The organism is Eubacteriaceae bacterium ES3 (assembly GCA_030586155.1).
Lineage (GTDB): Bacteria > Bacillota > Clostridia > Eubacteriales > Eubacteriaceae > Acetobacterium.
In genome coordinates this window covers 1-461,373 of the sequence record CP130741.1, presented here as the reverse complement: position 1 = coordinate 461,373, position 461,373 = coordinate 1, and the positions used below count along the sequence as shown (strand labels likewise).

Annotated in this window: 387 protein-coding genes, 4 tRNA genes, 7 rRNA genes, 1 other RNA gene, 5 pseudogenes, 1 CRISPR repeat array, 4 riboswitches and 2 other annotated features (1 of these 411 only partly in view); of the genes and pseudogenes, 91 read left to right on the top strand and 313 right to left on the bottom strand. The window is 40.2% G+C overall.

Features of this window, described 5'->3' with window-relative positions; genetic code table 11:
- Together Q5O24_02020 and Q5O24_02015 are read left to right on the top strand one after the other, a co-directional pair.
- Positions 1 to 477: the 3' portion of a TrkA family potassium uptake protein gene (locus Q5O24_02020; GenBank protein ID WKY48132.1), read on the top strand. Its footprint begins 195 nt before the window's first position; only the last 477 of its 672 coding nucleotides appear in the window; its start codon lies beyond the left edge, outside the window; it ends in the stop codon at positions 475 to 477.
- 107 nt (positions 478 to 584) lie between these two features.
- Complete coding sequence (locus Q5O24_02015; GenBank protein ID WKY48131.1) at positions 585 to 1,574, top strand: NAD(P)-dependent oxidoreductase; 990 nt, start codon at positions 585 to 587, stop codon at positions 1,572 to 1,574.
- Between the two features lie 18 nt (positions 1,575 to 1,592).
- Here the strand turns inward: Q5O24_02015 and Q5O24_02010 are convergent, their stop codons facing one another.
- From Q5O24_02010 to Q5O24_01985, 6 genes are all read right to left on the bottom strand, one after another.
- Entirely contained in the window at positions 1,593 to 2,072 is a 480-nt protein-coding gene (locus tag Q5O24_02010) for a flavodoxin (GenBank protein WKY48130.1), read from the bottom strand.
- 155 nt (positions 2,073 to 2,227) lie between these two features.
- The gene (locus tag Q5O24_02005) at positions 2,228 to 4,210 is read right to left on the bottom strand and encodes a GAF domain-containing protein (protein ID WKY48129.1); all 1,983 of its coding nucleotides are present in this window, start codon (positions 4,208 to 4,210) and stop codon (positions 2,228 to 2,230) included.
- Positions 4,211 to 4,284: 74 nt separating this feature from the next.
- Positions 4,285 to 5,298, bottom strand: a complete 1,014-nt coding sequence (locus Q5O24_02000; GenBank protein ID WKY48128.1) for a diguanylate cyclase — start codon at positions 5,296 to 5,298, stop codon at positions 4,285 to 4,287.
- Positions 5,299 to 5,311: 13 nt separating this feature from the next.
- Positions 5,312 to 5,872, bottom strand: coding sequence for a chemotaxis protein CheB (locus Q5O24_01995; GenBank protein WKY48127.1), 561 nt, complete (start codon positions 5,870 to 5,872; stop codon positions 5,312 to 5,314).
- 14 nt (positions 5,873 to 5,886) lie between these two features.
- Complete coding sequence (locus Q5O24_01990; protein ID WKY48126.1) at positions 5,887 to 6,720, bottom strand: protein-glutamate O-methyltransferase CheR; 834 nt, start codon at positions 6,718 to 6,720, stop codon at positions 5,887 to 5,889.
- 12 nt (positions 6,721 to 6,732) lie between these two features.
- Positions 6,733 to 11,799, bottom strand: coding sequence for a response regulator (locus Q5O24_01985; GenBank protein WKY48125.1), 5,067 nt, complete (start codon positions 11,797 to 11,799; stop codon positions 6,733 to 6,735).
- A 707-nt stretch (positions 11,800 to 12,506) separates the two neighbouring features.
- Between Q5O24_01985 and Q5O24_01980 the strand changes: the two genes are divergently transcribed.
- Positions 12,507 to 13,685 (top strand): MFS transporter, encoded by a 1,179-nt coding sequence (locus Q5O24_01980; protein WKY48124.1) that lies wholly within the window; start codon positions 12,507 to 12,509, stop codon positions 13,683 to 13,685.
- Positions 13,686 to 13,776: 91 nt separating this feature from the next.
- On the opposite strand, the gene Q5O24_01975 is transcribed toward Q5O24_01980, so the two are convergent.
- The 5 genes from Q5O24_01975 to Q5O24_01955 all read right to left on the bottom strand — a co-directional run bounded on the left by Q5O24_01975 (position 13,777) and on the right by Q5O24_01955 (position 21,004).
- Positions 13,777 to 15,321 carry a diguanylate cyclase gene (locus Q5O24_01975; GenBank protein ID WKY48123.1) on the bottom strand — a complete coding sequence of 515 codons (1,545 nt, stop codon included), beginning with the start codon at positions 15,319 to 15,321 and terminating at the stop codon, positions 13,777 to 13,779.
- Between the two features lie 160 nt (positions 15,322 to 15,481).
- Entirely contained in the window at positions 15,482 to 16,261 is a 780-nt protein-coding gene (locus Q5O24_01970; protein WKY48122.1) for an ABC transporter permease, read from the bottom strand.
- A 9-nt stretch (positions 16,262 to 16,270) separates the two neighbouring features.
- Complete coding sequence (locus Q5O24_01965) at positions 16,271 to 17,227, bottom strand: ABC transporter ATP-binding protein (GenBank protein WKY48121.1); 957 nt, start codon at positions 17,225 to 17,227, stop codon at positions 16,271 to 16,273.
- A gap of 85 nt (positions 17,228 to 17,312) precedes the next feature.
- A complete protein-coding gene (locus Q5O24_01960) occupies positions 17,313 to 18,848 on the bottom strand; it encodes a diguanylate cyclase (GenBank protein WKY48120.1) in 1,536 nt (511 codons plus the stop codon).
- A gap of 101 nt (positions 18,849 to 18,949) precedes the next feature.
- Positions 18,950 to 21,004: a diguanylate cyclase gene (locus Q5O24_01955; GenBank protein ID WKY48119.1), complete on the bottom strand. Its 2,055-nt coding sequence runs from the start codon at positions 21,002 to 21,004 to the stop codon at positions 18,950 to 18,952.
- 333 nt (positions 21,005 to 21,337) lie between these two features.
- On the opposite strand from Q5O24_01955, the gene Q5O24_01950 reads away from it, so the two are divergent.
- Together Q5O24_01950 and Q5O24_01945 are read left to right on the top strand one after the other, a co-directional pair.
- Positions 21,338 to 22,465 (top strand): DUF362 domain-containing protein, encoded by a 1,128-nt coding sequence (locus Q5O24_01950; protein ID WKY48118.1) that lies wholly within the window; start codon positions 21,338 to 21,340, stop codon positions 22,463 to 22,465.
- 739 nt (positions 22,466 to 23,204) lie between these two features.
- Entirely contained in the window at positions 23,205 to 29,906 is a 6,702-nt protein-coding gene (locus Q5O24_01945) for an amino acid adenylation domain-containing protein (GenBank protein ID WKY48117.1), read from the top strand.
- 62 nt (positions 29,907 to 29,968) lie between these two features.
- Here the strand turns inward: Q5O24_01945 and Q5O24_01940 are convergent, their stop codons facing one another.
- From Q5O24_01940 to Q5O24_01920, 5 genes are all read right to left on the bottom strand, one after another.
- Positions 29,969 to 31,750, bottom strand: a complete 1,782-nt coding sequence (locus Q5O24_01940) for a diguanylate cyclase (protein ID WKY48116.1) — start codon at positions 31,748 to 31,750, stop codon at positions 29,969 to 29,971.
- Between the two features lie 142 nt (positions 31,751 to 31,892).
- The gene (locus tag Q5O24_01935) at positions 31,893 to 32,642 is read right to left on the bottom strand and encodes a SagB/ThcOx family dehydrogenase (protein ID WKY48115.1); all 750 of its coding nucleotides are present in this window, start codon (positions 32,640 to 32,642) and stop codon (positions 31,893 to 31,895) included.
- Positions 32,632 to 33,036: a VOC family protein gene (locus tag Q5O24_01930; protein ID WKY48114.1), complete on the bottom strand. Its 405-nt coding sequence runs from the start codon at positions 33,034 to 33,036 to the stop codon at positions 32,632 to 32,634. Before Q5O24_01930 ends, Q5O24_01935 begins: the two co-directional genes overlap by 11 nt.
- A 33-nt stretch (positions 33,037 to 33,069) precedes the next feature.
- Positions 33,070 to 34,020, bottom strand: a complete 951-nt coding sequence (locus Q5O24_01925; GenBank protein WKY48113.1) for an NYN domain-containing protein — start codon at positions 34,018 to 34,020, stop codon at positions 33,070 to 33,072.
- A gap of 58 nt (positions 34,021 to 34,078) precedes the next feature.
- Positions 34,079 to 38,629: an AAA domain-containing protein gene (locus Q5O24_01920; GenBank protein ID WKY48112.1), complete on the bottom strand. Its 4,551-nt coding sequence runs from the start codon at positions 38,627 to 38,629 to the stop codon at positions 34,079 to 34,081.
- Positions 38,630 to 38,846: 217 nt separating this feature from the next.
- Between Q5O24_01920 and Q5O24_01915 the strand changes: the two genes are divergently transcribed.
- Positions 38,847 to 39,179: a non-heme iron oxygenase ferredoxin subunit gene (locus Q5O24_01915; GenBank protein WKY48111.1), complete on the top strand. Its 333-nt coding sequence runs from the start codon at positions 38,847 to 38,849 to the stop codon at positions 39,177 to 39,179.
- Positions 39,180 to 39,338: 159 nt separating this feature from the next.
- Positions 39,339 to 39,515 carry a 4Fe-4S binding protein gene (locus Q5O24_01910; GenBank protein WKY48110.1) on the top strand — a complete coding sequence of 59 codons (177 nt, stop codon included), beginning with the start codon at positions 39,339 to 39,341 and terminating at the stop codon, positions 39,513 to 39,515.
- 47 nt (positions 39,516 to 39,562) lie between these two features.
- On the opposite strand, the gene Q5O24_01905 is transcribed toward Q5O24_01910, so the two are convergent.
- Both Q5O24_01905 and Q5O24_01900 read right to left on the bottom strand, forming a co-directional pair.
- Positions 39,563 to 40,723 (bottom strand): SAM-dependent methyltransferase, encoded by a 1,161-nt coding sequence (locus Q5O24_01905; GenBank protein ID WKY48109.1) that lies wholly within the window; start codon positions 40,721 to 40,723, stop codon positions 39,563 to 39,565.
- A 68-nt stretch (positions 40,724 to 40,791) separates the two neighbouring features.
- Positions 40,792 to 41,790, bottom strand: coding sequence for an SDR family NAD(P)-dependent oxidoreductase (locus Q5O24_01900; GenBank protein WKY48108.1), 999 nt, complete (start codon positions 41,788 to 41,790; stop codon positions 40,792 to 40,794).
- A 190-nt stretch (positions 41,791 to 41,980) separates the two neighbouring features.
- Between Q5O24_01900 and mutM the strand changes: the two genes are divergently transcribed.
- Positions 41,981 to 42,793 carry a DNA-formamidopyrimidine glycosylase gene (mutM, locus tag Q5O24_01895; GenBank protein WKY48107.1) on the top strand — a complete coding sequence of 271 codons (813 nt, stop codon included), beginning with the start codon at positions 41,981 to 41,983 and terminating at the stop codon, positions 42,791 to 42,793.
- A 19-nt stretch (positions 42,794 to 42,812) separates the two neighbouring features.
- Here the strand turns inward: mutM and Q5O24_01890 are convergent, their stop codons facing one another.
- Positions 42,813 to 43,466 carry a hypothetical protein gene (locus Q5O24_01890; GenBank protein WKY48106.1) on the bottom strand — a complete coding sequence of 218 codons (654 nt, stop codon included), beginning with the start codon at positions 43,464 to 43,466 and terminating at the stop codon, positions 42,813 to 42,815.
- A gap of 152 nt (positions 43,467 to 43,618) precedes the next feature.
- Between Q5O24_01890 and Q5O24_01885 the strand changes: the two genes are divergently transcribed.
- Positions 43,619 to 44,485, top strand: coding sequence for an NAD(P)/FAD-dependent oxidoreductase (locus Q5O24_01885; GenBank protein WKY48105.1), 867 nt, complete (start codon positions 43,619 to 43,621; stop codon positions 44,483 to 44,485).
- A 29-nt stretch (positions 44,486 to 44,514) separates the two neighbouring features.
- On the opposite strand, the gene Q5O24_01880 is transcribed toward Q5O24_01885, so the two are convergent.
- From Q5O24_01880 to Q5O24_01855, 6 genes are all read right to left on the bottom strand, one after another.
- Positions 44,515 to 45,279 (bottom strand): tryptophan-rich sensory protein, encoded by a 765-nt coding sequence (locus Q5O24_01880; GenBank protein WKY48104.1) that lies wholly within the window; start codon positions 45,277 to 45,279, stop codon positions 44,515 to 44,517.
- A 201-nt stretch (positions 45,280 to 45,480) separates the two neighbouring features.
- The gene (locus Q5O24_01875) at positions 45,481 to 46,140 is read right to left on the bottom strand and encodes an amino acid ABC transporter permease (protein ID WKY48103.1); all 660 of its coding nucleotides are present in this window, start codon (positions 46,138 to 46,140) and stop codon (positions 45,481 to 45,483) included.
- Entirely contained in the window at positions 46,134 to 46,856 is a 723-nt protein-coding gene (locus tag Q5O24_01870) for an amino acid ABC transporter permease (GenBank protein ID WKY48102.1), read from the bottom strand. Before Q5O24_01870 ends, Q5O24_01875 begins: the two co-directional genes overlap by 7 nt.
- On the bottom strand, positions 46,856 to 47,671 hold the full coding sequence (locus Q5O24_01865) for a transporter substrate-binding domain-containing protein (protein ID WKY48101.1): 816 nt from the start codon (positions 47,669 to 47,671) through the stop codon (positions 46,856 to 46,858). The genes Q5O24_01870 and Q5O24_01865 overlap by 1 nt, the downstream gene beginning before the upstream one ends.
- An 85-nt stretch (positions 47,672 to 47,756) precedes the next feature.
- Positions 47,757 to 48,479 (bottom strand): amino acid ABC transporter ATP-binding protein, encoded by a 723-nt coding sequence (locus Q5O24_01860; protein WKY49191.1) that lies wholly within the window; start codon positions 48,477 to 48,479, stop codon positions 47,757 to 47,759.
- A gap of 281 nt (positions 48,480 to 48,760) precedes the next feature.
- A complete protein-coding gene (locus Q5O24_01855; GenBank protein WKY48100.1) occupies positions 48,761 to 50,788 on the bottom strand; it encodes an EAL domain-containing protein in 2,028 nt (675 codons plus the stop codon).
- Between the two features lie 326 nt (positions 50,789 to 51,114).
- On the opposite strand from Q5O24_01855, the gene Q5O24_01850 reads away from it, so the two are divergent.
- The 3 genes from Q5O24_01850 to hgcB all read left to right on the top strand — a co-directional run bounded on the left by Q5O24_01850 (position 51,115) and on the right by hgcB (position 53,456).
- Entirely contained in the window at positions 51,115 to 51,957 is an 843-nt protein-coding gene (locus Q5O24_01850) for a nitroreductase family protein (protein WKY48099.1), read from the top strand.
- A 143-nt stretch (positions 51,958 to 52,100) separates the two neighbouring features.
- Positions 52,101 to 53,177 carry a mercury methylation corrinoid protein HgcA gene (gene hgcA, locus Q5O24_01845; GenBank protein WKY48098.1) on the top strand — a complete coding sequence of 359 codons (1,077 nt, stop codon included), beginning with the start codon at positions 52,101 to 52,103 and terminating at the stop codon, positions 53,175 to 53,177.
- Between the two features lie 9 nt (positions 53,178 to 53,186).
- Positions 53,187 to 53,456 (top strand): mercury methylation ferredoxin HgcB, encoded by a 270-nt coding sequence (gene hgcB / locus Q5O24_01840; GenBank protein WKY48097.1) that lies wholly within the window; start codon positions 53,187 to 53,189, stop codon positions 53,454 to 53,456.
- Between the two features lie 112 nt (positions 53,457 to 53,568).
- Here hgcB and Q5O24_01835 read toward each other — a convergent pair whose 3' ends face one another.
- Both Q5O24_01835 and Q5O24_01830 read right to left on the bottom strand, forming a co-directional pair.
- Positions 53,569 to 54,186: a TetR/AcrR family transcriptional regulator gene (locus tag Q5O24_01835; protein WKY48096.1), complete on the bottom strand. Its 618-nt coding sequence runs from the start codon at positions 54,184 to 54,186 to the stop codon at positions 53,569 to 53,571.
- A complete protein-coding gene (locus tag Q5O24_01830; protein ID WKY48095.1) occupies positions 54,186 to 55,283 on the bottom strand; it encodes a radical SAM protein in 1,098 nt (365 codons plus the stop codon). The genes Q5O24_01835 and Q5O24_01830 overlap by 1 nt, the downstream gene beginning before the upstream one ends.
- 297 nt (positions 55,284 to 55,580) lie before the next feature.
- Here Q5O24_01830 and Q5O24_01825 point away from each other — a divergent pair, with 297 nt between their 5' ends.
- A complete protein-coding gene (locus tag Q5O24_01825; protein ID WKY48094.1) occupies positions 55,581 to 55,997 on the top strand; it encodes an arsenate reductase ArsC in 417 nt (138 codons plus the stop codon).
- An 80-nt stretch (positions 55,998 to 56,077) separates the two neighbouring features.
- Here the strand turns inward: Q5O24_01825 and Q5O24_01820 are convergent, their stop codons facing one another.
- The 11 genes from Q5O24_01820 to Q5O24_01770 all read right to left on the bottom strand — a co-directional run bounded on the left by Q5O24_01820 (position 56,078) and on the right by Q5O24_01770 (position 62,301).
- Positions 56,078 to 56,617, bottom strand: coding sequence for a permease (locus Q5O24_01820; GenBank protein WKY48093.1), 540 nt, complete (start codon positions 56,615 to 56,617; stop codon positions 56,078 to 56,080).
- A complete protein-coding gene (locus tag Q5O24_01815) occupies positions 56,614 to 57,096 on the bottom strand; it encodes a permease (GenBank protein WKY49190.1) in 483 nt (160 codons plus the stop codon). The genes Q5O24_01820 and Q5O24_01815 overlap by 4 nt, the downstream gene beginning before the upstream one ends.
- 28 nt (positions 57,097 to 57,124) lie before the next feature.
- Positions 57,125 to 58,318, bottom strand: a complete 1,194-nt coding sequence (locus tag Q5O24_01810; GenBank protein ID WKY48092.1) for an MFS transporter — start codon at positions 58,316 to 58,318, stop codon at positions 57,125 to 57,127.
- A complete protein-coding gene (locus Q5O24_01805) occupies positions 58,319 to 58,525 on the bottom strand; it encodes a 4Fe-4S dicluster domain-containing protein (GenBank protein WKY48091.1) in 207 nt (68 codons plus the stop codon). It lies immediately after the preceding gene.
- 146 nt (positions 58,526 to 58,671) lie between these two features.
- A complete protein-coding gene (locus tag Q5O24_01800; protein ID WKY48090.1) occupies positions 58,672 to 59,067 on the bottom strand; it encodes a putative zinc-binding protein in 396 nt (131 codons plus the stop codon).
- Positions 59,067 to 59,465 carry a putative zinc-binding protein gene (locus Q5O24_01795; GenBank protein ID WKY48089.1) on the bottom strand — a complete coding sequence of 133 codons (399 nt, stop codon included), beginning with the start codon at positions 59,463 to 59,465 and terminating at the stop codon, positions 59,067 to 59,069. Before Q5O24_01795 ends, Q5O24_01800 begins: the two co-directional genes overlap by 1 nt.
- Entirely contained in the window at positions 59,458 to 60,294 is an 837-nt protein-coding gene (gene gcvH / locus Q5O24_01790) for a glycine cleavage system protein GcvH (GenBank protein WKY48088.1), read from the bottom strand. Before gcvH ends, Q5O24_01795 begins: the two co-directional genes overlap by 8 nt.
- A complete protein-coding gene (locus Q5O24_01785; GenBank protein WKY48087.1) occupies positions 60,291 to 60,599 on the bottom strand; it encodes a ferredoxin family protein in 309 nt (102 codons plus the stop codon). Before Q5O24_01785 ends, gcvH begins: the two co-directional genes overlap by 4 nt.
- A gap of 2 nt (positions 60,600 to 60,601) precedes the next feature.
- Positions 60,602 to 60,973 (bottom strand): hypothetical protein, encoded by a 372-nt coding sequence (locus Q5O24_01780; GenBank protein WKY48086.1) that lies wholly within the window; start codon positions 60,971 to 60,973, stop codon positions 60,602 to 60,604.
- A gap of 119 nt (positions 60,974 to 61,092) precedes the next feature.
- The gene (locus Q5O24_01775) at positions 61,093 to 62,133 is read right to left on the bottom strand and encodes a radical SAM protein (protein ID WKY48085.1); all 1,041 of its coding nucleotides are present in this window, start codon (positions 62,131 to 62,133) and stop codon (positions 61,093 to 61,095) included.
- Positions 62,134 to 62,160: 27 nt separating this feature from the next.
- A complete protein-coding gene (locus tag Q5O24_01770; GenBank protein WKY48084.1) occupies positions 62,161 to 62,301 on the bottom strand; it encodes a hypothetical protein in 141 nt (46 codons plus the stop codon).
- Between the two features lie 216 nt (positions 62,302 to 62,517).
- On the opposite strand from Q5O24_01770, the gene Q5O24_01765 reads away from it, so the two are divergent.
- From Q5O24_01765 to Q5O24_01745, 5 genes are all read left to right on the top strand, one after another.
- Entirely contained in the window at positions 62,518 to 63,672 is a 1,155-nt protein-coding gene (locus Q5O24_01765; protein WKY48083.1) for an aminotransferase class V-fold PLP-dependent enzyme, read from the top strand.
- Complete coding sequence (locus Q5O24_01760; GenBank protein ID WKY48082.1) at positions 63,669 to 64,208, top strand: (Fe-S)-binding protein; 540 nt, start codon at positions 63,669 to 63,671, stop codon at positions 64,206 to 64,208. The genes Q5O24_01765 and Q5O24_01760 overlap by 4 nt, the downstream gene beginning before the upstream one ends.
- Positions 64,209 to 64,219: 11 nt before the next feature.
- Positions 64,220 to 64,492, top strand: coding sequence for a hypothetical protein (locus Q5O24_01755; protein ID WKY48081.1), 273 nt, complete (start codon positions 64,220 to 64,222; stop codon positions 64,490 to 64,492).
- A gap of 100 nt (positions 64,493 to 64,592) precedes the next feature.
- Positions 64,593 to 64,889 carry a metalloregulator ArsR/SmtB family transcription factor gene (locus Q5O24_01750; protein ID WKY48080.1) on the top strand — a complete coding sequence of 99 codons (297 nt, stop codon included), beginning with the start codon at positions 64,593 to 64,595 and terminating at the stop codon, positions 64,887 to 64,889.
- A gap of 10 nt (positions 64,890 to 64,899) precedes the next feature.
- Positions 64,900 to 65,229 carry a putative zinc-binding protein gene (locus tag Q5O24_01745; GenBank protein ID WKY48079.1) on the top strand — a complete coding sequence of 110 codons (330 nt, stop codon included), beginning with the start codon at positions 64,900 to 64,902 and terminating at the stop codon, positions 65,227 to 65,229.
- A 39-nt stretch (positions 65,230 to 65,268) separates the two neighbouring features.
- On the opposite strand, the gene Q5O24_01740 is transcribed toward Q5O24_01745, so the two are convergent.
- The 3 genes from Q5O24_01740 to Q5O24_01730 form a co-directional block, all read right to left on the bottom strand.
- Positions 65,269 to 65,682 carry a hypothetical protein gene (locus Q5O24_01740; GenBank protein ID WKY48078.1) on the bottom strand — a complete coding sequence of 138 codons (414 nt, stop codon included), beginning with the start codon at positions 65,680 to 65,682 and terminating at the stop codon, positions 65,269 to 65,271.
- Between the two features lie 15 nt (positions 65,683 to 65,697).
- Positions 65,698 to 66,372: a DnaJ domain-containing protein gene (locus Q5O24_01735; GenBank protein ID WKY48077.1), complete on the bottom strand. Its 675-nt coding sequence runs from the start codon at positions 66,370 to 66,372 to the stop codon at positions 65,698 to 65,700.
- Between the two features lie 293 nt (positions 66,373 to 66,665).
- The gene (locus Q5O24_01730; protein ID WKY48076.1) at positions 66,666 to 67,343 is read right to left on the bottom strand and encodes an NAD(P)H-dependent oxidoreductase; all 678 of its coding nucleotides are present in this window, start codon (positions 67,341 to 67,343) and stop codon (positions 66,666 to 66,668) included.
- 227 nt (positions 67,344 to 67,570) lie between these two features.
- On the opposite strand from Q5O24_01730, the gene Q5O24_01725 reads away from it, so the two are divergent.
- Positions 67,571 to 68,425 (top strand): hypothetical protein, encoded by an 855-nt coding sequence (locus Q5O24_01725; GenBank protein WKY48075.1) that lies wholly within the window; start codon positions 67,571 to 67,573, stop codon positions 68,423 to 68,425.
- A gap of 221 nt (positions 68,426 to 68,646) precedes the next feature.
- Here the strand turns inward: Q5O24_01725 and Q5O24_01720 are convergent, their stop codons facing one another.
- From Q5O24_01720 to Q5O24_01705, 4 genes are all read right to left on the bottom strand, one after another.
- Positions 68,647 to 69,675, bottom strand: a complete 1,029-nt coding sequence (locus tag Q5O24_01720; GenBank protein ID WKY48074.1) for a 3-deoxy-7-phosphoheptulonate synthase — start codon at positions 69,673 to 69,675, stop codon at positions 68,647 to 68,649.
- 67 nt (positions 69,676 to 69,742) lie between these two features.
- Positions 69,743 to 70,165 (bottom strand): large conductance mechanosensitive channel protein MscL, encoded by a 423-nt coding sequence (mscL, locus tag Q5O24_01715; GenBank protein ID WKY48073.1) that lies wholly within the window; start codon positions 70,163 to 70,165, stop codon positions 69,743 to 69,745.
- A gap of 156 nt (positions 70,166 to 70,321) precedes the next feature.
- The gene (locus Q5O24_01710) at positions 70,322 to 71,299 is read right to left on the bottom strand and encodes a uroporphyrinogen decarboxylase family protein (GenBank protein ID WKY48072.1); all 978 of its coding nucleotides are present in this window, start codon (positions 71,297 to 71,299) and stop codon (positions 70,322 to 70,324) included.
- A gap of 108 nt (positions 71,300 to 71,407) precedes the next feature.
- Positions 71,408 to 72,037: a corrinoid protein gene (locus Q5O24_01705; GenBank protein ID WKY48071.1), complete on the bottom strand. Its 630-nt coding sequence runs from the start codon at positions 72,035 to 72,037 to the stop codon at positions 71,408 to 71,410.
- Between the two features lie 853 nt (positions 72,038 to 72,890).
- Between Q5O24_01705 and Q5O24_01700 the strand changes: the two genes are divergently transcribed.
- On the top strand, positions 72,891 to 75,437 hold the full coding sequence (locus Q5O24_01700; GenBank protein WKY48070.1) for a chemotaxis protein CheW: 2,547 nt from the start codon (positions 72,891 to 72,893) through the stop codon (positions 75,435 to 75,437).
- A 45-nt stretch (positions 75,438 to 75,482) separates the two neighbouring features.
- On the opposite strand, the gene Q5O24_01695 is transcribed toward Q5O24_01700, so the two are convergent.
- The 3 genes from Q5O24_01695 to Q5O24_01685 all read right to left on the bottom strand — a co-directional run bounded on the left by Q5O24_01695 (position 75,483) and on the right by Q5O24_01685 (position 78,657).
- Entirely contained in the window at positions 75,483 to 76,907 is a 1,425-nt protein-coding gene (locus Q5O24_01695) for a sensor domain-containing diguanylate cyclase (GenBank protein WKY48069.1), read from the bottom strand.
- 105 nt (positions 76,908 to 77,012) lie between these two features.
- On the bottom strand, positions 77,013 to 77,549 hold the full coding sequence (locus Q5O24_01690) for a DUF2284 domain-containing protein (GenBank protein ID WKY48068.1): 537 nt from the start codon (positions 77,547 to 77,549) through the stop codon (positions 77,013 to 77,015).
- A 187-nt stretch (positions 77,550 to 77,736) separates the two neighbouring features.
- A complete protein-coding gene (locus Q5O24_01685) occupies positions 77,737 to 78,657 on the bottom strand; it encodes an AEC family transporter (GenBank protein ID WKY48067.1) in 921 nt (306 codons plus the stop codon).
- A gap of 190 nt (positions 78,658 to 78,847) precedes the next feature.
- Between Q5O24_01685 and Q5O24_01680 the strand changes: the two genes are divergently transcribed.
- Entirely contained in the window at positions 78,848 to 79,561 is a 714-nt protein-coding gene (locus Q5O24_01680; protein ID WKY48066.1) for a FadR/GntR family transcriptional regulator, read from the top strand.
- Positions 79,562 to 79,585: 24 nt separating this feature from the next.
- On the opposite strand, the gene Q5O24_01675 is transcribed toward Q5O24_01680, so the two are convergent.
- The 6 genes from Q5O24_01675 to Q5O24_01650 all read right to left on the bottom strand — a co-directional run bounded on the left by Q5O24_01675 (position 79,586) and on the right by Q5O24_01650 (position 85,226).
- Positions 79,586 to 80,257 carry a cyclase family protein gene (locus Q5O24_01675; protein WKY48065.1) on the bottom strand — a complete coding sequence of 224 codons (672 nt, stop codon included), beginning with the start codon at positions 80,255 to 80,257 and terminating at the stop codon, positions 79,586 to 79,588.
- Positions 80,258 to 80,414: 157 nt separating this feature from the next.
- Positions 80,415 to 81,230 (bottom strand): class II fructose-bisphosphate aldolase, encoded by an 816-nt coding sequence (locus tag Q5O24_01670; protein WKY48064.1) that lies wholly within the window; start codon positions 81,228 to 81,230, stop codon positions 80,415 to 80,417.
- Positions 81,220 to 82,668 (bottom strand): four-carbon acid sugar kinase family protein, encoded by a 1,449-nt coding sequence (locus Q5O24_01665; GenBank protein ID WKY48063.1) that lies wholly within the window; start codon positions 82,666 to 82,668, stop codon positions 81,220 to 81,222. Before Q5O24_01665 ends, Q5O24_01670 begins: the two co-directional genes overlap by 11 nt.
- Positions 82,665 to 83,567 carry a 2-hydroxy-3-oxopropionate reductase gene (gene garR, locus Q5O24_01660; GenBank protein WKY48062.1) on the bottom strand — a complete coding sequence of 301 codons (903 nt, stop codon included), beginning with the start codon at positions 83,565 to 83,567 and terminating at the stop codon, positions 82,665 to 82,667. Before garR ends, Q5O24_01665 begins: the two co-directional genes overlap by 4 nt.
- Positions 83,568 to 83,855: 288 nt before the next feature.
- On the bottom strand, positions 83,856 to 84,056 hold the full coding sequence (locus tag Q5O24_01655; GenBank protein ID WKY48061.1) for a cold-shock protein: 201 nt from the start codon (positions 84,054 to 84,056) through the stop codon (positions 83,856 to 83,858).
- A gap of 264 nt (positions 84,057 to 84,320) precedes the next feature.
- A complete protein-coding gene (locus tag Q5O24_01650) occupies positions 84,321 to 85,226 on the bottom strand; it encodes a gamma-glutamylcyclotransferase family protein (GenBank protein WKY48060.1) in 906 nt (301 codons plus the stop codon).
- Between the two features lie 736 nt (positions 85,227 to 85,962).
- On the opposite strand from Q5O24_01650, the gene Q5O24_01645 reads away from it, so the two are divergent.
- Positions 85,963 to 86,700 carry a polysaccharide deacetylase family protein gene (locus tag Q5O24_01645; GenBank protein ID WKY48059.1) on the top strand — a complete coding sequence of 246 codons (738 nt, stop codon included), beginning with the start codon at positions 85,963 to 85,965 and terminating at the stop codon, positions 86,698 to 86,700.
- Positions 86,701 to 86,732: 32 nt separating this feature from the next.
- Here Q5O24_01645 and htpG read toward each other — a convergent pair whose 3' ends face one another.
- The 10 genes from htpG to Q5O24_01595 form a co-directional block, all read right to left on the bottom strand.
- On the bottom strand, positions 86,733 to 88,619 hold the full coding sequence (htpG, locus tag Q5O24_01640) for a molecular chaperone HtpG (GenBank protein ID WKY48058.1): 1,887 nt from the start codon (positions 88,617 to 88,619) through the stop codon (positions 86,733 to 86,735).
- Between the two features lie 312 nt (positions 88,620 to 88,931).
- Entirely contained in the window at positions 88,932 to 89,237 is a 306-nt protein-coding gene (locus Q5O24_01635; protein ID WKY48057.1) for a cupin domain-containing protein, read from the bottom strand.
- Between the two features lie 3 nt (positions 89,238 to 89,240).
- Positions 89,241 to 89,999, bottom strand: coding sequence for an ATP-binding cassette domain-containing protein (locus Q5O24_01630; GenBank protein WKY48056.1), 759 nt, complete (start codon positions 89,997 to 89,999; stop codon positions 89,241 to 89,243).
- Positions 89,986 to 90,891, bottom strand: coding sequence for an ABC transporter permease (locus Q5O24_01625; GenBank protein ID WKY48055.1), 906 nt, complete (start codon positions 90,889 to 90,891; stop codon positions 89,986 to 89,988). The genes Q5O24_01630 and Q5O24_01625 overlap by 14 nt, the downstream gene beginning before the upstream one ends.
- A 170-nt stretch (positions 90,892 to 91,061) precedes the next feature.
- On the bottom strand, positions 91,062 to 92,054 hold the full coding sequence (locus tag Q5O24_01620; GenBank protein WKY48054.1) for an ABC transporter substrate-binding protein: 993 nt from the start codon (positions 92,052 to 92,054) through the stop codon (positions 91,062 to 91,064).
- Positions 92,055 to 92,133: 79 nt separating this feature from the next.
- Positions 92,134 to 93,216 carry an iron-containing alcohol dehydrogenase family protein gene (locus Q5O24_01615; GenBank protein WKY48053.1) on the bottom strand — a complete coding sequence of 361 codons (1,083 nt, stop codon included), beginning with the start codon at positions 93,214 to 93,216 and terminating at the stop codon, positions 92,134 to 92,136.
- 310 nt (positions 93,217 to 93,526) lie between these two features.
- Positions 93,527 to 93,770, bottom strand: a binding site (T-box leader).
- An 84-nt stretch (positions 93,771 to 93,854) separates the two neighbouring features.
- Entirely contained in the window at positions 93,855 to 96,281 is a 2,427-nt protein-coding gene (locus tag Q5O24_01610) for a pyruvate formate lyase family protein (protein ID WKY48052.1), read from the bottom strand.
- 21 nt (positions 96,282 to 96,302) lie between these two features.
- On the bottom strand, positions 96,303 to 97,262 hold the full coding sequence (locus Q5O24_01605; protein ID WKY48051.1) for a glycyl-radical enzyme activating protein: 960 nt from the start codon (positions 97,260 to 97,262) through the stop codon (positions 96,303 to 96,305).
- A gap of 52 nt (positions 97,263 to 97,314) precedes the next feature.
- Positions 97,315 to 97,524, bottom strand: a complete 210-nt coding sequence (locus Q5O24_01600) for a hypothetical protein (GenBank protein WKY48050.1) — start codon at positions 97,522 to 97,524, stop codon at positions 97,315 to 97,317.
- Entirely contained in the window at positions 97,521 to 99,233 is a 1,713-nt protein-coding gene (locus Q5O24_01595; protein ID WKY48049.1) for an aldehyde ferredoxin oxidoreductase C-terminal domain-containing protein, read from the bottom strand. Before Q5O24_01595 ends, Q5O24_01600 begins: the two co-directional genes overlap by 4 nt.
- A gap of 675 nt (positions 99,234 to 99,908) precedes the next feature.
- Between Q5O24_01595 and Q5O24_01590 the strand changes: the two genes are divergently transcribed.
- Positions 99,909 to 101,474, top strand: coding sequence for a helix-turn-helix domain-containing protein (locus Q5O24_01590; protein WKY48048.1), 1,566 nt, complete (start codon positions 99,909 to 99,911; stop codon positions 101,472 to 101,474).
- Between the two features lie 24 nt (positions 101,475 to 101,498).
- Here the strand turns inward: Q5O24_01590 and Q5O24_01585 are convergent, their stop codons facing one another.
- The 5 genes from Q5O24_01585 to Q5O24_01565 form a co-directional block, all read right to left on the bottom strand.
- The gene (locus Q5O24_01585) at positions 101,499 to 102,326 is read right to left on the bottom strand and encodes a carbon-nitrogen family hydrolase (protein WKY48047.1); all 828 of its coding nucleotides are present in this window, start codon (positions 102,324 to 102,326) and stop codon (positions 101,499 to 101,501) included.
- Positions 102,299 to 103,117: a hypothetical protein gene (locus Q5O24_01580; protein ID WKY48046.1), complete on the bottom strand. Its 819-nt coding sequence runs from the start codon at positions 103,115 to 103,117 to the stop codon at positions 102,299 to 102,301. Before Q5O24_01580 ends, Q5O24_01585 begins: the two co-directional genes overlap by 28 nt.
- Positions 103,114 to 103,872, bottom strand: coding sequence for an EFR1 family ferrodoxin (locus Q5O24_01575; protein ID WKY48045.1), 759 nt, complete (start codon positions 103,870 to 103,872; stop codon positions 103,114 to 103,116). Before Q5O24_01575 ends, Q5O24_01580 begins: the two co-directional genes overlap by 4 nt.
- A 105-nt stretch (positions 103,873 to 103,977) precedes the next feature.
- A complete protein-coding gene (locus tag Q5O24_01570; protein ID WKY48044.1) occupies positions 103,978 to 104,613 on the bottom strand; it encodes a response regulator transcription factor in 636 nt (211 codons plus the stop codon).
- Positions 104,614 to 104,615: 2 nt separating this feature from the next.
- Positions 104,616 to 105,668 carry a histidine kinase gene (locus Q5O24_01565; protein WKY48043.1) on the bottom strand — a complete coding sequence of 351 codons (1,053 nt, stop codon included), beginning with the start codon at positions 105,666 to 105,668 and terminating at the stop codon, positions 104,616 to 104,618.
- A 155-nt stretch (positions 105,669 to 105,823) separates the two neighbouring features.
- Between Q5O24_01565 and Q5O24_01560 the strand changes: the two genes are divergently transcribed.
- The 3 genes from Q5O24_01560 to Q5O24_01550 are packed head-to-tail and all read left to right on the top strand — an operon-like array spanning position 105,824 to position 109,044.
- Complete coding sequence (locus Q5O24_01560) at positions 105,824 to 106,756, top strand: ABC transporter ATP-binding protein (protein WKY48042.1); 933 nt, start codon at positions 105,824 to 105,826, stop codon at positions 106,754 to 106,756.
- 10 nt (positions 106,757 to 106,766) lie between these two features.
- Positions 106,767 to 107,891, top strand: a complete 1,125-nt coding sequence (locus tag Q5O24_01555; protein ID WKY48041.1) for an ABC transporter permease — start codon at positions 106,767 to 106,769, stop codon at positions 107,889 to 107,891.
- On the top strand, positions 107,878 to 109,044 hold the full coding sequence (locus tag Q5O24_01550) for an ABC transporter permease (GenBank protein WKY48040.1): 1,167 nt from the start codon (positions 107,878 to 107,880) through the stop codon (positions 109,042 to 109,044). Before Q5O24_01555 ends, Q5O24_01550 begins: the two co-directional genes overlap by 14 nt.
- Before the next feature lie 23 nt (positions 109,045 to 109,067).
- Here Q5O24_01550 and Q5O24_01545 read toward each other — a convergent pair whose 3' ends face one another.
- Positions 109,068 to 109,601, bottom strand: coding sequence for a DUF2284 domain-containing protein (locus tag Q5O24_01545; protein ID WKY48039.1), 534 nt, complete (start codon positions 109,599 to 109,601; stop codon positions 109,068 to 109,070).
- Between the two features lie 266 nt (positions 109,602 to 109,867).
- Between Q5O24_01545 and Q5O24_01540 the strand changes: the two genes are divergently transcribed.
- On the top strand, positions 109,868 to 111,172 hold the full coding sequence (locus Q5O24_01540) for an AAA family ATPase (protein ID WKY48038.1): 1,305 nt from the start codon (positions 109,868 to 109,870) through the stop codon (positions 111,170 to 111,172).
- A gap of 96 nt (positions 111,173 to 111,268) precedes the next feature.
- A CRISPR array of direct repeats spans positions 111,269 to 114,931; the repeat unit is 36 nt; unit sequence GTATAAGTTTATCAATATCCATCAGAGAACCAAAAC.
- Between the two features lie 92 nt (positions 114,932 to 115,023).
- On the opposite strand, the gene cas2 is transcribed toward Q5O24_01540, so the two are convergent.
- The 12 genes from cas2 to Q5O24_01480 all read right to left on the bottom strand — a co-directional run bounded on the left by cas2 (position 115,024) and on the right by Q5O24_01480 (position 136,195).
- Positions 115,024 to 115,347 carry a CRISPR-associated endonuclease Cas2 gene (cas2, locus tag Q5O24_01535; GenBank protein WKY48037.1) on the bottom strand — a complete coding sequence of 108 codons (324 nt, stop codon included), beginning with the start codon at positions 115,345 to 115,347 and terminating at the stop codon, positions 115,024 to 115,026.
- The gene (gene cas1 / locus Q5O24_01530; GenBank protein WKY48036.1) at positions 115,340 to 116,260 is read right to left on the bottom strand and encodes a type II CRISPR-associated endonuclease Cas1; all 921 of its coding nucleotides are present in this window, start codon (positions 116,258 to 116,260) and stop codon (positions 115,340 to 115,342) included. The genes cas2 and cas1 overlap by 8 nt, the downstream gene beginning before the upstream one ends.
- A complete protein-coding gene (cas9, locus tag Q5O24_01525; protein ID WKY48035.1) occupies positions 116,221 to 119,568 on the bottom strand; it encodes a type II CRISPR RNA-guided endonuclease Cas9 in 3,348 nt (1,115 codons plus the stop codon). The genes cas1 and cas9 overlap by 40 nt, the downstream gene beginning before the upstream one ends.
- 86 nt (positions 119,569 to 119,654) lie before the next feature.
- Positions 119,655 to 119,882, bottom strand: coding sequence for a hypothetical protein (locus Q5O24_01520; protein WKY48034.1), 228 nt, complete (start codon positions 119,880 to 119,882; stop codon positions 119,655 to 119,657).
- A gap of 55 nt (positions 119,883 to 119,937) precedes the next feature.
- Positions 119,938 to 122,001, bottom strand: a complete 2,064-nt coding sequence (gene brxL, locus Q5O24_01515) for a protease Lon-related BREX system protein BrxL (GenBank protein ID WKY48033.1) — start codon at positions 121,999 to 122,001, stop codon at positions 119,938 to 119,940.
- Positions 122,002 to 122,025: 24 nt separating this feature from the next.
- Positions 122,026 to 124,548 carry a BREX-1 system phosphatase PglZ type A gene (gene pglZ / locus Q5O24_01510; GenBank protein WKY48032.1) on the bottom strand — a complete coding sequence of 841 codons (2,523 nt, stop codon included), beginning with the start codon at positions 124,546 to 124,548 and terminating at the stop codon, positions 122,026 to 122,028.
- Complete coding sequence (locus Q5O24_01505; protein WKY48031.1) at positions 124,536 to 125,123, bottom strand: ATP-binding protein; 588 nt, start codon at positions 125,121 to 125,123, stop codon at positions 124,536 to 124,538. Before Q5O24_01505 ends, pglZ begins: the two co-directional genes overlap by 13 nt.
- Before the next feature lie 215 nt (positions 125,124 to 125,338).
- Positions 125,339 to 129,016, bottom strand: a complete 3,678-nt coding sequence (gene pglX, locus Q5O24_01500; protein WKY48030.1) for a BREX-1 system adenine-specific DNA-methyltransferase PglX — start codon at positions 129,014 to 129,016, stop codon at positions 125,339 to 125,341.
- A gap of 14 nt (positions 129,017 to 129,030) precedes the next feature.
- Positions 129,031 to 132,645, bottom strand: coding sequence for a BREX system P-loop protein BrxC (brxC, locus tag Q5O24_01495; GenBank protein WKY48029.1), 3,615 nt, complete (start codon positions 132,643 to 132,645; stop codon positions 129,031 to 129,033).
- Between the two features lie 39 nt (positions 132,646 to 132,684).
- On the bottom strand, positions 132,685 to 133,263 hold the full coding sequence (locus Q5O24_01490) for a DUF1788 domain-containing protein (GenBank protein ID WKY48028.1): 579 nt from the start codon (positions 133,261 to 133,263) through the stop codon (positions 132,685 to 132,687).
- Positions 133,263 to 133,865 carry a DUF1819 family protein gene (locus Q5O24_01485; protein ID WKY48027.1) on the bottom strand — a complete coding sequence of 201 codons (603 nt, stop codon included), beginning with the start codon at positions 133,863 to 133,865 and terminating at the stop codon, positions 133,263 to 133,265. The genes Q5O24_01490 and Q5O24_01485 overlap by 1 nt, the downstream gene beginning before the upstream one ends.
- 419 nt (positions 133,866 to 134,284) lie before the next feature.
- On the bottom strand, positions 134,285 to 136,195 hold the full coding sequence (locus Q5O24_01480; protein WKY48026.1) for an FAD-dependent oxidoreductase: 1,911 nt from the start codon (positions 136,193 to 136,195) through the stop codon (positions 134,285 to 134,287).
- 253 nt (positions 136,196 to 136,448) lie between these two features.
- On the opposite strand from Q5O24_01480, the gene Q5O24_01475 reads away from it, so the two are divergent.
- Entirely contained in the window at positions 136,449 to 136,874 is a 426-nt protein-coding gene (locus Q5O24_01475) for a helix-turn-helix domain-containing protein (GenBank protein WKY48025.1), read from the top strand.
- 131 nt (positions 136,875 to 137,005) lie between these two features.
- Here Q5O24_01475 and Q5O24_01470 read toward each other — a convergent pair whose 3' ends face one another.
- The 9 genes from Q5O24_01470 to Q5O24_01430 form a co-directional block, all read right to left on the bottom strand.
- Positions 137,006 to 137,566: a hypothetical protein gene (locus Q5O24_01470; GenBank protein ID WKY48024.1), complete on the bottom strand. Its 561-nt coding sequence runs from the start codon at positions 137,564 to 137,566 to the stop codon at positions 137,006 to 137,008.
- Between the two features lie 276 nt (positions 137,567 to 137,842).
- A complete protein-coding gene (locus tag Q5O24_01465) occupies positions 137,843 to 138,757 on the bottom strand; it encodes a DMT family transporter (GenBank protein ID WKY48023.1) in 915 nt (304 codons plus the stop codon).
- A 43-nt stretch (positions 138,758 to 138,800) separates the two neighbouring features.
- Complete coding sequence (locus Q5O24_01460) at positions 138,801 to 140,354, bottom strand: DUF3369 domain-containing protein (GenBank protein WKY48022.1); 1,554 nt, start codon at positions 140,352 to 140,354, stop codon at positions 138,801 to 138,803.
- A gap of 11 nt (positions 140,355 to 140,365) precedes the next feature.
- Entirely contained in the window at positions 140,366 to 141,799 is a 1,434-nt protein-coding gene (locus Q5O24_01455) for a HAMP domain-containing sensor histidine kinase (protein ID WKY48021.1), read from the bottom strand.
- Between the two features lie 337 nt (positions 141,800 to 142,136).
- The gene (locus Q5O24_01450) at positions 142,137 to 143,177 is read right to left on the bottom strand and encodes a PocR ligand-binding domain-containing protein (GenBank protein WKY49189.1); all 1,041 of its coding nucleotides are present in this window, start codon (positions 143,175 to 143,177) and stop codon (positions 142,137 to 142,139) included.
- A 239-nt stretch (positions 143,178 to 143,416) separates the two neighbouring features.
- Positions 143,417 to 144,574 carry an iron-containing alcohol dehydrogenase gene (locus Q5O24_01445; protein WKY48020.1) on the bottom strand — a complete coding sequence of 386 codons (1,158 nt, stop codon included), beginning with the start codon at positions 144,572 to 144,574 and terminating at the stop codon, positions 143,417 to 143,419.
- Positions 144,575 to 144,600: 26 nt separating this feature from the next.
- On the bottom strand, positions 144,601 to 145,029 hold the full coding sequence (locus Q5O24_01440; protein WKY48019.1) for a heme-binding protein: 429 nt from the start codon (positions 145,027 to 145,029) through the stop codon (positions 144,601 to 144,603).
- Between the two features lie 409 nt (positions 145,030 to 145,438).
- On the bottom strand, positions 145,439 to 145,831 hold the full coding sequence (locus Q5O24_01435) for a CoA transferase (GenBank protein ID WKY48018.1): 393 nt from the start codon (positions 145,829 to 145,831) through the stop codon (positions 145,439 to 145,441).
- A 200-nt stretch (positions 145,832 to 146,031) separates the two neighbouring features.
- Positions 146,032 to 147,933 carry an FUSC family protein gene (locus Q5O24_01430; protein ID WKY48017.1) on the bottom strand — a complete coding sequence of 634 codons (1,902 nt, stop codon included), beginning with the start codon at positions 147,931 to 147,933 and terminating at the stop codon, positions 146,032 to 146,034.
- A gap of 606 nt (positions 147,934 to 148,539) precedes the next feature.
- On the opposite strand from Q5O24_01430, the gene Q5O24_01425 reads away from it, so the two are divergent.
- Positions 148,540 to 148,851 carry a hypothetical protein gene (locus Q5O24_01425; GenBank protein WKY48016.1) on the top strand — a complete coding sequence of 104 codons (312 nt, stop codon included), beginning with the start codon at positions 148,540 to 148,542 and terminating at the stop codon, positions 148,849 to 148,851.
- Positions 148,852 to 148,878: 27 nt separating this feature from the next.
- Entirely contained in the window at positions 148,879 to 151,803 is a 2,925-nt protein-coding gene (locus Q5O24_01420) for an InlB B-repeat-containing protein (GenBank protein ID WKY48015.1), read from the top strand.
- A gap of 570 nt (positions 151,804 to 152,373) precedes the next feature.
- Here the strand turns inward: Q5O24_01420 and Q5O24_01415 are convergent.
- From Q5O24_01415 to Q5O24_01405, 3 genes are read right to left on the bottom strand one after another with little or no spacing between them, the layout of a single operon-like run.
- Complete coding sequence (locus Q5O24_01415) at positions 152,374 to 153,003, bottom strand: corrinoid protein (protein ID WKY48014.1); 630 nt, start codon at positions 153,001 to 153,003, stop codon at positions 152,374 to 152,376.
- 56 nt (positions 153,004 to 153,059) lie between these two features.
- Positions 153,060 to 153,857 carry a methyltetrahydrofolate cobalamin methyltransferase gene (locus Q5O24_01410; protein WKY48013.1) on the bottom strand — a complete coding sequence of 266 codons (798 nt, stop codon included), beginning with the start codon at positions 153,855 to 153,857 and terminating at the stop codon, positions 153,060 to 153,062.
- 35 nt (positions 153,858 to 153,892) lie between these two features.
- Positions 153,893 to 155,044, bottom strand: coding sequence for a hypothetical protein (locus Q5O24_01405; GenBank protein WKY48012.1), 1,152 nt, complete (start codon positions 155,042 to 155,044; stop codon positions 153,893 to 153,895).
- 144 nt (positions 155,045 to 155,188) lie between these two features.
- Between Q5O24_01405 and Q5O24_01400 the strand changes: the two genes are divergently transcribed.
- Entirely contained in the window at positions 155,189 to 156,703 is a 1,515-nt protein-coding gene (locus Q5O24_01400; protein ID WKY48011.1) for a helix-turn-helix domain-containing protein, read from the top strand.
- Positions 156,704 to 156,804: 101 nt separating this feature from the next.
- On the opposite strand, the gene Q5O24_01395 is transcribed toward Q5O24_01400, so the two are convergent.
- From Q5O24_01395 to Q5O24_01380, 4 genes are all read right to left on the bottom strand, one after another.
- A tRNA-Ser gene (locus Q5O24_01395) sits at positions 156,805 to 156,896 on the bottom strand.
- Positions 156,897 to 156,942: 46 nt separating this feature from the next.
- A tRNA-Ser gene (locus tag Q5O24_01390) sits at positions 156,943 to 157,031 on the bottom strand.
- Between the two features lie 95 nt (positions 157,032 to 157,126).
- Positions 157,127 to 158,188: a branched-chain amino acid aminotransferase gene (locus Q5O24_01385; GenBank protein WKY48010.1), complete on the bottom strand. Its 1,062-nt coding sequence runs from the start codon at positions 158,186 to 158,188 to the stop codon at positions 157,127 to 157,129.
- Between the two features lie 268 nt (positions 158,189 to 158,456).
- Positions 158,457 to 159,536, bottom strand: a complete 1,080-nt coding sequence (locus tag Q5O24_01380; protein ID WKY48009.1) for a G5 domain-containing protein — start codon at positions 159,534 to 159,536, stop codon at positions 158,457 to 158,459.
- Between the two features lie 286 nt (positions 159,537 to 159,822).
- Between Q5O24_01380 and mutY the strand changes: the two genes are divergently transcribed.
- The gene (mutY, locus tag Q5O24_01375) at positions 159,823 to 160,923 is read left to right on the top strand and encodes an A/G-specific adenine glycosylase (protein WKY48008.1); all 1,101 of its coding nucleotides are present in this window, start codon (positions 159,823 to 159,825) and stop codon (positions 160,921 to 160,923) included.
- 42 nt (positions 160,924 to 160,965) lie between these two features.
- Here the strand turns inward: mutY and amrA are convergent, their stop codons facing one another.
- From amrA to ffs, 6 genes are all read right to left on the bottom strand, one after another.
- Complete coding sequence (gene amrA, locus Q5O24_01370; GenBank protein ID WKY48007.1) at positions 160,966 to 162,399, bottom strand: AmmeMemoRadiSam system protein A; 1,434 nt, start codon at positions 162,397 to 162,399, stop codon at positions 160,966 to 160,968.
- Between the two features lie 64 nt (positions 162,400 to 162,463).
- Positions 162,464 to 163,753, bottom strand: a complete 1,290-nt coding sequence (gene eno / locus Q5O24_01365; GenBank protein WKY48006.1) for a phosphopyruvate hydratase — start codon at positions 163,751 to 163,753, stop codon at positions 162,464 to 162,466.
- Positions 163,754 to 163,873: 120 nt separating this feature from the next.
- Complete coding sequence (locus Q5O24_01360) at positions 163,874 to 164,068, bottom strand: DUF6440 family protein (protein WKY48005.1); 195 nt, start codon at positions 164,066 to 164,068, stop codon at positions 163,874 to 163,876.
- Positions 164,069 to 164,189: 121 nt separating this feature from the next.
- Entirely contained in the window at positions 164,190 to 166,307 is a 2,118-nt protein-coding gene (locus Q5O24_01355; GenBank protein ID WKY48004.1) for an ATP-dependent helicase, read from the bottom strand.
- Positions 166,308 to 166,453: 146 nt separating this feature from the next.
- Positions 166,454 to 167,593 (bottom strand): 1-propanol dehydrogenase PduQ, encoded by a 1,140-nt coding sequence (locus Q5O24_01350; GenBank protein WKY48003.1) that lies wholly within the window; start codon positions 167,591 to 167,593, stop codon positions 166,454 to 166,456.
- A gap of 204 nt (positions 167,594 to 167,797) precedes the next feature.
- Positions 167,798 to 168,063, bottom strand: an RNA gene (gene ffs / locus Q5O24_01345) — signal recognition particle sRNA large type.
- A gap of 189 nt (positions 168,064 to 168,252) precedes the next feature.
- Here ffs and Q5O24_01340 point away from each other — a divergent pair.
- Complete coding sequence (locus tag Q5O24_01340) at positions 168,253 to 168,693, top strand: desulfoferrodoxin family protein (GenBank protein ID WKY48002.1); 441 nt, start codon at positions 168,253 to 168,255, stop codon at positions 168,691 to 168,693.
- Between the two features lie 29 nt (positions 168,694 to 168,722).
- Here Q5O24_01340 and Q5O24_01335 read toward each other — a convergent pair whose 3' ends face one another.
- The 15 genes from Q5O24_01335 to Q5O24_01265 form a co-directional block, all read right to left on the bottom strand.
- On the bottom strand, positions 168,723 to 169,139 hold the full coding sequence (locus Q5O24_01335; protein WKY48001.1) for a secondary thiamine-phosphate synthase enzyme YjbQ: 417 nt from the start codon (positions 169,137 to 169,139) through the stop codon (positions 168,723 to 168,725).
- Between the two features lie 68 nt (positions 169,140 to 169,207).
- A complete protein-coding gene (locus Q5O24_01330) occupies positions 169,208 to 169,672 on the bottom strand; it encodes a GyrI-like domain-containing protein (GenBank protein WKY48000.1) in 465 nt (154 codons plus the stop codon).
- Between the two features lie 214 nt (positions 169,673 to 169,886).
- A complete protein-coding gene (locus Q5O24_01325) occupies positions 169,887 to 170,771 on the bottom strand; it encodes an FMN-binding protein (GenBank protein WKY47999.1) in 885 nt (294 codons plus the stop codon).
- Between the two features lie 92 nt (positions 170,772 to 170,863).
- Positions 170,864 to 171,448 carry a chromate transporter gene (locus tag Q5O24_01320; GenBank protein ID WKY47998.1) on the bottom strand — a complete coding sequence of 195 codons (585 nt, stop codon included), beginning with the start codon at positions 171,446 to 171,448 and terminating at the stop codon, positions 170,864 to 170,866.
- Entirely contained in the window at positions 171,435 to 172,028 is a 594-nt protein-coding gene (locus Q5O24_01315; GenBank protein WKY47997.1) for a chromate transporter, read from the bottom strand. Before Q5O24_01315 ends, Q5O24_01320 begins: the two co-directional genes overlap by 14 nt.
- Positions 172,029 to 172,050: 22 nt before the next feature.
- Positions 172,051 to 172,719: a 4'-phosphopantetheinyl transferase superfamily protein gene (locus Q5O24_01310; protein ID WKY47996.1), complete on the bottom strand. Its 669-nt coding sequence runs from the start codon at positions 172,717 to 172,719 to the stop codon at positions 172,051 to 172,053.
- Positions 172,720 to 172,812: 93 nt separating this feature from the next.
- Positions 172,813 to 173,490: a TetR/AcrR family transcriptional regulator gene (locus Q5O24_01305; GenBank protein ID WKY47995.1), complete on the bottom strand. Its 678-nt coding sequence runs from the start codon at positions 173,488 to 173,490 to the stop codon at positions 172,813 to 172,815.
- A 115-nt stretch (positions 173,491 to 173,605) separates the two neighbouring features.
- Positions 173,606 to 173,827 carry a (Fe-S)-binding protein gene (locus tag Q5O24_01300; GenBank protein WKY47994.1) on the bottom strand — a complete coding sequence of 74 codons (222 nt, stop codon included), beginning with the start codon at positions 173,825 to 173,827 and terminating at the stop codon, positions 173,606 to 173,608.
- Between the two features lie 167 nt (positions 173,828 to 173,994).
- Positions 173,995 to 174,069, bottom strand: a tRNA-Gln gene (locus Q5O24_01295).
- 96 nt (positions 174,070 to 174,165) lie between these two features.
- Positions 174,166 to 174,936: a TatD family hydrolase gene (locus tag Q5O24_01290; GenBank protein WKY47993.1), complete on the bottom strand. Its 771-nt coding sequence runs from the start codon at positions 174,934 to 174,936 to the stop codon at positions 174,166 to 174,168.
- Entirely contained in the window at positions 174,926 to 176,263 is a 1,338-nt protein-coding gene (locus Q5O24_01285; protein WKY47992.1) for a CCA tRNA nucleotidyltransferase, read from the bottom strand. The genes Q5O24_01290 and Q5O24_01285 overlap by 11 nt, the downstream gene beginning before the upstream one ends.
- Positions 176,256 to 176,831 carry an HDIG domain-containing protein gene (locus Q5O24_01280; protein WKY47991.1) on the bottom strand — a complete coding sequence of 192 codons (576 nt, stop codon included), beginning with the start codon at positions 176,829 to 176,831 and terminating at the stop codon, positions 176,256 to 176,258. Before Q5O24_01280 ends, Q5O24_01285 begins: the two co-directional genes overlap by 8 nt.
- Before the next feature lie 130 nt (positions 176,832 to 176,961).
- The gene (locus tag Q5O24_01275; GenBank protein ID WKY47990.1) at positions 176,962 to 177,738 is read right to left on the bottom strand and encodes an aminotransferase class IV; all 777 of its coding nucleotides are present in this window, start codon (positions 177,736 to 177,738) and stop codon (positions 176,962 to 176,964) included.
- Between the two features lie 36 nt (positions 177,739 to 177,774).
- Positions 177,775 to 179,157: an aminodeoxychorismate synthase component I gene (gene pabB, locus Q5O24_01270; protein WKY47989.1), complete on the bottom strand. Its 1,383-nt coding sequence runs from the start codon at positions 179,155 to 179,157 to the stop codon at positions 177,775 to 177,777.
- Positions 179,154 to 179,732, bottom strand: coding sequence for an aminodeoxychorismate/anthranilate synthase component II (locus Q5O24_01265; GenBank protein WKY47988.1), 579 nt, complete (start codon positions 179,730 to 179,732; stop codon positions 179,154 to 179,156). Before Q5O24_01265 ends, pabB begins: the two co-directional genes overlap by 4 nt.
- A 256-nt stretch (positions 179,733 to 179,988) precedes the next feature.
- Positions 179,989 to 180,158, top strand: a riboswitch (cobalamin riboswitch).
- A 361-nt stretch (positions 180,159 to 180,519) separates the two neighbouring features.
- Here Q5O24_01265 and Q5O24_01260 point away from each other — a divergent pair.
- Both Q5O24_01260 and Q5O24_01255 read left to right on the top strand, forming a co-directional pair.
- Positions 180,520 to 181,065 (top strand): ECF transporter S component, encoded by a 546-nt coding sequence (locus Q5O24_01260; GenBank protein WKY47987.1) that lies wholly within the window; start codon positions 180,520 to 180,522, stop codon positions 181,063 to 181,065.
- A 1-nt stretch (position 181,066) separates the two neighbouring features.
- On the top strand, positions 181,067 to 181,798 hold the full coding sequence (locus Q5O24_01255; GenBank protein ID WKY47986.1) for an alpha-ribazole-5-phosphate synthase: 732 nt from the start codon (positions 181,067 to 181,069) through the stop codon (positions 181,796 to 181,798).
- A 10-nt stretch (positions 181,799 to 181,808) separates the two neighbouring features.
- On the opposite strand, the gene Q5O24_01250 is transcribed toward Q5O24_01255, so the two are convergent.
- Entirely contained in the window at positions 181,809 to 182,708 is a 900-nt protein-coding gene (locus Q5O24_01250) for a prephenate dehydrogenase (protein WKY47985.1), read from the bottom strand.
- Entirely contained in the window at positions 182,705 to 183,718 is a 1,014-nt protein-coding gene (aroF, locus tag Q5O24_01245; GenBank protein WKY47984.1) for a 3-deoxy-7-phosphoheptulonate synthase, read from the bottom strand. The genes Q5O24_01250 and aroF overlap by 4 nt, the downstream gene beginning before the upstream one ends.
- Positions 183,719 to 184,590: 872 nt before the next feature.
- Between aroF and Q5O24_01240 the strand changes: the two genes are divergently transcribed.
- Positions 184,591 to 185,880, top strand: coding sequence for an O-acetylhomoserine aminocarboxypropyltransferase/cysteine synthase (locus tag Q5O24_01240; protein WKY47983.1), 1,290 nt, complete (start codon positions 184,591 to 184,593; stop codon positions 185,878 to 185,880).
- A 1-nt stretch (position 185,881) separates the two neighbouring features.
- The gene (metA, locus tag Q5O24_01235) at positions 185,882 to 186,793 is read left to right on the top strand and encodes a homoserine O-succinyltransferase (protein ID WKY47982.1); all 912 of its coding nucleotides are present in this window, start codon (positions 185,882 to 185,884) and stop codon (positions 186,791 to 186,793) included.
- 37 nt (positions 186,794 to 186,830) lie between these two features.
- Here the strand turns inward: metA and Q5O24_01230 are convergent, their stop codons facing one another.
- From Q5O24_01230 to uvsE, 8 genes are all read right to left on the bottom strand, one after another.
- On the bottom strand, positions 186,831 to 187,241 hold the full coding sequence (locus Q5O24_01230) for a hypothetical protein (protein WKY47981.1): 411 nt from the start codon (positions 187,239 to 187,241) through the stop codon (positions 186,831 to 186,833).
- 268 nt (positions 187,242 to 187,509) lie between these two features.
- Positions 187,510 to 188,784, bottom strand: a complete 1,275-nt coding sequence (gene mtnK / locus Q5O24_01225; GenBank protein ID WKY47980.1) for an S-methyl-5-thioribose kinase — start codon at positions 188,782 to 188,784, stop codon at positions 187,510 to 187,512.
- 103 nt (positions 188,785 to 188,887) lie between these two features.
- The gene (locus Q5O24_01220) at positions 188,888 to 189,667 is read right to left on the bottom strand and encodes an ABC transporter permease (GenBank protein WKY47979.1); all 780 of its coding nucleotides are present in this window, start codon (positions 189,665 to 189,667) and stop codon (positions 188,888 to 188,890) included.
- Entirely contained in the window at positions 189,658 to 190,278 is a 621-nt protein-coding gene (locus Q5O24_01215) for an ATP-binding cassette domain-containing protein (protein ID WKY47978.1), read from the bottom strand. The genes Q5O24_01220 and Q5O24_01215 overlap by 10 nt, the downstream gene beginning before the upstream one ends.
- A gap of 17 nt (positions 190,279 to 190,295) precedes the next feature.
- Positions 190,296 to 191,123, bottom strand: a complete 828-nt coding sequence (locus Q5O24_01210) for an undecaprenyl-diphosphate phosphatase (GenBank protein ID WKY47977.1) — start codon at positions 191,121 to 191,123, stop codon at positions 190,296 to 190,298.
- Between the two features lie 117 nt (positions 191,124 to 191,240).
- Positions 191,241 to 191,804: a carbonic anhydrase gene (locus tag Q5O24_01205; GenBank protein ID WKY47976.1), complete on the bottom strand. Its 564-nt coding sequence runs from the start codon at positions 191,802 to 191,804 to the stop codon at positions 191,241 to 191,243.
- Between the two features lie 46 nt (positions 191,805 to 191,850).
- Positions 191,851 to 193,785, bottom strand: coding sequence for a diguanylate cyclase (locus Q5O24_01200; protein WKY47975.1), 1,935 nt, complete (start codon positions 193,783 to 193,785; stop codon positions 191,851 to 191,853).
- A 24-nt stretch (positions 193,786 to 193,809) separates the two neighbouring features.
- Positions 193,810 to 195,066 carry a UV DNA damage repair endonuclease UvsE gene (gene uvsE, locus Q5O24_01195; GenBank protein ID WKY47974.1) on the bottom strand — a complete coding sequence of 419 codons (1,257 nt, stop codon included), beginning with the start codon at positions 195,064 to 195,066 and terminating at the stop codon, positions 193,810 to 193,812.
- Positions 195,067 to 195,389: 323 nt separating this feature from the next.
- Here uvsE and Q5O24_01190 point away from each other — a divergent pair, with 323 nt between their 5' ends.
- Positions 195,390 to 196,724 (top strand): LCP family protein, encoded by a 1,335-nt coding sequence (locus tag Q5O24_01190; protein WKY47973.1) that lies wholly within the window; start codon positions 195,390 to 195,392, stop codon positions 196,722 to 196,724.
- Between the two features lie 136 nt (positions 196,725 to 196,860).
- On the top strand, positions 196,861 to 198,732 hold the full coding sequence (locus Q5O24_01185; GenBank protein WKY47972.1) for an LTA synthase family protein: 1,872 nt from the start codon (positions 196,861 to 196,863) through the stop codon (positions 198,730 to 198,732).
- 71 nt (positions 198,733 to 198,803) lie between these two features.
- On the opposite strand, the gene Q5O24_01180 is transcribed toward Q5O24_01185, so the two are convergent.
- The 17 genes from Q5O24_01180 to rfbD form a co-directional block, all read right to left on the bottom strand.
- Positions 198,804 to 199,148: an EamA family transporter gene (locus Q5O24_01180; GenBank protein WKY47971.1), complete on the bottom strand. Its 345-nt coding sequence runs from the start codon at positions 199,146 to 199,148 to the stop codon at positions 198,804 to 198,806.
- Positions 199,141 to 199,494 (bottom strand): transporter, encoded by a 354-nt coding sequence (locus tag Q5O24_01175; protein WKY47970.1) that lies wholly within the window; start codon positions 199,492 to 199,494, stop codon positions 199,141 to 199,143. Before Q5O24_01175 ends, Q5O24_01180 begins: the two co-directional genes overlap by 8 nt.
- Positions 199,495 to 199,593: 99 nt before the next feature.
- The gene (locus Q5O24_01170) at positions 199,594 to 200,535 is read right to left on the bottom strand and encodes a glycosyltransferase family 2 protein (GenBank protein WKY47969.1); all 942 of its coding nucleotides are present in this window, start codon (positions 200,533 to 200,535) and stop codon (positions 199,594 to 199,596) included.
- 95 nt (positions 200,536 to 200,630) lie between these two features.
- Entirely contained in the window at positions 200,631 to 202,328 is a 1,698-nt protein-coding gene (locus Q5O24_01165) for a hypothetical protein (GenBank protein WKY47968.1), read from the bottom strand.
- A 35-nt stretch (positions 202,329 to 202,363) separates the two neighbouring features.
- Positions 202,364 to 204,544 carry a hypothetical protein gene (locus tag Q5O24_01160; protein ID WKY47967.1) on the bottom strand — a complete coding sequence of 727 codons (2,181 nt, stop codon included), beginning with the start codon at positions 204,542 to 204,544 and terminating at the stop codon, positions 202,364 to 202,366.
- Positions 204,545 to 204,547: 3 nt separating this feature from the next.
- Positions 204,548 to 205,948, bottom strand: a complete 1,401-nt coding sequence (locus Q5O24_01155; GenBank protein WKY47966.1) for an undecaprenyl-phosphate glucose phosphotransferase — start codon at positions 205,946 to 205,948, stop codon at positions 204,548 to 204,550.
- Positions 205,949 to 205,995: 47 nt separating this feature from the next.
- On the bottom strand, positions 205,996 to 206,862 hold the full coding sequence (locus tag Q5O24_01150; GenBank protein WKY47965.1) for a glycosyltransferase family 2 protein: 867 nt from the start codon (positions 206,860 to 206,862) through the stop codon (positions 205,996 to 205,998).
- A gap of 67 nt (positions 206,863 to 206,929) precedes the next feature.
- Complete coding sequence (locus Q5O24_01145; GenBank protein ID WKY47964.1) at positions 206,930 to 207,907, bottom strand: glycosyltransferase family 2 protein; 978 nt, start codon at positions 207,905 to 207,907, stop codon at positions 206,930 to 206,932.
- An 86-nt stretch (positions 207,908 to 207,993) separates the two neighbouring features.
- The gene (locus Q5O24_01140) at positions 207,994 to 209,784 is read right to left on the bottom strand and encodes a GBS Bsp-like repeat-containing protein (protein WKY47963.1); all 1,791 of its coding nucleotides are present in this window, start codon (positions 209,782 to 209,784) and stop codon (positions 207,994 to 207,996) included.
- Between the two features lie 193 nt (positions 209,785 to 209,977).
- Complete coding sequence (locus tag Q5O24_01135) at positions 209,978 to 212,554, bottom strand: GBS Bsp-like repeat-containing protein (protein ID WKY47962.1); 2,577 nt, start codon at positions 212,552 to 212,554, stop codon at positions 209,978 to 209,980.
- Positions 212,555 to 212,911: 357 nt separating this feature from the next.
- Positions 212,912 to 215,062 carry a glycosyltransferase gene (locus Q5O24_01130; protein ID WKY47961.1) on the bottom strand — a complete coding sequence of 717 codons (2,151 nt, stop codon included), beginning with the start codon at positions 215,060 to 215,062 and terminating at the stop codon, positions 212,912 to 212,914.
- Positions 215,063 to 215,128: 66 nt separating this feature from the next.
- Entirely contained in the window at positions 215,129 to 215,863 is a 735-nt protein-coding gene (locus tag Q5O24_01125) for an ABC transporter ATP-binding protein (GenBank protein WKY47960.1), read from the bottom strand.
- A 12-nt stretch (positions 215,864 to 215,875) separates the two neighbouring features.
- On the bottom strand, positions 215,876 to 216,685 hold the full coding sequence (locus Q5O24_01120) for an ABC transporter permease (GenBank protein WKY47959.1): 810 nt from the start codon (positions 216,683 to 216,685) through the stop codon (positions 215,876 to 215,878).
- A gap of 92 nt (positions 216,686 to 216,777) precedes the next feature.
- Entirely contained in the window at positions 216,778 to 217,881 is a 1,104-nt protein-coding gene (rfbB, locus tag Q5O24_01115; protein ID WKY47958.1) for a dTDP-glucose 4,6-dehydratase, read from the bottom strand.
- Positions 217,882 to 217,895: 14 nt separating this feature from the next.
- Positions 217,896 to 218,462, bottom strand: a complete 567-nt coding sequence (gene rfbC, locus Q5O24_01110) for a dTDP-4-dehydrorhamnose 3,5-epimerase (GenBank protein ID WKY47957.1) — start codon at positions 218,460 to 218,462, stop codon at positions 217,896 to 217,898.
- A 1-nt stretch (position 218,463) separates the two neighbouring features.
- Positions 218,464 to 219,339, bottom strand: a complete 876-nt coding sequence (gene rfbA, locus Q5O24_01105) for a glucose-1-phosphate thymidylyltransferase RfbA (GenBank protein ID WKY47956.1) — start codon at positions 219,337 to 219,339, stop codon at positions 218,464 to 218,466.
- 18 nt (positions 219,340 to 219,357) lie between these two features.
- Positions 219,358 to 220,218, bottom strand: a complete 861-nt coding sequence (gene rfbD / locus Q5O24_01100) for a dTDP-4-dehydrorhamnose reductase (GenBank protein WKY47955.1) — start codon at positions 220,216 to 220,218, stop codon at positions 219,358 to 219,360.
- 297 nt (positions 220,219 to 220,515) lie between these two features.
- On the opposite strand from rfbD, the gene Q5O24_01095 reads away from it, so the two are divergent.
- Positions 220,516 to 222,042: an LCP family protein gene (locus Q5O24_01095; protein ID WKY47954.1), complete on the top strand. Its 1,527-nt coding sequence runs from the start codon at positions 220,516 to 220,518 to the stop codon at positions 222,040 to 222,042.
- 112 nt (positions 222,043 to 222,154) lie between these two features.
- Here the strand turns inward: Q5O24_01095 and Q5O24_01090 are convergent, their stop codons facing one another.
- The 35 genes from Q5O24_01090 to Q5O24_00920 form a co-directional block, all read right to left on the bottom strand.
- Positions 222,155 to 223,852 carry a phospho-sugar mutase gene (locus Q5O24_01090; GenBank protein WKY47953.1) on the bottom strand — a complete coding sequence of 566 codons (1,698 nt, stop codon included), beginning with the start codon at positions 223,850 to 223,852 and terminating at the stop codon, positions 222,155 to 222,157.
- A gap of 52 nt (positions 223,853 to 223,904) precedes the next feature.
- Complete coding sequence (locus Q5O24_01085) at positions 223,905 to 225,254, bottom strand: UDP-glucose/GDP-mannose dehydrogenase family protein (GenBank protein WKY47952.1); 1,350 nt, start codon at positions 225,252 to 225,254, stop codon at positions 223,905 to 223,907.
- Positions 225,255 to 225,404: 150 nt separating this feature from the next.
- Entirely contained in the window at positions 225,405 to 225,800 is a 396-nt protein-coding gene (gene atpC, locus Q5O24_01080; protein WKY47951.1) for an ATP synthase F1 subunit epsilon, read from the bottom strand.
- Between the two features lie 15 nt (positions 225,801 to 225,815).
- Entirely contained in the window at positions 225,816 to 227,216 is a 1,401-nt protein-coding gene (gene atpD, locus Q5O24_01075) for a F0F1 ATP synthase subunit beta (GenBank protein ID WKY47950.1), read from the bottom strand.
- A gap of 48 nt (positions 227,217 to 227,264) precedes the next feature.
- Complete coding sequence (gene atpG / locus Q5O24_01070) at positions 227,265 to 228,149, bottom strand: ATP synthase F1 subunit gamma (GenBank protein ID WKY47949.1); 885 nt, start codon at positions 228,147 to 228,149, stop codon at positions 227,265 to 227,267.
- A 23-nt stretch (positions 228,150 to 228,172) separates the two neighbouring features.
- A complete protein-coding gene (atpA, locus tag Q5O24_01065; GenBank protein ID WKY47948.1) occupies positions 228,173 to 229,681 on the bottom strand; it encodes a F0F1 ATP synthase subunit alpha in 1,509 nt (502 codons plus the stop codon).
- A 15-nt stretch (positions 229,682 to 229,696) separates the two neighbouring features.
- Entirely contained in the window at positions 229,697 to 230,239 is a 543-nt protein-coding gene (locus Q5O24_01060; GenBank protein WKY47947.1) for a F0F1 ATP synthase subunit delta, read from the bottom strand.
- Positions 230,236 to 230,739, bottom strand: coding sequence for a F0F1 ATP synthase subunit B (gene atpF, locus Q5O24_01055; GenBank protein WKY47946.1), 504 nt, complete (start codon positions 230,737 to 230,739; stop codon positions 230,236 to 230,238). The genes Q5O24_01060 and atpF overlap by 4 nt, the downstream gene beginning before the upstream one ends.
- 43 nt (positions 230,740 to 230,782) lie before the next feature.
- The gene (atpE, locus tag Q5O24_01050; protein ID WKY47945.1) at positions 230,783 to 231,031 is read right to left on the bottom strand and encodes an ATP synthase F0 subunit C; all 249 of its coding nucleotides are present in this window, start codon (positions 231,029 to 231,031) and stop codon (positions 230,783 to 230,785) included.
- Between the two features lie 32 nt (positions 231,032 to 231,063).
- Positions 231,064 to 231,312, bottom strand: a complete 249-nt coding sequence (gene atpE / locus Q5O24_01045; protein ID WKY47944.1) for an ATP synthase F0 subunit C — start codon at positions 231,310 to 231,312, stop codon at positions 231,064 to 231,066.
- A 33-nt stretch (positions 231,313 to 231,345) separates the two neighbouring features.
- Entirely contained in the window at positions 231,346 to 232,392 is a 1,047-nt protein-coding gene (atpE, locus tag Q5O24_01040; protein WKY47943.1) for an ATP synthase F0 subunit C, read from the bottom strand.
- Positions 232,393 to 232,416: 24 nt separating this feature from the next.
- Complete coding sequence (atpB, locus tag Q5O24_01035; GenBank protein ID WKY47942.1) at positions 232,417 to 233,079, bottom strand: F0F1 ATP synthase subunit A; 663 nt, start codon at positions 233,077 to 233,079, stop codon at positions 232,417 to 232,419.
- Positions 233,080 to 233,117: 38 nt separating this feature from the next.
- Positions 233,118 to 233,501 (bottom strand): ATP synthase subunit I, encoded by a 384-nt coding sequence (locus Q5O24_01030; protein WKY47941.1) that lies wholly within the window; start codon positions 233,499 to 233,501, stop codon positions 233,118 to 233,120.
- The gene (locus Q5O24_01025) at positions 233,488 to 233,766 is read right to left on the bottom strand and encodes an AtpZ/AtpI family protein (protein ID WKY47940.1); all 279 of its coding nucleotides are present in this window, start codon (positions 233,764 to 233,766) and stop codon (positions 233,488 to 233,490) included. The genes Q5O24_01030 and Q5O24_01025 overlap by 14 nt, the downstream gene beginning before the upstream one ends.
- 213 nt (positions 233,767 to 233,979) lie before the next feature.
- Positions 233,980 to 234,429 carry a ribose 5-phosphate isomerase B gene (rpiB, locus tag Q5O24_01020; GenBank protein ID WKY47939.1) on the bottom strand — a complete coding sequence of 150 codons (450 nt, stop codon included), beginning with the start codon at positions 234,427 to 234,429 and terminating at the stop codon, positions 233,980 to 233,982.
- Between the two features lie 88 nt (positions 234,430 to 234,517).
- Entirely contained in the window at positions 234,518 to 235,564 is a 1,047-nt protein-coding gene (locus Q5O24_01015; GenBank protein WKY47938.1) for an L-threonylcarbamoyladenylate synthase, read from the bottom strand.
- 8 nt (positions 235,565 to 235,572) lie between these two features.
- Positions 235,573 to 237,006 (bottom strand): nicotinate phosphoribosyltransferase, encoded by a 1,434-nt coding sequence (locus tag Q5O24_01010; GenBank protein ID WKY47937.1) that lies wholly within the window; start codon positions 237,004 to 237,006, stop codon positions 235,573 to 235,575.
- A gap of 238 nt (positions 237,007 to 237,244) precedes the next feature.
- Positions 237,245 to 237,673, bottom strand: coding sequence for an arsenic metallochaperone ArsD family protein (locus tag Q5O24_01005; GenBank protein ID WKY47936.1), 429 nt, complete (start codon positions 237,671 to 237,673; stop codon positions 237,245 to 237,247).
- Between the two features lie 108 nt (positions 237,674 to 237,781).
- A complete protein-coding gene (locus Q5O24_01000) occupies positions 237,782 to 238,570 on the bottom strand; it encodes a prepilin-type N-terminal cleavage/methylation domain-containing protein (GenBank protein WKY47935.1) in 789 nt (262 codons plus the stop codon).
- A 19-nt stretch (positions 238,571 to 238,589) separates the two neighbouring features.
- The gene (locus tag Q5O24_00995; protein ID WKY47934.1) at positions 238,590 to 239,081 is read right to left on the bottom strand and encodes a prepilin-type N-terminal cleavage/methylation domain-containing protein; all 492 of its coding nucleotides are present in this window, start codon (positions 239,079 to 239,081) and stop codon (positions 238,590 to 238,592) included.
- Complete coding sequence (locus tag Q5O24_00990; protein ID WKY47933.1) at positions 239,078 to 239,518, bottom strand: type II secretion system protein; 441 nt, start codon at positions 239,516 to 239,518, stop codon at positions 239,078 to 239,080. Before Q5O24_00990 ends, Q5O24_00995 begins: the two co-directional genes overlap by 4 nt.
- A 10-nt stretch (positions 239,519 to 239,528) precedes the next feature.
- The gene (locus Q5O24_00985) at positions 239,529 to 241,871 is read right to left on the bottom strand and encodes a hypothetical protein (GenBank protein WKY47932.1); all 2,343 of its coding nucleotides are present in this window, start codon (positions 241,869 to 241,871) and stop codon (positions 239,529 to 239,531) included.
- Between the two features lie 61 nt (positions 241,872 to 241,932).
- Positions 241,933 to 242,709: a hypothetical protein gene (locus Q5O24_00980; GenBank protein WKY47931.1), complete on the bottom strand. Its 777-nt coding sequence runs from the start codon at positions 242,707 to 242,709 to the stop codon at positions 241,933 to 241,935.
- 1 nt (position 242,710) lies between these two features.
- Positions 242,711 to 244,225, bottom strand: a complete 1,515-nt coding sequence (pilM, locus tag Q5O24_00975; protein WKY47930.1) for a pilus assembly protein PilM — start codon at positions 244,223 to 244,225, stop codon at positions 242,711 to 242,713.
- A 10-nt stretch (positions 244,226 to 244,235) separates the two neighbouring features.
- Positions 244,236 to 245,420, bottom strand: coding sequence for a type II secretion system F family protein (locus Q5O24_00970; GenBank protein ID WKY47929.1), 1,185 nt, complete (start codon positions 245,418 to 245,420; stop codon positions 244,236 to 244,238).
- Positions 245,421 to 245,486: 66 nt separating this feature from the next.
- A complete protein-coding gene (locus Q5O24_00965) occupies positions 245,487 to 246,269 on the bottom strand; it encodes a prepilin peptidase (protein WKY47928.1) in 783 nt (260 codons plus the stop codon).
- Positions 246,269 to 246,667: a hypothetical protein gene (locus Q5O24_00960; GenBank protein ID WKY47927.1), complete on the bottom strand. Its 399-nt coding sequence runs from the start codon at positions 246,665 to 246,667 to the stop codon at positions 246,269 to 246,271. Before Q5O24_00960 ends, Q5O24_00965 begins: the two co-directional genes overlap by 1 nt.
- Positions 246,668 to 246,869: 202 nt before the next feature.
- The gene (locus tag Q5O24_00955) at positions 246,870 to 247,469 is read right to left on the bottom strand and encodes a type II secretion system protein (GenBank protein ID WKY47926.1); all 600 of its coding nucleotides are present in this window, start codon (positions 247,467 to 247,469) and stop codon (positions 246,870 to 246,872) included.
- Between the two features lie 384 nt (positions 247,470 to 247,853).
- Positions 247,854 to 247,939, bottom strand: a riboswitch (cyclic di-GMP riboswitch).
- Between the two features lie 95 nt (positions 247,940 to 248,034).
- On the bottom strand, positions 248,035 to 249,090 hold the full coding sequence (locus Q5O24_00950) for a type IV pilus twitching motility protein PilT (protein WKY47925.1): 1,056 nt from the start codon (positions 249,088 to 249,090) through the stop codon (positions 248,035 to 248,037).
- 9 nt (positions 249,091 to 249,099) lie between these two features.
- Positions 249,100 to 250,779: an ATPase, T2SS/T4P/T4SS family gene (locus Q5O24_00945; protein WKY47924.1), complete on the bottom strand. Its 1,680-nt coding sequence runs from the start codon at positions 250,777 to 250,779 to the stop codon at positions 249,100 to 249,102.
- Positions 250,780 to 251,134: 355 nt separating this feature from the next.
- Positions 251,135 to 254,332, bottom strand: a complete 3,198-nt coding sequence (gene carB, locus Q5O24_00940) for a carbamoyl-phosphate synthase large subunit (GenBank protein ID WKY47923.1) — start codon at positions 254,330 to 254,332, stop codon at positions 251,135 to 251,137.
- Positions 254,323 to 255,432, bottom strand: a complete 1,110-nt coding sequence (locus Q5O24_00935; GenBank protein WKY47922.1) for a carbamoyl phosphate synthase small subunit — start codon at positions 255,430 to 255,432, stop codon at positions 254,323 to 254,325. Before Q5O24_00935 ends, carB begins: the two co-directional genes overlap by 10 nt.
- Before the next feature lie 194 nt (positions 255,433 to 255,626).
- Complete coding sequence (locus tag Q5O24_00930) at positions 255,627 to 256,895, bottom strand: adenylosuccinate synthase (protein ID WKY47921.1); 1,269 nt, start codon at positions 256,893 to 256,895, stop codon at positions 255,627 to 255,629.
- Between the two features lie 539 nt (positions 256,896 to 257,434).
- Positions 257,435 to 258,370, bottom strand: coding sequence for a lysophospholipase (locus Q5O24_00925; GenBank protein ID WKY47920.1), 936 nt, complete (start codon positions 258,368 to 258,370; stop codon positions 257,435 to 257,437).
- 5 nt (positions 258,371 to 258,375) lie between these two features.
- Entirely contained in the window at positions 258,376 to 258,957 is a 582-nt protein-coding gene (locus tag Q5O24_00920) for a TetR/AcrR family transcriptional regulator (GenBank protein WKY47919.1), read from the bottom strand.
- 362 nt (positions 258,958 to 259,319) lie between these two features.
- Between Q5O24_00920 and Q5O24_00915 the strand changes: the two genes are divergently transcribed.
- A complete protein-coding gene (locus tag Q5O24_00915; protein ID WKY47918.1) occupies positions 259,320 to 261,230 on the top strand; it encodes an FAD-dependent oxidoreductase in 1,911 nt (636 codons plus the stop codon).
- A gap of 279 nt (positions 261,231 to 261,509) precedes the next feature.
- Here the strand turns inward: Q5O24_00915 and Q5O24_00910 are convergent.
- Both Q5O24_00910 and Q5O24_00905 read right to left on the bottom strand, forming a co-directional pair.
- A pseudogene (locus Q5O24_00910) lies at positions 261,510 to 262,282 on the bottom strand (IS5 family transposase).
- Between the two features lie 102 nt (positions 262,283 to 262,384).
- On the bottom strand, positions 262,385 to 262,534 hold the full coding sequence (locus Q5O24_00905; protein WKY47917.1) for a hypothetical protein: 150 nt from the start codon (positions 262,532 to 262,534) through the stop codon (positions 262,385 to 262,387).
- Between the two features lie 278 nt (positions 262,535 to 262,812).
- On the opposite strand from Q5O24_00905, the gene Q5O24_00900 reads away from it, so the two are divergent.
- From Q5O24_00900 to Q5O24_00885, 4 genes are all read left to right on the top strand, one after another.
- The gene (locus Q5O24_00900; protein WKY47916.1) at positions 262,813 to 263,277 is read left to right on the top strand and encodes a MarR family transcriptional regulator; all 465 of its coding nucleotides are present in this window, start codon (positions 262,813 to 262,815) and stop codon (positions 263,275 to 263,277) included.
- 63 nt (positions 263,278 to 263,340) lie between these two features.
- Positions 263,341 to 263,727: an FMN-binding protein gene (locus tag Q5O24_00895; protein WKY47915.1), complete on the top strand. Its 387-nt coding sequence runs from the start codon at positions 263,341 to 263,343 to the stop codon at positions 263,725 to 263,727.
- A 192-nt stretch (positions 263,728 to 263,919) separates the two neighbouring features.
- Positions 263,920 to 264,426, top strand: a complete 507-nt coding sequence (locus Q5O24_00890; GenBank protein WKY47914.1) for a hypothetical protein — start codon at positions 263,920 to 263,922, stop codon at positions 264,424 to 264,426.
- Positions 264,419 to 264,682 carry a hypothetical protein gene (locus Q5O24_00885; GenBank protein WKY47913.1) on the top strand — a complete coding sequence of 88 codons (264 nt, stop codon included), beginning with the start codon at positions 264,419 to 264,421 and terminating at the stop codon, positions 264,680 to 264,682. Before Q5O24_00890 ends, Q5O24_00885 begins: the two co-directional genes overlap by 8 nt.
- 22 nt (positions 264,683 to 264,704) lie before the next feature.
- Here the strand turns inward: Q5O24_00885 and Q5O24_00880 are convergent, their stop codons facing one another.
- Positions 264,705 to 265,142, bottom strand: coding sequence for a GTP pyrophosphokinase (locus Q5O24_00880; protein ID WKY47912.1), 438 nt, complete (start codon positions 265,140 to 265,142; stop codon positions 264,705 to 264,707).
- 204 nt (positions 265,143 to 265,346) lie between these two features.
- Here Q5O24_00880 and Q5O24_00875 point away from each other — a divergent pair, with 204 nt between their 5' ends.
- On the top strand, positions 265,347 to 268,226 hold the full coding sequence (locus tag Q5O24_00875; GenBank protein WKY47911.1) for a methyl-accepting chemotaxis protein: 2,880 nt from the start codon (positions 265,347 to 265,349) through the stop codon (positions 268,224 to 268,226).
- A 17-nt stretch (positions 268,227 to 268,243) separates the two neighbouring features.
- On the opposite strand, the gene Q5O24_00870 is transcribed toward Q5O24_00875, so the two are convergent.
- The gene (locus Q5O24_00870) at positions 268,244 to 268,840 is read right to left on the bottom strand and encodes an SOS response-associated peptidase family protein (protein WKY47910.1); all 597 of its coding nucleotides are present in this window, start codon (positions 268,838 to 268,840) and stop codon (positions 268,244 to 268,246) included.
- Between the two features lie 156 nt (positions 268,841 to 268,996).
- Between Q5O24_00870 and Q5O24_00865 the strand changes: the two genes are divergently transcribed.
- Together Q5O24_00865 and Q5O24_00860 are read left to right on the top strand one after the other, a co-directional pair.
- Positions 268,997 to 269,482 (top strand): flavodoxin domain-containing protein, encoded by a 486-nt coding sequence (locus Q5O24_00865; protein ID WKY47909.1) that lies wholly within the window; start codon positions 268,997 to 268,999, stop codon positions 269,480 to 269,482.
- Between the two features lie 50 nt (positions 269,483 to 269,532).
- The gene (locus tag Q5O24_00860; protein WKY47908.1) at positions 269,533 to 270,399 is read left to right on the top strand and encodes a patatin family protein; all 867 of its coding nucleotides are present in this window, start codon (positions 269,533 to 269,535) and stop codon (positions 270,397 to 270,399) included.
- Positions 270,400 to 270,429: 30 nt separating this feature from the next.
- Here the strand turns inward: Q5O24_00860 and Q5O24_00855 are convergent, their stop codons facing one another.
- Genes Q5O24_00855 through Q5O24_00840 form a run of 4 tightly spaced genes read right to left on the bottom strand, consistent with a single transcriptional unit; the run spans position 270,430 to position 274,983 of the window.
- Entirely contained in the window at positions 270,430 to 271,755 is a 1,326-nt protein-coding gene (locus Q5O24_00855; GenBank protein WKY47907.1) for a diguanylate cyclase, read from the bottom strand.
- Between the two features lie 3 nt (positions 271,756 to 271,758).
- On the bottom strand, positions 271,759 to 273,348 hold the full coding sequence (locus tag Q5O24_00850; GenBank protein ID WKY47906.1) for an ASKHA domain-containing protein: 1,590 nt from the start codon (positions 273,346 to 273,348) through the stop codon (positions 271,759 to 271,761).
- The gene (locus Q5O24_00845; protein ID WKY47905.1) at positions 273,345 to 274,352 is read right to left on the bottom strand and encodes a uroporphyrinogen decarboxylase family protein; all 1,008 of its coding nucleotides are present in this window, start codon (positions 274,350 to 274,352) and stop codon (positions 273,345 to 273,347) included. The genes Q5O24_00850 and Q5O24_00845 overlap by 4 nt, the downstream gene beginning before the upstream one ends.
- The gene (locus tag Q5O24_00840) at positions 274,345 to 274,983 is read right to left on the bottom strand and encodes a cobalamin-dependent protein (GenBank protein ID WKY47904.1); all 639 of its coding nucleotides are present in this window, start codon (positions 274,981 to 274,983) and stop codon (positions 274,345 to 274,347) included. Before Q5O24_00840 ends, Q5O24_00845 begins: the two co-directional genes overlap by 8 nt.
- 455 nt (positions 274,984 to 275,438) lie before the next feature.
- Between Q5O24_00840 and Q5O24_00835 the strand changes: the two genes are divergently transcribed.
- Positions 275,439 to 277,610, top strand: a complete 2,172-nt coding sequence (locus tag Q5O24_00835) for a lectin like domain-containing protein (GenBank protein ID WKY47903.1) — start codon at positions 275,439 to 275,441, stop codon at positions 277,608 to 277,610.
- A 99-nt stretch (positions 277,611 to 277,709) separates the two neighbouring features.
- On the opposite strand, the gene Q5O24_00830 is transcribed toward Q5O24_00835, so the two are convergent.
- From Q5O24_00830 to Q5O24_00800, 7 genes are all read right to left on the bottom strand, one after another.
- Entirely contained in the window at positions 277,710 to 278,399 is a 690-nt protein-coding gene (locus tag Q5O24_00830) for a flavodoxin family protein (protein ID WKY47902.1), read from the bottom strand.
- A gap of 111 nt (positions 278,400 to 278,510) precedes the next feature.
- Positions 278,511 to 278,678, bottom strand: coding sequence for a hypothetical protein (locus Q5O24_00825; GenBank protein WKY47901.1), 168 nt, complete (start codon positions 278,676 to 278,678; stop codon positions 278,511 to 278,513).
- A 251-nt stretch (positions 278,679 to 278,929) separates the two neighbouring features.
- Complete coding sequence (locus Q5O24_00820) at positions 278,930 to 279,370, bottom strand: chemotaxis protein CheX (protein WKY47900.1); 441 nt, start codon at positions 279,368 to 279,370, stop codon at positions 278,930 to 278,932.
- A complete protein-coding gene (locus Q5O24_00815; protein ID WKY47899.1) occupies positions 279,370 to 279,786 on the bottom strand; it encodes a hemerythrin family protein in 417 nt (138 codons plus the stop codon). The genes Q5O24_00820 and Q5O24_00815 overlap by 1 nt, the downstream gene beginning before the upstream one ends.
- Before the next feature lie 107 nt (positions 279,787 to 279,893).
- Positions 279,894 to 280,538: a hypothetical protein gene (locus Q5O24_00810; GenBank protein ID WKY47898.1), complete on the bottom strand. Its 645-nt coding sequence runs from the start codon at positions 280,536 to 280,538 to the stop codon at positions 279,894 to 279,896.
- 77 nt (positions 280,539 to 280,615) lie between these two features.
- On the bottom strand, positions 280,616 to 281,620 hold the full coding sequence (locus Q5O24_00805; GenBank protein ID WKY47897.1) for an O-acetyl-ADP-ribose deacetylase: 1,005 nt from the start codon (positions 281,618 to 281,620) through the stop codon (positions 280,616 to 280,618).
- Between the two features lie 112 nt (positions 281,621 to 281,732).
- Positions 281,733 to 282,491, bottom strand: coding sequence for an ATP-binding protein (locus Q5O24_00800; GenBank protein ID WKY47896.1), 759 nt, complete (start codon positions 282,489 to 282,491; stop codon positions 281,733 to 281,735).
- A 117-nt stretch (positions 282,492 to 282,608) separates the two neighbouring features.
- Here Q5O24_00800 and Q5O24_00795 point away from each other — a divergent pair, with 117 nt between their 5' ends.
- Entirely contained in the window at positions 282,609 to 284,060 is a 1,452-nt protein-coding gene (locus Q5O24_00795) for a transposase (protein ID WKY49188.1), read from the top strand.
- Between the two features lie 157 nt (positions 284,061 to 284,217).
- Here the strand turns inward: Q5O24_00795 and Q5O24_00790 are convergent, their stop codons facing one another.
- From Q5O24_00790 to Q5O24_00775, 4 genes are all read right to left on the bottom strand, one after another.
- Positions 284,218 to 285,420: a hypothetical protein gene (locus tag Q5O24_00790; protein WKY47895.1), complete on the bottom strand. Its 1,203-nt coding sequence runs from the start codon at positions 285,418 to 285,420 to the stop codon at positions 284,218 to 284,220.
- Between the two features lie 28 nt (positions 285,421 to 285,448).
- A complete protein-coding gene (locus Q5O24_00785; GenBank protein ID WKY47894.1) occupies positions 285,449 to 285,811 on the bottom strand; it encodes a response regulator in 363 nt (120 codons plus the stop codon).
- Between the two features lie 9 nt (positions 285,812 to 285,820).
- Positions 285,821 to 286,699: a chemotaxis protein CheX gene (locus Q5O24_00780; GenBank protein WKY47893.1), complete on the bottom strand. Its 879-nt coding sequence runs from the start codon at positions 286,697 to 286,699 to the stop codon at positions 285,821 to 285,823.
- Positions 286,700 to 286,880: 181 nt separating this feature from the next.
- Complete coding sequence (locus tag Q5O24_00775) at positions 286,881 to 287,765, bottom strand: 4Fe-4S binding protein (protein WKY47892.1); 885 nt, start codon at positions 287,763 to 287,765, stop codon at positions 286,881 to 286,883.
- Positions 287,766 to 287,890: 125 nt separating this feature from the next.
- Here Q5O24_00775 and Q5O24_00770 point away from each other — a divergent pair, with 125 nt between their 5' ends.
- Both Q5O24_00770 and Q5O24_00765 read left to right on the top strand, forming a co-directional pair.
- Positions 287,891 to 288,808 carry a LysR family transcriptional regulator gene (locus Q5O24_00770; GenBank protein ID WKY47891.1) on the top strand — a complete coding sequence of 306 codons (918 nt, stop codon included), beginning with the start codon at positions 287,891 to 287,893 and terminating at the stop codon, positions 288,806 to 288,808.
- A gap of 193 nt (positions 288,809 to 289,001) precedes the next feature.
- A complete protein-coding gene (locus Q5O24_00765) occupies positions 289,002 to 294,893 on the top strand; it encodes a triple tyrosine motif-containing protein (protein ID WKY47890.1) in 5,892 nt (1,963 codons plus the stop codon).
- Between the two features lie 76 nt (positions 294,894 to 294,969).
- On the opposite strand, the gene Q5O24_00760 is transcribed toward Q5O24_00765, so the two are convergent.
- The 7 genes from Q5O24_00760 to Q5O24_00730 all read right to left on the bottom strand — a co-directional run bounded on the left by Q5O24_00760 (position 294,970) and on the right by Q5O24_00730 (position 300,484).
- Positions 294,970 to 295,788, bottom strand: a complete 819-nt coding sequence (locus Q5O24_00760; protein ID WKY49187.1) for a ZIP family metal transporter — start codon at positions 295,786 to 295,788, stop codon at positions 294,970 to 294,972.
- Between the two features lie 194 nt (positions 295,789 to 295,982).
- Entirely contained in the window at positions 295,983 to 296,549 is a 567-nt protein-coding gene (locus Q5O24_00755; protein ID WKY47889.1) for an NAD(P)H-dependent oxidoreductase, read from the bottom strand.
- 146 nt (positions 296,550 to 296,695) lie between these two features.
- Positions 296,696 to 297,292 carry a permease gene (locus Q5O24_00750; protein WKY47888.1) on the bottom strand — a complete coding sequence of 199 codons (597 nt, stop codon included), beginning with the start codon at positions 297,290 to 297,292 and terminating at the stop codon, positions 296,696 to 296,698.
- Complete coding sequence (locus tag Q5O24_00745) at positions 297,289 to 297,774, bottom strand: permease (protein ID WKY47887.1); 486 nt, start codon at positions 297,772 to 297,774, stop codon at positions 297,289 to 297,291. The genes Q5O24_00750 and Q5O24_00745 overlap by 4 nt, the downstream gene beginning before the upstream one ends.
- A 264-nt stretch (positions 297,775 to 298,038) precedes the next feature.
- Positions 298,039 to 298,614 (bottom strand): ANTAR domain-containing protein, encoded by a 576-nt coding sequence (locus tag Q5O24_00740; protein ID WKY47886.1) that lies wholly within the window; start codon positions 298,612 to 298,614, stop codon positions 298,039 to 298,041.
- A 39-nt stretch (positions 298,615 to 298,653) separates the two neighbouring features.
- A complete protein-coding gene (locus Q5O24_00735; GenBank protein WKY47885.1) occupies positions 298,654 to 299,967 on the bottom strand; it encodes a glutamine synthetase family protein in 1,314 nt (437 codons plus the stop codon).
- Positions 299,968 to 300,265: 298 nt separating this feature from the next.
- Entirely contained in the window at positions 300,266 to 300,484 is a 219-nt protein-coding gene (locus Q5O24_00730) for a hypothetical protein (protein ID WKY47884.1), read from the bottom strand.
- 434 nt (positions 300,485 to 300,918) lie between these two features.
- Between Q5O24_00730 and Q5O24_00725 the strand changes: the two genes are divergently transcribed.
- The 5 genes from Q5O24_00725 (at position 300,919) to Q5O24_00705 (ending at position 307,416) form a co-directional block, all read left to right on the top strand.
- On the top strand, positions 300,919 to 303,024 hold the full coding sequence (locus Q5O24_00725; GenBank protein ID WKY47883.1) for a glutamine synthetase III: 2,106 nt from the start codon (positions 300,919 to 300,921) through the stop codon (positions 303,022 to 303,024).
- 63 nt (positions 303,025 to 303,087) lie between these two features.
- Positions 303,088 to 303,435, top strand: coding sequence for a P-II family nitrogen regulator (locus tag Q5O24_00720; protein ID WKY47882.1), 348 nt, complete (start codon positions 303,088 to 303,090; stop codon positions 303,433 to 303,435).
- Positions 303,436 to 303,557: 122 nt separating this feature from the next.
- Entirely contained in the window at positions 303,558 to 304,817 is a 1,260-nt protein-coding gene (locus Q5O24_00715; protein WKY47881.1) for an ammonium transporter, read from the top strand.
- Positions 304,818 to 305,211: 394 nt separating this feature from the next.
- Positions 305,212 to 306,222 (top strand): GGDEF domain-containing protein, encoded by a 1,011-nt coding sequence (locus Q5O24_00710; protein ID WKY47880.1) that lies wholly within the window; start codon positions 305,212 to 305,214, stop codon positions 306,220 to 306,222.
- Between the two features lie 141 nt (positions 306,223 to 306,363).
- Positions 306,364 to 307,416 carry a hypothetical protein gene (locus Q5O24_00705; GenBank protein ID WKY47879.1) on the top strand — a complete coding sequence of 351 codons (1,053 nt, stop codon included), beginning with the start codon at positions 306,364 to 306,366 and terminating at the stop codon, positions 307,414 to 307,416.
- A 2-nt stretch (positions 307,417 to 307,418) separates the two neighbouring features.
- On the opposite strand, the gene Q5O24_00700 is transcribed toward Q5O24_00705, so the two are convergent.
- Genes Q5O24_00700 through Q5O24_00670 form a run of 7 tightly spaced genes read right to left on the bottom strand, consistent with a single transcriptional unit; the run spans position 307,419 to position 316,267 of the window.
- The gene (locus Q5O24_00700; protein WKY47878.1) at positions 307,419 to 308,273 is read right to left on the bottom strand and encodes an HD-GYP domain-containing protein; all 855 of its coding nucleotides are present in this window, start codon (positions 308,271 to 308,273) and stop codon (positions 307,419 to 307,421) included.
- A 9-nt stretch (positions 308,274 to 308,282) separates the two neighbouring features.
- Positions 308,283 to 308,684 (bottom strand): response regulator, encoded by a 402-nt coding sequence (locus Q5O24_00695; protein WKY47877.1) that lies wholly within the window; start codon positions 308,682 to 308,684, stop codon positions 308,283 to 308,285.
- 31 nt (positions 308,685 to 308,715) lie between these two features.
- On the bottom strand, positions 308,716 to 311,358 hold the full coding sequence (locus tag Q5O24_00690) for a PAS domain S-box protein (protein ID WKY47876.1): 2,643 nt from the start codon (positions 311,356 to 311,358) through the stop codon (positions 308,716 to 308,718).
- Between the two features lie 59 nt (positions 311,359 to 311,417).
- Positions 311,418 to 313,052: a methyl-accepting chemotaxis protein gene (locus Q5O24_00685; GenBank protein ID WKY47875.1), complete on the bottom strand. Its 1,635-nt coding sequence runs from the start codon at positions 313,050 to 313,052 to the stop codon at positions 311,418 to 311,420.
- 26 nt (positions 313,053 to 313,078) lie between these two features.
- Positions 313,079 to 313,564, bottom strand: coding sequence for a chemotaxis protein CheW (locus tag Q5O24_00680; GenBank protein WKY47874.1), 486 nt, complete (start codon positions 313,562 to 313,564; stop codon positions 313,079 to 313,081).
- A gap of 9 nt (positions 313,565 to 313,573) precedes the next feature.
- Positions 313,574 to 315,661: a chemotaxis protein CheA gene (locus Q5O24_00675; GenBank protein WKY49186.1), complete on the bottom strand. Its 2,088-nt coding sequence runs from the start codon at positions 315,659 to 315,661 to the stop codon at positions 313,574 to 313,576.
- An 18-nt stretch (positions 315,662 to 315,679) separates the two neighbouring features.
- Positions 315,680 to 316,267, bottom strand: coding sequence for a TetR/AcrR family transcriptional regulator (locus Q5O24_00670; GenBank protein ID WKY47873.1), 588 nt, complete (start codon positions 316,265 to 316,267; stop codon positions 315,680 to 315,682).
- Positions 316,268 to 316,613: 346 nt separating this feature from the next.
- Here Q5O24_00670 and Q5O24_00665 point away from each other — a divergent pair, with 346 nt between their 5' ends.
- From Q5O24_00665 to Q5O24_00655, 3 genes are all read left to right on the top strand, one after another.
- A complete protein-coding gene (locus Q5O24_00665) occupies positions 316,614 to 317,162 on the top strand; it encodes a TetR/AcrR family transcriptional regulator C-terminal domain-containing protein (GenBank protein WKY47872.1) in 549 nt (182 codons plus the stop codon).
- 135 nt (positions 317,163 to 317,297) lie between these two features.
- Positions 317,298 to 318,446, top strand: a complete 1,149-nt coding sequence (gene fucO, locus Q5O24_00660; GenBank protein WKY47871.1) for a lactaldehyde reductase — start codon at positions 317,298 to 317,300, stop codon at positions 318,444 to 318,446.
- Between the two features lie 42 nt (positions 318,447 to 318,488).
- The gene (locus Q5O24_00655) at positions 318,489 to 318,896 is read left to right on the top strand and encodes a heme-binding protein (protein WKY47870.1); all 408 of its coding nucleotides are present in this window, start codon (positions 318,489 to 318,491) and stop codon (positions 318,894 to 318,896) included.
- 185 nt (positions 318,897 to 319,081) lie between these two features.
- On the opposite strand, the gene Q5O24_00650 is transcribed toward Q5O24_00655, so the two are convergent.
- From Q5O24_00650 to Q5O24_00630, 5 genes are all read right to left on the bottom strand, one after another.
- Entirely contained in the window at positions 319,082 to 321,115 is a 2,034-nt protein-coding gene (locus Q5O24_00650) for an EAL domain-containing protein (protein WKY47869.1), read from the bottom strand.
- 246 nt (positions 321,116 to 321,361) lie between these two features.
- A complete protein-coding gene (locus Q5O24_00645) occupies positions 321,362 to 322,582 on the bottom strand; it encodes an FAD-dependent oxidoreductase (protein WKY47868.1) in 1,221 nt (406 codons plus the stop codon).
- A 2-nt stretch (positions 322,583 to 322,584) separates the two neighbouring features.
- Positions 322,585 to 323,025 (bottom strand): 4Fe-4S dicluster domain-containing protein, encoded by a 441-nt coding sequence (locus Q5O24_00640; GenBank protein ID WKY47867.1) that lies wholly within the window; start codon positions 323,023 to 323,025, stop codon positions 322,585 to 322,587.
- Between the two features lie 9 nt (positions 323,026 to 323,034).
- Positions 323,035 to 324,918 (bottom strand): anaerobic carbon-monoxide dehydrogenase catalytic subunit, encoded by a 1,884-nt coding sequence (gene cooS, locus Q5O24_00635; GenBank protein WKY47866.1) that lies wholly within the window; start codon positions 324,916 to 324,918, stop codon positions 323,035 to 323,037.
- A gap of 385 nt (positions 324,919 to 325,303) precedes the next feature.
- Entirely contained in the window at positions 325,304 to 326,467 is a 1,164-nt protein-coding gene (locus Q5O24_00630) for a DUF924 family protein (GenBank protein WKY47865.1), read from the bottom strand.
- A gap of 337 nt (positions 326,468 to 326,804) precedes the next feature.
- Here Q5O24_00630 and Q5O24_00625 point away from each other — a divergent pair, with 337 nt between their 5' ends.
- Positions 326,805 to 328,433, top strand: a complete 1,629-nt coding sequence (locus tag Q5O24_00625) for an MFS transporter (protein WKY47864.1) — start codon at positions 326,805 to 326,807, stop codon at positions 328,431 to 328,433.
- A gap of 392 nt (positions 328,434 to 328,825) precedes the next feature.
- Here the strand turns inward: Q5O24_00625 and Q5O24_00620 are convergent, their stop codons facing one another.
- The 14 genes from Q5O24_00620 to Q5O24_00555 form a co-directional block, all read right to left on the bottom strand.
- Positions 328,826 to 329,404 (bottom strand): hypothetical protein, encoded by a 579-nt coding sequence (locus Q5O24_00620; GenBank protein WKY47863.1) that lies wholly within the window; start codon positions 329,402 to 329,404, stop codon positions 328,826 to 328,828.
- A 22-nt stretch (positions 329,405 to 329,426) separates the two neighbouring features.
- Positions 329,427 to 329,678: a hypothetical protein gene (locus Q5O24_00615; GenBank protein ID WKY47862.1), complete on the bottom strand. Its 252-nt coding sequence runs from the start codon at positions 329,676 to 329,678 to the stop codon at positions 329,427 to 329,429.
- A gap of 31 nt (positions 329,679 to 329,709) precedes the next feature.
- The gene (locus Q5O24_00610) at positions 329,710 to 330,060 is read right to left on the bottom strand and encodes a phage head closure protein (protein ID WKY47861.1); all 351 of its coding nucleotides are present in this window, start codon (positions 330,058 to 330,060) and stop codon (positions 329,710 to 329,712) included.
- Between the two features lie 108 nt (positions 330,061 to 330,168).
- Positions 330,169 to 331,848, bottom strand: a complete 1,680-nt coding sequence (locus Q5O24_00605; GenBank protein ID WKY47860.1) for a terminase large subunit — start codon at positions 331,846 to 331,848, stop codon at positions 330,169 to 330,171.
- A gap of 439 nt (positions 331,849 to 332,287) precedes the next feature.
- Complete coding sequence (locus Q5O24_00600) at positions 332,288 to 332,845, bottom strand: site-specific integrase (GenBank protein WKY47859.1); 558 nt, start codon at positions 332,843 to 332,845, stop codon at positions 332,288 to 332,290.
- A complete protein-coding gene (locus Q5O24_00595; protein WKY47858.1) occupies positions 332,838 to 333,131 on the bottom strand; it encodes an HNH endonuclease signature motif containing protein in 294 nt (97 codons plus the stop codon). The genes Q5O24_00600 and Q5O24_00595 overlap by 8 nt, the downstream gene beginning before the upstream one ends.
- A gap of 12 nt (positions 333,132 to 333,143) precedes the next feature.
- Positions 333,144 to 333,419 (bottom strand): head-tail connector protein, encoded by a 276-nt coding sequence (locus Q5O24_00590; protein ID WKY47857.1) that lies wholly within the window; start codon positions 333,417 to 333,419, stop codon positions 333,144 to 333,146.
- Positions 333,420 to 333,424: 5 nt separating this feature from the next.
- On the bottom strand, positions 333,425 to 334,660 hold the full coding sequence (locus Q5O24_00585; protein WKY47856.1) for a phage major capsid protein: 1,236 nt from the start codon (positions 334,658 to 334,660) through the stop codon (positions 333,425 to 333,427).
- A 1-nt stretch (position 334,661) separates the two neighbouring features.
- Positions 334,662 to 335,240: an HK97 family phage prohead protease gene (locus Q5O24_00580; GenBank protein ID WKY47855.1), complete on the bottom strand. Its 579-nt coding sequence runs from the start codon at positions 335,238 to 335,240 to the stop codon at positions 334,662 to 334,664.
- Positions 335,237 to 336,439 (bottom strand): phage portal protein, encoded by a 1,203-nt coding sequence (locus tag Q5O24_00575; protein WKY47854.1) that lies wholly within the window; start codon positions 336,437 to 336,439, stop codon positions 335,237 to 335,239. The genes Q5O24_00580 and Q5O24_00575 overlap by 4 nt, the downstream gene beginning before the upstream one ends.
- Before the next feature lie 283 nt (positions 336,440 to 336,722).
- A complete protein-coding gene (locus Q5O24_00570; GenBank protein ID WKY47853.1) occupies positions 336,723 to 337,862 on the bottom strand; it encodes a phage replisome organizer N-terminal domain-containing protein in 1,140 nt (379 codons plus the stop codon).
- A gap of 26 nt (positions 337,863 to 337,888) precedes the next feature.
- On the bottom strand, positions 337,889 to 338,083 hold the full coding sequence (locus tag Q5O24_00565) for a helix-turn-helix domain-containing protein (GenBank protein ID WKY47852.1): 195 nt from the start codon (positions 338,081 to 338,083) through the stop codon (positions 337,889 to 337,891).
- A 53-nt stretch (positions 338,084 to 338,136) separates the two neighbouring features.
- Positions 338,137 to 338,514 (bottom strand): hypothetical protein, encoded by a 378-nt coding sequence (locus Q5O24_00560; protein WKY47851.1) that lies wholly within the window; start codon positions 338,512 to 338,514, stop codon positions 338,137 to 338,139.
- Between the two features lie 2 nt (positions 338,515 to 338,516).
- Entirely contained in the window at positions 338,517 to 338,717 is a 201-nt protein-coding gene (locus Q5O24_00555) for a helix-turn-helix transcriptional regulator (GenBank protein ID WKY47850.1), read from the bottom strand.
- Positions 338,718 to 338,877: 160 nt separating this feature from the next.
- Here Q5O24_00555 and Q5O24_00550 point away from each other — a divergent pair, with 160 nt between their 5' ends.
- A complete protein-coding gene (locus tag Q5O24_00550) occupies positions 338,878 to 339,648 on the top strand; it encodes a helix-turn-helix domain-containing protein (GenBank protein ID WKY47849.1) in 771 nt (256 codons plus the stop codon).
- A gap of 117 nt (positions 339,649 to 339,765) precedes the next feature.
- Positions 339,766 to 340,914: a site-specific integrase gene (locus Q5O24_00545; GenBank protein ID WKY47848.1), complete on the top strand. Its 1,149-nt coding sequence runs from the start codon at positions 339,766 to 339,768 to the stop codon at positions 340,912 to 340,914.
- A gap of 103 nt (positions 340,915 to 341,017) precedes the next feature.
- Here Q5O24_00545 and Q5O24_00540 read toward each other — a convergent pair.
- Positions 341,018 to 341,108: transfer RNA gene (locus tag Q5O24_00540), tRNA-Ser, on the bottom strand.
- 78 nt (positions 341,109 to 341,186) lie between these two features.
- Entirely contained in the window at positions 341,187 to 341,537 is a 351-nt protein-coding gene (locus tag Q5O24_00535) for a NifB/NifX family molybdenum-iron cluster-binding protein (GenBank protein ID WKY47847.1), read from the bottom strand.
- A gap of 165 nt (positions 341,538 to 341,702) precedes the next feature.
- On the opposite strand from Q5O24_00535, the gene Q5O24_00530 reads away from it, so the two are divergent.
- From Q5O24_00530 to Q5O24_00505, 6 genes are all read left to right on the top strand, one after another.
- Positions 341,703 to 342,587 (top strand): ABC transporter ATP-binding protein, encoded by an 885-nt coding sequence (locus Q5O24_00530; GenBank protein WKY47846.1) that lies wholly within the window; start codon positions 341,703 to 341,705, stop codon positions 342,585 to 342,587.
- Positions 342,588 to 342,589: 2 nt separating this feature from the next.
- Positions 342,590 to 343,387: an ABC transporter permease subunit gene (locus Q5O24_00525; GenBank protein WKY47845.1), complete on the top strand. Its 798-nt coding sequence runs from the start codon at positions 342,590 to 342,592 to the stop codon at positions 343,385 to 343,387.
- Positions 343,388 to 343,404: 17 nt separating this feature from the next.
- Complete coding sequence (locus tag Q5O24_00520; protein WKY47844.1) at positions 343,405 to 344,202, top strand: ABC transporter permease subunit; 798 nt, start codon at positions 343,405 to 343,407, stop codon at positions 344,200 to 344,202.
- A 252-nt stretch (positions 344,203 to 344,454) separates the two neighbouring features.
- Complete coding sequence (locus Q5O24_00515) at positions 344,455 to 345,699, top strand: multidrug effflux MFS transporter (GenBank protein WKY47843.1); 1,245 nt, start codon at positions 344,455 to 344,457, stop codon at positions 345,697 to 345,699.
- Between the two features lie 110 nt (positions 345,700 to 345,809).
- On the top strand, positions 345,810 to 346,292 hold the full coding sequence (locus tag Q5O24_00510; protein WKY47842.1) for a hypothetical protein: 483 nt from the start codon (positions 345,810 to 345,812) through the stop codon (positions 346,290 to 346,292).
- A gap of 42 nt (positions 346,293 to 346,334) precedes the next feature.
- Complete coding sequence (locus tag Q5O24_00505) at positions 346,335 to 346,868, top strand: PH domain-containing protein (GenBank protein ID WKY47841.1); 534 nt, start codon at positions 346,335 to 346,337, stop codon at positions 346,866 to 346,868.
- 53 nt (positions 346,869 to 346,921) lie between these two features.
- Here Q5O24_00505 and Q5O24_00500 read toward each other — a convergent pair whose 3' ends face one another.
- Genes Q5O24_00500 through Q5O24_00490 form a run of 3 tightly spaced genes read right to left on the bottom strand, consistent with a single transcriptional unit; the run spans position 346,922 to position 347,884 of the window.
- On the bottom strand, positions 346,922 to 347,398 hold the full coding sequence (locus tag Q5O24_00500) for a methylglyoxal synthase (GenBank protein WKY47840.1): 477 nt from the start codon (positions 347,396 to 347,398) through the stop codon (positions 346,922 to 346,924).
- A gap of 25 nt (positions 347,399 to 347,423) precedes the next feature.
- Positions 347,424 to 347,633 (bottom strand): YwbE family protein, encoded by a 210-nt coding sequence (locus Q5O24_00495; GenBank protein ID WKY47839.1) that lies wholly within the window; start codon positions 347,631 to 347,633, stop codon positions 347,424 to 347,426.
- On the bottom strand, positions 347,633 to 347,884 hold the full coding sequence (locus Q5O24_00490) for a TIGR03905 family TSCPD domain-containing protein (GenBank protein WKY47838.1): 252 nt from the start codon (positions 347,882 to 347,884) through the stop codon (positions 347,633 to 347,635). The genes Q5O24_00495 and Q5O24_00490 overlap by 1 nt, the downstream gene beginning before the upstream one ends.
- A gap of 418 nt (positions 347,885 to 348,302) precedes the next feature.
- Here Q5O24_00490 and Q5O24_00485 point away from each other — a divergent pair, with 418 nt between their 5' ends.
- Positions 348,303 to 348,695: a pyridoxamine 5'-phosphate oxidase family protein gene (locus Q5O24_00485; protein WKY47837.1), complete on the top strand. Its 393-nt coding sequence runs from the start codon at positions 348,303 to 348,305 to the stop codon at positions 348,693 to 348,695.
- A gap of 67 nt (positions 348,696 to 348,762) precedes the next feature.
- Here the strand turns inward: Q5O24_00485 and Q5O24_00480 are convergent, their stop codons facing one another.
- From Q5O24_00480 to Q5O24_00455, 6 genes are all read right to left on the bottom strand, one after another.
- Positions 348,763 to 350,118: a GHKL domain-containing protein gene (locus tag Q5O24_00480; protein ID WKY47836.1), complete on the bottom strand. Its 1,356-nt coding sequence runs from the start codon at positions 350,116 to 350,118 to the stop codon at positions 348,763 to 348,765.
- Positions 350,111 to 350,833, bottom strand: a complete 723-nt coding sequence (locus Q5O24_00475; GenBank protein ID WKY47835.1) for a LytTR family DNA-binding domain-containing protein — start codon at positions 350,831 to 350,833, stop codon at positions 350,111 to 350,113. The genes Q5O24_00480 and Q5O24_00475 overlap by 8 nt, the downstream gene beginning before the upstream one ends.
- Before the next feature lie 362 nt (positions 350,834 to 351,195).
- The gene (locus Q5O24_00470; protein ID WKY47834.1) at positions 351,196 to 355,764 is read right to left on the bottom strand and encodes a YDG domain-containing protein; all 4,569 of its coding nucleotides are present in this window, start codon (positions 355,762 to 355,764) and stop codon (positions 351,196 to 351,198) included.
- A gap of 75 nt (positions 355,765 to 355,839) precedes the next feature.
- On the bottom strand, positions 355,840 to 356,244 hold the full coding sequence (locus tag Q5O24_00465) for a hypothetical protein (GenBank protein WKY47833.1): 405 nt from the start codon (positions 356,242 to 356,244) through the stop codon (positions 355,840 to 355,842).
- Between the two features lie 9 nt (positions 356,245 to 356,253).
- Positions 356,254 to 356,679, bottom strand: coding sequence for a hypothetical protein (locus Q5O24_00460; GenBank protein ID WKY47832.1), 426 nt, complete (start codon positions 356,677 to 356,679; stop codon positions 356,254 to 356,256).
- Between the two features lie 98 nt (positions 356,680 to 356,777).
- Positions 356,778 to 358,652: a hypothetical protein gene (locus tag Q5O24_00455; protein ID WKY47831.1), complete on the bottom strand. Its 1,875-nt coding sequence runs from the start codon at positions 358,650 to 358,652 to the stop codon at positions 356,778 to 356,780.
- A gap of 237 nt (positions 358,653 to 358,889) precedes the next feature.
- On the opposite strand from Q5O24_00455, the gene Q5O24_00450 reads away from it, so the two are divergent.
- The gene (locus Q5O24_00450; protein WKY47830.1) at positions 358,890 to 359,549 is read left to right on the top strand and encodes a helix-turn-helix domain-containing protein; all 660 of its coding nucleotides are present in this window, start codon (positions 358,890 to 358,892) and stop codon (positions 359,547 to 359,549) included.
- Between the two features lie 88 nt (positions 359,550 to 359,637).
- Here the strand turns inward: Q5O24_00450 and proB are convergent, their stop codons facing one another.
- On the bottom strand, positions 359,638 to 360,450 hold the full coding sequence (gene proB / locus Q5O24_00445) for a glutamate 5-kinase (GenBank protein WKY47829.1): 813 nt from the start codon (positions 360,448 to 360,450) through the stop codon (positions 359,638 to 359,640).
- 114 nt (positions 360,451 to 360,564) lie between these two features.
- On the opposite strand from proB, the gene Q5O24_00440 reads away from it, so the two are divergent.
- The gene (locus Q5O24_00440) at positions 360,565 to 361,458 is read left to right on the top strand and encodes a LysR family transcriptional regulator (GenBank protein ID WKY47828.1); all 894 of its coding nucleotides are present in this window, start codon (positions 360,565 to 360,567) and stop codon (positions 361,456 to 361,458) included.
- Between the two features lie 154 nt (positions 361,459 to 361,612).
- Here Q5O24_00440 and Q5O24_00435 read toward each other — a convergent pair whose 3' ends face one another.
- The 4 genes from Q5O24_00435 to Q5O24_00420 form a co-directional block, all read right to left on the bottom strand.
- Positions 361,613 to 363,697 (bottom strand): NAD(P)/FAD-dependent oxidoreductase, encoded by a 2,085-nt coding sequence (locus Q5O24_00435; protein ID WKY47827.1) that lies wholly within the window; start codon positions 363,695 to 363,697, stop codon positions 361,613 to 361,615.
- Between the two features lie 135 nt (positions 363,698 to 363,832).
- Positions 363,833 to 364,645, bottom strand: a complete 813-nt coding sequence (locus Q5O24_00430) for an acetoacetate decarboxylase family protein (protein WKY47826.1) — start codon at positions 364,643 to 364,645, stop codon at positions 363,833 to 363,835.
- A 19-nt stretch (positions 364,646 to 364,664) separates the two neighbouring features.
- A complete protein-coding gene (locus Q5O24_00425) occupies positions 364,665 to 365,690 on the bottom strand; it encodes a glycyl-radical enzyme activating protein (protein ID WKY47825.1) in 1,026 nt (341 codons plus the stop codon).
- Positions 365,691 to 365,734: 44 nt separating this feature from the next.
- Positions 365,735 to 368,266: a pyruvate formate lyase family protein gene (locus Q5O24_00420; protein WKY47824.1), complete on the bottom strand. Its 2,532-nt coding sequence runs from the start codon at positions 368,264 to 368,266 to the stop codon at positions 365,735 to 365,737.
- Positions 368,267 to 368,538: 272 nt separating this feature from the next.
- Here Q5O24_00420 and Q5O24_00415 point away from each other — a divergent pair, with 272 nt between their 5' ends.
- Positions 368,539 to 369,417 (top strand): LysR family transcriptional regulator, encoded by an 879-nt coding sequence (locus tag Q5O24_00415; GenBank protein ID WKY47823.1) that lies wholly within the window; start codon positions 368,539 to 368,541, stop codon positions 369,415 to 369,417.
- Between the two features lie 347 nt (positions 369,418 to 369,764).
- Here the strand turns inward: Q5O24_00415 and rrf (Q5O24_00410) are convergent.
- From rrf (Q5O24_00410) to rrf (Q5O24_00385), 6 genes are all read right to left on the bottom strand, one after another.
- A 5S ribosomal RNA gene (gene rrf, locus Q5O24_00410) occupies positions 369,765 to 369,881 on the bottom strand.
- Between the two features lie 69 nt (positions 369,882 to 369,950).
- A 23S ribosomal RNA gene (locus Q5O24_00405) occupies positions 369,951 to 372,814 on the bottom strand.
- A gap of 237 nt (positions 372,815 to 373,051) precedes the next feature.
- Positions 373,052 to 374,574 (bottom strand): 16S ribosomal RNA (locus Q5O24_00400).
- Together the 16S, 23S and 5S rRNA genes form the textbook arrangement of a ribosomal RNA operon.
- 499 nt (positions 374,575 to 375,073) lie before the next feature.
- Positions 375,074 to 376,141 carry a hypothetical protein gene (locus Q5O24_00395; GenBank protein ID WKY47822.1) on the bottom strand — a complete coding sequence of 356 codons (1,068 nt, stop codon included), beginning with the start codon at positions 376,139 to 376,141 and terminating at the stop codon, positions 375,074 to 375,076.
- Between the two features lie 217 nt (positions 376,142 to 376,358).
- Positions 376,359 to 377,156 carry a DUF4391 domain-containing protein gene (locus Q5O24_00390; GenBank protein WKY47821.1) on the bottom strand — a complete coding sequence of 266 codons (798 nt, stop codon included), beginning with the start codon at positions 377,154 to 377,156 and terminating at the stop codon, positions 376,359 to 376,361.
- A gap of 627 nt (positions 377,157 to 377,783) precedes the next feature.
- A 5S ribosomal RNA gene (gene rrf, locus Q5O24_00385) occupies positions 377,784 to 377,900 on the bottom strand.
- A gap of 256 nt (positions 377,901 to 378,156) precedes the next feature.
- On the opposite strand from rrf (Q5O24_00385), the gene Q5O24_00380 reads away from it, so the two are divergent.
- The 9 genes from Q5O24_00380 to Q5O24_00340 all read left to right on the top strand — a co-directional run bounded on the left by Q5O24_00380 (position 378,157) and on the right by Q5O24_00340 (position 392,366).
- Entirely contained in the window at positions 378,157 to 378,990 is an 834-nt protein-coding gene (locus Q5O24_00380; GenBank protein ID WKY47820.1) for a YhjD/YihY/BrkB family envelope integrity protein, read from the top strand.
- Positions 378,987 to 379,853, top strand: coding sequence for a YihY/virulence factor BrkB family protein (locus Q5O24_00375; GenBank protein WKY47819.1), 867 nt, complete (start codon positions 378,987 to 378,989; stop codon positions 379,851 to 379,853). The genes Q5O24_00380 and Q5O24_00375 overlap by 4 nt, the downstream gene beginning before the upstream one ends.
- Positions 379,854 to 379,880: 27 nt before the next feature.
- Positions 379,881 to 381,749, top strand: a complete 1,869-nt coding sequence (glgB, locus tag Q5O24_00370) for a 1,4-alpha-glucan branching protein GlgB (protein WKY47818.1) — start codon at positions 379,881 to 379,883, stop codon at positions 381,747 to 381,749.
- A 62-nt stretch (positions 381,750 to 381,811) separates the two neighbouring features.
- Complete coding sequence (locus Q5O24_00365) at positions 381,812 to 384,229, top strand: glycogen/starch/alpha-glucan phosphorylase (protein WKY47817.1); 2,418 nt, start codon at positions 381,812 to 381,814, stop codon at positions 384,227 to 384,229.
- 21 nt (positions 384,230 to 384,250) lie between these two features.
- Complete coding sequence (locus Q5O24_00360) at positions 384,251 to 385,372, top strand: glucose-1-phosphate adenylyltransferase (GenBank protein ID WKY47816.1); 1,122 nt, start codon at positions 384,251 to 384,253, stop codon at positions 385,370 to 385,372.
- A 10-nt stretch (positions 385,373 to 385,382) separates the two neighbouring features.
- On the top strand, positions 385,383 to 386,495 hold the full coding sequence (gene glgD / locus Q5O24_00355) for a glucose-1-phosphate adenylyltransferase subunit GlgD (GenBank protein WKY47815.1): 1,113 nt from the start codon (positions 385,383 to 385,385) through the stop codon (positions 386,493 to 386,495).
- 3 nt (positions 386,496 to 386,498) lie between these two features.
- A complete protein-coding gene (gene glgA, locus Q5O24_00350) occupies positions 386,499 to 387,935 on the top strand; it encodes a glycogen synthase GlgA (GenBank protein ID WKY47814.1) in 1,437 nt (478 codons plus the stop codon).
- Positions 387,919 to 389,805 (top strand): glycoside hydrolase family 13 protein, encoded by a 1,887-nt coding sequence (locus Q5O24_00345; protein WKY47813.1) that lies wholly within the window; start codon positions 387,919 to 387,921, stop codon positions 389,803 to 389,805. Before glgA ends, Q5O24_00345 begins: the two co-directional genes overlap by 17 nt.
- 137 nt (positions 389,806 to 389,942) lie before the next feature.
- Positions 389,943 to 392,366: a glycogen/starch/alpha-glucan phosphorylase gene (locus tag Q5O24_00340; protein WKY47812.1), complete on the top strand. Its 2,424-nt coding sequence runs from the start codon at positions 389,943 to 389,945 to the stop codon at positions 392,364 to 392,366.
- Between the two features lie 67 nt (positions 392,367 to 392,433).
- On the opposite strand, the gene Q5O24_00335 is transcribed toward Q5O24_00340, so the two are convergent.
- Positions 392,434 to 393,693: an EAL domain-containing protein gene (locus Q5O24_00335; protein ID WKY47811.1), complete on the bottom strand. Its 1,260-nt coding sequence runs from the start codon at positions 393,691 to 393,693 to the stop codon at positions 392,434 to 392,436.
- 180 nt (positions 393,694 to 393,873) lie between these two features.
- Complete coding sequence (locus Q5O24_00330) at positions 393,874 to 394,290, bottom strand: flavodoxin family protein (protein ID WKY47810.1); 417 nt, start codon at positions 394,288 to 394,290, stop codon at positions 393,874 to 393,876.
- 271 nt (positions 394,291 to 394,561) lie between these two features.
- On the opposite strand from Q5O24_00330, the gene Q5O24_00325 reads away from it, so the two are divergent.
- Positions 394,562 to 395,497 carry a mechanosensitive ion channel gene (locus Q5O24_00325; protein WKY47809.1) on the top strand — a complete coding sequence of 312 codons (936 nt, stop codon included), beginning with the start codon at positions 394,562 to 394,564 and terminating at the stop codon, positions 395,495 to 395,497.
- A gap of 131 nt (positions 395,498 to 395,628) precedes the next feature.
- Here Q5O24_00325 and Q5O24_00320 read toward each other — a convergent pair whose 3' ends face one another.
- The 8 genes and pseudogenes from Q5O24_00320 to Q5O24_00285 all read right to left on the bottom strand — a co-directional run bounded on the left by Q5O24_00320 (position 395,629) and on the right by Q5O24_00285 (position 402,476).
- Positions 395,629 to 396,087 (bottom strand): flavodoxin, encoded by a 459-nt coding sequence (locus Q5O24_00320; GenBank protein WKY47808.1) that lies wholly within the window; start codon positions 396,085 to 396,087, stop codon positions 395,629 to 395,631.
- Positions 396,088 to 396,208: 121 nt separating this feature from the next.
- Positions 396,209 to 397,378, bottom strand: a complete 1,170-nt coding sequence (locus Q5O24_00315) for an iron-containing alcohol dehydrogenase (GenBank protein WKY47807.1) — start codon at positions 397,376 to 397,378, stop codon at positions 396,209 to 396,211.
- A 50-nt stretch (positions 397,379 to 397,428) separates the two neighbouring features.
- A complete protein-coding gene (locus tag Q5O24_00310) occupies positions 397,429 to 397,962 on the bottom strand; it encodes a cyclophilin-like fold protein (GenBank protein ID WKY47806.1) in 534 nt (177 codons plus the stop codon).
- A gap of 97 nt (positions 397,963 to 398,059) precedes the next feature.
- Positions 398,060 to 398,407, bottom strand: a complete 348-nt coding sequence (locus tag Q5O24_00305) for a cyclophilin-like fold protein (GenBank protein WKY47805.1) — start codon at positions 398,405 to 398,407, stop codon at positions 398,060 to 398,062.
- 13 nt (positions 398,408 to 398,420) lie between these two features.
- On the bottom strand, positions 398,421 to 398,939 hold the full coding sequence (locus tag Q5O24_00300) for a flavodoxin family protein (protein ID WKY47804.1): 519 nt from the start codon (positions 398,937 to 398,939) through the stop codon (positions 398,421 to 398,423).
- A 62-nt stretch (positions 398,940 to 399,001) separates the two neighbouring features.
- On the bottom strand, positions 399,002 to 400,177 hold the full coding sequence (locus Q5O24_00295; protein ID WKY47803.1) for a MalY/PatB family protein: 1,176 nt from the start codon (positions 400,175 to 400,177) through the stop codon (positions 399,002 to 399,004).
- Positions 400,174 to 401,620 (bottom strand): annotated as a pseudogene (locus tag Q5O24_00290) (MATE family efflux transporter). Before Q5O24_00290 ends, Q5O24_00295 begins: the two are co-directional and overlap by 4 nt.
- Before the next feature lie 3 nt (positions 401,621 to 401,623).
- Positions 401,624 to 402,476, bottom strand: a pseudogene (locus Q5O24_00285) (DUF3737 family protein).
- Between the two features lie 164 nt (positions 402,477 to 402,640).
- On the opposite strand from Q5O24_00285, the gene Q5O24_00280 reads away from it, so the two are divergent.
- Positions 402,641 to 403,081, top strand: a complete 441-nt coding sequence (locus tag Q5O24_00280) for a MerR family transcriptional regulator (GenBank protein ID WKY47802.1) — start codon at positions 402,641 to 402,643, stop codon at positions 403,079 to 403,081.
- Between the two features lie 97 nt (positions 403,082 to 403,178).
- Here Q5O24_00280 and Q5O24_00275 read toward each other — a convergent pair whose 3' ends face one another.
- From Q5O24_00275 to Q5O24_00265, 3 genes are all read right to left on the bottom strand, one after another.
- Entirely contained in the window at positions 403,179 to 403,892 is a 714-nt protein-coding gene (locus Q5O24_00275; GenBank protein ID WKY47801.1) for a carboxymuconolactone decarboxylase family protein, read from the bottom strand.
- A gap of 341 nt (positions 403,893 to 404,233) precedes the next feature.
- Positions 404,234 to 405,220, bottom strand: a complete 987-nt coding sequence (locus Q5O24_00270) for an MBL fold metallo-hydrolase (protein WKY47800.1) — start codon at positions 405,218 to 405,220, stop codon at positions 404,234 to 404,236.
- Between the two features lie 182 nt (positions 405,221 to 405,402).
- Complete coding sequence (locus Q5O24_00265; protein WKY47799.1) at positions 405,403 to 405,840, bottom strand: cupin domain-containing protein; 438 nt, start codon at positions 405,838 to 405,840, stop codon at positions 405,403 to 405,405.
- Between the two features lie 357 nt (positions 405,841 to 406,197).
- On the opposite strand from Q5O24_00265, the gene Q5O24_00260 reads away from it, so the two are divergent.
- The gene (locus tag Q5O24_00260; GenBank protein ID WKY47798.1) at positions 406,198 to 406,764 is read left to right on the top strand and encodes a TetR/AcrR family transcriptional regulator; all 567 of its coding nucleotides are present in this window, start codon (positions 406,198 to 406,200) and stop codon (positions 406,762 to 406,764) included.
- Here Q5O24_00260 and Q5O24_00255 read toward each other — a convergent pair.
- The 22 genes and pseudogenes from Q5O24_00255 to Q5O24_00150 form a co-directional block, all read right to left on the bottom strand.
- Positions 406,761 to 406,940, bottom strand: a complete 180-nt coding sequence (locus Q5O24_00255; protein WKY47797.1) for a hypothetical protein — start codon at positions 406,938 to 406,940, stop codon at positions 406,761 to 406,763. The two genes, Q5O24_00260 and Q5O24_00255, sit on opposite strands and share 4 nt — an antisense overlap.
- A 222-nt stretch (positions 406,941 to 407,162) precedes the next feature.
- On the bottom strand, positions 407,163 to 409,679 hold the full coding sequence (locus Q5O24_00250; GenBank protein ID WKY47796.1) for a pyruvate formate lyase family protein: 2,517 nt from the start codon (positions 409,677 to 409,679) through the stop codon (positions 407,163 to 407,165).
- A gap of 17 nt (positions 409,680 to 409,696) precedes the next feature.
- A complete protein-coding gene (locus Q5O24_00245; protein WKY47795.1) occupies positions 409,697 to 410,671 on the bottom strand; it encodes a glycyl-radical enzyme activating protein in 975 nt (324 codons plus the stop codon).
- A gap of 35 nt (positions 410,672 to 410,706) precedes the next feature.
- The gene (hypB, locus tag Q5O24_00240; protein ID WKY47794.1) at positions 410,707 to 411,375 is read right to left on the bottom strand and encodes a hydrogenase nickel incorporation protein HypB; all 669 of its coding nucleotides are present in this window, start codon (positions 411,373 to 411,375) and stop codon (positions 410,707 to 410,709) included.
- An 87-nt stretch (positions 411,376 to 411,462) separates the two neighbouring features.
- The gene (locus tag Q5O24_00235) at positions 411,463 to 411,807 is read right to left on the bottom strand and encodes a hydrogenase maturation nickel metallochaperone HypA (protein ID WKY47793.1); all 345 of its coding nucleotides are present in this window, start codon (positions 411,805 to 411,807) and stop codon (positions 411,463 to 411,465) included.
- Positions 411,808 to 411,822: 15 nt separating this feature from the next.
- Positions 411,823 to 414,573, bottom strand: a pseudogene (locus Q5O24_00230) (FAD-dependent oxidoreductase).
- A 300-nt stretch (positions 414,574 to 414,873) separates the two neighbouring features.
- Positions 414,874 to 415,518: a TetR/AcrR family transcriptional regulator gene (locus tag Q5O24_00225; protein ID WKY47792.1), complete on the bottom strand. Its 645-nt coding sequence runs from the start codon at positions 415,516 to 415,518 to the stop codon at positions 414,874 to 414,876.
- Positions 415,519 to 416,612: 1,094 nt separating this feature from the next.
- Positions 416,613 to 416,729, bottom strand: a 5S ribosomal RNA gene (gene rrf / locus Q5O24_00220).
- Between the two features lie 69 nt (positions 416,730 to 416,798).
- Positions 416,799 to 419,662: ribosomal RNA gene (locus Q5O24_00215) — 23S ribosomal RNA — on the bottom strand.
- A 237-nt stretch (positions 419,663 to 419,899) separates the two neighbouring features.
- A 16S ribosomal RNA gene (locus Q5O24_00210) occupies positions 419,900 to 421,422 on the bottom strand.
- A gap of 561 nt (positions 421,423 to 421,983) precedes the next feature.
- A complete protein-coding gene (locus Q5O24_00205; GenBank protein ID WKY47791.1) occupies positions 421,984 to 422,553 on the bottom strand; it encodes an ECF transporter S component in 570 nt (189 codons plus the stop codon).
- Between the two features lie 78 nt (positions 422,554 to 422,631).
- A riboswitch (FMN riboswitch) is annotated at positions 422,632 to 422,759 on the bottom strand.
- Between the two features lie 54 nt (positions 422,760 to 422,813).
- A complete protein-coding gene (locus Q5O24_00200; GenBank protein ID WKY47790.1) occupies positions 422,814 to 423,740 on the bottom strand; it encodes a magnesium transporter CorA family protein in 927 nt (308 codons plus the stop codon).
- A 453-nt stretch (positions 423,741 to 424,193) separates the two neighbouring features.
- Positions 424,194 to 424,359, bottom strand: a riboswitch (M-box (ykoK) riboswitch).
- Positions 424,360 to 424,473: 114 nt separating this feature from the next.
- Positions 424,474 to 425,928 (bottom strand): YDG domain-containing protein, encoded by a 1,455-nt coding sequence (locus Q5O24_00195; protein WKY47789.1) that lies wholly within the window; start codon positions 425,926 to 425,928, stop codon positions 424,474 to 424,476.
- A gap of 291 nt (positions 425,929 to 426,219) precedes the next feature.
- On the bottom strand, positions 426,220 to 428,091 hold the full coding sequence (locus Q5O24_00190) for a fructose-specific PTS transporter subunit EIIC (protein WKY47788.1): 1,872 nt from the start codon (positions 428,089 to 428,091) through the stop codon (positions 426,220 to 426,222).
- A 15-nt stretch (positions 428,092 to 428,106) separates the two neighbouring features.
- Positions 428,107 to 429,009, bottom strand: a complete 903-nt coding sequence (gene pfkB / locus Q5O24_00185; GenBank protein ID WKY47787.1) for a 1-phosphofructokinase — start codon at positions 429,007 to 429,009, stop codon at positions 428,107 to 428,109.
- A complete protein-coding gene (locus Q5O24_00180; GenBank protein ID WKY47786.1) occupies positions 428,987 to 429,757 on the bottom strand; it encodes a DeoR/GlpR family DNA-binding transcription regulator in 771 nt (256 codons plus the stop codon). The genes pfkB and Q5O24_00180 overlap by 23 nt, the downstream gene beginning before the upstream one ends.
- Positions 429,758 to 430,059: 302 nt before the next feature.
- On the bottom strand, positions 430,060 to 430,707 hold the full coding sequence (locus Q5O24_00175) for a TetR/AcrR family transcriptional regulator (protein WKY47785.1): 648 nt from the start codon (positions 430,705 to 430,707) through the stop codon (positions 430,060 to 430,062).
- A gap of 102 nt (positions 430,708 to 430,809) precedes the next feature.
- Positions 430,810 to 431,247, bottom strand: coding sequence for an ACT domain-containing protein (locus Q5O24_00170; protein ID WKY47784.1), 438 nt, complete (start codon positions 431,245 to 431,247; stop codon positions 430,810 to 430,812).
- A gap of 9 nt (positions 431,248 to 431,256) precedes the next feature.
- A complete protein-coding gene (locus Q5O24_00165; protein ID WKY47783.1) occupies positions 431,257 to 432,555 on the bottom strand; it encodes a phenylacetate--CoA ligase in 1,299 nt (432 codons plus the stop codon).
- Between the two features lie 59 nt (positions 432,556 to 432,614).
- Positions 432,615 to 432,814 (bottom strand) — a binding site (T-box leader).
- A 39-nt stretch (positions 432,815 to 432,853) separates the two neighbouring features.
- Positions 432,854 to 433,906: a nicotinate-nucleotide--dimethylbenzimidazole phosphoribosyltransferase gene (gene cobT / locus Q5O24_00160; protein WKY47782.1), complete on the bottom strand. Its 1,053-nt coding sequence runs from the start codon at positions 433,904 to 433,906 to the stop codon at positions 432,854 to 432,856.
- An 80-nt stretch (positions 433,907 to 433,986) separates the two neighbouring features.
- A complete protein-coding gene (locus tag Q5O24_00155) occupies positions 433,987 to 435,471 on the bottom strand; it encodes a HAMP domain-containing sensor histidine kinase (protein WKY47781.1) in 1,485 nt (494 codons plus the stop codon).
- 125 nt (positions 435,472 to 435,596) lie between these two features.
- A complete protein-coding gene (locus tag Q5O24_00150; GenBank protein ID WKY47780.1) occupies positions 435,597 to 436,268 on the bottom strand; it encodes a response regulator transcription factor in 672 nt (223 codons plus the stop codon).
- 172 nt (positions 436,269 to 436,440) lie between these two features.
- Between Q5O24_00150 and Q5O24_00145 the strand changes: the two genes are divergently transcribed.
- Positions 436,441 to 436,749 carry a hypothetical protein gene (locus Q5O24_00145; GenBank protein ID WKY47779.1) on the top strand — a complete coding sequence of 103 codons (309 nt, stop codon included), beginning with the start codon at positions 436,441 to 436,443 and terminating at the stop codon, positions 436,747 to 436,749.
- Between the two features lie 104 nt (positions 436,750 to 436,853).
- On the opposite strand, the pseudogene Q5O24_00140 reads toward Q5O24_00145, so the two are convergent.
- Positions 436,854 to 437,991, bottom strand: a pseudogene (locus Q5O24_00140) (aldo/keto reductase).
- A gap of 154 nt (positions 437,992 to 438,145) precedes the next feature.
- On the opposite strand from Q5O24_00140, the gene Q5O24_00135 reads away from it, so the two are divergent.
- Together Q5O24_00135 and Q5O24_00130 are read left to right on the top strand one after the other, a co-directional pair.
- Positions 438,146 to 438,691 (top strand): hypothetical protein, encoded by a 546-nt coding sequence (locus Q5O24_00135; protein WKY47778.1) that lies wholly within the window; start codon positions 438,146 to 438,148, stop codon positions 438,689 to 438,691.
- Positions 438,692 to 438,916: 225 nt separating this feature from the next.
- On the top strand, positions 438,917 to 439,525 hold the full coding sequence (locus tag Q5O24_00130; protein ID WKY47777.1) for a LysE family transporter: 609 nt from the start codon (positions 438,917 to 438,919) through the stop codon (positions 439,523 to 439,525).
- 70 nt (positions 439,526 to 439,595) lie between these two features.
- On the opposite strand, the gene Q5O24_00125 is transcribed toward Q5O24_00130, so the two are convergent.
- From Q5O24_00125 to Q5O24_00080, 10 genes are all read right to left on the bottom strand, one after another.
- Positions 439,596 to 440,417, bottom strand: coding sequence for a MetQ/NlpA family ABC transporter substrate-binding protein (locus Q5O24_00125; protein ID WKY47776.1), 822 nt, complete (start codon positions 440,415 to 440,417; stop codon positions 439,596 to 439,598).
- 154 nt (positions 440,418 to 440,571) lie between these two features.
- Positions 440,572 to 441,270 carry a UPF0489 family protein gene (locus Q5O24_00120; GenBank protein ID WKY47775.1) on the bottom strand — a complete coding sequence of 233 codons (699 nt, stop codon included), beginning with the start codon at positions 441,268 to 441,270 and terminating at the stop codon, positions 440,572 to 440,574.
- Positions 441,267 to 441,863, bottom strand: a complete 597-nt coding sequence (locus Q5O24_00115; protein ID WKY47774.1) for a TatD family nuclease-associated radical SAM protein — start codon at positions 441,861 to 441,863, stop codon at positions 441,267 to 441,269. The genes Q5O24_00120 and Q5O24_00115 overlap by 4 nt, the downstream gene beginning before the upstream one ends.
- Positions 441,864 to 441,985: 122 nt before the next feature.
- The gene (locus tag Q5O24_00110; protein WKY47773.1) at positions 441,986 to 442,186 is read right to left on the bottom strand and encodes a hypothetical protein; all 201 of its coding nucleotides are present in this window, start codon (positions 442,184 to 442,186) and stop codon (positions 441,986 to 441,988) included.
- A 102-nt stretch (positions 442,187 to 442,288) separates the two neighbouring features.
- Positions 442,289 to 442,648, bottom strand: a complete 360-nt coding sequence (locus Q5O24_00105) for an arsenate reductase family protein (protein WKY47772.1) — start codon at positions 442,646 to 442,648, stop codon at positions 442,289 to 442,291.
- Between the two features lie 35 nt (positions 442,649 to 442,683).
- The gene (locus Q5O24_00100) at positions 442,684 to 444,156 is read right to left on the bottom strand and encodes a hypothetical protein (protein WKY47771.1); all 1,473 of its coding nucleotides are present in this window, start codon (positions 444,154 to 444,156) and stop codon (positions 442,684 to 442,686) included.
- 189 nt (positions 444,157 to 444,345) lie between these two features.
- Positions 444,346 to 444,900 carry a biotin transporter BioY gene (locus Q5O24_00095; protein WKY47770.1) on the bottom strand — a complete coding sequence of 185 codons (555 nt, stop codon included), beginning with the start codon at positions 444,898 to 444,900 and terminating at the stop codon, positions 444,346 to 444,348.
- Complete coding sequence (locus tag Q5O24_00090) at positions 444,897 to 445,877, bottom strand: biotin--[acetyl-CoA-carboxylase] ligase (protein ID WKY47769.1); 981 nt, start codon at positions 445,875 to 445,877, stop codon at positions 444,897 to 444,899. The genes Q5O24_00095 and Q5O24_00090 overlap by 4 nt, the downstream gene beginning before the upstream one ends.
- Before the next feature lie 86 nt (positions 445,878 to 445,963).
- On the bottom strand, positions 445,964 to 447,220 hold the full coding sequence (locus Q5O24_00085) for a Sapep family Mn(2+)-dependent dipeptidase (GenBank protein WKY47768.1): 1,257 nt from the start codon (positions 447,218 to 447,220) through the stop codon (positions 445,964 to 445,966).
- Entirely contained in the window at positions 447,204 to 447,440 is a 237-nt protein-coding gene (locus Q5O24_00080; protein WKY47767.1) for a DUF1653 domain-containing protein, read from the bottom strand. The genes Q5O24_00085 and Q5O24_00080 overlap by 17 nt, the downstream gene beginning before the upstream one ends.
- A 156-nt stretch (positions 447,441 to 447,596) precedes the next feature.
- Between Q5O24_00080 and Q5O24_00075 the strand changes: the two genes are divergently transcribed.
- Both Q5O24_00075 and Q5O24_00070 read left to right on the top strand, forming a co-directional pair.
- Positions 447,597 to 447,971 (top strand): hypothetical protein, encoded by a 375-nt coding sequence (locus Q5O24_00075; GenBank protein WKY47766.1) that lies wholly within the window; start codon positions 447,597 to 447,599, stop codon positions 447,969 to 447,971.
- A 134-nt stretch (positions 447,972 to 448,105) separates the two neighbouring features.
- Complete coding sequence (locus tag Q5O24_00070; protein WKY47765.1) at positions 448,106 to 448,729, top strand: DUF975 family protein; 624 nt, start codon at positions 448,106 to 448,108, stop codon at positions 448,727 to 448,729.
- A 94-nt stretch (positions 448,730 to 448,823) separates the two neighbouring features.
- Here Q5O24_00070 and Q5O24_00065 read toward each other — a convergent pair whose 3' ends face one another.
- From Q5O24_00065 to Q5O24_00055, 3 genes are all read right to left on the bottom strand, one after another.
- Positions 448,824 to 449,249: a hypothetical protein gene (locus Q5O24_00065; protein ID WKY47764.1), complete on the bottom strand. Its 426-nt coding sequence runs from the start codon at positions 449,247 to 449,249 to the stop codon at positions 448,824 to 448,826.
- Complete coding sequence (locus tag Q5O24_00060) at positions 449,246 to 449,692, bottom strand: LytTR family DNA-binding domain-containing protein (GenBank protein ID WKY47763.1); 447 nt, start codon at positions 449,690 to 449,692, stop codon at positions 449,246 to 449,248. Before Q5O24_00060 ends, Q5O24_00065 begins: the two co-directional genes overlap by 4 nt.
- 158 nt (positions 449,693 to 449,850) lie before the next feature.
- A complete protein-coding gene (locus Q5O24_00055) occupies positions 449,851 to 450,135 on the bottom strand; it encodes a hypothetical protein (GenBank protein ID WKY47762.1) in 285 nt (94 codons plus the stop codon).
- 210 nt (positions 450,136 to 450,345) lie between these two features.
- Here Q5O24_00055 and Q5O24_00050 point away from each other — a divergent pair, with 210 nt between their 5' ends.
- On the top strand, positions 450,346 to 451,149 hold the full coding sequence (locus Q5O24_00050; GenBank protein ID WKY47761.1) for an HAD-IIA family hydrolase: 804 nt from the start codon (positions 450,346 to 450,348) through the stop codon (positions 451,147 to 451,149).
- Positions 451,150 to 451,277: 128 nt separating this feature from the next.
- Here the strand turns inward: Q5O24_00050 and Q5O24_00045 are convergent, their stop codons facing one another.
- The 9 genes from Q5O24_00045 to dnaA form a co-directional block, all read right to left on the bottom strand.
- Positions 451,278 to 451,565, bottom strand: a complete 288-nt coding sequence (locus tag Q5O24_00045) for a PTS sugar transporter subunit IIB (protein WKY47760.1) — start codon at positions 451,563 to 451,565, stop codon at positions 451,278 to 451,280.
- An 11-nt stretch (positions 451,566 to 451,576) separates the two neighbouring features.
- Positions 451,577 to 452,233, bottom strand: a complete 657-nt coding sequence (rpe, locus tag Q5O24_00040) for a ribulose-phosphate 3-epimerase (GenBank protein ID WKY47759.1) — start codon at positions 452,231 to 452,233, stop codon at positions 451,577 to 451,579.
- Between the two features lie 109 nt (positions 452,234 to 452,342).
- A complete protein-coding gene (locus Q5O24_00035) occupies positions 452,343 to 452,792 on the bottom strand; it encodes a PTS sugar transporter subunit IIA (GenBank protein ID WKY47758.1) in 450 nt (149 codons plus the stop codon).
- An 11-nt stretch (positions 452,793 to 452,803) separates the two neighbouring features.
- Complete coding sequence (gyrA, locus tag Q5O24_00030; protein ID WKY47757.1) at positions 452,804 to 455,272, bottom strand: DNA gyrase subunit A; 2,469 nt, start codon at positions 455,270 to 455,272, stop codon at positions 452,804 to 452,806.
- Between the two features lie 12 nt (positions 455,273 to 455,284).
- Complete coding sequence (gene gyrB / locus Q5O24_00025; GenBank protein WKY47756.1) at positions 455,285 to 457,201, bottom strand: DNA topoisomerase (ATP-hydrolyzing) subunit B; 1,917 nt, start codon at positions 457,199 to 457,201, stop codon at positions 455,285 to 455,287.
- 9 nt (positions 457,202 to 457,210) lie between these two features.
- Positions 457,211 to 458,302, bottom strand: a complete 1,092-nt coding sequence (gene recF, locus Q5O24_00020) for a DNA replication/repair protein RecF (GenBank protein WKY47755.1) — start codon at positions 458,300 to 458,302, stop codon at positions 457,211 to 457,213.
- A gap of 5 nt (positions 458,303 to 458,307) precedes the next feature.
- A complete protein-coding gene (locus tag Q5O24_00015) occupies positions 458,308 to 458,523 on the bottom strand; it encodes an RNA-binding S4 domain-containing protein (protein WKY47754.1) in 216 nt (71 codons plus the stop codon).
- Between the two features lie 217 nt (positions 458,524 to 458,740).
- A complete protein-coding gene (gene dnaN / locus Q5O24_00010) occupies positions 458,741 to 459,850 on the bottom strand; it encodes a DNA polymerase III subunit beta (GenBank protein WKY47753.1) in 1,110 nt (369 codons plus the stop codon).
- Positions 459,851 to 460,038: 188 nt separating this feature from the next.
- Complete coding sequence (gene dnaA / locus Q5O24_00005) at positions 460,039 to 461,373, bottom strand: chromosomal replication initiator protein DnaA (protein WKY47752.1); 1,335 nt, start codon at positions 461,371 to 461,373, stop codon at positions 460,039 to 460,041.

Genomic DNA, 461,373 nt, shown 5'->3' with positions numbered 1-461,373 from the left:
GATGCCGATGTGCTAGCTGTCGTAACCGGTTCAGATGAAGTTAATCTGGTTGCTGCTTCAATTGCCCGTCAGGAATACCAGGTCCCACGAATTGTTGCACGTATTAAAAACCCCAAAAATGCCTGGCTCTATACCCCCGAAATGGGTGTGGATGTAGCATTGAACCAGGCTGAGCTGATTGGCACCCTAGTCGCTGAAGAAATGTCACTGGGCAGCATGATGACATTATTAAAACTCCACCAGGGATCTTTTTCGCTGGTTGAGGAGAAAGTCCATCCAAAATCTCCTGCTAACGGTACTTCTTTGACTGAGCTGCAATTACCTGCAGACTGTATATTTGCCGCAATCATTCGTGATAGCAAACTCCTGATTCCCCATGGAGATACCCTTATCCAGGCCAAAGACGAAGTTATCGCCATCGTCAGTACCGATGCTTCAAAGCAGTTAGCCGCTCTCCTTGGTCCACCTCTAAGCTAAAATTTATAGGCGACCATGAAACCTCCATACTCAGATAATTTACTTTATTCATTGCGTGTGAGACCGTTCTCATTGTATAATGACCTAAAACCTATTGGAGGACAATGATGACAAAAGTACTGATCCTTACCTCAAAAAAACGTATCGAAAAATTTTCTGATCTCTCGATTATCCCGAATGACTGGGAATTTATCTATGCTGAAGAACTGGAAAAAGATGAGAAAATTTTAGAAATTGGAGCAGATGCAGATTTTATTTTTGCTGATGCCATTAGAGAAATCAGCAGTAAGCTCATAGAAAATATGCCTAAACTTAAACTGATCCACTCTGAAGGGGTAGGCTACAACAAAATTGATTTGGAAGCAGCCCGCAAAAAAAACATCTATGTCTGTAACAATACCGCTGCCAATTCCGGAGCGGTTGCCGAACAGACCATTCTATTAATGCTCGCATTACAAAGACGCCTGTTTGAAGGCGATTTTTTGGTTCGAAACGGTAAACAGATGCAGGCCAAAGGGTCATTTATACTTGAAGGAATCCCTGAACTGGCGAGCGCCCATGTGGGTCTGATTGGTTTAGGTGCAATCGGTATAGAAACCGCCAAACGACTAAAAGCTTTTGGCTGTAAAGTCAGTTATTTTAACCGGACACCAAAACCAGAGCTGGAAGAAAAACTTGGCATCGCGTCACTCTCGCTTCAAGATCTCTGTAAAAACTGCGATATAATAAGCCTGCATCTAGCTGTAACCCCAGAGACTACTGGTATTGTGAATCAGGAACTGTTTTCTCTGATGAAGCCCTCTGCCCTATTAATCAATACCGCCCGGGGCGAGCTGATAGTCCAGGAAGATCTGGCTACGGCACTGAAAAACAAGAATATTGCCGGTGCCGGACTGGATACCCTTTATCCAGAACCAGTTACCCTGGATAATCCACTATTAAATCTTCCCGATCCCTGTCACTATAAACTGATATTTGCTCCCCATACTGCCGGTACAACCATTCAAGCCTTTGAAAAAATGCACCAGACGGTCTGGTCAAATTTTTTGGCTGTAACCAATAATGAGTACCCAATCAACTGCGTGAATGGCTTATAAATAAAAAAGAGCTGATTCTTATAGAATCAGCTGGCGGATTTGTTGAATTTTCTCATCAAATTGCGGCCCCTGGTTATCTTTTGGTTCGGTAAACTCAAAACTGCCTATAATTTCGTTATCAGAAAGATTTTCTTCCATTTTGGCCAAACACTTTTTAGGACTCCCGCCCCGATGAGTTGCCAAAAGAATAATCTTTTTATCACTAAACTGATAATCGCTGAAAAAAGTATTTAATGGAGGAGCCACTGTGCTGGCCCATACCGGAGTTCCAATAATAATGACTTCATAAGGCTTTAAATCAATAGCTTCATTAGTCAGCCTTGGTTTTTCGGCAAAAGTTGCGCTTTTTCCACCCCAAACATATTTGCTGACTTTACCGGTTGGATATTCCTTGCTGGGGATCAACCGATAAAGTTCAGCTGCCTGATTGGCGGCTATATTTCTGGCTACCAGGTCCATATTTCCCTCATGTGAAAAATATACAATTAACGTCTTCATCTCTTACTCCTTAAATTTTTTATCCAAACAGAACCTCCTTATAAAGATTCCCAGGACCATTTCTTCGTACATATCGTATCACCACGTAAATCATTTCACTATTTCAAATACCCGCAAATTTTATAATAAAAGCCTTCTACATGATTCATGACAATTCAAACTTTTTCCAGCTTCAGCACCACAACCGTCATCATTTTTTTTCTGGACACCTTTTTTAAGTGCTCGCATAAAACATTAAAAACCGCAGGTTCTATCAACATGGGCTGTTTTACAATTAGTATCTTGGGATTTTTAATCCTGGTCAACCCGTAAAACATTAAAACATATTTTTTATCCTCAAGGTCCCTGACAGACGTTTTAAGAATATCCTCCATTCCAAATAGTCTGACCAACTCCGAAAGGTCCATTCGATAATAGTCCAAATTTTTCAAAAATTGCTTTAGATATGTTTTCACTTTTACTTTCCGGGAATCAAAGTTTGCAAAAAAGTCGAAATATTCCTGGTCATATAAGCGTTTAAGGGGGTCTCTCATTTCTGCCGTAAAACTTTGCCGGTTAAAAATCAGTCTTTCTCCTGCTGCCAATCGCTTTCCGATTATTTTTTCATAAAACATTTGCTGTTCATCTTGATTTTTATAATAGACTTCAGTATAACTGAATCGTTCCACTGAAAAAAGGCGCTGTCCATGTTTTTTTAACTGCAACAAAGAAAAGTCTTTGAAAATTGCCAGTGATTCTCCTGACTGTCTAAAGAGTTCGAGCATTATCAGGGTTATCTCATTAACTAAGGCAAAGTCTTCAAGTGAAAATACTCCTCTTATTTTGTTAGTCAGCTCCAGTGCCCCAAACACTTCTTTTTCATCAATCCCCAGCGGTACAGCAATTAAAGAAGTTATGCTAATTCCAGTCATTTGTCTGCTTGTTCTGACTTCCGCCTGGTCCGGTTTTCTCTGTAAAAGCGGCATTCCATCAAAGACAGCCCGGGTGACCAACCCCTCCCCTTTTCTGAGTTTTAATTGATAAAAATCATCCCCGCTTTTTCTTTTAATGATCAGCGGATAAATAAATTCGCCGCCCTCATCTTCATCCTTAAGCCAAATTACAGCTGTTTCAGCCTGTACAACCAACAGCAGTTCATCTAAGGCCATACTGAATAGACGTGGCAGCGATTTTATCTCTATTGCCTGTTGCCGAAAACGTGCCACACATTCATTATGTGACCAGCGTTTTTCCATACTGTAATCATTAAAAATTCGGGCTTGAAGGGCATTTCTTGTTTCCCTGATCACCCGAGTGCCTTCCAGATTACCATAAGAATCAAAACTGACCCCGCCAAAATTATGAATATCTATCAAACCTCTTCCCGAATAACGATTAAGCGGTGCAATCCGACTGATATAGGACACATAACCGGTATTTCTTGTCGGATCATTCTGATGGACAATATATTCATACCGCTCGCTTTTAAGAGCTTCTTTCTGTATTTCATTCATCGCCGGCCAACAATAAGGCTGGGCATTAACGCAGTAGGCATTGGTCTTTTCAGTCAGTCGGTTGATAAACACATAGGTGGCAAGATTTCCCCCTTTAGAATGACCAAAAAGATTACGCTCTCCAGTAATATCCCGCATAGAATGATCATAAAAATCTATCGCCTTTCGATGATGCCTGGTATCAATCCCCACAGATGCCAGCAGACAACCGCCCCAGTCCAGAACAATCCCACTTATTTGCCGGTTTTCACATCCGCTGAATACAACCGCACCATTTCCTGAACTATCTTCCAGAGCCAATGCAACCAGGCTTGTTTTATCCCAACTCCCAGTATTGCCACAAGCTCCAAAATTATCGTTTATATACCCAGTTACTCGCAAGTCAGCGAGATTGTCGCTGGTCGCAAAGACTCTTTGAAAATGCCTCTGACGTTTTTTTGAAAAACTTACCATCCTTTTCGATGAATCAATCAGTTGTGGTACCATGGCATTTTTGCACTGCGGAATCAGATCGATATAAAGATCGAGCGCTAGAGGTGTTTGTCTAGAAATCTGTTCCTGATAAAAGGCAGGCAGATGATAATAAACCAGCTCCAGCAGCAGGTATTTTTCAATATCTAAAAGACCACTCATTTTAAGACTCATAACTGCCCTCTTTTTATTTACTCGAATTACTATTTTAAATCTGAATCTTTTTGCTTTATCAAAATAATTGATGTTTACTCTGGTAAGCCATCAAGCTCTAATTTAAACATGCAACACCGGTTGCGCCCCTCCCGTTTTGCTCTATAAAGGGCACGATCAGCACGATCAACCAGTTTTTCCGCTGTCAAACAGGAAGTATCTTTAACAGTCATTCCCACACTGACAGTAAGGATTCCCTGTTCTCCGATCCCTCTATTTTCTATTTTCAGCCCCGTTACCTCGCGAAGAATTCTTTCTGATACATTTATTGCACCTTCTATCCCGGTATTGGGTAAAATGACCGAAAATTCTTCACCCCCAAATCTGGCCGCAAAATCGATGGGTCGTTTAATCGATTTTTCAATCGCGTGTGACACCGCTATCAGTGCCTCATCCCCCCGAAGATGTCCATAAAAATCATTGTAATTTTTAAAATAATCGATATCGATCATCAGCGCAGCTAGTTCTGTTTCTTCTCTATCTGATCTCAACCACTCCTTGTGCAGCATTTCGTCAAAGGCACGTCGGTTTGCAATACCCGTTAAGGCATCTCTATTAGAGATTTCCAGAAGCTGCTTATTGAGTTCCAGCAACTGTTTCTTAACTTCCTGAAGTTCATTTACTTTTTCGTTAAGCTGCTGCGATTGTTCTATAGTTACTGCTTTCTGTTTATGGAGTTCCGCAAATACCCTGACTTTACTTTTTAAAATCATTGGCTCAATTGGCTTATAAATATAATCAACGGCGCCAACAAAATAACCCTGAAATACAAAATGCTCTTCCTTACTGATGGCGGTGATAAAAATAATCGGAATATACTTGGTCTTTTTCATCCCTTTCATCAGTTCCACGGTCTCAAATCCATCAATACCCGGCATCTGCACATCCATCAGCACCAAGGCATAATCATTTTCTAAAAGCATCTCCAGAGCTTCATTTCCAGAGGTTGCTTTATCCATTATAATATCTTCTTCCTGCAAGAGTGTTTCCAGTACAAATAAATTTTCCGGTTTATCATCAACCATCAACACTCGCATTTTATCATCCACTCTGTCATCCTCCTTAATGATTATGGTTTATGTAATCTATCATCTCTGCTATTGACATAATTTCATCCTGCTGACTGTCTTCAATCACCGATAATGGCATTTCACTATACTCAGCTTCATCCGGGTCCTGGACCAGAACATGTCCGCCCCATTTTTTTATGGCTCTGCAGCCATTTTTCCCGTCCGAATTAGCCCCTGTCAAAACAATCCCCAGCAGCCTATCAAGATATGCTTCTGCCGCCGTCTCAAATAAAATATCGATTGACGGTCTGGCATAAGAGATCCGTTTTTCCGTCGTCAATGAAAAACGCTTATCTCTTTCCACCAGAACATGATAGTTGGGAGGGGCAAAATAAATAGTTCCACCCCTGATTATCTCTTTTTCTTCAATCTCTTTGACTTTTAATGGTGTTTGTTCATTTAAATAAGTCACAATATAGTTTTCAGCATTGGTTCCAATATGCTGAACAATGATCACAGGGTTCAGAAGATCATTTCTTAAGCCGGTGATCAGTTTTTCCAGAACTTTAAAACCGCCAGCTGAAACTCCTACTACTATGGCATCAAAACCCATCCGCTTTACCTCACTTACAGTTTCTTATATATTTTTTCCCTTGAATCGATGGTTTTAAACCTTTCGAAAACTTCTGAATACTCCAGGGATTCTTTGGAGCCGATCCCCAGAATGCCACCGCGACATAAGGAATCCTCAAATAGCCTGAAAACCTTGTTCTGCAACGTCCTTTCAAAATAAATCAGAACATTGCGACAGATTATCATATTCATTTCCCCAAAAATACCATCTGTCACCAGATTATGATTTGAAAAAAGAATGCGTTCTTTTAATTCTGTTTCAAAAATGATCTTCCCGTAAGCCTCACTGAAATAATCCGATAGTTCTTTTGTCCCGCCAGCGGCTTTATAGTTTCGATTAAAAGTCTTCAGACACTCTGAAGAATAGATCCCTTCTTTGGCTTTTTTGAGAATGATATCATTAAAATCTGTGGCATAAATCTGGGTTTTGTGAAGTAATTCCTCTTCTTTTAAAAGAATTGCCATTGAATAAACCTCTTCTCCACTGGAACAACCCGCATGCCAGATTTTTAAAAAGGGATATGTCTTTAGCAACGGTACCACCTCTTCCCGAATCTTTTGATAGAATGAAGGATCTCTAAACATCTCCGTTACATTAATAGAAAAATCAGGGATCACTGACCGAAAAAAGGATTCGTCCCATAATACTTTATGGGTGTAATCACTAATTGTGTTAAGCTCTGCCTCAATTTCAATACGATGTTTGATTCGTCTTTTCATATGGGCCTTGGAATAGTCCCGAAAATCATAGCCATATTTCTGGTAGAGCATCTCGATGAAGAGATTGATTTCAATCTCTTCATTTCTCAGAAATTCATTGTTCTCCATCTGTCTCCCTCGTTACTGTATCCAAAATTTCATCAAAGTCAGCAGTTCATCCATCTTAACCGGTTTCGACATATAATCACTGGCTCCAGCTGATATGCTTTTATCCTTATCTTCACGCATTGCTTTTGCTGTGAGGGCAATAATGGGAACCTGTGAATATTCTTCCTTCAAACTTCTGATCTTTCTCATTGCCTCATAACCATCCATGACCGGCATCATAATATCCATTAAAACTATATCCATATCGGGATTTTCCTCAAGCTTATCTAGGGCAAGCTGGCCGTTCTTGGCCGTTAAAATCTTCATTCCTTTCTCCTCCAGAACACTTGACAAGGCAAAAACATTTCGCATATCATCATCTACAATCAAGACCTTTCGGTCCTCCAGAACTGCTTCTTTCTCTTCTGAGGTCCTGATAAATTCACTAACGCGCATCTGGTTGCTGGCTTCGATGTGATTCAAAAATAAAGTGGTTTCATCAAGCAGCCGCTGCATCGATTTATCTCCGGTAATAATCACTGATTCTACATATCGGGACAATTCCTCACTGGTTTCATTTGAGAATTCACGACTGGTATAAAGGATAATCGGGGTCTGTGATATATCTTCATCCCTGATTTTTTTAGCCAGCTCATCACTGTTAATATCAGGCAAATCCGAGACCAGTACGATACAGTCATAAGTCTGTTTCCTTAGTGTCTGGACTGCTTCTTCCCCAGTTCCTGCATTTTCCATTCGCACTTCGGCAAATAATTCTTTTAACTGTTTTTTTATATCCTGACATAATTCACAGTCGGAAGAGATAACCAGCATTTTTTTAATATCCCGATTAATAATCGTCTCAATCTTGTCAAAGGCTTTGTGAAGCTCTCCAAATCCCACCGGTTTCTGGATATAATCCACAATATCCATTTCCTTTTCTTCTCGCCCAGGTTCTTTTCCGGACATAATATGCACTGGCATATCTTTATCTTTTTCCTTTATCTGTTTAAAAACATCCCATCCACTAATTCCCGGCAAGCCGAGATCAAGAACAACGGCTGATATAGGTGCTTTCTCAATAACCTCCAGGGCCTTTTCACCACTTTCAACTGATATGACTTCATGCCCTCGTTCTCTGGCAATTTTTTCCAGAATCATTGCAAAGTTGCTATCATCCTCAACAAGTAAAATAAGTGACTCAGCATTTTCTGGAATATTCATAGCCACTGATGCTTCTTTGGGGCTATCATTGGGCAATAGCATTTCTTCCCCACTTGCCGCTTCAGATTGCTTAGTCAAGGATAACGCTGATGCAGGCTTAGATATTTGGGACAAAGTCTTTTCTTCCAGAGTATTCGGCAGAGTCAATTTAGATGACTGCTCTCCATAATGAATCGGGATAATAATAGAAAAGATACTGCCTTTTTTTTCTTCACTTTCGAGTTGAATGCCACCACCCAGCAGACGGCTCAATTCTCGGGAAATAGAGAGTCCCAGTCCGGTTCCCCCATAAGTTCTACTGGTACTGCCATCGACCTGTGAAAATGCCTGGAAAATCTGAATTCGCTTATCTTCTGGAATTCCGATCCCGGTATCGCGAACTGAAATTTTCAGGTTCTTGTCATCATGCATGACCATCTTAATTTCGACTTGACCTTCAGCCGTAAACTTAATGGCATTGGATAAAAGATTCTTCATAATTTGACTGATCTTCATTTCATCTGAATATACCAGTTCTGGCACTTCATCGGCGACGTTCAGATCGAATTGAAGTCCCTTTTCATTTGTCAGCGGTAAAAACAGTCGTCGCATTGTCTCGGCAGTTTCACGGATATTAAATGATTCTGCCGTCACTTCCATTTTTCCGGATTCGATCTTGGACAGATCCAGAATATCATTAATCAGTTCCAATAAATCTTTCCCTGCCGCATTGATCACCTTTGCATACTCTAATTCGTCCTTGGTCATACCGCCCTTCTTGCTGTCTTTTAACAAGCCTGAAAGAATCAGTATGGAGTTTAGCGGCGTCCTTAATTCATGGGACATATTAGCCAGGAACTCGGATTTATACTTACTTGAAATTTCCAGCTCCCTGGCTTTTTCTTCAATAAGTACCCTGGTCTTTTCAAGTTCGTCATTTTTCCTGCTGATCACATCTTTCTGTTTCTCAAGGTTTTCAGTTTTTTCTTCCAGTTCTTCATTGGTCACCCGCAACTCTTCCTGTTGCTGCTGCAGTCTTTCTTTAGATGATTTAAGTTCCATCGTCTGGGCTTCTAGTTCCTCGTTGGATTGTCTCAATTCTTCCTGCTGCTGCTGTAAAATCCCTTCCGATTCTTTAAGAGCTTCGGTCTGCTGCGTTAATTCCTCATTTTTGATCATCAGTGTCTGTTCGTTTTTCTTCAGTTCCTCAGACTGCAGCAGAGTCTGTTCCAATAATTCCTGCAGTTCTTTCTTGGTCAAATTGGAATGAATGGCAATCGCAATGGTCTTCTGTACTCTTTTGAGAAACTCAATCTGATCTTCTGTATAGGCTTCTATCCCTGCAATTTCAATGATACCTTTAACTTCTTCTTCAAAAACGCAGGGCAGAATAATCACATGGTTGGGACTGATTGCTACTGTCCCTGATTCAATTTTAAACTGATTATCGGTGACATCTTTTAGATAAACAAGCTCTTTTTCAACAATCGCCTGTCCCAAAATCCCTTCTCCTTTTTTCACCGGCCGATGATCGACTTCATTGAAAGCATAACTGCCGGCAATATTGTATTCATCATCTTCATTGACATACAAAACGCCAGTCATCGAATTGAGGTATCGGGCGACAAAACTGATGACCTTATCCCCTAACTCTCTATCATCTTTAATGTCTCTTATCATTTTATTAATCTCAGATTGACCATTCTTGATCCAGGTACTTCTACGTTCCATTTCAGCAGCTTCTTTTAAACGGGTAACCATGTTAATAATGGCAATCGCAAGTTCGTCATTGTCTGAACGCTTTTCAATAAAAACTGAAAAATCATTGTTGGCTACTGAGTTCGCCTGTCTGATAACCTCAATAAAATTATTTCTCATAGTGTTAATTGATTCGCCCAATTTATCATCATCACTTCGTAGCTCAAATGGATGATCCAGATTACCCACTGCAATATCTTCACAGATACCAGCAACGTCATTTAGTGATTCTACCACACGAACAAAACTATCATGCAATTCGCCAATCTCATCCTCCACCGTTTCAATTTGCTGAATCTCCAGGCTTCCTTCTGCTACCTGCTTTGCCCACTCTGACATTGCAATCACTGGATTAGCAATACTTTTTGAAAGCCTTCTGGAAAATACGATAATCGCAGCAACCGTTCCTCCTGCTAAAAGAACCATGAAAGTAATCAACTGATACAGGGTACTTAAACGCTCAACCTCATCTTGCTTCACAACAAGCGACCATTGCGTACCATAAACGTCTAATGGCTGATAGGAAACTACCGACTGCACTCCCCGATAATCTTTTGCGGTAATGGTGTCCGTTTGCCCTGAGATAACAGACTTTGCTGCTGTTGTATTAATCCCGCCCTCGTCAACATCTTTAAAGGAATTGACAATATTTTTTGTTTCCGGCTCAAGATAAGTATCAGACCTAAGGGTATTATCGGAAGCCAGCAAATAAGCTTCTCCCGTTTCACCTAGACCTGTCCTGTCCAGCATAATTTCATTAATAGCATCTGGAGACAGCTCAAATGATACAATATACTCAATCTCATTATTTGCGTTGATTACCGGATAGCCCATAAAGGCTCGGGGCTGGTAACCGCTAATTTCACTGACTTCAAAATCCTCAAAGGTAAAAGATTTTGTTTCGGCCACCCTTTCAATCAGGCTGGCGTGATTTGTACCAGCAAACTCCCCTTCCAACAGATTTTTTTTATACTCAAATCCTTCGTTGGCCGAATAAAAAACATAGCCGTCTGGATCAATCAGAAAAATATCATTATAATAATTGTTTTCGATATACTGCTGGTAATAATCTTCCCCATCATCATCCATTTTAATCAAATCTTCCATATCAACTTTACTAACCATAACCCACTGCTGTCCAAAAACATTAAGCGGATTTGTGGAAACCACGACCTGGTTATTGCTGCTGTCTTTGAAAATATCATTAATACTATTTCCTGCTGCCGTTAAGCTGATGTAATCCAGCATAGTGGGCAGTACATAACCAATCACATAATTCCCATCTCCCATCGTAGTCATATCCGATCGAAAAGTAAAATTACCATTTACGTCTGCAACTATATAGCTTTCTGCAGTGTCACTAAAAGGTGTATCCAGATGCAAAAGCTCATTAATTGTATCATTATTGAAACTGGCCACCAAATATCCAATCAGCGCTCCATCCTGATATACCGGTACCCCTAGAAAGGCATAATAATCATTACCGGTCAATCCACTGAAAGAGAAGTCTTCAAAGCTTAATTGCCCCGAACCACTGCAGTTTTTATAGACTTTAGAAAGTCCAAAGTCCTGCACTGATTCATCATTCAGATTTATCCCCATTGACCCCATCTTTAGTCTGTCGTATAAAACTGTTCCACCTGTAGAAATAATATAAAGATTATCAATTTCAGCTGACAAGGGATTAGCATTTAAAACCGTTTCATAATTTGCCGCCAACGCCTCGTAATTACCCAGACCATAGAAGACACTGGAATCCAAATCATCCACCAATGTCTTAAAATCCTCCGACTCCTTCTCATTGATCACAAAGGCTTCGATGTCACTTAGGTAATTTTCTACACGCTGCTTATTCATTTCCTGCATATGAAGAAGCTGATCCTGTCCATCTTCAGTCTGTGCAGCAATAACCTCAACAATAAGCTGAGATTCATTTTTACTTTCTTCAAAAAAATGCAGAACCTGATTATACTTAGAGACCCTGCTGCTCTCAAGCTGACTCTTGGCATTCATAATTGAAGAGTTAAAAAAAATAATCATTCCCATCAATGCGAAAACTAGCAGCGGGATACATCCAATCAATAAAAATGACAGATTCAGCTTTTTACCGATTTTCTCATTTTTAAACCGCTCTAACATAAAAACCTCCTAAAAAATTATCTTTCTGCTTCTTTGATAATTATTATAACTTATTCTTGCACTTTTGTATTACTTCTAAACAATAAATCCCTAAATTCTCAACTATTCTGCAATCGTATAGAACAATTAGATTACTACTCACTTTTTAACCCAAAACGAATTTCTTACTATTCATCAGTAGATGCAACAGTTTCATTACAATTTCATTATTACACTAAACACTCACTGGCTTTATTTGTAAATAATTTTAAGTCTTGAATGCCATCGCATCTATAAATTTCTTTTGACTTTTTTTAAATTTTCATCATTAACCCCTCTTTTTAAACGTTTATCATTGGTATTATTTTATTATTTTTTCGTAAATTTAAATTTTATTGCATTTAGTACTAGACTAACTTGCATTTACATGGTATTATCTTAGCAAGCTTAAGCGCAACTAAATTTATCTATATTTAATTTTTGGATTCAAACCCTTAGACCCCTTGTAAAGGTCGAGCAGAATAAATATGAGAGGAGGAATCAACAAAAATTTACAATTTTATCTTTATCCATTCACATTTAAAATTAAATCACTATTTTGCAATTATTTTTTATCCTAATAATCTGTCACCTTATGTACAGATTCGGTCATCACAACTGATTTTCAGTTCATGGTTGTGAAAAATCTTTTGGTGAAAGCCAGAGATATCAAAAAAAGAGGTGAAATTATGAAAAACAAAACATTCTTAAAAATCGCTGTCCTTTCTGTCTTCTTTGTACAGATGGGGATTGGTACTATTACTCCGGTAATCGCTAACATTGGTGCCGCCTTCCCAGATGTTCCATTCACGACACTACTTCTTGTTTCAACAATGTCTGTTATCATGTCGGTTCCTGCAACTCTGATTTCCGGGCGACTGGCTGGTACCGTCGTTAAATTTAAAACCCTGTTGATCGTCGGTATGATTCTGTTTGTTGGTGGTGGTATTGCCCCTTATTTCATGACAACAGCCAGTTTTTCCGCTATTCTAGTCGTTCGAGCAATCTTTGGTATTGGTTTAGGGATTGTAACTCCACTAGGTGCTTCACTAATCATTTCCTTCTTCGATGGTGAATCACGTGCCCAGATGATGGGTTTAAGTAATGTTGTGGCCAATGTTGGTGGTATTCTCTTCCAGTTACTGGGCGGTTTTGCCGGAGCTATTTCCTGGGAATATGCTTTCCTGATTCATGGTCTAGGTATTTTAACTTTAATCATCGTCCTCTTTCTGCCAGAACCAGAAGCTGTACCAGTACAAGCATCCAATGAAGCAAAACCGAAACTTCCGACAACAGTTTATGTTTTCGCTGGTTTAATTTTCTTCATGATGGCTCTGATTTATCCAATGCTGACAAATATGTCAACAATCATTGCTGTTTCCGGTATGGGTACAGCTGGTGATGCCGCTATGGTATTAACAATGTTTACCGTTGGTGGAATGCTAGGTGGATTTATTTTTGCCAAGGTCTTTGGATTTTTCAAAAGCAATACCATGCCAGTTGGTGTAGCTATGCTCGCTGTTGCAATGGTTAGTATTGGTTTCGGTAATTCCATCGCCTTTATGTATATTGGTACCACCGTTGCCGGAATCGGATTCAGTTTCGTCATGCCTAGTATTTTCATGAATCTGGGGGCAACTGTTCACCCAAGCCAAATGCCAACAGCAGCTGGTATTGTAACTGCTTCTATGAATGTTGGCGGCTTCTGCTCAGCCTATATGTATGCTTTAATTGCTGGCATCGCGGGTGTAGATATGACTGTTAATTTTAAATTCCCATTCTATGTGTCTATGGTTGCTTTTGCTGCTATAGCTGTAGCCCTGATTTTTATCAAACCCAAAAACGAGTCTGCTCCACAACCTGAGTAATAGCAAAAAAACGTGCTGGATGAAAATCCAGTACGTTTTTTTAGTTTACTTTTCGCTTTAAACACTTTAAACGGGCTCTCTAAATATTTCATTATCTGGCAACTGTCTTATTTCGTCCGTTTTCCTTGGCCGCATAAAGCGCCTGATCGGCACGGATAATGGCATCGTTGAGATCTTCCTCAAAATCCATCTCCACCAGACCAATACTAACCGTTATCTGTCCCACCGCTGCAAAAGAATAGGACTCAATTGCTTTACGAATCCGTTCGGCAACTTCCCACGAGTCAGAAAGACTACTTTCCGGCATCAAAAGAATTAATTCCTCACCGCCAAACCGGGCTAGAACATCAGATTTTCTAACAGACTCAGCCACAATTCCAGCCAGAGTCCTTAGCACAATATCACCTGTCTGGTGACCATAAAGGTCATTAACCCGTTTAAAAAAGTCAATATCAAGAATTGCCAGACAAACCGGACACTTTGAACGATTAGCTGCCTCAAGCATTTTTTTCGAGAGTTCAAAAAAGGCATAGCGATTGTAGATTTCTGTTAATTGATCATAAATAGCAAGCTTTGCTATCATATCGTTTCTCTGCTTTATATAATAAATCACTAGCAATAGAACAAAATAAACAATAGTTGTTAACAGGAAACTCAAGTCTCTTGTTCTGGCCAGATCAAATAACTGACTGTTTTCTCCAGCTATATAGATATATCCTGCTTGCTGACCAGAAATATCTTTAATCTGCTCAAATTGCACAATATAATATTTCCCCTTATAACTTATCGAGACCGTAAAAGACTCACCGGTTTTTATTTTAGACACTACAGCTGCCTTCATCATTTTCAGAAACTCCGGGTCAGAATAAATCTCGAGTATACCCGAGTTAGCCTTTGTAATCTCGAAAACTTCAATATCCGAGACATAATCATTGCTAATAAGGCTGTCCTGATATTGTACCTGTATATCTTCAGAGGCAATCGTTTCCATTAATTCTTTATTAAGCAGAAAACCATAATCCTGCATGGGCTCTAAACTATACAAGCCACTAATGACTTTTCCCATTGGAATAGACGTCTCTACACTTCCGATAAAATTTTCATCTTTCATAAATGGATAAATAAAACGATATCCGGTAAAAAACTCCCCAACCTCAAAACCTGAAACAGGCTGATGAGTTTGGGCTACAATTTCTAGGGATCCCCGTTTTAACTTCAAGTCATCGCCGAACTGATCAGGCGCATGGAATCGCAAAAAACTGGTTCCATCCGGAAGGTGAAATTGCATTTGGTTAAAGCCGTGCCCAGAAATTACCTGATAGTCATCACTGAGCGACTGCTGTAATTGTTCTCTCAACATTGCTTTCTGCCCATCATCCGAACTAGCAGCCTGTATCATAATTTCATATATCGAATCATGATCAATCATCGTTTCAAAAATATAATTTGAAAATGATTCATAGGCATTTAAGATTGATTCCAGCTCATCTTCAAACCGTTCTTCTCTTTGATTTAGATACTCCTGATATCGATTTTCATAAAGGGTTTGAAAATATACCAATAAAACCAGCCAAATTATTGTAAGCCCCAATCCCAACAATAAAATACTGTGACTTTTATCAAATAGATTCTTCATGATTTACTCCATAATTGCTATGATCATTAAATTATTTACCCGCGATTTTTATTTTATCCCGTCATTTCTATTAATTTAAGTATATCATTACAATAATTAATTGTCACAAAGAATGCAATCGTTTCCACAATAAAAATGATCCAGAGGATCATTTTAAAAATTATACCGTTTTTATTCCCATACCCTTTTTAAAAAAGTATGCGGCTGCAGAAAAAGTGATGATCACAATCATGATGGTCAATGTTACGTGAACAACAATACTGCCTTCGCAAACCCCTACATAAGTGAAACGCACAACATTAACTAATGGGAAAATCGGATTAATATATTTAATAGCTGACATAACACCGGGCAGTTTAGAAACTTCGAAGAATACCCCTCCCAGATAAGTAAGCGGGGTGATTACAATCGATAGTATAAAGTTCATCTTTTCAAAATTCTCAAAAGCCAGTCCGGCGATTAAACCCGCTGAAGCAAAAACAAATGAGGTTGTCATTAATGCCAGAACAAATAGTGGCGGATAGGCTATTTGGTACCCGACGAAAAAAATGGTTGCCACATAGGTTAGCAGGCCCACTAAAACCCCTCTGAATACCCCACCAAAAACAAAAGCCAAAATTTTTTCAGTATTGGAAATCGGATAAGAATTTAAATCCTGGATTGTATTCTGAAATTTTTGTGAAATAATTGAAAATGCCGGATTCTGAAAAGCAGCCAAAATCGCTCCCATTGTTGCTAATCCGGGCACTAGAAAATGCAGATAATTTATTCCGTCAATACCAACTTCTCTGGTTTGAAGCATACCACCAAAGATCATCATATATAGAATATTAGAAATCAACGGAGCTAAAACCGTCTGCACCGGCACTTTCATGAAACGGTGTATTTCCCGATTCAGAAGCGATAAAAAGCCAGTTCGATTATAAAATATTTTGTTCATTTCATGCTCCTATTGTTTGATTAGACTTAAATAAATCTCTTCCAGTTTAGGTTTTTCAACAACTAGATTAGTAAAGGCCATATCTTTTTCTGACAACATTTTGAAGACTTTATTAAGATCCTTTTTAGGTGCCTTTAACAAAAGCCGATTATCTTCAGCAATTTGTGGCTGATAAGCGTTTAAAAAATCAAAATCCGACCGAATAAGTTCATTTTCGAAGTGAACTTCAATGACTGCCTCTTTTGAAAAAGCCTCCATCAGTTCGACTTTAGGTTCATCCGCAATCAGCTTTCCGCCATCAATAATTACTATTCGATCACACAACTTTTCAGCCTCTTCCAGATAATGAGTAGTCAGGACAATTGTCGTACCGGAATCATGTAATTTGACCAGAAATTCATACAATGTATGACGCATTTCAATATCAACCCCGGCAGTAGGTTCATCCAGAATCAGAATTTTGGGTCTATGGACCAGGGCCTTGGCAATCAGAAAACGGCGACGCATCCCACCAGATAAGTCTCTGAGCCTGGCAGACCGCTTCTCAGTTAAATAAAGTGCATCCAGAAGCTCATCGATTGTCTCCTTGTTATCCCGAATGCCAAAATACCCAGACTGCTTTTTGAGTGCCTCATCAATGGTAAAGACAAAATCATAGCCGGTATCCTGAGGAACAATGCCTATAATCTTTTTAGTTTCAAGTTCATTTATATCCAAATCAAAACCGCCGATCTTAACCTTACCGGCGGTTTTTTTTACATTTCCTGCCAGAATATTGATCAGTGTACTTTTTCCCGCTCCATTTTGTCCCAACAGAGCTGTAAATTCACCTTCCTCAATGTTCAGGCTGACATTCTTAAGGGCTTCTTTTTTTCCCTTCTGATAAGTCATCGATACATTTTCAACGCGCAACATTTTTATACCCTTTCTACTGACAATTACTGCCAGTATTAAATCTGTTAACATATTTGCTGATAACAGTTAATTATATCATACACAAAAGCTTCAAAAGCCGTATTTATATTGCGAAATTAATCGAAACGACCAAATTTTAGTTATTATACACAACCACCTGGTTTCTTCCCTGCTCTTTCGCCTGATATAGAGCCTGATCTGCCATATGAATCAGTTTATCAAAGGACTGATCTGAATTCTGGCTTTTTGCAATTCCAATGCTAACCGTAACATGGAAGTTCTCATCCTCTGCACTAAAGGCATGGGCTGCAAAATCCTTACAAAAACACTCAGCTTTTTGAATCACCAGATCATCTCCCGCTCCGGTCTGTAGCACGGCAAATTCCTCTCCTCCTAATCGTGCTGTTAAGGTATCCGGACCAAAAGCATTATTTAATGCACTACCAATTGTCACAATCACTCGGTCCCCCATCTGATGACCATACCGATCATTAACATTTTTAAAATGATCCAGATCCATCATTAGAAGATGCAAAGACAGTCCATTTTCCTGCGCAAGCATTCTGATTTCTTCCCCTTTTTCCATAAAGGCACGACGATTGTAAAGTCCGCTGAGTGCATCCATCATCGCCTGATATTGAAGACTTTTATTCAGATCATATGCCTCTGTCACATCACAGATAATTTTAAGCGCCCCCCGGGGTTCACGTCCATTATTAATCCTTTGGGTATTGATTTCAAAAATCCTTTCTATATTTTGAATTGGAACTTTAATTGTCATATCTCCATCAGAACAAAAACTTTCGAGGAATCGCGGTTCCTTTTCCAATATCTTCTCTATTTGCCCTTCAGCCAGAGCAATATCCTGCTTTTCAAATAATTGTTTCGCTTTCAGATTATAATCAATAATTTTATTCTGTGAATTGATAAGAACCAGCGCATCGCGATTTGACTCAAAAGCGGCACTTCTTGCTTTTGCTTTCGTCTCTAGAAAATCATATCGCCAGATAGCAACCACAACCAGCAAACAGGTAACAGGCAAAAAGACTGCCATATAATCAATCGGAATCCCCAATGGATTAAGCGAAGAAAAAACCAGTCCCATTATAGAAACTAAGGAAGCAAAACTGATTAAAATCACTTTTTCCCGGTTATAATCCTGACTGATAAATTCTTTTAGGTACAAAAATAATGTAATCCAAATCATTGACATTGAATGGAATGTTTGTACATACATCCACGGACCATAGACTCGCTCAAGTAAAAGCTTTCCGTTATAATCAACAAAATTAGCTGAAGCAAAATAGAAATGATGCCATTCATTGGTGAATCGAAAAAGCATGGTCAATAGAGGTATAACAAAAATAAACAGTATCCATCCAATTTTGTGTTTTGCAAATTTGTTAGTGTATAAAAGCCCCGATAAAAGCCATAAAGCCGACACATAAGGAATACCAAAATACTGAAACGTGTTCCAAAACAGAATCTGTGATTCTGTGATAGCATTCAGTTGAAGTGTGTATCCCATAATATAGATGAAAAATGCAATACTTAAAAATTGTATAACCAGTGCGTATCCCTTCTGATTGAGGGCCCGTATATGGACTGCCCAATAGACTCCAGCATATATCATAACCAGAAAATAAATACTGATAAAATTATAAATCGTCACACAATTACCTCTTAGATTTTAATTAGAACCAGCCATATTGTTATTATTAGCTCAATTTTCTATCTCTATTTCTAATATCAGGAGAGATGCAATTTCGCTATTTACATGTCCTTCGAAATAATTTCTTCAAGAAAGACCTTTACCAGATTTGGATCAAACTGACTACCGGCATGACGTTTAAGTTCAGCAATCGCCTCTTCTTCTGATAGTGCCTGTCGATAGGAACGATCCTGGGTCATTGCATCGTAGGCATCCACAACTGCGACGATCCTGGCCTGTAATGGGATTTCCGTTCCTTTAAGTCCCTGGGGATAACCCGTCCCATCCCAGTGTTCATGGTGACCTAGAATATATTCAGAAATTTTTCGAAGCTCCGGAATCGTCTGGGTAATCCGATAACCAACCTCAGGATGCTTTTTAATTTCTTTCCAGTCAGCTTCGGAAAGCGGACTGCTTTTTTGCAGCACTTCACTGTCGATACTTATTTTTCCAATATCGTGCAGGGTCGCTGCCAGCTCCAATGCCACCAGATTCTCCTGATCCAATCCCAAAGCCTGACCCAACTGCATGGAAAGCTCAGCCATTCGTTTAGCATGGGCTTCGGTTTCGTTGCTCTTTTCAAATAAAGTTGTTTTAATGGAATCCATGATTGATGAGTGAAAACTTTTATATTCCAGCAGTTTTTTCCGATACATTGATTCCTCAGCCTGTTTAAAAGTCTTTTCAAAGAGTGCGTGCTCATCTGTTTTGGTCGCAAATCCCAAAGAAACACTGGTGATAATCAGTTCATCGTCAAGCCTATAACCCGCCTCACTGACTTTTCTAATGCTTTCAACCAGAACTCCAGCTTCCTTGTAGGATGTCTTTGGCAGGAGGATTAGAAATTCGTCTCCACCTGCGCGTACCAGAATATCCTGTTCCCGGACATTTTCAGCTAAAATTCTGGCAACACTGACCAGTAATTTATCTCCTTCGGCATGACCAAAGGCGTCATTAATCAGTTTTAGTCCATTAATATCCCCAATGATCAGGGACAGGGGCAAAAATTCCGCTTGATTCAGTCGTTCCTTTTGTTCTTCGTAATAAGACCTGTTATAAAGGCCAGTGAGCACATCATGCTGGCTTAAATATTTTATCTCTTCCTCATTTCTCTTTCGTTCAGTAATATCACGGCTGACACCAATCAAGCCTAGAATCCGACCATTATGATCGTAGTAGGGGGTTTTTAAGGTTTCCAGGTCCACCTCCCTACCATCCGGATAGATAACCCTTTCTTCATTTTGTCGGGCTTTTTTTTCGTTTAACATGGCCAGATCCATGCTCCGAAACAGGGTTGCCATTTGCGGATTAAAGATTTCAAAATCGGTAAGACCCACCAGTTCATCCACTTTTTTTCCCGCGAACTCTTCAAAAGCCTTATTGCCTCCTAAATAAACACTCTTTTCATCCTTATAAAAAATTAAATCCTGCAACGAATCCAATAGCGAACGAAGCAATGCTTCCTTCTTCTCATATTCATAATATAAATCTTTATACTTTTCCCGACTTTCGCGAAGTTTTTTTCCAGCTTCACGGTTTTTAAGTCCCTGAAGCATCACTTGGCATAAGAGTAAAGTTCCGAACGGGTAAATAATCAGTACTGGCAAAGTAATTGCTGACAACACAGACAGCCCCAGGTGATTAGGCAGAGTCAACATTAGTAAAAGCATAACAAGATGAACCAGTAGGCCAAATAAATAAAATTCGGGCCAGACTCTCACCTGTTTGATAATAATTTTCTCGAGACGAATATGATGCCATAACAGGCCAATCACTGCCGCTGCAGCCGTTACCAAAACACCAGTAAAAGCACCGCCACCACCTAGATAAAGACGATAAGCTGAAATGATTAGAGCCGCAATTATCGTTGGTATATATCCTAAAAACAAGCCTGAAACACTAATTAGAATCGAACGAGTATCAAAAATAATCCCATCTGAAAAACTGACGGTATTAATCATCAAGAGAATTCCTACTGCCCCCAGAAAAAAACCTAGAATAGCCTTTAACCATTTTGGTGGACGATCGAAAGAAATAAAAAAGAGATTATAAACGATGCTGATAGACAATAAAAGTGCTGTATTAAAAAGCAGATCCCTAATCAGTTCAGAAGACATAAACTCACCTCTTTCATTTTTGGTTTATCCGTGCATGAAATCACTTTGTTTTCATTATTATATCAGCTTCAGTTGTTATAATCTACGAGTTTAATCTAATCATCAACTGAAAAATTCGAATAATATACAATTTTTTGAAAACAATACGATACCGCAAGCTAACATTTCAACCGGCTTTCATAAGATTCGTAATGCTGAACAGGCTATGTTTTTTTCACAGAACATATGGCTGATAATCTCTAGAATACAGATATTGCCACTACAAATAATATTGTTACTGTTTTATGATTAAGGGTAAATCAATTATATTCCTAAATAAATAAGGAGGCCCTAATGGAAAAAGTAGCCATTGAAAATTGCCAATCCTATGATTATAAAGAGATTGACCAGTCAATCAGAAATGGTCTTGCTGCCATTTCATTAAATCTTCCGATAAAAATGAAAGTGCTCTTAAAACCAAACCTGATGAGTCAAAACAAACCTGACCAGCATACGATCACACACTGGATGCTGGTGGAAGTCCTGGCTCAAATGCTGATTGAAAGAAACTGTGATGTTTTAATTGGTGACTCCATTTCTTTCTTTGAATCGGGGCTGACCCAAAAAGCTTTTGAAAGCTCGAAACTTTTAAAGGTAGCAGAAAAAACCGGTGCCCATTTAGTCGCATTTGAAGGCCTGCCACTCAAAAAGTTTGAGGTGGACATCCCAGGTATGAAAGATATTTTTATACCCGAAATTCTCTTTGACGTGGACATGGTAATCAGTCTGCCTAAACTAAAAACCCATTCTACCATGCGTTTATCCGGTGGCATAAAAAATATTTTTGGCTGCCTGCCCGGTGGCTATAAACAGCATATTCACCGGTGGATGAAAAATGAATTTGAGCTGGCCAATGTTTTTATTAAACTCCATCAGCTGATCCGCCCATCACTCTCAATTATGGATGCTGTTGTCAGCCTGGACGGCGGTCCTACTGCCCTGGGACGACCTGTAAAAACAGGCTGTCTGCTTTTTTCAACCAATCCAGCGGCTATGGATTATACCGCCGCGCAAATGATTGGCTATCAGCCAGATACACTTCCCCTACTTTTAGAAGCTCAAAAAATGGGACTGATTGATAACTATGACAATGTGGAAGTAGTCGGTACGTGGAAAACTTTCAATTTCAAGAGACTTGTTAAGGCCGACCCGAATCGTCCGTTGAGTCCAGACAGTCTCTTTGTCAAACATACCTATATAGAACTTTTCATTTCCAAAAATAAGTGTACACGTTGTGGAGTCTGTCAGAACTACTGTCCGGTTAATGCCATCTCAGAAATAGATGGTCGGCTTCGCCTGGACAATAAAACCTGTATTCACTGTTACGGCTGTCTGCTAAACTGCCCCGAAAACGCGATTTTTACACGCGTTAAACCCATGAATATGTTAATTCGTGGGGTTCGAAAAGTAATCGGGATTTAAATCTAAAACCTTTTGGATAATAAATTTATTTTATTGCCTTAGACTATTAAAAAAGTCAATTAATCCAACTGAGTACCGATAATTGGCTTTTCAGTTGGCTGCATCGGAGCGAACAGTTGTACAGAAATTCTGATATTTAGCCAATCCAATTATTGCAACTGTACGAAACCGCAGCAGCCTACGAAATTCAATTTGTCAGGACGGTATGTCCGCACTTTTTAAATGCGACGATGCTATGCACACCTTAAAATCCAGGGAAATATATCACCATATTAATGATGCTTCCTCAACTCTTAATTCCGCAGTGGATACCCTCCATAAAATTATTGTCGGCTTATCTTAAACACCAATAACTTTCTGATAAAAGACCTGCAAAATAAGCTACAACACTTTATAAACTGGGGACAAGTGAAAATCCCCTAATACTTGTCCCCCATAATATTTTTCGCTAATCCCATATCACAATTTTTATAAATAATTCAATTTTAACCACTTCTCTAAATCTTTATTAAAAATTTCTTATCCTCGATACTCAGTACTTTGTTAAATAAAACCGGCATTATCCCACTATTACATTATAGTATTTTACATATTTTCTTCCAGTAGTTTTGAACTTTAACAACAGTTTTCTATAGAATATGTTACAATATTTATTAAACACGCATAAATAAAACATTTTAAATATCCCTGACATAAAAAGTTTATTCAAAAACTATTCTTACCAACGAAAGGACCTTATATGAAAAATTCAGGTAATAACAATCTCCAGACCAATGAAATCGTTTCAGAATCTCCAACCATAAAGACAAGTCTGACTTATTTTGAGCAGATATTCGACGGTCTGGAAACCGATTCAAACCCAATTTATGACTTTGCCGATAATATTTCACAAACAGCCTCTCCTGATGAATGTCTAGCCACAGATTTTTCTCGGCTTCTTTCCCAGACTAATCTTAATACTTTACTGACCAATGCCAGTATTAGTCCTAAAACATTTTTTCTAGCCGCATTTACTTACACGTTAGCAAAATTTACCGGCCAAAACGAAAGTGTTTTCTGCTTTCAGCCAGCACCTAATGCAGATTCAATTCTACCTTTTTATTTTAAACTCGATGAGGACCAGCAAGTTCTTGCCTATCTTGCTGCGATTCAAAGCCAATATCAGAAAACCATCAACTACAACGAATGTACCTTCTCACAGCTTTCTCAAGAGCTTGACTTAAACGCTGACTTACGTTTCGTCTATAAAGAAAGGCCCGATATGACTATCGATTTTGGCCATGCCCACCTGGCTGCTGTGATCGCCCCTAAAGGCAAAAGCTTTACCCTAGATCTGCATTATCGCGATGACTTATATAAGAAAGAGACGATACTAAGCCTTAATGATCTATTCGAAAAAACCATTGCCGGCTTTTTAAACTCAGACAAGCTTTGCGAAATTACGCTCATTTCCGAAACTGATCGATTACGCTGTTATGCATTTAATCAAACTGATGTTACTTATGACGCCAGTCTGACAATGGTTGATATGCTTCGAAATCAGGCTAAAGAAACGCCTGAACTCACCGCTGTTGTTTATCAGGATATTCGTCTTACCTATCAGGAGCTGGATAAACTTACCGATCGACTGGCCAGGCATATTAAAAGTTATGGAATTGGCAAGGAAGATATTGTTCCAATTCTTCTGCCTAAAAGCGAGTTCATCGTTGTCTCGGCCATTGCGGTTCTTAAAGCTGGCGCTGCCTATCAGCCACTGGATCCGACCTATCCAATTGAGCGTATCGACTTTATGATCAAGGACACCAGTGCCCGGCTGATGATTGCTGATGAAGCTCTAACTAACCTGTTACCCGACTATCACGGAGAAATGATCTTCACCAAAGATATTTACACCCTGCCAGACAGTGATACAGTTCTAACCGATCCGCAGCCGAAGGATCTATTTATTATGCTCTACACTTCCGGTTCAACAGGCGTTCCCAAAGGCGTTATGCTGGAACATCGCAATCTGGTCTGTTTCTGCCAGTGGTATCACCGATACTACGATCTAGATCAGAATTCCCGGGTGGCAGCCTACGCAAGTTTCGGCTTTGATGCCAGCATGATGGATACTTATCCGGTTCTGACGATTGGCGGGACCCTTCACATTATTGCTGATGACATTCGTCTTGATCTGCTACGTTTAAATGAGTATTTTGAGGAAAACGCCATCAGCCACGCCTTTATGACCACCCAGGTTGGCCGTCAGTTTGCCGACACCATTAACAATCATTCCCTCAAACACCTATCTACCGGTGGTGAAAAACTGGCCTCCATTGAACCGCCGAAATACTATTTCCATAACGTATATGGCCCAACTGAAACCACCGTTCTGGTCACCAGTTTTCTGGTCGACCGAAAGTACGACAACATCCCCATCGGTAAAGCCCTTGATAATGTCAAAATGTATATTCTTGACGCCTATAAGCGCCAGGTTCCCATTGGTGTACCCGGAGAATTGTGCATCGCCGGTCAGCATGTAGCCCGGGGGTATTTAAACCGGCCAGAAGTTACCGCCACGGCCTTTGGCCAGAACCCCTTCTGTGACCAGGCTCCATATGACCGGATCTATTACTCAGGCGACATTGTTCGCTACCTGCCCGATGGCAATATTGAATTTGTCGGCCGCCGGGATGCCCAGATTAAAATCCGTGGCTTTAGGGTGGAACTCACCGAAATTGAAGCCATCATCCGACAATTCCCCGACATTAAAGACACTACCGTAGTCGCTTATGATGATCCCAGCGGGGTTAAATATATTGTTGCCTATGTAGTCGCCGATGTACCCATTAGTGTTGCCGGTCTCAATACCTTTATCGAATCCGAAAAACCGCCTTATATGGTACCGGCGGTGACCATGCAGATCGATGAAATCCCTCTAAACCAGAACATGAAGGTCAATAAAAAGGCCCTCCCGCAGCCGGTTAAAAAACAAATGGACACGACTCCACCGGAAAACCCGACCCAGCAGAAAATCTTTGACTGCATTGCTAAAATACTTGGACACGAGGAATTTGGTATCACTACTGATCTGCAGGAGGCTGGCCTGACCTCTATTGGGACTGTTTCGTTAAATGTAAAACTCTCCAATCTTTTTGGGGTTGTTGTTAAAACCCGAGACTTAATGAAGTATAATACCGTTGTAAAACTTGAAGCCTTTTTTAAACAGAGCCATACCACGGTGACAAACGCACCTAAACTGGAAGCTTATCCGCTTTCCCAAACCCAGATGGGTCTGTTTGTAGAATCGATGGCGGAACCGGAAGAACTTTTATATCATATTCCATTTTTATTTAAACTCCATCCGCATGTCGATCTTGAGCGGCTGAAAACAGCGATTGAAACGACAATTAACGCCCACTCCTATATCAAAACCCGATTTTTTATGGATGATAACGGCGAGATCATGCAAAGACGACGTGATGACAGCCCCTTCACCCTGCATATTCGTGATTATATGGACATTGACAAGCTGGTCACACCATTTCAGCTGATCGACGGCCGTCTGTTTAATACCTCTCTATATGAAACCAAAAATGGAAACTACTTCTTTATTGATATCCATCATGCCATCTGTGACGGTACTTCGATGGTTATTCTGCTTGATGATATCAACCAGGCCTATGCAGGAGAAACGGTAGAACCTGAACCTTATACAGCCTTTGAAGCCGCCCAGGAAGAACAGGTTAACCGGTCCAGTGATGTATATACTAAGGCCAAGAACTATTATAGCGAACTTTTTTCAGGCTGTGAGCATGATTTCCTGCCGGGTCCTGATAAAAATGAAATTGAGAAAACCCTGGGCGAAGTCGATATCTATCCTCAAGATCTGGACGTCAAGGCTGTTGCCGACTACTGTGAAGCCCATCAGATTACCCCTAACGCCTTTTTTGTCGGTCTTTTCGGTTTTGTTTTAGGCCGTTATAATAACAAAGACCACAGTGTTTTCACCACCATTTACAATGGCCGAAACGATTCCCGGATGAATCGTTCAATGGGGATGTACGTCAAAACCCTCCCCGTTTACTGCCCGCTTGATGCGCCAGCCAGCCAGCTCTTTTTAAGCACTAAAAAGCAGCTAATGGACAGCATGGAAAATGACATCTACTCCTTTGCTGAAATCAGTCGTGCCTTTGGCATCACTGCCGATGTTATGTTTGTTTATCAGGGCGATAACTTTGAATTCACAACTCTGGCTGGTCTGCCCACTGAAGCTCTGGAAATTATGAGTGAAGGGGTTATTGCAGCTATATCGGTAGAAATATACATCGTCGAAGGACGCTATCGTTTCCGTTGTACCTTCGAGAGCAACCGCTATGAAGACAGCTCTATCGAAGCCCTACTCAACAACATTGCCCTGGCTGCCAAACAGGCCCTGACCACAGAAGATTTATCACAGATCAGTCTGCTGTTTGATGAACCCAGGGAAATGATTGATGATCCCCGGTTTTACAGCCATACTTTTGTCGACCTGTTTACTTCGGCCGCCGAAAAATATCCTGAGCATATTGCAGTCAAGGACAGAAATGGAACGTTCAGCTATGCTGACCTGGATGCTGCTTCTGATGCTCTGGCGCTTAAACTTCTTGAAGCCGGACTGCAAAAGGAAGATTTTGTTTGTGTATTGTCCGGACGTACCCGAGAGTTTATGATTGGAGCAATTGCTACCATGAAAGCTGGTGGTGCCTATGTGCCCCTGGATCCGGAATATCCGGAAGATAGGCTGCGTTATATGCTGGAAGATTCAGCAGCCGATATCCTTTTATGTGTTGATGAATATCAATCACTGACCAAGTTTTTCACTAAGCAGACAATCAGTCTTGATGCCATCACCGCCCAAGGCATACCTTCACCTGATAAAAGCTGGATAAAAAGCCAGCCAAAGCCTGAAGATCTGGCCTATATGATTTACACCTCCGGTTCGACCGGCAAGCCCAAAGGGGTTATGATTAGCCATGCCAATTTAAGCAATCTGATCTTTAACGAAAGCGAACACTTTAAAATCACCGAACAGATCCGCTGTGCCCAATATTCCACCTTCTGCTTTGATGCTTCGGTGGTGGGGATCTTCCCTTATCTGGCCAATGGCGCCATGGTTTATCTCTATGCTGAAGAAGACCGCAAAGATGCTGTTAAAGTTTCCCAGATACTTATTGATGAAGCGATCAACATTGTTATTTTCCCCACCCAGATGGGCGAAATCATTATCGATAGTCTGACCCAGGAATCCGACCTGACCCATATCACTGTCGGTGGTGAAAAACTCAAACACTACTATGACCGGCCTTATACGATCGTTAATGCTTATGGTCCCACCGAATGTACCGTAGAATCCACTATTTTTGATGTTGACCGGGAATACCACTCTATCCCCATCGGTAAATCGCTGATCAATGTTCACTCCTATATTGTTGATGAACATTTAAATCCAGTTCCCATTGGCATGCCTGGTGAACTCTGCCATGCCGGCCGACAAGTCAGCCGTGGTTATCATAATCTGCCGGAAAAAACTGCTGAGGCCTTTGTCCCTAATCCATTCTGCAATGGCCCGGAAGACCAGGTGATGTATCGCACCGGGGATATGGTCAGACGGCTGGGCAACGGCCTGATTGAATATATCGGTCGTATTGATACCCAGGTTAAAATTCGCGGTTACCGAATTGAACTGGGCGAAATTGAAGGTGCCATGCTGAGCCCCGAGGGCATTAAAGAAACAGCTGTCTCAGTCCTGGAGCAGGCAGGCAACCAGTATATTGTCGGTTATTATACCAAAGCCGACGGGGAGATCGATCCCAAAGTCTGGCATCATCTGCTCTTGTCAAAACTACCGGAATACATGATTCCCTCTTTTTATGTTCATCTTGATAGGATGCCGCTGACACCCGGCGGGAAGGTCGATAAAAAAGCCTTGCCCAAACCTGAAACCGGTCTTAAAAAAGCAGACTATCAGGCGCCACAAACAGATCTTGAAAAACAGCTATGTGACATCTTTGCCGATACCCTGGGCCTTGATAACGTAAGTGTTCTGGATGATTTCTTTTCAATCGGTGGGACCTCCATTTCTGCCACTAAAGTAGCCATGAAATGTTTGAGTCAGGAAATTCCGCTTGCATATGCTGATTTATTTGAATATAAAACTGTTAAACATTTGGCCGACTTTATCGAAAAGCATCAGGCTTTGAAAATTGATCCAAACGATATCATTAAAAACTTTGACTATAAATCACTAGTGCCAGTGCTATCTGAAAATGACAATAAGAACCTGACTATCCTGAAAACAAGTCAACTTGGTGATATTATTTTAACTGGTGCAACGGGCTTTCTAGGAATCCATGTCCTAAAAGAGTTCCTCGATCATTATGACGGCAAGGTCACCTGCTTTATCAGAAAAGGTCGAGCAAAATCACTGCATCAGCGAATTAAAACGATGCTGATCTATTATTTCGATCGCGATTATGATGAACTATTTGACAAGCGGATCTTCTGTATTGAAGGTGATATCACAAATCCCGAAAGTGTTATGACTCTCGTTTCGGAATCAGCCGCCACTGTTATCAACTGTGCTGCCAGTGTCAAACATTTTTCGGCTGATGACACCCTTGAGAAAATTAATTTTCACGGGGTCGAAAACCTGATACAATTATGCACTGAATCAGGCAAACAGCTGATTCAGGTCTCAACTGTCAGTATCGCCGGCGAAGGCGTCAACGGTCAACCGCCGCAAGATAAAAAAATCGCGGAAAATGAATTATATTTTAATCAGAGCCTGGAGAATGCCTATGTTCACTCTAAGTTTCTAGCTGAGCGGGCTGTTCTAGCTGCCATAGCCAAGGATGGTCTGCGGGCTAAAATCATGCGGGTTGGTAACCTGATGAGCCGAAACAGCGATGGCGAATTCCAGATCAACTTCTTGCGAAGCGGCTTTATGCGAAGCCTCAAGGGATATAAAATACTTAAACATTTCCCTGTCAGCGGATTAAGCCAGCCAGTAGAGTTTTCACCCATCGATGTGACTGCCCAGTCAATTTTAAAACTGTCGCAAACCAACCAGGAATTAACTGTCTTTCACCCCTATAATAATCATTCGATATTTATGGCCGATGTGCTGGCTGAAATGAACGCCTATGGTTTTATGATTAATGTCGTCAGCGACGAGGAATTTCAAGCCGCACTTCAGGCAGGAATGGAAGACTCGGAAATCTCTCCGGCGATTTCAGGTCTGATTGTTTATCTGTCCAGTGACACCCAAAATATTAAATACGAAATTTCACCGCAGAATAATTTCACGTCAGAAGTCTTATACCGAATCGGACATAAGTGGCCTATCACCAATGAGACCTATATGCATAAATCCATTAAGGCTCTTGATGGGCTGGGATTCTTTGATATCGACGAGAATTAATAGCTAAACTAAACAAAAGATAAGCGTCTTTCATCTCGAAAATGAAAGACGCTTATTCTAGTTCATCTATGATTATCTTTTAGAAATTCAAATTCGCAAGCGTTTTTATAAGCAACAATATTCCTGCCATTATTTTTTGCGTAGTAGAGAGCATCATCAGCCCTTTTAAACAGTGTCAGTTCATCACTGTCACTCTCAAGGACTTGAGAAACCCCCAGGCTAATGGTAATTTTAATCTTTTTCGCAAAGACATTTATTTCAACTTTTTTTCGCAGCGATTCAGCTAAAACAATTGCGCCTTCGGCCTTTGTATCGGGACAAACAACCAGGAATTCTTCTCCACCCCATCGCCCGACTGTATCAATTGCTCGGATATTCTCTTTCATCAGTACTGCACATTCGCTAAGAATTAAATCACCAACTGGATGTCCATACTGATCATTGATTTTTTTAAAAAAATCAATATCAACCATGATCAGAGAGAATATATCACCGGTTCTTTTATATCTTTCCAGCTCATTTTTGACCAGCTCATCCAGTTTGAGTCTGTTACTGATATTGGTTAAGCGATCTATTGTTGCTAAATGTTCCATTTCTTTATTACGAATTTCCAATGCGTCATTACTTTCGCTAAGTTTACGATTAGCAATTTCCAGATCATTTGTTCGAACTTCCACTTCATTCTCCAAAAGCTTGTTAAGCGCAACTAATTGCGTTTCAGCCCGTTTTCTCCTGGAAATATTCCTGATTAAAATAAATATATAAATGATCTGCAAAATAATCAAGACGCTTACTATAATAATCTGCACCTTATAGGTTTCCCAAAAACTCTCCTGAGCGTACAGAATACTACTGCCAGCCGGTAAATTCTCCTCTGATACTCCATATTTTTTAAGTTGATTGCTGTCAAAAACATAGTGATAGCTGGATAATTGAATTAGATTTTCAGAAACTTTTTTTCCTTCAATCAAATCTGAGAGCTCATCGCCAATTCTGTTTCCAATAACTTTAAAGTCATAAACATATCCGCCAAGTATTCCCAAACCAAGAAACTGACTCCCTGCTCCAAACACTGGAACGGACGCGACTTCACAAACTTCTTTCACAACTTCAACCGGAACATAACTTTTCCCCTGATTGTCTACTGACCACTGTAAAAAACAAACTACGTCATAATTGCCCAATGATTCTACTTCTTCCAACATTTGATGGTATGACAGATCAGCAGTAAAATGAAAGCTTAATTCCGAATCATATTCTTTCTGAACTTCCTTGATCTGAGCAACTGTTCTTCTTTCATATTCTGAATCTCCTACGATAAAATATATATTTTTTTTATCCGGAAACAATTTTTTGATCAAATCCAGATTATTCTTAATGACCATATCATCAACCTGAATGACCGATATCACATCATCCTGCAAGTTTTCATCGGTTTCAGCAATCGCATTCAAAGTCAGGAACTTTCGGGCTCCGGGAAACAGTTCATCTCCATATTCAATCAGAAAAGGCTTTAAGGCATCCATTGTAATCACATAATCAGGCACTAGCCGGTTTGTATATTTTTTTCTAAAAAAATCAGCGGCCTCAGCCAGATAAGAGTCATCATTGGGAAATCTACCAAGATCAAGATATTCATAGGCATAGTTGATGGTGTAGTCCGTAGCCTCTAAAGATTCCTTGACACCTTCAATCAAAAGTTCTGATGACGGAAAAACGGAAGTATAAGGCATCAGAAAAAGGATGCTGACTGTCGTATTTTGCTCATCAGCTTCAATTGAGGATGATCCAATCGACATCAAAAAAATAAGCGTCGTAAGAATTAATGCAAACTTTTTTGACATTTTTACACCCCCAATTTCCTACATTTGTATTTTATTTATATACCCCAATTAAAGCAAATTCAACTTTATAAGCGCTCAACCAGGAAATAATTATACATCAGTTTGGTATTTTAAGTCTTTCTTGTACAACTTTTTTAAACACTTAAAGTTTACCAACCGGCGCCATGTAAATAACAAATTCTTCTTCGCCATCCAGATTAAGCAGTCGATCAGCCAACTCCTGATTATACGCAGCAATAGCACAGGTTCCGGCCCCAATTGTCTGGCAGGCCAGATACAAATTCTGACAGACATGGCCGGCATCCAGAGCGATAACCTTATACGAAGCTTCTGCATACCGCCACTCCATCCGATAAGGTATAGTCGCCCAAATAAAAGTTACTGCCGATGAACCGACAAATTGCTGATTAAGGGCCGCACGAACAGTTTTATCCTGCAAATGATCTGGCGATGATTCCAAAACCAGCTGATGGAGAGACGGCAGGTAGCGATAAATTCCCGGCTCCAACCCTTCCACATTAAAAACCGACAGATAGGTTTCCAGTGCATGACGATTTCCGGCCGAAGGAACTGTTCTTAAAGCATTTTTCATCTGCCACTGACGGACCCCCTGGGTAGACCATAGTAAAAAGGATAGTTCATCGATGGTTAATGGCTTAGCTGTATATTTTCGTCTTGATTCTCGCCCGGCTATCGCTTCCTTTAGCGATAAGTCTCCGATTTTTAAAGCTATCGGTTCTGTCAAGACAATTTTTTTTGCATCCGGTAGTGGCGGTTTTTCAATCGGCGGTGCTGGAATTCCCTTATGTTGATCGGTCCCGTGAAAATCTATTTCCTGGTGGATGTCGTCTTTTAAAAAGTCTTTCATTGATTTTATATTTTTATTTTTCATACTCAACCTTCTTCGTCATATATTCTACTTTATATTGCCTTGTGTGTTCGAGCAGGCAAATGCGGACACCATTGGGATCCATAACAAAAGTCTGCCGTCCTACTGAGGTGGCAATAACCGGTCCGGTGGTTTCATACCCTTTTTCCTTCAGCTCCCTAATGGCTTCGTCAAGATCAGCAACATCGGTACCAATCGAATACATACCCACATCAAAATTTTTACTTTCGGTCAACTCAACACTGGCTCCATCTTCACTATTCATAATGGTTATAGCACCGCCTCCCGGTAAATCCACATGATAACCTTCAGATAAGCCCAGCACATCCCGATAAAAGCGAACTGATTCGGACAGGTCTTTAACGATTAATGTTGAATACTGTACTTGGATTTTCATGATTGCACTTCCCTTATACGCTCTACATAATACCTATTTTACTTTCCCCTTCAATCTAACCTTATTTCCCTCCACAACAAGTCCATCTATACTTCGCAGAAAACTTGAACACCGGCTGAAACCATAATCATGGAGATTAAAATGTGCATGTCTATTCTTTAGTTCATCATGAATTTTTGACAAATTCTGAATAACGCCCCCGTTATTTCTAATCATCTCAATGATTTCCTTTTTAATCGTCATAATATCCACTGCATTCTTCATTTTCACGAAATAATGTCTGTCTTCTTCTTCAATAAAAATTTTCGAACATTCTTCCCGGATAAAGACGCTCAGTTTTGTATAACCATAGTTTCTGACATCAAAATCCGAATACAGGTTACCCAATTTACGACCAATATCACCTAAAGGAACACGATCATGGTCGGCCAGCATATCGAGAATTGACTTTTCAATGACTTCTTTAGGTGTCACATTAGACTCAACGGTTATAGCAGTTTTTCCATTCTGATTATTTTCTCCCTCTGTCTTTTCCAAATCTGCTTCAGCATCTTCCGAGGCAATTAAATTTAGATGGACAAATTTATTACAGGCCTTTGTTAAAGCCAGCGGAGTCTTTGATTCCCCCATGCCAATTACATAGGTTTGAGACTCTCTCAATCTCATGGCCAGTCGGGTAAAATCGCTGTCACTTGAAACAATACAGAATATATCAATATCATGGTTATACAGGATATCCATAGCATCAATGACCATGGCCATATCCGTTGCGTTTTTACCTTTAGTGTAATCAAACTGCTGAATCGGCTGAATCGAATACTCCAGCAGAACCTCTTCATTCCAACCATAATTCTTTTGCCAGTTTCCATAAATCCTTCTAATCGAAACTGTCCCGATGGCATTCAACTCTTCAAAAATAATTTTCACATATTTGGCACTGACATTGTCAACATCAATCAGTAAGGCAATATTTTTATCGTTCAAAACTTGTCTCCTTTATTTTTTCAATTCCTGAAATATCAGCATCTATTTTTCCAAAGATTTAACTCATCTCCGATTCAGTAGAAAGCGCTTCTGATTCTTTTTCCCAATCATCTAAAATCACTTTAGCCGTCGCAATCACACGCTCCTTAAGTCCCAACTTTTCGCCGGATTCAAAAAAAGCTTCGGTTTCCGGTTCAATTTCAAATTCCTTCAACTCCCGCATGACTCGTTTCAAGGTCGCTTCTGGATCCCCATAATACTCACTGCCTCGGATGTGGATAAAGCGCCAGCCAAGTCTTTCAAGGACAGCCTGCTTCTCCATCTCTACGCGAATATTTTCAGCACCGCTAGAATAAAGCTCGCCATCACATTCAATGGCAATTTTCTTTTCGCCTGAGACTGCAACCAGATCAATACGATAGGCCCCCACTTGCCAGTGCTGAACAATTCTGAAACCATTTTTTTCAAGTGCTCCAGAAACTGCAATTTCAAAGGGTGAATTGGACTTCTTCTCAATAAACTGCTGTTTTGAAAAAACTTTTGGGTCCGAAACATATTCAATCAAATCCCGACGCATATCGCCTGCTTTCAAATCATCAAAAACATCTAATGAATGAACCACCCAAAGCTGATTTCTGGCCCGGCTGGCCGCCACATTATATCGTTGTTTGGTCGATTTGCCGCTGCCTTCACCAGTCATTCTTAAAGGACCGTCCCCCTCATTGCTGTCCACCAGCGAAAGAAAGATAATGTCCCGCTCGTCCCCCTGAAAACTGGCGGCATTCCCGCATAAAATTCGCCGTTCTTCCATGATAGAGGGCTCGATTTTTTCAATTGCCAATTCATAAATCCGCTTGGCCTGATCTTCTCCCAGCATGGAAATTGCCCCAAAAGTCATCTTATCGTATTCCATATGTCTCATGCAGGCAAGCATTAAGGCTACAACTGTTTTAGCTTCCAGCTCATTGACTTTTTTACGGCCTTCCCGCTGGCCATATACCTGATAAGCTGCAGTTGCTGGCTTAACCATTACCTGACTGTCGTCTCTAAGCGGTCGAATTTTAAAATCATATGACAGACGGTTGCTGTAATTGATAATGCTGGGGACACAGCGAAAATGCTCTTTTAACATCAGGGTTGGAAAGGTTGTTTTTCCGATATCATACAAGGAAGAGTTCATATCATATAGGTGCGAATTGGGAATAAGCCCCTGGATAGTCATTTTCGCCAGATTATGCATTTTTTCCTGATCGATTCCAACCGCTGAAGGGCTGACCTGCTCATCATCCCCGACTATTATAATCTTTTTGGCCAGATACATAATCGCCAGAGCTGAAATATCGGACTGACTGGCTTCATCGATAATGACAATGTCAAACCTATTATTTCGAGGGTCCAATGTCTCCAGAGCTTTATTGACTGGCATAATCCAGGCCGGCACCGAAGTCTGACACTCTGCCATCAGTTTTTTTGCTTCCCGTCTTAAAGCCGGTGCCCTTTTTCCTGTGCCTTTGCCAATTTTTTTAACCGTCATTTTCCAGCCCTGAAGGGCCTGTTTTTTACTGATATCCCCTTCAATTCGAGTCAATAGATGATACCAGGAAAGGTTCTCAGATAAAACAGCTGTCAGCTGCCTCAGTTTTCCGGTTAGTTCAGCCATCTGCCGCTGCAATTTATCAAAGGGCTGCTTCGTGATTTCCTCGATAAGTCCGGCAAATTGCTTCCATTTCCAGGCTTCTTCAATATTAGCCGGAAGGTCAGCCTGCCCATGAATACCAGTCCGATTTTTGATCATCGCAGCCCATTCGGGAGCGCTCCCCTCAATGGATTTGAGAATTCTAAATCGTTCTGACAAAAAAAAGTTCTTTTCATAAAGCTTATTCAACTGGTCAAAAATTTCCCGGTACCTTGTAGCATTCTTTTGAACAGCGACTGCAGAAAGCAACTTACAGATGACAGAATTTTTGTAGCTGGTCAAGATTTCAAGATTTGAATCTAATTGCCCTTTTAAATCTCTTAAGTCCTCCTCAATCAATTCAACTATCTCAATATAGAGTGGTAAATCGTTATAAACTTTATGAGTTAAAAATTCAATTTCAGCTTGTGCATTCAGGTTAATCTGATCTTCTTTCATCAGTTCAGCATTAAAGCCGACCTGAACAAAACAATTTTTTATCCTGCTAAATGTGTCTTCATACCAATTGAGACTTGCCTTGATAATTTTGTTGTACTGAATTCCCGTCTCCTCAGGTTCTTGCCCCAGTTCATCAAAATTTATGCCGCCATTTTTAAAAATCAGCTCATCCCATAATAATCTCAGTTGGTCTCGCTTCAGTTTAAGCCGACACAAAACAATTAATACCTGGCAGTCTTCGGCTGTTCTTACAGGCTGACCATTCAATGAGATATTCTCCAGTATCGCTTTCCAGTCCCGGTGTATTAAAAATACCAGTCCTGACAGCTTTTTCCCCTCATTTAAGTGTTCTTTTATCTGACACAATATTCTAATCGTCTCTTCATCAACCTGATGACTGCCGGTCAACGATTTTCCAACTGTCATCTGAACGGTATCACCTGCTAACTGATAGGTTTCATCCAGTAAATTATATAAATCTTCCCATACTTTTTTGAAACCGCCACCTTTTTTGCCATCCAGAATGGCATGAATTTCCCAGCCGGAAAACTGAAAAACATTATTCCTAATCATGTCTTTCAGTTCTGCCACTTTGTCCAAATCAGGTGCTTTATAAAGTTTTTCACCCTGGTATTCAACCTCAAGCTGATTTAAATTATACTTTAGACGCTTATCAAATTTTTCATTGATACGTTCCAGCTGTTCTTCAATTTTCCTCAGACTTTTCACTGCCGATTCAAACTGATAGGGCGCCAGTAAACTATCCGGATTGGGTAGCTTATTCTCCAGTTCAATTTCTTCACTGACTGAGATTTCAGAATTGCTTTTATAAACCAGCTCCAGGTCGCCAATCGTAACGGGCAGTGGCTGATTCAGTTTCACTTTGCCGGGAATATACGATAAATTTTCCCTATTTTCATGAACAAATCTTGCCGCTTCTGCTGGAGAATATTCTTTACCGTCAAAAACAATACTTTCGTATTCTTTAAACTTTATAGAATATGACTTCTGTCTGATATTGGATAAGTCGTCAATGATCTTATCCCGTTCTCTTTTTAATTTTTCACTATTTTGATGCAACTCCAATGAATTATGGGATGAAATATATTCAGAAATCCCATCCACTGAACGTTCCATATCCAGATTATTGTCATATAAAACCGATACACAAAGATCTTGCAGCTCTGGTACCACCTTTTCCTTGACAACACTCAAGGCTTTCCTGGTATGACTGGTAACCAGAATATTTTTTCCCTGGGCCAGAAAATGCCCAATCAGATTTGCAATAGTATGGGTTTTTCCGGTTCCCGGCGGCCCCTGTACCAGGACCGCATTATACTTTTCTATTTGTCTGGCAATTTCCAGTTGTTCCTCATTGGCCTCTTTTGATAAGAGGACTGATTTGTCTTCACCATTAATGGCAGCCAGACTCTGACTTAAATCCAGGCTTCTAAGGCTATCTGAAAACTGAGAAACGTTCTCACCTATCAGATTTAGAAGCGGTCCCGATACTTGTCCCGTTTCTTCAATCTGTCCAATAATATCCTCTATTGCTTTAACAACTCCACCCGTCCTTTTGCGTACGAAAAAAACCGGATGATCATAAATAATCAGCTTATCATATTCATTCAGCCTATCATTCAAATCTGAGCTATACTTACTGTCCGAGTGCAATCGGTGAGCAAAGCTTTTAAGATATTCCGGCGTCTCCTTTCTATCCAGGGGATGATAAAAATTGTCTTCCAGATCATCTTTTAAACCTTTAACAGCCAAATGATTAATGAAATCTATCTTTTGCAAAAGCATGGTATAGAGTTCCGGGTCAACATTGGAATCAATAATTCTGATAATGTTCTGCTTGGCCAGAAATTCCATAGATAGTCTTTTTAAAAGAATAGGATGGGACACAAATTCATACAGATCCGACTGGCAACTTAATATGCCTTGCCCAACCATTAGTTCAACCGCTTCTGAATTATTTTCCAACTCATTGTAAATCAAATATAATTGATTAAAAAGCAGCCGGATCTTGTTTATTTCCAATTGACGAATAACCCACCTGTCCCGATCTTTGCTCCAATAATTATAGGTGCTGACCCGAAGCGGATCATCTGTAAAATTTTCAGTTGTCAGCGTCTCACCCTTATAGATTTGTATACTGTCTTTACGTAATGCCTGATTGTTAAACTTCTGCCAGCCCGGTTCGACCCAGAACAAGAGAATTTCCGGTATAGAAGGGCACTTTTCAAATTCAGGTTTGCTTACTTCGAGAATAATGCTTTTTTCCTCTCCCATTTCATCATCTTCAGATAAACGATCCAGATAATTCAGTTTTACATAAGCTTCATTAGCTGGTATTTCCGAAAGCCATTGAAACCATTGCTGTGCTTTCACATCTGCAATAATCGAATATTTCTGCTCGTAGAGTTCTTTTATATAAGAAAAAAGCGTAATTACCTTGTCATTATTGTCCAAACTGTTGCCCCCTTAATTTTAATAACCGGCTTTCTATTTCCCTACTCTTAAATAAAGTTTATCAAAATATATGGTTACTTTCAATCCGGTCATATACCAATAAATATCCAATACAAATTAATAAGTCAAGTTTAAATACTTTGCAATCTCCCCAAAATTTAATTAAGCTTTTATAATTTGGGTATCAAAATTATAAAATGATGGAGGTAAATTTATTATGCGCTATATGAAAGTTGTTTCAATAGAAGAATTAAAACCAGGAACAATGAAAAAATTCATTATTGCAGAAACACCCATTTTACTGTCCAATCTTGAAGGCACTTATTACGCAATTGACGATACCTGTCCACATATGGGCGGTTCTCTAAGTGCCGGAAAGCTTGAAGGTCAAAATGTTATTTGCCCAAGGCATGGGTCCGTTTTCGATGTAAAAACCGGATCCGTCGTTAAAAGCGGAAAGGTACTCTTTATTCCCGCAAAAGTCCATAATATTAAGAGCTATCCCATTAAAATTGAAGGAACTGATGTAATGATTGGTATAGATGATTAAAAACTGTCCGCTTAATGATCTTTTTGTTTTCTATTTTGTATTTTTATAGAACATAAACTATCACATTCTTCCTTGATAAAATGCCGCTAAAAGTATATACTAAGTAAAAGTTTTTGATTAATAATTTATTATCAGGAAACTGGAAAGGAGATGACTACCATGCATAAAATTGATCCAGATAAATGTGAATTCTGTGGCGCATGTAAAAGTGCCTGCCCGGTTTCTGCTATCAGTAATCCACCCGGAACAATTTCTTACGCCATTGATGAAGATGAATGCATCGATTGCGGCGCCTGTGAACCAGAATGCGGTTTCAATGCGATTATCGTTGAATAGATAATCGTCTGAAAAGCGGTACCCCTTGTTAAAGGAGTGCCGTTTTTTTATTCTGTTTCCTTATCTGTCAGCAGTTGATAAAGCGTTGGATTAAAATTAAATTCTGTCATTAGACTATCTACTTCATCTAAAGCTTTTTTCTTTAATTCTTCCGGTGTAGATTTGCGGCGGACGGCCCTTATCAGAATATTCTTAGGGGTATGTGACAGGTCTACAAATTCCAATAGTTGGGTCTTATAACCGCTAACTTCCAAAAGATTGGCCCTGATTGCATCAGTTGCCAAGGCCGAAAAACGCTCCTTTATTATTCCATAGCGGGTGATGAGTGAGAGATTCTCAGCTGAAATCTGACTGTTTAGTTCATGCTGGCAGCAGGGGACCGAAAAAATCATCTTTGCATTCCAGTTTATGGCATTATAAAGGGCATAATCAGTAGCCGTGTCACAGGCGTGGAGAGTTATGACAATATCAACAGAAAAAGGTGCTGTGTAGCCATTAATATCCCCCAGCTCAAAACGCAGGTTTTCATAACCATATTTTTGGGCAGCAAGCGAACAATTGCTGATCACCTCTTTTTTTAAGTCTAAACCAATAATATTTGCCTTGATTTTTTTTATCTCTGTAAGATAGTAATAAACAATAAATGTCAAATAAGACTTACCACAACCAAAATCAATTACATTTACATGCTCAGTCTTCAAACTGCCGATTTCGTCATCAAGAATTTCCAAAAAGCGGTTAATCTGCTTAAATTTGTCATACATAGCATTGACCACCTTACCCTCTTTGGTAAAGATTCCCATATCAACTAAAGGGGCAACAATGGTTCCTTCCTCAATCAGATATCGCTTCTTTCTGTTATGGCCTAGCCCTACAGCTACTGCCTCGGCTTGAGAAATCTGCCTCTTCTTATATGAAACTTTCCCCTTTTTAGAAACCATAATCATCTGTTCAAACTGCTCAGACCAGGCATTGATCTGACGAAAATGGTCATGACTTATTTCAAAGACCCGATTAGCCAATTGGTCCTCAGCGATATTTTCATGAAAAACCTGCTTGTCAGTATATCCGGCGATCTGATACTTGCTGTCCTTCTTTTCGATGATAACTTTATTGTACTTTTCATCTTTTGAGGCAGGCTTACTAATCACAAATTTTTTGATCCCAACTTGCGTGATTCTTTCAATATATTCTTTTAGCTCATTCATACTCGTCCCTCTTTTTTCTTGATTCTATCATTATATCAGCAAAGATAGCTATTTAAAAACCATTCAAGTCATATTCTTCCATTTTCTTTTAACCAACTGACTGTATCTGCCAAAGTATCCATCATCGGTCTTGTGTGGTACCCCAGTTCTTTGCTGGCTTTGACGTGGGAAAAGTTGGCATTGGTCTGCAGGGTTTCAATAGAATAAGCCGTAAAAAGCGGCGGTTTTCGTCTGATCTTATAGTATACTTCCGCCATCGGTGCGGTCATTTTGACAAACCAGATCGGCAGGAAACTTTTGATCCTCCGACGCCCGGTTATTTTAGAAAGCATCCGCAAAATTTCTCTGACTGTATAATACCGATTTGAAAGAATATAGCAGTCTCCACTAGCACCTCTATCGCAAGCGGCAATGATCCCATCAGCAACATCGCGAACATCCACAAAATCATAACCACCGGAAATCCCCGAAGTCAGTCTGTGTTTGCAAAAATCTATAATCATCGCTGTCATATGGGCACAACCGTAATCAAAAGGCCCGATAATCCCGGACGGATGAACCACCGAAGTATCCAGGTTTTGTTCAGTTGCCGCCAATACATAGGCGGTTGCTTCCGCCTTTGTTTTAGCATATTGCCCCAACACCCGGTTGGGATCAAAGTTATTGGTTTCTGTCATTACAATCCCCTGGGCCTGCGCTTCTATAGCATGGACGGAAGAGACATAAACAAGCTTTGAAACCCTATATTCCAGGCAAAGATCGGTAATATTTCTAGTTCCTGTGACATTGACATCGTAAAGATCCTGGCTGTATTTTGAGGCGATGGAGACAATGCCGGCGCAGTGAATGACCACCAGAACTTCACCCTGCTCATGTTCAAAGAAGGGCCTTAGCGAGTTTTTGTCCCGCACATCCCCATAATAAATTTTAGCATTTTGCGGCAGCAGTTTTTCCCCAGCTAAAACCAAAGCCCGGACACGTTCACCCTTTTGAATCAGCTTCTGCGTTACTACCCGGCCCAGGTGACCGGCCGCTCCGGTGACTAGAAAAATTAATTTTGAGGCCATTGTTTCTTCCTCCTGAAATTTTATCGCTCACTAATTTAAATAACCTCTGATACTTTTTGCCATAATTATAATCCAATACGCACGTTATTATACTAAGTAGACAAAATGTCTAATTATTTTAAGTTTTTATAACTTTTAAATCCCCCTTCTTTCTGTCATAATATATAAAACACTATCAAGGAGAACCGACATGCCTGAACTGCCCGAAGTGGAAACCGTCCGCCAAACTTTAAAGAATTTTATCATCGGTAAAAAGATCACCGATATCCTGGTACATTATGACAAAATTGTTAATGGCGATACCGATGAATTTATTGACATTTTAAAAGGTCAGACCATTCGCGATATTGACCGGGTGGGAAAATACCTGATCTTTATCTTAGATAATGATGCCTTTATCTCTCATCTGCGGATGGAAGGCAAGTATAATCTGACTGATGCTTCCAGGCCACTTAATAAGCATGAACACATCAGTTTTATTTTTTCAGACCAAAGCCAGATGCGATATCAGGATACCCGCAAATTCGGACGACTGGAACTTGCAAACAAAGATACCTACCGAAATGATCTGCCCCTGTCCAAACTGGGGCCTGAACCCTGGGACGCTAATCCCGAAGAAATTTACCAGAAAATTCATAAGAGCAGCCTGCCTGTAAAAAGCCTGCTGCTCAATCAATCCATCATGGCCGGTATTGGTAATATCTATGCCAACGAAATCTGCTTCAGGATGAAACTCAACCCGTCAACGCCAGGAAAACGCCTTAGTAAAAAGAGAACCGCTGAGCTGGTAGCCGTTTCTGCTAAAATACTAAAAGAAGCTATCGAACAGGGTGGAACTACCATTCACTCCTTTGATGCTAACGGCATAACCGGATTATTTCAGCTCAAACTTCAGGCCCACCTACAAAAAACCTGCCCATCCTGTGGCCAACCAATCACTAAAGAAATGATCGGCGGACGGGGAACTTATTATTGCAAAAATTGTCAGAAGAAAAAGTCTTGATTCATTTCCCGATATGACTTTAATCCTGCTTAGCACCGCACTCAGTACAAAAATTATCATCTAAAGAAAGCCATGTTCCGCAATTATGACAAAACTTTTCATTTCTATCTAATTCCGAATTATTTTCTGTGCCTAACATCTCCACGTCACCACGCAAAACTGTTGCTGCTAAAACCTCCGGTTCAAGAAAGCGTTCAGTTCGTAATTCTTCCTCAATCATTTCTGATAGCGGTGCAAAGGGATCAGTCCACTCATCATCCTCCTGCCAGCAAAGCCAGGAAGCGGCATCGAAGTCAGCTGTTTTAATCGGCGGATGAGCTGTTCTCATAGAGCTTATATATGAGCTAATCTCATCCCTGTTTACCTCTTCAAAAAGCAGTTTGATCTCATCCTCGCTGTTTCCAAAAATTATCAGACCATCCTTAAATTCTTCGATCCGTTTGATTTTTTTCCATAGAATCGCCTGACGATCCATCGGAGCGGCTCGATAATCTGTCCCAGGTATTGCCTTATAACCAATTCGAAAACCAGTCAAGGCTGTAAGTTTCGCTTTTTTGGGCATTCGCATTTCGTGTTTTACAAAAACACCAAGTTCGTTCAGCAGATAATCCGATACAATCTCGGGCTTCTCACCATCTAAGCTTGTTCTTAAACTCCAGGTTAGGTTTTCCATCAAATACGCCTCTCTTTCTAAATGTGTTGAATATCACTATTTCTGATGCGTCTTAGTATTTTTACTAATGCTTTGAGACCAGAATGCACATCTGTAGCATCCCCTTATTTTATCTGCTATAATGAGTTTATCAAATGAAAGGCGGCTTTTTTATGTCTAGTGTAATTATTATTGGAACTGGCCCCGCCGGGATGTCGGCTGCTTTACATACCGCACAATGTGGGATAGATACTATCCTGATTGGCTTAAATAACAGCACATTAGTCAATTCAGTTCAAACCGTTTTCGGCTATAACACAGCAATTTCCGGTAAAATTCTAATCGACAACACCCGAAGCCGACTCAAAGACCTGGGTGTTGAGATTATTACAGATGAAGTAATCGGTTTTTCCTATACTGGAAAACTTCATGTCAAAACAAAATCAGCCGATTACTCTACGGACAGCCTGATTATTACAACCGGTCCTCCTTCCCCCTTGCCTGATCTGGATAACCTGTCCGCTTTTATTGGGAAAGGGGTTCATCACTGTGCCGCCTGTGATGCCTTCTTCTACAGAGACCGTCATCCTGTCGTTTTAGGAAACGGTGAGTATGCACTGTATGAGGCAAATCAACTTCTTACTTTTGCTGCTTCAGCTACTATCCTGACAAATGGTGAACCAGTCAATGTAAAAATCCCTGATCACATTACCGTGATCGAGAAAAAAATCGAAGGCTTCTTCGGACACGAAACCATTGAGGGCGTCCTCTTTGAAGATGATTCCAGCCTGTTGTTTGCAGGACTATTTCTGGCTGTCGGAATTGCAAACGGATCCGACCTGGCCCGTAAATTGGGGGTTATGTCTGAAAATCAGCTTATTCAAGTCAATAATCAACTGGGTACTAATCTGCCTGGCGTCTATGCTGCTGGCGGCTGTACAAACGCTGAAATGACCCTGTCCAAAGCAATCTATGAAGGTGAAAAGGCCGGAATGGAAGCAGCTAAATTTTTAAGTGCAAAAGCTCATAAAAATTCTTAATATCGGACTTACTCAATTATCTTTCTAGATCAGCCCACTGATTTTTTATTCCTCCAGAACTGGTAGCCGCTAATCCCTAAAAGAAGTAGGATTCCTATTAAAGTAACAGTCTGTAACAAAGGATATCCCCCCCCCATTTCTTTGTGTGCCTGATAGATTCCAAAGAATCCCCAGGCTATCGGCAGTGGGATGACAAAGTTTTTGGTATTACTTGCAACAACAAAGGCCAGTCCTACTGCAATGACTAAAACTATAGACGCCCAGTATTCTGGTGCCAGGCCAAAGCCATTCCACCCAATGCTGACTAAGAAGGCAGAAAAATTGACAACCGTTGCTATCAGCAGCCAACCTGAATATAAGCCAAAAGCAGTTGGCAGCAACCAGCTTTTTCCAGCTTCCAATTGACTTAACCTTTTAACAAGCAATGCAAGCACAATGGCAAAAGCCAGAATAATAATGGCTGACATGCCAATAAAATTATATGAGAAACAAACAATCCACAACATATTGAGACCAGACGAAACCCAGAAAAGACGAGCGGTCTGATCAATTGCCTCGCTATAAAGCGGATCTTTATTTTTTACTACCATAAGGACAGCAGCACTGAGCAGTAGTAAATAGATAACACTCCATATCCCAAAGGTAAACGGAGCTGGCGTAATGAGCGTAGGATTCAGATCGGAAACCGCCTTTTGCGACATTCCGTTAAAGAATCCAAAAGCCCCTAAAGCATTAACGACTAAAGTTCCAACCAATAAAACCAAACTTAAAACGGCTTTTGTAAATTGGCTCATTGTAATCCCTCCTATCATTTTTTATATTTGTAATTTAGATACCCATTTTTTCTATTTTTTTCGCCATTTATATTAAAATTATAAATATTTGTCAATTATATTGGTCCCGAAAGATTACGCTCAAAAAATAAAAATCGCGTGGTATGTATTTCATTGGAATACATGCCACGCGATTTTTTATCGCACTTTTATTCTAACCTATTAACGGGCCACACTTGTCCTTTTTTGATAGTTACGAACAACCATTGAAAGACTAAAGCAGACTACAAAATAGCCAACTGCCAGGGTTGCAAAAATCAAAAATACTTCGGCCGTTGTAGTATATCGTCCCATGACCACAAATCCGCTTCTAGTATATTCAGGAATTGCCACAACCTGTAAAAACGAAGTATCTTTTACTGTGGTAATAACCTGAGATAAGAGTGACGGAATAATATTTTTGAAACATTGCGGCAAAACAATATAACTTAAGGTCTGAATTAATGTAAAGCCCTGGGATTTCGCTGCCTCAAACTGCCCCTCTGGAATTGAATTAAGTCCACCACGAACAATCTCGGCAATAACTGCTGAAGTATAAAGAATCAAGGCCAAGCCGCCACGCATGACAACCGTTCCTAGAGGAATCATAAAGCAGCAGACCAGAATCCAAAGCAGGAGTGGGGTGTTTCTAAACATTTCTATGTAGAAACCTGCCACTTTTCCCAAAAATCGCCTTTCATAGCTTCGTAAAAGCCCCAAAAGCGTTCCAAAAAGAATCGAAGTAATAATAATAATTACTGAAAGTAATAGCGTTAGGCCCATACCCTTAGCTAAAAACTGGATGTTTGAAGGCGTAAAGACATTTTGAAAAAGTTCTAACATGTAATTGCCTCCTCAGCCGCATCATATGGTAAATGGGTCAAATCGTTTCGCTTGAGACGTTCTTCGTATTTTCGGGCCCAGGTTGCCAGTGGGAAACAAAGCATAAAATACAAAAGACCTGCGAAAACATAGGATGGACCATAATCAAGACTTGATGATGCCCATGAATCGGCCATATACATCAGATCGAACCCGGATATCATCGCCAGTACTGACGTGTTCTTTATCAGATTGACGGCCTGATTGGTCAGTGGCGGTAAAATAATTTTAACCGTCTGCGGTAAAATAATATAACGCATATATTGAATATAAGTGAACCCTTGAGATTTAGCCGCCTCGACCTGTCCCTCGGGAATCGAGTGAATACCAGCTTTAACCACCTCAGACACATAGGCGCCATGATAAATGCCTACTCCCAGTACGCCGATGGTAAAGACACTTAAACGCAGTCCGGCAATAGCCAGACCATTATACATAAAGAAAACCTGTATGACCAGAGGTGTGTTTTGGAAAAACTCGACATAAACCCTTGCAATTCCACGCATAACTTTGTTGTTTGATGTGGAAATCACCCCAAACACAATGCCCAGCACTAGAGCAAGGATAATGGCGAGGGCTGCGACCTCAATGGTACGCAAAAAGCCTTCGCCAAACATTTGCCATTGTCCAAACATCTTCTCCCAACGCCATAAGGCAAAAGGATTAGAGCTTTTCATTAATAATTAAGTCCCCATTTCGTAATCAGTTCTTCAATGGTGCCATCTGCCAACCATCCAGTAATATAACCATCAACAGCTTCAGCCAGTGCAACATTGTTTAAGTTAGAAGCAACACCATATTCCTGTGGAGAGAAGCGGTCAGGCAGGATCATAGTAGTATCATCTACATATCCGCCAAGGATTGAGCCGTCTACACAGAAAGCATCTACTCGACCAGAGTCAAGAGCAGCTTTAATTTCAGGATATGTTGCATATTCGGAGAAAGATACAGCTATTCCCAGTTCATCAGCAGCTGCCTGAACGGCATCTTTTGAAGTCGCACTCTGGGCAACACCAATCACAGCGCCATCCATATCGGCAAGACCGGTAAATCCAGCGTCTTTTTTAACTAACAGACCCACTGCATCTTCATAATATGCAGTTGAGAAGTTGTAAGTCAGTTTTCGTTCTTCTGTAATTGTGAAGGTTGCAATTACCAGATCCAATTCACCGTTATCCAGTAACGGTCCACGCGTTTTAGCAGTAACCGGTGTTAATTCAATGGCATTTTCATCACCAAGAATTTCAGCTGCCAGCATTTTCGCAAGATCCACTTCAAATCCTTCAATTTCATTAGTGTCAGTGTTTCTTAGTCCAAAGTTCGGAACATCCTCTTTTACACCAACCCGTAACACACCCGCATCAACAACAGCCTGTAGGCTGCCATCATCAGCTGTCGCTGTATCATCACTGGAATCAGTAGATGATGAAGAGCATCCTACCAGCGCAAACAACAGGCAGAATACCAACAGAGCAGAAAGTACCTTTTTCATAATCATATTCCTCCTAAAAAAATTTATAATCACCGCTTCCTGATAATCGCAACTGACTCCAGCTGCAAGTAAAAGGCATCGGAAATTAACGCAGAATTTTACTGAGGAAGAGCTTGGTTCGTTCTTCCGTCGGATTCTCAAAGAAATGTTCCGGTGCCCCTTCTTCGACAATCCGGCCATCATCCATAAAAATGACCCGATCGGCAACCATCCGGGCAAAACCCATTTCGTGAGTAACCACTACCATGGTAATATTTTCCTTTGAAAGTTTAATCATAACATCAAGTACTTCCTGAACCGTTTCCGGGTCAAGAGCAGATGTCGGTTCATCAAAAAGAATAATTTTCTGTTCCGTCGCCAGCGCCCTGGCAATTGCCACACGCTGCTGCTGTCCCCCGGACAGAGTCGTCGGATAAGCATTTTCTTTCTCGCTTAAGCCAACAATCGACAAATATTTACGTGCTTTTTTAACCGCTTCTTCTTTTGGCAGTTTCTGCAATTTTATTGGTGCTAGCGTCAGATTTTCCAGAACAGTTTTATGCGGATAGAGGTTAAAACTTTGAAACACCATCGCCGACGTTCTTCTGATCAATTCAATCTTATTTTTCTGGGTAAGCTCTTCACCATCGACAAAAACCTTACCCGATGTCGGCTCCTCCAGAAAATTCATACATCGGACAGTGGTACTTTTTCCTGAACCAGAAGGTCCAATAATAACCAGCTTCTCACCTTCTTTGACCTCTAAATTAATATCCTTGAGCACATGGTTTTCACCAAAATACTTATTTACATTTTCAAGTTTAATCAAACCCTTTTCCCCCAAATCTGACATCGAAACGCCCAAAAAAAGCCTCTTAAAACGTACGTACTTTGATCGCGTAGTCTGAAGCCTCGTTGCTTTATCAATTTCTTTAGTTTTTCTTTAATTCTATTTAATGATAGTATGACCAGGGCATTTTGTCAATAGATATTACCATAAAGCTATCATTCATTCGAATCAATACAGGTGTTTGAATCTCAATCATCAGACACCTGTTTGATAAATTAAATTTTTTTTAATTTTGCATGCTTCAAATCATTGCAAAACATTTAGTCATTTTCCTGTTGTATTTTAAGATAATTCAGCATATCAACATCCCCTAGCGGTCGACTAAATAAATATCCCTGAATCCAGTCACATTTTTTATCTTTGAGGAAATCTAACTGCGGCGTTTCTTCAACACCTTCGGCCACCACATGAATGTCCAGGTTATGGACCATTTCAATGATACTGCCAACTATCCGGTTATTCTTTTCTTCTTTTTCCAATGATTTAATAAAAGATCGGTCAATCTTCAGAACATCAATCGGTAACTGCATCAGATAACTCAGTGATGAATAGCCGGTTCCAAAATCGTCAAGCGAGATCATCACACCCATCCCTTTAAGCTCCTTAATAATCATAATAGCCTGCTCAATGTGACCGATAAAAACAGATTCCGTAATCTCCAGAGTCAACTGCTTAGGATCTACTGATTCCTCTTCGATGACCCGTCTAATCCCCCCCAGAAAATCCGGACGTTTCATCTGGACAGCTGAAACGTTAACTGCCACACGAATATCGATCCCCATCTCCGCCTTGATTGCCTTGATTTTTTTGCAGGCCTGACGCAATACCCATTCACCAAGTTCGCCAATCAGACCGATTTCTTCGGCCATCGGGATGAACTCCACCGGCGATACCAAGCCCTGACCAGGGACCTCCCATCTAAGCAGAGCTTCAAAACTCATATTCTTTTGATCGGCAACATCAACAATTGGCTGATAAACCACGAAAAAATCTTCATTTTCAAATGCTTTTATCATCCGATTTTCCAGTTCTATCTTATAGATCACTTCGGCTTTCATTTCCTTCCGATAAAACTGAACGGAATTTTTTCCCATCTCCTTGGCTTTATACATAGCTGTATCAGCCGCCTTTAAGAGATCACTGCAGGTTGTTGCATCTCCTGGCCAAATGGCAATTCCAAAACTGGCTGTTATAATTACTGATTTTTCCCCGAGGTCAAATGGATTTGACAGCAGACTCAAGAGTTTTTCTGTATAGCTCAACACTTTCTCGTCTGAAATCTGCCGACGGACCAAAATCGCCAGCTCATCCCCCCCTAAACGGCCAATCAGATCTCTTTCATCCATTGCTGCCTTGAGGCGACCAGCGACCTGAATAAGTAAATTATCCCCTGCTCCATGACCCATGGAATCATTGATCTTCTTGAAATTATCAAGATCAATAAAAACCAGTGCAAAATGATGGCGGTTTTCCTGGTTGAAATCAATCATCAACTCGATCTGCTCAATAATCATCTTGCGATTGGGGATCCCAGTTAAGGTATCGGTATAGGCCAAAAGCTCCAGCCGTTCCTGATTAGCTTCAATCTCATTATTATAATTAAGCAATAATTCATTTTGTGCCTTAAGCTGATGCTGATGAGCCACTATATCTTCATACAATGAATTTAGATTGTCCTTCTGATAAAGTGTGGTGGCATAAATTTTTAACTTTTTCTGAATAATTAGACGATACACGGTATTACTGACAATACTTGCAACAATGAGGCAGAAATAAACTGCCAGGAATGTCAGATTAAAGGCATTATCCATTTGAATTGTCAGATCCGGGTAACGAATCAGGCTGTAAACGAAGAAAAACAGGCTGGCAAAAGCCATATAATAAAACAGTGTTCGTTGCAGCATCACATTGGATAGAATAATCATAATCAGGATGATTAGCCAGAACAACAAGGTGAAATGTTCAAATAATGTCAGATAGGTGGCCAATAAACTAAAAGTAATTGCCATACTCACCAGGTTCAAGGCCAGGCGGCGTGAAAGTTTCCGGTGCAGGATGGTAAGAATAAATATTCCACCTAAAAAGAGCGTACCCGCTACACCCGCAGTTGAATAGATCCCTAACTGCCAGTAAAATCCAATAATTATACAAACGATGGCGCCTAAAAATAACATTGGCCCCAGAATGCTCATTATCAGCTTATTTTCATTTTCCATAATTTGTTCCATATTGTCTGCTTCAGCGATTCGATTAAGTACTCGTTTCAGATTTAATATGATCTTTTTCATAGCTGTCACCTCTTTTGTATCATGTTTATTATATCCAACCTGCTGTCCTATGCCAACCACTTTTGTTAATCGGTTCTTTAGTTTATGAGAGTCTAAACGTATTAATTCTTGAGACATTCCATTCTCTATTTTTTATATTATAATTTACCCCAACAAGGTATATTTAATCGTTTTCTACTGATTAAACAATCCTCTCATTACCTGCACTTTGTCTGAATCAAATTCCCTCTCAACACCATCAAAGTTCTATATTCTCCTCCAACTTTATCCCACCTTTAAATAATGCTATAATAGAGCTAAAATCTTTTAAATCGATGGAGGAATCAATGAAGATCAATTTTCCAGTAGAAGAAACTATCAGAATGAGGCGCAGCATCAGAAATTATAATAATAACGCAATTCCGGAAAAGACACAAAACGATATCCGACTTTTTCTGGAAACTTTGGATAATCCTTTTAATCAAAAGGTAAACTTCCATTCTCTTAATATAAAAGAAATTAAATCAACGCAAAAACTTGGAACTTATGGCGTCATTAAAGGTGCCCATCAATTTATCGGAACAAGCATCAATAACAGTAAAGAATCACTATATGCTTTGGGGTATGAGTTTGAAGCCCTTGTTCTTTATCTCTCGCATATTGGCATCGGTACCTGTTGGCTTGGAGGAACTTTCAATCGACAGCAATTTTCTCAAGCTATGAACATCGACGCTGACGAGCTTTTTCCGATTATTTCACCTATCGGCTATCCAGCAGACCATCCACACTTTAAAGAAAAAGCAATGAGAAAGCTCATCAAAGCCGATGCACGAAAAGAGTTCTCAGCCCTATTTTTTCTCAACGACTTTCAAACCCCGCTGACTCAGGAAACTGCCGGTGAGCTCTGTTTTGCTTTGGAAATGGTACGACTGGGTCCCTCCGCTTCAAACAAACAACCCTGGCGGATTCTACTAAAAAATAATACCTGTCATTTTTTCGAAGAACGAGAACCAGGATACAGCAAAGCATTTCCCTATGATATCCAAAAAGTTGATTTGGGGATTGCCGCGGCTCACTTTGATTTTTCCCTACAGGAAGCCAAGTTGGATGGACACTTTGAAACAAAAGCAGACCCCAGTGTGGAGATTCCTAAAAACTTTGAATATGCCTTTTCCTGGATCCGTGATTAAGTACATCTATATACTCACAAACAATGGTAATTAATATCATTGACAAGCTATAGACTTCTATGAGATTATTCTTTTTTAAAATATTTTTAGACAAAATTAATATAATTATAGTTTTATTATATTATAATATTGAAAGGAAAACCATGCGTCAAGAAAAATCTTGCTGCTGTTGCCAGCATGAGGAAGCCATTACTCTCTATGACCTTAATACTCCCTGGATCACAGGTGAAACTGAAATTACCAAGGGAAAAATCCCAACTATTACGACACACCTGCAATCAGGAGATTATTTGGGAGCTATTAAAATGCGTCTTGGTATAGGTCGGAAAAATTATAAAATTAATCCTGGTCTCTATGCCGTTGGCAATCCCGATGCCGACACCCCTGTATTTGTCAGTGCCAATTACAAACTAAGCTTTGATGCACTGCGTAAGGAACTCACTTCTTTGGATGCCTGGATCATGGTAATTGATACTAAAGGAGTCAATGTCTGGTGCGCTGCTGGAAAAGGGACCTTTGGAACGTCAGAGATTATTAATCGCATTGAAAAAACATATCTTTCTGAAATTGTCTCACACCGCCAGATCATTCTTCCTCAATTGGGGGCACCTGGTGTTTCGGCTCAAGAAGTCAGTAAAGCCACTGGATTCTCAGTCGTTTATGGTCCAGTTCGGTCAGCCGATATCAAAAGCTTTTTAAGTTCAGGACTAAAGGCCACTGATAAAATGCGCAGAGTTACCTTTACCCTCCGAGAAAGACTGGTTTTAACCCCACTGGAATTTTTTGGCGCCGCTAAAAAGTCGCTTTCATTTTTTGGTCTGTTATTTCTGATCAATTTAATTGCCGTTCGTCCTTTCGGTCTCCCAGATTTTCTATTAATTGTCGGATCACTTTTTACTGGCACGGTTCTGATGCCGGCAATGCTACCCATTGTTCCAGGAAAAGCTTTTGCTTTTAAGGGTTGGCTCCTGGGTCTCATTTGGACAGGCGGCTTTATGGCGCTTAATGAATCGCATTTCTCAGAGCTGCTGATTATGTCGATTGGTTATCTCCTTTTGTTACCCTCTGTCTCTGCTTATTTTGCTATGAATTTTACCGGATCATCAACTTTTACTTCTCTATCAGGTGTCACAAAAGAAATGAAAATTGCTGTTCCGCTGCTGGCTATTGCATCGATTGTCGGTTCCCTGATGATTCTTTTAGCAGCCTTTGGCTTATAAGGAGGCCTTATGAAATATTTCTCAGATGTTATTACCCTCAACCTGACGGCTGAAAAATGTATTGGATGCAGACGATGTAAGGAAGTATGTCCCCACGCTGTATTTTCGATAGAAAACCAAAAGGCTAAAATTGTCAATTTCGATAATTGCATGGAATGTGGTGCCTGCGCGAAAAACTGTCCCGCAGATGCGATTTCAGTCAGAGCAGGCGTTGGCTGTTCAGTGGCCGTTATCAATGGCTGGCTCAGCGGCGGTGAGCCGGATTGTGATTGCTGTTAGGCATTCATTAAAAAAGCCCTCCTCAAGATACTAATATGCCCTTCATCGGTAAACAGTTATTATTTTAACTGTCTCTAGAAGGAAGCATATCAATACTTGAGGAGGGCTTTTTTTATTTCATGCTATAAATATTATAAAATTCTTCAACCTGACATTCTAACGTTTCCAGAGCTTCTTCCTCAAGTTCAGGTCGCCCGTTATATTTACTGAGCAGAAAAAATATCGGTGCATAAAAATTGATTGCCATTGCCTTGGGATTGCCTGAAGAAAAACTACCATTCCTGATCATTTCAATGAACAACCTGGTCTGGTAATCGATGCTTTCTTCCATAAAGATATTACGATAGATTTCATAGATCTCCGGATCGCTGTACTGCTCCATATTAGCCAACCGCCAGAAGCGGGAAATAAAATCATCTTTTAAATAAAAAAGAAAAACCATCCGGCTAAAAGCCTGCAATTCCTCTAGAGACATATTTCCATACTTGTTAGCGGCTTTGAGAAAATCATTCTCATCAGGCAAACCGATTTCGACTGACATCTCTTCCATTTTTTTCCACATCTTTTCAACAATTGTATCAAAAATTTCTTTTTTGCTGGAAAAATGTTTATACAGTGAACTGTCTTTGATCCCAACCGCATCGGCAATGGATTTTACCGTCGTTGCTTTAAAACCGTTTATCGAAAATAAGGTCAGTGCTTCATCTACAATTTTTTCTTTTGTCGTCATTAGACCGTCCTTTCCAACAATGCTTTGACCTGGTCTTCCTGCTCGAATAAAACGCATCCACCAGTATGGTCAGCCAATAAATTACCACTGTTCTGAAGTCTTAAAAACAGCGGTGACTTTAATGCTTCTTTCAAAGAAGTATTCATCAGGCTAGTATCAGAATAAGGGGAAAAGGGACAGGGTTCGGCTGCTCCATAAGGATTAATGTGAAAAAAGCCTCGCCCCGCCGCCAGACATCCGCCTGAAGATTTTTCATCGCCGGGAAAGGCGATAAATAGCATTTCATTTTGTTGAACACGCGTTAAATTGAGCTTTTCTTCAAATATTTTTCTTGTTTCTTCATCAAAGGCCTGATGGTGGGTTTTTCCGTCCACCGGCACATATTCCACATAAATAACCGCCTTGCAGCCTCGCTCTTTTAAATCATAAAGAAAAGCATCAGAAAAAACTTCATCCAGGTTATCTTTGGTGACCGTCACAGAAACCCCAAAAATATTGCCCTTACTTTTAAGCGCATGCATGGATTCTCTGATCTTTTTGTAAACACCCGCTCCCCGCCGCTGATCAGTGGTTTCTTCATTGCCTTCCACACTTATTAGGGGTACCAGGTTAGGGTTATCCGATAGAAAGTCCAGATAGTTGGCATCAATCATGGTCCCGTTGGTGAATATCGGAAAGAGGATTCTTTTTTCCTGTGCTGCCGCTGTCAGGATATCTTTGCGGACAAAGGGCTCGCCTCCGGCCAGAAGCACGAAACTGATACCCATGTCGGCCGCCTGCCTGAAAATATCTCCCCACTGTTCGACATTTAATTTTTCTTTTGTATTTTCACCATCACAGCAGGAATCGTTGGCCCGGGCATAGCAGCCGGCACAATGCAGATTACAGGAATCAGTAATAGAAGCAATCAGAAACGGGGGAATATGATCACCCTTTAATTCCGCCTTTTTCCTGACCTTCTCGGCTTTATGGCTATCTTTGGAAAATCTCATCATATATAAACTGGCATGGGGATTTTTAAAGGTCGTTTTGATGATCCCCTGAACGATTTCACGGACACCCTGGCTTAAATAAGCTTCTAAATTAAAAGTTGACATTATTCCCTCCTAATAACCTCAATAATTTACAATCCTAAGCTAGTGAACACTAGCTTTATTTATTTTTATTTTAGCTAGTATTCACTAGCTTGTCAAGTTTTTTTAGTATATTGTCTTAAATTAAATAGCTATCTTCTGATTCAGCAGTTACTTGTGAGATTAAATTGTTCCGCAAAACAAAGGCGTTCATCATTATGTTAGAACTGATAGGTCTAAAAGTATCAATTTAATCATCTCTTAACATTCATGACAGCTTTTTATGGTAAAATAAATAACAACTTGTAAAAGGAGTCCTGTATGAATAAACCCAAAGTTGCTTTTATCTGCGTCCATAATTCCTGCCGCAGTCAAATGGCTGAAGCTCTTGGTAAAAAATTTGCCAGTGATGTATTCGAAAGTTATTCCGGAGGAACGGAAACAAAACCTCAGATTAATCAGGATGCTGTTCGCCTGATTAAAGAACGCTACGGAATCGATATGGAAGAAAGCCAAACTTCTAAACTAATCGATGAACTGCCACTGATTGATATTGTCATAAAAATGGGCTGCAATGTAGTCTGTCCATACCTACCTGCTAAACATACCGAAGATTGGGGGCTGGACGACCCAAGTGGAAAGTCCGATAAAGAATTTCACCTGATTATCGATGAAATAGAAAAAAAGATTAAAAAACTGTCTGAAGATATTCAAAACACCGCCATTGACCTTTCTTAAATATAACAAACTAAAACAGCCTCTGGCTCCAGTGCGAACTGAGGCCAGAGGCTGTAGATTATTGGTCTTATTAAAATTATTTAAACATCAAATTTTTCCGCATCTTCATAAATCTTCCTGATTTCATCTTCTTTCATCATAGCCGAAAGAATAGTTGCAATAATGATAATCCCTGGGATATCGATGAGCAATCGGGTGATTGCAAATTTAGCCCCCATTGAAGCCATTTCAAACAAAAACATAGGAATTTTGGTCGTCGACCAGGCACCGATAAAGATCATGATATTGCTGAACTTGACACCCTTTTTCATAAATACCGCGGCAATCGGAAAGGCTCCGTAAAGTGGACCAGCAGCTGCAGATCCAATAAAAAATGCCAGCAGTATCCCTTTTAAGCCTGAACCTTCTCCCATATATTTCATCATCGTTTCCCGGGGTACCCAGACATCTAAAAGTCCCAGGAGGACAAAAATGGGGGGAATAATCATCATCATTTCTTTAATCGAATATCCACTGATTCCAATCGCTTTTAATCCCAGTTCCCGATTAAATAGCATGATGAAAATCATAATCACAAATGCAATTAAAAAAGCGCGATAGCGTCTTAAAATTTTTTTCATAAACTCATCACCAGTCCAATCACCAGCGCCACGATAAAAGAGAAGCAAAAGGCCAGCAAATTACGGGCGATCGCCAGTTTTTTTCCGAAATACTTTATCTCCACCGGCAGGGTTATAATGCCCACCATCATTAAGGCAGAGATGAAGGCACCAATCTGCATATAGCCGGCCCCCCCCTCTAACAGGAGGGCGGTCATTGGAAATGCTACAAAGCCTGGAATCAGGGTAATCGAACCGGTAACAGCGGCTAAAACCACTCCGATCCACCCCGATTTTTCACCAATAATATCGGAAATAACATCTTCATTAATAACCGCTAAAAGTAATCCGACCAGCAGAATGACCACCAGAAATTCCGGGAGGATGTTTTCAAAGGCTTTCCATGCCTTTTTCAGAGCCATTTTCGTTTTCTTTTTATCCTTGTAAAAGGAAATTGCCAGAAGTAATCCGGCAACTACATATAAAGCGATATTCAATATCTACCACCACCTTTATGCAAAAATTGCCTTACTGGCATTCCCCGTTATTCTCCAGGGTCTGCTGGTGTCGGCTGGCTTCAAACTGCGAAACAAAAATTGCTGCCACCATACTGACCAGAAATAAAATGACGGCAGAATTTAAATAGATTGTTGACAGTTTTCCTGAATCAATCAGCACTGCATTGATGCTTGTGCCTATTGCGCCACCAACAAACATATTAAAAGAGGCCAGTGACATAGCTGTTCCCCGGCGTTTTGACAATTTCTCCTGAACCGTGGTAATAAGGGTTGATTGGAGAAAGATAAAGGCCACTCCATAACCAAACAAAGACAGGGACAACAGCAACACGTTGGTCGAAAAAGCCAGGCCCAAAAGGGATATCCCACCAATCATACCAGCCGATAACAAAAATCTTCCCTTTAATTTTTTTCGCAGCATCGGAGCGATTCGACCGCCGACCACTGTTCCGACCCCAAACAGAGAAAGAATTGCCCCAACAATAAAGAGATTATATCCCGTAGCTGTCTGGATCAGTTTGCCAGTGTAGGTAAAACCACCAAAGACGCTGAAACCAACAAAGAAAATCGTCAGTACCAGTTTCATAAAGGAAAAATCTGAAAGGGGTTCTTTATAAGCTTTAATTAGATGGAAATGATCAACCACCGGCTGATCTCTTTCAAGAATTTTAAACATAATCAGGGCAACGATGAGCTCGGCAATCCCATAAGCCAGGTAAACCAGCCGCCAGGATCCTAAATAAGCCAGGGTTCCACCAATAATAGTCGCCATTGCGCCCCCCATAAACATCAGCCCCATGACCTTGCCAATAGCCTTCTGACGGTGCTGGGGTTCAAAGCTCTGTCCAACGAAAGCCAGGGTAACCGGGAAAATACCGGCACCAAAGGCACCATTCATAGCGCGAAAAAAAATCAGTGAGGGCAGATTAAAAGAAAAAGCACCCAGGATGCTAAAAATCGCTGTCCCCATAGCTGCTATATTGATAATTTTAACTTTACCGAAACGATCCGAAAGCGGGCCAAAGATTAATGTAAATGCCCCAAAAGCCAGCATATAGGCCGTTACCGACATAGCCGCTACACTGACAGTAATGTTTAAATCTGAAGCGATATTAATAATCAGCGGTGCCGCTGCATAGTTATCACCATTGGCTAAGAAAGCCATCAAACCAAGGATGGCAATCATTCTGTTTTTATTTTCCATTTATATGTTTGTATCTCCAAAATACTGTATTGCCTCTGCCGGACAAAGATTTCCACATCCGTGACAACCATCAACGCAGCCATCCGTATAAATTACAATAGGTTTCTGACTGGATTTATCATAAACGCCATGGGTACACTTTTCCACACAAGATCCACATTCCACACAATTTTCTTCATTAATCATTGGATACCAGTTTTTAGCCATTCTATTCCTCTTTTCTAGTTATCAGTAAATATTTTTTACTTAACTTATGTTAATAAATTACAAGTCCCAGATTTGCTCTTCACAACTCTTATAAGATACAAATTATCTAAATCGACTATCAATTTTAGACATAGTCTAAATAGGGTTTAAAGTTCATCATAAATCTTTAAAATTTCAATACTAACTTCATCTACCATTTCCCGGTGCGCTTTGGTCACATTTCTAGTTGATAAAGGTTTCGCCAAAGCCTTTTCAATCCCGAAGATCTTTTCAATGTCTACGCTACCTGCCACTTGACTACTGAATTTTTCAATAGATCGCTTGGCACAGCATTTTGAGCAGCCATCAACTGCTATAGTCGGATAGTTCTTGGCAAACTCCCGTTCACCGCCATCACCAGCAATAAAAAGAGGCAGACACAAAGTCGTGGTCGTCCCCGGGCGATCTTCTTCCATAATTTTTCTTACTGCCAATCGCGAAATAGTTCCTCCCAGACATTCTTCACCGCTGCAGGCAACAACACCGATTTTTTTTTCACTCATCAGATCTCCCCCCTAAGCTGTTCAACCATCTCAGCCATTTTGTCAGCCAGCTCTTCGGCATAATTCCAGCCGTCAGCAGTCAAAGCCGTAGCCGTGCCATGATCTTCACCCCGATGTGCCTTCATATAATCAGCTACCTTAAAACTTTTGGCCACATTACCACCGGCTGCTTCGACACTTTTTAAAGCACATTTCTTGGGACAGCCATCCATGGTAATACAAGTTTCACCATTTATCCGCTTGAGTACTTCATCATCACCAGTCACAAGCTGGGCCAGACACAGGGTCTCTGTTTCTTCTGGGCATTTGTCCTGAGTGACCAGCAACACCGATTCACGCGCCAAAAGCCCCAGAACTTTTCCAATCCCAGAGCAGGGCAATACTTTAATTTTAGACATCTTCTGCCACCTTCTTTTTCAGATATTCAAAATAGGATGGTCCATCATGGAGAATCTCCAAATCATCCTGAAGTTCATCAGTTAATTCAAGTTCCACCAACCAGCCCTTTTCGTAAGGAGCTTCATTGATCAATTCAGGTGAATCCTGGAGTTCCTCATTTACCGCGATTACTGTTCCGGATACCGGTGAAATGATCTCAAAAACCGCCTTGCCCGATTCGATACTGCCGCAATCATCAAACTGCTCAACTTCATCTCCAATTTCTGGCGAATCCACATAGAGAATATCTGAAAGATTCTGCTGAACATAATCGCTAACACCAATTCTGGCTGTCTTTCCCGATACATAAATCCAGCAGTCATTTTCATTAAAATGAAAGCCTTCTTTAGGCACTTTGAAAACAAACTTGCCTTCCATGAAGGAATCATAGTCGATAGAGCCCATTTCAAAGCTCGTAGTTTCCTTTTTATCCTCAGCCTGAGTCAGTTTTTCAATCAAGGCCTTTTGAACTTCCCTGGTTGAATCATTTACAGCCAATTCCTTGCCCAGCTTCACATCAAGAGACTTGGCCACCTCGCTGACATTCAGCTTATCTTTAAACTTTAAATCCAGGCTTTGCACCAATTTGCTGGCACACCGGGTATTACACCCATCAAGCACTACCAGCTCCCCCTGGGAAAGCACCTTTTCATAAGGGCTTTTATTCTGATTTAGGAGTACCGGACAAACCAGCTCCCAACCTTCCTGTTTACTCAGTTCGATAGCAGTCTGGGCAGAAACCAATCCGGCACATTTATCAAGTCCGTTGCAAGGCAGTATACATTTCATTCTTCCGCCTCTTTCTTAGCTGCCTTTTCCGCTTTACGAGTTGCCTTGATTTTTCTTGTTGTCTCATTTTTATCAGGGAATGACAACGCATCCAATCCACACGTTTTAGAACAGGCACGACAAAAAACCACACAGTTCTTAGGATTTTTGACAATTAGTTTTGGCGTTTCATTTTCTCTCACCTCAAAAACCTTATGTGGGCAAAACTCTACACAATCCATACAATCGTTGCATTTATCATAATCAATGGTTGGACACCAGTCAATTTTCTCCCGGTCCACACCCATAAAGGTTGATTCACTCATGGTTACACCTCATATCCCATCTCTTCGAGCTTTTCTTCTACTTTCTCGAAAGCTTCTTCGTTGGTCATATCACGAATATCCAACATCACTGCATCTTCCATCACGTCAAGTCCGGCTTCTTTAAAAGCATCCTTGAACATTTTTTTCTGCATATTTGGGGCACAGGCTCCAATAATCACCTTGCGGTGGCTTTTTAAAAAATCCGCCAAAAAACGATCGCCATCCTCTTCGCATAACTGGGGATGGATGAAAGCATACTCCACTGGCAGTTCTACTCTCACCTGATTGATAAAATCCCATATATCCATAGCCTGAAAACCTGGGCACTTTCCAGTACAGACACACATTAAAAATCCTGGCAATTCCTGACTCATATCATTTACCTCTTTATTATTTAATTATTTGCTTATGGATATTGTACACCCGGAATTTCTCCGAGTCAATCCTAAATTTAATATTTTCCATTTATAAAGGTTCATCGACCCTTCAACTTCTATGGACAGCGAATAAAATTTCTGACCCAAAGACAATCAGAACAGGATGGCGTATTAAAATAGCAGTCATATTTTGTATCTTCCACTAAACTGCAACCACCACGCAGATCGCAGTCTACACACGATGGATACTGATTGTTGTAAATTGTATGCCAAAAATCCTGATAGTCTTTGCCTTCAATGATTTCTTTTAGCGGAGTCTCTTTCACATTGCCAAAGGAATGTTTAATCACCCGCTTCTTTTCACCAAAAACAACTTCATCATAGGTATTAGCTAAACGATAGCAGGAAATTACCTCACCACTTGCATCGATGTAGATATAACCTTTATCGATAAAATCACATCGCCGTTCGGTTTTTAATTCCATATCAGGCATATTGACTTTGATATCCCGATAGGTATACATTTTATCTCTGAACTTTTTACCCTCGACATTTTCATAGCGGGTATAAAATATCTCATCTTCTCCTTCTTGGGAAAGCGGCATCAAATGAGAAAGATTGAGTCGATGAAATCCGTAATGTCGCATTACCTCCAGAATCTCAAACAACTCTTCATGATTACTTTTTGTCAACACATAGGCGATTCCCGTTTTAGGGGTAGATGAGCGGGTTCTTCGATGATAATCAGCAAAATATTCAAAAGTCTTTATCAGCTGATCTTTAAGTCCCTGAGTTTCCTCATGATACTGATCAGCCGAAAAAAATACAGCACCAAAATTTTCACATAAAATTTTGGCTGTTTCCTGTGGCATAATTCCGTTACTGGTTATCAGCAAACGATAGTCTTTAAATAATTCTACCGCTTCTTTAAAATAGGGATAGATCGTTGGCTCGCCAATTCCGCCAAAGAAAATTTCATTGACTGTTCCAATTTCTTCGATCTGTTTTTTCAGCCTTTTAAGCATTTCAAAATCCATATCACCTTCAACAGTTTCCCAACTGTGCCTGAAGCACATCTGACAATCCAGATTGCAACGGTTGGTCAGTTCGATATACACCCGTTTCAGTTCCATTGTTTCTTGCATTGTTTTTTTCATTATTTTTCCCATTCTCCTGAATTGAACCTAGACAAAATCACCTATTAGTCGGCTTAACAGGACCACTGTTTTTTCGTCCATTAGTAATGGCATAGCACTTATCTTCAGGTGTTTTCCCAGCACACCATGAATAGCTTTGCCAACTTCAACCTTTTTTGATAATTCCATTATCAGATATTTCCATCCGATAATCAATCAATTTTTCTAAACATCAAAATTTCAACTCTTTTATACGTTATTATTTAGCTTATAATAGACAACGAAATCAAAATTCTACCTCTTAATTCAATTGACGCACTTTTTAAAACAGGCTATGATAATATGTAAGCATATCATTATTTAATTATGAATTGCTATCCTTAAATTTATTACAAGGAGAATAAAATGAGCGTTTACCTTGACAATGCCGCAACTTCCTTTCCCAAACCCTTGAGTGTTTCTGAATCGGTTTATGACTATATGGTCAACAACGGTGGAACTTCCGGGAGAGGGGCTTATGAAAAGGCTATTATTGCCGACGGTTTGGTTTATCAAACCAGAAAACAGCTGGCTCAGCTTTTTAACCACCCCGATCCTAAAACGGTTGTTTTTTCTTCATCTGTTACCGAATCCCTGAACTTGGCCCTGCAGGGAATATTACAAGATGGCGATCATGTTGTTACCAGCTCACTAGAACATAATGCCGTCTGGCGGTGTTTAAAAACCCTGGAAAGGGATCGCGGTATTTCAATCACCTCAGTCCCCGCTAACCAAAGCGGGGAAACCAGTATTGCCGACGTGAGAACCGCCCTAACACCACAGACCAAAATGATTGTCTTTACCCATGCTTCCAATGTATTGGGGACGATTCAGCCGATTGAACAAATTGGTCAACTGGCACACGAAAATGGTCTTCTTTTTCTAGTGGATGCCGCTCAGTCTGCTGGTGTCCTGCCAATTGATGTTCAGGCACACAACATTGATCTTCTGGCCTTTACCGGTCACAAAAGTCTGCTTGGCCCAATGGGAACTGGCGGTCTGGTTGTCAACTGCGATGTCAATATCCACCCATTGATTTCCGGAGGCACCGGCGGTGACTCCGCCTATGAATATCAGCCCGATTACTACCCCAACCACCTTGAAGCCGGCACCATGAATGTTAGCGGAATAATCGGTCTGGGAAAAGCCATTGCGTTCATTCAAAAAACCGGTCTTGATCTTATCGCTAACAAAGAATCTACACTTATGAATTATGCTCTTGAACAATTAAAAACAGTTCCGGGCATCGAAATCTATGGCCCTCGTGATCCAGCGAAAACAGTTGGCGTTATTGCTTTCAACCTTGCTGGAGAAGCACCGGAAGAAGTCGCTTATTATCTGGATCAAAAATATCAGATTATGATTCGGTCTGGTCTTCACTGTGCTCCCAGCGCCCATCGACTGATTGGCACTGTCAACCGGGGAACTTGCCGTATCGGAATTGGCTACTTTAACGAATCCGACGATATTAATGCTTTAGTCACAGGGCTTAAAACGTATTTAAAGGAGAACAAACAATGATTCTGTCATCCATCAATCTTGTCTATATCAAACCCTGCACAACCGGCGGTGGCCGGATTAAATTTCGGGCCAAAATGAGTAATGCTGTGCCAGAAGTGATGCCTTATTTAAATAGCGTTATAAAAACCGGACTCTATATACCTGCAGCCCAAACTTTTACCTATAAAATTGAAAGTCATATTGTTAATATTCATGATCAGGATTTAACCTGCACTCAGCTGACTAATGAATCTGAATGTTATGAGATGATTGACCATATTTTTGATTTAATTAATGAAACTTGGGAGAACAGGGAAAACATAACCCCTAATAACGAAACCCGAGAACGTCCTAATGCCATCCAGCTTTACAAACTATTGCCACAAAAAAGGGGATGCCGGGACTGCTCACAACCTTCCTGCATGGCTTTTTCTTCAAAACTTATTTTGGGAACTGCGCATCTCAACGACTGCCCGCATATTAAAGAAGAGGCTTTTGCACCAAATTATCTGAGTCTGGAATCGCACCTGCAACTACTGGGTTATGAAACAGAATAGGAGAATATAACATGTCAGCCCAAATTAAAAATCGTGATTACTCAGCTATAAAGTTTTATTTATGCCCAGCTTTTATGCAAGCCAAAACAAATTTCAAAAACCTCGATAATTTTTTTAGCGCTTGTGACTTAGAAGTATATTCTCAGGAAAGTTTTGATGCAATTCCACCAGAAATCTTTGACCAACACGTTCAAAACACTACATCTTTCGAAGATTTTAATGCCTTTATGTCAGCTGCATTAGATTTTTCTTTCGAATCGCAGCTGAAGGGCATCAAACTTTAACTGTTTCTAAAAGCTGATTAATCGGCATTGTCAAATTGCTGAAATTTTTTTATAATATATATACAAGTGGTCAAAATCCACTGAAAGAAATGAGGCAATAATGAACGCAAATGATATATCCGTAAAAATTTTTAAGGCGCTAGGCCATCCTGTTCGATTGGAGATCGTCAAGTTTTTAATTGATTCACCCCAATGCGTCTGCGAACTAAACAGGCTTTTTGACTTCAGTCAGGCCAACCTTTCTCAGCATTTAAGAATCCTAAAAGATGCCGGCATTCTGGAAAGTCAGAAAGTCGGTGTAGAAGTCCATTATCGCCTAAGATTAAAAGGGATCGAAAACTTGCTGGCCGCAATGGATCTGACCACGGCTGAATACTTCAATCATATACAATACTAAGGAGATTACTATGAAACACATTATTTCACCTTGCCCAGGCGGTTGTAATGTAAGTAAAATGACAAATGCCGTTGCCAACCATTTTGAAGAAATGGCTCAGATTATCCCCAAAATCTCTGCTGAGATTATTGAATCTGCTCCCAACGACACCACTTTTGTGGCTTTAAATGGCTGTCCTGCGGTCTGCTCTTCCAATTTTTACAAAAAATTTGGATGCGAATCTTTTTCTGAGATTACTATTATGAAAAATTTCGACCTCAAAAATCAAAAGAAATATGAAAACCTTGATAACCTCGAAGAAGAAATCGCCTTTGTTCAAAACGAACTGAATAAAATTTAATGCTTTAAAATAAAAAAAAGCCTAAATGGCTTTTTTTTATTACAGAAACGTTCTGACATTAAAGGTCTCATGGCAATTGGGACAGTTTACAGTGTTCTTCCCCCGTTTAACTGGAAGTTTTAATTTCTTTTTACAATGCGGACAAGTCTTATATCTGGCCGTCCGAAATTCCTTGATTCTTCTAAAAAAGAATTTTGTTTCTTTTCTGACAGGATTCCAGAATTTTAAAAAGAACTCATTTTCTTTCCGCCGTTTTGCAATATTCCTGGAAAAACTTCGAGCAATATTAACAAATAGGACCAGATAGGAAACCCACATCAGAATACTTGAGTTCACTGCCATATTGATAATCATAATTCCCAGCGCCAGAAACAATCCAGCATAATAGAGCTGGTCAATTCCGTAACGTCCAATCATAAAACGAATCAGTCTGTTTTTTATACTCTGCAGCAATTAAGGTCCTCCTTATTAAAAGATCAATCTGACAAATGAAAACAATGTCTGTAAGACGTAAAGCCCCAAGAAGAACTTCACAATCGTGCCTAGCGGCGAAAAGCCTCCTGCAGTTCGTCTGCCAAAGGAGCTTCCCCTCCCCTGCATCTGTCTGAGTAAATGTTCATATTCGCCATTTCCCGGTTCCATTTCCACAGCTTTCTCAGCATGTAAAATAGCCGTTTCCCGGTAGCCGGCGCCATAGTTTGCTGCCGCTGAGCAATAATACCACCGGGCATCACGCCTGGAAATATGAGCAAGTACATCAAGTGCCGCATCATAATTTCCCATATTAACAAAATTCATTGCCGCTTCAACACTATAACGTTTCTGCTGTCTGTATGACGCACCAAAAATCCATTCAAAAGGATCAAAGTCTTCATAAGGATCCGCTCCAGCACTTCTAGAGCTTGACCAGGTTCTCTGACTTCCTGATGAGGGCTTCTGACCACCAGCATTCTGATAAGCCGGATTAAACTTCCCACTCTTAATCAGATCATATGCGGCATTAATCTCACTCATCTTTTTAGCTGCCAGCTGATCTCCGGGGTTTAAATCAGGATGATATTTTTTTGCCAGTTTTTTATACGCTTTAGAGACATCCTCATCACTGGCGTCATGAGGTACTCCCAATATCTGATATGGGTCCAAATAATCAATCCACCTTTACAATTATTTGGTATTTATAAAAACTAGCTGCACACTCAAAGAACTTTCTCCCTACAGTCAAGCATTTCTGCTTATTCCGGAAAATATTCTTTAACTGCTTTTCCGGTCCAATTTATATCACTGTCTCATAAATACCTATTCGAAATAAACTAATAATATTCTTATTGTACGCCTAAACCTTTATATTTTGTTTAATCAGTCTTAAGTCTTTTTCAGAATTCAAAATATTGTGTAATCTCCGTCTAGAGTCATAGTATTAAAGACTTATTCCTTTTTTATTTAAATACTTCAAAAATTTCATCCATATTGCGCCTTGTTTTAGGTCGATGGTCTCTATTTTTATAGCCAAAAGCAATCATTGTCGCCACCCCAAAGTGACTTTTATCGAGAATTTTTTCCTCTTCAAGTATTTTCTCGACTTGTCCGTAATTAAATCCTTCCATCGGAGTCGAATCCACACCTAGAATCGCTGCTGCGGTTAGCATATTAGCCAGCGGAATATAGGTCTGCCGACATGCCCATTCAAAAAATAGCCGTTCATCACCAGTGATTTTTAAATCATTTTTCTGAAAGTCCTTAAGTTTTTCCTTCCTTTGCGACCTTAGCGGTTCTTCAAAATGCTGAATATCATTCATAATATATTCCACATAGTCAGAATTAAAGCTTAAATCTTTCGGCTTTCTAGCTAGAATAACAACAAAATGACTGGCACCTTCAAGACTGGCTTTTGCTCCCCAGGCAATAGGTTTCAGCCGTTCTTTGATTTCTTTGTTTTCAATTTGTACAAACTTCCATGGTTCAAGGCCCATGGAACTAGGTGATAGCCGTGCAACCTCCATTATCACTTTGAAATCTTCGTCTGATACTCTTTTAGTCGCGTCATAGCCTTTACATGTATAACGCTCTTTAAATGTTTTTAATATCATTTCTCTTAATTGTTTTTGCTGTTCCATTTTTTCACCTTCAATTTTCCTAATTCAATCATAAAATCTTGCAACCTATCTACTCAATTTTATACCAACATATTTTAAAATTAATCAAACCAATTCTATCGAAATCATTACATAATATATAAGGGCAAATATTTCACACTATATAAAAAGTTTTTAAGAGAATTGCGATTATTTAAAAAAATAATTGGTATATATGATTGTACACTATTTCCTAAAGGAGTGACCTCATGTTAACTGAGCTTTATCAGATACGACAGGCAAACGATGTAGACATTAAATATTTTATCAAAAAGGCCAAAAAAGAGGGCTGGAATCCCGGTCTTAATGACGGGCCCGCCTTTTTTTCTGCCGATCCCAAAGGTTTTTTTATCGGTGAATACAACAATGAACGAATTTCCTGCATTTCCGCGGTCAGATATAACGGCTTTGGATTCATTGGACTTTATATGGTAGAAGAGGACTTTAGGGGTTATGGCTTTGGTCTTTCAATCTGGCAGCGGGCTATGAACTACCTTGACGATTTAAATATCGGCTTGGATGGCGTAGTAGCACAACAGGATAACTATAAAAAATCCGGTTTCACCCTGGCCCACACCAATATGCGCTTTAAACTTCAGTCATTTACAAAAACCTCCAACAAATTACCTCAACACATTGTTTCTGCCCCCCTCGTTAATTTTGAAAATTTGCTGGCCTACGACGCAGCCCATTTTCCTTCCCTTCGTGAAAATTTTCTAAAATCCTGGCTGGCCACAGACACCGCTAAAACCCTGGTCTATCAGGATAATCAAAATAACATAAAAGGTTTAGGAACCATTCGCCAATGTTATCTCGGTTTTAAGATCGGTCCTCTCTACGCTGAATCACCCGAAATTGCTGAAAAGCTTTTTTTAAGCCTTCTTCATTTCTCTCAACAAAGACCTGTATTTCTGGATATTTCCACAGAAAACCACGCTGCCCTAGCGCTGGTTGAAAAATACAATATGGAATTTGTTTTCGAAACTGCCCGAATGTACACAGAGGATATACCGGCTCTTCCCTGGGACGAAGTTTATGGGATTACAAGCTTTGAATTGGGATAAAGACCTCATCGCAGGCTTCGCTCTATAGCCTCCACATAACTTACTGGCGTGAAACAACGAACCATGCGGCACTCGGTTCCGCTATCGCTCCACCTCGTCGCGTCAGTCGCCAGATGGCTCCTTCCTTCTAAAAAATAGAAAAAGAAGCAGAAAACAAACGAGTTTGTTTTCTGCTTCTTTTTCTATTTTTTAGAGCCGCATGGCTCGTTGTTTCACGTAATTTACAGCTTTTTGGCAATTTCTTTTATTAGTTTTTCAGATATTTCCCAGCCGAGACATGGATCGGTGATAGACTTCCCATAAACACCGCCATCAACAGCCTGAGTTCCTTCCTCAATATAACTTTCAATCATCAAACCTTTTACATATTTTTTCATCTTATCATCGTAATGGCGATTTCTGACTACTTCTCTGGCGATACGCGGCTGCTCATCGAATCGTTTGTTTGAATTGGAATGGTTAAGGTCAATAATGATAGCCGGGTTCTCGAAATCCCGTTTTTCATATTCATTTATCAGATGCATAATATCCTCATAATGATAATTAGGGAAATTTCTACCATACTGGTCCACTGATCCCCTCATAATCGTGTGAGAAAGAGGATTCCCGTTGGTTTTTACCTCATAGCCTCTAAAAATAAAGGTGTGCTCGCTTTGGGCTGCTTTGATGGCATTGAGCATTACTGTAATATCTCCACTAGTTGGATTCTTCATTCCTACTGGAATTTCCAGACCACTGGAAGTCAAACGATGCTGCTGGTTTTCTACTGAACGGGCGCCAATAGCAACATAACTTAAAAGATCCGAAAGATAAGCATAATTTTCCGGATAAAGCATTTCATCAGCACAGGAAAGACCGGTTTCCTCAATGGCTCGGATATGCAGCTTTCTAATCGCTTTAATCCCTTCCAGCATATTGGATTCCTTATTGGCATCCGGCTGGTGAAGCATCCCTTTATATCCTAAACCTGTAGTTCTGGGTTTATTAGTATAAATCCGGGGAATGATTATGATCTGGTCTTCAACTTCTTTCTGAATCTCTTTTAGCCGTCCAACATAATCAATGACCGCAGTTTCGTTATCTGCTGAACAGGGGCCGATAATCAAAATAAACCGGTCATCCTTGCCCTCAAAAACATCTTTAATCATCTGATCTCGCTGCGCCTTTGCTTTTTTCCCAGCTTCTGATAAGGGAAGCATTTCAAAGATTTCCTGCGGCGATGGCAGATGTTTAATTAATTCAAAGCTCATTTTTCACTTCCTTAATAAGATTTCATTGTTTTAATTATAATAATTTATGTGATTAATCACAAGCTTTTTAATCACCTGGCAACTGTTCTTTTAGGGCAGATGTGCAATTGGGACAGCGACTGGCCTTAATTGCAATATCTGTAAAGCAATAAGGACAGGTCTTAGTTTTCTTTTCTTCTTTGGCTTGCTCTTTTTTAAGTCCTTTAAGCCGTTTTACCAGCTTGAGCATCAAAAATATCACAAAAGCCATAATGACAAAGTTGATGACTGCTGTCAAAAAAGCTCCATATCGAATTTCCACACCAGCAACCGACCAAACCAAATTGCTAAAATCATTTTTTGCAAAAATCCCCAAAACCGGCGAAATAATATCACTGGTAAATGAAGTTACAATCGCCTGAAATGCAGCACCGATGATTACAGCAATGGACAGATCAATAACATTACCCTTCAGTAAAAAACTTTTAAATTCATCAAAAAATTTTTTCATCTCAACCTCCTTATACCTTTTAAGCATATAAAAGTTTTTATCCATTGTCAAGAATCTTCAAGATGTACTATATTAGAATATATACAAAAAAAGCACAGAAATTTTCATTTCCATGCTTTTATATATTGAGGTATTGAGGTTAGCTGGTTAGTGAAGTTAAAACATTTGCTTGCTCATTTCATCGATGGCTTCATCAGTAGCTTCATAGACACCTGGGAAACAGCCAAAATTCAAACCATGGCTGGCACTAGGAATAAAGTAAAGTTTTCCGCACCGTTCGCAGGCTTCTTTAGTTTTTTCCATAATAATTTCTTTAGTCCAACCTGGAAAGTCAATCACACCACTATCGATGTCTCCCATAAAGGTAATCTTTTCTCCATATTTTTTAATCATTTCCGGAGTATTATTGGTTGACATAACACCCTGCCAGATATCAATGCCCATCTCGATCATCGATGGAACCAAATTAGCAGAATAGGAGTCATTATGATGAACAATCAGTTCAACACCATTATCTTTCAAGAAACCATATACTTTCTTATAGGCCGGTAAGAAGAATTCATCAAACATTTCCGGTGATAAGAAGGATGCTCTCTGGCTTCCCCAATCATCATGATGGAAAATACAGTCAGGATGCAGATGATCAATTAGTTGCTTAGCATAGGCAATTTCATATTCGACCAGATAATCAATCAGATCATGCATATCTTCCGGTTCTTCGTAAAGTGCCATCATAGCTTCTTCCATGCTCATCAGATGGTGAGTCATTTCAAAAAGACCTGGTGCCATAAAACAAGTCACATATTCTTCATTACGGTCGACACTATTCGCATGTTCAATGGCAGCTGCCCAACGTTCTTCCGGATAATCAACAGATGGCGCTTTAACGACATCACGCCATTTTGTAATATCCTTAAGGACAATATGTTCATCATCATGAACCGGGAATCCGCCCAGCTGTCCTTCAGGCCAGGTGAAGGTAATGCCCCAGTCATTAACAATTGTCTGCCCGGGTCCTGCCATAGCGCCCATAGGTGCTTCCATAATGATATTCATGAACTCATACTGTTTTACAAACCGATCCGGATTTCCACCTTTGATGGTTTCAATAAGATTCTGTCTTTTTGTTAACATATTCATTCTCCTTTATTCAATCAAATGTCCATTTAAATGCCAACTAAACACTAGAATGCTCTCTTCAGCTAATGCATGAAGGAAGCATTCGACCTAAATCTTAGTTATTTATGCGCCAATTACTTCTTTAGCTTTAACAGCTGCAGTTCCGGCATCTGGAGCATAAGCATCAGCACCAATTTCTTCAGCATATTCAGGGGTAACCGGTGCGCCACCGACAATAACTTTCACATCTAATCCGCTGCCTTTAATAGTAGCCACTGCTTCTTTTAAGGCTGGCATTGTTGTCGTCAAAAGACCAGAACAGGCAACCAGTTTTACATTATTGTTTTCTTTTGCTGCTTCAACAAATTTTTCAGCAGGAACATCAACACCAAGATCTACCATGTCAAATCCGGCACTTTCAATCATCATTGAAACAAGGTTTTTGCCAATATCATGAAGGTCTCCTGCAACCGTTCCGATTACACATGTTCCTAAAGAGGATGATCCATCTCCTGCCATAACAGGTTTTAATACATCAACACCTTTAGACATTGCTTTTGCTGCAATCAGCATTTCAGGAACAAAGATTTCGCCTTTTGAGAATTTATCACCAACAACACTCATGGCTTCAATCATCCCAGCTAAAATATCCTGTGGCGCATCGCCTGCATCCAATGCTTCCTGAACAAGACCTGGTACCAGCTTAGATTTACCCGCTTCAACTTTTGCTTTTACTTCTTCAATTTTTGACATGTTTTTTTCCTCCTGATTTGTTTTAATTTAATATTAATTTTATAAAATACGGTATTCTTCTCTCCAAAAAAGATTACCGGATTTAACACATTATAGGACTTTTAATCTCAGGCCATCTATTTACTTGGTTAAAAATAACGAGCTTATAGGTTTCTCATTATCAAAATGTCAGCGATTACAATTCGCCATTCAACAATATGCTGAATTTCTATTTACCTGCTGATTAATGTAATCTAATATTAATCTTATTTAATATCACTGTCAACCTTTTTTTAGTGTAATTTATTGTTTTACGATATCGTAAAACAATAAATTTATCAATTATTGAGAAATCTTTATCTTTTGATTTTTTGTTTGCCATCACGCAATCCATTTAATAAAGCGTTTATATTGCGACACAAGAATTTCTTTAGATGATTTTACTCAATGCTTCTTCTTAGTTCTTTTTATTTACGAAATTCTGGTATCATTCCCTGTTGAAGCAAACTTTTTTAAGCAGCAATTATATGCATATAACATTTTTTAAGTCTATTTATCTTAAATTTATTGATTTACTCATTTTTTTGTATCTATTGCAAATAACTACACTTTTATAAATATTAGCATTTACATCCATCCGTCTCTTAATTTTATCCACATCAGCAACTAAATTTATTTAAATTTGATTTATTTTCAGTGTTATTATGTTATAACTGCGGGTAAAAATTTTGTGATACCATCTTTATGTAATCACAAAGTATTGCTCTATTTGTTGTCAATCTGCACTATAAATCTAACTACAAGAACAGGATTGCTTGCTCATTCATACAAAATCCAGGAATTTTTAAAATCCATCAAACGACAGGAGACTAAAATGATTATTTACAAAAACAAAGACTTTCTTTCCCATATGCAGGATGTCATGGACTATGACAAAAGAATTTCTGAACTGAACAGTCAATGGGACAACATCAAGTTACTCTGTGAAATCAATTGCCCGATTCAGTCTAAAAACGTTCTCCCCAATGTTACCAGTATCCAAAAAAGCTTTTTTAGTTTAAAACAGGAACTTATCGATACATTAATTTCTGAAAAGTTAAGAATTATTGAACAAAAGATTATCTCAAAAACTCAGGTCCAAATTGATCTACTGATCAGAAACCTCTACGAACGCACGGCCGATGTCGGTTTTCTGGCCATGGACGATGATATCCGAAATTTTATAAAAATGGATAGCCGAACTGATGATGCTCTCTATCAAATTCAAAACCGCCTGAAAGAATATGTAGCCAAATATTCTGTCTATGATGAAATCATTATTCTCGATCAGAATAATCAGGTCATTGCCAATCTGGATCCGGACAACCCTATCCTGAATATGATTATCAATGATCCTATTATTGAAACAACCAGAACAACATCAGACAGTTTTGTCGAAGCCTTTCAAAAATCAGACCTCCGCCCTAATAAGGAACGCGCCCATATTTTCACCAGCAAAATCACTGACAAGGGGGCAACGATTGGTGTTATCTGTCTCTGTTTTCGTTTTGAAAATGAAATGGACGGAATTTTCAGTAAACTTACCCGAGACTACGACGGCTCAGTCATCTCGATTATCGATACCGACAACAAAGTAATCGCCAGTAGTGACCCCAATCATGTTCCCCTTGGTGTCACCGTTGAACCCGTTGATCCCGGCGTTACCGGAATTGAATTCTATCACGGTATTTCGTCGATTTCGAAAACAGTTCCTACCAACGGCTATCAGGGCTATATGGGACTTGGCTGGCGCGGACACATCATGTTGCCGTTAAATATTGCCTGTCATGAAAAGGACGATCTGACAGAGCTCAATGAAACAATCCGGGAAAAACTTTTGTCACTTAACAATGCTTTTTCCGATAAATTAGGTGCTATTACCCTAAAAACTGAATCCATTAACAGCGCCCTGCGAAGAATCGTCTACAATGGCCAAATTATTGCCCGTGATGAGTCACTGCAGGATGAATACACGCGACTAAAACCCCTTTTGCGGGCTATCGGACGAATCGGCACCGAAACAAGCGACCTCTTCCAGAGTTCTGTTACCGGCCTTTTTTCAACGGTAGTCTCCAACAGCCTGATTGATTCGAAATTTACAGCTTCACTCTGTGTCGAAATTATGGACAGAAATCTATACGAAAGAGCCAATGACTGCCGATGGTGGGCTCTAAATTCCACCTTCCGCCAGCTTCTTGCCAAAGACAGACTCATCGAATCCGAAAAGAGTCAATTAACTGATATTTTAGTCTATATCAACGGCCTTTATACGGTCTATACAAATCTCTTTCTCTTTGATCAAACCGGCACTATTCTAGCAGTTTCAAATCCTAAGTGTTCAGAAGACATCGGAAAAACGCTTAATGACCAATATATCAAAAATATCCTTTATAATTCACAACCCGAACTATACTTTGTGTCACCGTTCGAACAGACAGATTTATACGATAGTCGTCCCACTTATATTTACGGTGCTTCTGTTACCGATATCGACCATCCTGGTCGCGTGGTCGGCGGGATTGGCATTGCTTTCGACAGTGAAGATCAGTTCCAGCGTATTCTTGAAGAATCCATTAGTGAAAGTACCTATGCCCTCTTTACGGACCGCAACAAGACAATCATCGCTTCTACTAATCCCAATCACCCGGTAGGCTCCAGTCTGCAGCTCGACAATGATTTCTTCACCATTGAAAATGGATCATCAGTCTCCAGAATTCTAAACGATGATGGTTCTTATACCTCCGTTGGCTGTGCCTGCTCCTCAAGCTATCGGGAGTATAAAGAAAGTGATGGCTACCAGAATGACATCCTGGCCTTTGTTTTTGTTAAACTGGCTGATACCAGCACAAGCCACATTAAAGAACATAAATCTGCTGAAATTGAGCAGGTGGATATCTATTTCTCTATGAATGATCCCTTTGTCAAACTGGCCACCTTCTCGATTGACGGTCAGATGTATGGACTCGACCAATCCTATGTCCTGGAAGCACTGGATATGGAAGGTGTCATCTCAATGCCGGGGATTTCAGGTCCCATCAAAGGGGCCGTTGAATATGAGGGTAATTTTATAACTGTGGTCAGCCTTAGCGAACTCTTTAACAACCAGCAGGATCTGCTGAGCACCTCCAGCTTATTGGTTCTTCAATTATCTGAAACAGAACGTATCGCTTTGCAGGTCGATCAGCTCAATAATGTATTGGAGATCAATTTAAATCAAATCCGCACAGTTGGTATTTCATCTTCCGTAACCGGCATCTTTTCACCAGAAGATGCTGCCGATCAGACTATCCTGGTGCTGGATCATCAGATCCTCTATGAAAAGCTGATGACCAATGAGCTGGCTGCCGATTTTCTCCAAAACCTCCCTCTGCTACAACAATAAAAAAAGCAGTCTGAATTCAGTAAAACTGTTTTCAGACTGCTTTTTTTATTGATAGACTACCTGATTTTTTCCACGGGATTTAGCTGCATACAGAGCTTGGTCTGCCCGTTTGATAATTGAATCTTCGGAATCCTGAGCAGTCGCCTGTGTCAAACCAATACTGACTGAAATATTATATTCTGCCAGCAGAAGATCTTTACCAATCGCTATTCTAAGCTTTTCCAGTAACGCATATGCTTCTTGATGTTTTAGATAGATAATACCACTCAACTCATCTCCACCCCAGCGGGTGATCAGATGATCCGCTAAAATACTTTTACCTAAAATCATTACCTGCTTAAGAATTGCATCTCCCTGCAAATGACCATGTGTGTCATTTAGTCTTTTAAATCCATCGAGATCCATCATAAACAGACACCAGGGATCTTTCGTTTCATCCTGAAAACGTAATACATACTTCAGTTTTTCATCAAAACCCTTACGATTCATTAAAACACCAAAAGAATCAAGCAATGCTGTTTCACGAATGATATCATTGTTCTTTTTTAAAACCTTTAATACTATAAACAAAATTGAAATAAGGATCAGCACCGTAAACATAAAGTCATAAAACATTTGCTTATATAAAGACTCAGCCAAAATCTGAGTGTTTTTTCTAACAATCAGATACCAGTCCATTTCCTCAATATAATGACTGATTACAAATTCTTCATGAGCCTCTTCATTTACATCAAAAACATTAAGCTCTTGAGATTTATCATAAAGTGCCTGACCAATCCCCTGGTACATTTCCAGATCATTGATATTCACCGATTCAATATAATCGCCATTTCTGTGGGCTTGAATCAGACCATTAGAATCAACCAGCAGAGCCTCAAGACTATAATTATCTTCAAATTCCAGCAGTAGATTTTGAAGATAGTTCATTTCGATGCCGACACCGGTCACCCCAATCACCTGGTTATTTTCATCATATATTTTACAATTAATAAAAACTGTTAAGAGCTGATTGTTGGCCTCATCCTGATCGACATCTAATGCATAGATATTGTCCTGCTTCATAAACTGATAATACCATTGGTCGTGATTATTTGAATCGTCAACAACTTTTAACAGACCATCATAGGTATAATACCTATTTGACTGATCTGAAACCAAAAAAACAGACTGATAGTCGTATTTACTGCGTATTCCTTCCAGATAATTGATAATCTCAGTTTCCTGCCGTTGCCCTTCATTATTTATCCACTCTTTAACAAAAGCGTCATTCGCCATTGTCAGACTGACAAAAATCGGCTTTGTCAGTTCATTGTCAATTTCTGAATAGATGCTGGTCGACGTCAGCTTGGAAATATTCATGATATCATCACGGATAATCTGACTGTAAATATAAAAACTAAAATAGGAAATGGCACTTATTCCACCAATTATAATTGTTGCAATAATAATTGCAACACGATTCTTTTTCATTACTGCTAGCCTCTCATCATTAAAAATCATTAATCCTGATTATAACATAAAAAGCGCTATCTGCGTAAGCAAATAGCGCTTTGGAAAACTGCTTCTTATAAAAATCTATTCAAAAAGAACACAACCAACATAGGTTAAGGTATTAGGACCATAATAGTAGTCGACTTCATTTTTTTGACAAAGTTCACTGACTAAAATCCCATAGGCTTCTACTGAAGAGATGGCCTTTTCTGGAAAACGGCAAGGCTTGTCTGGATAAGTACATTCGCTGCATATCGTGCAGCATCCGTCACCCAGGGGCAGCATAGTCAGTTTCTGTTCTGCCAGCACTTCAACCAGTTCGGTAAAGCTTTTTTCATGTTCTTCTTTAATCTCTTCCATTCCCTCAAAGTCAAAACTATCCTCAAGCTCTCCAGTTGTCTGAAGGAGAATTCCCTTCGAGTAAGCTTTCACTTTTTCACGACATTCAGGGATACTTCCGCATCCGGGAGGACAAGCCCAGTTTTTACCATAAATCTGACATTTATTATCCTGGCACATCTGTCTAACTTCATCTTTTAAATCAATAGAATTTACATCCATTTCAATCGCTTTGGAAAATCCCTTTTCCATAGCCAGCTCTAAGATTTTTTCTAATTCCATTTGTTTTCCTACCTTCTTTGTTTTTAGTTGTTTACAAACGTTTTCACTTCGACTTGTACATGTCTTTTGATTTTCTTTACGAATGCCAATATTCTAACATAGTTTAAACTAAAGTAAAAGGGATAAATTAAATGGATTTAATTTATCCCTTTCTTCCAACTTTTAATATTACTTCCAGCATGGATACTTACCCCAGCAAAAACCATGAAATAACCGGAATTGTGACAACTGAAGACAAGGTCGTTAAAAAAACCCCCCTAGTTGCCAGCGCAACATTGTTCTCATAACGGTTACTGAATAAAACAGCCGATGTCGCTACCGGCATAGCAATTATCACAACCATAATCCCCAGAATATAGGTGTTTTCAATAACCGATCGTAAAACCGCCCAGGCTGCAATTGGAAAAAGAATTTGTTTTATTAACAGATAGGGATAAAGGCGAATCTCTGTGAATACACTTTTCATGGAAATTCCTGCTAACGATACCCCTATTACAATCATAGCCAGCGGCGTGGTTGTACTTCCAACTGTTTCGAATGTACTGTTTAAAAGCTCAGGTATTTCAATACCAGAAATAAACAATATTACCGCAATAACAGCTGAGAGAATACCCGGCGTCAGAAAATTCTTCAGTCGAATGCTTTTAAATCCGTCTTTGGACATCAGGGCAATTCCCAGGGTAAAATTAAAAAAGTTGAAAACCAGATTAAAAATCGTTGCATAAAAAATTGCACCTGTTCCAAAAATCGATGCAATTACCGGAAAACCCATAAAGCCGACATTAGACCAGGTAGTCATATAAATATAGAGATTTCGCTCTTCAGGGTTAATTCGCAAAACTCTGGTTAAACCATATGCCACAAATGGCATTATTGCGAAGAACAGAATTGAAAGAACAAACATCACAATTACAGTACTTTGGTCAGCATCCGTCGGCATCGCTGCGACTGAAGAAAGCATCAGACAGGGTAGGGTAATATTTAATATCAATCGGGACAATTCATTTCCAAACTGATTACTTACAATTTTTTTTCGCGCAGCCAGATATCCCAAACCCAGCATTAAAAACAATTCGAGCATCTGATTAATTACTATTCCGATATCCACAGGCCACCCCTTATAATAAACTTTATTCAATATATCACAGGCAACCTTTTAGTTCAACAAACATCAGCATGATTTATGATAGAAAACCTTTGCTGTTTATTGATTATTTCTTAACAATCTGATATAATTTCATTAGATGTTTATACGTCCTACATTTTACGACGAATCAATCGAACTTAAGGAGAATCTCATGCACAAACCTGAAAAATCCAACCTCGGTTTAGCACCCATCGACAGTGGATCGATTGTCGACAAAATCATTGATCGCATTGTCAAGGCTATATCTACCGGGCAATTTCCGGTCGGTGAAAAACTGCCCAGCGAATTTATATTAATGGAAGAACTTAATGTCGGCAGAAATTCCCTGCGTGAAGCCATGAAAATCCTGTCAGCCTTAGGTGTTGTTACCATCAAACGCGGCGATGGTACCTATGTCTGTGATCATATCGCGCCAACCATATTCAATCCCATTATTTACAGCATCATGTTTCAGGCCCGCAGTGATGACCATATGGTGGAATTCCGTCGACTGATGGATGAAACCGTTCTGCGCACAGCCATGAAAAAAGCAAGTGCAGAAGATCTTGCCCGACTCGAAGACCATATCAAAAGTATCCGCCAAACTTATGAATCTGGCGATAAAGAAAAAGCCGCCTACCTGGATTTTAAATACCATGTTATGATTGCCGATCTCTGTGATAATCCCTATATATCAAATATTGTCAACGGCATCTATGAAGTCTTTTCCCTATCCATTGAAGATACCATCACAACCGATGAGCTTTTTGACAATGCCGAACGCTTCCACTACGACATCCTAAACTGCCTTAAAAATAAGGATGAAGGCGCCATTGAAGCTGTAATCGCCGAGAGCGTCAGCTTCTGGTACCAAAAACAAAAATAAGCCAGGATTAACCTGGCTTTTATATTAGTCCTCAAGGCTGGCAATTACCGTTACCTGACTGCTGTCCACATCGACAATTCGCAGCGGAGCTGCAACAACTGATTTTATTTTTTTATCACCAATTTCTTCTAAATGCATATCTTCGATAGCGGTGATGAATTTTTCAGTATTAAATCCCAACAGATTTTGGTGGGCAATCCCGGCCAGTTCGTTACAGGGTGAACCAATTGCCAAAAAATCAAAGCCAACCGTTTTCAAGTTGTCAAAAGTATTGACCATATACAAACAGGTTTCCGGTGTCAGGAAAGGCCCTTTCATCTGGTAAGTTTCCGGTTCCTCTTTTCGAATTTTGTCAAACCCTGTTCTAATCAGCAACAAGTCAACTTTTTTAATTTCGTCTTCATAAGCTTTTAAATCCTCAACGGTCACACCTTCACAGGCCTTTTTAGGCAGATCAATGAGCAAAACCTTTTCAAATACAAAATACTCCATCGGCAGTTCTGTAATTCTCAGGCCATTGGGGTTAAAGTGTTTAGGCGCATCATAATGGGTACCACAATGATTTGGCAGTTCCGTAACAAAACTGTTAAAAGGTGTTTCATCATTAATTTCAGTTGCCTGCCTAACTTTTACTGTCGGTTCTCCAGGCCACGCCAAATCTTTAGGATCCAATTTGTGGGATAAATAAATGTTCATACTTTCACCTCATCTTATAATTTCAAAAATGTTTATAAATTTATAGTCATGGCTGTTTACCTGCATCAAATTTATAAAACTATTTTGATTTTAACGTTTTCATTAAACTTGACTTTTTCGGGCAAAATATATTTCACCCGAATTCTTTATTATTCTTTTAAGAAATTTTTCTAACAATATTCTGCATCATTCCATGCATACTTTGTATTGAATTCTCAATTACTTTTTCATATCTCATTAAAGCAGATGTCCCATTAATCTGGTCTTTAATCGCTGCAACGACACCTAAAGCTATTTCCGTATTGAAATTAATCTTTTGAATCCCCAGTTCAATTGCTTTTTTCAACTGATCATCAGGGATTCCTGATGCCCCATGTAAAACCAGTGGTACACTTGCTTGTTCTTTAATTTTTTTAAGTGCCGCAAAATCAAGCTTGGGGACACCTCGATAAACACCATGGGCATTTCCAATGGCGATTGCCAAAGCATCCACACCAGTCTCACTAATAAATTTGTAAGCGTGCTCAGGATTAGTGGCCTGGGTCTGCCCATACGAACCATCTTCAGGGTTTAAATAACCCAGTTCTCCTTCAACACTGACGTCACACGATGCTACTATTTTAACAACTTCCTGTGTCTTGCGGATATTATCTTCCAAAGATAGGGAGGACCCATCAAACATCACAGAAGTAAACCCAGAATTGACCGCTTGATGGATACTTTCCAGACTCTTGGCATGATCCAGATGCAGAGCCATTGGTATTGGTGAAGACTCTGCCAGAAAACGAACCATTTTCCCGATCATTCCTATCGGCATCAAACTCATATAGGATTCACCGAAAGAAAAAATAACCGGTTTTTCTTCCTGAACCGCAACCTGAAAAACAGAAAGAACAGTCTCTGCATTATAAACATTAAAGGCGGCTACAGCCCTATGTTTATATTTTAATACAGTTTTTAAATCAGTCAGCATTGTCTTTCCCCATCAGAATTTCTACCGCTTCTAAAAGGGTCGTTTCAGTTCCCACGTTACCTGGAAAAATAACATAGGGAAGTCCGGGAAACAGGCTTTCTTCACCTGTCATCCAAACCGGAATTCCAGGTCTTATCTGACCCATTACCCTGGCCTTTTTAACGCGAAGAGCTTTCGTTCCAATATCACTGGAAGTGATTCCACCTTTGGCAATAATAAAATTGGGGCGGATTGAAAGTTTCCCAATAATACTTGTCACCGCATCGGAAATTTCGACAGAAATTCTTAACTGTGCTTCTTTATCATCAGTATCCAGATCAAATCGTTCTCTTCTGGTATAGACAGCCACCGACTCCCCTTTTTTTATTTTCTCCTCAACTAAAGCGATCACCCGCTCCACTTCTTCATTAAGCCCATTCTTTTCAAGCACTCGATGCTGATTGAATTCAATAAATGTCATTGGCAGATTGCCTGATTGCAAGGTATTAAGCTGTTGAGTTGTTTTATTGACATGAGATCCTACAATTACAATCCCACCATTCTTATTCTCCGATAAAATCAATTCATCATGAGTTAATAAAGCTTTGTCAGGAACTCCACCCAATACTTTTGTGACCGCCGCTGCCGATCGGAAAATAAATGTCTTACCTTTTTCGATCGCTTTAACCAAAGCAATTACAAATATTTTTACATCTACATAGTCAATTGCGTTAACCACAATCTTATTAAAACCAGATGCCCCCATCAGCTGATCAACAATTCCATCAATTTTCAAACCACGCAAGTCATCCAGGCTTAAATAAGTTACGTCAGTCGCCTTGTAGTTTCCATTTGTTTTTTCCTCGCACCATTCACCCAGATGTGATTTAGTATAGCCAAAGGTTTTGTCTTTGGCAAATTCTGTTTCTGCTGCCGGAAGCAGCTCCTTACCTTCCTGAACATAGTGAATATTGTTGATGGTAAACCTTCCACCTTCTTTGAAGAAGGGAAAAATTATTTCACCGTCAATTTCAGTATTAGAGTCGTTCTCAATTACACTTCTCAAAACTTCCGTCTCCAACGGATAATGCCCTCTTAAAGTGGAGTCGCTGCGGCTGATTAAGATAAACGGCTTACCCGATTTTTGCGATTCGGCAACCACGCGTTTGGCAATCTGCTCATGAACTATTTTTGTTTCTTCAGCAGTCAATCCCCGAGAGTTGGTCAATATGAAAAAAATCGTTTTTTCTTCAGCAAATCCTTTTTTGATGCTTTCTGGTTCCCAATCCGTATATACAGATACATCATGAACAGTTTGGACACCAGTGGGATCATCATCCAGTACGACGATCTTGTGATTCAAGCCTTCTAAAGCCTTTAACAAGTGTTTATCAACCCATTTGTCATCAACTTCCGGGAATGAAGTGAGCAAGGAAACATTTTGCCGGGGTTCATTCATCTGTTTTCCTCTTTTCTTCGAACTTCTACTCTAGCCATTTTTTCAAAATACTGGACAATTCCACCATGATCATCATCAATATGACCATCTACTTTTAAGGCCTGCATGATTTCCAGTAATTGGCTGCTCATTGGCATTGGTACATCAATGGCATGGGCTGTCGCCATTACATTTTTAATGTCTTTCAAGTTGATGGAAATCTTACCGCCGGGGGCAAATTTACGCTCAATCATCAGTGGCGCCTTGGCATCCAACACCGTACTTCCAGCCAAGCCACCGCGTATCGCCTGATAAACCAGTTCCGGATCTGCTCCTGCTTTAGTAGCCATTACCAAAGCCTCTGAAACAGCTGCAATATTCAGATTGACGATTACCTGATTAGCAAGCTTAGTCACAGACCCACTACCAGTTCCACCAACCAAAAGAGCGCTGGCACCCATTTTCTCAAAATATGGCATGATTGAATCAAAAGTATTCTGTTCCCCACCGACCATAAAGGCTAATGTGCCATCTATCGCTTTTGGCTCCCCACCGCTAACTGGAGCATCGAGAAACGAAACACGCTTTTCCTTAAGCTTGTCAGCACAGGTATGTGACTCTACCGGCGTAACTGAACTCATATCAATTACAATACTATCTTCTTTAATGGTTTCTGCAACACCACCAGCACCAAACAGAACCTTCTGAACAATTGCCCCATTGGGTAGAATGGTGAAAACTACTGAACATTTCTCACCGATTTCATTTAATGAACCCGACAATGCTCCAAGCTCAGTGAGTTCCACCACAGCCACTTTATCAAGATCATTTACCATTAGCGCAACACCCTTGTTCAGCAGATTTTTTGCCATAGGTTTCCCCATAATCCCTAATCCGATAAATCCAACCATCTGATTCATAACGCCTCCTTGCATCGGTCATCCTACGTTTGATGTTAAAAATAAAACATACGAAGTACGGATAACGTCCTATGTTTGAATTCCTTTACATATCGTAATCTATTCTGTTTAATTTGTCAATTGATTTTTTTCGTTTTTTCTTCAACCATATATCAATTTACAAAGAGTTAAATCCCTTGAGCTTTTTTCTAATACCTGGTCTGTAAAATCCCATAAAAATAACAGGCTACAAATTCAAAAAACTTGAACTCATAACCTGTCTGATTTACACTATCTTATTTGCATAAATTATTTTACAAGTTGAATATTTTCAGCTTGTGGTCCTTTTTGGCCCTGAACAACATCAAATGTTACTTCCTGACCTTCTTCTAGAGTTTTGAATCCATTAGACTGGATCTGTGAGAAATGTGCGAAAACATCGTTTCCATCTTCTCCTGTAATAAATCCATAACCTTTTTCAGAATTAAACCATTTTACTGTACCACTCATGTGCGTACCTCCTAATTTTTGTTTCCCTAAATCCAGTAAAACTGATAACAATACATTTCAAATCAGGATAATACGTTAAAACATAAGTATCGATTAAAAATAAAGCTGTTACTAATTTACTACATATTTAAGTACTTATATATCATAACACGAATACTTTCAATAATCAATTTATTTTAGATATCTTAAAAAAATAAATTATTGCTGTCCGTTGAATTCAACGGACGGTAATAAAAATTTCTATTTTAACTGTGCTTACTGTTTTTATGCTCCGCTTTCAATTTCTGATTCAATCTTTATCAGTTCCATCTCTTTCTCAAAGCGATTGGTATAGGTTTCTTCAAACCATTCTGGAAATACAACTATTCTATAATGCCGATGTTTATTCAGCGGTTTCTCCGTAAACAAATGACCTCTAAACCCTTCTTTGAGCTCAATATCCCTGTCCATTAAAAACTCCGGCAACAGATTTTTAAGTTTTTCCTGTATCCGTTCCGGATGCACCATCGTCATACCAGTAGCAACCAGAACTTCTCCACAAAACGCATCATGCCCCATCCAATAAACATCATGACGTAAAGGGTAGTTTTTTAAATTAACAGAAAGCTCTCCAAGATAACTATAATCTAATTGATTTTGCTGTTGTTCTTCAACTTCGCCAAACAAACGTTTCTTCAACTGTTTCAATTTATTAGGCGGTAATTTTCGGGCTTCAAACCGTAAAATGACATCCCCTGCCGGAAGGTTTAAATCCCGCACTTTACAAAAGGCCTCTAAAAGCTCATCAAGATTTTCTTTTTTAAGGCCTGAATTAATATCATTTTTTCTGACAGCCTTTTCTTCTCGAACTCTTTTTCGTTCATAAAACCACGCTTCTACCGATTCTCCATCCATCTCGACCTGGATTTTTTCCCTTTCATATACCGGCACCTCTTCCCATTGATCGGCACGAAGCAGTTCTTCACTGGTTAGCTGAAGCACCCGGCCATAAACGCACTGATTACCCGGCACAAGATTAAAAAAGCCATCTGCATCCATTTTAACCTGATAATCACTAAGCTTACCCGACTTCGAGGGTATTTTCTTTCCAAATATTTTTTTTTGTACATATTCATCTCTTAATGTTCCATATGAAAAAAGTAATTCCACCGTAACCTCGCTTGTTTGCATTTTTTATGCAATATACAGAATTTTTTATCTGTATCAAAATTATTCTTTATTTATACATAAGCCAATTTTTACCATCACGTAAAACTTAGTTTGGTTCTCAGCTATTACAAGTTATTTAGCTATAAACTGCCCTTGATAGAAACTTTGGAAAGTCTCGAAAAAACATCTAACCCGCTACTCCCTTATTTTCCACGAAAAAAAGGTGTTACATTTCAATTCAATGTAACACCTTTGTCATTGCTTTTCTTACTCTCTATTATAGTTTAAGTCGAAAAACTTTTCAACTGCCTTTTTTAATCCTTCACTACAAATTCTGATTATTTATTAAAATTCATTTCCTTTAACCGCTTACAACCGTTTTTGTTTGTCTTATTAAATCTGATCATCATAAAATAAAAAAAGTTCTTGTGCCTTGTCCTTCTTCTCTGATAGACTAATATTAACAAATGCTTTTTCACTGATCATCCTGCTTGTTAATTTCACTTTAGAGGATAAAATGAAAAAATACAAGAAACTCAAAATCAAATCATGGAAACAGTTTATCACTTACACCTTGACTTGTCTGGTAGTTCTTTCTGCTACAATAATTGGCGGTTCTTTTGCCATTTCCCGTATCGTTTCCGCCTCCGAGTCTAATTACCCTTCGAATTCCGATGAACGTCTACTAGCTGCATCTGATATCAACTCACATAATAGCCAAAATAATTCCAATCAAAATGAGATAGCCCCAGTCGACGTGCAACCAGCAACCACTCAACCTACAAGCCAAGATAGCAGTTCAAACATAACAACTGCGCCAATTACAGACTCATCTGACGGCGATCCCTATGCGGATATAAAAACACGCTTACTAAGCAATGACACCGATGGACTGAAAGTCGTATTTCTGACCTTCGACGATGGTCCCAGCACTTATACTTACGAAGTTCTCGATTTGTTGTCTACATACAACATTAAAGGAACTTTTTTCACTAACCACCGAAAAGGCGATTACGCTGCCGATTGTTATCGGCGAATCGTTGCCGATGGACATACGCTGGCTAATCATACCAGCAGTCATAATTACGAGTTCTACAACGATCCAACAACTTTCTTAGGCGATGTTCAGACCCTGCGCGATTATCAGATTGAACTGACTGGTGTTGAACCCCCAAAAATATTCCGCTTTCCCGGCGGTTCCGCTAATGCCAATGAATCCTGTGTTCAGGCTATACTTGATGCCGATTATAATTATGCCGACTGGAATGTAGTCGCTGGCGATGGCTCTTCTTCTGTACCTGAATCTGCCATCATCGCTCAAAATATTATTGACGACTGTCATCAACATGATGTCTCAGTGGTTCTCTGCCATGCTGAACTTAAAGAAAATACCAGGGCAGCCCTACCTGCAGTAATTGAGACACTCAGCGCCGAAGGCTATACCTTTCTGCCAATGGAAGAAGTCTTTTACTACCCACGTCAACTTGAAATATAAGGAAAGCCCCTGCAAAAGCAGGGGCTTTTTATTTACATCAGTTTACTGATATTCTGGGTGAAGGCTACCACATCTTCAATAGGCAAACCAGCAATCAGTCTTGCCTGATCGTAGAGCACCTGGGTATATAGTTTAAACTGTTCCTCATCCTGACCATAAAATTCTTTGATTTTTTCATAAACAGGATGATTTTTATTGATTTCCAGTACTTTTTTGGCTTTAGCCTTTTCTCCAGTTCCCATAACGTTGAGAGTTTTTTCCATTTCGATGGATAAATCTCCCTCAGTTGACAGATAAGCCAGATCTTCTTTTAAATGAGAGGTGGTTTTTACTTTGACCACTTCTTCACCAATTAAACCTTTCATCTCTTCCATCATTTTTTCTTCGTCTTGAGTCAATGTCTGTTCTTCTTTACTCTCTTCTGATTCATCGAGACCCAGATCATCACTAGATACATTTCTGAATTCTTTATCCGCATAAGTCCGAATCATCTGAATAACAAACTCATCAATATTATCAGTCAGATATAAAAGTTCAAAGCCTTTATCCTTAATAATTGAAACTTGTGGTAACTTGTCCAGCGATTCTACGGAAAGTCCTGAAGCATAGTAAATATATTTTTGGTCCTCAGGCATTCGATCAGTATATTCCTTTAAAGTGACCAGTTTTTCTTCTTTTGAAGAGTAGAAGAGCAGAAAGTCCTGAAGTTTTTCCTTATTCTGTCCCCAGTTATCATAAGTTCCTACTTTTAGTTGGTTGCCAAAGGCATCGAAGAATTTTTCGTATTTTTCGCGATCATTTTCCAGCATACTTTTTAGTTCTTCGGAAATTTTCGAATCAATTTTTTTGCTGATCAGTTTCAACTGACGATCCTGCTGCAGCATTTCCCGAGAAATATTTAGAGAGAGATCTTCTGAATCCACAACCCCCTTAACAAAGCTGTAATAATCAGGCAACAATTCCCCGCATTTTTCCATAATCAGAACGCCGTTAGAAAAGAGTTCCAGTCCCTTTTCATATTCTCTGGTGTAGTAATCATAGGGGGCATTGCCTGGAATATAGAGAATAGCCTTATAACTAAGCATCCCTTCGATATTCATGTGCATATATTTAAGTGGTTCTTCATAACCGAATCGTTTATCATGATAGAAGTTATGATAATCTTCTTCAGATAATTCGTTTTTATTTTTTCGCCAGATCGGCACCATGGAATTAAGTACTTCATCTTCCTGATAAGTTTCATATTCGGGATTTTCCGGATCTGCCCCTTCCTTCATTCGGGATTTTTCGGAAAGCATCTTAATCGGGTAACGAATGTAATTAGAGTAATGTTCAACCAGCTGTCGCAGTTTATAAGTTTCAAGATATTCATCATACTCATTATCTTCGGTATTCTCTTTAATCTGCAGGGTAATCCGCGTACCGTGACTTTCCTTTTCACAGGTTTCGATTGTATAGCCATCTGTCCCTTCCGATACCCAGCAGTAGGCTGTTTCTGAGTCGACTGCTTTTGTTTCGACTGTTACTTTGTCTGCGACCATAAAAGCCGAATAGAAACCAACTCCAAACTGACCGATGATATCGAATTCTTCATCCATTTCCTGGCCTTTTTTAAAATCAAGAGAGCCACTCTTAGCAATCGTACCCAGATTATCTTCCAGTTCCTGCTCACTCATTCCAATTCCAGTATCTTCAACTACCAGGACACGCTTGTCTTTATCCGGTGTAATCCGAATATAATAATCTTCTTTATTAAATGTTTTATCCGTATCTGTAAGGGTTTTATAGTAGACTTTGTCAATGGCATCCGAGGCGTTAGAGATCAGTTCTCTTAAAAAAATCTCTTTATGGGTATAAATTGAATGCACCATCAAATCCATTAAACGTTTTGATTCTGATTTAAACTCTTTCTTTTGCATCACTTTTTCCTTCCTGTTATTACTTGAATTAGCACTCATAATGAAAGAGTGCTAACAACATTTATTTTAATCACTTTTTTAAGTCCTGTCAAATTAAATTTATGATTTTTAAGTATTTTTGAAATTTCCATTTAAAATTATCCCGTTTTTTATCGTTTCTACATTAACACCCTAACCATTATTTTACTTCATCTTCAGAAATTTTCCAGGCACAAAAAAACACCGGTTACGAATACTCATCCTGGAATAATCCATTACCGGCGTTTTGTACCAATCAATTCTACAAAGCAATCAGCATTTTTTAGTTTCAATCTATAGGTCTTCACGACCTGGTACAAACATCTCCAGGAATTCCTGTTCCACTTCAGAGACCAAAAAACCATGTTCAACATCGGCCGGTATATAAAGGGATTCTCCTGCTTTTAGACACATGGTTTCCGAACCGACTTTTATTTCTGCACTTCCTTTTAACAGATAATCGATCTGAGCGTAGGGATGCCGATGAACAGGCGGTTTAGTGCCAGCTACAACCGTCATTCTGACCAGACTCACATCAGGTTGGTTTTCCAGTACTTCCCGCATGGCTCCTGGCGGAAGTTTATGTTTTGTTTCACTCATATCTTACTCCTTTAAATGATAAAGGGTTCGAAGACCTTCAACCGTCAGATTCTTCTTTTCCTCACCCGAAAAATCCTGGGCAATCACCCCACCATCCATCATAATCAGGCGGCTTCCATAAGAAATAGCGTCTTCCAGGTCATGTGTGATCATCAGTGCCGTGAGACCGCCTTCTTCAACAATCTTCTGGGTATACTCCATAACATCAACTGCCGTCTTGGGATCCAGGGCGGCAGTATGTTCATCCAGAAGAAGCAGTTTAGGCGGATTAATGGTACACATTACCAGTGCTACAACCTGGCACTGGCCACCAGATAAATCCTTCATTGGGCTGTCCATCTTATTCTCCAGCCCCATATCCGATTCTTTTAGTTTCTGATAAAACAGCTTCTTTAAATCTTTAGTCAGGGCCCAGTTTAAATTTTTCCGTTTCTGTCTTCCATAGGCCAACGCCATATTTTCTGCCACTGTCAGATTAGGTGCCGTTCCCATCATCGGACTCTGGAACACCCGACCGATAAATTTTGACCGCTTGTGTTCTGGCAGAAAAGTGATATCGATCTGATCAAGAATAATACTGCCGTCATTTGAGAGGATGGTTCCGGAAATCAAGTTGAAAAGCGTCGATTTACCAGCTCCGTTATTTCCCAGAACAGTGACAAACTCGCCCTTTTCCATATTCAGATCAAGTCCTTTAAGGATATGATTTTCGATACCGCCTTCTTTTTTAAAATGTTTTTTCAGATTTTTAATTTCCAGCATGATCATCCCTCTTTTTCAGTTCATAGTTTTCCCGGTAATAACGAACAGCTGGGATAGCCAAAGCGATTGTAACAATCACAGCTGACAAAAGCTTCATAGCATAGGCCGGGAAAATTCGGGTGCTGATAGCAGCTGCCAGAATAAAACGATAGACAATCGATCCCAGAACGCAACTGATCATGCCCGCCAGGATAGTTCGCCGTCTGATAAAGGCTTCTCCTATAATAACTGCAGCCAAACCAACTACCAGCATACCCGAACCTGAAGTCATATCCGCATAACCCTGATCACAGGCAATCAGGCCACCGCACAGGGCAATCAGTCCATTGCTGACCATTAGTCCAATCATCTTATAACCATCCACGTTCATTGATGAAGCTCTGGCCATCTTTTCATTATCACCAATCGCCCTGATACACAAGCCGCAGTTCGTCTTAAAAAAGAGCACCATCAGAAAAATCATCAGCAGTGCAATGAATACTGAAACCACAATTTTAGAAATATTATAGGCAAAAGGCAGCTGGCCGGCAATCAGATCAAATACTGAATTGACTCCCAAAAGCGTCACATTGGAAGATCCCCCCATAACCATCAGATTAATGGTATAAAGACCGGTCATGGTTAAAATCCCTGCTAGAATCGGCGGGATTCTCAGCTTTGTCTGCAAGAGTGCGGTTACCAGTCCGGCCAGAGAACCGGCCAACAAGGCAAAGATAATACCCACAAAAGGATGTCCGGCCACGACAAAAACCGTCATAACCGCCATCCCCAGGGTAAAGCTTCCTTCTGCCGTTAGATCCGGCGTATTCAGAATTCGAAAACTGATATAGATCCCCATCGCCAGCAGGCTGTAAATCAGACCCAGCTGCAGAGAACCAAGAATTAATGTCATAGTGTGCTCCTTAATAAAATGGTAAAAGGGCGATTGAAAATCGCCCTGTAGTGTCTGAAACGCCACACTAACCAATGTCCTAAAGCTACAAGTATAGGATCAATTGTCGTGCTCAGTCCATGTCACTCTCTTTGAATTTAATCTGAAAGGTGAATATATCGCCCATCTGATTATTCAACAATCGTTGCCTCTGATGCAATCGCTTCTGGAATGGTTACCCCAATCGCAGTTGCGGTTGTCTGATTGATCACTGTATCGGTTGCTTCCATATAGATAGCAGGAATCTCTGCCGGAGTTTTACCGTTTAAGATTTCAACTGCCATTTTAGCGGATTGTGCTCCGATCGCCCGGTCACCAATAGCAACAGTTGCCAGGGCACCTGAATCAACCATTACGGCTGAGCTTCCGTATACCGGTTTGCCTGCATTTTTAGCGGCTTCGGCAACAGTTGGCATCGCATTTTGAATAACACTGTCGTTTGGAATAAATACAGCATCAACCTGAGTCAGAAGACTTTCAATCGCCTGCTGTACTTCAGAAGAGTTTGTAACAACGGCTTCTTCAACCGCATAGCCACCAGCTTCCATCAGCTCTTTGGCTTTATTGACGGTACTTACTGAGTTGACCTCACTGGTATTATAGATAATTCCGAAAGTAGAAATACCAGGTGTCAGTTCAACAGACAGGTCAATGATATCAGCAATTGGAATAGGATTTGAGGTCCCTGTAGCATTATGATCAGGTTCTTCCATCGTCGTTAAGATCCCAGCCTTGATCGGATCAGATACCGTGATAAAGACCTGTGGGGTCTCAGACTTCATATTGACAAAAGCCTGTGAAGCCGGGGTAGCAATTGTCGCAACCAAATCATAGCTTCCATCTGCCATTTCCTGAGCAATGGTATTTAAAGTAGATGCATCACCCTGAGCATTTTTAACGACAATTTCCATTTGATCTTCAGTATAGCCCTGAGCTCTAAGTTCATCGATAAAGCCGTCGCGCATATCATCGAAAGCTCCATTTTCAATCATCTGAATCACACCAACTTTTAAAACTTCACCATCACTGCCTGATGTGTCACTTGATGATGAACAAGCTGCCAGTGAGACAACCATCGTCGCCATCATGACCAGTGCCAATAACTTTTTAAATCCTTTTTTCATTTTCTTCTTCTCCTTTTTTTATTTAACAGACATCTGACAGCCCAAAATAATGATATTATTTCAAACTGCAGACAGCCAATTAATTCATTGCTTCAAGTTTTAAAAATGCTTCGCTCAACATTTCCACTGTAATTTTATATGGATTATGGCTAATATCCCCCATTTTTGTGATCGTGTTAAGATATTTATCCATAGTTTTCATATCCAATTCCAGCTCTGCTAAACAGCAAGGCAGTTTAGCTTCTTTATTAAATGCATAGACTCGCTTGAATTCTTCTTCCTGACCGTCAACAAGTAAAAGAACCAGAACGCCAAAGGCAACCATTTCGCCATGAAGATGCTTCTCCTCATCAAACCCTGGTACTGTCGTTAATGTATAGTAAATAGCATGTGCCAGGCCGCTGTTATAATCCGGTGTATGGGATAAGGTAACAAGAATTGAAACCCAGGCCGTTGTAACAATTATAGTTAGTGCCGCCTGTTCAAAATCATCACTGACCACACCCATCTCATTGGCTTTCAAAGCACCAATACCATGCATCAGCACTGACTCGGCGCACTGTCTACTGATATGAACGCCTAAACTCAAGGGATGGCCCAATTGGTCCCCTCGAGCGGAAATTGAAGCTTCATAATATTTTGCATAGGTATCGCCAAGTCCCGCCCATAAATATTTGACTGGGGCCTTGGCTAAAAGCCCTGTATGAATAAAAGCACAGACCGGCGGATCTTTTAAAAATTCCGGTCTGATAAAAGCGCCACTTTGATCATACATAATCGATACACTGGTACAGGGCGAGCAATTTGATGCAATAGTCGGGAAAGCAAAGACAGGCTTTTTAACCTGTTCTCCCAGGAATTTGACCGTATCGACCACTCGTCCACCGCCCACCGCAAAAATCATATCTGCTTGAATAACTGATTCTTCCCGTTTAAGCTTTTCAATGTTTTCATAGGTACAGTTACCGCCGTAATAGATGGGGTCGGATAACTCCAGACAAGCGTTTTCAAGCTCCTCCTGAAGATATGGTTTGGCTTGATAGTAACCATAGTTTCCAATGACCACTGCCACTTTCTTCCCATAGGGAGTGCAGATTTCAACAACTTGATCATAGGCACTTTCTCCCACCCGGTAATTTGATATGTTTACACTATATGTCATTTTCTGCCTTTCTTGCAATTATAAAAAAGAGTGTGCTCCTCATCAGGCGTTTTGCGCTCCCAAAATTTTTCCGGCACACATCACTGCTATCGCTCCGACTGTCTCGGGCTTGTAAGCCTTAAACTTGCAGGGAAGTTACATTCTGCAGGGCACTCGTCGTAGCTATCGCTCCGACTCGTCGCGGGCTTCGCCCGCTGAAGGGTGTTGATGTACTAAGCGTCCGAAAGCGAGCTTTCTCCCACTCAGCACATCAACACCCTTCACCCGGCTTCATTTTTCGCGAAAAATAAAAACTCCTGTCCTTATATATACAAAGGACAGAAGTTAAATATCTGCGGTACCACCTTAATTAGTGCTAAAAGCACCCTCTCATGACGTACTAACATACGTTTTCCTGGGATAACGGACGGAAACCCCGTTGAACATTACTTGGCCGAAGCCTTTCTTTTCACCCTCATGAATCCATTCATCTTAGCGATTACCATTGCATTCCCACTGCCTGCAACTCACTGACGCATCTTTCAAAGACTACTCTTTTCAATCAAAGGTTTATCTGATTGAAGTCATAATAACATAATACGCAGTTTTTGTAAATCAGTTTTTTCCCCAATGCTTTTAGTTAAATCACAAAGAAAGTATTACATTCCCAATTCAGTTCTTCTAATCAGATCGTTCTGACTTTCAATGTACATTTCTACGAAATAGGCACTAAAACCAGCGACACGCACAACAAGATTCTTATAATCTTCAGGGTTTTTCTGCGCATCTCTCAATGTTTCAACACTGACAACATTGGTCTGCATTTCCATCCCACCCATATCAAAGTATGTTTTAACCAGATTTGTCATCTTGAGGACGCCTTCATCCCCCTTCAGAGAACTTGGATGGAATTTCATATTAAGCAAGGTTCCGTTTGCATATTTACTCTGATCAATATTTGCCACTGAATTAAGCACTGCCGTCGGTCCGTTTTGATCCATTTGCTGAACCGGGGAAATTCCGTCTGCCAGGGGTTCACCAGCATAGCGGCCGTCAGGAGTAGCTGCCGTCATTTTCTCGAAGATAATATTAGTGGTTACCGGATACAGTCCGGCATTGTACTTCCCTCGCGGTCCTGTACAGGCATTGACTTCATCAGCAAAAACATCAGCAGCCCATCTAGCGAAGTAATCAATCTCCGGATCACCATTACCATAGTGAGGTGCTTCATACATAATTATCTGGTGCAGTTCTTCATAACCTTCCCAGTTGGCAATAAGGGCATCATAGAGTTCACGGGCAGTACAGCGTTTTTTATCATATACCATGTACTTGATAATACCCAGGCAATCTGCCACATTTCCAATCGCCACACCTGCAATTCCTGTTGAATTATATTTTGCACCGCCCCACATAACGTCTTTGCCCTGTTCCATACAACCAGTCATGGTTGCTGAAACTGATGGCAGCGGCAAAACTTCCCTGGCTACATACTCAAAGGAATTGGTACAGCTGGCATGCCACTTAACAAAGAATTTAGTCTGCTTTTTAAAGGCTTCAAGAACTTCATCAAAAGTTTCCATTTCATACAGGTATCCAGTCGGTAAACCTACTCTTTTTTCCAGCGGCGGTTCGCCAAACAAACCTGGCGCTGGATTATGACCATCATTAATCGCCAGCCACAAAGCATTGGCCATATTCCAGTATGATTCTGTTCCGGTACCGCCACAGGCCGGCCAGTCATCGCCACAGCCACCTGGCTCCACACAGCCGATCAGGCAATAGTTTCTGGCATCTTCCAGAGCCATACCGCGTTTTAAAAGATTGGGAATGATAATATCGTCATTCTCCATACTGGGAACCCCACCAGATATTTTTGTAGTCTCAATAGCAGCTTCCCAAAGTGCAGCTGGTGTCCCTTTATGAATACGCAATGCCTGGGGCGGATCATGGAGAACCAGACGACCAGAGGCTTGAAGCATCATGTAAGTGACGGCATTTGAAGCATCTGTCCCATCACTTTTAACGCCTCCTAGAGTCATCAGCTGGCCGCTGTTATAACCGGGATTGGACATGGTCGCACCATAACTCCATGGTTTGTTCATTTCAGCCACCTTCAGATAAAAGAGATCCATCAATTCCTGAGCATATTCTGGTGTAATTTGTCCGGAAGCTATATCAGCCTCATAGAAGTCACCAAGATACTGGTCAATCCGACCAAAGCTGATCCCGTGCATACAGGCATCAAGACACATACAGGTCTGATACATAAATAGTGTCTGGACAGCATCATGGAAGTTTCTACATGGTTTATCCATCACCCAGTTAAGAGTATCCGCCATAGTCTCCAATTCTTTTTTTCGAACCGGGTCTGTTTCAGTCTCTGCTTTTTCCTGAGCAAGTTTTGCATAACGCCTGGAAAGAGTGATCATCCCGTCACAGACGATGGAAACGGCACGATAAAAATTATAGCGTTCAATATCATTTCCGAAGATTCCATTTTCTTCTATTTCTGAAATATATCCCTGCGCTTCTGCTTTAATGGCCCCAAAACCTTTTTTGATTGCGGTATTGTAATTGGCACAAAAATGACCAACCGGAGACATCGACTGTCCCTTTCCCCAAAACATTGAGATTCCGTTACCGCAATGTTCAAAAAATCCATCGGGGGTGTAGGCATCAGTTTTAGCACTCATACACTCCTTCAACCAGAAATCGCCAGTGCTTAAAATATACTCCCGGTCTTCTTCTGAAAGTATATATGGGTCGATATCTCTACTTGAAATAAAACGACTGTTAACCTCATCAATCAGCCAATCAACGGAATTTTCCGGATATAAAGCACAGGCACGATATTTTGCCGACTGGGCGCCAACAATTACCTCACCGTCATCAATCCTGACGGGAATGTTTTCGCAGATGTTTCTTAAATTTTTTGCTCGCTTCATGATCCCGATTATATCCGGATTCTCCATATAAAAATCGGTGATCAAGCGATATCGTTCTGTGCAGATTTCCGGCTGAGTTTCGCGATATTTTTCGCGCATCGCGGCAACGCGATCAGAAACAGGTTTTAAAGTATACATAAAAGTCCTCCTTTAAATTAACTAATGCACGATAACATTTAAATCATAACTTTCCAGCAGCGCTTTTAGAGTTGCCACTTTTTCATCGGATGGCGGCTTTACCTCAAAAATTGGTGCTGTTGTACGGATTCTCTGATACTTGGTCACACCCAGATTATGGTAGGGCAGAATCTGAATCACTGATATTGCCTCTCCAAGCGATCGGCAAAATTCCCCAGTTTTGTGAAAGTTTTCTTCTGAATCATTAAAACCGGGAATAATCGGTATTCTAATCTGCATTTTCCCGCCATTTTCTGCTATCCAACGGGCATTCTCCAGGATCCGGTCATTGGCAACACCGGTTACACGCTTATGCAGGTCTCCATCTGAATTTTTAAGATCATACAAAAACAAATCCACATAAGGGATGACAGCCTGCAGATGTTTAATATCCGCAAACCCAGTAGTATCCAATGCCGTATGGATTTCTCTCTCTTTTAGTCCTTTTAACACCTCCAGGGTAAATTGCGGCTGTGAAAGGGCCTCACCGCCGGAAATAGTCACCCCACCACCAGACTGCTTATAAAAGGGAATATCTTTACTCACCTTCTCAATCAAATCTTCAACGGTATAATCTTTTCCGCACATAAACAAAGCTCCCGGATAACAGGCTTTTGTACATTCACCGCAATCATCACAAATCGATCGGTCAATTACAATTTTCTGATTCACTTCATCTGTTGCAGCATTTTTTTCCATCTCTCCCAGAGAAATAGCACCCTTGGGACAAGCCTCCAGACACCTGCCGCACTTTTCAACACCAATACATTTTATGGCCATCCAACTCAGTTCACTGGCAAACGATTGGGATTCCGGACTGTGACACCAGGGACATCGAAGGGGACATCCCTTTAAAAACACAGTTGTCCGGATACCAGGTCCATCTTGTACAGAAAAACCCTGAATATCATAAACTTTTCCCAGTACTTCTTTCTCCTGCAATCCAATACACTCCTAACTCTACTGTAGATTTTCTTAACTGCTCGGTTCTAAATTATCCCCCGGTTGGTAAATAGCGGGTTTTTATCACGTCTCCATCATTAATCATTTTTTTGTAGACTTCTGATGGTGAAATCAGCTCACTATTGAGCGTAACCAGCAATGCAGTATTTTTGATTAAATCTTTTTCTTTCATGATTTCAAGCAATTGTGCAACCGTCATGCTTTTTTCCAAATCAAATTCCTGATTATTAAAAACAATCATTGTGAGGCTTCTACCGACAGCAACTTGGCTGGAATATCAAATTTTCTTCCAGTTGAAGGCAGTGGTTCATTTCTAAAGAATTCAGGAATAACATTATCTTCAGGTTTCCAGCCCACTTGCCGGTTAAATTCTTTTTCCAGCTGTAATGTTCTATCGGCTGCTGCAAACAGATCATCCACATTAATATTTGTTCCATACATGGCATTATATAAATCAGCGACCTTATCGAGCTGACCACCTAAAGTTGCCATAGCCATCATACACGTCATGCTATCTGCCATAGCAAAAATATGCTGCATCATATTGGAGCTTGCTATCGCTCCATCAATATCGCTTGGATCATCAGGACCCAGAGTAATTCCCGCTGTATGATCGGCTCCCATTGAAGTTGTCGCATAGGTATAGCCAGTCCCGATAGAACCTCGCGGGTCATATCCAGGCAAGGCCTGATTCTTGCAGGTTGGGATTCGCTTGCTGTTAAAATGTTTACCTACTAAAGCAGCTCCCTGCCCAAGCAAATTCCCCAAGTCAGTTCCATCGGATATTTGCTGATAAAGCCCCAAAGCGGCTTGTGCATCGCCCCAGGGGATTAGACCTGCTTCCATGCATAAGGCAATAGTTGCGCCTGTTTCAATTGTATCAAGGCCGATATCATCACACATCCGGTCCATTTTGGCGATGGCTTCATAGTCATAAATATCACAATTAGGACCACAAAGTGCAATAGTTTCATATTCAAAACCACCCGTCAAAAAATTACCGTCATCATCTTTGACAATGTTTGAACATTTCACCAGGCAACCCGCCTGACAAGGATGCTGGTTTTTCCCGTTCTTATTGACAAATTCCATAAATTTATCCGATTTAATATTTTCCAATTCTTCGGAAATCGTCCCAGTAAAATTGTGGGTAGGCATAATGCCCGCTGGACCAACGGCATCTATAGTAGATGCTGTTCCAACTAAAGCAAATGGATTCTCTTTTGACGATTCAATTACCGACTGATTAAGTTCCTTTTTAATCTTCTGGAATATACCCGGGTCAGCATATTCGATTTCATTTTTATCACTGGCTTTTTGAATGACGATCCCTTTAATCCTTTTGGACCCCAATACTGATCCTAAGCCGCCGCGACCAGCTGCCCGACAGGGATAATTGGTTCCAAACTCTGTGACCTGCAAAGAAGAATTTTTGTATAAGCGCTCACCAGCTGTTCCAATGGAAATTACTGAAACCTTTTCGCCGAATTCATCCTGCATCTCTTTTACAAATTCATAATTGTTCATTCCTTCATAATCTGTCGCATCTTCCAGACTAAGCTTACCATCCGCTTGAATGAGTACATACTTCATTGAAGCATCTGCTTCCGGGCAGTCTTCAATCACAATCGCACGCAAGTTGTGTCCGGCAAAGGCAGCAGCGGCATTTCCCCCGACATTTGATTCTTTTATGCCGTTCGTCAAGGGACTCTTAGCTCCGACTGAAAGACGATTAGCGCAAACTAATCCACTGCCAGCGAACATACTGGTACAAAAAATTATCTTTGCCTCATCACCAAGTGGATCACAGGCCGGGTTAACCTCATCCATTAAAAATTGTGCAATCAGACTTCTTCCTCCCAGGCCTAAGTAATCTTCCTTATAGCTTTCTTCAACAATTAAATTATTTTTAGCATTAATTCTTATGGTTTTCCACATTATTTTATCCATTCCCTTTCAATTTTCTCAAATTACAACATTAAGCTATTCATGTTGCATGCCATTTCTTGTTTTAACCTCCTGAAATCAACTCTAAAAAACATTTCTATGCTTTTTTAAAGCCCTAGTAACCAGCTAACTTTCAGAATTCATTTTATATTGCACCTGATTAAAACAGTTTTTTACACCGTGTTTCTTTTAATATAAATGAGCTGACATTTTCCTCCATTCCAGTTATTAACCATTAATAAATTTCATAATACTCATACACTAGTTTTTTCGTCAAATTGATGCTATTTTGCATTGTTAACGTTTTCTTTATTTTGTGTTCTTTGTGATTAATAATCCTTGCGCCAAGTATATGAAACAAACCAATTTTATATAAATATCGTAACATTCAATCGATTTCAAATCTTTATTAGCAAATGAAATTATTACAAATATTTTTAGCATGATTTATATTTTGATTTGCATTATTTTATAACTTGAGCCCTCCTATTTAATATTATTTTGCAATATCATTTGTTTTTTTGTATTCTTTTATTTATGATTCTACAATTTTTTATAAATTGAGCATCAAATTTTAGGATTATTGCTTAAACCATATTGATTTAGAAGTCTGGCTTTGATATACTCATCATAGATTTATAATTTTAACTATATTTAATATTATTGGAGGCCTTTCTTATGACGATTACATTCTCCCAAATCTATCATCCCTTTAATAAAAATTTCAGGCTGATTAATCCTGCCCCTGAACGAAATATCATCGGTTCTGGTCGTATAAGTCGTAAGTGTAATCGTTTATCTCCAGATTATCTTTATGTCGGAAAAACCACTCAGTTACCGCCAGCCGAAAAACTTTATAATTGTAACCTGGTTCTGCTGGAAGATAAAGCAATTGATCTTTCGTATTATGAAATCAGTTCTCTGAATATGCTAATTACCGACAATCCTCTGGAATTTAAAAAAATCCAGGATAAAATCCGGGATATCTTTGAACTGCAGCTCAAGATTAACAACTATGCCTATAACCTTTTAAACTTGTGCCAAAACGGTGCAAGCATTCAGGAAATTCTTGATACTGGTTACAAAACACTCAACAACCCGATGATGCTGTTCAATACGTCTTTTGGACTCCTGGCCCACGCAGGCACACAATATGTTCAAAATGAACCGCTTCTAGAAAGAACAATTGAAAAAGGCTATCAGGAAAAAGAATTTCTCGACAAAATATTGGACGAAAGCGCTCTCAATCCGGATCATCAAAATATTATCATTAAGGAAAAAGGAATTCTCAACCACTCCTTAATCACTGGTAAAATTGTTCGTAACAACCAGCTGCTTGGCTACCTTGAACTTTTTGAATGCAACAAACCAGTTTCTGATATTAACCTCCAGCAATTGAGCCTTTTGTGTCAGTTCCTATCGATCGCATTAATCGAAACGACAAGTAAGAATCTAGCAGGCAACACTTTGATTGAAAGTTTTTTAACTGACCTGCTGGAAAACAGAATTCAGGGCCAGTCTGCGATCGAAGAAAGGGCCAACCTATTTAACCTGGTACTCTATGACTCTATGGTTGCGATCACCGTCGCTTATAACGACATCCTGCATAATCCCGAAAAAATATATCTGCTTAAAAAGAAGCTGCAAAACCATTTTAATAAACATACCGTTGTCGTTTTTGAGCACAGGATTGTTATTCTTTTTGATTCAAAAAACTCTGCCAGTCCACTGTCATTAGAAGAACTCGACCGTTTTGAAGCGATACTGAAAGAAGACCACTGTATAGCAGGGATCAGTCTACCCTTTTCTTCCATCGCAAAATTTCACAAACATTACAAACAATCATTAGCCTGTATTGAAATTATGAGACGGCTTAACTACGCTTCGCCACTGCTAAAATACGATGATTGTAAAACAACTCATATGATGCTGCATTACAGTGATATTTGTGATCTCGAAGGCCTGGTTTGCGATGAAGTAAAACTTCTGTTCGCCTGTGATAACGATAAGGGCAGCGAACTTGCAGACACTTTGTTTTTCTTTGCCCGAAACCGTCAGGACATTACTGCAACCGCTAAAAAAATGAATTTGCATTATAATACCATTAAATACCGGATTAATCAGATTGTCGAACTGACTGATATTGACTTTGATGATCCCCGAAAAATGTATGATATCATCGTATCAGATCAGGCGCTTAATCTTATTAAACAAATAGACTCTATAAAGGAAAGCAGAGTATAAAAAAACTGACTCTTAAAAGTCAGCTTAACTTTCTTCTATACGGTATGCCAAAGGCTGCCGGTCTACGAAAACAGTCATTTTCTCCCGCACCTTCTTTACTAGTGCCAGGTCCAGGTCCCCAATAATCATTTTTTCCTGGGGCTCTTCGCCCCCATCAGCTATTATCTCCCCCCAGGGATCAATCATTAAAGAATTTCCACCGTTTTGAATATCCTTGTTGGCTTTTCCACAACCATTAATTGACACCATAAACAACTGGTTTTCAATGGCTCTGGCCTGATTAAGAATCCGCCAGTGATCAATTCTGGGAGTCGGCCATTGCGCTGGCAGAAAAATAATCTCACATCCGGACAAGGACTGCTTTCTGAAAATTTCCGGAAACCGCAAATCATAACAAACCATCACTGAACATTTGATGCCGTCCAGGAAGAATTCGACCAGGCTTTCGCCCGCTGAATATCGCTTTTCTTCACCGGCATAGGAAAAGAGATGAATCTTATCATAGTCAGCGATAATTTGCCCCTGTCGATCTGCAACATAGGCGGTATTATAGTATTTGCCAGCCTTTGTTGTCGCCACCGAACCGCCGACAATATTCATATTTAATTCTTTTGATAACTTCGATAAAAAACTTTTTGTCCGCTTTCCATCTGGGTCAGCCAGTTCTTCCATCGGAAGCTTTGATAAAAACCCGCCGACAAACATTTCCGGCAAGACTACAACATCAGCACCCGCTTGAGCCGCCTTTCTGATCCATTCTTCGGCTTTTTTAAAGTTTGTCTCTATCTGGCCGGCAACTACCGCCAGCTGAATTCCAGCAATCTTCATTCTTTCACCTCTGTTTTCACCCATTGAATCGGAATTAGATAGTCCCGACTTGTTTCATTCACGATATTTTTGTTCCTGGCAATCACAAAATAAATAATTGTAAGATTTACATCCGCGTCATACCTTAAGTATAAACGACCGGACATATCGATAAGCAAAAAATTTCCGCCCCGATAGTCTCTTGGCGGTTGTCCATACTGAAGATAACCCTGTTGGAAGGCATTCTTCTGATGGAGCGGAGAGTTGGTAGTTATCCTGGCATCGATTTTAATCCAGTCATTAAAACCGGCCATATCAATATTTTTCTCCACATCCGTTAGCTCAGATTCAAATGTTCGCTCTGATTTGGGACAACCGAGAGATGCCATTACCAGATTAAGCTGGTCAAAGGCAACCAGCTTCGTGACCGCCTCAAGATCCGGCTCACCGTTTTTAAATCCAAAAATCCCCTCATCCAATTGAACGGCATATACCCCATAATGGGCATTAAAACACGCGGCATCCGGATTATAAAAAGTTGAACGTCCGTTTTTAAAATCACCAAAATTATAGAGAATACTTAGCCGTCCCACTGCATCTTCATGGGGAAAATCTTGCCCCGGCTGAAATGATTTCATCGACTCGTCCCATTCAGAACTAGGAACCGTTTTCCCGGTGGGTATTACAAGTTTAAGACCGGAGCTTTTAAAAATATCCTGGTCACTTAAAAGTAAGCTCTGAACAAACAGAACCGTATCACTGCGACATTCTGGTATCAAAGCAATCATCAGCAACATAACTACCAGGCATGAAATCATCAGCCAGCGAACTTTCATTTTAGATCTGGGTGACTATAACGCCCTCTTTTCTCAGTATTTTTACCATACTGAATAGCTTTCTTGGGACACCGATTAATACATGCCAAACACATGGTGCAGTCTTTTCCCCAAACCGGCTTATCCTCTAATGAAATAGTATGAAGCGGACAAATTTTCACGCAAAGTCCACACTGATTACATTCATCATTGGCATAAAACTTACCCGTGCTTCGGGCAAACTGATTAAACATGGAACCAGCCAGTTTCGATTTCATACCGGGCATATTGCCAGGAAGCGTATGAAAAAATCCTTTTTTGTAATTTTTAACGACTTCACCAATTTCAATCAGCTTCTGAGCAGCAGCTTGAAGTTTTTTACTTGCCTCTTCCTGTGATTCCACATCAGAACCGATTATATAATTACTGGGCATCTGAAGGGTAAAAGAACTGTTAAGCTCCATGCCTTTTTTTTCTAATGCCTTCTTTAAAATACTGGTGGTCTTCCCTTCACTTCCACCGCAATTGATAACGGCAAAAACATAGCCAACCTCTCCCATAAGACTCAGATGCCTAATAAAATCAAGTACGATTTCCGGGGGCGCCCAGGCATATACCGGAAAAACAAATCCAATCCTTTCATTTTCTTCAAGTTCAAATTCAAGCATTCCCTCATCTATCGTTTGGGCGATATTAACCAGATTCTCACCCGTTTTTTCAGCCAAAACCTTTGCCAGATGAAGCGAATTACCAGTTCCTGAAAAATAAAAAATCATTGACGACCTCCTTGTAAAATATTCAATCCTGCCAGAAAAATCACCTAAGGTGACTCTTATTTCATTTTTTACCCTATCCTGTAAGTACAAAACAAAGGACTCAAATCATTTTCTTCTATCGAGCCCATTCTTGTAATAGAAAATAGCCAGCTGAGTCCGATCTCTTAGCGAAAGTTTTTCCAGGATCAGACTAATCCGGTTTCTCACGGTTCCTTCGCTGAGAAAAAGAATACCGGCAATTTCACGATTGGAAAGCCCCTGGGCCACATGGGAAATCATTTCCATATCTTTTTCGTTTAAATCAAACTCTTCAAGTCTAATTTTTATTTCATGCCCCATCAGTTCTGGTATTTTTTCAATAATATCGGCTCCAAAAACCGTCTGCCCTGCAGCCACAGCTTGAAGCGAGGGGACGATACTTTCAAAATTCTGTTTGACCATATAGCCCTTAGCACCAATTTTCAGGGCTTTGACAATATATTCATCATCTAAAAAGGTCGTCAGATATAAAATTTTAGCCGTGGGATCTTCCTTTAAAATTCTTTCGCCGGCTTCCAGACCAGTCATTCCCTGCATCCGAATGTCCATTAAAAGAATATCAGGCTTTAAGCGGTGAAAAGAATCGATGGCAGACTGTCCATCATGCCCTAATCCAATCACCGAAATCCCACTATCTGCTTCAATAATGGTTTTTAAAGACGCACAGACCAGCTGATCATCGTCAATCACTAAAACTTTCATGATCACTCCTCAAATTCCTTTGGTATTGATATAAAAATCCGAAATCCGTCCGACATCCCGAAATTCACATTCCCTTTAAGTTTTTTGACTCGATCCTCGATGTTTTCAAGACCGATGCCCTGACCCATTTTTTCCACTTTACCATTATCCCAGAACACCAGCTGATAGAAGCCCGGATGTTCCCGCACCCTTACTTTAACCAGATTTCCATTCGAATGCCTGATTACATTTGACAGTGCTTCTTTAACAACCGAAACAAAACAGTATTTAATTTCTTTCGATGGATTATCTAAAATGTCGTATTCAAATGTAACCGGGCAGAAGGTGAACTGATTAAGGAGTGATTGTATCTCCACTTCCAGATCAAAGCTTTCTTCATGAAGATCATGGACACTGTTTCTGATGCTATCCATCGCTTCAGTCAGGGTCTCTTTTATTTTCGTCAATCCTTCTTTAGCGCCTTGGTCTTTTGTTGTTGCCAGCAGAGCACCGGTCTGCAAAATACTTCGCGACAAGAGATGACCGACATTATCATGGATATCCCGTGCAATACGATTGCGTTCCGCCAGTGTAGCCAGGTTCAGTTCATAGTCCTGCTTTTCAAGTAGTTGACGATTTTTATTTTCCAGCTGAAGTGCCGTTTCTTTGGTATTATCACGAAGCTTATAGTAGTCTGTTTTTATCGTTTCAAGCATTATCGTTCGACGCTTCAAAAAATATCCCAGTCCCATAAAAAGCGGAATTAAAACAAGACCTGTAATTGGCAAACCAGAAAAACCAGTCAAATAGGGAAGCAAGCCCAGAAATAAAAACCAGCTAGTTTCACCGCTCATGATATCATAAGCAATCAGCGGCAGAAAATAAATCAGCTCCCGATAAAAGAAACTGGCCACCGTAAAAAAAATATAAATTCCGACTGCCGCCTTCTTCTTGTCTACATAACCCAAAGCAGCTGAAAAAATAACCGCTATCAGTACTGGAACTATCTTATACACCATCTCCACGGTACTTGCAAAGAGTGCCAAACAGCAGATAAACAGTATTATCTTATCCATTGATTTATTCATTTTTACCCGAATTCCCCTATGATTCTTGTCAATACTGTATCATAAATCATGACATTTGTCATACCCTATCATTATCCGGCTCACTTCAAAATTTTGTCTGCTTCGAGTAGAATTTACTTAGAAAAAAGAAAAGGAGAACACCCATGGTTATTAAAATAAAAAATCTGGTCAAACGCTACGGTGATCTGATTGCACTGGATCATCTGAATCTGGAAGTTCGCGAGGGCGAGATTTTCGGACTGCTTGGTCCCAACGGTTCTGGTAAAACAACCGCTATCAACTGTCTTTTATCGTTACTCAAGTATGATAAGGGCGACATTGAAATTTATGACAAACCCATGCATCCCGAAGCCTACGACTTAAAGAAGCGAATTGGTGTCGTAATGCAGAATGTTGCAGTTTTTGATGAACTCACCGTCTATGAAAACATTGATTATTTCTGCGGATTGTATGTTGCCGATAAAGCCAAACGCCGTCAGCTGGTAGAAGAAGCCATCGACTTTGTGGGAATCCGGGATTTTAAAAAATTTCTGCCGCAAAAACTCAGCGGCGGTCTTCTAAGAAGACTCAACATTGCCTGCGGGATTGCCCATAAACCCGATCTGATTATTATGGACGAACCAACAGTAGCTGTCGATCCTCAGAGCCGAAACAGTATTCTGGAAGGGATTCAGAAGCTCAATGCCAATGGTGCAACTATCATCTATACTTCCCATTATATGGAAGAGGTCGAACAAATCTGTTCGCGCATCGCCATTATGGACAAAGGAAAAATTATTGCCTCTGGCACCAATGAATCTTTAAAAGAAATCATTAAAACCGGTGAACATATTTCTATTGAACTCCTTAATCCACAGGATCTCAACCTTTCAGAAATAGCCGATTTCCCCAATATTATCAGTGCCGATTTGGTTGATTCACAACTTATCATAAAATCAAGCCGCGGTAAAAATAACCTGATTCCAATTCTCGACTTGCTGAAAAAGGACGCTATTCAAATCGGCAGAGTCTTTTCCGAACCCCCAACTCTAAACGATGTTTTCCTGGAGATCACTGGGAAAGAACTTCGGGATTAAGGAGGATGCCATGTTTTTTCATAATTATATCTATCGTTTGAAATGTATCCTCCGAGATCGACAAATGATGTTCTGGACCTTGTTATTTCCGATTATTCTAGGCAGTCTTTTTTACCTGGCCTTGTCAAATATCAGCAGTATCGACGATTTTGAAAAAATCAATTTGGCCATCGTTCTAAAAGAAGACAGCGAAAAAGGTTCATCATTTTTAGAAGCAGCCAAAGAAACAGATCTTTTTATTATTTCCGAACCTTCGCAAGAAGAGGCCAATGAAGAGCTTTTTAACAACCAGGTTGATGGTATTATCCTGTTTGACCAGACACCTGCGTTGATTGTTTCACAATCCGGTATTAATCAGACGATCATTAAAAGTTTTGTCGATCAGTACCTGCAGGTTTCATCGACTCTAACGTCCATCATTACTGACAATCCCCAGGCACTTAGCGCCGGACTCATCGACTCACTAACTGACAATCAGCAATATCTTACTGAAGTGACTCCTTCACGAAATAATCCGGATCAGCTGGTCAACTATTTTTACACCCTGATTGCCATGGCCTGCCTCTATGGCGGTTTTCTGGGACTTAAAGAAATTACCGCGATCCAAGCTGACCTTTCGGAAGTAGGGGCCAGAGTCAGCGTGGCACCTGCCAATAAACTCAATATATTTCTGTCTTCCATGCTGGCAGCCGCAACCATTCAAATGACGGTAATCGCTGTCCTGATGAGTTTTCTGGTATTCGTCCTGAAAATCGATTTCGGCGATCAGTTAGGCTATATCGCTTTAACCTGTCTGGTTGGATCCATCACAGGGGTAAGCTTCGGGGCCTTTATCGCTTCCGTTGTCAAACGGGAAGAAGGGGTAAAAATGGGAATCCTGATCGGTTCAACCATGGGAATGAGTTTTCTGGCCGGCATGATGTTTGAAAACATGAAGTACCTCGTCAGCAAAAACCTTCCCATCCTGTCCTATATAAATCCTGCAAATCTGATTACCGACAGCTTTTATGCCCTTTATTACTATACTGACCACACCAGATTTTATACAAACATTATTCTATTATGCGGTTTTATAGCAGTTTTCCTAACCCTTACATTTCTTGTTATAAGGAGGCAAAAATATGCAAGTTTATAAAGCTTTTTTCAAAATCATTTTAAAGAACCGGATGCAGCTGCTGATCTATCTAATCGTATTTATGGTTTTAACGCTCATCTTTACTACCAGTTACAATCCACCTGTTTCAACGGATTTTTTAGAAACCAAAATTAACATCGCTTTGATTAATGAAGATGACGATTCAGTTTTCCTTGACGGTTTCATTTCTTATCTGTCCGAAAACACCAATATGGTTAATCTACCTGATGAAACACAAAGCCTTCAGGATGCCCTCTTCTTTCGGGAAGTGGATTATATTTTAAGAATACCCTCTGGATTTACAGACCATTTTTTAAATGGTGAATCGGCTGAACTCGAAAAAACAACGGTTCCTAATTCCACCAGTGCCACATTTTTGGACCTGCGCATCAACCAGTATCTCAATACCGCCCAAACTTATCTGAATTACGCTGATGTTGTCAGCGAATATGAGCTGGTTCAATCAGTTAAGGACGATTTATCCAAAAGCACTGCCGTCACTCTTAATTACAACAGCGATGAAAGCGCTGCTGCTGAAAAAGTAGGTTACTTCTTTAATTTTATGTCCTACTCGCTGTTCGCCATTCTAATTCTTGGCGTTTGTTCGGTCATGCTGGTTTTTAATGAGCCCGATCTTAAAAAGAGAAATTTCAGTGCCCCCTTAAAATCACTCAACTATAACAGTCAGTTAATTCTGGGAAGTCTGAGTTTTGCAGTCGCAACCTGGCTTCTGATGATTCTTGTCAGTTTTATTCTAAACGGAGACATTATGTTTAGTGAAAAAGGCGCTTTATTAACACTCAACTCCTTTATCTTTACTCTGACCGCTCTGTCTATCAGCTTTCTGATAAGCAACCTGATCAAGAGCCGCGGCGCCATGTCTGCTGTTGCTAATGTCTTTGCCCTGGGCACCTCATTTATCAGCGGCGTATTTGTTGAACAATCACTGCTAGGTGATACGGTTTTATCCATTGCCAGTTTCACTCCAACCTACTGGTATGTCCTCTCCAACAACACAATTGCTACCACTGCATCATTATCCGGTGATACCCTAACAGGTATTCTCACCAATATGGCACTGGTGCTGGGCTTTGGGGTTGCCATCCTGGGCATTACCATGGTCCTTTTAAAAAACAGAAAAGCGGAAGCATAAAAAAACGGCCCTCAGGCCGTTTTTTAATTGAAAAATATCATTCCAAACCAGGTGACTACATTGTGCCCATTTAGAAAAGACAAGCCATTTTTTTCGCAAATATCCGTCACGCTAATGGCATGACTTTCCACGCAGGGGTACATTTTATGAGGATGCTTGCATTTTGCTTCCGGGTAAGCACAGTTTTCACAAATCGCACAGGACTCAGCAGTCAGAATCAGAATATCATCCGATTCTTCAAAGACCTCTTTTTTAAGTGCTTCGACGATTTCGATATGCTCTCCCCTTGTAGCTAACATTTCCTCCATGTTAAGCAAATCAGTCACTTCCGAGATGGTAGAAAAAATCAGGGCATGTTCATAATCTTTAACCCGCGTTTTACATTCTTCAAGACTTCCAACCGCCGGCGGACAAGACCATGACTGGCCAAATTGAGGGCACTCCTGCTCACATATAGTTCTGACTGCCTTAAAACAGTTTATTTCTTTGGGATTGATAAAAGCGTATTCAAAAATTGGGTACTGCGCAATTTTTTCTTCGATGGTTTCGATGTTCATGATGACCTCGCTGTTTTAACTTTTTACTCATTATCCCATATTTTTATTCAATTTGTATTAAATCAAATATGTTTATCGTTATCCATCAGAGTATTGCGCTCTATTAATTATCTAAATTTTTTTGCACTATGATGCCATAGCAAATCATAAAATTTAGTCATATTAATAGGCATACGTTTTTTCGCCGTAAAATATGTATTATTTCTACTTATATTCGTTGTATTTTTTGTTTTTGCAGGGTATACTTTTATTGTGAGGTGATAAAAATGTATCGCAAAGCTATTGAATATCTAAATAAATGGAAACAGAAAAAGAAAAAAAAACCGCTTATTATAAGGGGGGCACGTCAAGTGGGTAAAACATGGCTGATGAAAACGTTTGGAGAGCACGCTTTTGACAAAACAGTCTATATAAATTTCGACAATAATCAGACGATGAAAGACTTATTTGATACTGATATGAATATAGAACGGATTATAATAGGACTGGAACTCTATGCTGGACATAAAATCAGTCCATTAGATACACTGATGATTTTCGATGAAATTCAGGAAGTCCCAAAGGCATTAACAGCCTTAAAATATTTTTATGAAAATGCTCCAGACTACCAGATTATTTGTGCCGGTTCTTTACTCGGTGTAGCTCTACATCAAGGCACTTCATTTCCTGTCGGAAAAGTTGAATTTATTGACCTGTACCCCCTATCATTTACAGAGTTTATGCAGGCTTTAGGAAAAGAATCATTTGTAAAGCTCATTGATGTTGGTGATTTTGAAATGGCATCCACGTTTAAACAAGAATACATTGAGATGCTCAAATATTATTACTATGTTGGAGGCATGCCGGAAGTAGTGGTGAACTTTTCCCAAAATCGTGACTTTAATGAAGCTAGAGAGATTCAAAATAATATTCTCGCAGCCTACGAACAGGATTTTTCAAAGCATGCACCCCATGATATTATTCCCCGCATCAGGATGCTATGGAACAGTATCCCTTCTCAATTGAGTAAAGAGAACAGAAAATTCATCTATGGTCTTGTTAAAGAAGGATCTCGAGCAAAAGATTATGAAATGGCTATGCTTTGGCTTACCGATTGTGGTCTTGTTCATAAAATCCCCCGTGTTACTGCTCCCAACCTCCCACTGAAAGCTTATGAAGACTTAAAATCTTTCAAACTTTTTCTACTTGATGTGGGTTTATTGTCATGCATGGTCAGGCTGAACCAAAGGGTATTGCTTCAGGGAAATGAACTTTTTAAAGAATTTAAAGGCGCCTTAACTGAGCAGTATGTTTTACAGCAGCTAAAAACATTTGATAGCTTAGAAACTTATTACTGGACAAACAATCGTGGCGGTGCCGAAATCGATTTTTTAATTGATTCAGGTAATGAGATTATTCCCATTGAGGTCAAAGCTGAAACAAATTTAAAAGCCAAAAGCCTGAAAACTTATTATGAGAAATTTCAGCCAAGTTTATCAATTCGTACTGCCATGACTGACTATAGAAAGGAAGATTGGCTTCTTAATTTGCCTTTGTGGGCGCTGAATAGTATCCCCAGTTGGGTTGTTTAAAAACATTTATCAGCTTTCACCGATTTGAATCAGAACCATTGTTTAGAACGGTCACCGCAATGAACGAGGCAGCATCGTCGTATGGTATCGTTATGCGCATAAGTTTATCAATATCCATCAGAGAACCAAAACTGAAAATTGTACGGTAACAACCGTTGATGGGTATAAGTTTATCAATATCCATCAGAGAACCAAAACGAACAACAGATAAATGAGGTCATTTCTTTAGTATAAGTTTATCAATATCCATCAGAGAACCAAAACGGATACCGTCCACGTTTTCAGTCACGCTCAGTATAAGTTTATCAATATCCATCAGAGAACCAAAACATGGTGCGGTGAGTATCAGCCAGGCGAATAGTATAAGTTTATCAATATCCATCAGAGAACCAAAACACCTGTCAGAAACTATTAGCGGGGACGTTGGTATAAGTTTATCAATATCCATCAGAGAACCAAAACGTTGTCTAAACTCATCAGCACTAAAACTCCGTATAAGTTTATCAATATCCATCAGAGAACCAAAACGAATCATTAAGGATGGAAATAATTTGTTGCGTATAAGTTTATCAATATCCATCAGAGAACCAAAACACTTCATTAGATGTCATGAAATTAAACATGTATAAGTTTATCAATATCCATCAGAGAACCAAAACGGCGTTGCATCAAATCCCTGATTAAAATTGTATAAGTTTATCAATATCCATCAGAGAACCAAAACCTATTATACCAATATCACCAGCTGTAACCTGTATAAGTTTATCAATATCCATCAGAGAACCAAAACCTTTTTCAGGTATATTTAAAATTGTTCATAGTATAAGTTTATCAATATCCATCAGAGAACCAAAACTTCCATCATTTCATTAATAACTGGTCTTTTGTATAAGTTTATCAATATCCATCAGAGAACCAAAACTGGTGCTGTCTTTTGTAAATGGATTTCTGAGTATAAGTTTATCAATATCCATCAGAGAACCAAAACGCCACTCCAGGAGATACTTGGTCTGACTATGTATAAGTTTATCAATATCCATCAGAGAACCAAAACGGCCAGTGTGATGATATCATTCTGCCATTCGTATAAGTTTATCAATATCCATCAGAGAACCAAAACTGAAAAGACGAGGGCGCATCAAAATGAGGCGTATAAGTTTATCAATATCCATCAGAGAACCAAAACAAGATGACCCAGTTGTATATGGTGATTATGGTATAAGTTTATCAATATCCATCAGAGAACCAAAACTTGATAATTACCGATATGCGTTATTGACAAGGTATAAGTTTATCAATATCCATCAGAGAACCAAAACCTGCAAATATGACGGTAGGAGGTTTTAGGCGTATAAGTTTATCAATATCCATCAGAGAACCAAAACGATGTCCAAGTTCATATGTTTCTGCCAGTGGTATAAGTTTATCAATATCCATCAGAGAACCAAAACACATAGTGTCATGATTAGTGGTTGCTTGTTGTATAAGTTTATCAATATCCATCAGAGAACCAAAACCTAAAATCCTGCCTTATGTGAATGACATCCGTATAAGTTTATCAATATCCATCAGAGAACCAAAACTTAGTCTTCCAGAGGTTCATGTAATCATCAGTATAAGTTTATCAATATCCATCAGAGAACCAAAACACATAGTGTCATGATTAGTGGTTGCTTGTTGTATAAGTTTATCAATATCCATCAGAGAACCAAAACCAATAGCTGTTGCTGTTGTGGAAAAATTAGTATAAGTTTATCAATATCCATCAGAGAACCAAAACGCCAATTAGATGGTATTACTTCAAATGCTTGTATAAGTTTATCAATATCCATCAGAGAACCAAAACGATAGTGACAGGAGTAATTGACCAGGTGGAGTATAAGTTTATCAATATCCATCAGAGAACCAAAACAGACACAACCACCAATTACCGTTTTAGCTTGTATAAGTTTATCAATATCCATCAGAGAACCAAAACCAGTCCATTTAATTCCTCGAGGATGAAGAAGTATAAGTTTATCAATATCCATCAGAGAACCAAAACGGGCTGATGAGATGAAAGAAATATTAGGATGTATAAGTTTATCAATATCCATCAGAGAACCAAAACCTAGCTGTTGCTGGATCACTGAATGAATTACGTATAAGTTTATCAATATCCATCAGAGAACCAAAACGAGGAGCTTAATGCAATGGTTTAAAAAAAGGTATAAGTTTATCAATATCCATCAGAGAACCAAAACATTCCTAGTTCCATTACTTTGTTTAACAAGTATAAGTTTATCAATATCCATCAGAGAACCAAAACGATGCCGACTATGAAAACTTTAAATACCACGTATAAGTTTATCAATATCCATCAGAGAACCAAAACGGCATCTGCGTGAAGCAGATGCATGTGAACGTATAAGTTTATCAATATCCATCAGAGAACCAAAACCCAATGTTGATGTACCAACGGACTTTGATGGTATAAGTTTATCAATATCCATCAGAGAACCAAAACCTAGTAGGTGAGAACGGCCCTGAAGTTGTTGTATAAGTTTATCAATATCCATCAGAGAACCAAAACGAACAACTGCTAACCTAGCAGCTGTCAGACGTATAAGTTTATCAATATCCATCAGAGAACCAAAACGATTTTGGCGACAAGGCTTTACAAAAACAGTATAAGTTTATCAATATCCATCAGAGAACCAAAACGAGGTATTTATAATATCAAAGAGTGTGAAAGTATAAGTTTATCAATATCCATCAGAGAACCAAAACACCGTCTTTCGCCCTTCCAGAATGGCCTTGAGTATAAGTTTATCAATATCCATCAGAGAACCAAAACGCCATCAACTAATGCTTCAGCACAATTCCGGTATAAGTTTATCAATATCCATCAGAGAACCAAAACGCTGCTGCCCAGTTTGAAATGGCCTTTTTCGTATAAGTTTATCAATATCCATCAGAGAACCAAAACATCTTGCTGGTTTTGATAAGGCTGTTTTCCGTATAAGTTTATCAATATCCATCAGAGAACCAAAACGGGTAACAGAACGGTATGATGAAGTTGATGGTATAAGTTTATCAATATCCATCAGAGAACCAAAACTGAAAGAGAACCCAACTAATTCTGCAAATTGTATAAGTTTATCAATATCCATCAGAGAACCAAAACGGCTTCTTTTCGCCTTTGCTTCTGTATTAGGTATAAGTTTATCAATATCCATCAGAGAACCAAAACAAACGGAAACGGTTGAAGAAACAGTAGTTGTATAAGTTTATCAATATCCATCAGAGAACCAAAACGGGCTGATGAGATGAAAGAAATATTAGGATGTATAAGTTTATCAATATCCATCAGAGAACCAAAACCTGGATATATTACTATTGACACATTGGCACGTATAAGTTTATCAATATCCATCAGAGAACCAAAACATAATTCCTAACCAGGTAAAATTTATATTTGTATAAGTTTATCAATATCCATCAGAGAACCAAAACTTACAACGTTAGTTGCTGGTTTTAAGCTTCGTATAAGTTTATCAATATCCATCAGAGAACCAAAACAAAGTCGGTTTTATGGTGCTCTTGTTTTCGGTATAAGTTTATCAATATCCATCAGAGAACCAAAACAGCAGATTTTGATGAAAAAGGAAAATTAATGTATAAGTTTATCAATATCCATCAGAGAACCAAAACCGAATCCATTAAAAAAGATAGGTTAGAATTGTATAAGTTTATCAATATCCATCAGAGAACCAAAACCTTAAATTAAATTTACCACTTTTTTGCCTATTAGGCAATCATAAGTTTACCATATTAGAAAATCCACAAGAATCCCCTTTAATATGCCATTCTCAAAGTTCCATAATATCCTTAGTTCCAAGAAATGATTCAGATGCAGTTTTTTCACCTATCAATATTTGCATCGAGGCATATTGTTTTTCTGTAAGTGTCAGCACTCTCACTGAGCCTTCAGGTGGTAAAAAAGATTTAACTACATTAATGTTTTTTCTCGCATCATCATGATTTCGGGTAATCCGGCAATAAACTGACAGCTGCACCATAAAAAAACCATTTTTAATCAGCTTATTTCGAAAAACCGATGCTTCATGACGATCACTTTTTGTCAATGTCGGTAAATCAAACATAACTATTATTCTCATAACTCGATTATTCACCTTCATTCCCCTTAAAAAAAATGTCATTCTTATGGATTTCCGGAATTTTCAACAATTCAATCTTTTCTTCAGCTATTGCGGATGTCAAGCTAGAGATATATTCATTCAAAGCATATCGAAGATGATATTTCCTGTTTCCAATAAGAACAGTATGATTCACCAGGTTGATGAGATCACGCCTGTTTTCTTTTGTCAGTTCAGTTGCCAGATTATCCTGATTTTGATCCACCCATAAATCAACTAATGGTCGCAGTGGCTCCATCAAATCATCTGCCAGATTAAAACCATTATGACGGTTGATGTGGTGAATCCCCAGGGCACAGTTAAATCCAAAAACAGACAAAGTTTTTGCAACTGACGAACGAATAATTGTATAACCATAGTTAAGGGCTGCATTAATTGCCGAATCATAATCTCTGACGAATCCTGCACCATACATACGATTAAAGAACCATTTAGCTGCTATCCCTTCACGATTGGTGACATCATCATAGTCAACCTCTTCTTTAAATCTTTGCATCCGCTGTATATGTTCTTCATGGACATTACATAAAGACATTACTTTTGCCTGATTTTCAATTTTCCCTTGTATAATCGTCTTCCATAATAGGCCCTTAAAAAACTCGGTCATATCTATCTGCATTTTTAGTTTACCAAAAGGAGCATAGCTGCTATTCATGGGAAACGTATGGGACACAGGTAAATGACTGCCATCGCAAAAGAGAATATGAGCACCGGCATTGGTAATAGCATTCAAAGCAGCAACTGACAAAGTCGTTCTGGGGTTATCGATAACAATAGAATAAATATCCGTTAACGGAATCTTATTCTCAATTTCATTTTCCACTACAATCAGCCAATTGTTTTTAACTGTCAGTTTTTCGCCGGTATTAATGATAAGGGTTCGGTACATTTGATCTCACCCCCTTTATTTCCCAAAAGATCAATGTTATATTTTACAACTGTATCTTGCTTTGCTATTGGAAGCGCTTTTCTTTTTTGCAAAGGTTGCGTGTCAAGAGAGTAATATAGTTGATTTTGATTGATATTAAAAATAGATTTATAAAATCCCGAGAACTTAACCTCCCCTTTTTTATTTATCACCTCAATATAATCATTTTTAAATAAATACATCATATGCTCTGAATAGTCTTCCGGCAATACTCCCTGTTTCATCCACAATTTTTTATCTCTATTAACAATATCCGTATATTTAAGTCCCCAAATGGACGTTTCTCCTTTTTGGTTTTTATAGATTTCAACACAATAATACTTCATCCCGCCAAGAACCGAATAATTATCTTCTGAAATTTCTTTTCGGTAATAATTCGTTATCGGTTTTTCTACAACCGATACCTGGTTTACTTTCTGGCCTTGTAAAGTAACAAATTGTTTCAAATCATTAGCTTTTAAATAGGCTTCGACCGTAGCATGGTTTTCAAATACATCATTCAAACTTTCAATCAGATCTGAATCATTTGTTCGAAGTTTATCTAAATCTGTTTTCTTCAGTTCTGCTACAGATTTTCTTTTAACCTTATATTTAACACCGTCGATTTCACAAACGCGAATTGGATTAGAATCAGCCATTTCTCCCCTGAATTTCCGTTCCTGCTTCTGTGAAACAATCGGCAGGTGTGGCTTAATCTCAAAATCTGAAATATCCCCGTAAAAGTTCTTGATCCGTTCTTCGAATAATTCTGGGTTTTCTTCCTCAAAACGGATATTCACTTCTTTTTCAAGTTCTTTTACATATGATGGGACACGGTTTGACTGCGTTAGTAGCCTTTTAGTATAATCTTCCTGAAAGTTATAGTATTTAGTCATTTTTTTTAAACAGTCTGCCAAATATTTCTGATATTCGTCATTAGTCGTATTGCGATGGTGTCTTTTGATTTGACCCAACTTGATATTATCTGATGAAATTTCAACATAAGCCGGTGTAAGATTTGCAATGACCACTGCATCAACCGCATGATTTAAGTAACTTTCCCGATTCTTATCTTCCTTTCCCCAGATCGTATCACGCAGCCAAATTTTCCTAAACCTTGATGTAATCCCACCCTTAATTCCATAAACCGGCTCGCTCTTCTTACTGTCAAAGAGTAAATAAGTTTTTAAATATCCTATCAGATATTTGGTAATATACCGGGTATCATTGATGTTTCTGGATTTCCAATCAGCCAACATCTTCCTGTTCTTGTCATCATAAATATTTTCAACCATCAGATAGTTATATTTGCGATCGGAAATCTGACTTTTCTTTTTATGGTGCATTTCATTAATTCTGGCAATAAAATTTTCTCTTTGAACACCACTCATATACATTAAAGGCGTTCTTTGTCGTTTTATCTGATTTTCGCTCCCCATAACCAGCGCTTTGTTATTAGCAGTATTATCCAAGATAAGGGAATATGGAACGATGTGATCCACCTCAAAGCGATGGGTTTTATCCAACAATACAAGTTTAAGGTCATCAAATGGTTTCCCAGAGTATAAACATTTCCCGTCCTGTTCTCGATAAAGACGAAGTTTCTCTATTTGAGTTCCCGAGACATCTTCAGTATCAATCCCAAGTAAATCAGCAATTTCCTTTTTATAGAGATCATTTTTCTTTTCATTTTCTTTCTGATTTTTCTGGATTTTGCTCCGTTCAGTAAAGCTTCGATTTAAATCACTGGCCACTTCCAGATTGATACATTCTGGACTTCCATACTGGCGAACTATCGCATTGATTAATTTTCTCGTTTCATTGATGGCCCTAAACACAACAGGATTATCTTTTATTTCCAAATCATCGAGCGGTTTCAAGAGACGTTGCTGTGAGTCAGTATCTAGACTTTCCTGCCGTTCTTTTAAACGATTGGCCTGAAAATTCCCGTAGGCTTCACCGTTCAAAAATGCCTTAATCGCTTCACACATATACTTATAACTGACATTACTCGTTCCACTGATTTTTTTACTGCAAAGTTCTTTTCGCAAGGAATCAGTCATCCATGGCAATTTCTTTAATTCGTCATTTCGCCGTTTAGGAGTCTGGTATTTTGAAATCAACTCACCCATCTGATGAAGCTTTGATAGCTGCACCACGTCAAACTGCTCTTCAGATATCAATTCTTGCCAATCTAAATTCGTCTTCTCAACTGATCCTTTTACAACTTTTAGATATTTTATCGCTTTTGACAGGGCCTTATCATCAGACAATTCACTTTTAACCAAAGTCAGCCCATGGCTTTTAACAATTTTTTTAGCTTCTGTCATGGTCAGGTTTCCATTTTTCAGAAGTGTATCAACCAGGTCTTTTGCTGCTTCCGGTTTTAAAAAAGGCTTTCCAGTTTCATCATCTTTAAACTGATACTGAGATAAGGTATTGGTAACCGCGTATACATCAGAAATAACGGTGCTGCGAAAACCTCTGTCCAACTCCTTATAAAACATACATTTCCCTATGGAATCCAAAAAACCGGAGTATCGACGATATTTTTCATTTGCATCTCCAGGACCATCTTCAAAATCACGCTGACTGAAAATAATCGTTTCAAGCATTTTGATATTGGCGTTTGTCAGACAATTGTAATACTTGCTCTGTTCAGTGAGAATTTGATTCATTTCATCCTTTAAATAAGATCGATTGATTAAATAATGTCTATCCTGATATTGATTATTCCTGAAGTCTGGATAAGGCTGTTTCTCATTTTTAAATTGATCAACAATGCACTCGGCTGGTGTCCGATAGGATTTTGAATGAAACAGCTTATCAAAATTATTTAGCGCTTCGTAGTCCGCTTCTTCCTCTTCATCCAGCTCACTATTTTCCATTTCATAAAAATCTTTATATCCACGATGATTGCTAAGATGAATAAGACAAGCTCCAATCTCTTCCGGAGTTATTTCCTGATCCAGAGCTTTAACCCGTAGGGTATAAACATCTTGCTGATCTGTTTCAAAATACCTGTTCAGATCATCTATTCTTACCAGTCCAATATTTTGAAGATGTCCTTTAACTCGGTTCTTTCGAAATTTGCGTCGTCTAACCAGACGTCTTGTTCCTCTAAAACCTCTTCTTTGCTGACTTTTTCGATCCTTTCCCAGTTGATCAATTTCCCCTGATTCAAAAATACGCACCCCAAAATTTTCTATCCGTGCCGCATTTTTATCACCAGAAATAACCGCCCAGCCAATTGAACCAATTCCAATATCCAATCCTAATCGATATTTCATATCATCAGATCTCCTTAAAATAAATTGACATTTCTTAGTTAATCGTCTACAATGGAGTTGTTAAGAATTACTAATGTGTACGTTTATCAATATCCATCAAACCAAATTGATACCAATTGATATTTTATAAGTTTATCAATATCCATCAGTAGTTCTAAGATAAGGCACTTCTTCGGAGGTCGCCGTGGGGTATGGTGGTAACCGACAAGCAATCCACCGTTTTTAGAAATCAAGCACCTAGTTGGTGCTTTTTTCTTTTTCTTTTTTTCTTTAAACACCACTTTTATTTCATTATACGCTTCAAAATTGCTCAATTCAATATATTTTAATGTTTTTATCAGATCCTTACTTTATCCATGCAATCTTTTTCTATTCCACGCCCAATGCTTTAAAAACTGCATCTTCCGGGCTCTGGTAAAAAATCAGATTGAACTTGCCCATCAGTTCAGGTGGTACCGTTCCCATATCACCAGCTGATACAATGGGAATCAAAACCTTTTTAGCACCTGAATCCAGGCAAACCTGAAGGATATTCGCCAGCTCCTCCACTTTATTTAGTGTCCCACCGATACTTAATTCACCTAAAATCCCCAGGCTCGGAATGACCGGTTTATTCATGGCGGCAGAACAAAGGGCAATCAGGGCCGTTAAGGATAAATGACTAGTCATCCCAACTCCATTTAGATCCTGAACATGAAGCATATAGTCCTTATTCAGTGTTGAAATTTGACCACTGATCGTTTTACTGTTGGCTTTCAGATATCGATAGGCAGTATCCAGCGCTTCTTTGTCTTCACGTTTACTGCCTATTCCCGTGCAGATGAATTTTCCTGAGCCTGACGTTATTTCAGTCTCAATTTTATAGACTCCAGGCATACCCGTTCCGCCCATGGCAATAGTATAGACATGACCAGCCTTATTCATTCCCTCTGGGATCAGTTTTCCTCCGCCCTGCTCTGGAACCGGCACATAGTCTTCCGTAAAGGCTTCATTATCAATATAGGAAAAATTAATATCATAAAATTCCATTCCGCCAATTCGTTTTAACTGCTCTTTGACCCGCCGACGCATCTCAAGTGCAAAGCGGAGGATTTCCAGGATATCCGCCTTGTCAAATTCACCATGGGGATAGATCAGTTTAACCAAAGCCGATACCATTTTTCGCACCCCAATAACATCACGCTGGTTCAGATTATTTCCCAGTTTAAAATACTTGTCAAAAGCATCCGCATAAGAAATTTTTCGCAGCTCCCGCATAAAGGCGGCCAGATAATCAGTAATAAAACCATAACTGTCGGTAAAAAACTGAGGTCGATATTTAGGGATCTCCCAGCCCGGCAGGTAACAGTGCATCCGATCAAAGAAAGCGCTGTCATTACTCATTTCCGGTGGAAAGGGATCAAAAAGATGTGAGGTTTTAAGCAAAACATCCACACTCTGATTAATATTTCCGACGAAAACCATCGAAGCCAGGGCCGATTTTTCTTCCTTACCCCGACTGAAGGAACCGGAAGCCATATAGTCTTTCATTATCTGGATTCCATCTTTATCTTTAAAACGGATACCCGCCACTTCATCAAAAGCAATACAATCCCACATTCCTACCAGGCCAACGGTTCGATTACTCATATTATAAAACAGGTTAGCCACGGTCGTCTGCCCGCCGGAAACCAGAATACTGTTGGGAGATATTTCTTTATAGACGTGCGATTTACCCGTCCCTCTGGGGCCAAGTTCACAAAGATTCAGATTATTTTCGATCAGCGGCATCAGCCGCGCTAAATGCAACCATTTCACCCGCTCGCTTAGATGGTCCGGTTCCATCCCGGTTGAGCGGAGGATCACATCAATCCATTCCTCTTTGATAAAATGCTTTCGGCCTTCCTTCACCTCCTCCATTTCCAGGCTGGGCATCTGTATGGGTGTCAAATTCCTGATCACAAAAGGACATCGATTTTTGTCCCCTTCATCATAATAATATTCCATCTGCACAATACACCAGATCCCACCGCATAAGAGCCGCTCAAAATCCGAGGCATATTTTTCCGCAATCGGCACATTTTTAATGCCCAGATTTGAAAACTCCGCTTCATAAATATCTGCCCTGAAATTTAACTGAATCGAAATCTTATCGATCACCGTATAGCTGCCTTTTTCTCTAAGTTTGGATATAATTTTCTGGGCTTCATCGGGTCGAACATAATTTTCTGCTAAAATCTGTTTCACGTTCAAAACCCCAGCTTCGATTTCCTCCTCATCCATCGATGAGCAGTACATTCCAAGCAGGTACTCCAGTACATATACCGGCACATTTGCACCTTCTTTTATTTTTTTAGTCAAATCTTTGCGCACAATTTTACCGGCAAAATGATTTCTTAATTTTTCCAGCAGGATTTCCCGTTTAGTCTTGATTTCCTGTTCTATTTTGCTCATCCTATCGCCTCCTGTCTTATTCGACTAAAATCCAAAATCATTCGCAAAGGCCAAATCCATTGATACTTCATGTCTAAATATCTCAAGGTCGTTGGACTCATCGACTGCCAGCAGATAATATTTCCCCGATTTATCATAGTGTTGATTTTTCAAACTGAAATGCAACCTGACCATCCGTTGCTGGGCGTCATTATCTTTTTTATCCGCTATAAATAACAACTCATTAGATATTTTTTCATTATCGTCAGAAATGAAATAAATTCGGTAGCTGGCCGGGCTGATGCCCTCTCCCACTGCTTCTGCTTGCATAAAGTCCAGAAATACATTGAGAGTCGTAATCTTTCTGATCACACTGACCAGCATGATTGATGCCGGCCTTGTTTCCACCCGTCGTTTTTCAATTTTTATATCGATTAGTGGAACAATCATTTCCTGGGGAGATGATCCACCATGAACATAGTTCTGTCCACCACCAGTCACTTTAAAAACATTGGCGCTAATGGGCGTGGTTACTCTTTTAGAATCGTCATTCCCCAGTATCTCTCCAAGTGTTCTTGATACAATCCCGTCCCCGATTAAAGGATTACTGTGAATAATAAAACGACGGTTCACAAAAGCATCTTTTTCGGCATTATTTGACAGCTTGTCACTTTCCTGCAGCTTATCACGTTTATAAATAAATCCATGATCAGCCGTCACCATAAAATGATAGGTATTGGCACTGCCTGAAAGGCGACGAATCAATCCGTCAATTTCTTCAACCGCTTCCTGACAGGCGGTAAACACCTCATTTTCTGTGTTTGCTTTATCTCCCCTGGCATCAATCTGATTATGATAGATGTAAACGACCTCCTGACCAGTAAAGACTTCTCTCAGCTCCGCCTTTTTCATGTTCCTGATGTCATCAAACTGAACACAGCGGCTACTTAAAACATAGCTTTTTAGAATGGACTCTCGTTGTTTCAGGTCATCGGCAGTTTTACCATCCAGCAAAACCTTGTAATCATCACTTACAGAAAGACTATGATGCGGAAGCAGTGCCGCCATTCCCAGTCGGGTAGTGGAAGGGACTAACCCCAGCATTCCAGAAAAACTGGCCGTGCATCGTTCATCCGCCTGCAATTTTAAAAACAGTTCATGGCCTACTTCATAACGCAGGGCATCCGATATAATCACGACCAGTTTATCCTTATTAGGCTCAATGATTCGTTTATAGAAACGTCGTTGCAGTGGCAATGTCGTCTTAACTTCTTCACTCTCAAAAGTCTCATTCCAGCCACGCACAATCTTATCAAGATACTCATTACTATAGATGTTCTCCACTAGAGAAGCAAGCTTTTCAAAACCAGTCGTATCACCAAGCTGATCAAAGTAATAAAAGAATTTCCGGTAGTGACCATCCATCTCAAAATCGACTTTCAGATACTGGTCAACTAATTCCTTAAAATTATTTTGGCACTGATAATTAGCATTTATTATCAAATAATAAGCGTGGTTCAGCAACTTATAGCTAGTCGTAAATTCTTCGGAAAAATGCCCATTAAGTCGTTCCCGGCAAATCTCCGGAAGGGTAAGGTCTCCTAATTTGGCTCCGGTATCTTCAACCAAAAGCCTTTCCACCAGCCAATCAATCAGGAGCTGATCAACAACCGCAAATGTATCACAGTTAATTAAATCATTCGGCTCATATCCTTTTAAAACACTTTCCATATCCAACCTTTTCTGAACAAAATCTGAGAACTTATTGTACTTTTTAATATACAAAACATTATTCATCAGACTATCCATAAAGGCTATAATATTGCCGGTTTTACTCGATATAAATGGCTTTAAAGCTTCTGGCAGCTGTCTCTGAAGGGATCTTTGGGTAACCGTAAGAAAAAGGGTAAAAACCAGTTTTTCCAGCGATGGACTTTGCTCGATGTAACCAAATTTCTGACGGCAAAAGTCCCAGAAAACGCCAAGTAGATCATATTTTTGAAACTCCTCCAAGAAACGATTACTTTCAAAAGGATTTTCCGTCTCCATTAAAACCGCACGCACGACTTCTTCAAAGGAAGCTGTATGGGTTTTACAAAGGCAGGACATCAGTGCCACTTCAATGGTTTCTTTATTAAAGTTCTGGATTTCAAGATCATAAAACCGTTGTCTGCGGTCCCGGGCAGCGAAAAATTTAATATACTTCTGAATCACTGGTTTGTATTTTTCATCGATGCCCAGATCTACCATCAAAAGCGATGCCCGGTCGGCATAAAAGACTTTCGAATAGCGAATAGTATCCTCCAGGTGATTGTCTCTGACTGATGGTCTGGGAAAAGGCGCATAAATCAGATAACTGTTAATGGTATCCACCCGTTCCAGAAAATGCTTGGTCTGAAACTGATTATCGGTTTCCAGATGATATACTTTTGCACCGTTAAGCTCAAGACCATCAATTTCAGCTTCAAAGTCGCCATTGTCGTCATACCAGAAGACCAGTTTTCTATTTTCGCCGCTGAATTCAGTATTGAGTTTATCTGTGATCTGTTTTAGGTTCATTTCTGCCATGGGCCGTCCTCCTGCTCTTCCACCAATAATTCCCAATGGCCAGTTTGGCTGCTGCCCACTCTTTTAATTAACCCCTTTCTTTTTAACTTTTTAAAATAGTATTTGGCCCGATCGACATTCCAACCTAATTCATCGGCAATCTGCTTTTGGGATATAGAAGGATGCTTGCTAATCTGTTTTAAAAGTGCACTCTCGGCTTCCGATAATGGCGCTTGGGTAGTACCTTGGGTAGCTTGGGTAGTACCTTGGGTAGTACCTTGGGTAGTACCTTGGGTAGTACCTTGGGTAGTACCCAGACTGCTTATTTCACCCGGTCTAAACATATTTACCCTAAAGTTGCCGCCCATTTCTTTTAATTCCGGTTCCGGCAAACCAGCTTTTCTGCAGGCACTGATCATTTTGGGTATTCCGCTCCCCCATTGTTCTATAATCTTCATATAGGTTAAGGCACTTACAATCCCCCGATTTCTCGGTCGGCTGCAGCCGGACTTTAGATCTTCGATCGTTACTCCACCAATCAGCATTCCCGGCTGATATTCAATGCTGCTAGATTCGCCTGCAAGCAGTTCTTCCATTGGCTAAACTCCTTCCGTTTCGTACTTCAATCATTAATTTATTTTCATTTAACCACTATACATTTTTCATCTCTCGACTAATACAATAACCCAATGTCTATATTGTTCGTAGATCGTATTTTTTATACGAACGATAAAGACGTTTTATCATCAAACCTTCCTTTTGTGCTAATAACGTGTTTAATCTTAGTATTAAAGGAAATTATTCAAATATCTTATATTTTCCCCAAGACTGAAATTTTCTTGCCTTCCACATCCGTCTGAACTTTCTCATAATTGACCTTGACTCCATCATCCAGATCCAGTTCAATGCGAGCCAGAGCCAGATGGGCAATTTTTTCATCGTAGACCTTGCTTTCTTTTAACTGCTTGATCAACTTTTCCTTGCGCTTGGCAGCTATTGATACATCTCGGGAATTGCTGCTATTCTCGATAGTTTCCTGCATTCGGTTCATTTCACTTTCGTAGACCTTTTGCATCCGATGAAGATAATCGATGCGCAGGTTTCCGATGGTATCGGCATTATAACGATGCAGATAGATTAAGGCTTTAAAACCGTTCTCTTTGCCGCTGTCAAAGAGCCAGTATATCGGGCGTTTCTGATAAATTTTACAGTGGTCTTTATAAAAGTCTTTGAGAAAATAGTTGCGGATAATTTCTCTTGAAGTGTTCCCTTTATTGCCTAATACAGCCGCAATAAAATCGAGATTGTCTTCCAGACTTTCCTGTCCATAGACTTTTTTAACAAAGGCTATAAATAGACCGACGATATCATCTTCAAAATATTCTTCATCGGTAATGGGCAGGACATTATCCTTGTCCGGGATAAAGGTTTTGTATTTTTGATTGTCCCATTCGCCGCCAGCATAAGCCAAACCCTCAACATCCAGGCTGTAACGGCCGAACATGCAGCCGACGGCGTAGGAAATAAAGGAACGAATTTCTCTACTAAGATCGGCTTTGCGGATGGTCACATCTTTATCTTCAACTTCCGGGGTGAGTTCATCCTGTAGGCCATAAATGTCAATGAAGATGCGGTTGAGTTCTTCTTCGTTGGCTTTAAGTTGGGTAAATTTCATATTCGTAAAATCCTGCCAGCGTTCAAAAGCTTCCTTGATGCAACCACTTTTAAAAGATATTTCGGTATCCACTAGATTACCTTTTCCATCCTGTTCGTAAGAGCGGATTATACCCAGATTATCGTTGGATTTATAGGTGAGTAAGGGATGCGTTTTGAAATCCCATGAAGATTCGAAGGAATCCCAATCATATTTTGCTAGGGTTATATTCTCATGAACTAATCCTTCTACTTGTTTGCTAGATTGTAAAATAATTGGTAGCGCAGTAATATTGCCAACTAAATAATGGAGTGTTGCATTCATAGTATTTAAGCAAGATTGAGCGACCTTTGAATTTAAGTAACCTAAAATAAAATGCTCATTTTCTTTCATAGTAAAATATGTAGGTGCTTCTACATTGAAAAGAAAACCACTAGGTAAAAACCGTACACCAAAGCCACCCGAAGTAGTATGTGACCATGTTAATCCCTCTTTAAAAAACAGCTCATCATTTCCCATTGCATTCAATCTACATCCTGAACAGTTCTTTATTTCAAGGCCATCATTTTCCCAATTTACAACATAATCAAAATTTCCATACCACTTCCGAAATTCACCACCTTTAATTTGTGGTACCCATCGTCTACCGCTATTTAAGTAGTCAACCTTATTTTTCATGCAAAAAGAAATATTACTATGTGAAACTTCAAACCATTTTTTTAAGAACAAATCATTATTACCAGTTTGCAAACCTGCCTTACCATCTCCAATGTCTGATAATTTTTGATTCTCAAAAATTTTTAAAAACTTTACACTCACCCAATACGCAATTGGCATTCCCGGTATTTTAGAAAAGTTTTCCTGCTTAGCCGTATATATATCGTTCCCTGCCAGAAAAGCTTCTTCCTTAGCATTCTGACTAGTATAATCAATTAATCTGGCATAGGTCGCCTGATAATCCTTTAACTGATTATTCACCATAACAAACGCGGTTGTCTGAACCACCTCACCACCAATTTCTTCAAAAGCTCTTGGTCCGAGATGAGCCATATTGACAAGATTTCTCTCCATTAATTTTTTTCTCAGTTTCTCAAAACTGGAAAGAAACATCCAGGCATGCTGGGTAATCATGGCCTGAAAGCCATTTTTATTAGTCATCTGTCCGCAGCTTTCCATAAAGACCGCAAACAAATCACTTTTACTGTCCGGATAATTCTTCTTCACAAAATCCGATAGCTTAGCACTCATTCCCTTGCTGCCCATATAGGGCGGATTAGTCACTACCACATGGTATTTATGTACCATAGCCTCCCCAATATCAATGAGTTTTTGCAGACGAACGGAAGCTTCCTGTGAGCCATGAATATCAAAGGTGAGTTGATTGTTCTCTGCACGCGGCACGGCAAAACGACGAAGCAGGTCCCAATCGCAGGGCGTAATATTTAAAATACTGCCATATTCTTTGGCATCATGAAATTCTTCAACCAGCTGCATTGCCTGCTTTACCGCAACATCAAACTCTTCTTCTGATAAATTCAAGCCCATATCATGCATTGGTGCTGTTGCAATCCCATTACCTTCTTCAATCGCATAGATATGAGGCTTAATCTCGCTGGAAAAAATCCGCCGATTGTATCGTCTAGCTTTCATCATCAGGGCAAAATAAGAAAGCTGATAGGCCCGTTTATCGATATCCAAACCGTAGAGGTTGCTTTCCAGAATACTTGCGGCGGCATCCCGCTGGCTGTAACCCTGACTTTCATAGATCGCCATTAAAACATCAAAGGCATAAACCAGAATATGGCCACTGCCCATACAAGGGTCAATCAGCTTAATATCCTGTGGTCGGAGATCTTTATAGCTTTCCCGAATAGCAGCCAGCTGTTTTTCAACTTCCGCTTCCTGGTCAGCTTCTTCCAGATAATATTTCCAGCCATAATAGCTGGCATTCATCACTTCACTTGATAATCCCGACTCAGCCTGACAATGTTCCAGCCACAATCGTCCCAGGCTGTTCTCTACCATATAGCGAACGATCCAGTCAGGAGTAAACAGCTGGGTAGCCGCCGGGATACGTTCTTTGGTGATTTTCACGTTCTTTTTTAATAGCGCGAAGACCTCATCTTTGGGTTCAGTATTGTAATACTGATAAAACCAGCCAATAATTTCCACCTGGCCTTCTTTTTCGACATTGAAGTCATCTTCAGCAATATCATTAACCAAATGGGCCACCACCCCATCGCTGTCAGTATATGAAAAATTTAGCAGGAGTTCTGAATAGTCATTGGTTTTTTCAAAGAGGTCTGGCAGAATTTCATTTAAGGCATTGCACTGTTTAATAAAAAGCATCCGAAACAGTTTGTCCCACTGGTTACTCTTTTTCAGTGCAATAATCTGAGCCTTTTCCTGATCTGAATAGCCCAAATCCGCATCAAAAGGACTGGTGACCAGGTCAGGCTCCGACTTCCCCTCTTTTTCCGAAGACAGCACCCGAATCCGGGTGGGGAGATAGTCGTTGACTTCCATAAAGCGAATGGCAATCAGCCGGTTAAACCAGGTATAGGCTACTTCCTCAACCAGGTTGTTAAACGCATCTTCCTGTTCCTTTTCTTTCAGAAGTTTAACCAACTCCTGTCGCTGCTTAATTTGGTTTCCGCTAATCGAATAAGGATCTTTAGTCCCAATATCAAAAAACTGGATGGTAGGAGTCGACTGGGGCAAGGGCTCCTTGATTTCTTTTCCGCTTATTCCCAACAGTCCGGCTTTATAAGTAATATCAGCAATGAGTTTATTTCTGGCCCAGACTGCAAAATTTTTAATGGCTGTTTTATTCATGGTCATCCTCGTCTTTAAAACTCAATATTCACAATCGTATCCTCTTCCAGCTGGGCAAGTATTTGCTTCTTAAGGTCTTCCAGATAGCTTTCCAGCTCCTGTTCGCTTTCAATCTGCCAGGATACCTGGTGACTGATGGTTTTGATGGAGATGTTCTTTCGCTTTTTAGCAGGCGGTGGTACATGAGTAGTCCCACTTGGAGGAGTTCCAGGCTCTTTTACTTTTCCACTACCTGGTGCTGGCTTTTCATAGGCTATTCGACGCTCCCTTTCGGTCATTTCATCCAGCAAACGCATTTTAAGGGCATCTGCTTCCGTTTTAATATTTAAAAGGGTCGCCACATTATTGCAGGTCTCCGCCTTTTCTTTAAGTGCGACAAATTTTTTGGTATATTGTTCGTGGTATTCATCGTAATATGTTTTTCCCTGCAGTTCCTCCATAATCCGAGCTTTGGCGGAATCAATCGCACTATTAATTCCCGGCAACTGATCACTCAGATAATGGCTGTAGGTATGGATATAGTCACTTAACAATTCTGGCAGTTTGGGAATATCACTATAAGGTGAAGGCTTTAAAAGTATTCTCTTTATTTCTGCTACCAGGCTTTCAATAGTCTGATTGGCAATAAAGTTCTGACTTTCCTCATAGATTTTAATCTTCTCATGAGCTTTGCTGAAAATGCTGAACTGTTCTCCGGCGAAGAAACTTTTTACCGGTTCATAATCTTCGGAAAAATCCAGAAAATCATCCATATCATGATCGACTTTGTTAAAAAATTCCATCGGCGACTGAATCCGCTCGACCGAACGTAAGAGTGCCAGTCCATCTTTAACAACGTCTTTGCCGGGGAGATGATTATTTCGATAGTTGATTTCCAGTTTTTCCAGATCATTAATCAGACCACGGCAATAGTGTTTAAAATCCTCCATCATGGTGTCGTCATCATCGTCCATCATCGAAACATTAAAGACTTCCCTGGACACTTTCCGCAGGGCTTTTTTCTGCCTATCGTTGGCTTTCTCACGGCGCTCGGTCAAAAGCTTCTCAACAAATTCTTTTTTCGTGAAGTAACGGACCAGTTCCTCCGGCAATTTATTGTGAAGGGTTACCGGTTCTCCGCTGACCGTTACAGAAATATCCCCATCTTTAAACAGTTTCGCCACCAGCCATTCCACATCCTCTTCCACGAAACCGTAAGGGGCTTTCATAAAACGATCCATCACCGTTTTCATGGAGCTTTTAATGTGCTTAGCAGAATTATCGCCAATAAAGGATAAGACTTCCTGAAGTGCAAGGCAGTTGGCACTTTCTGTTTTCCCCAGGGCAAGGGCCTGCTGGTTGAGGTTTTTAAACAGGTCTCGGATATTGATATCCCCCATCGCCGTGTCAATATAGCCAAGTTTATGATAGACCGCATCGACCAGTTTACCCAAAGCCTCTATAATCCTGGAATTAACGTCTTTTTTACTGATTTGAACCTGGTCACCACCAACATATATTTTCGCGCTTTTCATCGCTTCTACCAGATACAGTTTAGCATGTTCTTTTCTTTCGCTCAATTCAGTTCGCTTGGATTCCTTGATCTGCTCAAACTGAGTTAAGCGCTCCCCCGTGCCTAATTGAAGGTATTTTTCAATTTTTAGAGCATTTTGTATTTCCTCAATAAAAGCGCTGTCATCAGGAAGCACCACCAATACTTTCTGTTCTCTTCCAGATTTCATTCGGAGGTTTATCTCGTCATCATTAATATCGGAAGCCGGTGTTATAACTTCTACTCCGATCACCTGATTCTGATTTAATTTATAAGGACGACCATCGACAATCTGATTAAAAGCAAAATTATAGCGCCCATTTAAAACCGGGTTCTGGTATTTTTTTGTCTTTAATATATCTTCAAAAATCAGTTCTGATACTTTATAAATGACTTCTGCTATTTCCACATACTGACTCTCTACTTCCCGGTTGATTTCCTGCTCTTCATCGGTCAGAAAAACATAAAGTTCGCCGTTTTTCTGTACCAGCGTCTCTCTAATCAGAATTTTCAAGGCCTCTTCCACCCGTTTTTTAAGAGCGATCCGGTCGGTATCAATGTCACGAATCATCAGGCTGGTAATATTATCCAGATTGGCGGTAATCTCTTTAACGTATTTAATCATAAAGAGGGTTTTTAGGACATTGACATTAAAACAGTCATCTTCATGGTTGGGGTTAATGTGTTCATTATTTAAGGATCTGGCGATAACTCCGCTGTGACTATGATCGAGAAAGCGATCAAGAGCATCATAAAAAACATTGAAGGGGATTAGCGACCCTTGCTCCTTATCCATAATAGTCACAGCCGAATCTTTAAAGAGGGCAATCATCGAACGTTCCCCCTCGGAAAGATGTTTGCCGGAAGCACCGTGGGTCCGGATAGAAGTTAATACGCTGGCCAGCAAATTAAATTGATAAGGCACAAAAGGATAAACTGCAGAAAAATCCTGTCCGTCCCGGTATAGTTTTTTCTCTACCCCATCATTAAAGACAATCAGATTTTTAATAATAGTTTCCTTATTTTCATAAAGAAGACCAAGGGTTTGCCGGGCAACTTTGTTCTTATCCAGGATTCGTTTCTTGATGACTTCATCGACGTTAGCTGACGATAGTGACAGGCGGGTATCAAAGCGTCCCTGAATTTTAGAAAAGTCATTACCCTTGGTTTTAGTGACGGAATCAATATCCTGCTGACTGGTCACCACAATCCAGACTTTTCCATGGCAGGCCGTTCCCAGATCTTCTGTTACCGTCTGCAGATTAAGCATCAGCTTAGAGTCTTCGCCAATATACTGTCCAATTTCATCCACCAGAAAAACAATGTGGTGGTTATCCGCTTGCAGCGTCAGATACTCTTTTATCAGCCGAGCAAAGCCCTCGATACTTAGTGGGTAGGGCTCTGTGGATTTCTCACACCAGTTTCTGCCCGCCTGCTCACTCATAAAACCCATTTCATCCAGTACCTCCACAATGGTATCCTGAATAAAATCAAATTTATTACGGGAAGACTCCCAACTTTTGCCAAACTCCTCAGCAAATTTATCTTTAAATTCTTCATAGCGACCGGCTTCGTCAAGCTGACGCTCCAAATCCGCCAGATAGGGAATGGCACCGCAATAACCCTGCATTTCGTTGAATACTTTTAAAAACACCGAAACGATGGCATCCTTTGAACTTTTACCCGTCATTTCGCTTTTTGAATCAATATTAAAAAGAATGACATCGGTTGAAACACTGGCTGCCAACTTCATATTAGCCAGCACCAGCGGATTCTCAATTTTGTCATCCTCGATAAAATAATCCAGAGCTTTTTTACCATTTACTTCCCTGTTTGAAAGCAGATAAGAAAGAATTTTTAAAAAGTGTGATTTACCACTGCCAAAGAAGCCCGAAATCCAGACACCCATTTTATCGGTCGTACCGTTAATGCCTTTGCGGTAACTCTCAAAAAAATCGGCAAAATGCTTTTGCAGTTCACCGGTTACCACATATTCTTCCAGCTCCTGCCTGATGTTTTCGTCATCCGCCTGGCCCACTTTAATGACCCCTTTGATATCTCGATCGATAGCTTTAACAAACATATCTTTAATTATCATGCTAATCTCCCTTTTAAGAATTCTTTATCTTCTATAATACTAATCCACCAGCTTAAAGGCTCGGTAATAATTATCGTCTTTAATCGCCGAAAAGAGGACCAATTCCTGGCCATCATATTTCCCCGGAAAAAACAGAACCACCGGCACCCGGTCAATGGCCTGATGGAGATTATTTAGAATTTTATGTGATCTCAGAATGGGATAGCACTTGCCAATCCCGGTCAGAAAAACAACCGCGTCTTCCGGTGTATTTTTTTGAATGTGTTTTACAATCAGGCTGTTTTCATCATTGATCTGCAGGAGGTTTCCCACTGCCGATACGATCCGTTCCAGACCTTTTTTCTTTTCGAATTTAAAACACTGGTCTAAAAAGCCCTCTTCCTCCAGAATATCGATAACCAGATCATAAAGGTCAAATACCATCAGCTTAAAGCCATCGGTTTGTTGTTTATTTTTCTTCTCTATATATCTTATCCGTTCTCTGACCACCAGTTCTTTTTCAGGGGGATAATCAAAAACATAATAGCCGACTTCGTTACCCAGGCCCTTGTTTTTTCGAAAACTGTCGGTCTTTATTAGCTTTTCTGCTGTATCCAGCCGCTGTTCCAAGTTTTCCATTATCTTACCCCCGTTAAGGCATTGAGTATTACAAGCAGCTCATTATCTTTCAGGCAATCCTCCAGCCTTTTATCTAATATCGGTTTGAGGATTTTTCGGCTTCCCTTGGACTGTCCAATAAGGCCTGCTTCCATCAAAACGTTCTTATAGGATGCGCCTAAGCGCTTAAGTGTAGCGTCTTTCCAGCCTGCCACTTTTTCATCCTGAATCTGTTTATTTTTAAAAAATATTGTGATATCGCTGTCTTTTAGCTCCTCATCGCCGATGATAAGCTTTTCCCGATAGATTTCATGCATAAAGTCAAAAAACAAGGCATCCGTTAATATTACCGCAATGAGTACTATTATTTTCTGGTTGCTGATGTCGCTCTGTTCAAAAACCGGATAAAAAGCTTTGGGCAGGCTTTTTATTCGCCTGGATACGGTATTGAAGATCATGATTGAACGGGCTTTTGAAGACGCCATGAAAAGATTTTCCTGTCCATTTATTTTTTTTATTTCATCAAAGGTTGCTCCCTTATTAATCAGATCCATCATTCGTCTGAATTCCTGAAACCAGAAGGAAAATTTGACCATCCCGGTACGATACTCTTTTTTTTGCATGCTATCCTCTCCATCTGATTTATATTGTGTATAATTATTCCATTTGAAATTATTTATCAATCTGTGCACTTAGAAAAATTTTACACTGCCTCGTGTACATTGTAAACATTTTTAACCGTTTAATTCAGATAAACATTTTTCGAGCTTAATTCTTCATACCATTATAGACAGCATACACGCCTTAACACGTAAAAGAGCGCTAAAACCTTCAGACTATCGACTAAAAGTTTTTAACGCTCCGTTTTTACACTAACTTAATGCATACTACAATTATGAAACATCATTACCAAGACGGATTAACCTTTATTTCTCCGCAAAAATCATAAACATCGGTGCCGAGGCATAATTAATCTGTTCTTCCTGATCCCAGCCCAGTTCTCCGATATCCTGCTCCACCATTAGATATGTAAAACCGTTGTTTAAAAGAACGACCTAAAACCGCTTCTTATAGCCCCCTTGACACCACCGATTTCCCGATTGTCACCTATTTTTTCAACCCACAGCCCCTTGTCCTTCAATGCATCATAAAGCGTTAACACTGGTTCCTCTTCTAAATCAATGATCACATGATGGGCTGGCAGCTCCTGATTCTGTCCGTCAACTGAAATAAGAGCACCGGTTTCGTTAACCCCTTCAAAAATAGCCTCTATAATAATTGAAACCTTATATTTAATAAGCAGGTCCTTTAACATTTTGCGGTTGAGTTCGGGCATTTCATCAGTTAAAATATCCCTCTCCTTTGTTACAATCGTCATCTTATGCCGGTGCATGGCCAGATGAAGAGCCGCTTCACATCCCGCCACTGTTCCGCCAATAACTACACAGCGGGGGCCGACATAGGTTTTATCGGAGATTACGTCGATAGGATTGGTTATTTTATCACTGTCCATTCCAATAAATGAAAACGGCTTAGGTCTTGATCCCTGCGCCATGATAACCATGTCCGGCTTCTGGTTAATTATTTTTTCTAACGCAGCAGTTTCATTTAGTCTAAGCTCCACTCCCAGCTTATTTAGCTGTAATACGTACCAATTGATCAGATCATGTTCTCCTGTTCTTAAAATCCGTTGACTGGCATACTTAAGCTTTCCTCCCAGTTCTTCGCCCGACTCAAACAAGATCACCTGATGGCCGCAAAGAGCACTTACTCTGGCTGTCTCCATCCCCGCCGGTCCACCACCAACAACAATGATCTTCTTTTTAGTTTTTGCCGACCCCAGCGGAGCATCTGAAACATAATTCAATTCCGGATTAACCGCACACCCCAGCCTTTTTCCATTATTAATTAAGCTAAGGCACTCATTACAAAAAAGACAAGGTCGAATTTCACTCTCCATTCCTTCTTTTAATTTCTTAGGGTAATCCGAATCAGCTAAAAGCGGTCTGCCCAGGCCCACACCATCAATATTTTTTTCTTTCAAAGCCTTTTCGAGCAATTCCGGATCAGTCATCTTGCCAGCAGCCAGAACCGGAACCTTAACCGTCTTTTTTAATTCTTTGCCAAAGTCAAGATAGACCCCTTTTTCAAAATAGGCCGGCGGTACTTTCCAGTAAGAATCGTTAATGCTGACTCCCGCATCAATATCAAATCCGTCACAACCGCCTGCTTCGAGAATCCTTGCCACCTCCAGGGCTTCTGCCAGATCCCTTCCTGTTTCCAAAAACACTTCTTCCGGCAGGGCTTCCAGATTGCCGTCTTTTAAAAAACTTTTCATCGGCAGACGAACTATCACCGGATAATCTTCGCCGCACTTGGCTTTGATCTCACGAATAATTTCCTTAACAATCCGGTAGCGATTTTCAATACTCCCGCCATATTTGTCATCACGATCGTTAAAAAGCGTTATCCCTTCCAGCAGCCAGGACAGGCTGACTTCTACACCGTCAAATCCGCTGTCTTTAAAAATTTTAGCCGCCTGAGAAAAATCAGCAGCCAAAGCCTGAAGGGATTTGATTGCCATGTTGCTGCAAACACTTATGAGATTTTTCAGGTCTGTATCCCCAATGCCAACTGCCAACTGGGCAAATACTTTGCTGTCGTATTGATGAATCCCATCAGCTAGACTTTTGGCCGCTAACTTAAAATGTTGCGGATCAACCAGGGGGCTTGGATAAAAACAGGCTTTTGCATGCTGACTGCCAACTTCGTTGGCACCGGTAATGATCAGGCCTGCCCCTCCGGCCGCCCTGCTTTTATAAAAATTGATAATTTCATTCGAATAGGCCCCCCTATTATCGTGTATTGCCACTGATATCGGAGCCATAAATAAGCTATTTTTCAGTTCGATCTGATTAATTTTCAACGATTTAAAAACCCTGTATTCTGTCATCTTTTCCTGATCCTCTTCCCTGTATTATTTGAAGATTGTATCTATCCTATCATACCCAAAAGTCCTAATATTTGATACTATTAAGTTTTCTAAACATTAAAAAATAATTGCAACGTCTCTAAAGATGCGTATTTCAATTAATCTGCAAAAATCCAACAGGTCAGAAACCACTTAATAAATCTTCTCCCCTATTGACAAGCCCTTAAACGAGTGTTATTATTTCACTACTCGGAATAATAAGGAGTAATTAGAAATGATAGATAACTTTTATACCGTTGAGCAAATATCAAAAATGCTTGACATTCACCCCAAAACAATTCAGCGATATATCCGCGAGGGTAAACTGAACGCGACAAAAATCGGTAAGAGCTGGAGAATTACCGAGCATGATCTAAGCCTTTTTACAGAAGGCAACCGGCCAGCTCCGTCTCCAGATATGCAACCAAAAAACAAAGCAAAGGCTTCTGCTGTTGTTGATATTGAAGTGGCTAACAGCAATGAAGCCATTCGTATCATCAATTCTCTTAATGCTGCCATGAATGTTAAACCCGTTGAGTTCGGAACAAGCTCGATGCAGACCCAGCTAATCGACAATGACACCAAATTGCGAATTACCCTATGGGGTAGTATCCGTTTTTTATCAGCCGTTTTAAATACCCTTGAAGTTTATAGCAACTAAAAGAAGCAGCGGTCAAGATAACCGCTGCAAGGTGTCAGAACAACTTCAGGCAAATAATGTTTAGGTGTTACCGCCTTAATTTTGCAAGCTATTGCAGTCTAATACAGTCGCTTAATAAACAGTAATGCCTGTCATTCAGCTTCTGTATTTTCTGCTGCAATAAAACTGGCCATGATAACAGTCCCTTCGTTCTGCGAAAAAGAAACTGTAATCGCTGATTGATCCTGATTAAGCCAATAGTAGCCTTTCACGACCTGATCAGGATTTTCCAAATCAACAGTTTCCATTACTTCCAGACCGTCAGATCCCAACAAGTCTACGACTTCCTGATAGGTCATACCGACCGTAATTTGATCTGCCTGAGCTTCTTCTACTTCTGCGCTTTGATAGATATCCCAGATCGCATCTTCTTCAATATAAAGCATTTTTGCATTAACCTGATTTGCATCATCATAGAAAACAGATACGCCATATCCTGTATCGGGATCAAGATATGTCGAATAGCCAAAATCAGAATCTGTTCCGCTTTCGAACAAGTCATCCACCTGATCTTTAGAAGCTCCTAAATCAACCTGATAATAATAGTTATACAGCTCATTTTCTACACCTGAGCTGATACTTCCACTACCGGAGCACCCGGTGATTAACAGCACCAGCACCAGCCCAATTCTTACCAAAAATCCCTGTTTCATTTTTCTCTCCTTTCCTTCAATCATCACTTGCCGCAGACTCAAAAATTAATAAAATAACGCTGAAAGTCTCCGCTCCCAGCGCTCATAAGATCTACACTAAATTTTACGTCCTTAACACCAGGAGTATCGGTTCTCACAAACTCTTATTAATTACTTACCCCAGTTTATCCTTAAAAATCAATGCGACATAAAAAAACAATCTGCAAATAACCAGTAAAGCCACCTCAATAAAAGTATATAGTCAAGTATCAATTTTTTCTCATGGCACTTTCGTCATCAGCCACGATTTGATGTCTCCCTGTTAACCAGCCAGATTCCCAGGCTAACGCAAACCAGGGAAATAATAATACGCAGACTAAGAAAGGCCTCTCCCAGAATCAAGCCTGATAGAATCACCCCAAAAATCGGTATCATAAAAGTATAAACAGCCACCACTCCAACGGGATTATGCTTGATAAGAATTGTCCAGACACTAAAGGCCGTGGCTGATAAAAGCGCCAGATACAAAAGCACTAGTAGTGACTGGGGCCCAGTTGGATGAATTTCGCCACCTGATATCCACCCCACACCAATCAGGATGAGCCCACCAATTATTAACTGGTAGGCGGTTAAAGTCATCGAATCACTATTCTTGGTATATATTCGAGTCAGGATTGTCCCCATTGCTGATGCAAGACAAGCCATAAACATAAATCCTTCACCGAAGAATTTAAAACCTCCAGCTAATGATCCGCCATTAAACTGGACAATTACAACCCCCGCCATTCCCAGTAAACAGCCAAATATTTTCTCCCGAGTCAGTTTTTCATGTAAAATCAGGTGCGCAAATATAATTACAAAAAAAGCCGCCGTCGGATTAATGATTGCAGCTTTTACACCCGTGGTATTTGCCAGACCGATATAAAATAAGATGTATTGAAGGGTTGTCTGCACCAGACCCAGACTGATTATATTCAACCATTCCCCACGCCGCGGTCTAACGATTCCTTTATTATAAATACTGGCGAGCAAAAAAGTGATTATGCCCGCCATGGTAAAACGAAAACCGGCAAACAAAATTCGACTGCCCGTTGTCTCGATCGCAAAAAGTTCATATCCAATTTTTATAAATGCATAGGCGCTGCCCCAAAGCAGACAAGATAAGCCTGCCAGACCCAGAACAACCATTTTATTCTGTAATTTATCGGACATCTCTATCCCCTTTTGGTATTTTCTTTAGCCTTCTGTCACTAATCTATAAAACCATGATATCATCCAGTCGACTGACAAATAAATCAACCAGATCGCCATCAAAATGCTTGCCTTTTCCCTCGATTAAAACATCAATGGCAAAAGACACTTCAAAGGCTTCCTTATATACTCTTTTATGGGTTAAGGCATCAAAGACATCGACAATTGCCATCATCCGGGCTGCAGTGGGTATACTTTTTCCCATAACCCCTTTCGGATAACCGGAACCATCAAATTTTTCATGATGTGATAAAGCAATTTCTGCCGCCATTTTCATCACCGGCAATTGTGAACGACTAAGAATTCGGTACCCCTGATCACAATGGGTTTTGATCACTTCAAATTCCTCCGGATTGAGTTTTGCCGGCTTTTTTAAAACCGCATCAGGAACGGCAATTTTCCCCAAATCATGCATGGTCGAGGCTAGTCTTATCAGTTCTGCTTCCTGATAACTCATATGCATGATCAGAGCAAACTCATACATCATTTTTGAAATCCGTTCGATATGTGTTCCGGTATCTTCGGACTGGGCTTCGACTGTTTCCGCCAAAGCAAATAATATCTCTTTCTGGGTATCACTGACCAGGTTATTCAAAATAAAATTATCCAGGGTAATGGAAAAATGAGTCAGAAAAAGGTTAATTAAATTAAAATCAAACCCTTCTTTCGGACCTTCAAGAAAAATAACATTATTAGAAGTAGAGTTTTCTTTTCCGTATACCAAAATCCCCTTATCTATTTTACGAATTAGACCATTCTTTTCAATTTCTGATTGCTTCAAATGTTCAAGAATAAAGGAGAGCTCTGGGATATCCTCCACATCCATTCCCATATGCTTCTTATAGGAGCCTGTTGCTGCTACAATCTTACTTTTATTGGATTGCCGCATTGACACAAAGCCGTTCTGGAAATCTTCATTCCTTAAATAGATCATGTCACTGGAATCATCTGTCAGTGTCGAAATCTGTTCCAGAATCGACACCAGAAAATCATCCAGGGAATTTTTGTTGAACAACTCTGAACTCATTTTGATAATTTTCTGCAACCCCTGCTGATTACGTTTCAACACCACCAGGTCGCGATAAGACCGGATACTTGAATAGAGCGAGGTAAACAGCCGTTTTGAAGAAAGCTCTGATTTTAACAGATAGTCATTGATATCATAGTCACGGATCACTTCCTCTTCGGGAGCTTCTCCGGGCTGGCCAGTACGCAGAATAATTCGGGTTATATAATTCTTCATGGTCCCACGAAGATATTCAACCACTTCGAAACCAGAATTATTCTTTTCCATCACAACATCAAGAAAAAGGATGGCAATGTCATCATGTTTTTTTAATACCTCGATCGTTTCAGCCCCACTATAGGTATCAATGAATTCCAATGAACGATGATTATACTCAAAATCCCGGAGAATCATTTTAGTGACCTTATGCACCTGCTCATCATCATCGGCTATTAATATGGTATAGCTGCCATTCGTTTCTGGCGGTTTTTCTTTTTTCTCTGAATCCGATAAAAAATCCAAATTCTTAACTTCAATATCCCAACGGTCCATTTCTTTCTCCTCTATTCCTGCTCGTATTCTATATCGGGAACGATAATTGTAAACAAGGTATACTGACCTTCTCTGCTTTCACAGCTAATCCGACCTTTAAGCCGCTCAACAACAAGACTATGGATCACGCTCAGGCCCAAACCACTGCCGCCCTGTCCTCTTTTAGTGGTAAAGAAGGGATCAAATATTTTTTGAACATTTTCTTCGGATATACCTTTGCCATTATCTCTATAGGTTACCACAAAATCCTGGTCTCTGATCTCCATTACAATATCAATAATCCCGTCCTTTTTGTCTTCGAAGCCATGTAACAGAGAATTCATGATCAGGTTGGTAAAAATCTGCGAAAAAGCACTGGGATAGCCTGATATTCTTAAATTATCCGGCGATTTAATATTAATCACATGACTGGTATTCTTCAGTTCATGTTTTAAAGTCAGAATCACAGTTTCAAGGTATTCTTTGACATTAAAAACACTTAACAAATCATTGGTCTGATTAACTGAAATTTCTTTAAAACTTTTAACAAGATTAGCTGAACGTCCCAAATTTTCATTAATAATTTCCGCAGTTTCCTCGACGGATTGCATATAGGTAATCAAATCATCCTTGCCAAAATTTCCAGCAACTAAGTTTTGGTAAGCGCGATTATTAATGTCAGAAAGGTAAGTCCCAGCCGATACGGCAACACCTACAGGCGTATTGATTTCATGGGCCACACCAGCTACTAAACTCCCCAGTGATGCCAGACGCTCAGAGTTCATCAGCTCTTTGGTTGTCTCTTCAAGGTTTTTAGTGCGTTCCTCTACCATTTCTTCCAGTCTCTGGTTTTCAGTCCACAATAATTGTTCCATTTCATCTTTACTTTTTTGAACCTCGTAAATCGAAGTCTTAAGAGCACTGACCATATAGGAGATAGCAATTACCGAGGCTATGATCAACCCCTCACCTGAAAACAACTGAACACTCCATGAACTCCACCTGGTCATATATTCAATTGCATCATAATTTATTTGTAATTGTCCTGACGTATACATATAGCCAAAATAGACATAAACCAATACAGTATATGCTACTATTAAAACTTTATATTTATTGCCTGGCAAGAGCAAAGCACCCATGACTGCAATAAACAAAAGCTGAACTGCACCCATACTAAGCAACCCATTATTCTGATAAGACAAAAAATTGATGATTGTCAGCACAAGAAGCATGGTTGAAATTTTCATGTAAATATTAACGCGTTTTCTTAATAGAAATAAAGCCCCTAGAATAATAATAAAAGCCACTGTGGAGATATCAACGATATTAACACCCATCTCCAGCATGCGGCTTACATTGGATAGGGCAGCAGGCAAAGACACGATAACAATCCCAATCAGGAAACCATCAGCCACCCGATTGCGTATTTCATTTAAACGTATCGAAACTGGGCTATTCTCCACATCTATACCTCCACTTTTAAACCAACTTCAAAAGATGAATCATGCCTTAAAATTGATATTTCCTCAATTTTTCAAGTTCATTCATTGTTTATCGTAAATTTTTTTCGATCTCACTGTTATTTAATTATTGCAAAAATCATCCATTACATGCTAATATAAAACAAAGTTAGATTAACAGTGTGTCTTTTTCAATACACTTAGTATAGCAGGTTTACCAATAATCTGCACTATGCTATTTTGTAACTTCCTTGTAAAAATAAGTGCTTTCAGCAAAACTTTATACAAAAAAACACTGGCAAAGGCAGGTTTTCCTTTATACAGTGTTTTTGCATTTATTTTAATCTTTCACTTTTTTTCGATATACTGACGGCGTAACCCCCTCAGATTTTTTAAAAACTCTTGTAAAATAGCCTGATTCATAATAACCTAGTTTAGACGCAATATTCTCAATTGATAAATCAGTCTTTCTAAGCATTTCTTTGCCCTTTTCTATTTTTTGAAGCTTTTGGTAAACAGAAAAATTCACACCACTCTCTTTTTTAAACAATCGGCTAAAATAATAGGGACTAACATTTGAAATTGCGGCAATTTTTTCAAGAGATATATTTTCTTTATAATGACTGTCAATATAATGAATTGCAGGCTCCAAAATTTTACTATTCAGTCCTGCTATCCTAAAATAAACGAACTCATTTTTGTTTGCAGAACTTGTACTTTTAAGCGGCTGATGTATTAGTTCAGAAATTTCTGCTCCTTCCTCTCTAAAAGGAGGTTCCATCTTTTTACTAACTCGAAAATGATCTTGAATTCCCCCTTTATCTTTCGTTAATCTTTCAGTCACGGCAGGATTTTTGTGGGTTACCCGGCTAAACTTTTCTTTTTTCCTATCAATTCGAAAGGTCTTTTCATTAACAATATGCTTATTCATGTGATTAATCATCCGGGAAATTGCATTAAATTTCTTATATGGTATGAACTGCAGATCATGATAAGTTTCTCTATAATTGAGCTTTTCTTTCATTTCAAGCCTACTGTATCCAATTGTTTCTAATTCTAACAGTTTCTCTTTTTCGGTTAAAACCTGACCGGCCATTAAAGCGCCCAAATAGTGATCGTCTACGATAATTGGAAAAGCCAGATCGACAATACCCATATGACATCGATAAATATAGGGCTTACCGGTTCTGGCTGCTTCGATTCCGCCTCTGGAATCACAACTCCTGCAACATTCATTTAAATGATTATTTTTGCGAACCAATTTACAAAAATCGCTGCATCGGCTATGATGAGTGACAGGTTCACCTTTATAATCCACAGTAATAATTGCCAGTCCGGTCGTTTCTGCAATGTCATCCTGAAATTCTTCAAACCGTGCCATGTCAAATATATCCTGTAATTTATTCATCTCACCTTTAACCTTCCATCTAAATTTTGTAAAAAACTTAACTATACTATAATGTCGTTAAGTAAAGAAATCAACCGTTTTTTTTGAATTTGTAATTTTGTTCCCACGACAAATTGAAAAAAACAGCTATTTTCATCCGTTTTAAACGACCGGGATAAAAACAACTGTATCTAAATAAGAAAATATTAACTTTTATCTATCACAGAATCGGTTTAATAAGCGGCTTTAAATATATTGATGATATCCTGTTCATTACCTTTTCTCGGGTTACTAAAAGCGTTACCGTCTTTTAAGGCCATAAAGGCCATTTTTTCAAAATCATCTTCCTTTACACCCATCTCTCTTAGTGTAGCCGGAATGCCCACATCCTGTGAAAGTCTTACCATTGCATCAATTGCTTTTTCCGCTGCTTCCATAATCGATAAGCCAGCAATATTTTCACCCATAAATTCTGCAATATCGGCAAATTTCTGCGGATTTGAAATCAGGTTATACTTTTCTACGTGAGGTAAAAGCATGGCGTTGGCAACACCGTGAGGCATATCGTATAATCCACCCAGCTGATGTGCCATGGCGTGCACATATCCTAAATTCGCATTGTTAAAGGCCATCCCTGCCAGCAGTGACGCATAAGCCATATTTTCTCTGGCTACCAGGTTATCACCCATAGCAACAGCCTGTCTTAAATTCTGAGATATTAATTTGATCGACTGGATAGCTGCTGCATCGGTCACTGGATTGGCATCTTTTGACACATATGATTCAATCGAATGAGTTAGAGCATCCATTCCCGTAGCAGCTGTTAAAGCAGCAGGAATTTTTAACATCAGCATGGGATCATTAAATGATGCCATTGGCAGATTCCTCCAGCTGACGATAACAAACTTGACTTTCTTTTCGGTATTTGTAATCACGCAATGTCTGGTGACTTCACTGGCTGTTCCGGCAGTTGTGTTAATAGCAACAATTGGGGGCAACGGATTGGTCAGGGTTTCAATACCGGCATAAGAATATAAATCCCCTTCATGAGTTGCCATAATACCGATTCCTTTACCGCAATCATGGGCAGACCCCCCTCCAACGGTAACGATCATGTCACAGTTTTCAGTATTATATACTTCCAGTCCCATCTTCACCGTAATATCTTTGGGGTTAGGAACCACACCATCAAAATAAGCAACCTCAATACCCGCTTCTTCCAAGGATTTAACAGTTACTTCTACGGCGCCGCCCTCCATATTCTTTAAAAAGGAATCTGTTACGATCAATGCTTTCTTACCGCCAAGAATTTTACACCGTTCACCAACTTTACTCACACATCCGGCACCCATAAAGTTTACGCTTGGTACTAAATAATCGTACATTCTCATTTCATCCTCTCCTTATAAGCAGCTAATTAGCAGGCATTAAATAATTCAACAGCAGCCTGGGCAATGGCCATATCTTCTTCAACGGTACCGCCGCTGACGCCAACCGCGCCAACTACTTCTCCATCAACGATAATCGGGAAACCTCCGCCAAAAGGAACGATTCTGCTGTTGTTGGATAACTGTAGACCATAAAGACTTTCACCCGGCTGTACCAGCGGTGCCACTTCGTGGGTGCCAATTTTTAAAGCTGCCGAAGTAAAAGCTTTATTAATGGCAATATCAACACTCGTTATAAAAGCGCCTTCCATACGATGCATCAGCATCAGGTTAGCACCAGAATCAACAGCAGCGAAAATAACCGGAACATTTAAACTGGCAGCAACATATTCTACTGCCTCTGCCATTTTCTTTACCACTTCCAGTGTCAGTTCTTTTTTGTCGTTAACTTTTTTCATACCGTTTCCCCCCAAATTTCTTTTTAATCATATAAAATCACAAAAGGCCTTATTCTAGCAGGTTTTTCGTATTCTGCTCTCAAAACCTCGTCTATTCGGATGTTTTGCTTACACCGCTCTTTGTTATGCATACCCTTATTTGCCTTAATTATATGATAATCCATCAAGATAATATTGCTCTATCCTGACAGCTTATTGACCAATCCTGATACTATTTGTTTAAAATTGTATTATCTTGTCATAAGATTATGATTTATTGCGGTGAAATAATTCTTCACCCATGTCAATGAGACATCTAACTGCTTATATCAACTGTGCCGCTAATGTTTAACTTTAAAAAAACCTGCTACAAACGTAACAGGTAAATACCTTTTAAGTCGCTATTCTTTTTAATTAGAAATTTAGTCACCTAAACACCAGTTTTCTGACTATTTATTGATCCTTCTTCTCCAAAGCCGGAAATTGTCGCATAAATCAGTTTAGGGTTGAGCTCTTTCAGCGTCTCATAATCAAGGCCCAGACGTTCAATCGCAGCTGGCCGATAGTTAGAAACAAAGACATCTTCGTCCTTTATAAGTCGATAGATGACTTCCTTTCCTTCCGGTGTTTTTAAATCAAGCGTAATGGCCCGTTTTCCGGTTGTGTAAAAGTCATATTTAAAAACATCTCGAGTCGAGGCTCCGGTCAACGGCTCGATCCAAATATCATCAGCCCCATATTCAGTCAAAATTATGGTACAGGACGGCCCTGCTCCGGCTAAACACAGATCTATTACTTTAATACCCTCAAGTGGTTTGAACATACTTCTAATCCTCAATAAAATTTCTTTGAACAAAGCTTTTAGTATTAATACCTTTTTTCTGTTCTGTTTTCGTTATCCTATACACCCGACATTTTAAATTGAAAAAACCCGCCATAATCACAGCGGGCAGGTGTCGGTATATTTTCTGACAAGAGCATTAATATACACGGATCATTGATAGATTACTATAGACCCGCTTATTATTTAACCAAACTCAATTGTTTCATTGTTCTTAATACTTGGATGCTCTCCCAAATAACCACCTTATTTTTAAATGTGTTTGTACTAACAATCTCGGCAACTAACTGTTCATCCTTCTCAGGATCCAAATAACTGTCGTTTCGAATGATTTTATAATGAATATCTCTATACGCCTCGATACAATTTTTATTTTTTAGCAACCAAAGATATTCATTATAAATATCTAGCGTCAATTGATGTCTGATTTTAATAAATGACCGGATCTCTTCACCATTGGAATCCTTGGCCATTACCGATAGTTTATCCTCAATCATACTAGCGAAAAGAATAAAGTTAATAATTTTATTCTCAAAATCCTCGTTATAGTTTGTTGAACTTTTAATATCTTTAAAAAACCCAACAATGATGTCATCATACATACTCATTAAATCTTTTTCTGTATCGGACTTATGGTAAGGCAAAATAAATTTACTTAAGACGATCGCAATGACTCCCCCAATCACAACATAAATTATTCTGTCAAGGCTCAGACTTGTTGAATTCTCAGCTAACACAAATGAACTGATCGCTGTGATCGTCGAGAAAATCATCGAATATGTGTAATTATCCATGAAGAAAATTGTTAAAAACAAAGCAATTATCATCACAACTGTTCCCGCATCTTTCAGCTGCAATATCGAAAAAACCACAATGACAATTATTCCACCAATAATTGTTCCCAAAATCCGTTTAACTGTTTTTTGTTTCGCCATTTCGTAATAGGGGTAGGTCAACGAAGAGATGGTAAACACCATCCAATTACCATGCTGTAAGCTAAAATAATTGACAAGAAAGGTCGCTATTGAAATTGCCAAAGCCAATCGAAAAGCGTAAGACCTACTTAAAGCGTCAATTGACAACTTTGTTTTGTATTGTTTAACGGACTTGAATTTTTTTGTTGGTATTTCACTTTTTGCCTTCTCCTTTTCGGTAATTCGATCAAGATTCTTCGTCGTATGCAAATAATCCATTAAACACTGTAATTGCTCAATCAGTTTCATCAATACCAGATCGTTGGTCGTTGTAAAGTTGTATTTTTGAAAACTTCTATTGAACAAAACTTTTAATTCGTCAAGTCTGTCGACATCTTCTTCTACAAAATATATTTTCAAACCGTTCATAAAGGTCAATATATCTTCAAGAAAGTTAATTTTTTCAGGTTCGTTTCCAATTTCATTTATCAGGTCATAGCAATTCTCCAAAACGACCACAATATTCAATTTTATTTCAATTTCTTTTGTAAAGTAGTAATTGTCAACTCTTGCCTCATAAATAATTTGCTTTAATTTACCGACTTTTCCAGTTATTTCATGGTCAACACCTTCAGTATTCGTCTTATTAATAGTATTCCTGATTTTGTTTTCGAGATTACTGCAGATTTCCAGAAAAATTATTCTGCTTTGTTTCTCGACCAGATCCTTATTTACCGCTAATTGAACAAGCATAACACAAACAGCGCCTGCAGCTAAGGCAGCCAAGCGCAAGGGTAATTCTGCCGAAGAAACAGGAACTGAAATTAAGAACACATACTGTAAGCTAAAGGGCGTGGATATCGGTGAATTAATCGTGTAGCTTAAGGCATTTGCTATCAAAAAGATACTTAAAAAATCAATTGGAATCGCAAAAAAAATATTGAGTGACGAAACATATGCAATCAATCCCATCGCTACATTAAACACCATCAGTTTCAAGAGATTTTTTACCGGATTTGCTGTCATATTTTTTGTCAGATATGTTAATATCACAAAGACTGTACTGATGGCAATAATAACATTTACACTTCCAAACACCATTAAAAAAAACGCAATAAACAACATCACGAATATAAATAAAACCGTTGTTCTTAAAAGCTTTTTATTCATCCCCAAACCTTCTTCTCATATTTAAACATAAATAAACGCTTCCCAAAGCGAAGCATAAATCATTGTCATCTTACTGATAAGTTTATTATATTTATGTATCCAATCACAATCATTTTAAACAGTCCGTCTAATCTATACTTGTTGTTGGCTTTGAAAACCAACAAATGACAAAGCCATAGAGTATTCAATTCGAAATCGGCTAAAACTCTGTATCAAACCACGCTTATTAATGTATAAAATTTTTTGTGATATCAATCATTTTTCAAACTGAAAAATGTTGATTTTATACCAATATTTTATGTTCTTTTATTGTTTAGTCAGTCAAAAAAAGGGCATAAAAATTAAAGTGTGATTATTTTAATCGTATTTCCTATTAAATGCTGCTCAACTTTATATAAAAGCTATTTTATTAGTATTGGATATAAAACAATAGCGAGCAATTTTTGGGGATATCGTCAATGTTGTAACTCTAATATTAATCTACTTATATATGCTATATATGAAAAACTGTATCATCAAAAAATAATGATAACGCAGCCATAATCACTATTGAAATCGATTAATGCTTATGAGATAACTATGTAATGATTTTTTAAGGGGGTCAATATGAAAAAGAAATTGTTATCCGGATTCCTGGTATTCATTCTATTGCTTGCATTTTTGCCGGCATTCGTTACCGCCGCAACAATACCTATAGTTAATACCAATTATGATATCAGCGCGGCAAATGACGGAGACATTATTCAGTGTAGCGGAACGGTAACACTAACAGGATCAAAAAACGTTATGATCGAATGTTCTCCGGGAACACATCTGACTTTGGACAGTGTCTCCATCGATTTGACAAGCATTAATGCTTGTGCGCTTTCATTTTCAGGTTCTGGAAATGAACTAACATTGACGGGGATAAATACCTAAGTTTCCAGTAATCATGCCGGTGTTCTGGTGGAAGATGGAACATCTTTGACCATCAATGGAAATGGAACGCTTTATTGTACCGGCGGCTATAAATCTGCAGGAATTGGTGCAGAATCTACAAATGAAGGGGCCGGAAAAGTAGGGTCCATCAATATAGAAAGTGGCATTATTATTGCATCCGGTGGAGAAAATGCAGCTGGAATTGGTGGTTGTGAAAATGGCCAGAGCGGAACCATCAGTATAAGTGGTGGAGAGATTGTTGCTGTTGGAGGAGCTAGAGGCGCAGGAATCGGTGGTGGCGATAATGCCACTGGTGGTATTATCACCATCAGCGGCGGCGATGTAGTTGCAACCGGAGGGGATTACTCTGCAGGAATCGGTGGTGGTGAGAACTCAGATGCTGGAAGTATTACTATTACTGGTGGAAATATATATGCCTCCTATGCAGGTGAGTTTGCAGCAGGAATCGGCGGTGGCTCCAACGGAAATTCTGGAAATATAGTGATTTCTGGCGGAAATGTCTATGCGAAGGGAGATTCTGCTGCTTATGACATTGGACCAGGCAGAAATGGAAACGGCGGTTCAATTACTGTTACTGGTACAAGTGCCGTATTTCTGGAAAATGATTCCTTGTATCAAAATGGTTTTACTAATATTGACCATAATCATGAACCAGGTGTATTGCTTTCAGGGCCAAATCTTACTGGTGCGATTAATACATATGGGTTGACAGATTTATATTTCAAAGACTATTGGGAGGATGCACAAGGCGGTTATTTTGTCGGAACAGACTATTTAGTATTATTTTATCACCCGAATTCCGGAACAGGGTTTGATTATTTACGTACGAGTGATGGTGCCGAAATTATTCTTTCAAGCGGCAGTGGTTTCAGTAAAACAGGATATACACTTCAAGGTTGGTCAGAGACCTCAGGAACTAATACGGTCGACTATACACTTGGCCAGACCTTTACTATGCCTTCAGAAAACACTGTGCTTTATGCAGTATGGGCACCTACTGACTATACAATAACCTATAATTTAGACGCAGGCAAAAATAATCTACGCAATCCGCGAAGCTATAATATTGAAAGCCCGACCATCACCTTTTCAAACCCAACAAAGTCAGGGTATACCTTCGGTGGATGGTATACCGATCCAGACTTAACGAATCCGATTACTGAAATTCCTTTGGGGTCTACTGGCGATGTAGAAGTTTGGGCAAAATGGATTCCTTTGGGATACAATATTATCTATAACCTTGATGGCGGGACAAACTCCCCTGAAAACCCTGTGGCTTACAACAGCGAAACTCCTACCATTACCTTTGCAGATGCCTCAAAATCTGGTTATATCTTCGAAGGTTGGTATACTGAGGCGGAGTTAATTAACCCCATAACAGAAATCCCTCAGGGGGCAACCGGAGACGTGGAGGTTTGGGCAAAATGGACAGCAGATATTAACACTATCTCCTATGACAACAATGGTGGAACTGGTACTATTGAAGATACCTCAGGAGCAACTGATTCTATAGTTGCCCTGTCAGACGGAAACGGATTTACAAGAACTGGATACAGCCTGGCTTCATGGAATACATCTGATGACGGAAGTGGGACAAGCTATACCTTAGGTTCATCTATTACGATGCCTCCAGTAGATGTGACATTGTATGCCATATGGGCACCATTCGGATATAATATAATATATCATTTAAACGGCGGAATCAACAATCCGTCAAATCCTCTGACCTATTATATCGAAACCCCTACCATCACCTTTGTTAATCCATCAAAAACAGGCTACACTTTTGGTGGCTGGTATACTGATGCAGAACTAACTAATGCAATCACACAAATACCCCAAGGGTCTACCGGAGACGTTGATGTCTGGGCAAAGTGGACAGCAAATATCAATCACATATCCTATAATAATGCTGGTGGAACAGGATTCATTGCCGATACCACCGGAGCAACCGATTCTACAGTTACCCTATCCAATGGAAGCGGCTTTTCAAGAAACGGTTATACCCTAACGGGCTGGAATACTAAATCTGATGGTAGCGGTAAAGATTTTGGTCTGGCCGCATCAGTGTCCATGCCATCAACAAATATTACCTTATATGCAGTCTGGACTGCAAATCCATATATATTAAGTTACGATCCGAACGGCGGGACGGGTACCATTACAGATACCATTGCCAGAACAGACTCAAATGTAATTCTTTCAGATGGTTCAGGATTTTCAAGAGATCTGTTCACTCTTGCTGGCTGGTCTACAGTAGCAGGTAATAATTCGGTAGAGTATCTCCTCGGTGAAGTTTATAAAATGCCAGCCAAAGATGTAACACTCTATGCAGTCTGGGAGATTAGAGAAGATATCACAGCAACGCTGGATATACAAGGAACCGTAAAGGATGAAAATGGCAACCCAATCGCCGGCGTTACAGTAGTTTTAAATTCTACACCAAAAACAACCACTACCAATAGCGAGGGATGGTATTATTTTAATGATGTATCCATTGAAACCCATTATCTTACCTTCAGAAACGGAACAGAAGAAATAGGTCGTTTTACAATTGACCTTCAACCGGCAAGTTTAGACTATGTGGATGTGTCTGATGACGGTTCCTCAGGAAGCCGGAATGGCTATGTTGAAGTCGGAGCTAATTCAGTTGATTTAACGCTTGAATTAAATGTTGTAGTAAATGAAAATGACGAACTAGTTATTGATGGAGGAGATATCATTACTCCGGATGAAGGAAATAATACTATTATTAAAGTAAGTAATAATCCTGTTACCTCTGCAACATCAGAACTTCTCTATTATATCAGAGCTAAAATTAACCGTGAAAATATTATCCCTTCCTTGACTATAATTATAACCGTTATAATTATAAATCTATTATTCATTTCTGCTATTCTCATGCTTAGGAAAAGAAAGACCTATAGATAAGAATTGTGAAAAAAGAAGCCTCTGCGATTTCAGGGGCTTCCTTTTATTAAAAAGCTTATGATTTGAAATTTGAAACGCAGAAGAAGATCCAGTGAAAGTTTTTTTGGAAATACCACAAAAAAGTCTTCTAAAGCTAAATAAAAAAACCTGCCACAATCGTAGCAGGTTTAATGCGTAATCTCAAATGACGGCGAAGATCATACTCAACTTACTGATTCAATTAAAATTTAGCTATAGTAATCAACATTTATTTTTTACATACATAAATTCATCCGCATTATTGGGGTATTTAGAAGAATCTATCTTAATCAATAGAGATTAAGATAATTAAATTCATCCACCCTAACCGCATTTTTTTCCTCTAGAATTTTGTTGCAAATAGCTATCTAATTTGCATATTAAACTCGTTTGAAGGACATACTTTTTTGTATGTTTTGTTTCAATTAAAAGTTTTAACAGTGTTCAGATTAACACCCTTCTTCAAAAATAAGAGGGAAATTAATCTGAATTTCACCTCTTTTAACTACTTTGCTAATACTTTTTTCACTTAGATAAAAGTTATTTAGCACCTTATTTTCCAATCAGCTCTTTCGCCTTAGCAGCTGAACTTCCGGCATCCGGTGCATATCCATCAGCTCCAATTTCATCTGCGTATTCAGGCGTGACCGGCGCACCACCAACAATCACCGGAAGATCTGGGTAAGCAGCTTTTACAGTCTGAACTGCTTCTTTTAAAGCTGGCATTGTAGTAGTCAACAGACCTGAGCAGGCAACTAAAACTACATTATCGTTTTCTTTAACCGCTTCAACGAATTTGTCAGCAGGTACATCCACACCCAAGTCAACCATATCAAATCCTGAGCTTTCAAGCATCATAACAACCAGGTTTTTACCGATATCATGAAGGTCTCCGGCAACAGTTCCCATAATACAGGTTCCTAAAGAAGTAGAATTTTCACCAGCCATAACCGGTTTTAAAATATCCACGCCTTTTGACATTGCTTTGGCAGCAATCAGCATTTCTGGAACAAAGATTTCGCCGGCAGAGAATTTCTCTCCGACAACGCCCATGGATTCAATCATGCCATCCAGGATTTCCTGGGCAGCTACGCCTACATCCAAAGTAGCCTGTACAGCAGCTCCTACTTTTTTAGATTTTCCAGTTTCTACCAGTGTTTTTACTTCTGCAATTGTTGACATATTCTTTCTCCTTAAAATTTAATTTTATTTTTTATCTTTGTGTGTGCAAAGATTATTTATTTTACAAAAATACCTTCGCGGAAAGCGCCTATATATTGCATACAGTATTCATCTTCACCCATCATGGCTTCTGTAGCAAAAAGCATTCCCATCATGTCCTTGTTTAGTGGATCAAGGATGAAGGAGTCCATACCGGCGTTCATTGCAAGCACTGCAAAAGCCTGGTTGGCAATTCGACGAGCTGGCAGGTTGAATGAAATATTGCTGACTGCTCCAGTCACATGAATTTTGGGATACTGTTTCTTGATGTCTCTGATAACTTCTGTCACCATATTGATACCATCTTCTGATGTACAAAGCATTTCAATCAATGGATCAATGTGCATTCTGGAAGGATCAATATTATATTCCTTACATTTTGCCATTGTATCTGCAAATACTTTTAAACGGTCAGCTGCTGTTTTAGGAATTCCTTCATCACTGTTTAACAGTGCCACACATTCCCATTTTGTATCAGCAATTGCCCTGAAAGCTGCATCAATCTTATCACCTTCCATCGATACTGAGTTGAACAGTCCCGGTTTATTACATAACTTTGCTGCTTCAATACAGGTATACACATTCGGACTATCCACCGCAATCGGAACATCTGTGGCATCCTGAACAATGTCGATGAGCCACTCCATCGTTTCCATTTCGATATCGTCATCTACTGATGCACAGACATCAATAAAATCTGCACCTGCTTCAGCCTGTTTGATTGCCAGATTTTTAATAAATTCCGCATCTTTTGCTACAATCGCTTTGGCAGTTGACGGAATCGCTCCATTAATTTTTTCACCAATAATGATCATACTTTTCTCCTTGTCATTTTGAGCTAGTTTAAATTTTATAGTTCAACGTCCTGATAAGCGATCCGGCTGAATTCGTAAACAGCTTCAGCAAAAACAGGATATTTAGTGGGGTCATTTTCGGCAATGGGATCGACATTCATGGTCATTAATATGCCCTTATCTTTATATTTTTCGAACCATGCTTTAGCCATTTTCCGAACGGTTTCATCCGACATATCACTGGTCATGACCGGACTGGCAACAGCAAAAGTCATCGGCGCATCCTTGTAAGTTTCAATCATGGCATCGAGGTTATTTAATGAAGGCTGCGGATACCAGTAATCATCACCCTGCTCAATCATTGCCGGAATCAGCCGTTCTGCTTTACCACAACTATGATGTTCAAAAATGATTCCCAGTTCATGACAGCATTCAGTCACCCGTTTGATATAGGGTACAATCATTTCCCGACAGGTCTCCAATGAGAAGAATGGTCCCGTACTGGTCCCCCAGTCATCGTGGAAAAATACACTTTCGACATTGATAATATTTTTCATTCGGCGGATATAGTCGACATAAATATCAGCCAGCTGATCAAAGAAACGATGGACTCCGTCTTGCTGGTCTTCATCAACTAGAGCGACAGCTGCTTCGGCAACTCCCATTAGGTTCATCAACCGTTCCCACATGCCAAACTGAATGCCCAGTTGAATGATCCGATCACCAGCCAGATAGTCCTGATTATCATTTTTAATGGATTCCCAGTCCATTGTATCTAAATTAGGCATTTTGACATAATCTTCCCAGTGACTTATATCCTGGATCTTGGCAGGTCCTGGTTTGGCAGTAGCACCGCAAACATTCTCTTCCCACTGCAGTTCCAAGTCAAACCAGCCCGTTAGCAGATTGCCAGCTTTACGATAATCAATCGGACTGCCACCGTCAAAAGCCTGATGATTGGCATAATTGTCAGGCTGCTGGCGTGGCCTGAACATGTTGGTGTCAGCGCCAAACCAGCCACAAACCGGAATCCAGTAGGGAGTTTGTCCGCTGAATAACATTTTGAAATTTTCTCGTCTCTCAATTGGGCGATACATATGTGGTATTGCTGGTATTCCAAGCATTCCGATCAGTTCTACACTGTGGATAGGTGGGTCCATACCCACGATTTCCTTTTCTTTAACAGGATCGTATTTCTCTCTTTTCATGGCGAATTCTCCTTATAAAATTGAATTTTTTATTTGTCTATATGATATTACAAAAAAAAAAACAAGAAAACCGTCATTGCTATTGAAACTTCAGGACAAAAACAATACAATTTGTATTAAGAATATCAAAAGGAGGCCAGGCCAATGCTTTTACACGGTTCAGTAATTAAATATGAGTTAAATAAACAATATAATTGCATTTATAAGTATTTTTCAGATGATATCAAAGTCGATCTTCCATTATTTTATCAGGCGGGAATTCGCCTATCCGGTCATATTGTAGTAGTAGATAGCACCGAAACACTACAAATTGCACAAAAGTATGAGGATGTTATTTTCGTGTGTCATCGCAATTTAACGGAAAATATTCTGAATTCAGAAATTAATCTGATTGTTATTGAAGACGACATTCCGATTTCACATGTTTTTAATCTTATTATGCAGATATTTCTGAGATTTAATCAGTGGGAAGCGCTCATGATTGAGAACATCAATAACTACGCAACCTTTGATAAAGTTTTTCAGGACACAGCAAATATTGTTGATCAATGGCTTTTACTGGCAGACACGCAATTTCATTTTATAACTTATACCAGAAAATATCTGCCTGAATACTCAGACCTTGACATCGATCAGGCTCAAAAGATGATTGTAAAGCCGGGTTTCAGTGCTCTTGATTCCATCAAAGAAGTCTTTCAGTATAATGAAATAGAGCATTGTCTGCACAAGAATATTTTTTTTCATAATGTTTATGTTGGTCGATTGGCAACCCTCTATTCTGACAACAACGCCAAAAATCTTTTTTATACGCATGTATTAAATTATCTGGCAAAATTTCTGGAAGAACTTTACGCCATTAGCGGATCTTTTGAACGCGATACCGGAAGCATTCAGCTTTTAAAAAAAGTTTTTGCTGATTATATTGATGATATTTCCGTAGATTCTTATACCTTACTAACGACCTTAAAACAAAATGACTTTAAAGAAGATGATGATTACTATCTGATTCACTTTACTACCAATATCAAAGATGAGTCCTATCTCTATGCCAATTATATCGGCACTCAGATTGAACGAAAGTGGCGGGGACTTTGCTGTATTCAGAAAAAAAATGATACCCTTATACTGCTGAATATTACAGTCTTCGAAAAATTTGAAGAAGTCGATTTTTTTAAAGAGCTATCACAGCTGATTCGTGACAGTATGCTGATCGCTGCCGTCAGTCGACGATTTTCTCATATAGCCAACGTTTTTCAAGCCTTTGAGCAGACAAAAATAGCTTTTCAAATAGGGAAAAAGAAAGAACCGGAGATTTGGATATACCATTTTGACCATTATGCCCTCGATCATCTGTTAAAATCCGCACAAGGAAATTTTTCTCCCGAGCAGGTTTGTAGTCCTGTGATTCTAAAGTTGCGCGAATATGACCAAAATAATCATACCAGCCATTATGAGACTTTACTGATGTATTTAAAAAATCAGTTTAATGCATCTGCTACGGCAAAAGCTCTTTATATTGCGCGCAGCACTTTTCTAAGCCGAATGGAACAAATTGTTAAACTAACACGAGTAGACTTAAATGATTGGCGAGTATGCTTGTACCTGATGCTTTCCTTTGAATTTTATGAAAAAGATTTACAAATCGCTAGGAAGAACTAATCTCCAAAAGAAAAATCGATTTATTTGAAATAATGAAAATTTCCAACGACAAAAAACCTGCCACAATCGTAGCAGGTCTAAGTTTAATGCGTAATATTAAATGGCGGAGAAGGAGGGATTTGAACCCTCGCACCGCGTTAACGGCCTATACCCTTAGCAGGGGCACCTCTTATAGCCACTTGAGTACTTCTCCCCAAAGGTAATAAATAATGGTTGAAACTAATCAATTTGCATTTGAATGGCCGAGAGGGTGGGATTCGAACCCACGTGGGCTTGCACCCTAACGGTTTTCAAGACCGCCCCGTTATGACCACTTCGGTACCTCTCGTAATTTCGAAATGCAAGACTTATTATAGCTGGTAAAACCATCATTGTCAAGCATTTCGAAAAAAGTTTTTTAATATTTTTTAAATATTATTTTTATTATATTTTCTCAATCCAACCCAGCTCATCTTTTTCTTCACCGACCTGGATCCCATAGAGTGTATCATAGATTTTTTGGGCATATTCGCCGATTTTACCGTCATTAAACGTCATTTCAGCATCTTTCCACCCTAAAGTCCCAATTGGCGAAATAACAGCCGCTGTGCCCGTTGCGAAAGCTTCTTTTACTTTTCCGGCCTGGTAAGCTTCATAGAGTTCATCAATCGTGATCCTTCTCTCCACAACTTTCTCGCCCCAATGTTTTAAGAGTTCAATCACACTTTTTCTGGTAATTCCCGGGAGAATTGTTCCTTCAAGGGAAGGGGTGACAAATTCATTATCGATCAGGAAAAATACATTACTGGTACCGACCTCTTCAATATAGGTTCTAGTCTCCCCGTCCAGCCATAAAATCTGTTCGTAACCCAATTTTTTGACCTTCTGTTGAGCGGCAAGTCCACCAGCATAATTTCCCCCGCATTTTGCTTCTCCGGTACCTCCCCTGACAGTTCTGGCATATTCATTTTCCACATAAATACTGCAGGGGGCCATTCCACCTTTATAATAGGATCCAACCGGCGACATGATTATCATAAATTTATATTGTTTTGAAACGCGTACCCCAATATAGGGATCCGTTGCAAAAATAAATGGCCGAATATATAAAGAAGTCCCAGGTCCTTCCGGAATCCAGCTTACATCCAGCTTGACCAATTCTTTAAGGGCTTCCATCAAAAATTCTTCATCTACCTGAGGGATACACATTCTTTCATTTGATCGGTTTAAACGTCTAAAATTTTCCAGAGGTCTAAAGAACTGAACCTCTCCCTCTGACGTCCGGTAGGCTTTTAATCCTTCAAAAACTTCCTGGGCATAATGAAGTACCATCGCCGAAGGCATCAGCTCAATTGGACCATATGGAAGAATCGTCGCGTCATGCCACCCCAGCCCTTCCGTATAATCCATCATAAACATATGATCGGTAAAATTGACCCCGAATTCCAATTTGTCGCTGTCTGGCTTATCTTTTGGCTCATTAGCTCTGATTACTTTAATCTCCATCATTACCTCCACACTATCATAAGACTTCTTTGTCTCTTAATTTTTTACATAATGCTAGTATAGCAATTATTGTATACAAAGAACAGAGACTCTTTTGTTTATTTTGTATTTTTTTAGTACATTATCTTCCTAAAATTATTTCCAGACCCTTTCGTCTCTTTCAATTGAGCCAGTAAAACCGAATTGGAAATTTTAAGACTTATTTTTTCAATAAAAAAACTCCATGAATTAATTTTGTTAGATTAATTCATGGAGCTCATATTCTTTCTTATTCTTCAAGAAAATAGATTTCAATCGTCTGTCTTCCCCAGGCGATACAATCTGCTTCAGTATCCATATAAATATCAATAATTCCGTAGGTTACAGCACCACCACGATCCTCAACAGTATAAACTCCACCAAGAGCCGGAATATAAACTTTCGTTCCAAAAGGAATTCCTGCCCAAGTTGCAATAGTTCTGCCTTCCTGCGGCGGTAATCCACAGGCTGTATTATTCCCGGTCGCGGTATATGCGGTCGCACTAACTGTCATACTACCATAGAACCCTGACTCGTTAACTGATGATTCTGTTCCATTGGCATCATCACTAGCTTCAACATTGATATTATCAGAGTTTTTCGTCACCTGAACCTTAGAAGGGACAGTTACTGTCGTAGTCGGGCCAACTTCGATAATTTCTTCCTGCGGCGCATCAACGATCTGACTCTTTATTACTTCACGTTTAACTTCAACGCCATTTTCATAATAAATACGTTCTGTCACATTGCTCTTGCCGTTTTGGCCAACCTGCATCACTACTCGAGCACCTACCGGCAATTCGCTGTTTTCATTAATGGTTACCGTCATCGGCATTTCGCGAACTTCAGAACTTTCTACAACATCTACCCGAATTACCTTGATATCTCCGGTATCTTCAGTGATAACTGTATCTTCTGACGGTTCAACCCGGTCATTCTCATCCAGTTCTACATCCATGTTAGAAAGCAGTTCACCGACTGTTTCGTCACCTGCAAAATATTCAATTGTTTCACCATCTACAAACAGATCTCCTCTGACTTTTTCAGTGATTTCTACTTCTGCCACATCTTTAAATAAAGATGTCAGAGAACTGCTGTACTGGTATTCTTCACTTACTGGAAGATCATTGGCAATGAGGACTTCTTCAAGTGTCTCTAATAACTTTCCTTCTGCCATTACCGTATCACCATCATAAGTGACGCGAATTTCTTTTTCCACGGTAAAAGCACTGGAAACCCCAACCACCAAAAGCAGGATTAAACCAATAATCCCTATCTTGACGCCTGGAAATTTCTTAAGAAAGCCCCCAGTTTCTCTTTTATTATTCATAAAAAACCTTTCATCTTGTCAACACATCATCTAAAACTTTACATATTCGTTACGATTAGTTTAACATCCTATCCATTTTCTGTCAAGAAATTTGTCGGCTACAGCCCATCAAAGGGTAATTCAATCCCACAAAAAACACCAATATAAAGCCATTTTTGCTATCCAATGGAGGGAAAGTATAAATTTTTGCCATGAACTGTAAACGCTGAGCATCTTCTCAAGATATCCTTTAGATTCATTCGTTATACTTAATCCTACTAAAATCCGCAATTCTCAAGGAGTACCCATGCCCTATTTTACTGTACCTGCTTCAGTGATTTTGATCCTGCAGAACAATACGCTTGAATGGTTTTATAAAAACAAGCGCTCACTACCCTTTCGGGAAACCAAAAATCCTTACAACATCTGGATCTCCGAAATTATGGCCCAGCAAACTCAAATTGATACCTTGATTCCTTATTACAACCGCTTTATAGAAAAATTTCCGGATCTGTCCTCCCTGGCCGCTGCCAATGAGGCCGACGTCTTGAAAGCATGGGAAGGACTGGGCTACTATTCTCGAGCACGCAACCTGCATAAGGCCGCCCAAATAATTGAAAGAGACTATTCAGGTTCCTTTCCCTCTGATTATAATACTTTAATCAAACTGCCCGGCATTGGCCCCTATACCGGCGGCGCCATTGCCAGCATCGCTTTTAACCAGGCAGTTACCGCAGTTGACGGTAATGTTCTGAGGGTTATCAGCCGCTTTCTGAACAGCAAGCTTGATATTGGTGAAAACAAAACTAAAAAACACATTACGCAATGGCTTGAAAGTCTTCTTCCCGAAAATTCCGGTGATTTTAATGAAGCTTTAATGGAACTGGGGGCTATGATTTGTACCCCCAAAAGCCCAAAATGTCTGCTCTGCCCCCTGATAGATGGCTGTCAGGCCTACTTAAAGGGAACACAGGAGATACTTCCGCTTAAAAAGAAAAAAAACAGACAAAAAACCATCAATATGGAAGTCGGTGTTCTTTGTCAAAATCAGGATCTGCTTTTTGTCCGACGCGACGAAAAGGGCCTTCTATCCGGGATGTGGTCCTTTCCAATCATTCCCCAAGGCGAATGCCCCGGCCAGGCAATCAGACAGCATTTGAATACTTATTTTAAAACCCTGCCCGAACCCAAACTTGCAGGACACAGCCGGCATATTTTCACCCATATCATCTGGGAAATAGATGTCTATATCTTTCGTTCGCCCGCTTCCTTAAAAGAATCAGCGGCTCAATACAAGCTGGACAAGCACTCCCAGGAGCAATCGATCTGTTTCATCCCAATCAATGAAACGGATCGCTTAACCCTTCCGGTAGCCTTTAAAAAACTTTTACCGCTGATTTCTCAATAGCGGTAAAAGTCCTTTAAGACTTAATTAGTGATAATTAATTTATTAAGAATAACGTTTGACTTCAAAACGGTATAAATCCACATCGGTCTCACTATCCATAATTCCGGCTTTCTGCCTGGCAATAGCAAGCTGATCTGAGACTGTATTCACACCTTCAAGATCCGGCAGCAAGAGCCCCCGATGCAAGCCTTTTTCCACAATTACCCCATATTTTTTCGCGTCCAGCTGATCGATACTGTCAATTTTTTCGGCTAGACCCAAGATATCCACTTTTATTTCCAGATCCATCAACTCAGCTTCTTCAATCGGTAAAAATCGGGGATCGTAGGCCGCCGCTTCAATGGCATTACGAATAATCTCCTGGGCAATATTCTCGGTGACTGCTTGTGTCGTTCCGATACAGCCTCTCAGTTCACCCTGTTTATGAATTGAAACAAAAACTCCAGCCTGCTGATACTCAAGTTCCTTTAGCGCCTTTTCTTCGATCTCAACCTGATCCTTATAGTGGGTAAAATTTAATTTCCGCCCCCTTTGAACCCAGGCATTAACAGAAGCTCTGGCCAGGGCCACGAAAGCCGATTCACTGGAGCGTCTATTTTTATAGGCCATCCGTTGGTCTGCTTCATATCGCTCAAGAAGACTGTCAATTTTGTCTTCTTTCATTTCTATATAAGCGGTCAGATAGCCAACCCCAAAGGGACCTTCATAAGAATAGACTTCAGACTCTGTCTCATGGCCGTCAAGGGCTCCCAGCCCCATCGCGATTGGCCTTAGTCCACACTGACCAGCCGGCTCATAAACTTCATGGGGAATTGTTAAAATAGAATAGTAATCTTTTTTACTGATGCCATAAATAATATTTTCGTCAAAAACCGGACCCATCTGATTAAACTGATAAGGCCCCTCATCCTTAAGACAATGGGATAAGTCTGCACTGGTCAGAATAATCGTCTCGCTGTTCGTTCGCTCAACTGCTTCCCGAATCGCCACACCCATCTGATATAATTCATACAGACTCAGAAAACCAATAGTAATATGAACAATTTTATAGTCCTGATAGAAACGATCAATAAAATATAATGGAACTAGCAACCCATGATCGATTTCCAGTTTAATTTCATATTCTTCCGCAGTCCGCTGATTCAAAAAAATACTGTGACACTGATTCATCGCAAACGAGCGGTTTAATTCGTCAAGTAATTCCATATCGCATTTTTTATCCATTGTAATTTCAGGACTGCCAAATTTCGACAGATCGCCAGATATCTTATTTTCATAAATAACTGCAACACCATCGCGAAAAACATTCCCATGTGGTGTGATGCAAACAATAGTTTTGGGTTTTACCTCAACTATTTTTTTAGCCAGGTCCCGCATTCCCTGCAGTGTTTTTGGCGCTTCTGTTTCCCGACCCTGTCCGACTTCCGGAATCAAGACCGGCGGATGGGACGCAATGGCCATGCCTTTTAGTTTCATTGTTTCTTCCTTTCTAAAAAGTGCCCCGTTACCGGGGCACTTGAGTATGGTGACAACTGGCTCTCTACTTTAAATTATAGAAGGCATCTTTTCCAGCATAAACAGCCAGTTTACCCAGTTCTTCCTCAATCCGAATCAGCTGATTATACTTGGCAACCCGGTCCGTTCTCGAGGGGGCTCCGGTTTTAATCTGCCCGGCGTTTACCGCCACGACCAGATCGGCGATCGTCACATCCTCTGTTTCACCGGATCGGTGGGAAACCACCGCAGTATAACCGGCCCGTTTTCCCATTTCGATAGCATCCAGCGTCTCTGTCAGGCTACCAATCTGATTAACTTTAATTAGAATTGAATTAGCAATGCCTTGATCAATTCCTTTTTTAAGTCGGGTCGTATTGGTCACAAACAGATCATCTCCAACCAATTGAACTTTTTTTCCCAGGCGATCAGTCATCAGTTTCCAACCCTCCCAATCCTCTTCATCCAATCCATCTTCGATGGAGATAATCGGGTATTTAGAAAGCAGCATTTCATAAAAGTCAATCATTTCTTCAGCAGTTTTCTCAACGCCTTCACCTTTTAAAAGATATTTTTTTGTTTCTTTATCATAAAGTTCTGAGGCTGCCACATCCATGGCCAGCATGATATCCTCACCTGGTACATAACCGGCTTCCTTAATCGCATCTACAATAACCTGAAGAGCTTCTTCATTGGATTGCAGGTTCGGAGCAAAACCGCCTTCATCGCCAACAGATGTGGTCATCCCTTTTGAAGACAGAACTTTTTTCAGCTGATGAAAAGTTTCTGCCCCCATTCGCACCGCTTCTTTGAAAGATTTGGCACCGACTGGCATGATCATAAATTCCTGAATGTCTACGTTATTATCAGCATGTTCACCACCATTTAAGATATTCATCATTGGGGTTGGCAGGGTCTTAGCGTTAATTCCGCCTAAATACCGGTATAGAGGTAAATTCAGAGAATTTGCCGCTGCATAAGAAACCGCCATGGATATTCCCAGAATTGCATTCGCGCCCAGCTTGCCTTTATTTTCGGTACCATCCAAAGCAATTAGTGCGGCATCAATAGCAAGCTGGTCACAGGCATCTATCCCGATAAGGTATTCAGCTGCATAGTTCACATTGGCAACCGCTTTAAGCACCCCTTTTCCCTGATATCTGTTCTTGTCACCGTCTCTCAGTTCAACAGCTTCGAAAGCTCCGGTAGAAGCCCCTGACGGAACAATACTTCTCCCAAGGGTCCCATCCTCAAGAATCACATCCACTTCTATTGTCGGATTTCCCCGGGAATCAAGAATCTCTCTGGCCATAATGGCATCAATATATGAACTCATTTGCTACCTCCCATTATTTATTCTTCTTATTATATACACTATAAATCTTTATATAAACCGAACCATACAAAAAAGCCCAGAATTTAGCTTCCGGGCCTGGCAAACTGCTCGTTCTATTTATTAGCGCTGCGGGCCCACTACCGGCGCCCCTTCCTCATCTACGAGTACCGTCAACCCACTGCCTAACTGATCATAATGATATAAATAATTAACTCCGGTCTCAGTATCTTCGAGAATTCGGCATCCGGATTGTTCTCCAATGGTCTCATCCAAAATAACTCTGAACCGATTGCGTTTCATCTTTTTTGTTTTCATCTTCTCCCTTATCTCCTAAGCACTTAACCTATTATAGCCAATTCCCAGTCTAAAATCAAATTTTTCGAATCAACTTATTATTTTTCTCGTTTATTCAATTGTAACTTTATCTGAATTGTGCTTAATGAATAACTCCATTCTCCAGGCAGACTGAAAGATTCATTTTCTTGTTACCTGCCTTTTCAAAATTGACTTTAACCACATCGCCGTTTTTCTCTATAATTTCACCTTTTCCAAAGCGACGATGGGTCACAACCACACCCGGCTTATAGGCCTTCAGCTCCTGTTCTGAATATGACGTTACAACTTTTACAGGCTTATTGAAATTATTTCTAACACCGAAACTTTCAGCACCTTTTTCATTTTGAACAACCGGCTTTTCAGGTGGAATCCCATCAATTAAATAGCTTATAAAAGATGAGGGAAAGATTCCATTTTTCTGATCACTGACACAGATATAAATCAGTTCCTTCTTGGCTCTGGTAGCTCCCACATAAAAAAGCCGTACTTCTTCACCAAAAAGACTCAGCTCTTCTCTGCTGCCAGGGCAAGGAATTGTCCCTTCCACCGCATCGATCACAAAGACCTTTTCAAACTCCAGGCCTTTACTTGAATGGAAAGTTGATAAGGTTACCCGCGGTTTTTTCTGCTGATAAATCCGTTTTTCCATCAACTTTTCACTGAGTTCTTCAAGATGCATGAAATACTCTGAAAAGGTATCCGACCTCCCGGCCAGAATTTTTAAAACCGATAATTTCTGGTTAAGACTCTCTTCCGAATGACCAGAACCAATTTTAAACTGCAGATAACCCCGATATCCCATCTCGTCAAGAATCAGATCAATTCCCTTTTGTGGCGTCTCCATTCTTAAGCGATTCAACAACTTTTCCACCGTTTCCAGTCTCGCTACCAGCCAGGATTTTTCCTTATTTCCCCTGATTAATGCCCTTATTGCCGTATCACTCCCCCGCATTTTAAGCGAATTAACCATGTCTTTAGAAATAGCCAGATCCATTTTATAGTATAACTGCGAAAACAACTCAAAATCATTTGGTCGTTTGGAAAATTCATAAAATGACCAGATATCTTTCACTATAAAATGATTAAAAAAAGCCGGTGTATGCTCTTTTATTAAAAAAGGTACTCCCTCCCGGTCTAAAAGATCCACCAACGGAATGGCTGATTCGTTATTTCTGTATAAAACCGCCGTTTCTTTCCCTTCTTTTCTAATCGATTCAAGAATCAGACGATACTGAGCCTCCAGACTTTTTACCCATTCCCTTTTTACCGGAATCCCTTTTTTATTAGGCGTCTCCATTTTTTTTTCGTAGCGCTCACTGTTTAGCTTAATAAATTGATTGGCACTGGCAACAATCGCCTGGCTGCTGCGATAATTTGTTTCCATCAAAAGCACCCGGCCAGTCGGCCAAACCTCTTTAAAGGATAGTAGAAACTGCGGAAAAGCCCCACGAAATCCATAAATACTCTGATCTTCATCGCCAACCATAAACAGGTTGCCATTTTTTCCAGTCAGCAGTTCAACTATCCTAAACTGAATCTTGGACGTATCCTGGGCCTCATCCAGATGAATATAACGATAACGTTCTTTAAAAACTTTTAGCATTTCCGGGTGTCTTTTTAAAAGACCATACGTGTATTTGAGAAGATCATCAAAATCCATCAAACCTTGTCTCTGTTTTTTTGCTTCAAAAGCCTCAAAAAGTTTATAAAAATCAATTTCCAGTGTCGGCAGCGCTTTAATCTCCTGCTCACTCAGCATCATGTTTTTAACATACCCGATTCTTTGAACAATCTCTGACAAGTCATTTTCTGACGGATACGCATTAAAAAGTTCCTGATAAAGCTTTCTAATGACCGGCGTTACATTTGCCAGCACCTCGAAAGCTTTTCTGTGATACTGTCTTTCGTACTGCCTGATAACCGATAAGGAGAAAGAATGAATGGTACTGAAATGAATATCATCCTGTCCAAAACTTTTACTGTAACGCTGTTTCAGGTCTCTGGCTCCCATCCGACTGAAAGTAAGGGCCAGGATAGCTGAAGGATTAACATTTTCGACCTGGATCAGGTAAGCAATCCGGTTGATGATAACCGTTGTTTTTCCGCTGCCCGGGACAGCCAGCAAAAGTGTCTGCCCATTTTTCATAAGCAGTGCTTCTTCCTGTTGTCTGTTTAAACGGATATCATATTTTTCTTTAAATGCTTTGTAACTTTTCATATTCTTCCCAGCTCATTATTTTTTCTCAATTATATCCCTGATCGGCTGTCAAGACAAGCAGGCCACAAATAAACAAAAGCATTCCATAAGGATTTAAATCAATCCTATATGAAATGCTCAAATTACTTATTATTTTTTAGTTGTTTTTATTCGCCGTAATAAGCCTGATCCATTACCGCTTTCATTTCCTCATAGCCAACCGGAACAGGGTTTGTCGTTGTACAAACATCTGCCAGGGCCTTTTTAAGCATGCTTTCCCGATCTTTAAGATAATCTTCTTCGCTAACGCCTGCATCCTTTAGACAACTCGGTATATTCAGCGACTCGCTCAAGGCTACAACACTGTTATACATGGTTACATTGGCATCCCCACACACATTTAAAATGCCTGTTGCACTTAACAGCCGTTGATAGAGGTGTTCCACCCGAGGACTCTGACCGTTGAATTTAATCACATAAGGTAAAACAATGGCATTGGCCAGACCATGCGGTATATGAAAGTTAGCACCAAAGGCATGGGCAATACTGTGAGTAATACCCAGTCCAGCACTGTTAAAGGCGATTCCCGCCATACATGAAGCAGTCTGCATACTGGATTTAGCATCCAGATTAGAACCATTTTCATAACTGTTGAACAGGCTTTTAAAGACCAGTTCTACCGCTTTACTGGCATAACAGCGAGAAAACGGATTATTACCGGTGGAGATATAAGACTCAATGGCATGGGTTAACACGTCCATCCCGGTCGCTGCAGTTGCTCCCGGCGGAACACTCTCAATCAGCTTAGGATCAAGAATCGCAGTATCCGGCATCATCAAAATATCCGTTAAAGGAATTTTTGTATTATTTTTTTTATCGGTTATTACCGCATATTCTGTGACTTCAGAACCTGTACCAGCGGTAGTCGGAATGGCAATAAATTCCGGTTTGTGCACATAACGGTCTTCAAAGAAAATCCGTTTGAAATTAACACAATAATAGATGATGGCTTTTGCTGCATCAATAACAGAACCGCCACCAATAGCAATTAAGGCATCGGGTTTATTCATAATAATATGCATCAGCCCCTTCTCCACAATATCTGTTGAAGGATCTGATTCGATGTCAGAGAAAACATGGTAGGTGATCCCCTTCTCATCCAGTAAATCGGTGAGCATTTTAAGAATCCCGAATTTTACCATCCCTGCATCAGTAGCAATACAAACATTCTTGTAATTACCTTCCTGAACTCGCTTCAGGGAATCCTCCCCATAATAAATTGCCGGCTTCACTTGAAAAAATCGCATGGGTTTTCCTCTCTATTCATAAATTATTCTTCATTCTCTGTAAACTAAACCTTTTGATCGCATAGAATTAAAATTATTATATCAACAAGTTTTGACAAAATACAGACAATCTCAAATATTTATTGAAGGATGTCTTTTTTTTATCCGAAAATGCCCATAAAAAAAATACCAACAAAGGTTTGGTATTATTAAAAAACTATTTTGTCGTGCACCCCACTTCGACAATCAGCCTCCAAGCGTTACGTCGGTAGTTTGCTCGAGTCAGAGTATCCTCCGGCACATAAAAGGTCTTACTTACCGCTGCTTCATTCCTGACCTGACGGGGTTCATAAGTTTCTATTGCGAAGGGTCCAACTGTCAACACCACTTGCCTCCGGCAGACCTCAAAACCTGAAGCCTCCATGGGGAATTCAATCCTGCTGTAGCGGATTGCAGGTTACAAAGCACCGCTAACTCTCCATCTAGCACGACTAATGTATTATAACGCAACCGTCTGTGAAAAACAAGTTTATTTCCCTTCCTTTAAGAAAAATCTATTCATCATAAATACTTCTTAAAAAACAGGGTATGTATACTAGGAAATTAAACACTATTTTGAACTATTCCAAAATAATTATTTCTAAATCTGGTTAATTTCCAATTACTTAAGGAGGCTCTCCATGAACGAATCTAATCTTTTTCAGTGCAACGACTGTACTGGCGTATTGCTTGAACTGCACGGCACAATTTCTCAAAACTGCAACCATAACATGACTGAACTGACCCCCAACACTATCGAAGCGTCAACCGAAAAACATATCCCAGTTGTCACTAATGGTGACCAGGAAATTACGGTCAATGTAGGCAGTATCCCCCATCCGATGACACCTGACCATTCCATTCTTTGGATCTTTGTAAAAACCCGTAATGGTGGAAGTTTCGTCCAGCTTACCCCAGCAGATGAACCCAAAGCCAGTTTCAACATTGATCCCCTGGACGTGGTGGCTGTTTATGCCTACTGTGATATCCATGGCCTATGGGAAGCCCAGCTCGATGATATTGATTATATGGAAACCGTCTGCTCCCCAGAATTCCCCCAGGGCTGCGTTGGCGAAGAATAAAAAAAGAAGCGGCTTGCCCGCTTCTTTTTTTATTCACCGATAATTTTAACCAGCACCCGCTTTTCTCTTTTTCCGTCGAATTCAAAATAAAAGATCTGTTCCCAAGTGCCAAAATCGAGTTTACCTTCTGTCACTGCAACAACCGTCTCTCTGCCCATAATAGTACGTTTCAGGTGGGCATCAGCATTGTCCTCAAAGCCATTATGACGATACTGGCTGTATGGTTTTTCCGGAGCCAGTTTTTCCAGCCATACTTCATAATCATGATGCAGGCCGCCTTCATCATCATTGATAAAGACACTGGCTGTGATGTTCATGGCATTAACCAGTATCATTCCCTCTTTGATTCCACTTTCCTTTAATGCCTTTTCAACATCTCCGGTAATATTAACCAGCCCTCTGCGTGTCGGCAGATTAAAATGCAGTTCTCTTCGATATGCGATCATTTTTTCCCCCAGTTACTTTTTCACTGCTTCCTATTTTAATGGATTGGAGCACTTTCGTCCAGATAAAATTAAATTTTTACCGGCATCAGAATCTTAGTTAAAAGGAGATCCTCAGAAACCTCAAGACCATTATAATAAAACTCATAAACCTTTTGCTCAACTTCAAGTCCATGTTCCTCGGCCCACTGATACATCGCCTTATAGGTCGGACCAATTTTTTTATAGGGACCCTGATACATACAATAAATCATATCCTGCTCGGGAATTACAGACGCTTCAATTTTACCGTTTCCCGCCAGTTTCCTGGCCACCGGAAAGCCAATCTCTACATCCATTTTTTGAAAATCAAAATTATGATATAAAACAAATGGGCTATCAGCACTCTGTTCCCCGCAATTCTTAAGATAATCCATAATCTCCCCGTAGGAAGTGCCAATCAATTGCGGCAACTCACTAATCGTTGTTTCTGTCCGAATCATCAGCGTCGGTGTTTCACAGTGTCGGATCAAATTGATTTCAGAAATTTTTGGCATTTTAATTCCTCCCCCGCAATAAAAAAAGACACTAACCGACCAGAACGATAATTCTGATTCCTGTTAATGTCTGCGTTCAGTAACACTTTTATTTTTATGTCAGTTTTATCTTACCTTGTTCCATCACTTTTGTCAAGGCTATCGGCCACTCTCTGCATCCCGGTTCTCTTCTCTGATGTTGTTCTATACTTGACGATACTTAAGTTTATTCAACTCAGATACTTCCCGAAACAAGTCCCTGTTGCAGCGCATCTACAACCGCATTCATGATTCCGTTTGATGTATAGGTTGCACCTGAGATAGCATCTACATAAGGGGTCTGATTAGCAACAATTGAAGCGGGTACAGCATCGATCGCTCGGCCGTAATATTTTTCACCATGTTCATTATGGGAAACCACTTCCACTGATGTGATTTGATTGTCACTGACAGTCACTGATACTGTCAAATCTGGGCCATAACCATCAGCCACGCCAGTATAAGTCCCATCAGCAATATCGGCTGTTCCTATAAATAAATTCTGATTAACTTCCTCAATCGTTTGATCAACTGTAGAATCTGATAAGGTCGTATCTTCTGAAGCAGTTGCAGTTTCCTTTTCATCAGTTGTTGTTTCATCTACGGTAGGTTGGTCATCTTCACTACCGTAAATATTCTGCACTTCTGCTTCCAGCTCATTGGAAAAGGCCATTACAAATGCTTCAGGCCCCATAATTCCACCCACTTCCCAAAGGTGAATTCCCAAAAAAACAAGCAGAACCACAGTCAGTACTCGATGTGGTTTACACCAGGAACACTGACCTTTATAGGCTTTACGCAACCAATAGGTCAAACCTAAAAGGATCCCGGTAACCATACAAAAGCTTCCGAAGTTTAAAGAAAAAACAGCGCCTGACGAAAAGAAACCGTGGATACAGGCAACAATCACAAAAAGAATACCCATCGGCTTGTGAACATTTCTCAGCTTTCTATTGAGCTGCCCGATAAAAGTATCTTTACCTTTCCCTTTATTGACAATTCTTAATATATAAACCACCGACAATAGGACTGCTAAAACAACAGCAATCCAGGCGGCCATAACATTTATTAGTATGGACATTTTTTTCTCCTTATAAACCTTGATTATCATCCAAGGAAATATTAGCAGAATATTGTGACGGTTATGTGACATATCGTCTTATTTAAATTTTTTTAAAATAATGTTGGAACCATTCCAAATAAGATGATTCCCAATCCACCAGATAGAAGTACCAATTGAATCGGATGAAGCTTAAATTTAAAATAGGCAGCCGAAGTGAGTGCAAAGATTAATAGCTCCTTAAACTGCAGGGCCTCTATAATACTTTGTATGCCGTTAATTTCCGTCCCCTCTAAAAGCAGACCTTTGGCCATCAGACTTACCACTGCTGAGGCAACTAAGGCAATCACTACCGGTCGGATCCCGTACAGAGCGCCCCTAACCCACTTATTATCCTGAAAATTAGTAAACACCTTGGCAATCAGCACAATAATGATTAAAGAGGGCAGGACGACAGCCGTCGTTGACACAATGGCACCAAAAATACCCGCCGTTCCCATCCCGACAAAGGTCGCAATATTGACCGCAAAAGCCCCTGGGGTTGACTCGGCCACAGCGAGAAAATTGACAAAATCTGTCATGGTCAGCCATCCATTTTTCAGTACTTCCTGCTGAATTAGTGGAATCATCGCATAGCCGCCCCCAATGGTAAAGAGGCCGATTTTAAAAAATGTGATAAATAAATTAATGTATATCATGATTTTCCTTATTGTCCTGAATCATTGCCTTATTAAGCACTACCTGATGAAGAATACCAATCAACCCACCGCCGATAATCAGAAATATAACGTTCAAGTCCGTGAAAACCGCCACAATAAATGAAACAATCAGCGTTGCCACCGTAAGCAGATGATACTCTCCCTTTTTACCAAGTTTTATCGCTGCACCCAGGACCAGGACACTGATCCCGGCGCGAATTCCCTGAAAGGCATATTGCACCCATAAAATCTTCTGGAAAGACTCAAAAAAGGTGGCAATTACCGAAATAATCAGCAGCGACGGTAAAACCACCCCAAATGTTGCTGCTATTGAACCAACCATTCCACCACCGATCTTGTATCCGACAAAAGTTGCTGTATTCACTGAAATCACTCCAGGGGTAGCTTCAGCAATAGCTATCATATCTACAATATCTTCACTTTCAATCCAGTGGTGCCGCTCCACCATTTCATATTCGATTAAAGAAATCATGGCATATCCACCACCAAAGGTAAAGAGACCTATTTTAAAAAACGTTGCAAAAACCGTCCAGAGATTTTCTTTTTTTTTCTCATCCATCATTAGTCACCTCCATTTCAAATTAAATTTCAACCCAGACTGAATTCTCTTCAAACGCAGCAGACGCTCCACAAAACCAGACCGCATACTCCTGGGATAATGAATAGTTTCTAAAATAAACTCCCGGTTCACTGCAGTTTTCAACCCTCCAGACTCCTGAAGTAAAGGTAAATTCAAGAAAAAAAGCATTAAGTGGAAAACCCAGGCCCGATCCCTGATATTTTATAAAACTCTCCTTAGCCGACCAGATCTGAGAAAAACCGGCTGCCTGAACCTTCTCTGGAAGCTGTTTCAGGAAATCATACTCTTTTTGATGAAAAAACCGCTTGGCCAGTGAAAGTTTCGCCGCTCCAATTTTTTGCACATCCACACCCACTGGCCTGGGACCAATTCCACAAACTGCCAAATAGTCGGAATGGGACAGATTAAAGTAAAAGTCTGTCACACCTTTATAAGAAGGCTTACCACAGTTATTAATGACCAGCTCAGGGGCCTGTCCATGTTTAAAATACTTTTGTTCCGCCCGTTTTAAAAGTAGGCCTGCTCCCAGCGACAAGGCTTTTACCTCAACCGTCTTTAACCTATTAACCTTTTGAACTCGAAGTGAATCCATTTCATCGAGCGTTTGTTTAAATTTATCCTCATCGTATAAAGGTCTGACATCCATTAGAAATAACTGATTTTTAATCATTCCCGGTTTACCGCCTTTTACATAAATAAAAAAACGATAAGAGTGCTCCCACGATTATCGTTTCTTCTTAGATTGATTTCATATTTTATGACTTTATTCCGCCGCTATACTTAATTCAAATCCTTTTTTAACAAATATATCAGGCATTTCTTTTTCCAGCTTTGATGAAACTTCCAATACTTCTTTAACTTTTTTATTGTCTATCCCTAAAAGCAAAAGGAATACTTCAATATTTGCATCATCAAACTCTTTTGATGAACAATCAATCTCACCAATTTCACGGGCTAGTGAAATCCCCTGCTGAAAACCAAAATTACCGTACGTAAGGAGTTTCATTTTATATTCCGGCATTTTTTCGCCATACTGTTCGACTAAAAGGCGGAAATAATCAACGGCTACCGCGGTGCCTTTATATAAAACATTCTCCGATAAAAGATCTGTATAGAATCTGCTTAGACTACGATTAATCAGCATCAACCGACCATGAACACGAATTTCAGTTGCAGTGGCAGTCAGCAGGTCGTATTCGATATTCTTAACTTCGAACTGCTTTTTAACCATTTCCTTAATTTGCTTCATGTATTCATTATAAACCATCAAGCCCAATTTACTTTTTGATCCATAATAATAAGTAATCAATCCGCCATTGGCGTTGACCATTTCAGCAATTTCCCGGTAGGTGGTTTTTTTATACCCCAATTCAAGAAACAAGGTTTTTGCAGCCTGATAAATACGTTCTTTTACTTCAATATCATTTCTCGGTTTAGCCATATTATACCCTTACTTTCCCGCCTTAAAAATTAGTGTTTCTAAAAATTCTATTTTCATTATAAGCCAAAACAAATAAAATCACAAGAACAAGTCGCATTCTTTCTCAAACAAGCTGTCAACAATTTAATTTTGCTTCATTAGCACTCCTAAGCAGTTCAAGCAATTCCTCTTTTCTTTCCTTATATATATTATCTCTAAGCGGTGCACAAGCAGCAATCGTTTTTTGCCCTTTGATCAACTTTTCGGCAAAAGCCATACAAGTGTTCTCGCCACAGCTTTTACAATTAAGCCCCGGCAGGAATTCATATACTTCAAAAATATTTATTTCATTATTCATTTATAACTCCCAATTTTCAGATTGTTGACTGGTACTAGTCGTAGCTGTTATTCATCGCGAACTAAACCCCAAGAAAGCACAAAGGCCGTCAGCAACATTTACAACCTCTTTCAGCTGATGCTGAATAAAGTCGCAAATCTTGCCAACGGCCAGATTTTCTTAAGTAATGGCAGGGGTATCAGGATTCGAACCTGAGAGTGATGGAGTCAGAGTCCATTGCCTTACCGCTTGGCGATACCCCTGCAAAACAAGTACTCGACTATTCTACACAACTTCAACAGTAATGTCAAGAGGAAATAAAAATTAAAATTTTTAATCCTATTCTAATCCTATAAAGTTTAATTCAGGCCAAAAAGGTGAATTGCATTTTGGGCAGTGATTTCTTCAATTTCTTCAATCGGCAACCCTTTAATCCGTGCTACTTCTTCTGCGACCAGTCGTACATAGGCCGGTTCATTCCGTTTACCACGATGGGGTGTTGGCGTCAGGTAAGGACTGTCAGTTTCAACCAATAACCGGTCAAGCGGCACCATCTTAACCACATCAGGAAGCTTTCTGGCATTCTTAAAAGTCAGCGGACCAGAAATCGAAAGATACAGTCCCATATCCAAAAATACCTTTGCCATCTCTACCGAACCACTATAGCTGTGCATGACCCCACCCGGTTCTGCAGCAAAATGCGCCTTTAGAATTCGCTCCATATCCGCCATCGATTCCCGATTGTGTATAATAATCGGAAGATTTACTTTTTTTGCCAAGGCAATCTGCTTAATAAACACTTCCTGCTGAACCTCTCGGGGAGATAAGTCATAATGATAATCTAAACCAATTTCTCCAATGGCAATGACCTTTTCATTTTGGGCCCATTTAGAAAATAGTTCCCCATGTTTTTTTTCATCATAAGTTTTGGCATCATGGGGATGAATCCCTACTGCCGCATAAATGGATTCGTGTAAATCCGCCAGAGAAACAGCACGGCGGCTGGAATCTTCGTCGGCTCCAGGATTAATCATTTTCCCAACACCCGCTTCGAGCGCTCTTTCAATGACTGCCTCACGGTCCTCGTTAAATTTTTCATCATCAATATGGGTATGACTGTCAATAAACATCTTCTTCTCCTTCTTCTACAAATCGAAGCAACGCTTCTTTCTCATTCGCCACCCGTTCTTCTATAACTGCTGTTAAAAGTTTTTTTAAGACCTTCCCAATTTCCGGACCTTTTTGAATACCGGCATGAATCAGGTCATTACCATCAACCGCCAGATCCTTTATTGAAAAACAGGCTTGTTCGGCAATCAGTTTTTCGATTATACCTTCAATTTCGTCATATTCTTCAAGGCGATATCGGCAGCACTCCGCCTGTGCCCTGCAATCAGCTCTCTTGATCTCTAAAAGCTGTCTAAAGCTTTCTTCTCCCAATCGGTTAAGCCAACGCTTTAATAAACGCTCATCCTTTTCGATTACACTGTCATGATATTTAATCAGCTGACAGATTTTTTTAATTTTTTCCTTGGGCAGACGCAAAGCATTAAGACGCCTTTTGGCAATTTCTTCCGAAACTTTGCTGTGCCCGTAATAATGCCCAATCCCCTTATCATCTAGGGAAGCACACTGAGGTTTTCCCAGATCGTGAAAAAGCATGGCCCATCTGATTTCCGAAACCATTGGCGCTGCTTCCACACTCACAGCCGTATGAGTTAACAGGTCATAACAGTGATGGGGATTTTTTTGCTCATAGCTAATCAGCGGTAGAATCTCAGGAATCACAACTCCTATAATCTGAGCCCCTTTAATGATAGCCTCTCTAACATAATCAGCAAGCAGAAGCTTATCAAGTTCCTGATAAATGCGCTCAGCCGAAATTCTTTCTAAACGATAGGCCTGCTTTTGCATTGCCGAAAAAGTTTGATTCTCAATCGGAAAACCCAACACCGCAGAAAAACGCAATCCCCGCAGGATTCGCAGTCCATCTTCTGCAAACCGGCGCTCCGGATCGCCAACGCTTTTAACTAACTGTCTGTTTATATCGCCAACGCCATCAAAACAGTCAATAATCCCTTTCTCAAGATGATAAGCCAGCGCATTAATGGTAAAATCCCGTCGTTTCAAATCCTCACAGATATTCTTAGAAAAAGTCACCGCGTCAGGATGGCGGGAGTCTGAGTATGTCCCTTCAGTCCGATGAGTCGTCACTTCAACTGCCACTCCGTCTTTTATAACAGTCAGGGTTCCATGTTTTAGTCCCGTTTCAAGGAACCTTTCATTTTTAAAACATTCCTTCATTTCATCAGGGGTGGCATCGGTTGTCATATCAAAATCCTCTGGAATTTTTCCCAGCAGATAATCTCTGACACAGCCACCCACCAGATAAGCTTGGAATCCGCATTTGTTTAACAGAGAAAAAACTTCCAATACCGGGTCAGGTATATTAATCATGATTCCCAAGCCCTATTTCATCGGCTATTTCACGCATTCCAAGAATAGTTTCCGTGATCAGTTCGTCCAGCGAATACCCCGACATCTCAGCTCCTCTTTTAACGATTTCGCGATTGACACCAGCAGCAAAGTTCTGAGTTTTAAATTTCTTCTTAACTGATTTAAGTTCCAGATCATTGACACTTTTTGATGGGCGCATATAGGCACAGGCCGTGATCAGACCAGCTAATTCATCTATAGCATATAAAATTTTCTCCATCTGATGGACCGGCTCAACAGTTGAACAAATACCATAGCCATGACTAACGACACTGTTGATAAAACTCTCTTCAAAGCCGTTCGCCTTAAGGATTTCAACGACTTTAACACAATGTTCCTCGGGATATTTTTCATAATCCAAGTCATGAAGGAGACCAACCACTTCCCAATAATCTATATCCTCCCCTTCGAGTTTTGCAAAATGACGCATTACCCCGGAAGCTGCCAGACCATGATTCACCAGTGATTCTGTTTCATTGTATTCTTTTAATAGCATAAGTGCCTTTTGCTTGTTAATTTCCTGAGCCATTCCGATCTCCTTTTCCTCTTTTTGCCATGCTACCACAAAAAAAGACTTTCTTCAATCACAGCTACTCCATCTAACCATAAAAAATTAAGCTGTACGTTAAAAAACGCACAACTTAATTTCTAGCTTTATTTTATTTGAAAAATTTCCGGTAATACAGGGTTCTAATCCGCGAAGCACCCGTATCCAAGCCGATTTTAAAACTTTTTTCATCAACCCTATGCACCGGCATTATTTCCATCAGCGAATTAGTTACAAAGACTTCATCTGCTCCCAACAATTCTTCAAGCGTGAAATAGCCTTTTTCACAAGTAATTTTATTTTCTTCTAAAACCTCCAGCACTTTTTCCCGCATAATGCCCGGAAGAATGCCGCAATCTTCAGCCGGTGTACAAACTACCTGGTCTTTTATAAAAAAGATATTGGACAAACTCCCTTCAGAAAGTTTTCCTTTTGTGTTTAGAAAAATCACCTCATTAAAACCTTTGGATTTCGCCTTATTTAAATGAAGCAAATTTTCAAGATAATTATTGGATTTCAGCGACACCAGCAGACTTTCTTCGTTTCGTCTAAACTGACTTAGTGCAAGAGCAATCCCTTTTCGGTACTCTTCATTACCATAAGGATTTTCCCGGGCCGTAATAAACAGATTATTACGTCTTTTTCCTTTACTGAAAGTCACCCGCAATGCCCCAGTTCTTATCCGATTTGCCCGTATCAGACGATAACAGTCTTCTTCTATTTTAAAAGGATCATTTTTAAAAGCCAGCCCAATCTTTGGGCTGCTCTTTATCAAACGCTCCATATGTTCATGGTAAAACTCCATATTACCTTCCTGAACATTGATCGTTTCGAAAAGACCATAGCCATACAGATAACCAGGGTCAGCTTCAACAAATCCTCTTTCCACCACGTCACCGTTAATGCATAAATAATGAATGTCAGTTCACCCCTTTTTATATTTTAAAGCCTCAAATAAAGCTTTTCCCTTATGGTAAGTTTCTTCATACTCCAGCTGATTGTCTGAATCCCAGACAATCCCACCACCAACCTGAAAATAACCTTCCCCATCCTTACAAACGATTGTGCGGATGACAATATTCAAATCCAGATCGCCGTTAAATCCCAGATAACCAATAGACCCTGTATAAATATTACGCTGAGTCGGCTCCAGTTCATCAATGATTTCCATCGCCCTAATTTTCGGCGCACCGGTAATCGATCCCCCTGGGAAAGTCGCTTTGACGCAGTCAACTGGACTGATGTCGTCCTTTAGTTGACCCACCACAGTTGAAACCAGGTGAAAGACGGTCTCATAGGTTTCAAGTTTATAAAGTTCCGGTACTTTTACCGTCCCCGATTTACAGATCTTACCAACATCGTTACGCTGTAGATCTACAATCATTAATAGTTCTGCCTTATCTTTCTCGCTGTTCTCCAGACATTTTCTATTGCCAGCATCTTCTTGGGGAGTTTTACCACGAGGCATGGTTCCCTTAATCGGTCGGGTTTCGATCGCTCGATCCACAACTTTAATAAACCGCTCCGGTGAAGAACTGACGATTTGACCCTCGCCAAAATCCAGAAAACTGGCAAATGGTGCTGGATTAATTTTTCGCAAAACCCCATATAATTCCAGGGGGCTCAGCTGCAGTTCACATTGAAAACGCTGGGTCAGATTGGTCTGATAAATATCACCGGCACGAATATATTCATGAATAGCATCCAGGGCATCCATATAACCTTCTTTAGTGAAATTTCCTTTAAATGCCAGTTCTTCATTTAAGGTCAGTTGTGGCATCTCTTCCTTTGACCGCTTTTCTGCCAGCTCGACCTTAATCTTTAGGCGGTCGATCAAATCCTGCGGGTCCTCCTCAATTCCCAACGCTGCCAGCCAGGTCTTGTTTGTCTGGTGATCAACGATAAGTATTCCATCATAGAAACCCATGAAACAATCGGGAACTTTGACATCATCCACAGCTGTTCGCGGGATTCTTTCAATGTGATGACAAAGATCATAACCAAAATAACCCACAGCCCCTCCGATAAACGGGAACTCTGTATCATACTTTAACTGATATTTCCCCATTAATTGATTCAGTTCAGCAAAGGGATCTCCTTTCTTCGTGCTGGTCTTTCCCTTTTTAGATATTTCTATTTCATCGTTTTTACTCTTAAAAATCAGCAGGGGATCAGCACCCATAAATGAATACTGTCCCAGACCATCCGCATCGATCCCGCTATCGAGAAAAAAACTGTACTCATCGTCACGAAATCCCTGAAACAATTCAAAGCTATCTAAAACCGTTTTTATTTCTTCAATGATCATTGAATTCCCTTTGCCTTCCGGTGAAAATTGCCAAGCAATTCCATCCCCATTTCTGTCAAAATTGCTTCAGGATGAAACTGGACACTTTCAATCATAAATTCCCGGTGCCGCATTCCCATTATTTCGCCTGCTTCAGTCCGAGCGGTCACTTCAAGACAGTCCGGTAGAGTCTGTTCTTCAACCACCAATGAATGGTAACGGGTAACATTCAGTGGATGATTAAGATTTTGAAAGACACCCAGGTTATCATGAGTAATTGGATGGACTTTGCCATGTACTGGCTCAAGCGCCTTTATAATATTCCCACCAAACGCCTGGCCAATGATCTGGTGTCCCAGACAAATCCCTAAAATCGGAATTTCACCGGCAAATGCACCGACAACTTCCAGGCAAACACCTGATTCATTTGGCGTACAGGGTCCCGGCGAGAGAACTATCATTTCCGGATTTAATGCCTTTATTTCATCTATAGTAACCATGTCATTTCTTCTTACCTGAACCTCTTCATTTAAACACTCAATATACTGTACAAGATTGTATGTAAATGAATCATAATTATCAATCATTAGTATCAATGGATGGTCTCCTCTTTCAAATTACTGAATAGAATTTTAACACAGTCAGCAGCCTCAATACAACTGCTTCAATTGATAAATTTTAACCCATATCCACCCCAATCATAGGCTTTATCAACATTTTTTCCCCATAAATTCAGAAGTTATCCACGGAAACATTGAATTATCAACAGATTATCAACAAAAAAGGGCATTTTAAGTATCATTTTGACAAATTGAATTGACTTTATCCACTCCCTATGTTATTATTTTTTCAATTTAATAAATCGTTTCTGGTGCCTTTTATAAGGAGAATAGGGAAACAGGTATCATTCCTGTAGGGACCCACCACTGTATTGCCGGAGCCATTGTCAAAACCACCTCACGGGAAGGGACAAATGGTGATGAAGCTAACTCAGGAGACCTGCCAGAACCGTAGCGATTTTGGACGACGGTAAAGTTCACATCTTTTATAGGTGTGGACTTTTTTGCGCGAAAAATAAAGCCGTACGTCTTCTGATATAAGAGAACTGATTTAGAAGCTCGCTTATAAATCAGTTCTCTTATATCAGAAGATATAGGGCGTAGCCCGCGACGAGGTGGGGCGATAGCCACACCGAGTGCACGGCTTAATTTTTCACCGCTGTATATGTGAGAAATGCGTAGCCCGCAACAAGGTGAGGTGATAGCCACACCCAGTGCACGGCTTAATTTTTCACCGCTGTATATGCTGGAAATAAATAGCTGTCCATATGCTTCTATTCATCCCAAACTATTTATTAAAAAATTATTTTTCAAGGAGAAGATTATGAAAATCTCAACAAAACAACTGGTATTCACAGCCCTTTTAATCGCTTTATCTTTTATCGGCGCGCAACTCAAAGTATTCGGCACGATTGCATTCGATTCTTTACCGGCATTTTTAGGTACATTTTTACTTGGCCCAGTATATGGTGCCATTATCGGCTTTGCGGGTCACATACTGACCTCAGCAACATCAGGGTTCCCTTTTACTTTTCCCGTTCATTTTCTGATTGGTATCGGAATGGGTGTTACCATGATTGCTACATGGTTCGTCTTTAATCTTTTTAACAAACGCAATCAGACAAATGTTGGTTTAATTATTTCAGTACTGGTCGCTGCACTGTTTAATGGTCCTGTTTTATGTCTGCTCAGCTCACCACTTTTAATCCCTATGCTGACATGGCCCGGCGTTGTTGGAATGATGGTTCCTCTAGCTTTGGTAGGCGGAATTAATGCAGCTGTTGGCGCAGTGGTATTTAGAGCTATTCCAGCTTCTTTAAAGACTCAGTTAAACCTGGATGCTTCAAAAGTTCGTTCAAACAATTCCTAATATGAAAACTTATCAGTACCGTGATTTAAGTGTGATCGAACTACCGGACAGGCTGCTGGTCACCGCTTGTGACAGCAGTGCCGGTGTTGGTGAAAAACCCGGTGATGAGCTCAGCGTTCCCACTAAATATGTTTCAATCTATGCTACCCGGGTCTGCCTTTTTGAGCTCTTATCCTGTGGCTGCCAAATTATCGGGATCTCCAATACCATCTGTAATGAAATGAAGCCAACTGGAAAAAAACTTATTGAAGGAATTCATGAAGAGCTGCAAAGAGCGGGGCTTCCTGAACTTTTATTAAACGGCTCAACTGAAGAAAACTTCAAAACCATTATGACTGGCTTTGGAATCACCATTCTAGGATGCACCAGCCAGATGAACCTGACCCCATCAAAAAAAGATGATCTCGTCGTCTGCATTGGAAAACCCAAGGTTGGCGGCGAGCTAATCCTGGAAAACGATACTGAAATCGCCAGTTACTCAGACCTTTCTTATCTATCTAATTGTAAAGAAGTTAATGAAATTATCCCCTGCGGCTCCAAGGGAATTTGGTATGAAGCCGACAACCTGGCTGCCATTTATCATCTTGTGCCTGACGAACTGCCCGGGTCTCTTGATCTAAAAAAATCCAGTGGCCCGGCAACAACTGTCATCGCCAGTGTTAAACCAGAAGGATTGTCAATCCTGCAGAAGCATTTTGGCGACCGATTAACCCTTATTGCCCGGTTAACGTAAAAAACTGAAGCTACTTTGCTTCAGTTTTTTTTAATTTAGCTTCCCGGATATTACCCATTTCAATTCGTTTTTCCCGAACAGACTGGAGCCTTTCAATCAATTCTTTTTCTTCATCGTCGGCAATCATCTTTTTCATCAGATCCAGACTATTTTCAAATTTTTCAATCTGTTCAAGCAGATTTTTTCTATTGCACATAAAAAGCTCTGTCCACATCGGCGCATTGATCATCGCTATCCTTGTCAGGTCACCAAAGCTCCCGCCTTCAAAACCGGTAATACTCAAATCATCCTCACAATCCACCAATGCCGCTGCAATGACATGGCAAAGCTGGGAAGTAAACGCAATCTTTTCATCATGAACCTGACAGGTGGTCTCAACAATATGATTAAAGCCTAAATCTGTAATAATCTCTTTCAAAAAAGCAATATTTTCCGGCTGATTCTGGGGGCGAGGGGTTAAAATATAATTCCTGTTTATAAAGATTGAATCCGTTGCCCCGCCATATCCTTCTTTTTCACTTCCGGCCATGGGATGCCCGGGTATATAGTCAATATCAGTTCGTAAAAGATTCCCCAGATTTCTAAAAATCACTTCTTTAACCCCGGTGATATCAGTCACTAGAGCTCCGACCTTGAAATCTTCCATATAAAGAGCCAGAAAACCCAAGGCATCCATTGGGGTCAGGCAGATGAAAACCAGATCGCATTGAGACAACATTTTCGTCAAGCCTATTGATTCCCAGGCGCCACCCTCGATGACACCTTCTTTAATCGCTCTTTCTATTACACTTTCTTTTATATCGTAGCCTAGGATTTTTTTAAATCCCATTTTCCCGAGACCCATAGCAAGAGCGCCGCCCATCAGTCCCAGGCCAATAAAGCCAACTATCGTCTCTTCTCTTTTTCTCATGAAAGCACCTTGTTTTCAATTTCAGCATATTTCTTCACGGTATTCATAATCTGATCAAATTGTTCTGGTGTTATAGACTGCTCACCATCACAAAGGGCTTCTTCGGGATTGTTGTGAACCTCAATCATAACCCCATCAGCACCCGCTGCAATCGCCGCCTTAGTCATCGCTTCTACCGTCCAGGACAGTCCTGTTGCATGGCTGGGATCTATCATAATCGGCAAATGGCTTTTTTGCTTTAGCACCGGTATCAGGCTTAAATCCAAAGTATTTCTGGTTGCCGTTTCAAAGGTTCTAATCCCCCGTTCGCAGAGAATCACCTTGTCATTTCCTTCTTTCATAATATATTCAGCTGACATTAAAAACTCTTTCATGGTTGCTGACATTCCCCGTTTTAATAAAATCGGCTTATCAATTTTACCCAGTTCTCTAAGCAGAATAAAGTTCTGCATATTTCTGGCCCCAACTTGAATGATATCCACATCCTCAAAGGCTGGCAGCTGTTCTAAAGACATCAGCTCACTGACAATAGGAAGTCCGGTTTCCTGTCTGGCAATTTTAAGTAGTTCCAGCCCCTCGTATCCCATTCCCTGAAAAGAATATGGCGAAGTTCTCGGTTTAAATGCCCCGCCTCTTAAAAAGCTTGCACCTGATTCCTTAATACTTTTGGCAATGCTGACCACCTGTTCTTCACTTTCCACTGAACAGGGGCCGGCAATCATTGTCAGATGACCTTCCCCAACTTTATGTCCCTTTACATCGAAAACCGTGTCATCAGGATGAAATAGTCGATTGGCTTTCTTGTAAGGTTCCTGTACTCTTAAAACCTTATCGACAATATGATTTGATCTGATTTGTTCAAGATCTGCAGTAGCGGTATCACCTATCAGACCAATTACGGTCCGCTCAGTTCCCTTTGAGTAATTAACATTCAAATGTTGGCTTTCAATCATATTAATCAGTTTCTTAATTTCTGCTTCAGTTGCATTCGGTTTTACTACAATAATCATGTGATCCTCCAAATTTTAAAATCATTCATCCATCTCCCGTGCACTGAAGACAAAATGAAACCGTTCCTGCTTCGGCTATTCAAATAGCCCTCATCGCGGGATTTCTATTTTCACTTTGGTGAAAAATTCTGCCATGGAACTCGTTTCGCGCAGCTTACACTCGTCGCGGGCTTTTTAACTCTAACTATACAGAGCCAAAAATCAAGCCGTGCATTCGGTGTCGCTATCGCGACACCTCATCGCGGGCTTCGCCCTATGAAGACAGTAAACTTGAACTGTTCTTGAAAGTAAAAACACTTTCAATCTCAGTTCAAATCCACTGTCTTCGCACGACTTCATTTTTCACGAAAAAAGGAGACTCCCTAAGGAAGTCTCCTGTCATAAACCTAATCAATTGTGATATTGTTCATCACTTTTCATGGTTTGAAAACTTCGAGGGTAACGTTTTTTTATTACACGCAAAATAACCAAAGCCATACCAATAGCTCTGGATGTTGCTAAAATAATAATATTGTACGTTAGTTCTTAAAGTTTCCATGATATTCTCCACTTGAAAATTATAACTTTTTTTCATTATAGACTCTTAAAAGTTTTATGTCAACGAAAATTTAGGATAAATTCAAATTTTAACAAATCCCTTAACTAAAAAGATCATACTTTATTCCTGACTTATTTATTTTTACATGATACAATTGACAATAAGAAGCACTCATGTTATATTACATATAATTCAACTAGGAATTATATGTAATATTTGACTCGAGACGAAATTCCATAAACTCTTTAATGATAATTTAATACCTTTTCGTCAGTCGATCAATTACTTAACTTTTTTAACTATAACCTGTTAAACCAATCTTAAGGAGAACGATATGAAAAAAACACTTCAGTTTGAAACCCTTCAGCTACATGGAGGACAAACCCCTGACCCAACCACCCATTCTGTCGCTGTACCTATTTATCAGACGACTTCCTATGCTTTTGATAATAGCGATCATGCTAGAAAACTCTTTTCTCTGGAGGAACCAGGTAATATTTATACCCGGATTATGAACCCCACAACTAATGTTTTGGAAGAACGCATTAACCTTTTAGAGGGTGGTGTTGGTGCCCTTGCTTTTGCTTCCGGGTCAGCTGCTATCACTGCAGCTATTTTAAACATTGCCGGAAGTGGTGATGAACTGGTTGCCGCTGCCACACTTTACGGTGGTACCTATAATCTTTTAAATGCTACTCTGCCTCGCCTTGGTATTCACACAAGCTTTGTAAACCCCGATGACCCGCAAAATTTTGAGGACGCCATCACTGACAAAACCAAGGCCGTTTATATTGAATCGCTGGGAAATCCGGCCATTAACATCGTGGATATTGAAAAAGTTGCAGAAATTGCCCATTCTCATGGTGTACCCCTGATTGTTGACAATACTTTTGCCACACCTTATCTATTTAAGCCCCTCGATTTTGGTGCTGACATCGTCGTCTACTCTGCAACTAAGTTTATCGGAGGCCATGGCACTACTATTGGTGGACTACTGGTTGATGGCGGACGTTTTAACTGGGAAGAAAGCGGACGTTTTCCAGAGCTGACTACACCAGATGAAAGCTATCACGGAATCACCTACTCTAAAGATATCGGTGCTGCAGCTTATATTGTTAAGGCTCGCGTGCAGCTGCTTCGGGATACCGGTGCCTGCATCAGTCCTTTTAATTCATTTTTACTGCTGCAGGGAATGGAAACCCTTTCTTTAAGATTGGATCGTCACCTAGATAATACCAAAAAAATTGTCAATTTTCTCTCAGATCATCCTCAGGTTAGTTGGGTTAACTATCCTGCCCTTGCCAATAATTCCTATTATCCCTTATCGCAGAAATACTTTAAGAAAGGGCCTGGTTCAATTTTCACCTTCGGGATAAAAGGAGGAATAGAATCCGCAAAAAAATTCATTGACAGCTTAAAACTCTTTACTCACCTTGCCAATGTAGCTGATGCCAAGTCACTGGTTATCCATCCCGCAACCACCACCCATCAGCAATTATCAGGGGAAGACCTTTTAAAAGCAGGTATTACCGAAGATATGATCCGCTTGTCTATCGGCCTTGAGCATATAGATGATCTGATCGCCGATCTTAAACAGGCTTTTAGCACCGCGAAGGAGTCTTAAAATGCCTATTAAAATCCCTAATGATCTTCCTGCTTCTAAAATATTAACCAACGAAAACATCTTTGTGATGGATTTGGAGCGGGCTATTCACCAGGATATCCGACCACTGAAAATTGCCATTCTCAACCTGATGCCCACAAAAATAGCCACCGAAACCCAGCTTTTAAGGCTTCTGGGTAACACACCACTTCAGATCGAGGTAACACTTTTGCATACTAAATCCCATGAAAGCAAAAACACCTCTACCCAACATTTGGAGAGTTTCTATTCCTGTTTTGAAGATATCCATCAACAACACTTTGATGGACTCATCATCACCGGTGCACCTATAGAAACCCTGCCTTTTGAGGAAGTGGATTACTGGGAGGAGCTGACAGAGATTATGGAGTGGAGTAAAAGCAATGTCTTCTCCACCCTGCATATCTGCTGGGGCGCTCAAGCCGGGCTTTACCATCATTATGGGATCGAAAAACATCTGCTCGAAAAAAAGATGTTCGGTGTTTTTAAACATACCCTTAATCATTCCTTTGTGAAATTATTCCGTGGGTTTGATGACGTTTTTTATGTTCCCCATTCCCGACACACTAGTATTAAACGCAGTGATTTAGAAGCCCATCCGGAACTTTCAATCATGGCTGATTCTGATGACTCAGGTGTCTATGTCGTTACAGCCCAGAAGGGCCGACAAATTTTTGTTACAGGTCACAGCGAGTACGATGCCGAGACATTAAAACTTGAATACGACCGGGATATTGCCCAGGGAAAGGAAATCGAGGTTCCTAAAAATTATTTTGAGAATGACGATCCGAGCCTGCCACCAGTGGTCAGATGGCGAAGTCATGCCAATTTGCTCTTTTCCAACTGGCTCAATTATTACGTATATCAGGAAACGCCTTTCTCCTACACTGATTAAAAAAGCCGCCTGTTTTGACCAGGCGGCTTCTTTTCTCTTATTGAACAACTGTAAAGGTATTGACTGTATCTGGTTCTTCCCTGTCATCGATATAAATCTCAACCGAATAGTTTCCAGGTTCAGTCATAATTTCTGCTGGCAGATAGCCGACCAGCGGTGCATCAGAGTATCCTTCATTCCCAATACTGACCCCATCAAACACAACACCTTCCTGATACCAGACAAACGTAATTGTTGTATCATCTGGTGCATTGTGAAGTTCAGCAGCAACATAAACATCGGTATTGACTGGAAATTCAGTAACTTCATCAATTGCTTCCGAATATTCATCAACCCCAGTGGTCATTACCGCATTACTCACGTTAGCAGTGGATGCAGAACAGCTGGCCCCCATAAAAAGTACCGCTCCAATCATCACCAAAACAAGATAAACAGACATTTTTTTCATTTTTAATACCTCCTTCTTCTTCTTCAACTTTCAAATATTTGAACTCTAAAAACTGTATAAAGGGCATTCAAACAGCCGGATTAATTTACTGGCAAAGATAAAATTCGGCTATGTCTGATGCTAGATTTTTACCCATTTTTCTTAAGAATAATCAAGATTGTCAAATCATATCTAATGTCCCTCAAAAATACACAAGTGGCTCTAAACAATAAAAAAAGCTGCCATTAATTTATATTAATGACAGCCATCTTTCAAACAATTTCATTTTTTATACTATTTTATCCTGTAACAATTTCATCACTTTAAAATAACGCCTGGTAATCGTTTCGATTAAAGCAATCAGGTCATCTACCGTTTCGATGCTCTCACGTTTCATGATCAGGGCATCGGCAATCAGAAGCGATAATCGTCTAGCACAATTACGTCCGGAATCGTCCAGTACATCAAAATCCGGTAATGCCACATAGGCTCCCACCCGACTGGCAATCTGACAACCGGCAAAACCACAGCTTTCTTTCAAATAATTGCTTAAGAGATAATCACGGTACTCGGTATATTCTTTATAAATAGGCTTAGCGTCTTTGTCCCAGCATTCGGAATAAACGCTGATGTATTCTTCAATCATTCCGCGTAGATAAGAAAGCATTTCTTTACGATAGGCTTTTCGTGTTTCTTTTGTGCCTTCCTCATGGTAATGCCAGGCGATATATTCATAGATTAAATTTCCCGCCAAATAGCCGGTATCAGACGAAGATGCGCCCATAAAAGGATACTCCATATCGATAATCTTCATTTCATCTTCATCAATCATGATGTTAGAGGTATGCAAATCACCATGGACCAGACATTCACTTTTTCTCATAAAAATGCCCCGAAGCTTTAGAAGTTCAACTCGAATTTCTCTTTTTTCCCAGAACAGATCGCTCATCGCTACATGACGGGGATCAGGCTCCGGCATTGGCGGCAGTTCAGCATCTTCCAGAAAAACATCCCGCAGAAAAAGAATCGACTCCATAATCACGCGCATCTCAGGATTCATAAACTTGACTTCCAAGGCCTTGTGTGCAACCTGGTCAAGATAAATTTCCGAGGTATAGAAATTCGATTTTGCCAGAAATGTTCCCATCTGTTTGGGAAATTCTGGAAACGATTTGCCTTTCGTCAATTCAAAGCGCATAATTTTTAGGCGACCGCAATCTTCATAGATAAATAAATTATTGTCAGGGTCGGTATGATACATCTGCGGCAAATTTTCCGGAGTAATTGCTGTTCTTAATTTGATCACTTCTGCTTCCAGCTGATTACGGCTGGTGGTCAGTTTTGCAGCCTCACCAAAAACTTTTAAGTAAGGCTTAGCCTGTTTTACGATAACCGAATGACCGGTTTCATCCCAGACACGGTAAACATGGTTGACAAAACCATCTCCATCATCTTCACCTTCACCTATTTCATATACTGTAAGTTTTGCATCAGATGCAAAAATACTGGTAAATTTTTTTATATATTCAATTACTGATTCGGGGGTTAAATTTTTATAAGCCATAATTTCTCCGTTATTGTAAAAGATATCATTATTATTCTAACACCCCTTATTCACGGATAAAAGGCAGATATTGTCGCATCAGCAATAATATTTTGTACCTACTCTAAATATTCAGCTGATCATAGCCATCAAAACATCCTTTACGGCTTAAGAGAATGGAAAAATGAATGCTAAAATAACGGACAATCAGAATCGCCGCCATAATAACAATCTGGTAGACAATGGCTGTCATCGGCATCGATCCACCTAAAATCTGCCCGGTCATCATTCCCGGCAGAGATACCAGACCGACTGTTTCGGTGGAGGCAATAATCGGATTTAGAGAACCAACAACTGCATCTTTATACCATGGCAGTGTTGCTTCCCACTGATTGGCCGATAAGGCCAGCCGATATTGATATTTTCTTTCATTATTGGCAATTCCCTGATAAAAGGTATTGAGGCCAATAATATTACCACTCAAACTGTTACCCAAAAGCATTCCAATTAAAGGAATATAATATTGCGCCTCGAAAATATTTGAAAGGCCAATCACAAACTGATTAATGAACAAAATCATTATAAAATTCGGGACTCCAAAACCAATAAGGATCGGAAAAAACTGCCTTTTGAAATTAAGCTTGCAGCTTTTGATAGTGGTCATGGCGGCCACGCCAATCATAAAAAGCACATATGCAGTATTAACCCATAGATTATCGAAAAGAAAAATGTATTGCAGAAAAAATCCGACCATTACCAGCTGAATGGACATCCTAAATAGGGCATAAATGATCCGTTTGTTTATCTGTATACCCATCCGATAATTGATATATAGAATCGGAACTATAAAAATCAGCAAATAAAAAGGCGCATAAAAAACAATATTTTGCACACTCATGGCCATCTCACCTCCCGAACTGAAGCATCTTTAAAAACTTCGTCATGCGAAATAATCAGCATGGTTTTCTGCAATGACATCAGTCGACTGACGGCCTTTTCCTTAAGCGCCAGATCCAAGCCTGTGGTAATTTCATCCAGCACACAAATTTCTCGATCCAGAAGTATTCCCATGATCATTGCCAGCCGTTGTCTTTCTCCGCCCGACAAATCATCCACCTGTTTTTCAACCGTTTCAGCCGGTAGTGAAAATTCAGAAAGGTGGTTAATCAGCATGGTCTGATTATAGTCAATATGCCTATTGGCATGAAATGAAAACACCTCTTTAAAAACCTCCCCTACTACCCCTTTGGGAATATCTGCATCCTGACTGATATAGGTGATTTTTTTTCGAACTGTACTGACATTTTTTTCCGAGAGAAGGACACCATCCACACTGATTTCACCAGAATCCGGCTGAATAAAGCCCATCAGCATTTTTATCAGCGTTGTTTTTCCACTGCCGGACTGAGCCGACAACAGAACTTTTTCACCTTTTTCAATTACTAAATTAAAATCCTTAAATAAGACTTGCTCTTTAAATTTCAGATTAATATTTCGGTATTCTATGACACTCAAAACTTACTCCATTCTAATTAACCAAATACCAGAAAAAATAATATAACAATAATACCCAAGATAATCCGATACCAGCCAAAGACTTTGAAGTCGTTCTTTTTGATATATCCCATCAGGAATTTAATAGCCAGAATCGACGTAACAAAAGCCGAAAGCATTCCAAAAATCAGCACAAATAATTCCAGTCCAGTAAAACTGAAGCCAAACTTAATCAGTTTTAATAAACTGGCCCCAAACATAATCGGAATTGCCAGAAAAAATGTAAATTCAGCCGCAACCGTCCGGGAAGTCCCCATAATCATCGCGCCAATAATCGTGGCACCTGATCGGGAGGTTCCGGGAATCAAGGCCAGGACCTGGAAGAAACCGATATACAAAGCTGTTTTATAATCCAGTTCACTAAGTTTGTTAATCACTGGAACTTTTCCCTTATTACGATCTTCGATGACAATAAATAAAACCCCATAAATAATCAGCATAATCGCAACAACTACATAATTATAAAAGGTCTCGTTGATAAAATCGTCAAACAAAAGGCCAATCACCGCCGCTGGCAGACAGGCCACAATAATTTTTGACCAGAGTATTGTTGTATTTCTTTTTAAAACCAGCTTGCCCTTTTTACGGGTTATCGGCACAAGCCGCTGCCAATACAGGTAGACAACAGCCAGAATTGCACCAAGCTGGACCACTACAAAAAACATTTCTTTAAAACTATCCGCCATATTAAGCTGGATAAACTGGTCCACGATAATCATATGACCAGTGCTACTAATAGGCAACCATTCAGTTATCCCTTCAACAATTCCTAAAAATACTGCTTTTAATAATTCCAGAATAATCAAACCTGTTATCCTCTTTTCTCTTTACTTGTTTTTTTCGTTTTAATCTTACTTTTTAATTCAAAAAATATCAACTTATTTTATTATTTCTTAAATAAAAAAGAGGCCACGCCTCCCTTTTTATAAAAATTCTACCGCTCCGGTTTCCAGACAATAGTAGGCGCCTATTACAGCAACCTCAGATTTATCGACCTTTTCTTTTATCAGCTCGCTTTCAAGGACCTTTTTTACCCCGTACTCGATATTTTTAAGTTCACAGCTTTTATCATCCGTCTCACCGCCGATAGCTGATTGGATTCGCTCAGCTGTTCCTTTAAGATAGTCAGGCGGATTCCCAACTTTTGCAGCTTGTACAGCACCGCACGAACTATGGCCCAAAATCACGATAAGCTTAGTGCCTAACGCATTGACCGCATAAGCCACACTCTCCATCTGCAGTTCTCCAGCCAGATTACCGGCTGTCCGAATGACAAACATCTCACCAATCCCAGCATTAAAAATAAGTTCTGGTGAGACCCGCGAGTCTGCACAGCCGATCACAACTACATCAGGCATTTGTCCTTCTCTTGCGGTTTGTCTGCGCTGTTTGTGAAGTTTTTCAAAGTCAACCGACTGCCCCTTTAAAAAAGCTTCATTTCCTCGCTTCAGACGTAAAAGAATACTGTTTAATGAATCGATTTTCATACCATCTCCTTCTTAGATTCGTTAACTCACACCCTTAATTATTTGCTCAAAGAACATCCGTTACTCTTTGCGCAACCCAAGATTTTCCCAGCACCTGTTCCACAAAAACTTTAGCTACTGCAGGATCAAACTGTGTTCCGGCATTTCGTCGCAACTCACTAATTGCGTCCTCTTCACTAAGACCTTTTCTGTAAGATCTGTCTGAAGTCATCGCATCATATGAATCAGCGACTCCGATAATTCTTGCCTGCAGAGATATCTCTACTCCTTTTAAACCTTTCGGATAACCGCTTCCATCCCACTTTTCATGATGTTCAAAGACGTATCTGGCTACTTCCGTAAATTCTTCAGAAGAACACAAAATTCGGTAACCCATTTCTGGATGTCTTTTCATTTGCTCCCACTCACTCAAATCAAGACTGGCAGGTTTATTTAAAATATTTTCCTCAACCCCCATTTTCCCAATATCATGAAGCAGTCCAGCCAGGGCAATCTGCTTAATCATATTAGAATCTACTGCCATTGCCTGAGCAATGGCATTGCAGAGATCTCCGACTCGCTTGGAATGAAACATTTCGCGATTACTTTTTTCATATAAACTGTTAATGATCAAATCAATGGTTTTGCTTCGCATACTGGTGCTGGTGTAAAGCTTGTGATGATACATTTCATCTTCGGCATTTTTCTGAACAACAGTAATATCGTCTCGTTGGCTCGATTTTGTATCAATTCCGAAGGAAATCGACAGCTCAATTCCCTTTATTAATTCTTTTGCCGCTTCTTTCTCAATTCGATTTGTCAATTCAGTGGCTTCTTCTTTTGTGACACCGGGAAGAATCATCATAAATTCATCTCCACCCAGTCGGGCAATAACATCAACTGGTCTTAACTCCTTCTTCATTAGCTCAGCTGCTCTGATTAACAGTTCATCACCAACACCATGGCCAAAGGAATCATTTACCATTTTCAATCCGTTAACATCAGCTATCACCAGGCTGATCGGATAATTCTCCATGCTATCCATTTCCGACAACCGCTGATCAAAATAGCGCCGATTGTGTAGACCAGTAAGATAGTCGTGATAACTTAAATATAAAATTCTATTTTCTTTTATTTTTATTTCACTAATATCCTGAATCGTTCCGATGTTTCCAATATGTTGACCATCATCAGCAAACAAGGGTAACATCTGAACTTTCACATATTTTTCGTTTAAATCTTTAACCGAACTCGAAAATTGAATCCCCTTATCGCTCATTAAATCCCGAAATTCAACATCGTTGCAACTTTTCCCTAAATAATCTGCCAATTTTCCAAGCGTGTTAACTGTATCTTCTTTAACCGCCAGAACATTTAAAGCTTCCTCTGAATAAAGAATTTTGTCGGTATAAACATCATGCTCAAAACTACCGAGTTGGGCAATTCGTTGAGCCTGTTTTAAAGCCGACTCACTTTTTTTTCTGGCTTTATTCTCTTTTTTAAGACTTTTTAGAAGTTCAACGCTTTTCTGATGAGCCCTTTTTAAGGCCGCAGTCTGCAGTTCTACCATTTCACGAAGCCTTATTTCTTCATCTTTTTTGAGAAGATTTGCCTTTCTAATTTTCGCCATGGCTTTTACCTGCGTAACCAGCTCCACTTCGTCATAAGGACGTGCCATAAAACCTTCTGCACCATGTTCCAGTGCCATTAATCGATATTCATGATTACTGGGACCGGCTGTCATAAAGACAACCGGAATATCTTTCATCTGGTCATCTACTTTTATCTTTTCACAAACCTCAAAGCCATCCATTTCCGGCATAATGATATCCAGGAAAATCATATCGGGATTTTCATTTTCAGCACATAAAATCCCTTCCGCCCCACTGCTAGCCGTCAAGATAACGACGTCATTAAAAAAATCTCTTATCGACCGGATAAAAACCTTCTGGTTTAATTCACTGTCATCAATAATCAGAATTTTTAACCCCTGCTTGTCCACCTTTTCACCTCAACTGTTGATTGTCTATATGACGAAATAATAGATATCTTTAAGATAATCCTGTTCATACTTAATGACCAGCTTCCACAAGTCATTCTTAACTGTTTTCAGCGGAATTTCACCTTGTTCATACCGCTGAATCAATTTTAAAAAATATTTCTTTTCCTGGGCATTTGCCAGATTTCTAAAATCCCCCCAAATATGCTGGGCCACGTTAATCGCATTACCTAAGGTCGGCACATCCAGAAGTGCTTCTTCGATCAGTGTATAAAACTTGATCACACTATTTTCATCCTGATTTCTCAGAAGTTTTCTTATTTCCAAATAGTTAACCGGCGACCCTTCAAGAACTGCATATTCGTACTTCCGCCATTCTTCTGTTAGAATGACTGATTTTAAGTTTATATCCAGCCCATTCATACATTTAAGAACGGATAAGTTTTTATCCTGGCTTTCCAGTAAAATATCACAGTTTTCCTCTTTAAGCGGCTCGACAAATTTAAGAAAATCCTCAAGACCAACCGTTCCGGAATAAAATCCTGGCTTCTTTCCTTCATCCTGCACACTATATGTTATCAGCTGATTGCCATCCTTTAACTCCCAGCCGGGCTTTGCAGCCATGATCCACTCCAGATCCGTCTTTATTTTCCCAGCCGGATTAAGCTCGTGCGCAAGCCGTTCAAATACCACTGGTATCTTCAATTCTCTGCCGATTTCCAACACTTCTTCAATATTATAACATTTCAAATCGTTTTCAATTACCAGACGTTTTTTAAGTGTTTCCTCCAAATCCTGATAGGTCTGTCTAAAACGAGTAATCGCCTTTTTTCTGTTTCTAAATATTCCGCCCACAGGCATAACCAGTTTATGGCTGTCATCCAATCCCATCGCATCGAATAAACGGGCCTGACTAAGCAGTTCTTCTATTGTTTGTTCCCTTATCTTTTTATCTTTTGCGTTTAATATCGCCTGTGGCCCGGTATGCATGGTCAGACGAAGATCAGCACTCTTAACTTTTTGACCAAGTTTATTTAATGAATCACCATAAAGCTTCCACCATTCCAGACTGTTAATCGGGTTTGAGGCGTAAGGTATCACATCTGAACAAACTCTGAAAACCTTAATCTGATTGGCAATATTATAATCAATCATATTTTCAAGGACCTGCAGATTATGCTCAATTAATTCCTTCAAACGTTTTTCTCGGGCATTTTTTATGCGACAGGTTCTTAATTCTGTATTTAATGTACCGATCGGCAAACATGTGTATCCTAACCTCATAAGACCTCCCACTCCCAATGATTAACCCGCTGATTGACAGAAAGCTTAAAAAATGAATCAAGCGGACATTAAAAATATGTAACAATTTCGCAGACTGATAGATAGCATTATATCAGATTTTTAACTAATCATAAAGAAAAAACCGTATTCAATTCCTTAAATTTATATTTTTAGTAAAATATTCAAACTTATAACGCTTAATCCTATATATTTTTTTTACAACAGGATACAAGTATGATATAATGATTTTCACTTATGGTCGAACACAACCATTAAATTATATGAGCATTTTCATGTTTCATAAATATCATAAGAGGTGCCCATTGAGCAAACAGAATAAAGGAGTGATTGGCAATCGGCGAAATCAGTCTTCACAGACTTCAGCCAGGCAATCCGGTAATGCAAAGCGGTCCATGTCAAATGACCGAACGACATCTACCAGACCCACCCGCGTCACTTCATCAAAAAAAAATACCAGCAGCAAATCAGTTAGAAAAAGAAAAAGTAGCAGTAACTTATTTAAAAAGTTTTTAAGAACCGCAATCCTCGTGTTAATCTGTTTAATCGGATCAGGGGTTTTAGTTAATGCTTTCTACTTGAATAATGTCAACTCCGGACTTTCTGGAAATTTACGCAAATATGGAATCAGCAGTACAGCAGCAGCTTATGCTAAAGACCATAAAATTGTTAATATTGCCGTTTTTGGAATCGACGGCCGCGAGGATGTAGAAGGTGACCGAACCGATACCATCATGATTGCCACCGCTGATTTTGAAAATGACGCACTTAAAGTGACCTCTCTTATGCGGGACACCTATGCTTATATTGATGAAGACTATGATTTCGATAAACTGAATGCCGCCTATGCTTATGGCGGCGCAGATCTGGCGATTCAAACCATTAACCAAAATTTCGATACGGCCATTACTGACTATATCACAGTTGATTTTACCTCCATGGTTACCATTGTCAATGCTGTCGGCGGAGTAACCATTGATATCGAAACAGAAGACGAGCTCTACTGGGTTAATGCTTATCTCGATGATGTTAATGCAAAAGTCGCAACCAGCTCTCCTTATCTTGAGGATACTGGTAGTCAAGTTGTCGATGGTTCTCAGGCTCTGGCTTATTGTCGGGTTCGATATGTCGGTGATGGAGATTTTGATCGGACACTAAGACAAAGGGTTGTCTTTGAACAGGCTGTTTCAAAAGCCCTTGATTTAAGTCCACAGCAGCAATACACTCTGCTGACAGAGTTAATGCCCTACATCGAGACTTCGCTTAGCACCTCTGAATTCCTTAAATATGGTCTAAACACCTTGTTAATGCATACACGCGAAATTGAACAGGCCCGTTTCCCTGCCGATGATGCGATGCTTCTTGATTATGTTGGGGATTCCTCATTTGTCATCCCCGACACTCTAGCCGACAACATTAAAGAGCTTTATGCTTTTATCTATAATGATGAAACATATGAGCCCTCCGAGCAGGCAGCTGCAATCAGCGAGCAAATTAAAGAAAACATCTATGGTGACAGCTATGATGATTACTACGACTACAGTGAAGACTACTCTTCAAATGATGACTCTTACGACACTACGGATGATTACTATTCCGAATCAAGTGGTCCTCCGGACAATTTCGATCCGGAGTATTAAACTTTTATACTTTTATATCGCCAATTTATAACCTGTTAAACACATGGACCCTGCACCTGCAATCGTAAGTTTTCTTTACTGCAGATGCAGGGTCACGTCTCTATTTTTAAATATCTGAGCATAGATTACCAATAGTATGAAAGATCGAGGAAATAATATGGATCCTTTTCTTAAACCAATAGAACTCCCTGACGCAGATAAAAGCAAACTCCGTTTGATCTGGATACTTATTTACCCTCTGCTTATCTGTTTTCTCACCGAGTGGATACAACGAGATAGTATTTATTCGCTAACTCTATGGATTCAGGAGCGTTCTGTCAATTTTTATCTGAACTATCTCTTAGTCCTTGCTCTGCTTTTGCTTTTTGTTGGTCTATTCTCGAAGATCTGGATTGCTTCGCTTTTTTCTGGACTCATACCACTTTGTTTTGCAATGATCAACAGTTTCAAACTCAACTTTCGTGATGAACCTTTATTGCCTTGGGATATTTTCCTGTCGAAAGAAGCCTTCAGTATCCACTCCAATCTGGAGCTTAAACTTGAACCTCGCCATTTCCTGATTTTTATTATCTTTTTTGGTATCTTAATCATTCCATTTTACCTTAGAAAAAGTGATCTTCTAGTCAGTCGAAATAGAAAGCTCTTGATCACAGGTTTTTCGCTAGCACTCATTTTCTCGTTGTTTCATTTTATCTTTCTAAACACTGGTAATCTGAACACTTTAAATATCTATGATAAATCATGGAATCAAACACTCAACTACGAAGAAAATGGTTTCTTAACAGGTTTTATGATTAATTCAAAAAACATCATCATTGAAAAACCTGACAATTATTCCTACGCCTCTGTTGAAACAGTTTTGGAGAATTATCCGGGCGAAAAAATTATGGCCAGCATATCATCCAAAAACTCAGCTGATACCGAGCCTAATATCATACTTATCATGAATGAATCGCTGTTTGACCCCACACAACTACAAAATGTCAGCTTTTCAACAAGCCCGGTTAGTCATATCAGCGCTATGCATGAGGGAAACCTCTTCGTCTCCCAATATGGTGGGGGAACTGCCAACACCGAGTTTGAGGTCCTGACCGGCAATAAAACCCTTTATCTGCCGGCCGGATCTGTCGCTTACCAGCAATATATAAAAGATGAAATTCCAGCACTTCCCTCCTTTTTAAAAGAATACGGCTATACAACTGTAGCCGTCCACCCATACAACAGTTGGTTCTGGAATCGAGATACCGTCTATCCCAATTTGGGCTTTGATTCTTTTATCGGTATGGATGAATTTGAAAACCCGGAAATTGCCGGCAATCTTATTTCTGACCAATCTGCTGTCAATCGTGTTATTGAAGAATTTGAAGATAACCAGAATACCAATAATCCTTTCTTCTGCTTCCTGGTCACGATGCAAAATCATTGCGGTTATGAGGATAAGAACTATGCTAATTACGATGTATCAGTCAGTTCCGATTCTTTAGATAAGGATTCTCTTAATATTCTTAACAACTATGTGCAGGGCGTATATGATGCTGACGCTGCTTATGGCGCGATTACCGATTATTTTAAAACTATCGATGAGCCGACTGTCATTGTGATGTTCGGAGACCACCTTCCTGGTCTTGGTGATGGATATGATCTATACCAGGATTTGGGTTTCATCAATAATGATGAGCTTGCCGGCGAAGATTATCTTAACCTTTATTCCACCCCTATTTCAGTCTATTCAAATACTGAGCTGATTGATCTTAAAGATTTGGGTCTGGTTGATGCCAACCTGCTTGGTATTGAAATTCTTGATCGCTGCGGATTCACCTTACCCTCCTACTGGTCTTTTCTGATAGATCAGCAGCAGGATTTTAACCAGAATAATTTTATCACCATTAACAGTGACGGAACTGTTGTTGAAGGGATCAGTGCTGAAACTGAAGACTTCAATCGCCAACAATGGCTGGTAGAATATGATATTCTTTTTGGTGAGAATTTCAATAACACGGTTAATTAACTATTATTCAAATTTTTCTATAAATCTTTCCATAAAAAAATCTGAGACCTAACGGCTTCAGATTTTTTCTTTTACAGAAATCCATATAAAAATATACCCAAGATAATCAGAATATTTCCCAGAATCTTTCTCCGACTTAGCTTCTCCTTAAGAATTAAAAGGCTTAATACTCCGATATAAATATAGCCGGTGGATTCAAGAACTGGCCCAATCGTTAACGGGACAACTCTGTATGCCATAGTCGTCATAAAAGCTGAAATAAAGAAAAATCCGTAGGCACCAATAACGTATGGATTTAAATATTCTTTCAAGCGTGATTCATAATGGATTAAAGCACTTTTTTTAAGGATAACCTGGGAAAGTGACGCAATCAGGACTGAAACTAAATATAATAAAAAATACATCCAATTACTCATCACTGACCACCAGATAAATACCGGCAACAATTACCGCTGCCCCCAAAATCATTCCCCATCGCAAGGTTTCGCCAAAAATAAAGCACCCCCAAATGATCCCCCATAAAATAACAATCGCTTTGTTGGCAAAGGCTACAGTTAGCGGAAACACTTTTAGGATCTGCTGCCAGAGAATTGCATATACAAACAGCACCATTAAAAACAGGCCATAAAAGAAAATAAATTCCATGGATAGAAAATCATATCCACTTGCCTTCTTTGAAAATATCCCTCCAATTGAGTAAAATAGCAGGCTCCCATGCAGGAAAAGATAATTTCGAAACTTTGTCATTTTTTCATTTGTCAAACTATAATGCTCCTTAATTATTTTCCACTTCTCTCGATAAAAATAAACTAAAACTATGGATTTTTACCTTCAAAGACACTCCTTAAAGATTCAGAGCACCTATTCAGATTTGTTTATTTCTTTCATCATATTCAGGTAACGCTCAAAATTATGTCGATGCTGCTTTTTAAGCACCTCTAAAATAACTCCGCTGAAATAAGAAATAATTGCAATCACCCACATACTCGTCACAACGATTAAGGTTGGATATCGGTCAACAAGGCCGGTTTCAAAATAGGTCTTAACAATCGGTACAAAGAATAGAGCGCCTAAAGCGATTAGCACCAAAGAAATCATTGAAAAAAACAGATAGGGCTTGGTATCTCGAAAGAGTGCTCCAATAGTCTTTAATACTTTATAACCATCAGAATAGGTATTTAGCTTAGATTCACTGCCTTCTGGCCGATCACGGTAATCAATCGGAACTTCAACAATCTTCATATTATTATCCAGTGCAAAAATTGTCATTTCCGTTTCAACTTCAAAACCCTTAGAGGTTACCGGAAAAGCCTTGACAAATTCTTTTGTGAAACCACGGGAACCTGTCATAATATCTTTCACATCTGCTTTAAATAGCGTGTTAATCAGTTTTCTAACCAGAACATTGCCAATATTGTGAAAAGGTCTCTTATTCTCCGTAAAGTAGGTGGAGGACAAACGATCTCCGATTGCCATATCTGCTTTTTTATCATAAATCCGCTTTTCCAGCTCCAGCGCAAACTCTGCCGGATAGGTATCATCCCCATCTGTCATAATATAACAATCGGCATCAATTTCCCGAAACATGGATCGTACCACATTGCCCTTACCTTGCCTGTACTCATAGCGAACGATCGCACCCGCGGCTCGAGCAATTTCATCGGTACCGTCTGAGGAATTGTTATCATAAACGTAAATTTCTGCGTGCGGCATCGTTACCTGATAGTCTTTGATCACTTTTTCTATCGTTTTCGATTCATTATAACAGGGTATAAGTATCGCCGTTTTTTTTCTTTTATCCATTTTATCACCTCTCATTTTATAATCAATTAATGTATCTCTATACAATTTTAGCAAAAGCTAATTCATCTCTTATTCTTTCCTTTGCTTCTCCTATTTTAATTGTATTTTTTTAGGGGTAAAAAACTGCTCTCATTTATAATTTCTGAAAATAGATATGCTCCCAATAACTCAACTAGCATCAACAGCGGCACCAATCCAACACTATAAAACTTTAATATGGTCCAATCATACTCCACCCCATCCAAAAGAAATTCTGCAAACCATGCAATTGCATAGGCATAGATTACAGAGATACCAACCAGGGCACAAATCATCAGGCAAGTAAAAATATATACTGCCTCCTTTTCCTGATTTGTTTTTTTTCTGATTATTTGAATGACTATAAAAATCATACTAAAAATGCAAAGTATTAACAAGACTGGATTGAGCAAGGCATATATTTTGAAAATAATTTTAACCAACTGATTAGCCATGTAATAATCAGTTTCAGATTCAGACGTCATTATTTTCTCATTGATAAGTTCTTCAACAGAATCAATCGACTCCGGATCCTCGTATTCCCATAATTGACCACCAGGTTGGTATCCCCTTAAAAATACAGTCGCAAAATATTCTTGTTTAACAATACCAGTCAATTGCAGAATTTCCTCAATCGTTCTGCCCCCGCCAGAGGAAGAAATCTGTATTTTAGGATCTTCTTCCAGCAGATTGCTTTGAAACGCTTCTTCGAGTTCATTATTTACTTGTTCAAACAATTCTTCAATTTGAACTTCGTTTTCCCATATACCAGTATTTAAAAGCGCGGTCCTTAATACCCATGTTAAAAAATCGCCTTCGATGGGACTTTCATCAATCCCACCCACCAGCCAGGGCGAATTGAAAATTGCGTCTTTTAATTCCGGATACTGTTTCAATGTTTTTGATACTTTAAATGCCTTATCAATACTGTCCTTTGGCGCCCAATGAATCGGATCACGAATATCAGACTTTATTTTATAGATATTACTTACAAATTCTCCCAGCGCTCCTTCTGTCCTGGTATTAATTTCAGCGACTCCAAAATAATGCTCGTTAAGCATCTTATAAGCATTCGTACCAGCAACAAAAATCATAACAGGTAAAAGCAATGTTATTATAACAAGGACGACTCTTTTGGGTGCCAGCTCCGTTTTTTTATATCGAAAATATCGATATATTGCAATTGCCGCCGAAACAAAAATTGCTAAGCATAAACAAGGTAACAGCCACACCCCATCTTCTTTCAAGTAAAATGTAAAAGTAAAAATAAAACCTAATAGAAGACTGGACACAAAAATATTCCATGCTGATATCTTTTTATACTTTAACAGTTTGAAAACAATTAAGATCATCAATGAAAAGGTGATTACTACGAATGGTGCAATGAGAGCATTGCGATATAATCGAGTCCCTAACCAGTTATCAAAGGCAGATGGGGTAAATAGCGTAAAAAGATAGACAAAAGTTAAAAAGACGCGATTGTCTGAAACAACTTTAAATACCCTAACCAGTAATAAGGCCGCAACAACCCAGATAAGTGCCATAACCATTGAATAACTCAAGCCTGTTAAGTGAACAAAATTCAAAAAAAGCGGATAGCTCATGGTTTTCACCAGCGACCAGATATCAGGGAACAAGAAATGCGCTGTTAAATCAGCATAATTAATAAGCAGCTGATCATCATACACATCACTGGCTTTATACCATACACTTAATTTCAGTGAAAGAAATATTCTTACAAAAGTTGCCAGCAACATAATATATAACTCTGGCATCTTCAAAAACTTAAAGGTGTCCTTTTCTATTTTCACTAACTTTTTCCATCCCCATCGCTATATTTGACCTGGTAAATATAGTAACCGTTAGCAGAGCTTAATTCCGTAAACCAAACCTGATCTGTTGCCAGTTCCTCAAGCTTTCTGGTCGTTAAAACATATTTCACACTCAGCAATTCCAACTGTTCTACATTTAATTTAACCGTAAAACAGTCAGGAGAGGTAAGTTCAAATAAGGTTTCACTGTTATGATCGACTAAGTTCATACTAATATGGGCATACCGATTATAGATTTCTATATCTGAGCGGTCCGGATCCAACAACTCCCAACGCTCCAAATCAGGATAAACATTGGTCGAGTTAATGGTCGGCGCACCGGCCATGATTGGCATATTAATAAGCGGCATACCCGTTACATTACCTGAATCAAAAATCCACAAACCCTCATCATTTTCAGCAATATTCTGGATTTCAGAGATAATTTCCTGCTGATAAATAACATCTACCCCGCTACTGATAGGGTTAATAAACATTCCGGAAATGAAGGTAACAGTGAGACTAATTGCCAGGAAGGCTTTTTTAGCCCAAACTTTTCTACCATTAAATATGACATAGAAAGCACCTGCCAAAGAGGCTAGAACAAGAATCACTAATTTTGTTCCCAGATATCCTTCATAATAATAGCTTGCTGCCAGCGTCATTACTGTACTCAGTAATATTGCTCCAATAACCGCAATACCCTTGTTAATCTCTTGCTCCACCAAAGAAAGTGTTCTGATTAATATTAATATATTTAAGTATCCCACTGCCAAAAATGTCCGGATCGCCTGAGTATAGCTCAATAAAGTAATTTTCGCCAACCAGTCCGGCCATTCAAATGTGCACCATAGGGTGAGAATTACTGTCGTTAACAGCATCATAATAAGCGTAAAATCTCTTTTCCGCTCTTTAAACAAAACCCAAAAACTTAAAATAATTCCCATCGGGAAAAAATCAAAAAATACAGACCACTCACAGGTATTGAGATATGGCAGTATTTTTGATGAAATACCAAAAAATAATGTTCCCGGGTATAAGAAAAATCGATGTCCTTCACCACCACCTGTTTCAAAACGCTGCCCAGGATAAGCTGTTCCAAATATCGTTGTAATTGTATCGAGGGATTTTGTTAATACATAGCCCATTCCCAGTCCAAGAAAAACCAAAACCATCAGCAAAATGATAAAATCCCTTTTTCCCCATTGAAACTGCTTCCAATTTTCATGTACAATCCCTGCACATAAAACTAAAAAGACGTAAGCCAGGGGAACCTGCCAGGAAGGATAAAATGTTAACACATATCCACCTGCACAGACTAGTATCACCAGCGCATAGAAACTTCGCCAATAGTAATTATTTGTCTTCATATATAAGGCAATCATCAGCAATGCCAATTGTCCAAAAACAAGCATCTCAACTAATCCATTTATTGCAAACCACCATTGAACAATCGGCGCCCAGGTGATTAATACGGCATATGTTACAGCAAGAGTTTTATTCTTTTTTGTAAAAAGCATTCCATACTCAAAGGAAACCATAAACAGAGCAATCAATCGCCCCATCCAGAAAAATGAAAGGCCTTTTGCTTGAGATAAAAATAAATAACCCCAATGAAAAGGTCTGAAAATAACAGCCGGATCAAGAACCGGCTGACCGTAAATTATAAAAGCATCAGTCAAAGCTCCTCGAATGGTTTCACTAAAATAGGGAAATACGCCGCTCCCATTGAGATACTGGGAAAAAATCATCGGTGTATAGACTGCCCACTCATCACTTCGTATCAGTCTTGGTATTCCAATAATTGTCTCAGAAACAACCGTCGATCCCTGAAAGTAATTGCTCCAGCATTGAATCGATGAGCCATGAATTTCCAGGGCAACTAGAATTAAAAAGACACATCCCGCAAGCGGATATCGAAATTGATATAATCGTTGACCCATTTTTTTTAAACTATAAATTTTTCCACATATTATAATGATCATAAAAATACTCAGAATACAAAGAACACGTAACCAATCGGCACTGCTGACAAAGGAGGCCAGAACGCCGGGAGTCAGAATACCATCTGTCGGTATTTTGTTTTCAAGTATCATAAAGTATAATTCCATTACAATCGAAATAGTGACTGCCATGAAAATCATTAAAATAATTGTCAAAGCACTATTCTTTTTTCTCAATTTTTAATACCCGCTTTCAAACACTGCCTTAAAGGTCATCACAAAAATCTTTAAATCAAACCACAGTGACCACTTTTCAATATATTCAATGTCACATTCAATCCGTTTATGAATCGAGGTATCTCCACGCCAGCCCTTAACCTGGGCCCAACCTGTAATCCCGGGTCGGACATGGTGCTTAATCATGTACTTGGGAATTTCATCCTTAAACTGACTAACATAATGGGGACGCTCCGGTCTGGGACCTACAATACTCATATCCCCTTTCAATACGTTAAAAAACTGGGGCAGTTCATCGATACTTGTTTTCCTGATGAAACTTCCAAATCTAGTTTTTCTGGGATCATCTTCAGTCGTCCAGCCAACATCACCGGTTTTTGTAGAATCTTCAGTCCTCATTGATCTGAATTTATAAATAAAAAACTCTTTTCGGGCCATTCCAACTCGTACCTGTTTGTAGATAATGGGACCTGGTGAAGTAACCTTTACCAGAATTGCTGCTACCAGCATAATTGGTGACACCAGAATTAAAATCAGGATGGATAAAATAATATCACCTAATCTTTTGATAAACTTATTCAGCGGCTTATCCAGCGGAATATAACGGGTGTTGATTAAGGGTATTCCATCCAGTTCGTCAAAGTAAGCCTTTGTTCCCTGAATCAGATGAAAGTAATCTGGGATAATCTGGGTTTTTATCCCCTGATACTCGCAGATATCGATCACTTCGTCAATCCGTTTAAAACTTGTATTGGGAAGGGCAATGATCACCTCATCAACCCGATATTCCTCAAGTATTTCATTCATTTCTTTGGTGGTTCCCAGGACTGGGATACCATTTCGTTCAGTTTTATGATAATAATCATCTACATAGCCGGAAATCTTATAGCCTAGTTGTCGGTCCCCCATAATTTTCGATGCAAAAGCATTGCCCAAAGAACCCGCGCCTACTATAATAACATACTTGATGTTAAAACCGCGTTCTCTTGCCATTCTCAATATTTTTCTGATCCCGCCCCGCTCTAACGTCATAAAAAAAACTGAACTTAACAAAAACATTCCCAGCATAATTCGAGAAAAGTGAATGCTTTTCTGGGCAAAAAGAATGGACATCAAGAGGGCAATCCCTACAATATTTGCCATAATAATTTCCCGGAATTCTTTAAAAAAGTGCTGTCTCCGATAGGGCTTATAAAGTCCAAAAATTAGAAACAGACTAAAGTACAGGGGCAAAATAAATATCAGTAAACCCATATAAGCCTGGAAATTCATGGTCCGTACCCCATCCGTAAAAAAAGGCGAAACAAACCGCAGATACCATGCTAATAAAAGGGAACCCGTGATCACCAGCATATCAAAAACAACCAATATGAAATTAAAAAATCGTTGATTACTTTTTATCATCCCGTTCCCTCCATCAATCCCAGTGCTTTTTCACAAAATTTATGTTGTTAGCGTCGCCATCGGTTTTTAAACAAAGCAATGTGTTTTAAAAAAGCAGTCCCATTTAGAACGACCCATTTAGTCAAGCCATTATATTTATTTTGATAGTGCTTTTCAAAAAATATCCCCATAGAATCATAAAAAGCTTCAATGACTTTAGGATTTCTTTTCCCAATCCCACTGGCCTTTTTATGATGAAATATCCGTACTTCAGGATAATACATAATCTGATAATCAGCCTCTTTAATCCGATAACACCAATCGATATCTTCTCCGTACATAAAAAAATCCTCATCAAGAAGGCCAACCGTATCGATCACTTTTCTGGGTAGCAGCATAAACGCACCCATAATACAGTCAACCGAACAGGTTTTATTTTCATTTACATAGGTCAGATTATAGGCGCCAAAACGCTGACTGTCAGGGAAAGCATCATCCAACCGCAGTTGATGATAGATTCCGTTCATTGGAGTAGGAAAACTTCTTTTGCAGGACGGATCCAGCTTTCCGTTTTTTAAAACCACTTTGCATCCCAGAGCCCCAATATTTTTATGATCCCTGATAAAAGCTAATGACTGCTTAAGTGTATTAAACTCAACAATAGTATCCGAATTCAGCAGCAGCACATAGTCCCCGGAAGAACTTTTTATTCCCTGATTATTGGCTTTTGAAAAGCCCAGATTTTCTTTATTCTCAATCACTTTAATGTCTGGAAACCGGTTCTTGATAACTTCAATACTGCCGTCATCTGAGGCATTATCAATACAGATAATTTCCAGGTCTATATTTTTAAGATTGCTTTTCAACACCGAGTCGATACAGTTAGAAGTCAATTCCAAAGTTTTATAATGTACTATTATAATTGATAAATCCATCGTATTCCTTTCAACGTCAAAGACATTACATTATACCATAACGTTACATTTTTTTAAAGAAAGGACTCTATTTACCGAACTTAACAAGTACTTGCCTGGGCAAATTCATCATCATCAAACCCTGGATTCGAAGATAGTTAAATAGGTTTCCCACCTTGAATTTCACTTTATTAACATTATCAAGGCTTTTAAAGCCTTCTTTTACCCCTTCAATATATGACTTTCCATAACCGCCAGCAGAAAACCGCGCCCACTTAATCAAAAAACCAATGAATAAGAAGGGGCTGTTTAAAATCAGCTGTAAAAGCGGCATGTTTTTATATGCCAGATAAACGTTATTTCTAGCTGATATCTTCACCTTGAAGGGACTGTATTTCTGACCATCCGCTGTCGTGGCACTGCCAATATGGTAGCAGACCGCTTCCGGTGCATAATAATTGGAATAACCGTTGATCAGTCCGCGATAGGAAAGATCAACATCCTCAAGGTAAGCAAAAAACGACTCATCAAACAGACCTATTTCATTTAATACTGAGCGGCGATAAATCGCTGCCCCGGCACAGGAACTAAAAACCTGGGTGGATTCTTCATAGGACTCCACCGCCTTCCCATCCCCGCGTTTGTAGGCCCAGCCAAAAATATTATAGAAATCACCGGTGTCATCCAGCTTATCCCGTTCATAATATCGGATCATTTTAGAGCTCACGGAAAATGCATCCCGTCTTTTTAAAATATGCTTATACAGCGCATGAACAAATTCCGGCTCCACAACGACATCATTATTCAGTAAAAGACAAAATTTCCCTTTACTCGCACAGATCCCTCTGTTTACAGACTTGGCAAAGCCATAATTCTGCTGATTCTCAATCAGTTTAACCTGATGATATTTTTTAATAATCTCCCGGCTCTGATCTGATGAACAATCGTCCACCACAATAATTTCCATTGTATCGTTATAGCACTGTTGCAGTAAACTATCGATACAGTTGGCAATATACTTTTCTCCATTAAAATTTGGAATGATAATTGAAACGTCTATACCCATTCTTCTTCCCTTGTTAAAAATTTCAGCCTATTATACCACATTCTTTAAAAATATTCTTGTTCAGATTTAATAAGTTTCCATATTTTTCATCGATTACTATACGGATTGTGAAAATTGATCCAAATTTCTGGATTGACACAGGCATCATCAGCATTGGCAATGGCCCCAAAGTGGAGGTGTGGACCATAGGCATTATCCACATAAATTTTCTGGCTGTTATAGCCCGACCCTCCGACCGAACCAATAACCTGGCCTTCCGAAACAGTCTGTCCGACACTAACGTTAATCTCCTGCAGATGACCATAAAAGAATGATACCGATTCACCATACCTGTCTACCGTTCTGATTCTAATGTAGCGGCCATAACCCATAAAATATCCGGCTTTTTCCACCACACCATTGCAAACTGAATAACATTTTGCGTAGTAGGGAGCCGGTATATCAACTCCTTCATGAATATCACCCCATCTTGGCCCAAACCAGTCAGTCGGATCTGAGGCATTTGGTTTGTAGCTTTTGCTGACCGGATAGGCAAAAAAACCATAGAGTGTTCTGGTATCCTGAGTAATCACTTTGTTACTGCAAGTTTGATATTCCATTCCCCCCTCCTGATTCTGAATATAACCATGCGTTGGAAATGTATCTACTACATGATTATATTTTTCCAGATCAATTGTTGCCTCCCAGGTATTGTCACCAAGATATGAAGCCAGCTCAAAGTGCAGGTCATCCTGTCCGCCATCTAGACTCCAGGTAGGCAGAAAAACCGCATTAACACCCTTGCTGCTGGAGACATCTTTTATCCTGACTTTATAAATATTATCGAGAACAGCCTTATCATATTCAATAATCGGTGTGGCCTTCTCAACCGAAAGACTTTCTGCCCCAACCGAAATTATTTCATTTTCTCTACCATAAACATATGTATGAACACTATATTTCCCAGTTTCGAAGTTATGCTCTTCAAGTTTGACCTCAGCCTGATACTCATTTCCGACTTTTGTCCCCGCCAGCCATTTAATTTCATCCTGACCGTTACGTTCTGTCCAAACAGCAAAATATACGTCCTTAACCCCCGCTTTTGTGGAAAGATTAGCGGTTGAAACGGTAAATCTCATATTTTCTGTATCAGGTGATAGATTACTGCTCACAGACTCCGTCAAAAATGGGTTATCAATAGTTTCTTTTGTCTGTCCAAGAAAATTTAAATTTCCATCTAAATCTTTTAAATAAATATGACTTAAATATCGATCATAGCTTTTTTGGTAGTTTGAAAGATTGATACTGACTTTCCAGCTGTTTGCACCGATATAATCCGCCTTTTCCCAGCGTATATCATCCTGACCTCCGCTTTCACTCCAGGTCGGGATTAAGACCTCTTGGACACCATTAATGCTATTGACTCCCGAAAAGAAAATATTATATTGATCACCTATAACCGTTTGATCATCAATCTGAAAATTTGTTTTTTCTTTTTGAAACTGTTTGGTCAGTACAGGCAGAATAGTCCCATCCCTTTTTGCGATATAACAATGGATATGATACATTCCGGTTTCAAAATGATGGTCGCTGATTGAAACCTTAAGCGCATACTCACCATCACTCTGCAATTCACCATTGTACCAGATTATATCATCCTGACCATTTCTTTCTGTCCAGACAGGAAAAGTGACTGTGTTAATATTTTCTTCATCGCTCAAGCCAACTGTTTTGACCTGAAACTGATTGCCTCCAGCTTCACTGATTACAAGACTATAACTGTTTTCTGTCTCAATTACTTCTGAAGTGATATCCCCTGCATCAGTTTCAATCGCTAAAACAGACCCCGTTAAAAATAACGTAAAAACAATAATCATCGGCAATATTTTTTTTATCACCTTTATTTCATTCCTCACTGACAGCGTTCTCCTTTATTTCAAGAATTATTCATTAAAGCTATTTAAATATATGACTGTCACATAATTTTTATCGTCTAAAAAACAAACTTTTTTCTTGACCCAATTCATACGAAAAAATGCCGCCCTTGCCAGAGGAACAAATTATGTTCCCCGCAAGGCCACGGCATTGATGCTATTCCATTATGTCCTTAATTTTATTTTTCAGTTTAATTCCATAATTAGGGTCAGAGGCCCAGCCTGTTCCGTAAGGATTATTAGGAATACTTAACCAGTAAAGATATTCGGCTTTTCCACGCAGCTTTTCATTCCATCGCGGATCAACGTTCTCATTGGTCAGGTCTTTATCGTTAGCGTAGCATTTTAAATGCTGAATATGTCCACGGATTCCCATTTGAATCCCGGTTTTATCATCTCCGTAAGCTTTAGCAAAATCGAATCCGCCAGTTCCACCATCTACAGCACCCAGACCTGCAAAATTAAATTGCGTCACCTTTACCTGTCCACCATACTGAAGATAGCCGGTTTCCAGTAGCATCTGAGCAAAGGCCACTTCCGGTCGGATTCCTTCCGCCACAGCTTCATCGTAATACAGCTGGCAGAAAGTCTCTAAATCCACTCCACGCTCAATATACAGCGCCGGAAAAGTCTTCCCGCTGTCTTCATAAGCTTCAACCAGCTGATCAACGGTCACCTGCGGATCGCCCGCAATCGGTATAAGCTCAGGCATTTCCTCTGTTGCCGCGCCTAAAAATACAATCGAACCATCGGTTTCCACTCCATAAACATGGAAATGATAGTTTCCGATATCACCGTTATGGTCATCGACATCAACTATCAGTTCATAGGTCTCCTCATCGATTTCCTCGGCCTTATACCAGACCAGATCGTCCTGCCCATTTACTTCACTCCATGTTGGTACCAGAATTTCTTTTATTCCGTTGGGGGCAACGACCCCTTCAATAGAGACCGTCATTTCCTTACCCAAAAGACTGGCTGAAACTGAATCGGCTATCATTTCCTCTGGTACTTCTTCCGGCGCTTCCACACTGCTTACATCAATCGTTTTTGTAGCCAACAAGACGTACTCGCCGTCATTATCAACGCCATAACAGTGGATATTATACACACCACTATCCCCTTTATGGTCCTTAATATCAATGGTCAGCTGATAAGATCCGTCACTCTGCTTTTTCGCCTCGTACCAGATTAAATCATCCTGTCCGTCTTTATCACTCCAGGTCGGAACCAGTAATCGCGCCAAACCATTAGGGGCCGAAATCCCACCGAGTTTAACTGTAATTTCAGAACCAGATAGTTCAACCTGTACCGTACTGGCTGCCATTATTGTCCCAACTTGTACCGTTTCCGCTCCTAAAAAGGTCGTCGTTCCATAATTATCAACACCATAGCAGTGAATAATATATTTGCCTGTTGTCTGCTTGTGATCAGCCGTATCGATTTCCACTTTGTAACTGCCATCACTCTGTTTTTTCGCCTCATACCAAACCAGGTCATCCTGTCCGTCTTTTTCACTCCAGGTTGGTACTAAAACTTTAGTCAATCCATTTGGCGATGTTATTCCAGTTAGTGATACACTGATAATTCCATCTTCAGCTGTAGCAGTGACCGCTTCAGCTGACATTGGATCGGACCTCGACTCCCCAATAGTTGCCGCAGTTGAGCCGAGGAAAGTCGTTTTACCCGATTTATCCTCACCATAACAGTGGATTAAATAATTGCCACTATCGCCATTATGTTTGCTTATATCAATTTCCACTTTATAGGAACCATCGCTCTGTTTGATACCCTTATACCAGAACAGATCATCCTGCCCACCTTTTTCACTCCAGGTCGGAAAGTAGATATTGCTGATTCCGTTAGGAGCTGTTATCCCACTGACTGTAGCCGTAATCGTCTGATTGCTGACCTTAGCACTCACTGAATCGGCAGTCATTGGTTGAACAATAGCCATCCATTCATTGATAGCTGCCAGAATCTGATCCGCCATTTTCTGTTGATTGGAAGCATTTGTAAGTTTCTGAGCTTCCGAACTATTTGAAAGATAACCCGCTTCAATCAGTACTGAAGGCATACTGGTTTTTCTGGTAATGGCATCATCCCGTTCAATAATCCGACCATTGGACGGAACATAACCCAGGTTTTTGAAATATGAATTAAACAAGACTGCCAAATCTTTGGATTCCACTGCAATCGCTGGCGGTGTACTGTCTAAATCTGCAGAAACTCCACCGGACCAAAGCCCATAAGCCTGATAAATCCCATCATTATCAACAGAAGGATGATAGCTGGACCAATAAAGTTCAACCCCGCTGCTGGAAGAAGATCCAGAATTATGATGAATACTGATTAGAAGGTCTGCGTCTATTTCATTGGCAGTATTGCAGATTGTCGTGGAGTATACATTATAATCCGGGACACTGGACAAAAGCGTAGGAAGACCCGGGTTGTTGGGAATCGGATGACTTAACATGGCGTTATAGCCGGCATTTCTCAACGTTGTTACAACCTTGATAGCTAAAGCGTTATTCACATCCACTTCCCGGATTCCCAGAGATGAGTTCACCGCTCCGGGATCTACCCCATCCAAATGTCCGGGATTAACCACAATTGTCGCCCCGCTGGCCTGCACTGTCTGACTTGCACTGTATTGAGGCAGTATCACCGCAATTAACGTAATTAAAATAATTGGAATGAGCCATTGCCGCTTCATTCCCTTTGTCGTATTCACTTTTATTCTCCTTTATTATATTAATGGTTAATTGCAAATTATTTTACTTAAGCGCAGGCATTGCCTTATTCTTCCGATCCTTTTTGCAATTACTATCAAGTTAACGCCTTAAGGCATCATTTTATTTCAAATTTTCTCTATTATTTGCAGCGATCATATCACGAAAAAATCCAAGCGTCAATTTATTTGTTTTCATTTGTTACATTTTGTCTATATCTCTGACTTAACAAAGCCCTCATCTTTACCATACGATGAGGGCTTCACTGTCTACCTTAATTAAAACTTTTTGACAATATCCAAAATAATAAGCTACACAGATATTCTATCTCTTTTTTCTTAAAAAACCATTTGAATTTTTTAAAAATTCCGGTTCATACTAAAATCTTCTCGATCCATCGTTAAATTTTTATTATAGAATGGGTCACCCATAATATATTTACCCCATTTGTTTTTCATAAAGATGATTTCTCTTTCAAAACGTTCCTGTTTTTCTTTAGTATCTTCTTTCCCTCGTGATTTTGATTCATAATGAATACATTCCACTTGGGTCAAACAAACATTGTAATAACCACTATCGATTAATTTGAGACAAAAATCCACATCATTAAAGGCAATCGATAAATTCTCTGCGTCGAGTCCTTCCATCGCCAAAAATTTATTCTTCTCAACCAAAAGACAAGCACCGGTCACACCAGCATAGTTCGAGTCAATAGTCAGTCGGTTAAAATAGCCTGTATTTTTACCGCTATAGTATTTATGACTGTGTCCTGCAACGCCACCAAGACCAATTACAACACCCGAATGCTGTACAGTTCCATCTTTATAGTATAATTTTGCCCCAACCGCACCAATATGTTCCTGCTGGGCATATCCCAACATTTTTTCCAACCAGCTGTCAGTCAGAATCTGAATATCATTATTAAGCAAGAGGACATAGTCACCAGTCGCTTTTTTCACCCCTTCGTTGTTAAGGAAAGAATAATTAAACGGTACATCTAAATCCAAAACAATAAAGCGTTCTTTTAATATCTGTTTATAATGTTCAAACAAAGCAAAGGTTTCTTCCTGCTTGCTTCCGTTATCGATAATGATGATTTCAAAATTTTCATATTTTGTTTTCTTCAAGATCGATTCAAGACAGATTTTTAAATCTTTAGCATGGTCTTTTGTCGGAATCAGGATAGATACTTTGGGATTTCCGATAATATCGTAAGTTACCGTATAAGTTCCCATCATTTTTCCACTCGTAACTGTTCCTTTGATGTTTCGTCTTAAAAGCGCTGACTCGACGGCCTTTTTGCCTGCATCAAAAGCATATGTTTTCGCTTTAGGATTTCTGGCAGTTGAACTATCTATCATTCTCCAATGATAAAGCACTTCCGGAACATGGTAAATATTTTTTGTTTTTTCTGTACATCTCAGGACTAAATCATGATCCTGTGCGCCTTCATAACCGGCACGGAAGCCGCCGACTTCCTCCACCAGTGTTCGTTTAATCATCAGAAAATGGCAAATATAATTTTGCGACATCAATGTATCAGGCGACCAATCCGGCTTGAAAAAAGGCTTGCTTCGCTTTTCAAATTTATTTATTTTATCCTCGTCAGAGTAAATAATATCAGCTTCATCATGTTTATTAACTTCTTTGACCATTTGATATAAGGCAAACGGTGCCAATATGTCATCATGGTCCAGAAAAGCTACATATTCGCCCTCAGCAATTTCCAAAGCTGAATTTGATGATTCTGAAATGTGTCCATTATTATCTCGATAGACTACTTTAATTCTACTATCCGTTTTTTTATACTCTTCAAGTACCTGCTTAACATGATTCTGGCTGGAATTGTCATCTGCAATACATAATTCCCAATTTGTATAATATTGCCGGCGCACCGACTCAATGCATTTTCTCAACCATTTTTCCTCAGTGTTATACACTGGCAGTATGATAGATATCATTGGTTTCTTTTCAAAATGGTCAATGCTCTCCATTACCTCTTCAGCATCATACTTTTCGTTGGCTTCAATCCATTTTTTGTAGTCTTCCAAAAATTCATAGCTGATTTCCGACTTTATTCGTCTGGCCGTATCTTTTAAACCATTGTTATAGAAATATTTAGCGCCCAAAGCCACTTTTTTAGCATTAAGACTGATTTTCGATCTTAATGTATTGCCTGTAAAGTCAACTTCTCTATTCAAACTCAGGTTTACCAGCTCATAGCTCGACTGATTTGCAGTTGTCAGCTTTAATTTTGTCTTCTTTTTCCACCAGGTCATATCAAAAATAATTTCAAACCCGATCTTTACATTTTCTTCAATTTTGCACTTCTGATTAACATCCACCCGATGCATCCGTTTAAAGGCTACACCCGCCGAGCTGTCCTCCAACAGCGACAATTCGACCGGAGTATTGCTGATACTGTCATAAGCCCAGCCGGTTACCAATACATTACCATTTTTCTTCAATATAGAATCAATTGAATACCGTATGACTGATTTTTCTTTCATATTATATGCCTTTCACGCTTATAAATTTCTACATTTTTATTGCAAATATTAAAATCTGACCTTTATTTACTTGGAGCTTTTTTTATATGCATCACATACCTCTAGTGCTTCACCCTGCATCACCATGTGGCCTTTTTCTATCCACAAAACGTGTTTACAAAGTCTTTCAATTTGATCAATTGAATGTGATACGATGATAACTGTCGTTCCACCAGCCATCATATTTGCCATTCTCTCTTCGCATTTTTTCTGAAATAAAAAATCGCCTACAGATAGAATCTCGTCAACAATTAATATCTCCGGTCTTACTGAAGTAGCAATTGCAAAACCTAAACGTGCGATCATTCCTGACGAAAAGTTTTTTACCGCTACGTTCATAAATTCCTGCAACTCCGAAAATTCAATAATTTCATCCATCCTGTCCTGCATTTGTTTTTTTGTATAACCTAAAACCAGGCCATTAAGTATTACATTTTCTCTTGCTGTTAAATTAAAATCAAAACCGGCGCCCAATTCAATTAAAGGAGAAATACTGCCCCTGACTTCGACTGATCCGCTTGACGGCTTTAATATTCCTGAGATAATTTTCAAGAGCGTACTTTTGCCGGAACCATTTAATCCAACAATTCCAAAGACGTCCCCTTTTTCAATATTGACACTGATATTATTCAAGGCAATAAATTCATTGTAATACAATTCTCTTTTACTCAGTTTGATAAAATACTCTTTTATGCCGTCAATCTTCTCATTAGCCATATTAAATTTCATTGTGACATTATTTACTTCGATTATATTCTTCAATTTTTCACCTCTTTATATGTGCAGAATAAACTTATCCTGGTTCCTTTTGAAAAATATAGTCCCCAACAATAAAAAGCTCAAAGAAAATGCACAGCATATTAGATTCTCCCTTACTCCCGGAACAGTTCCATAGAGAATAACCTCTCTAAAGTAACTAACAAAATGAGTCAGCGGATTAAAACTAATAATTTTTTTCATAAAATCCGGTAGAATATCGATAGGATAGATGATCGGTGTTAAATACATCCAGGCCGTAATCCATACTCCCCATAAATGCCCCACATCTCTGAAAAATACATTCAAAGTGGATAATACCAGGCCAAGTCCAACGCAAAAAACCAGCGCATATATCAATGGAATTGGGAAAAGGATAATCGTCCAGCTTACCGGTACTCTTAAAATTAACAGGACTATCGCTACCGCAATTAAAGAAAACAAAGCATTTACAAAAGCAAATAATATTTTTTCCAGGGGAAATACATACTTAGGTATGTACACTTTTTTAATTAATGAAGCCCCTTCAATAATCGCTCCGCATGATCCCATCGTTGATTCAGAAACAAATCCAAAAATTAATGACCCCGTCAAATAATAGGCTGGAAAGTTTTCTATATCAAATCTGAATATTGATGAAAACACTGCTGTTATTACCAGCATCATTAATAAGGGGTTCAAAACACTCCACAGTATTCCAAGCACGGATCTCCGATACTTAACTTTTATATCTCTGCTGACCAATTCCCGCAACAAGTGCCGATATTTAAAAAACTTCTGAAAATATCCTTTTATTTCATTTTTTTTGTCTGATTTTTTTGTCATCATGGTTTTATTGTCCAAAAAATCACCTCTAGCTTCTTTATTAAAACAGATAAACTTATTGAGCCACTTCTCCCCAATAAGCCTATCTAAAAATATTATTTCTTCGAATACATCCGTTCATAATAATCCTGATAATCGCCAGACTGCACCTGTTTCAGCCAGTCCTGATTATTCAGATACCATTCAATCGTTTCAACAATGCCTTCTTCGAAGGTATAGGACGGCTCCCAACCAAGCTCCGTTGTAATCTTCGTATTATCAATAGCATAACGTCTGTCATGACCCAGTCGGTCCTCTACATAAGTAATCAAATCCTGATTGATTTGGCTGCCATCATTGTCGATGGGATAGTTACCCGATTTTAATTTCTCACCTACGTTTTCGATGATCAGGTTAACAATTTCAATATTGGCTTTCTCATTGTTTCCTCCAATATTATAAACCTCACCTGGTTTTCCCTTTTGCAAAACAGTATCAATGCCGCTGCAGTGATCCTTCACATGCAGCCAGTCACGGATCTGCATCCCGTCACCATAAACCGGCAGGCTTTTTAGGGCTACCACATTAGAAATCATTAATGGAATTAATTTTTCCGGGAAATGGTAGGGGCCATAATTATTCGAGCAACGGCTAATGGTCACAGGCATTTTAAAAGTCTGTCCATAAGCTCTGACAATCATATCCGCCGCCGCTTTCGATGCCGAATAAGGGCTATTAGGAGCAAGCGGTGTGGATTCAGTAAACATCCCAGTTTTTCCCAGCGCACCGTACACTTCATCAGTAGACACCTGATGATAACGAACACCTTCCCGATAGGTTGGATAACCAAACTCGTCTTTACCGGTCATCCATTTCTTTTTGGCTGCATCCAGAAGAATTTGGGTCCCCATTACATTGGTTTTAATAAAAATTTCCGGATCTTCAATACTTCGATCCACATGGGATTCAGCCGCAAAATTTACGACTACATCAAAATCATATTTTTCAAAAAGTCCTTCAACAAAGGAAGAATCGGCGATGTCCCCTTTTTCAAAAATATAATTAGGATTGCCTTCAATATCCTTCAAATTTTCAAGATTTCCGGCATAAGTCAGAGCATCAAGATTGACAATCTGATCCTCCGGGTGGGCACTTAACATATAGCGAACAAAGCTCGATCCGATAAAGCCGGCGCCGCCGGTTACTAATATTGTTTTCATTTTATGTCCTTTCCTTATTCAAATCGCAAACTGTCTCTGATATCTTTTAGATAGGGCAGTTTTCCGTCTTTCTCTGATAAAAGTACTTCGTCCACCTTATCAAGAGGCCATTCAATTCCCACATCCGGGTCATCAAAACGGATGCCGCCATCATATTCCGGCGCATAGAAATTTGTGCACTTATAATTAAAAACCGCTTCATCAGAAACAACCATAAAACCATGAGCGAAACCTTCAGGAACATAAAACATTGTCTTGTTTTCTTCAGTCAGGAGTACAGCATCCCATTGGCCATAAGTTTTAGACCCTTCACGCAGGTCCACTGCCACATCAAAAACCTCACCACGAGTGACTCGAACCAATTTCCCCTGAGAAAATTTAGTCTGAAAGTGAAGCCCTCTTAAAACCCCTCTACTGGACTTTGATTCATTATCCTGAACAAAACGCATGGTCAAACCAGCTTTATGAAATTCCTCTTCATTGTAGGTTTCCATAAAATAGCCGCGTTCATCACCAAACACTGATGGCTCGATGATCACCAAGCCCTCGATCTTAGTTTCTATTACATTAATCTTGGCCATCTTAACCCTCTATCTCTCTAGCACATTGCAGCAGATACTGGCCGTAAGCAGTTTTCTTAAGGGGTTCTGCCAGCTTAATCAACTGATCTTTATTGATAAATTTACGTCTATAGGCAATCTCTTCAATACAGGCCACATAAAGCCCTTGTCGCTTCTGGATAGTTTCAACAAAGTTAGACGCTTCAATTAAGCTGTCATGGGTGCCGGTATCCAGCCATGCCATCCCTCTGCCAAACAGTTCCACCCGTAAGTTTCCCCGTTGCAAATAGGTTTCATTAACGGTTGTGATCTCCAACTCACCACGAGCTGAAGGTTTAATATTTTTGGCAATTTCCACTACCTGATTATCATAGAAATAAAGACCCGGTACCGCAAAATGTGACTTGGGTTGCTCCGGTTTTTCTTCGATGGAAACCACTTTCCCGTCTTGATCAAACTCAACTACACCGTACCGTTCCGGATCAGTTACTGGGTAGCCAAAGATAACCGCGCCTTCAGAAAGATCAGCTGCGCTTGTGATCGCCCCTGTAAAACCCTGACCATAAAAAATATTATCGCCCAAAACTAAGGCTACCTGATCATCCCCAATAAACTCTTCGCCGATGATAAAGGCTTCTGCCAATCCGTTCGGTGCTTCCTGTACAGCGTATGAAAACTCCAGACCCAGACTTTCCCCAGTCCCAAACAAACGCTCAAACATCGGCAGATCATGCGGAGTCGAGATAATCAGGATTTCCCTGATTCCTGCCAGCATCAGTGTTGCCAATGGATAATAAATCATCGGTTTGTCATAAATCGGTAAAAGTTGTTTGGAAACTGCCTGTGTAATAGGATATAGACGGGTTCCTGAACCGCCTGCCAAAATAATTCCTTTCATTCTTGCCTCTCTTCTTTGTTAATTATTAAGTTTTTCTATATATTCTTCCAGAGCTACATGCCAATCTCTAAAGGTATTTAAACCCAGGTCATTAAGCCCCTTGTTCTCAAGCACTGAAAATTTAGGTCGAGGTGCAGGTCGGACAAACTCTTCTGAGGTTACCGGCTCCACTGGGATATCGATCCCTGACAGTCTGAAAATTTCGCATGCAAAATCATACCAGCTGCACTGACCTTCGCAGGTGCCATGATAAATTCCATAACTTTCCGTCTGCATCAAATCAATGATCGCTCTGGCCAGATCAACTGTACTGGTAGGAGAGCCTAGCTGGTCATCAACAACCGTCAGTTTAGGATGTTTAGCTGCCAGATCAAGCATGGTTTTAACAAAATTATTGCCATCGCCATACAGCCAGGCTGTTCTGATAATAAAAAATTTGGGAGCAATCTCCATTACTGCTTTTTCTCCAGCTGCTTTAGATACCCCATAAACCGTTTTAGGATCGATTGGATCACTTTCAACGTAGGCTCTTAATGCGCCATTTTCGGTTATCCCATCACCGTCAAAAACATAATCGGTAGAAACCTGCAAGAGGGTGATATCCATCTCTTTTGCCAACTCCGCTACATTTTTCGGCCCTTTGGCATTAACTGCCATCGCCAGTTCACGATTGGTTTCACAACCGTCCACATTGGTCAAGGCTCCACAATTTAAAATAATCGTCGGATTTTCTTTTTTAAGGATTGCTGCTGTTTTTTCTTTATCGGTAATATCCATTTCCGGTGTATCATAACCGACAAAATCAATCCCTTTTTCTTTTAACTGAATACTTAGCTCTCTTCCTAACTGACCATTTGAACCAGTAATTAAAACTTTCATAAATTCACCTGATTTCTTAGAGTACTTGCTAAAAGCCATAAAAATTCATTGTCATTATACTTCATCAGCTTTTAAAAGTCTATTTTTTTATGTTTAATAAAGACTTTCCTAAAGAATTTCTGCATTTATTTGAAAACTATGTTATCATATTATGTAAAATATCATATCCCAAATACAACAAAATATCATCTAAATTATAATTTTTTTAGATTTCTAATCAAATATTCAATGAAAAATTAAGCATCTCTGTGTATGATACACAGGTGAAATTAGGTACTTTATAATGAAAGGATTTTTATGAAAAAGAAGATCGCTCTAGTCGTTCTTTTTCTTCTTGTGTCGGTAATTGGCGCCGGATTAGTTTATGGATATAACACCCTTTATCAGATAAATGAAATTGTATCAGCACCAAAACTTGAAGAATCGGAACTGAATGTTAATTATGACCTGGATATTGATACTGTCAATGTCGCTGTTTTTGGTATTGACGGTCGAAGTGATGTGGAAGGTGATCGATCTGATACGATTATGATTGTTTCCCTGGATTTTAGAACCGGAACTGTCAAAGTCACCTCGATTATGCGTGACCTCCTGGCTTATATCCCGGAAACTGATGATAAATATGAATCCCTAGAAAAAATCAATGCTGCCTATGCTTATGGCGGTCCGGAATTAGCCGTTAAGACCTTGAACGAGAATTTTGACATGAATATCAAGGATTATGTAATTGTCAATTTTGACTGTATGGTAGATACCGTAGATGCCCTGGGTGGAGTTGAAATTAATGTTCAAAGCGAAGATATCCTTGAATGGACCAATAAATATATTGATGACGTCAATGACAAAGTCGGCAAAGCTGATCCCAAGCTGACCGAAACTGGCGTACAGACCGTAACTGGTGTCCAAGCTCTGGCTTATGCAAGAAATCGCTACAGTGATAATGATTTCTACCGAACTGAAAGACAGCGTGAAGTGGTCGGAGCAATTGTCGATAAAGCCTTTCAGATGGATATGCTCACAGCCGTCAACCTGATGGGAAAAATTTATCCCTATGTCCAGACAACCCTTGACCTCAGTGAGATTACATCTTATGCTAAAGCCTTTTTAACTGCCGAAAACCAGGCTTTCTATGAGTTTAGAATTCCAACAGACGCCAATGTCTATACTGACATGATTGATGGCATCTCCTATGTCATCCCTAATACACTCTACGATAATGTCATTGAACTGCACGATTTTATTTACGGTCCAATAGTAAACGAAACTACCGATACGAGCACATCTACGACTACTGACAGCTCTGTTTCAACAGACACAACTGCCACTGACAGCACAACTAATTCAGGAAATATTACATCCAATCGGGTTAGCTCAGATCTTTCAAGCTCGACTGAAAGTAGCGGTTCAAGCAGTTCAACCACGACAACTACTAACAACAGCGGCTATACTTCTTATACCCCCTCTGAGCGGGTCAAAGAAATCAGTGATTCCATTGAATCCTATGCCAACTACGGGTCCTGGGGCGGTACCTCTTCATCCTATGAAGATGATTCGACCACTTATTACGAAGATGATACCGAAAGTGATTACTCGGATGATGAAGATTACTATTATGACGATTCATCTGACGATTATTCAGATGACTACTCTGACGATTATTCAGACGAATCTGACTCGTCCTACGATGATGAAGAGTCCTATGAGCCACCATTAGATAGTGACCCTTATGTAGATGCTGATGATAGCGGTAGTGATGAGGCCTATATCGATGAAACTGTCCCTACTGAAGATTACAGTCAGGCTAACATTACAAGCAGCGAATAAATAAAAAAGAAATCCGATTCGGATTTCTTTTTTATTGTTTTGTTTACTTTTGACTAGAGTATCTTTAAGACCCTCATCTGTCTGGTTTAAGGTTTCCAGCATTTCAAAGTCTTTATCCAATCAATGTCAAAACTTCTTCTTTAAGCTTTTCTTTTTTATTAACCGCTTCCTCTTTAGTTTTACCTGTCGCTGAAAAATAGATCTTCAGCTTAGGCTCAGTTCCGGATGGCCGCAGGGCAAACCATGAAGCGTCGTCAAACATGAATTTAAGAACGTTGGACTTTGGTAACTTAACTGCTTCTTCGGTCCCGGCTTTTAAATCTTTAGCAAAGCCTGACTGATAATCAGTCGTTTTAACCAGCTGCATGTCAGCCATTTCCGTTATATTCAGCGCTCTAAAGCTTTCCATAATGGCAGTAATCTTCGCTTTGCCTTCAATCCCATCTAAAGCAATGGCTTCAATACCTTCTTCAAAATAACCGTGCTTTTCAAAAAGCGCTATCAGTGCTTCGTAAAGGGTTAGACCCTGTTTTTTATAATAGCTGGTCATTTCACACACGAGAGCTGAAGCAATGACCGCATCCTTATCTCTGGCATAATTTCCAGCCAGGTAACCGTAACTTTCTTCATAGCCAAAAGCAAAAGTATATTCATGAGTTTTTTCAAACTCCGTTATGTATTCTCCTATATATTTAAATCCTGTCAATACATCTAAAACTGCAGCACCATAAGATTTTGCCACCAGGGCACCCAATTCACTGGTCACAATCGTTTTTATGACAACCTTGTTGTCAGGCAAGTCTGTTCTGGTTTTCAGGTAATAATCCACCAGCAGTGCCCCAGTCTGATTACCAGTCAGTACTACAAATTCTCCATCAGAATCACGACAGACCACACCGACCCGGTCACAGTCGGGGTCGGTCCCAATAATCACATCAGCACTCACCTGGTCAGCCAGCTTCATGGCCAGCGTAAATACTTTGCGGTCTTCAGGGTTCGGATAAGAGGCCGTTGGAAAATTACCGTCGGGATTTTCCTGTTCAGGAACAACAATCACATCTTTATAAGCCAGTTCCTTTAAGACACGTCGTACCGGTTTGTTTCCCGATCCGTGTAGTGGAGTGTAGACGACTTTGATGGCATTATCAGGATTCTCCTTGCAATAAGCGCAAACTGCCTTAGTGTAAGCCTGATCCATATCTTCACCAAGCATCACAATCATCGCCTTTTTAAGCCCCTCTTCAATTGAAACTGCATCAATATCAAAGTAATCAGTCAGCAGGGCAATCTCAGCAATTAAAGCGTCTGCTGCCTGGGTTACCATCTGCCCGCCATCCGGTCCGTAAACCTTATATCCATTGTACTCTTTGGGGTTATGGGAAGCGGTAATCACAATACCAGCTGCCGCGTTTAAATGACGAACCGCAAAAGATAACTGAGGCGTCGGTCTGAGCTCTGAAAACAGATAAGCTTTAATCCCCATCTGTGCCAGAACACAGGCAGCAGTCTGAGCAAATTCCGACGATTTATTACGAGAATCGTAGGCGATTACGACCCCTTTATCTGAATTTCCCGCTTCTTTTTTCAGATAATTGCCTAATCCCCTGGTCACCCGGGCAATGGTGTGAACATTCATCCGATTAATCCCAACACCCATTTTCCCCCGCATGCCACCTGTTCCAAATTCCAGCTCCGTATAAAAGCGATCTTCAATTTCTTTCTGATCGTTTAACTTTTCAAGTTCTTCCCGCAAGACCGGATCCAGTTTTTTTTGATTCAGCCACTGATTATAAATTTCCTGATACCCCATTATCGTTTCCTTTCAAGTTTAAAATAGTTAAGTCTGACATATAATCTGATTCTTAATTTTCGGCTTCCATACATGGAACTTCTACCGTTGATACACCCAAACCCGAATATTTAAATCCCTGCGGAGGATTTTCACCAAAGAGATTGCGCAAATCAAAAAAGTAATTATCCCGCATCGCTGTTTTTAGCTTTTGATGATCAAGTCCCTTGAATTCTCGCCAATTGGTAATCACAACAACAGCATCGGCCCCGTCAGCCGCCTGATAAGCGTCTTTACAGTAGGTAATCTCGTCTTTTTCTTTATACAAACGCCATTTTGCTTCCTGCGCTCCTTCCGGACAATAAATCCGAATCACACAGCCTTCTGCAATCAGGCCTTTAATGATCTCAATCGAAGGCGCCTCTCGCATATCAGTTGTTTCCGGTTTATAGGACAAGCCCAGAATACCGATCACTTTTCCTTCAAGTGCCCCCATCACCCGCCTGATCTTTTCCACCATCTTGACTTTCTGCTTAAGATTGGCATCAATAGCGGCCTTTAATACTTTTAATTCTTCCCCATAGGCACCGGCAATTTCTACCAGGGCTTTGGAGTCTTTGGGCAGATCTGAACCGCCAAATCCCGGCCCAGCTTCAAGGTAAGCCGGCCCAATTCGAAAATCTTTGCCAATCCCTCTGGAGACATCAAGAATATTGGCATTGGCATTTTCACATAAAAGTGCCATTTCGTTGATAAAGGAGAGCTTGGTAGCAATAAAAGCATTCACCCCATACTTAATCAGCTCTGCACTCTGGAAATTGGTAATGACATAGTTTTCATCTTGAACATGCAGACTATCATAAAGCGATTTCATTCTTTCAACAGCCTGGTCTGATTCAGCCCCAATGACCACCATTTCTGGCACCAGACAATCCTTAATCATTACTCCCTTTCGGGAAAAATCCGGATTGCTGACAATATCAAAGTCAACATTTGCATCCCGTTCGTCAAGAGCCTTCTGGATTGTTGAACGAATCACCCGACAAGAACCTGGTGGAACAGTTGATTTAACAACAATCGTTGCGTAGTTTTCCAGGTGGTTGCCAATAGACTGGGCGATCGGCTTAACAAATCGAAGATCCGGCATCTCATCATTGTCATTGGGGACTTCGCAGGTAATAAAAATCATCTCGGATTCTTTTATCGCATTTTTGAGGTTGGCACTAAAGGTCAGTTTTTTTGAATCCAGCGAAGCTGCCATCAGCGGGCGCAGTCCTGGCTCGTAAACCGGCAGTTCACCTTCATTGAGCATTTCAATCAGCTCTTCATCCAGATCCACGCCAATTACATCAACATTTGAATCCGATAATATTGAACTATAGGTAATTCCCAGAACCCCCATTCCAATAATACAAATCTTCATTTTGCACCTCCATCAACCTCATTGCTAATCACTTATTAATATCAGGTAAATTATATCACAGTTTATTTTTCATTTGAATACCCTGCACCTGTAAAGCTTTCGCTTAAACGTGCAAAAAGCCGGGCACAAGTCCCGGCTTTTAAGATTAATTTATTGTTCTTTTGCATTAATACGTGCAATCGCCCTTTCAAGAGCAGCCTGAGCTCTGGCGGCATCAAATCGATCATCCTGCAATCGCTTCATTGCTCGTTCCTTCGCCTCTTTTGCTCTTTCCAGATCAATTTCGTGCGGCCATTCTGCAGCATCCGTCAAAACAATGGTTTCTTTCGGATTAACCGTGGCCAGTCCGCCCAATAAAGTTCCGGTTCTTTTTTCCTTTCCATTTAAAAGAATAAAAGTACCTACTGCAACGGTTGTTGTCAGCGGTGTATGATCAGGCAAAATCGCAAATTCGCCTTCGGTTCCCCGAATAACCATTCGTTCCACATCTTCATCAAGGAAAATGCCGGTAGGGGAAATTATTTTTAATCGGAAAGTTTCAGCCATTAAAACTCACCTCAACTATCCTTGTAATTTCTGTGCTTTTGCTACTGCATCTTCAATGGTACCAACCATCAGGAATGCATTTTCTGGTAAACTGTCGTGTTTTCCTTCAAGAATCTCTTTAAACCCTTTGATAGTTTCGCTGATTGGCACGTAAACCCCAGGTGTACCGGTAAATTGTTCTGCTACTGTAAAAGGCTGTGACAGGAATCGCTCGATTTTACGGGCACGGGAAACGATGATTTTATCTTCATCAGATAACTCGTCCATCCCCAGAATCGCGATGATATCCTGAAGCTCTTTATATCGCTGCAGAATTTCCTGTACTTCACGGGCAGTTTCATAATGTTCCGGTCCAACAATTTTAGGATCCAGAATACGAGAAGAAGAATCCAAAGGGTCAACCGCTGGGTAAATCCCTTTTTCTGTAATTGCACGGTTAAGTACGGTGGTCGCATCCAGATGTGCAAATGTTGTCGCTGGCGCAGGGTCAGTCAAGTCATCGGCAGGTACATATACAGCCTGAACTGATGTGATAGAACCCTTACTGGTTGACGTGATTCGTTCCTGTAGTGCACCCATTTCTGTAGCCAGCGTTGGCTGGTAACCAACGGCACTAGGCATACGACCTAACAGAGCTGATACTTCCGAACCGGCTTGGGTAAATCGGAAAATATTGTCGATAAACAGAAGCACGTCCTGTCCTTCATTATCTCGGAAATACTCAGCCATGGTAAGACCTGATAGCGCAATACGCATTCTAGCTCCTGGGGGCTCATTCATCTGACCGAAGCAAAGCGCTGTTTTATCGATAACGCCAGACTCCATCATTTCATAGTAAAGGTCATTCCCTTCACGAGTACGCTCACCAACACCAGCAAATACTGAAAGACCACCATGCTGAGTTGCGATATTATTAATCAGCTCCTGAATCAGTACAGTTTTCCCTACACCAGCACCACCGAACAGACCAATTTTACCACCTCGAACATATGGGCAGATCAAATCAACAACTTTAATTCCGGTTTCGAACATTTCCGGTTGTGTCTGCTGTTCTTCAAAACTTGGCGGATGACGGTGAATTGGGCTTGTGATGACATCAGTCATATCCATTGGCTTGCCGTCGATTGGTTCCCCAAGTACATTAAACATTCTACCCAAAGTAGCTTTTCCTACTGGAACTTGAATTGGCGCACCAGTATCCACAGCTTCCTGACCACGAACCAAACCATCTGTTGAGTCCATAGCGATACATCTGACGATATCATCACCCAGCTGCTGCGCTACTTCAACAACAAGTTTCATTTCTTTAATTTGAATATCTATAGCATTGTTCAATTTGGGTAACTGATTTTTTTCGAATTTAATATCGACTACCGGTCCAATTACCTGAACAACTTTCCCTAAATTTTGGGCCATTCCCTAACCTCCTTATGCAAATCAGTTTGCACTTAATATTTTATTGATTTACTTCAATGCTTCCGCACCGCTGACGATTTCAGAAATTTCCTGCGTAATTGCCGCCTGACGAACTCGGTTAAACTTAAGTGTTAAACCTTCAATCATGTCATTGGCATTGGTTGTGGCCGACTCCATCGCCATTCGTCTGGCCCCCTGCTGACTGGCAGCACTTTCAATCATCGCACCGTAAATAGTGTCGCTGATATAATTGGGAATCAGGTATTTTAGCAGTTCTTCCGGTTCCGGCTCATACCGCATAACGGTCATTTCCTCGATCGGAATATCAACGGCTTCATCCAAACTGTCGCTTGCTACGTCTTCTCTTTTTAACGGCAGTAATTTTACCAATACCGGTTGTTGAGAAATCATCGATACAAATTTAGTGTAGGCCAGGTAGACTTCATCATACTCTTCGTTTTTAAAGCCATTCATGATGAGATTTGCTACTTCTTTAGCGTGAAAATAAGAGGGACTTTCGGTAATTCCATCATACTCACCTTCAATATGATAAAAACGATTTTTAAAATGATCCCGGCCTTTAGTTCCCACCGTATAAAGAACAGCATTTTCTTTTTTGTCAATATGTTCTTCTACCATCTTACATACATTTGCATTAAAACCTCCCGCAAATCCGCGGTCAGCTGTAATAAGGATATATGCTACTTTTTTAACTTCACGCAGCTTCATGTACTCATTTGGTGCGCCATTTGTCTTAGCAACAATCCGATTCATACTTTCAATCATCGCATCAAAGTACGGGCGTCTTCCTTCAGCCAGTTCTCGGCTTTTACGAAGCTTTGCTGATGCTACCAGTTCCATCGCGTGAGTAATCTGCTTGGTACTGTTAACACTCTTAATTCTTCTTTTAATATCTTGTATATTTTCTGCCATTGGATTTCACCTCCACTGACACACTAAACAGTTTTAAAGAAAACTTTTTTATAAGCTTCTATACACTCTTTAAAGCCAGCCACTACTTCATCAGAAAGACCGTCTTTCCCTTTTACCTTAGTCATAACATCCGGAAAATTCTTTTTGGCATAAGCAGTCAGTCCTTTTTCGAACTCTCCGATATCACTGACTTCAATATCCATTAGGAATCCATTGGTTGCTGCATAAAGAATTAGAACCTGATCACCAACATCCATTGGATCATACTGACCCTGTTTTAGGATTTCAACGATTCGTTCCCCTCTGGCCAACTGCGCTTTAGTCGCGTCATCAAGGTCAGAACCAAACTGGGCAAATGACGCCAGCTCTCGATACTGAGCATACTCGATTCGCAGCGGTCCAGCAACTTTTTTCATCGATTTAATCTGGGCAGAACCCCCAACTCGGGATACTGAGATACCAGGGTTAACCGCAGGTCTGATACCTGACCGGAAAAGTTCCCCTTCCAGGAAGATCTGACCATCTGTGATAGAGATAACGTTTGTTGGAATATATGCAGATACGTCTCCAGCCTGGGTTTCAATAATTGGCAGAGCCGTAATCGAACCACCTGCTTTTAATTTAGCGGCGCGTTCCAGAAGTCGTGAATGCAGATAGAATACATCCCCTGGATAGGCTTCACGTCCTGGTGGACGACGAAGGATCAATGACATGGATCGGTAAGCAACCGCATGTTTGGAAAGATCATCGTAGATAATTAAAACATCCTTCTGTTGTTCATACATAAAGTGTTCCGCCATACTAACACCGGCATAAGGAGCCAGATACTGCAGTGGCGCAAGCTGTGAAGCAGACGCTGAAACAATAATAGTGTAATCCATGGCGTTGTTTTCTTCCAGCTGTCCAACGATCTGGGCAACAGTCGATTCTTTCTGACCGATGGCTACATAGATACAGATAACATCTTCACCTTTCTGGTTGATGATTGTATCAATTGCTAAAGCCGTTTTTCCGGTCTGACGGTCACCGATGATCAGCTCTCGCTGGCCACGGCCGATAGGAATCATTGAGTCAATCGCTTTGTATCCGGTCTGGATTGGTTCATTAACCGATTCTCTTTCGATTACCCCTGATGCTTTTACTTCGACTGGTCGACGTTTTTCAGTTGTAATTGGGCCTTTTCCATCGATTGGGAAACCCAAAGAGTTAACAACACGGCCGATCAGTTCATCTCCAACCGGTACCTCAACAATACGTCCGGTACATTTTACAATATCCCCTTCAACAATGTTTTCATCATATCCTAGGAGTACGCAACCAACATTATCGGTTTCCAGGTTAAGTACCATTCCATAAACTTCATTCGGAAATTCCAGCAGTTCGCCGGCCATCGCTTTTTCTAAACCATGAACACGAGCAATTCCATCACCTACCTGAATGACCGTACCAACATCAACAACTTCGAGTTTATCCTCATAGTTGGCGATTTCTTTCTTTATAATTTGACTGATTTCTTCTGGTCTGAGATTCAACTTTACTCACCTCTTTTAATGTAGTCTGATATTATTAATATTTCGTTTAATTTCTTCCAGCTGTTTGCGTACACTGCCATCAATGACCTGATCGCGCACATAAACAACGGCTCCACCGAGAATTGACGGATCAATTTTACTGGTCAGGAAAACCTTTTTATCGAAACGGCTCTCCAGATTTTTCTTTAATTGCTCCTCTAATTCCTCTTCCATCGGAATAACTGTTAAGACGGTCGCCTCAACCATATTGTTGTAATCAAAGTATTGTTTTCTGAAATCTTTATAAATTTCGCCAACAAATTCAAACCGGCTCTTATCGATTAAAAGTCTCAGGAAATTTTTTAAATATCCATTCATTTCATCTTTAAAGACATTGGTCAGAATAACTTTCTTTTCGTCATTACCAACTGTTGGACTTTCAAGCACACTCATAAAGTCCTTGTTTGAATTTAGGATTTCAATAAATTCAGTATAATCGTTAAATACCTCTTCGATCACTTTGTTTTCACATACAACGTCAAACAGGGCAACCGCATATTTACTTCCTACTACACTCATTTGGCATCTCCCACACCTTCAATAAAACTTTCAACAAGTTTCGCATGTTGTTGTTTATCCATGGTTTGTTTGATGACTTTTTCCGTTGCAAATAGAGATAATTCAACAATGTTTGATTTTACTTCATTCATTGCCCGTTCTTTTTCGACATTAATCTCCAGCATTGCTTTATCGATAATTGCTTTCGCCTCATCTTTAGCTGTTGCAATAATCTCCTGATGCTGCTTCTGCGCTTCAAGATTTGCTTCGCGGATGATTTCGCGTTCTTTGTTGTGAATTTCAGCAATTTTCGCTTCATAATCAGCTTTAAGATCTTTTGCCGACTGATTGCTTTTAGCTGCCGCATTTATTTCTGTAGAAATTTCTTCCTGCCGTTTAGCCATAATATCTTTAACTTTCTGATAGAAAAATTTCTTAATAATCAGAAAAAAGATAATAAAGTTAACAACTGTAGCCAGCATGATCCGAAAATCTATATTAACTAAACCTACACTTTCCAAATCAATAGCCTCCCTTCTAAATTAAAAGCTCTTTAGGAAATTTTTAAATAAACGGATTTGCAAATAATAATATAAGTGCTACGATCAATCCGTAAATCCCGGTGGTTTCAGCTACCGCTGCACCAAGTAACATGGTTCTGATAATATCTGACTGTGCTTCCGGCTGACGCCCTACTGCTTCAGCACCCTTACCGGCGGCAAAACCCTGCCCAATACCAGGTCCGATCCCGGCGATCATGGCCAGTCCTGCACCAATTGCTGAACAAGCTTTTATAAATTCAATTCCTGACATTTTTATTTCCTCCTGCTATCTGATAACATGTTTTAAATAAATGGATTTGCAAATAATAATATAAGCGCAACAATCAGGCCGTAAATCCCGGTGGTTTCAGCTACCGCTGCACCAAGTAACATGGTTCTGATAATATCGCTCTGAGCTTCCGGTTGACGGCCTACTGCTTCAGCACCTTTACCGGCAGCAAAACCCTGACCGATACCAGGTCCGATCCCGGCGATCATAGCCAGTCCTGCTCCAATTGCTGAACAAGCTTTTATAAACTCAATTCCTGACATTTTATATTCCTCCTGTTGATATTCTCAAAAATTCTAGATAAATGGATTTGCATACATTAATACAAGCGCAATAATCAGGGCATAAATCCCAGTTGTCTGGGCAACAGCCTGACCAAGAAACATAACTCTGTTGGTCAGATTTTTAGTTTCAGGTCTAAGCCCGACACCTTCTGCCGATTTTCCGGCCGCAAATCCCTGACCAATTCCAGGTCCAATCCCTGCGATCATGGCACATCCACTGGCAATTGCTGACGCTGATAAAATCCAGACACTGCCTGTCAGTGACACTAGTGGATTGGCAAATAACAGAATTAATGCTACTACCAAAGCCAGAATCCCTGATGTTTCAGCTACCGCAGCCCCTAAAAGCATTGTTGCAATAACATCCTTGGATGTCCGAGGGTTTTTTCCTACCGCTTCTGCTCCTTTACCAGCAGCAAAGCCTTGTCCAATACCAGGTCCGATTCCCGCAATCATGGCAAGTCCGGCGCCAATTGCCGAAGCAGCTAAAATTCCGACCGCACCATCCATTTTTGTTAATGGATTTGCATACATCAGAACAAGTGAAACAATCAAGGCATAAATCCCAGTGGTCTGAGCAACAGCCTGACCAAGAAACATTACTCTTGAAATGATGCTTTTAGCTTCCAGACGATTTCCAACACCTTCTGCAGCTTTTCCGGCAGCGAATCCCTGTCCAATCCCGGGTCCAATCCCGGCGATCATTGAAAGTCCGGCTCCAATCCCTGAAGCGGCCAGAATCCACATACTGCCAGTTGCATCCACTAATGGATTGGCAAACAACAGAATTAATGCTACTACCAGTGCCAAAATCCCTGAGGTTTCGGCTACAGCAGCTCCCAATAGCATTGTGGAAATTACATCCTTTGAAGCAGCGGGATTTTTACCAACAGCTTCAGCACCTTTTCCTGCGGCAAAGCCCTGACCAATTCCCGGGCCAATCCCGGCAATCATGGCAAAACCTGCCCCAATGGCAGAACCGGCAAGGATTAAAGTTTTCGCATCAAACTGACTGAGAAAATCTAAAACTAACTGGACTACATTTGTCATATCGACCATACTTTTTTAACCTCCTCACCCTTTCTAATCCATCGCCATGGAAATAAATACCATCGACAACATTACGAAAATAAAGCTCTGCAGGGCTCCGGAGAACAAGTCAAAGTAAAAATGAAATGGAATCGGAATTGCCAGTGCAAAAAACATAAATCCGGTTAATGCCGTATACAGAAGGTTCATGATAATCAGACCACCCAGCATATTTCCAAAAAGTCGGAATGATAATGATACCGGATTTGCAAACTCACCAATTATGTTAATCGGCAGTAAAAACGGCAGCGGTTCTAAATATCCTTTCAGGTAACCTCCCAATCCTTTAGATGCCAGACCAAATCCCTGTGTCATAAAAAATGTCATTAATGCCAGCGACACCGTTACATTCAAATCTGCAGTCGGTGATCTCAGGGCAAAAAGTCCTGCAATATTCGCTAAAAGAAGAAACATGAATAATGCAAGCATATAGGGCGCAAACCCCATTTTGTCTTTCCCCATTGTTTGTTCCGTTAAATTGTCAATTGCATCAACGATAGTTTCTGCAACGACCTGAGCTTTCTCCGGAACAACTTTTAAATTTCTAACAAGTAGTAAGGATATTATGATCAGGATACCCATCACGATCCAGGTATTCACCAGGGTCTCTGTGAGCGGTAAACCAAACAAATATCCATAAATTGTTGGACCAGCCATTTTCTCACCTCAATATCTAATATTTAGCTTCTTGCCTTTTATTTAAAAGGCGTGTTCTTCAGTAATGCTTTACAAAGCAATACTGATAGTTTGTTTGCAATCAGTCCCAAAATCAACCCAATAACATCAATATAAGGAATAACAATTGCAATATATATAACAACACCAGTAAGTAAATAACGCAACATGTATCTGGTCTGAATATACGTTTGCGCCTTACCTGGTGGCATTTTTACCGATTTTTCCAGTGTATACTGGAGCAGTTTGAAATTTAAAACACTAAAACTTCCGCCAACCAATACCCCGATTACAAAATATAATGACCCGGTTATCAGTCCGCCAATCAGCATCATCAACAGGCAAATCCCCAGTCCAATTAGAATTATCCATGTCTCAACGGGGAGATTCTCAATCTTTTTCACTCCGCTCACTTTCTTCTTCCTTTTTCTGTTCTTCTCTCTCTTTTATCGCCTTTTCACTTAATCGCATTGGAATAACATATAGATTTCTAAAACCCGCCAATACACCCAGGATAGTGAAAACAATTACAATCCAGCTTCCAGTCCCAAAGAAATATTGAATAAGCTTGCCAAAGAACATCATCATGGCGATTGGGGCGATTACCGAGATACCAATTTGAGAAATAAAGGCAATGTATTTATACGGATTGTTCTTCTTTTGAGCCATTCGTTCATTCCCCCAAGAATTCATATAAATTTTTGACGTTATTTTTGACTTTCAACCGTCAGATTCGAGAAAAGAATACAAAAAAATTTCTGTTCTTTAGTGTTTAAATAAAACAGACGGAAGAATTTGTCAATTTTTTGTCGATAAATCCATTTCTCATATAGTATCACATTTCTGCATACATGTATATACAGCAATATGTTTTTTTTGAGCCTATTTTAAATACTTTTTCTCAATTTTCCCAATTCCTTCTACCCGACGTGCATGACGCTCTCCTTCAAAGCTGCTTTCCAGAAAGACGTCGACAATCCGCAGAGCAAGCCCTTCACCTAAAACTCTTGCACCCAAGGCCAAAACATTGGCATTATTATGGGCTTTGGCCATTTCTGCCATAAACTCGTTGGTGCAAAGGGCTGCCCTAATGCCCGGTATCTTATTTGCCGCCATAGAGATTCCCAAACCAGTACCGCAGATCACAATCCCCTGATCACTCTCTCCAGCCATCACCGCCTGGCCAACTTTTTCCCCATATTCGGGGTAGTCGCAGGAATCTTTGCTATGGGTACCCAGATCAATAACTTCAATGCCTTTTTCTTTTAAATGACTAACCACCACTTCTTTTAAATCAACTCCACCGTGATCGGAACCTATTGCTATTTTCATTTTTTTCCTTTCTGCCTGCCATAGTGGCAGGTAACACTTTTTTATAAACTATACAGCCTAATATTTCGTCTGAATACCAACAATTGGCTTATATAAAATGATAGCCAGCCGCCTTATAGAGCCGGTTTATCAGGGCCAGGGTTTCATTGTTCATGGGAATATCCTCCGCGTAGATGATTTCAACCCCCAAATCATCAAAGGTTCGCAGCCGAGAGTAAAGATTTTTGGCCAGTTCCTTGGGGTCTGCCTGGCTGCCCAAAGAGATGGTAATCCCTTCTTTATAGAAGTCCATGGTTTCATTGGTTGCCAGAACTCCAATTTTCATTCGTGCCTTTTTTGAATGCTTAAGCGCCTTCCTGATTTTTTCAGTGATCTCTTCCTGATTCCCTTTAACGATTATGAGTTCACCCTTTGGTGAATAATGGGTATATTTCATTCCCGGCGAGGCCACTTTCTCGGGGCAGACATCATCAGTCACATTAGGCGCAACTGCAACCTCACCAAGCACATCTCTTAGGGCACAAACGGTGATATCCCCGGGTCTAAGCACCATTGGCGGTTCAACCGTCATATCTATAACAGTTGATTCCAGACCAATCTCTGCATCTGATGAAATAATCATCGCCGGCACCAAACCATTCAAGTCAGTCAGTACATGATTTGCCTGTGTTGGACTGGGACGTCCCGAACGATTTGCACTGGGGGCCGCAATGGGGCATCCAGCAAGTTTAATAAAAGCACTGGCAATCGGATGATCCGGCAGACGAACAGCCACAGTATCAAGCCCCGCTGTCACTTCATCCGGAACTGCATCAGATTTTTTCAGCACCATGGTTAACGGTCCCGGCCAGAATACTTCCATCAGAAGTTTCGCTTTAGGGGGAATTTCAGAGACCAGTAACGCAAGATTTTCGGCTTTACTGATATGGATAATCAGGGGATTATCATTAGGACGACCTTTGGCTTCAAAAATTTTTTTTACCGCCGCAGGATTTAAGGCATCAGCCCCCAAACCGTATACCGTTTCAGTAGGAAAAACAACGGTCTCCCCCTTTTTAATCCACTGGGCCGCTTCTTCAAGCTTATCTATATTTGTTTGATCTAAACCATCTATCTGGTAAATTTCAGTTTTCATTATTTCATTCAGACCGGTTCTCCCAAAAGTTTCTGTTTAAGTTGCCACAAGGCTTTTGATAAATCCACATGGTAGACATGAGGATTGACCATTCGCTTAAAGGCCGGCCATAACCCTTCTTTTTCTTTTTGCAGGTGTTTTTGAATCTCAATCACGCCAGGACTCTCATAAAGGCACTCTCCGCCCTTAAAGATTGGCACCAATAGTTCTTTGATATAGTAATCTGTGATGGTCCGTTTCTTCCAGGTATGAACCGGATGGAAAATAGTCAGCGGTTCATCCTCATTAATCGTTTCATGGTCGAGCATCAAGAGATCAGCTAGAGCCATATCATTGCTCTTACCATAAATCCGGCAGATTTTTTTAATACCAGGGTTGGTAATCTTCTCCGGATCGTCGGAGATCTTCAGCTTTTCCTTACCGTCAATAGCTGCTAATTTATAGACACCACCCAGGGCCGGGCAATCATAACCGGTAATCAGTTTGGTCCCAATTCCCCAGGAATTAATTTTGGCACCCTGACTCTTCAAGTCCTTAATCAGATACTCATCCAAATCAGATGAAGCCACGATTCCAGCTTCAGTCAGTCCAGCTTCATCCAAAAGCTTTCTGGCTTCTCCACTTAAATAAGCCAGGTCTCCAGAGTCGATTCGAATCCCATAGCGACCTTTAATAACTTTGTCCGCCAGCGCTTTTTTAAATACCTTAATAGCATTGGGAACGCCTTCTTCCAACGTATTATAAGTATCGACCAGAAGAATGGCATTGTCCGGATTGTAATGGATAAATTTCTCAAAGGCTTCCACTTCGCTATCGTAGCTTAAAATGAAGCTGTGACTCATGGTTCCCATAGAAGCCCGCTCCAGCATAACTTCCGTTTCAACCACCGAAGTCCCGGCACAGCCACCAATTACCGCCGCCCGAGCACCAAAGTAACCCGCTTCTGTCCCATGAGCTCGGCGCAAGCCAAACTCCATCACCACATCACCTTTAGCTTCTTCGATAATTCTCGCCGCCTTGGTGGCAATCAAGGTCTGATGATTGACAATGGACAGCATGGTCGTCTCAATAATCTGAGCCTGAATCAGTGGTGCTTTAACCCTGATGATTGGCTCCAGCGGAAAAATAATTGTTCCTTCCGGAACAGCGTCAATGTCACCGCTAAAATGAAAATCTTTTAGATAATTTAAAAACGCGTCTGAGAATTCAGGGTGATATTTTTTTAAAGTTTTGATGTCCTCATCCGTAAACTCAAGACCCTTAATATATTCAATAACCTGTTCTAGACCGGCCGCTACCGTATATCCACCATTAAAAGGATTGTTTCTGATGAAAAGATCAAAGACAGCCTCCTCATCGGCCTTTCCGTCCTGAATATAGACGTTTCCCATGGTGAATTGGTATAAGTCTGTTGCCAGCTGAAGTCGTCGTTCAAATTGCATAGTTTCGTCTCCTTTATTACATTGCATCCTATTTTATCACTTAAATATATTGGAATACAAATTTTTTCAATATAAATATTTGTAATTTTTACTGATGTTATTTTATTTTTTACGATTAATTCCCCCGTTTTTTTACCATCATCCTTTTTAAAATCGTCCTGGTATCTTTTTTTGTTCTCAGGTATTAGATTTAGACTATCAAAAAAAGAGAAATGCCAGGCATTTCCCTCTCAAAATTTTATTCGTTACAGTCGCTGTCGCATGAATCGCATGAGCCGGAACATTCCGAACTGCTGACTTGCTCCTCAGTCAGAAAAAAGGTATGATCCCTTTTTTCAAGCTCAGCATATACTTCCAAATCACTCCAGGGCAGGCCGCCCCATTTGGCTAGGGCCAAATCGCTGGGATATTCTTCCCGGGACATAATAACGCCCTCGGATAAAACCAGTGGCAGGCATTCTAAACCTTCCGTTTCCAGGGCATTTTTAACCAACGGGTTATCTAAAAAAGCCTGGCTGTGTTCCATCACGTTAAAGCGGGAGATAGACACGCCTTTTTCCCGCAGATCATTTACAATATGTTCCATTCGGACTAATTCTTTTTCTATTTCCGAGTTGCAGTTTCCCCCGACACAGCCTGCCGGTTCGTATATTTCTAAACGTTTCATTGGTTTTCTCCTGTTTTTTCCTGATTGTACCACAAATTGCAAACCTTGTTAACAATCTGAAATTTGTGCAGAAATGATCCTTTTGTAATTCGTAAATTTATATTTTTATCAGTTTACTGCTTTCCATACAGTTTCATCTTTAAACTGTTCTTTTAATTCTTCCCAGGTCACTTGACTATCCACATTCCCCATATCAGATATTAGAAAATTATCGCCATCAATTTTTTCATACCAGACACCTTCTTCGTGATTGAAAATCAGTTTTGTATTCCAGTTTCCGTGAGCTTCATTTTTAGAATTTGCAAAAAGAACTACATCTCGATCTCCGTATGTAATATAAGGTTGAATATAATAGTCAGTATCTTCTGATAAACCTATCTTTTCCTTGATGGACTCCGATAGTTCATTCCAAGTTCCACCGTTTTCTTCAAATATTTTTGCTCTAAATGTATCATTTGAGAAGTTAAAGTTAGTTATACCTAGGTAATTCTGTATTTCATCATTTGTCATTTCAGCTATATTATCCATAATCTGCCGCGATAAAATAAAAAGCCGTCCATCAGCTGATGTGGTATGTTCAGAACAGTAAACAACTGCCACGGCTGTCTGTTCATCTTCGAAGTAGGAGTAGGCATAATAGTCTCCGCCTGCTGGACAAAGTTCGTCCATATCACCATAATTATCTTCTATAAATTCTTGAATCGTTAGACCTTGATGAATTCTACCATTCACTTCATAATGTTTAACAATTTCAGTCCGCTCAGTGCTGCACAAAGACTCCTGCGCATGACCAGTAAAACCAAGCATTGTCGGCAGTGTAAAAGCGGCCAATACTGCCAGAATCACCAATACTACTATTATTTCTACAAGTGTAAAACCTCTCTGATTTTTAAGCAAGTGTCCTCTCCCTCGTTGACTACTCTTTGTCTATTACCAAATACTGCACACTATTGCCATTTAATGTCGCAGCAATTGTTCCGCTGGTAATATTATTGACAACAATTCCGCCTGATAAGACCGACATCATTGAACCCTCTTTGGGTTTGAGCTCATAACGCAGGGTATTTCCGTCAAAATTTAATCCAATTTGTGAAACCTGATCAATCAGATACTCTGTTCCATTTATCACTTCCACACAGTTGCCTTCAGCGTTAAAACCGATGCTGTAAACACCACTTGGGCTATTCTGAACGCCTATAGAAGTAGCTGTTGAAAGAGCGTTCTGAAGATTGGTTTCGATATTGGTAATAGAACCTTCTTTGTATTGAATGGCTTCACTGCGGCTGAAAAGATTTAAAGAAGTTAAAAAGATCGAGCCCACAACTCCCATGATTATTATTCCAATCAGAGTGGCTGCCATCAGTTCCATCATAGTAAAACCCTTCTGATTGTTAATTTTTTTTATCATTCCCAGACACCGCCTTTCTTGTTAAAGGCAGTCAGGTCAACGTATGATTGACCCTGGTTGTAATAGACTCGTACATAAATCTGATAAGCTGTTTGGCTACCGGAAGCTACTTCATTGCCATTTTTATCTACAGGAACAATATAATATTGTTTGGGATACATTGTCTTTTGATCATCATTGAATGCTGCGCCCATATTTTTAGCATCAGCTATTAACTCACTTGTGTAGGTTTCATCATTCGACATACTGACCATCAGAGCATCAAGGATTTCCTGCGCGCTGGCAGCTGCATTGTTTTTTTCATCACTGCCAACGATCACGCCACCTCCAAACATCAGGGCGCCCATTACAGTTAATAACAGCAGTATCACAATGACGCTGGCAGCCAGGGTCTCTATTAAGGTGACACCCTTTTGACTTTTTAAAATCTTTTTCATCGGGTCCTCCTTAATAATATTTTTCCGAACCGTTAGCTATAAACCCAGTAGAAACTGTTCCACCTGAACCAGTTCCGCTTCCGCCACTAGATTGTCCTGCATTTGGAGCACTCGGCTCTGTTGGCACTAACGTAGATACTCTATTATCTAAATCAGTCCATGAAGGCGAATTATACCCTGTTGGAGATAAATTATATAGCCAGTTATCCGGATCTGTCGTTGTCACCTGAGGAAAATCGCCGCCCACATTGCTATATTTCCCACTTGTTACTGTCATAGAATCCCAAGCTACCGGCTGTTTTAAATAAAGATTTGTTCCTGTTGTGCCATCCATTCCAAAGTAATGGAACCCACGCGTATTGAATTTTTGAATACTGACAGCACTCGTGTCCAAATAAATATTAGACGCTGAAATATTTAAGGTAAATTGACTCCAACCACTCAATTCAAAGTTACTTCCACTAAACACAACATTATTGGCGTTATTGATTGTTGCAGATGTACTGCCTGACTGCTTATAAACTTCTTTAAATCCCACAAAATCAGATGAAATGTGAAGTTCTGAGTATTGATCCATTTCAAGACCATCAAAAATACAATAAGCTAAGTCAGTATAGTTTAGTTTAAAAGTATGACTTGAAGCTTCGGCTGGTTTAAGGTATCCACAAATCATAACATTATTCCCTTTTCCAGCTGCGCCCGTGACATTCATTTCTGCGCCATTTCTTAAATAAATATCCCCTGTCTTTAGGTAATTAATATTATTAAAATTAATTTTTGCCCCAGTGCTCGTTGTTGAAATGTCTCCATACAGCCAAAAATTTTCACAGTTCCAATTAACTACCGTCATGTTTTTTACTGTTAAATCAACCGTATTTGACTCTGTTCCAATTCTTATATTTTGGGCTGTCATATTATTTTCCGGCGAAGCTGAATTGGTTAATAATTCCAGATCATCGCGAATCATAATATTACCGCTACAATTCAAATCAAGTTGCGATTTATCTCCAATTGTTACTTTTCCTGCGGAATTATTTTTATAATCCCCAACAAAAACATTGGCTGAATCAACCTTTAGAACAGTACTTGTTCCTCCACTTGAAACCAGATTAACATTTTCTCTTATCCACAAATTATTACAATCATACGTATCAACTTTTCTCACTTCAATCTGCGAAGCATTACCAATATTGATATTTCCACCTGTATGATTTTCGTAGTCTCCTATTATGATATTTTCCGCTTCAATCTTTAATGAAGCGTTTGTACCGCTCCCATTGACCAGATTAATATCTCCCTTAATCCAGAGGTTCTTACACTTAATTTCCAGATTAGCAGCATTATTCAAGGTAACATTTCCTTCAAAAACGATGTTTTGAGCCTCAAACGTACAGGTTTTAGAAGTATCATTATTATTCTGAATATAATTCTCTTTTACCCGTATTGTATCAGTTGCAGTTACATTAAATTCTGCCTGATATACATCATTTGCGTCATTGGGGAAAGGTGCCGTGAAACAGATATTTTTAGCAGTTAAATTCAGGGCATTCCCACTTATCCAATCAAATTTTGCAGCATTGGGATTATCTTTATCCTTCCCAACGGCCAAACTGAGTTCTGGTTCTGAAACAGTCAAAGTTTTATCTACCAATTCATATGCTTTTTCATTTCCTGTTTTCTGTATGACACAGGATAGCTTACTACCCGATTTTTTAATCTGTGTGGCCAGAGCAGTCTCATCAGAACAAGAAAAAGCTGGTTCCTGTATCGTCCCACCACCGTCATCATTATATACAGGCTGAGTATAATTTAGACTAGTCTGATAATCCAGTGTTCTTCTTAAGTTCTGGGTTTGAATATCAAACACATAATTCAGATTCAGCACATTTGTACTGTCTGGATCATTTTCTTCTACAACGCTCATCACTCCCAAAGCTGATGATTCGTCTGTGCTTTCCGATAAAGACGAGATTACCTCGCCAGCAGTACCGCCAATATAATAAGGGGCAGTCATATAATTATGAATCTTCTGTTTTTGTTCATCAATTGAAGCTTGGATTGTAGTTGTACTATTTCCTGCCTCGACCGCCGCTGATAACTGATCATATAAGCCTTTTAATACATTATTCTCAGTTTCCAGCCACTCGCCGCGCTCACTAATCTCAATCTTCCCATACTCAATCACCGATTTGGCATCGATATAGGCCTGGCGGCTTTCCACCGACTGCTGGGTAAAAGAAATTCCGCTTTGAGCAACCGTCATCAGGCCCAACACCAGAACCATAATGATCACACCAAAAATAAGCACATAAGCCAGTGCGCTGCCGCCTTCATTTTTTATGGGGTTTTTCATGGGTCACCTCCTGCTGACGCTTACTCAATTCAGATCTTTTAAATTAAGTTCTATTCTACCGCTACAAATCAGTTCTTTCAACCATATAGACGTTAAATCTAGCTTTGATGGAAACCGCTCCTCCATCTAAAGACTGGGACCAGTTGGAATAGGAAATATTGGTGGTCGTTGTACCGGAGTCAACACTTGAACCAAGATCACCCGATGGCGTTATTTCAAACTCTGATACTACAATATCCGACCGGGAAGAAACTGCATCCAGCAATCGATAAAAATTATTCTGGGTCCCGGTTAATTCCATTTCCACGACCCCAACCAGGCCAGTAACACCGCTAGCTGTCGTATCCGTTGTGGTCTCGGCCCTAGTATTATTCTCCACTTCTGTCTGAATATCTTCTTCGGTAACATCTTCCGTCTCCGAATCATTAAAAATACTGCTGTCTTCCGAACTTTCGCTCTCCGGCTCAGTTGATACAAAGACCGGTATGGTTTGTTCGCCATTAGCGGTAATACTTAATACCTGGGGCGAAAGAGAATAGTTCATACAGAGATTGGTAATCAGCTGATCCAGGGCCTCATTGGTCAAGGGTTCTGAGTATGGGGCTTGCAGCGTTAAAATCGTTGCCCGATTACTGTCGATGGCCGTTTCCAAATCCGGAATACTGCCAATCGCCGCTTCCATAGACATCTGGGTGGATTCTGCTTCCATATACTGGTCACGAATCGTCGAATAGCGATTATAGGCCGGTATCAAAAGCAGATAAATCCCGGCGGTGGCAATCAGAAAACAGGACAGGATATAAAGGAGCATTTTTTCTCTTTTAGTCAGTTTCTTCATCCTATTCACCTGCCTTTAAATAGCAATCCACCGAGAAATCAAATACCGTAACGGTCGAGGTGGTCGAAGTTGATGTGGAGGTAGCTGTTGCTGAAGTGGTGATGGTTCTTTCCATCTCCCGCAAAGCATAGCCGGTATAATTAATATAAGTGAAATACTCCGTTGCTTTTATCCGATCCACATACCGGGAAGCATCCTTTTCGCTGTTGGCATAGCCGGATAGGTGTAAAATCCCATCTTCCTCGCTGTAGGACATGGAGGTCAGTTCAATCGCATTATTCTGAAGGCTTTCCAGCTCATTTAACTTCGCTGCCACGATAGATGGTTTAGATGCAATCGCACCATTTAAGCTTTCCAGGTCCGAAATCCGGGCATTAATCAAATCCAACTGATCAGATAGGGCCTGGGCTTCCATAAATTGCTGCTGATTTTCGGCATCAGCAATATATTCATTAATCCAGACCAGATTATCCTCCATGTTATGTCCCAATAAAAACAATGCCAGAAAGACACCAAGAAACAAAGCAATCATGCCCGCCGGTAAAATCAGTGCCTTATGCCAGGGCTTCATTTCCTTTTTGGGTTTTAAATGTTTTAAATACGCCGTATACAGGTTTACCTGTTTTTTATGACTGAAAAAGCCAGTAGCAATTAAAAAATCCTCGCTGAAGGAAAAATCATCCTGGGCCTGGCTCTTGACAGCAATATTAGGTGTCTGAGGCACCATAAACAAATTCATTTCCGGATCATAAACCGAACTCCGCAGCATATCCAGCTCCAGTTCATCAAGTCCCGCGTAGATACTCATATTAAGTTCTGATTCCATTTTCTGCGATTTGTGGAACTGAATCAGGGTCGACAGCTTATCAGACAGCTCCATGGCAAATGATTCAGTTCCCCGGTCAGCCAGCAGACGGGACCGGTTGGAAAAGATATATTTTCCCTCATTAAAAAGCAGGGAAACCAGATTCTTTCCGTCCACCACATTGATAGCCAGGGTCATCCCCTTGTAATCCTTGGTCTGGGTAATGTACTGAATAATAGCGTTCAAGCCCACATCAATGGACTTGATTTTGATCTTAAGCCCTTTAAAGAGATTGACATAAGTCTCCAGAACCCCTTTTTCCAGCCCGATACAAAGCATATTTTCTTTGGTGGGACCAGGGATCATGGTGTAATCTGCCACCAGGTCCTCGTAGTTACCGGCAGAATCCTCAAACTCCGTGGCCACCAGTTTTTCCATGTCCTTTTTCTTTAAGGTCGGAATTTCAATATTCTTGATGGCGATCAGACTGCTGTCAATGATCAGCTTAACATTCTGAAATAAGTTTTTATGGGTCTGTGCCGCTTCCTTTAAAACTGACTCCACCATTTCCACATCGGTGATGACCCCATTAAGCATGGCGCCTTCTTCCATCGGGAAATTATAGGATGCTTCAATATTCAGACGCCCTTTTCCTTTAACGCCTTTAACGACTTCGATGCCCTTATTTGAAAAAAAGACGAGTGTCTCCACGCTGTTCCTCCTAGCCTATGTTCTGATATAGAGTCATAATCGGCATCATAACCGATAAAATAATGCTTCCAACCATACCCGCCATGGCGATAATCATAATCGGTTCGATATAAGTAACCATCCTGGCGGTTGCCATTTCCGCCTCATAATCGTAGGCGTCTGATACATTTTCCAGCATCTCATCCAGTCGGCCGGATTCTTCGCCGATATAGATTGTCGCCACCAGCTTGGCGTCAAAGCCATCAACCTTATCGATGGCTGCCGATAGGGCTTCACCGTTACGGACTGCTTCAATTACCATAATGAACTGGTCGCGAATATAAGTATTGCCTACCGTTGAGCCACCAATATTGAGCGCATTGATCATCGACAAACCGCTGGAATAAAGGGAACTTAAGTTCCTGGCAAAACGGGCAGTATAGATAATTCTCAACAAATGTCCGATTTTGGGGACCCTCAGTTTTAGCCTATCAGTCTGCAACTTAACCTTGGGGATTGATAAAACAAAGGCTCCTACGGCGATAATCAAGAGCAGGCCAATCAGATAAAATAAACCATAGGTGGTCATTGAATTACTTAAAAATAGCATGAATTGGGTTAAAGCCGGCAATTCAATCCCGTCAAAGAGTTCGAAAAACTGGGGCAAAATCAGGGTAAAAACTAAAAGCACTACCATCACTGTAACGCCAAACAGAATGACCGGATAAGTCATGGCCGCCCTGACCTTTTCCCTGAGCTTATGTTCCTTTTCATAATGATCTGCCATTTTGCGGGCCGAAGTTTCCAGCTGACCGCTGGCCTCACCGGCTTTAAAAATATTAATCATCAGTTCAGGAAAAGAACCGCCGCTTAATTCCATAGCTTCCGATAAAGTGTTCCCACGCTGAATTTCCTGGAGGATCACTCCATAGACTTTTTTCAGCCCCGGTTTGATATCCCGTTCCTCCAAGATCCGCATAGCCCGAATTACCGAAATCCCCGATCCCAGCATGGAAGCCAGCTGACGGGCAAAATCCGATAATTCCATGGATTTTAGTTTGTAGGGCTTCTTGACGTTTTCGATTTCACGTGCTTTTAATAAAAAAGTCTGGTTCTGACGCAAAAGCCGGCGGACTGTTTCTTCATCGGCCGCTTCCATCATCCCCCGAACCGTCTTGGATTCAAGGGTTTTGGCAGTATATTTAAATGTTGGCATCCCTATCCTCCTCTAGCATTCAACCGTAAAATTTAATCACATTTATAAAACCGTAGTTATCTTTTATTATAACCCAAAAAGGCTCAAATACCAATCAATTATCACACTTCCAAAGAGCGTTGATGTAAAAATTCCGATACAGAGATAAGGGCCAAAAGCCATATGTTTATCCTTTGTTTTTTTAAGGATATAAACAATCGCTACCATCCCACCCAAAATCAAAGCTATAAAGATCGCCAGCAGGGTGTTGGCCCAGCCCAGTAAAAAACCTGCAACCATCATCAGCTTGATATCACCGCCGCCAAAAGCATCGGGGATAAGCATGGTTAGAAAAAGCATGGGGATAGAGACAGACACAATCCCGATTGCCCGGGCAAAAAAGTCCGGCTGGGGAAATACAAAACAGCTTAAAATCGCCGGCACCATCAGGGCAATGACTAAGCCATTAGGGATTGTTAATGTATCGAAGTCGATAAAAGTGATGGACACCAGTATCGCCATTACCACAAAGACAAGCAGATATTGCAGGGTCGGGCCAAATACAAAAAAAGAAACCATCGACAAAAGTCCGGTTAAGCTTTCCACCAGGGGATAGCGGATAGAGATTGGATTGCCGCAGTTTTTACATTTCCCCTTTAAGTAAAGGAAAGATATTATCGGAATATTTTGCGACCATTTAATGGGCGCCTGACAGTTGGGACAGAAGGACCGGCCCTTGGAAATGGAGATGCCCAAAGGCACACGATAAATAATAACATTTAAAAAACTTCCGACCACCAGGCCTAAAACCAGGGCATACAAATAGAATAGTGCCATAACCGCCTGCAGTTCCAATTTTTCACCTCCCATTATTTTTCTTTTTTTGTGTCTAACTGGCCAGGGGAATAGGTCGTCACCCAGCGCTTTTTATGATAAATGATATAGTCAATTTTTGCATCAAAGTTTTCATCGATAACTTCAATTTGAGCATTCTGATTGATGTCCTGACCGATCAGATTGATAAGATCTTCCTGAACTGGCACATGATAGTTCCCATCAACAGAAAACTCGATGGCTTTTGCCTGGGCTGCCAGGTAGATGACCCGAGCAGCGGCAGCGTTTGTGGTTTTATTAATAGAGTTGACCAAGCCAATAATTACAACAACCATAAAAATTAGAATAATTGTCACGGCTAAAGGAAAGCCGACGCTAAAAGACGCCGGTTCGTTTTCTTCAGGAGGTTTATGATATTTTCTGATTTGGGGCATAAGATGATCTCCTGAGTTTTTGGAATGAGATTTTCCTAATTATTGATAAAGAATAAAGAAAGCCCTCACAATTTCAGGATGCCTGAATTGTGAAGGCTTTCCTTCTGGTTAGTATTGTTAAGTTAACAAAATGCTTTCTGCCTCAGAATATCAGAGGTAGAAAGTTCTACCAAGAGAGATATAGAAACCACTCTTATAATTATTACGAAATCTTATTTACAGTTGATTGACCGCCAGCATTAATAGTTACAGTATAGCCATTTCTAGTATACTCTACATTAGTGACTTTACCCGCTGCGTTTACAGTCACTTCCCAAAAAGCATTGGCTGGAACAGCAGCAGTTTTATACGCAGCTAAATCGGCTGCCGTACTGATAGTAATATCAGAACTTAAATATTCCAGCATTGTTGCACTAGCTCCCGTTGTCGGAGCTGGACTTGCCCCTACATTTACTGAATCAAGCAATGTGGTTGCCGACATCGATGTACCCCCACCTTGATACTCTGTAACTGTTGCTTGTGCAGCCACGTAAACTTCACGTGCTTCCGCGATTAACGCTTTCCCTTTTGCCTCATTTACAAATCCTAACATCGTCGGAATTGTAAAAGCTGCCAATACGGCTAGAATAACTAGCACTACAATAATCTCCACCAAGGTAAACCCTTTAGTGTTCTTCTTCATTTTGTTCCAAAATTTCATTGAATCACTCCTCTTAATTTTTTTTGCTATTTGATCACCCGCGCTGCCGGTGATAATGCCGTCTTTTAATTTATCGACTAAAGTATTTTTGAATTTAGTCATTTAACTAATTCTTTAAAAAGTTTTATTTCTTTTTACAAGTTATTCTAATCTTTTTTGAGATAAGTTGATAGTGGTTATCTCTAAGTAAGGCTACCTGGTTTTAATATTAAACTTGCGCCTTTTGCTTATATTATGTTGATCAATTATTGGTAGATGTTCATGCTGTCAACTTTATTAGTTGGATATACAGCGGTTGGAAGTTATAGAGGCGAAAAACAAAGCCGTGCGCACTCGGTTCCGCTATCGCTCCACCTCATCGCGGGCTACGCCCTATGAGCCAGTCGGATATAATTCCGCTTCTGAAAGCAAGCTTTCAATCGGAATTATATCCGACTGGCTCGCACGGCTTTATTTTTCGCGCAAAGAAAGCCACACTTAATAAGGTGTGGCAACTGGCTGTCGTATTAATAAATAACTTAGACCCTATAGTTTTGCGCCTCAGACTTTCATCTGATTTGCTTTTCTCGACTTATGTACAATAATACTTGTTCCATCTGTTAAAGTCAAGTTAAAATCTTCCCACACAAATGTATTCCCCTATTATTTTTAAGCCTTTTTTCGTAATTTAAACCCGACCAAAATACTGGTTAAAGTCCTCGGCATTGGTGCACCATTCAAGGCCCGTTTCATAGGCTATCTTATTAGCCTTAACTAATTGTGCCAGATGGGCATTGAGGGTATTCATCCCCTCCCGGCTGGAAGTCTGCATGACCGAGGTCAGCTGGTGGGTTTTACTTTCGCGAATCAGGTTTAAGACTGCATCGGTTCCAGTCATCACTTCCAGGGCTGCCATTCGGCCCGATCCATCAGCTAGTGGTACCAGCTGCTGGGTAATAACCCCCTTCAGGGTCGAAGCCAGCTGGGTTCTAATCTGCTGCTGGCCGTGGGGCGGGAAGACATCAATGATACGATCGATGGTATTGGCCGCACCAATAGTATGGAGGGTCGATAAGACCAGATGGCCGGTTTCGGCAGCGGTCACGGCGGCAGAAATGGTTTCGTAGTCACGCATCTCCCCTACCAGAATAACATCGGGATCTTCTCGCAGGGAGGACCGTAGAGCTCCGGCAAAAGACTCCACATCTTCTCCCACCTCGCGCTGGTGGATAATACTTCTTTTATGCGTATGCTTATACTCCACCGGGTCTTCGATGGTTAAAATATGCAGAGCTTTATTTGCATTGATAAAATCAATCATAGCAGCTAGGGTTGTAGACTTCCCGGACCCAGTCGGACCGGTAACCAGAATCAGACCTCTGGGCTCATTGGCCAGTTTTCTTATAATCGGCGGCAGATTCAAGTCCTCAAAGCCAGGGATGGAATCATTTAAAAAACGAATGGCTGCGGCCAGGGTTCCCTGTTCCCGATAGACATTGACACGCTGTCTTAGACCATCAGAAGTCACATTGCAAAAGTCCAGGTCTTCACCGTTTTCCAGCTTATCCTTCTGCTTGGTATTCAAGAGGCTTAAAATCAGCTGCTTATTGATCTCCGGATCGCCATCAAACTCAGATCGGTAGAGCTTACCGTCCCGCCGATAAACAGGCGGCAGACCGCTCGATAGATGGAGGTCGCTGCAACGATTCTTTCGTCCATAATGGATCAGTTCTTCTATATTCATTGACTCTCCTTATTCCACATAGTAGGACAGTTTCAGGAATTCTTCCATCGAGGTTACACCATTAACCGTCAGTCGGGCCACGCTGTCCCGCAGTGAAGTTAAGCGGTTGCCCTCTTCCACATAGGCATAAACATCTTCGATGGGATCTCTTCTGGAAACCATCCCTCTAATCGTCTTGTCAATCGCCAGGATTTCATGGATGGCAGTTCGCCCCTTGTATCCCGTTTCGTTACACTGATGGCATCCACGCCCACGATAGAGCTTTTCAACGGGTACACCCAGGAGTGAAATATCAACATCCGTGGGAGTATAAGCTTCCCGACAATTAGGACAGATTTTTTTAACCAGTCGCTGGGCCACCACTCCGGTTAAAGAGTTAGCCACCATATAAGGCTCAACCCCCATGTCCTCAAGTCTTACAATAGCTGATACAGCATCATTGGTATGGAGGGTCGAGAAAACCAGATGACCGGTGATAGCCGAACGCACCGCAATGGAAGCGGTTTCGCTATCCCTTGTTTCTCCAACCATGATAATATCCGGGTCCTGACGAAGGATTGAGCGCAGTCCCATCTCAAAGGTCAGGCCAGCCTGGGGATTAACCTGGGTCTGGTTGATATGGGCCAGATTTCTTTCCACCGGATCTTCAATCGTTGCAATATTAACCGCTTTTCGTCCCATCATCTCCAGGATCATATAGAGGGTTGTTGTTTTCCCACTCCCGGTCGGTCCGGTGATATAAACAATCCCATGGGGGCTTTTTAGAATTGAGAGCATCTTGTTATAATCCTGATCCGTCATCCCAAACTGTCCGGCATGGTCAAGTTCCGAGTTCATCGAGAGGAATCGCATAACAATTTTCTCGCCGTAGACAGTAGGAATTGAAGAAGTTCGAACATTTAATTCCAGGCCATCAATCCGGACGCGGAAATGCCCATCCTGGGGAACCCGCCGTTCGGCAATATCAAGGTTAGATAAAATTTTGATACGGGCGACAATCGACTGGTGGAGGGTCTGGGATAGGCTTAAATACTCCACAATCAGACCGTCAATACGCATCCTCACAACTGTTTCTTTGTCAAAGGGCTCGATATGAATATCACTGGCACCTGAGCTGTAACCCTTTAGAAGAACCGTATTAACTAAATTGACGACCGGCGTATCGCCATCGCTGGTGTTAATTTCTTCTGCAAATAAAATCCCTTCGCCAGTGGCGGAAGAATTGGCTTCTTCCGCCGCTTTTTTTGCTTCGATCTCCGAATATGTTTTGGAAATCCCATCAATGATATCCTGCTTCTGGGCAATGACCATTTCGATGGGCATATTGGTAATCAGCTTGATATCCTCTATGGCATAAAAATCCAGAGGGTCATTAACCGCCACAATCAGACGCCCCTTATCCTGCGCAATAGGCAGCATCCGATACTTATTGGCAATAGACTGGGGAATTTTACCTGCTGCTTCCAGATCAATGGCCTGGTCCTGAATGGAAACAATGGGGACGCCCAGTCTGGCTGACAGGGCATTTAGCACCTGTTCCTCCGTTACATAGCCGTAATCGATCAGAATTGCACCCAATCGCTTGCTCTTGTCCACACTCTGATGCGCCAGGGCTTCCTGAAGGTTCTCCTCAGTAATAATTCCGGCATTTTTTAATATATCTCCAATTCGGAGTCGCTTTGTTTCCACCTGATTCCTCTTTTCTGGCCTGATTTTATACCTTATGATTGAATCAAAAATTATACTTTCCCGAAACTAACTATCCACTTTACAAATCATTTTGTTTTATTCTAACAAAAAGGAGAAAGCGAATCAACCACGCTTTCGCTAAAAATGAAGACGTGCGAAGTCAATGAACTAGAACTGACACTGGAAACATGTTTTTGTTTAAAAGTCAGTTCAAGTTCATTGACTTCATCGGGCAAAGCCCGCGACGAGTGTAGCGTTAGCAAAGCGAGTTAGACGGCTTCATTTTTCACTCTGTAAATTAAAAGGCTTTGCCCCGTCTTTTATTTCAGGGCAAAGCCAATAGCTTTACAATTTATTAGATTTCTTTAATATTCACCAATTCGATATCTTCAATGGTGCGGTTAGATTTTAAACAGTCAAGCAGGGCCTGGGCTGTATCTAAGGATGTCAGCAGACTGATTGAAGATTCTACTGATTTTCTTCGCATCCGTACAGAATCATGCTGGGGCATTCTACCTTTTGTTGAAGTGGAAATCACATAATTGACTTTGCCACTCTCCAAAAGATCCCCGATATTTGGTTTTCGCTCGGCCAGACGGCGAACCACCTTGGTCGGAATTCCAGCTTCATTTAAAACCAGAGCCGTTCCAACAGTTGCGTAGACATTAAAGCCCAGCTCGCTGAATTGTCGGCCAATCTCAATGATTCCCTCTTTATCCCGATCCTTAACCGTTAAGAGCACACCACCCGAGCGTTCCATTTTATTTCCGGCAGCTACCAGTCCTTTATAAAGGGCATCAGCGAAGGTTTTAGCAACACCCAGGACCTCCCCAGTCGATTTCATTTCCGGTCCTAATTGGGTATCAACATCCTGCAGTTTAGCAAAAGAGAAGACCGGGACCTTAACGGCAACATAATTACTCTCCGGCTGCAGGCCTGGTGTGTAACCTAAATCAGTCAGCTTATGGCCAAGCATCATTTTGGTCGCCAGATTAACCATCGGCACATTGGTAACCTTGGAGATATAAGGAACAGTTCGTGATGATCGCGGGTTGACCTCGATGACATAAACCTCATCCTCATAAATAACGTATTGGATATTCACCATCCCAACCACTTCCAGAGCCTTAACCAGACGACCGGTATAGTCGATGATGGTTTCTTTGATTTCATCACTTAAGGTCTGTGGCGGATAAACAGAGATCGAGTCGCCCGAGTGGACTCCAGCTCGTTCAACGTGTTCCATAATCCCTGGAATCAGATAGTTTTCGCCATCGGAAATCGCATCCACTTCCACTTCCTGGCCCATCAGGTATTTATCGATTAAGACCGGATTCTCCAGTTCAGTCGAAGTGATGATGGTCATATATTCAACAACATCTTCCTGTTCGTAGGCGATGATCATATTCTGTCCACCTAAAACGTAAGAGGGTCGAAGGAGTACCGGGAAGCCTAAACGCTCAGCCACCTCCACCGCTTCTTCGGTGGTAAAGACAGTCTCGCCCTGTGGACGAGGGATCTGACAGGTTTCAAGCAGCTGATCAAAAACTTCACGGTCTTCAGCAGCATCGATATTTTTAGGCGACGTTCCCAGAACTGGCACACCCATGTCTTCCAGGTAACGCGTCAGTTTGATGGCAGTCTGACCACCGAACTGGACGATGGCACCAATCGGTTTTTCGGTTTCCACTACTGAGCGCACATCTTCTTTGGTCAGCGGTTCAAAGTAGAGACGGTCCGAGGTATCAAAGTCGGTAGACACAGTTTCCGGATTATTATTGATAAAGATCGCTTCGTAGTTTAGTTCTCTTAAGGCCCAGGCACAGTGAACAGAACAGTAGTCAAACTCGATCCCCTGACCGATTCGGATCGGGCCGGAACCCAGCACTAAAATACGGTCTTTTCCTGTCGGATGGTCTTCAATAAAGAGAGCTGCTTCATTTTCTTTATCCCGGGTTGAGTAGAAGTAAGGCGTCTGCGCTGCAAACTCACCGGCACAGGTATCAACCATTTTGAAAGAAGCATACTGTTTTTCATCTTCTTCAATTTTCTGACCGGACAGTTCTTCAATGGTTTTATCTAAAAAACCTAACTCTCTGGCTACTTTTACCCGTTCCGGAGTCAGCCCTTTTTCAGACAGGTCTTTTTCCATAACCGCCAGATGACGGAGCTTATCCAAAAACCACATATCAATTTTGGTAATATCGGTGATATGCTGCATGGAGACACCACGCTTGATGGCTTCGTAAACCACAAAAGCTCGTTCATCATCGGTATTATGAAGCATTTCCATAATCCGTTCATCGCTCTCATCCATCAGTTTCTGAACAGAAAGCGTTTCAAATCCCAGCTCGATGGAACGAACAGCTTTCATCATCCCGTGTTCAAAGCTTGAACCGATAGACATGATTTCTCCGGTTGCTTTCATTTGAGTACCCAGAGTTCTCTTGGCGTAGACAAATTTATCAAAAGGCCAACGCGGGAATTTAACAACGATATAATCAATAGCCGGTTCGAAACAGGCAGTCGTCGTTCCGGTTACCTCGTTGATGATCTCATCCAGCGAGTAGCCGACAGCAATCTGGCTGGCTACCTTGGCAATCGGATAACCGGTCGCTTTCGAGGCCAGTGCAGAAGAACGGGAAACCCTTGGGTTAACCTCAATAACCGCATAGTTGAAGTTACCTGGATTCAGGGCAAACTGACAGTTACAGCCACCTTCAACACCCAGGGCAGAAATAATCTTCAGGGCAGAAGTTCTCAGCATCTGGTATTCTTTATCACTTAAGGTCTGGCAAGGAGCCACAACAATTGAATCACCGGTATGAATCCCTACAGGGTCAAAGTTTTCCATAGAACATACAGTAATAACGTTGCCTTTGGCATCCCGCATGACTTCAAATTCAATTTCCTTCCAGCCGGAAATCCCTTTTTCCACCAGAACCTGAGTGATTGGCGAAAGGCGAAGGCCGTTGGTAGCAATCTCTCGAAGTTCATCACAGTTATGGGCAATTCCACCGCCGGTACCACCCAGGGTAAAGGCAGGTCTGATAATTACAGGGTAGCCCATTTTATCAGCAAAAGCCAGGGCACCATCAACGGTTGTTACCACTTCTGAAGGAATAATCGGTTCGCCGATTTCTTTCATCATATCTTTAAAAGCCTGACGGTCTTCAGCCTTTTCAATGGTTTCCAGATCGGCACCCAAAAGTTTTACATTGTGTTTATCAAGAAAGCCTTCCTTGGCCAGCTGCATCGACAAGGTCAGACCGGTTTGCCCGCCCAGCGTTGACAAAATGCTGTCCGGTTTTTCAATCTCGATGACTTTTCGTACCACTTCCAGAGTCAGGGGCTCAATATAGATTTTATCAGCCATGGACTTGTCAGTCATAATGGTGGCTGGGTTGGAGTTAATCAGGATAACTTCAAGTCCCGCTTTTTTAAGTGTTTTACATGCCTGAGTACCGGCGTAATCGAACTCGGCTGCCTGGCCAATAATAATCGGGCCGGAACCAATTACCAGAACTCGTTTTATGTCAGATCTTAAAGGCATCCCTGTTGCCCCCTTTCCATTAAATCAGTGAATTTTTCAAACAGATAGCTGGTATCGTTAGGACCCGCACTGGCTTCCGGATGGAACTGCACCGTAAAAGCATGGCAGTTTTTATATTCAAACCCTTCACAGGTCTGGTCATTCAGGTTAACATGGGTCATAACACCCACAGATTCATCGATACTCTCAGGTACTACGGCGTAACCATGGTTCTGGCTGGTAATATAAACCCGGTCTTTAGTCAGGTCTTTAACCGGCTGATTCATTCCCCGGTGGCCATACTTAAGTTTCATGGTTTCACCACCCATAGCCAGAGCCATTAGCTGATGTCCCAGACAGATCCCAAAAATTGGTTTGCCATAAGCAATAAAGTCCTTGAGATTTTCAATAATCTGAATATTTTCGGCCGGGTCTCCCGGTCCATTAGACAGCATAATACCGTCAGGGTTCAAATTTCTGATTTCTTCAATGGTCGTATTGGCCGGCATAACCGTCACATTACAGCCAAGATTAAGAAGCATACGGCGAATATTATGTTTATAGCCGTAATCGATCAGAGCGACATGGTTGGCCCGGTTTTCCTGGGAATAATACCATCCCATATTATGTCGCGTTACCTTCTGCACCGGTTGCTCAACTTTAAAAGCCCGTATTTTTTCCAGCAACTCATCATTCACTTCTTCAGTTGTGATGGCCCCGTTCATGGTTCCATGTTCTCTGATAATTCGGGTAATCGCCCGGGTATCCACATCCCAAATCCCGATTTTATCCTGTTCAATCATAAAGTCATTAATATTTTTACTGTGTCTGAAGTTTGATGGTTCTTCACACCACTCTTTGGTGATATAACCATTAACCCAGCTGCGTTCCGATTCCATATCATCGGTGTTAATTCCATAGTTTCCAATCAGCGGATAGGTCTGCATAACAATCTGACCATAATAAGACGGATCAGTCAGAACTTCCTGATAACCGGTCATCCCGGTTGTAAAAACAATCTCTCCAATAGTGGTGCCTTCGCAGCCAAAATTGTATCCTTCAAAAACGGAGCCATCTGACAAAACCAGCCAGGCACGTTTATCTCGTTTATAATATGACATATTAAACCTCCTTGTTTCATAATCATAAATTACCCGATAACCTTCTATTTTCACGCGTTAAGTGAATATTTTCTCAACGCACTCTATTTTATTGAAAACCTGTGTTGGCTCTCAAAATTTTTTAAAGACAATGCAAGCTTCACTTTCCCAAAAAAAACCTGATTGCACGCAACCAGGTATCTTGTATCAGCTCTTTATAGAATCGCTAAATCCTCACGGTTTGGGCCAACACCAACATAGGCAATGGTCGTTCCTACTAATTCTTCGATTGTTTGAATATATTTCTTGGCATTCTCCGGCAAATCTGAAATCTTTCTGATCTTGGTTGTATCACTCATCCAGCCGGGAAGGGTAATATAAACCGGTTCGACCTTTTCCAGATCTTCTGTGTCAGGAAAACGCGAAACAATTCGGCCATCCAGTTTATAATCGACGCAAATTTTAATCTCTGGCAGGTTATCCAGTTTGTCAATCTTGCAAAGCGCCAATTCATCATATCCATTGATGGCATGGGTATACTTGAGTACCGGAATGTCCAACCATCCAAGACGTCTTGACCGACCGGTTCTGGCGCCAAACTCATCATCAGGCTTTTCTCCTGTTCCTCTAAGCAGATCAATGGAACCACCAACTTCTTCAGTCGGGAAAGGACCAGCTCCAACAGCGCTTGAGAAAGCTTTGGCAACACCAATCACTTTGTCAATCTTTTTAGCTGGGAATCCACCGCTTACTGCTGCATAGGAAGCAATAGGATTAGATGAAGTCACATAAGGGAAAATTCCATGATCTATATCTTTCATTGCTCCCAACTGACCTTCAAAAAGAATATTCTTTCCTTCATCAATCATCTGATGCAGAAAGGACATGGGTTCTATAATACTCTCTGCAAACTTTTCTTTCCATAGTTTACACTTTTCATATAAAGCATCCACTGTATAAGCTTCGATACCATAAGAACTCATCTGATCATTAACAACCGGAACAATTTCTTCCAATTTTCGTTTGACCCGATCAAGATCCAACAGATCTTCAAACCGTAAACTTTTTCTCATCGCTTTATAGGCATAGGCCTGACCGATACCACGTTTAGTGGTTCCGATTCCGCCTGTTTTTTCCATCAACTCATCAAGTTTTTGGTGGTAAGGCATCAGGACATGAGCTTTACCGGAAATTTTCAGGCCTTCCAGACTGACATTTGCTGCTTCAATCTGAGCCATCTCTTCCATTAATACATCCGGATTGACCACGACTCCGGTGCCGATCAGACTCACGCAACTTTTCTCAAAAATTCCACAGGGAATCAAATGCAGTTTAAATACCCCATAATCATTAATGACTGTATGGCCAGCATTATCTCCACCCTGAAACCGGACAATCAGATCCGATTTGCCAGCAAAGTAATCAACCATTTTGCCCTTGCCTTCATCGCCCCATTGGGCGCCAACTAAAACAGAAATCGACATTTATTCTCATTCCTTCCTTAAAACCACAGGTGAAAAAGCTCACCTATTACAACTTCAATCTATATGTAAAAATTGATAATCTCATTTTTTCCCAAGGTATTATAACACAAAGCCTTAGCTTAGGGGTAAGGTTTTTTGCAATTAAACAGTGATATTGTTTACAGATTTTGGACACACTGAAAACAGGATCAAGAAATATTGCCTGTTGCCACAAAGCAGTTAATATGACTTCAAATCTTCAACCCGTATTTCCGAATCTATTTTACCATGGCTTTATCATTATTCACAGTTCTTTTTGTGAAAAAATATTCTTTTTAATAATTACCAAAGAAAAGTTTGGTTTGCTTCCATTTTTTAGACTTAAGCATTTAATAGACCGAATTTTTTAGTTATGAAACTAGAGTTATTTGGCCATTTTAGTACTTAATACCTAATTTCAAAATCGTCTATAAATATTTTTTTTATTCTATTTAATCCAGAACATTTTCTTTCGGTCTTTAATTTTATATAAATATTTATACTTAAATAACGTAATTTTTTTAGTTTTTATTAATCTTTTCAATCCACACAAGAAGGTCACTCATCACCTGATCGCGATTGATCTCGTTAAGCATTTCATGACGACCACCGGGATAGAGTTTTAAGTCAACCTCAGAAATCCCATGTTTCTGATAAACTTCCTTAAGTTTTTTAAGGCCCTTACCAGCATTCCCAACCGGATCCTGGTCTCCGGAAAACAGATAAATCGGCAAGTACTTTGGAATCAAGGCAATGTTTTTATTCTTTCCAATCTCAAGAAGACCTTGTAAAAAGTCATAATAGAAGCCAGCCGAAAATACTTCCCCACAGTAGGGATCATTAATATATTTATCCACTTCAAAGGCATCACGGCTGAGCCAGTCGAATTGCGTTCGATTGGGTTTAAAGCGCTTGTTGTAATTGCCAAAGGACAGTTTATCCATCCGCTCACTTTTAGCTTCGCGACCCTTTCTTCTGACCTCCGCTGCTGCCATCGCAAAGCCCATCTGGTGGATGATCCAATCCCGGCCGTTGGAACCGGAAAGAATCGCGCCCGAAAGCTTATTGCCGTGCAGCATCAGATAACGCTGGGCAGCAAAAGACCCCATACTGTGACCTAACAAAAACAGGGGTAGTCCAGGATTTTCTTCGAATGCTTTTAGGCTCATCTGATGCATATCCGCAACCATTCGTTCGAAGCCGTTTTCTCTGGCCAGCACGCCAACTTTCTCCAGACTGCCGGCAGTTCTGCCATGACCGCGGTGATCGTTGGCATAAACGATATAACCTTTTGCTGTCAGAAATTTAGCCAGACGCTCATAACGGGCGGCCGTTTCTGCCATTCCATGGGCAATCTGGACAATGCCTTTAGGCCTTTCTGCGTCAATGGGCTCCCACTTATAAACAAAAACTTGTGTTTCGTCTTCTGAAACAAATGAAAAGTTTTCTGCAATCATCTTTATCAACCTTTCGGAGCAAGCATTAACCTTAAGGCCTCGTTAAACTTCTGCTTCCAGGGAAAATCGCCATTATTGATGCACCAGGTAAATTCGTATCCAGTAAACATATAGGCGGCGGCCTCGAAGAGTTTTAAGGGATCAGCAGTGTTTCTGAGTTCCCCGTTTTCCTGTCCGGTTTTAATTATTTTAACGGCCACATCTTCCAGTTCTTTGCGAATTTCAAATGTACCCAGATTTTTAGCCAGATTGAAGCTTAAAATCTGACCGTTAAGATCCGGTCCCAACTCCTCCATGCTGGTAATCAGGTTGTCAAACAAAAGGACAATCTGATCCCAGGAATTAGTTGTATTTAAAAGTTCCAGCAAAAGTGGTGTCAAATTTCCAATCACATGATCATAATAGGACAGAAGAATTTCCTGTTTGGAATTCAGATGATGGTAAAAAGTCGTCTTGGTGATTCCACAGGCCTGGCAGATATCAATAATGCTGACCTGCTTGTAACCATGCTCTTTAAAAAGCCGAATCCCTATTTCAAATATTTTCTCTTTCGTAGTCAGATTTTCCAATTCCTGCCCCGTTTCCATGTATGATTATTCTTTGTAACTATTTGTGATTATATCAATAAACCCCTGTCTAGACAAGGAAATGCAAAAACAAAAGATTGTTAAAAAAAAACTTGCCAAATCAATTCTGCCATGTTACTATTACCGCAGTAATATTAATTAGTACCGCGGTAATAGTAGTGACGAAGTCACTAGATTTTAACGCATTTAACCATCTGTCAGATTACACCCCTCATTTAAGCAGATGATGGGAATTTGCAAGTCCAAATGCTTGCCTAAATTAAGCTGTTTTTCTTCCGGTATTGACGAATCCCGGAAATGAGATGCGATGATGCGATTCACAGACCCCATGTAAAGGGTTGCACATTTCAGGAGGAAATAATATGAAAATATTGGAACAGGGACAAATCGGAAAAATGAAACTGCCTAACAAAATGTATATGGCACCAATGGGAACCTCAACTGAATGGGACGGATCATTTTCTGACCGGTCCATCCGCTACTATGAAGAACGAGCAAAAGGCGGCTTCGGCTTAATCATCACCGGTGCCAACCAGGTCACTACAGAATATGAAGCTAAAGCCTGTAATATTCTAGGCACTGCAAAATCTTTTGAACAATTAAATTTCCTGGCCCGCCGCATTCACAACCAGGGTTCTAAACTTTGTATTCAATTAACACCAGGTCTTGGACGAATGCAGTTTACCACTGGCGATGTTCAGCCATATTCAGCCAGTGAAGTCGATTCTTTCTGGTTCCCCGACATCAAATGTAAAGCTTTTTCTAAAGATGATATTCAGTTTCTGGTTAAGAAAATGGCTGAAGGCGCATTGATTGCCAAAAACGCTGAAGTTGACTGTGTCGAGCTGCACGGTTACGGCGGATATCTGATGGACCAGTTCCAGTCAGAAATGTGGAACACCCGTACCGACGAATATGGCGGAAGTCTGGAAAACAGGATGCGTTTTGCCATCGAATGTATCAAAGCCATGCGTGAAGCCGTAGGCCCTAATTACCCGATTTTATTTAAATTCACACCCGTTCACGGTGTGCCCGGCGGTCGTGAAATCGAAGAAGGGATTGCAATGGCCAAAATGCTGGAAGCTGCCGGCGTAGATGCTCTGCATGTCGACATGGGCTGCTATGAAGCCTGGTACAAAGCTATTAACACTGTTTATCAGCCAGACTGTCTGCAGCTGGATGTTGCCTCAGAAATTAAAAAGCACGTGAGTGTGCCGGTCATGTCACAGGGGAAAATGTCTAATCCGGCCGATACCGAAGCCGCTCTTCAGGACGGCAAAGCAGATTTTATCGGACTGGGTCACTTATCCATCAGCGATCCTTACTGGGTTAAAAAAGTTCAGAAACGCGAAACCTTCGATATTGTTCCCTGCATAGGCTGTAACGAATGTCTGTATGCCGGCTTCTCCGGAAAAATCCTCCAGTGTGCGGTCAACCCTTTGGCCTTTGCTGAAGATTATTATCCGGTAACACCTGGCAATTCCTCTAAAAAAGTACTGGTCGTCGGTGCTGGTCCGGCTGGAATGATGGCTGCCATAACTGCTGCTCAACGGGGCCTTGACGTGGAATTGTGGGAAAAACGAAACGAACTGGGCGGACTCTTACTAGCTGCCGGCGGTCCGCGGTTTAAAAAAGACGTGATGAAATATGTCACCTACCTGATTGGAAAACTCTATCGCAGTGGCGTTAAACTATCTTTAATGAAAGATGCTACCGCTGAAGAAATCCTGGCCGGTAACTTCGACAAGGTTGTCTTTGCCACTGGTGCCAACCCGGTTATGCCGCCGATCGACGGAATCGAAAAAGATTATGTGATTGGTGCCAATGATCTTTTGACCAACAAAAAATCCTACGGTAAAAAAGTTGTCGTTCTGGGCGGCGGCCTGGTAGGCTGCGAAACCGCCTGTCATGTAGCTGAAAAAGCTGATGAAGTTACTATTCTGGAAATGATGCCAGAACTCTTAATGACCACCAGCCACAGTAAAAACAACGATCAGGCTCTCCACCAGCTGATGGAAGACTGCGAAATCAAGTCTATCACCAATGCCAAAGTCATTGCCTTTAAAGACAACGAAGTCATTTATGAAGTAGACGGCGTGCAGAAAACCATCGCTGCCGATACCGTTGCCATCGCTGCTGGATATCGTTCTATCACTAACCTGTATGATGCCCTTTGTGATAAAATCGACTGCTCCATCGTTGGTGACGCTCAGTGTCCTGACAATATTTTAAAAGCAGTTCACCAGGGATTTAACGCTGTCCGCTGTGTATAAATTACATACTCCTACATCTTTCCTGCCATCATTCATCATTGTCCATCCGCTGTCCGCTGTGTATAAATTACATACTCCTACATCTCGATCGCCTGGTTTTCTCCCTAGTCCGCTAAACACACCTAAAGAAGCATCTTAATCAATTATCCATGGCAATCGGGCTTATTATAAAACCCCAACTACCTTTACCCTAAATATAAAAAAGCCCCCATTTAAATCAATCGATTTTAAGTAGGGGCTTCTTTACACTAGGGTGTGTCTGAAAAGTCAAAACACCAATTATTTTGACAAAAGCCAGATGCCAGCAATGTAAACAAAGCTACAAAACGAAGATGCCAGCTTGTCATAACGAGTCGCAACTCTACGAAAATGTTTGATTTTATTGAAAAAGCATTCAACCAGATGGCGTTCTTTATAAAGCCACCAGTCACAGTCCCAGGGTTCTTTGGTGTTTGACTTTGGCGGAATTGTATAGGTTGCACCCTGTGAAGTGATATAAGTCCGGATCTCTTTAGTTCCATAAGCTTTATCACCCAAAATGTTGGCATTTTTGATTTCAATGTTTGCCAGTAGACCAATTGCAGCGGTATTATCGCTAATCTGGCCGCCTGAAAGTTCAAAGTGAATCGGATTACCCAGAGCGTCGACGACTGCGTGAATTTTAGTCGTGTTACCGCCCCGGCTTTTACCGATGTATTGATTCACTTCTGCATTTACAGCCCCTTTTTAGCACCAGCACTGTGCTGATGCGCTTTTACAATGGTTGAATCAATGCTGAGATTTTCAAAGTCAGCATCGGTATTTAAGGCATGAAAAATATTTGCCAGTGTTTCGTCATCACGCCATTTACAGAAACGGCTGTAGACCGTTTTCCACGAACCAAAACGTTCGGGAAGATCTCGCCACGCAGCACCACTTCGCGCAATCCATAAAATTGCGTTGAAGATTAACCGATTATCTTTTGGCGGTCGACCAGTTTTCGCTTTGGGAAATAAAGCTTTAATCTGTTCCCATTGTTCGTCTGTAATTTCATAGCGTTTTGATGGCATTATCGTGCTCCCAACGTTTTGGTTTTATTTTAAAACGCATTGTGGTGATTGTAAAGATTTTGTTTTCAGACACGCCCTAGGAATAATCATCTTTTCATCCTGCATTTAAGCTTCCCGTTCTTCTTTTCTTTCTATCGTTCTCAGGGCATTTCGAAGCGTTTCTTTCATCTGATCTTCTAAATGATATGGGACGGGTATTATTCCATCAATCGCATCAAATAGAATTCTGATTTTATCTTCCTTGCTTATTTTCATTTTTTCACCTAACCTTTTCTTTTTATTTTATTGTTTTTTTTAAAAAAAATCAATGGTGTGGGCGTTAATCATTTCGGCCATTATGTAACATTAAATATTAATTACTTGAAAAATTGCCCTTCCTAACTACATATCAATTCAATGACTCCCCCTGCTAAACATACCATTTCCTCGAATTACTCTTATAATCCTCAAAATTCATCTCCCCCCTTGACAACCGCAATTAGGTAATGTATTATCTAATTGCCTAGAATATTACTTAAAACCGGAGGTAGACCTTGAACAAACTCAACACAATCCCTGACCAACGATATATTTTCGGGGGCATTCAGATTGCCGCCAATCAAATGGACACCCTAATGGAGCGGGAACTTAAAGAACACAATTTAACCACCAAACAGTGGCTTTTATGCGTAGTCATTCAAAACACCTTTGACCACGATCCGACCTTAAAAGAACTGGCTGCCGGTATGGGATCTTCTCATCAAAACGTCAAACAGGTAGCCCTGAGACTTCAGGAAAAAGGCTTTACAACATTAGAAAAAGACCCGGACGACGGCCGAATCACTAGAGTTCGCCTGACCGATGCAATTGACAATTTTGGTCTTGCCACCCATGAAAAGGCAGAAGATTTTTCAGCTAAATTATTTGATGGGATTACTAAGGAAGAACAGGCAGTTACCCGTAAAACCCTTAATAAACTACTCGCAAATCTTGAAAAAATGGATCTTGAATCCAAATGATTCTATTCAGACTCTTTTATAATCTATATTAATCTTAAAATTTTCAGATAAACGGAGGTTCTCATGAAAAAATTTGTTCTTATTATTCTAATCGTCTTCGGTATCCTGATTCTTGTCGCCGCCACCGGGGGATTTGTTGTAACAAGAGGACTGGAAGAAGGCGCCGCGCTTCAAATCAACTCAATCGATTTGTCAACTGTAGAGAATGGCAACTATGAAGGCCTTTATAGTTCAGGCCGCTGGAGCAACTCAGTTATGGTTAGTGTCAAGGACCACACCATCACCGATATCCAGGTCACGAAGACCGTTTTGATAGATCTTCCCGAAGTTAGAGAGGCCCTGGTCAACAGTGTCTTCGAACAGCAAAACACAGATGTTGATGTAATCAGCGGAGCAACAGTGACCAGCAAAGCTTATTTGATGTCAATTGAAAATGCTCTGACTCAATAAACGCAACTGCCTGACACTCTCCAAATCATCTTGTCAACTTAGTAAAAACAAATCATTTGACTCGTATTAATTAATCCACTCAAAATCGCTAAGCTATGCTATAATCATAAAAAGCCTAACATAGATAAAGTGCCAAACTTACTATTTCAACTAAAGCTGTCACTTATCTCAGGTTTAGCTAAAGGAGAGCCGATGAAACAAAAATTTCTTATTCTTTCTTTCATGATCATCTTTTGCTTATGCTTCAGTGCCTGCAACACCACGGAGACTGCCAGCCAGGCCCCAACCGATAGCGAAATGGAGTCGATTATCGACCAGGCCGTCACCCTGCAAACTGAAGGGGGAACTTATCAGGCCGATGATTTTGACGTTACGGAACTAAAAAAAGGGGATCTGATCTATGGTATGCTCCCCGGTCAGTCAGCTTTTTATACCAGCGAAGCCACTGTTGAAGAAGCTGGCGGATCATATGTGAAAATGTATCAGCTGCTGCAGATGCTGCCCCACCCCGAATACGGTTACCGCACCCAGGTCGGAACCTATGAAGTTCAGCAAGATATTTGGGTAGCAACTGGCCTCTGTATTGTAAACTCCGAAGTTTCCGGTCAGTTTACGGGGGATGGTGGCGGCGCCCAGTTTGTCGTTCCTGATTTTGATACAAATCTAAAACTAATCTCTACGGAGGATCTCCATGAATAATTTAAAGAGCCCTCTATTATCACAGTTTCTTAACGCTGAACTAAAAGACGGCAACACAATTGACAAGGTTGAAAATGGATGGTCCAAAATGGATACAGTTATTCGCCTTAAGAATCCTTTAAATAAGAAGCGAATGCTTAAACTGCTGACCGACCATCCTGATACCCTGGGCAGTTTTACTTCTAACGATCCCCACTACCCCAAAGAAGCCGGCCTGATTCATGACCGGGAATCTGTGGTTGGACCATTCAAATGATACGTAACTATAAAGAAAACTTCTAAATAACCGTCTGATTTTTCAGACGGTTATTTATTTGCCTGGTTGCTGCCTGATACTTTTTAATCCTCTCCCGGTCCTTATCAGTCGGCACAGAAATTCTTGTCAAATCCATATTATCGGCCAGATCTGCAAGCTTAACCCGACAGGCAAGGCTATTATCCAGGACTCGATTAATAAAAGCATCATAACTTTCTCCATTTTTTTTCGTCAGACACTTAAGGGCCCCAATAACTGTTTGAGAAAATCCCTCTTTTTCCAAATATTCAAAAGTTATTTCCGAGTCTTCCACCACGTCATGTAGTAGACCACATACTCTTTCCTCCTCAGTTTTTAATGATAACATTACTCTCAGTGGATGAAGAATATAGGCTTCCCCGCCTTTATCTACTTGTCCTGCATGGGCTTGATTAGCAATAGCAATGGCTTTATTAAGCATAATTCACCTCATTCTCTTTTTGTTATTATAGCATGAACATTAGGCTTTTTAAAACTCAATAGACAGTACTAATTATAACCTATGTTTCGTTCCTTTTTAATGCCATATATAATTTATATAATAAATGTTAGTTTCTTTTTATTGGTGGTATAATTATCAAAATCGTAATTTTGTATTAATTATTATCTTTCAAAGGAGATTCTTATGAACTGGTTCAACAACCTTAAAATTCGTACTAAGCTGATTAGCAGCTTTGTCATCGTAGCAGCCCTGGTAGGATTAGTCGGAACGATTGGGATTAAAAATATCAACACCCTCAACGAAAACAGTGATCAACTCTATCAGCATATCACTGTTCCCATCGCTGATATTGGTGCTCTGTCTACAGCATTTCAGCGAAGTCGTGTCAATATCCGCGATATGATCGCTGAAAGCGATCCTGATGAGATCTCTTATTATGCCGAGCAGTTCAGGACACGTAATGACGAAATAGATGAATTGGCTGCCAAACTGCAGACCTCTATCCAGTCAGAAGAGCTTCGAGCAGTGTTTACAGCTTTTATAGATGCTCATGAAGCGGCCGATAGCCAAATGGAGGCAGTCATTGCTCTGGCACTTAATAACCAGGATATAGAAGCCCATGAGCTGATTTCCGAAAACGGAACGACCGGTCAAGCTTCCCGCCTGGAGCAGGATGCCCTTGAAAAACTTGTTGCTGGAAGTCTGGCAATCGGCGAACAAACAGATGCCGCTAATGTAGTTACTGCTACTTCTGCCACTCAAACAATGATAATTATCATGATAGTAGCTATCCTTTTTGCCATCTTTTTAGGTTATTTTCTTTCAGTAATTATCTGCAGACCACTGCACAAAGCCTCTCATATGATCGAAGAAATGAGCCTTGGCCACCTGGGTGAAAGGGTTCATCTAAAGTCTTCTGATGAGATTGGACAAATGACAAAAAATATGGATGCTTTTGCCGATGAACTCCAAAATGTGGTGATTGCAACTATGGATCAGATATCAAATGGTGATGTCTCGGCAGAACTTTCAGCCAAAGACGAGCAGGATGAAATCACTCCAGCCTTAATACGTACTATCACTAATATCCGCGCCCTGATAGATGAAAGCTCGACACTTTCATCTGCAGCTACCAAAGGTGAACTTCGCACCCGTGGACGTTCAGATTTATTTTGCGGCGGTTTTAAAGAAATTATATCCGGTGTCAATCAGACTCTGGATTCACTGGTTGGTTTTATAGATGCTATGCCTAGTCCAGTTATGATCATCGACAATGATTTTAATATCCTCTACCTGAATGAGCTGGGTGCTCAAATTGCCGGATTGGATAAAAATGATGCCAACGGCAAACACTGCTACAACCTGTTTAAAACCTCTGATTGTCAAACCGAAAACTGCGCCTGCAATACAGCCATGAAAACACTGCAATCAACGGGTCACGAAACCGACGCTCATCCGCAGGCGGGGATGGATTTGGATATTTCTTATACTGGTGTTCCGATTCTGGACCAGGAAGGAAAAGCCATCGGCGCCCTGGAAATCATAACCGATCTGACCGCTATTAAACAAGCCGAACGCGTAATGGAAAAAATTGCCGCTTACCAGGCTACAGAAACCATGCAGCTTTCCCAGGCCCTTAACCAACTGGCCAACGGCGACACCAATATCTCAATTGAATTATCTCCTGCCGACAGCGACACCCAATCCAGTTATGATACCTTTAAGCTTCTCGGTGATTCCCTTGAAACCTGCGTTAAATCCATTCAAACCCTTGTTGACGACGCTAATATGCTTGCTCACGCAGCCGCTCAGGGGCAGCTAAGCACTCGAGCCGATGCCAGTAGTCATCAGGGCTCTTATGCCAGTATTATTGATGGCTTTAACCAAACTCTTGATGAAGTTGTAAAACCATTAAGCGATGCCTCAGGAGCCTTAAATGAATTATCTCGTGGTAATCTTAGCGCCAGCATGGATGGCATTTACAAGGGCGATTTTACACAGGTAAAAGACGATATGAACAAAACCATATCTACCCTGAAACGGTATGTAGCGGAAATTTCCCAAACTTTAGAAGAAGTCGGTGCGGGTAACCTTAATCAGGAAATCACATCCTACTATCAAGGTGATTTTCTGTCCATTAAAACTTCTCTCAATGCGATTACCGACACCCTCAGTCATACAATGACGGAAATCAACACTGCTGCCAACCAGGTAGAAATAGGGTCGCGTCAAATTTCAGACGGCGGCCAGGCTCTGTCGCAGGGAACTACTGAACAGGCCAGTGCTATTCAGGAGCTAACTGCTTCAATTAGTGAAGTTGCTGATGAAACCAGGAAAAACGCCGTCAATGCCAACAAAGCCAATGAATTGGCATTAAAGGTCAAAAACCATGCCATTGCCGGCAATGACCAGATGCAGCAAATGGTTTCGGCGATGAACGATATTAACAGCTCTTCCCAGGAAATTTCAAAAATCATTCGAGTCATTGACGACATCGCCTTCCAGACTAACATTCTGGCCTTAAATGCCGCCGTAGAAGCAGCCCGGGCGGGTCAGCATGGCAAAGGTTTTGCTGTCGTTGCTGAAGAGGTAAGAAGCCTGGCTGCCAGAAGCGCGGAAGCAGCCAGAGAAACCACTGAAATGATCGAAGGCTCAATCGAAAAGGTCGGTACTGGTTCTAAAATTGCTGATGATACAGCTGAAAGTCTGGTCGAAATTCTCAAGGAAATCGAAAACGTTACAGATCTGGTCGGTCGTATCGCCCTGGCCTCCAATGACCAGGCCACCGAAATCAGCCAGGTCAACCAGGGGCTCGATCAGGTCTCCCAGGTCGTCCAGACCAACTCGGCAACCGCAGAAGAAAGTGCGGCCTCCAGCGAAGAGCTTTCAAGCCAGGCAGCTATGTTAAAAAGCCTTGTTGAAACCTTTAAACTTAAACAAAATACCCGAAGTCAAAAAAGCTCGTTTGAGAAAGCCCCAATCAGTACCGAAAAAGAAGCTCTTTTTGAACTGCCGCCTGAACCAGAAATTGACCTTGATGATTTTGCTGCTGACAAATATTAAAAGGACGATTTGTATTTTTAAATAAAGGTCAGTTGCTCCTGCCCTGTCATTACTTCTCTATTTAAAAATACCTGATCTTTTTTCATCAGTTTTAGGGCTTCATTCGGTTCGCTCAGCCAGGCCCCGGCCTGGCTTTTTTCGATCAAGACTGGCATCCGATTGTGAACTGCAGCCACCGTTTCAATCGGTTCTTTGGTTAAAATAATAAAAGCAGCCTGGACCTTCTGATTAAAAAAACCGCCCATATAAAGAAGTTCTTCATTTGCACTGAATAGAAACTTTTCTTTTTTATCGTTCCACTCATAAAAACCTGCTGCAGGAATCAGACAACGTCTTTCAAAAAAATCCTGGCGGAAGGTCTTTTTTTCCAAAACTGTTTCTGAACGAGCATTTATTAAAAGTCTTTTATTGCCAAAATGCGTTTCATAACCCCAATTCATCAGTCCCAATTGCATCCCCTTTTTATCGATATCCCCAACAAAAACCGGCGCCAGATTACTGGGATAAATATCACCCTTTTTCAACTCCATATTAAAACGAATATTAACCTCTTCAACAATGGCTTTTACCGCCCTCGCATTTTTTTCTGAATGCAAAATATAACGACCACACATAATTTAACCTCACTTTTTAATTAATACATTAAGAAACATGCCACTCAGCTTTCTATAGTAATCCGGTAAAAATAAAAGGCATATACCTTGAACTTCTTTTTCGCTTCTTCTATAATTAAAACCATAAAAACTATACACTAAAATCTGGAGGTAGAAATGAAAGCAAGCGTTTTGTATTATTCAAAAACCGGACACACCAAACAGATGGCCGAAGCCATTGCCAAAGGGATGGAAGAGGTGGAAGGCATTACTGCCAAAGCTTTTTCTATTGATGCAATTGACGAAGCATGGGTTCAGGAAAGCAAATGCGTAGTTCTCGGCTCTCCGATTTATATGTCCAATGTCTGCACCGATATTAAAGCATTTCTGGAAAAATCAACCCGACCACTCGGCCTGGCTGGAAAACTGGGCGGTGCCTTTGCCACTGTCGATTACGTTCACGGCGGTGGTGAACTGGGAATCCGGCTGATACTCGATCACATGATGGTAATGGGAATGTTAACCTATTCCGGTGGCGGTTCCAAGGGTAAACCAGTCATTCATCTGGGTCCGGTAGCCGTTTCTGATGCTCTTGACAGCTATACCGTAACTTTTATGACCTACGGACAGCGGATGGCTGAAAAAGCTGCTGAAATTTTTTAATTTGCTTAAAACAGCATAACTGATATATCTTTAATTTTTCAGGAGGAACAATGGAAAAAGCAGCACTGGTTCTGGAAGGCGGAGCCTTAAGAGGGGTTTATACCGCCGGTATTCTGGACGCTTTTATCGAAAACAATCTGTCATTTGAATATGTCCTTGGCGTCTCGGCCGGATCTTTGTGCGGCCTGAATTACATCAGCAATCAGAAAGGCCGGACCGCCCAGGTTAACCTCGGTTATAATCACGACCCCCGCTATCTGAGTTACCGCAACCGCCTCAAAAAAGGTGCCGTTTTTAATATTGACTACCTGTTCGAAGAACCCGCAGGACGATGGGACGCATTTGATTTCGAAGCTTATTATCAGGATAAAAGAACCTTTGTCATTGGAGCAACCAGCTGCCAAACTGGTAAACTCAAGCTTTTTGAAAAGCCTGTCGGTGACAATCTGGTGACCGCCCTAAAGGCCTCCTGCGCCATGCCACTGGCCGCAAAAAAAATAAGCATCGCCAACGAAGAGTATCTGGACGGAGGGGTCGCCGATGCCATCCCCTATCAGGCTGCTCTGAAGGCTGGTTATGAAAAAATCGTGGTGGTCAAAACCCAGTATCACGATTACCGCAAAAAGAACTTCAGCAGCTCCAACCAGAAACTCTTAAAAGCTTTTTACCGACACAATCCCTTATTTTTAGAGGCACTGATAACCAGACCTCAGCGGTACAATGCACAAATGGACCAAATCGCCAACCTTCATCAGCAAGGCAAACTTTTTGTTATTGAGCCATTGGAGCCGGTTCATGTTTCCCATATGGAAAAGGACAAAGCTAAATTAAGAAGCTTATATCAGGGCGGGCTTGCACAGGCCAAAGCGCTAATGCCTGAACTCAAGTCCTATCTTCAATCTGACGGCAGCCTTTAAAATTGTCTTCCAAGACTTTAAGGCCAACCTTCAGATTTTTTGCTTTTTATCCGTTTTATTCCGATACATTTTCTCGTCAGCAAGCTCCAGAACCTTGACCACATCGACGGCCTCCTCGGCCTGTAACGACTCTATCCCATAAGAAAAGTCAGGCTGATATGGTTTGGGATTGTCCGCAATCTCTTTTTTTAGCTCCGTCTTAATTCTTTCAATCACTTTTTGTGCTTCTTTTATGGTCAAGCCAGGTAATATCAAAAGAAATTCATCCCCGCCCAATCGACTGAGAGTATCGGTCTCCCGGATCATTTTTTTTATCACTGCAGTAATTATCCGAATATATGCGTCTCCTTCCGAATGCCCATAGAGATCATTAACTGTTTTTAAACCATCAATATCCAGAAAGCAGATTGAAACCGCATATCTTCCATTTTTTACCTGCTGAAGTTCATTTTCCAGTATTTCAATACCTGTTCTTCTGTTGGCAACGCCGGTTAAAATATCTGTACAGGCAAAGGCTTTAAGACTTTCCTCCTCCTGCTTGCGTTTCGTGATATCTCGAAAAACCACCACACAGCCGGTTCTCTCTTCATTATCCATTACCGGGGAAATCACATATTCCACAAAAAAGCTGGTTCCATCAGCACGGTAGAAGATCGACTCAACCCGTTCATTTTCAATACCTGCACCGTTTTCCGACAACACGCGACAACCGCTAAGCGGTGACATAATCGTTTTCGCAACCGGTCTACCGAGTAATTCATTTTCGTCATACTTAAGCATCAGGGCCGCCGCCGGATTAATGAAGGTAAAACAGCCTTCTAAATCGACACCAAAAATGCCTTCACCCACCGCTTTTAAAATCAGTTCATTTTTTCGAGTTGCCAGTTCATATTCTCTGGTTCTTTTTGCAACCAGCGTCTCAAGGCTTAAACGATATTCCCGATTTTCACTAACTGCATCAGCCAGACTGGCCAGTCCCAGATAAATATCCATCAACTCTTTTTTTATCGCCTCAGGATGGGCAATAGCCAGAACCTTATCGGTACTTAGTCCATTCCCAATGGGCAGAAAAACCGCTTCCCCAGCAGCAGGACAGGTCTCTTTTTCCAGCGCCAGAAATCCTGTCTGAATTACCTCATGGACTATATCAAAAAATTTTTTATTCGAAAAACCCGTCATCTGGCTGCCGGCTTTCCCAATAACTTCATCTTTAGTCACCACCATTGCCCATTCTGCTTTAAAAAAACGGATCACCACCTCTGTCAGATTTTCCCATAAATCCTGCTGCGGCATCAGGTGCATAATATATTGAACTGCTTTAGTATAGCTCTGTAATGCCAATCGATTTTCCGCCAAGACTCACCCCTCCATTTTTTTCAGAAAAAGATTATTGATAAAAACTTCATCAAACTCAGAATAATTTGATAAATTTATAATTTTAATCCCATTTCGTATTTTATTTACAAAGTCTTTCAGTTGCGGTGACAAGAGCATCAGTTCACACCCTTGTAATGCTGCATTGCCATAAATTTCAACTTTTTTTGCCCCTGGGATTAGTCCTACTGCCCGGGCATGTTCCTCATTTAAATATCGGCCAAACGAGCCGGCAATAATCAGACGTTCAATTTCTTTGACATGAGCCTGATCGAGCAAACAAGAAATTCCTGAACCCACTGCCGACTTTGCACGCTGAAATACATCAATATCACGCTCATCCAGAAATATATCGTCGGTCATTGAAAGACGACCATCTGAAACATTTAGTTTTCCCTTCTCACTGACCACACCTGCTTCAAGTCCCAGGGCTATCATGTCTACTACCGCCGATCCGCACAAGCCTACTGCTGTTCTCCCATCGACAACCTGAAACGCTTCCTGTTGATCAAGCGAATCGACCTGACACACCGCCCCCGGTGAAGCAGGCATTCCAAAACGGATTCCGTATCCTTCAAAAGCGGGTCCCCCCGATGCCGATGTCACCCATAAACATTTCTTATCCCAGAGCGCAATCTCCGAATTGGTTCCAAAATCAACAAGCAAAGATATCCTGTCATCAGTAACCATTTGAGCCATCAGGACACTTGCCAACAGGTCAGACCCCACAAAGCCGTACAGAGGCTGAATCACTTCAATCTCGGCTTCATTAGCTATCCCCAGTTCGGCACTCCAAAGGGCCTGGTCCACAAACTCACAGGCAATCTCCTTTTCCCAGTTTTCGGGATTTAGCATAAGCTGATAATTTTGGCCCGTCAGCAAAGTCAGCATGGCCGTATTTCCCACCACCGTTACTTTACCTATTTCTTTTTTATTGATAAATTCCTTTTTTTCAATATCTTCAATGACTTCCCCAAGAAATTCCCTAACCAGCCTGCTCATAACTTGAACATTTTTTTCATCTTCGCAGGCCGCCCGTATCCTTCTTAAGATATCAGAACCAAATTCTCCCTGCTTATTGGATCCAATCCGCCCGGTTATCCGTTTCCTTTTACCTAGGTCCCAAAGACTGACCCGAATATTGCTGGTTCCCAGATCCACTGCCAGACCATATTTAGATACCGGCTCTTGACCCGCCCAGTTGAAAGAGTTCAGGATTTCAACTGTTTCTTTTGAGTAATCAGCTTCAGCTATATAGCGAATCTCTGTTTCACAAATCCGATGCGTACATTCAATGACGACATCCCCAAGCGGTATAGCCTGACAGGCCAGACGAATGCCACTATTCAGCTGTTGCTTAAGAAGACCCGTGGTTTCACTTATGGTTGGCGCATTGACTTCACCATTTAAAATCCGAACCTGACATTGACCACAGGCTCCATTTCCCCGGCATCCAGTATAGATTCTGAATCTGGTGGCATCAATAATCTGTCTGATCGTCTGGCCAGTCCGAAACTTAATCTTATAGGTTTCATCCTCCACTTTTAAAGAAAGGACAGCCTTGTTCTGAGTCATTTGTTTTTTACCTGATTAATCATTGCCATAATATTCTCCGGTTTAGAATTTGGATAAATCTCACATCCTGAAGATAAAATAAATCCACCTCTGTCGCTAAAGGCTTCCAGCAGTGATTCAGCTTTTTCATTAATGATCTCAGGCGTTCCAGATAAAAAATCAGCCGGAAGAATATTTCCGATCAGACAGATATCCGGTAGGATTTGGGCCGCTTCAGCCATATCAACTGGATAATCCAAACCCGCAATTTCTACGCCCATTTCAGAGTAATAGGGCAAAATAGTCCTATTATCGCCAGTAATATGTAAGAAATTAGCCATTCCACCACCACTTTTTAAGACTTGGAATAGTTCCGCCAAGGGATCTTTGACCAGCTCCCTAAAAAACTGCGGCGGGATAATTTCCGGTGTCGACGAGGGATCGAAAACCATCACCAGATGCGCTCCGGCTTGAAGCTGGGCCAGGCCGTAAGCCGCACTTACCTGTTTTGCATATTCAAGCACTTGTTTAAAAGCATCGAGATCGTCAGCTGCTAGATACAAGCCTGCTTCAATCCCCATCATTAAAAGCGCCAGTGTCATCGGCCCCATCACACAACCGATAATTAAAGACTCCTCACCAATTGCCGCTTTACAAATCCTGATGGCTTTTAAAATTTCCGGCATTCTGCCGCTAACCTGGGGATCAGGCACCCTTAGATCTGCCACAGTTTTTCCAACCAGAACAGGACTTTTAACAACCGGTAACTGATCATTAGGATAATCCAGAATAGATCCTGCCGCTTCACATTCCACATTTACATCTGTAACTAAAAAAATACCGTCAGCCTGATAGTAATCAAGGACTTTTAACTGAGCCTGTGCAATCAGATCTCCACTTTTGACAAATTTGTGCAGGGGAATCCCTGACAATACACCCGCATGACCAAAGATCTGGGGGACTACCGGAACCCGGTCAACTTCATTAAAGGCAACGGTCTCCATAACCCGTGTAAGACTAGTCATAGCTGCATCCTACCTTCATCTGAGTCAAAAAATGGGTGGCATCAAAAGCCGTCTGGGCAACATAATCCACATTCAGCGTTTCTGGATCTAATTGCTTAAATGCCGCTCCTCCAGCTATCAGCCCGACTGCATCCATACCCCGACCATTTAACAACTCACGAAGGCTTTTCACCATTTCTATGCCAGTAAAAATCAGTCCACTCACTCCCACTGCCAATGGTTTCTCCGCTTCAACCGTTTTTAGGAGCTCATCTACCGGACAGTTCTTTCCGCAATCAACCACCCGATATCCGTTGGCCATCAGAACTGTCTTGACTATTCCCTTGCCCAGATCGTGAACATCTCCTTCCAGCGTCACCAGAATAATTGTATCTTTACTATAAACGATTTGGGATTCTTCCGGATATAAAACTTTCATCACCTCTGTGACTGCACGACCAACCAGCATAATTTCCAGCAGGTTAAATTTTTCCAGAGTACATTTTTCGTCAAGCTCCGACATTGCTGCTTCGATCCCCTCCACTATAATAGTTTCTCTGCTTATGCCCTCTGCCAGAAGTTCTGACGCCAACCTCATCGACTCCCTGGAATCACCATCCATCAGGACTTCAAACAACCGCCTGTCTTCCAAAAGCTCCCTCCTCTCCAGATTGATTCTTAATCGTGTATCATTTTACAAATTATTATATCATCTAAATAGGTTAAACGCATCATGATTTACTTAAATCAATTCACAATTTATTCAATTTCTAATCCGCAAACCAACGTTTGTTGTTTTAATTCAAATAATCCAGAATTATTTTAATTTCCTGGATAAAAAAATCCGCTTTTCTGCTTGAGTTGTAATAATTGTTTACTTATACCATTCTGCTAATCTGAGGCATATGCTATTTTCGTCTTTTACCCAAAAATCCAACCATATCCAAAAATTATACCTGGTAGTATCAGAACAGATATCATTGGTGATTTGTAAAATAAATACAAATTTATCTCAATTAAATGAAATTTATTCCGATAATATGGTATATAAGGAATATAAAAAGTATCTGTCCATTTTTAACCTTAACTATAGAAAGGATGATTATCATGAAAAAGAAATTTCCGCGACTTTTATCTTTATTCTTGTTAATAAACTTGCTGTTCATCCCTCAAGGCATTATTGCCAGCAATGATCCGATCGCCGAAACAGGTCCTTTAAACCCGGAATTTGTCGAGTTCCAGAAAGATGATACCATTGAAACCACTACAGTTGACGGCCATGCCCTGGGTCATGTCCCCGAGATATTGGCCAGAGTTGCAAGCGAGACCGAAGAAAGCATTGATACCTCGGCCTCTTTTCCGGCCAGTTACGACCTGAGAAGCACTGGCCGAATTACTGCTGTTCGCAACCAGGGTGAATGGGGCAGCTGCTGGGCTTTTGCCAGCATCGCCTCCCTGGAATCCTATTTAAAGGCTTCAGAAACCACCGATCTGTCTGAAAACAACATGATGTGGAATCACGGCTTTGATTGGGGCCCCAACTATGGCGGCAACTCTACTATAGCCCTTTCCTATCTGGCTCGCTGGAGCGGTCCGGTTAGCGAGACCAGCGATCCCTACAACAGCGGCAAAAACACCGGCCTCTCCCCTGCTTATCACGTTCAATCGGCTGAATATCTACCCAAAAATGCGGCCGTTATTAAAGAAGCCCTGATGGAGGGCGGCGCCTTGTCTACCACTATCTACTCGGCAGCTATGGACTATCCCGCCTATTTTAATACTTCCACCAGTGCCCTTTATTATTACGGCAGCGCCACTACTGATCATGATGTTGCCATTGTCGGCTGGGATGATAACTACAGCCGTTATAATTTTTCCACTACCCCCTCCGGTGATGGTGCCTGGATTATAAAAAACAGCTGGGGCAGCGACTGGGGCGACGGCGGGTATTTCTATCTCTCTTATTATGATACCTATGCCTGCAATAATGTGACCGCATTTCATAATGCCGAGTCCACCAGTAATTACAAACGGATCTATCAGTATGATCCCCTAGGCAATACCCTGGCAATTGGCTTTAACAATGCCGACCACTCCAGTTGGGGGGCTAATGTTTTTACTGCCCAGGCCTCCGAAACACTGACTGCAATCAGCACCTACTCTTTAAGCCCTAACACCACAGCCGAAATTTACATCTACACCAATCCATCATCCGGTCTGCCTAGAAGCGGAACCCTGCGTTCCAGCCAGACGGTTACTTTTGATTATCAAGGCTACTATACTGTCGATTTAAATAACCCGGTCAATCTAAATGCCGGGGAAGACTTTTCCGTCGTCATTAAGTATGTCACCCCTCAAGCTTGGTATCCCGTCCCCATCGAAGGCCAGGAGGCCAATTATTCCAGTGCAGCCACCGCATATTCTGGTCAAAGTTATATCAGTAACGATGGCGGCTCATACTGGCAGGATGTGGCCGTTTCTGATTATGCCAATGTCTGTATCAAGGCTTTTAGCGGAACATCAAATGTCACTCTTACAAACATCAGCATTACCAGTCCGGCCAATAAACTTACCTATCAGATCGGTGATACTCTGGATATTTCTGGCCTGGAAGTAACTGGCTTTTACAGCGATGGTTCCAGCCACCTTGAAACGATCACCACCGCCAATATCTCCGGCTTTGATTCCTCCACTGCCGGAACTAAAACCCTGACCATCACAGTTGGCGGAAAAACCGCCACCTACACCATTACCGTCAAGGATCCAAACAGCTCATCAGATGATGTGGATGTTTATTATCGGACCCATGTCCAGAATATCGGCTGGCAGGGTACCTGCTATAATGGAGAAATCAGCGGTACTTCCGGTTTAGGCTATCGGCTGGAAGCCATTCAGATTCAACTGGGAGACAGCAATGCCGATTTGGGAATTGCCTATCGGACCCATGTTCAGAACATCGGCTGGCAGGATACCCGCTATGATGGCGAAATCAGTGGCACCTCGGGCTTAAGTTACCGGTTGGAAGCCATTCAAATCCAGCTCTATGGTAATGATAAAGATCTTTATGATGTTTATTACCGGGTTCATTGCCAGAATTTCGGCTGGATGGGATGGGCAGTTAACGGTGAAATGGCGGGAACCTCCGGTTATGGCTATAGGCTGGAGGCGATTCAAATTGAGGTCTGGCCCAAAAATGCATATTTTTATGGGATGGATGAAACACCTGCTTCACGCTCTGCCGACCAGGAACTTCCAGCTATTCTGACAGTGATTGAATAAAATTCGCTGTCTCTCTGCTGACTGACATACAAATAATCTCCGAACACTAACTAAAGAAGCGGCATAACCATTATAGTCTGCCGCTTCTTTTTCATATTTTTATTTCCAAGGCCGTTTAATCCCGGTCCAGCCCTTCTCTTCCCAATAAATGCGGTCTGCCTCGTTAAAGCCTTTCTTTTGCATCATACGACTTAACCCGAAAAGAGCTCTGGTTTTCAGACCTGGACTAACTTTTCCATCAGCCGCTTTTATTTTTTGAGCCAGACGGGTAGTTCTTTCGTCAATTTTATTTTTTAACTTCTGTTCAACAGCCTGCCATTCAATCGCTCTGACTGCAAAACCTAAACGATAACGTTTGGGAATTCCCCAATAAAAGAGACTGATATCCATATCCTTTATCGTGGATTTCATCCCGGCACCAGCTGCAGTCGCTACACAGACAGCCTGCTTTTTAAACATTTTTTCTTCCGGGCGATGAACCATAAAACGATATCCGTAATGATCAAGAAACAGTTTCATCGTTCCGGTCACCCGCATCACATAAACCGGACTGCCAAAAATCAGAACGTCTGCCTCATCCATGGCATCAGTGATCGGTTTGAGTTTTTCATAATGGGGACAAAGGGCCTCGTTTTTGGAAAAACAATTGCCGCAGCCAATGCAAAATTTTTCAAAATCTTTGGGCAAAAAAAATTCTTCGCTTTCTCCCCCAATCTTATCGGCCAGTTGCCTGGCGATATGGTAAGTTGATCCTTTATGATTCTGTCCATGAATCAAAACTGTTTTCATCCAAATCTCCTAATTTTTTTATCAAACAATTAAACATAATCTTCATACAAAAAAACTGTTGCATTAACAAGAGTTAGTGCAACAGTCAATTAGTCGCGTGTAGTCGAGGGCCTATTTCTTATCCTCGTCAGCCATAAAATCATGCTGTTCTTCTTTTGACTTTTCGCTCAGCTCTTCAGCTTCTTCATACATCGAATCAGTGTGACCTTCGATTTTTTTGTCTTTTTCACTTAATTCTTCCGCATTTTCGTAGATACCTTTTTTACCATCTTCTACCATTGTTAAATCCTCCTGTTTGATTAATTGAATTTTTAGATGACTGTTTCCTAGAGTTTTTACCCTTTTTTTATTTTACCAAACACCTTGAAAAGATATTTTTAAAAACTTCTCTGACGTCGCTCAAACTCTGTCATAATAATTAGGCTTATTCTTCTGTCATTTTGCCGTTTCATCTATTTTAATCTTTAACTGTTAATCATCTGATAATTTCCAGTCTTGCTGAATCATATCCACTACTTTCGCTGTGCATTTTAGTGACTTCGATTTAATCTCGTTTCAATACAAATATTGCCAGCAGGTGTTGCTAAACAGGAGGCTGTTTCCAGCTCATAGTCCTGTTCTTTTTCGGGAATTCCCAATTTAGGCGGTAGAATATCACAGGTGAGATTCTCACCTGAAAGAATTGTCAAAACATTGCCGCTTATGATATTTGACAGCTCTGACATGGCAGAAATTACGAAATCGTCAACTTTGTCAAATTCCATGCTACTCATGATCTTGACAATTTCCAGTGAAGTCTGATGAGGGAAACGATAAATTACTACCCCTTCCAGATCTCCAATCACTCCAACAGCAATATCGAGCTCATGTTCACTGAAAAAATCTTCCCCCGGATGATCCGTAATATCTAAAAGATCCAGCATCAGTTCAAAAACATTTTTGGTCGCATTCAGAAAAGGCATCTCTGTCATTACACTTCCCCCTTTTCTTTGGCAAAATCAGCTATTCGCTGATCTTCCGCAGCAACATGATTGATCAGCCAGGTCAAAAGCTTACCGGCAAACTGCTGCATCAGGGCCTCGTCAAAATCGCTTTTTTCATAGGCTTCAGATACTGATACCACATACTCAACCATATCGGTGTGTATTTTCTGATGAGCTTCATATCCCGGGTAGCCGATTTTTTTCTGGTAGCCTTCTTCGTCACGGAAATGCTCAACCACGTATTCCTTCATAAATTCCAGAGTGTCATTAATTTGAGCCAGCTTCTGATCCCATGACTCTTCCGAGCGAACCGTCATAGTAAATTTTTCCACTCGATTAAACAGTTCCTTATGCTGATTATCAATCAGCGGAACACCTAATTCGTACTTTTCTTTCCAGAGCATAAATTTCGTCCTTCCCTTTTTATGATACTTGTTTATTAATATTATACGCCTTTATTAAGAATGATTTCAAGGTATTATTTTGCGCCATGAAAAGAAGAATCTTCCTTTTAGTTTTGACGGTCCTTATAATCCTCTTCAATCTTCTGCTTCCACTCCCTTGAAATCGAACTGCCAGCACGAAGACTACTTACTGTTTCACTGAGAACAGAATAATTCAAACGTGTCCCGGCTGAATCACCATGATAATTGACAGCCCGGTCCTCAGCAATTCCAAAACTCCTGGCTGTTTCAACCGCGTCGATATTGGCTCCCAGGAAAATAAATTCCCAGCCTTCTTTTTTCTTTTTTTCGATCAGCTTTCTAACCTGGTCAGCTGAATATTCACGACTGGCATTTTCAAGCCCATCAGTGGTAATTACAAACATTACCTGACTGGCCTGTTCTTCTTCTTTTGTATGCTTTTGGACGTTATCAATCTTACTGATCGTTTTACCAATAGCATCCAGCAGGGCTGTCGTTCCTCTAACGAAGTATTCTGTTTCCGATATTTTTTCAATCCCGTTTAAAGCAATCCGATCATGCAGCAGTTCATACTGGTCATCAAACAAAACCGTTGTGATAATTGCTTCGCCTGCTTCTTTTTTCTGCTTCTCCAACAGACTATTGTAACCGCCAATCGTATCCGACTCAAGTCCACTCATTGAGCCGCTGCGATCCAGAATAAATATCAGTTCCGTTAAATTCTTTTTCATTGTAATATCCTCCAATCATTTTTCTGATTAAAGGATAGCATCAAACGTGGTTTAACTGGTCGCCTGACAGGCGACAATTAAAGGCCCAGAAGCTTCTGTTCAAAAGCAAACAGCGCTTCGTTAATCTCAAAAATATTATAATTTCTCTCTTCGATAAAATATTCAATAATAATATCTGCCCGGTTACTGTGTGAAAGGGCAAACCCAGCTCGAGCCAGAAGATCTCTGGTTTCGTCAAGATTTAAATGAAGGGCAATGGCAAAGGCAATAGCAGTCTGCTTTCCCGGATGATAGGACTTGTCATTTCTGATTTTTGAAAAAAGCTTTCGATCGATATTAGCCCTTTTATAGGTTTCTGCATCAGTCATCCCTTTTTCATCAATGAGCCGCAAAAGACTTTCTGAAAAAGACTCTTCCACCTGGTTGACCAGATCATCAAGCTTTCTCTGACTTTTTAATCTTTGAATCGACGCCGCTGCTGGCATCTCCAAAAATTCAACCTGCTCTCTTAATTGTCCTCCAGTAAAATCACTGCCGCGTCCAACACTGTTTTCATCAGCATAGCGTTCATCAATATACTGACTGATTGCTGAATAAAGATTTTCTGAAAGTTTAAACGAAGCCTGGTCATAAACAACCAGTGTAACTTCCATCTCGTGTTCCAGAAGAAAATTGCCAATTTCATAGACGGCTACCCTAAGCGCCTGATCTCTGGGATAACCATAAGCACCAGCTGAAATCAGGGGAAAAGCAATGCTCTTTAATCCCCGATCTGCCGCCAGTATCAAGCTATTTTGATAACAGCTTCTGAGCAGCTTTTCTTCATTCCGGCTGCCCCCTTCCCATACTGGTCCGACTGTATGAATGACATATTTTGCCGGCAGTTTATATCCCCCTGTAATTTTAGCCTGACCCGTTTCACAGCCGCCAAGGGTTTTACATTCATCTAACAGCTTAGGGCCTGCCGCCCGATGAATGGCACCGTCAACCCCGCCACCGCCAAGCAGGGACTGGTTCGCCGCATTAACAATGGCATCTGCTTTCATTTTGGTAATATCGTTTCTGACAATTTGAAAACCCATTTTATACACCCCCAGACCTTCAATCATTCCAGATTTCAATTTCAGGCTTCGTGAATCTGACTTCCCGTTAATCCTGAGTGTATTCCCATTTCATCTTTCTGTCAACCTTTGCTTAATGGAGCGGCAATTTTAGTAGAAATTCCGTTCCGCAGTCAATTTTTGAATTCACCATGATATCTCCCCCCAATTTAATCACCTGATCTTTAACCGAGGATAATCCAACACCACGGCCGCTAAGCATTGATACCGTTTCTTTTGTCGAAAAATTATCTCGAAAAATATAATTGATCATATGATTCTCAGAGCATTTTTCAAGTTCATCCTGGCTTAACAGTCCAGATGCTAAGGCTTTCTTTCCGATAATAACCGGATCTATTCCTTTCCCGTCATCCTTAATACTGACCATAAATTGTCTGTCCTTTTTTTCGATATGGCAATGGATATTTCCCTGTAGCGGTTTGTTTTTTTCCGCCCTATCGTCAGGCAACTCGATTCCGTGATCGGCAATATTTCTAAATATATGAATCAACGATTTAGTCAGCCCGGAAAACTCTTCGGGATTGATATAAACCGAATCTCCAGTAATTCTAAAATCGGCAATTTCTTTGTTTAGTTTCCTGGCAATCAGTTTGGTATAATCATTGTAGCCCAATAAAATATCATTAATTGTTGGGTAACTCAATCGGTGCACGTGCTCCATAACAAAGTTTGAATCCTCTTTTTCAAACCGTTTGTTGATGACATTTTCCAAATGTTTAATCCGGTCGTAGTGAATCGTGATGGTATTTTCCGATTGAAAGAAATCCTCTCCAAAAAAGGACTGGATCACCTCCAAATCTTTTAAAACAAATAGGCATTTGCGAAATGCCATAACCCGCATAATAGCGGGATATTTTTAACATAAAAAAATATAACTCCTCACCAGATTATGATAAAATTGAGTTACAACCACAACAATCCATCATCCTGAAAGGAGTTATATATGGATATTTTACCACAAAAACAGCTTTCGTTTGCTGAAATTTATGCTGATTGCACTCATTTTTTTGAACAGGACAAACATCACTTTCTTTCACTGCTGGAAGAAAAACTTGACCTTCATGCTCTGGTTCCACATTCTTTTTACAGTCATTACTATGCTTGTAATGGGCGACACCGTGATTTTGAGCTTTGTTCCATTCTTTGGGCATTCATTCTGCAGCGAATTTTTTCCATTCCCACTGACACCCTGCTGATCACTTTTCTCAAGTTTTCCAGCGAATTAAGGGATTTCTGCGGTTTCAGCAGAGTTCCCCACGCATCCCAGCTGACTCGCTTCAAGCAAGATTATCTTCCGGACTTACAATCGTTTTTTCATCAACTTGTTGATGTAACTGAACCAATCTGCCAAAAGATCGATGCTCATAAGGCCATGATGACCATCTTTGATACTTCGGGAATTGAAGCCTATGTTACTGAAAATAATCCCAAATTTGCCAATAAAATCATCAAACAGCTCAAAGCTTTCAAGAAAACCCATCAGCTGAATGATTCCTATGATCCCTACAAGGCCGCCTATGGCGCCATGCCCACCCACGCTAAAGCCAATTCTTCTATTAAACAGCTTTATATCAACGGTCATTTCTGTTATGTCTATAAATTCGGCATGATCACCAACGGCCTTGGCATTGTCCGGGATATCTCTTTTTATGATGCCAACTTTCTGGTTGATCATCCTGATATTGCTGTTGAGAAAAAGTCTGATTCTCCCGACGAGGACAAGTCGCTCCATGATACCAAAGCACTTATTCCTGTTCTTTCCGACTTTTTTAAAAAGCATCCGCTGATTGTTCCCAAACTTTTTATTGGTGATGCCGCTTTTGACAGCTCAGTCATTTATCACTCGCTGCTGACTGATTTAAAGTTTGAAAAAGCCTTCATTCCCCTCAATTCGCGGGGCTCCCTTTCTTATTCCGATTGCCCGGTTAATGAGCATGGTATCCCCTGTTGTCCGGACAACCCTTCACTTCCCATGAAACCGGAAGGTAAAACCAGGCGTAAAAATGGTCTCGTCCGCTTTAAATTTACCTGTCCCAAAACCCGATGGGTCAGGCAGCAATCCGGTAAATCCAAACGTCAGTGTTTCTGCGAAAAACCCTGCACACCTTCTTCCTGTGGCCGGATGTTCTATGTTTACCCTGAAAAAAACCTTAGAGCTTACCCAGGTACGCTTCGGGGTACTGACGAGTGGCAGCAAATCTATAAAATTCGCGGTGTTGTTGAACAGTCACTCAATCATTTCAAAGATTCTTTCTGTGTTGCCGGTCGCAAAACAAGAAATGCTCGGACGCTTCGCGCGGATCTGCTCCTGGCTGGCATTACCCAGCTGATTACTGTCATTCTTGCTGACAACATTCATCAGCTTCAATACATCCGCAGTCTTAAAAAACTGATTGCCTAACTGCTAAAATAAAGTTTTTTTCAGGCTTTTCTCAGGCTTTTATTTTTGCGCCTTTTTTTTGCAACGCTTCCTGCTTTTTTTGTCATACTTTTTTAATCAGCTCTCTTCATGCTCTACTTTCTCATTTTTTTCATTTTTGTTTTCATTTCGCAATTACCTATTTTAAAACAAATTCGTCAAAGGACCGCCCGCGAAAGATTGCAATGATCTCCTCCTGACGACAGCAGTCCTGATTTTCAAGCATTCCTGACAGCTGGTCCTCCAGCTGATGCAAACTGACAGCGGTATTGTAAAAGGAATGTAAGGCAAAATCCCCCTTCATCGTATGAACTATCCTGAATAATATGGGCAGGGGATCTTCTATTTTTTCAATCAGCTCCACCGCACTTTCAAAAAAAGCATAGGCTTCCAGCAGTGAATCCTGTATTTCACGCTTATGGTCGGCTGCCGAAAGAATCAGTTTCATATTGTTTTTTTCTTCGATGGCTTTATTCTCCAAGGCCTTTTTATCGGTTATATCGGTAAGAATCAGCATCATTGCTTTATTTTCATCGAAGGCGATAATTTTATAAGCCAGCTGAATATATCGGTTGTTAATAAGCAGTTCCCTGGGCAGCAGACGAATAAAGGTTTTTGCCCGCTTCTTTTTTTCCTGTTCAAATAAAGCTGAAAATACATCTGACAGGAGAATTTTCTCATCTTTTGGCAAAAATTCAGAAAGCAGCTTAAGCAGTGACAGATTTCCTATCGGCCAGCCAAAAATCTCATCACATACTTTACTGTATTCTTCAGTAATGACCAGATCACTACCAAAGGATAAAAACCCCTGGTCCGCATTATTCATCAGGTTTCTAATTTCTTTGTTTTTCATTTCGATTTGCATTCGAAACAGTTTTTCTTTTTCATTTGCTTCCTGTAGAATTCTCTGCTGCTGATTTAAAAGCTCTATTTCCTGTTCTTTTCGCTCTGACATGGCCGCCAAAAAATTGCTGATGCTGACCACGCCCCTATAATGGCCATCTTCTACAACAATCACATAATCATAGACATCATCAGAGGGACGGTTCATGGCTTTCATTCCAAATTGTGCCAGATCACAGGAAGACTCAAGAACGAGGATTTCTTTTTTCATAATCAGCTCAACAGAGCGATTGAGATAAATCGCGAACCCAAACTGTGTTCCAATGTTCTGATAAAAATGATTGCGCATAATCAGGCCAATGGGATAATGGTCATCATTAACAATGACCACACCACTTGCACCAGCATTCTCTTCAAAGTACTGATTGAGCGCACAACCCTGATCAGCAACCGAAAAAACAGGCGCCATTTCAATCAGTTGGGAGATAGTTTCCACCATGATCCGTCCACCTCTTTCCTAATCAGTTCTACTCATCCATTGCTTCTTTAAAAATATCCAGCACCGCACTTGCTTCAAAAGGTTTGGAGATATAATTAAGCGCTCCGGCATTTAGGGCTTCGAGGATGGTATCCCCTTTGCCCAGGGCAGAAATCATCACCACATTGGCATCTTCATCCAAAGCCAGAATTTCTTTTAAACATTCTATCCCGTTCATATTGGGCATGGTAATATCCAGTGTCACAATATCAGGGCGTAATTCTTTAAACTTTTCAATCGCTTCTATTCCATCCGCCGCTTCTCCTACTACCAGGTGATCCCCGGAAATGAGAATTTTCTTCAGTTTATTTCGGGACATTGTCGAATCATCTACAATTAAAATATTTGCCATCGCTTCCTCCTATATATTTAAAACAATCTCAATTTTGCCAAAACTCAACTGACAGGGGACAATCAAAAGTTTATTCAAGGCCTTAAGTTCCCCCTCCTGGTCCATAGTCTGAGCTTCCAGATCACATTTGATATTTTTGTGATACAGATTAGAGATAAACAAACCATTCTGACAGTTCATAAACTCACCCAGGGCATCCTTTACCAGATCATTCATCGAGTCAATGGCTTCTTCCGCATAAATAGAAGCAAACTCAACCGCCGTTTCTTCCTCGGCTGAAATTCCGGTTTCAATGTTATAATCCCCAATAATCTTCTGTGATGCCAGATTCTCATATGCATAGGAATCCTTTGTATAAGGCCTTTCAATCATCATTTCCCGATCGATGAAGCGGATAATGTTTCTGACAAACAGCTCAATGTATTCTTCAAAAACAAGCATCTCCGTGTCTTCTTGATTTCCCATAATCATTTTAACGATATCATCCGTATTGCTGCTTTTTAATATTTGTATTTCCTCTTCGGAAAAACCTGAATCCTCCTTATATGAAAGCAGGAGTTTTTCATACTTCTCAAAGGTCAACAAACCCTGATCCAAAAGAATCTGCCCCAATAAAATATGGGATTCTTTTTGCTTTGTTAAAAGTGTTTCCAGATCTGCTTTAGTTAAAAAGCCAACTTCGATAGCCAGATCCCCAAAACGCATATCTTTGATTGCCTGTAGATGATGCACTTTGTTGACCTGTTGAGCGTTCATCAAACCTGATTCAATAGCCAGAACCCCCAGCTTAACCCGTGATGATTCCTGTTTATTAAGAACCTCTTTCAACTGTTCAGGTGTGATGATTTTCTTTTTTAATAAATAATTCCCAAAATACTTATTATACATCCCCGTCTCCTCACCTATCCTCTAAATGATTTTTGCCGCTTCAAGTGAAAATTAATTTAATAATAAATAACTCTCTGATCTTAACATCTCAATGTTAACTTGCTGTAAAAATTAAAAGAAATTTTATATAGCCTCTGGAACGACAAAACCGCAGCTTTAGAAGCTGCGGTTGATTTTTTTACTAATTATCTGTAAGCATTTTCTCTACGGCATCAAAGCCAAGTCGTTTAATGGTCTGGGAAAATCGTTCTCCCTTTTCCCCCTGGTCACTGTAAAACAAAATAATCTTTTCAAGCATCGCCAAAAGACTTTCTTCATCGGCAAATATCTGGGTCAATGCTTTTCCCATCGCAACCTGTTTACCCCAGCGGCCACCAATCACCAGCTTATAGCCGTTTAAACCAGCTGTTACGGCATCAAATGGGCATTTCCCTACACACAGTCCACAATTTAGACAACTATCCCGATCAATTTCAATTCGTCCATCATTAAGCTTTGCAGCATTTACCGGACAAGCCTTAATCACACCACAGCTTTTACAGTTTTTACAGGCTGACTGTTCAAGTTCGGGAATCAACTGACCAACTACACCCGCATCGTTAAGATCCGGCTTCATGCAATTATTGGGACATCCCCCCACAGCAATTTTGAATTTATGGGGCAAGACCAGATCGCGATAGCCCTTATAAAAACGTTTATGAATTTCTGCTGCCAGGCCAAATGTATCAATTAAACCATACTGACAGGTTGTTCCCTTACAGGCTGTTACCGGCCGCACCTTGGGACCTGTCCCACCGGTTTCAAGTCCACCGGTTTTTAAATGAGCTCTAAAGTCTTCAATTTTAGCGTAGGGAATACCTGGACACTCTATAGTCAGTCTGGTAGTTAATGCCAGCGTCCCATTTCCGTATTTCTGCGCGCCTTCCAAAATACAGGCCATCTGGTCTGCATTCACTACACCATTTATAGTAATCACTCTTCCTGAAAAATTATCGGTTCGCTTGTTTCTTAGAAAACCCAGTCCCTTTACCCGTTTCACGTCTTCATTACTGATTGTTTCTGCCATTTTTCCTCCCTCATCTACGCTAATTTATATTCACTATTGTAATCATTATAGACCTTGTCCTTTTATAAGTAAAATGATAATATTTTATATATATAATAAATCATACCTATACTTAAGGAGAAATAATGGATCTGCGCCATTTAAAAATTCTAATCGCCGTCGAAGAAACCGGCTCTATGTCTCAAGCTGCCAAAGCCCTATATATCACACAGCCTTCAGTGAGCCAGGTCATTCGGGAACTGGAAGAACATTATGGCGTCCGACTCTTTGAACGGATGGGCCGAAAGCTCATCATCACTGACGCCGGCAAAACACTTTATACCCAAGCTCGTATGGTTATCAGTCAGTTTAACTCACTGGAGAACAGCATGGAAAACCTCTGCGAGCAGCAAAGCCTCAAGGTTGGCGCTACCATTACCATAGGCTCTTGTCTGCTGGCACCGCTGATGAATAAATATCTGCAGGAAAACCCTGAAACCGACTGTTTTAATTATGTCAACAACACCCGTTCTATAGAAAATCGACTGCTGCGGGCCGAACTCGACATCGGTTTAGTTGAAGGAACAGTCCAGCATCCCGACCTGATTGTTGAGCCAGTCATTGATGATTTTCTGGTTATCGCCTGCTCCCAAACCCACCCTTTTTCGGTTCTTCAAAAAATAACTGCCCAGCAGCTTCAAAGCCAGGCATTTGTGATGCGCGAATCAGGAAGCGGTACAAGAGACCTCTTTCTGGACTTTATGAAAAGACGAGGGCTAAAAGTTACGATTGGATGGGAGGTAACTTCACCGGAAATTATCAAAACCATTCTACTTAGCCAACCTTGTCTTTCAGCTCTTTCAATTCGGCTCATTGAAGAAGAGTTAAAAGCCGGTCAAATGACCGCCTATTCCCCTCTTGAACCTATCTTTAACCGGACCTTTAATCTGGTCTACCATAAAAACAAACATCTTACACCAACAATGACCAGCTTCATTGAGCTGGTAAAAAGAGAGCCCCAACCAGACCTCAAAAACCAGTTTAATCTGGGACTTATTGTTTAACTTAAAATTCCGATAACCAGTCAGTGGCTTTTAAATTTTAAATATACGAGAAACCCGTAAACTTTTTAACGAACCGTCCGATAAAATAACTAGTGCAACTATTTAGGTCTCGATCAAGACTTATTTATCTATACTTAAATATTATTATTGATATATGACTTGTTTTAAAATCTGAAAAAGAAAGAGGAACAAAATGAAAAAATCTTTGTCCCGTGTCCTAAGCTTAATCCTTGTCAATCTGATGTTAATTTCTTCTGTCCCATTTAATGTTATCGCTGAAGAACTCATCCCTTCAGACCCCGAAATTACTGCTGAAGATCCTTCTGTTACTGAAACTCCGGCTGATTCCGCGAGTAAAACAGAAGAAGATCTCCCTGCTACGACCATAACAACAGAAACTTCTGTTCCAGTTCCTGTTCCACAAGCAGAGTCTGTACCCGTTTCTGAACAAGCAGCAGCTTCTGTACAAAGCCAAAGCAGTGAGACCCTGACCACCATGGAAACAGATATTAACTTTATCGAATATGACGATGATACCGATCTTGACGGAAACGTCTATGTGACCGGTTATACGGGTTCTGACACTAGCCTTGTTATTCCTGCCGTAACCCCTAACGGAAACCAGGTTACAGGAATTGCCACTAATGCCTTTAAAGACAAGGCCACCCTTACTTCCATCGAATTGCCGTATTCTCTCCAGGTCATCGAAGCAGGGGCTTTTTACGGCTGTACTGGACTGACTGATTTAGTCCTGCCCCCCTCCTTAACTAATATACAATCCGAGGACGGAAACGGCACGTTCGCTAACACCAGCGGACTGACCGTAACCATTCCCGCCACCGTCACCTCTATCGGTCCCTATCTGTTTCAGAACGCCACTAATCCTACTATTAAAGGAGAATCCGGCTCTTTTGCCCAAAGTTATGCTGTCGAATACAATATAACTTTTGTGCCTATCACCGATTCCTTTTACGTAAAAAGCTTTACCACCAGCCTGTCCTCCGGGCAGAACATTAATACTGCTATTACCCTGACAGCTGCCGCTTCCGGCGGTACAGGCACACTTAACTATGGTTTTTATTACGACCTGGAAAAGCTGGACGGTACTTATCTGACAAATGAGACCCTTACCGATTTTGCTACGGCCAGATCAGTTCTTTTCACCCCTACTGAAGCGGGTATCTATACCCTTTATACCCGTATTAAAGATGAAGACGGTAATATTGTCCAGCGATCTATTGGGGATTTTGAAGTGATCAATCTGCCGATTGTATCTCTTGATACTGACAAGGCTTCACCTCAGTATTACTACGATTATCCCACAACAACTGCGCCAAATACCATCGCACTCACTGCTTCAGTCGACTCCGGGAGCGGGACAAAACCGTTTGACTATAGCTTTAAATATCAGAAAGACGATATTATCACTGAAATCACTGCGATTAACGGTAGCAGCAACGATAGTGAAAGTGCTAATTTTACCACCGGTGTTGCGGAAGACGCAGGAACTTATATTTTTATGGTAACTGTCACTGATTCTCAGGGACAATCAATCACAAAAACAATTGAAGATTATCAGGTTGTTGATGGTCTGGCAGTACAGTCTCTGACTGTCGATCAAAGCTCTCCCCAAGAGCCGGGCAGCGCTCTGAAACTGACGGCCAGTGCTGCCGGTGGTAAAACTGCAATTTCTTACCGCTTTTACTATACGCTGGATAATGGTCCAGAAACTGAAATCCAGGACTATTCGACCAGTAATACCAGCAGTTTCTCACCTTCAGCTGAGGGCAGCTATAAGTTTTATGTCTCCGTGAAAAACGCCAGCGGGATTGAAATCCCCATTGATACACCTGTCGATTTTACCATTGCTGAAGCTCCAGCGGCTGATTCCTTTACCGTCGAAGATGGCGGTATTCCCTATTATCTCGGCGATCCCGGTACAATTGCTTTGACGGTCAACGGAATTTCAGTTGCAGAACCCGCCAGCTGCCAATTTTACTATAGCCTGGATAGTGATACAGAGAAACATTTAATTAATACCCTTAATAATCAATATACACTCTTATTTGACCCCACCTCAACGGGTGCCGGTATTTATACCTTCTATGTCACCATTACCAGTGATATCGGCGGTATTCTGGAACTTGAGACTGAGCCATATATTGTTTATGAAGCCCTGGATACAAGCCTGGATACAGACATTGAATCCCCTCAGGATAGAAACACTGAGCTAAAACTCTCAGCCCTCGCCAGCGGCGGAAAATCGCCATACACCTATCAGTTTTATAGTAAATTAGACGGCGTGACAACTGAACAGGGAGATGACTCCACGAGGAAGTACGCCAAGTTCAGCCTGGCTGAAGCGGGCAACTATTTGCTGGGGGTGACCATTACCGACGCCAACGGCAAAAGCTTTGATAAGGAAATTCCTTATACCATTAATAATAACCCGCTGATCAGCAAGTTTGAAATTGCCGAAGATCCTAATAATGGCTATTATATTGAAACTGATTTAACTTTTAATTCAGAAGTTGATGGCGGCCTTGCCGACTATAGCTATGTCTATACTATTAAACGGGGCTCTACAGTTGTTGATACCCAGACATTTGACGCAATCAGTACTACGACCCATTTAATGACATACAATCCATCCACCTCAGGAACCTATTCATTTATTCTCCAAGTAACTGACGCTAACGGTGAAACTGTGAGTGAGACCATTAAATCTATAAAAGTTCTCGATCCGGTCACCGTGAAATATCTGAAAGTCAATAAGTATTCCGGCCAGAATATTGGCACAGAATTGAAGTTAACCGCCTCACCAAGCGGTGGAAAGTCACCATTCACTTATAACTTTTCATACTCTCTTGACGGTGTGACTAAAACGCTTATTGATTCAGAAAAAGATACCAATAAGTACGTCTCTTTTACCCCCGAAACAGAAGGTCTTTATACCTTTTATGTGACGATTACTGATTATTATGGAAAAGAAACAAGTGACCAGATTGATGATTTTCTGGTCATTAATGACCCACTTTTAACTGAATTAAGCGGCGTAAAAACCGGCACGAACACTGCCTTCAGTGATTTCTATGCTGGCGACACTTATAAGCTTACTGCAACTTCCGAATATGGCAGTGGCGATTTGACCTATACATTCTATTATATGGATGGAAAAACAAAAATGCCTATTGGCGAGCCTATAGTCACTGCTGATCAGACTGCCAGCATTGACTTTACCCCTACCGAAGGTGGTACCTATTCCATTTATGCGGAAGTAAAAGATTCGAACACCCTCACCCCTTCAATCAGTAAGAAACTGAGCCTGAAAGTCCTTTCACCGGTGAGTGCAAAGACTATTAAGTTAAGTAAAACCAAAGATGTCACAAAATTTGACATTATCACTTTATCCACCTCAGGAACTGGCGGAAAGTCATCTTACAGCTATGAATTTTTCTATTCAACCGATAATGGTTTAACACTCAATTCATTAGCTGACGCTGACACATCAAACAAAATAGCTGTCGCTCTTTCCACACTGGGACTGGATTTTTCATCTGATGTAAGCTTAACTTTCTATGTCAAAGTAACTGACAGAAACGAGGTTGTCAGTACAAACGAAAGCATACAATCTACCAAAAGCAGTTTAATCACAATCACTAACCCACCCGTTCTGGAGCTGGGTGTTTCACCTGAAAAAGGCACTGCCGATCTTTATCCCGGCGACACGGCCACTCTGACAGGTTTAGTTAAAGACGGTTCCGGTGATGGCAGCACAGAAATCCACTTCTATTACCAGCTGGGCAGCGGAACTAAAAAAGAAATTGAAGATTCAAATAGTGATGGTATCGTAGACGTCACCCTAACTGATTCCGGCTCCTGCAAATTTTATCTGGAAGCCGAGGGTGCCGAGACACAAATTGTAAAAAGCTACACCGTCCTTAAAAGTGTCTCAGCCAAAGCAATTAAAATCAGTAAAACTAAAAATGTCCTGCCTACCAATACGGTAATACTTACAGCTTCAGCCAGCGGCGGGAGAAGCCCTTACACCTACAATTTTTATTACAGCCTTAACGGTTCAGATACACTAATTAAAGAAACCACTGACCGCTCCATCGAATTCAACTTTAATAGCACCGGTTCCGGAGAATACACCTTCTATTATACTGTAACAGATGCCAATTATACTGATACTGACACCAATGGCAAAATCATTGATGACAAAACCGTAACCCAGGCAACAGTATCCGTTTCAAACCCGGCTGTTATTGACAGCTTTACTGTCAGTCCTGAAAAAGGGACTGCCGTTTATGTCGGCGAGACGGTAACCTTAAGTGCTGGCCTTGAAGAAGGCAGTGGTACCGACGAAGTCCCGACCTGTGAATTCTTCTACCAAAATGGCAGAGAGGATAAAGTTTCACTTGGAACCATCAACTTCTCAGGCGATACTGCCTCAGTTTCTTTTGAACCCACTGAAGCCGGAACTTACAAATTCTATGTTGAAGTAACCGATCCAATCAGCCAAAACACGACGGTAAATACTATTAACAGCTATAAAATCCTTTCTGATCTGTCTATCGAAAGCTTAAAGATCAGTAAAACAAGCGACCTGACCACCAGCGATACCATCAGGCTCAGTGCCACTATAACCGGTGGAAAATCACCCTATACTTACAAGTATGAATATAAGGTTGGCAGCGGTAACTGGATTGCCATCGACTCTACTTCACGCAGTGCCAGTCTTGATCTGTCTGAATCCGGACCTGGTCAATATGCCTTCCGCCTGTCGGTTACTGACGGCGGGGGAAAAGTATCACCCGTAAAAGAATATGATAGCCTTCTTACGGTCAGTAATCCGCCGATAATTGATGAAATAACGGTTACACCAACTGATACATCTTCCATATTCTATGCCGGTAAGGCTTTAACTGTGAAGGCTGATTTGGTAGAAAATACCGGTGATTCAGGAACTTTACACTATGTTTTCAATATGTATAACGGTTCAAAACTGATCGAAAGTGTAGATTCAGGCAGTTCAAATCAAGCAGAATTCACCCCTGATGAGGAAGGCTCCTATAAATTCATCGTCGAAGTAACCGATGCAAATACCAGTGAGCCGGTTACCCAAAAAAGCTCTACTGTTAAAGTTGTATCTGGCGTTATGGTTAAAAGTCTGAAAGTCGATAAAGCCAGCGGCCAAAACCTGGGCACCACATTAAGATTGACTGCATCGGCAATTGGCGGCAAGTCCCCTTATCAGTATGAGTTTTATGCCTATCATGATAGCAGCGCTGATGAAATTCTAATTCAAGCCTATTCAAGTTCAAAAACTGCCAGCTATACGCCTGAAGAACCCGGAACCTATACCTTCCATGTCAGGATTAAAGACAGCGGTGTTGATACTGAAAACAGTACTTCTACTAACAGCGATGAAATATTTGTAGATGATTTTGAAATTCTTAATCTGCCGGTTATAGACGAATTTACTGCAAATATACAAGGTGAAGATTCGGCCTACGCCAGCGATTCTGATGGTTTAAATGGTTCCAGTGTTATTCTATCTGCTGAAGCAAGCGGCGGATCTGGACCTTACACTTATACCTATTCTTATAAGCTGGGCACGAAATCAGAAGTTAAACTGGAAACATACACCGATAGCGCCACTGGCAGCAACTTGGCTGTATTCATGCCAGACGAAGCCGGAACCTATACCTTAAACGTTACGGTTACCGATCACGACGGCAATACCGTCACTAAGACCATAAATTATTTTAGAGTCTATGACCTTCCGGAAATTGACGAAATCACAGTCAGCAAGACGGAAGTTGATGCCGGATATTACAGTAAACTTTCTGTTTATATCGACGGCGGACAATATCCTTATCAATATAAGTTTGAAGTGAAGGATTCTGAGGGCAGTAATTATCCAACAACACCACTTCGCGATTTTTCCACCACCCGATCCTATTATTTTAAAACAGACACTCCGGGCACCTATTACTTTAGAGTAACAATTAAAGATAAAAACGGAAAAGAATCTATCATGGAATTGGATACACCTATTACTGTTGTAAGCGTACAATAAACCACAATAAAAGAACTCTTGCCTTTCAGCATGGACTGAATGGGAAGAGTTCTTTATTGTTTTAAATTTGTTATTTTTAACCTAGTGCCACATCCAAAATCATCATCACCGAAAAGCCAACCATACACCCGATCGTTGCAATATCCGTCTTGGAACCGCCTTCTTCCCGCTGGGCTTCGGGGATCAGTTCTTCTACGACAACATAAATCATGGCACCGGCAGCAAAAGCCAGGGCATAGGGTAAAACCGGACGCATTGAAATGACTGCAAAAGCCCCAATTACTCCTGCTATGGGTTCGACAATTCCTGACGCCTGGCCGTAGACAAAAGATTTAGTTCGGCTAAAACCTTCCCGTCTAAGGGGAATCGCGACCGCGGCCCCTTCAGGAAGGTTCTGCAAGCCTATCCCGATTGCCAGTGCCACTGCCCCAGCGACCGTTGATGCCGACCCGCCTGCCGCCGCGGCGCCAAAGGCGACTCCCACCGCCATCCCCTCAGGGATGTTATGTAGTGTTATGGCCAATACCAGCAGAACCGAACGCTGCCAGCTGGTTTTAATTCCTTCGGCCTGCGAAACATCTAAACCCAAATGCAGATGGGGCATCAGCTTATCAACCATATATAAAAATGCGCCGCCGCCCAAAAATCCAATAGCTGCCGTTAGCCAGGCCGTTTGACCCAATTCTTCAGCCATTTCTATTCCCGGTGCTAAAAGTGACCAGAAGCTGGCGGCAATCATCACACCAGCCGCAAATCCCAGCATACCATTTAAAACATTTTTATTTATTTTTTTAAAAAAGAATACCATCCCGGCACCTGTAGCGGTCATCGCCCAGGTAAACAACGTCCCCATCAAGGCTTGTTCCACCGGTCCAAACTGTTCAATCCAATTGATCATCAATTCGCCTCCTTCATTATTATTTTTGTTATTCACCTTAAACTTTACACGATTAAAAATGAAATGACAACTGTTCTTTACTTTTTTACATCATCTCAGATAAATTCTAAACTATTAGGGCTATCAAACCATAACAAAAGCTCCTGCTGAAATCATCTCCAGCCAGGAGCTTTTTTCCTTATCATAGTAATTTATGCTTGAACCTGTTTTTCAATAAATTTTAAAAAGGCCACCGTCTGTTTTTCCAGAAAAGGCTTACTTTCAACAAGCACCAGTTTCCCTTCACTATTCAACTGTTCTCCGCCTTTTGGAATCGTAAGTCTCGGGAAATTCATCACCTTCATATTCAAAAGACTAATTAAAGTCACCAGATGATCCTGCGCAATCCCTGTACCTGACATCCCATTAGTGATCCCACTGATGGCCGCCGGCTTTTTGGAAAGCACTTGCCCCTCAGTCTCACTGACCCGGCGGGACAACCAGTCAATCAGATTTTTTAGAACGCCGGGAACCGAATGATTGTATTCAGGCGTGAAAAACCAGATCCCATCAGCCGCTTTTACCGCCTCGCGAACCCGCTTTACTTCCGGGGGAACCGGAAATTCAATGTCCTGATTCATATAAGGCAGATCTCCATACTCAAGTAGGTCAAACTCCACTTCATCACCGATTAAATCTTTGGCCGCTAAAGCCAGCTGGCGATTCATTGAATCTTTTCTCAGTGATCCGACAATAGCCAGAATTCTTATTTTCTTCATGATTGCAGCTCCTCTTCTAAACTGATCGGGAACATCTTAAACCCGTTTAAATTAATCATATCACGGACTTAATGAATAATCAATCTAATCTCTATCCGACTTCTTGGGATTTTAAATAAAGAAAAAGTCGAGGGAAGCTTTTACCATCACAATCCTTGCTCAGCCAGACTATAGATGTAATCCTTATCCTGAGCACTCAGCATTCTTTCGATAATCAACGTTCCCACCAGATAAACTGTAATTAAAGTGATATTAGTAATCACTGTATAAGAAACCCCCAGGGCTGTCGCCTGAAAGAAAAGTATCGGCAATTTGGCACTCGCCCAGATGCTTAAGAAAAACAGGACATTGGAATATCGGGCACCCTTTTTAAGCATAATTTGAGCGACCGGAAAAGCAGCAACCAATGGTCCTGCCGACATGGCACCGATGAAAAAGGCCACCAAAATTCCCACGACTCCAGATTTTTCGCCCATAAAGCGAATCATCGTTTCTTTGGGCACCCAAATATCCAGAAGACCAATCATCAAAAAGATTGGCGGGACGATTTTTAACATTGAAACAAATTGAAAACCGGCAGAGGAAAGTGCTGATAATCCCAAGCCAGCCTCAGAATTGACAGCCGCTACTCCAATCTTAATTCCCAGAGCATCAAGGATAAACAAGGTAGCCAGCATGACCAGAGCGATATAAAACACTTTGTTTTTTAATAATGTTAACACAATTTCTTTTTCGTTTTTCATACCATCACCATCCATACGACAAAAGCAACTATGCCTGAAGCGATAAAAGCCATACCATTTCTTAAAACCACTGCTTTACTGCCAAAGAATTTTATCTCAGCCGACCAGTACACCAGACCAACCGCCATCAACGTTGTCATAAGAGCTGCAACCTGGGGATAGCCCGCTCCATTTGATAAAAGTTCAGCACCCAGGGGAAAAGTGACAAACGGTGGCATAAATGCTACTGAGCCAACAATCATGCCGATCAGGACTCCAAAAAAACCTGATTCTTCACCCATCACCGCCCTAATCATGGCTGGCGTTACAATACTGAGCACAATACCGACAATTAAAAACAGGGGAATTAAAATCGGCAGAATTTTTATAAAAGCCATCCAGCCCTTTTTTACCGCTTTTTTCGTCTTGCCTCTGTCTTTTACCAGCGAGACGACCAGCAAAACCAGGGCAATTCCATAAATTATAATTGTTGACAGATCCATATAATTTCTCCTTTGACAGTTTCCCGAAACAAATATTGTTGTATTTTTCTAACATATAGCTCAAAAAAATAGAAACCATTCTGTTAATGAGCAAATTATATCATCTTATATAATATAATCTGTGACTGTGTTACAAAGCAGTTTTCATATCCTTCTAAATCAACTTGCATCTATTCAAACTAAAGTTAAACCGCATCCTCAGCGAAGACTGTCTGTTACATATTAGCTTATAATCAACAAAAGGTGCTGACTCTTGTCAGCACCTTATCGTTTCCGTTCATAATTCTTAATGATTTGTTCAGCCACTTTTCGAGGCGAAATTCGCATATCCATTGCTTTTTTCTGAATATATCGATGGGCCTGTTCTTCTTTCATATTCAGGTTTTCCATTAAACAAAGCTTTCCGCGATAGACTACCCCTAAATCATCAATTTTAGCTTTTAGCTGCTCATTCTGATTCTGAAGCTTCATCATTTTTGCCCGCGACTGCCTTACAAAACGGATATTCTGGGTAAGAAGCTGCCGGTTCACCGGCTTTTGCACCACAAAAGCCATAGTATCCGATAGCTTCTCTTCAACGTGTTCCACCAGTTCGCCTTTAACGATAAGAATCACACCTACACCAAAGGAATCCATTATATCCATGGCAAAATCCACACCAAATTCATCACCTAAAGGGGTATTCACAATGACCAGATCGTATTCAATTTCCTGAAGTTTACGTCTTCCTTCACTGGCTGAAATAGCTGAATCAATCAGCTCGAAATTTAACGGTCGTAAAATTTCCGTTAAACCACGAATCACTTCCTTTTGTTTACACACCAGTAAAACGCTACTCAACCCCTTCACCTCCTGCCTTTTTGTACATCCTGAAGGCAATTAATATACAGACAAGTAATGATCAATTTCCCAGGGATGAACGGTTTTTGTGTATTCATTCCATTCGACTTTTTTTAGATCAATATATTTTTGTTTAAGCTCACTTCCGAGTACCGCTTCAATCAAAGGATCTTTTTCCATTTCCCGAAGAGCATCCATTAAAGTCATTGGCAGTTCTTCAAGCTGTGACTCATAATCCATATCGTTGGCAATCATTAGTGATTCCTCCAGAACCATTTGCTTTTCTATCCCTTCAAGACCGGCTTCAAGGACCAGGGCAAAAATCAGATAGGGATTACAGGTTGGATCAGGACTTCTTAACTCAAAGCGACAGTGACCAAAAATTTCTGCCGGAATCTTAATTAGCGGCAACTGATTGCCATAGCCAAAACTTACAAATCGCGGTGCTTCCTGGCCGCCTATCAACCGTTTATAACTGTTGACCAGAGGATTGGCTACAGCCGTAATCCCTTTGATATGCGCCAGCACACCGGCAACAAAAGACTGGGCAGTCTGGCAGAGCTTGCCTTCTTCCATCTGGAACAGATTATCTCCATTTTTTTCCAGAAAAACATTCAGATGCATACCACTTCCCGGCTCATCCATAATCGGCTTGGGTAAGAATGATGCATGGATACCATTACGCTGGGAGATCGTTTTAACTACGGTACGAAAGGTCATTAATTTATCTGCTGAGCATAAAGCCGTATCGTATTCAAAATCAATTTCATGCTGGCCCGGTCCTTTTTCATGACGGGAACTTTCAATTTCAAAGCCCATATCTTCAAGGGTCAGGCAAATTTCACGGCGAGTATTTTCTCCTCGGTCATAAGGTGCCAGGTCAAAGTAGCCTGCCTGATCAGTCGGTTCAGTTGTCGGATTGCCTTCTTCATTCAATTTAAACAGATAAAATTCACACCCGGTACCAATATAAAAATCATATCCAGCCTGCTCAGCTTTTTTCAGGGATTTCTTTAAAATCTGACGGCTGTCACTTTCATACATCCTTCCATCCGGATACTTGATATCACAAATTATCCGTGCCACTTTCCCCCGCTGCGGACGCCAGGGCAAAAGCTGAATGGTCGACATATCAGGGACCAGCACCAGGTCTGAATCTCCGGCAGCGGTTAAACCCGGTACCAGTGATCCGTCAAAAGGCATTCCTCCATAAATAACCCGTTCCATCTGTTTGGCAGTAATTGCCACATTACGGTTCTGTCCCAAAAGATCACAAAACTGCAGTCTAATAAACTTTACATCATTTTCCTGAATATAGTCAAACGCGTCCAGTACATCTTTTTCCAGATCCATGCTTTACCTCCCCTATCCTATTCATATTATTTATTTTCAACTTATACTTCATTAATATTTCCAAAATAATCATACTCCAAGTTCCTTAGACAATCCAGCGACTTTAGTACACTATTTCTGAACTTTTTAGTCTCTGATCTGTTTTTGAACATTTTTTAAAAAACGGCACCACAAAAAAACTGAAAAACTAGATAAATCAAAACGCCTTTGTTCAATCTTCCACTATTTTTTCATATTTTCTAATTAAACCACACTTTCAGTCCAGTTTCAATTCTTTTTTAATGATATTGTTTACAGCCTATTGCTTTGTCATCTGAGCCATAACAACCTGTCTCAGCAGATCCATCGACTGGGTAAATTCCTCAAGGGTCAGTCCGGGAATTTTTTGCGCCACCAGCTCATAGCCTTCTTCAAATGTTTTACAGGCATTAACTGCTGCCATTAAATCAGCATCCCCCAAAAAGGCATCTAGTATCTCAATGTGCTTTTCTTCATCGATCATAAATTTTTCTTCCATATATATGCTCCTTTAGTTTTAGCTCTATTGATAAGAATTTTAACCGTTCCTTGATCAATACTTCGATTATATCCAATCTATCGCTGTTTGTAAATTAGTAATCCTTTTCTAAGCGTTTTTTTTGTAATCTTTTACATTGTAATTTTTTGAAAAAATCTCTTTACAAGAAAGTTTTCATGCTTTATAATAAGACTATCTTAAGAATGTGGTGAATGCCACTCGTTAAAGTTAGCAATGGTGCTTTGGAATTTTTTTCCAAGGCACTTTTTTTTATCATCATTGCTATACGGTTTCTCTTGATTTTCTGGTAAATTCATTTAAAATGATTAAGAGAAGTAGTACGTTCACCTTTATGCCTGCTTTCATTATAATATGTTTTTCAAGGAAGACTGGCATATTATAATTATACAAATTAATTTTAGGAGGACACACACGTGCCAAATTCAGTAAAAGAAAGTGTTTCTGATCTGTTTGGATCAAAAGTATTTAATTCAAGTGTAATGCGTCAGCGTTTACCAAAGCAAGTTTACAAATCGGTTTTAAAAACCATTAATGAAGATTTGCCTTTGGATGAAAATGTAGCTGATGTTGTCGCAACATCCATGATGGATTGGGCTGTTGAACTGGGTGCAACTCACTTTACCCACTGGTTCCAGCCAATGACCGGCATCACTGCTGAAAAACACGATTCATTCATCAGCCCAACTCCTGATGGAAAAATCATTATGGAATTTTCCGGAAAAGAACTGATTAAGGGTGAACCTGATGCATCTTCTTTCCCATCAGGCGGACTAAGAGCAACTTTCGAAGCTCGTGGCTATACAGCCTGGGATCCTACCTCTTTTGCATTTGTAAAAGGAACTACGCTTTATATTCCAACTGTTTTCTGTTCTTATTCAGGCGAAGTGCTGGACAAAAAGACACCTCTGCTTCGTTCAATGGAAGCTTTAAGTGATCAGGCTATCCGAATTCTTAAACTGTTCGGAAAAGATGACGTTAAAAAAGTTACCACTACTATCGGTGCAGAACAGGAATATTTCCTAATCGAACGTGAAATGTACAAAAAACGAAAAGATATGATTCTGACCGGACGTACACTTTTCGGTGCTAAACCACCAAAAGGACAGGAAAAAGATGATCATTATTTTGGTCGAATCCGTGGCCGTGTTGCCAACTACATGAATGAACTGGATAAAGAATTATGGCAGTTAGGCATTACTTCTAAAACCAGACATAACGAAGTAGCACCTAGCCAGCACGAAATGGCTCCAATCTTTGCCAGCACCAACATGGCAACAGATCACAACCAGCTGATCATGGAAATGATGTCGCGCGTTGCTTACCGTCATAACCTGGCCTGCCTGTTAAATGAAAAACCATTTGAAGGTGTTAACGGTTCCGGTAAACACAATAACTGGTCAATGGCTACTGACGCTGGTGAAAACCTGTTGGATCCAACTGATAATCCAGCTGATAACAAACAGTTCTTATTATTCCTGTGTGCAACCATCGAAGCTGTTTACCGATACAGTGAACTGATGCGAATCTCTGTTGCCAGCGCTGGAAATGACCACCGACTGGGAGCCAACGAAGCACCACCAGCAATCGTTTCTGTATTCCTGGGCGAACAGTTAACAGCTGTACTTAAATCAATCGAAACTGGTGAAAAAATCTCTGAAGCAAAAGACCTAGTTATGGAACTTGGTGTTAAAACCCTTCCAAACTTCATCGTAGATGCGACAGACCGTAACCGTACTTCACCATTTGCTTTCACCGGCAATAAGTTTGAATTCCGTATGTTAGGTTCTAATCAGTCTATCTCTGGTCCTAACATTACCTTAAATACCATCGTAGCTGAAGTTCTTTCTGAATTTGCTGATACTCTGGAAAAAGCGTCTGATTTCGATACTGCTATCGATGCTCTGCTTAAAGAATCTGTTGATCGCAGCAAAAACGTTGTCTTCAATGGTAACAACTATTCAGAAGAATGGGTTGAAGAAGCTGCCCGACGTGGACTTCCAAACCTGAAAACTACTCCTGAAGCGCTGGAAGCATTCCTGCTTGACAAAAACGTTGAACTGTTTGGCAAACATGGTATCTTCACCAAAACTGAGATGGCTTCCCGATATGAAATCCTGCTTGAAGAATACTGCATGACCATCAACATCGAAGCCCTGACTACTTTAGATTTAGCTAAACAGGAAATTATCCCTGCTGTCATCACTTATACCAAAGAACTGGGTGAAACAATGCTGGTTAAAAAGAGCTGTGGCGATGGCATTGATGTTAGTACTGAAGCTGGCCTGCTGGAAAAAATCTCTGGCCTGTTAGGTGAAATGACTAAAGCACTTGCTGGTCTGGAAACTGCTTTAGCAGGTGTTGAAGAATGTGACGGTCCTCAGGCTGAAGCATACTACTTCTGTAATACAGTTATTCCTGCTATGAATGCTGTTCGTGAACCTGCTGATTCACTGGAAATGGTTGTTGCTGAAAAATACTGGCCATTCCCAAGCTACAAAGACATTTTATTCTATGTTTAATCTATAAAGGTGCAGGGGTAGCAATACCCCTCCCCCTTTCAATATAAACCTAAGGAGGGTCCAATGAAAAAGCTTGAAATTGTTATTAAACCGGAAAAGCTAGAAGAATTGAAAGAAATCCTGAACACTTGTGATGTACAGGGGCTGATGATCACCAATGTAATGGGATATGGTAATCAGAAAGGTTTCCAGAAATCCTATCGTGGTACTGCTTACACGGTCAATTTTCTGCCGAAAATGAAGGTTGAAACTATTACTGATGCTGAAACAGCTGAACTTATTATTAAAATTGTAACTGAACGTCTTTGTGTCGGTTCAGAAGATGAAATCGGCGGTGGTAAAATCTTTGTTTACAACGTGGAAGATGTTGTCCGAATTCGTACCGGAGAACGTGGTTCTGATGCTATTTAATTATTTAAAACAAGATAATCGTATCTATCAATGGAGATAGTTAAAGCACTTAAACAGCTTAATCTATCTCTTTTTATTTGTTTAATATTTGTATTCATTTGTATTATTAGAGAGGTGTTATAATGGAAACTCAATTATTTTTAGATATTACCTGGGTATTTTTAGCTTCAGTCCTAGTATTCTTTATGCAGGCAGGATTTTCAATGGTGGAAACCGGTTTTACCAGAGCAAAAAATGCCGGAAACATCATTATGAAGAACTTTGTTGACTTTATGCTTGGTTCAATTATGTTTTATGCGATCGGATTCAGCTTTATGTTTGGTCCTGACGTAGGTGGATTCATCGGTTCTGCCGGCTTCTTTGCTCCTGAGCAGCTGGAAGGCGCTGGTGCTTTTGATACTGTTACACCAGAACTTTTCATCTTTTTCCAAACTGTTTTCTGTGCAACAGCTGCAACCATTGTATCAGGAGCAGTTGCTGGACGTACTAAATTTTCAACCTACTGCATTATTTCCGCTTTTGTCAGCCTGATCATTTATCCAGTCGTTGGCCACTGGGCATGGGGTGGCGGATTCCTTGGTGAAATGGGATTTGTTGATTTCGCCGGTTCTACTGTTGTTCACTCTGTCGGTGGATGGACAGGTTTAGTTGGTGCTGCTATGGTCGGTCCACGTATTGGCAAATACAATAAAGACGGTAAGGCCAATGCTATTCCTGGTCACTCTTTAACACTGGGTGCTCTCGGAGTATTTATTCTCTGGTTTGCATGGTTCGGATTCAACTGTGGTTCTACCCTGGGTATGACAACAGATATCGGTCATATCGCTATGACCACCAACCTGGCTGCTGCTGCAGGTGGACTGACAACAATGTTCTTAACCTGGATGTTATACAAAAAACCGGATATTTCATTAACCTTAAATGGTGTTCTTGGCGGGTTAGTCGCCATCACCGCCGGCTGTCTGGTTGTTACTATCTGGGGCGCCATTGCCATCGGTATCGTTGCCGGTGTGGTTATTACCTTTGGTATTCCTTTCCTTGATCAGAAAATTAAAATCGATGATCCAGTTGGAGCTGTTGGCGTTCACTGTATGAATGGTGTTGCCGGAACATTAATGGTTGGTTTATTTGCAAACTACCTGCCAGGTACTGAAGATGCTATTACTGGCCTCTTCTATGGCGGCGGCGTTTCACTTCTGGGTGTACAGTTTGTTGGTGTACTGGCAGTTGCTGCCTGGACACTTGGTACTGCCTTCATCCTGTTCTTCGTTCTTAAGAAAACTATCGGTCTTCGAGTTGAGAAAAATGTTGAGATTGAAGGTCTTGATGTACACGAACACGGAATTGAAGCTTACTCTGACTTTGTAAGCCGTATGAACTAAATTAATACTACTGATAACTGATATAGAAAAGCATTTCCCCCTACTATGCATTTTTAATGACGTTTACAGTATCATGTATTTACTTAAAAGCGCTGATTAGCTTCAGCGCTTTTTTCATTTTCTCTTAAACAAGTCTTATTCACTCAATAATCACAAATCGAACAAAAACTATCCACAAGTTCTTGCTATACTATTATCAATATAAGGCTAACCACTGGTCTTTATTAAAAACCAGTTTAATATAAATCCAATCCTCTCTCTCTTTAAAGTCTCTTTTGAGGCTTTATTTTTTATCTGATCATTTGCCTTTTTTGTTGCTTCCTATTTTTTCTCTTGTTATAATTATTAATACTTAACATTCCATTATGTTTAATTATCTACTTGAGGGGGCTTTATGAAGAAATTTCTGCAACGCTATGAATTGGATTTAAGCAAAAAATCGCGTGTTCGTCAAGCCATCCCCATCTTGTTGACATTTATCACACTTTACATTGCACTATTACTTGCTCAGTTAATTATAAAAGCTTCAAATATAAACGGAATTCTGGCCCAGCTACAGGTAGTTACCTCGGTACTACTAACGATTCACCTGCCCAATTCAGGTTTTTTCGCTGCTCTGGTCCTAAACTTGTTTAATAGCCTGCTGGTGATTTTTTACGTTTTAAACAATCATGCCCTTTTATCCCTCCCGGGCATTTTTATTCCTTTTTTCACGATAATTATCCTGTTTATCCTGCGTTATTTTATTCTCGGAATGTTAAAAGAAGTTAAAAAACTTAGAATGAAAAATTCTGAACTACTGCTTTTGAATAACGAATTAGACCTGGTCCACAAAGATCTGGCGCAACAAAATGAAGTTCTGGAGTCCTATAATCAGATTATTCGACAAAACGAAGATCGCCTGCTTCATCTTGCTTATTATGATCTGGTCACTGACTTGCCGAATCGAAAACTTTTCACCGACCGCCTGGAACAGATAATTGATTTTTCCAAAGAATATAACACCCATTTTCTTGCAGTCTTTATTGATCTCAACCAATTTCGTCAGGTCAATGATTTGATCGGCATTACAGGCGGTGATTTCTGTTTAAAAACTTTGGCAACACGTCTTAAGTCTCAGATTCATCCCAATGATTTTTTAAGTCACCTGGGAGGTGACAAATTTGCCTTGCTGATTCGCAGACAACTTAATCAAAATACCTTAAAATCCTACCTTTCTGATCTTTCAAATAATATTTTTCTGCCCATTGACTTTGAAGGACAGGCAGTCCATATTAGGGCCAGCCTCGGTGTCGCTGCCTATCCCAGGGATGGCCAATCCAGTCAGGACCTGCTTATCCTGGCTGAATCTGAATCCTATAAGTCAGCCAATGATCCAAATGATAACATTCACTTTTTCAGCTAAATTTTCCCTCCATTCGTGCTTTGATTAATCCATTTTTAAGTCAGACACTTATCAGGCTTAAATTTCTTAAAATAACTAATTTTTGATAATACTCTGCCGATAGACCATTAAAGACTATGATTCTTAAATGGAGGTAGACCAATGAAAATCGAAAATTCATCGCTTACATTGTCTGGCCAGCATCAATACAGAGAATCCATTGTTCAACACGAATCGCTTCGCACCTGGAATAACACTGCTGATATTGAGAATGCCAATCTGGACACCCTAGATATATCACCTAATGCCAAACAACTGCAGACCAGCACCCCACTGGAAAAAGCTGAGCCTACAGAAAATGAAGACATTTTTAAACTTTCCGACAAAGATCTTCAAAAAATGCAGTTACTGCAAAAGCTCCTGCAGGCATTAACCGGAAAAAAAATAAAATTCCTGATTCCCAAAGGCATTAAGTCCAATGAACACGTGGTCTTAAAAACCCAGATCAAGGGCCTCGAAAATCAGCGTAACTTGCTCAATCAAGAGTCAGGCTTTCGCTATGAACGTCAAAGCCTTTATGCTGAACAGGAAACAACGGCTTTTAACGCCCAGGGCGTCATCACCACAAGTGACGGAAAAACAATCAATCTAAACCTGTCTCTCAATTTAAGCCGCAGCTTTAGGGCTGCCGAAAATGTTTTAATTCAGGCTGGTAATCAGCCTCAGCAGATTGATCCGCTAACCATCAATTTTAATGCGCCCAGCGTTAGTCTGACTCAGGAAAAATATAGCTTTGACCTTGATTCCGACGGAACTTCCGAGCAAATTTCATTTGTTGGCCCTGGCAGCGGGTTTCTGGCTCTTGATTTAAATAATGATGGCACCATCAATGATGGGCAGGAGCTTTTTGGGCCGCAAAGCGGTGACGGCTTTTCCGATCTTTCCGCTTATGACGCTGATGGAAACCATTGGATAGACGAGAACGATCCAATCTATGACAAATTGCAAATCTGGACAAAAGACGAAAATGGCACCGACCGTCTTTTCGCACTCGGCGAAAAAGGAGTTGGCGCCATCTATTTAGGCAATGTAAACACTTCTTTTTCTTTACAAACAGCTGCTAACCAGTCTCAGGGACAAATTCAGAAAACCGGTATCTTTCTGAAAGAAAACGGAGGTGCCGGCACTATTCAACACATCGACCTGACCGTTTGACCTTAGGCCGATTCTCTTTTAAAATCATATATCGGAATATTTTCCAGAAATGCCGTCAGCACCCCATGATCAAAAAGGGTCTTGCTTTCGGCTTTTAATATATTTACGGCTTCTTCCGCTTTAAATGCTCTTTTATAAACCCTATCGGTGGTCATAGCATCATAAGAATCGGCCACCGCGATAATTTTAGGCATCATACCTATATAGTCACCCTGAGCTGACAAAGGATATCCGCCACCGTCTAAACGTTCATGATGCAAAAGCACTGCCCGTTTCACATCACGATGAAAGGTGGTAAATTCATGAATCATTGCATAACCATATAGGGGATGCTTTTTCATCAATTCATATTCTTCAGTCGTCAATGGTCCCCGCTTGTTCAGTATTCTACCGGGAACATAAACTTTTCCTAAATCATGTAAAAGACCAGCCTGAGTTACCTGTCTGATAATCGGCGCCGGTAGTTCCATCCACATGGCAATAAACATGGAATAAAAAGCAGTATGGATGCTGTGGGTGAAGGTGTACTCATCCATTTGTTTAATCTGCTTCAAGGCATTAATAACCAGGGGGTTATCTTCGATGCTTTCGTACATATAGACCAGAAATTCCGTTACCCGCGTATAGGCATACTCCTTCTGAAAGATCACTTGGCTCAAATTTTCCCTCAATGCCACCAGCATCAGCTTTTCCTGGTCTTCTGAAACATACTCATAAAGGTTTACTTCCTCAAAACGTTTCTTTTCTTCAATCCTAACTGCTTCCGTCCGATCATTTTTCTGCTCATCCATATCAATGGCATTGCTAATCTCATTGATGATCTCTATTTCTGGTAACTGTTTGCCCTCTTCAACCATAAATACCCTCTAATTTGTATTAATAATACCCAGCTGTTTCATAACTTCTACCAGCTTTTCTGTATCCAGAGGCTTAGCTGCATAAGCTTCACAGCCTAGCTCAAAAGCCTGATTGACAAACTCAGTATCAGAAAGAGCTGTCGTCACGATTATTTTAACCTGTTCTTCTTTGCTAATTCCCCTTTGCGCTTCAAAATCACGGATTGCTTTTAAGACTTTTACGCCATCGATTTTAGGCATCATAATGTCCAGACAAATTAGATCATAAGGGTCTTCTTCTTTTTCCGCAATTAGATAGGCATCAAGGGCTTCCATTCCATCCACGACAACATCGCATTCTCCATACTGCGATAAAAACTTTGATAAAAATCGTCTGCTGATCATATCATCTTCTACTATTAAAATTTTCATACTTTTCCTTCTCTTTTCCTTTTTAATAATCTCAATTTATATTAAATTGCTTTTGCAGCACATTAAAAATGTCTTCGATTTTTAGAAGCTTCTGAGCCGCATTTTCATAGTTTCCCCGTCTGGCTTCAAGTTCCATTTTAAAAGCGACGGTCTTTAATTCTTCGATCTCCATTTGATTAGCCAGACGCTTAACCCTACCTGCCATTTCTTCAAGCAGACTTATTCGGCCTTCTTCGACAACCACACTTAAATCAGCAATAGCTGCTGAAAGCGCCAAAAAGCAATCCTGATCCATTGATTTCATCTGAGGCTCTATTCTCTGGCCAATCACAATCTCGCCATTTTCTCCTATTATAACACCCATATTTTTTATATTATCCGATTCTACTTTAATATTTATTGATTTTTCAATCGCATCAATCAGATTTTCTAGTTTTATTGGCTTAGAAACGTAATTATCCATTCCGTTAGCTAAAAACCGCTCACGATCGCCTTCTAAGGCATGGGCTGTGACCGCAATAATAGGAATCTGTTTATTAAACTTTCTTATCCGCTGTGTTGCTTCCATCCCATCCATTTCCGGCATCTGGATATCCATCAAAATCGCATCAAAAGCGTCGGCCTTAACCATTTCAACAGCTTCAAAGCCATTACCTGCAACAGTTACCCTATAGCCGCACTCCCTGAGCATTTTAGAGATAACCAGCTGATTAACCGCATCATCCTCGACAATCAAAACACTGGCTGAGACAATGTCAGATATTCTCTCTTCAATTTTAGGGTTTTGTGAAACTACTCCCTTTTTCAAGGGGATCGTAAACTGAAAGCGGCTCCCCTGGTTTTTCACACTGACTACTTCAATGCTTCCACCCATCAATTTAACCAGCTGTCTTGAAATCGCCAAACCAAGTCCAGTTCCACCAAAACGACGGGTAAAAGAGCCATCTAGCTGACTGAAGCTCTCAAAGATTTTAGCTAAATCTGACGATGCAATTCCCATACCCGTATCTTTAACCGTAAAACTGACCATCTCTGGTGCAGACGGGGTGTTGTTAACAGCTACCCAAACTTCACCTTTTTCAGTAAACTTTATGGCATTGCTCAAAAGATTATTAAGTACCTGCTGCAGACGATGAGGATCTCCCTCCACATAGCGGGGAACCGTTACCGAAAATGAGACGTTTAAGCTTAAGCCCTTTTCCTCGGCTGTCGGAATCTGAGCTTTAATAATATGATCTACCAGTTCCTCCAAATTAAAACCTTTTTTTATAATCTTCATTTTTCCGGCTTCCATTTTGGAAAAATCCAACACATCATTAATCACATTTAGCAAGGCACTAGAACAGGTTTTTACGATTTCAATATTTTCTTTTTGTTCTTCCGTCAGCTTGGACAACCTGAGCAAATCGACCATCCCAACAATTCCATTCAGTGGCGTTCTGATCTCATGGCTCATATTGGCCAGAAATTCACTTTTAGCCTGGCTGGCTATTTCAGCCTCTTCCTTAGCTTTTTTCAGGGCATCCTCGGTCTTCTTTCTATCTGTGACATCTCTGATAATGCTTAACAGAATCCTTTCTTTGCCGATCATAGTTCCTTTTGAGCTGACTTCGACCGGCACCAGGGATCCATCTTTTTTTTGATGTCGGCACTCAAAAAAGGTACCTTCCTGTTCTGCCTCTCCCAGCTGCTCCAAAACAAAATCGTCAGGATCCTCCCGAAGTTGAAAAACTGTCATATTAAGCAGCTCATTTCGCGTATAGCCATAGAAATTCACTGCAGCATTATTGGCATCAATAATTTTTCCATTCTTCTCAACAAAAAGAATGATATCCCGTACTTTTTCTGACAGCAGCCGATAGCGAATCAGACCATTCTCCAACTCTTTTCGGTCTGTTATATCAATTCCCAGACCAATATAACCAAGTTGTCCGTCTATCTCGCGGGACGGACTGTAAACCCCTTTAATCCAGCGATACAAACCACTGCGGTGGCGGACTCGGAACTCCAGAGTAAAGGGAATTCGTTCTTCAAAAGCCTTTTCTTTCACGTCAAGATACATTTGCCGGTCTTCAGGATGCACCCAGTCAAGCCAGCGCTGACCCAGACATTCTTCTCTCGATACACCGGTAAAAAACATCCATTCCTTGTTGACATAGGTAACATTTCCTGATGTATCGGTTCTAAAAATAAGCGAAGAAAAATCATCCAGCATCTGAAAATAAAAGTCTTTTGTTTTCTCCAAGTTATCGTGTTTTTCTTTTCTCTCGGTAATATCGGTAAAAGTTACTGCTACATGTTTTTTATCCTGATAAACAAATTGAGCCAAAGAAACCCTAAACCAATAGTCCTTTTCTACCTTTTCCGCCAGCAGGCTTTTGGAAAACTCCAAAAAAACTCTTTCTTCCCATCCATCTCTGACTTTTTCAAAGGATTTTCTTAGTTCGCAGTTCTGACAGTTTTTCCCTATACCACAACCCTTATCAAGCCCTTGTTTACATAAAAAGGCATCACCAAAAGCTTTTCCTAAAATATCCGATTGTTCAATGTGAAAATACCGCAGCAGGGCCTTGTTGACTTTGACAATAATACCAGCTTTATCAAGAATCATAATGCCGACAGATACCGCGTCAAAAACCTGACTCAGATCATTGTCATTTCGTTCTCCTATCATCATCACACACTTTCTTTAAACTCAGAGGGCGCTATCTTTTTAGATAGCGCCTTAGTAATTTAGTATTTTCCAAAATCCATATCATTTAAATAGATTGAAGAGTCTTTTGTTTCATTAACCACGTTGTTGCTTTGGCTTCTGTAATGACCGCCTTTTAATTTAAACATATCCACCTGCTCCCGCATCAGATCTGCCTGACCGGACAATTCTTCGCTGGCTGCTGCACTTTCCTCAGATGTGGCGGAATTCATCTGAACCACATTGGAAACCTGACTGATCCCAGTATTAATCTGCGAAATTCCAATCGACTGTTCATTGGAAGCTGCAGCAATTTCAGCAACCAGATCCGTTACCTGGGTAATATCTTTTACAATTCGTTCTAAATCTTCAGCTGTTCTGGTCGCAATCTGAGTTCCATCTTCTACCTTTTTGATGGAACCCTCAATTAATGCTGTTGTTTCTTTAGCCGCGTCTGCTGATCGGGCCGCCAGATTTCTAACCTCTTCAGCAACCACTGCAAAGCCTTTCCCATGCTGTCTGGCACGAGCGGCCTCAACCGCCGCATTTAATGCCAGGATATTGGTCTGGAAGGCAATCTCATCAATGACCTTGATAATCTTTGAAATATTAGCCGATGAAACGTTGATTTCTTCCATCGATTTTAACATCTGATGCATTTTCGCATTGCCTTCGATGGCATTCTGTCTGGTCTGTTCAGCCAGATTATTAGCCGAATCTGCATTATTGGCATTTGATCTGGTCTGACCTGCGATCTCTTCAATGGACGCAGAAAGTTCCTCAACTGAACTGGCCTGTTCAGTAGCGCCCTGGGATAAAGCCATGCTGGAATCAGCTACCTGTTTGGCGCCAATTGTTACCTGAATTGCGGCCGAATCGATATTGCCCAGAACCTCGTTCAGGTTTGCACTCATCTTTTCAAAAGCCTTGGCCAGTTCACCGACTTCATCCTTGCTTTCTACGCGAATATCCACATCCAAATCACCCTCAGCGATTTTTTCTGCAGCCTGAACCATCGATCTTAATGGTTGGGCGATGGAATTTGCCAGAGAAAGTCCTAACCAGATGGCCAAACCAATTCCAATCACACTGAGCAGAATCATTAATATGGTCATGTTTCTAAAATAATCAGCATTGTCTGAAAGCAGATCCTGGGCCTGTTGATCATTATAGTCAATTAGTGCTTGAAGACTTTCATCTGTGGCTTCTCTGGCAGCAGTTACTTCTCCTAGAATAGCCGCTGATTCAGCATATTTCCCTTCTTCAATAAGTGCCAGACTTTCATTTCGCACTTCTCGGTAATCAGCGAGTTTTTCTGTCAGATCATCATATAGAGCCTGATTTTCGTCATCCGCAATCGTCGCCTCGTAATCAGTGAGTAACTCGTCATCTTTTGCTACCGACTCATCAATGGCATCCAAGCGAGTTGACAGAGTCGCAGGGTTTTCTTCATACTGAGCCAGAATCTGGTTAGCCCGGATATTTTGCAGTTCCACCTGAATATCTGACAGTTTTTCTGCCGGAACCAGGTTATCATAATACATATTTTCGGAATTATTCTGGATACTGTACATACTAAAAATTCCAAAAGCTCCTACCAGTGCCGTTACCACTGCCAGCACCACAAAACAGGTTACCAGCTTATCCTTGATTTTAAGATTTTTTAATCGGTTCATATTATCTCCTCTGTTTTTTCAAAGTTTTATTCAAAAGAATCATAAATCAGCTTCTGACTGTCAACTATCAGCTTAACCTGATTTCCCACATTACCAATCCCTGATATAAACTGGTTGTTATCCTCCGTCTCAGGATAGTCAACTATCAGTGAGTCCGGGATATCCACCACTTCGGCAACCGCATCCACAATCAGACCCAGGGCAATATCTGCCTCTTCCATAACAATAATACAGGTTTTTTCATCATACTCTACAGGTGATTTATTAAACTTCAGACGTAAATCAATCACCGGAATAATCTGCCCGCGTAAATTAATAATGCCCCGAACATATTCCGGAAGTTCCGGCACTTCGGTAATTTCCTGAACCCCAATAATCTCTGTCACAACGTCTACAGAAAGGGCATAGACCTCTTGACCCAGGGGAAAAGTCAAAAACTTTTGTTCGTCCCATTCCTCAAGCTCATCATCAAATTCATCTTCAAAATCCAGTTCACTTTGTATCTGATCCATAAGCCCTCCTTATATTTTTAATCGACTCTGTAAAATAAAGCCGTCAATATCCAGAATCAGACTGATGCCTCCATTGCCAAGGAGGGTACAGCCGGTGAGCCCTTTTATTTTTTTCATCCGTTGAATATACTTGGGCAGGGTTTTTACCACAACCTGCTGCTCTCCCAATAATTCATCAACTAGAAGACAAACCGTTTTATTTTCGCCTTCCACCATCATTAAAATGCCCTCTTCAATTTCTGTTTTTGCATTTTTAACCTGGTAATACTCATGGAGTCTTAAGATCGGATAACATTCCCCGCGAATCATGATCATTTCCTGATGATTGGGGTTAGTGAAAATCTCTTCCTTTTGAGGGATGAAGGATTCTTTGATCCGGGTTATCGGCAAGGTATAACGGGAATTTCCCACGCGCACATTCATCCCTTCAATAATGGCCAGGGTCAGAGGAATTTTCAAAGTAAAGGTTGACCCCTTTCCTTCTTCGCTTTCAACCAGGATACTTCCGCCAATGGCTTCAATATTATTGGCAACCACATCCATGCCCACACCCCGTCCGGAAAACTCGGTAACTACTTCCTTGGTCGAAAAACCCGGCAAAAAGATCAGTTTAAAAATTTCATCATCACTCATATCCCGGTCCATCTGATCAATTAAGCCATTTTCTACAGCTTTATTTAAAATACCGTCTTTTTTAAGACCTTTACCGTCATCTCTGATAGTGATCAGGACATCACTGCCGGCATTGCAGGCCTCCAGGGTAATGGTGCCGGTTTTATCTTTTCCGCTACTTAAACGCTCATCACAGGTTTCAATCCCATGATCAGCAGCATTTCTGACGATATGCATCAGGGGATCGCCAATCTGATCGATAATGTTTTTATCAACCTCAGTATCTTCACCGATAATTTTAAGATTGATATCTTTACCCATTTTTTTACTGATATCCCGAACAATTCGGTGCATCTTATGAAAAGTAGGCCCTAGGGGCACCATTCTGATGGCCATAACCATATCCTGAATCTCATTGGTGATCTTTCTGAGCTGTCGGGCCGATTTGCTGAAATTATCTAACACCAGCCCTTCCAGATCCGGGTTTTGAGTAACCATAGATTCGGAGATCACCATTTCCCCCATTAAATTCATCAGCCGGTCCAGTTTTTCTACGCTGACATATATACCACCTGAACTGCTTGCCGCTGAACCATTCCCTGTCGACCGCAGCTTCTCAGATGGCCTTTGGGGTTCTGGAATTCTGATTGTTTCCTCCAGTTTTAAAGTAACAACCTGGTCCTTTTCCTGAAGCTCACCTTCCTCTTCTCCTTGGTCATCTATTTCACTCATTTCAACCCGACTTACCGATGCCGATCCTTTTAGAAATTCCATCATTTCTTCATATGCAAGTCTAGTTTTAATAAATAGTTTAAAACCCTCACTGCAAATTTTTTCAGCAGACTTCGGATCATTGATGACATCTTTCGGAACAGAGCTAAATTCCTCACTCTTCTCCTTCAACTGATGGACAATGGAAAAGGCCCTAATATTTTCCATCCCACAATTTTCTTCGAAAAAAACACAGGCCTCAAACTGATTCAGCTCCTGCTGCTTCATCTTTTTGTTCGAACTGATATAAAAGCGCTTTTCACCTTCATCTTTCACCGGTGTTGAATAATTCTCGGCATGATTTAGCTGTTTCAACCGCTCCAAATGTTCCACAATTTCTTCAATCAGAAAATCTGGCTCCCCATCTGCCTCTTCACCGGACTTTATTTTTTCAATTTCCAGTTTCATAAAATCAATACTTGAAAAAATTAAATCCGATAAAGGTGAAATTTCCACTTTGTCAGGCTTTTCTTCTCGGATGAAATAAAAAAGGTCCTCGGTTCGATGCGCAACAGTCGAGAGATTGTTCATCAACATCATCGCTGATGAACTCTTTAGGGTATGCATAATCCTGAAAATCTCGTTGACAGCTTCCCCAGTCAGCTCGTCTGACTCTTCCATCCCCATTACAATTTCTTCCATCTGCTCCAGCTGCTGATCTGTTTCGCAAAGAAACATCTCCAGCATTGGATCATTTTTAAAGTTTTCCGTCATCATCTTCCCCCCTTTCAATTATTTTTGTAAAACTGTTATAAGTGTCTCTAAAAGTTCCTTTGCCTGTTCTTTTAAGGAAAAATTATAGTTTTTTATTCGCCACTTAAGACATACTTCCTTATTGCCGCCAATAAACAATTCTGCGATCCGGTCAGGATTTAAGTCACTGTTAAAAACTTCCATCGTCTGGGCTTTTTTTATCACTTCAACGATGAAATCTTCCCTTCGCTTCATAATTTCCCTAATTTTATCGGCCAGCCCTTCCTCATTGGTCAGACTGTCATAAAGCTGGATTACTACCGTAATCTGCGGATAATTTTCATAATATTCCGCATAGGCATTGAAAAAATATCGAAGACTTTCTACTGGCAGAAAGGCTCTTTTTTGGCAGGTCTCTATTATTGCGTTATCAAATTGACCAAACTGATCGATCACTGCCGCCAAAATTTCTATTTTATTTCTAAAATGCCGAAAAAGTGTCCCTTCTGAAACCCCTTCCTGACGAGCAATCAACTTTGTCGAAAGATTTTGCAGACCAACCTCGTTCAAGACTTCTATCGTTGACACTATAATACTTTCTTTTCTATGGATTAATGATTTTCCCAATTCTCACATTCCTTTCAGTAGGAGTAAACACTCACTCCTTCTTGTATTATACTCCTTTCACCGCTGCTGTCAATTACCCTGTCAATCATTTAACATTCTTTTTTGCATTTTCTTAACTAATCTACAGGATTTATAAATTTAACACTGCTTTTCTTGGAAAACTATAAAAATAAATTTTTCAAATAGACCTATCAACACATTAAGAGTCTTATATTTTGGGGCGAATACTCTGCAACTCAAATTATTTATCAAAACATGCCAAATATTTCATTGACAACGATTACTGCCATGTTATGATAAATATGTCTTCTTCATGACATTTACAAATACACTTATGAGGAATTTTATGGATATTAACGATCGCACTAAAGAAAAACTTGCAAAAAGCATTAAGGATCTGATGGCCAACAAACCGCTGGATAAAATTACGGTCAAGGAAATTGTTGATCACAGTGAACTGACCCGGCAAACCTTTTATCGCTATTTTCAGGATAAATATCACCTGGTCAACTGGTATTTTGACAAACTGGCTCAGCAGTCAATCAGGCAAATGGGTGTAAGCTTAACCCTGGAGGAAGGCCTGACACAAAAGTTTACTTTTGTTAAAAATGAGAAGACTTTCTTTACTGCCGCTTTTAAATCAAGCGACTGTAATTCCATTTACGACTATGACCTGAAGCTAATCACCGATTTTTACATCGATCTGATTATGCGAAAAACCGGTCAACCTGTAAAAGATGATAATTTATTTTTATTAGATATGTATTGCCGGGGCTCTATGGCTATGACCTATAAGTGGGTACTTGATGGAATGACCATGGATCCCAACGAATTTGCCAAACTTCTGATTGCTGGCATTCCCGAAAAATTGAAACCTTACCTTTTGCGGTTGTGAAAAAGTGACACATTAAATCATCTGTAACTTTTTTGACATTTTTACGAAACTGTCACTTGAATCATTTCCAGAGATTGATAAAATAAAAACAAGTAATGCAACTGTTTACAGTTGTAAATTTTTGGAGGTAATTTCATGGCAAGAACCTATTATTTCCCACCTGTTGTAATTATGGAACCAGGAGCAATTGAACTGATCCCACCGGAAATCAAACGCATGAATGTTAAAAAAGCGCTGGTTGTAACCGATAAGGTTTTAATCGAAGCTGGAATTGTTCAAGACGTGCTTGATGTTCTGGATAAGGCTGAAGTTGCATATGCGATCTTCTCTGATGTTAAACCTAACCCCACTGTTACCAATGTTAATGCTGGTCTGGAAGCACTACAGGAAAATGAATGTGATTTCATCATCAGTATCGGCGGCGGTTCTCCTCAGGATACTGCTAAAGGAATCGGGATTCTTGCAACCAACCCTGGTGATCTTCGCGATTATGAAGGAGTTGGAAAAACTGCCAATAAATCACTGCCAATTGTAGCCATTAATACAACTGCCGGAACCGCCAGTGAAGCAACCATCAATTACGTAATCACTGACGAAGAAAGAAAGCTGAAAATGGTTATCGTGGATCCTAACTGTCTGGCTATGGTAGCCGTCAATGATCCTAACCTGATGGTTAAAATGCCTAAATCTTTAACCGCTGCTACCGGAATGGATGCCCTGACCCATGCAATTGAAGGTTACACCACTGCTGGCGCTTCTGCCTTCACTGATCTGTTTAACCTGGAAGCTATCAAGGCAATTTCTTCAAGCCTTCGCGCAGCTGTTGAAAACGGCGAAGATATCGATGCCCGCGATGGTATGGCTTATGGACAATTTGTAACTGGTATGGGCTTCTCAAATGGGGGCTTGGGAATCGTTCACTCTATGGCTCATCAGTTGGGTGGTTTCTATGATCTGCCACATGGTGTTTGTAACGCCGTTCTTTTACCTTATGTCGTTGACTTTAATGCTGATGCCGTAGGTGATCGTCTGGCTGCTGTTGCTGAAGCTATGGGTGTAGATTTAAAAGGTGTTAAAGCCGAAGATATTAATGGTCTGGCAATTGAAGCCATCAAAACTTTATCTAAAGATGTCGGTATTCCTTCCGGCCTGGAAGAAATCGGCGTCAAAAAAGAGGATTTCAGTGAACTGGCTGACCTGGCTTTAGCTGATATCTGTACCGGTGGTAACCCTAAATGTCCAACAAAAGAAGATGTAATTGCGATCTATACTGCTGCTTTTTAAAAACGGCTTTATAAGATAAAAAAATTTTTGGAGGAATCAATCATGACGACAACTGGAAAATTATTGGATATGGCCAAAAAAATGGCCGATGCGGCTGCTGTAAAAGCAATTGAAATTGATGTCCCAATGGTTATTGCCATCTGTGACAAACACGGTAACCCGGTTCTGTTAAACCGAATGGAAGATTCTCTGCTGGCCAGTATTGATATTGCTACCAACAAGGCTTATTCATCGGCAGCCTTAAAGGGCAGCACCGATCAGTTTGCTGCTGCTGCCAAAGAGTCCGGCCCGCTGTTTGGACTGGCTAACTGTGATAAAGGTCGCATGGTTGTCTTCGGCGGTGGTTTCCCTATCGTTATCGATGGTGAAATTGTTGGCGCAATCGGCGTTAGCGGCGGAAGTGTTGAAGAAGATATGACTGTTGCCCAAGCTGGCCTGGCTGTCATTTAAACCCATAACCTCAATACAAATATAATGTCAAATCCGACAAAAGATCCGAGTAAGATAATCTTCTTCTCGGATCTTTTTCCATTTTCATCTATTCTATTAATTGCTATTCTTATCACTATTTTAAAATTCAAAAATACATTCCGCAACAAACGACCATTTCTTGAAAAATTCATCAATCCCAGTAGTTATACTTCTTTTAAAAACTGTTCTTCCACTTCCTGCGCTGACACTGGGCGACCGAGAAAATAACCCTGACCAATATCACAATTATTCTGCATTAAAAACTCCTGTTGTTCCAGAGTTTCAACTCCTTCGGCTACCACTCTTATACCAATAGCATGAGCCAGTTCCACCAGCGTCTTATAGATGGTTTCCTCTTTCTGTGACCGGATATTTCGGATAAAAGTCTGATCGATCTTAAGCACATCGATGGGTAAAATCTGAAGATAATTAAGTGATGAATAACCGGTGCCGAAATCATCCATGGCAATGGTCAAACCTCTTTCCTTCAATTTTGCCAGCGCCTCTTTCGCAGCTTCAAGCTCCATCATGACCGCCGTTTCCGTTATCTCTATCTCGATTTCATCGGGTTTTACGTCCATCTCATCAAGTATCTGGCAAAGCCTGTCAAACACCGAACTCTCGGTAAAAGTATAACCAGAAAGATTAACCGCAATTTTTAAAGCCGGAAAACCCTTTTGATCCCAGGCTCTTTTCTGCGTAATCGCCTCTTTCAAAACCCATTCACTGATCGGTACAATATGACCGGTTTTTTCCGAAAGAGGTATAAATTCCCCTGGCGAGATAAATCCTTTTTCGGGGTGGTTCCAGCGAATTAGCGCTTCTACACCTAATAGCCTCCCGGTAGACAATTCAAACTGCGGCTGATAATAAAGGATAAATTCTTCGTTTTCAACGGCCGTCTTTAACTCATGCCCCATCTCAATCATACTTAAGGTCCGCTCATACATTTCTGCTGCAAAAAAGGTATAGCCATCCTTTCCATGTTCTTTGCGAATATAAAGGGCAATATCTGAATTTTGCATCAGCATCGTCACGGTTTCACCATCTTTGGGGTAAACAGCAATTCCCATACTGCAGGTCACAAAAATTTTCTGCCCGTTTAGATTCCAGGGGCATCTGATTCTTGCCATAACACTATCAAGCCAGTTTAAAAGATACTCTTCTTCATCAAAAAAATAAAGAAAAGCAAATTGATCTACACTAATCCGGGCAAGCAAATCCTGATTTCTTTTTAAGCCTTTTAATACTTCTGTCACAGTGGAAATAAACTGATCTCCCACCGCATGCCCCATACTTTCATTGATATGCCTAAAATTATCCAAATCCAGGTTAATCACAGCAAACTTCTTTTCCATTCTTATGGCATCTTCCACTGCCATATTTAAATAAGTCCGATTAGGAATCTCCAGAAAAGTATCATAATAGGCGATATGTTCTAGCCGCTCTTCCATCTGTCTGCGTTCAGTAATATCTGTCCCAATGGATACCAGCCCGGTAATATTTCCATCTTTATCGTGAAGGGGGTTGTTATTCCATAAAATAGTTTTATAAGAGCCATCTTTGCACAACATTTCCAGTTCATTATCCCGATTGTTTTCAGTGTCCAGGATTTCATCAAACATTTCCCTCATTTTTTTGACAGGCTCTGTCGATTTTAGAATCTCATATCCCATTTTCCCAATCACTTCATTTCTTTTGAAGCCGAAAACTTTTTCGGCAACCGGATTAAAATGGGTGATTGTTTCATCCTTATCAAAAATGACGATAATGCTGGCTGCTTCCATAAAAAACTGATTGGACAACTCTTTTTCAATCCGCAAATCATCATTCATGGCCATCAGTTCTTCATGGGCCTGAGCTAGCGCTTCATATCCATCTATCGACTGGTCGACAGATCGAGTATAAAGATCCAGGGTTTTTTTAAATATACAAAAGAATACCACTGCTGTTGCCAGCACATAAAACCAGCCTTTATAGAGCTGTACCACTTTTAATGTCTCTGGATCTCTGAATATTGACGCTACCATTTTATCTGACAATAGAATCCACAAGCCGCCAATAAGCAAGTAAATAGTGGCCATCCATAAAGCTTCCCGCGATGGCTTCAGGCGATTTCTTTCCGTAATCAAACGATCATATTGCTGGTCCATATTTTTAAGATGTGAATCGATTTTACTTAATGATTTTCTGCTCATTCACTTGCCTTTCCATTTTTGTATCAAATTTTTAATACTTAATGCAAATTACCAGTTTTTACGTTCATCTACATATTTTCCCATTATTGGCCTGCTTAATCATTGGCAAATACATTTTTAATGCTATAATTAAAAAAACAGTCAGCATATTTATATTTCATTAATATGCTGGCTGTCTTATTGATTTGTGCAACTATTTAAATACTAAATTTATAAAATTCTGCTCGTTCTATTTTCTAAACACCTTTAAATAGCCATTTCAAATTGTCCGTTTTTCTCATTCACTGCATAAAAGTCTGAATATTTTAAATCGAAGACTTCCTTTTCATCGATAACGATTTTATTTTTAAGCAAAACCTGCCAGAAACCGGCATAATCAAGATTTCCCTGTAAAATTAAGCCTTCGATTATATGGTCCCTGAGTAATATTTTTGTATAGCTGTTTCGATCCTCACGGCATACTATTCTTGTGTTTTCGTCCGCAGCAATTTTGCCGAGTGAGAGGGTTGGGCAACCATAGAAATTAATGGTATTCTTGATTGCAAAACGATCATCATAAATGCTCTCCATTCCCATCATATTCTGGGCTGCTATTTTTCCCTGTTTCATGGCATTTGGCCAAATTCCCGATAGTCCGGTTACATCCCCAGCCGCATAGATGTCAGGCTGACTGGTCTGCATTTTTTCATTAACGACGATACCACGATCCAATTCGATTTCTGACCCTTTCAAGAAAGCTGTCTCTGGCCTGACACCGGCCGCTACAATCACCAAATCGGCATCCAGACTTTTACCACTTTCCAGCACTAATGTTGTCCCATGGAGATTATCATCCATCTTCAGTTCAATCACCTTTTCAGATAATAGAAAATTTGTCCCATGTTCTTCAAATAAATTCTGATAGACCCTGGCGGACTGTTTATCCAGCTGTAGTGGTAAAATACCTGGCATCATCTCAACAATAGTATTCCTGATCCCCCGTTCATTTAGGGCCGAGGCTACATCCAGTCCCACAAGCCCGGAACCGATAATCACAACCTTGCTCTTTTCATTTAAAACCGCATCAATTTTCTTAACATCTTCAAGATCACGAAAACCAAAAACATTTTTGGCTTCTCTCAATCCTGGCACCGGGGGAATAAAATACCCTGCTCCCGTAGCAATCAGCAATTTATCAAAGACTATTTCCTTTCCATCATCAGTATTAACAGTTTTTTGGGTCGGGTCAACAGCTGCGACACTTACACCATTTAACCAGTTAACTTTTTCATCCCGACAAAAATTTTCACCTGAAAAATTAATTGACTTTTCATTTCTGTGACCACTCAGACAGTGATGAAGCATACACCGTGAGTGAATTTCTTTTTCCTTGGAGATTAAGGTTATTTCAGTCTCCTTATCCATCGCACGGATGGTTTTTATCGCCGAAATACCAGCTGCACTGGCACCAATTATAAGATATTTCATCTTCATACCTCCTGTACTATGATTGCTTCTTTAGGACAGGATTTAACACAACTGGGTCCTTCTGGCTGATCCTGACAAAAATCGCATTTAATCATTTTAGAATTTTCTTTATCCGGTTTCATTACACCATAAGGACAATTCATTACACACATCAGGCAGGAACCACATTTTTCTGCATCATAATTGACCAGTCCAGTGGAGGAATCTTTGGATAATGCGCCGCTCATACAGGACATAACACATTCCGGCTCGTCACAATGCCGACAAAAGATAGGAAAATAGCCCTGATTTTCCTTATAATAAATCTTATTCCGCGACTCAGCCGTTCTGCCGCTCAAATCTGCCGTATAAAAATTGCTGCCTTCCTGATGGGCGCTGATACAGGCAACGGTACAGTTCAGACAACTATCACATTTTTCGCGATTAATAATAATCCGTTTCATGATGCCCTCCTATATGTTTAAACCCTGGCGTTTTGCTAAAATAATTCCTTCCAGTGTCTCAGCCGCCTGTTTAGCATTATCATCAATAATCAACTGACCGCCAGTCAATTCTTTCATGTTCTCAGTAAACACTTCTACTGCCAGCGAACTTCCAGTTACAAAGGGCGGCAAGCCCAAATGCAGGGGCAGACCAAGGGCCAGACCAAAGGCGCCATCGGCTAAAGCCTGCTCCTCAAGCCATTGCGGCGCTGATAAGACTAAGGGCAACTGAGGAATATCAATTCCTAACGTTTCCGCAAGCTCAGTCGCCACCAATTCCAGACGTCCAATTGCCAGGCAAGGGCCAAAGTTTAAGACAGGTGGGATATTTAGTTTTTCACAAATGGCACGCAGTTTCGGACCAGCCATCGAAGCTGCCGAAGGTGACATCAGACCCACATTTTCCAGACCACCAGAAGAACATCCAGCTGATAAAACCAGAATATCTTTAGAAATCAGTTCTTTTACCAGGTCAACCGTTAACACATCATGACCACCAGCTGTGAGACTCGAGCAACCTACAACACCGGCAATTCCTTTAATATCACCACTAACTATCAGATCGATTAACGGTTTCCAGCTTCCACCCAGGAATGCTTTTAGGGATGTCTCACTAACACCTGTTAAAGTATCATTATTACCGTGTTCCGGCTGTAAATTAATTGCCACTTGACCACGACGGTTTTTGTAAGATTCAGTAATTGCATCAAGAATTTCTTCAACCTGCTCTTCCCTTTTTTCAAAAACAAAAGGTTTTAATTCTGCATTGGCTTTCTTGGCGACATCATCCAGACAGATCTGTTTAATCATCAGTTCATCACAAATTGGTTCAATCCCCGGCAGAGTACAGTTAAACTCAGATAAGACTGCATCAATCCCGCCAGTAGCCAGAATGGCTTCGGAAGTAAAATTATTACCGGCATGACCGTCGAATACTTCCTGATAATGTTCGCCGCGCAGCTGCAGGTCCTGACCAACACAGGTACAACCCACTAATTTAAATCCTTTAGCGCCTGCCTTTTCAGCCTTTTCAATCACATCCTTATCCGTTAAACGCTCCTGCAAATAGGTAAAGATAGAATGCTGGTGACCTGTTATCATAATATTAATGTAATCCGGATTGATAACACGCAGTCCCACTGGTGCCAGGCGAATAGCCGGTTCACCTAAGAGGACATCATTTAAAAGATTAGTCAGGGTTAAACCGTAAAGACCAGTTGAGATTCCTAATTTCAGAGTGTTCAAATACATATTAACGGGATCGGAATTCAGATTGGTTGACGTTTTGACTACACCCGCAAACACTTCCGATTTAGCTCCACCAGGCAGAATATCCAGTTCCATCCAACGTTTAAATCGTGGCGCATAAGCCAACTTCTCAACCAGTTCCATTTTTATATAATCAGGCTTATAGAGATCAGCCAGAACTGCATCTGCCACTTTTTCAGCGCATAGATATTCGTCAACTTCATCAATTCCAAAAATATCAGCAAGTTTTTTGAGCGTATTTTTTCCTTTTAGAACGCCTTTACTCTGAGCGGTTTTTTTAAGCATCAAAGCTGTATTTTCAATAACATGAATATAACAGCCTGATCCGGCCGCCACAGCTCTTAAAAAGTTACGGGCCACGATGGTATCCGCAGTTGCTCCGCATACCCCTTTTTGTCCATTGGGACTAATCCGGCAAGGACCATTGGAACATAGTCGACAGCAGATTCCCTGCAGACCAAAACCACATTTAACACTTTGCCCCTCCACTCGATGATGCGAGGTTTCATAACTTAATCCAGAAATGAAATTTTCCAGATTCTGGTCCGCACTTTGACAGGTCTTACAGCTAAAATTAGAATTCATAATTACGCCTCCACTTTTGTAATCCTTTTATTTATTCTATTATATACCTGTATATCCAGTTGTCAAGAATGATTATTGTTTAGATATCGATATTAACACTAGTTAATTCTCCCATCGATTATGTCTTGGTATTTGTTGACACTTTTTTAACCCCTAAGATTTCAAAAAACAAAAAAACGCCTTTATAAATTTAATTCAAATTAAATTTATAAAGGCCACTTCAATACGGCTATCTCATAATGTCATAGCCCTACTTTTCTCCATTTTCTGAGTACAATCAGAGTACTCCATTTTGGAGCCCATTTATTATTATATTTTTACTTATCGTTTGCACTAAAACTATTTAAACATCTTTTTATTCCCCAAATATCTCAATGACGATTATCTAAAAACTGCTGCCTGGCTGTTTAAGAAATTCTATCTCCTCAGAGGTAGATACCCGGCCTAGAATATCGTTACGATGAGGATATCTGCCAAACTGATCGATAATCGCTTTATGCTTTATTTCGTACTCCAAAGTTTCTGAATCATTCAACTCTTCAAAGTAAGATAAAGCCTGTTCATGGATAGCTGCTGATTCCGAATGCATAAAAGGCATTAAAATAAATTGTTTTTCAGACTGCAGCAAACTCTTGAATTCCGGTTGCCGAAGCGCTTCCTGGGCCAGGACAAGCGCCATTGAATCCTGAGAAAAAGCCATTTCCCCATTTCGATTGAAATTTCTGGAAAACTGATCCAATAAAATTATTTCGGCCAGCCTCCCCCTTATCGTCTGCCGCCATAGCGATAGTTCTCCCTTACAGGCAGCCTGCCAGAGAACATAGAATTGATCGCGTAAGTTTTGATCAAAAGATTCATTTTTTTGAAACCAGTATGGTTTATTTTCCGGATCAAACCAGAATTCTAAAACCTTTTGACTCTCGTCAATTACTTGACTGGCGCTTTCCGGCGCCAGAGCCTGTGCCAAAATAGCCTCTTTCAAACCCAGGCATAACTGATAACGCTCGCTTGCATTTTTAAGAATTTTTTGCTTGACGTTTTGGTCCGTTAAAGACATTGAATTGATATCAATACCAGCTTTAGCAGCGGCAGCAACCGCTTCAGCCAAGCTTGCGCAAATAACCAGATCCCCCAAAACCAGGGAATAACTATCCTGTAAAATCTTCTGAACTTCGATCAGCAGTTGATAACAGTTATCAAGCAAATTCGTAAACGGACCAATCGCCCCTTCCATAGCCTGCTGGTAGCTTTGAGGTTCATTACTTTTCCCTGCTCTGATCACTTCCATATAAGCTAGAATATCAGCTTCGCTCTGGATTAAAGCATCTGCCTGCAGCGCTTCAGCAACTTCTATCGAAGCCTTACAAATAGAATTCTCGGGATCTTTCTTTAATGTACAACAACAGGCCATTTTCATTAATGCCGCGGTAATTGCCTGAATGGTTCCTACCGCAGAACCAGCTGCCGGTCCAGGGAATTTACAAATCGACAGCTTTTCCAGAAACTCATCAATTGTTAGATCACTTAGCTTTTCCATATTATTTTCCATTTAAAAAACTCCTTACCCTCTAATATGCATCCGTTGATACTAATGCTTTGAATTCTTGATTTTTCCAAATGCTAATGAAATTTTCCATACCATTATAACAGCTTCAGCTATCCCTTTAATACTACCTAAAAGAAATTCATCATAAAATTTCTTGCTTTATATATAAGTATCCATTTATCATATTTATATACAGGCATATTTTAAAGCGCTGAGGGTTATTCAACTTTCAAAAGGGTACATACAATAGCAGGATTTATAAATACATAAAAAAAAGATTTAAATTCGCGTAAACTATGCTAATATGTCAATGATAACTATTATAAGGGAGGCGTATAAATTGGAGAATACTGAAAATATTAATAAGGGCAAATGGAATATTCTATTAGTCGTTTTAATGGCAACTTTTGTTATTGTGATCGATTCAACTGCAATGAATGTTTCAATTTCAAATATTGTTACAGATCTGCAAACTACTGTAGAAGCGGTTCAGAGTATTATTTCATTTTATGCTCTGGTCATGGCATCATGTATGCTATTCGGGGCAAAATTATCTGATATCCTGGGAAAGAAAGTTTCATTTAGATTGGGTTTGATGACTTATGCAACCGGAACGCTAATCGCAGCATTCAGCCAAAATGTAATGATGCTGGCAATAGGGTGGGCCGTAATTGAAGGGATTGCCGCAGCAATCATGATGCCGGCGGTGTTATCGATTATTGTAACAAATTATGAAGGACAGGACCGGGCAAAAGCCATGTCAATCTATGCCACCGTTGCTGCCGTTGCTCTGGCAATTGGTCCAATTGTTGGTGGGGTTGTTACAACCTATCTTTCCTGGCGATTTATTTTTGGTGGTGAGGCCTTCGTTGTAATAATTGCTATCCTTTTTTCTGGCGTTATTCCCAAGGATCTTATTGAAAAAGATGCCCGCCCCAAAATAGACTATGTTGGCTTTTTGTTTTCCGGCATTGGATTGTTTTTTATTATCCTGGGCTTCTTAAACGCCAATGTTTATGGCTGGTTTTTTGAAAAAAATCCGCTTATAATCGGTGGTGTTGAGATCTCTCTATTTGGATTATCAGCATCCTTCCTATCTATCCTTCTAGGTATATGCTTACTTATTATTCTACTTTTTTGGCTGAATAGAAGGATCAAAAATGAAAAACCTGCATTATTTCACCCTCAGATGTTTACAAACAATGTCTTTTTTCCTGCTATATTGGTCTATCTGTTTGGGCAAATGAGTTTTGCCGGAATTATGTTCTGTATGCCTGTCTTTATGCAAAATGCACTCAATTACAATGCCATGGATACTGGCATTAGCCTGATGCCTTTATCAATCGCACTTCTAATATCTTCACTCTTCGTCACTAAACTTGTGTATCGTTTCTCTCCGAAGGTCATGATTATTGCTGGTCTTCTCTCAATCATGGCGGGAATAACTTTAATGAGAGCTCAATTTTGGGGTGAATTTTCTGCTATTAGCGGTTCCAGTTTTATCTTTGCTTTTCTTTTTATTGGTTTTGGAGTCGGTGTGGCATTTAGCATTGCCTACAATTTAGCTTTAAGCAATGTAAAGCCAGCATGGAAAAATGAAGGTTCAGGAATGCTTTTAACTTTTCAAAATTTAGGTAATTCATCAAGTATTGCAGTAGCAGGGAGCGTATTATTTTCAAGCGTTTTTTCAAATATTGCTCAAGGCATAGTTGATGCAAATTTTTCAATTACTTCGGGCTTATCAAAAACGCAGATTCAGGAAATTCTGATAAAAAATATTAATACCTTTAAGGACACACTAGACCAAGGGGTTAATATTTCCCCTGAGACTGCTCAACAGATAGAAAAAATACTAACAAATGCACTGTCAATCTCAATGGATCATGTTGGACTTGTTTTGACCATCCTTGTTGGGATTGGATTGTTATTAGCGATATTTGTTTTGCCGAATGCAAAATTAGAGAAATAAAAGCTTACAGAATATTATGCTGTACACGAGATCTCTAGATGGTCAGATAAGGGGTCAAAACACAGCGTTCAACTTTAAGGCATTAAAAAAACGGCTATATCAAGCCGTTTTAAATTTCTTTTCATGGCGGAGAGAGAGGGATTCGAATTATTGTATGGTTGTCATACTTAATCTTTTATGGAATTGCCAAAGCCTTTAATATGCGTTTTTAAGTGCTTTTTAAACTGTTCAATAACATCTAATTTTTCTAAAATATTTTTTCTAAGGGGTCAATTAAGGGGTCAAAATATTGTCTAAGGGGTCAGATTTTCAATAAAATAATCCCTGAAGTAAAAATGCTCTTCAAGGATTATTATGCATAAGTATTATTTTTTATTCTTCTTTAACCTGTACTATTCTTCACATTGTTTTTGCTTCTCTTTTTCTCGCAACTTTAAAACATGTTCAACACTGTAGTAACTTGAAACCTGCTTTAAGCCAGCTAATGTAAAAGAAACAATCCGATTGTCACCATGCCAAAAATAACTCCACAATCCACCAGGGTTCGAAGCATTTATTACATATTCAACAGCTTCTTTACCAAAAATAGTTTCTGCTCTTTCATACAAAACTACATCTTTCATATAAAGAAATACTGATTCTTTTTTAAACAGCTCTTTTATCTGATTTTCATTAAGCAATTTTTCACTGTGCATACTCATTATCTTTTTATTTTTCCTCGTTGTTTGTTTTTCAAAATTTTTACTATTAATAAAATCTGCTGCTATTAAAAAACCATATCTTTCAATAAACCGGAAAAATTCTTTCCCCCGCATATATATTTTTTGACTACTATTGTGCTGTCTTATGGCGTATTTCACAGCATTTTTACCAAAAATCTTTTCTGCATATTCGACCGTTACAACATCTTCATCCCCAACAAAAAAGGATTCATGATTAAACAATTCGTCTATTTCTGCTCTACTTAACATTTATATCCCGTCCCTGTCCGGCCTAAAATTCGCTTATTCGCATCATAATAAGATCCATGGCCACCTTAAAACCCAGAACAAAGCATTCGTAATTGTCTCGTTCAGTCATCACCTGTACAGCTTCGCCAATTTCATTCATTAACTGTTCATCTATAGTTTCCAGCTTACCAAGGGAACGCCTATATATCCCATACAGCCTATTAAATTCTTCCGTTTCCTGATAAATATTTTCCGCTGCATCATCCCATAATGCTTTTAAACTCGTATTTTCCATAATATTTTATTATCCTTTCGTTTAACCTCTGTTACTCATTCCATGTTCCTTGGTTTACCGATCCAGCTTCTGCATAGATTTTTATATCCTGTTTGTACCCTTCGAAAGTATCAACCCGCTTAATGTCATAATACAGGCCTTTGTATTTAATAACACACGTTACCGGGTCAATATCGTTTCGCCAATTAATGACAAATAACATTTCTTCATCACTTTGGATTGCAGCAGCTTCATAAAGTTCTTTTGCTGACAATTGCCGTACATATGCCCATAAGCTACCAGCATGAAGAGCCACCAGCGTTGGCACCTGTTCACCTAAAACATTTTCGGTATAATCTTCTTTGAATATCTGTATCTTTTTATCTTTCAAGTATTTTTTCATTTTGCCTTCCTTTTCCCAGAAAACGCCCAGCTGTCAAACCGTTTTAATAGTATTGGCACACATCATAACTAAAAAAATGGCTTAAAACAGCGATATAGAGCTTGTTTTTTAAACTGCGTTCATGAATTCTTGGTAATGGTCACACAAACCCACATAGGCATCCAGTAAAGACGCTGTACCATCAATTTTCATTTTCGGGCTACTGGCTTTAGCGGGAATAATGTTTTCATTTCGATCCACGATAACACCCGTATTAGACAGGCACCATCTAAGAATTGGATGATTATTGTAATTAATCTTTTTTGCTGCCAGATCTGCCCCCAGCCTTTCCATTGGTAAGCTTAATGTCCTGGCTCCCTGTCTACATGGGATCATGTTAAAACCTTCCATAATCATTTCATCTTTCCAGTATGTAGCTGAATAAGCATCGTAATAAATCCATGCCGGATTAATGCCATGAATCTGTACCAATTCCAGAAACCACGCCGTTAAATCTTTATAATCAATGGTATTTCCGCTGCACAGTCTCAATAATCCCCGTTCACGCCACTTGTCATAAGGTACTTTGTCGGTTTCCACCCGTTCATTAAATGAATCTTCTGGTAGCCAGTACATTTGTGTCACAAACCGTTCCTCTGTTTCCCGATCCAACATTAAGGCCGTTGCACAAGTTAAATCTCCACATCTGGCCAGATCCGCACCGCCAATAAAATACGATCCCCTGAATCTTTCCAGTTCAAAAGTTTTTTCGTTCACAATATCGTCCCAGCGCAACCAGGCATTATAAGCGTTCATCTTGATATTGAAATCCTTACACAAAACCCCGCTTAAATCGTTCGGGCTGTTCTCTGTCCGGCTAATTTTATTTTCAAGATCATCAATCTTCTTAATGATTCCTAAACCTGGGTTTGCTTTGGTCCATAAATTTTTATCTTTGTATTCCTCTTTGTCGTCCATTTCATAGATAATAGGCAAAAAGGTATCATCTTCAAAGCCACCATCACAAACACCACAAGCATATTCATAGATATCATCAAAAATATTTTCTCTGACTGTCCCAGACGTTGTTGTCATCAGCATTAATGGTTCCCGTCTGGCACTCATAGACTGTTTAAGCACCTCATAGATATTACGGTCTTTAATGCTGTGAAGTTCATCAATAATGCACAAATGACTGTTTAGACCGTCAAGGCTATTTGAATTCTTACCCAATGGCTCAAACTTTGACATGTTCGCTTCAACAAATAGGTCAGTTTTCCGTTTTCTTATATGTTTTGATAATTCTGGCGATTGCTTCACCATATTATGTGTTTCATCAAAAATAATTTTAGCCTGGTCTTTTTTACTGGCCACACTGTAAACCTCTGCGCCCGGTTCAAGATCAAAAATCATCATATACAAGGCTATCCCACTGGCCATGGTGGATTTCCCGTTTTTCCGGGCAACCATGAACAGTGATTCGCGGTATTGCCGATAACGCGTTTCATCATTTATAAATCCAAATAGCGACATGATAAAAGCCTTTTGGAATAATTCCAGCATAACGGGTTTTCCAGCCCATTCACCCTTACTATGTCTACAAAACTTTTCTATAAAATATATTGGTCTATTTCCCCGATCTACATCAAAATGATATCCCTCTTTGGGATTTTCAAGAGCATTCACAATTTTTTCATATTGCTTAGCTACCCGGTTGGACACGATCACCTCACCAGATTGGATCTGATTCCAGTATGTTAGAATATAATTTTCATATTCAATTTCTTTTTCTTCATTTTTCTTTTTCAATTTTATTCATTTCCCCCATTTAGCATTTTACCCCCCCCCTAAATTTTAAAATTCACTTTAGAGGTTTTCTAAAGGCCATCCTACGGTTCCTAATTGGCTTTTTCCAACTTCAAACAAGGGGGGATATAATCACGTTTTTCAAAATCATCAACTGTTTTTTTATGCGTAAATTCTCGTTCAAAATAATGTTACTTATCTGTAATTGTGTAATGTTTTTCACAAGCCCGCCAAAGCCCATTAATAAACTATTTTCAACCATTTGCACAAATTAAATGTTTTCTTTTTTCATTGTGTATCATTATTCTAATTTCCACCTGCTTTTTGGCCTTCCCATTTAAAAGTTTTATAAATTTACAGCAAAAAGAACCGCTTTTTAATGCCCTTTTCAGCACTTCTATTTTAAGCCCACTATATTTCCTTGCTTCATTGTGTAACATTATCAAAATAACTTAAAACCTTTTAATTGTTTATTCATTAAGTCCTGTGTCACACCGATGTACAATAACGTCACATCAATTGATGAATGATTGAAGATCATCTTCAATGTGACAATATCGTTAGTCTGTTTGTAATAGTGATAGCCCATTGTCTTTCTTAAACTGTGAGTGCCAAAGCTACCATGCAAACCAATCGCCTTAGCTGCTGTCGACAATATCACATAAGCCCGTTGCCTGGTTATCGGCTTGTTATACCCCTTCTGACTTTTAAACATATAATCATCATCTTTCAGACTATTGAAATAAATGTACTCATTCGCTGCTCTTTTTAATTCTGGATTGATTATTATTTTCGTCTGCTTATTTGTTTTCTGTTCCCGGAAATAAAAATAATCTTTATCCCTAAAATCTCTTACTCTCAAGCTTAACAAATCAGATATGCGATAGCCAGAATAAAACCCGGTCATGGCCAAAATATAATCACGTTCGTTGCGCTCTTTCAGGTACTCAACAAAATTGATAATATCGTCTTTTTCTCTTATCGGTTCAACGCTATTCATTTTTGATAAGTTCCCCCTCACTGTTAAAGCACAAACCCTTCATACATTCCGATCCGGCTAAATGCTCATAGGTGTGGCAATCCTGACACAAATATTCCAGATTGTCCCAGCTCAAAGTAATTTCAGGGTCATTAATGTTTTTCGGTGTAATGTAATGTTTATGGTGGACTATGCGCCCTGGCTTTCCGCACCGCTCACAAATAAAGTGCTGGCTGGCTGCATAGGCCTTTGATGTCTTTTTCCAAACCACCGATTGATAAAAATGTTTTGCATAGCCCTGTGCCATTGTTATAAACTCCTATTCTGCTGGATCAACCGCCATGGCCGTTAATACTTTCAGCAAACTATTAATTGTCCTTTCCAGTTTTTCGCTGTCGGTGCCTTCTGCGTTATACCACAAGGCTAAAAGAAATTTACTGACTGTATCCGCTAAAGGTTCGCTTGCCTGCTGGTCTGCGCTCATTCCTGTAGTGGTTTCAATATAATCCGGGATAGCAGACAGCAACGGGGAAATTACCCCGTCATTGTCTGTTCCGTCTATCCTCAAATAGTCTCTTGCTTCTGTAATTGTCATATCATTTATACGGCTGCTTCATACAGCTTAACAAAGGCTTCTGTGACAATCGGCTTGCAGTCGGCAACTGCTAAAGCCCGGTAATCAATCAGGCCAGATTTAAAACTGGATTCTCTGGATACTTCAATGGCAATTCCTTCGGGAATGTTATAACCAAAATACTTAAAGTTACCCAGGTAAATATCACCATCGGCAATGTTATCATCAATAACCACAGGCTTACCCAGAATAAAGCCGATTCCCTCATTTTTGGGATCTGTAATAAAAATAGGTCTGTCGTTTCCATCCACAATGTTGTAAACGTGGGTGTAAAGGGTCGAGTTATTCATGGCAAATATTGCGCCGTTACTGTAACCCCGTTTTAGTTTGCCCATTAGTGTTACAAAATCGGTGTAACTTGGAATGCCAGATTTTGTGTATTCAACGGCATTGGTGCCAGCAACCCAGCTAATGGATTCAATCCCGGTTCCCTGGGTGGTTCCTGTCCCATTAACAACACTATCCGCAATACATTCCATAACACTGGCTGATAGTTCCGTGGTCATATATGATTCAAAGGCTGAAATACTCATTTTTTTGGCTGCTGCACTGATTGAGAATACTTTTATAATCTCGTACCCGTCAAAATCAACATTTACCACGCTGCTATCTTCTGATTCAACTGCTGTCCCTTCTGTGTGCCATGCTGCTTTCCCGGTCGGTGTTCCCACAGGAATACTAATTTTACTCGGCATATTGAAGGATCGGCACTGTGGCAATAAACCGCCCATTGTCCGGGCTTTGCTGATTACTTCATTCAGTGTTTGAGTCGGTAAAACTGCTGCTGCACTGGTAACAGTGTTAAAAGCATCTGCCCGTTTTTCAACTTCCTGCGCCCGTTTAAAGGCTGCTGTTTCAAATGGTGTTAATGCTTGGCCTAGCAGGGTTTTAAAGAACGCTGACCGATATTCTGGACTTTCCAGCACATCCCCGGTTAAGGCTGCGTCACTGGCTCTTTTCTCAAAGGTTCCCCCGGTAATCGGGTTAAACTGTCCTCGTGGTTCCGGTTCCGGCTTTTTCTGATTGTCTTTAAGGTTTTCTTTTGCCTGGGATAAACCCTGAATTTCAATATTAAGGCTCATTACGTCCGCTTCTGGATCGGTGTCTATGGTTCCCTTAATCTGGGCTGCTCTGGTTTCAATTTCCGCTAAGTTTGCACTTCTGTAATAATTAAAGGCTTCTGCCACTGTTTCAAATTTCATTTTATTTTTTCTCCTTCGTAAATAGAATTTTATTTGCTGCCAATTTAATGGCTTTTTTGGTTGCTTCATCTTTTGGTGCATCTATAACCGCCCTGGCTTCTACACTCGTTTGAGGGTAAGCCGGATAAGGCACCACAGAACACTCATATATTTTTGATATTTTCAGTATTTCCCTTGTGTTAGTTTTCCGGTCGTACTTGTCCCCACCTACAGGAACGGTAAATGCAAATGACATTCCTGTCAAAAGGTCATTTTTAACTGCCGTATGAACTGACCTTGCTTCTGCCGTATCCGGTAACGCTGCAATCATTTCTAACCCTGCCGGGGTAATATTAAACTGCAATGTTTTAGGTGTTCTAGCCAATGGAATACGCTTTATATCGTGATTGTAAAGCAACCGGGTGTCGGTCATATCGCAACCATCAAGCGCACCCCTTCTAATAATTTCTTTGTAAGATCCTGCCGGGTCTTTTATTTCGGTTTCCTGTTCAAACACCACAGGCATACCTTTTATAATAAGGCCTTGTTCCTCACCTGCCGGGTCGGTGGCTCTTATTTCTGCTATTCTTTTTTCTTTCATATTTCCTCATCCTCCATATCATTCAATTGATACTGATCCGCTTTATCTTGTGATATCACATTTAAAGTCTGAATCCGTTTGTCACCATCTGGAATACTTGGAAGATTTAAAATTTCCAATGCCTGGTTAATAGACAGTAATCCCAGAGGCACCAGTGTCCTAATCATTCTTACTTTGGTGGCATTACTGGAAAATATCAGCCTGCCGGATTCAAAGCATATTTTATTGCCATATTCCTGTTCCCGGTCATTAAAGATTTTCCGGGTAAATTCAAGGCTTAATTGCAAGGCGATCGGTTCAAGCGTTGACTCATAAAAGGCTGAAAACTGATCTTCATTGTATGAGCTGTTCACAATGCTTTCCGATATGCCCAAATAGTTGTAAATTTTTGTTTTGATGGCTTCTATCTGGCCAGTATCAATATTGGCTGGGGTTTGATTGATTGGCGTGTACTCCATTTTTTGATCTATTACCGCCACACCGCCATTGTTGTTCATCTGTAGAAAGTTTTCCATGAATTTTTTACGGCTTTCTTCGAGACTTTCATCATTTAAGATTGTGGTATGCTTTATAAGCCCCCGAATATTAGCCGATGTCTGAATGCTGGTTACCATTCCTTCACTCTGTGCGTGTGCCAGTTCCAGCGTGTCCATGATGGCGGTGTTCTGATCACCCAGCAAATCATTTTCGTTGAAATTCCGGCGCAAGTGGATGATATCCGCATAAGGAAGGATCACTTCTTTACCACCCGTCAATAAAAACTTGCAGTACATTGTTTCCGTTGGATCGGTTAAAAACTCCACCTGATTTGCGCCCATGGGATAAATGCCAATTACCTGGCCTTTTTTATCCTTCTGCAAATAGGCAAAAGCGTTATTATATAAATAATAGTGCGTGACCATCTTATACAGAAAATCATAGGCCGTCATATAGGGGTTAGGTGCCACCTGTAAAATCCGGTTAAGCCTTTCGTCACCCTGGGTCTTTTGCTGATTCGCATAGCTGATAATATGCGAGCCTTTCAGCTTGCCACAATTCCGGGCGATGGAATCAACCCCGCCCCGGTATATGTCCAGTGAATAGGCATCACCTGACCATGGCGAAAAACTGTTGTTTCCGCTGATTAATTCTGCCCGTTCCATCTGCTGGGGGTCAGGTTCTTTTTTCTTGAATCGATTAAAAATGTTAATAGCTCTCACACTCCTTTTATTAGTTTTACTGTTAGCCTTACAGTTACTTTTACAGGTCTGGTCAAATTCAATTTTTAGTGATATAATCAAGATGATTTTGGTTACTGTAATTATTCATTACAGCTTTCGTCATCAAGTGCGATTTGATGACGATTTTTTATTGCTATCAATTTCATATTTGATACCCCATCTTTAAACATCATTTTTTTCGACTATTTGACCGCATACGGCTTTTTTAATGCTTCTACTGTTCAAATCCATCATAACGATTATTAAGGCCTTTATATTGTCACTAAATGACACCGCCCCAGCTTTCATAATCACCACTAATAATCTTTTCCCAGTTTTCCGGTTTTAAGACCCAATTAATCATAAGTTTAAATTCATGTTCAGCTTCACCAAGTAGATAAAGACTATCTGTAATGCTGTCAAATAAATGATCAATCTTTTCTTTAGGCTCCTGTCCAATTCCAAATTGATTAACATTATCCTTAAGCTTTTCAATCTGCTTATCCGTGAGCTTTTTTATCTTTCCTGAAATATCAATGTTATTCCAACAATCAACAAAGTATTGAATATCCTCATCAGTTAAAATTAAATAGTCTTCTATTTCAGAGTAATTATTTAGAAGCGTATCGCCAATTGGTTCAAGCTCTTCAATATCGGTTTTTTTATATTTTTCTATTTCAGCTTTCTTTTTACTGATTGCTTGTTCTAAAATCTGAAAAGCTGGGTCAGAGGAATAATCTAAGTCTCTAGTCTCTAGTCTCTTATCTCTGATCTCTAAATTCTTATCTCTAATCTCTAATCTCTTATCTCTAATCTCTGGTGTAGAAATCTTGTTAGATTCCTTACGCACTTTTTCAAAATCTGCGTTAGATTCCTTACATGATTCAATGTTAGATTTCTTACATTGACCATTTTCGTTAGGTTCAATGTTAGATTTCTTACATAATTTCTTATTTGATTCATTATCGTTAGAAACATCGTTAGTTTCTCCGTTAGATTTCTTACACGATTCTATTTTGATAATTTCTTTTGAATCAATACCCTTCGATTCTTTTAAACGTCTTTGGTATTCTCTTTGTCGATCCGCTTCACTGCTGGAAGAACCTATGAAGTTCTGTATATTGGTAATATATATTGCCCCGTTATTCATCACTTCTATTAATTCGAATTCTAAGAATATATCTATTGCCTTTTCAATGACACCGACCGAATGCCTGGTTAATTGTGCCAGCAATTGAGAATTATAAGGTATTCTTTCATTGAACATCAAACGCCCGTTACCCTTTAAACTTTTTAAATACATTTTCATTAATATGTTTGCATATAAATAGCCATCTGGTAAGCTTTCAAGGATTATAATTTTCTCATCATCAAAGAAATTATCCTTCAATTTCAAATAGTAATATTTTTTATTGTCTGCCATTTTCACACCTTTTTTCATAAACATATTTATACTTCATTTGTTCCATATTCTCCCCTTGCTTCGGCACCTAGCCAGGTTAAAAATTCTTGCTTTGGAATCAAAATTCTGCGACCGATTCTAATAGCTGGAAAACTATCCCGATGCGTTAATTCATATGCGTTTCCTTTTGAAATCCCCATTAACACCGCTATTTCAGCAACATTATAAGTTAGCTTTTCCATGTGCTTTCATCCTTTCAAAATATTTTAACTGTTTCATCACCCGCTTTATTTGCTTACTGAATATTTCCCCGACAATATGCGATATCAGCATGAAAATTAACCAATTCTTCAAACATTTCCAAGTATTCAGCTTCAATCAATATCTCTAATGACCTTGCTAAAGATAACATGCCATCAATTCGCAAATAATTGTTAAACGGCTCTATTGCTGTACACATTTCCTTTTTAAAATGACTGATTTCACTCATAAGAATATCTTTATCACTTCTCTTTCCAACCTCACCAAATATTTTTGGCAACCCTTCTTTTAAGCTCTCAATAAAATTAAGAAGCTCATGCCGGATATCATTGTGGTAGGTTCCCACAACCAGATCTGCAAGCAAATCGAGCATTTCAGCCCCGGTTAGATTATTGCAATTATCATCATTCATTTTTAGGTCTCCTTTTCAATTAAATTTTCGACTGACATATCTAATGCTTTGGCTATCTTACCAGCTATTTCAGGTCTACAATGCTTACCATTATTGATGTAAGACAACGTTGACGTAGAAACATTTGACAGTTCAGAAAGTCCCCTAAAATTAATTTTTTTATTTGCCATCGCAATATCTAGACTTGATTTATTGATTTTCATTTGTCCACCTCCTCAATTACGATAATATCGTGTTTTTTATATTAAAACACGATATTATCGTAATTGCAAGCATTATTTAAAATATATTACGATTATTTCGTGTTTTATATTTACTTGACTGATATTTCGTGTTTTAATATTAAGAAAAGGATGTGTGCAAATGGGGATTGGAAGTAATATTAAAAAAATTCTAAAAAAACAAAACATGACTACCACAGAACTTGCAAAATCAATAAATATGCCAGTAACGACGCTTTATTCATTAATAAAAAGAGATTCTGACACTGAAAAGCGTGAAACTATCGAAGCTATTGCGGATGTTCTAAAAGTAACCGTTGGAATGATTAATGATGGTTATGACAAGATGCCTTTAGGTACAACAATTAGGAATTATAGAGAAGAGAAAAATATGTCACGTGAAGAATTGTCTAAAATAACTGGGATACAACCAGAAATTATAAGACTTTATGAAATTGGTTCTTTATTTCCTGATATAGATACTTTAGATAATTTAATTCCTTCTATACCTTTTAATGATTATCAAAACTTAGATGAATCTGCACTTATTACACACTTTAAGCAAGCCCGTGAAAAAATGGGAATGACAAACGATGAAATTCATGAAAATACCGATTTTGATATCAAATTATTAGAGCAATTTGAGAACGGCGATTTAGGAGGTAACATACCTTTAGAAATGAGATACTTTTTAGGAATGCTAATTGGTTATGTCGCTGGTGATTTAGGTGATGAAAATAAAGAGCAATTTTTAAAACATTTAAAATCATCAAGTCAAAAAGAATTACTCAATTTTTTCAACAAACTTAATGATACTGGGAAAAGGAAGGCAATTGAAAGCGTTGAACTATTAACTAAAATACCCGAATATCAAGCAATTTTTATTATAGATCATCAAAATGACCATGAATAACCAACAGTCTATCATGAAAATAGCTGAATATAAAAAATAACTTAGTATCAATTGTTGAGTTTACCGACATTTGACACTACATTTCCGATTCAATTTTATGAAAGGAACATTTTGTATATGGCAAAGAAAAAGGAAACCAGAAACGCCCAGGGATCGGGAACGATCCGCTTGCGTCCTGATGGAAGATGGGAAGCCCGGTACACGCTGGGTCATGATCCCGGTACTGGAAAACAGATCCGCAAATCTATCTATGGTGCCACCCAACAGGAAGTAAGAAAAAAACTAATTGCCGTTACCGCCACCATTGATAGTGGCGATTATAAAGAACCGTCAAAATTAACGGTTTCTGACTGGTTTAAAATCTGGGTTAATGATTATGTCCTGAATTTAAAACCGCTCACGCTTAAGTCATACAGAACGCAAATCGACAATCACATTATCCCGTCACTGGGTAGGGTCAAGCTTTCCGCACTGGCACCGCACCATATTCAGAAATTTTATAATAAACTGAATGAAGAATATTCCCCCAAGACGGTTAAAAACATTCATGGTGTGCTGCACAAAGGACTTAAACAAGCTATGGATCTGGGTTATATCCGGGTTAATCCGGCCGATACCTGCACACTTCCAAAGGTGGTAAAATCACAAATCAAACCCATGGATAAAACCCTTATTCCGGCCTTTAGAGAAGCCATAAAAGGGCATCAATTTGAAAATCTATATCTCATTGATTTATTTACCGGGTTACGGCAATCGGAAATTATCGGCCTTACCTGGGATTGTGTCGATTTTGAAGCTGGCACCATCTATGTTTATCGGCAATATCAGAAATTAAAAGGCGGTTACCAGTGGGCAAGCCTAAAGAATAATAAAACCCGTTTGATTAAACCCGCTGACCTGGTCATGGCTACCCTGATAAATGAGAAAGTAAAGCAGTCAGAAAGTCGGTTACGGGCTGGATCGGCATGGCAGAACCCGAATAATTTTGTTTTCACCAATCCGTTGGGTACACATATGAAGCATGAAACGATATCGAAGAATTATAAGAAGATTGTTACTGATCTGGGAATGCCAGAACTGCGCTTTCATGACCTGCGACATTCCTTTGCGGTGGTATCCCTTCAAGTTGGTGACGATGTTAAAACCGTACAGGAAAACTTAGGCCACCATTCAGCAGCCTTCACGATGGATACATATGCACACGTCACCGATGCCATGAGAAAAGCAAGCTCTGAACGCATGAATGCTTTTATAGATACGCTGTAAATTAAAATGATCTCTAAGGGGTCAATTAAGGGGTCAAAACTATTGAATCATATTTTAGGCATTAAAAAAACGGCTATATCAAGCCGTTTTTAATTTCTTTTCATGGCGGAGAGAGAGGGATTCGAACCCTCGGTACGCTTATCACGCACACACGCTTTCCAGGCGTGCTCCTTCGACCTCTCAGACATCTCTCCATGTTAGTATTAACTTTTGTCATACTAACCTATTATAGGGGCTTTATCATAAAAAGTCAAACGTTTTTATTATTGCCTTTAATGATGGTGATGGCCAGGAGGTGCGCCTTTATAATCCCTGAGATACTCAAGTTGTCTTTTTTCCATTTTATCAAGAGCTTCCCCAACTGCCATCCCATCTCCCTTAAAACGGGTAATCCCTTCATCCGCCAAAGCATAGAATGAATCCTCTTCGATTTCACCGGTAATAACCCCTTCACAGTCATATTCCTTTATCTGCCCGGCTAACTCAAGCCCATCTCCATGTCCTTCAAAAACACTCAAGCTCAGATTATCGGTTTCTATAATCAGCAGATAGGCCGCTTTTTCAAATTCTTTAGTCACCTGATCGTCCAATGTTTTCCCGCTGCTTGTCACTGCAATTTTCATCGCTTTCTCCTTTTTTTAGTGGTATCATTATTTTACCCTTGCCTTTCTGCGGATTCAAGCCCTGTTATCAACAGTTTATCCACGTCCTTATCAAAATTCGAACAGCACCGGGTTTACACCTATGAAAATTGGGGTACAATATCATTAAATCAAGGAGGTGACCTCATGAATGTCATTGAAATAAATGGTCTGACTAAATATTACGGAAAACATCGGGGCATCGAAGATGTCAGCTTTTCAGTTGAGGAAGGCGAAATCTATGGTTTTATCGGCCCCAACGGCGCCGGTAAATCGACAACTATTAGAACCCTTTTATCCCTGATCTATCCAACAAAAGGATCTGCCACAATTTTTGGCAAGGACTGCATTAAATACGGCCACGAAATCAGACGGGACATCGGCTATCTGCCCTCTGAAGTCTTTTACTATGAACATATGAAGGTTCTGGAAGTCTTAAAATATTCTGCCAGCTTCTATGACAATGTCAATCCTGCCAGAATCAAGGAATTGGCCGATATTATGGATCTGGATCTCAACAAACGAATTGATGATCTTTCTTATGGTAACAAGAAAAAGGTGGGTATCGTTCAGGGACTTTTACACGAACCTAAACTGATCATTCTCGACGAACCTACCAGTGGACTGGATCCACTAATGCAGCAGAAGTTTTTTGATCTGATCCGCAAGGAAAATGAACTGGGAGCGACTGTTCTATTTTCTTCCCATATTCTTTCTGAGGTTCAAAAACTCTGTCATCGGGTGGCGATAATTAAAGACGGCACCATCGTAGATATTAAAGACATTAACGAAATGCGCCGCAATAATTATAAAAAAGTGATGCTGGAGTTTGAAGGAATTATTGATATCAGTCATTTCAATCTACCCGGTGTTACCAATCTGACACTTGAAAACAACGTGATGGAATTTTTGTACAAAGGCGATATCAACAAGATTATCCAGCGGCTGCAGGGCGTTAAACTTGCCAATATGCTGATTGAAGAACCGACTCTTGAAGAAATTTTCATGCATTATTATCAGAAGGAGGAATAGCCATGAACATCATTAGACAGGAGCTTAAAATGAATCTCCGCCCACTGATCACCTGGTGCCTGTCGCTTTTAGGTATCCTGATTCTGTTTATGCTTTTCTACCCCGCCTTATCCGACCAGATGGAGGAATTTCAAAAGGTCTTCGACAGTTTCCCCGCCGCTTTTCAGGCTGCCTTAAAACTTGATGCAATCACCATTGACAGCATCATGGGTTACTATCAGTTTGCCTTTTCCTTTATCCTGCTGGGAGGCGCTATTCAGGCTATGAATCTGGGCGTAGCCATTATCTCACAGGAAGTACGGATGAAAACCGGTGATTTTCTTTTCGTTAAGCCAATCACCAGAAATCGGGCTGTCACCATGAAAATGCTCACTGCTCTAATTCTGATTGCTATTACCAATATTTTTTACAACATCAGTTCAGTAATCATCCTGACTGTCATCGACTCTCAAAGTTTTGATTTAAAAACCTTCCTCTTAATGAATGGAAGCCTGCTTTTTATCCAATTGTTTTTTGTCAGCCTCGGCCTTTTCCTTTCAACCTTTTTAAAGAGGATAAGAACTGTCCTTCCTGTTAGCCTGGGTGCGGTTTTCTTCTTTTATGTCATTTCGATGATTCAAGAAACTGTCGATGACCCCAAGTTACGGCTAATTTCTCCCTTTGACTATTTCAATCTAGAAGAAATCATGGAGCGTATGGAGTATAACGCCTCCTATCTGCTCTTATGGCTGGCACTAACCGTTATTTTTGTCCTTGGTACTTACTGGCTGTTTAAACGAAAAGATCTTCCGGCCATTTAGAAAGTCAGGTGAACTAAATGAATATCTTATTAAAAGAATTAAAACTTAATCTAAAGTCCTTAATCATCTGGTGTTGTGCGCAGGGTTTTATCATTTTTGCCGGAATGATGAAGTATCAGGGTTTTGCGGACTCTGAAGTAGATATAAGCGCCTTATTCGACAGCCTGCCCAAAGAAGTGCTGACCGTTTTAGGTATGGAAAGTGTCAATATTGCCACTATCCCCGGCTTCTATTCAGTCTTTTTTCTCTATTTTATGTTATTGGCTGCTGTTCACGCCATTATGTATGGCGCCATCGCAGTATCACGGGAGGAGCGCGATCATTGTGCCGACTTTATCTACACAAGGCCGCGCCGGCGTTTTCAGGTCATCGCCCCCAAACTGGTTGGCGGCGTGATCAATCTGATGGTTTTTAATGCCGTTACCTTCATCGCCTCGATTGCCTTTATAGCCTACTACAATGATGGCAACGGGATGGTCAGTGAAGTCTCTGTGACCATGCTGGCACTTTTTTTCCTCCAGCTCTTTTTCCTGGCAATCGGCAGCTTTTTTGGAGCCATCTGTCCCACTACTAAAATTGCCACTTCTGTTTCAACCGGCTTTGTAATGCTGACTTTTCTGCTCTCAGTAATCATTGAGCTTGTTGATTCGGCCGACTTTTTAAGGGTTCTTACCCCTTTTAATTATTTTAACGCCCAGGACCTGGTCATCAACGGCCAACTGGATGGACTACCGGCACTAATACTTGTCGCTGCCACAATTATATTCTCCGGCCTATGTATTTTTAGCTTTCACTTTAGAGATTTAAGAACCTAATTTGAAAATTTTTCCCACAGAAACACGACTTATCCACAGGAAAAACTGACATTAATTGTTTTTCTTGTGGAGTTTATCTTTTATTTGGCAAAATTCTGGTTGCTTTAAAAGATATTCCAATAAAACCCCTATCAGAATATCAACAAATTACTGCCTCTTTTCCACATTAAAACCATCGCCGTTTCAAAAGAATTTATGTTATAATTAAACATGTTTAAATTTTGTAATTCGCTAAAAAATTCGGAGGTATGAATGAACACCCAACCCACTGAAAGCCACACAGAAATTAGCCAACCTTATCTTAAACATAAGGGCTTAATCATCTTTTTGGCTTTGATGAACGCCTTTATTCCCTTATCAACAGATATGTATTTACCAGCCCTGCCCAGCATGAGTGCCTATTTTAACAGTGGCTCAGCGGTCACCAATCTGACCCTCAGCAGTTTCTTTCTATTCTACGCGATAGGAATTCTTTTCTGGGGTCCGCTCAGTGACAAATACGGCCGCCGGAAAATTTTATTAATCGGCAGTGTAATTTATGCAATCAGCAGTATCGCCTGTGCTTTGTCTTTTAGCGTATACTTTCTGATTGGCTCCCGCATCCTTCAGGGAATCGGCGCAGGGGGGATTACCTCGGTTGCCATGGCAATCATTAAAGACTCATTTTCCGGAAAAAGACGGGAATCAATTCTAGCAGTCTGTCAAGCCATTGCTGGCCTGGCCCCAATGCTTGCTCCTATTGTCGGCGGTCTGCTGCTTCATTTTGCAGACTGGCGGGGTTCTTTCTGGTTACTGGCCTTAATCAGCCTGATAAACCTGATTTTTTCGATTCTGTTTAAAGAAACCCTGCAGGACGAAAATCGCTATACCGGCTCACTTTTGGGCGCTGTCGGAAGGCTCTTTGTGGTTGCCAAAAATAAAAGCTTTATCCTTCCGGGTCTGATTTTCTCCATCAGTACACTCCCATTTATGGGGTATATCGCCGTTTCTTCATATATCTATGTTGACTATTACGGATTAAGTGCCCAAACCTACAGCGTGTTTTTCGCCGCTAACGCCCTGTTATCTTTAACCGGACCTTTTATTTATGTCAAATTTTTAAGTAATATGGATAAAAAGTGGTTTGCAACCCTGACCTTATCAATGGCCACTATTAGCGGTCTTGCCGTTATGACAATTGGACGGACATCGCCATATTTATTCTGGATTTCATTTTTATTGATGTCTCTATCCGGAACAATTGTCAGGCCATTTAGTACCAACCTGCTTCTTAGTCAGCAAAAAGGCGACACTGGTTCAGCCGCTTCTCTAATTGGGACGCTTTTTACTGTTCTTGGAAGTCTGGGAATGTCTCTGGCTTCCCTTCCATGGGCTGACACGGTTCTCAGCCTGGGCATCATTATTACTGTTTTTTCGGTCTTTTCACTGCTTGCCTGGAACATTACGGTTCGCTCAAGTCTTTCAATTATTGGACTGGAAACAAAAACGAAAAAGTGACATTGCTGGCCAAAAGAAGTATTTATCCTGATTATAACCACAGAAAGTTCTGTGGTTTTTTTATTTTTTGTGATAGAATATAAATTACTTTTATATGAAGAAGGCAAATTATGAATACAAAACAAAAAGACTATCACCGCCTGTATATGAGCGAACTGGTTACCGCTCTGGTTGTTGGGAGCTTACTCTATATGACCAGTCACTCCCGCGGCATGGGACTTGATTTGCGCCTCTTTTTACCTGGTGGCATCCTCTTGTTTATCATCCTGCAAAGTGCTGGATACTGGTATTACCGCCATCAGCAGGTAATAACTCCCGGCGGCGACTATCACTGGATCATCCCTACTTTTTCTTTTTTGAAACGCATTAATTTAGTTGTCCTGGCAATTTACCCCTTATACCTGCTCCTCATGCTCATGTTTTACCGCCCGGCCTTATGGTCAGCAATTAATGTTTTTGGTATCATTCTCTATGGCTTCTCGATTCTGGAGTATTTTAATTACTATTACTTTAGTCTCCAGGTTCACAACCTGAAAAAAAGAGAACCAACTGAACTTGCATTGGAAATACAAGCTTATCAACAAGATCAATGAGCACTATAAAGAAAGGACCAGGCTTTTTTGCCTGATAAACATATGAATTATTCTGTTTCACTTATCCATTCCATCAATCCCCTTTTTTTTGCCATTCTGGCTTTAGGACTGCTGCTTATGGGAAAATCTGTTTATACCTTAAAATCTTTTCCGGAGCTAAAAAGCAAATCTATTAAAGAACTGGTGGTCGGTTCAGTGGTCATGATTGGAGTCCTTGCTCTTTTCATCGTTCTTCCGCTTTTATCCACGATCACCATTACTGATAATCAGCTGGAAGTACGGCTATCAAGCGGATTTACAAACCTAACCGTGTCTTCTCAAGATGTCCAGTCAGCCGTTGTCATAACTCTTAATTCTGATCCCGCCACTACGATAGCTGATAAAATAGTTGGAACCTCAAGCCGCGACTATCTGGAAGGGATGTTTCAGATGGAAGATGGCACAGAAGCAGGAATTCTCTTAAACGGTGATCAGGCTCTGATGGTTAAAACAGCTGAGCAGACGCTTTTTCTTGGCCCCGATGACTTTGATGACTTTCTCGCTGATTTTAATAGCACTATTTTCCCAGTTGAATAGAAAAAGCGGTCAGAATGGATATTAATAATCCAATCTGACCGCTTTTTTAACGCTTATTTTTCATAAGTTTCTGCTCGCTTTTGGGCCTGTCTTTCAAAATCCAGAACCCAGTGAACATATTCCGTATTCATATACTTGGAGTTTAAGATAAAATCAGCAGTCGCTAGATTATTGGCTACAGGAATATCATAAACTGAGGCAATTCTAAGGAGCGCTTTAATATCCGGATCATGGGGCTGAGCTTCTAAAGGATCCCATAAAAAAATCATCATATGAACTTTCCCATCCACAATATTGGCGCCAATCTGCTGGTCACCACCCAATGGGCCGCTCTGAAAAATTTCTACCGGCAAGCCCGTTGCTTCCTGAATTAGTCGTCCGGTGGTTCCTGTCCCGCAAAGAAAATGTCCTTGGAGAATCTCCTTGTTCTTTTTTACCCAGGAAAGCAGCTCCGGCTTTTTGCCATCATGAGCAATCAGGGCAATTTTTTTGGTTTTTTCAATGGTCACACTCTTATAACTGGTTTCCATTTTCCTCCGCCTTTCCATTACTAATTTAAGCTTTTTCGTCCTCAGTATAAATTTTTTTTACCCGGCCAACCTGTCCATCCTCAAGCATTACCTTAATCCCGTGGGGATGAGTGGCACTATTGGTAAGCAGCCGTTTAACTCTCCCCTGGGTCAGTTTACCCGACCGCTGATCCTGCTTTAAAACAATATCCACCAGAATCCCCGGTTTAATATTTGACCTTTTCTGTCCATCCACTACATTGTCTCTCTAGCAGCTTCAAGTGCTACAACCAGCTGATTCATGCAAGAATTATTACGGGCACCACAGGTATGTCCTTTAAACATTGGAATAATCTCATCTATCTGCTTTCCATTAATCATTTTTGACAAGGCTGATAAATTCCCACTACATCCGCCAATAAAGTTAAGGTCTTTAATCGTTTCTCCTTCAATTGCGAAGTTGATTTCACTGGGACAAACCCCTTGTGTTTTGAACTTAAATGCCATTCTATTCCTTTCCTTGAGCAATATTATTAGATTTAGAAAACCACTATCGTAATAGTGATAATCCTGTTGCTTTTGCAATTATTTTATCAATTTAAGCTTAATACTATCACGAATCCCTATGCTATAAGAAATTTTACCATAACAAAATGATCGGCTTTTTCTATTCTCTGCTAACGCACGCCTAGTCCCCATAATCTTATAATTCAATACTCCACGCTCCCAACTCTAATGGAATCGGGATGACTTCTCTTCCAATCCCAGACTGACAATGACCAGAGGAGGTATTTGTTCATAAGCTTCTCTATGAACAATTAAAGTCTGTCCTAGTCAACTAATTCTTCCTATTGTTAATCTTCCAATTACTGATATAATCATACTAGATAAACAATCATAAATCAATGTCTATCAGGAGGTAAAAATGAACGAAATAATTGAATTCTTAAACGATTGCGGAACTTTTTTTGTGAGCACGGTAGATGGTGATCAGCCAAAGGTACGACCTTTTGGTTTTGTCATGGAATATGATGGCAAGCTTTGCATCTGCACCAATAATCAGAAGCCAGTCTTTGCCCAACTAAAAGCCAATCCGGCTATCGAAATCTGCGGCTGCAAAGGCCCAAAATGGGTACGTCTATATGGCAAAGCAGTTCCTGCAACCACTGAAGAAAGTCAAGCGAAAGCCCTAGAAATTATGCCAATGTTAAAGAATATGTATTCTGTCGGTGATGGCGTCTTTGAAATCATTGCCTTAGAAGATGCAAAAGCCGATTTTTGCTCAATGACAGGAGACTTCCACCAGGTTTGCCTGTAAAATTTTCTTTACATCAAAAAAAGTTCGAATTTTTCGAACTTTTTTGATGTTTCACGTGCAACATTTTTTATTCTTCCTGACCAATCTCCTCTATTCGTAAAAGAATAGAAGCCTGAAATTTTTGATTCTCAGCTTTAAATAGCGCCTGACCCTTATGCTTTTTAGCGACTTCCGAAATAGAAGCCAGGCCAATTCCATGGGCATTCTTTCGTTTGGAGGAAAGATAAATCCCGTTCTTTAATTTCAATTCCTCCTCATAGCTATTATCGGCAGTTATTAACAGCTTGTTTTTCTGAATCTGCGAAGCCATAAAAATGCGTTTCTTACCTGTCGAAACTTTTCGGCTGGCTTCCACAGCATTTTCCAAAAGATTCCCAAAGATCACGCAAAGATCAACATCGTCAATACTTAAACTTTCCGGTACCGACAAAGCCAGTTCCAGTTCAATGCCCTCCCGCTGGCAAAGCTCCACATAATAGCCCACTAATGCGTTTACCGTATCATTTTTGCAAAACATTACATCTTTCAGGCTGGGCTGGGTATCAACAATTTTTTCGATATATGCTTCGGCCTTATCATGTTTGTCCTTCTGTACCAACGCCTTGACTTCATTGAGATGATGACGCATATCATGTTCACTTTTTCTGATATTATCGATACTTTCGCCGAACATCTGATAATAATTTTTCTGCAACACTAATTGCTGGTTCATCATCCGATTATTCTCAGAAAGAATTGCGTTCTTTTCAGATTGTTTAAGCATTTCGATAACAATATAATAAATCAGATAAAAGCCAAAAAACGCTGCCAGATCAAAAACCAGAAACTGCCAGGTTTGAATCAGCTCAGTATTGAGACCCGAAAAAGACAATGAAATGACGTAGTAGACCAGTGGCACCACCCAAATGTAATTCCAGGCTTTATTACTGGTCTGCACCACTTCTGTGATCTTTTTCCGAAAGAAAATCCAGATCACCGGATATGTAAGACCCAGCATAACAACCTGAAAAAGATTAAAATAAAAAGAATAAGACGCTTTTACAAAACTTTGCTCTAGCCATAAAACCATAAAATTGATTTCAAGATACTTTGCCATTGTAACTACAAAATCAGCATAGCTTTTGACCAGTAAGGCAATAAAAATTAATTTTGCAGCATCAGCTCTAACATTAAAGAGAAAGACTGCAATATAAAGCAAGAGGAAAAATAAACTATGGCCGATCCGCAGTTTATCCCAATCCGGAAATAATGCAATAATCAGGCTCACCGAAAGAACATTAGCTATAATACAGGCAAATCCGCTTAAAACAGCAATCCGTTTAGAATATCGCAGCTGATCCCAAACCGGAATAAAGGCCAGTACAAAATAGGGGATAATTGAAAGACTGATGCCTAAGATAAGGTTGAGCTGATCACTACTCATTGCCTTGTCCTCGTATCTTGGAGAATATATAATCCAGGTATTGCTGCCTGGTTTCAGCACTGCCTTTCTTATGGATCGCTACCAGTGTCTGGTCATCCATGATAAAATCAGTAGCCGTATAATCGGAAACGTAATCCATGTTGATAATCGCACAACGATGACAGCGCAAAAACGGCTGGCCGCCCAGCTCTTTCTCCAGCTTCGATAAAGCAAGGTATGTTTTTATATCCTGGCTTATCGTATGGATAATTGAAACCTTATCAAACACTTCAATATATCGGATTTGATCAAGATAAATCCGGTGTTTGAGCCGGTCACTTTCGATTTCAAGATAACGACGTTTTACCTTATTTTTACATCGGCTTAAAGCTTCATCAATTTTCTGCCCGGTAACCGGTTTAATCAAATAATGTCGCGCGCTTAGTTCAAAGCCTTCGATGGCATAATCTGGGCTTGATGTTAAAAAAATAAGGGCACAGGTTTCCCCCTTCTCCCTAAGTTTTTTGGCAATATCAATGCCGGTCGTATCCTCCAGATAAATATCCAAAAACAAAATATCCAGCTTTCCCGGTACATAGCGGTCCCAAAAATCGTTACCAGACGGATATTCTAACACTTCTGTCTCAATATGATGGACTTTTCCATTTTCTTCAATCAGCTCCCTGAGCTTCTTCCGCTCTTCTGGCTGATCTTCACACACACCAATCACAACCATGATGCCCCTCCAAAGTCAAAACTTGTCAGGGTCATCATAGCATAAGTTTTATGGGATGGCAATCTATTTAATTAAGGCTAACTTTATTGATTTTTGTGTTTGAAATTATTTGATAAACGCTTATGATACGTCCGTTTTTTCACATTACTTTACTTCTTATTCAGGTGAACTTATTTTAACCATTTGTTCTTTTCTCCCTTCAAGCGATTTTCCTTGCTCGCACGAAATAAGGAATCGCTTTCAAAAAATCTCGACTGACACAAACTACTAAAAAACACCCGCTGGCATTCTAATGCAGCGGATGTTTTGGAATTATTCATTTAACCTTACAATCTATTGCTTATTTTAAGTCAGATGCTAGCTTAATAAGCGAATAAAGCGGCAGTAGTGCCATTGTAGTAGATCAGCTGCCTGCTAAAATCAGAGGGTGGAGTTGGTGCCTCACATATTTGTTGATCAACTCCACTCACATCCTTTAATGAGGTTCTATAGATAATACCCCCATTGTCCTGATAGACAATGTAAGGATTCGAATCAACCATGCCGTAAGTAGGGTTGACCGGCGCACCATAACAAGATAGACCGAACTCTCCAGTAGGACTTACATAAGTATCTGCCATCCAGGCTACACCGTCCCAATAATAACATTTATAATTTGTCCCATCAAAACCGATAGCTAAAACAAAGCCATCTGAATCAACACCATATACCTGTAAAGTCATGTTATCGACAGCTACATTTAGTGGCAAGGCTTGTCCATTATAAGTAGTCGAACTATATGTGGCAAATCCTGTTATCTCCGTTGCATTATATGCAAGACTCACACTGTAAACAATACCGTCCGAACTAATACCGTAAAAAGTACCGGTACTATTGTAATACATAAAAATTTTAAAGCCGCTGTCATTATTGGGCGGGGTCAGCGAGGCATAGTAGGCAAAAATATTGCCCCATGGAGACCAACTGCCAGAGCTGTAGCTGGCAGTAATCAAGCCGTTGTTTGGCATGATAGTACCATTCAGTGATGCCAAAGGATCCATGCGGTAATTGGCCGAATCTGCTCCGGTAAGAACAGGACTTAAGATAATTTGGTGCTGGCCTTCAGTTGCTATTTTCGTGACCGCGCCATAGTTCTCCTGACTATAGTCTACAGCTCCGTAATCAGCGGTGCAGGAAAGTGAAACGCTATCCCCCGAAATCAGACCCCTATAGTTTGTGGCATCAAATGTCGGATCAAAGGTAACACCATTAACTGCGGCACTGCTGGAGCCATCAACCTTTTTGATGGTTTCTACCCCTTCAATGTTTTGGTAATTTAAGATTCTCTTCTGAATTTCTGCAGTTACTCCTGAGTTGTTGTTGGTGACCGGTGCCAAATAATTGCCGGTCCGATTTCCGCTAGTACCGGCAGAAAGTGAATATGAAAATGTTATCGGCTTATTTTGACCTGCATTTTTGTCTGCGAAGGTGGCGGATGTCAAAACCGTAATAAAATCTTTATCCGCATCCAGAATTCCGAATACGCAATCCTTCAATTCAGTGCCTGAGCTGTTTTTGTCATAATCCTTGTAATACTTACCATTGTAGCGAACAATCGTCGTCCCATCATAAGTTTTTAAGCCATAGTTAGTTGTAAAAGGCGTCGTGTTATATTCCAACTGGATCGGGTTGATTTTCCCATTATCAATGGAAGCATCAGCCAGTGTATAATGGCCTGCATTGTCTCCGCTAAGGGTGTAATCCAAATTGATGGTTTTCGGATCTGCCGCATTCTCATCTGCATAAGACGCCGTTACTTTCAGATCAACCGTTTCGCCGATGGCCAAGCCGTTTATATAGCTATTATCAACTTGATAATCAGTAATTGCTGAAGCTGAGTCTTCTCGAGTTATTGTTTTATTTGTATAAACTGTTGCTGTGCCATCATAGGTTTTAGAGGTCTCGATAAACGACGTATCTACTGACAATGTCTTTGCGGTGATGCTTCCGTCATTAACGCTAGCAGAATAGCTTGAACTATTATCAGAAAAAACATAATTTCCGCCCGAGGCCCCACTGAGTGTCACAATATACTTTAGGTAAAGGTTGCTTCCTGGCCCACTTGTTTCATTTGTACAGCTCGCATCCGTATAATAAGTAGAGCTTGTTGAAAACACCAGTGTCTTATTAGTATTTAAATCATTAATAAAAGCCTTTGTATCACTATCGCTACAATTTATACCTTTCACAATATCAACGACTCCTTCGCTTGTCCCATCATATTCCTTAGATTTTAAATCCTCTTCTATATAAGCGCTGGTTGTTGATAATTTTATTGGACTAATATTCGCAGTTTGTGTAGTGTCATTTACCGGCAAGCTATAATTATTTTGAACAGGAATTGAAATACTATTATCAAAATGATAGGTAATGGTAATACTTTTATCTACCCCAACATTCTTATCAGAAAATTCAGCATTCGCCATTAAAGTCACTGTATCACTGGCTACAACATTATCCGGTGTTACAGAAATCGCATCTGCAGAAGCCGTTGAAAAATAAGCTGTCTCCAATCCATCATAGGTTTTACTATATGGTAATGGAGTATTTGCTTCGCTTACCGTCAACTGATATTTAACTATGGAACCATCGAATTCCTCAGATGTATTCTCAATCTCGTAGTTCTTAGCAACATCGCCCGCTAATGTATATGTAACAGTAATCGTTCTGTCTCCGGCATTTACATTATCATAAGCAGCGCTGGCATTAACTGTAATATTTTCTATCCCGGTATTAAATTCTGTTGAAGTTGAAGAATTACTAATTACACCTGCAGGCGATGAAGGTAATCCCACATAAAAGGCTTTATTGTTACCATCATAAGTTTTAGTCGACTGAACCGACCCATATGTTGCCTTAAAATTATTATTCCAATTGATGCTTAATTTTTTAGATGTAATCGTACCAGTACTTTTATCAGACTGAGCCGCTGGCGCCAAATAATTACCGGCATCTGTTCCACTTAAATTATAAGAAAAATCCACCGTTTTTCCGGTACCCACTACGCTGTCAGAATAGGTTGCCGCTTGTGTAATCACCAAATCATCCCCAAAAACCTGTCCCAGCTCATCTGTAATAGTTGAAACTAGCGCCGCTGTACCATCGTATTCTTTTGTGGCCGTTGACGAAGATGGTGTATTTAGTTGCTTTTTGTCAATGGTCCCTAGCGTTGTTATCGTAGCCGAAGCCGGTACCTTATACTTAGAAGCATCTGCTCCCGATAAAGCATACGTCATGTTAATGGTTTTATTATCGCCAGCATTTTTATTATCATAAGTAGCCGTGGCCAGGACCGTCACATCATCACCGGATACGATGCCACTGACATTAGCTACATCTACAGCCGCTGCCGTCACATTGGTCGCGCCTGTTCCATCATAAGTTTTTAAGGGGATCACTATCGGGGCTGTCGTTACCGACAGGCTGATCTTGGAGACACCATCGCCCCCTCCGCTGCCACCAGTACCACCACCAGTATTAGGAGTTGGAATAACCGGTTGAATCTCAACTCCAGTATCTACCGTATAGTTTTCCGGCGCATTTTCAAAAACTGCAGAATTAGAATCAATTTCCGCATTTTCAACGGTTCCGCTACCATTAATATGTGTACCTTCACCACCAACTGTGAGGTTAGTAACAGTCGTATTCGAACCCAGATTAACAATTGCACTGTCTGCCGCTTCTCCCAGTTCCATGGTCGCTATATTGGTGTTGCCGCGGGTTGTCACTGTCACCGATGGCGCCTGAATACTGACAGAGTCAAAAGCACCTTCTAAAATCAGTTCCTCACCACTGGCATCTTCAGAAAGCACTATCTCAGCCCCCGATAAATCCGTAGCAACGATACGTACCGCCCCAGTGGGCGTCGACTCGACCCGAATACTCCCATACTGTCCACCGTTGATATGAATCGAGTTTTCACCACCGCCTCTAACGCGCAGGTCACCGGTAACCGTCACATTATTAAGTGTAACATCCCCATCGCCAACGCCTTTATCTATAATCAGGTTACCAGAGATGTCTAGATTCTGCAGAACTACTCCGCTGGTTGTAATAATTACATCTGAATCGATTGTTTGGCGCTCAAATTCAGGGCCATAAGTACCGACAGTATCATAAACTTTTGAAGTCACTAAATTTTCAAGTAAGGTAACTTTATCCTTTATTGCAGTAACTGCTGCAGTAATTTCTTCCTGGGTGTTTTTATCACTTACTTTGTTGTCTGAAATTGCTGTCTGCAAATTATTCCAGGATGTTTCTGTATAATCCTCTGCATTTAAACCATCAATCTGTGACAACAGCGAATTATAAATGCTTATATCATCTGAATCAACATCGTCTTTGACAATCCGTAAAGTTAATGCTTCCAAGCGCTGACTACTGCCTACAGTCCCTAACTGCTCACCATCAGCAAACCATTCACTGGAATTTTGCGGCTGTTCACCAATATTCTGTACATGACCCTGATAATTTATATGATAGCCAGAATAAGTATTGCCTTCTAAGTCAGTCAGTACAATTTTTATGGCTTCGATCCGTAGACTTTCTCCCCTTGTCCCGGCATATTCACCATTTTTCGGCCAATTATTGGTATCCTCTTCGTCGTAAAGCCAGCCTTTGTTTTGAACATGGACATTATACCGAATCTCCATATCCGTTGGCAGACCTGCTCCCAGTTTCAATTCAAATCCTTCAATCCGTTTGCTTTCACCCACGGTGCCAATCCGTTCCGGACTTTCTATCCATGATCCATCCGTTGGATAGTCGCCAACATTTTCTATATGACCACGAGATAAAACAATCAGATTTTCATCCGAGTTGGCGGCTATTACAGAACAGACCGGAATGATAATCCAAAAAAGCAGGATTAATGGTAATAACTTTCTTTTCATAGTAGCTCCTAAAATTTAAAAAATTCGCAGTCTATTCTGCTAAAAGAACCCCGCCCTAAACCGGACGGGGTTTTTTTATTTCAATAAACCTTGTGCCTCACAGAGACGACTCACTTCCTCCCCGACAATCCGGGTCATCTGATTTAAATCAATGTTTTCACCGTTAAGCGCCACATACCAGCCATCAGTTACCATATCACCTACGGTTTCCTTTAAAATTCCGGCTGCCCCATTGTAAATCTTGGAGATTGTAACCGTCGTTCCGGTAAGGGCCACCTGAATCAAATATTTATCAACCGGCGGAAACTGAATGCAGTGCATGATTCCCTTTCCGGTAAGAAAAGGCTCTCCACAAGGATAAGTTCCCTCTTTCATCACGTCAAACAAGTCTTCATAGGAAAGCTTTTTATTGAGCTTAACCTTATCATACCCTTTGATCATATCCGTTCCGGTCTGCTTAAGCTTATCAAATAATCCCATTGCTGACCTCTAGCTAAAAGAAGCTACCGGATTACCATCTGCATCAAGTTCTAAGGTTACCTCTGATACTGAGAACAAATCAATTTCAGTCCAGGTTACGGTTGTGCCTTCTGAATCAGCTACCATCACATCCCAGTACTGTTCTTCTACATCTGAATCAAAAGAAATATCGACATAACTACCATCTGGAAGAGTTTCTGCATCCAGAATATCATCGCCCCAGCTGTCTTCTCCAGTTGGCGATACATAAACTGCGTAAATTTCGATCCCTGTTGCATTAACAAGAGTGAAGTCCTGTGTATAAACTGTCGCTTCTGAGGCAGTTGATGATGACGAATCCGATGATGTGTCATCAGACGATCCGCTACAACCAGCTAATAAGAATACTGATAAACTAACAATTAATAATGCACTTAAAATTTTTGATTTTTTCATTTTTAACCTCTTTCTGAATAACTTTTCATGACGTATTATAGCAGTCCAAGGTTTGGCTCGCAATCTCCATTCACGGCGAAAAACCGCCATTGGCGATGTCAGTCTTCGGAAATGACAATTAGACTATCTTTTTCGCCAAGGCTGATTAAAATTGACTTGGCCGGATTAAGATGGATGCCATAATTTTTATCCGCATCCTTCTGATCGGCTTCAATAACATAGCCGATGACCACTTCATTCCGCCGCCTGCCAGACTCCACATAATGATAAAAGTCTACTGCCTCATCAGAAACAATATAATCACTGGCCCTTTTTATGTACAGTTCCGAACCGTCCGCATCAAATAAATATTCGAAAACTGTATTGAGCATCTTATTCTCGGCAATCTGAGTCAGCATCAGGCTAATCAGTTTCTCACTGACGATAAAATCATTAACTTTGGTCACCTCAGCCAGTTTCTTATTTCTGAAGTCCAGCATTTCACTGACTACTGAAAAACGAGCCCCGGTTTTTTCGGCTATATCGCGCAACTGCAACAAAATAAACAAAGTATTGGCATCAGATTCCTGAACACTTAATTCCTGATGGCTGGAGAGAATAATGACATGATCATAATTATTTAGCATTTGTTTATCAAGAGTTTTACGATCCCGGGGATCACCAATAATCAGACTGATCTTCTGATTAACCACCACCCCTGAAATCTTTTGAAAGTCCTCCATATTGACGTTTTCAGCAACTACAGTTAGAACCGAATCTTGAGGAACATAATTATCCAGTTCTGCTATAATCTGACTGGAATTATCGTTCCAACCCAAAATCAGGGTTTTTTCCGGTTTGCTTTTAAAAGTGGCCTGGTCGGTAATTAATTTACTTTCCAATACTGCTTCACTGCGACCATTTGTTGCAACAATGGTATCATCATCTTCCGAAATGGCAATAATCATATCACCGGACTTTATTTTTGTATCCATTGGCGGATTAAGATAAGTCTTACCCTGTGACTGAATTCCAATTACAGTCGACTTTTCGAAAAGTCCCAGCGTTTCTCCAAAATTTTTTCCAACTGTCTCAGGACAATCGCTAAAATAAATTTCGTCACCATCAAAATCCAGAAGCTCCGTATACACCGTTGAAAGGCCAGGTTGACGACAAGTCTGAGCAATAATTCGGGCAATCAGATTGTCACTTAAAATTATTTCTACCTGATTGCTGCCAGCTAATGTCGCAATCTGTACATGATCCGGGTCTTTTAAAACTGCTACAATATGGTAGGGTTCCACTCTTTTCTTCGGATTATTGGTAATTGCCAGCATTGTCTTAATCACCTGGGTATCATCTTCCGAAATAATAATCACTGACTTCGATGTATTGAGACTGACAATTTCCAGATCATCAATATCGATTGGATTTCCCTGTCTGGTTACAATTCTTGTTGTTTTAGTATCAGCCACACGTTCTCGAATGGCATCATCCATCTCTGTTTTATCATGATTACCCATAATTACAATACATGCGTGTTTTTGGTTACTATTTGCTTCAATCAGTTCTTCAATAATTGTAAAGATCTGTTCCGACCACCCAAGTATTATCGTCTGATTCTCTTCAATCACCCGAGACCGGCCTTTACGCAGGGAATCTAACTTGGCTTCAATCCCAGTTGTTAAAATCCCAATCAGAATACTTAATATGAAAATTCCTCCCAGTGTGGTTACAAACATTAAAAATATATAACCGATACTGCCGGTATCTCCACTTACCGTACCTGAATCTATGGCGCGCATCAGTCCCATCCACAAAAGTTCCGTAAAACTGTTGGTTGGACCGGATCTGGTCATCCAGACAATTAGTGAAACAACCAAAATCATTACTGCCGTCGCACAAGCCAATGACAATAGTAAAACACCTGTTCCCTTTGACATCAGATTGTCAAATTTGTACTTCAACCGTTCAATTAAACCTGCCTCTTTCATGTTATACCTCATCTGATATAAAATAATTTGCATCTGATTTTTAAACCCTGAACAAAATCAATGCGACAACAGTTTAGCACTATCGGTTGTGCTTGGCAATATATAAATTTTTCCGATTATTTTAATTCGTCACCCGAATTTTTAATCGTTTGACTCAATTTTTTGCTTTAATTTCATTTTAGTTTTTCTTAAGTTCTGTTATAATTAAGAAAAGACACGGAGGATTAATCAAAAACTATGGCCACACAACGGGAAAACATCCTGACAACAGCAACCCGACTTTTTTATGAGCAGGGTTATGACAAAACTTCTTTTCAGGAATTATCTGACCGCCTGGATATCACCAAGTCACTCATATCTTATCATTTCAAGTCTAAATCGTTATTGGCTAAAGAAGTTACTGAACAATACTCAGTCAATAATAAGAATGCTATCGCTTTTAAATTATATCAGCAATATTTTTCCAGTCATCAATATGACTTGCAACTCAGTTCAGCTGTGGAAATCAGGCTCTCAACAGAACTTTTTTTTCGCGATCCAAAAGCTGCCAGGTATATTATCGAAACCTCCAATGGCAATTATGAAGATTCCTATATTAGTCACTACAAGCAATTTTATGCCATCCACGACCGCCAATATCGGCTTAATATCAATCGTGATATCGATGAGATTAGCCTTTTGGCCAGAGGAGCCAGCGGCGCCTCCCAGGCTGTAATCACAGATTATATCAATGGGAATATCGATTGTACCATGAATGAGTGTCTGGACTATATTGTCGAAATGATCTTTCGTTTCATGCGGATTGACGAAAAACGAATTTCTGAAATTATTGCTGAAAGCAGAAATATAATCAGTCAGATTAATTTTGAATTTTTACCTTATTTTGAAATAAAATAAAAGCACCAGTCAATTCTGTTCAAATCAGAATTGATTGGTGCTTTAAACTTTATTTTTTGAATAGACTTTTTTTACATGACTACCCCATTTAAAAATTCCGTACAAAGGGTTTTCCTGAGAATAAGGTCCCGACATGATTTCCTTTTGCAATATCATACAATGCCGCCGGATTCTTACCATTCGTAATGATCGTATCAATTCCCTGACCGGTCGCCAAAGTCGCTGCCTGAAGTTTTGTTTTCATTCCACCCCGTCCGCGTCTTGAACCGGCACTGCCAGCCAACTGATGAACTGAATCATCAATATTGTCAATGCGTTCAATCTGTCTGGCATCAGCATAGAGTCTGGGATCTCTGTCATAAAGCCCATCAATATCGGAAAATATCACCAGCTTACTTGCTCTGCACAATACAGCTACAACCGCCGAAAGCATATCATTATCTCCAAACAACCGTTCCACAGATTCAATTTCAGTATAAGAAACTGAGTCATTTTCATTAACGACTGGAATAACCCCCATTTCCAATAACGCATTAAAAGTATTAATCAAATTTTCCTTCTTTTCTTCATGTTCCATATCTTCAGCATTTAATAAGATTTGGGCAATGGTCTTATCATAGTCTCTAAAAAATTTGTCATATAAAAATGTAATTCTACACTGGCCGACCGCAGCAGCAGCCTGTTTAAGCCGCATACTGGTAGGATGTGTTTTCATCTGTAATTTACTGACTCCCATAGCAATGGCGCCCGATGAAACAAGAATCACTTCATATCCCATATTATGTATATCAGCAAGAACATTGGCCAGTCGATCAAAAGACCGCAGGTCAGACATCCCGGTCTCATTGGTCAAGGTTGATGTCCCGACTTTAACGACAATTCTGTTTTGATACAAACTCACTTTAAACCTCTTCTTGAAAATTAATTTATTTTATCGTATCATAAAATTATAAATTCTAAAAACGAATATTTGGCATCTATTAAATTACAATTCCGAATGAAAAGGTGAAATATTATGGATATGAACATTTTAAAGTATCTGGCTTTTATCAAAACAGTGGAATTTGGAAGTTTTACCAAGGCTGCTGATCATCTGAATTATTCACAGTCAGGGATTAGTAGGATGATCAATGACCTGGAGAAAGAATGGCGAGTAACACTTCTAGAGCGGAGTCGAGCGGGTGTCCGCTTAACTTCTGATGGAACAAAACTTCTACCCTATGTTAAAACGGTATGTGACGAATATCAAAATTTGCAAATTCAGGTTGACGATCTCCATGGACTTCAATCCGGACTGATTCGGATTGGTACCTTTTCCAGTGTTGCAACCCACTGGTTACCCAACATCATCCAACACTTTCAAAAGGAATATCCCAACATTGACTACGAATTGCTGCTGGGAGACTACTCTGAAATTGAAGCCTGGCTTCTAGAAGGCCGGGTTGACTGCGGTTTTCTGCGTTTACCGGCTCACCCCGATCTGGAAACTATGTTTCTGGATCAGGATCGCCTTCTGGCTGTTTTACCTGAAGGTCATCCCCTGGCTGACTATCCTAAGGTCCCAATCGCAGCCCTTTGTGAATATCCTTTTCTATTGCTGGAAAAAGGGGCCAAAGCAGATGTATCGGAAATATTCGACCGCTGTGGTTTGGCACCAAAAACCCACTTCACAACCTGGGATGATTATGCCGTCATGAGCATGGTTGAAAGTGGGCTGGGTATCAGCATTCTGCCAGAGCTGATTTTAAAGCGGATTCCATATAAAATCGTGACAAAAGAACTGGAGGTTCCGGCTTACCGTAATATCGGCTTAGCTCTGCGTAGCCGTAAGTCTGCCTCGCTTGCGGTCTCTAAGTTTATCAATTATTTATCCTATCGAGAGGATCCCTCTTCCCAGGAATCCTTATAAGATTTCAGATTAAATTTCTTTTCAGGTATCATATCAGAATTGAGGCTTTGTCAGTACATTAAAAGCATTCGTTTGGAAGCTTGTTTTTCAACCAGGCTTTGAGTTTTGACTCATTTTTATTTAAACTCTTTACTGACGTTTTGATTTACTTAAATTAACCAACCTGGTTTACCGCAATATCAAAAGCAGATGAAGTCGCCCTGGCAATATTGCCAACTCTTTCAGCGTCACCAACAGCATAGACTTTGCTGAAATTACTTTTGAGGTCAGCCAATAAAGCATTAACAGATTTAGAACCCAGAGACAATACAACTGAATCACATTTAAGGTCTTCAAGTTTGTTAAATCCAATATGTTCTATCTTTACTCCAGAGTCAGTAACTTCCAGCAATTTCGCTGAGGTGATAAACTTGGTATTGTGTTTTTTAAGTTTTGGAACAACATCCTCAACTAACTGATGCCAGGCGATTGGCGCAATTTTGTCTGCCATTTCAATAATGGTGATTTTTGCACCCTTTTCAGTTAAAAGTTCAGCCGTTTCAAGGCCAGTCATTCCACTGCCCACTACTGCTACTTTCTGATTAGACAAATCCACTGTGCCGTTTAATATTTCAGTGGTCGTGTAAACATTTGGTTTATCATTCCCTTTGACAAAGCCAGGTTTTACGGCTACGGCACCGGTTGCCAAAACAACTGCATAGGGCTCGTAAGACTTGATTTTCTCGATGTCGGCAAGGGTATTGTATTCTATTTGAGCTCCTGCTTTTTGTGCATTTGTCGCCATATCCAGGGCAGCCCAACCGATTTTTTCTTTTTTAGGCGGCTTATTGGCCAGATTAATCTGTCCGCCAGGAATTCCTTCTTTTTCTAAAACAATAACCTTAAAGCCGCGTTTGGCAAGCAGTTCAGCTGCTGTCAAACCAGCAACACCGGCACCGATAACCACAACCTTTCTTCCCTTGCCATCTTTTGGCAGGTTGTAGTAAACAGCTTCTTTACCAACGGTGGGATTAACGGCACAATAGCCGCTGGTGCCTGCAAAGGCTCCATTATACATGGTTTCCATACAGTTTAAGCAGTTTATACATCGTTTGACTTCATCACCACGTCCACTTTCCACTTTCTCAACCCAGTGAGCATCGGCAATGTGAGGTCTACCCAGAGCGATAAAATCCTGAACACCATCTTGAAGTTGTTGTTCAGCCTGTTCTTCACTTCTAATTAGGTTGGCAGCAATAACAGGTATAGAAACTTCTTTTTTAACTGCTTCAGCAAGATAAGCTCTCCAACCGCAATCAAAACTAGTTGGTTCCAACCAGTAGTTGTAGGTATCATAAGCAGCAGATGAAACATCGATGGCATCAATCTCCATTTTTTCTAAAGCTTTAGCGTATTTTACACCGGTTTCCAGGGTGTAACCTTTACCCGCCTGACCGATCTTTTCATAAAATTCATCGACCGACAGACGGACAATCAGCGGGTAGTCATTGCCGCAGGCTTTACGGATCCCCTCAATGATCTCTTTTAAAAATCTCATTCTGTTTTCAAATGAACCACCATACTCATCGGTTCTTTTGTTGGTGTTCGGACTTAAAAACTGCTGGATTAGATAGCCATGCGCGGCGTGAAGTTCTATCCCATCCAGCCCCGCTTTTTTGGCCCGCACTGCTGCATCGATAAACTCCTGAATGAGTTTTTTGACTTCCCGCTTTGACAAAGGACGGACTTTACTGTGGGCGTGGTCGCTTTCCTCGCATTTAGACGCAGAAACAGATGAACAGACCAGCTGTTTTGCATCTAATTTCCGGCCGGTCGTCGGTGCGATTTTAAACAATGTATCAGGAAATGACTTCCATACTTTGGTGGTCGCTAATGAAAGTGGCACCGTATTGACCATAATTCCATGATTTTGACGACCCGGGTGGTGCAGCTGCACAAAAACCTTAGCCCCATGTTTGTGAATTCTTCTTACTAACTTTTTCCATGATGGTATTTGATAATCATGAGATAAACCCGGCTGCATAAATGACGTTGCCCCATGAGCATCATTTACCCTGGTAATTTCTGTGATGATTAAACCTGTTCCGCCTTTTGCCCGTTCTTCGTAATATTTAATAAACTTTTCACTTAAGGTGCCATCCATATTCGTTAATCCCATGTGCATTGGTGGCATGACAACTCTGTTTTTAATTTCGCACTCCCCAATTTTCATAGGTGTGAATAAAATTTTTTCGCCCATTTTTTCCTCCATAGCAAATCTCTTTTATAAATTTTAACCATCAGTTTAGATTTTATAATATAATACTAAAGCACAAAACCTAGTGATTACACTAAGGTTTTGTGCAGTTAGGCTTTGTGGTTTTAATTTATAAAATTACTTAATTAAATGACTTTGATCGTGACGGCTGGCAAATTGATATTGAGCAATCTCCAGTGCATCAACTTCTTCAATCGTTTTAAAAGCTTGCATAATCACTTCATCATGTTTCATGTAAGCACCGCCAAGTGGTGCTAAAACTGGTAGTTCAGCAAATGGATCATCATTAGAAGATGAAACTTTTATTTCTAAGCTAGCTGGTTTCCACTCATTATTCTTCGTTTCCATTATTAAGTTATTAATTTTGCCATCTGAGAATTCACAGTGGCCTGCTTCAGTTTGTATTGTGTTATAAGTAATAAAGAACGAGTTACTTGGATAAGTGGCACCTTCAGGAGCAAAGAATGCACCTACACTAGGATCGTCGTAAGCACCAAGCTCTAATTTAAGGTCTATCAAAGTAACACCTTTACGAACAACTTTGCCGACTACAGTATTTCCTTCTTTTTTGAATGAAATTTCATCGGCGTATTTTTTAGGAATACCGTCAAATTCACGTCCTAAAGTCGTACCGTCAAAAGCACCAGGACCTTCTAACAATAATGAGAAGGCGTATAGACCGACAGTTTCACCATGTACCGCCGGGACACCTAATGCAAATTCCATATATCTCTCACCAAAGTTTGGTTTTTCGATATTAACGATATAACCAATAACTACCGGAGCTGCAATATTAAGTTGTGGTGGAACTACTTTTCTAAGAGCCTCTGGATCTGTTGCATAAGCGAAATAAACGCCTTCCTGTTCGTCAATATGCGGTACATTGAAAATATTTTTCAATTCTTCTTTACTTGTAAAAAAACTAGCCATAATTTTCTCCTTTTATCTATTAAAATATTTGAATTTTGTTAAAAGACATATCAGATGTACTGCCAGATACGGCGTTTACACCATATGACTTAAACATTTCAACAATTCTTACATTCTTATCTTCTGCTTCTTCAATATTTACAGAATCCACTTCGTCTTCCATTGGATACTTCATACTAAGAGATTTATATTTTTCTTCACCTAATCTTCTAAACCGTAATAATTGTAAAAGCTTGACTTTATTGCCCAATTCATCAACAATGAATTTTGCGGTATTTTCCATATTTTCCATATCATCGTTATGATTTGGTACGACTGGGATTCTTATAATAACCGGCTTATCAGCATCAATCACTTTTTTAATATTCGAAAGTGTTAGTTCATTGCCTATGCCAGTATATTCTTTATGCTTTTCGCTATTCATATGCTTAATATCAGAAATAAATAAGTCTGTGTATGGTATTATTTCATCAACAACTTCTGGTTTACAGTGTAGTGCAGTTTCTACACAAGTATGAATACGTTCATTTTTACAAGCTTTTAACGTCTCTAAGACAAACTCCCATTGAACCAAAGCTTCTCCACCAGAAAAAGTTACACCACCGCCAGATTTTTTATAGATATTTTTATCTGGCCGTATTTTCTCCATAACTTCTTCAACCGACATTTTTTTGCCCCAGAATTGTAAGGCATTTGAAGGACATACTTTTGCACATTCCATGCAATCATCGCAATTATTTTTATCTATCTCAACGACAAAATCACCTTCAACCACAAGAGCATCTTTTGCGTGACAAACCTTGAGACAATCTCCACATTTACTTATCCCGATACATCTAGTAGAATATAGCCCTATTTCCTGAGAAGCTTTAAAACTCTCAGGATTGCTACACCATTTACAACGATATGGACAGCCTTTCATGAATACTTCGGTTCGGATTCCTGGTCCGTCATGGACTGTAAAAGTTTGGATATTAAAAATTGTACCGGATTTCAATTCATTAGTACTTTGCCCCAAAATCTGCCCCTCTCTTTCCTTTGTCATGAACTACAATACTTTATGCATTGTAGTTCATATTGATGTGAATCTTATAAACTTAATTCGGTTCTACCGATTAAGTCGTTTTGTAAGTGCACGTTTAATTCTGTAAAGTAAGCACTATATCCAGCAACACGAACTAGTAAATCTTTATATTCTTCAGGATTTTCTTGTGCATCTAATAATACTTCTCTGCCTATAATATTAAACTGACCGTGCATTACTTTGGTATCAACAATTTCATCTAATAAAGTAATTAAGTTATTACGTCCATTTTCACCTTCCAGGCTTGAAGGCGTCAATTTCCAGTTCATTAAAGTTCCGTTAGTAGCCCTGACATGATCCAGTTTAGCTAATGAGTGTAACATGTTTGTCGGTCCGGTAATGTCATGACTACCAGAAATATTATGACAAGCACCTAAACAGTCAGCAATTGGTTCACCAGCTTTACGTCCATCAGGCGTTGCGCCTAAAAACAATCCAAGTGGTACATTAGAAGAAACAGTATACATACCTGGCAAGAATTTTCCGCCATGTCCGTTTGGTTTATCTTCAACATGTGAACAATATGTATTAAACGCCATTTCAGCATATTTATCTGCGTATTGATCATTATTACCGTAGTGAGGAACTTTATCACTATTTACTTTAGCATATAATTTGTCATAGCCTTCCCAATTTTTGTTTAAAGCATCGACAAATTCTTCCCCAGTAACTTCTTTATCTTCAAAAACAAGTTTTTCGATAGCAGATAATGAATCAGCGATGTTACCAACACCAGCACCCTGAGGACCAGTGAAGTTATAAATTGCGCCCCCAGCAGAAACGTCTAAACCTTTTTCAATACAACCATCCATAACTAATGACAAGAATGGAAGTGGTTTAAGTTCTTGATGCGCTTTATCTAATTTGTTAAGCATGGATAAAATATGACCTGTCCAGTATTCCATCTGTTTATCAAAAGAAGTGATAATTTCATCCATTGATTTGAAATCTCTTAAGCTACCGGTATCAATACTTAATGTTTCACCAACGCCAGCACATTTTCCAAATCGAGGACATGCATCGCTGCATCCAAAACATCTACCATTGTTAAGTGCCATTTCCAAAATTTTGATTGAACTTACATAAGCTGCATCATGCCAACCGTATTCTCTACCAGCAGCGTCCGGTTCAACACAACCCAAAACGTTGTAATCTCTAGAATCTTGTAAGGTTCTACCTGCTAAAAGTGATGCTGGAATCGCAACTTCATCATTGAATACTTTGGGTTGACCAGTACCAATTCTTAAAACATTCGCTAATTTTATCTTGAAATCTTCTGGTGTTTTAGCATGAAGTCTTACTGCAATCCAAGGGGTTACTATTCTAACATGTGCATAAGCGTTTAATACCATGAATGACATTTCATTTGTAGCATCTTTGCCATAAATGTCAACACCACCAATCGTTAAGCTTTCACCACCCATACCTCTACCGGCAGCAGCAAGTGTAGTACCCGCGTCTCTGAGTTTAGTTGGGGTCAAGCATTTAACAAAAGTCATTTCTAAAAGTTCTTGCATTTCATCTTTTGTTAAAACGCCGTTTTCCAAATCTTTTTGGTAGAATGGAAACATATACTGGTCAAAACGGCCATAAGACATGGAGCTGTTTGCTTCGATCAAAGTGAAGTTAGTTGTAAAAACCCATAATTGTAATGCTTCCCAGAAAGTTCTAGGAGGATTAGTAGAAACCCAAGCGCAGTTTTCAGAAATTTTCAATAACTCGGCTTTCCTCTTCTCATCAGATTCCTTTTCAGCCATATCTTTAGCTAATTTAGAATATCTGTTCATAAATTCGATTGCAGCATCAACTGTGATCAGCAAACTTTTATAGAAATTGTCTTTATATTCGTCTTCAACACCAGTTGCCTTGTGTGCTTCATAAGCATCAACAACGGTCTTTCTGATACCGCCATAGCCTTGTTCAAAAACTCTTTCGTATCTGGCAACAGTGTGACAAACCCCAGCATTTAAGAACATTCCTGGTAAATAACCACATTTACCTTCTAAGTGAGAAAATCCCAACTCTTCAGGAGACATTCTTGAAATTGTCAGTTCTTCAACGGTATTGTTATTCCAGTAGTCAGCAATACTTAATAAGTCCTCTTGAACTTTTTTAGTCGCATAATATTGATTATCCGCTCTTTGGTCCCAGGGAGCGTTATTGATTTCATCTGGAATCCAACGATAGCTATATTCAGGATAGATTGGTGAAGCTTTTAAAGGTGCCGCTATCTCACCAATTATTAATTCATCCGGGTAGATGTGAATATCAACATTCTTTAGAATATGTGCATACGATTCAGCAATAATAAGTTGTTGCGGTTTACCCTCATTCATTTTGCATGCTTCTGTCATCAGTAACGCTCTTTGAGAGTCTACTGTAAATTCAGTATCAAGTACGAATTTTTTGTATCTGTTAACTCTTTCAAATGGTGAAAGGTCATCACCCATTGATGTAGAACCTACACCCCAAACTTTGTCGACTGGTTCATTTGCCTCAGGTTTTGCATTAATTAATTTACTTTTAATATTAGACATAAAAAGACCTCCTACAATATTAGTATTTTTAATTTAAATTGCCACCTATGAAATGCATTTCAATGTTTTCGATGAGGTCATTATATGTCTAAACTTTAACAATGTAAAACAACAAGGCGATGTGTCGATACAATACCTCGTTGTATTCTTGCTCTTTTAATTACACATCTATTCCAAGTGATTTACAATTTAAGGCAATTATGATAGTATTTAACAATTACTCATATTATCGCGTTTTGGCAAACTTAACTATCTTTTTAGGAGCATTATTTATGAACATACAATTAGCATACTCATTTATAACTTTATGTCAGTATAAAAATATTTCACTCGCCTGTAACTATCTAAATATTTCTCAGCAAGGGCTTAGTAAACAAATTAAAACGCTTGAAGATGAATTAAATGTTTCTCTTTTCATTCGAAGCCGTGTAGGTGTCGAGCTTACCGACTACGCTAAAAAGCTTGAACCCTTATTTTACGATATTGTTGATAGCTATGAAAATATTATTCAGATTGTTAGTTCTCCCATTTCGGCAGAATTAAATGAAGTAATAGTAGGTATCGCCCAAGGCGTCACCTCTGCTATTGGCTTAGATTTTGTTGCCGATTTTAACAAGGAATACTCTGATATAAGACTAAAACTCGTAGAACTGTACGATGATCCATGTGAACAGGCGCTTATTACCGGTGAATTGGATTTTGCATTTTTAGTAAATCCTGTCTACACTTCAAGATTAGAAATGCTCCACATTTACGAGGCTTCTGCTTGTGCGATTATAAGCAAAGACCACCCATATGCTAAAACTAAAACAGAATTATATCTTAAAGACCTGGATAATCAGCCAATTATGATTGTGGATAAAAACTATGTATTAAGACGTGAATTTGATGAAAAATGCAAAGAAATTGGTTGTAGCCCAAATATCCATTTTACGACCAGCAATATTGCCAGCTATATAAATTTACCAAACGATATTCCTTCTATCTCGATTGGTGCAAGTTTTTTTGAACAGTACATCAGCACAGAAAATTGTACTATTGTACCTCTTTTAGATGCACCTACTTACAATGTTTATTTTTGCACTGCGAAAACGTTTAAAAGTGAAAATTATCATGATAAATTTAGCAGCTTTATTAAAAAATATTTTTAACATTAATAAGCTTCGATAAGCTTCGATAAGAGTCTTCTTATAAAAAAGAACTAAATGACAAACACGCTTGTTAGACTATCCGGCAAACCAGCAAATGAATCCGTGCACTCGTTACGCGCAGCACGCACTCGTCGCGGGCTTCGCCCTATAATCCCTTTTAACATACTGCAGTGAAACAACGGGCCATGCGGCACTCGGTTCCGCTAATGCTCCACCTCGTCGCGTCAGTCGCCAGATGGCTCCTTCCTTCTAAAGAATAAAAAAAGAACTTAAAAACAAACACGCTTGTTTTTAAGTTCTTTTTCTATTTTTTAGAGCCGCATGGCTCGTTGTTTCACGAAAAAAAAGCCCCGCAACGTCCTATCCTCCCAGGCAGTCACCCACCAAGTACTTTCGGCGCTAGAGGACTTTACTTCTGTGTTCGGTATGGGAACAGGTGTGACCCCTCTGCTATCGTTACGGAGCAAATTAGCTTATTTATTTTTCTTTCCAGTGACATGGTCACTCGAAACAGCACAGTGTATAAATTCTTTTGGATCAAGACCTCGGCTGATTAGTACTGGTCCGCTCCATATGTTGCCATACTTCCACTTCCAGCCTATCGACCTGGTCGTCTACCAGGAGCCTTAACCTTGCGGTGAGATATCTTATCTTGAGGGGGGCTTCGTGCTTAGATGCCTTCAGCACTTATCCCTTCCAAACTTAGCTACCCAGCTATGCCCCTGGCGGGACAACTGGTGCACCAGTGGTTTGTCCATTCCGGTCCTCTCGTACTAGGAACAGCTCCTCTCAAATATCTAACGCCCACGACGGATAGGGACCGAACTGTCTCACGACGTTCTGAACCCAGCTCGCGTGCCTCTTTAATGGGCGAACAGCCCAACCCTTGGGACCTGCTTCAGCCCCAGGATGAGACGAGCCGACATCGAGGTGCCAAACCTCCCCGTCGATGTGGACTCTTGGGGGAGATAAGCCTGTTATCCCCGAGGTAGCTTTTATCCGTTGAGCGATGGCCCTTCCACTCGGTACCACCGGATCACTAAGCCCGACTTTCGTCCCTGCTCGAGATGTCTCTCTCGCAGTCAATCACCCTTTTGCCTTTGCACTCTAACAGATGGTTTCCAACCATCCTGAGGGTAACTTTGGGCGCCTCCGATACATTTTTGGAGGCGACCGCCCCAGTCAAACTGCCCATCTGACACGGTCCAATGTCCGGATTACGGACACTTGTTAGAATTCCAATAGTACAAGGGTGGTATCCCAACAGCGGCTCCTTCGAGACTGGCGTCCCAAACTCAATGCCTCCCACCTATCCTGTACGTCTACTACCAGAATCCAATGCCAGATTGCAGTAAAGCTCTACGGGGTCTTTCCGTCCTGTCGCGGGTAACTCGCATCTTCACGAGTACTACAATTTCACCGGGTGTGTTGTCGAGACAGCGCTCAAATCGTTACGCCTTTCGTGCGGGTCAGAACTTACCTGACAAGGAATTTCGCTACCTTAGGACCGTTATAGTTACGGCCGCCGTTTACTGGGGCTTAAATTCGCACCTTCGCGTTACCGCTAAGCACTCCTCTTAACCTTCCAGCACCGGGCAGGCGTCAGCCCCTATACGTCATCTTTCGATTTAGCAGAGACCTGTGTTTTTGCTAAACAGTCGCTTGAGCCTCTTCTCTGCGGCCCCCCTAAAGGGGCACTCCTTCTCCCGAAGTTACGGAGTCATTTTGCCGAGTTCCTTAACAACACTTCTCCCGCTCATCTTAGGATTCTCTCCTCGCCTACCTGTGTCGGTTTACGGTACGGGCACCTTCTCTCTCAATAGAAGCTTTTCTCGACAGCGTGAAATCAGCGACTTCCCTACTTGTTTTTCGTTCCCCATCACGCCTCAGCCTTATAACAAAGGGGATTTGCCTCCTCTGTAAGCCTCGACGCTTGGCCCGGCTCTTCCAATCGCCGGGTTCGCTTATCCTTCTGTGTCACTCCATCTCTCAAACAATTAAAGGTGGTACAGGAATTTCAACCTGTTGTCCATCGCCTACGCTAACCAGCCTCGGCTTAGGCCCCGACTTACCCTGAGCGGACGAGCCTTCCTCAGGAAACCTTGGGCTTTCGATGGTGAAGATTCTCACTTCACTTTCGCTACTCATGCCAACATTCTCTCTTGTCTGAAGTCCACCTATCCTTACGAATAAGCTTCGCCCCGCAGACATTGCTCCCCTACCACTATGGTAGTACCATAATCCATCGCTTCGGTGCCAGATTTTAGCCCCGTTTATTTTCGGCGCACAACCACTCGACCAGTGAGCTATTACGCACTCTTTAAATGTATGGCTGCTTCTAAGCCAACATCCTGGTTGTTTATGCAGTTGCACATCCTTTCCCACTTAATCTGGACTTCGGGACCTTAGCGGATGGTCTGGGCTGTTTCCCTTTCGACTATGAAACTTATCTCCCATAGTCTGACTGCCGTATATAAGTGTATGGCATTCGGAGTTTGATATGGTTCAGTAAGCTCTACGCCCCCTAGCCAATTCAGTGCTCTACCTCCATCACTCTCTCTACAACGCTAGCCCTAAAGCTATTTCGGGGAGAACCAGCTATCTCCGTGTTCGATTGGAATTTCACCCCTATCCACAACTCATCCAAGCCTTTTTCAACAGACACTGGTTCGGACCTCCACTTGGTTTTACCCAAGCTTCATCCTGGTCATGGATAGATCACACGGTTTCGGGTCTACGGCATACAACTAGTCGCCCTGTTAAGACTCGGTTTCCCTGCGGCTCCGTGCCTGAAGCACTTAACCTTGCTGCATACCGTAACTCGTTGGCCCGTTCTACAAAAAGCACACCGTCACTTGCGCTCCGGCTGCTTGTAGGCACAGGGTTTCAGTTTCTATTTCACTCCCCTTCCGGGGTTCTTTTCACCTTTCCCTCACGGTACTGTTCGCTATCGGTCACTCAGTAGTATTTAGCCTTGGGGGGTGGGCCCCCCATATTCCCACAGGGTTTCACGTGTCCCGTGGTACTCGTCGATTACCCACTCCTATTCCTTTCGCCTACGGGGATCTCACCCTCTTCGTCCGGCCTTCCCAGGCCGTTCGGCTAAAAATAGAAATTTGTTGTAATCCGGGCTCTTCCTCTTTCGCTCGCCGCTACTCAAGGAATCGATGTTTCTTTCTTTTCCTCCGGGTAATGAGATGTTTCAGTTCCCCGGGTTCCCTCCATGAACCTATGTATTCAGTCCATGGTGACTGACCTTCTGTCAGCCGGGTTTCCCCATTCGGATATCTGCGCTTCAACGGTTATGTGCACCTTCACGCAGCTTTTCGCAGCTTGTCGCGTCCTTCATCGGCTCTGAGTGCCAAGGCATCCGCCCTGTGCCCTTCATTTCTTGATCCTTAACTACTGACAGTAGAACTTCGTCAATAGTCTTGTAGTCCCTAAAGACTACGATCCTTTAAACTTACGTTTTTCATGTTGTTACATCTGAAATTGTATGTTTTCTTTATACACTATGCTGTTTTCAATGACCATGCGCTTAAAAAATGCACCCGAAGATGCTTTCTTTAAACTTTTTTGTATAACCATAGGTCATACAAAAGAAAATAGTACCATGACTCCCTGTTTTCCTTAGAAAGGAGGTGATCCAGCCGCACCTTCCGATACGGCTACCTTGTTACGACTTCACCCCAATTACTGACCCCACCTTCGGCAGCTGGTTCCTTGCGGTTACCTCACTGACTTCGGGTGTTGCCAACTCTCGTGGTGTGACGGGCGGTGTGTACAAGACCCGGGAACGCATTCACCGCGGCATTCTGATCCGCGATTACTAGCAACTCCAACTTCATGCAGGCGAGTTGCAGCCTGCAATCCGAACTGAGATCTGTTTTAAGGGATTAGCTTCACCTCGCGGCTTCGCAGCCCTCTGTTCAGACCATTGTAGCACGTGTGTAGCCCAGGTCATAAGGGGCATGATGATTTGACGTCGTCCCCACCTTCCTCCGTGTTATCCACGGCAGTCTGCTTAGAGTGCCCAACTTAATGATGGCAACTAACCACAGGGGTTGCGCTCGTTGCGGGACTTAACCCAACATCTCACGACACGAGCTGACGACAACCATGCACCACCTGTCTCTCTGTCCCCGAAGGGAAAGTCCTATCTCTAGGATTGTCAGAGGATGTCAAGACCTGGTAAGGTTCTTCGCGTTGCTTCGAATTAAACCACATGCTCCGCTGCTTGTGCGGGTCCCCGTCAATTCCTTTGAGTTTCAACCTTGCGGTCGTACTCCCCAGGCGGAGTGCTTATTGTGTTAACTGCGGCACTGAGTTCCCCCAACACCTAGCACTCATCGTTTACGGCGTGGACTACCAGGGTATCTAATCCTGTTTGCTCCCCACGCTTTCGCACCTCAGCGTCAGTATTTGTCCAGCAAGCCGCCTTCGCCACTGGTGTTCCTCCTAATCTCTACGCATTTCACCGCTACACTAGGAATTCCACTTGCCTCTCCAATACTCAAGTTCTCCAGTTTCAAATGCATTTCCCCGGTTGAGCCGGGACCTTTCACATCTGACTTAAAAAACCGCCTGCGTGCCCTTTACGCCCAGTAAATCCGGACAACGCTTGTCCCCTACGTATTACCGCGGCTGCTGGCACGTAGTTAGCCGGGACTTTCTCCTTGGGTACCGTCTTTGTTCTTCCCCAATAACAGAACTTTACGATCCGAAGACCTTCTTCATTCACGCGGTATTGCTGCGTCAGGGTTTCCCCCATTGCGCAATATTCCCCACTGCTGCCTCCCGTAGGAGTCTGGACCGTGTCTCAGTTCCAGTGTGACCGTTCGCCCTCTCAGACCGGTTACCCATCGTCGTCTTGGTGAGCCGTTACCTCACCAACTAACTAATGGGACGCGGGTCCATCCTATGGCACCGGAGTTTTGATGCAAAAGCCATGCGACTTCTGCATATTATAAGGCATTACACCCAGTTTCCCGAGGCTATTCCTTTCCATAGGGCAGGTTACCCACGCGTTACTCACCCGTTCGCCACTTTCCGATTAATCTCTCACCCGAAGGCTCAATCATAATCTTCTCGTTCGACTTGCATGTGTTAAGCATACCGCCAGCGTTCGTCCTGAGCCAGGATCAAACTCTCTATAAAAAGTTTGTAAAGCCTTTCGGCTTAAGCTCATTTTTAACGTGATTTCACGTGTTGACATTTTTTAAAGAGTGCCGCTCTTATTGTTGTTGACCTAAGTCAACTGATTTACAGGTTTTATGGTACTATTCTCTTTTCTATGACCCTGCGTAAACGTTTAAGTTTCCGCCGCCTCTCTTAAGAAGCTTTTCTATTATATCGTCTTTACTTTATACTGTCAAGCACTTTTTAATTTTTCTTTTTCACAAGTTTCTTAATCCGTGCTGCTGTCTCACGAGACAACTTCATTAGTATACGCTCTTTACCTTCCACTGTCAAGACTTTTTTAAAATTATTTTCGCGGTTTTTTGCAACATCTGTTTGCGACTTTTCAAACAGCCTAAAACACTACATAATCTGCCCTATCGGCTAATCTAAACCACGCTACTTAAATCATTCCCAAAATAATTCCTCTTTATTAGTCTTCATTTTTCACTGTTCACCTATATTAACCGATTATTTTTCATACAACTTCTTCAGGCTGCACCGGCAACCAGAAGTAAGCTGCATAATACTCATAATCATTGCCATATACTTCAACGTAAACCCATACTTCCTGACTCTCATTATATAACCCAAAACTTTCCTGTGCACCAGTACAGGTTTCCCCTATTGCGATTTCCTCGGGGTAGGTCATATCAAGAACTGAATAATATTCGCCCCATTCATCATTTTCATCAAGGACATAAAAATTAATATAAGAAATATATAAGTCCATCGTATCTTTTTCATGACCCAAATTACTATAGTCATAAGTTAGGATAAGAACCTGTTCCGGATCAAACTCAGCATATTCATTTCTATACGAAGTCTCATTAGCCGCTGTGAATGTAATTGAGAAGTCATTTTCTACAGTCCAGGTTTGCCCTAATTCATAAACATCGACCGTTTCTTCCTCAGCCTCTTCTTCATACTGATAATAATCTGAATACTCGTCAGTCACGCTTTCTTCATCCTGCATTACTGAAACAAGGACCGCTGATATAACGATCGTGAGCAGCACACCTGTAAAGAAAAAGGCTAAAACAACTCTTCTCGCAGTTTTCCTGTATTTCATCTCTCCTAGCTGATATGATTCTTTTGCTTCTGACTTCTGTTGTTTTGTTTGTTGCTGATATTTTTCCCTGCTTCTATTTTTTCTTTCCCGACTTTTTTTCTCATACCAGTTTAGATCGAGAGCTTCTGATTCCATCCCCAGTCCAGTGAAGAAAAAAAGACCACCAACCAGTCCAGAAATTACGGCCACTGAAATAGTCAACATTGTTCTCTGCGCAAAAACAAGCGTTACTAATGCAGCTGCAAAATAAAAATAAGCTGTCGCCAGATTAATTCTTCGCTGATCATTCTGACTAGCTGTTAAGCCCATCGTACCGGCAATCAAAAAAAGCATTAATCCTATCAGCCAGCCAAAGGCCGAAATATTTACCGGATCAACTGATAGATTCAGGCCATCTAACGTCATGGAGCGATAAAGAAACATAAAGGAAAGAAACATTACAATCATACTCAATATTAGCTTTATGGTCTTCATTTTAACCTCCTTATTTTATAGTCTTCTATATTATACCCAAAAACGCGTTCAATAACTCAGTGCTTCACCAATAAATAAAACTTCAAATAAAAAAACCGGACAACCACTGTTATCCGGCCATAAGCCCATACTACTAAGAGCGTCTTATAAATCGTCATCAATCATTAAGATATATTTTTGGAATTATCCAATCAGAAAAGTTTTTGTCTATAAACCCTTAATGATATGAATGTCCCCTACTTCTAAATATATTAAAACGCATAGAATTTATGTATTCTGTATGTGCGATCGCTTCCACGGGATCCGCGAACAAATGATTTTCATTATTAGTCTCTTCTGCCAAACCAGAACTTTTTTCTAACTCTACAAGTTCCTCTTTCAGTAATTTAATCTTCATCGAAAGGTTTACGGTTTGGCCAAAATCTTTTGATTCTATTAATTGTTCCTCTAGCGTGCTAATCCTGGCCTTCAAATTTTCAGACCGGTTTTCCAAGTCATCCCTTGTGTTTTTCATCGTATAAGCAATTGTCGGCTCAACGGGATTTGCTGCGATTTCCATTGAAAAATTGGTCTTAAGGTCACTACTGACTTGTCTGAGAAAATTCAAGTAGATCTGATCCAGGTCATATCCGTCAACTTCAACCTCTAACTCCATATATGGTTGCCAGCTGCTTTGATAATAGTTCCCCTGTTCCGATACATCCTTACACCACAACTGGGCCCATTCCTCGTAGCGAATAATGAAAACTGCATATTCTGACACTTCCCGATGAATCATTTGAATAATTTGAGGATTCAGTGCCTGCCGTCGAACCAGGACATCAACAACATCAATATGTTTGACATGCTCACCGCGAAGAACAAATGTTGTTTCAGCATTCAGTTCGCTGACCACAGAAATTTTCTCGACCTCATCGTTAAAAGTCTTTCTTAAACTTTCAGTAATATTTAATGAACTAAGCACCCGTCCGTGGGGAATAATTCGTCTGACCAAGCTTTTGTCTGGAAACTTCATTCTGGCACCTCCTCTTTTAGTTGTCATCATCATTTTCCTGGATGTTTTCTATTAATATTATCGGTAAAATTCACCGATTATTTAGTTGTTCCTCTACAAAATTAAGATTCTATAATTTACACCGTCGCTTCGAGTCATCGCAAGTTTTACTCTATAAAAAAACAGCGGGAGTCATATTGCTAAGTGAACAAAATCTGAAAACTTCTAAATTATACAGACAAAACTACGGGCTATCCGGCACTCGGTTCCGTTTCACCCCACCTCGTCGCGTCAGTTGCCTTATGGCTCCTTCCTTCTAAAAAATAAAAAAATACCTAAAAACAAGCGAGTTTGTAAATTACAGAGTCGAGAAATGAATCCGTGCACTTGTTACGCTTCGCTGCACTCGTCGCGTCAGTCGCCTTATGGCTCCTTCCTTCTAAAAAATAAAAAAATACCTAAAAAAGCAAACTCGCTTGGAATTGACAAAGTCGAAAAATAAAGCCGTGCACTCGTTACGCTAACGCTACACTCGTCGCGGGCTTCGCCCTATGATAAAAATAGAGAGCCAATATTGACTTCTAAGCAAGCTTAAATCAATATTGGCTCTCTATTTTTATCGCACGGCTTTATTTTTCACGCAAAAATGTCCCGCAACGTCCTATCCTCCCAGGCAGTCACCCACCAAGTACTTTCGGCGCTAGAGGACTTTACTACTGTGTTCGGTATGGGAACAGGTGTGACCCCTCTGCTATCGTTACGAGACTAGATAAGTATATTTCATTCGAAGTCTAATGTCAAGCATTTTTTTAAACTTTTACCGGTAAACGCATCCCGCTATATTTAGCGCCTTTTCTGTATAGTCCTAATCCAATTTTATCCGAATTACTCTCAGTTATAATTGTCCGCAAACTGATAATTAGGGTTAAAACTAAAATATCCCTTCAACTCATGTTTAAATATTTTTTTATCTATGCTATACTTTTTTTATTAAAAAAGAACTTTATTGTGGGAGCTAATCATGATGAGATTGAAAGAATTTACCCTGTTTATCCTAACTCACAGCAAAGAATCCAACATCATCAATCTTTCAGCCCAGATGTCGTATCGAATACTAATGGCCTTTATTCCATTTTTAATGCTCCTGTATAACTTCATCAACATCTTTTCACAAACAGTCAACACTGCCCTGTATGCAGACTTCACTTTTCTTTTCCCAGAATCATTTTATAACTATTTTGAGTTTGCCCAGGAAAATTCTGTTAAAGTCACCGACTCCGGCAACAGTAACCTGATCATCCTATTTTTTATTCTGACAGTTTCCATTTCCGCTTCCTACTCCTTGATCAATATCCTGAACAGAATTTTTAAGGATTATGAAAAGCGTGAACTCATCGCTTTATGGATTCAAGCAACTATTTATTTCTTTTTATTTTTGGCCATTATTCTTTTAATGCTGATCATTTATCTGGTTGGCGAGTATTTAATCTATTATCTGTCACTTTGGTTTAATTTTTCAAGTTTCTCAACTATACTATTTAATCTGTTCACGATTATTTACTTTTTTATTGTGTCAGCGATCATCCTGACTTTGATCTATATGTTTGCCCCCAAAAAAAGACTAAAGCTCAATCATTCATATCCTGGCGCGGTATTTGTCAGCTTTTTCTGGGTCATTCTGTTTATGATTTACCGCTTTTTAATCCATTCCAATGTGGATTTTACAAACTTTTTTACCGACCTTCAAGGCCCATTTATTCTGATGTTCGAAATTTATCTAATCGCTTTTGTCCTTAATTTAGGGGCTGTTGTCAATTTATATTTTATGAAACTGTATAAAAGGAGACGCAGATGATCACCAAGCTTCTTGAGTCCAAACCGGCAAAACTTGTTTTTTTCCTGATGAACGACTTTGAAAAAACCGATTTCCCTGGGACCTGCACCCAAATGGCGTTTTTTCTGCTCTTATCCTTTTTTCCATTGCTGGTTTTTCTGATTTCTTTTGTTGGTCGTTTTATCGAAACCTTTGAAGACTATTTATTTGATATTCTCCGCACCTTTTTACCTGAGCTTTCCTATGAATATGTAACGAATTTATTGGAAACTATGACCCAATACAATGACTCTTCCAAATACTTTCTGATTTTTCTGGCCTTCTTTTTTGCTACTTTTGCCGTTCGAGCCATCATGATCGGTTTAAATCAAACCTATGATCAGGTGGAATCCAGAAGCATTCTAAAAATTTGGACCTTATCCTTTATTTTTACAATTCTGCTGGCTATTGCTATCCTCCTGGTTCTCATCGCCTATTTTATAAGTGTCGATCTGGGACAGTTTATTTTAACCAGTCTAGGACTTTCTGCCTATCAGACCAACCTGATTCAAATAGGTGCCGTAATCTTTTCCTGGATTGTCGCAATCCTTTTGCTCAACTTCATTTTCACCAAAGCCCCTTCTCAGAGTCTGCATTTTAAATCCGGATTACCTGGGTCAATATTTGCTTTTCTCGGGTTAAATATCGCCTTCCGGATTTTCACTTTTTTCATCAATAATTCCAGCCGTTATAGTTCACTCTATGGAAATTTAGGTGGACTGTTTGCCTTGCTGGTTGCCCTTTATTTTATCAGTATTGTTATTAATTTAGGCGGGAAGGTTAATCTTTACTGGTCTTTTTACCAAAAAAAACAATTAAAAAACTTAATTTGGGGTAATCAATAAAGGATTTCTTAGAAAGGATGATCTGAAATGAAACAAACACAAAAACTGTCTGTCCCTCAGGAGCGATTTAAAAGTTACTCAGTTTTGGGTGCGCACCTGAAGGAAACCAAATGCATATTTCGCGTTTGGGCACCCAATGCCCAGTCCGTTTCAGTTGTTGGTGATTTTAATAATTGGGATACCACTAACGCTATAATGAAACAGGGTTCAGGGGGGGTATGGGAGCTTGAAATTCCTGATCTCTCTGAAGGTGATCTCTATAAATACGCACTTGTTCAATCAGACGGAAAACTTTCCTACAAAGCAGATCCTTATGCTTTTTTTTCAGAACACAAGCCCAAAACCGCCTCAATTATCCATAATTTAAACCAATATCAGTGGCAGGATGAAAGGTGGCTAACCTCACGCGCCAATAAAAATGTCCTTTCAGAATCCATGAACATTTATGAAGTCCATCCCGGCAGCTTTATGCGAGACGATGAAAATCAGCTGCTTAACTATCGCGACCTGGCTCAAAAGCTTGTCCCCCATATAAAAGAGATGAACTATACGCATCTGGAACTGATGCCGATCATGGAACATCCCTTTGATGGTTCCTGGGGTTACCAGCTCACCGGATATTATTCTGTAACCAGCCGCTATGGAAGTCCTGAAGATTTTATGTTTCTGGTGGATACCTGTCACCAGAACGGGATTTCAGTAATTCTCGACTGGGTTCCTGCGCATTTCTGCAAAGATGACCATGGCCTGCGAATGTTCGATGGCACCTTTCAATATGAATACAGCGAACACCCACTCTGGGGAACCATGGAGTTTGATTACGGTAAAAAGGAAGTTCTTGATTTTCTGATCTCCAACGCCTATTTCTGGTTTGATATATTTCATATTGATGGCCTCCGTATCGATGGTGTTGCCAGTATGATCGAACTGAATCACGGTGTGGATGACGAGAAAAATCGCAATGCTTATGGTGGAACAGACCGCCTGGAAGCAATCGATTTCTTAAAAGAACTCAATACTATTATTTTCAGGGATTTCCCCTTCGCCATTATGGCTGCCGAAGACTCTACCGCCTACCCCATGGTCACCTGGCCCATTGACAAGGGAGGACTGGGCTTTAATCTAAAATGGGATCTGGGCTGGATGCACGATACCCTTAACTATATGAAAACGGACCCCTATCACCGAAATCAGTTTCATCATCTCCTGACTTTTTCTATGGCCTACGCCTTTAACGAGAATTTCATCCTGCCGCTTTCCCATGACGAAGTCGTTCACGGTAAAAAAACCATCCTCGATAAAATGTTCGGGGATTATGATATGAAATTTAATCAGTTTAGACTGCTTTATGCTTATCAGATGACCCATCCCGGTAAGAAACTGTCATTTATGGGCAACGAGTTTGCGCCATTTTTAGAATGGCGCTATGATGAACCACTGGAATGGTTCATGCTGGATTATGACAAGCACCGCCAGATATTCGAGTATATAAAAGCCCTGAATAAATTCTATGTCCATGAAAAAGCCTTATGGACCATCGATCATGACTGGGAGGGTTTTAAATGGCTCGAAGCAGATAATCGCCAACAAAGCATTATCGTTTTCTCCAGAAATACTTCCGATCCCGCTGACAGCCTGATCGTTTTAATCAATTTCTGTCCCATTGCTTATGAAGAATACCGAATTGGCGTCCCCGACGCCGGAAGCTATCGCCTGGCCTTTAATTCAGATGATACTTTATTTGGCGGCACCGGCCAAAAGGTCAAAAAAACTATGAAATCAACTGCTACCGCATTTCATGGTCAGGACCAATCTATTACCGTTACCGTCCCACCATCATCGATGGTTGTTTTTAAAAAAGTACAACACCGCAAAAAAAAATCATCCAAAAAATAAATCGGCCTGAAGCTGCTCAATCATTTGTTTACCTTAATAGAGGGTAATGAGAAAGGAAAATCATGAATCCCAAAGAATTAAGAACTGCTATCGATGACTTCAAATTAGAATATCAAAATAAAATCGAGGAAGTTTCCGGACGAATTTTATCGGAATCCTCGCCGCTTAATCAGTACGATGCTCTGGCTGATCTGATCAAAGACAAAATTACTCCTGCATGGGCTCAAAAAAATGTTCAATACGGCGAATACACCCAACGTCAGGTATTCTTTTTTTCCATCGAATTTTTAATTGGAAAACTCCTAAAATCCTATATTAACTGCCTGCAGTTAGACCAGGTTGTTGAAGCAGCTATCGAAGAACTGGGCCTGAATTACGAAACGATCCTCAGCCAGGAGTCGGATCCCGGCCTTGGCAATGGCGGACTGGGCCGACTGATGGCCTGTTTTTTAGAGTCTGGAGCAACCATGCAACTGCCTATCCACGGAAATGGTATTCGCTATAAATATGGCCTCTTCGCCCAGGAAATTATTAATGGCGAACAAGTGGAAGTTGCCGATTACTGGCTAAAAAACGGTTATCCATTCGAATTTCGCAAGCCAGATGAATCCGTCATCGTCAAATATTATGGCAATATCCATGCGCAACGAATCAACGGCGTTCTAACCTTTGTCCACGAAAATTATGAACCAATTAAAGCAATCCCCTACGATATCCCGATTAAAGGCTATAAAAACGATACCGTTAACACCTTGCGCCTCTGGAGTGCTGAGCCCCTTGAAGATTTTGATCTTCCCCGTTTTAATCAGGGGCAGTTTCTTGACGCTCTCCGCCACAAGTCCGAAGCAGAAGCCATCAGTCAAATCCTTTACCCCGATGATACCGGCTTTGATGGAAAGCTTTTGCGCCTGAAACAGGAATACTTTTTTGTTTGTGCAGGTCTAAAACGCATTGTTAATCGCTATAAGCGCTTTAATAAAAATTGCCTTGATGAATTTGCCGAAAAAGTCTGTATCCATATCAATGATACCCATCCCGCCCTTTGTGGCCCAGAACTGATGCGCATCCTGATGGACGAAGAAGGTCTGGGCTGGGACGATGCCTTTGACATTACCCATCATGCCCTCAGTTTTACCAATCACACAATTTTACCGGAAGCTTTGGAAAAGTGGCCCGTTGATATGTTACAAAACCTTCTTCCAAGGGTATATATGATTATTGAAGAAATTAATCGGCGCTTCATCGAATATCTTAAAAATGATCATTTTATGTCTGATGAAGAAGCCTGGAAACTCTCTATTATCCGCGATAACCAGATTCATATGGCCAGCCTTTCCATCGTCTGCAGCCATTCTATCAACGGCGTAGCTGAGTTGCACAGTAAAATTCTGCGGGAGGAAACATTTAACGGCTACTATCACATTTTTCCCGAGCGTTTCCATTCCGTTACCAACGGAGTCACGCCACGGCGATTTTTAATCAATAGTAATCGCGGCCTTAACGAATTAATTAATGAGGCCATCGGGTACGACTGGCAACTCGACTTAAACCAACTGAAAAAGCTGGAAAAATTCGAACAAGATCCTTTGTTTATTGATAAATTTCAAAAAATAAAACGGGCCAACAAGCATCAACTGGCCGCCTATATTAATACCCATAACGGTATTATCGTTAGTCCTGATTCTATTTTCGATATTCAGGTCAAGCGGATTCACGAATACAAACGGCAGCTTCTGAATATCCTGCACGTGCTTCACCTTTATAACGAGCTCAAAGCCAAACCGGATCGCGAAATATATCCACGAACATTTATCTTTGCGGGTAAGGCTGCGCCAGGTTACTATTTTGCCAAAGAAGTGATTAAACTCATCCACGCTGTCGCCGAAAAAATCAACAACGATCCAGCTATCAATGAGCAGCTGAAAGTTGTTTTTCTGTCAAACTTCAATGTTACACTGGGAGAAATTATTTATCCGGCAGCCGATATCTCTGAACAAATCTCTACTGCCGGAAAAGAAGCTTCCGGTACCGGCAATATGAAATTCATGATGAATGGTGCTATCACGCTGGGAACTATGGACGGTGCCAATATAGAAATTTATCAGGCTGTTGGCGAGGATAATATGATTAGCTTCGGTTTATCCTCTGATGAAGTCTCGCAGTTTGAAAAATTCGGTGGTTACCGCTCTGTTGATCTCTATGAAAATGACCCACGCATACAACTCATCATGCATCAGCTGGTAGACGGAAGCCTGGGACAGGAAATCAGTTTTCAAAGCATCTATGATGCCCTGCTTTTATACAATGACCGTTATTTTGTACTCCGAGACTTTGATTCTTATGCCAAAGCCCAGTCACGAGTTAACGATCTCTATTTAGAAAAAAAACACTGGTCACAAATCTCGATTCATAATGTTTCACAATCCGGTTTGTTTTCCAGTGACCGATCCATTGCTGACTACGAAAGATATATATGGTAAAACGACATAAGGGGGACTTATATGAATAATGAATGTGTTGCAATGTTACTGGCAGGTGGGCAGGGAAGCCGTCTTGGTTCACTTACCTATAATAATGCCAAACCTGCTGTTTTTTTTGGTGGTAAGTATCGAATTATCGATTTCCCATTAAGCAACTGTATGAATTCCGACATCGATATTGTCGGAATCCTGACTCAGTACCGGCCCTATATCCTCAATAACTATATCGGTGACGGTTCGGCCTGGGCACTGGATCAGTATCGGGGCGGGGCTCATATACTCCCACCCTACATGAGCCAGAAAGGAGGCCGATGGTATTCAGGAACCGCCGATGCGATCCTGCAGAATATTGATTTTATCGACCGCTTTAACCCGGAATATGTACTGATTCTGTCTGGCGACCATATCTATAAAATGGATTATTCAAAACTCCTCGGCTTTCATAAAGAGAAAGAAGCCGACCTGACCATCGCCGTTATGGAAGTTGCCTGGGAAGATGCCCATCGCTTTGGAATTGTCAATACGGATTCTAAACAGAAAATCCTGGAATTCCAGGAAAAACCAGCCGAGCCCAAAAGCAATCAGGCATCCATGGGAATCTATGTTTTTACCTGGCCGGTTCTTAAGAAAGCCCTGTTGGAAGATGCTGATGACGAAACATCGGCCCATGACTTCGGCCACAATATTATTCCTAAGCTTCACTCCGATAATAAACAGATTTATGCCTATCCTTTTTCCGGATACTGGCGGGACGTGGGAACTGTCGAAAGCTATTATCAGGCCAATATGGATTTACTGAATCCAGCGTGTGAATTTGACCTGAATGATAAGAACTTTCATGTTTTTTCCAACAATATCAGCCGTCACCCCCAATATATCGGCGCTTATGCCAAGGTCAGAAACAGTCTCATCTGTGATGGCTGCATGATTTTCGGTCAGGTTGAAGGTTCGATCATCTCCCATGATATAGTCATTCATCCCAACACCCGAATCATCGATTCAATTGTCCATACCGGGGCTATCATTGAAGACGGGGCTATCATTGAAAATTGTATTGTTGGCGCCCGGGCCCGCGTTAAAGGGCATGAACGCTATCTTAACCAAAACAATCCTGACGAAGAAATCCGCGTCATAAATTCCTAAGAGGTGAACGATGAAAAATGTACTAGGCATTATCCTGAATGTTGACGGTGAAGACACCACCCTGAAAAACTTCCTTGAGCACCGAAGCTTAAGTACTCTACCCTTTGGCGGACGATATCGTCTGATTGACTTTATGCTCTCCAATATGGTCAACTCCGGCATTACCCAAATTGGTATCATTGGCAGTCATAAATACAGCTCCCTGGTTGATCATCTGGGGACCGGAAAAGAATGGTCACTAAGCCGAAAAACCCAGGATTTAAGTATCCTTACCGGTACCAGCAACACCAGAATCGGAAATTTTATCAAAATCAATTTGCGAAACCTTCTTAGCAATCGCAGTTTTCTGGAAAAAAATCCGGCCGATCACGTTGTTCTGGCAACCCCTAATTTAGTAACCTCTTATAATTTTAGAGAAGCTTTTGCTGTTCACCTGAAGAATGACGCCGATATTACCATGATTTGTAAAAAAGACCATGATAAATTCCATCTGCGTGACGATGATTTATACCTGGAATTCGAAAATGATCGAGTCAAGAACATTCATTATCGAAGTGATCGACGTACCGAATACTTTTTTGCTGAAATGCTGATTATCAAAAAAAGTGTTTTATTGCAGTTTTTGGAATTCAGTGAGCGCAGCGGTGACTGGGACCTCATCGATATGATCCGTTCTAATATGGATGTTCTGAAAATTTTCGGCTTTCAACACACTGGTTATATCGAGCGTATTTATACCTTGTGCAACTATGTCAATGCCAGTATGGATCTGCTGGAATATGAAGTAGTCCAGGAGCTCTTTCGTGAGGACAACCCAATTTATACAAAGATTAAGGACCGGCACCCCACATTTTTCAATGACCCTTCAAAAGTTTCAAACTCAATTATTGGTAGTGGATGTATCATCGACGGGGCAATTTCACATTCTATCATTTTTCGGGATACTGTTATCGAAAAAATTTCGAAAATCCAAAACAGCATCCTGATGCAGCATTGTCAAATCGGAAAAAACACCATACTCAACTATGTGGTTATGGATAAGGATACCATTATCAGTGATAACACCTCTCTGATTGGCAAACCAGATTCACCCATAGTGATTAAGAAAGGAACGGTGATTTAATTGTTGAAAGTTCTATTTATTGCTTCCGAAGCCTACCCCTTTGCTAAAACCGGTGGACTCGCAGATGTTGTAGGGGCTCTGCCCAAATCCTTCGGTAAAGAAATTGATGTCCGGGTCATGATCCCCAACTATGGTTCTATTCCTGATCTGCTGGAAAAAGAAATCCACTATCATCACCATTTTTACGTCCATATGAATGGTAAAGACTACTACTGCGGCATCCTTACCTGCGAGCATGATGGCATAAAATATTATTTTATCGATAACGAATACTTCTTCAGACGACAGAATCTATATGGGTATTATGATGATGGCGAGCGGTTCACTTTCTTTTCCCGGGCAGCGTTGGAATCCCTCTCTTCGCTCGGTTTTGATCCGGATATTCTCCACTGCCATGACTGGGAAACGGCAGCAATTCCATATCTCCTTAAACACCAATACCGGACCGCTTTCCCTAAACTTAAAACGGTTTTTACTATTCATAACATGAAATATCAGGGAATCTACGGGTTCGAGGATATCAATCAGTTTCTTCATCTCGGTTTCCTTCCCAACGATATGGAATTCTATGGCAAACTCAATTTGATGAAAGGGGCTTTATATGCTTCTGACCTGGTAACAACAGTCAGCCCCACCTACGCCCACGAACTCAAAGACCCCTATTACGGTGAGGGTTTGGATGGTGTCATCAGAAGCATCCATACAAAAGAAATCGGAATCCTGAATGGTATCGACGGCTCCGTTTACGATCCGGCAACGGATTCAGCTCTGTTCCTTCCTTACTCTGAGCCTGCCGGGAACAAGGCAGCAAACAAAACCGCTTTACAGGAGTATCTTGATCTGCCAGTCCGTGCAGACGTGCCAATGATTGCCATGGTTAACCGACTAATCGAACAAAAAGGACTGGACCTGGTTGCCAATGTGATTCACGAAATTCTTCAGTTGGATATCCAGTTCGTCGTTTTAGGTACCGGCGATGCTAATTATGAAGACCTGCTTAACAGTGCTGCCTATAACTATCCGGTTAAAATGGTCACCCGAATTGAATTTGACGATCCCTTATCCCGCCGCATTTATGCCGCCAGTGATCTTTTTTTAATGCCTTCCAAATTTGAGCCCTGCGGTCTGTCACAGATGATTGCCATGCGTTATGGCTCTGTCCCAATCGTCCGGGAAACCGGAGGGTTAAAGGATACCGTTACACAATTTGAGGCAGATACGGGTATTGGAAACGGCTTTACCTTCAAAAATTATAATGCCCATGATATGCTCTTTAGTATTCAGAATGCGGTTAATCTCTACCACAACAATCCTGAAACTTTTGAGAAAATTGTCAATAATGCTTTCCACTCACGATTTAACTGGTCTAATTCAGCGCAGGTTTATTTGACTCATTACCGAAATTTGAAAGAAGCTGAATATCATGAAATTCATTCATAATTCTTTTATTGCTGAATACCGTTGTCCCTTCGGAGCAGTTCCGATCAATTCTATGGTGACGCTTAAGGTCTTTGGTTCCGACCTTATCAATGTGAAACTGCATACTCATTTTAACGGGATTGAAACTGTTTATCCTATGCCACCCTCAGATTATTCCAATTTTTACGCTATCAATATCCGGGTTCCTGAAGAACCCGGCCTGCTCTGGTATGATTTCGAGTTTAATATGAAGGGAAAAAACTATACCTACGGCACCAGGCCAGATGGTCTGGGGGGAATCGGCCAGATCTATACCGAAAAAGCCTCTTCCTACCAGATCACCATATATGACCCCCAGCGAAAAACGCCAGCCTGGTACAAAGAAGGCCTGATGTATCAGATTTTCCCTGATCGTTTCAACCGCGGTGAGGATTTTAATCTCGCTAATTTCCCCAACGATGCAATGCTTCACCCTAACTGGTCTGACTGCCCGCATTATTTTAAAAATGATAAGGGCGATATTGAATATTGGGATTTTTTCGGGGGAACCCTGGCTGGCATAACCGAAAAGCTGGATTATTTAAAAAGTCTGCATGTTTCTATCCTTTATCTCAACCCCATTTTCAAAGCTAAAAGCAACCACCGCTACGATACCGGAAACTATCTGGAAATCGATCCGATTTTAGGCACTATTGAAAGCTTTCGCACACTGGTTCGTGAATGTGAAAATCGGGGAATCCGTATTATTCTAGACGGTGTTTTCAGCCATACAGGAGATGACAGCCTCTATTTTAATCGTTATGATCATTATGACAGTGTTGGTGCCTTCCAGTCGAAAGACTCGCCTTTCTATGACTGGTACACCTTTACCGACTATCCCTGTGAATATGCCTGCTGGTGGGGCGTGGAAAATATGCCCAACACCGATGAGATGAATCCTGAGTTTCAAAATTATATTTTTAAAAATGATGACTCTGTGATCAGAAACTGGCTTCGAGAAGGGGCTTCCGGTTGGCGGTTAGATGTCGCCGATGAACTTCCCGATGCTTTCATAACCGGTCTTAAAAAGGCCATGATGGAAGAGAATGAAAACACTATCCTATTGGGGGAAGTATGGGAAGATGCTTCCAGAAAAATCGCCTATGATGAACTGCGTACTTATTTTAACGGTTTCGAATTGGATTCCGTCATGAACTATCCTTTCCGCGAAACATTTATCGATTTCTTTCTGGGAACTACCAGCGCCCGCTCGGCTACCCGAATCATGATGTCCTTTTATGAACATTATCCTAAAGAACAATTTATGAGCAACTTGAATTTGGTCGGTTCTCATGACCGCCGCCGCATCCTGACTGTTCTAGGCGAAGCCTTTGAATACTGTCGTGATGCTGAACGGGAACACTATTGTCTGGAGCCTGACCAGCTTGAACTGGGAATCAAACGGCTTAAACTTATTAGTCTGCTGCAAATGACTTTCCCCGGCCTGCCCTGTATTTACTACGGTGATGAAGCCGGCATTCAGGGTTTTGAAGACCCTTATAACCGCTGTACCTATCCATGGGGCCGGGAAAATACGGAACTACTTGACTGGTACAAAAAAATCACTCGTCTTCGCAGCGATTTCCCGGTCTTTCAGAAAGGCTCCTGGAACCCTCTGGAAACCGGCGATGATGTATTAAGTTTTGAAAGAAAGGACGATGAAGATCACTGCATCTGTCTTTTCAACCGCAATGTCAAAGCGGTTCACCTCTTTAAACATCCCGATTTCACTGAAATCGAAGGTCTTGACCTTCTCACACAGGAAAAGGTAACACTGACCCCTCTGGTCCTCAATCCTTTGACAGCTTATATCATTTTACTCACCTCACATGACCGAATCAGCCAGGAATAAATCCTGAATCAGCCACCTATGCAGGTGGCTTTTTCTTTCCTCCTACAAAAATCTGTTATTTTTTATTTCAAAGGGTAATAATATTTTAACGAAGTTGTTAGGCTTAATCTAACGATCCCAAAGGAAAGGAAATTGAAATGAAAGAACTACCGAATGCTGCTATTGAAAATTTTAAGAATGAATTTTTGCAAAAAATTGCCGAGGTTTCCGGTGAGTGTCTGGAAGAATCCTCTCCTCTTGATCAATATACGGCCCTGGGGGAAATTGTGATGGAGAAAACAGCATCCTATTGGGCCACAACCTCTTCCCAATATGCTTCAAACCCTCATAAACGTGTCTATCTGTTTTCGATTGAATTCCTGATTGGTCGGCTTCTAAAATCCTATCTGGCCAGCCTTGATATGGAATCAGTCGTCGAAGCTGCATTTACTGAACTTGGTCTGGATTATCAGAAAGTACTGGAGCTGGAAGCCGACCCTGGTCTTGGCAACGGCGGACTGGGACGACTTATGGCCTGTTTTCTTGAATCTTCTGCAACCCTTGGTTTTCCCTTTCACGGCAATGGCATTCATTATAAGCATGGTCTTTTTAAACAACAGATCATCAATGGTGAACAGGTCGAAATTGCAGATAACTGGCTGGAAAACGGTTATCCCTTCGAGATTAGAAAACCGCGAGAATCTGTCATCATCAAGTTTTACGGTCAGGTTCGCACAGAAAAAATCAAGGGTCAGCTAACCTTTGTCTATGATAATTACGAAGCCATCCAGGCCGTTCCCTATGACATCCCAGTTAAAGGATATCGCAACAAAACCGTTAATTCCCTGCGCTTATGGAGTGCTGAACCCTTAGAGGAGTTTGATCTTTCCCGCTTCAATGAAGGTCAGTTTCTCGATGCCGTCCGCCATAAATCTGAAGCTGAAGCAATCAGCCAGATTCTTTACCCCAATGATGACCAGTTTAGCGGCAAGGAATTACGCCTCAAGCAGGAATACTTCTTTGTCTCAGCTGGACTTAAACGGATCATTACCAGATATAAACGCTTTAACCATGACTGTCTTGATGAGTTCCCGGACAAAATCTGCATCCATATCAATGATACCCATCCCGCTTTGTGCGGGCCGGAATTGATGCGGATTTTAATGGATGAAGAGGGCTTAAGCTGGGATGATTCCTGGCGCATTACTGTTAACGCCCTAAGCTTTACCAACCATACAGTTTTGCCGGAAGCCCTTGAAAAATGGCCGGTTGATATGATGTGTCATCTGCTTCCCCGAATTTATATGATCATCGAAGAAATAAACCGTCGCTTTATTGAAACCCTGACTGAACAGGGCGACCTTGACGATGCAAAAATCCAGTCACTTTCAATTATTTCTGATTCCCAGGTTAATATGGCCCATTTAAGTATCGTCTGCAGCCGTTCAGTTAATGGCGTTGCCGCTCTTCACAGCAAGATTCTGCGCGAGGAAACCTTTAAAAACTTTTATGAAATCTACCCGGAACGATTCCACTCTGTCACTAACGGCGTCACGCCCAGGCGGTTTCTGATCAACAGCAACAAAAATCTTTGCCAGCTGATTAACGCATCAATTGGCAAAGAATGGATTACGGATCTCTATCATCTTGAAGAACTTTTGACCTTTTCTCAAAATTCAGATTTCAGAAAAAAATTTACTGCCATTAAACAAGAGAATAAGGAGAAACTGGCTGCTTATATCAATACCCAGCAAGGCCTGATTATTAATCCAGACTCCATTTTTGACATCCAGGTCAAGCGGATTCACGAATACAAGCGTCAACTATTAAATGCCCTTCACATTCTTCACCTGTATAACACGATCAAAGACAACCCAAATGGAAATTATTATCCCAGAACCTTTATTTTTGCGGGAAAAGCCGCCCCTGGCTATTATTTTGCCAAAGAAGTCATTAAATTGATCAACGCCATTGCCAACCTGGTTAACAATGATCCCATTGTCAGCAAATTTTTAAAGGTTGTCTTTCTTGCTAACTTTAATGTTAGTCTTGGTGAGATCATTTATCCGGCAGCGAATGTCTCAGAACAGATTTCAACCGCTGGAAAAGAAGCCTCCGGTACCGGCAATATGAAATTCATGATGAACGGAGCTGTAACCGTTGGTACAATGGATGGGGCCAATATTGAAATTTATGAATCAGTCGGTCCCGAAAACATTTTTACTTTTGGTCTGAGCGATGATCAGGTTGCCCATTACTATGCCACTGGTGACTATCACTCCATAGATACTTATAAAGCCGATGACCGTCTGCAACGAATTCTAAATCAGCTCATTGATCATACCTTAGGCAAATCTTTAAATTTTCAAATGATCTACGATTCACTGCTTTTATATAATGATCATTATTTTGTCCTTAAAGACTTTGATTCCTATGCTAAAACACACGAAAAAATATTAACCACTTACGTCGATCAGGATGCCTGGTTTAAAATGTCATTAACCAATGTTGCCAAATCCGGCCTGTTTTCCAGCGACCGTTCGATTCGGGATTATCAGCGGGATATTTGGGAAACTTTATAATTGCACGCTTTAAAAAGCGCCTACTATCAGAATTATTTCTAATAGTAGGCGCCAATATTTTATAAAGTTATTCTTTTCTCTCATCAACTTCAATTCCATCAAGAAAGTCTACACAAAGCACATACTTCCCATTAGTCAGATTAAATACCCGGGAATAGGTAATACAAAGATGACCTGTCGCCATCGATACATAAGGCTCAGAAATATAAGTATCCTGACGATGTTTTATCAGGTTAAAGTAAAACTTTTTAATCGAATGGTCCACGCCTGTATTCGCCGAATGAAAAACCCGCTTTTCCCCCACATAGCCTTTTTTTGCATTGATCGTCTCACTGCATTGAATCCCTTCCTGATCCAGGACATAAGCACAATCGATGGCGTCAATACCTGCCAGTGCCTTAATCAGCAGGCCGTCAAAGGCCTTTTGCGAATCCGCTACAATCAATGCCTTAACCAGGCTGTTCACCGTACGAGTATAAAACAATCGTTTTTCATTGTATATCACTAGCTCATCCATCAGAGCAGCCTTGAAATCTTCCAATGCTTCTGCTGCCTTGGTAATCAGTTCAGCCTTTAACGTAAAATACTCACTGGGTTTGGCAAAATAAAAGCCCTGTATCACTTGCGCGCCCAGTTTTAAAACCGAAATAGCTTCTCCTCGGGTTTCAACCCCTTCGGCCACAATCAGCGCACCGATTTTATTTGAAAGATTAACCAGTGATTTAAAGATCTCCTGTTTATGATATATCTCGTCGATTGACATGATAATCGAACGATCGATCTTAATAATGTCCGGCTTTATTTCAGCGATCCGATCCATATTGGAAAATCCGGCACCCACGTCATCGAGGGCAATCAGATAACCCCGGGATTTATATATTTTGACGAACCGATTCAAGCTAGCAATATCTTTAGACTTGGATTCATTAATTTCAATAACAATATTCTGCGGGCAAATCCCGTAACGATTAACCTGTTCATCGAGAAAATCTGAACCAGAAACTGAATCTATAATAGCTGTGTCTATATTGAGAAACAAAAGCAGGTCCGGATCAATTTCATGATATGAAACAAACGCCGAAAGGATTGATTCTCTGCAGGCCCGATCCAGATCAATTAAAATCTCCTGGGTATGCGCAGCTGAAAAAAGATAAAGGGGGGATATCAAGGTCTCTTTTAAAGGATCAAAGCCTCTGATCAGGCCTTCGATACCGAGAATTTTTTTACCAGTCACTGACATAATCGGTTGGAAAAAAGCCCGAAGACAATCATTATTAAGCATTTTTTCAAGTTGAATGGTTTCTGTCCGACACTGAGGTTGATTCATTTTTCACTCCAATTAATGGGATTCTTCCCGTTTTCATAAAATGCATTATACCATGTTTAGATATCAATCGGTAAACTATTTTTTCATTTCAGGAAAAAAATTAACTCAAGTTAAAACAAGCTCATCTTTTACGGCTTAACTTATACCCTTTCGTCTTTCTCAAAATACCATAACACAGCCTTATATTTGATGTATATCGCGGGAAAACTGCACCGCTGCATCCAAATCTGCCTTATTGGGATGACCAATGGATACAAACAAAAAGTTTCCTCTGCAGATAAATTCATCTATCACTGTAATACCCTTTGCTGAAAGCAGTTCTCTCACCTCGTCCTGTCCCTTTTTACCTGAAGCACAACTGGTAAGAATTGCGGCTCTTTTAAACATGGACATATCCAGTTTTCTCAGATAATCAAGAAGTTCAGGCGCTGACTTGCCACCATAGATCCCACTGACAACAAACAATAGGTCCATTCCACTGTAAACCGGACACTCTTTAATATCCGTCGGTACAATATTCAATGCTTCGCCTATCTGCCGAGCTATTTTTTTCGATTTACCCGTTTTCGTACTGTAAATAATTGCGGTATCCTCCATTTTTCCCTCCACTATTTATATTTACTTCCTTATCGATATACCCCCAAATATAACAAGCATCCAAAATAAAATAATTCAAAATTCTTTTTTTACTGAATAGGTCTATTTTCTATTTCCATACGCTCCTACTTTGAAACAGTCTTTTATAAGCTGAACAGCAGGTTCAACTTTGTCACTCCAAGATCTTGGCAGTGTTTTCTTTCTTTAATATGTGGTATAAGGACTATATACGCTTCAGAAATATTACAAATTTTTTAAAGAGGTACACACAATGGAGGAATTATTAACATTTATCAACAACAATACAAGCTTTGTCCGAATCGTCATCATCATCATTGGCTGTCTGATAATCGCCATGTTTACAATGCTGATCAAAAAAAGCATAAGTCCTCACATTAAAGCAGACAACTGGTATAAAGTTAAAAAATCCATCAACTTTCTGGGTTACTTGTTTTCGATTATACTAATCATCATTATTTTTAGTGATCACTTGGGAAATATCGGGGTGGCACTGGGAGTCGCCAGTGCCGGAATCGCTTTTGCCCTGCAGGAAGTCATTACCAGCGTCGCCGGATGGATTGCAATTTTAGCCAGCAATTTCTATACTACTGGCGATAGGGTTCAAATCGGTGGGATTAAAGGTGATGTTATCGATATGGGAATTTTGAGAACAACTGTGATGGAACTGGGCGAATGGGTCGATGGCGATTTATATAATGGCAGAATCGTCCGGATTGCCAACAGTTTTGTTTTTAAAGAACCGGTCTTTAATTATTCATCTGACTTTCCATTCCTATGGGATGAAATTAAAATTCCAATAAAATTTGAAAGTGACTATGTTCTGGCACGCCAGATTATGCAGGAAGTAACCGAAAAAGTTATTGGCGATTACAGCCGGAAAGCAGAGGAACACTGGAAGATTATGGTTAGAAAATATCAGATCGAAAATGCCAGCACACAAACTATGGTATCTATGGTTACTACTGATAACTGGATTGAATTCACCATCCGATATGTCGTTGATTACCGGGAACGTCGGGCGACAAAAAATCAGCTGTTTACGGAAATTTTATCCGCCTTAAACTCTTACAAAGATAAAATCAAACTGGCTTCTGTCACAATGGATATTTCTCCGATTCAAATTAATCTTGAAAATGCTGTCTTAAAAACTAAGCATCCTTCCGAGCAGAACAACTATCCCGATTAATTACCAACTTGAATTGTTTTTCACAATAAAAAAATCCAGCTTGGTCAAATAGCCACCGCTGGATTTTTATTCACAAAAAGCATTCTCTCAAACAATTATATTTGTCCAGTTTTATTATCTCAAAGTTAATCTTAAAGTGTTTCCAGCCATTTGGTAATTGCTTTTGTATCAGAACTTCCTTTAGCATAGCCCTTTTTCAAAACAGCTTTGGGACAGCTTTTTTTAATATCACTTTCACTATTGCCAATCCCGCCGCCACCATGCGTGCAAAATGGAGCAAGAACTTTACCCGATAAATCAAATTTCTCCAGAAATGACAAAATTGCTTTCGGACAAGAACTGTGCCAGTTTGGATAGCCGATAATAATTGTCTCGTAACCATCGATATCAATATTAAGTGCTTGCAGTTCCGGTCGCTCATCATGACTTTTTTCAGCCCTTGATATCTCCAAAAGCTGATTATACTGTGTCGGATAAACCTTAACCGTCTTAATTTCTACAACATCTGCATTTTTTATTTCAGCAATTTTTTCCGCCATCTTCTTTGTTTTTCCCGACCATGTAAAATAGACAACCAGTGTTTTTCCCATATTATCTGCTCCTCTTCTGTTAATTTATAGAATACTTCAAATTATTTTCCCAATCAAACCATTAACCGCAATTTTAAAAAAGAACAGATCATCTCAGATGTCTGCTCTTATCGATACTTAATTATGCCTGATAGGCTGTTTTTAAAATATCCAAAACATCTTCAGCGGTCAGTTTTTTATAGCCGCCAAGAATAACAGTTGAATCGGCAATTGCTTTTAACATCTCTTCAGTAGCACCGAGCTCTTTAATGTTAAGAACAATCCCCATATCCTGGCAGAATGTTTCCAGGCAGGCAAGGCCTTCCAGGGCCACTTCTTCTTTAGATTTTCCGGCTTCGGCTACACCCCAGACATTCACTGCAAATCGTACGAATTTATCCAAACCATCTTTATAGATCATCCGATAATATGGTAGTGATACGGCTGCCAGTCCCATCCCATGGGCACAATCGGTATATGCGCCCAGTTGATGTTCAATCATGTGGACTTGCCAGTCAGCTCTTTTACTAAGACCGACAATGGGATTCATAGCCAGGGTGGCACTCCACATCAGATTGCTTCTGGCTTCATAGTCTTTTGAATTTTCTTTGGCAATTTTTGCACTGTGAATCACGGAACGTAAAATCCCTTCGATGATATAATCTGAAGTAACGTCATCTTCACCGGAGAAATATGCTTCCATCAGATGGGACATCATATCAAAAATCCCGCTAACCATTTGATATTCCGGCAACGAAAAAGTATATTCCGGATTAAGAATCGAAAATTTAGGATTGACATTAGCCGGAAAAACCCGTCCCATTTTCAGTTTCATATCATTATTGGTAATAACTGAACCACCATTCATTTCCGAACCGGTTCCAGCCAGAGTCAGAATTGAAGCAACTGGTACAATTTTATTGTCAACCGGTGCAAACTGCAACCAATATTTGGTCCAGGCATCGCCTTCACAATAGGCAGATACCGAAATAGCTTTAGCGCAATCAATAACCGATCCACCTCCGACAGCTAAAATCAGATCAACCTCATTTTCTTTCACTATTTTTGAACCTTCCAGGACTTTATCGTAAGTCGGGTTTGCCATAATACCCGAAAGTTCAACAACCTTTTTACCAGCATCTTTTAAAACGTCCAAAATCTGATCATAAAGACCAATTTTTTTAATTGAAGATTTTCCATAGGCAAGAATGACCGTATCACCATAATTGCCCAATTCTGTTTTTAAATTCTCCATTGCATTTTTGCCAAAATATATTGTTGTCGGGTTCTGATAAACAAAATCTAAATTCATTGTTTTCCTCCATTATTTTTAATTTTTATGCTTACATTTTTAGTTGTCGGTCAATCTAAAGAAAGGGTAACGTCCACGTTTCCATCCCCAAGAATCGCTTTTAATTCGTCAGCTGTAATATCATTAATCTTTCCCAGTCTGGTAAAATTCCACGAGTTCGGTGCGTAGTAAATAACGAATGCACCCGCCTGATATAATATCAGGTCCCCAGCCTCAGTCGTGATTTGCTCGTTATTTTCAGGTAAAGTTGAACCCAGCGATCCCACTTTCTCCATCCCTCCAAAATCTCGCATACTGATCGTTAGCGGTCCTGCTTCAAGCATCTTCGCCAATGCTTCTGCACTCGAATTATCTGCTAAGCTTGCGGTTAACACATTATTTCCAATTTGAAGTTTCATTTGCTTTTTCTCCTCCTTTATTTCTGTATTTGATTCATCGCTATTTTCTATCGGCGCAACTGAATCTACTGCTTCACCTTTTTCCTCTGCCGACTGGTCGGAATTGTTAGAAGAATTAGTACTGCAGGCGGTCAATAAAAATATTCCCATCAACACAATTAAAAATATCGTAAAAAATCTTTTCACACGTCACCTCTTTTAAATCATACAGCCCTGAGATTTCGTCCTAAGCCAGTTTCCTGAATGACCTTAGTTATTTCGATAGAACGCGCTCTTTACTCTATCAATCCTTTAAAATCTCAATCTGTATTTCGCCTGACAACTTTGAAATATTTTCCTTTCCGCTTACAACCTGCCCCAGTTCATATAAACCGGAAGCTTTGCCAAAATCTTTGTAATACATGACCACATTTCCCCAAGGGGCGTAATAGGCCAGACTTCCATTTTTAGCATTAGCTTTGGGAGTATTAGACGTTTTAAGCTTTTCGGCCGGATAGAAAATCTTTTCATCGTTACTGTAGTTTTCCACTTTTATAGCCATAGGCAGCTGACTATACAGTGATTCATCAGCCAGACTGTCATTTAATTGATAAACAATGGTATTTCCATTTCCCTTAACCTGAATTTTCATTTGGGCTCCTTAATTATAATTTATTTGCAGCGTCTCTGACTTTTGAAAGAATCGCCTGCGATTTGTTTTGGTCACCATATGCCGTAATGATCCCCATATCTTCCAGTTTCATAAACTTCTGAAAAGTCCTGTGATACTGATAAAATATGGCCTCATAAACATCATCACTGCCAGAACTTAACAAAAGCATCGACTTTTTTAAATTTTGAGGTATTCCCAATGCATACAATCGGTTGATTGTTGATTGAAGTTGGCCGCTATAACTAAAATAATAAACGGGAGATCCCAATACAATCATATCTGCTTTTTTGATCGCATCATAGACCTGATACATATCATCCTTTTGAATACAGGCTCCCTTTCCTTTGGTATGACAATATTCACACCCTAAACAGCCGCCAATTTTCTTTCTGCACACATTGATAACCGTTACTTCATGGCCTACCTCTGAAGCCCCCTCATTAAAAGCTCTAATCATTGCAGTGGTATTGCCATCTGGTCTGGGACTGCCATTTAATACTAAAATATTCATATTTAACACCTCATACCCATATTAGTCTAGTAGTTTATAACAAGCATTCTTATCTAAAACACTTAACCTTCGTTTAAACACTTATAAGACTGGACACCCTGTTTAAAACGGTTCAGACCATCCTGAACGCGTTTTTTCGGACAGGCAATATTCATTCTTACAAAGAGATTGCCGTTACCCTTAAACTCACTGCCAGCGGAAAGATAAAGACCGGTCTCTTCTCTGATAAACTGACAGAATGCTTCAGAATTATCAGTTAATTTTTGACAATCAATCCAGAGCAGATAAGTTGCCTGAGATGTAATCAGTTTGACTTCCGGAATTTGATCTTTTAGAAACTCATAAACCAGGTCCTTGTTCCCTTTCAGATAAAGGCGTAGTTCATCTAACCATTCTTCTCCCTGAGTCAATGCCGCTGTTACAGCATCAATAGCAAAGGCATTAGGCTCCGCCAATTCATCAGAATTCAGTCCTCTCTCCATCTTTTGACGCAAAGCTTCATCAGGGATTATCACCGCTGCTGACTGCATTCCCGCTAAATTGAAGGCTTTACTGGCCGAAATGCAGGTAACACTATTATTAGCGCAAACATCTGACACTGAAGCAAAAGGAACATATTCTGTTCCGGGTTCGGTCACATCACAATGAATTTCATCAGAAACAACGACAACATGATGTTTTTTACATAATTGACCGATTCGGTTTAGTGTCTCTTTGTCCCATATTTTTCCAATGGGGTTGTGAGGATTGCATAAAATCATTAAAGTAGTCAATGGATGAGAGAGCTTTTCCTCTAAATCTTCAAAATCGATTGAATATTCTTCACCATCATACTTCAGTCTATTTTTAATTGCATGTCTGCCATGATTGACAATCGAATTAAAGAATATATTATAAACTGGGGTCTGCACCAGCACATTATCGCCAACATTAGTCAACCGTTTTACCGCACAGGAAAGTGCTGGTACAACCCCGGTGCAAAAGATCAGCCAATCATTCGCAATTGAAAAACCATGTCTTTTTTGCCACCAGTTACAAATCGCCTGCTGCCATTCATCTGATACCAGTGAGTAACCAAAGATTCCTAAATTAACTTTATTTTTCAGTGCCTCTATCACTGCCGGTGCCGTCTGAAAATCCATATCAGCAACCCACATTGGAAGTTCATTTTCTTTAACATCCCACTTCATTGAATATGTATTTCTTCTGTTGGTTTCTTTATCAAAATCGTATTTCAAACTATCTGCTCCTGACTTTTTCTATTTATTTTAATCCACCTGCCGCGCCGCAATCGAATCAGAAAAATTGTTCCTCTAAAACTTAATTCAATACACATGGCGATCCATACACCAACCAGCCCAAAACGCAGTGCTAAAAGGTATGATAAGGGCAAGCGTACTGCCCACATACTTAAAAAATTCATGATTACCGGTATAAATGTATCCCCGGCTCCCTGCAACCCTCCAGAAGCAACAATCGAAGCCGCATACATCGGCTCGGCAAAAGCCTCAATTCTTAGAATCAGCGTCCCCAACTCCTGAACCTGGGGATCCGGTGATAAAAATCCAATCATAGCCGGTGCGGCAATAAATATCAGGAGCCCCATACAGGTCATAACCACCATTCCCAGAACAACCGTCATCTCTGCCAGTTGCTTTGCCAGTGCCGTTTGACCGGCCCCGATACTTTGACTGACAAGGGTTGTGGCCGCTCTGGCAATCCCATAGCCGGGCATATAACATAAACTTTCCGCCGTAATAGCAAAGGAATGAGCGGTTAGAGCAACATTGCCCAGCGGTGCAACAATACGAATGGAGGCAATCATAGCGCCACAAACCACACGTTTTCAAAAGCTACCGGTAAAGCAATCAGTGCCGCCTTCTTTAATAAATACCATCAAACTTTAGCGTTTCTGCTTTGTTAAACCGAAAATTCGATGTTCTGAAACAGAGAAAACTAAGCATTAAAGCCGCCGTAATCAGCTGAGACAAAGCGGTTCCCAAAGCAGCACCCGTCACTCCCAGGCCAGCACCCGGTATCGTTAGGGTAAACTGTAAAATGTCCATCTGAAATGGTGGAAAAATCAGCAAAAAATTAAAGCCAATATCCAACAGGCACATCAGGATATTTAGGATACTGGGAATTTTCATATTCCCGCTGGACTGTAACAAACTGGAAGCCAGTGTATTAAGGCCAATTGCCGGTAGTGAAAGTACATAAATTAAAAAGTAAATACTGGCCCGCTGATGAATAATGGGATCTCCTCCCAACAATTCAGGAAGATAAGAACTGATGATGATTCCAATCCCTGCCAGCAGAACAGAAAAGAACAAGACCACTATCATCCCCTGTTTAAGCATCATTCTGCTTTCCCGGTATTTTTTAGCGCCAATAAACTGGGCCACTAAAACCGAAAAACCCACTGCAGAGGCGCTGGACAAACCGGCAAACAACCAGGTTGTGCTGGCTACCAGACCAATGGCTGCGGCGTCATCTGCGCCCAACCGGCCAACCATTGATGCATCGATATATTGCATTAAAATAAAAGCAAGCTGAGCAAAAATGGTCGGTAAGCTCAGCCGGATTACCAGCGTCAGCTGGTCTTTAACAGAAACTGTCTGTCCATCACTGATATTTGACAGCAGGTCATCAGTCCCTTTCTTTCTAATGCGTCTTTCCATCTATTATACAGCCAATTCCTGTTTCTCCTGTTTGATTATAATGCTGGTATCTTCTGCTCTCATTTCCGGATTGTCAAAAATGATTTGACCGATTTCCTTTGCCTCAATTCGACCTGAATATGGATTTTTAATACTGTCAATCGCACTATCCACTTCAGCATCAACCGTACAGTATTCGAAGGCCAGGTCAGTATTCATCAGTTTGCAGTTTTTCATGACCAGATTTTCGATGTAACACATTCCCTGTTCGCTCTCAATTGTACAATTGATTAAGGTTATATTTTTAGAATTCCATCCCAGATATTCTCCTGAAACAACCGAATCGTAGACTGTCACATTTTCACTGTTCCAGAATGCGTCTTTCGAAAGAATTTTAGCATTTCTAATCGTCATATTTTTCACCCCATCAAAGGAATAATTACCGATTAATGTAAAATTATCAATTCCAAGATCCGAAGATCCCATGGCAAAATAATCGCCTTGCGCTGTAACATTTTTCATCGTAATATGACTACAGTTCCAGAGCGTTTCTTCAGCATTTGGCATATTGACATTTTCAAGCATTACATCTTCTAAAAATTTTAGGGGCCTGAACAGTGATATCTTTCATGCTGATTCTATTGGTATACCATATCCCTGCTCTAGCCATCTCGAAAAAGATGCTATCTTCGACGGTTACGTCACTGCAATACCATAGCGGGTATTTCCACTGAAACATAGTGTTGCTGATCTTCAGATTACGGCTCTCCTTTAATGGCGATTCTCCATCTGCAAATGTGCAATATTCAAGTTCCAGATCATTGCTTTGAAACAAGGCCCGTTCGCCTACAAATTTTTGCTCTGAGTATTTTTTCATTACTGTTACCTTTCTATTCTTACCAAATAGCTATATTTTTAACAAAATATCGTTGTATTCAATTATTCTGTTGTAATTTATACTAAACTCACGTATCATATATATCATACACTCTGAACCTAACTTCAGGTCAATATGTAAATTAAATTTTTTTGGAGGATTTTATGAGTTATTCCATTGGCGATGTTTCATCGATGTTAAATATATCTATTTCAACACTACGCTACTACGATAAAGAGGGGCTCCTCCCATTAGTCAACCGAACTGAGGGTAATATCCGGATTTTTGATGATTCGGATATAGAATGCCTCAAGATGATTGAATGCCTGAAAACGGCGGGAATGTCACTAAAAGAAATTAAGACCTTTTTTCAATGGTGTCAGGAAGGTGACTGCACGATTGTTAAGCGCTATGATATGTTTACCGAGCTTAAAGAAAAAACCCAACAGCAGATTCGGGATTTACAAAAATCTTTGGATCTGATTAATTACAAATGTGAATACTATCGACTTGCTAAAGACAAGGGAACCACCGATGAGCTGGGGTTGCGTGAAGAACTGGCAATGAAATATTTATCTGATGAATCATCCAAAGAGTCCGAATAGCTCAATTCTTTCTTCTTAGCCATTTCATCCTAGAGCACCGGCCGATTTACTTTTCACTTGTAAATCGGCCTTTTTAGTGCTTATATTAGTCAGTAGTCTATCTATTTTCTGCTGCTGTGTTAATACAGTTCATCGCGTTTAAACTTCTTGGATAACCGATATACGGAAGACACTGAGAAACGACCTTGATTAAAAACAATTTATCATTTCCCAAATTCATATTTCCCGCTGCATGGCTGGTCAGTTGCGGCTCACAGCCGCCCTGAGCTAAAAGAAAACAGAAAGTAATCATTTCTCTATCCTTTAAATCAAGTCCCTTTCTGGTATAATAGTCGCCAAAGCAGTTTGCTGCCAGCCAGCGATTAATATGGCCACCCTTCCAGAATTCTTTCATACCTTCACCAAAAATATCAGCCTGAGCCTGGGCGCCTTTTTCCAGTCGATCTTCCATAGTTGTTGTCGCCTGACCTTCCAACGGCAGTTTAATACCTTTTTCAGTCATCACTTCATTGGTTGCCATTAAAAATGGACGAACACGACCCATTCCAAGATAATCCACTGCCTGATAAACAATCTCCTTGGCTTCAATTGGTGTCACACCAGCATCCAGTGCTTTAGCGAGTGTAATCATATATTCGTCAAGCCCCTGGCATCCGACCAATGTTGCTAATATTGCCAGATATCTTGTTCGTACTTCCAATTCCATTCCTGGCTCATTTACAACCTCTTCCAGTGCAAAAGCCTCGTGCCGTTTAATAAATTCCGGATCTGTTTCGTATAGATTAAATTGTTCTGGATCTAAAATTTTCATTTTCTTCTCCTTGTTTTCCCGTTTAGCGGAATCATATTTCAACTTTTAATATCCACGTGGTGTTTTGTTCTCACATGAGCATTATAATTCAAACCTTCGGGTTATTCAATTTCCAATATATTTTTGTTTGTGGAATATGCCACAGATATTCGCAATATGGTCATAAAATGTTTGAAATAACGAATAATCCGCGCGAAAAACGAACTCATTTCCAAATTTTTAAGGAGAACTTAATGAAACAGGCACAAAAAAGCCCCTGTTAACTTTCGGTTAACAGAGACCTAAACATTTGCATGTTTTTCAATTTTTAATATATCTAGTCATAGATACCAGGGTTATTCTCAGCGAATCCGATAGTAATATAATCCTTCCTTTTCCACTTTAATGATCAGTTTTTTATGCAGTAAATAGTCCAGATGTGACAAGGTTTCGCCAGTTGCAAACCACTTTTGAGAAACGGGGCAAGTTTCCCAGGTTTTACCGCTCAAAGACCATTTCAACTGACCTGCAATTTCATAACCAGTCTGGTAATCTTTTTGCTTGAGAATATCCAAAATAGACTGCAAGCGCTCCTGATGATGTTTTTTAAGCTGCTCGATTCTCTCATATACTCCCACATCATTTTGGCGGTGAGCCGGCAAACCCAATTTTATATCATAATTAGCAATCTTATCCAGACTGACCAGGTAGTCATTGAGTGAGTTTTCAACATCCGGCCAGTTGGTAATATTAGGACTGATGTGCATTAGAATATGGTCTCCCAAAAACATGATCTTTTCACTTTTTAAATACAAACAGGTATTGCCTGGTGTATGACCGGGGACCAGCACGCATTCAAATTCAAGGTCTCCCACCAAAAACGTTTCCTTGTCCTTTAAGGGTATTGCCTCAAATACTTTTTTAGGCGCATAGACAAAGGCCGGGTTCTTTTTCACCTGTAAACTCAAGTCTTCTGCCGGAAAACCTTCCGCCAGAAATAAAGTTTCAGCTTTTTGTCGGATCTCTCCCGATAAGGTGCGCTGAAAATAATTGTATTCAATCTCACCCATATATATTTTGGTTTGATCGTCACGCAAACGATTCATCAGACCGGTATGATCCGAGTGCAGGTGGGTTAAATAGAATGCGGTTTTATCCATATCAAGGTCGAGTTCTTTAATCCCTGCCTGCATGGCTTCCAGACATTCCGGCATATCAAATCCGGTATCGATAATCAGATTCTCTTTCTCAGTTTTAACCACGTAGCAGTTAAGGTTTTTAAGTGGATTATTGGGTAATGGAATATCGATTCTGTATATTTCATGCTTTTCATATATCTTTTCTACCATTATTAGCTCCTGTCCTTTCATCTTTTGCTACAAATATTATACTAAAAATTTTAAACATCAGCAAATCAGAGACGCAAGTGTAATAATCCTTTAAATCAACAAATGATGGATCTGACAAAGAAACCTTTAATCAAAATCCATCATTTGTATAGTTATTTTATGTTTCTTTTATTGAAAAAGAATTATTTTAGCTTGCTGAAAACTTCATCAGTAACTGGCTCCAGCCATGCGTTGGATGTATCCTCTCCTGGCACTTCAACAGAAATATGTGAAAACCAGCTGTCAGCTTTTGCACCATGCCAGTGTTTAACATTTGAAGGAATTGTGATCACCATTCCTGGTTCTAAAGAAACGGGATCTTTACCTTCTTCCTGATACCAACCTTCTCCAGCGGTACAAATTAAAATCTGACCGCCTTTATTAGATGCATGGTGGATATGCCAGTTATTTCGACATCCAGGTTCAAAGGTTACATTCGCCATAAACAATGGGGCTTTGCCGAACTCCGTCAACGGATTCAGAAAAGATTCTCCAATAAAATACTGGGTAAACATTGTATTTTCTATCCCTTTACCAAAAACATTAACTGCATCAAATTCCGCTTCGTTTAAATACTTCATTATATTTTCTCCTTTTTAATCAGTCAGTTCAACACTGACATAAACAATCATCTAAACTCTTTTTAAATAAAAGATGCTTTTACCTCGGAAATTTTCTATTATTCTTTCAATTATTCATAAAGTGAAAACAACAAAAGATCCCTAGTTTGATTTCTTCCAATTACAACTGTCTCGCACTTAATATCCACGTGTTGCTTATTTCTTCTAAGTGTATTATAATAGGAATTGGTTCAACATTCAATTTCCAATAATAATTTTTTTGTTGATTATGCCACACATTTAATAATTTGGATATTATCTCAACACAAGATATCGAAAAATACTTTTAAAAAGGAATAAGAAATGCAAGAGAGACAAATGGATTTAAGAGTCCAAAAAACCAGAGAAGCCATTAAAAAGGCTTTTAAAGAAATGGTCTGTGAAATGGATGCCCAAAAAATTACAGTTAAGGAATTAACTGAACGGGCCCGCATCCACCGAAAGACCTTTTACCTACATTACACTTCCATCGAAGCCCTGTTTGAAGATATGCTTCAGGAAGCAGCCAACCTTTATTTTTCCGAAATAGACCAGATACCGCCAACTATGCCAATGATGGAGATCAACCGCGTCTTCTTTACCTACCTGGCAAAGCAGGACGCCTTTACCGAACGTCTGATTTCTGCAGAAAGTTATCGCACTTTTGGCAATAAACTTTTTATGACCGCACTAAAGCATAACCGTCAGCGCTTCAATCCCTACGCCCATCTGCCCGAAGAAGAACAAAACATCGTCAATACTTTTACCAGCCAAAGCTCCCTTGATATGTATCGTCAATGGGTGGCAGACGGCAAAAAAATTCCACTGGAAAGGTTGATCGCACTGACCGGGATGCTGCTTAATTACGGGGTTGATTCAATTTTAGAAAAAACTAATGAACGTTAACTTTTAATCACTTCGGCTTCACTTTTAATAATATGATATCCTTCCTGATAGGAAATACCATTTCTCTCACAGATTTCCACAACACTGTCATATTCGGGATAAATACGGATTCCCGATGGCAGCTCGCAAATTTTAATCTCTGCCTGGACGATACTGGTAATATCCCGTGTTTGCATTTTTCCTCTTTTTTTATTCTCGCCTGCTCTAGTTAAACTCTAATACCTTGAGCTTACTCCAAGTCAAGCATCTTTGTTTGTTTCTTAAAGATTTTTATTTATTTTAAGGATTAAAAAAAGACAAAAAATAAAAAAGAGCCTTGATCAGCTCTTTCTTATCCGAAAAATCGGTGCATATATGGTTTACTTATTGTAGATTTAGAAGCGTTATTGCGAAATTATCTATTCAAAGGAAAGTTCAGTACGACCAATTAAATCATCTTGCAATGGACCACTTAATTCAACGAAGTAGGCACAGTATCCAGCCACGCGAATCAGTAAGTCTTTATAATTCTCTGGATTAGCCTTTGCTCTTTTTAATGTTTCAGAGCTCATAATATTGAACTGGCTGTGCATCCCATTCTTATCAAAGTAGGTATCTACTAGGTGAATCAGGTTATCTGTTCCGGCTTCACCTGATACATTTGTCGGGTTGAATTTCCAGTTTAACAAGGTCCCATTGGCGGCTCTTGAGTGTTCCATCTTAGAAACCGAGTTGGCAATTGCTGTTGGCCCGGTAATATCATGTGAACCAGCTTTTGTATGAACAGGTCCCATATTATCAGAAATTGGCTCCTGGGCGTAACGTCCATCCAGGGAAGCACCTGACATCAAGCCGAAGGCGACGTTTGAAGAAACTCCGTAAACGCCAACTTTATAATCGCCACCGCGGGTATTTTTTCTGCCAAGGATGTTGTCACAGTAGGTATCGTAAACAAAGACCGCAAAATCATCAGCGTAGTCATCATCATTACCATAATGTTTAAGCTTATCACTGTTGGCTAGCGCATACATGACATCATTGCCTTCCCAGTTTGTTTTAATCGCATCCAGCAGTTCTTTCCCGGTATATTTCCCCTGCTGGAATACTAACTGGTCAATATTAGCTAAGGCATCGGCAACCGTACCAATTCCAGTTCCTTGAGGACCAGTATGATTTACCTCAACACCACCGGCTGACATATCTTTAGCTGAAACAATACAGTTATCAAAGAATAGAGATGCATAAGGTGTCGAGCCTAATTCTCGATGGGCATGCTCCATAACAGTGATGCAAGTTACCATTTGATCAGTGAAGTATTTCATTTGCTGTCTGAATGCTTCTTTTACCTCTTCAATATTTTTAAAGGTTTCCAGGCTTCCTGTTGGTAGGCCTAATCGCATACTTCCAAAATGGGCGTATTCTGGAGGAAGCTGCATGGTTGTATAACCATCGTTGATGGCAAAATCAAAAACACTGGCAACATTCATGTAGGCGGCGTCAGCCCAGGCAAATTCTCGTCCAGCCAGAACCGGCTCAACACAACCTACAACGTTATACTCACGGGCATCTTCCAGACTTCTGCCTGATTTTATTTGAGAAGGAATGCAGGATTGGTCATTGAAAAGTTTTGGGTGGCTGGCACCGGCTTTGATGACTTCTACTGCTTTAACTTTTAATTCATTTGGTGTCTTTTCGTGCATTCGCAGACAGGTCCATGGCGCAACCATACGGGTATGAGCTGAAGCATCCAGATACATAAAGGTCAGGTCATTGGTTATGTCGTTACCCTCTCTGTCAACACCACCAACAGTCAGACTTTCACCGGCAAAACCACGACCGGTGTTTGGTAATGCAGTCATTTTATCACGCAGTTTGGACATCGCTTGTAATTTAATATACTGACATTCAATAATTCCCTGCATAAATTCTTTTGAAAATTGGCCACTATCTAATGATTTCTTATAGTATGGATACATATATTCATCCATTCTACCATAAGAGATAGAGTGTCCGTTTGATTCAATCAGGGTAATCATTGTTGCAATGTGGACTAATTGAGTCGCGTCCCAGAAGTTCGTGGCCGGTCCTTCGGCAATCGTTCTTAGGTTCTTAGCAATATTTGTATATTCTTCTTTTTTTGCAGCATCAGTTTCATTAGCCGCTTTCTCTTCATAAACTTCAGCGTGTCGATTGATATAAATAATCGCACCTTCAACAGTTTCCAGGAAACCTAAGATCGTGTTTCTTTCTTCCGGTCCATTAGGAGATGTCTTATCGATTTGCGCAAGTCTATCCAGACATTCTTGTTTCAAGCCACCAAATCCAACTGCCAGAAGTTTTTTGTAGTTGAATACATAGTGACTGATTCCACCATACTGATACAGGTTGATTAAATAGGTACCCAGACCCATATTTGAAGCTTTTAATTCATCAAAGTCCATCTGTGAAGTAATTCTGTCTTTTACAGTCCGGCCTTGCCAGTAGTCAGCAATGCTTATTAATTCTTCTTTCGTTTTTTCTGAAATATCATAATTATCAAATTCTCGTTCGTTGAAGGGCGCATTTTCCAGTTCATCGATAATCCAATCATATGAAAACTCAGGGAAGATTGCCGCATGTTTATTGGGAACCCCAGCATTACCAACAATCAGCTCATCATCATAAGTATGAATGGTAATATTTTCTAAAACATATCTTAATGCCTTACCTCTTTTTAAAACGATTGGCAGGGCTTCATTAGCTTTGTAAGCCTCTGTGATTAATAGTGCTCTTTCCGAATTGACTTCAAAATTTCCATCCAGGAAATCTTTTCTCAGTTTATTAGTTCTGGCAATGACAGAGAATCCTTCTTCTCTCGAAGTAAATCCATCATCTTTATAACCCGCCGTGAATTTGTAATCAAAGGGTAAAATACCTACTGCATCAGTATTTTCCATGTTTGAACCTCCATTGTTTATATAATATTTTTTAATTGGAAAGCTATTTTATTACTGGCACCAGCATACGCCATAATGCCCATATCTTTTAAAACTTTTACATATTCCCTGATTTCTGCTTCAAAATTTGCACGTTCCTTTGTCACTTCCATTTTATATGGCATTTGCAGACCTTCATATTTTTCCTGACCCAACGGTCTAAACCGTAACATCTGCAACTGCACAACCTTGTTATCGATTTCATCAATGATGAATTCCCCAATTTCTTTGATATCTTCAAGGTTATCGTTAAAACCTGGAATGACTGGGATTCGCAAAACGATTGGCTTATCAAAAGCAGCCAGCTTCTTGATATTTGATAAAACCAGTTCATTACCCGTGCCAATGAATTTTTTATGAACCTCGCTATTTATATGTTTAATATCTGTGATGACCATATCCGTATAGGGCATGATTTTATCCAGTTCTTTAGCATCCACGTGCAAAGCGGTCTCTAAGCAAGTATGAATACCTTCTTCCTGGCACTTGGCGAATAATGCTTTGACAAAATCTGACTGCAGCAAAGCCTCACCACCAGATACTGTTACACCGCCGCCATTTTTACTAAAATAGTCCTTGTCTTTCCTGATAATAGCCATTGCTTCTTCAACGGTCATATCTGTTCCCCAGACTTTCAGAGCACTGCTGGGACATTCATCATAGCATTTCAGACAATCGTCGCATAAGTTTCTATCGATGCTGATGACCTTGTCATCTTCTATAATCAGTGCATTTTGCGGACAAACCTCTACGCAACCACCGCATTTACTAACACCTAAACATTGATTTTTATAAAAAGCAATTTGCTTTTTCCTGAGATAACTCTCAGGATTCCCACACCATTTACATCTTAAAGGACAGCCTTTTAAAAAAAACTCTGTCCTGATACCAGGTCCATCGTGAACGGTATAACGTTGGATGTTAAAAACTCTTCCTATTGTCTCCACTACCATATTCACATCCAATCTCAATCATTATTTTTATTGGCTTATTGATTCCATTCATTAATATTGCTTTTTAGCCATTTTAACCATTCATCATAACCTTCTCCGGTTTTTGATGAAACAGGAAAAACCTGACAGTTAGGGTTTCGCATCTTGATTCCGGCCACCGCTTTTTCCATATCGAAATCAAAATATTCCATAACATCAATTTTATTGATTAAAACCGCGTCACAAACTTCAAACATTAAAGGATATTTTAAGGGTTTATCATGTCCCTCGGGAACCGATAAAATCATGACATTTTTGCTGCTGCCGGTATCAAACTCGGCTGGACAAACCAGGTTTCCGACATTTTCCAGGACCACAAAATCATACTGGACACTGTCAAATTCATTTAATCCCTGCTCTGTCATTCCGGCATCCAAGTGACACATGCCACCGGTATGCAGCTGGATACTGTCAACGCCTATCTCTTTTATTTTTATCGCGTCAACATCAGAATCGATATCCGCCTCCATGACGCCAACCTTCATTTCATCCTTTAAACTGCCAAGGGTTCTTAAAAGGGTTGTCGTTTTTCCTGAGCCTGGTGATGACATCAGATTTAATAAGAATGTTTTTTGTTCTTTTAAATTTTTTCTAACCCGATCAGCCTCCTTATTATTATCTGTGAAAACACTTTCTTTAATTTCGATAATTCTTACTTTTTCCATTTTTCTACTTTCTTTTTCAATTAAATGAATCATTTTATTAAGAACTATGTTGGTTAATTTAATTAACCAACATAGTTATAATTTTTATTAGGCAACTTGCAATTCTTTAATATTTACTTCTCTTCCCCGTAACAATACGGTATCTTCTGATGAGCAGTGGGGACATATTTTTCCATGCTCTAAGGTCTCATACTGCTCGCCGCAAGCGTTACAGATGGTCACCGCTTGAATTTCTTCGCAGATAAGCTCAGCGCCCCTAAGCAAGTCAATCTTATCTGTAGACCATTTCCAGCAACTTTGAATGATATCCGGTAATATAGCTGATACCTGACCAACTTCCAAGGTCACACTATATACTTTTGTTACATCTTCATTTTCTGCTGCGCTTTGAACGTTTTTTATGATATGTTTTACAATTCCTAATTCGTGCATTTTATAGACTTCCTATTATGCGTTTTCCTGAGATTTTTGAATGAGTTCCATTCGTTTCATCATATAAGGCTGAATTGCCTGCATTGTTTCTTCGCAAGGTATCATATCGCTGCATTCCGGACGTTCTCTGAATAGATGAATGGCATCAAATTCACATTTAGTTGTACAGACACCACAACCTAAACATTTATTTTCATCTAAGATAGTAGCTCCACAGCCTAAACATCGGGCGGTTTCAATTTTCACCTGTTCTTCGGTAAACACTTCTTTGGGATCTTTAAACGAAGATTTTCCAGCCAATGTACTATTAACATTCGCTACCTGACGAGCCGAGTTATCATATTCCGGCATCACCAGATTTTCTTTATCGAACTGAACAAATTGGCGAGCATACTTACGGCCAATAGTAAGGCTTGTATCAGGTCGAACAAATCGGTGAATGGATACGGCACCCTCTTTACCGGCTGCGATGGCATCGATGGCAAATTGAGGTCCAGTATAAACATCTCCACCAACAAATACATCTGCCTGCCCTGTCTGGTAAGTCAGGGAATCTGCTGCCGGTCTTAAAGCTCCGTCTAATTCAACCGTGGCATCTTTTAACAAATCTCCCCAAATGATGCTTTGACCGATACTCATAAATACATTGTCACATTCTACCGTGATGGTTTCTTTTTCATCGAAAACAGGATTAAATTTACCATCTTTATCCAGAGTGCTGACACATTTAGCTAATACAATCCCTTTAACTTTTCCATTTTCTGTTAAAATTTCTTTAGGTCCCCAGGATTCATTCAGTACAATGCCATCTTCTTCGGCTTCAGTAATTTCTTCTAAAGATGCAGGCATTGTTTCTTTTGTTTCAAGGAAATACATAGAGACATCGTCAGATCCGCAGCGAACCGATGTTCGAGCTGCATCCACGGCTACGTTACCGCCACCGATCACGACAGTTTTGCCATTCACTTTATAAGTCTGGTCATCAGTTACCAGATGTAAGAGGTCAACCGCAATCATGACACCTTGAGCATCTTCACCAGGAATGTTTGCACTTCTTCCGCCCTGACAGCCAATCGCTACATAGAAGGCTTTATATCCTTCTTCACGTAAGGCGTCTAAAGTAACGTCTTTACCAACTTCTACGCCACAACGGATATCAACGCCCATCTCTTTGATGATATCAATTTCTGCCTGGACAACATCTTTTTCCAGTTTGAATTTTGGAATACCGTATACCAGCATACCGCCAGGCTGTTCATTTTTCTCAAATACAGTTGGCTTATAACCTTTTTCAGCAAGATAGAAGGCACATGATAAACCAGCAGGACCTGCTCCGATAATAGCGATTTTTTCATCAAATCCCCCTTGGAATTTAGGCGCTTTAATCGGTGGAATGTATCGTGTTTCCGCATTTAAATCTTGCTGAGCAATGAATTTTTTAACTTCGTCAATGGCGACTGCATGGTCAATATCACCACGGGTACACTCATCTTCACAACGTCTGTTACAAATATGTCCACAAACTGAAGGGAAGGGATTTTCCAGCTTAATTAATGCCAATGCTTCTTTGTATTTACCCTGAGCTGCTAATTTAAGATATCCCTGTACCGCGATATGAGCAGGACAGGCCGTTTTACATGGAGCAGTCCCAGTTTCATGACAATTGATATTGTTGGTATCACGATATTCAAAATTATATTTTTCCGGTCCCCAGGCCACTTCATCCGGAAGTTCCTGTTTTGGATACTCAATTTCACCATCTTTAGTACAAAGTTTTTGACCAAGTTTTAATGCCCCTGCTGGACAATACTCAACGCAACGTCCACAGGCAACACAGTCTTTGGTTTCGACACGGGCTACATAGGAAGAACGGGATACATTTGGCGTATTATAAGTTTCCGCTAATTTTAAACCAAAACATACATTAGCACCACAGTTACAAATTGCGAAAATTTTATCTTCTCCATCAATATTGGTAATTTGGTGGACAAACCCTTGTTCTTCAGCCTTTTCAATAATTTGAAGAGCTTCTTCTTTATCGATGTATCGGCCACCTTTTTGAGTTTCAACGACATAGTCCGCCATATCACCCATGGCAATACACCAATCCCATGGATCGTGACCCATCGCTTCGCCAAAAGTTCCTCTTGCCAGTCGACATGAACAAGGAGAAGCTGCATATTTACCCTCATATTTATCTAACCAGTGTGATATTTTTTCGACACTAATGGCTTCATTCTCGGTATCAATCGCCTTTTCAACTGGAATAACATGCATCCCAATACCGGCCCCACCTGGAGGAATCATTTCAAAAACACCTTCTAAGGCTATTACAGACATTCTTTCAAAAAAGTAGCCCAGTTCAGGATTTGTTTCCAGTTTTCCCGGGTTCATACATGAAAACTCAGCACTCCCTGGAACAAACAAAGGCAAGACATATTGTTTTTCGTGTTCAGGGTTTTCCCAGTTATATTCAATAATGCCGGTCATGCTTAGCTCATCCAATAGTTCTTACAAACGAACCGGATCTTTTTGTGTAACTTCAACTAATTGTTCAAAAGTCTTAGGCTTACGTACTTCCATTTTTAGACAGACTTCAGCCATTTCATCAGTAATTAGTGTTGCTAATCCCCAATATTCGGGGGCTTCAACTTTTACTTCCGCATGTCGGTCCGTGATCATTTGTCCGAGTTCAAGAATGATGTCCCGACGGGGGCCTGAAACGATTGCATCAATGTTCTTTCTTGCTTTTTCAGAAATTTGCATAAATTACTCCTTCTCTTCTTCGCAGAATTAGTAGCACAATTTAAGGTAATCCTTTTATAACTGGCCAGCGACTACTAATCAGTGAAAACATCATACAACATTGTGATAATTCTGTCAACTCATTTATAACGTTGTTATTTCTATTTTTTTATTTATTATAGGCATTTAATCGTATTCATTTTTATATGATATTCTATTTTGTATTATTGTTATATCTATTTTACACTAAAAAAGAGCGCTTTTACAGCGCTCCGAACTTCTATTCCAATTTTTATTTCTGTTGCTTTAATCTCCTAAAAATCAGTTTATTCCTACTAACCCCAGCCTAAAATTATCTAACATTTTATCAACTACCTTTTCTGACAGTGTATCGAAGTCAATATTGATTTCACTCATATTATTGGCATGATGCAAGTTGATAACACCATGAATCTGAGAAAAAAGTGCTATGCTATCATAGTCATCCAGCTGGCCTCCCAGGTGAATTGCCAGTTCACTTACACACTTGGTCCAAAACTGATAAACCATCATGGCCATTTCTTTCTCAAGTTCAGCAACTTCTGCAATTTCACCTTCATCATAATCCATCCTGCGGGGTGTTCTTGTACTAAACATCAAGTCATAATAATTGACATTTTCTGATGCAAAATGAAAAAATGCCCGACTGACTTTTTTAAAGCGACCTATCGGATCATTTCCTTCACAATAAGCATATCTAATCTCCTGATGGAGAAGTTCAAAACCAATTTTAATAATATTAAAATAGATCTCCTCCTTGTTGGCAAAATAATAATAGATTTTTGTCGCTGAACTCCCGCAGCCCGAAGCAATCGACCGCATTGTCATATTATTATAGCCTTGCTCTGCAATGATATTAAGGGCCACTTTCATAATTTTTTTTTTCTCAATCTCTATTTCTTCCGGTGTTTTTGGTTTCGATGGCATTTTATGTTCCCTCTCTTGTGATATAGAAAATATTCATAACTTAGTTATATTCTAATAATTATTCGTAATAGTGTCAACTATTGGTTGTCTAACTCCACTGCTTAACATATTTCAAAGTTTTGGTCGACTTACAGCTTTTTACACTGCGAAACAAAAAAGAAAAAGGCCCTATAGGCTTTCTGTTAACCCTTAACTCGTCTCGGGACTTGGCCTAATGACACCCTTAAAACTTACTGTTGTGAAACAACGAACCATGCGGCACTCGGTTCCGTTTCACTCCACCTCGTCGCGTCAGTCGCCAGATGGCTCCTTCCTACTGTAAAATAAAAAATGAGCTTTAAAACAAACACGCTTGTAAGTTACAGAGTCGAAAATGAATCCGTGCACTCGTTACGCGCAGCACGCACTCGTCGCGGGCTTCGCCCTATAATCCCTTTTAACATACTGCAGTGAAACAACGGGCCATGCGGCACTCGGTTCCGCTAACGCTCCACCTCACCGCGTCAGTTGCCAGATGGCTCCTTCCTTCTAAAAAATAGAAAAGGATAGAAAACAAACTCGCTTATAAACTACAGAGTCGAAAAATGTATCCGTGCACTCGTTACGCGCAGCACGCACTCGTCGCGGGCTTCGCCCTATAATCCCTTTTAACATACTGCAGCGAAACAACGAACCATGCGGCACTCGGTTCCGCTAACGCTCCACCTCACCGCGTCAGTTGCCAGATGGCTCCTTCCTTCTAAAAAATAGAAAAGGATAGAAAACAAACTCGCTTATAAACTACAGAGTCGAAAAATGTATCCGTGCACTCGTTACGCGCAGCACGCACTCGTCGCGGGCTTCGCCCTATAACAAAAATAGACCACCAAAACTGATTATTAAGCGAGCTAATCAAATAGGCCATTGAACATACTGCAGCGAAACAACGAACCATGCGGCACTCGGTTCCGCTAATGCTCCACCTCGTCGCGTCAGTCGCCAGATGGCTCCTTCCTTCTAAAGAATAAAAAAAGAACTTAAAAACAAACACGCTTGTTTTTAAGTTCTTTTTCTATTTTTTAGAGCCGCATGGCTCGTTGTTTCACGCAAAAAAAGCCCCGCAACGTCCTATCCTCCCAGGCAGTCACCCACCAAGTACTTTCGGCGCTAGAGGACTTTACTTCTGTGTTCGGTATGGGAACAGGTGTGACCCCTCTGCTATCGTTACGGAGCAAATTAGCTTATTTATTTTTCTTTCCAGTGACATGGTCACTCGAAACAGCACAGTGTATAAATTCTTTTGGATCAAGACCTCGGCTGATTAGTACTGGTCCGCTCCATATGTTGCCATACTTCCACTTCCAGCCTATCGACCTGGTCGTCTACCAGGAGCCTTAACCTTGCGGTGAGATATCTTATCTTGAGGGGGGCTTCGTGCTTAGATGCCTTCAGCACTTATCCCTTCCAAACTTAGCTACCCAGCTATGCCCCTGGCGGGACAACTGGTGCACCAGTGGTTTGTCCATTCCGGTCCTCTCGTACTAGGAACAGCTCCTCTCAAATATCTAACGCCCACGACGGATAGGGACCGAACTGTCTCACGACGTTCTGAACCCAGCTCGCGTGCCTCTTTAATGGGCGAACAGCCCAACCCTTGGGACCTGCTTCAGCCCCAGGATGAGACGAGCCGACATCGAGGTGCCAAACCTCCCCGTCGATGTGGACTCTTGGGGGAGATAAGCCTGTTATCCCCGAGGTAGCTTTTATCCGTTGAGCGATGGCCCTTCCACTCGGTACCACCGGATCACTAAGCCCGACTTTCGTCCCTGCTCGAGATGTCTCTCTCGCAGTCAATCACCCTTTTGCCTTTGCACTCTAACAGATGGTTTCCAACCATCCTGAGGGTAACTTTGGGCGCCTCCGATACATTTTTGGAGGCGACCGCCCCAGTCAAACTGCCCATCTGACACGGTCCAATGTCCGGATTACGGACACTTGTTAGAATTCCAATAGTACAAGGGTGGTATCCCAACAGCGGCTCCTTCGAGACTGGCGTCCCAAACTCAATGCCTCCCACCTATCCTGTACGTCTACTACCAGAATCCAATGCCAGATTGCAGTAAAGCTCTACGGGGTCTTTCCGTCCTGTCGCGGGTAACTCGCATCTTCACGAGTACTACAATTTCACCGGGTGTGTTGTCGAGACAGCGCTCAAATCGTTACGCCTTTCGTGCGGGTCAGAACTTACCTGACAAGGAATTTCGCTACCTTAGGACCGTTATAGTTACGGCCGCCGTTTACTGGGGCTTAAATTCGCACCTTCGCGTTACCGCTAAGCACTCCTCTTAACCTTCCAGCACCGGGCAGGCGTCAGCCCCTATACGTCATCTTTCGATTTAGCAGAGACCTGTGTTTTTGCTAAACAGTCGCTTGAGCCTCTTCTCTGCGGCCCCCCTAAAGGGGCACTCCTTCTCCCGAAGTTACGGAGTCATTTTGCCGAGTTCCTTAACAACACTTCTCCCGCTCATCTTAGGATTCTCTCCTCGCCTACCTGTGTCGGTTTACGGTACGGGCACCTTCTCTCTCAATAGAAGCTTTTCTCGACAGCGTGAAATCAGCGACTTCCCTACTTGTTTTTCGTTCCCCATCACGCCTCAGCCTTATAACAAAGGGGATTTGCCTCCTCTGTAAGCCTCGACGCTTGGCCCGGCTCTTCCAATCGCCGGGTTCGCTTATCCTTCTGTGTCACTCCATCTCTCAAACAATTAAAGGTGGTACAGGAATTTCAACCTGTTGTCCATCGCCTACGCTAACCAGCCTCGGCTTAGGCCCCGACTTACCCTGAGCGGACGAGCCTTCCTCAGGAAACCTTGGGCTTTCGATGGTGAAGATTCTCACTTCACTTTCGCTACTCATGCCAACATTCTCTCTTGTCTGAAGTCCACCTATCCTTACGAATAAGCTTCGCCCCGCAGACATTGCTCCCCTACCACTATGGTAGTACCATAATCCATCGCTTCGGTGCCAGATTTTAGCCCCGTTTATTTTCGGCGCACAACCACTCGACCAGTGAGCTATTACGCACTCTTTAAATGTATGGCTGCTTCTAAGCCAACATCCTGGTTGTTTATGCAGTTGCACATCCTTTCCCACTTAATCTGGACTTCGGGACCTTAGCGGATGGTCTGGGCTGTTTCCCTTTCGACTATGAAACTTATCTCCCATAGTCTGACTGCCGTATATAAGTGTATGGCATTCGGAGTTTGATATGGTTCAGTAAGCTCTACGCCCCCTAGCCAATTCAGTGCTCTACCTCCATCACTCTCTCTACAACGCTAGCCCTAAAGCTATTTCGGGGAGAACCAGCTATCTCCGTGTTCGATTGGAATTTCACCCCTATCCACAACTCATCCAAGCCTTTTTCAACAGACACTGGTTCGGACCTCCACTTGGTTTTACCCAAGCTTCATCCTGGTCATGGATAGATCACACGGTTTCGGGTCTACGGCATACAACTAGTCGCCCTGTTAAGACTCGGTTTCCCTGCGGCTCCGTGCCTGAAGCACTTAACCTTGCTGCATACCGTAACTCGTTGGCCCGTTCTACAAAAAGCACACCGTCACTTGCGCTCCGGCTGCTTGTAGGCACAGGGTTTCAGTTTCTATTTCACTCCCCTTCCGGGGTTCTTTTCACCTTTCCCTCACGGTACTGTTCGCTATCGGTCACTCAGTAGTATTTAGCCTTGGGGGGTGGGCCCCCCATATTCCCACAGGGTTTCACGTGTCCCGTGGTACTCGTCGATTACCCACTCCTATTCCTTTCGCCTACGGGGATCTCACCCTCTTCGTCCGGCCTTCCCAGGCCGTTCGGCTAAAAATAGAAATTTGTTGTAATCCGGGCTCTTCCTCTTTCGCTCGCCGCTACTCAAGGAATCGATGTTTCTTTCTTTTCCTCCGGGTAATGAGATGTTTCAGTTCCCCGGGTTCCCTCCATGAACCTATGTATTCAGTCCATGGTGACTGACCTTCTGTCAGCCGGGTTTCCCCATTCGGATATCTGCGCTTCAACGGTTATGTGCACCTTCACGCAGCTTTTCGCAGCTTGTCGCGTCCTTCATCGGCTCTGAGTGCCAAGGCATCCGCCCTGTGCCCTTCATTTCTTGATCCTTAACTACTGACAGTAGAACTTCGTCAATAGTCTTGTAGTCCCTAAAGACTACGATCCTTTAAACTTACGTTTTTCATGTTGTTACATCTGAAATTGTATGTTTTCTTTATACACTATGCTGTTTTCAATGACCATGCGCTTAAAAAATGCACCCGAAGATGCTTTCTTTAAACTTTTTTGTATAACCATAGGTCATACAAAAGAAAATAGTACCATGACTCCCTGTTTTCCTTAGAAAGGAGGTGATCCAGCCGCACCTTCCGATACGGCTACCTTGTTACGACTTCACCCCAATTACTGACCCCACCTTCGGCAGCTGGTTCCTTGCGGTTACCTCACTGACTTCGGGTGTTGCCAACTCTCGTGGTGTGACGGGCGGTGTGTACAAGACCCGGGAACGCATTCACCGCGGCATTCTGATCCGCGATTACTAGCAACTCCAACTTCATGCAGGCGAGTTGCAGCCTGCAATCCGAACTGAGATCTGTTTTAAGGGATTAGCTTCACCTCGCGGCTTCGCAGCCCTCTGTTCAGACCATTGTAGCACGTGTGTAGCCCAGGTCATAAGGGGCATGATGATTTGACGTCGTCCCCACCTTCCTCCGTGTTATCCACGGCAGTCTGCTTAGAGTGCCCAACTTAATGATGGCAACTAACCACAGGGGTTGCGCTCGTTGCGGGACTTAACCCAACATCTCACGACACGAGCTGACGACAACCATGCACCACCTGTCTCTCTGTCCCCGAAGGGAAAGTCCTATCTCTAGGATTGTCAGAGGATGTCAAGACCTGGTAAGGTTCTTCGCGTTGCTTCGAATTAAACCACATGCTCCGCTGCTTGTGCGGGTCCCCGTCAATTCCTTTGAGTTTCAACCTTGCGGTCGTACTCCCCAGGCGGAGTGCTTATTGTGTTAACTGCGGCACTGAGTTCCCCCAACACCTAGCACTCATCGTTTACGGCGTGGACTACCAGGGTATCTAATCCTGTTTGCTCCCCACGCTTTCGCACCTCAGCGTCAGTATTTGTCCAGCAAGCCGCCTTCGCCACTGGTGTTCCTCCTAATCTCTACGCATTTCACCGCTACACTAGGAATTCCACTTGCCTCTCCAATACTCAAGTTCTCCAGTTTCAAATGCATTTCCCCGGTTGAGCCGGGACCTTTCACATCTGACTTAAAAAACCGCCTGCGTGCCCTTTACGCCCAGTAAATCCGGACAACGCTTGTCCCCTACGTATTACCGCGGCTGCTGGCACGTAGTTAGCCGGGACTTTCTCCTTGGGTACCGTCTTTGTTCTTCCCCAATAACAGAACTTTACGATCCGAAGACCTTCTTCATTCACGCGGTATTGCTGCGTCAGGGTTTCCCCCATTGCGCAATATTCCCCACTGCTGCCTCCCGTAGGAGTCTGGACCGTGTCTCAGTTCCAGTGTGACCGTTCGCCCTCTCAGACCGGTTACCCATCGTCGTCTTGGTGAGCCGTTACCTCACCAACTAACTAATGGGACGCGGGTCCATCCTATGGCACCGGAGTTTTGATGCAAAAGCCATGCGACTTCTGCATATTATAAGGCATTACACCCAGTTTCCCGAGGCTATTCCTTTCCATAGGGCAGGTTACCCACGCGTTACTCACCCGTTCGCCACTTTCCGATTAATCTCTCACCCGAAGGCTCAATCATAATCTTCTCGTTCGACTTGCATGTGTTAAGCATACCGCCAGCGTTCGTCCTGAGCCAGGATCAAACTCTCTATAAAAAGTTTGTAAAGCCTTTCGGCTTAAGCTCATTTTTAACGTGATTTCACGTGTTGACATTTTTTAAAGAGTGCCGCTCTTATTGTTGTTGACCTAAGTCAACTGATTTACAGGTTTTATGGTACTATTCTCTTTTCTATGACCCTGCGTAAACGTTTAAGTTTCCGCCGCCTCTCTTAAGAAGCTTTTCTATTATATCGTCTTTACTTTATACTGTCAAGCACTTTTTAATTTTTCTTTTTCACAAGTTTCTTAATCCGTGCTGCTGTCTCACGAGACAACTTCATTAGTATACGCTCTTTACCTTCCACTGTCAAGACTTTTTTGAAATTATTTTAACTTTTTTATAATCTTTCTTTATCGCTTAGCTCCTAAAATATTTTCTAATATATAAAGTGCCCTTTCTAGCTTAAACTTCGCTATTTAAACTATAATCATTTCTTATTTGACCGCACGAATAATTATTTCATCCTAATAATAATCGTGCTATTTAAAAAGCCATCCAGAAATTTCGATTCGCACCAAAATTACCGGATGGCTTCTATTCTTTAATTAGGTTTTAATTATTCGGCTTTAGCCACATTAGCCTCGCTAATTTCCAGTCCCAGTACCTTACTGACTGATTTATAAACTACGAAAGTGATGGCACCGTTGACGCCAGCTTTAATCAGATTAAAAGGAACAATAATCGGAAGAATCATCGGAATCACAGCTTCTCTAGGCATCCCCAAAAATATCGGCGTAAAGACAAGATTCCAAATTACCATCATTATAGTCATTGTAACTACACCTGCAATCAGACCAAATATCGCACCTTTTCGGCTGCGGTTTTTCTGATAAATTAGTCCAGCCACCAGAACAAAACTGCCTGTTGCAAAGAAATGCATAACAATTCCAATGACCCCACTGGCTGAACTCACTGTCAAGCCCTGGATAATCGCTGCTACAGCCGCCAGAATCAAACCGCCGACGGGGCCAAACATAAAAGCACCAATAAAGATGGGAATGTCAGCCGGGTCATACTCGAGATAAGGAGCTGCCGGAAAAATCGGGAAATGAATCAGATAAACCAAGAGAATGGACATGGCAGCAAGAACCGCCATCTGTGTTAAGTGCTTTGTTTTGATTTTCATCAAAATCCTCCTTTGATGTCTGTTTCGAAAAATAAAAAAAGCTCCTGAAAATTATTCAGGAGCTTATACGCTAATTAAACGTCATTTCTTCCATCCGGACTATACCGTCGGTTCTGGATTCTAACCAGATCGGCCTATTGGCTCGTGGACTTATTGCAACTGCACTTCACCACCGGTGAGGACTCACACCTCCCCTGAAACAGACTTGTATTTTTTTGTTTATTATACACCTTTTATATTTAAACTGTCAATAGTTTAAATTAAAACATCTTCTTTTTATAAAGCATAATTCCTGATGCAACTGTAATCACCATCATAATTACGACAACCGAAAAAAAGTTTGGTAATGGCAGGCCCTCCACATTCATCCCATAGATACTGGCAATCAGGGTCGGTACAGATAATAAAATCGTTAACGAAGTCAATATTTTCATAACGATGTTCAAATTGTTGGAGATAATTGATCCGTATGCCTCCATGGTTCCCGCCAAGATACTGGCATAAATATTTGACATTTCCAAAGCCTGCTGTACTTCGATTAAAACATCTTCCAAAAGGTCCAAATCATCTTCATACAATTTTATAATTCGACCTCTTTGGAGTTTCTCAAGTACCGACTGATTAGCTTTTAGTGAGGTGGAGAAAAATACCAAACTTTTTTCCAAATCTAAAAGCTGAAATAATTCCTCATTACGCATGGAAATATGAAGTTCTCGCTCCATATCAGTGCTCATTCTGTTTATATGTCTTAGATAAACCAGGAACCGACTGGCAACCCGGTAAAGTATTTGAAAAACAAATCGTGTTTTCAAATTGGTAAAAACATTTTTCACGCGCCCTTTAGCAAAATCGTCAAGCACTGTATCTGCCTGCAGACAAACCGTAATAATATTATCTTCGGTCTGAATAATCCCAACCGGAATTGTAGAATAAAGTACTTTTTGTGTATCTCTCTGAACAATCGGGACGTCAATAGTGATTAGTGCATGACCGTCTTCATCTGCTTCAACTCGCGAGATTTCTTCTTCATCCAGCGCAGCTCTTAGAAAATCAGGGTCAATATTTAATTCATGAATAATATATTGTAATTCTTCATTTGTCGGATTAACCATATTAATCCAGGTGTTTTTTTCAAGATTATCAATCTCTGTTATTTTTCCATCTATAGTTTTATAGAATTTGATCATTACGTTCCTCCTTTTATGAGCAACCAACAATCAATGAGATATTCTGGTTGCTTTTCTCTGTATTCAATTGGTTACCGCACTTCTCTCCAGGATCTGCGTCCATCTACCTCACTCCTTTTTCCTCAATTTTTTTATCTCCAGCGGGCACTTCAACAAACTTCGTCATCTTTATATCTACAGAAATAAACAATGAAGGCCGGCACTCGTCTCCGTTCCACTTCGACACGTCGTGGGCTATATGTCTATGTCTTAGCAAATGTGAAAATCAAAGCCCGACACTCGGTTCCGCTTTGCTCCACCTCATCGCGGGCTACGCCCGATGAAGTTTAGAGCCAGAAAACTGATCTGTAAGCGAGTTTCCAGCCAGTTTTCTGGATCTAAACTTCGCCCGGCTTTATTTTTCGCGCAAAAATACCCCCATACATGATGGAGGTTTTTACGCATCAAAAATAACGATTCCTCCATTCGTTGAGTTTCGGCACTATACAGTATAGGGACAAACGCCCAGCTACATTAAGTAAAACCTTACTTCGATAATACCTGTTGACCCATTGGCATCTTTCGATGTTTCCGGGCAGCAGCCATCTCTGTATAGGAGCCTCACCTAACAAAAGAAACGATTAAAATTCCTTCTATTCTATTGATAACTATATCTTTATTCCAAATAAATGTCAATGCCTTTACATTTATTTTACATCTCAGTGCAATAAAAGAAGGTGATTAAACAACCACCTTATTCAAAGTTATTGATTCGATTTCTAATAAAAAAGATTCCAGCTACAACAACAATTAGCAGCAGCAAAAACCCACTAAATGCTTCGGTCGGTGTGATTTCTTCCGTCCAGTCGCCCACTTCCCCGCCACTGCCAGAATAATAATCATTACCATCTATTGTCTCAACAACCTCCTGGCCTTCCAGGATTTCAAATTTATCAGCACCATTCTGAAAATAAATAATATAATTTCCATTATTTAAGTCACCTTGATAAATATCATATTTCCCGGGTAGTTCACCTTTTTCCCTGACTAAGGAACCATAAAGCTCATCATCGCCAAAAAGCCCGTCGATTAAAGAATCTCTTGTAGTTACCCGCCAGATACTATATGTGAGCAAGGGATCATCATCACCTTGATATTTATAACGGTAGGTAGGTTCAACGACAATCTCGACCGGCGTTATCTCATACATAATATGTGAACAAATCACTTCACGACTGGCACAATAATTAGATCCCAGGGTTTCACCCAAACCTTCAATTGTATAACCGCCCTGTGCAAATATCCGATATTCGCCAACATCTTTTATTTTAGCGCCTTCTTCACCATACCAGGGGGCAAATCCGGCATCAGTTGTGATGGCTATTTCCTCTCCCATTACTAAATCCTCAGTTTCAAGCGAAAAACCATAGGATAATAAGTCTGATGTACCGTCATAGGACTTATCTGATCCTGTCAGGTATATTCCTACAGGACGCTTAGTAATTTCTGCAGCGATTAAGCAGTCAGTATTTTTGATTTTTTCGTCATCACTCAAGTTTTCATTGAGCGCTTTCAAATCTTCATCTGAAATTGTACTGATCGTATAATTATATCCCTGGTCTCCAGATATCTTCATTCCCGTGAGGATTAGAAAATTATCTGACACAACATTCTTATTATAAAAGCGTGTGCTGTCAAACTCAAAAGTGACCTGGTCTTCATCTTCTGGAAGTACCATCTCGTGTTTCAGAGCAGGGATTTCTTCCTGTTCCTGACTGCTGCTGCCATCATAAATTTTTTTAATTGTTTCTTCAGTCTTAAAGCCGTTATAAGAAAGAGGCATCGGATTTAGATCAATCCGTTTTGTTTCTGTTACACTTTCATAAATATCATCTCCTGCATAGGAGACAGTTACATTATATTTTCCGGCATTCGTTGGCGCTTCATCAGTTTCTTTATAAATCACCCCATCTAAGCGTCTTCCCTGATATGTAATCGTCATTTTCTCAGGGTCCAGTTCTGTTTCATCCGGTTGGCCGCTAATACTCGCCAGATTCTGAGCCATTCCATTATAATATAGATCAGTATTAAAATTAATAACCGGCTTTAACTGTTCTGTTTCTGCATACACTCTTCCGGGTATAAGGGCAACTAATATGAATACCCACATTAAGATAAAATTCGATATTCTTATTTGTCCTCTTAACATAAAATCCCTCATTACTGCCCTTGATAACACATCTTATCCACACTGGGATTCAGGCATTATTAATCATAAACTGTCTTTCAATATTCATCTCACAGACAACATTATAATCATAAATCTTGGGTACTTCAACCGAACAGAGGCAAAGTTCGTTTAAGTTTCGTTTTATAGCGGCTTTATTTACAAGTTTGTCGCGATAAGTATATAAATTTACATGACTTGGATATAAATTTACAAAAAGGCTCGAGTGAATAAATATCCACTCGAGCCTTTCCAAGTTTTTCTGCCAGGCAGCTATTGAATTTTAGGTTTCTTAAGGATTGCCAGCATGATCATCGTCACCACTGAGCCTGCCACCAATGATAAAATATACCAAATCGGATTTCCCACTACCGGAAAAACAAAGATACCGCCATGGGGAGCCATCAGTGTGCATCCAAAGAACATCGATAATCCACCTGCCAGGGCTGAACCAACTACGCACGAAGGGATGACACGCAGTGGGTCTTCAGAGGCAAATGGAATCGCTCCTTCAGTGATAAATGAAAGGCCCATAATATAGTTAGCCAAACCGGCTTCTCTTTCTTTTTTTGTGAACCTCGTTTTAAAAAATGTAGTCGCTAAGGCTATTCCCAGAGGTGGTACCATCCCACCAACCATCACTGCTGCCATAATGTTATATTGTCCAGAAGCCAATGATGCCGTTCCAAATACATAAGCCGCCTTATTAACCGGTCCACCCATATCGACAGCCATCATCCCACCTAACACCAGACCCAGAACTACCTTACTTGACTCACCCATACCGTTTAACATATCAGTCATCCAGGTATTGATTGCAGCCACTGGCGGATTGATCACAAATACAATCGCTACCCCAATTAAAAGAATTCCGAAAAAGGGATAAAGTAAAATTGGTTTAATCCCTTCCAGACTGGCAGGCAGTTTTGAGAAAACTTTTTTAAGACCCAGAACCAGATAACCGGCCGCAAAACCGGCAATCAGCGCTCCCAAAAACCCCGAGCCACCTGAATTTGCCAGCATTCCCCCGACAAAGCCAACGGCCAGCGCCGGGCGATCCCCAATACTCATGGCAATAAACCCTGCCAGCACCGGCAACATAAAGGCAAAGGCTGTTCCGCCCACATTCATTAAGAAGGCGGCTAGGGGTGTATTGCTGCCAAAATTCGATGGATCAATTGTGTAGTCGTCAAAAAGAAAAGCCAGAGCAATTAGAATCCCTCCCCCAATAACAAAGGGTAGCATGTGGGAAACACCATTCATCAGATCTTTATAGATTTTTCGTCCAACACTTTCTTTTTCCTCGGACAAAACTGTTTCTGCACCTGCCTCACTCTGATAAACCGGAACATTTTTGCTAAGCGCCAGTTCAAGAAGTTCTTTGGGTTTATGAATCCCATCGGCAACTTTTCTGATAATGACAGGCTTCCCACTAAACCGATTGAGCTCGACATTTTTATCTGCGGTTACAATAATACAGTCAGCATTTTTTATATCCTCAGCCGTCAGCTGATTCTTCACCCCACCCGAACCATCTGTTTCCACTTTAATCGAAATACCCATTTCCTTAGCCATGTTTTCCAGGCTTTCCGCTGCCATATAGGTATGGGCAATCCCAGTGGGACAGGCAGTTACTGCCAGCAGCTGATAACCTTCCTTTTCCTCTTTTTTAGCCTCATCAGCAAACTTTTCTTTTTCTTTCTGATCAACTAATTTCAAAAATTCTTTTACATCCGATGCATCAATCAACTTTTGCCTAAAATTCGGATCCATGAGTATTGTTGATAAGCGGCTTAAGACCTCAAGGTGTAAATTATCAGCAGCTTCGGGCGCGGCAATCATAAAGATCAGATAAGCCGGTTCGCCGTCGAGGGATTCAAAATCCGTTCCGGCTCTTATAACCATTGCAGAAAGCCCTGGTGCGTTAACAACCCCTGTTCGACCATGGGGGATGGCTACTCCTTCTCCGATTCCGGTTGTCCCTTCCTTTTCCCGTTCTAGTACAGCTTGAGCAAAAGCATTTTTATCATCAATCACACCGGTTTTATCCATCAGAACGACCATTTTTTCAATAATTTCGTTTTTTGATCCCGGCTGTCCGGTTAAATCGATACCTTCTGGTTTTAACAAATCTGTGATTTTCATATTTCCTCCTAATCACTACATTAACTCAAGTAGGTTTTTAACTTCCTCTTTTGTTGCCAGCTTATCTGAAAATGCTGAGGCAGATCCTGTCGCAATTCCCATTTCCAGGGCTTCCTGATAGTGATGATGCGTCTCAAATCCGGCTATAAAACCGGCCACCATGGAATCTCCGGCCCCGACTGAATTGACCAGTTTACCGACAGGTGCCTTTTTTTCGTAAACGTTTCCAGATTCGTCAAAAAGCAGTGCCCCTTGACCAGCCAGAGAAACAAGTACATTTTCCGCCCCCATCTGACTGAGTTTTCTGGCATAAATAATCATTTCTTCTTTCGAATTAATTTTTACCGTAAACATGTCTTCCAGTTCCTGTTTATTGGGTTTGATCAAAAATGGCTTATACTTCAGGACGTTTTTTAAAAGATCACCTGTTGCATCAACAATGATGCGGATTTTTTTCGCTTCCAGAGTCTTCATAATCCGCTCGTATGTATTTTCCGGTAAAGATGAAGGAATTGATCCTGCTAAGACCAAAGTATCACCTTCATTTAACTTCTTTAATTTATTAAAAAGTTGGGCCTGCTCGCCCTCTGAAATATCAGGTCCCTGGCCATTAATTTCGCTTTCTTTTTGGGCTTTAATTTTGACATTGATCCGTGAGATCCCTGAACTGATTCTGATAAAATCAGTTTCACAGCCAAAAACCTGCAGTCGTTTCTCAATTTCATTTCCAGTAAAACCACCAATAAAACCAAGGGCCACGTTTCTGATTCCCAGATTATTTAAAACCATCGAGACATTAATCCCTTTACCACCAGCAAATATTTCATCCCCGGTGCTCCTGTTCACTTCCCCTTCCTTAAAAGACTCCAGTCTTACATTATAATCAAGGGAAGGGTTAAAAGTCACTGTGTAAATCACCTTTTTCCACCTCCAATATTTTCGTTGCTTTTTCGTATCCCTCAAAAGAAAGTTTTGTTGTAATAATGGTTGCCTCTGACAATTCAGCAAAAGTAACTGGTGTTGTCACATTAAACTTTGAAGGATCTGCCAAGATGAAGGACTTCTTACAACGCAGTAAAGCTTCCTTTTTAACTTGAGCTTCGTTTGGATCCGGTGTACTGAAGCCAGCCTCATAGTCAATCCCATTGGTCCCAAAAAAACCCTTGGAAAAATGATATTTCTTTAGTCCATTGACCGCTTCTATACCCACAACTGCATTCGTTAATGGTTTAATCTCACCTCCGATAATTATGACTCTTAGTCCTTTTTTGATTAATTTTGCTGCGATATCCATCCCGTTTGTCACAAAAACCGCCTGAGCTGCTTCAATGAATTCGATCATCGCTTCAGTTGATGTTCCGGCATCAATATAGATAAAGTCCTTATTGTCAATCTGACTAGCTGCCATTAGTCCAATCTGCCTTTTTTCTTCTGGAAAACGATTACTCCTAAGTCTCACTTCATCATCCTGAACTAAATAAGCACCACCGATAGCTGTGGCTCCGCCATGAATCTTTTTAAGTTTGCCTTCCTTATCCAGGCTTGTCAGATCACGACGAATGGTCGACTCCGAAATATTTAACTCCCGGGACAATTCACTGACCGTTATTGTCTTCTTTTCATTAAGTCTTTGAAGAATTTTTGTGTATCGTTGTTGACTCAGCATTTAATCACCTCTTTATCCTCATAATAGCACCAAGTTCACTCATAGTCAATCAAATTTAGTCATTATATTCTAACTCCAATCATATATTGCTATATTTTGCTCATATTTGACTGTTTTCGTTGTTTGCATTGATTAATTCTAATTTATTACGATCGTTTGCCTATCTCTTAAAAATATTGACCTGATAAATTTCCTGGCTACCGTATGAAAGCTCTATCTCTTCTAAAAATAAATTAACAAGCCTGATATAAAAAACACCCTCCAAGTAGAAAAATATCTGCTTGAAGGGTGTTGATGATTTTTTAAACCAGAAATTTGATATGTTCCGGATGATTTTTATTGGAAAATTCCATCGCCTGCTGAATAGTATTCTCGATCATCTCTCCATCCAGATTCATTAGTCTGAAAAGATTTCTGATCAGAAAGTAAATCATCGCACGACCGGTAAATTTCACATCTTTTTCATAGTAATTGATAAAGAGTTCTTTTCTGGCACCATACTCAGAACGGGCAATTACTTCCAGATCTGCTTCGATGTAATTCTTGTTGAGAAAATCAAGACAGGAGCGATTTAAAGTATTCATAATATTTGTTCGACCCTGTGGATTTACATTCTTAACCAACACTTCATAATAAAGCGTCTTATTATGCTCATCATTTAAAATAATCTCATAATACATGACCAGTGCATAACAGTACTTGGTATATAAATTTAAATTTTCTTCCATTGTGGAAACATAGTCATACAAGGCAAGAAAAAACACATTATAAATGTCTTTAATCATGTCATCTTTCTTTTTATAATAATAAGTAATGGTCCCCAGTTTTACATTCGCATGATCAGCGATGTCCTGAATTCCGGTCTTATTATATCCATACTCATAAAATAAGCTTCTTGCCGAGGTAATAATATTTTGTTTTGTCTGTGTTCCCTTTTTTGACTTAGCCATAACTTCCCTTTTTCTAAATTTATTAATCTAAAATGATTCTTATCATTAATCGTACCGAAAGTTACCCGGCTTGTCAACTATTTGTTGCAAAATTAACAGAATTTATTTAACCAGTAAAGTATCCCGATCCAATAAATGAATATCTTCTACTTTTTCTAAGACCTCAATTGCCTTTTCACGCACCTCATCATCGATGCGGATAATAATGATAGCATTTTCTGTCTTTTTAGGAAGAAACGAGTAGGCGTATATAATATTAATATTTTCTTTAGTTAAGGTATCGACCAGATGGCTAAGTCCACCCGGATCGTCGGATACTTCTACAGCTAATACTGGTGTTGTTTTGCATATAAAGTTGTTCTTTTTAAGAACTTCAATCCCTTTATCCGTATCCTGCAGAATCAAACGAACCACGCCATAATCCATGGTTTCGGCAATATTTAATGAGCGAATATTAATCTGATGTTCAGCCAGAATTTTTAACAGATTATTTAACCGACCCTGATGGTTTTCCAGAAAAATTGATACTTGACGAATCATAGTCTCCTCCTAAATATTTCTTAAATCAACCACACGCTGACTTTTTCCTTCACTTCTAGGCAGCGTTTTGGGTTCAACCAGCGAGATTTTAGCACTGATTCCAATAATTGAAGAGATCCGTTCGCGGATTTTTCGTTCCAGTTCTTCAAGACCACTGATACGATCAGAGAACAACTCTTCACTAAGCTCCACTTTGATTTCCAAAGTATCCAAAGAACCGTCACGACGAACCACCAGCTGATAATGGGGTTCAACTTCTCCGATTTCCAGTAATACGCTTTCAATCTGTGTCGGGAAGACGTTCACACCTCGGATAATTAACATATCATCAGTTCGACCCTGGAGGCGACAGATTCGCAGATGAGTTCGACCGCATTCACAGGGTTCAGCAATAATTTTCGTTATGTCTCTGGTTCGATATCGAAGAATTGGAATTCCTTCTTTGGTAATTGTGGTAATAACCAGCTCGCCCTGCTCCCCGTAAGGTAAAACTTCCAGGGTATTGGGGTCAATAATTTCCGGAATAAAATGATCTTCCCAAACGTGGAGTCCGTTCTGAACTTCACATTCAATGGCTACTCCCGGTCCCATTATTTCAGATAAGCCATAAATATCATAGGCTTTTATTTTTAATTTTTTCTCGATCTCTTTTCTGATATTTTCAGACCAGGGCTCTGCACCAAAAATTCCTGCTTCAAGATTCAGCGTTTCCGGATCAATTCCACTTTCTTTTAAGGATTCAGCCAGATAAATAGCATAGGATGGTGTACAGGTTAAAATTGTCGATCCGAAATCCTTCATTAGCATCATCTGCTTCTGGGTATTTCCGCCAGAAATTGGGATAATTGAAGCACCCAAACATTCTGCCCCGTAATGAACCCCTAAACCACCAGTAAACAGACCGTAGCCATAGGCGTTTTGAATCACTGAATGTTCATTTCCACCAGTGGCGACCAGACATCGGGCCATCATATCTGCCCAATTTGAAATATCTTTTCTGGTGTATCCAACTACTGTGGGTTTACCGGTTGTTCCTGATGATGCATGAATTCTGACAATTTTTTCCAGGGGAACGGCAAATAACCCATAAGGATAATTATCCCGTAAATCTACTTTCGTCGTAAAGGGGAGCTTTTTTAAATCATCCAGACTCTTTACATCAGCCGGTTGAATTCCCATTTCCTGAAAGCGGTCCCGATAAAAGGGAACCTCATGATATATCCGATTCACCATCATCTGAAGTCGCTCCAGCTGCACTTCCTTTAGCCGCTCTCTAGGCATTGTTTCACAACTTTTGTTCCAATACATTTTAATCCTCCTCAAGCTCATGATAAATTGACCTTTAAAAAAAGACCCATCCTTTTTGATTAAAGGACGAGTCTTACTCGCTATACCACCTAATTTGTTTTATACGCCAATGATAACGGATTGGTTTTTCCGGATTTACCTACTGTCTTCAGTAATCAACTCCTGAGTGAACTTCGCGTCAGTCTGACTATTGGTTCCCAGCACCTCCAACTCTCTGAAAGTCAAAATAAACACTACTTTTCTCATTCAACGTTTTTAATTTTTATTATAGACGGTATCAAAGCAACTTGCAAGCCCTTTATACAACGCCCAAGCCCACATCTCCATAAGTTGCCATTTCTTTGTTCATTGATAAGGCCGCATCAACAATATTAAAAGCAAGGGCTGCACCACTACCTTCACCCAAACGCATTCCCATATTTAAAAACGGTTTAGCGCCAATAAATTCAGACCCAAAAGCCGCACCCTTTTCAGCTGAAGCATGAGAGCAGATCAGATAATCTTTTACTTCCGGTTTTAAGGTAATCGCAATGGCAGCCGCTGCAGTTGAAATAAAACCATCCACAACAACTGGTACTTTTTTAGCGGCACCAGCCAGCATGACTCCAGCCATGGCACCTATTTCCAGACCACCAACCTTGGAAAGAACATCAACCGCATCAGATTTATCCGGTTTATTTAGAGCAATGGCATCTCTGATGACCTGAGCTTTAACCAGCATTTTTTCTTCTGAAAGATTGGCACCAGCCCCGGTTAGTTCGCCAGCATCCACACCACTTAATGCTGAAAAAATAGCGGCGCTTGGCGTCGTATTACAGATCCCAACTTCACCGGTTCCCAGAATCTGATAGCCGTTTCCGATGGCCCGATTAGCCATATCAATTCCTGCTTCCAGGGAAGCAATGGCTTCATCACGAGTCATAGCTGCTTCCACTCGCATATTGGCTGTTCCTTTACGGATTTTTTTATCAAGAATTCCGCCCTTAGGGTCAACATCCCCAAGCATTCCAACATCGCAGACAAAAACATCTGCACCGGCCTGTTTAGAAAGAGCTGCCACACCACTTTTTCCTGCTACACACATATTCGCCATCAAAGCTGTTACTTCCTGGGGAGCTGCTGCCACACCTTCGACAAAAACACCATGATCACCAGCAAAAACCAGAACTGCTTTTTTAGACAGGTCTGGGTGCATTTCACCAGTAATACCAGCTACTGAAACTGCAATATCTTCAAGAACACCTAAAGAGCCCACTGGTTTTAATAGAAAATCTACCCGTTCTCTGGTCTTTTCCATCATTTCCTGGTCAACCGGCGCAATAGCCGCTAGTGTCTTTTCCAATAACTCCATTTTTCTACCTCTTATTTCGTTTTTTTATTATTATAACATACTAAGTAAGCATTATTCATTGGAATTTTTTGCAAAAATTACTAGACAAGCGGAATTTCAACCTGGAACAAAACTCCTTCACCTTCATTCCTGGCACTCACAGTTCCACCATGGCAGGTCACAATTCCTTTAACAATGGCCAGGCCCAGGCCGGTTCCTTTTTTCCCTGATTGAGCCGTATAAAAGTATTCAAAAATATCCTGAATTTCTTCCTCCGGAATTGGTTTGCCATCGTTATAAACACTTAAATGCCATTTCTGGTCAATGATTTGACTTTCAATTCTAATTCTGCCATTTGGGGGTTCCAAATGTTTAATCGCATTACCGACAATATTTTTAAAAACCTGTTCCATTCGATTATAATCCAGGTCTGCCGTTCCTGTCGCTGTATTTTTCAGTTCAAATTTAATGTCTGATTCAGCAATCCTAAACGGCTTAATGCTGTTGTTTAAAAATGTATCTATATTCGTTTCCACTTTTTTAATCTGATAAACGCCCGCTTCCATTTGTGACAGATCCAGAAGATCACTGGCAATCCCGCTAATTTTATCCGTTTCCTTCTGAATCAGCTGGAAGTACTCTATCTCTTCTTCATGATTCTGAGGGATCTCATCCTCCAGAGCTTCAGCATAGCTTTTAATGATTGCCAGCGGGGTTTGAATTTCATGAGAAACATAAGCTGTAAAACGCTTGCGCATCTTATCCATCGTCCGTTCTTTATTCAGTTCCACACGCAGATGTTCAATTGAGGATTCCAGCTCATCTGAGATATGATTGAGGGTCTCACCCAATTGTCCAACCTCATCTTTTCTTTTTCCCGTATACTTGTTGTCAAATTGAAGATCTCCCATGGATTTAGCGATATTTTTAAGCTCAATAATTGGTTTTGATATCCCCCGGGCAAAAAAGAAAGAAAATATGAGCAGCAGCACAAAAACGATCAGAAAAAAGAATAGCAAAAAATCTGAAACCACATCTATCACTTCATGAATCGAATACAGTGGGATACGCCCGGTTACCTGAATACCGTCTCTTGTCGTTTCCATATATGTCAACCATTCCACTTGTTGATTTTCAGTTTCCAGAATCGTAATAAAGCTTTCGCCTGATTCATATTCTGATACTTGTTCTTCAAAGGTCTGATGAATATGCAAGCCGTTGTCATAGCCTGGAGAGGTCGTTGTTCCAGTTCCTGTTCCGTCACCACTTCCTGGTCCGGTTCCATCACCTGCTCCAGAACCGCTTCCTGAACCGCTGGAGCTTTCTTCTGCCTCACCGTCATGATTGCCATTTCCCGATTGATTGCCATGGGTTTGCGCCTGAAGCATTTCAATTCCTGAAAAAATATCTTCTGATGCATCAGCAACCAGAATGGACTCAGGTGATTGGAGATAAGAATCGGTTGTTTGCTGAATCATCTCCACTACCATGCCCTCTTCATCGTAGGTCTTAATTAAACTTTCCAGTTCATCGGTAACGCCATTCTCATTATACATGGTAACAATCGTATGAACCTTCGTTTCCATGTCATCTACCCTTCTTTGAGTATAATAGACTTGAAAGTAACTGATTAGGATATAATAGCTAAGCCCCATCAAAACCATAAAAAATAGGACCAGGTAAGACATCATTCGCGAAAAGATCGATTTTCTCATGGAACAAATTTATATCCAACCCCGCGAATGGTCTGAATATAGTCTCCCTCCTCCTGAAGTTTTTTGCGCAACCGCTTGATTGTTGTATCCACAACCCGGATTTCTCCATCAAAATCATAACCCCATATTCTTTCCAGGATCTGTTCGCGGGAAAGGGCCAGTTTCTGGTTATTAATCAGATATAATAATACCTCGTATTCCTTCTGGGTAAGACTTGCATCTTCTCCCTGAATGAGAACCCGGTGCTCCTTAGGCAGGATTTCCAGTCTTTCAAATTCAATTTTATCATCAATACTTAGCCGTCCGCTTCTTTTAAGCAGGGCTTTAATTCTTACCAATAGTTCTCTGGTACTAAAAGGCTTGGTGATGTAATCATCAGCACCACCTTCAAAGCCAGTAATCTTATCGTCCTCTTCACGTCTGGCGGTTAACATAATAACCGGGACCTGATCCGTTTCTCGGATATTTTTCAATACTTCAAAGCCATCCATTTTTGGCATCATCACATCCAAGATCAGACAATCCGGCTGGAATTCTGCCCACTTATCCAGGGCATCCTCACCGTCGACAGCCCCCATCCCTTCATATCCTTCTTTATCCAAATATCTTAAAATAATATCTCTGAGCTTTTTTTCATCCTCAGCCACAAGTATTCTAATCCCATTCATTTTTTTCTCCTTACTTCACTCAAAACATAAAGCTTTTTGAAAGCCAGTCTTCTATATACTATTATAGCCATTTTAATGTCAAACTCATGTCATTTTTTATTTTTTTTGTGTCACAATACTGACACATAGGTCACCTATAATCATCTCATCAAATCAATTACGGAGGAAACGTATGAAAAAGAAACTAATTTTAGCAACATCTTTAGTATTAATGCTGGCTACCGCAGGAACCACAATGGCCGCTGGATATGGCAGTGGTTCTGGGAGTGGCGCTGGCCGACACGGCAACGGTTCTGGCATCCAACAGGAACTGCATCTACAGGATGGCAGTGGATTACAGGATGGTACTGGCAATCAGTATGGCGGTGGAAATGGCTTAGGTGACGGCTCTGGCAATGGCTTATGTGACGGCACCGGAAGCGGTTTAGGTAATGGACTGGGCGACGGCACCGGCGTATGTGATGGCAGCTGTCTGGAATAATATCAATTCATTCATTTAAACTCTCCCTAAAGAAAAACCCGATTCAGCTTTCTGAATCGGGTTTTTCTTAGCATCAGGGTCCTACTTCACCAAATATGGTTCAACTAAAAACGCGGACCATTGAGTTTTTCAGTAAAATCAGCCAGTGCTTCGGAAATTTTAATCTGCTGCGGGCAGACTTCTGCGCAGTGTTTACAGCCAACACAAGCAACAGGTTTTTTGTCATCCGGCATCGCCATAATCGCAAAAGGTGCAATAAAGCCGCCACCGGTAAAGAAATGTTCATTATAAAGAGACAATAAATTTAGACTATTCAGTTCCTTAGGACAATGACTTAAACAATAGCCACAGGCCGTACATGGAAGAGCAATTTTCTTAACCATCTCATCTGCAATCGATACTAGCACTTCTTCTTTTTCAGATAATGTTTTTTCCGCTTTAAAAGTCTCAATGTTATCTTTTAACTGGTCAAAACTGGAGGCACCTGTCAGGATCATTTTGACTTCGGGTATTCCCAAAAGAAAACGGAAAGCCCAGGCTGGAATGCCTTCTTCTGGACCAAGTGCTTTCAATTTAGCTTCATCTTCCGATTTAAGCGATTCCAACTGACCGCCCCGGAAGGGTTCCATGACCCAAATGGGCAGGTCATACTGTATCAGCAATTCAATCTTGGCTTTTGCCTTTTGGAAAGACCAGTCAATATAATTTAATTGAATCTAAGCAAATTCCATATGTTCACCATAAGCTTTGAGGAAACGCTCAATCACTTCATAACCGCCATATTCAGAGAAACCCAAATGGCGAATGCGGCCGGTTTCTTTTTGTTTTAAAAGATAATCTAAAATTTTATACTCAGGATTAAGATAAGCATCAATATTTAATTCACAGACATATGAAATAAATAAAAATCAAAATACTCAACCTGACATTTTTTCAGCTGTTCTTCAAAAATTGCTTCAACTTTACCCATATTGGATAAATCATAGCCGGAAATTTATCTGCCAGATAAAGAGATTCCCGAGGATATTCACTAAGAACTTTTCCCATCACATTTTCTGATTGACCAAAATGATAGGCATATGCTGTATCATAATAATTAACCCCATTTTCCATTGCATAGGCAACCATTTTAGCGGTTTGGTCGATATCAATATTGGCATCATTTTCATCCAGTTTTGGAAGCCGCATGGTACCCATGCCTAATGCAGAGATTTTCAAATCCTGATAATTTTTGTAAATCATTTGTATTCCTTTAGTTTACTTCATTTTTAAACCTTTAACGCTATCGTATGAAACGATCACATTAATTTTTCAATAATAGCATACACTCTAGAGTTGACTCCAAGGTGTAAAATTAAAATCAGAAAATTAATAAAAATTTACAGCTACGCATTCATTGATTAAGGAGAAATTTTTAGAATATCGAAAACTGCCTCATGGTGAAGAAAAAATAAGCATTATCGGAATGGGAATGGGATCAATTCACGAAAGTTCAGTTCAGGAAATCGAAGAGACCGTAAGACTTGCCATTGAAAAAGGCATAAATTTCTTTGATGTGGTCTCATCTACAGAAAAACCTTACAAAGCCATCGGACGGGCCTTTTCGAGACAACGTGAAAAAATATATACCCAAATGCATCCGGGTGCCACTGAAGCCGAAAAAGATTATTCTATTATTGGCGAATTCACGCCTCAAACATCCCTGGGTAACTGCGTTTACTGCAATCACTGCCAGCCCTGTCCTCAGGATATCAACGTGGGTCTAATCAACAAGTATTACGATCTTGCCAAAGCCGGTGATGCTATAGCTGCTAACCATTATGAAAAACTCGGTCGTAAAGCCAGTGATTGTATTCAATGCGGTCACTGTGAAAACCGTTGTCCTTTTAAAGGAAAGCAGAATGGCAGAAATTGCAGACTATTTTGGCAAATAAGCTCTTAATAGACTAAGTTAAGGCAAACAGGTCATCTCCTATTTGAAATATAAACAGGAGATGACCTGTTTTTGACTAATACTTTATGCGAACTGGACAGATTTCCCATTCTCTTATAAACTAAAACCATCAATAATAGCATCAGCAAAAGCTAATGATTAGAATTTAAAATGTGACCCTTCTGATATTAGCTTTAAATGAATTGGTTGTTTATTAAAATAGAAAAATGGTGAATGATTTTGGAATTTCTGATAAAAGGCATATTAATTGGTCTAATCTTTGGCATCCCTCTGGGAACAATTGGGGCTTTGGTGACACAAAGAATATTGAATCATGGGAAAAGAGCGGGTATTATTACTGGCTTGGGGTCTTCTTTAGCAGATATTTTCTATGCCATAATTGGAGCCTTTGGCCTGGCTTATCTTTCAAACTTTCTACTTGAATTTCAAGGCTTCATTAATCTGATAGGTGGCTTGCTTTTAATTGTGATGGGGCTCTTATTATTTCTTAAAAAAGAGGACGATATAAAGGATTCAACTTCTTTAAATCCACTAAAATTATTACTTCCCGCCTTTTTGATAGAAATAACCAACCCTGTTATGATGCTTGTTTTTATTTTTGCCTTTTCGCTGTTTAAAATTACTGGACCTCTCAGTTTACTGGAAGGATCGTTTCTGGCAACAGGAATTTTTATCGGGACTTTTCTCTGGTGGCTGATTTTAGCAATAACCATTGAGAAAATAAGCCGAAATACAATCTATCATAATAAAAATAAAGTATTTATGGTTTTCTATTTCCTGGCAGGCGCTTTTATTGTGATTAGAAGTTTATGGTCATTATAGAATTAATGCTTCCTCAAAAAATTAAAAAGGCCAGGAAATCCTGGCCTTATCATTTTTTAACTAACAGTGTTTAGAAAATCGGAACAACCGCGCCTTCATAATTTTCATTAATAAAGTCTTTTACTTCATCGCTGGTTAAAGCATTCATTAACGCGACGGTTTTATCGCTGTTTTCTTCACCTTCGCGAACGGCCACAATGTTAGCAAAAGTCTGAGCTGCCAAAGAATCTTTTTCTTCTTTAGCCAGAGCATCGGTATCAGCATTTAGTCCAGCTTCAATTGCATAGTTACCATTAATGACTGCCATGTCGACATCCTGTAAAGATCTGGCTAACTGAGCCGCTTCAAGCTCGGTAAAGCTCAAGTTCTTCGGATTTTCAACAATATCTTTTGGGGTTGCTTCAAGACCTGCCGCTTCATCCAGCTTGATATAACCAAGAGTTTCCAAAAGCAGTAATGCTCTGGCCTCATTAGTGGTATCATTAGGAATTGCAATTGATGCGCCATCAGCCAGATCATCTAAAGATGTGGTTTTACCCGGATATAAACCCAGTGGTTCATAATGGATGGCCCCGGCACTGACTATGCTGGTTCCATTCTTTTCATTAAAATCTTCAAGATAAGGCAGATGTTGGAAATAATTAGCATCCAGTTCCCCATTTTCCAATGTTAAATTAGGCTGAACATAATCGGTAAATTCCTGAATTTCCAGACTATAACCTTCTTCTGCCAGAACACCTTTAGCCACTTCCAGAATTTCCGCATGGGGGGTTGGGCTGGCACCGACAACAATCGTGGTATCTGACGCGTCGCTTTCATCTGTGCCTGTTGCACAGCCAGCAAATACAAGCAAACTTGCCACTGCTAATAAAACTACTAACCATTTTTTCATTTTTTCTCTCCTTTTTCTTTTACTCCTAATTATCGTGTAATTCCTATCGGAATAATATGTAATATAACAGGCTTTTTACTTTCTGTCAATCCCAAATTATAAAATAAAGCTTTAAAAATATTTATCCAAAATCTGCTATGATTAAACCCTAATATTATAAATTCTCTTCAATCAGACTAATGACCATTTCCTGACAGTCATCAATGGAAAAATCATCCTTTTTTAAATAATCAAAATATTTTGTAGACCTGGCAATAGTAATCAGTCTGGCTTTTTTAAGAAGACTTTTAAAAATTTTAAAAGTCTTCTGTTCGGGACATAACTCTCCCCAGAAATAATCCAGATCAATGTCGAGAATCAGGTCTTCTATTCCCTCTTCTTTAAAATTGATACAATTAAACATCTGATCATCAAGGCTTCCAAAAAAATCCTTGGGTACCAGATAATGATGGCCAGTCGAATAATTATGGGCTTCCATACAATTAATCATGTGATAATCGTTTACAATTCCAAGTTCCAAGGCAGTGTTGATCTGTTCATCATTACGCATCCTGTCCATGACCGCTTCCAGACTATGACGTTCACTGATATCCATCCCTTTCAAAATTTGCTGTTGAAATTTTTTCGTAAGACCTTCTTCCTGCTCCGGATTAATGGCCATGGCTTTCTGGTAGGCAGTCAGCCAGAAAGGCGGGTTGGTATCGGGATGAAAATCAATGCTGACCAGCACTGTAGACTTTTTATTTTTTCGATACCAGTCCGACCAGACCAAAAAGGCATACTGATGGTCTTCCACTACATTTACAACTTTACCGGAGAAGACAAAAGTCTCAGGATTTAAGTTTCTGTTCATGATTCGATATAATGACGAACCCGCAGTTCTACCCCAATGGAATCCGCAATATTTTGACAGATTTCAATCTCTTCCGGTGGCAGAATATCAACAATTGATAAAACGACTTCGGTATAAGCAGAAGCTTTTTGGGAAAAATCTAATAGTTCTTCATAGGCATCTTCAAACATCGGTTGACAGATTTCATTATATTTTTCGTGGCTAACCGCATTAAGGCTGACCGAAACCTTATCGATAACCCCTTTTAAGTAAGGCGTAATGTCTTCCCCATTGATTCGGTTTCCATGTCCGTTGGTATTGATGCGAATAGGAATATCAGCTATTTTCTTAACTGCTTTAGCAACTTCAACAATCTCAAAAAAGCGGTACATCGGCTCACCAAATCCGCAAAATACCAGCTCCTTATAGTCGCTTAAATCTCTCTTTTTTATATCTTCAATAATTTCAGAAACGCTTGGTTCACGATCAAGCCACAAATTATCGGTCCCATTCACCGTTGAATTTTCATTTCTGACACAAAACTGGCAATCATTACTGCAGCGGTTTGTGATATTTACATATAAGCCATGTCCCAATTCATAGGTAATTGTCATTATTTCTCTCCATTTTTAATACTTTAGTTCACAAACAAAAAACACACCATTAAATTCGTCGCCGCTCAGAATTTAATGGCACGATTTAATCATGTGTTTTTCCCTTTTGAAAAGTGAAAAATTTAAAAAACTGGGCCTTTTAAAACCAGATCACAGCCTTCGCAGGTCCAGTCGAGACCCACGCCAGTCATTTTCCCGCCACATTGGGGGCAAATACCGGTACCGCTTTTAGGATAGGTATAATCAGTTAATTCCATTTCCACCATTTCAACAGGATCTGATTCCGGTTGTTTTCTGAATTTTTCAATACTTTTTCTAGCCATGCCATCATCTCCTTTTATTTGCTAAGTTCATTATAGACCAATTGGATTCCTTCTACAATTTGTTTAAACAGTAAAAAATTACCGTTTTGTGACATTTATTTCCTATTGTATCAATGCCTTTTCCCAATCAGCCTCTTTAAATCCAATTAGAATTCCCTGTTCCGTTAATAAAATAGGCCGTTTCACCAGCATCCCATTCTGTGAAAGCACTTCTGCCATTTCCTCAGGGCTCATTGCTTTAACCTTATCTTTTAGGCCTAATTCACGATAAACCATCCCACTGGTATTAAAAAACTTTTTCGGTTCTCCCTGATACTTTTCCATCCAGGAAAGCAGTTCCTCCTTTGATGGATTATCTTCAACGATATGTCGTTCTAAAAATTCAATATCATGAGCAGTCAGAAATTTTTTAGCCTTCTGACAGGTTGTACATTTAGGATAACATATAAACTGTGGATTCATTATCTTTCCTTTCCTGATGGGCACATCAGCTGAAATTATTCAGAAGCGATCAATTCATTTTCTGTTTTTGATACATTACTAAAAGTATAACCTTCCGGTAAGTTCATCTGCAAGATAATTTTCCGGTTATCAAAATCATATTCAGTAATTGTCCCTAAACCATTTTTCTCAGCTCCAATTCCAAACACAGCCAAATTATCGCCTACTTTTGAAGCCCCAATAACCTGACCTGAACTTATGCTATTTATGTCAAAGCCAGTAAAAGTTTCAAGCGTTTTTTGCTTTTCATTTAAGGAATAAACTGCAATCCGGTTTCCATTTGTTCCTTGGTCAGCAACAATCAGGTTACCCAGATTATCAAATTCAATACTTGCTACCTTATTAAGCTTCTGATCTTCGGTCAGACCAAACTCATCTGCAAGCCCGGAAAATTTCCAGAGTATTTGTCCATTTTCCCGATCCAGTTTAATTAGTGTATTCATCTGGCTAAAAGAAAGAATCAGGTTTTCATCATCCGGGTCAAGAATCATCTGGTTTAGACCAGTATAATCAATCCCGGAAAGCGTATCAGTATCATAAATGCTTCCAGACAGGCCATAAAGCTCAGGATAAAGATCCGAGCTAAACTCCCAGATAATATTATTATCTTCCACTTCCTGAATTAATACCCGCAAAACTTTTGTTCCCTGTGACGATGCATTCAGGCCATCGGGAATATTGTGAACCAGTTTTAACTGTTTAGTGGCAATTATCCAGTGGTTATCATTTATTAGAACAAAACTGTCACTGGTCAGAAACTCTCCCGCTTTTGCTTCTTTACTTTCTGTTAAGCTGATAGTTTTTAAATACTGATGATTTTCATCCAGTAAAATCCGTTCGCCTAAGCCTGTTTCTTTACTAATCTTCTGATAACTGTAACGAATGCTGCCATCTTCCAGAATATGTTTTCTAAAATCTGAGTAAAGCGCATTTTCAGATGAATTTTCAGATGACGCAATATAATAAACGACCTGGCCTTTTTCATTTAGTTCATAAAGGCCGCTTTCCCCATTTGCCAGAGTTGCATAGTAATTGCCGCTATAAACACTTTCTCCTGCTGCTGTGATTGCCGGTAACTGACTGGAAAGGGTTCTCAAGTAGATCACACGATGATCTTTTTCATTTTTTACATCAATTTCGATTAGATTAGAAGCTGAAAGATTCTCCAGGTCCAGCCTAATCGTATCACCAACTCCAATTTTTTTGTCATTAATGGTAACCGTTGCTCCGACTTCATTATTTAGTAAAATCCTATTCTCCGAAATACTGCTTAAGGAAACTGCATCATAGGTTGCCCCATTTTCTGCTAATGGCAATTCTACCACAAATCCGTTAATTGTCAGATTTAAACTTTTGTCTGACATCAGGGTATTATCTCTGCCGGCATACGCAAGGGTGATACCAACCATTATAATTAATAAAATTGAAATTCCTGTTGAAACAACTATAAATTTCCTAGATCCATCCATATTTACTCCTTGTTTATTAAAACGCCTGGTACAAAAAAAAGCTGCAAATTTTTGAAAATCTTATTCATTATAAGTGTTTTTCCTTCCATTTGCATTAATTTTTTTAAGATGGTCTCATTTTCCCCTGATAATTAATTGTATTTAATCTCTTTTAGACCAATAAAAAAGACCGAATTAACGGTCTTTTTTTTAGGCAAACTGCCTTTTTACCAGGGGATACAGTCGTTTTGTGAGTACCACAGCAATGGCCCCTTTAATGATTATCGTGGGAATAAACACCACAAATCCTGTAACCATCAAACCTGATGCTGTGAGCGGCGAGTTCAGGTAATAATTCATAATCATGTAATACCAGGGCAAACCAATGACATAAATTGCCAGACTGCCGGCTGTAGCTGCCAAGATCAGTGTCTTAATATTCAAACCACCCATTTCAACAATTTTTCCGGACACATATGCAGCCAGAGCAAAACCCAGTATATAGCCAAAACTTGGTTTAAAAACATAGAAAAGCCCGCCCCCGCCGGAAAAAACCGGTAAACCGATTAGGCCAATAAAAATATAGGCCAATACCGAAAGCAGCCCTTTTCGCGAACCTAAAAGCATACCGGCCATAATGACAAACAGGGTCTGCAGGGTAAAAGGAATAGCCGGCAAGGGAATTTTAATATAAGCGCCGATCACAATCAGAGCTGTAAATAATGCACACACACTTAAAGTTTTAATATCTATTATTTTTTTCATCGTTCCTTCTTTCTGATACTGATTTCTCCCGAATGGAGGGTTTGTTTCGTTTTATTTTTATATTCTACAACCAGGCCGCCATTTTCATCAATATCCAAAACTTTTGCTTCCTGATTTTCCTGATTCCTGCGAATCACATCAACCTCTTCGCCAATAATCATTGACCTTTTTTTATATTCTTCGATAAAAGAATGATTATTAAGATTATTGCAAATATCAAACACTTCATTAATAATTTCTGCCGCTAACTGATTGCGGGTTAAGGCTTCTGGCTTATGATCAAATAAGCTTCCGGCAATCTTACTGATTTCGGTCGGAAAAGCGCCCTCTGGTGCAAAAACATTAATGCCAATACCAATAATCAGATAGGATAGTGTCCCCGATTCAAAATCTGTACCTGCTTCAGTTAAAATCCCACAAACCTTTTTATTTTCAAAAAAGATATCGTTAACCCATTTTATTTGAGTTTCCATACCCGTTGCTTTTTTTATTCCCCGACAAACACCTACAGCGGCCCCGGCTGTCGTCAGCACCGCATCGGCAGCCAACAAATCGGGTTTTAAGACCAGGCTCATATAAATCCCAGTATGATTGGGTGAAAAAAAAGAACGACCCATCCGGCCTTTTCCCCCAGTCTGTTCTTCTGACAAAATAACCATTTTGTGGGAAGCTCCTGATAAAACTCGGGCTTTAGCTTCTTTATTCGTGGATTCTGTAGTTTTTAAAACTGTCAGCTTAATCGAAGGATCATTCAATCCGATTTTTATACCTTCAGCTGACAGAAGATCTGATTCAGACTTTAGGCAGTAGCCTTTTCGAGTCACTGATTCGATGGCATAGCCTTCTTCTTTCAAAGCTTTAATCCCTTTCCATACAGCTGTTCGGGAAATGTTAAGCATATTCGCCAGGGCTTCTCCGGAGACTGATTTTTCTCTGTTATTTTCCAGTATTTTTAAAATTTCTGCTTTTGTCGACATTTATTCACCTCTAACCTATTTTAACGCAAAAAAAACTATTGTCAACCTATTTTTATTTGTTGGTTGACAATGGTTTTTTATAATTCTTATTCTGCCAGTTTGGTCAGGGTTGCGATAATAATCGCATAATTTTTTCGCATACTGTCAAGTGACCAGCATTCATCTTTCTGATGACAGGTATTCTCTTCTCCGGGAAAAACCCCGCCAAAGGCAACGGCATTTTTAAAGGCTCTGGCATAAGTACCGCCACCAGAAACAATAGGATCACTTAAATCCCCCGTATATTCCTGATAAACACTTTGCAGTGTTTTAATTAAAAATCCTTCCTTGTCAACATATAAGGGTTTAACATCATGGGTCATTTCAATCTGCCAGTCAGAATCATTAACGGCCTCGATGATTCTTTTTAGAACATTAGCAGAATTTTCTGTCACCGGATAGCGAATATCGCATTTTAGGTGTATCTCTTTCTGATCCACCTTAACAATTGATGGCACCATGGTCAAATCTCCTGATATTTCATCAGCAAGTTCGATATTAAAGCCTTTCTTATTGGCCATATTAAGCAGATCAATTATTGGATGGCTGACTAACTGTCCTTTTAATAACTCTGCCATTTTAGTCACAGCATTAACCCCTTTTTGCGGTTCTGAGGCATGTGCTGCCTTTCCTTTAATTTCATAGCAGCGTTCGCCTATACAGGCTTTAGCATAATCCGGAACAGCATTGACCTGATTGCCACCAGTCATAGTAAATTCATCAAAAGACTCGAGACTTTGTCTTGAAAACTCAATATTCATTATTCCTTTTTCCGCAAAAATTACCGGAAAACCGGAATCAGGTGAAAAGGAATAAAGGGGAGTTTCTTCGGTCTTTTTATAATGATTCAAGCACTGCCATTCACCACTTTCTTCATCTCCCCCAAGAATAAGACGGATTCGGCGATTTAGCTTTAAATTTTTTAAAGCCTTCATGGCATAAAAAGAGAGCATGGCTGGACCTTTATCATCGAGCACTCCCCGGCCATAAGCCTTATCACCCTGAATAGTCAGATCAAAAGGAGCTACAGACCACCCCTCACCAATTGAGACCGTATCAAGGTGAGTAAGTATAGCAATCATCTCGTCACCCTGGCCCATCTCAATATAACCACAATATCCGTCACAGTTTTTTGTTTTAAAACCTTCTTTTTCCCCAAGATTTAACATATATTCAAGGGCCGTCTGAATGTTTTCCCCCAGCGGTGCTGATTCTGAAATCGCTCCAGCATCTCCATTAACCGTTTTTATTTTAAGTAGTTCTTTTAAGTCATTAAAAAACCGGTCTTCATTCTCGATTTTCATCCTCCACCTCTTCGATCAGCGTAAAACGCATTATTTTTTCCCCATCTTTTTCAATCATCTGATTCCACATGACAGCTGGTCTCACCCAGGTCTTTTTTTCGCCATAAAGGGGTTTGTACACAACCATTTCTTGAAGCGATTCACTGTGAATTGCTGTATCCAAAACCTCATAGTCTTTCCCTTTATAATGCCGATATTTTCCTTTTTTTATCTTTATCATCTTTAATGCTCCAATTTAATTTTTACTTTTACTTTTAGAAAACTCATGATATTATATAAAAAAACCCTTAAAATTACAGTAATTGAAGTATTTAAAAGATTATATGATATTTATTATTGCTGATAATGATTAAATTGAATCAGGAAAGGATATAAAATGGAAAAATGTATTAGTTGTGGGACGCTTCTGGAAGAAGATGATATTTATGAATTAAAGGGAAAAATCTTTTGCGATACTTGCGCCATGGGACAACATAAGGTTTTACAGAAATGCGACCCGGGAGCCGTTCGTTCAGCTCTGCGCGACCGCCAGCGATCAGGTTTTACAGGTCTTGATGGACTGACAGATTTTCAGAAAGAAATTTATACCTTTATGAAAGAAAAAAATGGTGCCACGATGCAACAGTTTACCGAACATTTTAAATGTTCCCCAGAATTAATCGACAATGAGCTGACAGTTTTTCGTCATTTAGAGCTGGGTAAAGGACAAAAAAGAGAAGACGGTGTCTATTTTGTCCTTTGGGAATCCTAATTATTATTATTCGTTCAATACTTATCTACAAATTATCTTTACTGATATTAAATCATTAAATTGATCTTGTCTATGCTTCTATCTAAAAACCAGGCGCATAGTTTAGATAATAAAACTAATTGAAAGGAGTATTTATGCAATCAAGACAGGAAATTAAACTTCAGGCTAAAAACACTTTTTATCCCAACTATTGGATCTCTGTCGGTGCGATTTTTGTCACCTATGCATTAATCAGTGCCGCTTCCGGTGTAACCTTTTTTGTCGGTGGTCTTGGTGCCTTATTCATTTCGCCGCCTCTAATCGTCGGACTTAATCATTTTTGTCTGACCGTTTATCGTGGTGAAGATCCGATTCTTGAAGATATTTTCTCTCTGGGTTTCTCAAACTATTTAAGAAATCTCGGCGGGATGCTGTGGATGCAATTATTCATTTTTTTATGGTCCCTATTATTTCTTATTCCTGGCATAATTAAAAGTTTTGCTTATTTTGCAACACCTTATCTATTGGCCGAATACGAAAATCTGCCAGCTACAGAAGCCCTAAAGGTTTCGATGAAAATTACTGATGGACACAAAGGCGAAATCTTTATGATGGTCCTAAGCTTTTTGGGCTGGTTTTTACTCAGCAGCATTACTATGGGAATTGTTGGCGTCTTTTATGCCATGCCCTATTATTCTATCAGTATGGCTGGACTTTATGAAGAATTAAAAGATGAAGCCCTAAGAAGCGGAGTAATCTCTGAATCTGAACTCTATTAAATTTAATAACCATATTAAAAAGACTCTGAAACATTCTCACAAATTCAACGTTTCAGAAGTCTTTTTTTTACAGAAATATAATCTCCAATATTACTTAACTAACCTGATCTTCTTTCATCATTTTATTTAACGCTTCAGCATTTTTTTTAGCATCTAAACTTGCCACAAAGTAAAAGGCGATTGTATGCAAAATAATGGTTAGAATCAGTATTCCCAGAGTCCAATTTATAATTTGTTCAAACATCTTCAGTGAAAATAAAGCGACTACAGTTAGACCACCAATCATATTTAAAATTGAGGAAATCAGAATGTTCATGATGGGTTTTAGTGTTAAATAATCCCACAAGACCTTATAAAGAACTCCAAACATCAACCCAAAAACTGCGGCTATACCGATAATGTTCCAAAGATAACTAATTTGAATCGAACCATCACTTAAAAATAACGTCATTAATAAAGTAACCCAAATTAATGATAAGGAAAAAACCTGAAAAAAATCACTTCTTAAATTTTTAATCATCCTAAAGCCCTCCTAAATGCTTTTACATAATACCTGCTGATAATGTAGCTTAAGCCATCTGACAGTATCACTTCAATTCTCGCGTTACTGGCCGCTGAAAACTCTTTTACTTCTCGAATATTAACCATTGTCTGATTATTAATCCGAATCAGCCCATCAGCAAGCAACTCATCTTCAACTACTTTTAATCTCTTGTTGTATAAATACATTTCACCATTTTTTAAGCGTAAATTACACATCCGATCTTCTGATTCAATTACCAGAATAGAATCTACTGAAACTTGAATATTACGGTTATTAAGACCATTAATTGCGGTAATATTTTTTTTGTTCTTATGAAGTAAATCTTCAATTTGTTTTTTCGTTGAAGATTCTTCCGGATGGGTCAATATCATTGCCGAATCTTTTTCAACTCTCAAATCTGTTTTAAATATAAATTTCATCTATTTTCCTCCTCTGCTGTTATCATAAAGCATCACCGTAATAAATCGATCATTTTTATTTTTGATGCATTTTTCGTAGTTTTTGTTACAAAAATAAAGTCCCATTGAGTAAAACATTTTACTCAATGGGACTTTATTTAATTTGTCCGGATAATTTTTTATTTTCGCGAATAAACATTAAAACTTGCGAGATTGCTTTTATCTTCTTCAACAGTTTTGATATCTTTTTCCAGTTCTTCAAGACGATCCATTAAAGTCTGAATAGCTTCGTCATCCACAACCCGATTGGTTATTTCTTTCTTAATCCCCATAGCCAGCAGAGCATCATCTTTTTCATCATATTCTGTTTTTAAAAGTTCTAGTTTTTTATCACATTCAATCAGCTGTTTTTTGACCATTCTCATGATTCGCATATCATCATATTGTTTTAAAATATCATCCATTTTCTTTACCCCTTCTGATTTGTCTTAATTTTAGTCTAACACAGGCTTTGAGATAAATACTTATACAAGCAATAAAAAATTTTGTGATTCATTATCTTTTACCAAACTTTACCTAAAAGTCCTTTTACTTTTCAGGAATTCATGATTTAATAGTGTTGAGACCATCAATTAAACGATTTTTAAACTCCATTTGTAAAGAGAGGTCAACTGATGAACGAGTATTTAAAAGAACGAATTTTATCTAAACATGGATTTATCTGCGATATGGACGGCGTTATTTATCATGGCAATCGTCTGCTTCCAGGCGTTCCTGAATTTGTTAACTGGCTTTACGATACTGATAAAAATTTTCTTTTTCTGACCAATTCCAGCGAACGTTCACCACGTGAACTAAAAGAAAAACTCCATCGTCTAGGTCTGGAGATTGATGAAAGCCATTTTTATACCAGTGCTCTGGCAACAGCTAAATTTTTAAACGACCAATCGCCCCAATGTTCAGCTTTTGTAATTGGTGAACCCGGTCTGGTTAATGCTCTTTACGAAGTCGGTATTACTATGAACGATGTTAACCCAGAATATGTCGTTTTTGGCGAAACCCGTTCCTATAATTATGACTCCATTATCAGAGCAGTTAAACTGGTTCAAAAAGGAGCAAAATTAATTGCTACCAACCCGGATCTGACTGGTCCTACCGAAGACGGCATTATCCCTGCCTGTCGGGCTTTTGTCGCTCCGATTGAACTGGCAACCGGTAAAGAAGCCTATTATGTTGGTAAACCTAATCCTTTAATGATGCGAAAAGGTATTAAAAAGCTTGGCGTTCACAGTGAAGAAGCAGCTATAATCGGTGATCGGATGGATACCGATATTATTGCTGGAATTGAATCTGGTCTGGAAACATTTCTGGTCTTAAGCGGTGTCTCAACAAGAGATACAGTCAATCAATTCCCCTATCGTCCAAACCATATTATTACCGGGATTGATGAGATTGTAGCCGGACTAAATCTGCTTTAGAAAAAAATTGAGCATTCGTTTCGCGCAGCTCATACTCATCGCGGGCTTCGCCCGATAAATAAAAAGAACAGAAAGATAATGCTTAAGCAAGCTTGCATTATCTTTCTGTTCTTTTTATTTGCCCGGCTTCATTTTTCGCGCAATATTTTGACCAACTCTTCAGTGATACTTAAAACATTAATCCCTGTTAAAAAAGCCCGACCGTTTAAAATCGGAATGTCTAAATCTGCATCAAGGGAACAGGTACAGACAATCAGATCCGGATGAAATTCTTCAGCCTTGATAACAGCATCAGAAGCTTTAGATTGAATAATCTGGCATTCTATCCCATTTTCATGGGCAATCTGTTCAATTTTCTTTGCAACAACTGTTGATGTCGCCAAGGCTGTACCACAAGCTACCAATACACGTTTCATCATGTCCTCCATTAAACTGCATCGTCGATGATCGATCTGAACTTATTAATGTTTTCTTTCATATCGCCTTTAAAAAGACAGGATCCCGAAACTACAATATCAGTTCCGGCTTCGACCACTTCTTTTAAAGTGCTGAAATTAATACCGCCATCCACCTGAATTTTTACCGGTCGCTGGCCTATTAACTTTTTACATTCCTGAATTTTTTGAGTCGTTTCAGGAATATAGGACTGTCCGCCAAAACCGGGATAAACACCCATAATCAAAACCATTGAAATCTTTTCAAGATATGGCTCAATCACTGATACCGGTGTATCCGGAGAAATTACAATCCCTGCTTTAACATTATTTTTTAAGATTAACTCAATGGCTTCATGGGTATCTCCATCTGATTCCACATGCACAGTGATCATATCAGCGCCAGCATCAATAAACCGTTCAATATATACGAGCGGCTCACTAATCATTAGGTGAACGTCAAAGAGAAGATTTGTAACCTTGCGAAGCTGTTTAACCTGGTCAGGTCCCATAGTAATATTAGGGACAAAGTGCCCATCCATAATATCGACATGGAGATAATCAGCCCCGGAATCCTCCACATTCTTTAAATCTCTTTCCAAATTAGCAAAATCAGCACTTAACATCGATGGTGCAATTTCAATTTTCATACTTTTTCCTTTACTTAATTTCTAACTACCATTTTATCCAGAAATGGAAAGTCTATTATGGTTTTCCATAAATAAACTTTCCAATTATTTTAAATAATTCAAATATTAGTTATACTTTAAATGTCTTAATTAGATTATATACTTTTTCAGGATTATCTGCCGCTTTTATTTTTTTTAGAATCTCTTTATTTTGAATGATGGTAATAATTTTCTGCAATATTCCCAATTGTTTAGCGGGATTTTTAATTGCCAGTAAAAATATAATGTCTACCGATACGCTTTTCTTGGGATTTCCCATTTCCTGAAATTCAACCCCGTCCTTTAGAGTCAAGATTGAAATACCTTCCTCCAGAACATGGATAGAATCAGTGTGGGGCAGGGCAACTCCAATTTCTGTCGGCAAGCCCGTCGGAAAAGACTTCTCCCTTTCCAGTACTGCATCAGTAAAGGATTCTTTAACCAGATTTAATTCATAAAGCGGTAAAGCTGCCAGCTTAACAGCCTCTAGCTGACTTTTTGCCAGGCAGTTGACCTGAATTTTTTTAATGAGTTTTTCCATTTATAATCCCATTAGAAAGACAGCTGATCATCTTCCTCATCAATAGGATCCTCCTTATAGACTTTTGAAATCGTCATAATTGATTCTTCTGGACTCAGTTTCATCAGGCGTACCCCTTGGGTATTTCGTCCAACTGAAGAAATATCGTTGCCTTCAAGTTTAATTACAACACCCTGATTGTTAATCATCATTATTTCGCCATCTCTGTCAATCACACAGAAACCAACCAAAGCTCCAGTCTTTTTAGTAACTTTGTAAGTCTGGACTCCTTTACCACCACGTTTTTGTGGTCGATAAAGATCAGCAACAGAAAGTTTTCCAAACCCATTTTCACTGACGCACAGAACAAAAAGATCATCCCTAACAATGTCCATACCAACAACGACATCATCATCACGCAGTTCTATACCGCGAACTCCAATTGAGGTTCTGCTGATTGGGCGTACTTCTTCTGAGGTAAAGCGAATTGCATAACCACACTGGGTCCCCATGATGACTTCTTCTTCATCTTCCACCAGTCGTACATTGATCAGTTCATCTTCTTCTCTCAGATTGATGGCAATAATCCCATTTTTGCGGGAAGAATCATATTCGGTCAGTCTGGTTTTCTTAATAATCCCCTGTTTAGTGGCCATAATCAGGCATTTTTCCTCATCAAACTCCTTAACAGGAATCATTGTGGCAATGCGTTCCCCTTCTTCTAAAGGAAGAAGATTGACAATAGCGGTTCCTTTAGCTGTTCTCCCGCCTTCCGGAATTTCAAAAGCTTTCATCCGATAAACTTTTCCGAGATTTGAGAAGAACATCAGATAATGGTGAGTCGTGGTGGTAAAGAGATGTTCAACAAAGTCATTTTCCCTGGTACTGAGTGCTGTAATTCCTTTACCGCCCCTCTTCTGAGACCGATAATTATCAGCCGAGATTCGTTTGACGTAACCGATATGTGTCATGGTGATAACCACTTCATCTTCTTCTATCAGATCTTCAACATCAAAATCTTCAACGTCAATATCAAACTCAGTTCGTCTCTTATCCGCATATTTATTTTTGATTTCCAGTAATTCTTCTTTAATGATATTTAAGACCAGCTGCTCATCAGCCAGAATCGCTTTTAATTCACGAATTGTTTCTAAAAGCTCACGATACTCTTCTTCAATTTTTTCTCGTTCCAGCCCGGTTAAACGCTGCAGACGCATATCTAAAATAGCCTGAGCCTGAATTTCAGACAAAGTAAATCGTTTGATCAATTCCTCTTTAGCCGTTTTTCCATCTTTAGCAGCCCGAATCAGTGCAATGACTTCATCGATATGATCCAGGGCAATTTTTAAACCTTCTAAAATATGGGCTCTGGCTTCAGCTTTTTTAAGTTCATACTGGGTTCTTCTGGTAATGACTTCCTTCTGATGTTCCACATAGTGGAAAAGCACTTCTTTTAAACTCAATACCTTTGGTTCATTATTTACCAGGGCAAGCATAATGATCCCAAAAGTATCCTGCAGCTGGGTGTGTTTATAAAGCTGATTTAAAATGATGGTTTCATTGGCATCTTTCTTAAGGTCAATGACAATTGAAATTCCTTTTTTAAGGTCTGACTCATCCCTTAAATCAGAAATTCCTTCAATTCTTTTATCTTTAACCAACTCGGCAATTTTTTCAACCAGCTTGGCCTTATTAACCATATAGGGAATCTCAGTTACAACCAGCTGTTTTTTTCCTTTTTTGGTTGTTTTGATTTCTACCTTACCGCGAACCTTGACACGGCCGCGACCAGTCTTATAGGCACTTTTAACTCCCGATTTTCCCAGAATAGTCCCTCCGGTAGGGAAATCAGGTCCCTTGATATGTTTCATTAGTTCATCAGATGAAATATCTTTGTTATCAATAAAAGCAATGGTACCATCAATGATTTCGCCCATATTATGGGGTGGAATATTGGTGGCCATCCCTACAGCAATTCCGGAAGAACCATTCACTAAAAGATGGGGAAATTTCGCCGGCAGAACTGATGGTTCCTTTTCCGATTCATCAAAGTTTGGAACAAAATCAACAGTTTCTTTATTGATATCGCGCAACATTTCAACAGCAATTTTTCCCATTTTCGCTTCAGTATAACGCATTGCCGCAGGACTGTCGCCATCGATTGATCCAAAGTTACCCTGTCCGTTAACCGTTAAATATCTGGTTGACCATTCCTGAGCCATACGAACCATGGCATCATAAACGGCAGCATCACCATGCGGGTGATACTTACCCAGAACGTCCCCGACGATACGGGCAGATTTTCTGAATTGTTTATCTGGGGTCATTCCCAGTTCACTCATCGCATAAAGAATTCGTCGATGTACCGGTTTTAATCCATCTCGGACATCCGGAAGGGCACGGCCAATGATGACGCTCATGGCGTAATCAATATAGGAATTTTTCATTTCGTCTTCAATTTTGACGGTCTTGACACGATCGTATTGTATTAAATCATCCATATTCTACCTCCCCTAAATGTCCAGATTTTTTACTTTTTTAGCATTACGTTCAATAAATTCCTTACGCGGTTGGACTTTGTCCCCCATTAAGATCGTAAAGATTTCATCTGCATAGGATGCTTCTTCTATATCAACCTGTAAAAGTGTTCTAACACTTGGATCCATGGTTGTTTCCCATAACTGCTGGGCATCCATTTCACCTAACCCTTTGTAACGCTGAAGATTGACTCTTGAACGATCGGACACTTCTGAAAGCTTCTTTTCAAGGTCTGCATCGGTATAGGCATAATCAACACTTTTCCCCTGAGTAATCTTATACAGCGGCGGCTGGGCAATATAAATATAACCGGCTTCAATCAGTCCTCTCATATAACGATAGAAGAAAGTCAGGAGCAGGGTTCTGATATGGGCTCCATCGACGTCGGCATCGGTCATGATGATAATCTTGTGGTAACGGGCTTTATCCAGATTAAACTCATCCCCTACCCCGGTACCAAAGGCAATAATCATTGATTTAAGTGAATCAGTGGATAGAATACGATCCAGGCGGGATTTTTCCACGTTTAGAATTTTACCTCTTAAAGGCAGGATCGCCTGAGTTTTAGAATCTCGGCCTGATTTAGCTGAACCACCAGCCGAGTCCCCTTCAACAATATATATTTCTGAAAGCGCCGGATCTTTTTCTCGACAGTCAGCCAGCTTACCTGGCAGCGATGTAGAATCTAAAGCACTTTTTCTTCTGGTAAATTCTCTGGCCTTTTTAGCAGCTTCTCTGGCTCTGGCAGCAGATTGAATTTTTTCGATAATATTTTTAGCAATTCCAGGATTTTCTTCTAAAAACGCTGCCATTTCTTCACCGGCAATGGTTTCGACAATACCCTTTACTTCGGTGTTACCAAGTTTTGACTTGGTTTGTCCTTCAAACTGAGGGTCCAGTAACTTAACACTGACAATAGCCGTCAAACCTTCTCTGGTGTCCTCACCCGTAAAGTTTTTATCATTGCCCTTTAAAAATCCGCTCTTTTTAGCATAGGTATTAATCGTTCGCGTTAGTGCACTTTTAAAACCATTCAGGTGAGTTCCACCTTCTGGGGTGTTGATATTATTAGCATAGGAAAAAATATTCTCCGAATAACTGGTCGTATACTGAAAAGCAATTTCAACAATATAGGAATCCTGTTCCACTTCAAAATAAGTAATCTTATCATAAAGTTTATCCTTATTTCGATTCATAAATTCCACATAAGAATGGATTCCACCCAGATACATATATTTTTCAACCCGTTTAGGACTTTCTTTTTCATTAATCAGAGTGATAGATACCCCTTTATTCAAGAAAGCCAGTTCTCTTAGACGATGTTCCAGTATATCAAAGTCATAGACTGTTTCATCAAATATATCCTTATCCGGCTTAAAGTAAACGGTCGTTCCCGTTTTTTTGGTATCGCCGATGACCGTCAATTCAGTCATTGGGATTCCCTTTTCAAACTTTTGCTGATGAACTTTTCCGTTTTGTCTGACTTCGACGGTCAGATGTTCCGATAAGGCATTAACAACAGAGACCCCAACCCCATGGAGACCACCGGATACTTTGTATCCGCCACCGCCAAATTTTCCGCCGGCATGTAAAACAGTCAGGGCCAGTTCAACCCCGGTTTTACCCTGGGCCTGGTTCATCCCGGTAGGGATACCTCGACCATCATCGACAACGGTGATAGAATCATCCTCATGAATAGTTACTTCAATATTTTTACAAAAACCGGCCAGAGCCTCGTCAATACTGTTATCGACGACCTCATAAACCAGATGATGAAGTCCTCTTGAACCGGTACTGCCGATATACATACCCGGGCGCTTCTGAACGGCTTCCAGCCCTTCCAGCACCTGGATCTGATCCGCTGTATAGGTGTTTTTCTTCGTTTCTGTCATATATTCCTCCTAAAATTCTAACTCTTTTCCATTACGAATGTTAATGACATTTCTTTTTAACTCTTCCGATATATCTTCAGTTCCAGTAATAAAGGACTGGTTACTTTCGATTAAACGAAGAATATTCTTGCGTCTTTTTTCATCCAACTCGGAAAAGATATCATCAAGTAAAACGACAGGATAAAAACCTGTCTGACTTTGAACAATTTTAATTTGTGAAAGTTTCAAGGCGATAGCCGCTGAGCGCTGCTGACCCTGGGAGCCAAAACGTCTGGCATCCTTATTATTAATCTGAATCAGCATATCATCCACATGGGGACCAAAAATTGTTGACCCCTTCTTGATTTCCTCATCCTCGTAAGTTTTTAATTTCTGAAAAAACTTTTCCTTAACCTGGTTCAGTTCATCAAGCGAATCAATAATATTATTATGATAGTAAAGTGATAAGTTTTCTCTTCCCTCACTTAAAACCTGATAGAGACTTCCTGCTTCACGATTCAAACGATGAAGATAGGCAACCCGCTGCCTGATAATCCGAATCCCCAAATCAATTAGCTGCTCATTCCAGATAGGCAAGGTCGTAGATAAACTGGGCTGATAGGTAATATTCTTCAGCAGCTGATTACGTTGCATCAACACTTTTTCATAATTTTTGATCAGATAGTGGTACTGGGGATTAAATCCGGAAATTTCTTCATTTAAAAAACGCCGTCTTTTATCCGGTCCTTCTTTTACAATTTTCAAATCTCCCGGTTCAAAAAGAATTGTCGTTAAAACCCGGTTGATTTTTTCCCGATCAGTACTTTTTCCATTCAATAAAAACTTTTTTTTACCATCGATATTTTTTAAACTGAGTTCATGACTGACCTGATCATTTATAATAGTAGCCTTGACTGAAAAGTCGGACTTTTCAAAATGTGTCAGCTCTGTTACCGATGAACCCCGATGCGAATAGCCACGAGAAAGTACATACATGGATTCGATCAAATTTGTTTTTCCCTGAGCATTCTCACCAACAATAATATTCAGACCTGGCGAAAAGTTAAAGCTTTCGTTTATATAGTTACGATATTGAATCAGGCTTAACTTTTTAATATACATACTTATTATAAACCTTTAACAATCAGCTTTCCATAATCCTCAACTTCAACCTCATCCTCAGGTCTGATTTTTTTATTGCGGGCCTGGCAGATCTCACCATTTACTTTAACCATTCCGTCTAAAATTACCATTTTAGCGTCGCTACCATTTCCTACAATACCAGCAAATTTGAGCAGCTGGTCGAGTTTTATGTATTCGGTATTTATCTCAATTATTTCCATATTTTCCCCATTATTGTTAAATTACGACAAAAATAAAGGAGTATCCCAAAAATCTCCCTTATTTCCACCAAAAATCATCATATTTTTATAATTTAATATTATACCTTGGCCATTATAACATAAAATTAAAAAGAAGTCTAAATGAATGATTAAGATTTAATCATTCATTTAGACTTCAAAACAAATTATTTTAAATTAGTAAAGGATTTATTACTATTTACTCAGCAACCCTGACAGGTAATATCAGATAAACAAATGCTGATCCCTCAACCGGTAATAAAACACCTGGTCCTACTGATGTGGTCATATCGATAATCAGATCTTCTTCCTCAATTGCTTTCAATGCTTCAATCAGATACTTGGAATTAAAAGCAATCTTAATTGATTCACCTTGATTGACAATTGGAATCACTTCGAAGACATCACCGATTTCAGCAGCATTTGAAGTTAAAATAAGCTGTTCCTGATTAAAATCCAGTTTAATCAGATTATTTTTTCCTTCTCTGGCCAGAAGCGCAGCTCGTTCACTACTTTCAATCAAAAGCTTTCGATTGACTTTAACATGACTGGTCTTCTCCGCTGGTATGATTCGTTTATAATCAATGAAATCACCTTCGAGCAGTCTGGAAGTAAACTGAATATTATCCAGTTCAAAAAAGATCTGGTTTTTAGAAAACCTAACCTGGATTTGCCCATTATATCCACTAATGACTTTACTGATTTCAGATAAAGATTTTGACGGAATTATAACACTAATACTCTCATTTAAAGAAGAGTCAATTTTTGCGCACCGAAAAGCCAGACGATAACCATCCATTGCCACCAGATTTATATCATCTCCATCAATTTCCACTTTTACCCCGGTTAAGACGGGTATATTTTCATTGGCTGCCACTGAAAATAAGGTACCTCTGATTAAATCTTTGAAAGTTTCTGATTCAACCAAAAAACTGTAGTCATCAATCACTTCAGGAAACTGAGGAAATTCATCAGCTGATAAACCCTTGATTGTAAAATTTGACATCAGACAATCAATTTTTACCTGATTCTTTGAATCAGCTTCAATAAAAACTTCTGAACCGGATAATTTCCTGATTACTTCCCCGATCAGATTTGATTTTAAAATAATTTCGCCATCGGTAGTCACATCAGCATCAATTACAATTTGAATACCAATTTCCAGATTAGTGGAACGCAGCAGAAGAGACTGATCATAGACTTTAAATAAGATCCCTTCCAATAGAGGATTGCTGGTTTTGTTAGAGACTGCTTTTTGACAAATGCTGATTGCATTAATTAATTCATCTTTGGAGCAACTGAATTTCATAGTATGACCTCTCTCTAGTATTTAAATAAATATATATATAAATAATAATAGTAATAATAAGGGCTGTTGGCTCTGTGGATAAGTTTAAATTTGGCCTGACAGCAAATTTTATTGATGTTTTTATCAGGTGATAACTTGTGGATAAGTTGTCAGTTTTTAAAAAAGAAATAGCTACTTATCAACAGTGCCTAATCACCGTTGATTTCACGCTGAATTCTCAGAATAAGATTTTTAAAATCCGTGCTGCTTTCCATTTCTTCATTAATTTTTGAACAGCCATGGATAACTGTAGAGTGATCGCGCCCGCCAAACTCTTCTCCAATCTTGGGAAGTGATAATTCTGTCATTTCCCGGGTCAGATACATGGCGACCTGACGAGGCAGGGCAATAGCTCGGGTTCGTTTTTTGGAATTGATATCTTCGACGGAAATATTAAAGTATTTTGCTGTAATTTCTTTGATATAGTCAGCTGAAATAATAATTTCATCCTTCTTTTTAAAGATATCTTTTAAGGCATTTTTGGAAGATTCCAGATTAATCGGAACCTTATGCAGTTTTGAATAGGCAAAAACAGTGGTTAGGGCACCTTCCAATTCTCTGATATTGGAATGAATGCTGTCAGCGATAAAACTTAAGACTTCATTTGGTATTTCATCATTAAAAGAAGCAGCTTTCTTTTTAAGGATGGCTATTCGGGTTTCAAAATTTGGCGCGTAGATATCGGTAATGAGTCCACTCTCGAAACGGGAACGAAGTCGTTCCTCAAGACTGGGAATTTCCTTGGGAGGACGGTCGCTACTGATAACAATCTGTTTATTTTCCTGGTACAGTGTATTAAAGGTATGAAAAAATTCGATCTGAGTTGCTTCCTTATTAGCCAAAAACTGAATATCATCAATTAGAAGAATATCTGCACTTCGGTATTTATTGATAAAAGCTGTATTGGTTTTATTCTGAATAGCATCGATAAAATCGTTGATAAATTTTTCTGATGATACATAGATAACATTTTTATTAGGTGCATAGGATAGAATGTAATGACCGATAGCCTGCATCAGGTGCGTTTTTCCAAGACCTACGCCGCCATAGATAAAGAGTGGGTTATAGCGTTCAGCTGGAGCTTCGGAAACAGCCACACAAGCTGCATGGGCGAAGCGGTTGTTCTCGCCAATGACAAAAGAATCAAAGGTATACTTGGGATTCATAGAAGAATTTTTCTGACCGGTCGGAACTGTTTCAGCAGGTAATACGTTATTGACTTCACTTAGTTCATCTTCACTAAGGACAAGTTTGACTGAAGAATTTTTTCCGGTAACTTCCGCTAGAGCATTTGTGATCAGTGGCAGATGACGGCTTTCAAGAATACCCTTTTCAAATTCATTTTCGGCAAGAAAATAATAAGTATTATTGATAAACTTTATTGGTTTAATGGACCGAAACCAGGTGTTAAAACTGGTCTGGCCAATATTGGATTTGATAATATCCAGGGCTGACTCCCAGATTTTTTCAAAAGAAGTATCCAT

Bases quoted from the DNA above. Each gene is read 5' to 3' on its own strand.
- rfbC (WKY47957.1), bottom strand. From the start codon at position 218,462: ATGGCCAAGATTAATGTAATAGAAACTAAGATCGAGGGCTTGGTGATC.
- Q5O24_01800 (WKY48090.1), bottom strand. From the start codon at position 59,067: ATGAGTGAAAAAAAAATCGGTGTTGTTGCCTGCAGCGGTGAAGAATGT.
- Q5O24_01445 (WKY48020.1), bottom strand. From the start codon at position 144,574: ATGAGAATGTACGATTATTTAGTACCAAGCGTAAACTTTATGGGTGCC.
- Q5O24_01185 (WKY47972.1), top strand. From the start codon at position 196,861: ATGAAAGATCGAGGAAATAATATGGATCCTTTTCTTAAACCAATAGAA.
- pglX (WKY48030.1), bottom strand. From the start codon at position 129,016: ATGAATAAAACAGCCATTAAAAATTTTGCAGTCTGGGCCAGAAATAAA.
- Q5O24_00800 (WKY47896.1), bottom strand. From the start codon at position 282,491: ATGGCATTTCGCAAATGCCTATTTGTTTTAAAAGATTTGGAGGTGATC.
- Q5O24_00395 (WKY47822.1), bottom strand. From the start codon at position 376,141: ATGAAGACCATAAAGCTAATATTGAGTATGATTGTAATGTTTCTTTCC.
- Q5O24_01760 (WKY48082.1), top strand. From the start codon at position 63,669: ATGATTCTGTCATCCATCAATCTTGTCTATATCAAACCCTGCACAACC.
- Q5O24_01360 (WKY48005.1), bottom strand. From the start codon at position 164,068: ATGAAAACAAAAAAGATGAAACGCAATCGGTTCAGAGTTATTTTGGAT.
- Q5O24_01465 (WKY48023.1), bottom strand. From the start codon at position 138,757: ATGTCCGATAAATTACAGAATAAAATGGTTGTTCTGGGTCTGGCAGGC.
- Q5O24_01085 (WKY47952.1), bottom strand. From the start codon at position 225,254: ATGAAGATTTGTATTATTGGAATGGGGGTTCTGGGAATTACCTATAGT.
- Q5O24_00330 (WKY47810.1), bottom strand. From the start codon at position 394,290: ATGGAGGATACCGCAATTATTTACAGTACGAAAACGGGTAAATCGAAA.
- Q5O24_00050 (WKY47761.1), top strand. From the start codon at position 450,346: ATGAACGAGTATTTAAAAGAACGAATTTTATCTAAACATGGATTTATC.
- Q5O24_01620 (WKY48054.1), bottom strand. From the start codon at position 92,054: ATGAAAAAAGGATTTAAAAAGTTATTGGCACTGGTCATGATGGCGACG.
- Q5O24_00935 (WKY47922.1), bottom strand. From the start codon at position 255,432: ATGTCATATTATAAACGAGATAAACGTGCCTGGCTGGTTTTGTCAGAT.
- Q5O24_01795 (WKY48089.1), bottom strand. From the start codon at position 59,465: ATGTCTAAAATTAAAGTATTGCCCTGCTCTGGGATTGGAAAAGTTCTG.
- Q5O24_00845 (WKY47905.1), bottom strand. From the start codon at position 274,352: ATGACTAGTCTTACACGGGTTATGGAGACCGTTGCCTTTAATGAAGTT.
- Q5O24_01610 (WKY48052.1), bottom strand. From the start codon at position 96,281: ATGTATACTTTAAAACCTGTTTCTGATCGCGTTGCCGCGATGCGCGAA.
- Q5O24_00275 (WKY47801.1), bottom strand. From the start codon at position 403,892: ATGAAAATTTTAGATCCAGAACAATTTAATCTATACGAAACAGATCCG.
- Q5O24_00375 (WKY47819.1), top strand. From the start codon at position 378,987: ATGATCACCAAGCTTCTTGAGTCCAAACCGGCAAAACTTGTTTTTTTC.
- Q5O24_01730 (WKY48076.1), bottom strand. From the start codon at position 67,343: ATGGAACAGCAAAAACAATTAAGAGAAATGATATTAAAAACATTTAAA.
- Q5O24_00390 (WKY47821.1), bottom strand. From the start codon at position 377,156: ATGAAGTTTCCAGACAAAAGCTTGGTCAGACGAATTATTCCCCACGGA.
- Q5O24_00470 (WKY47834.1), bottom strand. From the start codon at position 355,764: ATGAAAAGAAAGTTATTACCATTAATCCTGCTTTTTTGGATTATCATT.
- Q5O24_00690 (WKY47876.1), bottom strand. From the start codon at position 311,358: ATGATAGGAGAACGAAATGACAATGATCTGAGTCAGGTTTTTGACGCG.
- Q5O24_00155 (WKY47781.1), bottom strand. From the start codon at position 435,471: ATGGAAACGAAGGTTCATACGATTGTTACCATGTATAATGAGAATGGC.
- Q5O24_00640 (WKY47867.1), bottom strand. From the start codon at position 323,025: ATGAAACGGATTATTATTAATCGCGAAAAATGTGATAGTTGTCTGAAC.
- atpE (WKY47943.1), bottom strand. From the start codon at position 232,392: ATGGTCGATATGACAAATGTAGTCCAGTTAGTTTTAGATTTTCTCAGT.
- Q5O24_01120 (WKY47959.1), bottom strand. From the start codon at position 216,685: ATGATGACAAAAAAATCAGACAAAAAAAATGAAATAAAAGGATATTTT.
- Q5O24_00465 (WKY47833.1), bottom strand. From the start codon at position 356,244: ATGGGATTATTTGATAAGCTTAAGCAGACCGGAACGGATATGATCAAA.
- Q5O24_01900 (WKY48108.1), bottom strand. From the start codon at position 41,790: ATGGCCTCAAAATTAATTTTTCTAGTCACCGGAGCGGCCGGTCACCTG.
- Q5O24_00700 (WKY47878.1), bottom strand. From the start codon at position 308,273: ATGGTTGAAGAGGGCAAACAGTTACCAGAAATAGAGATCATCAATGAG.
- Q5O24_01220 (WKY47979.1), bottom strand. From the start codon at position 189,667: ATGGCCATGAGTGTGCAAAATATTGTTTTTTATGCGCCTTTTTATTTG.
- Q5O24_01260 (WKY47987.1), top strand. From the start codon at position 180,520: ATGAAAATCTCAACAAAACAACTGGTATTCACAGCCCTTTTAATCGCT.
- Q5O24_01025 (WKY47940.1), bottom strand. From the start codon at position 233,766: ATGGCTCAAAAGAAGAACAATCCGTATAAATACATTGCCTTTATTTCT.
- Q5O24_00955 (WKY47926.1), bottom strand. From the start codon at position 247,469: ATGACTAAATTCAAAAATACTTTAGTCGATAAATTAAAAGACGGCATT.
- Q5O24_01750 (WKY48080.1), top strand. From the start codon at position 64,593: ATGAACGCAAATGATATATCCGTAAAAATTTTTAAGGCGCTAGGCCAT.
- Q5O24_01865 (WKY48101.1), bottom strand. From the start codon at position 47,671: ATGAAAAAGGTACTTTCTGCTCTGTTGGTATTCTGCCTGTTGTTTGCG.
- cooS (WKY47866.1), bottom strand. From the start codon at position 324,918: ATGAATTCTAATTTTAGCTGTAAGACCTGTCAAAGTGCGGACCAGAAT.
- metA (WKY47982.1), top strand. From the start codon at position 185,882: ATGCCTATTAAAATCCCTAATGATCTTCCTGCTTCTAAAATATTAACC.
- Q5O24_00515 (WKY47843.1), top strand. From the start codon at position 344,455: ATGAACACCCAACCCACTGAAAGCCACACAGAAATTAGCCAACCTTAT.
- Q5O24_00260 (WKY47798.1), top strand. From the start codon at position 406,198: ATGGATTTAAGAGTCCAAAAAACCAGAGAAGCCATTAAAAAGGCTTTT.
- Q5O24_01635 (WKY48057.1), bottom strand. From the start codon at position 89,237: ATGAGTGAAACAAAACATAAACTTCCGCCAGGAGCCATGCGGGAAGTA.
- Q5O24_01480 (WKY48026.1), bottom strand. From the start codon at position 136,195: ATGACAGAATACAGGGTTTTTAAATCGTTGAAAATTAATCAGATCGAA.
- Q5O24_00860 (WKY47908.1), top strand. From the start codon at position 269,533: ATGGAAAAAGCAGCACTGGTTCTGGAAGGCGGAGCCTTAAGAGGGGTT.
- Q5O24_00110 (WKY47773.1), bottom strand. From the start codon at position 442,186: ATGGCTAGAAAAAGTATTGAAAAATTCAGAAAACAACCGGAATCAGAT.
- Q5O24_01400 (WKY48011.1), top strand. From the start codon at position 155,189: ATGCTTTTACACGGTTCAGTAATTAAATATGAGTTAAATAAACAATAT.
- Q5O24_01580 (WKY48046.1), bottom strand. From the start codon at position 103,117: ATGAAAGTTCGCTGGCTGATGATTTCATGCCTGGTAGTTATGTTGCTG.
- Q5O24_01385 (WKY48010.1), bottom strand. From the start codon at position 158,188: ATGGAGATTAAAGTAATCAGAGCTAATGAGCCAAAAGATAAGCCAGAC.
- fucO (WKY47871.1), top strand. From the start codon at position 317,298: ATGGCAAGAACCTATTATTTCCCACCTGTTGTAATTATGGAACCAGGA.
- Q5O24_01905 (WKY48109.1), bottom strand. From the start codon at position 40,723: ATGAATGAGCTAAAAGAATATATTGAAAGAATCACGCAAGTTGGGATC.
- Q5O24_00250 (WKY47796.1), bottom strand. From the start codon at position 409,679: ATGGAAAATACTGATGCAGTAGGTATTTTACCCTTTGATTACAAATTC.
- Q5O24_01405 (WKY48012.1), bottom strand. From the start codon at position 155,044: ATGAAAAGAGAGAAATACGATCCTGTTAAAGAAAAGGAAATCGTGGGT.
- Q5O24_00460 (WKY47832.1), bottom strand. From the start codon at position 356,679: ATGAAAAAATCAAAAATTTTAAGTGCATTATTAATTGTTAGTTTATCA.
- Q5O24_01675 (WKY48065.1), bottom strand. From the start codon at position 80,257: ATGAACATTTATTTATCCCACAAATTGGATCCTAAAGATTTGGCGTGG.
- Q5O24_00555 (WKY47850.1), bottom strand. From the start codon at position 338,717: ATGAAAATCAATAAATCAAGTCTAGATATTGCGATGGCAAATAAAAAA.
- Q5O24_01985 (WKY48125.1), bottom strand. From the start codon at position 11,799: ATGTTAGAGCGGTTTAAAAATGAGAAAATCGGTAAAAAGCTGAATCTG.
- Q5O24_01505 (WKY48031.1), bottom strand. From the start codon at position 125,123: ATGGAAGAACTGCTTGCAGGCGAATCTAGCAGCATTGAATATCAGCCG.
- brxC (WKY48029.1), bottom strand. From the start codon at position 132,645: ATGATAATTAAAGATATGTTTGTTAAAGCTATCGATCGAGATATCAAA.
- Q5O24_00145 (WKY47779.1), top strand. From the start codon at position 436,441: ATGAAAAAGAAACTAATTTTAGCAACATCTTTAGTATTAATGCTGGCT.
- Q5O24_01995 (WKY48127.1), bottom strand. From the start codon at position 5,872: ATGGGTTTTGATGCCATAGTAGTAGGAGTTTCAGCTGGCGGTTTTAAA.
- rpiB (WKY47939.1), bottom strand. From the start codon at position 234,429: ATGAAAATAGCAATAGGTTCCGATCACGGTGGAGTTGATTTAAAAGAA.
- Q5O24_00165 (WKY47783.1), bottom strand. From the start codon at position 432,555: ATGTATTGGAACAAAAGTTGTGAAACAATGCCTAGAGAGCGGCTAAAG.
- Q5O24_01695 (WKY48069.1), bottom strand. From the start codon at position 76,907: ATGAAAAAGAATCGTGTTGCAATTATTATTGCAACAATTATAATTGGT.
- Q5O24_00505 (WKY47841.1), top strand. From the start codon at position 346,335: ATGAATTATTCTGTTTCACTTATCCATTCCATCAATCCCCTTTTTTTT.
- Q5O24_01595 (WKY48049.1), bottom strand. From the start codon at position 99,233: ATGGATAAAATAATGTGGAAAACCATAAGAATTAATGCTAAAAATAAT.
- htpG (WKY48058.1), bottom strand. From the start codon at position 88,619: ATGCAAAAGAAAGAGTTTAAATCAGAATCAAAACGTTTAATGGATTTG.
- gcvH (WKY48088.1), bottom strand. From the start codon at position 60,294: ATGAAATGTATACTGCCTTGCAACGGACTTGATAAATGTGCCGGATTG.
- Q5O24_01440 (WKY48019.1), bottom strand. From the start codon at position 145,029: ATGAAAAAAGTTAACGACAAAAAAGAACTGACACTGGAAGTGGTAAAG.
- cas1 (WKY48036.1), bottom strand. From the start codon at position 116,260: ATGTACCGAACCCTTATCATTAATACCGGCGAAAAACTGACAGTTAAA.
- Q5O24_00090 (WKY47769.1), bottom strand. From the start codon at position 445,877: ATGTCGACAAAAGCAGAAATTTTAAAAATACTGGAAAATAACAGAGAA.
- Q5O24_01870 (WKY48102.1), bottom strand. From the start codon at position 46,856: ATGAAAAGCTCTAATCCTTTTGCCTTATGGCGTTGGGAGAAGATGTTT.
- Q5O24_00130 (WKY47777.1), top strand. From the start codon at position 438,917: ATGATTTTGGAATTTCTGATAAAAGGCATATTAATTGGTCTAATCTTT.
- Q5O24_00720 (WKY47882.1), top strand. From the start codon at position 303,088: ATGAAAAAGCTTGAAATTGTTATTAAACCGGAAAAGCTAGAAGAATTG.
- Q5O24_00655 (WKY47870.1), top strand. From the start codon at position 318,489: ATGACGACAACTGGAAAATTATTGGATATGGCCAAAAAAATGGCCGAT.
- Q5O24_00805 (WKY47897.1), bottom strand. From the start codon at position 281,620: ATGGGTTTTCAAATTGTCAGAAACGATATTACCAAAATGAAAGCAGAT.
- Q5O24_00570 (WKY47853.1), bottom strand. From the start codon at position 337,862: ATGGCAGACAATAAAAAATATTACTATTTGAAATTGAAGGATAATTTC.
- brxL (WKY48033.1), bottom strand. From the start codon at position 122,001: ATGAGCAAAATAGAACAGGAAATCAAGACTAAACGGGAAATCCTGCTG.
- rpe (WKY47759.1), bottom strand. From the start codon at position 452,233: ATGAAAATTGAAATTGCACCATCGATGTTAAGTGCTGATTTTGCTAAT.
- Q5O24_00255 (WKY47797.1), bottom strand. From the start codon at position 406,940: ATGCAAACACGGGATATTACCAGTATCGTCCAGGCAGAGATTAAAATT.
- Q5O24_00750 (WKY47888.1), bottom strand. From the start codon at position 297,292: ATGAAAAACGAAAAAGAAATTGTGTTAACATTATTAAAAAACAAAGTG.
- Q5O24_01550 (WKY48040.1), top strand. From the start codon at position 107,878: ATGCAAGTTTATAAAGCTTTTTTCAAAATCATTTTAAAGAACCGGATG.
- Q5O24_00775 (WKY47892.1), bottom strand. From the start codon at position 287,765: ATGGCAGAAACAATCAGTAATGAAGACGTGAAACGGGTAAAGGGACTG.
- Q5O24_01165 (WKY47968.1), bottom strand. From the start codon at position 202,328: ATGCCAGAGTTATATATTATGTTGCTGGCAACTTTTGTAAGAATATTT.
- Q5O24_01625 (WKY48055.1), bottom strand. From the start codon at position 90,891: ATGACATTAATTCTTGGTTCTCTGCAGCTGGGTCTGATTTACAGCCTG.
- pabB (WKY47989.1), bottom strand. From the start codon at position 179,157: ATGATCATTGAAGAAATAAAAACGGTTTTAGATAGCTTTGAATTGTTT.
- Q5O24_01015 (WKY47938.1), bottom strand. From the start codon at position 235,564: ATGAAAACTGAAATTTACCAGATAGATGGTTTAGATCAAACAAATATA.
- Q5O24_01410 (WKY48013.1), bottom strand. From the start codon at position 153,857: ATGATCATTATTGGTGAAAAAATTAATGGAGCGATTCCGTCAACTGCC.
- dnaN (WKY47753.1), bottom strand. From the start codon at position 459,850: ATGAAATTCAGTTGCTCCAAAGATGAATTAATTAATGCAATCAGCATT.
- Q5O24_00415 (WKY47823.1), top strand. From the start codon at position 368,539: ATGAACATACAATTAGCATACTCATTTATAACTTTATGTCAGTATAAA.
- Q5O24_00270 (WKY47800.1), bottom strand. From the start codon at position 405,220: ATGGTAGAAAAGATATATGAAAAGCATGAAATATACAGAATCGATATT.
- Q5O24_01490 (WKY48028.1), bottom strand. From the start codon at position 133,263: ATGGAAAACTTGGAACAGCGGCTGGATACAGCAGAAAAGCTAATAAAG.
- Q5O24_01665 (WKY48063.1), bottom strand. From the start codon at position 82,668: ATGAATGAACCCCGGCAAAATGTTTCCTTGCTCACTTCATTCCCGGAA.
- Q5O24_01555 (WKY48041.1), top strand. From the start codon at position 106,767: ATGTTTTTTCATAATTATATCTATCGTTTGAAATGTATCCTCCGAGAT.
- Q5O24_00450 (WKY47830.1), top strand. From the start codon at position 358,890: ATGGCCACACAACGGGAAAACATCCTGACAACAGCAACCCGACTTTTT.
- Q5O24_01150 (WKY47965.1), bottom strand. From the start codon at position 206,862: ATGGATTTATCAATTATAATAGTACATTATAAAACTTTGGAATTGACT.
- Q5O24_01930 (WKY48114.1), bottom strand. From the start codon at position 33,036: ATGAAAATCCAAGTACAGTATTCAACATTAATCGTTAAAGACCTGTCC.
- mutY (WKY48008.1), top strand. From the start codon at position 159,823: ATGCCCTATTTTACTGTACCTGCTTCAGTGATTTTGATCCTGCAGAAC.
- Q5O24_00055 (WKY47762.1), bottom strand. From the start codon at position 450,135: ATGGATGATATTTTAAAACAATATGATGATATGCGAATCATGAGAATG.
- Q5O24_00645 (WKY47868.1), bottom strand. From the start codon at position 322,582: ATGAAATATCTTATAATTGGTGCCAGTGCAGCTGGTATTTCGGCGATA.
- Q5O24_00105 (WKY47772.1), bottom strand. From the start codon at position 442,648: ATGAATCCACAGTTTATATGTTATCCTAAATGTACAACCTGTCAGAAG.
- Q5O24_01145 (WKY47964.1), bottom strand. From the start codon at position 207,907: ATGGGTATAGACGTTTCAATTATCATTCCAAATTTTAATGGAGAAAAG.
- Q5O24_00890 (WKY47914.1), top strand. From the start codon at position 263,920: ATGAAACAAAAATTTCTTATTCTTTCTTTCATGATCATCTTTTGCTTA.
- Q5O24_01770 (WKY48084.1), bottom strand. From the start codon at position 62,301: ATGGAATTATCAAAAAAGGTTGAAGTTGGCAAAGCTATTCATGGTGTG.
- glgD (WKY47815.1), top strand. From the start codon at position 385,383: ATGAAAAATGTACTAGGCATTATCCTGAATGTTGACGGTGAAGACACC.
- Q5O24_01155 (WKY47966.1), bottom strand. From the start codon at position 205,948: ATGATAAAAAGTAATCAACGATTTTTTAATTTCATATTGGTTGTTTTT.
- Q5O24_01955 (WKY48119.1), bottom strand. From the start codon at position 21,004: ATGTCTTCTGAACTGATTAGGGATCTGCTTTTTAATACAGCACTTTTA.
- Q5O24_00810 (WKY47898.1), bottom strand. From the start codon at position 280,538: ATGAAAAAGAATTTAACGGAACTGATATTTATTCTGGATCGCAGCGGC.
- Q5O24_00905 (WKY47917.1), bottom strand. From the start codon at position 262,534: ATGAAAATAAGCAAGGAAGATAAAATCAGAATTCTATTTGATGCGATT.
- Q5O24_01060 (WKY47947.1), bottom strand. From the start codon at position 230,239: ATGAGTGTAGTAGGAAGTAAATATGCGGTTGCCCTGTTTGACGTTGTA.
- Q5O24_00380 (WKY47820.1), top strand. From the start codon at position 378,157: ATGATGAGATTGAAAGAATTTACCCTGTTTATCCTAACTCACAGCAAA.
- Q5O24_01875 (WKY48103.1), bottom strand. From the start codon at position 46,140: ATGTTAGAACTTTTTCAAAATGTCTTTACGCCTTCAAACATCCAGTTT.
- Q5O24_00085 (WKY47768.1), bottom strand. From the start codon at position 447,220: ATGAAAATCGAGAATGAAGACCGGTTTTTTAATGACTTAAAAGAACTA.
- gyrB (WKY47756.1), bottom strand. From the start codon at position 457,201: ATGACAGAAACGAAGAAAAACACCTATACAGCGGATCAGATCCAGGTG.
- Q5O24_00345 (WKY47813.1), top strand. From the start codon at position 387,919: ATGAAATTCATTCATAATTCTTTTATTGCTGAATACCGTTGTCCCTTC.
- Q5O24_01325 (WKY47999.1), bottom strand. From the start codon at position 170,771: ATGTCCATACTAATAAATGTTATGGCCGCCTGGATTGCTGTTGTTTTA.
- dnaA (WKY47752.1), bottom strand. From the start codon at position 461,373: ATGGATACTTCTTTTGAAAAAATCTGGGAGTCAGCCCTGGATATTATC.
- Q5O24_01590 (WKY48048.1), top strand. From the start codon at position 99,909: ATGACGATTACATTCTCCCAAATCTATCATCCCTTTAATAAAAATTTC.
- Q5O24_00875 (WKY47911.1), top strand. From the start codon at position 265,347: ATGAACTGGTTCAACAACCTTAAAATTCGTACTAAGCTGATTAGCAGC.
- Q5O24_01280 (WKY47991.1), bottom strand. From the start codon at position 176,831: ATGGCTCAGGAAATTAACAAGCAAAAGGCACTTATGCTATTAAAAGAA.
- Q5O24_00915 (WKY47918.1), top strand. From the start codon at position 259,320: ATGAAAATATTGGAACAGGGACAAATCGGAAAAATGAAACTGCCTAAC.
- Q5O24_01330 (WKY48000.1), bottom strand. From the start codon at position 169,672: ATGCCAAAAATTTCTGAAATCAATTTGATCCGACACTGTGAAACACCG.
- Q5O24_01650 (WKY48060.1), bottom strand. From the start codon at position 85,226: ATGCAAACAAGCGAGGTTACGGTGGAATTACTTTTTTCATATGGAACA.
- Q5O24_01950 (WKY48118.1), top strand. From the start codon at position 21,338: ATGGAAAAAGTAGCCATTGAAAATTGCCAATCCTATGATTATAAAGAG.
- Q5O24_00440 (WKY47828.1), top strand. From the start codon at position 360,565: ATGGATATGAACATTTTAAAGTATCTGGCTTTTATCAAAACAGTGGAA.
- Q5O24_00190 (WKY47788.1), bottom strand. From the start codon at position 428,091: ATGAAAATCACAGATTTGTTAAAACCAGAAGGTATCGATTTAACCGGA.
- Q5O24_00550 (WKY47849.1), top strand. From the start codon at position 338,878: ATGGGGATTGGAAGTAATATTAAAAAAATTCTAAAAAAACAAAACATG.
- rfbA (WKY47956.1), bottom strand. From the start codon at position 219,339: ATGAAAGGAATTATTTTGGCAGGCGGTTCAGGAACCCGTCTATATCCT.
- Q5O24_00780 (WKY47893.1), bottom strand. From the start codon at position 286,699: ATGTATAATAAGTATTTTGGGAATTATTTATTAAAAAAGAAAATCATC.
- Q5O24_01545 (WKY48039.1), bottom strand. From the start codon at position 109,601: ATGAACATCGAAACCATCGAAGAAAAAATTGCGCAGTACCCAATTTTT.
- Q5O24_00990 (WKY47933.1), bottom strand. From the start codon at position 239,518: ATGAAAAAGATTTTAAAAAGTCAAAAGGGTGTCACCTTAATAGAGACC.
- Q5O24_00580 (WKY47855.1), bottom strand. From the start codon at position 335,240: ATGAAAGAAAAAAGAATAGCAGAAATAAGAGCCACCGACCCGGCAGGT.
- Q5O24_00175 (WKY47785.1), bottom strand. From the start codon at position 430,707: ATGGCTAAGTCAAAAAAGGGAACACAGACAAAACAAAATATTATTACC.
- Q5O24_00995 (WKY47934.1), bottom strand. From the start codon at position 239,081: ATGATAAAAAAAATTAACAATCAGAAGGGTTTTACTATGATGGAACTG.
- Q5O24_00125 (WKY47776.1), bottom strand. From the start codon at position 440,417: ATGAAAAAATGGTTAGTAGTTTTATTAGCAGTGGCAAGTTTGCTTGTA.
- Q5O24_01335 (WKY48001.1), bottom strand. From the start codon at position 169,139: ATGATCGCATATCGAAGAGAACTGCATTTTAATCTGCCGACACGCAGA.
- Q5O24_00830 (WKY47902.1), bottom strand. From the start codon at position 278,399: ATGAAAACAGTTTTGATTCATGGACAGAATCATAAAGGATCAACTTAC.
- Q5O24_00680 (WKY47874.1), bottom strand. From the start codon at position 313,564: ATGGATCAGATACAAAGTGAACTGGATTTTGAAGATGAATTTGATGAT.
- Q5O24_00865 (WKY47909.1), top strand. From the start codon at position 268,997: ATGAAAGCAAGCGTTTTGTATTATTCAAAAACCGGACACACCAAACAG.
- Q5O24_00100 (WKY47771.1), bottom strand. From the start codon at position 444,156: ATGGATGGATCTAGGAAATTTATAGTTGTTTCAACAGGAATTTCAATT.
- Q5O24_00980 (WKY47931.1), bottom strand. From the start codon at position 242,709: ATGAAGAAACTGACTAAAAGAGAAAAAATGCTCCTTTATATCCTGTCC.
- Q5O24_01005 (WKY47936.1), bottom strand. From the start codon at position 237,673: ATGAAACGTTTAGAAATATACGAACCGGCAGGCTGTGTCGGGGGAAAC.
- Q5O24_00745 (WKY47887.1), bottom strand. From the start codon at position 297,774: ATGGATCTGTCAACAATTATAATTTATGGAATTGCCCTGGTTTTGCTG.
- Q5O24_01240 (WKY47983.1), top strand. From the start codon at position 184,591: ATGAAAAAAACACTTCAGTTTGAAACCCTTCAGCTACATGGAGGACAA.
- Q5O24_00965 (WKY47928.1), bottom strand. From the start codon at position 246,269: ATGGGAGGTGAAAAATTGGAACTGCAGGCGGTTATGGCACTATTCTAT.
- Q5O24_00195 (WKY47789.1), bottom strand. From the start codon at position 425,928: ATGTTAAGAGGACAAATAAGAATATCGAATTTTATCTTAATGTGGGTA.
- Q5O24_00815 (WKY47899.1), bottom strand. From the start codon at position 279,786: ATGCTCTGGAAAGAAAAGTACGAATTAGGTGTTCCGCTGATTGATAAT.
- Q5O24_00925 (WKY47920.1), bottom strand. From the start codon at position 258,370: ATGATTGCAGAAAACTTTTCATTTGTTTCAGAAGACGAAACACAAGTT.
- Q5O24_01380 (WKY48009.1), bottom strand. From the start codon at position 159,536: ATGAATAATAAAAGAGAAACTGGGGGCTTTCTTAAGAAATTTCCAGGC.
- Q5O24_00235 (WKY47793.1), bottom strand. From the start codon at position 411,807: ATGCACGAATTAGGAATTGTAAAACATATCATAAAAAACGTTCAAAGC.
- Q5O24_00675 (WKY49186.1), bottom strand. From the start codon at position 315,661: ATGACGGAAAACTTTAAAAATGATCCAATGCTGGAGATGTTTCTTTGC.
- Q5O24_00735 (WKY47885.1), bottom strand. From the start codon at position 299,967: ATGGATCTGGAAAAAGATGTACTGGACGCGTTTGACTATATTCAGGAA.
- Q5O24_00770 (WKY47891.1), top strand. From the start codon at position 287,891: ATGGATCTGCGCCATTTAAAAATTCTAATCGCCGTCGAAGAAACCGGC.
- Q5O24_00490 (WKY47838.1), bottom strand. From the start codon at position 347,884: ATGGCATTTAAGTTCAAAACACAAGGGGTTTGTCCCAGTGAAATCAAC.
- mscL (WKY48073.1), bottom strand. From the start codon at position 70,165: ATGAAAAAATTTTTTGATGAATTTAAAAGTTTTTTACTGAAGGGTAAT.
- Q5O24_00595 (WKY47858.1), bottom strand. From the start codon at position 333,131: ATGGCACAGGGCTATGCAAAACATTTTTATCAATCGGTGGTTTGGAAA.
- Q5O24_01940 (WKY48116.1), bottom strand. From the start codon at position 31,750: ATGTCAAAAAAGTTTGCATTAATTCTTACGACGCTTATTTTTTTGATG.
- Q5O24_01460 (WKY48022.1), bottom strand. From the start codon at position 140,354: ATGGACCGTTGGGATATTGAAGTTAAGAATTTGGATTTTTTATCGGAT.
- Q5O24_01655 (WKY48061.1), bottom strand. From the start codon at position 84,056: ATGAGTGGTACAGTAAAATGGTTTAATTCTGAAAAAGGTTATGGATTT.
- Q5O24_01315 (WKY47997.1), bottom strand. From the start codon at position 172,028: ATGGATGAGAAAAAAAAAGAAAATCTCTGGACGGTTTTTGCAACGTTT.
- atpD (WKY47950.1), bottom strand. From the start codon at position 227,216: ATGGCCCAAAATTTAGGGAAAGTTGTTCAGGTAATTGGACCGGTAGTC.
- Q5O24_01560 (WKY48042.1), top strand. From the start codon at position 105,824: ATGGTTATTAAAATAAAAAATCTGGTCAAACGCTACGGTGATCTGATT.
- Q5O24_00315 (WKY47807.1), bottom strand. From the start codon at position 397,378: ATGAATTTAGATTTTGTTTATCAGAACCCGACAACAATATATTTTGGC.
- Q5O24_00335 (WKY47811.1), bottom strand. From the start codon at position 393,693: ATGAATCAACCTCAGTGTCGGACAGAAACCATTCAACTTGAAAAAATG.
- Q5O24_01885 (WKY48105.1), top strand. From the start codon at position 43,619: ATGTCTAGTGTAATTATTATTGGAACTGGCCCCGCCGGGATGTCGGCT.
- Q5O24_00180 (WKY47786.1), bottom strand. From the start codon at position 429,757: ATGCTGAGTCAACAACGATACACAAAAATTCTTCAAAGACTTAATGAA.
- carB (WKY47923.1), bottom strand. From the start codon at position 254,332: ATGCCTTTAAGATCTGACATAAAACGAGTTCTGGTAATTGGTTCCGGC.
- Q5O24_00075 (WKY47766.1), top strand. From the start codon at position 447,597: ATGGAAAAATGTATTAGTTGTGGGACGCTTCTGGAAGAAGATGATATT.
- Q5O24_01575 (WKY48045.1), bottom strand. From the start codon at position 103,872: ATGATTTTTTATTTTTCAGGAACTGGTAATTCGCTTCATCTGGCAAAG.
- Q5O24_00435 (WKY47827.1), bottom strand. From the start codon at position 363,697: ATGGGCGAAAAAATTTTATTCACACCTATGAAAATTGGGGAGTGCGAA.
- Q5O24_01355 (WKY48004.1), bottom strand. From the start codon at position 166,307: ATGAAAAGTTACAAAGCATTTAAAGAAAAATATGATATCCGTTTAAAC.
- Q5O24_01615 (WKY48053.1), bottom strand. From the start codon at position 93,216: ATGACATATAGTGTAAACATATCAAATTACCGGGTGGGAGAAAGTGCC.
- Q5O24_00850 (WKY47906.1), bottom strand. From the start codon at position 273,348: ATGACTCAGAACAAGGCTGTCCTTTCTTTAAAAGTGGAGGATGAAACC.
- Q5O24_01880 (WKY48104.1), bottom strand. From the start codon at position 45,279: ATGAGCCAATTTACAAAAGCCGTTTTAAGTTTGGTTTTATTGGTTGGA.
- garR (WKY48062.1), bottom strand. From the start codon at position 83,567: ATGAATCAGATGGTTGGATTTATCGGATTAGGGATTATGGGGAAACCT.
- Q5O24_00785 (WKY47894.1), bottom strand. From the start codon at position 285,811: ATGGCAAATATTTTAATTGTAGATGATTCGACAATGTCCCGAAATAAA.
- Q5O24_00765 (WKY47890.1), top strand. From the start codon at position 289,002: ATGAAAAAATCTTTGTCCCGTGTCCTAAGCTTAATCCTTGTCAATCTG.
- Q5O24_01485 (WKY48027.1), bottom strand. From the start codon at position 133,865: ATGCAAAAAAAAGAGTATCGTACCGGGATGGTCAAATTTTCCTTCTGG.
- Q5O24_01745 (WKY48079.1), top strand. From the start codon at position 64,900: ATGAAACACATTATTTCACCTTGCCCAGGCGGTTGTAATGTAAGTAAA.
- Q5O24_01980 (WKY48124.1), top strand. From the start codon at position 12,507: ATGAAAAACAAAACATTCTTAAAAATCGCTGTCCTTTCTGTCTTCTTT.
- Q5O24_00420 (WKY47824.1), bottom strand. From the start codon at position 368,266: ATGTCTAATATTAAAAGTAAATTAATTAATGCAAAACCTGAGGCAAAT.
- Q5O24_01450 (WKY49189.1), bottom strand. From the start codon at position 143,177: ATGGCACGGTTTGAAGAATTTCAGGATGACATTGCAGAAACGACCGGA.
- Q5O24_00665 (WKY47872.1), top strand. From the start codon at position 316,614: ATGGATATTAACGATCGCACTAAAGAAAAACTTGCAAAAAGCATTAAG.
- Q5O24_00245 (WKY47795.1), bottom strand. From the start codon at position 410,671: ATGGTAGTGGAGACAATAGGAAGAGTTTTTAACATCCAACGTTATACC.
- Q5O24_00950 (WKY47925.1), bottom strand. From the start codon at position 249,090: ATGAATATAGAAGAACTGATCCATTATGGACGAAAGAATCGTTGCAGC.
- Q5O24_00985 (WKY47932.1), bottom strand. From the start codon at position 241,871: ATGAAAAACCCCATAAAAAATGAAGGCGGCAGCGCACTGGCTTATGTG.
- Q5O24_00045 (WKY47760.1), bottom strand. From the start codon at position 451,565: ATGAAACGTGTATTGGTAGCTTGTGGTACAGCCTTGGCGACATCAACA.
- Q5O24_02005 (WKY48129.1), bottom strand. From the start codon at position 4,210: ATGAGTCTTAAAATGAGTGGTCTTTTAGATATTGAAAAATACCTGCTG.
- Q5O24_00820 (WKY47900.1), bottom strand. From the start codon at position 279,370: ATGACAGAGATGCCTTTTCTGAATGCGACCAAAAATGTTTTTGAACTG.
- Q5O24_01935 (WKY48115.1), bottom strand. From the start codon at position 32,642: ATGAAAAATAAAAATATAAAATCAATGAAAGACTTTTTAAAAGACGAC.
- Q5O24_01285 (WKY47992.1), bottom strand. From the start codon at position 176,263: ATGATTAATATACCTGACCCGGTATTGGAAGTTTTTTCTCTGTTAAAC.
- Q5O24_00710 (WKY47880.1), top strand. From the start codon at position 305,212: ATGAAGAAATTTCTGCAACGCTATGAATTGGATTTAAGCAAAAAATCG.
- Q5O24_00520 (WKY47844.1), top strand. From the start codon at position 343,405: ATGAATATCTTATTAAAAGAATTAAAACTTAATCTAAAGTCCTTAATC.
- Q5O24_00170 (WKY47784.1), bottom strand. From the start codon at position 431,247: ATGATTCGTCAAGTATCAATTTTTCTGGAAAACCATCAGGGTCGGTTA.
- Q5O24_00930 (WKY47921.1), bottom strand. From the start codon at position 256,895: ATGTCGATTTCTGTTTTAGTTGGCGCCCAATGGGGCGATGAAGGCAAG.
- Q5O24_01720 (WKY48074.1), bottom strand. From the start codon at position 69,675: ATGAGCTTTGAATTAATTAAACATCTGCCATCGCCGCAGGAAATCTTT.
- Q5O24_00535 (WKY47847.1), bottom strand. From the start codon at position 341,537: ATGAAAATTGCAGTGACAAGCAGCGGGAAAACATTGGACGATCAGGTG.
- Q5O24_01835 (WKY48096.1), bottom strand. From the start codon at position 54,186: ATGACGACAAAAGAAAAAATTGTAGATGAAGCACTGACCTTATTTTCG.
- Q5O24_00600 (WKY47859.1), bottom strand. From the start codon at position 332,845: ATGAATAGCGTTGAACCGATAAGAGAAAAAGACGATATTATCAATTTT.
- Q5O24_00530 (WKY47846.1), top strand. From the start codon at position 341,703: ATGAATGTCATTGAAATAAATGGTCTGACTAAATATTACGGAAAACAT.
- Q5O24_00880 (WKY47912.1), bottom strand. From the start codon at position 265,142: ATGCTTAATAAAGCCATTGCTATTGCTAATCAAGCCCATGCAGGACAA.
- rfbD (WKY47955.1), bottom strand. From the start codon at position 220,218: ATGAAAGTTTTAATTACTGGTTCAAATGGTCAGTTAGGAAGAGAGCTA.
- Q5O24_01565 (WKY48043.1), bottom strand. From the start codon at position 105,668: ATGGATAAGATAATACTGTTTATCTGCTGTTTGGCACTCTTTGCAAGT.
- Q5O24_00225 (WKY47792.1), bottom strand. From the start codon at position 415,518: ATGCCATCGAAACCAAAAACACCGGAAGAAATAGAGATTGAGAAAAAA.
- Q5O24_00585 (WKY47856.1), bottom strand. From the start codon at position 334,660: ATGAAATTTGAAACAGTGGCAGAAGCCTTTAATTATTACAGAAGTGCA.
- Q5O24_00685 (WKY47875.1), bottom strand. From the start codon at position 313,052: ATGAACCGATTAAAAAATCTTAAAATCAAGGATAAGCTGGTAACCTGT.
- Q5O24_01255 (WKY47986.1), top strand. From the start codon at position 181,067: ATGAAAACTTATCAGTACCGTGATTTAAGTGTGATCGAACTACCGGAC.
- Q5O24_01250 (WKY47985.1), bottom strand. From the start codon at position 182,708: ATGAGAAAAAGAGAAGAGACGATAGTTGGCTTTATTGGCCTGGGACTG.
- Q5O24_01710 (WKY48072.1), bottom strand. From the start codon at position 71,299: ATGTTAACAAAAAGACAGAATCTTATTGAAACCATCAAAGGTGGAAAT.
- Q5O24_00205 (WKY47791.1), bottom strand. From the start codon at position 422,553: ATGAAAATCAAAACAAAGCACTTAACACAGATGGCGGTTCTTGCTGCC.
- Q5O24_01820 (WKY48093.1), bottom strand. From the start codon at position 56,617: ATGAAAAAAATTTTAAGACGCTATCGCGCTTTTTTAATTGCATTTGTG.
- Q5O24_01475 (WKY48025.1), top strand. From the start codon at position 136,449: ATGATAGATAACTTTTATACCGTTGAGCAAATATCAAAAATGCTTGAC.
- amrA (WKY48007.1), bottom strand. From the start codon at position 162,399: ATGAAACTAAAAGGCATGGCCATTGCGTCCCATCCGCCGGTCTTGATT.
- Q5O24_00070 (WKY47765.1), top strand. From the start codon at position 448,106: ATGCAATCAAGACAGGAAATTAAACTTCAGGCTAAAAACACTTTTTAT.
- Q5O24_02010 (WKY48130.1), bottom strand. From the start codon at position 2,072: ATGAAGACGTTAATTGTATATTTTTCACATGAGGGAAATATGGACCTG.
- Q5O24_01855 (WKY48100.1), bottom strand. From the start codon at position 50,788: ATGAAAAAGATCATATTAAATCTGAAACGAGTACTTAATCGAATCGCT.
- atpE (WKY47944.1), bottom strand. From the start codon at position 231,312: ATGTCAGGAATTGAGTTTATAAAAGCTTGTTCAGCAATTGGAGCAGGA.
- recF (WKY47755.1), bottom strand. From the start codon at position 458,302: ATGTATATTAAAAAGTTAAGCCTGATTCAATATCGTAACTATATAAAC.
- Q5O24_00500 (WKY47840.1), bottom strand. From the start codon at position 347,398: ATGGAAACCAGTTATAAGAGTGTGACCATTGAAAAAACCAAAAAAATT.
- Q5O24_01775 (WKY48085.1), bottom strand. From the start codon at position 62,133: ATGAAAAAAACAATGCAAGAAACAATGGAACTGAAACGGGTGTATATC.
- Q5O24_00525 (WKY47845.1), top strand. From the start codon at position 342,590: ATGAACATCATTAGACAGGAGCTTAAAATGAATCTCCGCCCACTGATC.
- Q5O24_00920 (WKY47919.1), bottom strand. From the start codon at position 258,957: ATGGAAACGGGGCAGGAATTGGAAAATCTGACTACGAAAGAGAAAATA.
- aroF (WKY47984.1), bottom strand. From the start codon at position 183,718: ATGATTATTGTAGTAAAACCGAATGCAACTGAAGCAGAAATTAAGAAA.
- Q5O24_00200 (WKY47790.1), bottom strand. From the start codon at position 423,740: ATGATCAAATTCTATAAAACTATAGATGGAAAAATAACAGAGATTGAT.
- Q5O24_01915 (WKY48111.1), top strand. From the start codon at position 38,847: ATGCGCTATATGAAAGTTGTTTCAATAGAAGAATTAAAACCAGGAACA.
- Q5O24_01945 (WKY48117.1), top strand. From the start codon at position 23,205: ATGAAAAATTCAGGTAATAACAATCTCCAGACCAATGAAATCGTTTCA.
- Q5O24_01825 (WKY48094.1), top strand. From the start codon at position 55,581: ATGAATAAACCCAAAGTTGCTTTTATCTGCGTCCATAATTCCTGCCGC.
- Q5O24_01320 (WKY47998.1), bottom strand. From the start codon at position 171,448: ATGATATACATTAATTTATTTATCACATTTTTTAAAATCGGCCTCTTT.
- Q5O24_01305 (WKY47995.1), bottom strand. From the start codon at position 173,490: ATGGCTAAACCGAGAAATGATATTGAAGTAAAAGAACGTATTTATCAG.
- Q5O24_01230 (WKY47981.1), bottom strand. From the start codon at position 187,241: ATGAAAAAAATGTCTGTTTATCTTGTTTTGGTGATGATTGGAGCGGTA.
- Q5O24_01705 (WKY48071.1), bottom strand. From the start codon at position 72,037: ATGTCAAAAATTGAAGAAGTAAAAGCAAAAGTTGAAGCGGGTAAATCT.
- Q5O24_00510 (WKY47842.1), top strand. From the start codon at position 345,810: ATGAATACAAAACAAAAAGACTATCACCGCCTGTATATGAGCGAACTG.
- Q5O24_01180 (WKY47971.1), bottom strand. From the start codon at position 199,148: ATGAGTAATTGGATGTATTTTTTATTATATTTAGTTTCAGTCCTGATT.
- Q5O24_00610 (WKY47861.1), bottom strand. From the start codon at position 330,060: ATGAAAAAATACTTGAAAGATAAAAAGATACAGATATTCAAAGAAGAT.
- Q5O24_01415 (WKY48014.1), bottom strand. From the start codon at position 153,003: ATGTCAACAATTGCAGAAGTAAAAACACTGGTAGAAACTGGAAAATCT.
- Q5O24_00425 (WKY47825.1), bottom strand. From the start codon at position 365,690: ATGACAAAGGAAAGAGAGGGGCAGATTTTGGGGCAAAGTACTAATGAA.
- Q5O24_01990 (WKY48126.1), bottom strand. From the start codon at position 6,720: ATGGAGAACAATGAATTTCTGAGAAATGAAGAGATTGAAATCAATCTC.
- Q5O24_01810 (WKY48092.1), bottom strand. From the start codon at position 58,318: ATGGAAAATAAAAACAGAATGATTGCCATCCTTGGTTTGATGGCTTTC.
- Q5O24_01095 (WKY47954.1), top strand. From the start codon at position 220,516: ATGAAAAAGAAGATCGCTCTAGTCGTTCTTTTTCTTCTTGTGTCGGTA.
- Q5O24_01170 (WKY47969.1), bottom strand. From the start codon at position 200,535: ATGGATAAAAGAAAAAAAACGGCGATACTTATACCCTGTTATAATGAA.
- Q5O24_00630 (WKY47865.1), bottom strand. From the start codon at position 326,467: ATGGAAAATAATATGGAAAAGCTAAGTGATCTAACAATTGATGAGTTT.
- Q5O24_01630 (WKY48056.1), bottom strand. From the start codon at position 89,999: ATGCTGGAAATTAAAAATCTGAAAAAACATTTTAAAAAAGAAGGCGGT.
- Q5O24_01975 (WKY48123.1), bottom strand. From the start codon at position 15,321: ATGAAGAATCTATTTGATAAAAGTCACAGTATTTTATTGTTGGGATTG.
- cas9 (WKY48035.1), bottom strand. From the start codon at position 119,568: ATGAAATATCGATTAGGATTGGATATTGGAATTGGTTCAATTGGCTGG.
- Q5O24_00340 (WKY47812.1), top strand. From the start codon at position 389,943: ATGAAAGAACTACCGAATGCTGCTATTGAAAATTTTAAGAATGAATTT.
- Q5O24_00305 (WKY47805.1), bottom strand. From the start codon at position 398,407: ATGAAAATTCAGGTTAAGGGAAATGGAAATACCATTGTTTATCAATTA.
- Q5O24_00835 (WKY47903.1), top strand. From the start codon at position 275,439: ATGAAAAAGAAATTTCCGCGACTTTTATCTTTATTCTTGTTAATAAAC.
- Q5O24_01690 (WKY48068.1), bottom strand. From the start codon at position 77,549: ATGGAATTAGAAAAAATCTTAGAGCTGGCTATGGAAAAGGGATTTTCC.
- eno (WKY48006.1), bottom strand. From the start codon at position 163,753: ATGAGTTCATATATTGATGCCATTATGGCCAGAGAGATTCTTGATTCC.
- Q5O24_01300 (WKY47994.1), bottom strand. From the start codon at position 173,827: ATGAATAATGAAATAAATATTTTTGAAGTATATGAATTCCTGCCGGGG.
- Q5O24_00650 (WKY47869.1), bottom strand. From the start codon at position 321,115: ATGAGCAGAAAATCATTAAGTAAAATCGATTCACATCTTAAAAATATG.
- Q5O24_00620 (WKY47863.1), bottom strand. From the start codon at position 329,404: ATGTTAAGTAGAGCAGAAATAGACGAATTGTTTAATCATGAATCCTTT.
- Q5O24_00150 (WKY47780.1), bottom strand. From the start codon at position 436,268: ATGAATGGGATTAGAATACTTGTGGCTGAGGATGAAAAAAAGCTCAGA.
- Q5O24_00325 (WKY47809.1), top strand. From the start codon at position 394,562: ATGGAGGAATTATTAACATTTATCAACAACAATACAAGCTTTGTCCGA.
- Q5O24_00560 (WKY47851.1), bottom strand. From the start codon at position 338,514: ATGAATGATGATAATTGCAATAATCTAACCGGGGCTGAAATGCTCGAT.
- Q5O24_01600 (WKY48050.1), bottom strand. From the start codon at position 97,524: ATGATTGTTTTTAATAATCAGGAATTTGATTTGGAAAAAAGCATGACG.
- Q5O24_00895 (WKY47915.1), top strand. From the start codon at position 263,341: ATGAAAAAATTTGTTCTTATTATTCTAATCGTCTTCGGTATCCTGATT.
- Q5O24_00695 (WKY47877.1), bottom strand. From the start codon at position 308,684: ATGAAAATTTTAATAGTAGAAGATGATATGATCAGCAGACGATTTTTA.
- Q5O24_00280 (WKY47802.1), top strand. From the start codon at position 402,641: ATGAGTTATTCCATTGGCGATGTTTCATCGATGTTAAATATATCTATT.
- Q5O24_01430 (WKY48017.1), bottom strand. From the start codon at position 147,933: ATGAATAAAAAGCTTTTAAGAACAACGGTTTTATTTATATTCGTGATG.
- Q5O24_00120 (WKY47775.1), bottom strand. From the start codon at position 441,270: ATGAACAGAAACTTAAATCCTGAGACTTTTGTCTTCTCCGGTAAAGTT.
- Q5O24_00960 (WKY47927.1), bottom strand. From the start codon at position 246,667: ATGCCCCAAATCAGAAAATATCATAAACCTCCTGAAGAAAACGAACCG.
- Q5O24_00790 (WKY47895.1), bottom strand. From the start codon at position 285,420: ATGGTGGAAACTATCTCCCAACTGATTGAAATGGCGCCTGTTTTTTCG.
- Q5O24_00485 (WKY47837.1), top strand. From the start codon at position 348,303: ATGAACGAAATAATTGAATTCTTAAACGATTGCGGAACTTTTTTTGTG.
- Q5O24_00455 (WKY47831.1), bottom strand. From the start codon at position 358,652: ATGAAAGAGGCAGGTTTAATTGAACGGTTGAAGTACAAATTTGACAAT.
- Q5O24_01205 (WKY47976.1), bottom strand. From the start codon at position 191,804: ATGAAAATCGATTCATTAAACAGTATTCTTTTACGTCTGAAGCGAGGA.
- Q5O24_00825 (WKY47901.1), bottom strand. From the start codon at position 278,678: ATGGTAGAAGATGGTAAAAAAGGTATCTACGAAAATGCGGAAGAATTA.
- Q5O24_00320 (WKY47808.1), bottom strand. From the start codon at position 396,087: ATGGGAAAAACACTGGTTGTCTATTTTACATGGTCGGGAAAAACAAAG.
- Q5O24_01470 (WKY48024.1), bottom strand. From the start codon at position 137,566: ATGAAACAGGGATTTTTGGTAAGAATTGGGCTGGTGCTGGTGCTGTTA.
- hypB (WKY47794.1), bottom strand. From the start codon at position 411,375: ATGGAAAAAGTAAGAATTATCGAAATTAAAGAAAGTGTTTTCACAGAT.
- atpB (WKY47942.1), bottom strand. From the start codon at position 233,079: ATGGCTGGTCCAACAATTTATGGATATTTGTTTGGTTTACCGCTCACA.
- Q5O24_01970 (WKY48122.1), bottom strand. From the start codon at position 16,261: ATGAACAAAATATTTTATAATCGAACTGGCTTTTTATCGCTTCTGAAT.
- Q5O24_00870 (WKY47910.1), bottom strand. From the start codon at position 268,840: ATGTGTGGTCGTTATATTTTGCATTCAGAAAAAAATGCGAGGGCGGTA.
- Q5O24_02015 (WKY48131.1), top strand. From the start codon at position 585: ATGACAAAAGTACTGATCCTTACCTCAAAAAAACGTATCGAAAAATTT.
- Q5O24_01830 (WKY48095.1), bottom strand. From the start codon at position 55,283: ATGTCAACTTTTAATTTAGAAGCTTATTTAAGCCAGGGTGTCCGTGAA.
- Q5O24_01805 (WKY48091.1), bottom strand. From the start codon at position 58,525: ATGGCTAAAAACTGGTATCCAATGATTAATGAAGAAAATTGTGTGGAA.
- atpC (WKY47951.1), bottom strand. From the start codon at position 225,800: ATGGCTGAAACTTTCCGATTAAAAATAATTTCCCCTACCGGCATTTTC.
- Q5O24_00035 (WKY47758.1), bottom strand. From the start codon at position 452,792: ATGGAAAAACTCATTAAAAAAATTCAGGTCAACTGCCTGGCAAAAAGT.
- Q5O24_01350 (WKY48003.1), bottom strand. From the start codon at position 167,593: ATGCGATTTTTTCAAGTGAAGCCGGCAATTTATTATGGGGAGGATTCC.
- Q5O24_01540 (WKY48038.1), top strand. From the start codon at position 109,868: ATGTATCGCAAAGCTATTGAATATCTAAATAAATGGAAACAGAAAAAG.
- Q5O24_00590 (WKY47857.1), bottom strand. From the start codon at position 333,419: ATGACAATTACAGAAGCAAGAGACTATTTGAGGATAGACGGAACAGAC.
- Q5O24_00730 (WKY47884.1), bottom strand. From the start codon at position 300,484: ATGGAAGAAAAATTTATGATCGATGAAGAAAAGCACATTGAGATACTA.
- Q5O24_01780 (WKY48086.1), bottom strand. From the start codon at position 60,973: ATGAGTCAGGAATTGCCAGGATTTTTAATGTGTGTCTGTACTGGAAAG.
- Q5O24_01585 (WKY48047.1), bottom strand. From the start codon at position 102,326: ATGGGTGAAAACAGAGGTGAAAGAATGAAGATTGCTGGAATTCAGCTG.
- Q5O24_00755 (WKY47889.1), bottom strand. From the start codon at position 296,549: ATGAAGAAAATAAGAATTCTGGCTATTGTCGGATCACTGAGAAAAGAT.
- Q5O24_00360 (WKY47816.1), top strand. From the start codon at position 384,251: ATGAATAATGAATGTGTTGCAATGTTACTGGCAGGTGGGCAGGGAAGC.
- Q5O24_01890 (WKY48106.1), bottom strand. From the start codon at position 43,466: ATGGAAAACCTAACCTGGAGTTTAAGAACAAGCTTAGATGGTGAGAAG.
- Q5O24_00300 (WKY47804.1), bottom strand. From the start codon at position 398,939: ATGAATATTTTAGTATTAAATGGCAGTCCCAGACCAGATGGCAATACC.
- Q5O24_00430 (WKY47826.1), bottom strand. From the start codon at position 364,645: ATGGCTAGTTTTTTTACAAGTAAAGAAGAATTGAAAAATATTTTCAAT.
- glgB (WKY47818.1), top strand. From the start codon at position 379,881: ATGAAACAAACACAAAAACTGTCTGTCCCTCAGGAGCGATTTAAAAGT.
- Q5O24_01965 (WKY48121.1), bottom strand. From the start codon at position 17,227: ATGTTAACAGATTTAATACTGGCAGTAATTGTCAGTAGAAAGGGTATA.
- Q5O24_00060 (WKY47763.1), bottom strand. From the start codon at position 449,692: ATGAAATTTATATTTAAAACAGATTTGAGAGTTGAAAAAGATTCGGCA.
- mutM (WKY48107.1), top strand. From the start codon at position 41,981: ATGCCTGAACTGCCCGAAGTGGAAACCGTCCGCCAAACTTTAAAGAAT.
- Q5O24_00265 (WKY47799.1), bottom strand. From the start codon at position 405,840: ATGAAGTATTTAAACGAAGCGGAATTTGATGCAGTTAATGTTTTTGGT.
- Q5O24_00065 (WKY47764.1), bottom strand. From the start codon at position 449,249: ATGATTAAAAATTTAAGAAGTGATTTTTTTCAGGTTTTTTCCTTATCA.
- Q5O24_01010 (WKY47937.1), bottom strand. From the start codon at position 237,006: ATGCAATTTGAACGACGACTTCAGCTGGCAACAGACTTATACCAATTC.
- Q5O24_00545 (WKY47848.1), top strand. From the start codon at position 339,766: ATGGCAAAGAAAAAGGAAACCAGAAACGCCCAGGGATCGGGAACGATC.
- Q5O24_01570 (WKY48044.1), bottom strand. From the start codon at position 104,613: ATGAAAGTTTTAGTGATTGACGATGATCAGCTGGTCTGTGCGTCTTTA.
- Q5O24_01755 (WKY48081.1), top strand. From the start codon at position 64,220: ATGTCAGCCCAAATTAAAAATCGTGATTACTCAGCTATAAAGTTTTAT.
- gyrA (WKY47757.1), bottom strand. From the start codon at position 455,272: ATGGATGATTTAATACAATACGATCGTGTCAAGACCGTCAAAATTGAA.
- Q5O24_00970 (WKY47929.1), bottom strand. From the start codon at position 245,420: ATGCCAACATTTAAATATACTGCCAAAACCCTTGAATCCAAGACGGTT.
- Q5O24_00615 (WKY47862.1), bottom strand. From the start codon at position 329,678: ATGGAAAATACGAGTTTAAAAGCATTATGGGATGATGCAGCGGAAAAT.
- Q5O24_00475 (WKY47835.1), bottom strand. From the start codon at position 350,833: ATGGTTGTGATTGGTGTGTGTGAAGATCAGCCAGAAGAGCGGAAGAAG.
- Q5O24_01700 (WKY48070.1), top strand. From the start codon at position 72,891: ATGATTATTTACAAAAACAAAGACTTTCTTTCCCATATGCAGGATGTC.
- mtnK (WKY47980.1), bottom strand. From the start codon at position 188,784: ATGGCTTATAAAAATTTAACCCCCGAATCAGTAATTGAATATATAAAA.
- Q5O24_01850 (WKY48099.1), top strand. From the start codon at position 51,115: ATGAAGATCAATTTTCCAGTAGAAGAAACTATCAGAATGAGGCGCAGC.
- Q5O24_01765 (WKY48083.1), top strand. From the start codon at position 62,518: ATGAGCGTTTACCTTGACAATGCCGCAACTTCCTTTCCCAAACCCTTG.
- Q5O24_00095 (WKY47770.1), bottom strand. From the start codon at position 444,900: ATGAAAAAAATAATAGATATTAAAACTTTAAGTGTGTGTGCATTATTT.
- Q5O24_01425 (WKY48016.1), top strand. From the start codon at position 148,540: ATGAAAAAGAAATTGTTATCCGGATTCCTGGTATTCATTCTATTGCTT.
- rfbB (WKY47958.1), bottom strand. From the start codon at position 217,881: ATGAAAACAATATTAGTAACCGGCGGCGCCGGCTTTATCGGATCGAGC.
- atpE (WKY47945.1), bottom strand. From the start codon at position 231,031: ATGTCAGGAATTGAATTTATAAAAGCTTGTTCAGCAATTGGTGCAGGA.
- uvsE (WKY47974.1), bottom strand. From the start codon at position 195,066: ATGAGGTTAGGATACACATGTTTGCCGATCGGTACATTAAATACAGAA.
- Q5O24_00365 (WKY47817.1), top strand. From the start codon at position 381,812: ATGAATCCCAAAGAATTAAGAACTGCTATCGATGACTTCAAATTAGAA.
- Q5O24_01435 (WKY48018.1), bottom strand. From the start codon at position 145,831: ATGTTCAAACCACTTGAGGGTATTAAAGTAATAGATCTGTGTTTAGCC.
- Q5O24_01680 (WKY48066.1), top strand. From the start codon at position 78,848: ATGCACAAACCTGAAAAATCCAACCTCGGTTTAGCACCCATCGACAGT.
- Q5O24_01130 (WKY47961.1), bottom strand. From the start codon at position 215,062: ATGAAAGAAAAATCAGTCATACGGTATTCAATTGATTCTATATTGAAG.
- cobT (WKY47782.1), bottom strand. From the start codon at position 433,906: ATGGAGTTATTGGAAAAGACACTAGCGGCTATTGCGCCGGTTGACCAG.
- hgcB (WKY48097.1), top strand. From the start codon at position 53,187: ATGAAATATTTCTCAGATGTTATTACCCTCAACCTGACGGCTGAAAAA.
- Q5O24_01340 (WKY48002.1), top strand. From the start codon at position 168,253: ATGAACGAATCTAATCTTTTTCAGTGCAACGACTGTACTGGCGTATTG.
- Q5O24_00115 (WKY47774.1), bottom strand. From the start codon at position 441,863: ATGACAATTACCTATGAATTGGGACATGGCTTATATGTAAATATCACA.
- hgcA (WKY48098.1), top strand. From the start codon at position 52,101: ATGCGTCAAGAAAAATCTTGCTGCTGTTGCCAGCATGAGGAAGCCATT.
- pglZ (WKY48032.1), bottom strand. From the start codon at position 124,548: ATGGCAGAAATGAACCTAAAACAGATCACAGATAAACTCAATACTGAA.
- Q5O24_01290 (WKY47993.1), bottom strand. From the start codon at position 174,936: ATGTTTATTGACAGTCATACCCATATTGATGATGAAAAATTTAACGAG.
- Q5O24_00705 (WKY47879.1), top strand. From the start codon at position 306,364: ATGAAAATCGAAAATTCATCGCTTACATTGTCTGGCCAGCATCAATAC.
- Q5O24_01725 (WKY48075.1), top strand. From the start codon at position 67,571: ATGTTAACTGAGCTTTATCAGATACGACAGGCAAACGATGTAGACATT.
- Q5O24_01090 (WKY47953.1), bottom strand. From the start codon at position 223,852: ATGGGGTATCAGGAAATTTATAATCAGTGGCTGAATCAAAAAAAACTG.
- Q5O24_00715 (WKY47881.1), top strand. From the start codon at position 303,558: ATGGAAACTCAATTATTTTTAGATATTACCTGGGTATTTTTAGCTTCA.
- Q5O24_00565 (WKY47852.1), bottom strand. From the start codon at position 338,083: ATGGAAAAGCTAACTTATAATGTTGCTGAAATAGCGGTGTTAATGGGG.
- Q5O24_00015 (WKY47754.1), bottom strand. From the start codon at position 458,523: ATGGAAATAATTGAGATAAATACCGAATACATAAAACTCGACCAGCTG.
- Q5O24_01910 (WKY48110.1), top strand. From the start codon at position 39,339: ATGCATAAAATTGATCCAGATAAATGTGAATTCTGTGGCGCATGTAAA.
- Q5O24_01310 (WKY47996.1), bottom strand. From the start codon at position 172,719: ATGATTAAAAATCAGTTATTTCTAATGGATGTCAGACCTTTATACGAT.
- Q5O24_01785 (WKY48087.1), bottom strand. From the start codon at position 60,599: ATGAGTGAATCAACCTTTATGGGTGTGGACCGGGAGAAAATTGACTGG.
- Q5O24_00080 (WKY47767.1), bottom strand. From the start codon at position 447,440: ATGATAAAGATAAAAAAAGGAAAATATCGGCATTATAAAGGGAAAGAC.
- Q5O24_00885 (WKY47913.1), top strand. From the start codon at position 264,419: ATGAATAATTTAAAGAGCCCTCTATTATCACAGTTTCTTAACGCTGAA.
- Q5O24_01670 (WKY48064.1), bottom strand. From the start codon at position 81,230: ATGCTGACTGATTTAAAAACTGTATTAAAATATAAACATAGGGCTGTA.
- atpG (WKY47949.1), bottom strand. From the start codon at position 228,149: ATGGCAGAAAATATACAAGATATTAAAAGAAGAATTAAGAGTGTTAAC.
- Q5O24_00480 (WKY47836.1), bottom strand. From the start codon at position 350,118: ATGAGTAGTGATCAGCTCAACCTTATCTTAGGCATCAGTCTTTCAATT.